The organism is Paenibacillus sp. USHLN196, from assembly GCF_037144955.1.
Lineage (GTDB): Bacteria > Bacillota > Bacilli > Paenibacillales > Paenibacillaceae > Paenibacillus > Paenibacillus xylanexedens_C.
On record NZ_JBBCYH010000003.1, the window covers coordinates 172,408 to 633,780 of the forward strand.

At 45.5% G+C, this 461,373-nt stretch carries 377 protein-coding genes, 4 pseudogenes, 2 riboswitches and 1 other annotated feature (2 of these 384 cut by a window edge); of the genes and pseudogenes, 302 read left to right on the plus strand and 79 right to left on the minus strand.

Features of this window, described 5'->3' with window-relative positions; all coding sequences use genetic code 11:
- From WFI24_RS07640 to WFI24_RS07670, 7 genes are all read left to right on the plus strand, one after another.
- Positions 1-5,746, plus strand: partial view of a DUF7507 domain-containing protein gene (locus WFI24_RS07640; RefSeq protein WP_336759779.1) — the 3' portion only. 965 nt of this gene lie to the left of the window's left edge; the window shows 5,746 of its 6,711 coding nt (coding positions 966-6,711); its start codon lies off the left edge, out of view; its stop codon occupies positions 5,744-5,746.
- On the plus strand, positions 5,743-7,434 hold the full coding sequence (locus tag WFI24_RS07645; RefSeq protein WP_336759780.1) for a hypothetical protein: 1,692 nt from the start codon (positions 5,743-5,745) through the stop codon (positions 7,432-7,434). Before WFI24_RS07640 ends, WFI24_RS07645 begins: the two co-directional genes overlap by 4 nt.
- Positions 7,435-7,587: 153 nt before the next feature.
- Entirely contained in the window at positions 7,588-7,845 is a 258-nt protein-coding gene (locus tag WFI24_RS07650) for a YolD-like family protein (protein WP_036608707.1), read from the plus strand.
- 99 nt (positions 7,846-7,944) lie between these two features.
- On the plus strand, positions 7,945-8,064 hold the full coding sequence (locus tag WFI24_RS07655; RefSeq protein ID WP_017688846.1) for a hypothetical protein: 120 nt from the start codon (positions 7,945-7,947) through the stop codon (positions 8,062-8,064).
- A 238-nt stretch (positions 8,065-8,302) separates the two neighbouring features.
- Positions 8,303-8,806, plus strand: a complete 504-nt coding sequence (locus tag WFI24_RS07660) for a ferritin (protein ID WP_145318150.1) — start codon at positions 8,303-8,305, stop codon at positions 8,804-8,806.
- A 432-nt stretch (positions 8,807-9,238) separates the two neighbouring features.
- A complete protein-coding gene (locus WFI24_RS07665) occupies positions 9,239-9,979 on the plus strand; it encodes a polysaccharide deacetylase family protein (protein WP_145318147.1) in 741 nt (246 codons plus the stop codon).
- 80 nt (positions 9,980-10,059) lie between these two features.
- Positions 10,060-10,971, plus strand: a complete 912-nt coding sequence (locus tag WFI24_RS07670) for a hypothetical protein (protein WP_336759781.1) — start codon at positions 10,060-10,062, stop codon at positions 10,969-10,971.
- A 189-nt stretch (positions 10,972-11,160) separates the two neighbouring features.
- On the opposite strand, the gene WFI24_RS07675 is transcribed toward WFI24_RS07670, so the two are convergent.
- The 3 genes from WFI24_RS07675 to WFI24_RS07685 form a co-directional block, all read right to left on the minus strand.
- Positions 11,161-11,760 carry a response regulator transcription factor gene (locus WFI24_RS07675; protein WP_336759782.1) on the minus strand — a complete coding sequence of 200 codons (600 nt, stop codon included), beginning with the start codon at positions 11,758-11,760 and terminating at the stop codon, positions 11,161-11,163.
- On the minus strand, positions 11,757-12,905 hold the full coding sequence (locus WFI24_RS07680) for a sensor histidine kinase (RefSeq protein WP_336760263.1): 1,149 nt from the start codon (positions 12,903-12,905) through the stop codon (positions 11,757-11,759). The genes WFI24_RS07675 and WFI24_RS07680 overlap by 4 nt, the downstream gene beginning before the upstream one ends.
- A gap of 92 nt (positions 12,906-12,997) precedes the next feature.
- Entirely contained in the window at positions 12,998-14,056 is a 1,059-nt protein-coding gene (locus WFI24_RS07685) for a fatty acid desaturase (protein WP_336759783.1), read from the minus strand.
- A gap of 373 nt (positions 14,057-14,429) precedes the next feature.
- Here WFI24_RS07685 and WFI24_RS07690 point away from each other — a divergent pair, with 373 nt between their 5' ends.
- From WFI24_RS07690 to WFI24_RS07735, 10 genes are all read left to right on the plus strand, one after another.
- The gene (locus WFI24_RS07690; RefSeq protein ID WP_145321320.1) at positions 14,430-15,269 is read left to right on the plus strand and encodes a YitT family protein; all 840 of its coding nucleotides are present in this window, start codon (positions 14,430-14,432) and stop codon (positions 15,267-15,269) included.
- Positions 15,270-15,517: 248 nt separating this feature from the next.
- Positions 15,518-16,756, plus strand: coding sequence for an ROK family transcriptional regulator (locus tag WFI24_RS07695; RefSeq protein ID WP_336759784.1), 1,239 nt, complete (start codon positions 15,518-15,520; stop codon positions 16,754-16,756).
- A 35-nt stretch (positions 16,757-16,791) separates the two neighbouring features.
- Positions 16,792-17,844, plus strand: coding sequence for an ROK family protein (locus WFI24_RS07700; protein ID WP_336759785.1), 1,053 nt, complete (start codon positions 16,792-16,794; stop codon positions 17,842-17,844).
- A 49-nt stretch (positions 17,845-17,893) separates the two neighbouring features.
- Entirely contained in the window at positions 17,894-19,117 is a 1,224-nt protein-coding gene (locus WFI24_RS07705) for an MFS transporter (RefSeq protein ID WP_336759786.1), read from the plus strand.
- A gap of 19 nt (positions 19,118-19,136) precedes the next feature.
- Positions 19,137-21,380, plus strand: coding sequence for a helix-turn-helix domain-containing protein (locus WFI24_RS07710; RefSeq protein ID WP_336759787.1), 2,244 nt, complete (start codon positions 19,137-19,139; stop codon positions 21,378-21,380).
- A gap of 588 nt (positions 21,381-21,968) precedes the next feature.
- Complete coding sequence (locus WFI24_RS07715; protein WP_336759788.1) at positions 21,969-23,570, plus strand: extracellular solute-binding protein; 1,602 nt, start codon at positions 21,969-21,971, stop codon at positions 23,568-23,570.
- Positions 23,571-23,681: 111 nt separating this feature from the next.
- On the plus strand, positions 23,682-24,584 hold the full coding sequence (locus tag WFI24_RS07720; protein WP_336759789.1) for an ABC transporter permease: 903 nt from the start codon (positions 23,682-23,684) through the stop codon (positions 24,582-24,584).
- Positions 24,585-24,622: 38 nt separating this feature from the next.
- Positions 24,623-25,495, plus strand: coding sequence for a carbohydrate ABC transporter permease (locus tag WFI24_RS07725; protein WP_336759790.1), 873 nt, complete (start codon positions 24,623-24,625; stop codon positions 25,493-25,495).
- A gap of 22 nt (positions 25,496-25,517) precedes the next feature.
- Complete coding sequence (locus WFI24_RS07730; protein ID WP_336759791.1) at positions 25,518-27,236, plus strand: hypothetical protein; 1,719 nt, start codon at positions 25,518-25,520, stop codon at positions 27,234-27,236.
- Positions 27,237-27,487: 251 nt separating this feature from the next.
- Positions 27,488-28,453, plus strand: a complete 966-nt coding sequence (locus WFI24_RS07735; protein ID WP_336759792.1) for a sugar phosphate isomerase/epimerase family protein — start codon at positions 27,488-27,490, stop codon at positions 28,451-28,453.
- Positions 28,454-28,591: 138 nt separating this feature from the next.
- Here the strand turns inward: WFI24_RS07735 and WFI24_RS07740 are convergent, their stop codons facing one another.
- The 4 genes from WFI24_RS07740 to WFI24_RS07755 all read right to left on the minus strand — a co-directional run bounded on the left by WFI24_RS07740 (position 28,592) and on the right by WFI24_RS07755 (position 34,619).
- Complete coding sequence (locus tag WFI24_RS07740; protein ID WP_145318114.1) at positions 28,592-29,227, minus strand: response regulator transcription factor; 636 nt, start codon at positions 29,225-29,227, stop codon at positions 28,592-28,594.
- Entirely contained in the window at positions 29,227-31,527 is a 2,301-nt protein-coding gene (locus WFI24_RS07745; protein ID WP_336759793.1) for a sensor histidine kinase, read from the minus strand. Before WFI24_RS07745 ends, WFI24_RS07740 begins: the two co-directional genes overlap by 1 nt.
- A gap of 164 nt (positions 31,528-31,691) precedes the next feature.
- Positions 31,692-33,728 (minus strand): serine hydrolase, encoded by a 2,037-nt coding sequence (locus WFI24_RS07750; protein WP_336759794.1) that lies wholly within the window; start codon positions 33,726-33,728, stop codon positions 31,692-31,694.
- 306 nt (positions 33,729-34,034) lie between these two features.
- Positions 34,035-34,619 (minus strand): AAA family ATPase, encoded by a 585-nt coding sequence (locus WFI24_RS07755; RefSeq protein ID WP_336759795.1) that lies wholly within the window; start codon positions 34,617-34,619, stop codon positions 34,035-34,037.
- 283 nt (positions 34,620-34,902) lie between these two features.
- Here WFI24_RS07755 and WFI24_RS07760 point away from each other — a divergent pair, with 283 nt between their 5' ends.
- A complete protein-coding gene (locus WFI24_RS07760; protein ID WP_336759796.1) occupies positions 34,903-35,238 on the plus strand; it encodes a PadR family transcriptional regulator in 336 nt (111 codons plus the stop codon).
- Positions 35,235-36,572: an FtsW/RodA/SpoVE family cell cycle protein gene (locus WFI24_RS07765; RefSeq protein ID WP_336759797.1), complete on the plus strand. Its 1,338-nt coding sequence runs from the start codon at positions 35,235-35,237 to the stop codon at positions 36,570-36,572. Before WFI24_RS07760 ends, WFI24_RS07765 begins: the two co-directional genes overlap by 4 nt.
- Before the next feature lie 56 nt (positions 36,573-36,628).
- Here the strand turns inward: WFI24_RS07765 and WFI24_RS07770 are convergent, their stop codons facing one another.
- Complete coding sequence (locus WFI24_RS07770) at positions 36,629-38,440, minus strand: ABC transporter substrate-binding protein (protein WP_336759798.1); 1,812 nt, start codon at positions 38,438-38,440, stop codon at positions 36,629-36,631.
- 135 nt (positions 38,441-38,575) lie between these two features.
- Here WFI24_RS07770 and WFI24_RS07775 point away from each other — a divergent pair, with 135 nt between their 5' ends.
- The 11 genes from WFI24_RS07775 (at position 38,576) to WFI24_RS07825 (ending at position 55,571) form a co-directional block, all read left to right on the plus strand.
- A complete protein-coding gene (locus WFI24_RS07775) occupies positions 38,576-40,195 on the plus strand; it encodes a DUF4153 domain-containing protein (protein WP_336759799.1) in 1,620 nt (539 codons plus the stop codon).
- Positions 40,196-40,287: 92 nt separating this feature from the next.
- Positions 40,288-40,638, plus strand: a complete 351-nt coding sequence (locus WFI24_RS07780) for a hypothetical protein (protein WP_336759800.1) — start codon at positions 40,288-40,290, stop codon at positions 40,636-40,638.
- Positions 40,575-41,462: a membrane protein insertase YidC gene (gene yidC / locus WFI24_RS07785; protein WP_336759801.1), complete on the plus strand. Its 888-nt coding sequence runs from the start codon at positions 40,575-40,577 to the stop codon at positions 41,460-41,462. Before WFI24_RS07780 ends, yidC begins: the two co-directional genes overlap by 64 nt.
- A gap of 334 nt (positions 41,463-41,796) precedes the next feature.
- Positions 41,797-46,068, plus strand: a complete 4,272-nt coding sequence (locus WFI24_RS07790; RefSeq protein ID WP_336759802.1) for a discoidin domain-containing protein — start codon at positions 41,797-41,799, stop codon at positions 46,066-46,068.
- A gap of 19 nt (positions 46,069-46,087) precedes the next feature.
- A complete protein-coding gene (locus WFI24_RS07795) occupies positions 46,088-46,969 on the plus strand; it encodes an alginate lyase family protein (protein WP_336759803.1) in 882 nt (293 codons plus the stop codon).
- Between the two features lie 168 nt (positions 46,970-47,137).
- Positions 47,138-47,752 (plus strand): RICIN domain-containing protein, encoded by a 615-nt coding sequence (locus WFI24_RS07800; RefSeq protein ID WP_336759804.1) that lies wholly within the window; start codon positions 47,138-47,140, stop codon positions 47,750-47,752.
- A gap of 305 nt (positions 47,753-48,057) precedes the next feature.
- Positions 48,058-50,274 (plus strand): helix-turn-helix domain-containing protein, encoded by a 2,217-nt coding sequence (locus WFI24_RS07805; protein ID WP_336759805.1) that lies wholly within the window; start codon positions 48,058-48,060, stop codon positions 50,272-50,274.
- Between the two features lie 227 nt (positions 50,275-50,501).
- Positions 50,502-51,479 carry an ABC transporter permease gene (locus WFI24_RS07810; protein WP_336759806.1) on the plus strand — a complete coding sequence of 326 codons (978 nt, stop codon included), beginning with the start codon at positions 50,502-50,504 and terminating at the stop codon, positions 51,477-51,479.
- Between the two features lie 29 nt (positions 51,480-51,508).
- Positions 51,509-52,381: a carbohydrate ABC transporter permease gene (locus WFI24_RS07815; protein ID WP_336759807.1), complete on the plus strand. Its 873-nt coding sequence runs from the start codon at positions 51,509-51,511 to the stop codon at positions 52,379-52,381.
- Positions 52,382-52,459: 78 nt separating this feature from the next.
- Complete coding sequence (locus WFI24_RS07820; protein WP_336759808.1) at positions 52,460-54,034, plus strand: extracellular solute-binding protein; 1,575 nt, start codon at positions 52,460-52,462, stop codon at positions 54,032-54,034.
- A 100-nt stretch (positions 54,035-54,134) separates the two neighbouring features.
- Complete coding sequence (locus tag WFI24_RS07825) at positions 54,135-55,571, plus strand: glycosyl hydrolase family 28 protein (RefSeq protein ID WP_336759809.1); 1,437 nt, start codon at positions 54,135-54,137, stop codon at positions 55,569-55,571.
- A gap of 180 nt (positions 55,572-55,751) precedes the next feature.
- On the opposite strand, the gene WFI24_RS07830 is transcribed toward WFI24_RS07825, so the two are convergent.
- On the minus strand, positions 55,752-56,861 hold the full coding sequence (locus WFI24_RS07830; protein WP_336759810.1) for a helix-turn-helix transcriptional regulator: 1,110 nt from the start codon (positions 56,859-56,861) through the stop codon (positions 55,752-55,754).
- Positions 56,862-56,990: 129 nt separating this feature from the next.
- Here WFI24_RS07830 and WFI24_RS07835 point away from each other — a divergent pair, with 129 nt between their 5' ends.
- The 11 genes from WFI24_RS07835 to WFI24_RS07885 all read left to right on the plus strand — a co-directional run bounded on the left by WFI24_RS07835 (position 56,991) and on the right by WFI24_RS07885 (position 68,949).
- The gene (locus WFI24_RS07835; protein ID WP_336759811.1) at positions 56,991-57,698 is read left to right on the plus strand and encodes a class I SAM-dependent methyltransferase; all 708 of its coding nucleotides are present in this window, start codon (positions 56,991-56,993) and stop codon (positions 57,696-57,698) included.
- The gene (locus WFI24_RS07840; RefSeq protein WP_336759812.1) at positions 57,682-58,785 is read left to right on the plus strand and encodes a saccharopine dehydrogenase family protein; all 1,104 of its coding nucleotides are present in this window, start codon (positions 57,682-57,684) and stop codon (positions 58,783-58,785) included. The genes WFI24_RS07835 and WFI24_RS07840 overlap by 17 nt, the downstream gene beginning before the upstream one ends.
- A gap of 74 nt (positions 58,786-58,859) precedes the next feature.
- Positions 58,860-59,153 carry a hypothetical protein gene (locus WFI24_RS07845; protein WP_336759813.1) on the plus strand — a complete coding sequence of 98 codons (294 nt, stop codon included), beginning with the start codon at positions 58,860-58,862 and terminating at the stop codon, positions 59,151-59,153.
- 78 nt (positions 59,154-59,231) lie between these two features.
- Positions 59,232-60,524: an amidohydrolase gene (locus WFI24_RS07850; RefSeq protein WP_336759814.1), complete on the plus strand. Its 1,293-nt coding sequence runs from the start codon at positions 59,232-59,234 to the stop codon at positions 60,522-60,524.
- Entirely contained in the window at positions 60,508-60,702 is a 195-nt protein-coding gene (locus tag WFI24_RS07855; protein WP_336759815.1) for an S-layer homology domain-containing protein, read from the plus strand. Before WFI24_RS07850 ends, WFI24_RS07855 begins: the two co-directional genes overlap by 17 nt.
- Positions 60,703-60,897: 195 nt before the next feature.
- Positions 60,898-62,862: an ABC transporter ATP-binding protein/permease gene (locus tag WFI24_RS07860; RefSeq protein WP_336759816.1), complete on the plus strand. Its 1,965-nt coding sequence runs from the start codon at positions 60,898-60,900 to the stop codon at positions 62,860-62,862.
- A gap of 28 nt (positions 62,863-62,890) precedes the next feature.
- The gene (locus tag WFI24_RS07865) at positions 62,891-63,559 is read left to right on the plus strand and encodes a response regulator transcription factor (protein WP_336759817.1); all 669 of its coding nucleotides are present in this window, start codon (positions 62,891-62,893) and stop codon (positions 63,557-63,559) included.
- On the plus strand, positions 63,556-64,893 hold the full coding sequence (locus WFI24_RS07870; RefSeq protein ID WP_336759818.1) for a sensor histidine kinase: 1,338 nt from the start codon (positions 63,556-63,558) through the stop codon (positions 64,891-64,893). Before WFI24_RS07865 ends, WFI24_RS07870 begins: the two co-directional genes overlap by 4 nt.
- Positions 64,894-65,113: 220 nt before the next feature.
- Positions 65,114-66,949, plus strand: a complete 1,836-nt coding sequence (locus WFI24_RS07875) for a UbiD family decarboxylase (protein WP_336759819.1) — start codon at positions 65,114-65,116, stop codon at positions 66,947-66,949.
- A gap of 285 nt (positions 66,950-67,234) precedes the next feature.
- A complete protein-coding gene (locus WFI24_RS07880; RefSeq protein WP_145318048.1) occupies positions 67,235-68,326 on the plus strand; it encodes an HD-GYP domain-containing protein in 1,092 nt (363 codons plus the stop codon).
- Positions 68,327-68,484: 158 nt separating this feature from the next.
- On the plus strand, positions 68,485-68,949 hold the full coding sequence (locus tag WFI24_RS07885) for an SRPBCC family protein (RefSeq protein WP_336759820.1): 465 nt from the start codon (positions 68,485-68,487) through the stop codon (positions 68,947-68,949).
- A 43-nt stretch (positions 68,950-68,992) separates the two neighbouring features.
- Here the strand turns inward: WFI24_RS07885 and WFI24_RS07890 are convergent, their stop codons facing one another.
- Positions 68,993-70,204, minus strand: coding sequence for an MFS transporter (locus tag WFI24_RS07890; RefSeq protein ID WP_336759821.1), 1,212 nt, complete (start codon positions 70,202-70,204; stop codon positions 68,993-68,995).
- A gap of 228 nt (positions 70,205-70,432) precedes the next feature.
- On the opposite strand from WFI24_RS07890, the gene WFI24_RS07895 reads away from it, so the two are divergent.
- Both WFI24_RS07895 and WFI24_RS07900 read left to right on the plus strand, forming a co-directional pair.
- Positions 70,433-71,014: a TetR/AcrR family transcriptional regulator gene (locus WFI24_RS07895; protein ID WP_336759822.1), complete on the plus strand. Its 582-nt coding sequence runs from the start codon at positions 70,433-70,435 to the stop codon at positions 71,012-71,014.
- 159 nt (positions 71,015-71,173) lie between these two features.
- Positions 71,174-72,142, plus strand: coding sequence for a D-2-hydroxyacid dehydrogenase family protein (locus WFI24_RS07900; RefSeq protein WP_336759823.1), 969 nt, complete (start codon positions 71,174-71,176; stop codon positions 72,140-72,142).
- A gap of 176 nt (positions 72,143-72,318) precedes the next feature.
- Here WFI24_RS07900 and WFI24_RS07905 read toward each other — a convergent pair whose 3' ends face one another.
- Positions 72,319-73,356, minus strand: coding sequence for a LacI family DNA-binding transcriptional regulator (locus WFI24_RS07905; RefSeq protein WP_145318033.1), 1,038 nt, complete (start codon positions 73,354-73,356; stop codon positions 72,319-72,321).
- A gap of 297 nt (positions 73,357-73,653) precedes the next feature.
- On the opposite strand from WFI24_RS07905, the gene WFI24_RS07910 reads away from it, so the two are divergent.
- From WFI24_RS07910 to WFI24_RS07975, 14 genes are all read left to right on the plus strand, one after another.
- Positions 73,654-74,703: a 2,3-butanediol dehydrogenase gene (locus WFI24_RS07910; protein ID WP_336759824.1), complete on the plus strand. Its 1,050-nt coding sequence runs from the start codon at positions 73,654-73,656 to the stop codon at positions 74,701-74,703.
- Positions 74,704-74,884: 181 nt separating this feature from the next.
- Entirely contained in the window at positions 74,885-76,198 is a 1,314-nt protein-coding gene (locus tag WFI24_RS07915; RefSeq protein WP_336759825.1) for a hypothetical protein, read from the plus strand.
- Positions 76,199-76,528: 330 nt separating this feature from the next.
- Complete coding sequence (locus WFI24_RS07920) at positions 76,529-77,632, plus strand: NADH:flavin oxidoreductase (RefSeq protein WP_336759826.1); 1,104 nt, start codon at positions 76,529-76,531, stop codon at positions 77,630-77,632.
- A 398-nt stretch (positions 77,633-78,030) separates the two neighbouring features.
- Positions 78,031-79,359 (plus strand): beta-N-acetylhexosaminidase, encoded by a 1,329-nt coding sequence (gene nagZ, locus WFI24_RS07925; RefSeq protein WP_336759827.1) that lies wholly within the window; start codon positions 78,031-78,033, stop codon positions 79,357-79,359.
- Positions 79,360-79,400: 41 nt separating this feature from the next.
- Positions 79,401-80,105 (plus strand): response regulator transcription factor, encoded by a 705-nt coding sequence (locus WFI24_RS07930; RefSeq protein ID WP_336759828.1) that lies wholly within the window; start codon positions 79,401-79,403, stop codon positions 80,103-80,105.
- Positions 80,102-81,085, plus strand: coding sequence for a sensor histidine kinase (locus WFI24_RS07935; RefSeq protein ID WP_336759829.1), 984 nt, complete (start codon positions 80,102-80,104; stop codon positions 81,083-81,085). Before WFI24_RS07930 ends, WFI24_RS07935 begins: the two co-directional genes overlap by 4 nt.
- A 63-nt stretch (positions 81,086-81,148) precedes the next feature.
- Positions 81,149-81,292 carry a hypothetical protein gene (locus WFI24_RS07940; RefSeq protein ID WP_336759830.1) on the plus strand — a complete coding sequence of 48 codons (144 nt, stop codon included), beginning with the start codon at positions 81,149-81,151 and terminating at the stop codon, positions 81,290-81,292.
- A 132-nt stretch (positions 81,293-81,424) separates the two neighbouring features.
- Positions 81,425-82,195: an ABC transporter ATP-binding protein gene (locus WFI24_RS07945; RefSeq protein ID WP_076214733.1), complete on the plus strand. Its 771-nt coding sequence runs from the start codon at positions 81,425-81,427 to the stop codon at positions 82,193-82,195.
- Positions 82,170-84,128 (plus strand): ABC transporter permease, encoded by a 1,959-nt coding sequence (locus WFI24_RS07950; protein WP_336759831.1) that lies wholly within the window; start codon positions 82,170-82,172, stop codon positions 84,126-84,128. Before WFI24_RS07945 ends, WFI24_RS07950 begins: the two co-directional genes overlap by 26 nt.
- 173 nt (positions 84,129-84,301) lie before the next feature.
- On the plus strand, positions 84,302-85,747 hold the full coding sequence (locus WFI24_RS07955) for a 4-hydroxyphenylacetate 3-hydroxylase family protein (protein ID WP_336759832.1): 1,446 nt from the start codon (positions 84,302-84,304) through the stop codon (positions 85,745-85,747).
- A gap of 205 nt (positions 85,748-85,952) precedes the next feature.
- Positions 85,953-86,660, plus strand: coding sequence for a response regulator transcription factor (locus tag WFI24_RS07960; protein WP_336759833.1), 708 nt, complete (start codon positions 85,953-85,955; stop codon positions 86,658-86,660).
- Positions 86,626-88,095: a sensor histidine kinase gene (locus WFI24_RS07965; RefSeq protein WP_336759834.1), complete on the plus strand. Its 1,470-nt coding sequence runs from the start codon at positions 86,626-86,628 to the stop codon at positions 88,093-88,095. Before WFI24_RS07960 ends, WFI24_RS07965 begins: the two co-directional genes overlap by 35 nt.
- A 35-nt stretch (positions 88,096-88,130) precedes the next feature.
- Positions 88,131-89,210, plus strand: a complete 1,080-nt coding sequence (locus WFI24_RS07970) for an AI-2E family transporter (RefSeq protein WP_145318002.1) — start codon at positions 88,131-88,133, stop codon at positions 89,208-89,210.
- Between the two features lie 29 nt (positions 89,211-89,239).
- Complete coding sequence (locus WFI24_RS07975; protein WP_336759835.1) at positions 89,240-89,638, plus strand: Asp23/Gls24 family envelope stress response protein; 399 nt, start codon at positions 89,240-89,242, stop codon at positions 89,636-89,638.
- A gap of 60 nt (positions 89,639-89,698) precedes the next feature.
- Here WFI24_RS07975 and WFI24_RS07980 read toward each other — a convergent pair whose 3' ends face one another.
- On the minus strand, positions 89,699-90,544 hold the full coding sequence (locus WFI24_RS07980; RefSeq protein ID WP_336759836.1) for an AraC family transcriptional regulator: 846 nt from the start codon (positions 90,542-90,544) through the stop codon (positions 89,699-89,701).
- 200 nt (positions 90,545-90,744) lie between these two features.
- On the opposite strand from WFI24_RS07980, the gene WFI24_RS07985 reads away from it, so the two are divergent.
- From WFI24_RS07985 to WFI24_RS07995, 3 genes are all read left to right on the plus strand, one after another.
- Positions 90,745-91,749: an aldo/keto reductase gene (locus WFI24_RS07985; protein WP_336759837.1), complete on the plus strand. Its 1,005-nt coding sequence runs from the start codon at positions 90,745-90,747 to the stop codon at positions 91,747-91,749.
- A 235-nt stretch (positions 91,750-91,984) separates the two neighbouring features.
- On the plus strand, positions 91,985-93,595 hold the full coding sequence (gene mbcS, locus WFI24_RS07990; RefSeq protein WP_336759838.1) for an acyl-CoA synthetase MbcS: 1,611 nt from the start codon (positions 91,985-91,987) through the stop codon (positions 93,593-93,595).
- A gap of 116 nt (positions 93,596-93,711) precedes the next feature.
- On the plus strand, positions 93,712-94,956 hold the full coding sequence (locus WFI24_RS07995) for an aminopeptidase (protein WP_336759839.1): 1,245 nt from the start codon (positions 93,712-93,714) through the stop codon (positions 94,954-94,956).
- Positions 94,957-95,051: 95 nt separating this feature from the next.
- Here the strand turns inward: WFI24_RS07995 and WFI24_RS08000 are convergent, their stop codons facing one another.
- Positions 95,052-95,510, minus strand: a complete 459-nt coding sequence (locus WFI24_RS08000) for an AraC family transcriptional regulator (protein ID WP_336759840.1) — start codon at positions 95,508-95,510, stop codon at positions 95,052-95,054.
- Positions 95,511-95,619: 109 nt separating this feature from the next.
- Between WFI24_RS08000 and WFI24_RS08005 the strand changes: the two genes are divergently transcribed.
- Entirely contained in the window at positions 95,620-95,922 is a 303-nt protein-coding gene (locus WFI24_RS08005; protein WP_336759841.1) for a hypothetical protein, read from the plus strand.
- Positions 95,923-95,970: 48 nt separating this feature from the next.
- Here WFI24_RS08005 and WFI24_RS08010 read toward each other — a convergent pair whose 3' ends face one another.
- Positions 95,971-96,603: a nitroreductase family protein gene (locus tag WFI24_RS08010; RefSeq protein WP_145317981.1), complete on the minus strand. Its 633-nt coding sequence runs from the start codon at positions 96,601-96,603 to the stop codon at positions 95,971-95,973.
- 130 nt (positions 96,604-96,733) lie between these two features.
- Here WFI24_RS08010 and WFI24_RS08015 point away from each other — a divergent pair, with 130 nt between their 5' ends.
- Entirely contained in the window at positions 96,734-96,973 is a 240-nt protein-coding gene (locus WFI24_RS08015) for a hypothetical protein (protein WP_336759842.1), read from the plus strand.
- A 119-nt stretch (positions 96,974-97,092) separates the two neighbouring features.
- Here WFI24_RS08015 and WFI24_RS08020 read toward each other — a convergent pair whose 3' ends face one another.
- Both WFI24_RS08020 and WFI24_RS08025 read right to left on the minus strand, forming a co-directional pair.
- Positions 97,093-97,866 carry a M15 family metallopeptidase gene (locus WFI24_RS08020; protein ID WP_336759843.1) on the minus strand — a complete coding sequence of 258 codons (774 nt, stop codon included), beginning with the start codon at positions 97,864-97,866 and terminating at the stop codon, positions 97,093-97,095.
- 461 nt (positions 97,867-98,327) lie between these two features.
- A complete protein-coding gene (locus WFI24_RS08025) occupies positions 98,328-98,690 on the minus strand; it encodes an iron-sulfur cluster biosynthesis family protein (protein ID WP_336759844.1) in 363 nt (120 codons plus the stop codon).
- Between the two features lie 167 nt (positions 98,691-98,857).
- Between WFI24_RS08025 and WFI24_RS08030 the strand changes: the two genes are divergently transcribed.
- The 7 genes from WFI24_RS08030 (at position 98,858) to WFI24_RS08060 (ending at position 105,630) form a co-directional block, all read left to right on the plus strand.
- Positions 98,858-99,442: a TetR/AcrR family transcriptional regulator gene (locus WFI24_RS08030; protein WP_336759845.1), complete on the plus strand. Its 585-nt coding sequence runs from the start codon at positions 98,858-98,860 to the stop codon at positions 99,440-99,442.
- Between the two features lie 18 nt (positions 99,443-99,460).
- Positions 99,461-100,021 carry a nuclear transport factor 2 family protein gene (locus tag WFI24_RS08035; RefSeq protein ID WP_336759846.1) on the plus strand — a complete coding sequence of 187 codons (561 nt, stop codon included), beginning with the start codon at positions 99,461-99,463 and terminating at the stop codon, positions 100,019-100,021.
- On the plus strand, positions 100,011-100,862 hold the full coding sequence (locus WFI24_RS08040) for an NmrA family NAD(P)-binding protein (RefSeq protein ID WP_336759847.1): 852 nt from the start codon (positions 100,011-100,013) through the stop codon (positions 100,860-100,862). The genes WFI24_RS08035 and WFI24_RS08040 overlap by 11 nt, the downstream gene beginning before the upstream one ends.
- 233 nt (positions 100,863-101,095) lie before the next feature.
- Positions 101,096-102,070, plus strand: coding sequence for an ABC transporter ATP-binding protein (locus WFI24_RS08045; protein ID WP_336759848.1), 975 nt, complete (start codon positions 101,096-101,098; stop codon positions 102,068-102,070).
- Complete coding sequence (opuFB, locus tag WFI24_RS08050) at positions 102,063-103,577, plus strand: osmoprotectant update ABC transporter permease/substrate-binding subunit OpuFB (RefSeq protein ID WP_336759849.1); 1,515 nt, start codon at positions 102,063-102,065, stop codon at positions 103,575-103,577. The genes WFI24_RS08045 and opuFB overlap by 8 nt, the downstream gene beginning before the upstream one ends.
- Before the next feature lie 50 nt (positions 103,578-103,627).
- The gene (locus WFI24_RS08055; protein WP_336760265.1) at positions 103,628-104,974 is read left to right on the plus strand and encodes a dihydrolipoyl dehydrogenase family protein; all 1,347 of its coding nucleotides are present in this window, start codon (positions 103,628-103,630) and stop codon (positions 104,972-104,974) included.
- Between the two features lie 47 nt (positions 104,975-105,021).
- Positions 105,022-105,630: a DUF1349 domain-containing protein gene (locus WFI24_RS08060; RefSeq protein ID WP_336759850.1), complete on the plus strand. Its 609-nt coding sequence runs from the start codon at positions 105,022-105,024 to the stop codon at positions 105,628-105,630.
- A gap of 316 nt (positions 105,631-105,946) precedes the next feature.
- On the opposite strand, the pseudogene WFI24_RS08065 reads toward WFI24_RS08060, so the two are convergent.
- A pseudogene (locus tag WFI24_RS08065) lies at positions 105,947-106,333 on the minus strand (SET domain-containing protein); the annotation flags it as partial.
- A 197-nt stretch (positions 106,334-106,530) separates the two neighbouring features.
- Between WFI24_RS08065 and WFI24_RS08070 the strand changes: the two are divergent.
- Positions 106,531-108,087, plus strand: a complete 1,557-nt coding sequence (locus WFI24_RS08070; RefSeq protein WP_017688769.1) for an ABC-F family ATP-binding cassette domain-containing protein — start codon at positions 106,531-106,533, stop codon at positions 108,085-108,087.
- A gap of 454 nt (positions 108,088-108,541) precedes the next feature.
- Positions 108,542-113,767, plus strand: coding sequence for an S-layer homology domain-containing protein (locus WFI24_RS08075; protein ID WP_336759852.1), 5,226 nt, complete (start codon positions 108,542-108,544; stop codon positions 113,765-113,767).
- A gap of 146 nt (positions 113,768-113,913) precedes the next feature.
- Here WFI24_RS08075 and WFI24_RS08080 read toward each other — a convergent pair whose 3' ends face one another.
- The gene (locus WFI24_RS08080) at positions 113,914-114,441 is read right to left on the minus strand and encodes an NAD(P)H oxidoreductase (protein ID WP_336759853.1); all 528 of its coding nucleotides are present in this window, start codon (positions 114,439-114,441) and stop codon (positions 113,914-113,916) included.
- 95 nt (positions 114,442-114,536) lie between these two features.
- Between WFI24_RS08080 and WFI24_RS08085 the strand changes: the two genes are divergently transcribed.
- From WFI24_RS08085 to WFI24_RS08100, 4 genes are all read left to right on the plus strand, one after another.
- A complete protein-coding gene (locus WFI24_RS08085) occupies positions 114,537-114,914 on the plus strand; it encodes a winged helix-turn-helix transcriptional regulator (protein WP_442956203.1) in 378 nt (125 codons plus the stop codon).
- Positions 114,915-115,132: 218 nt separating this feature from the next.
- Positions 115,133-116,968, plus strand: a complete 1,836-nt coding sequence (locus WFI24_RS08090; protein ID WP_336759855.1) for an assimilatory sulfite reductase (NADPH) flavoprotein subunit — start codon at positions 115,133-115,135, stop codon at positions 116,966-116,968.
- A 53-nt stretch (positions 116,969-117,021) separates the two neighbouring features.
- Positions 117,022-118,743, plus strand: coding sequence for an assimilatory sulfite reductase (NADPH) hemoprotein subunit (gene cysI, locus WFI24_RS08095; protein WP_336759856.1), 1,722 nt, complete (start codon positions 117,022-117,024; stop codon positions 118,741-118,743).
- Between the two features lie 278 nt (positions 118,744-119,021).
- Entirely contained in the window at positions 119,022-119,738 is a 717-nt protein-coding gene (locus WFI24_RS08100) for a YebC/PmpR family DNA-binding transcriptional regulator (protein WP_026081105.1), read from the plus strand.
- 82 nt (positions 119,739-119,820) lie between these two features.
- Here WFI24_RS08100 and WFI24_RS08105 read toward each other — a convergent pair whose 3' ends face one another.
- The 4 genes from WFI24_RS08105 to WFI24_RS08120 form a co-directional block, all read right to left on the minus strand.
- The gene (locus WFI24_RS08105) at positions 119,821-120,309 is read right to left on the minus strand and encodes a DMT family transporter (protein WP_336759857.1); all 489 of its coding nucleotides are present in this window, start codon (positions 120,307-120,309) and stop codon (positions 119,821-119,823) included.
- Between the two features lie 14 nt (positions 120,310-120,323).
- Positions 120,324-121,022 (minus strand): Crp/Fnr family transcriptional regulator, encoded by a 699-nt coding sequence (locus WFI24_RS08110; RefSeq protein WP_336759858.1) that lies wholly within the window; start codon positions 121,020-121,022, stop codon positions 120,324-120,326.
- Positions 121,023-121,066: 44 nt separating this feature from the next.
- A complete protein-coding gene (locus WFI24_RS08115) occupies positions 121,067-121,492 on the minus strand; it encodes a DMT family transporter (protein WP_336759859.1) in 426 nt (141 codons plus the stop codon).
- A gap of 384 nt (positions 121,493-121,876) precedes the next feature.
- Positions 121,877-122,674, minus strand: a complete 798-nt coding sequence (locus WFI24_RS08120) for a Nif3-like dinuclear metal center hexameric protein (protein WP_336759860.1) — start codon at positions 122,672-122,674, stop codon at positions 121,877-121,879.
- A gap of 346 nt (positions 122,675-123,020) precedes the next feature.
- On the opposite strand from WFI24_RS08120, the gene WFI24_RS08125 reads away from it, so the two are divergent.
- The 18 genes from WFI24_RS08125 to WFI24_RS08210 all read left to right on the plus strand — a co-directional run bounded on the left by WFI24_RS08125 (position 123,021) and on the right by WFI24_RS08210 (position 150,829).
- Entirely contained in the window at positions 123,021-123,617 is a 597-nt protein-coding gene (locus WFI24_RS08125; RefSeq protein ID WP_336759861.1) for a biliverdin-producing heme oxygenase, read from the plus strand.
- A gap of 278 nt (positions 123,618-123,895) precedes the next feature.
- Entirely contained in the window at positions 123,896-125,473 is a 1,578-nt protein-coding gene (locus tag WFI24_RS08130) for a TerB N-terminal domain-containing protein (protein WP_336759862.1), read from the plus strand.
- 6 nt (positions 125,474-125,479) lie between these two features.
- Positions 125,480-126,820 (plus strand): ATP-binding protein, encoded by a 1,341-nt coding sequence (locus tag WFI24_RS08135; protein ID WP_336759863.1) that lies wholly within the window; start codon positions 125,480-125,482, stop codon positions 126,818-126,820.
- Entirely contained in the window at positions 126,817-129,036 is a 2,220-nt protein-coding gene (locus WFI24_RS08140; protein ID WP_336759864.1) for a DEAD/DEAH box helicase, read from the plus strand. The genes WFI24_RS08135 and WFI24_RS08140 overlap by 4 nt, the downstream gene beginning before the upstream one ends.
- A gap of 147 nt (positions 129,037-129,183) precedes the next feature.
- Positions 129,184-129,294, plus strand: a riboswitch (purine riboswitch).
- Positions 129,295-129,402: 108 nt separating this feature from the next.
- Positions 129,403-130,362 carry an EamA family transporter gene (locus tag WFI24_RS08145; RefSeq protein WP_336759865.1) on the plus strand — a complete coding sequence of 320 codons (960 nt, stop codon included), beginning with the start codon at positions 129,403-129,405 and terminating at the stop codon, positions 130,360-130,362.
- A gap of 205 nt (positions 130,363-130,567) precedes the next feature.
- Positions 130,568-130,993, plus strand: coding sequence for a cupredoxin domain-containing protein (locus WFI24_RS08150; RefSeq protein WP_336759866.1), 426 nt, complete (start codon positions 130,568-130,570; stop codon positions 130,991-130,993).
- A 97-nt stretch (positions 130,994-131,090) separates the two neighbouring features.
- Positions 131,091-132,113: an SDR family oxidoreductase gene (locus WFI24_RS08155; protein WP_336759867.1), complete on the plus strand. Its 1,023-nt coding sequence runs from the start codon at positions 131,091-131,093 to the stop codon at positions 132,111-132,113.
- Positions 132,114-132,364: 251 nt separating this feature from the next.
- Positions 132,365-132,478 carry an S-layer homology domain-containing protein gene (locus tag WFI24_RS34490; RefSeq protein ID WP_442956204.1) on the plus strand — a complete coding sequence of 38 codons (114 nt, stop codon included), beginning with the start codon at positions 132,365-132,367 and terminating at the stop codon, positions 132,476-132,478.
- A 67-nt stretch (positions 132,479-132,545) separates the two neighbouring features.
- Positions 132,546-133,256: a trehalose operon repressor gene (gene treR / locus WFI24_RS08165; protein ID WP_336759869.1), complete on the plus strand. Its 711-nt coding sequence runs from the start codon at positions 132,546-132,548 to the stop codon at positions 133,254-133,256.
- Positions 133,257-133,429: 173 nt separating this feature from the next.
- Positions 133,430-136,768, plus strand: a complete 3,339-nt coding sequence (locus tag WFI24_RS08170; protein ID WP_336759870.1) for a tetratricopeptide repeat protein — start codon at positions 133,430-133,432, stop codon at positions 136,766-136,768.
- A 42-nt stretch (positions 136,769-136,810) separates the two neighbouring features.
- The gene (locus WFI24_RS08175; RefSeq protein WP_336759871.1) at positions 136,811-139,132 is read left to right on the plus strand and encodes a beta-galactosidase; all 2,322 of its coding nucleotides are present in this window, start codon (positions 136,811-136,813) and stop codon (positions 139,130-139,132) included.
- Between the two features lie 392 nt (positions 139,133-139,524).
- A complete protein-coding gene (locus tag WFI24_RS08180; RefSeq protein WP_442956205.1) occupies positions 139,525-140,457 on the plus strand; it encodes a glycoside hydrolase family 5 protein in 933 nt (310 codons plus the stop codon).
- Between the two features lie 183 nt (positions 140,458-140,640).
- A complete protein-coding gene (locus WFI24_RS08185; RefSeq protein ID WP_145317890.1) occupies positions 140,641-142,710 on the plus strand; it encodes a bifunctional aldolase/short-chain dehydrogenase in 2,070 nt (689 codons plus the stop codon).
- Positions 142,711-142,728: 18 nt separating this feature from the next.
- On the plus strand, positions 142,729-144,000 hold the full coding sequence (gene rhaA, locus WFI24_RS08190; RefSeq protein WP_336759873.1) for an L-rhamnose isomerase: 1,272 nt from the start codon (positions 142,729-142,731) through the stop codon (positions 143,998-144,000).
- Between the two features lie 124 nt (positions 144,001-144,124).
- The gene (locus tag WFI24_RS08195) at positions 144,125-145,825 is read left to right on the plus strand and encodes a ribonuclease J (protein ID WP_336759874.1); all 1,701 of its coding nucleotides are present in this window, start codon (positions 144,125-144,127) and stop codon (positions 145,823-145,825) included.
- Between the two features lie 189 nt (positions 145,826-146,014).
- Positions 146,015-146,998 carry a LacI family DNA-binding transcriptional regulator gene (locus WFI24_RS08200; protein ID WP_336759875.1) on the plus strand — a complete coding sequence of 328 codons (984 nt, stop codon included), beginning with the start codon at positions 146,015-146,017 and terminating at the stop codon, positions 146,996-146,998.
- Positions 146,999-147,344: 346 nt separating this feature from the next.
- Positions 147,345-148,820, plus strand: coding sequence for a glycoside hydrolase family 32 protein (locus WFI24_RS08205; RefSeq protein WP_336759876.1), 1,476 nt, complete (start codon positions 147,345-147,347; stop codon positions 148,818-148,820).
- 26 nt (positions 148,821-148,846) lie between these two features.
- On the plus strand, positions 148,847-150,829 hold the full coding sequence (locus WFI24_RS08210) for a sucrose-specific PTS transporter subunit IIBC (RefSeq protein WP_336759877.1): 1,983 nt from the start codon (positions 148,847-148,849) through the stop codon (positions 150,827-150,829).
- Positions 150,830-150,955: 126 nt separating this feature from the next.
- On the opposite strand, the gene WFI24_RS08215 is transcribed toward WFI24_RS08210, so the two are convergent.
- Together WFI24_RS08215 and WFI24_RS08220 are read right to left on the minus strand one after the other, a co-directional pair.
- Entirely contained in the window at positions 150,956-151,855 is a 900-nt protein-coding gene (locus WFI24_RS08215) for a manganese catalase family protein (protein WP_336759878.1), read from the minus strand.
- 130 nt (positions 151,856-151,985) lie between these two features.
- The gene (locus tag WFI24_RS08220; RefSeq protein ID WP_336759879.1) at positions 151,986-153,716 is read right to left on the minus strand and encodes a cellulase family glycosylhydrolase; all 1,731 of its coding nucleotides are present in this window, start codon (positions 153,714-153,716) and stop codon (positions 151,986-151,988) included.
- A gap of 318 nt (positions 153,717-154,034) precedes the next feature.
- On the opposite strand from WFI24_RS08220, the gene WFI24_RS08225 reads away from it, so the two are divergent.
- From WFI24_RS08225 to WFI24_RS08245, 5 genes are all read left to right on the plus strand, one after another.
- Entirely contained in the window at positions 154,035-154,865 is an 831-nt protein-coding gene (locus WFI24_RS08225; protein ID WP_336759880.1) for an amidohydrolase family protein, read from the plus strand.
- A 467-nt stretch (positions 154,866-155,332) separates the two neighbouring features.
- Positions 155,333-156,775 carry a 6-phospho-beta-glucosidase gene (locus tag WFI24_RS08230; RefSeq protein ID WP_336759881.1) on the plus strand — a complete coding sequence of 481 codons (1,443 nt, stop codon included), beginning with the start codon at positions 155,333-155,335 and terminating at the stop codon, positions 156,773-156,775.
- Positions 156,776-157,066: 291 nt separating this feature from the next.
- Positions 157,067-157,897 carry a BglG family transcription antiterminator LicT gene (gene licT, locus WFI24_RS08235; RefSeq protein WP_336759882.1) on the plus strand — a complete coding sequence of 277 codons (831 nt, stop codon included), beginning with the start codon at positions 157,067-157,069 and terminating at the stop codon, positions 157,895-157,897.
- 210 nt (positions 157,898-158,107) lie between these two features.
- The gene (locus WFI24_RS08240) at positions 158,108-159,991 is read left to right on the plus strand and encodes a beta-glucoside-specific PTS transporter subunit IIABC (RefSeq protein ID WP_336759883.1); all 1,884 of its coding nucleotides are present in this window, start codon (positions 158,108-158,110) and stop codon (positions 159,989-159,991) included.
- Between the two features lie 486 nt (positions 159,992-160,477).
- On the plus strand, positions 160,478-161,947 hold the full coding sequence (locus WFI24_RS08245; protein ID WP_336759884.1) for an Msr family ABC-F type ribosomal protection protein: 1,470 nt from the start codon (positions 160,478-160,480) through the stop codon (positions 161,945-161,947).
- Positions 161,948-162,051: 104 nt separating this feature from the next.
- Here the strand turns inward: WFI24_RS08245 and WFI24_RS08250 are convergent, their stop codons facing one another.
- Positions 162,052-162,642: a biotin transporter BioY gene (locus WFI24_RS08250; RefSeq protein ID WP_336759885.1), complete on the minus strand. Its 591-nt coding sequence runs from the start codon at positions 162,640-162,642 to the stop codon at positions 162,052-162,054.
- 133 nt (positions 162,643-162,775) lie between these two features.
- Here WFI24_RS08250 and WFI24_RS08255 point away from each other — a divergent pair, with 133 nt between their 5' ends.
- From WFI24_RS08255 to WFI24_RS08275, 5 genes are all read left to right on the plus strand, one after another.
- A complete protein-coding gene (locus tag WFI24_RS08255) occupies positions 162,776-163,609 on the plus strand; it encodes an ATP-binding cassette domain-containing protein (protein ID WP_336759886.1) in 834 nt (277 codons plus the stop codon).
- A complete protein-coding gene (locus WFI24_RS08260; protein ID WP_336759887.1) occupies positions 163,594-165,363 on the plus strand; it encodes an ATP-binding cassette domain-containing protein in 1,770 nt (589 codons plus the stop codon). The genes WFI24_RS08255 and WFI24_RS08260 overlap by 16 nt, the downstream gene beginning before the upstream one ends.
- Before the next feature lie 154 nt (positions 165,364-165,517).
- Positions 165,518-165,817 (plus strand): hypothetical protein, encoded by a 300-nt coding sequence (locus WFI24_RS08265; RefSeq protein ID WP_124114457.1) that lies wholly within the window; start codon positions 165,518-165,520, stop codon positions 165,815-165,817.
- A 133-nt stretch (positions 165,818-165,950) separates the two neighbouring features.
- Entirely contained in the window at positions 165,951-166,562 is a 612-nt protein-coding gene (locus WFI24_RS08270; RefSeq protein WP_336759888.1) for a GNAT family N-acetyltransferase, read from the plus strand.
- Positions 166,563-166,594: 32 nt separating this feature from the next.
- The gene (locus tag WFI24_RS08275; RefSeq protein WP_336759889.1) at positions 166,595-167,176 is read left to right on the plus strand and encodes a GNAT family N-acetyltransferase; all 582 of its coding nucleotides are present in this window, start codon (positions 166,595-166,597) and stop codon (positions 167,174-167,176) included.
- A gap of 175 nt (positions 167,177-167,351) precedes the next feature.
- Here the strand turns inward: WFI24_RS08275 and WFI24_RS08280 are convergent, their stop codons facing one another.
- Entirely contained in the window at positions 167,352-167,711 is a 360-nt protein-coding gene (locus WFI24_RS08280) for a MerR family transcriptional regulator (RefSeq protein ID WP_336759890.1), read from the minus strand.
- A 101-nt stretch (positions 167,712-167,812) separates the two neighbouring features.
- On the opposite strand from WFI24_RS08280, the gene WFI24_RS08285 reads away from it, so the two are divergent.
- Positions 167,813-168,523: an SDR family NAD(P)-dependent oxidoreductase gene (locus WFI24_RS08285; protein WP_336759891.1), complete on the plus strand. Its 711-nt coding sequence runs from the start codon at positions 167,813-167,815 to the stop codon at positions 168,521-168,523.
- Positions 168,524-168,892: 369 nt separating this feature from the next.
- The gene (locus WFI24_RS08290; RefSeq protein ID WP_336759892.1) at positions 168,893-169,363 is read left to right on the plus strand and encodes a GNAT family N-acetyltransferase; all 471 of its coding nucleotides are present in this window, start codon (positions 168,893-168,895) and stop codon (positions 169,361-169,363) included.
- 202 nt (positions 169,364-169,565) lie between these two features.
- On the opposite strand, the gene WFI24_RS08295 is transcribed toward WFI24_RS08290, so the two are convergent.
- Positions 169,566-171,083: a sensor histidine kinase gene (locus tag WFI24_RS08295; RefSeq protein ID WP_336759893.1), complete on the minus strand. Its 1,518-nt coding sequence runs from the start codon at positions 171,081-171,083 to the stop codon at positions 169,566-169,568.
- The gene (locus WFI24_RS08300; protein WP_062834175.1) at positions 171,083-171,766 is read right to left on the minus strand and encodes a response regulator transcription factor; all 684 of its coding nucleotides are present in this window, start codon (positions 171,764-171,766) and stop codon (positions 171,083-171,085) included. Before WFI24_RS08300 ends, WFI24_RS08295 begins: the two co-directional genes overlap by 1 nt.
- A 226-nt stretch (positions 171,767-171,992) precedes the next feature.
- Here WFI24_RS08300 and WFI24_RS08305 point away from each other — a divergent pair, with 226 nt between their 5' ends.
- From WFI24_RS08305 to asd, 6 genes are all read left to right on the plus strand, one after another.
- Positions 171,993-174,029 (plus strand): ArnT family glycosyltransferase, encoded by a 2,037-nt coding sequence (locus WFI24_RS08305; protein WP_336760268.1) that lies wholly within the window; start codon positions 171,993-171,995, stop codon positions 174,027-174,029.
- Between the two features lie 241 nt (positions 174,030-174,270).
- Positions 174,271-175,257, plus strand: a complete 987-nt coding sequence (locus WFI24_RS08310) for a glycosyltransferase family 2 protein (RefSeq protein ID WP_336759894.1) — start codon at positions 174,271-174,273, stop codon at positions 175,255-175,257.
- Positions 175,250-175,645, plus strand: coding sequence for a GtrA family protein (locus WFI24_RS08315; RefSeq protein ID WP_336759895.1), 396 nt, complete (start codon positions 175,250-175,252; stop codon positions 175,643-175,645). The genes WFI24_RS08310 and WFI24_RS08315 overlap by 8 nt, the downstream gene beginning before the upstream one ends.
- Positions 175,646-175,662: 17 nt before the next feature.
- Positions 175,663-176,535 carry a UTP--glucose-1-phosphate uridylyltransferase GalU gene (gene galU / locus WFI24_RS08320; protein WP_336759896.1) on the plus strand — a complete coding sequence of 291 codons (873 nt, stop codon included), beginning with the start codon at positions 175,663-175,665 and terminating at the stop codon, positions 176,533-176,535.
- 148 nt (positions 176,536-176,683) lie between these two features.
- Positions 176,684-177,529: a class I SAM-dependent methyltransferase gene (locus tag WFI24_RS08325; protein WP_336759897.1), complete on the plus strand. Its 846-nt coding sequence runs from the start codon at positions 176,684-176,686 to the stop codon at positions 177,527-177,529.
- Between the two features lie 191 nt (positions 177,530-177,720).
- Positions 177,721-177,996, plus strand: a binding site (T-box leader).
- 170 nt (positions 177,997-178,166) lie between these two features.
- Entirely contained in the window at positions 178,167-179,252 is a 1,086-nt protein-coding gene (asd, locus tag WFI24_RS08330; RefSeq protein WP_336759898.1) for an aspartate-semialdehyde dehydrogenase, read from the plus strand.
- Positions 179,253-179,521: 269 nt separating this feature from the next.
- Here asd and WFI24_RS08335 read toward each other — a convergent pair whose 3' ends face one another.
- Positions 179,522-180,040, minus strand: coding sequence for a MerR family transcriptional regulator (locus WFI24_RS08335; RefSeq protein WP_336759899.1), 519 nt, complete (start codon positions 180,038-180,040; stop codon positions 179,522-179,524).
- 171 nt (positions 180,041-180,211) lie between these two features.
- On the opposite strand from WFI24_RS08335, the gene WFI24_RS08340 reads away from it, so the two are divergent.
- Positions 180,212-181,063 carry an aldo/keto reductase gene (locus tag WFI24_RS08340; RefSeq protein ID WP_336759900.1) on the plus strand — a complete coding sequence of 284 codons (852 nt, stop codon included), beginning with the start codon at positions 180,212-180,214 and terminating at the stop codon, positions 181,061-181,063.
- A 122-nt stretch (positions 181,064-181,185) separates the two neighbouring features.
- On the opposite strand, the gene WFI24_RS08345 is transcribed toward WFI24_RS08340, so the two are convergent.
- Positions 181,186-182,154 (minus strand): bile acid:sodium symporter family protein, encoded by a 969-nt coding sequence (locus tag WFI24_RS08345; protein ID WP_074094894.1) that lies wholly within the window; start codon positions 182,152-182,154, stop codon positions 181,186-181,188.
- 141 nt (positions 182,155-182,295) lie between these two features.
- On the opposite strand from WFI24_RS08345, the gene WFI24_RS08350 reads away from it, so the two are divergent.
- The 5 genes from WFI24_RS08350 (at position 182,296) to WFI24_RS08370 (ending at position 190,561) form a co-directional block, all read left to right on the plus strand.
- Positions 182,296-182,766: a DUF6376 family protein gene (locus WFI24_RS08350; protein ID WP_145317808.1), complete on the plus strand. Its 471-nt coding sequence runs from the start codon at positions 182,296-182,298 to the stop codon at positions 182,764-182,766.
- 290 nt (positions 182,767-183,056) lie between these two features.
- Entirely contained in the window at positions 183,057-183,812 is a 756-nt protein-coding gene (locus WFI24_RS08355) for an SDR family NAD(P)-dependent oxidoreductase (RefSeq protein WP_336759901.1), read from the plus strand.
- A 483-nt stretch (positions 183,813-184,295) separates the two neighbouring features.
- Positions 184,296-185,093 (plus strand): sulfite exporter TauE/SafE family protein, encoded by a 798-nt coding sequence (locus WFI24_RS08360; RefSeq protein WP_336759902.1) that lies wholly within the window; start codon positions 184,296-184,298, stop codon positions 185,091-185,093.
- A 188-nt stretch (positions 185,094-185,281) separates the two neighbouring features.
- Positions 185,282-187,663: a polyprenyl synthetase family protein gene (locus WFI24_RS08365; protein ID WP_336759903.1), complete on the plus strand. Its 2,382-nt coding sequence runs from the start codon at positions 185,282-185,284 to the stop codon at positions 187,661-187,663.
- Between the two features lie 270 nt (positions 187,664-187,933).
- Positions 187,934-190,561, plus strand: a complete 2,628-nt coding sequence (locus tag WFI24_RS08370) for a PAS domain S-box protein (RefSeq protein ID WP_336759904.1) — start codon at positions 187,934-187,936, stop codon at positions 190,559-190,561.
- Between the two features lie 91 nt (positions 190,562-190,652).
- Here WFI24_RS08370 and WFI24_RS08375 read toward each other — a convergent pair whose 3' ends face one another.
- Positions 190,653-192,419, minus strand: a complete 1,767-nt coding sequence (locus tag WFI24_RS08375; RefSeq protein ID WP_336759905.1) for an ABC transporter substrate-binding protein — start codon at positions 192,417-192,419, stop codon at positions 190,653-190,655.
- 145 nt (positions 192,420-192,564) lie between these two features.
- On the opposite strand from WFI24_RS08375, the gene WFI24_RS08380 reads away from it, so the two are divergent.
- The 4 genes from WFI24_RS08380 to WFI24_RS08395 all read left to right on the plus strand — a co-directional run bounded on the left by WFI24_RS08380 (position 192,565) and on the right by WFI24_RS08395 (position 197,901).
- Positions 192,565-193,800: an MDR family MFS transporter gene (locus WFI24_RS08380; RefSeq protein WP_336759906.1), complete on the plus strand. Its 1,236-nt coding sequence runs from the start codon at positions 192,565-192,567 to the stop codon at positions 193,798-193,800.
- A 589-nt stretch (positions 193,801-194,389) separates the two neighbouring features.
- Positions 194,390-195,289 carry an ABC transporter ATP-binding protein gene (locus tag WFI24_RS08385; RefSeq protein ID WP_336759907.1) on the plus strand — a complete coding sequence of 300 codons (900 nt, stop codon included), beginning with the start codon at positions 194,390-194,392 and terminating at the stop codon, positions 195,287-195,289.
- A complete protein-coding gene (locus WFI24_RS08390) occupies positions 195,290-196,135 on the plus strand; it encodes an ABC transporter ATP-binding protein (protein WP_336759908.1) in 846 nt (281 codons plus the stop codon).
- The gene (locus WFI24_RS08395) at positions 196,132-197,901 is read left to right on the plus strand and encodes an ABC transporter ATP-binding protein (protein ID WP_336759909.1); all 1,770 of its coding nucleotides are present in this window, start codon (positions 196,132-196,134) and stop codon (positions 197,899-197,901) included. The genes WFI24_RS08390 and WFI24_RS08395 overlap by 4 nt, the downstream gene beginning before the upstream one ends.
- Before the next feature lie 106 nt (positions 197,902-198,007).
- On the opposite strand, the gene cyoE is transcribed toward WFI24_RS08395, so the two are convergent.
- Positions 198,008-198,937 (minus strand): heme o synthase, encoded by a 930-nt coding sequence (gene cyoE / locus WFI24_RS08400; protein WP_036608378.1) that lies wholly within the window; start codon positions 198,935-198,937, stop codon positions 198,008-198,010.
- A gap of 458 nt (positions 198,938-199,395) precedes the next feature.
- Here cyoE and WFI24_RS08405 point away from each other — a divergent pair, with 458 nt between their 5' ends.
- The 4 genes from WFI24_RS08405 (at position 199,396) to WFI24_RS08420 (ending at position 203,698) form a co-directional block, all read left to right on the plus strand.
- Positions 199,396-200,316: an NAD(P)/FAD-dependent oxidoreductase gene (locus WFI24_RS08405; protein WP_336760270.1), complete on the plus strand. Its 921-nt coding sequence runs from the start codon at positions 199,396-199,398 to the stop codon at positions 200,314-200,316.
- A 290-nt stretch (positions 200,317-200,606) separates the two neighbouring features.
- Positions 200,607-201,194, plus strand: coding sequence for a TetR/AcrR family transcriptional regulator (locus WFI24_RS08410; RefSeq protein WP_169479623.1), 588 nt, complete (start codon positions 200,607-200,609; stop codon positions 201,192-201,194).
- A gap of 62 nt (positions 201,195-201,256) precedes the next feature.
- Positions 201,257-202,738, plus strand: a complete 1,482-nt coding sequence (locus WFI24_RS08415) for a DHA2 family efflux MFS transporter permease subunit (RefSeq protein WP_336760272.1) — start codon at positions 201,257-201,259, stop codon at positions 202,736-202,738.
- A gap of 312 nt (positions 202,739-203,050) precedes the next feature.
- Positions 203,051-203,698: a hypothetical protein gene (locus tag WFI24_RS08420; protein ID WP_336759910.1), complete on the plus strand. Its 648-nt coding sequence runs from the start codon at positions 203,051-203,053 to the stop codon at positions 203,696-203,698.
- 84 nt (positions 203,699-203,782) lie between these two features.
- Here WFI24_RS08420 and WFI24_RS08425 read toward each other — a convergent pair whose 3' ends face one another.
- Positions 203,783-204,760 (minus strand): alpha/beta hydrolase, encoded by a 978-nt coding sequence (locus WFI24_RS08425; RefSeq protein WP_336759911.1) that lies wholly within the window; start codon positions 204,758-204,760, stop codon positions 203,783-203,785.
- Between the two features lie 200 nt (positions 204,761-204,960).
- Here WFI24_RS08425 and WFI24_RS08430 point away from each other — a divergent pair, with 200 nt between their 5' ends.
- Positions 204,961-205,938, plus strand: a complete 978-nt coding sequence (locus WFI24_RS08430; protein ID WP_336759912.1) for an MBL fold metallo-hydrolase — start codon at positions 204,961-204,963, stop codon at positions 205,936-205,938.
- A 51-nt stretch (positions 205,939-205,989) separates the two neighbouring features.
- Here WFI24_RS08430 and WFI24_RS08435 read toward each other — a convergent pair whose 3' ends face one another.
- Positions 205,990-206,571 carry a LysE family transporter gene (locus WFI24_RS08435; protein ID WP_336759913.1) on the minus strand — a complete coding sequence of 194 codons (582 nt, stop codon included), beginning with the start codon at positions 206,569-206,571 and terminating at the stop codon, positions 205,990-205,992.
- A 131-nt stretch (positions 206,572-206,702) separates the two neighbouring features.
- Here WFI24_RS08435 and WFI24_RS08440 point away from each other — a divergent pair, with 131 nt between their 5' ends.
- Positions 206,703-207,257: a helix-turn-helix domain-containing protein gene (locus WFI24_RS08440; protein WP_336759914.1), complete on the plus strand. Its 555-nt coding sequence runs from the start codon at positions 206,703-206,705 to the stop codon at positions 207,255-207,257.
- A 134-nt stretch (positions 207,258-207,391) separates the two neighbouring features.
- Here WFI24_RS08440 and WFI24_RS08445 read toward each other — a convergent pair whose 3' ends face one another.
- Positions 207,392-209,809, minus strand: a complete 2,418-nt coding sequence (locus WFI24_RS08445) for a family 43 glycosylhydrolase (protein ID WP_336759915.1) — start codon at positions 209,807-209,809, stop codon at positions 207,392-207,394.
- A gap of 384 nt (positions 209,810-210,193) precedes the next feature.
- Between WFI24_RS08445 and WFI24_RS08450 the strand changes: the two genes are divergently transcribed.
- Positions 210,194-213,931 carry an alpha-L-arabinofuranosidase C-terminal domain-containing protein gene (locus WFI24_RS08450; RefSeq protein WP_336759916.1) on the plus strand — a complete coding sequence of 1,246 codons (3,738 nt, stop codon included), beginning with the start codon at positions 210,194-210,196 and terminating at the stop codon, positions 213,929-213,931.
- Positions 213,932-214,060: 129 nt separating this feature from the next.
- Here the strand turns inward: WFI24_RS08450 and WFI24_RS08455 are convergent, their stop codons facing one another.
- Both WFI24_RS08455 and WFI24_RS08460 read right to left on the minus strand, forming a co-directional pair.
- Positions 214,061-215,458, minus strand: a complete 1,398-nt coding sequence (locus WFI24_RS08455) for a TrkH family potassium uptake protein (RefSeq protein WP_336759917.1) — start codon at positions 215,456-215,458, stop codon at positions 214,061-214,063.
- Complete coding sequence (locus tag WFI24_RS08460; protein ID WP_221819505.1) at positions 215,442-216,107, minus strand: potassium channel family protein; 666 nt, start codon at positions 216,105-216,107, stop codon at positions 215,442-215,444. Before WFI24_RS08460 ends, WFI24_RS08455 begins: the two co-directional genes overlap by 17 nt.
- Before the next feature lie 315 nt (positions 216,108-216,422).
- Between WFI24_RS08460 and WFI24_RS08465 the strand changes: the two genes are divergently transcribed.
- From WFI24_RS08465 to WFI24_RS08485, 5 genes are all read left to right on the plus strand, one after another.
- Positions 216,423-217,328 (plus strand): ABC transporter permease, encoded by a 906-nt coding sequence (locus WFI24_RS08465; protein WP_336759918.1) that lies wholly within the window; start codon positions 216,423-216,425, stop codon positions 217,326-217,328.
- Positions 217,329-217,343: 15 nt separating this feature from the next.
- A complete protein-coding gene (locus tag WFI24_RS08470) occupies positions 217,344-218,234 on the plus strand; it encodes a carbohydrate ABC transporter permease (protein WP_127545810.1) in 891 nt (296 codons plus the stop codon).
- Positions 218,235-218,316: 82 nt separating this feature from the next.
- Positions 218,317-220,065 carry a sensor histidine kinase gene (locus tag WFI24_RS08475; protein WP_336759919.1) on the plus strand — a complete coding sequence of 583 codons (1,749 nt, stop codon included), beginning with the start codon at positions 218,317-218,319 and terminating at the stop codon, positions 220,063-220,065.
- Between the two features lie 4 nt (positions 220,066-220,069).
- Positions 220,070-221,749, plus strand: a complete 1,680-nt coding sequence (locus WFI24_RS08480) for a response regulator (protein ID WP_336759920.1) — start codon at positions 220,070-220,072, stop codon at positions 221,747-221,749.
- Positions 221,750-222,050: 301 nt separating this feature from the next.
- Positions 222,051-223,694 carry an extracellular solute-binding protein gene (locus WFI24_RS08485; RefSeq protein ID WP_336759921.1) on the plus strand — a complete coding sequence of 548 codons (1,644 nt, stop codon included), beginning with the start codon at positions 222,051-222,053 and terminating at the stop codon, positions 223,692-223,694.
- An 81-nt stretch (positions 223,695-223,775) separates the two neighbouring features.
- Here the strand turns inward: WFI24_RS08485 and WFI24_RS08490 are convergent, their stop codons facing one another.
- Both WFI24_RS08490 and WFI24_RS08495 read right to left on the minus strand, forming a co-directional pair.
- Positions 223,776-224,036: a hypothetical protein gene (locus tag WFI24_RS08490; RefSeq protein ID WP_145317749.1), complete on the minus strand. Its 261-nt coding sequence runs from the start codon at positions 224,034-224,036 to the stop codon at positions 223,776-223,778.
- Positions 224,037-224,130: 94 nt separating this feature from the next.
- Complete coding sequence (locus tag WFI24_RS08495) at positions 224,131-224,259, minus strand: DUF4023 family protein (protein ID WP_047842809.1); 129 nt, start codon at positions 224,257-224,259, stop codon at positions 224,131-224,133.
- 206 nt (positions 224,260-224,465) lie between these two features.
- On the opposite strand from WFI24_RS08495, the gene WFI24_RS08500 reads away from it, so the two are divergent.
- The 4 genes and pseudogenes from WFI24_RS08500 to WFI24_RS08515 all read left to right on the plus strand — a co-directional run bounded on the left by WFI24_RS08500 (position 224,466) and on the right by WFI24_RS08515 (position 227,563).
- Complete coding sequence (locus WFI24_RS08500; RefSeq protein ID WP_336759922.1) at positions 224,466-225,218, plus strand: TrmB family transcriptional regulator; 753 nt, start codon at positions 224,466-224,468, stop codon at positions 225,216-225,218.
- A gap of 125 nt (positions 225,219-225,343) precedes the next feature.
- Positions 225,344-226,507: an MFS transporter gene (locus tag WFI24_RS08505; RefSeq protein WP_336759923.1), complete on the plus strand. Its 1,164-nt coding sequence runs from the start codon at positions 225,344-225,346 to the stop codon at positions 226,505-226,507.
- A gap of 236 nt (positions 226,508-226,743) precedes the next feature.
- Positions 226,744-226,911 (plus strand): annotated as a pseudogene (locus WFI24_RS08510) (DapH/DapD/GlmU-related protein); the annotation flags it as partial.
- Positions 226,912-226,960: 49 nt separating this feature from the next.
- Positions 226,961-227,563, plus strand: coding sequence for a sugar O-acetyltransferase (locus tag WFI24_RS08515; protein WP_336760274.1), 603 nt, complete (start codon positions 226,961-226,963; stop codon positions 227,561-227,563).
- Between the two features lie 193 nt (positions 227,564-227,756).
- Here WFI24_RS08515 and WFI24_RS08520 read toward each other — a convergent pair whose 3' ends face one another.
- Positions 227,757-229,190, minus strand: a complete 1,434-nt coding sequence (locus WFI24_RS08520) for a glycoside hydrolase family 1 protein (RefSeq protein WP_336759924.1) — start codon at positions 229,188-229,190, stop codon at positions 227,757-227,759.
- 344 nt (positions 229,191-229,534) lie between these two features.
- Here WFI24_RS08520 and WFI24_RS08525 point away from each other — a divergent pair, with 344 nt between their 5' ends.
- Positions 229,535-230,503 carry a LacI family DNA-binding transcriptional regulator gene (locus WFI24_RS08525; RefSeq protein ID WP_336759925.1) on the plus strand — a complete coding sequence of 323 codons (969 nt, stop codon included), beginning with the start codon at positions 229,535-229,537 and terminating at the stop codon, positions 230,501-230,503.
- Between the two features lie 196 nt (positions 230,504-230,699).
- On the plus strand, positions 230,700-231,002 hold the full coding sequence (locus WFI24_RS08530; protein ID WP_336759926.1) for a DUF3817 domain-containing protein: 303 nt from the start codon (positions 230,700-230,702) through the stop codon (positions 231,000-231,002).
- Positions 231,003-231,081: 79 nt separating this feature from the next.
- Here WFI24_RS08530 and WFI24_RS08535 read toward each other — a convergent pair whose 3' ends face one another.
- Entirely contained in the window at positions 231,082-231,219 is a 138-nt protein-coding gene (locus WFI24_RS08535; RefSeq protein WP_221819496.1) for a hypothetical protein, read from the minus strand.
- 118 nt (positions 231,220-231,337) lie between these two features.
- Here WFI24_RS08535 and WFI24_RS08540 point away from each other — a divergent pair, with 118 nt between their 5' ends.
- The 6 genes from WFI24_RS08540 to WFI24_RS08565 all read left to right on the plus strand — a co-directional run bounded on the left by WFI24_RS08540 (position 231,338) and on the right by WFI24_RS08565 (position 238,101).
- Complete coding sequence (locus tag WFI24_RS08540) at positions 231,338-231,682, plus strand: thioredoxin family protein (RefSeq protein WP_336759927.1); 345 nt, start codon at positions 231,338-231,340, stop codon at positions 231,680-231,682.
- 181 nt (positions 231,683-231,863) lie between these two features.
- Entirely contained in the window at positions 231,864-232,898 is a 1,035-nt protein-coding gene (locus WFI24_RS08545) for a LacI family DNA-binding transcriptional regulator (protein ID WP_336759928.1), read from the plus strand.
- Between the two features lie 258 nt (positions 232,899-233,156).
- On the plus strand, positions 233,157-234,146 hold the full coding sequence (locus WFI24_RS08550) for an ABC transporter permease (protein ID WP_336759929.1): 990 nt from the start codon (positions 233,157-233,159) through the stop codon (positions 234,144-234,146).
- A gap of 15 nt (positions 234,147-234,161) precedes the next feature.
- Entirely contained in the window at positions 234,162-235,049 is an 888-nt protein-coding gene (locus WFI24_RS08555) for a carbohydrate ABC transporter permease (RefSeq protein ID WP_076211802.1), read from the plus strand.
- Positions 235,050-235,085: 36 nt separating this feature from the next.
- A complete protein-coding gene (locus WFI24_RS08560) occupies positions 235,086-236,729 on the plus strand; it encodes a sugar ABC transporter substrate-binding protein (protein ID WP_336759930.1) in 1,644 nt (547 codons plus the stop codon).
- Between the two features lie 22 nt (positions 236,730-236,751).
- Complete coding sequence (locus WFI24_RS08565; protein ID WP_336759931.1) at positions 236,752-238,101, plus strand: glycoside hydrolase family 30 protein; 1,350 nt, start codon at positions 236,752-236,754, stop codon at positions 238,099-238,101.
- Positions 238,102-238,223: 122 nt separating this feature from the next.
- Here WFI24_RS08565 and WFI24_RS08570 read toward each other — a convergent pair whose 3' ends face one another.
- Positions 238,224-238,631: a hypothetical protein gene (locus WFI24_RS08570; protein WP_336759932.1), complete on the minus strand. Its 408-nt coding sequence runs from the start codon at positions 238,629-238,631 to the stop codon at positions 238,224-238,226.
- A 307-nt stretch (positions 238,632-238,938) separates the two neighbouring features.
- On the opposite strand from WFI24_RS08570, the gene WFI24_RS08575 reads away from it, so the two are divergent.
- Together WFI24_RS08575 and WFI24_RS08580 are read left to right on the plus strand one after the other, a co-directional pair.
- A complete protein-coding gene (locus WFI24_RS08575; protein WP_336759933.1) occupies positions 238,939-239,931 on the plus strand; it encodes a hypothetical protein in 993 nt (330 codons plus the stop codon).
- A gap of 61 nt (positions 239,932-239,992) precedes the next feature.
- Positions 239,993-241,063, plus strand: a complete 1,071-nt coding sequence (locus WFI24_RS08580) for a glycosyltransferase WbsX family protein (RefSeq protein ID WP_336759934.1) — start codon at positions 239,993-239,995, stop codon at positions 241,061-241,063.
- 55 nt (positions 241,064-241,118) lie between these two features.
- Here WFI24_RS08580 and WFI24_RS08585 read toward each other — a convergent pair whose 3' ends face one another.
- Positions 241,119-241,952 carry an AraC family transcriptional regulator gene (locus WFI24_RS08585; protein WP_336759935.1) on the minus strand — a complete coding sequence of 278 codons (834 nt, stop codon included), beginning with the start codon at positions 241,950-241,952 and terminating at the stop codon, positions 241,119-241,121.
- 122 nt (positions 241,953-242,074) lie between these two features.
- Here WFI24_RS08585 and WFI24_RS08590 point away from each other — a divergent pair, with 122 nt between their 5' ends.
- From WFI24_RS08590 to WFI24_RS08675, 18 genes are all read left to right on the plus strand, one after another.
- On the plus strand, positions 242,075-243,535 hold the full coding sequence (locus tag WFI24_RS08590; protein WP_336759936.1) for an alpha-L-fucosidase: 1,461 nt from the start codon (positions 242,075-242,077) through the stop codon (positions 243,533-243,535).
- Between the two features lie 693 nt (positions 243,536-244,228).
- A complete protein-coding gene (locus WFI24_RS08595) occupies positions 244,229-249,388 on the plus strand; it encodes a S8 family serine peptidase (protein WP_336759937.1) in 5,160 nt (1,719 codons plus the stop codon).
- 288 nt (positions 249,389-249,676) lie between these two features.
- On the plus strand, positions 249,677-250,441 hold the full coding sequence (locus WFI24_RS08600; protein WP_336759938.1) for a YheC/YheD family protein: 765 nt from the start codon (positions 249,677-249,679) through the stop codon (positions 250,439-250,441).
- An 83-nt stretch (positions 250,442-250,524) separates the two neighbouring features.
- Positions 250,525-250,710, plus strand: coding sequence for a sporulation protein Cse60 (locus WFI24_RS08605; protein WP_336759939.1), 186 nt, complete (start codon positions 250,525-250,527; stop codon positions 250,708-250,710).
- A gap of 241 nt (positions 250,711-250,951) precedes the next feature.
- Positions 250,952-251,956 (plus strand): Gfo/Idh/MocA family protein, encoded by a 1,005-nt coding sequence (locus tag WFI24_RS08610; protein WP_336759940.1) that lies wholly within the window; start codon positions 250,952-250,954, stop codon positions 251,954-251,956.
- Positions 251,957-251,980: 24 nt separating this feature from the next.
- Complete coding sequence (locus WFI24_RS08615; RefSeq protein ID WP_336759941.1) at positions 251,981-252,904, plus strand: AraC family transcriptional regulator; 924 nt, start codon at positions 251,981-251,983, stop codon at positions 252,902-252,904.
- Positions 252,905-252,916: 12 nt separating this feature from the next.
- Positions 252,917-254,014 carry a Gfo/Idh/MocA family protein gene (locus WFI24_RS08620; RefSeq protein WP_336759942.1) on the plus strand — a complete coding sequence of 366 codons (1,098 nt, stop codon included), beginning with the start codon at positions 252,917-252,919 and terminating at the stop codon, positions 254,012-254,014.
- A 169-nt stretch (positions 254,015-254,183) separates the two neighbouring features.
- On the plus strand, positions 254,184-254,897 hold the full coding sequence (locus tag WFI24_RS08625; protein ID WP_336759943.1) for a glycosyltransferase: 714 nt from the start codon (positions 254,184-254,186) through the stop codon (positions 254,895-254,897).
- 216 nt (positions 254,898-255,113) lie between these two features.
- On the plus strand, positions 255,114-255,866 hold the full coding sequence (locus WFI24_RS08630; RefSeq protein ID WP_336759944.1) for a FadR/GntR family transcriptional regulator: 753 nt from the start codon (positions 255,114-255,116) through the stop codon (positions 255,864-255,866).
- Complete coding sequence (locus tag WFI24_RS08635) at positions 255,863-257,074, plus strand: M20 metallopeptidase family protein (RefSeq protein ID WP_336759945.1); 1,212 nt, start codon at positions 255,863-255,865, stop codon at positions 257,072-257,074. Before WFI24_RS08630 ends, WFI24_RS08635 begins: the two co-directional genes overlap by 4 nt.
- Positions 257,071-258,636, plus strand: coding sequence for an ABC transporter substrate-binding protein (locus tag WFI24_RS08640; RefSeq protein ID WP_336759946.1), 1,566 nt, complete (start codon positions 257,071-257,073; stop codon positions 258,634-258,636). The genes WFI24_RS08635 and WFI24_RS08640 overlap by 4 nt, the downstream gene beginning before the upstream one ends.
- Positions 258,637-258,737: 101 nt before the next feature.
- Complete coding sequence (locus WFI24_RS08645) at positions 258,738-259,655, plus strand: ABC transporter permease (protein WP_091016560.1); 918 nt, start codon at positions 258,738-258,740, stop codon at positions 259,653-259,655.
- 16 nt (positions 259,656-259,671) lie between these two features.
- The gene (locus WFI24_RS08650; RefSeq protein ID WP_091030896.1) at positions 259,672-260,601 is read left to right on the plus strand and encodes an ABC transporter permease; all 930 of its coding nucleotides are present in this window, start codon (positions 259,672-259,674) and stop codon (positions 260,599-260,601) included.
- A 21-nt stretch (positions 260,602-260,622) separates the two neighbouring features.
- The gene (locus tag WFI24_RS08655; RefSeq protein ID WP_336759947.1) at positions 260,623-262,641 is read left to right on the plus strand and encodes a S9 family peptidase; all 2,019 of its coding nucleotides are present in this window, start codon (positions 260,623-260,625) and stop codon (positions 262,639-262,641) included.
- On the plus strand, positions 262,638-263,114 hold the full coding sequence (locus WFI24_RS08660) for a hypothetical protein (RefSeq protein ID WP_336759948.1): 477 nt from the start codon (positions 262,638-262,640) through the stop codon (positions 263,112-263,114). The genes WFI24_RS08655 and WFI24_RS08660 overlap by 4 nt, the downstream gene beginning before the upstream one ends.
- A gap of 163 nt (positions 263,115-263,277) precedes the next feature.
- On the plus strand, positions 263,278-263,640 hold the full coding sequence (locus WFI24_RS08665; RefSeq protein ID WP_145317680.1) for an Asp23/Gls24 family envelope stress response protein: 363 nt from the start codon (positions 263,278-263,280) through the stop codon (positions 263,638-263,640).
- Between the two features lie 361 nt (positions 263,641-264,001).
- Positions 264,002-264,607 (plus strand): pentapeptide repeat-containing protein, encoded by a 606-nt coding sequence (locus WFI24_RS08670; protein ID WP_145317677.1) that lies wholly within the window; start codon positions 264,002-264,004, stop codon positions 264,605-264,607.
- Between the two features lie 137 nt (positions 264,608-264,744).
- Entirely contained in the window at positions 264,745-265,128 is a 384-nt protein-coding gene (locus tag WFI24_RS08675; RefSeq protein ID WP_336759949.1) for a hypothetical protein, read from the plus strand.
- Between the two features lie 96 nt (positions 265,129-265,224).
- Here the strand turns inward: WFI24_RS08675 and WFI24_RS08680 are convergent, their stop codons facing one another.
- The gene (locus WFI24_RS08680) at positions 265,225-266,730 is read right to left on the minus strand and encodes an MFS transporter (RefSeq protein WP_336759950.1); all 1,506 of its coding nucleotides are present in this window, start codon (positions 266,728-266,730) and stop codon (positions 265,225-265,227) included.
- 482 nt (positions 266,731-267,212) lie between these two features.
- Here WFI24_RS08680 and WFI24_RS08685 point away from each other — a divergent pair, with 482 nt between their 5' ends.
- The 8 genes from WFI24_RS08685 to WFI24_RS08720 all read left to right on the plus strand — a co-directional run bounded on the left by WFI24_RS08685 (position 267,213) and on the right by WFI24_RS08720 (position 276,262).
- The gene (locus WFI24_RS08685; protein WP_336759951.1) at positions 267,213-268,691 is read left to right on the plus strand and encodes an Lsa family ABC-F type ribosomal protection protein; all 1,479 of its coding nucleotides are present in this window, start codon (positions 267,213-267,215) and stop codon (positions 268,689-268,691) included.
- A gap of 203 nt (positions 268,692-268,894) precedes the next feature.
- Entirely contained in the window at positions 268,895-269,461 is a 567-nt protein-coding gene (locus WFI24_RS08690; RefSeq protein WP_336759952.1) for a TetR/AcrR family transcriptional regulator, read from the plus strand.
- 349 nt (positions 269,462-269,810) lie between these two features.
- Positions 269,811-270,965 (plus strand): glycosyltransferase family 2 protein, encoded by a 1,155-nt coding sequence (locus WFI24_RS08695; protein ID WP_221819470.1) that lies wholly within the window; start codon positions 269,811-269,813, stop codon positions 270,963-270,965.
- A 37-nt stretch (positions 270,966-271,002) separates the two neighbouring features.
- Positions 271,003-272,310 carry an aminotransferase class III-fold pyridoxal phosphate-dependent enzyme gene (locus WFI24_RS08700; protein WP_336759953.1) on the plus strand — a complete coding sequence of 436 codons (1,308 nt, stop codon included), beginning with the start codon at positions 271,003-271,005 and terminating at the stop codon, positions 272,308-272,310.
- Between the two features lie 42 nt (positions 272,311-272,352).
- Positions 272,353-273,384, plus strand: coding sequence for a zinc-dependent alcohol dehydrogenase (locus tag WFI24_RS08705; RefSeq protein ID WP_017688645.1), 1,032 nt, complete (start codon positions 272,353-272,355; stop codon positions 273,382-273,384).
- Positions 273,385-273,476: 92 nt separating this feature from the next.
- Positions 273,477-274,721, plus strand: coding sequence for an MFS transporter (locus WFI24_RS08710; protein ID WP_221819467.1), 1,245 nt, complete (start codon positions 273,477-273,479; stop codon positions 274,719-274,721).
- A gap of 266 nt (positions 274,722-274,987) precedes the next feature.
- The gene (locus WFI24_RS08715; RefSeq protein WP_336759954.1) at positions 274,988-275,581 is read left to right on the plus strand and encodes a DUF1349 domain-containing protein; all 594 of its coding nucleotides are present in this window, start codon (positions 274,988-274,990) and stop codon (positions 275,579-275,581) included.
- Between the two features lie 39 nt (positions 275,582-275,620).
- Positions 275,621-276,262, plus strand: a complete 642-nt coding sequence (locus tag WFI24_RS08720) for an HAD family hydrolase (protein ID WP_336759955.1) — start codon at positions 275,621-275,623, stop codon at positions 276,260-276,262.
- On the opposite strand, the gene WFI24_RS08725 is transcribed toward WFI24_RS08720, so the two are convergent.
- Positions 276,259-277,074, minus strand: coding sequence for an AraC family transcriptional regulator (locus WFI24_RS08725; protein WP_336759956.1), 816 nt, complete (start codon positions 277,072-277,074; stop codon positions 276,259-276,261). The two genes, WFI24_RS08720 and WFI24_RS08725, sit on opposite strands and share 4 nt — an antisense overlap.
- A gap of 294 nt (positions 277,075-277,368) precedes the next feature.
- Between WFI24_RS08725 and WFI24_RS08730 the strand changes: the two genes are divergently transcribed.
- The 3 genes from WFI24_RS08730 (at position 277,369) to WFI24_RS08740 (ending at position 280,241) form a co-directional block, all read left to right on the plus strand.
- Positions 277,369-278,511: an NAD(P)/FAD-dependent oxidoreductase gene (locus tag WFI24_RS08730; RefSeq protein WP_336759957.1), complete on the plus strand. Its 1,143-nt coding sequence runs from the start codon at positions 277,369-277,371 to the stop codon at positions 278,509-278,511.
- Positions 278,508-278,795: a hypothetical protein gene (locus tag WFI24_RS08735; RefSeq protein ID WP_336759958.1), complete on the plus strand. Its 288-nt coding sequence runs from the start codon at positions 278,508-278,510 to the stop codon at positions 278,793-278,795. Before WFI24_RS08730 ends, WFI24_RS08735 begins: the two co-directional genes overlap by 4 nt.
- Before the next feature lie 213 nt (positions 278,796-279,008).
- Positions 279,009-280,241 carry a cytochrome P450 gene (locus WFI24_RS08740; RefSeq protein ID WP_336759959.1) on the plus strand — a complete coding sequence of 411 codons (1,233 nt, stop codon included), beginning with the start codon at positions 279,009-279,011 and terminating at the stop codon, positions 280,239-280,241.
- A gap of 101 nt (positions 280,242-280,342) precedes the next feature.
- On the opposite strand, the gene WFI24_RS08745 is transcribed toward WFI24_RS08740, so the two are convergent.
- On the minus strand, positions 280,343-281,782 hold the full coding sequence (locus WFI24_RS08745) for a DHA2 family efflux MFS transporter permease subunit (RefSeq protein ID WP_336760276.1): 1,440 nt from the start codon (positions 281,780-281,782) through the stop codon (positions 280,343-280,345).
- A gap of 281 nt (positions 281,783-282,063) precedes the next feature.
- On the opposite strand from WFI24_RS08745, the gene WFI24_RS08750 reads away from it, so the two are divergent.
- From WFI24_RS08750 to WFI24_RS08780, 7 genes are all read left to right on the plus strand, one after another.
- Positions 282,064-282,669: a TetR/AcrR family transcriptional regulator gene (locus tag WFI24_RS08750; protein WP_336759960.1), complete on the plus strand. Its 606-nt coding sequence runs from the start codon at positions 282,064-282,066 to the stop codon at positions 282,667-282,669.
- 45 nt (positions 282,670-282,714) lie between these two features.
- Positions 282,715-283,248, plus strand: coding sequence for a GNAT family N-acetyltransferase (locus tag WFI24_RS08755; RefSeq protein WP_336759961.1), 534 nt, complete (start codon positions 282,715-282,717; stop codon positions 283,246-283,248).
- 73 nt (positions 283,249-283,321) lie between these two features.
- Positions 283,322-283,996: a response regulator transcription factor gene (locus WFI24_RS08760; protein WP_336759962.1), complete on the plus strand. Its 675-nt coding sequence runs from the start codon at positions 283,322-283,324 to the stop codon at positions 283,994-283,996.
- Positions 283,993-285,363 carry a sensor histidine kinase gene (locus WFI24_RS08765; protein ID WP_336759963.1) on the plus strand — a complete coding sequence of 457 codons (1,371 nt, stop codon included), beginning with the start codon at positions 283,993-283,995 and terminating at the stop codon, positions 285,361-285,363. The genes WFI24_RS08760 and WFI24_RS08765 overlap by 4 nt, the downstream gene beginning before the upstream one ends.
- Positions 285,364-285,579: 216 nt before the next feature.
- Positions 285,580-286,584, plus strand: a complete 1,005-nt coding sequence (locus WFI24_RS08770; RefSeq protein ID WP_336759964.1) for an alpha/beta fold hydrolase — start codon at positions 285,580-285,582, stop codon at positions 286,582-286,584.
- A 278-nt stretch (positions 286,585-286,862) separates the two neighbouring features.
- Complete coding sequence (locus WFI24_RS08775; RefSeq protein ID WP_336759965.1) at positions 286,863-287,300, plus strand: alpha/beta hydrolase; 438 nt, start codon at positions 286,863-286,865, stop codon at positions 287,298-287,300.
- Positions 287,301-287,508: 208 nt separating this feature from the next.
- On the plus strand, positions 287,509-289,599 hold the full coding sequence (locus WFI24_RS08780; RefSeq protein WP_336759966.1) for a serine hydrolase domain-containing protein: 2,091 nt from the start codon (positions 287,509-287,511) through the stop codon (positions 289,597-289,599).
- A gap of 116 nt (positions 289,600-289,715) precedes the next feature.
- Here the strand turns inward: WFI24_RS08780 and WFI24_RS08785 are convergent, their stop codons facing one another.
- Together WFI24_RS08785 and WFI24_RS08790 are read right to left on the minus strand one after the other, a co-directional pair.
- Positions 289,716-291,104, minus strand: coding sequence for an MFS transporter (locus tag WFI24_RS08785; RefSeq protein WP_336759967.1), 1,389 nt, complete (start codon positions 291,102-291,104; stop codon positions 289,716-289,718).
- A 114-nt stretch (positions 291,105-291,218) separates the two neighbouring features.
- Complete coding sequence (locus WFI24_RS08790; protein ID WP_336759968.1) at positions 291,219-291,644, minus strand: MarR family winged helix-turn-helix transcriptional regulator; 426 nt, start codon at positions 291,642-291,644, stop codon at positions 291,219-291,221.
- Between the two features lie 309 nt (positions 291,645-291,953).
- Here WFI24_RS08790 and WFI24_RS34495 point away from each other — a divergent pair, with 309 nt between their 5' ends.
- The 5 genes from WFI24_RS34495 (at position 291,954) to WFI24_RS08815 (ending at position 296,717) form a co-directional block, all read left to right on the plus strand.
- On the plus strand, positions 291,954-292,478 hold the full coding sequence (locus WFI24_RS34495; RefSeq protein WP_442956200.1) for a hypothetical protein: 525 nt from the start codon (positions 291,954-291,956) through the stop codon (positions 292,476-292,478).
- Between the two features lie 176 nt (positions 292,479-292,654).
- Positions 292,655-293,029, plus strand: coding sequence for a hypothetical protein (locus WFI24_RS08800; protein WP_336759970.1), 375 nt, complete (start codon positions 292,655-292,657; stop codon positions 293,027-293,029).
- 2 nt (positions 293,030-293,031) lie between these two features.
- Positions 293,032-294,750, plus strand: a complete 1,719-nt coding sequence (locus WFI24_RS08805) for an ABC transporter ATP-binding protein (protein WP_336759972.1) — start codon at positions 293,032-293,034, stop codon at positions 294,748-294,750.
- A gap of 468 nt (positions 294,751-295,218) precedes the next feature.
- A complete protein-coding gene (locus WFI24_RS08810; protein ID WP_336759974.1) occupies positions 295,219-295,641 on the plus strand; it encodes a MarR family winged helix-turn-helix transcriptional regulator in 423 nt (140 codons plus the stop codon).
- Positions 295,638-296,717 carry a threonine aldolase family protein gene (locus tag WFI24_RS08815; RefSeq protein WP_336759976.1) on the plus strand — a complete coding sequence of 360 codons (1,080 nt, stop codon included), beginning with the start codon at positions 295,638-295,640 and terminating at the stop codon, positions 296,715-296,717. The genes WFI24_RS08810 and WFI24_RS08815 overlap by 4 nt, the downstream gene beginning before the upstream one ends.
- Before the next feature lie 171 nt (positions 296,718-296,888).
- On the opposite strand, the gene WFI24_RS08820 is transcribed toward WFI24_RS08815, so the two are convergent.
- On the minus strand, positions 296,889-297,806 hold the full coding sequence (locus tag WFI24_RS08820) for an AraC family transcriptional regulator (RefSeq protein WP_336759977.1): 918 nt from the start codon (positions 297,804-297,806) through the stop codon (positions 296,889-296,891).
- A gap of 464 nt (positions 297,807-298,270) precedes the next feature.
- Between WFI24_RS08820 and WFI24_RS08825 the strand changes: the two are divergent.
- From WFI24_RS08825 to WFI24_RS08885, 13 genes and pseudogenes are all read left to right on the plus strand, one after another.
- Positions 298,271-298,827 (plus strand): annotated as a pseudogene (locus WFI24_RS08825) (aldo/keto reductase); the annotation flags it as partial.
- Between the two features lie 63 nt (positions 298,828-298,890).
- Positions 298,891-299,049 carry a class I SAM-dependent methyltransferase gene (locus WFI24_RS08830; protein WP_336759978.1) on the plus strand — a complete coding sequence of 53 codons (159 nt, stop codon included), beginning with the start codon at positions 298,891-298,893 and terminating at the stop codon, positions 299,047-299,049.
- A 197-nt stretch (positions 299,050-299,246) separates the two neighbouring features.
- Positions 299,247-299,876 carry a pentapeptide repeat-containing protein gene (locus WFI24_RS08835; protein WP_336759979.1) on the plus strand — a complete coding sequence of 210 codons (630 nt, stop codon included), beginning with the start codon at positions 299,247-299,249 and terminating at the stop codon, positions 299,874-299,876.
- Between the two features lie 70 nt (positions 299,877-299,946).
- Positions 299,947-300,048: riboswitch (guanidine-I (ykkC/yxkD leader) on the plus strand.
- A 100-nt stretch (positions 300,049-300,148) separates the two neighbouring features.
- Entirely contained in the window at positions 300,149-300,487 is a 339-nt protein-coding gene (locus WFI24_RS08840) for a DMT family transporter (protein WP_336759980.1), read from the plus strand.
- Positions 300,487-300,801, plus strand: a complete 315-nt coding sequence (locus tag WFI24_RS08845) for a DMT family transporter (RefSeq protein WP_145317593.1) — start codon at positions 300,487-300,489, stop codon at positions 300,799-300,801. Before WFI24_RS08840 ends, WFI24_RS08845 begins: the two co-directional genes overlap by 1 nt.
- Positions 300,802-300,917: 116 nt before the next feature.
- Complete coding sequence (locus tag WFI24_RS08850; RefSeq protein ID WP_336759983.1) at positions 300,918-302,312, plus strand: DEAD/DEAH box helicase; 1,395 nt, start codon at positions 300,918-300,920, stop codon at positions 302,310-302,312.
- Positions 302,313-302,443: 131 nt separating this feature from the next.
- Positions 302,444-302,797 carry an MmcQ/YjbR family DNA-binding protein gene (locus tag WFI24_RS08855; RefSeq protein ID WP_336759985.1) on the plus strand — a complete coding sequence of 118 codons (354 nt, stop codon included), beginning with the start codon at positions 302,444-302,446 and terminating at the stop codon, positions 302,795-302,797.
- 106 nt (positions 302,798-302,903) lie between these two features.
- Entirely contained in the window at positions 302,904-303,596 is a 693-nt protein-coding gene (locus WFI24_RS08860; protein WP_336759987.1) for a hypothetical protein, read from the plus strand.
- Positions 303,597-303,708: 112 nt separating this feature from the next.
- Positions 303,709-304,608 (plus strand): alpha/beta hydrolase, encoded by a 900-nt coding sequence (locus WFI24_RS08865; protein WP_336759989.1) that lies wholly within the window; start codon positions 303,709-303,711, stop codon positions 304,606-304,608.
- Positions 304,609-304,828: 220 nt separating this feature from the next.
- Entirely contained in the window at positions 304,829-305,986 is a 1,158-nt protein-coding gene (locus WFI24_RS08870) for a type III polyketide synthase (RefSeq protein WP_336759990.1), read from the plus strand.
- Entirely contained in the window at positions 305,973-306,692 is a 720-nt protein-coding gene (locus tag WFI24_RS08875) for a methyltransferase domain-containing protein (protein WP_336759991.1), read from the plus strand. Before WFI24_RS08870 ends, WFI24_RS08875 begins: the two co-directional genes overlap by 14 nt.
- Positions 306,693-306,698: 6 nt before the next feature.
- Positions 306,699-307,847: an NAD(P)/FAD-dependent oxidoreductase gene (locus WFI24_RS08880; RefSeq protein ID WP_336759993.1), complete on the plus strand. Its 1,149-nt coding sequence runs from the start codon at positions 306,699-306,701 to the stop codon at positions 307,845-307,847.
- A 180-nt stretch (positions 307,848-308,027) separates the two neighbouring features.
- Entirely contained in the window at positions 308,028-309,218 is a 1,191-nt protein-coding gene (locus WFI24_RS08885; protein WP_145317568.1) for an aminotransferase-like domain-containing protein, read from the plus strand.
- Positions 309,219-309,285: 67 nt separating this feature from the next.
- Here WFI24_RS08885 and WFI24_RS08890 read toward each other — a convergent pair whose 3' ends face one another.
- Positions 309,286-309,711, minus strand: coding sequence for a MaoC family dehydratase (locus WFI24_RS08890; RefSeq protein ID WP_145317565.1), 426 nt, complete (start codon positions 309,709-309,711; stop codon positions 309,286-309,288).
- A gap of 156 nt (positions 309,712-309,867) precedes the next feature.
- Between WFI24_RS08890 and WFI24_RS08895 the strand changes: the two genes are divergently transcribed.
- From WFI24_RS08895 to WFI24_RS08935, 9 genes are all read left to right on the plus strand, one after another.
- Positions 309,868-310,863 (plus strand): LacI family DNA-binding transcriptional regulator, encoded by a 996-nt coding sequence (locus WFI24_RS08895; protein ID WP_336759998.1) that lies wholly within the window; start codon positions 309,868-309,870, stop codon positions 310,861-310,863.
- A 116-nt stretch (positions 310,864-310,979) separates the two neighbouring features.
- On the plus strand, positions 310,980-311,861 hold the full coding sequence (locus tag WFI24_RS08900) for an AraC family transcriptional regulator (RefSeq protein WP_336760000.1): 882 nt from the start codon (positions 310,980-310,982) through the stop codon (positions 311,859-311,861).
- 85 nt (positions 311,862-311,946) lie between these two features.
- Positions 311,947-313,212, plus strand: coding sequence for an ABC transporter substrate-binding protein (locus tag WFI24_RS08905; RefSeq protein ID WP_336760002.1), 1,266 nt, complete (start codon positions 311,947-311,949; stop codon positions 313,210-313,212).
- Positions 313,213-313,266: 54 nt separating this feature from the next.
- Positions 313,267-314,157: a carbohydrate ABC transporter permease gene (locus WFI24_RS08910; RefSeq protein WP_336760004.1), complete on the plus strand. Its 891-nt coding sequence runs from the start codon at positions 313,267-313,269 to the stop codon at positions 314,155-314,157.
- 14 nt (positions 314,158-314,171) lie between these two features.
- Positions 314,172-315,053, plus strand: coding sequence for a carbohydrate ABC transporter permease (locus tag WFI24_RS08915; protein ID WP_145317551.1), 882 nt, complete (start codon positions 314,172-314,174; stop codon positions 315,051-315,053).
- A 153-nt stretch (positions 315,054-315,206) separates the two neighbouring features.
- A complete protein-coding gene (locus tag WFI24_RS08920) occupies positions 315,207-316,616 on the plus strand; it encodes a spore germination protein (protein ID WP_336760005.1) in 1,410 nt (469 codons plus the stop codon).
- Positions 316,617-316,656: 40 nt separating this feature from the next.
- Positions 316,657-317,766, plus strand: coding sequence for a GerAB/ArcD/ProY family transporter (locus WFI24_RS08925; protein WP_336760007.1), 1,110 nt, complete (start codon positions 316,657-316,659; stop codon positions 317,764-317,766).
- Positions 317,767-317,781: 15 nt separating this feature from the next.
- Positions 317,782-318,957, plus strand: a complete 1,176-nt coding sequence (locus tag WFI24_RS08930) for a Ger(x)C family spore germination protein (protein ID WP_336760009.1) — start codon at positions 317,782-317,784, stop codon at positions 318,955-318,957.
- 52 nt (positions 318,958-319,009) lie between these two features.
- A complete protein-coding gene (locus WFI24_RS08935; protein WP_336760011.1) occupies positions 319,010-319,228 on the plus strand; it encodes a hypothetical protein in 219 nt (72 codons plus the stop codon).
- Between the two features lie 90 nt (positions 319,229-319,318).
- Here WFI24_RS08935 and WFI24_RS08940 read toward each other — a convergent pair whose 3' ends face one another.
- Positions 319,319-320,593 carry a stalk domain-containing protein gene (locus WFI24_RS08940; protein ID WP_336760013.1) on the minus strand — a complete coding sequence of 425 codons (1,275 nt, stop codon included), beginning with the start codon at positions 320,591-320,593 and terminating at the stop codon, positions 319,319-319,321.
- A gap of 173 nt (positions 320,594-320,766) precedes the next feature.
- Here WFI24_RS08940 and WFI24_RS08945 point away from each other — a divergent pair, with 173 nt between their 5' ends.
- Together WFI24_RS08945 and WFI24_RS08950 are read left to right on the plus strand one after the other, a co-directional pair.
- Positions 320,767-321,135 carry a hypothetical protein gene (locus tag WFI24_RS08945; protein ID WP_336760014.1) on the plus strand — a complete coding sequence of 123 codons (369 nt, stop codon included), beginning with the start codon at positions 320,767-320,769 and terminating at the stop codon, positions 321,133-321,135.
- An 18-nt stretch (positions 321,136-321,153) separates the two neighbouring features.
- Positions 321,154-322,386: a sialidase family protein gene (locus WFI24_RS08950; protein ID WP_336760015.1), complete on the plus strand. Its 1,233-nt coding sequence runs from the start codon at positions 321,154-321,156 to the stop codon at positions 322,384-322,386.
- Between the two features lie 79 nt (positions 322,387-322,465).
- Here the strand turns inward: WFI24_RS08950 and WFI24_RS08955 are convergent, their stop codons facing one another.
- Entirely contained in the window at positions 322,466-322,891 is a 426-nt protein-coding gene (locus WFI24_RS08955) for a hypothetical protein (RefSeq protein ID WP_145317541.1), read from the minus strand.
- A 45-nt stretch (positions 322,892-322,936) separates the two neighbouring features.
- Complete coding sequence (locus WFI24_RS08960) at positions 322,937-324,169, minus strand: GAF domain-containing sensor histidine kinase (RefSeq protein ID WP_336760016.1); 1,233 nt, start codon at positions 324,167-324,169, stop codon at positions 322,937-322,939.
- A 167-nt stretch (positions 324,170-324,336) separates the two neighbouring features.
- Between WFI24_RS08960 and WFI24_RS08965 the strand changes: the two genes are divergently transcribed.
- From WFI24_RS08965 to WFI24_RS09075, 23 genes are all read left to right on the plus strand, one after another.
- Positions 324,337-324,645 (plus strand): hypothetical protein, encoded by a 309-nt coding sequence (locus WFI24_RS08965; protein ID WP_145317535.1) that lies wholly within the window; start codon positions 324,337-324,339, stop codon positions 324,643-324,645.
- Positions 324,646-324,831: 186 nt separating this feature from the next.
- On the plus strand, positions 324,832-325,404 hold the full coding sequence (locus tag WFI24_RS08970) for an esterase/lipase family protein (protein WP_442956206.1): 573 nt from the start codon (positions 324,832-324,834) through the stop codon (positions 325,402-325,404).
- A gap of 223 nt (positions 325,405-325,627) precedes the next feature.
- Positions 325,628-327,802 carry a stalk domain-containing protein gene (locus tag WFI24_RS08975; protein WP_336760020.1) on the plus strand — a complete coding sequence of 725 codons (2,175 nt, stop codon included), beginning with the start codon at positions 325,628-325,630 and terminating at the stop codon, positions 327,800-327,802.
- Positions 327,803-327,825: 23 nt separating this feature from the next.
- Positions 327,826-328,824: a helix-turn-helix transcriptional regulator gene (locus WFI24_RS08980; RefSeq protein ID WP_336760022.1), complete on the plus strand. Its 999-nt coding sequence runs from the start codon at positions 327,826-327,828 to the stop codon at positions 328,822-328,824.
- Between the two features lie 130 nt (positions 328,825-328,954).
- A complete protein-coding gene (locus WFI24_RS08985; RefSeq protein WP_336760023.1) occupies positions 328,955-329,749 on the plus strand; it encodes an SDR family NAD(P)-dependent oxidoreductase in 795 nt (264 codons plus the stop codon).
- Between the two features lie 185 nt (positions 329,750-329,934).
- Positions 329,935-332,760 (plus strand): glycoside hydrolase family 2 TIM barrel-domain containing protein, encoded by a 2,826-nt coding sequence (locus tag WFI24_RS08990; RefSeq protein WP_336760024.1) that lies wholly within the window; start codon positions 329,935-329,937, stop codon positions 332,758-332,760.
- Positions 332,761-332,947: 187 nt separating this feature from the next.
- Positions 332,948-333,688: a LytR/AlgR family response regulator transcription factor gene (locus WFI24_RS08995; protein WP_336760025.1), complete on the plus strand. Its 741-nt coding sequence runs from the start codon at positions 332,948-332,950 to the stop codon at positions 333,686-333,688.
- Position 333,689: 1 nt separating this feature from the next.
- Positions 333,690-334,988: an ATP-binding protein gene (locus tag WFI24_RS09000; protein WP_336760027.1), complete on the plus strand. Its 1,299-nt coding sequence runs from the start codon at positions 333,690-333,692 to the stop codon at positions 334,986-334,988.
- 111 nt (positions 334,989-335,099) lie between these two features.
- Positions 335,100-337,151, plus strand: a complete 2,052-nt coding sequence (locus WFI24_RS09005; protein ID WP_336760028.1) for a serine hydrolase domain-containing protein — start codon at positions 335,100-335,102, stop codon at positions 337,149-337,151.
- Between the two features lie 194 nt (positions 337,152-337,345).
- On the plus strand, positions 337,346-338,749 hold the full coding sequence (locus WFI24_RS09010; RefSeq protein ID WP_336760029.1) for an outer membrane protein assembly factor BamB family protein: 1,404 nt from the start codon (positions 337,346-337,348) through the stop codon (positions 338,747-338,749).
- Between the two features lie 61 nt (positions 338,750-338,810).
- Complete coding sequence (locus WFI24_RS09015; protein ID WP_336760030.1) at positions 338,811-339,485, plus strand: hypothetical protein; 675 nt, start codon at positions 338,811-338,813, stop codon at positions 339,483-339,485.
- Positions 339,486-339,655: 170 nt separating this feature from the next.
- Positions 339,656-340,636 (plus strand): SDR family NAD(P)-dependent oxidoreductase, encoded by a 981-nt coding sequence (locus tag WFI24_RS09020; protein WP_336760031.1) that lies wholly within the window; start codon positions 339,656-339,658, stop codon positions 340,634-340,636.
- 294 nt (positions 340,637-340,930) lie between these two features.
- Positions 340,931-341,821 carry a UDP-N-acetylmuramate dehydrogenase gene (gene murB, locus WFI24_RS09025; protein ID WP_336760032.1) on the plus strand — a complete coding sequence of 297 codons (891 nt, stop codon included), beginning with the start codon at positions 340,931-340,933 and terminating at the stop codon, positions 341,819-341,821.
- Positions 341,822-341,966: 145 nt separating this feature from the next.
- On the plus strand, positions 341,967-342,662 hold the full coding sequence (locus tag WFI24_RS09030) for a hypothetical protein (protein WP_336760034.1): 696 nt from the start codon (positions 341,967-341,969) through the stop codon (positions 342,660-342,662).
- 293 nt (positions 342,663-342,955) lie between these two features.
- On the plus strand, positions 342,956-343,891 hold the full coding sequence (locus tag WFI24_RS09035; protein ID WP_336760278.1) for an ABC transporter permease: 936 nt from the start codon (positions 342,956-342,958) through the stop codon (positions 343,889-343,891).
- 2 nt (positions 343,892-343,893) lie between these two features.
- Positions 343,894-344,763: a carbohydrate ABC transporter permease gene (locus WFI24_RS09040; protein WP_083679484.1), complete on the plus strand. Its 870-nt coding sequence runs from the start codon at positions 343,894-343,896 to the stop codon at positions 344,761-344,763.
- A 23-nt stretch (positions 344,764-344,786) separates the two neighbouring features.
- On the plus strand, positions 344,787-346,325 hold the full coding sequence (locus WFI24_RS09045) for an extracellular solute-binding protein (RefSeq protein ID WP_336760036.1): 1,539 nt from the start codon (positions 344,787-344,789) through the stop codon (positions 346,323-346,325).
- Positions 346,322-347,650: a Gfo/Idh/MocA family protein gene (locus WFI24_RS09050; RefSeq protein ID WP_336760038.1), complete on the plus strand. Its 1,329-nt coding sequence runs from the start codon at positions 346,322-346,324 to the stop codon at positions 347,648-347,650. Before WFI24_RS09045 ends, WFI24_RS09050 begins: the two co-directional genes overlap by 4 nt.
- A gap of 1 nt (position 347,651) precedes the next feature.
- Positions 347,652-349,883, plus strand: coding sequence for a glycoside hydrolase family 88/105 protein (locus WFI24_RS09055; RefSeq protein WP_336760040.1), 2,232 nt, complete (start codon positions 347,652-347,654; stop codon positions 349,881-349,883).
- An 87-nt stretch (positions 349,884-349,970) separates the two neighbouring features.
- A complete protein-coding gene (locus WFI24_RS09060) occupies positions 349,971-352,265 on the plus strand; it encodes an AraC family transcriptional regulator (RefSeq protein WP_336760042.1) in 2,295 nt (764 codons plus the stop codon).
- 44 nt (positions 352,266-352,309) lie between these two features.
- Positions 352,310-354,367, plus strand: coding sequence for a glycoside hydrolase family 65 (locus tag WFI24_RS09065; protein ID WP_336760044.1), 2,058 nt, complete (start codon positions 352,310-352,312; stop codon positions 354,365-354,367).
- A 67-nt stretch (positions 354,368-354,434) separates the two neighbouring features.
- Positions 354,435-355,580: a glycoside hydrolase family 88/105 protein gene (locus tag WFI24_RS09070; RefSeq protein ID WP_336760045.1), complete on the plus strand. Its 1,146-nt coding sequence runs from the start codon at positions 354,435-354,437 to the stop codon at positions 355,578-355,580.
- On the plus strand, positions 355,577-358,114 hold the full coding sequence (locus WFI24_RS09075) for a glycosyl hydrolase family 95 catalytic domain-containing protein (RefSeq protein ID WP_336760046.1): 2,538 nt from the start codon (positions 355,577-355,579) through the stop codon (positions 358,112-358,114). The genes WFI24_RS09070 and WFI24_RS09075 overlap by 4 nt, the downstream gene beginning before the upstream one ends.
- 118 nt (positions 358,115-358,232) lie before the next feature.
- Here the strand turns inward: WFI24_RS09075 and WFI24_RS09080 are convergent, their stop codons facing one another.
- Positions 358,233-359,018, minus strand: coding sequence for a DUF817 domain-containing protein (locus WFI24_RS09080; protein ID WP_336760047.1), 786 nt, complete (start codon positions 359,016-359,018; stop codon positions 358,233-358,235).
- Between the two features lie 271 nt (positions 359,019-359,289).
- Between WFI24_RS09080 and WFI24_RS09085 the strand changes: the two genes are divergently transcribed.
- The 3 genes from WFI24_RS09085 to bshB2 all read left to right on the plus strand — a co-directional run bounded on the left by WFI24_RS09085 (position 359,290) and on the right by bshB2 (position 360,810).
- Complete coding sequence (locus WFI24_RS09085; RefSeq protein ID WP_336760048.1) at positions 359,290-359,628, plus strand: antibiotic biosynthesis monooxygenase; 339 nt, start codon at positions 359,290-359,292, stop codon at positions 359,626-359,628.
- Positions 359,629-359,761: 133 nt separating this feature from the next.
- Complete coding sequence (locus tag WFI24_RS09090; protein ID WP_336760050.1) at positions 359,762-360,106, plus strand: YojF family protein; 345 nt, start codon at positions 359,762-359,764, stop codon at positions 360,104-360,106.
- A gap of 23 nt (positions 360,107-360,129) precedes the next feature.
- On the plus strand, positions 360,130-360,810 hold the full coding sequence (gene bshB2 / locus WFI24_RS09095) for a bacillithiol biosynthesis deacetylase BshB2 (RefSeq protein ID WP_336760051.1): 681 nt from the start codon (positions 360,130-360,132) through the stop codon (positions 360,808-360,810).
- A 121-nt stretch (positions 360,811-360,931) separates the two neighbouring features.
- Here bshB2 and WFI24_RS09100 read toward each other — a convergent pair whose 3' ends face one another.
- Positions 360,932-361,729, minus strand: coding sequence for a hypothetical protein (locus WFI24_RS09100; protein ID WP_336760053.1), 798 nt, complete (start codon positions 361,727-361,729; stop codon positions 360,932-360,934).
- Position 361,730: 1 nt separating this feature from the next.
- The gene (locus tag WFI24_RS09105) at positions 361,731-362,612 is read right to left on the minus strand and encodes an ABC transporter ATP-binding protein (protein WP_336760054.1); all 882 of its coding nucleotides are present in this window, start codon (positions 362,610-362,612) and stop codon (positions 361,731-361,733) included.
- Positions 362,613-362,751: 139 nt separating this feature from the next.
- On the opposite strand from WFI24_RS09105, the gene WFI24_RS09110 reads away from it, so the two are divergent.
- The 6 genes from WFI24_RS09110 (at position 362,752) to WFI24_RS09135 (ending at position 367,754) form a co-directional block, all read left to right on the plus strand.
- Positions 362,752-363,348, plus strand: a complete 597-nt coding sequence (locus WFI24_RS09110) for a TetR/AcrR family transcriptional regulator (protein ID WP_336760056.1) — start codon at positions 362,752-362,754, stop codon at positions 363,346-363,348.
- A 329-nt stretch (positions 363,349-363,677) separates the two neighbouring features.
- A complete protein-coding gene (locus tag WFI24_RS09115; RefSeq protein WP_336760057.1) occupies positions 363,678-365,066 on the plus strand; it encodes a right-handed parallel beta-helix repeat-containing protein in 1,389 nt (462 codons plus the stop codon).
- Positions 365,063-365,644, plus strand: a complete 582-nt coding sequence (locus tag WFI24_RS09120) for a nitrous oxide reductase accessory protein NosL (RefSeq protein ID WP_336760059.1) — start codon at positions 365,063-365,065, stop codon at positions 365,642-365,644. Before WFI24_RS09115 ends, WFI24_RS09120 begins: the two co-directional genes overlap by 4 nt.
- A gap of 28 nt (positions 365,645-365,672) precedes the next feature.
- The gene (locus WFI24_RS09125) at positions 365,673-366,494 is read left to right on the plus strand and encodes an ABC transporter permease (protein ID WP_336760284.1); all 822 of its coding nucleotides are present in this window, start codon (positions 365,673-365,675) and stop codon (positions 366,492-366,494) included.
- A complete protein-coding gene (ccmA, locus tag WFI24_RS09130; RefSeq protein ID WP_336760060.1) occupies positions 366,487-367,200 on the plus strand; it encodes a heme ABC exporter ATP-binding protein CcmA in 714 nt (237 codons plus the stop codon). The genes WFI24_RS09125 and ccmA overlap by 8 nt, the downstream gene beginning before the upstream one ends.
- Before the next feature lie 2 nt (positions 367,201-367,202).
- The gene (locus WFI24_RS09135; RefSeq protein ID WP_336760062.1) at positions 367,203-367,754 is read left to right on the plus strand and encodes a TlpA family protein disulfide reductase; all 552 of its coding nucleotides are present in this window, start codon (positions 367,203-367,205) and stop codon (positions 367,752-367,754) included.
- A gap of 173 nt (positions 367,755-367,927) precedes the next feature.
- On the opposite strand, the gene metE is transcribed toward WFI24_RS09135, so the two are convergent.
- Positions 367,928-370,222 carry a 5-methyltetrahydropteroyltriglutamate--homocysteine S-methyltransferase gene (gene metE / locus WFI24_RS09140; protein ID WP_336760064.1) on the minus strand — a complete coding sequence of 765 codons (2,295 nt, stop codon included), beginning with the start codon at positions 370,220-370,222 and terminating at the stop codon, positions 367,928-367,930.
- Positions 370,223-370,447: 225 nt separating this feature from the next.
- Here metE and WFI24_RS09145 point away from each other — a divergent pair, with 225 nt between their 5' ends.
- Complete coding sequence (locus WFI24_RS09145; protein WP_336760066.1) at positions 370,448-371,071, plus strand: hypothetical protein; 624 nt, start codon at positions 370,448-370,450, stop codon at positions 371,069-371,071.
- Between the two features lie 299 nt (positions 371,072-371,370).
- On the opposite strand, the gene WFI24_RS09150 is transcribed toward WFI24_RS09145, so the two are convergent.
- Entirely contained in the window at positions 371,371-372,036 is a 666-nt protein-coding gene (locus WFI24_RS09150; protein WP_336760068.1) for an MBL fold metallo-hydrolase, read from the minus strand.
- Between the two features lie 201 nt (positions 372,037-372,237).
- Here WFI24_RS09150 and WFI24_RS09155 point away from each other — a divergent pair, with 201 nt between their 5' ends.
- Positions 372,238-372,708 (plus strand): GNAT family N-acetyltransferase, encoded by a 471-nt coding sequence (locus tag WFI24_RS09155; RefSeq protein WP_336760070.1) that lies wholly within the window; start codon positions 372,238-372,240, stop codon positions 372,706-372,708.
- Positions 372,709-372,842: 134 nt separating this feature from the next.
- Here WFI24_RS09155 and WFI24_RS09160 read toward each other — a convergent pair whose 3' ends face one another.
- Positions 372,843-373,208 (minus strand): winged helix-turn-helix transcriptional regulator, encoded by a 366-nt coding sequence (locus tag WFI24_RS09160; protein WP_336760286.1) that lies wholly within the window; start codon positions 373,206-373,208, stop codon positions 372,843-372,845.
- A 105-nt stretch (positions 373,209-373,313) separates the two neighbouring features.
- On the opposite strand from WFI24_RS09160, the gene WFI24_RS09165 reads away from it, so the two are divergent.
- Positions 373,314-374,171, plus strand: a complete 858-nt coding sequence (locus WFI24_RS09165; protein ID WP_336760072.1) for an arginase family protein — start codon at positions 373,314-373,316, stop codon at positions 374,169-374,171.
- A 145-nt stretch (positions 374,172-374,316) separates the two neighbouring features.
- Positions 374,317-375,495 (plus strand): MFS transporter, encoded by a 1,179-nt coding sequence (locus tag WFI24_RS09170; protein WP_336760074.1) that lies wholly within the window; start codon positions 374,317-374,319, stop codon positions 375,493-375,495.
- A gap of 89 nt (positions 375,496-375,584) precedes the next feature.
- On the opposite strand, the gene WFI24_RS09175 is transcribed toward WFI24_RS09170, so the two are convergent.
- Positions 375,585-376,388: an undecaprenyl-diphosphate phosphatase gene (locus WFI24_RS09175; protein ID WP_336760288.1), complete on the minus strand. Its 804-nt coding sequence runs from the start codon at positions 376,386-376,388 to the stop codon at positions 375,585-375,587.
- Between the two features lie 220 nt (positions 376,389-376,608).
- Here WFI24_RS09175 and WFI24_RS09180 point away from each other — a divergent pair, with 220 nt between their 5' ends.
- The 5 genes from WFI24_RS09180 (at position 376,609) to WFI24_RS09200 (ending at position 380,573) form a co-directional block, all read left to right on the plus strand.
- Positions 376,609-377,637 (plus strand): ABC transporter substrate-binding protein, encoded by a 1,029-nt coding sequence (locus WFI24_RS09180; RefSeq protein ID WP_336760076.1) that lies wholly within the window; start codon positions 376,609-376,611, stop codon positions 377,635-377,637.
- Positions 377,638-377,825: 188 nt separating this feature from the next.
- Positions 377,826-378,251 carry a MarR family winged helix-turn-helix transcriptional regulator gene (locus WFI24_RS09185; protein WP_336760077.1) on the plus strand — a complete coding sequence of 142 codons (426 nt, stop codon included), beginning with the start codon at positions 377,826-377,828 and terminating at the stop codon, positions 378,249-378,251.
- A 136-nt stretch (positions 378,252-378,387) separates the two neighbouring features.
- Positions 378,388-379,032 (plus strand): SDR family oxidoreductase, encoded by a 645-nt coding sequence (locus WFI24_RS09190; protein WP_336760079.1) that lies wholly within the window; start codon positions 378,388-378,390, stop codon positions 379,030-379,032.
- A gap of 53 nt (positions 379,033-379,085) precedes the next feature.
- On the plus strand, positions 379,086-379,430 hold the full coding sequence (locus tag WFI24_RS09195) for a rhodanese-like domain-containing protein (RefSeq protein ID WP_336760081.1): 345 nt from the start codon (positions 379,086-379,088) through the stop codon (positions 379,428-379,430).
- 120 nt (positions 379,431-379,550) lie between these two features.
- Positions 379,551-380,573: an NADH:flavin oxidoreductase/NADH oxidase gene (locus WFI24_RS09200; protein ID WP_336760083.1), complete on the plus strand. Its 1,023-nt coding sequence runs from the start codon at positions 379,551-379,553 to the stop codon at positions 380,571-380,573.
- A 109-nt stretch (positions 380,574-380,682) separates the two neighbouring features.
- Here WFI24_RS09200 and WFI24_RS09205 read toward each other — a convergent pair whose 3' ends face one another.
- Positions 380,683-381,606, minus strand: coding sequence for an AraC family transcriptional regulator (locus WFI24_RS09205; RefSeq protein WP_336760085.1), 924 nt, complete (start codon positions 381,604-381,606; stop codon positions 380,683-380,685).
- A gap of 202 nt (positions 381,607-381,808) precedes the next feature.
- On the opposite strand from WFI24_RS09205, the gene WFI24_RS09210 reads away from it, so the two are divergent.
- Positions 381,809-382,387 carry a TetR/AcrR family transcriptional regulator gene (locus tag WFI24_RS09210; RefSeq protein ID WP_336760087.1) on the plus strand — a complete coding sequence of 193 codons (579 nt, stop codon included), beginning with the start codon at positions 381,809-381,811 and terminating at the stop codon, positions 382,385-382,387.
- A gap of 74 nt (positions 382,388-382,461) precedes the next feature.
- On the opposite strand, the gene WFI24_RS09215 is transcribed toward WFI24_RS09210, so the two are convergent.
- Positions 382,462-382,875: a MerR family transcriptional regulator gene (locus WFI24_RS09215; RefSeq protein ID WP_442956201.1), complete on the minus strand. Its 414-nt coding sequence runs from the start codon at positions 382,873-382,875 to the stop codon at positions 382,462-382,464.
- 192 nt (positions 382,876-383,067) lie between these two features.
- Between WFI24_RS09215 and WFI24_RS09220 the strand changes: the two genes are divergently transcribed.
- Together WFI24_RS09220 and WFI24_RS09225 are read left to right on the plus strand one after the other, a co-directional pair.
- On the plus strand, positions 383,068-384,108 hold the full coding sequence (locus tag WFI24_RS09220; protein WP_336760091.1) for an NAD(P)-dependent alcohol dehydrogenase: 1,041 nt from the start codon (positions 383,068-383,070) through the stop codon (positions 384,106-384,108).
- Positions 384,109-384,282: 174 nt separating this feature from the next.
- Positions 384,283-384,654: an iron chaperone gene (locus WFI24_RS09225; protein WP_145317404.1), complete on the plus strand. Its 372-nt coding sequence runs from the start codon at positions 384,283-384,285 to the stop codon at positions 384,652-384,654.
- A gap of 71 nt (positions 384,655-384,725) precedes the next feature.
- On the opposite strand, the gene WFI24_RS09230 is transcribed toward WFI24_RS09225, so the two are convergent.
- Entirely contained in the window at positions 384,726-385,706 is a 981-nt protein-coding gene (locus tag WFI24_RS09230; RefSeq protein WP_336760094.1) for an aldo/keto reductase, read from the minus strand.
- Positions 385,707-386,113: 407 nt separating this feature from the next.
- Between WFI24_RS09230 and helD the strand changes: the two genes are divergently transcribed.
- Both helD and WFI24_RS09240 read left to right on the plus strand, forming a co-directional pair.
- Positions 386,114-388,528 (plus strand): RNA polymerase recycling motor HelD, encoded by a 2,415-nt coding sequence (gene helD, locus WFI24_RS09235; RefSeq protein ID WP_336760096.1) that lies wholly within the window; start codon positions 386,114-386,116, stop codon positions 388,526-388,528.
- A 222-nt stretch (positions 388,529-388,750) separates the two neighbouring features.
- Complete coding sequence (locus WFI24_RS09240) at positions 388,751-389,455, plus strand: SDR family oxidoreductase (RefSeq protein ID WP_336760097.1); 705 nt, start codon at positions 388,751-388,753, stop codon at positions 389,453-389,455.
- A gap of 118 nt (positions 389,456-389,573) precedes the next feature.
- Here the strand turns inward: WFI24_RS09240 and WFI24_RS09245 are convergent, their stop codons facing one another.
- The 3 genes from WFI24_RS09245 to WFI24_RS09255 all read right to left on the minus strand — a co-directional run bounded on the left by WFI24_RS09245 (position 389,574) and on the right by WFI24_RS09255 (position 392,663).
- Positions 389,574-390,404: a carbohydrate ABC transporter permease gene (locus WFI24_RS09245; protein WP_145317395.1), complete on the minus strand. Its 831-nt coding sequence runs from the start codon at positions 390,402-390,404 to the stop codon at positions 389,574-389,576.
- A gap of 1 nt (position 390,405) precedes the next feature.
- Positions 390,406-391,278, minus strand: coding sequence for a carbohydrate ABC transporter permease (locus tag WFI24_RS09250; protein WP_145317392.1), 873 nt, complete (start codon positions 391,276-391,278; stop codon positions 390,406-390,408).
- Between the two features lie 74 nt (positions 391,279-391,352).
- Entirely contained in the window at positions 391,353-392,663 is a 1,311-nt protein-coding gene (locus WFI24_RS09255; RefSeq protein ID WP_336760100.1) for an ABC transporter substrate-binding protein, read from the minus strand.
- A gap of 206 nt (positions 392,664-392,869) precedes the next feature.
- Between WFI24_RS09255 and WFI24_RS09260 the strand changes: the two genes are divergently transcribed.
- The 3 genes from WFI24_RS09260 to WFI24_RS09270 all read left to right on the plus strand — a co-directional run bounded on the left by WFI24_RS09260 (position 392,870) and on the right by WFI24_RS09270 (position 398,404).
- Positions 392,870-394,633, plus strand: coding sequence for a sensor histidine kinase (locus WFI24_RS09260; protein WP_336760102.1), 1,764 nt, complete (start codon positions 392,870-392,872; stop codon positions 394,631-394,633).
- 16 nt (positions 394,634-394,649) lie between these two features.
- Positions 394,650-396,176, plus strand: a complete 1,527-nt coding sequence (locus WFI24_RS09265; RefSeq protein ID WP_336760104.1) for a response regulator — start codon at positions 394,650-394,652, stop codon at positions 396,174-396,176.
- 182 nt (positions 396,177-396,358) lie between these two features.
- Positions 396,359-398,404 (plus strand): methyl-accepting chemotaxis protein, encoded by a 2,046-nt coding sequence (locus tag WFI24_RS09270; protein WP_336760106.1) that lies wholly within the window; start codon positions 396,359-396,361, stop codon positions 398,402-398,404.
- Between the two features lie 79 nt (positions 398,405-398,483).
- On the opposite strand, the gene WFI24_RS09275 is transcribed toward WFI24_RS09270, so the two are convergent.
- Entirely contained in the window at positions 398,484-399,356 is an 873-nt protein-coding gene (locus WFI24_RS09275) for a helix-turn-helix transcriptional regulator (RefSeq protein WP_336760109.1), read from the minus strand.
- Between the two features lie 244 nt (positions 399,357-399,600).
- Here WFI24_RS09275 and WFI24_RS09280 point away from each other — a divergent pair, with 244 nt between their 5' ends.
- Positions 399,601-400,800 carry an MFS transporter gene (locus tag WFI24_RS09280; protein ID WP_336760111.1) on the plus strand — a complete coding sequence of 400 codons (1,200 nt, stop codon included), beginning with the start codon at positions 399,601-399,603 and terminating at the stop codon, positions 400,798-400,800.
- Between the two features lie 207 nt (positions 400,801-401,007).
- Positions 401,008-401,763, plus strand: a complete 756-nt coding sequence (locus tag WFI24_RS09285; RefSeq protein WP_336760112.1) for a gamma-glutamyl-gamma-aminobutyrate hydrolase family protein — start codon at positions 401,008-401,010, stop codon at positions 401,761-401,763.
- Between the two features lie 95 nt (positions 401,764-401,858).
- On the opposite strand, the gene WFI24_RS09290 is transcribed toward WFI24_RS09285, so the two are convergent.
- Positions 401,859-404,183: an MMPL family transporter gene (locus WFI24_RS09290; protein ID WP_336760113.1), complete on the minus strand. Its 2,325-nt coding sequence runs from the start codon at positions 404,181-404,183 to the stop codon at positions 401,859-401,861.
- Between the two features lie 20 nt (positions 404,184-404,203).
- On the minus strand, positions 404,204-404,854 hold the full coding sequence (locus WFI24_RS09295; RefSeq protein ID WP_336760115.1) for a TetR/AcrR family transcriptional regulator: 651 nt from the start codon (positions 404,852-404,854) through the stop codon (positions 404,204-404,206).
- Positions 404,855-405,084: 230 nt separating this feature from the next.
- Between WFI24_RS09295 and WFI24_RS09300 the strand changes: the two genes are divergently transcribed.
- The 4 genes from WFI24_RS09300 to nspC all read left to right on the plus strand — a co-directional run bounded on the left by WFI24_RS09300 (position 405,085) and on the right by nspC (position 410,624).
- Positions 405,085-405,978 (plus strand): TetR/AcrR family transcriptional regulator, encoded by an 894-nt coding sequence (locus WFI24_RS09300; RefSeq protein WP_336760117.1) that lies wholly within the window; start codon positions 405,085-405,087, stop codon positions 405,976-405,978.
- Between the two features lie 210 nt (positions 405,979-406,188).
- Positions 406,189-407,448 (plus strand): cytochrome P450 family protein, encoded by a 1,260-nt coding sequence (locus tag WFI24_RS09305; protein ID WP_336760119.1) that lies wholly within the window; start codon positions 406,189-406,191, stop codon positions 407,446-407,448.
- Between the two features lie 808 nt (positions 407,449-408,256).
- Positions 408,257-409,495: a saccharopine dehydrogenase family protein gene (locus tag WFI24_RS09310; protein WP_336760121.1), complete on the plus strand. Its 1,239-nt coding sequence runs from the start codon at positions 408,257-408,259 to the stop codon at positions 409,493-409,495.
- A 1-nt stretch (position 409,496) separates the two neighbouring features.
- The gene (gene nspC / locus WFI24_RS09315) at positions 409,497-410,624 is read left to right on the plus strand and encodes a carboxynorspermidine decarboxylase (protein WP_336760122.1); all 1,128 of its coding nucleotides are present in this window, start codon (positions 409,497-409,499) and stop codon (positions 410,622-410,624) included.
- Between the two features lie 168 nt (positions 410,625-410,792).
- On the opposite strand, the pseudogene WFI24_RS09320 reads toward nspC, so the two are convergent.
- A pseudogene (locus WFI24_RS09320) lies at positions 410,793-411,564 on the minus strand (SDR family NAD(P)-dependent oxidoreductase).
- Positions 411,565-411,675: 111 nt separating this feature from the next.
- On the opposite strand from WFI24_RS09320, the gene WFI24_RS09325 reads away from it, so the two are divergent.
- The 6 genes from WFI24_RS09325 to WFI24_RS09350 all read left to right on the plus strand — a co-directional run bounded on the left by WFI24_RS09325 (position 411,676) and on the right by WFI24_RS09350 (position 416,436).
- Positions 411,676-412,032 carry a MerR family transcriptional regulator gene (locus tag WFI24_RS09325; RefSeq protein ID WP_336760124.1) on the plus strand — a complete coding sequence of 119 codons (357 nt, stop codon included), beginning with the start codon at positions 411,676-411,678 and terminating at the stop codon, positions 412,030-412,032.
- 90 nt (positions 412,033-412,122) lie between these two features.
- Positions 412,123-412,995 (plus strand): YitT family protein, encoded by an 873-nt coding sequence (locus WFI24_RS09330; RefSeq protein WP_076212058.1) that lies wholly within the window; start codon positions 412,123-412,125, stop codon positions 412,993-412,995.
- A 370-nt stretch (positions 412,996-413,365) separates the two neighbouring features.
- Entirely contained in the window at positions 413,366-413,587 is a 222-nt protein-coding gene (tlp, locus tag WFI24_RS09335) for a small acid-soluble spore protein Tlp (RefSeq protein WP_336760127.1), read from the plus strand.
- 37 nt (positions 413,588-413,624) lie between these two features.
- Positions 413,625-413,813: a hypothetical protein gene (locus WFI24_RS09340; RefSeq protein WP_145317342.1), complete on the plus strand. Its 189-nt coding sequence runs from the start codon at positions 413,625-413,627 to the stop codon at positions 413,811-413,813.
- A 188-nt stretch (positions 413,814-414,001) separates the two neighbouring features.
- Positions 414,002-415,135, plus strand: a complete 1,134-nt coding sequence (locus tag WFI24_RS09345) for a serine hydrolase domain-containing protein (RefSeq protein ID WP_336760130.1) — start codon at positions 414,002-414,004, stop codon at positions 415,133-415,135.
- A gap of 317 nt (positions 415,136-415,452) precedes the next feature.
- On the plus strand, positions 415,453-416,436 hold the full coding sequence (locus WFI24_RS09350; protein ID WP_336760131.1) for a DUF4309 domain-containing protein: 984 nt from the start codon (positions 415,453-415,455) through the stop codon (positions 416,434-416,436).
- A 119-nt stretch (positions 416,437-416,555) separates the two neighbouring features.
- Here WFI24_RS09350 and WFI24_RS09355 read toward each other — a convergent pair whose 3' ends face one another.
- Positions 416,556-417,524 (minus strand): DMT family transporter, encoded by a 969-nt coding sequence (locus WFI24_RS09355; RefSeq protein WP_336760132.1) that lies wholly within the window; start codon positions 417,522-417,524, stop codon positions 416,556-416,558.
- A 497-nt stretch (positions 417,525-418,021) separates the two neighbouring features.
- Between WFI24_RS09355 and WFI24_RS09360 the strand changes: the two genes are divergently transcribed.
- The 10 genes from WFI24_RS09360 to glyA all read left to right on the plus strand — a co-directional run bounded on the left by WFI24_RS09360 (position 418,022) and on the right by glyA (position 427,928).
- The gene (locus WFI24_RS09360) at positions 418,022-418,435 is read left to right on the plus strand and encodes a cupin domain-containing protein (protein WP_336760134.1); all 414 of its coding nucleotides are present in this window, start codon (positions 418,022-418,024) and stop codon (positions 418,433-418,435) included.
- 244 nt (positions 418,436-418,679) lie between these two features.
- Positions 418,680-419,669, plus strand: coding sequence for a LacI family DNA-binding transcriptional regulator (locus WFI24_RS09365; RefSeq protein ID WP_336760135.1), 990 nt, complete (start codon positions 418,680-418,682; stop codon positions 419,667-419,669).
- On the plus strand, positions 419,662-420,540 hold the full coding sequence (gene rbsK, locus WFI24_RS09370) for a ribokinase (protein WP_336760137.1): 879 nt from the start codon (positions 419,662-419,664) through the stop codon (positions 420,538-420,540). Before WFI24_RS09365 ends, rbsK begins: the two co-directional genes overlap by 8 nt.
- Positions 420,540-420,941, plus strand: coding sequence for a D-ribose pyranase (gene rbsD, locus WFI24_RS09375; protein ID WP_336760139.1), 402 nt, complete (start codon positions 420,540-420,542; stop codon positions 420,939-420,941). Before rbsK ends, rbsD begins: the two co-directional genes overlap by 1 nt.
- Before the next feature lie 14 nt (positions 420,942-420,955).
- Entirely contained in the window at positions 420,956-422,437 is a 1,482-nt protein-coding gene (locus WFI24_RS09380; RefSeq protein ID WP_336760290.1) for a sugar ABC transporter ATP-binding protein, read from the plus strand.
- A 10-nt stretch (positions 422,438-422,447) separates the two neighbouring features.
- A complete protein-coding gene (locus WFI24_RS09385) occupies positions 422,448-423,410 on the plus strand; it encodes an ABC transporter permease subunit (protein WP_442956207.1) in 963 nt (320 codons plus the stop codon).
- Positions 423,411-423,424: 14 nt separating this feature from the next.
- Positions 423,425-424,357, plus strand: coding sequence for a ribose ABC transporter substrate-binding protein RbsB (rbsB, locus tag WFI24_RS09390; protein ID WP_145317294.1), 933 nt, complete (start codon positions 423,425-423,427; stop codon positions 424,355-424,357).
- A gap of 332 nt (positions 424,358-424,689) precedes the next feature.
- Positions 424,690-425,433 (plus strand): YggS family pyridoxal phosphate-dependent enzyme, encoded by a 744-nt coding sequence (locus WFI24_RS09395; protein ID WP_336760144.1) that lies wholly within the window; start codon positions 424,690-424,692, stop codon positions 425,431-425,433.
- A 19-nt stretch (positions 425,434-425,452) separates the two neighbouring features.
- On the plus strand, positions 425,453-426,658 hold the full coding sequence (locus tag WFI24_RS09400) for a benzoate/H(+) symporter BenE family transporter (RefSeq protein ID WP_336760145.1): 1,206 nt from the start codon (positions 425,453-425,455) through the stop codon (positions 426,656-426,658).
- A gap of 25 nt (positions 426,659-426,683) precedes the next feature.
- Positions 426,684-427,928, plus strand: a complete 1,245-nt coding sequence (gene glyA / locus WFI24_RS09405; RefSeq protein ID WP_336760147.1) for a serine hydroxymethyltransferase — start codon at positions 426,684-426,686, stop codon at positions 427,926-427,928.
- Positions 427,929-428,063: 135 nt separating this feature from the next.
- Here glyA and WFI24_RS09410 read toward each other — a convergent pair whose 3' ends face one another.
- Positions 428,064-428,684: an NAD(P)-dependent oxidoreductase gene (locus WFI24_RS09410; RefSeq protein WP_336760149.1), complete on the minus strand. Its 621-nt coding sequence runs from the start codon at positions 428,682-428,684 to the stop codon at positions 428,064-428,066.
- A gap of 45 nt (positions 428,685-428,729) precedes the next feature.
- Entirely contained in the window at positions 428,730-430,160 is a 1,431-nt protein-coding gene (gene pdxR / locus WFI24_RS09415) for a MocR-like pyridoxine biosynthesis transcription factor PdxR (protein ID WP_336760151.1), read from the minus strand.
- A 271-nt stretch (positions 430,161-430,431) separates the two neighbouring features.
- On the opposite strand from pdxR, the gene WFI24_RS09420 reads away from it, so the two are divergent.
- From WFI24_RS09420 to WFI24_RS09430, 3 genes are all read left to right on the plus strand, one after another.
- A complete protein-coding gene (locus WFI24_RS09420; protein WP_336760153.1) occupies positions 430,432-432,537 on the plus strand; it encodes a serine hydrolase domain-containing protein in 2,106 nt (701 codons plus the stop codon).
- Positions 432,538-432,880: 343 nt separating this feature from the next.
- Positions 432,881-434,329 (plus strand): amino acid ABC transporter substrate-binding protein/permease, encoded by a 1,449-nt coding sequence (locus tag WFI24_RS09425; RefSeq protein WP_336760154.1) that lies wholly within the window; start codon positions 432,881-432,883, stop codon positions 434,327-434,329.
- Positions 434,322-435,050, plus strand: a complete 729-nt coding sequence (locus WFI24_RS09430; RefSeq protein ID WP_145317270.1) for an amino acid ABC transporter ATP-binding protein — start codon at positions 434,322-434,324, stop codon at positions 435,048-435,050. The genes WFI24_RS09425 and WFI24_RS09430 overlap by 8 nt, the downstream gene beginning before the upstream one ends.
- 68 nt (positions 435,051-435,118) lie before the next feature.
- Here the strand turns inward: WFI24_RS09430 and WFI24_RS09435 are convergent, their stop codons facing one another.
- On the minus strand, positions 435,119-435,937 hold the full coding sequence (locus tag WFI24_RS09435) for a MerR family transcriptional regulator (protein ID WP_336760157.1): 819 nt from the start codon (positions 435,935-435,937) through the stop codon (positions 435,119-435,121).
- Between the two features lie 220 nt (positions 435,938-436,157).
- Between WFI24_RS09435 and WFI24_RS09440 the strand changes: the two genes are divergently transcribed.
- On the plus strand, positions 436,158-436,520 hold the full coding sequence (locus WFI24_RS09440) for a hypothetical protein (RefSeq protein WP_336760159.1): 363 nt from the start codon (positions 436,158-436,160) through the stop codon (positions 436,518-436,520).
- Between the two features lie 88 nt (positions 436,521-436,608).
- Positions 436,609-437,643, plus strand: a complete 1,035-nt coding sequence (locus WFI24_RS09445) for an NAD(P)-dependent alcohol dehydrogenase (protein WP_336760161.1) — start codon at positions 436,609-436,611, stop codon at positions 437,641-437,643.
- A 101-nt stretch (positions 437,644-437,744) separates the two neighbouring features.
- On the opposite strand, the gene WFI24_RS09450 is transcribed toward WFI24_RS09445, so the two are convergent.
- The 3 genes from WFI24_RS09450 to WFI24_RS09460 all read right to left on the minus strand — a co-directional run bounded on the left by WFI24_RS09450 (position 437,745) and on the right by WFI24_RS09460 (position 440,654).
- A complete protein-coding gene (locus tag WFI24_RS09450; protein WP_336760162.1) occupies positions 437,745-439,025 on the minus strand; it encodes a glycoside hydrolase family 27 protein in 1,281 nt (426 codons plus the stop codon).
- 108 nt (positions 439,026-439,133) lie between these two features.
- Entirely contained in the window at positions 439,134-440,015 is an 882-nt protein-coding gene (locus tag WFI24_RS09455; RefSeq protein ID WP_336760163.1) for an AraC family transcriptional regulator, read from the minus strand.
- A gap of 27 nt (positions 440,016-440,042) precedes the next feature.
- Complete coding sequence (locus tag WFI24_RS09460) at positions 440,043-440,654, minus strand: TetR/AcrR family transcriptional regulator (protein WP_336760165.1); 612 nt, start codon at positions 440,652-440,654, stop codon at positions 440,043-440,045.
- A 138-nt stretch (positions 440,655-440,792) separates the two neighbouring features.
- On the opposite strand from WFI24_RS09460, the gene WFI24_RS09465 reads away from it, so the two are divergent.
- The 4 genes from WFI24_RS09465 to WFI24_RS09480 all read left to right on the plus strand — a co-directional run bounded on the left by WFI24_RS09465 (position 440,793) and on the right by WFI24_RS09480 (position 444,438).
- Positions 440,793-441,554 carry an alpha/beta hydrolase gene (locus WFI24_RS09465; RefSeq protein WP_336760167.1) on the plus strand — a complete coding sequence of 254 codons (762 nt, stop codon included), beginning with the start codon at positions 440,793-440,795 and terminating at the stop codon, positions 441,552-441,554.
- A 187-nt stretch (positions 441,555-441,741) separates the two neighbouring features.
- A complete protein-coding gene (locus WFI24_RS09470) occupies positions 441,742-442,191 on the plus strand; it encodes a ribonuclease domain-containing protein (RefSeq protein ID WP_336760169.1) in 450 nt (149 codons plus the stop codon).
- Position 442,192: 1 nt separating this feature from the next.
- On the plus strand, positions 442,193-442,468 hold the full coding sequence (locus WFI24_RS09475; RefSeq protein WP_145325942.1) for a barstar family protein: 276 nt from the start codon (positions 442,193-442,195) through the stop codon (positions 442,466-442,468).
- Positions 442,469-442,743: 275 nt separating this feature from the next.
- Positions 442,744-444,438 (plus strand): ABC transporter substrate-binding protein, encoded by a 1,695-nt coding sequence (locus WFI24_RS09480; protein WP_336760171.1) that lies wholly within the window; start codon positions 442,744-442,746, stop codon positions 444,436-444,438.
- A 90-nt stretch (positions 444,439-444,528) separates the two neighbouring features.
- Here the strand turns inward: WFI24_RS09480 and WFI24_RS09485 are convergent, their stop codons facing one another.
- On the minus strand, positions 444,529-445,395 hold the full coding sequence (locus tag WFI24_RS09485) for an AraC family transcriptional regulator (RefSeq protein WP_336760173.1): 867 nt from the start codon (positions 445,393-445,395) through the stop codon (positions 444,529-444,531).
- A gap of 162 nt (positions 445,396-445,557) precedes the next feature.
- Between WFI24_RS09485 and WFI24_RS09490 the strand changes: the two genes are divergently transcribed.
- The 5 genes from WFI24_RS09490 to WFI24_RS09510 all read left to right on the plus strand — a co-directional run bounded on the left by WFI24_RS09490 (position 445,558) and on the right by WFI24_RS09510 (position 453,880).
- Positions 445,558-447,087 (plus strand): glycoside hydrolase family 43 protein, encoded by a 1,530-nt coding sequence (locus WFI24_RS09490; RefSeq protein ID WP_336760175.1) that lies wholly within the window; start codon positions 445,558-445,560, stop codon positions 447,085-447,087.
- A 7-nt stretch (positions 447,088-447,094) separates the two neighbouring features.
- Positions 447,095-448,654, plus strand: a complete 1,560-nt coding sequence (locus WFI24_RS09495; protein WP_336760176.1) for a glycoside hydrolase family 43 protein — start codon at positions 447,095-447,097, stop codon at positions 448,652-448,654.
- A gap of 115 nt (positions 448,655-448,769) precedes the next feature.
- Entirely contained in the window at positions 448,770-450,449 is a 1,680-nt protein-coding gene (locus tag WFI24_RS09500; RefSeq protein WP_336760177.1) for an extracellular solute-binding protein, read from the plus strand.
- Positions 450,450-450,506: 57 nt separating this feature from the next.
- Entirely contained in the window at positions 450,507-452,273 is a 1,767-nt protein-coding gene (locus tag WFI24_RS09505) for a sensor histidine kinase (RefSeq protein WP_336760291.1), read from the plus strand.
- Positions 452,258-453,880, plus strand: a complete 1,623-nt coding sequence (locus tag WFI24_RS09510; RefSeq protein WP_336760178.1) for a helix-turn-helix domain-containing protein — start codon at positions 452,258-452,260, stop codon at positions 453,878-453,880. Before WFI24_RS09505 ends, WFI24_RS09510 begins: the two co-directional genes overlap by 16 nt.
- Positions 453,881-453,999: 119 nt before the next feature.
- Here the strand turns inward: WFI24_RS09510 and WFI24_RS09515 are convergent, their stop codons facing one another.
- Positions 454,000-454,767, minus strand: a complete 768-nt coding sequence (locus tag WFI24_RS09515; protein WP_336760179.1) for a helix-turn-helix domain-containing protein — start codon at positions 454,765-454,767, stop codon at positions 454,000-454,002.
- Positions 454,768-455,041: 274 nt separating this feature from the next.
- Between WFI24_RS09515 and WFI24_RS09520 the strand changes: the two genes are divergently transcribed.
- From WFI24_RS09520 to WFI24_RS09540, 5 genes are all read left to right on the plus strand, one after another.
- Positions 455,042-456,397: an extracellular solute-binding protein gene (locus WFI24_RS09520; protein WP_036670945.1), complete on the plus strand. Its 1,356-nt coding sequence runs from the start codon at positions 455,042-455,044 to the stop codon at positions 456,395-456,397.
- Between the two features lie 105 nt (positions 456,398-456,502).
- Complete coding sequence (locus WFI24_RS09525; RefSeq protein ID WP_336760181.1) at positions 456,503-459,400, plus strand: extracellular solute-binding protein; 2,898 nt, start codon at positions 456,503-456,505, stop codon at positions 459,398-459,400.
- 19 nt (positions 459,401-459,419) lie between these two features.
- Positions 459,420-460,376, plus strand: a complete 957-nt coding sequence (locus tag WFI24_RS09530; protein WP_036615906.1) for a carbohydrate ABC transporter permease — start codon at positions 459,420-459,422, stop codon at positions 460,374-460,376.
- Positions 460,377-460,378: 2 nt separating this feature from the next.
- Entirely contained in the window at positions 460,379-461,254 is an 876-nt protein-coding gene (locus tag WFI24_RS09535) for a carbohydrate ABC transporter permease (RefSeq protein ID WP_026081082.1), read from the plus strand.
- 15 nt (positions 461,255-461,269) lie between these two features.
- A protein-coding gene (locus tag WFI24_RS09540; protein ID WP_336760186.1) for a hypothetical protein crosses the window boundary here: on the plus strand, positions 461,270-461,373 show its 5' end (the start). 1,360 nt of this gene lie beyond the right edge of the window; 104 of the gene's 1,464 nt are visible here — the first part of the coding sequence; the start codon lies at positions 461,270-461,272; the stop codon falls past the right edge of the window.

Here is a 461,373-nt window from a genome sequence, read left to right on the forward strand (position 1 = left end):
GTCTGCGGTGTTGACGTTAACCACATCGGGAGATGCCTACATTGTCAACGCCAATGCGATTCAAGTTGATATTAATGCGCCCAAGATCACATTGGCTAAGGCAACGGTCGCCGCAGGTTCAGTTGCAGGGGATAGTATTATATATTCGGTTACCGTTACCAATGCAGGTACTGCGAGTGCAGCCAGTGTAGTCTTATCCGATTCACTTCCTGCAGGTCTTACCTTTATTCCAGGCAGTGTCACGGTTGCTGGCATACCCCGCCCAACCCTCGATGTGACCACAGGGATTCCGCTCGGTTCATTAAGTTTATCCAGCAGTGTCGTTGTAACCTATCGAGCCCTCATCGGTCAGGATGCAAGTATTCTACAGCTGGTGAATTCGGCCAATGCAGCCTTTACATTTCAAAGTGTAGCAGGGGGACCGATCATTACAGGGGTTATTCCGTCTAATAATTCCACCCTTACTGTATATTCACCCAACCTGTCTCTTGTGAAGTCAGCGAGTACAACCAATGCCACGGTGGGTGATCTGGTAACCTATACCATCCAGGTGAACAACGGAGGGAATGTTGCTGCCAACGTTACATTGAGGGATAACATTCCAAGTGGTAGCTCATATGTAGCAGGCAGCTTTCGGCTGAATGGAAATGTGATTGCTGGCGCCAATCCGGTTACCAGCGTTAACCTGGGAAGCCTCGCGGCAGGAAGTGCAAATACCGTGACCTTTCAGGTACTTGTAACAAGTTTGCCCACACCTCCTACGCTGGTGGATCAGGCAACGGCTTCTTATTTCTTCAATTCACCTGATGGTCGGACGATCACGGGAAACATCGCCTCGAATACCTTAACGATCCCGGTAACATTGCCCAATGTGACCACGGTAAAATCAGCATCCGTTACCGATGTTGCTGTCGGGGAGACGTTCACGTACACCGTAGTGACCACCAATAGCGGCATCCAGGTGATTAATAATGTGGTACTCACAGATGCTCTACCTGCTGGAGCAACATTTGTTTCTGGCAGTACGACTGTAAGGGGCTCTGTCGTACCCTCTGCAAATCCGAGCAGTGGCATCTCTATAGGAACATTGGCAGCCGGAAGTTCTGCGACAGTGACGTTTCAGGTGAATGTGCAGTCCATGCCTGCTTCGGGTTCGTTAGTCAATCGCGCGGTAGTGTCCTATAGCTCGGGTTCGTTCACGGGTATTTCCAACTCCAACTCGATTACAACCCCTGTATACCAAGCGGTTATCGGCATCAACAAGTCGGCGAGCCAAACCAATGCGACACTGGGGGATCAGCTTACCTACACACTTGTGGTAACGAACAGTGGGAACATAGCGACCCAAGTGAATGTGACTGATACGATTCCGACAGGGCTGACATTTGTCCCGGATTCGGTAACCGTGAATGGTACTGCACGTCCTGGAACCAGCCCATTAACCGGAATAGCGCTGGGCATTCTCCTGCCAGGGGCTAATGCCACAGTGGTGTTTCGCGCTACACTCACCACACTTCCGACTCCCCCGACACTGGAGAATCAAGGGACTGCAAGTTATACGTACCAGCTTCCAAGTGGACGGAATCTCTCAGGCAGCAGCTTATCCAATATCGTTCGTATACCCGCATCGGCTCCCAATATTTCTATTAGTAAAACAGTCAACAACCCGGATGCGACAGTAGGAGATGTGCTTACGTATACCGTTGTTGCAACAAACGCAGGAATTAGTGCTGTACAAAATCTGGTGATTTCAGATGCACCATCAGGCTCGGAATTTGTCTCGGGTAGTGTCACGATCAATGGAACTGCTGCTATAAACGCAAGCCCTATTACGGGAATTGCGGTGGGCACATTGAATAGTTCAAACAGTGTAACGGTGACCTATCAGACCAGAGTGAATTCCGTTCCATCCACAGGTTCGGTCAGTAACCGGGCTAATGCAGCATTTACGTCAGGCAGTTTTAATGGTGTTTCTTCTTCTATAACGGTAAATACACCTGTATTCCTGTCCGTGATACAAGTGGTGAAATCAGCAAGTACAACGAGTCTGACGGTAGGCGATTCCTATAATTACACCATCCAGATTAACAATACAGGAAATATTGCCGCGTCGGTTACTTTGACAGATCCCATTCCAGCAGGAGCGGTATTCAGTACAAATAGTGTCATTATTAATGGCGTACCAACACCTGGGGTTAGCCCGGAGACGGGAATCAGTCTAGGAGAGATTGCCGCAGGCTCCAGTACAACGGTCACGTTTGTTGCGACAGTTACCAGTTTGCCCGATGCAAGGCAGTTAATGAATCAGGCGGTTGCTTCATTTGCCTACACGCTTCCAAGTGGGAGAACGGTTGCCGGTCTCTCGTCATCGAACACCGTCACTATTCCAGTGTCTCTGCCCAATGTTACGATTGTCAACAGTGACAATGTAGATTACGGCGTAGTCGGGGATGTCATTCGATACACATCTGTTATTCGTAATAACGGCACAGTAGCCGTTAATAATGTGGTATATGTCAATCCTCTTCCTTCAAATACCCCATTTGTACCCGGAAGTGTCATTGTGAACGGGACTTCGTTCCCGCTCTCCAATCCGACCGCCGGCATTCCAATCGGTACGTTGGCTCCAGGAGCCGAGGTTACCGTAACTTTTGAGGTGACGATTACCATGCCGATTCCATCGCAGATTAACAATCAGTCGACGGTCAGTTTCACATCCGGTTCATTTTCGGGGTTATCATCGTCCAATACAACACAGACTCCGGTCATACAACCGCAGATTTCACTTGTCAAAACGGCGAACACAGCCAATGCAACCGTGGGTGATACGGTTGTTTATACAGTGAACGTCAGCAATGCAGGCAATCTGGAAGCAAATGTAACTCTCACCGACAACATTCCTGCTGCGACTACCTTTGTACCCAACAGCGTTGTCGTATCGGGTGTACCAGAGCCGGGAGTAACTCCAGGAACAGGCATTCCGGTAGGCATTGTAGCAGCGGGAGCGACGGCCGTTGTCACGTTCGCTGTTGTTGTGGATTCACTTCCATCTCCACAGCAGCTTAGCAATTTTGCTACGTCATCCTTTACATTTACACCTCCAGATGGGCGGACTTTGACTGGATCAGCGACATCGAATACGCTCACGTTCCCGGTCTCGTCACCAAACGTCGCTGTTGTCAAAAGCACAGCTTCCACTGCGGCTACTGTAGGGGATACGGTGACCTATTCCATTCTGGTGACCAACAGCGGAATTGCACCTGTGAACAATATTCAGTTTTCAGACCCGATTCCAGCCGGAGCTTCCTTTGTCACAGGAAGTGTCACAGTGAATGGGGTTGCGCAACCCGCAGCCAATCCGGCAGGGGGAATCCCCCTTGGTACATTGGGGCCTGGAACGTCCGCGACGGTCACGTTCAGTATCCGTGTCGACGTGATCCCGCCAAGCGATCAGTTGAGCAATCGCTCTACGGTCAGTTTTACCTCAGGTACATTCTCAAGCACAACCTTTTCTAATACCGTGGTCACTCCGGTGTACCAGCCTATTCTTTCGGCGCAAAAAGCAGCCAGTACACAAAATGCTACCGTTGGAGATACCGTCAGCTACACGATAACCGTGAGCAATCAGGGGAACTATGGAGCACAGATTAACCTGACGGATAACCTTCCAGCTGGAACCATTCTTGTGCCGAATAGCGTCATTGTCAACGGTCAACCGCTGCCAGCAGCAAGTCCGGCAACCGGCATCCCCGCAGGCAATGTGGCTCCCGGAGCTACGACCACGATTACCTTTTCGGTGGTTGTTGATACGCTGCCAAGTCCGCAACAACTGGTGAATCAGGCTTCGGTAGCTCTATCGTACACATTGCCGGACGGGCGGAACATCACGGAGTCCGTTCAGTCCAATGTGCTGACTATTACCGTATCGGCACCGGATGTCGATGTGGTCAAATCCACAACCTCGACGGCTGTATCAGTTGATGATGTCGTAACGTATAGCATCGCTGTAACCAATAACGGAATTGCAACAGTCAACAATGTGGTTTTCACGGATGCAGTGCCGACAAGTACCGTTCTTGCGCCAAGCGGCGTGTTTGTAGATGGTGTTCTGCGCCCTGGCGCCAATCCTTCTACGGGAATAACGCTTGGTTCCATCGCACCTGGAGCTACCGTAACTGTTGTATTTAGTGTGCAGGTTACGGCACTCCCGGCAAGTGCAGTGTTAAACAATCAGTCCACAGTCAGCTTTACATCAGGCGCTTTCTCAGCAACCACATTTTCCAATACAGTTACAACTCCGGTCTATCAACCTATTCTGTCGGCAGTCAAAACGGGAGATCAGACGATAGCTACGGTAGGAGACACCGTTGTATACAGCATCGCTATCTCCAATGCCGGGAACTATGGGGCATCCGTCACGTTGACCGATACCATACCGGCAGGAACAGAACTTGTACCGAATAGCGTTATTATTAATGGGGCTTCTGCACCGGGTGCCGATCCGGCTTCGGGCATTCCACTTGGTGTTGTTTCCACCACAACCCTGGTTACCTTCTCTGTCGTGATTGTGACGTTACCTTTGAGCCAGTCCATAACCAATCAGGCTTCTGCGACCTATTCCTATACATTGCCTGATGGGAGAACACTGGGAGGTAGTATCACGTCCAATCTACTCAACATCCAGGTATCTGCTCCGAACGTCAGCGTAGTGAAGACTGCTTCAGTAGTCGATGCTGTGGTAGGCGATACGATTGTGTATGAGATGATTGTGACTAATGAAGGAATTGACCCTGTCAACAATATTGTGTTAACCGATCCCATCAGTCCAGCCGTTACATTTATTACTGGCAGTGTGCTGGTGGATGGCGTTCCGCGTGGCTCGGCAAACCCCGCACTGGGTATAGCCCTTGGCAGTTTGGCACCTGGAGCGTCGATAGCGGTATCGTATGCAGTTCGGGTCAATACGCTGCCAACAACACCGGAAGTGAGCAGTCAGTCTTCCGTAAGTTTCACATCAGGTGTCTTCTCGGGAGCAGCGTATTCCAATACGGTTGTAACACCAATCTATCAGCCGATTATTGTAGTAACCAAAACGGGGAGTACCTCCAATGCAACGATTGGTGACACCATCACCTATTCTTTTGCAATTATCAATAGTGGGAATCTTGCTGTCAATTTGACCTTAACGGACAATATACCGAATGGTGCTGTACTTCTTCCTAACAGTGTTCTGATTGATGGTATTCCACAGCCAGGTGCCAATCCAGAGACAGGTATCGTTGTGGGTACCATACCCCCAGGAGGTTCCGTTATTGTAACGGTTACCCTCGAAGTTACTGTGGATTCGTTGCCGCAGGATCAGCAGCTGACCAACCAGGCGGTGGCCAATTATACATTCAGTCCACCAGATGGACGTGTGTTGACGGGGACTGTATCTTCCAATGTTCTAGTTATTCCGGTATCTGCACCAAATGTAACTGTTGTCAAAAGCACAAGTGCAATTGATGCCGTTGTCGGTGACGTGATTACCTATACGATTGTTGTAACGAATAGTGGCATTGAAGTGGTCAATAATGTGGTTATGGTTGACCCGGTACCTGTCGGTACGGTATTTGTTCCAGGAAGCGTTACGGTGGATGGCTTGCCAAGACCAACAGGCAATCCGAATACAGGCATCACGCTTGGTTCGATTGCAGCGGGTGCTTCAGTTACGGTTACATTCAGAGTAGAGGTTGTGGTGATATGAATCAATCTTCCGGTCCGTTGTCCCACTGGCTAAAGAATCAGTCCCTGGTTCGATTCAGCTCGGGTGCGACTGAACTGGAACAGGTATCCTATTCGAATACGGTTGTAACACCGTGGATCGGCCCCAGGATTGAAGTCAGAAAAGTGTGCAATGTCACAGAGGCTGCCTTGGGGCAGTCTCTTGTCTACCGTATTGAAATTGGTAACTCCGGAAATCTTCCGGCTGTAGTACACCTATTGGATCGGCTATCTGCAGAGACGTCACTGCTTCCCAACAGTGTATTGCGTGATGGTATTCCGTTACCAGGAGCATCGCCGGAGAGGGGATTGCCTCCGGCAGAGATCGCGCCGGGAGGCATGTTGAGATACTACTTCCAAGTTGTCATCTGGCGTTTACCTGCGGCACTGAAGCTGCTGAATCAGGCACAAGTTAACTATGCGTTTTTGACACCGGAAGGCAGAACGGTTACGGGTGTTGAACAATCCAATATAGTGGAGGTCGATCTGGTCTCATCTCGGCTGGAGATCTCCTTGCAGGCAGATCATATCCATACCTTCTCAGGGGACATTGTCATGTACACGGTCATCGTGAGTAATCCGGGTTTTATTGCAGCGACGAATGCCCAAGTAACGATTGCTTTGCCTCAAGGGATTGCTTTCATACCTGCGAGTGTCATTGTAAATGAGATGTTCGCACCCCAAGTAACACCTGATACGGGAATAGAGCTGGGGCAGATTGAGCCCGGAACTGCCGTTCGGATTCAATACAGGGTTCAGGTTGTAGGGGGAAGTGAAGCGAACGGAATATCCAGCGTAGCTGTACTAAAGTATATCTCCGCAGGCAAGCAGGAGACCATCTACTCCAATGATGTTACCCTGGAAGTGATTCAACCTCAGATCTCTGTGGTCAAAAGTGTACTCCCGGTCACAGCCACATTAGGAGATGCCGTCCGATATAATATTACCGTCTCCAATGCAAGCAGCTATGCAGTGGATGGAACCTTGGTGGACGTATTACCAGCAGGAATGACTTTCGTAGAAGGCAGTCTGGGTTGGAATGGGGTTAAACGCCCTGCAGCCAATCTGACCAGAGGGCTAAATCTGGGGACATTGACGGCCCGGTCTGTTCTGGATATTCAGTTCGAGGCAAAACTTGCAGAACGAGGTGAATTAATCCCTGATCACTACAGGTATGTGAATCATGCTAGCCTGATGTATACATTTCGGTTGCCGGATTCACGGACAGTGCAGCGGATGATTATATCCAATGAAGCTGTCGTCGAGTTGAAGACACCGATAATCCAAGCATATGTTCAAGTAGTACCGGCACTGGTCGAGCAGGGAGGCACAGTCACGTTCGACGTGCGTGTGGTGAATACGGGCAATTGGCCGGCACGCGTACAACTAGGGAGCATTTTACCAGAGGGTGCCAGATGGCTTGGGCAAGCTACGGGTGAGATCCAATGGAGCATACCAGAGTATTCCACACCACGGGTTCTGCATGTGGGGGAGATTGAGCCTGGCACGGAAAGGAACATCTCCTATGTAGTACAGTTATCTTCTGAACAGACAGGTACGCTTCAAGGAGCCTTGACCGTCATGTACACGTATGAATGGAATGGACAAAAACGGGCAGGAGAATCCCGATCCAATGAGTACAGCATCATTGTGGAGTCTGGAGAAGAATAGAGGGAACACAGTTAAAGGTGACTTGCCTGAAGAATTTGCTCAATCTGGGGTTCCATGACATTACACGAACGTAAATGAATGGTATACTAATTGAATATGAACTCGGCAATCAACCCGTGGAATCGGGACGTCGGAGTAGAGGAGGCAGCCACATTGGCAAAAGCAAAAGTAGCAAAAAGACCTACACGGGATGAGTTTGAACTTGAAGAGTTGGGAAATCAGCTGGTTGAAGCCTTTCGTGAACGTTCGGAAGTACTGTTGACGGTATGGGGCAAAGAAGATCAGGTGCAAGGAGTCATCGTCAAAATGGACTCTCGTACAAGACTCGTTCATGTAGAGTATACAGAAGAAGAGTTCACGGCAAAGGTACCTTTTCTGGATATCATGCGAGTACAATCTCCACGGTACTAAACGAAATGAACAGCATTTGAATAATTAGGGCATCCGCCCTGTCAAAGTCGTTCTTCCTGCATAAGATAACCCATACCTGTTGCAGAGGAGGTACGGTCAATGAGCGAAGTATTAGGTGGAGAAACAAGAGGCTACGGCTACGGAGGTTTCACTTCTGTAGGTGCCATTCTGGTTCTGTTCATCCTGTTGGTTATCATCTCCAAAGCGTTCTTGGTATAATTGTAGCATTCAAATGGTTGAAAGAAGCTCTGCCACCTTGGCAGAGCTTTTTTATTTCAGTTCTTGGATGGATGTTTGCGACTGAATATGCCATAGATAATTACGATAAGAACGGGATACAGTACGGCCCAGGAGATGTATTCAGTCATTGGCGAATTTTGTAGAAAATCGGTGTAAGTCCTGCTGACGTTATGTTAGAATATAACCATCCCTAGAGAAAGAAAGAGGTGTTTGGATTATGAGTAAAGAGTTAACAGAATCTTTAAATGAACAGATGAACTTTGAGTTTTATTCTGCTCATGTATATCTGGCTATGGCAGCATATTGTTCCAGCAAAAGTCTGGATGGATTCGCGAATTTCTTCATCGTACAGGCGGAAGAGGAACGATTCCATGGCATGAAAATATACAAATTCCTGAATGATCGTGGACAACGTGCCACACTTGCGGCTCTGCCAGAACCGAAGAATGAATATGCTTCGATGCTGGATGTATTTGAGCATGGTTATGCTCACGAGCAGCAAAACACGAAAAAATTCTATAATCTGGCTGACATCGCCTTGAATGAACGTGAGCATGCGACGATGTATTTCTTGAAATGGTTCATTGATGAGCAGGTTGAAGAGGAAGCGTTGTTCGACAACATTATTCAGAAGCTGCGCCGGATCGAAAAAGACAGCAATGCTTTCTACATGCTGGATGCCGAGTTCGGCAAACGTTCTTTCGTTGCTCCTGCTGAATAACTAGCGTAAGGGAGTCGAGAAGATTCCAGTAATAGAAGACCATTTACATACAGCATGATGCCATATGCTGATTGAAGACGATAAAGCTTGCACTTGTGCAAGCTTTTTTTGCATGCGAAAATTTTTCGTTATTCGTTATTCGTTATTGGTTTGAATAGCTTGAATTGGAGCAAAAGTCTATCAAATTCCTGAATGTGGGTAATAGAGGATATGTCACAATTGATCTATCCTGGCGGGATCTTTATTTTGCTCAAATCTATCAAATTCGTATTATATTTTAGGTTTATCTGACAAAAGTGTAACTCTACCGTAGCCTTTGAAACGAGAACAGGAGACGCTATCTTTGATAGTATTAGGATTAATCGCCAAGGGATGAAGGTAGAAAAACATGGACACCCGGGGAAATATAACACATAAGGGAGACTTTTAATTATGCTACATATTCGTAAATCTATCATGGTCACACTTGCAATTCTATTGATCATTCCACTATTACTGCCGCAGTCGGTATCTGCCAAATCTGCTACATCCAAGGAAAGCGCAAGCAAAGCGAGTTCCAAAATCATATACCTGACTTTTGACGATGGGCCAAGCGCTCACACGGGTCAATTACTCGATATTCTGGATCAATATCATGCGAAGGCAACGTTCTTCATGCTGGGTCCTCAAATGGAGCAATTTCAGAAGGCTACCAAACGAATCGTAGCTGACGGGCATGGATTGGGTTTGCACGGTGTGACTCATGTTCCAGGCAAATTCTATAAATCCGCATATAGCGGACTGAAAGAAATGCAACAGGCCAATGCAAGTCTGAACAAGGTTGCCGGAGTTAAAACAAGTCTCGTTCGGACGCCATACGGCAGTAAACCATACCTCAAGCCGGCGTTCCGTAATGTACTGCTTGGTCAGGGTGGATTCCATCTGTGGGATTGGAATGTGGATTCGGAAGATTGGAAATACAAGAAGGATCATCAGAAAGTCTATAACAGTGTAATGAAGCAGATCCACAATGTGCAAAAGAGCGGAACAACGCCTGTTGTGCTTATGCACGACCAGGAAGCGACGTTGAAGGTTCTGCCACAAGTATTAAAAACATTGAAGGCAGAAGGGTATCGTTTTGAAGTATTAAGCAAAAAAGTGCAACCGGTCAACTTCTGGAACGACAAGCGTTAATCTCTTCAATCTGTGGATCAGATCATAGATGGACCCGGATTACATTCTGGACACAACTCACAACTAAGGAGGTGCACATCATGAAAAAACAACCATTATGGATCACCATTCCGGTAACGACAGCCGTTTTACTCGCTCTTGCAGGGTGTGGTGGACCGGATTCGAGTACTGCATCATCAGAGAATGGTTCTTCTCCAGCGACAACAGTGGGCGAACAGACCCAGACCGGGAGCGGTGGTGCTGATTTTTCTAATGAAAATGAAGCCGGAACCCAAGAGAACACGACCACAACGGATAGTCGAGAAACATCAGGATCGAAGGCGAATGACAACCAAGCTGCCACGGGTCAGTCCGATGTGAATGAGGTAATTCAGCAAATTCGTAATCAGTTGACGATGAAGAAAGCATCAATACCCACATCCTTTACGTTAGAGAAGGGCTCATATTTGAGTGCGGTAATACCGTCTAACACTGCTGATGCGTTTAAAGTAAACTTCTATGCTACGACTAAGCCTGTTGCCATTAATGATGCATCGTTGACTGCATCTGGCAGCAAGGTATCTGTACTGGCTTCCTATGAAGTGAAGACCTATAAGGACCCCGATCAGCCAGAAATTTTCCCTGAGACGGACCTGAAAGATATTCCAGATGATATGGCTGTGGATCTGGGACATGGTATCAAAGGTATGAGTGAAGGTGCGGCAGGAAGTCAATACCTGACTTGGCAAGAAGGTAGATGGACGTTACAGATTCGTTCGGTTTCCGAAGATGAAATGAATAATCCGGGTATTGCGAAAAAAATGGTGGAATATCTGGAGTCACATACATTGCCTGTACCAAAAGATAAAGGGTATATCAAGGTGGAATATCCAAGTGGCGGAAAGTCTGTTCATGTAACGATCTCTTGGCAGGATGGTAATAAAATTCACCAGCTTAAGACCGATCAAGTACCATTGGAAGCCCTTGATATGGCTGTATCTGTGAAATCTTGAGTGCTACACGGATATTCTGCAATTGAATTGAGATTGAATTGAGATGAATGCTGGATTGTTGAGATACACGCATAAAAAGCTTGGCCCAGGGTGCTTAACTGGGCCAAGCTTTTTATTATAAGCATGTTATACGACTTGTGCAGCTGGTTTACGTGCTTACTTATGTTTTAATGGGTTAAAGCGGTACTTTCATTTGAACCACCCTTTTTCCTTGGAACGAGTGATGGCTTCAATACGGTTACTGGCATTTAACTTGTTGAGAATAATGGAAATGTAATTCCGTACTGTGCCCGTTGTAATGAAGAGATGTCCGGCAATTTCCTTCGTGTTCTTTCCGTCTGCCATGAGGCCGAGAACAGCATTCTCCCGTTCCGTCAGGGGATTCTCTTCTACATAAGCCTCATCGACCAGGTCGGGAGCGAAGATTCTTCTGCCATTCATGACTTGGCGAATGGATTCGGCAAGTTCTTCAATTGGACTGTCTTTGAGCAGGTATCCACGTACACCACCTTTGAGGGCACGTTCGAAATAACCGGTCCGGGCAAAAGTGGTCAGGATAATGACCTTGCAGCTCATTCCTTTGAGTTCCTCAGCGGCTTCAAGACCGCTCTTCACGGGCATTTCGATATCCATCAGACAGATGTCTGGTGCAAGTTCTTGCACCAGAGTGAGGGCTTCCTGGCCATTGCTGGCACGTCCGACAACTTCCATATCTTCCTCCAGATTAAGCAGGGAAGACAGGGCACCGAGCATCATGCGCTGATCTTCGGCGATTACAATCCTAATCATGATTCTGCCTCCTTTATCGGTTTGCGGACGAGCTTGGGAACATGAATGATGATGGCTGTACCCTCGATGTTTGTATTAGATCGAATATCCAGACAACCATTGACGAATTCAAGTCGTTCTTTCATTCCCAAAATTCCGGTTCCGCGTCGTTCTTGTTTACGAGTTCGTTCTATACCAACGCCATTATCCTGTACAGTTAGCACATTATCGGCGGGTGTCTCTTCAATAATGATGGTGCATGCGGTTGCCTGACTATGCTTGACTACATTGGTGACGGCTTCTTTCAAGCACATGCCGAGCACATTTTCATTTAATTGCGATGTGTCTTGCAGCTTCGGATTGCCTTCCAGCATAAATTCAATCGATGCGGCCTTCAGAATCTGCTCTGCCCGGAACAGTTCATCAACCAATTGGGTACCACGCATGGTTGTTACCATTTCGCGTACTTCCTTCAGAGCTGTGCTTGCCGTTTGTCTGAGGTCATTCAATTCAATCTCGGCCTGATCGGGATTACTGCGGAGCAAACGCTTCGCCAGATCGGTTTTCAGACCAATCAGTGAGAGCTTCTGCCCAAGAGTATCGTGCAGGTCACGAGCAATACGCTGACGTTCTTCCATTTTCACGAGATCATCCAGTCGTTTGTTGGCATTCTCCAGTTGGCCTTCCAATTGTTCAGTCTTATTTTTATTATACGTACTAATCGGAAGCAGGATGGAGGCCATTAAACTGATAAATACAAACGGGAACTGACTCACGAGCAATGAACTCTGATTGATGAAACCATAATTAATGGTCAGGAAACTGGCTCCCAAATTCACCGAATAGAGGGTGAAGAAACCGGCTTTATTTTTAATATTCCCAATAAAAAAAGCAAGAAACAATGAGAAATAGGCATAATCATAGGCGATCGTCATCGTAATGGATATGGCAATTAGCAGTCCAATCCACATGTACACTTGCCAACCCTTGGTGATGAAGGCGAGCAAATAACAGACGAAGAAGACGAGAATGATCACAATGCCGGTTACCATTGTCCATAATTTGGAATATTGTGAAATGTAATAGAAGGGCAGGATGAAAAAGACGAGCCATACATAAGGGTTCAACCCTGTATTTTTATAAAAGATCTGCATCCACTTTTGAATGGAAATTCTCCTCCTCAACGTGCAATGTACTCAAACTTAGCCTGACTGTAGCATGACTTTAGCCTGAATACAAGAAAACGAATCCGACAGAGTTAAGGCTTCTCTGTCAGACCCGCTGGATTGGTTACTCGGATAGGCGGTTGAACATACGGCTTGCGGGATAAGGTTTTGAGCTGTCTGAAACTAATAAATTGTTTGGAATCTTCGTCCCATAGGCGGAAGCGAAGAGCAACCAGGCTGGAGCGTAGTGTAATGGTCGTTGCTTTTTGCAAAGGCGGTGTTGCATTATGTGCCTCTTCCAGGAAATAGTTCGGTACACGCGGGCTCAAGTGATGCACATGGTGGAACCCGATGTTACCACTGATCCATTGCAACAATTTTGGCAATTTGTAATAAGAACTGCCTTCAACCGCTGCTTTTACATAACTCCATTCATCTTCATGTTCAAAATACGTTTCTTCAAACTGATGCTGAACGTAGAACAACCAAATTCCGAAGAAACCGGAGAAGAAGAATACGGGTGCTTGCACCATAACAAAAGCCTGCCAACCGATTAACCAGCACATGAAGGCATAGAGCCCAACGATCAAGACCGTAGTCAAGTGAGTGTTAATGCGTTCTTTACGTCTTGCGCCTTTACGATTAGAGCGGTAGGCGAACAGGAATACATAAATGGGCCCGATGCAGAACAATACGAACGGGTTACGATAAACCCGGTAGAAGAATCGATTCCAAGGAGAAGCGGCTTTGTATTCTTCTACCGTCATGACCCAGATATCGCCTACACCACGTTTGTCGAGATTACTGCTCGTTGCGTGATGTATAGAATGCGATGCTTTCCATTGTTGATAGGGTGTCAGTGTTAATACGCCTGTGATGGTACCGAGAATATCGTTGGCGCGTTTGCTTTTAAAGAATGAACCATGACAGCAGTCATGGAAGATAATGAATGTCCGCAGTACAAATCCGGATGCTACCAGGGCAATCGGGAAGGTTAGCCAGTAGGAAACCGATAAGCTAAAGTAAGCTGCAGCCCATAGCAAGAAGAGTGGGAGCAATGTATTGATTAACTGACGGATACTTAATCTGAGATCATTTTTTTCGTAAGGGGTGACTTCTTTTTTTAGCGCCATTTCTTTGGTTCTACTCATTGGATATGTCCTCCTTCAATCGTTATAACTGTAGTCAGCCACAACTTCGCGTTTCCCGGTAAGACTTTCCTTTAGGAAGCGTTTTTATCATTGTAAAACAATACGACCATGACAGTAAGTCATAAACGTCAGCCTTTTATAATGATGAACATCAATGATGGACCATGACATTTGTCATGGTGTAGGTGAGGAACTGGCTTTGCAGAAGAGGAAAAAGAGCGTTTATACAGATTCCTTTGCACAAATTACGCAACAATTTGTATTATGTATACAAATTTTGTTGTGAGCATGGTAAAATCTATCTTTGAGTGATTATGACAACTTATGAGATTGTCGATTAGGTTGATTTCTGATGGATTGGATGGAATGCATGATGAAGAAACGAATTACGGATATTCTATTTATTATGGCAGGTGCCTTTCTGTTTGCACTGGCGGTGAACCTGTTCGTGATCCCGAACGATTTGGCTGAAGGAGGCGTCACGGGCATTACGATTATTTTGTATTACCTGTTTGAATGGTCCCCTGGACTGATGAACTTGATCCTGAACGGTATTTTGTTAATTGTGGGATATCGGTTTCTTGATAAAACGACTACAGTGTATACGATTATTGCGGTCGTATTCAATTCGTTGTTCCTGCATCTGACGGAGAGCTGGACGATTGCATCAGATGAACTCTGGATCAATACCATCTTTGGTGGATTATTTGCCGGTCTTGGTATCGGTTTGATTGTTAGAGTGGGAGGCACTACGGCAGGTACAGTGATCCTGGCCCGGCTTGCCAATAAATATCTCGATTGGAATATCAGTTATGGACTTCTGTTTTTCGATCTGATTGTGGCCTTCTCGTCATTCTTCATCATTGGACCACAAGGTTTAATGTGTACCATTGTCCTGCTGTTTGTCGGAACCAAAACGATGGAGTTCATCATTGAAGGACTCAATCCGAAAAAGGCAGTTATGATTATCTCTTCCAAGCAGGATGAGATTGCAAAGCAAGTGATTGAGAAGATGGATCGCGGAGTAACCGTCCTGTCCGGTCATGGATATTACACCAAAAATAAGAAAGAAATTCTATACATTGTGATAAGCAAGCAAGAAGTTTCCATGCTGAAGAAAATTGTACGAGCAGAAGATGAGATTGCTTTTATTACCATCCATGATGTGCGTGATGTATTCGGTGAAGGATTCATTGAACTCTCTAAGACCTAGAAATGATGCTCTTATATAGAAGAAAAAAGTTGCGGTGGAAGCTCACTGCAGCTTTTTTGTTGCGATCAGGGGACTAATACTGAACTTGTAACCTTGGACAAAAATTGATCTCGGTAGAACTCAGAGGATGTGGGAATATGATGTCATCTATTAGAGTATAAAAAGCTGTACACCCCCAAAAGTCGGTGATATATTGAATTTAATTAATTTGTTAATAAACTTAACTAACTATAAAAGGAGGCGATAACATGGCTGGCACACCGCAATATATTCGCAATCTGAATGAAAACCTGATTATGGATGCTTTGATAACACAGGGAACCATGTCGAGAGCGGATATCAGCCGTCAGACCGGACTTAGTAAACCTACGGTGTCGTCGGCGGTCGAACATCTGATTGCCCGGAATCTGGTGAGGGAAACGGGGAGAGCTGACAATGCTCAGGGTCGCAAAGCAACCCTCATCTGCTTTAATGAAAAGGCCTATTATGTCTGTGGTGTAGATCTTGGAGCAACACGTATTTGGATCGCATTATCCGATCTGAATGGAGAGATCATCGCTTATCGAACGTATCCCATGGTAGTCCAAGAAGCCAATGACCGAGCAGAAGCAATGATGCTGGAGCTTCTTCAAAGCCATATGAACGAACTGCTTGATGAGAATCATCTGAACTGGAACCAGATTCAGTGCATTGGGTTCGGCATACCGGGTGTAGTGCAGCCTGAATCGGGGCGTATTAATCGTATTGTGGACCCGTTAGCAGGTTTGGAACAGGCCTTTTCCCTGGAGTCGTTGTCTGACGCGTTTCCCTGTGAAGTAATCTTGGAGAATGATGTGAATCTTGCCGCGCTGGGGGAACAAAGGAGTGGTGCAGCAGCAGGCTATCCCTTGTTTATTTTTTTCTCCATCGGCACAGGAACCGGAGCTGGCATCATGGTGCATGGCCAACTGCTTCGAGGTCTTGGTGGCTTAACCGGAGAAATCGCGGAGATGTTGATGGAAGATGGGCGCCGTCTAGAGGAAGTGTTGTCAGCTGATGGACTGATGCAACTGGCAAAACGACATCTTGATTCGCTTGATGAAGTATTGGAGGTTGCTGATTCGAATGCAAAAGCAGATGTAACTGTAACTGCGACTGTACATGCAGATGATCTTCGCACACACCTGACTCCGGAAAAGTTGTTTGAAGCTGCACGTGGTGGAGAAGCAGAGGCATTAGAGATTGTTAAACAATACAGCCAGATGATTGCTTCTGCTCTGCGTCATATTAGCGTTGTCCTTGCTCCCAATCTCATTGTGCTTGGCGGGGGTGTTGGGGGGAACGGGGATGTGTTGCTGCCATTACTGAGACAGATCGTATCTGAGCAATTCCCGGTGCAGCCACAGTTAATCTGTTCCAAGCTTGGTGAGCAGGCTGTTGTCACTGGTGCGGTTCAAGTGGCTGTACAACAAACGATGCTAAATCTTCAGCAGGAAGCCATGGAATAAGAGAATGGAAATATACATGTGAGGAGGGAAACGGGATGACAGAGTCCGTGAAAAACGTTAGTAAGGATTTTCAACCCAATCAAGGTGGTACGGTTAGTGGTATGACATCCGGCTGGATCGCAGGTATTGACATTGGAGGTACCAAAACATTAATCCTGTTGTCTTCACAGAAGGCTGGAAGTAAGGTTCATGAACGCCAGTTACCTACCCTTGTTAGTGATCAGCCGGATGTGTTTTTCCGATGGTTATTCGCTGAACTGGAAACGTTCTGCCGTGAGGTGGGGTGCAGTCTGAATCAACTTTCAGGTGCAGGTTTGGGATTCCCTGGTGTGATTCTGCAGGAGGAAGGAATACTGCGAAATGCTCCAGCTTTTCAGTGGCCTGAGCAAGATATTCGTCCTATTATTGCGAAGTATTACACCGGGAATATCATGTTGGATAACGATGTGAATATGGCCGCAATGGGAGAATATGATCAAGGGGCAGCGCAGGGACATCGCCATTGCGTGATGGTCACGGTTGGAACCGGCATTGGAGCTGCACTAGTTCTGAATGGACAGCTATACAGTGGTCAGCATGGAGCAGCCGGCGAGATTGGGCATTTTATTGCAGGAGACGAAGGGCTTCATTCAGGCTACGTTGCGGATGCTGATTCATTTGGTGTATTCGAGCAAGCGACTTCAGGTACCGGAATTACGGAACAGGCGAGGCGGTATTTTGCTGATGGAAAGGGAAGTTCCTTATCCCTGATCATGAGTCTGGCAGGAGGAGAAGCCGAACAGATCGAAGCCAGGCACGTATTCAAAGCAGCTGAATCAGGTGATGTTGCTGCACTGGAGATCCTGGAAATGCCCATGCGTTATATGGCGAGAGGTCTGGCGAATATTACGGCTTTACTTAATCCTTCCATTATAGTGATCGGTGGTGGCGTGGCTGCATCCAACCCATCCTATTATCTAAATGAAGTGCGCACACGGCTCCAACGTTACACCGTTCTGCCTACACCTTTAGCTGTAGCTGAACTGGGGAACAGAGCTGGAGCAATCGGGGCATTGGCTGCAATCAAGTCGAGTCTGACACGCACATAACCATAGAGAATAGGCGAAGCAACTACAGAATTAAAGGATGGAGATCCGGATGAGAAGCAGACATATGAAGGCTTACACAGAGAAAACAAAAGCCGATTCCAATGATGCAAGACGAGTTCTACTCAAACTACAGGGGCTGTACCTGTTTATGGGACTTGCGGGGGGAATGTTTAACCCGTATATTAATCCCATATTGGTAGCACAAGGTTTTACCAGTAAAGAAACCGGATTTATTATGGCGTTTGGCACACTTGTATCGATTATTCTTCAACCTATATGGGGAATTCTGGTAGATAAGTTTAAAAAGACACGGTTCGTACTGGTGATCAGCCTGCTTGTTCCTGCATCGTTAGCGTACTTCTACAATATTCAAGTGTACTTTATATTAATATTGATTTATACTTTATGCACTATATTCCAAGTGACTCAAATACCCGTCGCTGACTCCTATGCAGTTACAGCCGCGAGAGCAGCGAACACCTCATATGGCATGATCCGACTCTTCGGGAGCATAGGAACGGGAGTTGGTGGATTTGCAGCAGGGATGTATCTCTCCCAGTTTTCCATTCACATGTTATGGCTGCCGTTTCTTCTGTTTAATATTCTCAGTGCTATACTGGCAAGTACACTTCCCCGGCAGACGAGCATATCCTCGTCCTCGGTAACCTTCTCCGTAGGTTTGGCAAGATTGCTCCGTAACCGGACATTCCTTCTATTTCTAACAGGTTGTTTCCTGGTTAACCAAACACTCACTGCTTTTAACTCCTTTTTCGTTATTTCATTTCAAATGGCTGGTGGTTCTGTGACCATGACGGGTACAGCGCTGTTGTTAGCGTCGATTACCAATGTTCCATCCATGTTGGCAGCGGCATTCATACTCCGTAAATGGGGACATGAACGAACGATGCTGCTTGCAGCGGGGGCGTATATGTTACGTTGGGGCATACAATGGTTATGGCCTTCGCCTGAGGTGATGATTGGAGTTCAGGTGCTGCACGGGTTATCCTTTGGATTCTTCTATATCGCAGCAGTGGAATATGTGGCTTCCGTTACGGGGCGGGAAATGCAGGCCACAGGACAAAGTTTGTTTAACATGGTGTTTGCCGGATTGGGCGGAATTGTTGGTAATATGCTGAATGGATATTTGCTCGATTCCGGTGGTCCATCCCTGATGTACCTGGCTTGTACGATCAGTGCGGCATTAGGATCAGTGATTCTGTATATCGTCAGTAGGCAAGCCAAAGAACAGAGAAGATCATATTCACTAGAATAGATGGAAGGAGTTGGAGGCTATGAAAGTAAATTTGAAGCGGAATTGGCACACCAAGTTGATGTATTCGTATTTTCCCATTTTTCTGCTTACGATTTCCATTCTGATCTTTCTCTCCTTCCTGATTGTCAACGAACTCTCACGTAACGAAACTCAAAAAGCCGACATTATCTCTACCCGCTACATCGTGGACACGCTGGAGCGCTCGCTAAGCGACATTGAACTCCGGTTGTTGGAAGATATCGGCACGAACAAGACATACAGTCGTTTTCTGGAAGCCGGGCAGGGACAATTATCAAGCCAGTTCATCTATGATGCGGCAAGTGGGCTGGGACGTATGCTGGATCAGCAGGATATGATTCAATCCATCTATCTCTATCGGATGTCTGATTCACAGATTCTTACGCCCAGAGGCATGATGCGCATGGAAGATTTCGAAGATCGTGCCTATATTGAACAAGCCCTGAAGAATCGAGAGAACCTTGGTTGGAACTTGCCGCGTGAATACAAGGAACGTTCCTTCGACTTGCCTTCACAGGTAATTAGCATGAATAAGTGGCTTCCGTTACCGTGGGGTGGAGAAGGTCTGCTCGTTATTACCATCAACATGTATGCAGTTGAGCGTCAGATTGATCATATGACCAATGAAAAGTTGTCTGTACTTCAGGTTCGGGACAAGAGTGATAATCTAATCTATACGGCGCATCAAATGGACCCGTCAGCAGGTGAAATACTTAATCGTGTGTCTGCGGACAAGCTAGGTCTGGTCTTCGAGAGTGGTATTCAATCCGGACAACTGTATTCATGGGTATCCCTTGTCTCTTATGTGTGGATCGGTATTGGATTATTAACGATCGTTGGTGCGGTGGCTGGACTAATCTACATTACTCGAAGAAATACACGCCCCATTCAGTTGATCATGAATCGAATTCAGGCGCTACAGCCACGTGCCGAGGAGGATGAAGCAGCTCCATCAGTCAAAGATGAACTGGCACTCATCGACCGTGCGCTGGAACATCTGATTGCTCAGACGGTTGACTATGAGAAACAGCATCATGAAAACCTGTTAATTCACCGCAGGCAATTGCTTGTTGATCTGATGGAAGGGGAGCGGATGGATTCATTCCGTCAGCGACTTCGCCATCTGCAACCGCTAGAGGAACGATTCATGGAACCGAAGAGTGTTGCCGTGCTCATTGCAGAGATGAATGGTGAGGATCTCTCGACCAATCAGAATATTCTGAAGATTGCACTCATGAACGTAGTGGAAGAACTTGTGCAGAACGAGATGGAATTCGGTGGTTGGGCTGAATGGTTCGGGAATCGCAGACTTATTGTCGTGATTGCATCGGATGAGCAGGTAGGACTGGATCGTGAGTTGCTTATGGATCTGGCTAAACAGATGCATATGTGGATCGCGGAGCATTTCCGACTGCGGTTTACCTTTGGAATCGGACGAACCGTTTCAGGTTGGGAGGAAATTACACGATCGTATGCCAGTGCAGATGCCGGATTACAGCATAGACTTACTCTTGGTAAAGATGCCATTGTTCTCAGTGAACAACTTCCAGATCGTATTGAGATGCAATCTTACAAGTATTTGCAGATGCTAGCAGACTTTGTCCGTGAATTCCGACTAACCGGTGATGGGTGGCGGAAACAGCTGGATCAGATGTTTGTAGCGTTTGGCGAAGATCAGATTACAGATAACGATATTCGCATGCTGCTGCAGGCGTTAATCCAGATGTTGTCTCGTGAATTCGGAGAGCTGTCTGAGCGATTGCAAAGTCAATTTTCCGAAGAAATCCTGACTCGCCTTCGCAGTGATATCCAGCAGGTGGAGACACTCGAGGGAATTCAGGAGATTTTGCAGGAATGGCTTAAAGAGGTCTATCGCAATTATGTTTCTGTAAATGAAACAAAAAGTCATCGCGCGATGATCAACGAGCTGCGGATCTATATTGAAGAGCATTTCGATGATCCGGATCTGTCGCTGAAACATCTGAGCGATCGGTTCCAAATCTCGGGCAAATATGCAAGTTATCTGTTCAAGGAAGAGTTTGAGATGAAGTTTGTTGATTTTCTGGTGAAACTGAGGGTCGAAAAGGCCTGCCGTCTGTTGTCTGCATCCGATATGGCTGTGCAGGATATTGCTCTGCAAGTGGGTTATGCCAATGCCATCTCTTTCGGTAGAGTATTTAAACGGATTATGGGCGTGACACCAGGGGACTACCGCAAGCAGAGTGGTAAACAAGGCGATCAATAACGGGATTGCACGTGTTAGTTACATCCAAGCATCCCATGAAAATCAATATTCATAGAGATATCATATGAAATCTCCTGTATGAGGCGATAAGGTCCGTACCTTATCGCCCTTGCAGGAGATTTTTTACGTGCAGGAAATGCCATCGATACGTTGTTTGGTCAAGTGAAGTTTAATCTTCCGCCAAGGAATTAATACGTCGAATCGTTCTACTCGTGTTGCTAAACAAGGAGATCACATAAGATGTGGTCTCTTTTTCATTTTTTGAACAGATATTTAATGGAAAAAAGATTATTGCAAGTTGGGGGATGCCAGATTGGGTATGAGAAATCAAATATAATACAACATTTTATGTTATTATAGTTAACATTAAAGGTGTGAAAATTGTATATTGTCAGGAAATATGTTTATATATCGCGGTATTTAACTTAAAAACCGTGAATTTTACATTTTGAAAATAGTTTATTGTCTAAATATCAGATCGTATGTAATGATTAGTGACATTCACAGGTGCAACGAAATTGGGTTGAACAAAGTGGAGTGGCAATCATGTGAATCCATTCAGAGAGTGTGCGAAAGGGGAAAGGTCAAATGAGATTATTTCAAAGACGTAAGGCAGGCAAGGCAAGTTCAATCCTCGCAGTGGTAACAGCATTCACTCTATTATTATCCGCATGTTCATCAGGAAGCGAATCTACATCTTCATCAGGAGAATCGGGTTCGGGGGAAAAAACGACTTTGAAAGTAGAAATCTTCGATCGGGGAAACACACCGGCGGGCTACACCATTTCGGACAGTTATCTGACTCGCTTCATTCAAGAGAAGTTTGGCGATCCAAACAACATCGATGTTCAGTTTGTTCCGGTACCACGCTCGGAGGAAGTACAGAAACTTAACGTTCTGATGGCGAGTGGCTCTGAAGTACCTGATATCGTATTTACCTACGATTCGGGAACATTCAACCGGTATGCAGAGCAAGGAGGTCTGACCGAACTTACGGATCTGATCAATCAAAGCGGTCCTAACCTGAAGAAGTTCCTGGGAGATGAAACGCTGGCCTACGGTCAATACGATGGACAACAGTTCGCGGTTCCAGGTAAACGTCTTGTACTTGGCAAGTACGCATCCTATGTTCGTCAGGACTGGCTGGACACACTCGGACTGCCTTCACCTGAGACAGCTGAGGAGCTGCATACTACACTGAAGGCGTTCAAGGAAAAAGATCCAGGTAAAGTCGGCACAGGACTTATTCCTATGGGAATGTCTATTGCTTCGGCTCAATATGAACCGCTGATCTGGTCATTCATTGAACCGCTGACGGAAGAACAGAAATATACATTAACGCAACAACTGGGTTCCAATGACTATCCAACCTTATTGCCTGGTTTCAAGGACGCCCTGAAATATATGAACACACTTTATAATGAAGGATTAATGAGCAAGGACTTTGGACTCGACAAAGACAAGAAAAAGCTGTGGGAAGATGTATCTAACGGCAAAGTTGGATTCTACACCGAGGATGCAGGGGAAATCTACATCTCCGGTACGTACAAAAACCTGCAAACCAATCAACCTGGTGCAGTGATGACACCAATTGATGCATTCAAAAACTCGGAAGGTAAATTCGCCAAACCGGCATATGCGCCAAATGCAATGTATGTCATGATTCCGAAATCAAGCAAAAATGCGGAAGCAGCGATGAAGTATCTGGATTGGATGGCTTCAGACAACAACCTGTTCGACCTGCAATTCGGTGTTGAAAACGAGAACTATGAACTTGTGGATGGGGTTCCACTGATCAAAGATGATGCTTCTCCTGAAATCGCAGGTCGTATCTATAATTCCGGTGACATTGCCATTATCGTCAATGGTAAATACGTTGGAGATGACAAGAAAAATGAAGAGGCTTATGTCGTTCAGGTAGAGTCGAAGTATCGGGATGATATGCGTAAGTCGGTAGCGATCTCTAACACGGACACGATTCAACCAGTGCGCTTCTCCAAACCGATTGATGCAGAAGCCCGCTACGGTAATGGTCTGAAAGACAAGTTTATGGAGTTCTTCGTGAAAACAACGATATCCAAACCAGCTGATTTTGAAGCCACGTATGACAGCATGATGAAGGACTACATGGCGAGCGGTGGTCAAGCAATCCTGGATGAACGTACAGAAGCTTACAATGCAATGAAATAAGTAGAGTAGAGATCACATCTAATGCGTACGCGACAAAGAACAGGGATTCCATCAAGCTGATGACAACATCACCTTGATGGAGACATCCTGTATGACATGGGGGGAAGGTTTATGAAAACAAGCATCTATTTCCGCAGAAACTGGCAACTATATGCGTTGCTCCTACTGCCCATGATCTACTTCATTATTTTCAAGTATGGGCCAATGTATGGCGTGCAGATTGCGTTCAAGGATTTTAACTTCTTTCAAGGGATCTCCGGTAGTGAGTGGATTGGTTTGGATGCATTCAGAGAAGTGTTTCAAAATCAGGGCTTCTACACCGCATTACGTAACACGTTAGTACTTAACATGCTGGATTTACTGGTCTCATTCCCGGCACCACTTATATTGGCCATCTTACTGTTCGAGCTGAAGAAGGCCTGGTTCAAAAAGTTGGCACAGACCTTACTGTATATTCCTCACTTTATTTCGTGGGTGATTATTGGAGGAATCGTACTTCAGGTATTTGGTACGCAATCCGGATTCATTAACAATATCTTAATGAGCATGGGATTCGATCCATTGCCTTTCCTTTCAGACAAAAACTATTGGCTCTTTACGTATCTTGGGGTAGGCGTGTGGCAGAGTGCAGGCTGGGGTACGATCCTGTATCTGGCGTCCCTGACGGGCATTAACCGGGAACTGTACGAAGCAGCAGAAGTGGATGGAGCAAGTCGGCTGCGCAGAATCTGGCACATCTCCTTGCCAGGCATCAAAACGACGATTGTTACCTTATTGATCATCAATGTCGGCAACATGATCTCCATCGGCTTCGACCGGCCGTTTATTATCGGAAACGTGGCTGTGCGTGAATACTCGGATGTACTCAGCACATTTGTCTATCGTGTCGGTCTACAGTCTGGTCAGGTTACGCTCGCAACAGCTGTAGGTTTGTTCCAGGCTTTAGTTGGACTTGTCTTCATACTCGGTGCGAACTATACGTCCAAGAAATTAACCGATGAGAGCATTATGTAGTGGATTGAATCACATATGATCTGTAAGGAGTGAGTGGGATGTCTGAAAACACGGCGAATCGAATATTCAACACGGTAAACGTCATTCTTATTGTCATTACGATGGTGCTGTGTCTTGCACCATTCATTCATATTATTGCGATCTCACTCAGTTCAAACCGGGCGATCGGTTCAGGAGAAGTATCCTTTTTTCCCAAAGAATTGTCCTTTGAGGCGTATACCAAAGTATTTGCAGATGGATCAATGATTCGTTCCCTGATCTATACAATATGGCTGACCGTACTTAGTACTGTGCTAAGCATGGTGATGACTATCGCAGCAGCTTATCCACTGGCGAAGAGTAATCTGAAAGGGCGCAAGTGGTTCATGCTCGTCATTGTGGTGACGATGTTCTTCAGCGGGGGCATTATTCCCGAGTACATTCTGATCAAAAATCTGCATTTACTCGATAGCACATGGGGACTTATTCTGCCTGGATTGATTAGTCCGTTCTACATGATCATCCTCATTACCTTCTTCCGAGGTATTCCCGAAAGTCTGGAAGAAGCAGCAGGCATGGATGGAAGCAGCCACTTCGGAACACTTATGCGCATTATCTTGCCGCTGTCCCTTCCGGTTATGGCGACACTGAGCTTATTCTACGCGGTAGGACGCTGGAATGGTTTCCAAGATGCACTCATGTATATTACCAAGCCTGAGCTATATCCTTTGCAATTGAAATTGTATCAGATGATCCAGCAAAACCAGATTACAGAGCTTATGCAGAACGAAGGAATTGGTGCCGTTCAGGTATTGCCTGAGAGTCTGAAAGCAGCCAGCGTTATATTCTCAACGTTACCGATCCTGCTTGTGTATCCGTGGTTGCAGCGGTACTTTATCAGTGGCGTAATGGTAGGTGCTGTAAAAGGTTAACAATCTCGGGAGGTCGCATGACATGACACAACGAATGGTAGAGAAGATGTCGAAAGAGCAGCAGTACCTTGTAAATCAGTCGATGTTGATGATGGATAGCTTCTATGATGAGGAACTGAATCTGATTCGGAGTTTTGAAGAGGAGGATTCCTCGCAGCACAGCACACGAGCCAGTGCACATTATGCGCTCGGGTTGTTGATTCGCAATGAGCCTGGTGATGTGGAACGCGCGATACGGGTGTTCCACAAAGTGCTCGGTTATCAATATGACGCTCCGGATGAAATCTATCACGGAACCTTCGCGACCCGACCCAATGACGTGCATCCACCAGCGGGTCACTATGCTTGGAAATCTTTTGCGCCAGGCACGGCCTATTTCCTGGAACGCACCTTTGAGAAGGTGTCTGCGCAGTTTATGCATAAACTACAGGAAGAGGGTTCTCTGCTCACTGAGGCAGCGGATCCCAAACAACTGAAACACCTTTTTAATTCGGCAGTGAATCAGGTTCTGCCACCGGTCTGGATCAGCTATGATCCCAACTGGCGCGAGTTCATCGCTTGTGTCTGTGTGGTCGTGACTGCCGAATTCGCTGAATGTATACCGGAGACACTCATGAAACGGATGGACCATGCGATGGAGTTGGCTGTTCAAGGGTCAATAGAACGCAGGTTATCCGACGTAATCCCCATGAACACGAATATTGAGTTGATGCACATTTTCATCACCCACTACTATGGCCATCGCTTGAACCGAACAGATTGGATTGTTCATTCAGATGAACAGGCGGAGGGGTTAATGAAAGAGTTTGATCAGTACGATGGTACATTCGCGGAGTTCAATACGACAACGTATTACGGGGTGGATCTGTCCGTGCTTGGCATGTATCGAAAGTATGGACTCACCGAACGTTTGATCGAAATTGGCCACCGGATTGAACATGGGCTGTGGAATAACATTGCGCTATATTATAGTGCCAACCTGGAGAATCTCTCCGGCCCGTTCTCCCGGGCGTACGACATGGAGATGCGAGAGCATAGTTCGATCGGTGTATTTATCTATCTCTTGCTTGGAGAAGGGTATGAATATCTGGCAGGAATCAACTGTGAATCTGGGCATGATCCGCTGATTGCGCTCCTCGGGGTGGATGTGCCCGCTGAAGCCGTACCATATCTCAAGGCTCATCAAGAGGATCGTCTTGTGCAGAAACAGTTCATGGAACTATGTGAGCGCAATGATCCAGCGTCTAACCGGAATCTATGTACGGCCAAAGCCTGGATCGGAGAGCACCGGATGATCGGGGCCATGTCGGGAAGTGTGAATACCAACGGCCAGATGCATCCAGCCACGATTCACTGGCAGACAGAGAAGGGTGAGCGTTATTATCTCCGTTTGATCCGTCGTGAGGTGGGCGAGGGGTGGAATAGTCATCTGCGCGGAATAACGTTCGATGCGGATCTCACGCCAGATACGTTAACCATTGATGTGGAATTGGATACGGCGGAAGAGATCGATGTTTATTTTGAAATCAGGGGGCCATCCCTTCGTCAGCAGGATATTACACCAGCGTTATGGCGGTTCCCTGGACTTACGTGTGCCGTAAAGGCTGAGGCGCCTGAACCATCCGTGTTAATGCATGTGAATCATGCGGAGATCATCTATCGTTATGTGCCTGGGAAGACTGCGAACAAGATGAGATTCGAATTGGCTTTTCGTGAAGACAACGGTTTGAGGAATAAATAGGTATATAAGATGAACTGAACATTTACACGAGAACGAAGAGTGCAGAACCGATCTGAAGAAGCGGAGCGTTCGCCTTTATCACCGGATTTTTCCCTTTGGAGAAGGGGATCAAAAAAATCTGGGGATAACAGCGATCGGAAGATGGTACTGCAATTGGAGTGATCTAGTGTAAAGTTTATTGGTTCAACTTATATAGATAGAGATAAATAGAATATGAATGGGCGATAGAATGAGAGACAGGAGGACCAAGTATGTACACAGACAAACAAGAATATTCGTTCTCAACATGTTGGAATATTAAACGTCATACGACCGGACAAGGCATGATTGAGGAGATCAAGTCTCTCGGATTCAAACAGGTTGAACTGAATTATAACGTTACGGAAGAGATGCTGCAGACGATAGAGCCGATGATTGAACGGGGAGAGATCGGTGTATCCAGTGTGCATAATACATTTCCGCATGTGGCTGATCCGGATTACGGAACGGATTCCGTCCTGCTCGGATTTGATGATGAACCGCGCCGTAAACGGGCGATTGAACTGTTACTTCGCTCAGCCGAGTACGCACATCGTTATGGTGCCAAGGCTGTCGTTGTACATCCCGGTGAAGTTCCGTTCGAATACAACATAGATGAAGCATTGAAAAAGATATACCACGATCAGGGGCCGGACTCACCGGCATATCAATCTTTATGGCAAGAGATGCTGGAGATACGGGAAGATGGTAGCGCACATTATCTGAGCCAAATTCAGGATAGTCTGGAAGAGGTATGCGACTTGTCCGAGCAGCGAGGATATGGGGTGAATTTCGGTATTGAGACCCGTTCACGCTGTTATCAGATGCCGACTTTGCATGAAGCGGGAATAATTATTGGACGAATGAAGGGCGCGCCGCTTGGTCTCTGGTATGATATTGGTCACGGTATGATGATGGATCGAATGGGCCTGTACGATAATGTACGGGAGGCTAACGCGTTGATTGATCACGTGGTTGGCGTGCATATTCATGAAACCGTAGGGTTGGCAGATCATTGGTGTCCATACATCCATAGTAAAGACATGACCTTCTTTGATTCATTTTTGGATATCATTGATCGTTCGCCAGTGAAAGTATATGAGCTGAAAGCCGCGTGCACACCGCAGGAGATCGATGAGAGTCATGGTTTGATTACAGCTCGTATTGCTGAACGTCATGCGGCGCGTAAGCACGGATAATAGAGCACCCGTATCAAACATGAATGCACCTTATAGAGAAGTAAAAAAACCACATATAGAGCGGTTCAGAACTTACCTTAGGTTGCATTGGGAGGGGTTCTGCCGCTCTTTTGTTGTTCTCGTAAAATGTTCCATGCTTTAACGTTTCTCAGGGAGTGTTACGTCACCGAGAATCCCTGCCTGATAGCCTTTGACTACAGCACCAATTCTGGACTTCACACCAAATTTCTGCGTAATAGAGGTAATATGATACTCCACTGTACGTTGACTGATCGCCAGATCCTGTGCAATCTCCTTGTTGGTCATCTCCAGTGCAATGCGGTTAAGCACTTCCCGTTCAGTTGCTGTGAGGGATTCCTCCAGATTAGGAGATAACATTTTCTCTGGAATAAGCACATGACCCAACATACTTTGGTGGATGGCGTTGATAATCTGTCCATACGTTGCTTGCTTCGACAAATAGGCATGAACGCCCAGATCATAAGCTTTTAACTGGAATTCGTGATAGTTGTATCCGGATAGTAGGATGATTTTAACGGATAACCCGTATTGATCTTTCAATCTTCTCACAACCTCGAATCCGTCAAGCTGGGGCATGCGGATATCCATCACGACAACGTCTGGTCGCAACGTCTCTACTTCGGATAAGAAAAGCAAAGGATCATTGAATGTCTTCACTACCTGTATGTCTGGTTCACGATTCAAACGGTTGTTGAGACCTTCCATGACCAGAGGGTGATCATCAAGCAGTACGACTGTGATTGGTTCGTTCATTATTCAGTAGCTCCTTTGATGAAAGGCAAACGAATGCTTATTGTGGTTCCTTTGCCAGGGGTGGAATGTACGGTGAATTCGCCACCGAGATGCTGAATGCTGCTTTGTATGGATATCAAACCGAAGTGCCCTGTTGCAGTATCAAATGTGGTATGAACATTAAACCCCAAACCGTCATCTGTGACTTGAATAATCAGATGGTTATCTCTTGTATGTACCTGAATGGAGCAAAACGTAGCTTCGGCGTGTTTCATTACATTCATAATGAGTTCACGGATCGACCGAAAAACAGTGGACTTCAGTGGTTCTTGCTTCAACTCTTCAGACGAAGCATGGTAGCTTAGCTCCATCATGATACCACTTTGCATTTCAAGCGTACGGATGAGCCATTGCAGCGCTTCTTCAAGATCACTTCGATCCATAATATGAGGGTACAGATCATCACACAGTTGGCGAATATCTTTCTGGGAAGCATACAGGCACTCCAGCCAAACAGCCGTTTGACCCTTATCCGTCACTCCGGTATCATGTAATTCCTCCAAATCACGAGACAGGAAGATCAGGTTTTGTAGCAGTTGATCATGAAGGAAATAAGAGGTTTTCATACGCTCTGCCTGTTGGGCTTCCATCAAAATATCATTGAACTCCCGATGACGGCGTATCTGGTGTTCATGAAGCGTTGTCTGATCTACACGGTGTTCATATCGCTTCTGAAGATCGGATAAGAGTCTGCCATTGACGAGCATTCGAATCGCTTCCAGCCTGCCTTGATCAATGATATCCTGCTCTTCTGCTGAAAAAAGGGTTCGATTTTCTTTGTGACCAATGCCCAGAAATCCCGCCATCTCCGTCGTTGGTTCACCTGATAGCTCCCAAACCTGCGCCAAATCATATTTTTGTCGTAAAACTTCAATGTCTAACGCCTCATTATCGGTAGTTAGAATGGAAGCAAAAACCCCTGTACCCTCCTGAGAATATCGGTGTTTATCATCAATCCATATCACAATTACACCTTCAACATTCAGCATCTTGTGGAACATCTCGGCAAACACGTGAATCATGTCCCGCATGTTTTGCTGCTCAGCCATCCGTACAGTCAACCGCAGTTGCTGGTGTTCCAGCCAGTCTTTGTTAAGTTTATTTTTCTTGCGGGAGCGGGTGAGTGTGTACTGATACGCCCACGTGATTAGCAAAAACCAGACAAACAACAAGCTAATATGAACGAACGTATGCAGGTGAGAAGCAGCCAAAAACAGTGAAAATACGATTAAAGCATACAGTCCATGAATCATCAATCGTGGCATAACCAGTTTGAAGTCAAGCATACTCCGTTGCACAAGTACATAAGTGAACATCCATGATAAAGGAAGGAATCCAATGAGTGTGTATTCAACAGGCAGCAGCGGTTCTCCTTGCAGCAGGGTTGGAATGGCAAAGCAGATGATAAAGGGAATCAAACTAATAATAATTCCGGTTAACATGAGCAAAAGCTGGTTCTGCTCCTTGCGGTTGTAGCTTTTACGATTAACCCATGTCATCCAGATTAAGATCAGAAGGGTTGTGCAAAGAATAAAGTTAAGCAGATTGGTTGGACCAGACGGTGCAGCAGGTGTGCTAATTACAGTAATGCCTTGATTGAACTGAATATCGGTCATCATCCATTGCCTGATGTACAGAAAGGCAAGGCCAGTAGAGTAGGCAACGGCAATACCTCTGCTGATGATTAATAACCATCGGAAACGATGCAGACGGGTACGGAATACAAAAGACACATAAAATGCGGTTAGACAGTAAGGTAACCATGCCGCACAAAAGGCCAGAATATAATTGGATAAAGGCAACTGGGATGTATATATCGTCAGAATGCATAAGGCCATGGACAGGTTAAGCAAGTAGAATAGACGCATCACCCGTGAACCGGGTTGGCTAAACAAAGCGTAGCTTCCGGTCAGTAACAGCAATAATTCTACAATGGATGAGAAGCCGATGTTGAACCATTCACGTGTTCCAGGTTTCATTATATGTTCGGCTGCCTGACTGCGAGAATTCTCAACGCCTATGGTGTGGGCTTTGGTCACTAAGAATACACCTTTTTGATAGAGTAACCGGACTTCTCTTTCGGGTTCCAGCGTGATAACGGTGTCACCTGATCTAATCCCGGATGTATAGGCTAAGCCTTGCGGATCTACATCATGTACTGCCCAAGAATTGGAGGCATTTGGTGTCAACGAAAGTCCGATATAAGGATTCATAAATGAAGAGATATGGATATACGTGGCTGTCAGTATAAAGCACAACATCGTTACAAACCACACGAAATTAAATTTAGTTTTCATGAATCTATGTAATGGGAGTCTTAGTCGCATGGTAAAATCATCCGTTCTTATCAAATGCATCATTGGTAAAATGAAGTGGAAAAACAAGCCATGCAGCAATGTCATGGCTTGCCGAGCATCACTCTATGTTAATGTAGCAGAGTGCCTAACATTTTGTACATCAAAACTGATGATTCCTGCCTGAGCATAGGCTGCTTCGATCTATAATCCACAGCACCGGTGATGGATACGGATACTTCCGGACCGTAGAGACCTAGAGCAACCACAAACTGGACACCTTCTTCAGCCCAACGATCCTGTGAACCGATGAGTTCGGCAGTTACGGCAGGTGCGCCAAGTAGTTGTTGTGCCGTTCTCGAAATAATCACCGCGGCCTCTTGCCTTGTTATGGCTTGCTCGGGATGGAACAATCCACGGGTATTACCTTGCACAATGCCCAGTTCAAGGGCAGTTTGAATGTAGGCCGCATAAGGACTAGATTGGGTATCTTTAAATGTTGGTGGTTGAGCTGAAATGGACATCCCGCTTATGCCCACAACCTGTGTTACGAACTCCCCACGACTTACGGGCTTCTCCGGTTCAAATAGGGATTGATCCTGTGGATACAGGCCAATCTGTGTCAAACGATAGATGTACGGAGCATAGGGATGGTCTTCTGGCACATCTTCATAAGGCTTGGCTTCGGGTAATTTTTCGGACCAGCTATCTGACTTGTTGTAATAGAAATATGTGATTTCACCTGACTGGTTTTTTTTGAAACCAGCAAGCTTACCGTCCTCATCCATGAACAACATGTCCTTAACGGGTGTTAAAGTGTGAGTGCCATAAGCATCTATAACCTGAAGCCCTGTCTCTGTTGCTGAAATATCATATAACCATGCAGGCAGGCGGATATCACGATATAGTCCCTCGTAGGAACGGAGTGAAGACTCGGGTACACTATAATTGACATCTTGGGTCTCTTTGTTCGGATAAAAATGATCCATAAATGCTTGAAAAAGCGCTTCTCGCAGATCAGGTCCATCACTGTTGGAGACGATAAGCAGTCCGGTCTTCTCGTTAGGCAACAGCCACATATTGGAGTGGAAGCCCGCAAGATCGCCTGCTTTACTCACGACTTTCCGTCCATGATTATACTGTGAATAGGTGGATTCGAATCCATAACCTGTGCCAGGTATATCGGGGTGTATGGAGACATCCAACGTATGCATCGCTTGGACGGATGATGGTTCGAGTATACGTGCGCCCTGGTAGGAACCTTGATTGAGCTGCCCAAGCATAAAATGAGCCATATCCCGTCCAGTCGTTATTAATCCGCCTTCAGGTGAACTGTCGGGTACATTGGGATATTGCGGGATTTCCCGTCCTTCAGCGTCATAAGGAGTTGCGAGTTTTCCCAGCGTGTTTTTGCTTAGGGTAAAATGGCTATCCGACATGTGAAGAGGCTTGAATATATGCTGTTGTATATAAGTCTCAAAAGGAAGGTTGGACTGTTTCTGAACAATGTAGCCCAAGAGTGCATAGCCGTAGTTGTCGTAACGGAAAACTTCTCCTGGAGTTCGCACAACGGACGGTTTGTTGTCTTGGATGAATTGCTCAAGCGGATAAGAACGATTCAGCTCCCTGGGTATAGCTGCTGCATCTGTGAAATCAAACCCGCTGGTGTGGGTCATCAGATGTTTCAATGTTAACGCTGTTCCGGTACGGTTGGTCAGATCCAAAGCATCTGTGTATGCGCTGATATCCTGATCAAGCTTTACGTCACCTTGCTCGGCCAATTGCATAATGGCGGTTGCTGTCAGCGTTTTGGAGATGGAGGCTACACGGAATAGAGTGGAGTCGGCATCGACTGGGATTTGTTTTGCCACATTAGCATAACCATATCCTTTATTCAAAACGATCTGTTGATCGTGAACAACGGTGACTACCGCACCTTTCAGAGCAGACTTCACTTCAGGCTGGGCGAAGAATTGATTGATGAACGATTCAGTTTCCTGAGGGCTTACCTGAGGAAGAGGGAGACTGCTCTCTGCCGATACACTGGTTACTGTGGTGAAACTCAGTGATGCAACCAGGAGGATGCTGGCTACGGCACGTTTCCATTTAGGATTCGATTTGTAGCTCTGTTGTTGTTGAGTTGGATAAGTTACTACGTCAGATTTCATGAAATTCTCCTTTGAGTTGAGATATGTTGGCTATCTACATTTAAGTACATCTATAATCTATCAGTTCGACTACATTGGCGATTCCGTAGTGCACACTTATTTTTGCGTGACTTCCGCAATGCTGTTTGCGTGATCCCGCAAACGTAGAGGATGCAGAGTGCGTTTCGAATGATCTTGAATATATGAAAAGAGGTATTTGTCATGATGGACCCAACGGGGGTCTCGACAAATACCTCTTTTTGTTCCACCTTTTATTTTCAAAGGGTAGCGCTATAGTGCGAAGAGATTGGTAGTTAGATATATAAGCTACTCATACATCCGTCGTTCAAGTTCGGCATAGGCGATGGCTGAGTCATTAATGGAATTGTCGATATAAGCGACGGATGCAGCAGGGAGCGGCCAGGCTACTTCCTTTCGGACGAGAGAAGCTGTGAACGTATCCCAGTTGGCTAACTTCCATTCATCCAGTGGGGATTGTCTCGCTGTGATTCGCTCGTGATATAAGGATTCATTCTCCAGATAAATATAGGCCACACGAACATCCGTATCCTCCAGAGAACGTCCAATTTGTGCAAGTTCCTGAGTAATCCAATCGCGAGTTCCAATTTCTTTGGTGAACGGCCCGACAACGATCGTATCGATACCCAACTGCACGTTATCCAGAGCGGCGTCCATCGTAATACGGTACCCAAGATCACGGCACAGACGTTTGTATTCAGGTGAATCCCGGTCGGATGGATCCAATCCCTGAAGAGTCATAATTGCTTCAGCCGCGGGCCGAAGCAGGATATCCATGTCGAAGAAAGCAGCTTTATGTTTACGTGAGAGGGCTTTGGCAAGTGTAGTCTTGCCGCTCCCAGCCCCGCCGAGAAAGAAAATCAATTTGCTCATGAATGTAATGCCTCCTTAATTGTATTGAAAAAATAGTATATGTAATTGAAAATTACACGAATATATAGATTCATCATTAGAATTCGTGAATGAAAGGACTTGTTTATTTTAACATAAATAAAGAAGCTTGTTGGCTAGACAGAAAAGGAAGGATAAGTAATATCATACCTAGTTGTTCTATGCATAGGTTTCCGATGTATATGAAAAGAAGAGATTTGAAAGTGTATTTTCCGGAATCTAAAAATTCTTGCTAAATGAAATTGAAAAGGAAGGAGTGAGCGCGTTGCAGGTTAACAAACAAATGATTAAAGGCAGTACCGAAACATTGATTCTGAACTTGCTTCAGGAACGACCGTTGTATGGTTATGAATTAATTAAGGAACTACATCGTCAATCCGAGGGTGTGTTTAATTTGAAAGAGGGCACGTTATATCCTATTTTGCATGCTATGGAGATTGAAGGTTGGGTAGAGTCATACTGGATGGAGGTTGAAGGCCGTAGACGGAAATATTATTCGATTCGTGACAAGGGCATGGAGGCCTTACAAAGTAAAAAAGCAGAGTGGAATTTGTTCCGTCGAGCTGTGGATCGGGTGCTTGGGGAAGGAGGCCTGACATGACGAATCGACATGAACGAATTCAGCATTATCTTGATCACATGTGTGTTCAGGTTAAAGCTCGCGAAGTACATAACGACCTGCGTGATGAATTAGGAAACCACATGGAAGAGATGATTTTGGATAAAGAACAAGAAGGTTATACAGAGGAAGAAGCAATTGCATATGCCATTGAACAGATGGGTGATCCCGCTGTCGTAGGCAAGAGTATGCACCGATTGCATCGCCATCGTATGCATTGGGGGCTGTTAACGGGAATTGCCAGTTTGCTAATCATTAGCCTGCTGCTGACATGGATTTATACGACAAATATCTCAGTTGAAACCTTTCAGTTCTTGTATATAAGTCATTTGATCTACACTATTTTTGGTTTAGTACTGATGGTGTTTTTGATGTATTTTGATTATCGAAAATGGAAAAAAGCTGCATGGTGGATCTATATTTTGTTAAGTGGTATGTTGTGGATTAATCCGCTGGTATCACCGTTTGATTATGGTGTACAACGGTTCTGGAGCATATTTGGGTTAACAATTGATCTTACGACGATATCCATGTGGGTATTGCCCCTCGCTATAGGTGCGATTATGCTGGATAAGCTGCGTACTAAGTGCGACGTACAATCCGTCTCCACGTATATTCTTCTTGTAGCTTTGCCGTCTTTTAGCCTGTTTCAAGCTTCAGATTGGGTACGATTGTTTCCATTCGGAACGGCAACTATTATCATGTTTGCCTGGATTACACGAAAATGGCTTTATGCGTTTGTAGGTGCTGCAATTACGGGAAGTGTCACTTGGATGCAGTTGTTTTTGAGTGGTGAATACAGGCGGTTTGAGAGACACTCTGCCGTTTTGAATCTACAGAATGATCCGCTAGGAAATGGTAACTATAACCAATCGATTATGAGTATTCTTCATTCCGCCGGATGGTGGGGAAACGGTTCTGACACGTCTTTTGACCACTTTAAAGGATTTTATATGGACTATCCTGGTGTAATGCTTATTGCTGTATTTGGTTGGCTAGCAGGCATACTGCTGTTGCTTGGAATCGTATGGTTTCTTGCTAGTATGCTGAGAATGCTACCTCGTGTACTCGATGAATTTGGTCGTATGATCGTATTCAGCATTACGGTGATGTTTTCTTTGCAAATGCTTTACTCGCTTGCGATGACTACGGGAAAGGTTCCGATTGTCAGCGTTACTTTCCCTTTTATTGGATTTGGTTCTCATGTGATCTTAGAATACGCCATGATGGGTTTACTGCTTGGAGTATATCGACGTAAAGATACTATTTCATTGAGAAGCAAACAGGGAGAGCCGATCACGACAATGTCAAAATAAAATTAAAAGACGCGCGATCGGATGGTACCAGTATATAAAGTTATATAATACGATGTCTAATCAAACTGATGTGCTCGCGTGTCAGAAGGAAACCAGATATGCCGCAGGTTCACCCAGCCCTGACTGTTAAAAGATAGCCCACGCACGGAAGGCAGATAAGCCGTCTCTACCGGTTTTTCAGATAAATGGAACAGTAGGTTCTGGTCAATCAAGAATCGCTCAATACGGTCTAATTCAGAAGTTCGATCTGCTGCGATTGGAGAGGCAACGATGGTTTGTAATATCTCATGAATCGTCATCCGAGCAGAATCTTCAAGGTGCTCAGACAACGTGGAGTAGAGATCATATCTGCGCAGTTCTTCATCCCTGTCCCGAATCAGCGAGAAGAGAATCAGATCAGACTCCAGTCGCAGATTTCCTTTGAACTGCTCCATCGTAGCGGTTCGGACGGTACAGGAGAAACCGCACTGCTCCAGTATGGACGCCAGATGTTGAGCATCCCTGCGATATTGTGGAATGGTTGCAATGTGCAGGGAGATGGGACTAGCTGAAGGGAATCGTTTAGTAATATCTTTAAATCCCTCCGGGTCAACCATCCGGGTATTCACCGCACTAAAATCAGGCACGACGACCTCAGAGTCATCGGCACGTCCGTCATCTCTATACATTCCAGCAAGACATGATTGAATATGTGCTCTTATTTCCGGATCGTTTAACGGTCCGGTTTTTTGTGTATTACACGTGAGCAATTTATGAACCATTACACCTGCACTAATCTGTGTCCAGTCTGCACCCGTAGACGAAGACGGATTATGAACAAGATGAAAGAACGGAGTTTCGATATCTTGGCTATCATCCATTTTTGCCGAGGCACTCCACGGAATTTGCAGGATATCTACCCGGTCCATATGTGCTCTACCTTGAAAATACGATGAAAAGGCTTCAAGTCTGCACAAGTGATCATCCCAGGCGGTGACCTTGAACGGTCCCGTCCCAACAGGTTTTTGCATCCCATGCACATCACTCGAATGCTTCATCTTATGTTCGTTTGTTCCTGGTGAGGGTACAATCGCCGCACGACTTGTTGTCAGGAAGGACAAAAACAATTCATGAGGATTTTTAAGCTGGAAACACACGGTTAAGGGATCGACCGCTTCAATAGAAAGGATCTGTTTACTTACATCACGGTACAGTGTCCGGCGATCTGTGGATTGTAGCCGTTCGAACGTATGCACAATATCATGAGCCGTCAGCGTCTGACCATTGTGAAAAGTAATACCTTTTCGTAAATAGAAGATCCAGGTCTGCCGATCTTCACTGACATCCCAGGTATGAGCCAGACAGGGGAGAATCTCACCCTGTTCCCCCCGTTGAACCAACCCGTCAAAGACATGACTGGTAACAAAGGACTCAGCGAGTAAATTGATATATAGCGGATCAAGCGCATGGAGCTGTTGGCGCAGGGGCAACCGAAGCGTATCAATCTGCTCATTATTGGTGCCAGCTTCCGTATGATGACCCGAATAACCAAGCAACCACTGATTGAGATGATCCTGCATGGTTGTTGAACTGGAGAATGCGCTCACCTGCTCGGCAGCTTCCAACAATTCCCGGCGATTCATGGCCTGCATCATGTATTCTGCGGCGATTTGGTCAGCCGGGACAAGCAAGGTCAGTGAAGAACGCCGACCACGGCCGCGCTGGGAAACCCAATGAATCCAATCGTGGGCTACCATCTTTTTGACAATCGTTAACGTATTGCGGTGTGTACAATCGAGCAATTCAGCGAGGTCGGCGAGCGTAAGTTCATGTTCTGTATGGTGACCGTAATGGCGATGCAGCAGCAGATATTGCTGATGTAATTTCAACGTGTGGATTCCCTCCTGGAGGTGATCTCTGGCGTAATTCTCTAAAATAAGAAGTTTTATTGATTTTAATTTCTATTTATATTCCTATTTTATCATCTAGAATAAAGCATAGAAAGGTTAATGGAGGTTTTTCCCATGATTGATAAAATAATGGCTTCACCACAGCGCGCACTCATCACGCTAGGATCTGCATGGATACTTGCTATCATTCACCAGTATTTGTTCTATGACAATGAGATTGGCGTATCGTATCCCATCTTTGTAATTCTCTTTTATAGCTTCATGTATCTGTTTGCTCGGGACAGCATGAGGTCTTTCCAGTGGATTGATGCATTTGTGGCGGGTGTTGTACTGTTGCTTTCCTTAACGTTCCTGTTATATGACAATGAACTATTGCGTGTTCTTAATTTTCTGTCTGTACCTGGTCTTATTATTTTACATATGACGTATCTGATGGGCAGGAAACAGAGGCAGTGGTGGGAGATCGGTTTAATTGGAACGGCTATTGACCATGTGCTGCCACAGACCATACGTCACTGGGGAACCGTTGCGGCCATTGCCGTGAAAGCAGGAGGACGTGGCATGGGCAAATCACAGAAAACGGTTGTTTTCAAAGTGCTTATTGGCCTTGTGGCATCTCTGCCCATCCTTATTGTAGTCATCGCGTTGTTGTCGTCAGCTGACGGGGTTTTCGATCAGTACTTATCCGGTTTTCCAGAGTGGTTGAATCAACTGGCTTTTACGCCTGGATTGCCTAGAATGATCTGGGTGTTCATCGCAGGTATACTGTTTTTCGGTTATGTATGGGGATTCGTGCAGCCGATGCAATATGAGGCAGACAAGAGAGCGAACGCACATTGGAAAAATGGAGCAGTACCCACGGTTGATAAGCGTGATCACACCTATATATTCTCTCCTGTGGACCCTGTCACTAAAGGTCAGGTTACGAATAAAAACACACCCGAGACGTTACACACTCCGACTCATCGGGAACCATTCAGATTAGACCCCATCATTGTGGGGACGATGCTGATTGTTATCAACTGCGTGTACGTTCTGTTTGTGCTCGTACAATTTTCGTACCTGTTTGGTGCGGGTGAGGGGCATCTCCCGGTGGATCTGTCCTACGCAGAGTATGCGAGAAGTGGATTCGCAGAATTGGTTCTTGTCACGGGGATTAACTTTTTTATCCTTATTATTGCTTTGCAGTATACCCGTCCGAGTGGCAAAGCGGGGTTAATCCTGCATCAAGTGCTCCTTCTGATTCTGGTCAGTTGTTCAGCAATCATGCTGTATTCCGCGTTCATGCGTCTTAATCTCTATGAGCAGGCGTATGGATATACGTATATCCGCTTCCTGGTACACGCATTCATGATCTTTCTGGTACTTTTGTTGCTGATCGCTGGTCTTCGTATACGCTACACGTCGATTCCGCTGATCCGCTGCTATATTGTACTGGCGCTCACTGCCTATGTTGCGGTCAATTATGTGGGCATGGATAACCGGATTGCCGAACTGAACATAGAACGTTATCATCAGACTGGCAATATTGATGCATCCTACCTGGCAAGTCTATCGACAGATGCAACTCCGCTACTTCGAGAGTTTGCTCTGAAGGAGTACCCGGATCTCAAGAGAGAAATGCTGGAACGTCAAGCCTACTTGGACATGTACTCATCAGAACGTTCCTGGCCTTCTTATAATGTAGCGAGACACAGAGCCGAGATAGAATTGTCCAAATTGAGAACAGAATAGATGAATAATCGCTGTTTTCAAGCACGGTTTTATGCAAAAACAATATGTAAGTGTTATAATATAAAAACTAACCTATAAAGGGGGTGAATCCCTTGTTTGAACTTCAGGAACTATTACCGTATTTATTCTCGATTGGACTCATCTTCACCGTCAGTTATGCCTATATCGCCCATCTTCACTGTGGCATGACAGAGTATTGGATGGAAGGTAGCGCCGGTGGTGGACTTGAACCAGTACTTCCCGCTTTGAGTTTGGACAGACAACACAGACAGGAAGTCTGGAGCCGCATGATCAGACGAAGAGAAGCGCCTGATGAAGATGATTCAGATTGTCATTCCTCGTTGAACGATTGGTCAACAAATCAACGAGGAGGATATATATGGAAAACAAGACCAACAAGGGATTCACTTTTAGATCGGGCAAGGGACGGTTCTATGGCCTGATTGCTATATTTTTTGCAGTCATGCTGCTTGCCGGATGCAGCAACAACGTGTCGGAGATTACTTCATCGACACCGGGATTTTTTAATCACTATATCGTATTTCCACTATCGTACCTGATTCAGCACATTGCCACCATATTTAGTGGAAGCTACGGGATCGCAATTATTGTAATTACGCTTGTCATTCGTCTAGCACTGTTGCCTTTGATGATGCGTCAAGCCAAGTCCCAGCAGGGGACCCGAGTCATCATGAACGCCATGAAACCCGAGATGGATGCGCTCAAGAAAAAATATGAAGGCAAAAATGACCCTGCGGATAAGCAAAAGCTGTCACAGGAAACGATGGAACTATACAAGAAACATAAGTTTAATCCGCTGAATATCGGTTGTTTGCCGATGCTCATTCAGTTGCCAATTCTGTCCGGGATTTACACAGCCATCCGACTTACACCGGAACTGTCCTCCCATTCGTTTCTATGGTTCAAACTGGGAGCGCCGGACTATGTACTCGCAGTGGTGGTCGCGGTCATATATCTGATTCAAGCCAAGGTATCACAAGCCAATATGGCGCCTGAGCAGCGAAAACAGTTTGCCATTATGGGTTATCTCTCCCCGTTGATGATGGCATTCTTTTCTCTTACAGCTCCGGCAGCGATGCCGCTCTACTGGACAGTTGGGGGTTCATTCCTGGTACTACAGACGTTATTGTTCCGCAAAATGTACCCGATAGAACACCCACAGGAGCCTGTGGTTGTGGAAGTGAGTAAGAAAAAGAATAAAAAAACGGGCTCGTCCAAATCTTCTCCGAAACCTGCAAAGTCGTAAGAAAATCGGTCGAATGTGACTAGGGAAACATGCGAATACGGAAACTTGTTGAACACGGAAAACATGATGAAGAAGCCTGATCCATATGGATCAGGCTTCTTTTTGTGTTGAGAGCAGACATTCCTGTGCCGAAAGAGGGCAGAAACATCTATGATAGCGAAGTCATGCATTTAAATAAGCATGCCAACTGGATGATTTGAAAGATATCTTAACAAGTTGAATGATTTTGCAATGGACGAAGCTTGTGAATTCCTGCAATGATATAGAAAATAACGATCCATCAATCAAACGAAGTGAATGCCACACAAGTCTACGACATGAAGGAGGAGTGTACATGGCATCTCGGCCAAAGCTCGGCTTGAAAAACCAGGCCAAGTGTATTGTAATGTTTATTCTAATCATTAGTTTGGTTGCAATGGCTTATCCTTATCCGGTATCAGGTGAGGCGTCTGTGAATGAGAATACGTCAGCAGAATATCTGCCAACGATTTATGAGGAAATTGATGCAAGCGGTTTCAAACATCCGGGAATTGGGCTCACCAAGGACATTCTTGAGAATATGCGCACACAGGTGCTGGCAAAGCAAGAGCCGTGGTACAGTTATTTCAATCGAATGTCAGATTCTCCAACTGCATCCAGGAACGTTATGTCCAGCAATCAGAGCAGTGCGGATCCGACAAAGCCTGGCAGCGTGGATTTTAACAGTCAATCCTTTAACTCCAAATTTATTGCGGACAGCTTAAAGGCCTACACGCAGGCCATCATGTATTATGTAACTGGGGAAGAGGTGTACAGGGCTAACGCGATGGCCATCATTCGAATCTGGTCTCAGATGGACCCCGCCAAATACACCTATTTCATTGATTCGCACATTCACACTGGAATTCCACTGAATCGCATGGTGACAGCAGCAGAGATTTTAAGATATACGAGCAGCACAACGCAAGACCTGGAGTGGACGGACCAGGACACAACCGATTTTAGCAAAAATCTCATCTATCCGGTCATTGATACATTCCAGCATCATAACGGGTATTTTATGAACCAGCATCTGTACCCGCTCCTTGGAGCGATGTCGGGGTATATATTTACAGGAAACCGTGATCGTTACAATGAGGGTGTGGAATGGTTTACCGTGAACGAGACCGCTGTGGATCAAGGGCAGAATGGCTCGATCAAGCAGTTGTTTCGATGGGTGGACACTAATATTGTGACAGGTGAAGCAGTGGTTCCACCGAGAGTGCAACATGTGGAGATGGGCAGGGATCAGGCCCATGGCGCTGGGGATCTCACCAATGTGGAGATCTTGGCCCGCCTGTTGGAAGCACAGGAAACCAAAGTCGATCCAGTCGCAGGAACGGTGTCCACTGCGGAGAATGCGGTTAATGCCTACGAATATCTGGATCATAGGATATTGAAAGCGGCCGATTATTTTGCACAGTTCATGCTGGGCCATGATACGCCATGGACACCGGTGGCGGCTCATACGGATGCCGATGGCAATCCGACCATTATCTATAAAGAGCTGGCTGAAGGGTACAGAGGACGTATTGGCGGCAACGTATATGGTCTCTACTATTATTACAAATATGCGGGAGGCCTAGATATGGAAGAGGAAGCCCCATACTATGCCGATATGTTTAAGAAGCGACTGCCTTTCTATTGGGAATCTCCGGATGGAGGCGCCGATTATTGGATGTTTATCCCCGAAGAAGCAGCAACTGAGGGAGCAACAACACTTCCAAAAGTATCGACGAATGCGGATTGGAATGAAATTGAACACCGGGCTACAAGCCTGGATTCACATTCCGAGATAAAACAAGAGGGTGAAACATCCTTTGTAGAGATTACAGCCACGGAAGAGGGGAGTCGATTCTCCGTCGTCAGCACCAGCACTCCCGTCAAAACCATAGGTCTGCGGATTCGGACGAATGGTACAGCTAAACTCGTGATCAATGGGTGGCATGATGCTCCTTTGATTTTGCCGGATACCAAGGGGCAGTGGAAATATGTATCCTATACCATGCACAACCTGCGAGGTCTAAGTGATTTGACGTATTTCAAAATTCAGGGAGCGGGCACTGTAGTGGATATGGATCACATACATCTAAAAGCGGGTGAACAGCTGACGCCACCTGTCTTTAACGATAGCGAAACCTCTCTTGATTTGTATACGTATGTCGGGTCAAATGCAGCATTGCAGTACGATTTTACTGCCACGGATGCAGGTGCAGGTGACAGCGTCACCTACCAGTTTAATCATAAGCCTGAGGGCGCTGCGTTTGACGAAAGTACAGGTGCTTTTTCGTGGAAGCCGGAGCAGGTCGGCACCTATTCCATAGTGGTAGAAGCGACGGATGGGACCACCATCACTGCGAAAGAAGTCAGGGTCATCGTGAGTGCTGACCGTTCGTCTGCCGTTGCCGCAGTGATTGCTGCCTATAACCCGGAAACCAGCTATGTATCGGCGAGTTTAACACACTACAATAGCATATATGCTGATGTCATGGACGTAATAGCAACGGCTTCAGATGATGGGTTTTTGCAAAAGCTGGTGGAGTTGAGAGCTGCGGTAGTTGGTCTTCAAGAATTAACACCACAGCTTCAGGATGGAAGTATGGACTATTCCCATATGCTGGCTGCCGCAACCTTCTACAACGAAACGCTGAATTTATTGGATAATTACGCGGGGAGCTTTGCATTTTACGGTAACGCCGTCAATTTGACACACACCATGGATTTTGGACCGGATTATAAAGTGACTGCGGATGCTTTCTCCCTTCAGGTAAGGGCAAGCTTCCCCGAGCGGATCGGCGGTACTGCGATTTTTGGCTCTAATGATAATGAAACATGGACACGGCTAACGCCAGGGTTGACCGTCGTATCTGAAGATATGCAGACACTTGAAGTTAGCGAAGATCACAGAAATACGCCTTTCCGTTTCTTCAAGATTCAGATGATTGAGCCATCCAGTACGATGCTGGAGTTGTCCGAATTCAGAATATTTGGAGAACGCCATGAAACGAATAATAAACTTCAATCACTCTCAATAAGCTCTCCCCAGAGCGTACAGAATCGCGTTGATGCAGGCAATACGGTAATTCTGACCTTTGAATCCAGTGAGCCGATTCATGATGTGCAGGCAGTGATTCAAGGTCATGAGGCAATCGTGCATTCGATGGATCAACTGAACTGGACGGCATCTGCGGTCATGGATAATCTTGCGCCTACAGGTCCTATTCGGTTTGCCATCGATTATAAGACAGCTAATGGACTGTCCGCAGGTCCTGCTATCTTCACGACGGATCAATCTTCGCTGTACTTGGTGAACCAATCCAAGCTCCTCGATGTAACCAGGCTGGCCACCGTAACAGCTTCAGATAAACAGTATGGTACAGGCGGACTGAGCAAGGAACAGGTAGGGTATCTATTGTTCGATGGCAATACGGGGACTTTCGGCGACTTGGCAACTGGTGCCGGAGCCTACTATACGTTGGACTTTGGACCAGATGTATCTGTAACGCTGAACGATATAATGCTAATGCCCAGAGCCTCCTATCCCGCAAGAATGAACGGAGTGGTCCTGCAAGGTTCGAACGACAATAACAGCTGGACGAACTTGATTGCAGCCGTCACAGGAACAGCAGAAGGCAAGTGGACTTACATTGGCGGGGACAAAATAATCGATCATGATGCTTACCGATACCTGAGAATTTACAACAACGCTGCATGGAACGGCAATTTGGCAGAAGTGGAATTGTACGGAAAATATGATATTCGCAGCATCGATTCCAAGGTAGTTAGCCCCGATGGATATACGAAGGGAAGCTATTACCAATACATGCAAGAGGTTGAGCGCATTCGAGAACTCTTCAACAATCCTGCATCTGATCGGCCCGCTTTGCTGGAGGAGTTGTACCAGGCTCAAGAGCAGCTTGTCTCTCTATCTACCCTGCCTGCACAGAAGATTACCGTAACGCCTTCCATGGTGACGGCCTCCACGCCAGTCTATCAGAACAAGGGGACCAAAGAGCAGAATGGTTGGCGTGCCGTGGACAGTAATGTGGATACGTTTACCGATACGATGGATGCTGTAGCCTGGATTGATATTGATTTGGGAGAAAATCAGACCGAGTCATTGTCGAGCTTCAAGTTTTATCCGAGAAATGGTAAGGCTTCAGAAATTACGCGTGTTAACGGAGCTATTCTGCAGGGTTCTAACGATGGCACGCATTACACCGATTTGTATACCATCAGTGGGATCAGTAGCGTCCAATGGCATACGGCTTCGATTACCAACGATACAGCGTTCCGTTATCTGAGGTATTATTCACCGGGCGGTTATGCCAACGTGGCGGAACTGGAATTGTACAGCAAGCCCACAGACCCGACACTGCTAGTCATGCTACTGGAACAAGCGGACACCTTACAGGAAGAAATCTATGATGATGCTGGGGTTACCGCCATGTTGGCGGCCAAATCACTGGCCACGGAAATAGCGGAAGATGCTGATAGCACCCAAACACAGATTGATTCCGCAGCTAATGAGTTGCTTCAGGCAATACAGGCATTGGTTATCACGACGGAAACGAACGAAGAAGGATGAAAGGAGTTGCTGGTGCGGGATGAATAAAACGTTGATTGTTACCATGGTGTTCAGTCTTTGTATGGGGATGCTCGGATTTGGTTTTGCGGCAAAGGCAGAAGCAGCAGCTGAATTCACGCACCCTGGTCTTCTGCATACACAGGCAGATTTCAACCGCATGCAGCAGATGGTAGGTACAGGTGCGCAGCCTTATCTGGATGGATGGAATCAGCTGCTGAACAGCCCGCTTTCACAGTCTGGTTGGACTCCGGGTGCGACAGCTACAATTGTTCGAGGGGGGACAGGCGACAATGTAGCCTTGTTGTATAACGATATTGCGCGTGCATATCAGAATGCTTTACGATGGAAAATCAGTGGTAGTACGGCTAACGGCGATACCGCACGTGACATTCTGAATGCATGGTCAGGGACGCTAACGACACTCACCGGTAATGCTGACCGTTATTTGGCTTCCGGGTTGTACGGATATCAGATGGCTAACGCAGCAGAGATCATGCGGGATTATCCCGGATTCAATGTGACACAGATGCAAAATATGCTGTTGAATGTATTTTACAAGCCTCTTAATGAACGCTTTCTTATTGGCAATGAATTCGGCGGAGATCACAACGACGCCTATATCCAGAATTACTGGGCGAATTGGGATCTGAGTAACATGGCGGCTACGGTTGCGATTGGTATTTTCTGTGACCGCCGTGACATCTATGAAGTGGGAATTGAATATTTGAAGCACGGTAGCGGAAACGGCTCCATCTATAACGCAATTCCTTTCCTGCATCCGAACGGGCTTGCACAATGGCAGGAATCCGGACGTGATCAGGCACACACGATATTAGGGATTGGATTGATGGGTGCAATCAATGAAATGGCATGGAATCAAGGGGAAGATCTGTATGGATGAGCGAACAATCGTTTCCTGCGCGCTGCCGAATACGTTGCCAAGTATAACAATGGAGAGGATAATGTCCCTTTTGCGACCTATGAATGGGGCTCTGGAACGAACGGCGCTGTTCAGACCCAGACTGTGATTTCGAGTGCGAGCCGTAATGAGTACCGTCCGGTTTGGGAGATGATCTATAACCACTATGCACAACGCAAGGGGCTATCTGTACCTAACATTGCTGCTCGTGCCAATCTGATGAGACCTGAGGCAGGCCCGAACACTGCCTATCCTTCAACGTTTGATCAACTTGGATTTGGAACACTTCTTTATACCAGGCCAGCGGGGAGTGGTGGTTCAGCCACACTTCCCAATGGGAATATAGCTAATGGCACGTACCGATTTACTGTGCGTCTTGATGGCAAAGTGATGGAAGCAGCCGGTACTTCAAGCGGTGCACAAGTTCGAAAATCGACTTATACCGGGGGAACCCATCAAAAGTGGAACATGACTCATCTTGGCGGTGGACAATACAGTATCAAAAATGTACAGAGCGGGCTTTCGCTGGATGTAGCAAGCGGTGTTTTGAGTCATGGGGCCAACTTTCAATTGTGGAGCAATAATGGCGGTGATAATCAGAGGTTTGCCTTCATTCCTACAGGGCAGGGTTATTATCGAATCACTCCTGTGCATTCGAACAAACCCGCTGACGTGGCGAATGCATCTTCGGCAGAAGGAGCTCTGATTCAGCAATGGAGATATTTGTTAAGTAGTAACCAGCAGTGGAAGCTCGAACCATCCTAATAATACATTTTGACGAATCTGCTTGTCTGCAAGAAATCACGTGTTCAATGTTTATGTCCCGAAGTTCCTATACACGGAGGCTTTGGGGCATTTTTTTGCTTTGTTTTGTACCAGATAAGTGCAGGTCCGGGACAGGGTTGAAAGAAATTAGAATAAAGTTAAAGATTTTATACTGGATTTTGGAGAATGATTTTGATAGCTTAAGCAATATGAATAACTATTGTTGATCTCATTTATGATAGCGCATACATTATTATGGGGACGGGATAGTGCACGATGAGCGAAGCTAAAGGGGATGGATGAAAATGCCTGAATACAGAAAAACCATCTTTATCAAATTTATTTTGTCATATACCGTTCTGTCCGTAGTTCTGATCGGCATTATGGGTGGGTATTGGTATACTCAGGCCAATGAAATGATGGAGGATGAGATTGCCAAAGACAATAAAAACCGCCTGGTTTCCGCCAAGGATTATATCGAGCAGACGATATTAAAGAAATATGAAGACAACCTGCAGAACAAAGCACTATCCATTCGGTTTATTCAGAATAACTTCAACTTGAATCTATTGTTAACGAAGAGTTGGGAGGGGAATTTGAGTCGAATTGCATCCTTTCGGCAGGAACTGGAATTCTACAGGATTGGAAATGAAGGGCTAACCAATGTTACCGTTTATTTTCCGGCCAATCATTATGTCGTGGATGCCAGCAACTTTCATATGAAGAGTGATACATCCGAAGATGCAGCTTTCATTATGAAGCTGAACGAAGTAAAACCTAAAGAATGGCTGTTTCGGACCTTGGCGGATGGAAGCAAGGTGATGACCTATGTGATTAAACTGCCATACGAGACACCTGGCGTGCCAACCATGGGTTATTTCTTTATGGATGTAGGGGTGGAATATCTGCAGACGGCGGCTTCCCGAATTTTGAGTTCTCCGGCAGATCAGTTGTATATTTTCGACTCTTCCGGTAAAGAGCTTCTTCACACGGGGGATTATAATGAGGCTCTCGGTGGTCTATTGCAGAATACCATTCACAACCGCCAAAGCGGAGAACAGATTATAGAAGGAGCAGAAGGTAAAGCCGTTCTGTCTTATCTGGAATCAGCGAACTCCCAGCAGGATTGGACTTATGCCATGTATCGTCCGATGAACTCGTTTGTCCTGTCCTCTGAACAGTTGAAAAACAGTCTCGTAATTAGTTGCGGCGTAGTTGTTCTATTTGGTTTGCTACTATCGTTCTTTTTCTCCAAACAACTCTACATTCCGGTAAAGAGACTGATGATGCAGATCAAAGGTTTACATACATCAAGTGCTGTCACGTCCTTAGGTAATGAGTACGCTTTTATCGGTAGCACCTTTCATCTGATGGAGGAAAAGATCGTAAACCTCGAAACCCAAGCCAGAAAAAATGATTTGAAAAACCTTTTGCTTGGCGTGAGCCTGGAGATCGAAGCGGAACAGTTCATTCAACCGGGATATCACTATTGCACCGTCTATCTCCGGATTCCGAAGGAAGGCAGTGCAGGTCTGAAGATGCGTTATGAAAAGATGAATCGGTCTTTACACAGCATCTTCGTTCCATTGAATGAGAATGAGGCAGCTATCATTTATTTTATTTCTCCTGATGAGCAGGACGCAGAAGACCGTATTATGGCCGATTTGCTGGAAGCTCAGCATTCTGCTGAGCAGGATTCCCGGTTTGGCGCGGCTATTGGGAGTAGGGTAGACCATCCAGAAGCGCTCGCCGATTCTTATCAGATGGCCAAGCAGGCAAGCAGATATCATTTTTTATATGGAAAAGATTCTATCGTTACGTATTCCAGAGTTCTGGAAATGAGTACAGCGCCTTATCTGTTTCAATACGATCATTTCAAAAATGCATTACAGGCAGGAGATCAGGAGGCGGTTGCTGATTTCATTAATCATTTTCTGGAGGTTCTTCAGGATGGTCATATGCAGATCGAGACTGCGGAGCTCGCTGTGCTGCAATTAATGATGCAATTGTATCAATCGGTGCTTGAGTTGAAGTTACAGCACTTTCTGCCGCATTCCAATATCTTTGATGAATTGAAAAAGGATACGCTGATCGATACTGTTGAAGGGGTACGTAGACTCTGCATACAGATTACGGAACATTTAAAGTATGCCGGTAACCATGCACATATGGATGTGATTCGTACGTTGAAGGTGTATATTGCAGATCATCTGCATGAAGAGTTATCCCTGCAGATCCTCTCGGAGGAGGTTTCACTCGCCCCTGCTTATATTTCTACACTTTTCAGTGAAGGAACCAAAGAATCTTTTACGGAATATGTAACTCGGTTGCGGTTGGAAAAAGCTGCGGATCTGCTGCGTTATCAGCCACGTCTCTCGGTGTCGGTTATTGCAACGCAAGTCGGATACCGGAATCCTCAGTATTTTCACAGCAAATTCAAATCACGGTACGGCGTAACGCCTGTACAGTATCGGAATTCACAGCTGGCAGCGCTGGATTCAATCACTCTGGATAAGGAATAGCACGAGCAAGTATGGAGGTAGAAGGTAAGGTGAATATGACTGTTGTTTGGAGCATCTAACGAATGTTACCCAAGCAGCGGTCATTTTTTATGAATTCTATAGATTTTATAAGAAACCGTGAAAGAATTTATAAGGAATCGAATGAACTTGCAATAGAAAAAGCGCTTACATAATTCTAAGATTGAAGTGTGACTTGAGGAATTTTGGATGGTTGGAAAGGAGCAGTTATGATGAACCCGGTGCACAATCCGGAAGTGGACGGCAAAAAGAATATATTTAATGGACAGCCGTCAAAATGGGCAGCAACTTGGAGGGAATACAAGAAGTGCAGATATCTGTTTCTGCTGCTTGCTCCGGTGATGATTTGGTACGCGGTCTTTGCATACGGCCCAATGTACGGTATTCAACTGGCCTTCAAAGATTTCAGGATTATGGATGGAATCTGGGGCAGCCCGTGGGTGGGCTTCAAGCATTTCGAGTTTTTGTTCTTTCAATCTCCTGACTTCTTGAGGATTCTGAAGAATACGATCGTCATCAGTTTTTTGCATATTTTGTTTGGATTCCCGGCGCCGATTATACTCGCGCTGCTGATTAATGAGATCCGGTCAGGTGCCTTCAAAAGGGTAGCACAGTCGTTGACCTATCTGCCGCATTTTTTCTCCTGGGTTATTCTCTCTGGGATATTAATTACACTGTTATCTCCATCGTCTGGTGTAGTCAATTACCTGCTCCAGCTTGTGGGATTGGAGTCGGTCTATTTTCTGGGAGATCCGAATCATTTCCGGTCAACACTGGTCATTTCGGCGATCTGGAAAGAAGTCGGCTGGGGCACGATTATATATTTGGCTGCGCTTGCAGGTGTACAACCCGAAATGTATGAGGCTGCTGTGATGGACGGAGCGAGTCGCTGGAGGCAGACCCTCAGTATTACGCTTCCGACAATTATGCCGGTCATTGTACTGATGTTTATTCTGCGCATTGGCAATGTACTCGATGCTGGCTTTGACCAGATTTTGAACCTTTACTCACCTGCGACTTATAGTGTGGCGGATATTCTGGACACCTATGTCTACAGGGTAGGCTTGCAGAATTTCCAGTTCAGCTTGACGACAGCCGTCGGTTTGTTCAAGAATGTGATTGCTTTTGCGCTGGTACTGGCAACGAACTATATGGCTAAAAGGTTTGGACAGCAGGGGCTCTTCTAAACAGAATAACCAGATTGGAGGACAAGGCAGTGAAGCATAGCAGGGGCAGTAACCTTTTTCAGGCTTCTTTGATTACGTTCATGATTATCTTGTGTATTGTCATGCTGTATCCGTTTGTCCATATGCTTTCGATTTCGTTCAGTACGCCGGCAGAAGCATTGAGGTTGGGTATCCATCTGTATCCACAGCAGGTATCATTTTTTGCCTGGGAGAAGGTACTGGGCAACCAGGATATCTGGATGGGGTTTGGAAACACGGTTTTTCGTACCGTGGTGGGGACCGTTTGCTCGATCCTGTTCATGTCGTTTGGGGCCTATCCGCTATCCCGCAAATACTTGCCGCATCGCAATGTGTATACAATGTTAATTGTGTTCACGATGTTCTTTAGCGGGGGGATGATCCCTTCCTATTTCCTGATCAAATCGCTTGGGCTGCTGGATTCGCGGCTGGTGTACATTATCCCGGGACTTATCAGTACGTTCTCCATGCTGATTCTGCGAAATTTCTTTCAGAACATACCTGATGAGCTGGAGGATTCAGCCAAAATCGACGGGGCGAACGATCTGCGTATTCTGTTTCAGCTGGTTCTCCCGTTATCAATGCCTGTTATCGCCACGTTATCGCTATGGTCTGCGGTAGGGCATTGGAATGCATGGTTTGACGCTGTGTTATATATTCAGGACCCTTCCAAGCAAGTGCTTCAGACGTTCTTGAGACGAGTGGTAATCACAGGAGAGAATCTATCCATGTTCGCGGCAGATGTTAAGGGTTCGGAATTGGGTTATCAGGAACCGATTAAAGCCGCTACACTGATGTTTACGGCGCTGCCCATTATTATTGTGTATCCATTTCTGCAAAAGTATTTCGTAAAAGGAACGATGGTTGGTTCGCTCAAAGGATAACACGGATTCATTCAAGCTGCCTCAGGGCGTCTTGATTCAAATATGCGAATAGTTAGATCAAAAGGGAGGAATTCAGAGATGAAACAAAAGAGATTCATTACCGGTATGTTGGGCCTAGTGATGTCGGCTTCATTACTTATAAGCGGTTGCAGTGGTGGTGCGACTACTGATAACAGTACAGGGGAAACTTCAGATGGAGCTAATGAAAAGCCAATTGAAATTTCAATCGCAAACAACTGGAATATCCCTAAAGCTGATAACAATTACGTCCAGAAGTTTCTGGAAGAGAAATTTAATGTGAAGTTCAAGAATATCTCCTTCGAAACAGCAACCTGGAAAGAACAATTCAACGTCATGCTGGCTTCCGGCCAGATCCCGGACATTATTTCCGTAGACGGCACCGTAGGCGATGTGGTGCAATGGGCGGATCAAGGTATCCTTGCGAGTGTATCCCAAGAGGAGATTAAGCAATATATGCCTAAATACACGGCGGACGTGGAGAGCGTTGATCCAAATGCATGGGACCCAGGTACATACAACGGCAAGAACTGGGGTGTTCCCAAGGCATGGGGGGAAGGTGCAACTGGTTTTATTCCCGCATACAACGGACAATGGCTAAAAGTTATTGGCTACAATGAACCGCCAAAGGATCTTGCGGAGCTTGAGGATGTACTGACCAAATTCATGAATAATGACCCGGACGGCAACGGTAAAAAGGATACGTACGGTTTGACCGGACGAGGCAAGGATGCCCAGGCACAACTGTTCAATACGGTGTTCGCAGCTTACGGAGTAGCACCATACCAGTTCAAACTGGACGCGAATGGCAAAGTAACTTATGGCGCAATTACAGAGGAAGCTCGCAATGCGCTGAAACTGTTAAATGAATGGTATAAGGCGGGCATTATTGATCCCGAATTCATCACTGATGGCAATAGCGAGATTCAAACCAAATTTGTCAGTCTGCGTACCGGAATCATTGAAACCGGAATGTGGCACCATCTGTATGATGATGGATACTTTGGCCTGATCTCCAAGGATAAAGGCATTGAACTTGTTCCTGGAGTTCCATTCTCTGGGCCGGACGGCAAGAAGTATGCGATGGCGAACGGAGCCTTGCAGCCACCTTTGTTGTTTGGAGCACAGCTTGAGAAGGATGAAGCCAAACGAATTAAAATTTTGCAGATTCTGGAGTATGTCACGACCGATACGGAAGGCTACTTGACAACAGTGTTTGGCGAAAAAGGAAACTCCTATAACCTGGAAGGTGAGTTGGCAGTCGTTACGGAAGCAGCAGCAGGTACGGAATTAATGAGTGAACTGGGTGCAGGTTTCTATAATCCATTCGGTGCCAAAGTGAGCTCCATGATGAAGCATCACTATTCTCCTGAAAAGCTGGCTTTCAAAGAAAAGTTGACGAATGTGGAAGGTGTAACCGTACTGAGTGATCTGATGCAGTCGACGGTGATGAAGACCAAAGCTCAATATGAGGCCATTTTGAACACACTACAGGCTCAATATTATATTAAAGCGATCTCTGGAGAAGCGAATACAGATAAAGATTTTGATGATTTCCGATCACAGTGGCTGAACTCGGGAGGACAGGCGGAACTGGATGAGGCCCAACAGATTTATGAGGAACGCAGTAAATAAAAATGACTTTCAGGGATGAAGGCAAGATCGTTAGCAGATGAACCTGGGAACGGTGCTCATCTGCTAACCGGTTCATCTCTAGGGATGGAGGAGAACGGATATGCAAACTGTAAATACCGGTTTAGTGGTTTATCCAGCCCCGACGGGTGCCGTAGTCAACCCGGACTTCACCGTGAGTGTCCGCAAGCCGCATGGGGAGTGGCAGCCCTTGTTCAGCTACAATGTGAAGGTCGATATGCATGACGTCCGCAATGCATCGATGGTGACGTTTGATTGTTCTGGACCGGTGGAACTGGAGATTGTAAAGAATGAAGGGAGTGTTCAGGTGGCGATCATCCGCCCAATCTCAACAGGATTAAGCTGTGAGTGGAAAGCAAACCGTATGTTGCTTCATCTGGAGGGTCCGCAGCAGCTATCCTTGGAAGTGAACGGAGATCGATTCCACAATCTGCACATTTTTGCTAATGCTCTGGAGCAGGATGTCCCGCAAGTTTCGGATGATGGTGTCCTGCCGCTTGAACCAGGGTTGCATAACACGGCAGATATTCTGGGGAAAGATGTGAGTTCAGCAGTAAGATCCAAAGTGATATATTTTCAACCCGGTATCCATCATTTCGATACGTCCCGTTTAGAGGTACCTTCGAATACTATGATCTATATCGCCGGAGGCGCAGTAATCTATGGAGGATTTATTTGTAGCCGCGTGGAGGACGTGGTCATTCGTGGCAGAGGAATTCTGTACCTTTCTGATTTTGAGAAAACGACCTTTTATCGTGGGGTGGAGATCAGTTATGCCCGAAATGTATCCATTGAAGGTATCACGGTCATCGATCCGCCCCATTATACGGTCCTGATTGGTCAATCGGAGTCTATAGATATTTGTAACATCAAAACCTTTAGCACCCGGGGCTGGTCAGATGGCATTGACATGATGGCCTGTTCAGATGTGAACATCGACCGTGTATTTCTGCGTACTTCTGATGACTGTATTGCGATCTATGCTTCAAGGGATGAATATCGAGGCGATATCCGAAGGGTTCGTGTTACTCGTTCGATCTTGTGGGCAGATGTAGCGCACCCAGCCAATATAGGCACACATGGCAACTATGAAGGAGATGGAGATGTGATTGAGGATATTATATTCAGCGATATTGATATCCTAGAGCATCACGAACCACAGCCGGATTACTGGGGATGTCTTGCGATCAATGCCGGAGACAACAACACGGTACAGAACGTAGTGTATGAGAATATCCGCATTGAACCTTTCGAATTGGGTGAACTGTTCAATGTGAGAGTACTGCAAAACCCAAAATACAATCCTGCTCCGGGGAAACAGATCCGGGATATTCTTTTCAAAAATATTACGTATAACGGAAGTTGTCTGAATCCATCCCATATCGAAGGCTACGATGAAGCGCGGAAGGTAGAGAACGTGAGATTTGAGAATGTAACTGTTAATGGGGAACATTTCTCAATGGAGAGAGATGTTATTCTCGGACCTCATACTGATGAAGTGGAAGTGAAGCCAACATAAGTGTGATTTTGATCTGTCCAATGGAGCATTCGTACGCTTATCCGCTCACGGGGGAAATAAGCAAGCGACCCCAAAGCACAAGAATATCGTCGCTTAAGAAGTCGCCTGAATGGTGGCTTTTTTTGCTTTGGTAACCCAAGTGAGTTGGAACTGTAGAGTGAATTACTTACCTGTCAGGCTTTATATAGCAGGCTCATCCGACAGCTGGAAGCGAGATACGAAATACCAGATGAGCTCGCGACGTGAGGATACTTTGGTTTTGGCGAAAATGGATTTCAAATGATCCTGAACCGTGTACACAGATATATGCATCGCGGCAGAAATCTCTTTGGAAGAATAGCTGCGCAGTACATAACCGAGCAGTTCCCGTTCTCGACTGGATAATCCATGGCTTTCAGCGAGCAAGGGCAGCAAATCCTGCGGCATTGCCTGCTCCAGGCGGATGGCTATCTGGTCCGGTCCCGCGAGCTGTTGCATGAGACTGGCATGAAGTATGAGGTAACGCCCATCCGGAAGTTGGATGCAAACTTTGGAGGGTGAGTCGGGTGCACTCTGAGTACCCAAGACCTGTTCTGCCTGATTCTTGCGCTGCAAGTGGGAACTCACTGCACGTACCGGACGGGGCAGGACGTCTGGCCCTACATGTTCCAGCATACGTAACTGGGACAGCCAATAGTCAGCCGGGGCGTTCAAGGATGTGAATTGGAACGTATCCGTGGTGATCAGAAGGCCTGGTTCCTCGGGACTGCTGCTCGTGATCTCATCCATCAGTGTCAGACTGGTGGACCGCAGCATGGATGCAATAGAAGCGGTCCAGGTCTGAATCATCAGCCGTTCCTCCTCTGTAAAGACAGAGTTTTCTGCCTTTCGATACAGGGTCAGGTATCCCCAACAAGCGTCTCCATTAATCAATACAGCGCGCAGTTCATCACCGAACCCCGCTGGCTGAAGAATGTTGATATAACGTGGGCTTTGTTCAGGCTGTGCGTTCACGGATGTGTGGAGTGTAGCTGTATGTTCACCGCTGCGAATTAATTCAGCGTATTTATGTATATCTTCTTCCATGTATTCATTGATGAATAACCGATCATGAATGGCTTCAATGCCATCTTCTGTCACAGCTCCTGTGGAAAGCAGAGTCAGCGGATCAACGGTAGTGAAACAGTACGCATCGTAAGGTACAACCGTATGGATCTGCTTGAGAACTGCTTCCCGGTAGGTACGCGAGGTCCAAGTTCCTTTTTCAAGAGAAGTGATAAGTCTGTGGTTCCGATCAATACGTGACGTCAACAAGATATCTCCTCTCTCTATGCGTATATCCCATGGATCTGGGATTGTAGGCTCGGCTTATCCTTCTATAATGAAATTAGACGAACAACGAGTCAAGTCTAACTTCAATTCAAGAGGGGTGCAGTATCCATGAATCACAATCCATCACCGATGAGCTGGGAAACGGCAGATGTTCATCGCTACGAACAATCGATAGCCCTGAAAATTCCGGGTTATTCTCATATGCATGATCTAATGGAACGGCTGCTTGCAGCATCATTTGCGGATAACAACGATATCCATATACTTGTTGCCGGAGCGGGAGGGGGGAAAGAGATTGCTCTACTTGGAGCACGCCATGCTGAGTGGACATTGACTGGAGTAGATCCGTCACAACCTATGCTTCAACTTGCCGAGAGTCGAGTCGCAGAAGCGGGCATTGGCTCCAGAGTGAAGCTGCAACCTGTCACGGTTGAAGAATTGGCGGAGGATATTGTATATGATGGGGCGACAAGCATGCTCATGTTGCATTTCCTTCAGGGGATGGAGGCCAAGAGAACGTTTCTTACCAGTCTTGCAGCAAGACTCAAACCGGGTGCCCCACTGATCATTGCGGCTGTTAATGCCGATCTTCGTTCAACTGCGCATCCAATCATGATGCAAGCTTGGAAGGATCACATGTTGAGTGTGGGCGTCCTTCCTGAAGAGTGGGAGCGCTTTGCTGCTTCCCTCGGCCATGAATCCGATCCCATATGCTCTGAAGAGATGACTCAGCTACTGACCGAATGCGGTTTCTCACATATTACACGTTACTTCGGGGCGTTCTGGGTGGAGGGGTATTATGCAATTCGAAACTAATGTGAAGCCTATGAAAGATCAGATCTGGGTGGTTGGCGGTTATGGTCAAGTGGGGCAGATGATATGTACGCAACTGGGGAAATTGTTCCCGGGTAAAGTATGGGCTGCGGGTACACGCATGAATCGTGCGGAAGAATTCAGCAGGTCTACTGGTGGTGCTGTGCTACCACTTCAACTGGATGTAACACGACCAGTAGAGCCATCCATGTTAAGGCATGTGAAGCTGGTCATTATGTGCGTGGATCAGAGCGATACACGGTTTGTTGAAGCCTGCGCACAAGCCGGAGTCGATTATATTGATATTTCTGCAAAATATGATTTTCTCGCCCAGGTTGAACAACTGCACACCAAAATGCAACGTTCCCAATCGACCGCGATCCTCAGCGTTGGATTATCACCCGGAGTGACTAATCTGCTTGTACGTGAAGCGACGTTGCATATAGATCAGGTGGAGGAAGCAGATATTACCGTAATGCTGGGACTTGGAGAGAAACACGGGAAAGCTGCCGTGGAGTGGACCGTTGATCAGATGAATGCCACCTACAAAGTGATGCAAAAGGGCAAACCTGCTGAGGTACAAAGTTTTGGAGATGGCAAAAGGATTGATTTTGGAGCAGAACTGGGGAACCGGAAGGCATACCGATTTAACTTTTCGGATCAGCATGTGGTTGCTCGGACGTTACGTATTCCAACCGTATCTACCAGACTCTGTCTGGACTCCCGCTGGATTACAGGTTCCATGGCGCTTTCCAAAAGTATAGGATTGTTTTCCTTGCTCCGTATCTCGTCTATTCGGAATGGAACAGTCAAGGCATTTGGCCTTATTCCCGGAGGAGAGCCATTGTATGCGGTCAAGGTCGATGCCGTAGGATGGGAAAATGGTGAGCAAATCTGCGTCGAACAACTACTGGTTGGCGCAAAGGAAGCAGATGCAACAGCGGCCGTGGCAGTAGCCGTGGCGGAACGCGTATATAGAACAGAGTCAGAGTTACCTCATGGTGTATTTCATATTGAACAGTGTCTCTCTTTGCAGGACATTCAGGATGCACTTCCTACGCCGCTAAGCGTGACGACCACGATTACCTGAGTTCATATTCTTTTGTTAGGACCCTCCGATCTGCTATGATGGAACAATAATCATGGCATGAATGGAGGGAGATCATGAACTGCGTTGCTGTATTACCTTATTACAAAGTACAGAGAAAAGTGACGGGTCTCACCCAAGAGATTGAGATGAATGCCCGCTCCATGATTCTGTATTCCGATAAAATCGTGACCAAATACCGCGAGTTCAACATCACTGAAGTGTTTGATATGTCATTTCGCCGTATGGGTGATGAAGGTGGATTTTTCTATCTGCACACAAGCACAGGAGTATATCCCTATATGGTCGAAATCGATCCTAAACCCTTTATACAAAGTTTCAGAAAGATGACGATCCAAAAATTAAAATGACTTGACCTTGCCGTTACGTAAAGGCTTACCCTCGGATAGGGAATGAACGACAACCAATCCAGAGGAGCCGTGAACGTCATGAGTATATTGATTCAGAAAGCTACGATTCTAACGATGAAAGATGCCGATGCCCCCTTTATGGGGGATATTCGTGTTGAAGGAGATCGCATTGTACAGATTGCGAACCACATCCCTCCTCAGCCTGAAGATGAGATTATCGATGGCCGCAATAAGGTTGCTATGCCGGGCCTCATCAATGCACACCAACATACACCAATGAGCCTGCTCCGGGGATTCTCGGATGATCTGAAGCTGATGGACTGGCTCGAACGCAAAATGCTGCCTGCCGAAGCACGGATGAACCCGGAAGACATCTATTGGGGTGCCAAGTTATCCATCGCCGAGATGATCCGTTCGGGTACCACTGCTTTTGCGGATATGTATATCCATATGAATGAGATTGCAGAAGTGGTTAAGCAAACAGGTATGCGGGCATCGCTTACACGTGGGATGGTATTCATGGAGGATGATGGAGGACGCAGGTTGCAGGAAGCGATTGATCTTGTGCAACGCTGGTCTGGAGCGGCCGATGGGCGGATTACAACCATGTATGGACCCCACTCACCCTATACATGTCCTGTAGAGCCGCTACGTGAAGTCATTGCTCTGGCTGTCACTGAGGATATTCCTCTCCATATTCATCTGGCTGAGACAAAGGAAGAAGTTGTGAAGATTCGTGAGCGCTATGGCATGACACCGACGGAGTATTTGGAAGAGGCGGGGATGTTCGAACAGACACATGTGTTGCTTGCACATGGTGTGCACCTTAATCGAAGGGACATCGGCAGATTGAAAGGCATGCGCGGAGGTGTAGCACACAATCCGGTCAGTAATCTGAAGCTGGGGTGTGGAATTGCTCCAATTACCGAGATGTTGGCCCAGGGAATTAACGTGGGAATCGGAACGGATGGAGCGGGAAGTGCCACAACCGTGGATATGTTCGAGGAGATCAAAGCCGCAACCTGGCTGCAAAAGTTGGATTACGGCGACCCCACCTGTCTGCCAGCCAAGGAAGTTCTGCACATGGCAACACGCGGAAGCGCTAGTTTGCTTGCATTACAGCATGAAGTGGGTGTGCTGGAAGAAGGGCGCAAAGCCGATCTGATCCTGATCGATCTGGCGAAACCACATCTTCAACCGGTACATGAAGTAGAATCATTACTGGCTTACAGTGTAAATGGGGCAGACGTGGACACCACGATAGTGAACGGCCAGATCCTCATGAGAGGCAGAAAGCTGCTCACGATCGATGAGGAAGAACTGTACCGTGAGGTGAAGGTTAGAGCCAAACGGATTGTCGAGGGAATTTAATTTTAGAGGTAGCGATAGCGCTAAAGTACAGGCATGGGCAACTGAGCCAGTTGCCTCAGCGATTAAACAAGAGCTGGTACAAGGCGATGATGGCAAGCTGATGACAGATGCAGACATTAGTCGTGCGCAGTCGGCGGCGATTGTGAAAAGGCTGCTGGCAAAAGCCGGATTAATCTAATCAAATTTCTAGACACCTACACTTTTTTGGAATGATTCATTTCAAGGAAGGAGGGTGTTTTTTTTACATAAAGTTCTTTTTCAATACCCTCTTATAGGCCGATGATTCAGTTCATTATCAGTTCATACTGATTTGTTACGATATGAACATAAAATAGATAGATATCGTGCATGATCAGGAGAGGAAGAGATCCATATGAAAATATTAGAAGTTAAAAATGTGAAGAAATCATACACGTTATATGGAAAAGAAAGAGTTCCGGTACTCCACGGTTTGAACCTGAGCTTTGAGACGGGGGAGTTCGTCTCGATCCTTGGCGAATCTGGCTGTGGTAAGTCGACACTGATGAATATCATTGGTGGCATGGACTCCGATTATGAAGGGGACGTCGTAGTTCGTGGTAAGAATTTAAGTGCTATGACAGAGAAGGAAATGGATGATTATCGGAAGAATAATATCGGCTTTGTCTTTCAAAACTTCAATCTGATCCCACATCTGTCTGTCCTCGAAAATGTGACGATTGCGATGCAAATGACAGATACGAATGAGAAGGATCGCAATAAACGTGCAGTTGATATATTAACAGAGGTCGGACTGAAAGATCATCTGAATAAACGTCCCAACCAATTATCCGGGGGGCAGAAGCAACGGGTTTCCATCGCACGGGCTTTGTCCAACAATCCGGATATTATTCTCGCGGATGAACCGACTGGTGCTCTGGATAGGGAGAACGGAGATCAAATCCTCGCTTTGCTCGACAGTATAGCCAAAAAGGGTATGCTGGTGATTGCCGTAACTCACTCGCAGAAAGTCGCTGACTCCGGTACACGTATTGTGAAGGTTGAAGAGGGGCGTATTAGTGACGATATTCACCTGAAAGATCCTTCTGCGGCTGTTTACGAGAGTGGTCAGGATTCTTCCCGGAGCCTGAGCTTGCTTGCTTCATTTAAGATGGCACTTAAAAATATGAAACTCAACGGCAAGCGTAATGTATTGGTCGCTTTAGGTGGATCTATAGGTATATTAAGTGTACTCCTGATGCTCTCCTTGGGGAATGGAATAACGACGTATATGAATGACGAGATCAATTCAAGTATGGACCCTTTGCTCGTGGATATAACGAAGCCGAGTGAAGAAGCCAAGGACATGCAAGGCCCCGAGGCCTTGATGGCACCAGGTGAACCGTTCACAGAAGCTGATATTGAGACGATTCGCAATTTTCCTAATGTGGATTATGTAGAGACGATCACGACCATTACAGGCAAATCCACGATGGTGAATGAAGAACAAAGTGTAGGACTCACACAGTTAACGACGTTAACGGATGCTTTTGATCCAGCACTGATGACAACGGGTGTTCTGCCGGTAGAAAATCAGATGCTGTTACCTCTCGATACAGCGAAACAATTAAGCGGAAATGATCAAGCTGAAACCATGATCGGCAAGTCCGTGATTCTATATATCAATGAGATGGATAGTAATAATAAACCAGTGACCTTGGAGAAAGAAGTAACCATCTCAGGGATCTACGAAGCGGCAGATCCGCAATCTCCAATGCAACAATCCCCGGGATACATTTCATCAGAGACGTTGGAGCAAATGTATACGGACAAAGGAATAATGATCGGACCGATTCAGGTTAACGCCTATGCAACTGATATGAAATATGTAAATGATATCAATGAAGCTGCTGTTGATGCTGGCTTCGCAGGCTCTCAAATGGCCAAGGTCATGGAGAATATCACGACATATGTAAGTATGGCTTCCATTGTACTCGCGGGTATTGCAGGCATTTCGTTGATCGTATCCGGTATCATGATATTGGTTGTACTCTATATTAGCGTCGTGGAACGGACGAAGGAGATCGGAATTCTTCGAGCGATTGGAGCAAGAAAGAAAGATATCAAGCGAATATTCTTCTCCGAATCTGCTTTATTAGGCGTATTTAGTGGTATTGTTGCGGTAATCTTTGCAGTGATCATTAGTTATGTGTTAAATATTCTATTGGACAATGCATTTGGAGCAAAACTCATTAATCTCTCGGGATATTATATCTTGTTTGGTATCGTGGTAAGTACAGCGATTAGTATTGTTGCCGGTTTGATGCCATCATCAAAAGCGGCGAAGCTGGACCCGATGGAATCCTTACGATACGAATAAAACCGATGACGGAAAGGATAATGGCTACATGAACACAATTTTGGTGGTGGACGATGATTCCCATATCCGCAAATTAATCCGAATCTATCTTGAAAAGAATCAATTCTCCGTGCTGGAAGCACCAGACGGTCAAGAGGCATTAGATATCCTCTCTCATACGAAAGTTGATCTGGCGATTGTGGATGTGATGATGCCGCGAATAGACGGTATTGAACTGACGGAAGATATCCGTTCTTACCTGGACATTCCCATCCTGATGGTGACTGCCAAGGGAGAATCCAAGGACAAAGTCAGAGGATTTAATGCAGGATCAGACGATTACCTCGTTAAACCTTTTGATCCAGTGGAATTAATCCTGCGTGTGAAATCGTTACTGAAACGATATAACAAAAGTGCATCGAACATCATTCAGATCGGCGGTGTAACCATTGATTTGAGCAATCTTATGGTCAGTACCGACGGACGAACCATCGAATTGAAAAAGAAGGAATGTGAATTGTTATTTTCTCTGGCAAGCTCGCCAGGGAAAATATTCACACGTACACAGCTTATTGATGATATATGGGGCATGGATTATGAAGGTGATGAGCGTACGGTTGACGTACATGTCAAACGGTTAAGAGAACGGCTGGAGCCTATTCCTGAACTATCGATCTCGACGATCAGAGGTCTTGGATATCGGCTGGAGCGTGCATGAATATATTGAGGAAAAGCCTGCGACTTCGAATCGTAGCTACGTTTATCGGGATTGTTCTGGTGAGTTTGATTCTCTCCTTTATGCTGAATAGCGGGTCCCAGGAGAAGACGCCCAATCGTTTTATGGTTACTTTTGCCGAAGACATCGCTACACTGATTAACCTGATCGATGATCCGGAAAAAGTGAAATCAAGCATGGATATCTTTGCCCGGTACGGCTTGAACATCACTCCCGTGAATGAACAAAGTGAAGTGTTATCTTCCTTGCCGGAGGACAAAGTTCATTCGTTATTTGAGGAGGGTACAACCGATGCTATGTTTCTATCGAGTAAAGATGGCATCGCGACCATAGGTGTTCCCGGAACAAACGAGGGGATAGGCACATTTCTGATTCAAAGCGATTTTTCCTCTCTTTTTCATACGCTGCGAAACACGCTCTTAACCTCATTGTTAACGGTTCTGATCATTGGGAGTTTATTAATCCTGTTCATGTCAGGGTTCATTGTGAAACCGATTAAGAGGTTAACCGTTGCTGCGAAGGAGATGTCATCAGGGGATCTTTCGGTGCGGTTAAAACATAATAACCAGGATGAGTTCGGCGAACTGATGGAGAGCTTTAATCATATGGCCAGTGAGTTGCAGAAAATCGATTCGGTTCGTGATGACTTTGTCAGCAACGTCTCTCATGAAATGCAGTCTCCGCTCACATCGATCAGAGGATTTACCAGAGCACTACAAGATGGTGTTATACCATTAGAAGAGCAGAAAGAGCATCTGGATATTATCTATGAGGAAACGCTACGCTTATCGAGGCTCAGTGATAATCTGCTTCGGCTAGCCTCGCTGGATTCGGAGCATCATCCGGTTCATTTCACCACATTCCAGTTGGATGAACAATTAAGAAGGGCGATTTTACTGGCCGAGCCGCAGTGGTCACAGAAGGACATACAGATCGAACTGGATTTGTTGCCCTGCGAGATCACACTGGACAGAGATTTGTTTGATCAGGTCTGGCAAAATTTAATAAACAATGCGATCAAATACACCGGTCCTAAAGGTACCATTCATGTCGAAATTGAGACGTCATCTTCACATGTGAAGGTATTGATTAAAGATTCAGGACAAGGTATACCTGAGGACGCCCTTCCGTATATCTTTGATCGATTCTACATGGTGGACAAAGCACGGAGCAGCTCGCTTCGAGGGAATGGATTAGGGTTGTCTATTGTGATTAAAATATTGAAATTACATCAATGTACAATTGATGTAGAGAGCGAAGTAGGAAAAGGAACGCAGTTTATTGTCACGATTCCCAGATCGGTTATTACACCTTAAGGCAAACTGGAATAGAGAGCAGCAATATGGAATTAATCAATCGGTCTCTGTGAATTCAGGGTTCAGATGGTTTCCATATTGCTTTTTTTGATATTTGTCTAGGCGATAGATTTTCATATATAGTTTTGTTTAGCAGCGGATCATTTGATAATATAGAAGAGACGTTATGTGAATCTATGAACTTAATCAAATTTAATCATATAGAGAATGGAGCCATTCAATGAAATATCGCAATATGGAAGATTGTATTAACGATCTGGAGCAGCATGGTCATTTGATTCGGGTCAAAGAAGAGGTTGATCCTCATCTGGAGATGGCAGCGATCCATATGAAAGTGCACGAGGCTAAAGGCCCTGCTTTGTTATTCGAAAATGTAAAAGGCTCGAAGTTCCAGGCCGTATCGAATCTGTTCGGCACGGTGGAACGAAGCAAGTTCATGTTCCGCGGTACGCTCGAAGGCGTACAACGGGTCATGGCTGTTCGTGACGATCCCATGAAGGCGCTTAAGACGCCATTTCAGCATGTCCGCACAGGTCTTGCTGCATGGCAAGCTTTGCCGAAACAGAAGTCTATTAGTCTACCCGTGTCCGCACAAGAGATTCAAATCTCGGATCTGCCCCTCATCAAACACTGGCCTATGGACGGTGGGGCATTTGTGACGCTACCACAGGTTTATTCGGAAGATCCGGACAAACCAGGAATCATGAATTCAAACTTGGGGATGTACCGGGTTCAACTGGATGGCAATGATTTTGAAATGAACAAGGAAATTGGATTACACTATCAGATTCATCGCGGAATTGGTATACATCAAGCCAAAGCGGTCAAAAAGGGAGAACCACTGAAAGTTAGTATTTTCATTGGGGGTCCACCTGCACATACACTTTCAGCGGTTATGCCTTTGCCTGAAGGACTCAGTGAAATGACATTTGCCGGTCTGCTCGCTGGGCGTCGCTTCCGGTACAGTTACAAGGACGGATATTGCATCAGCAATGATGCTGATTTTGTCATCACGGGTGATATCTATCCAGGCGAGACAAAGCCCGAAGGTCCGTTCGGCGATCATCTGGGTTATTACAGTCTGACACATGAATTCCCGTTAATGCGTGTGCATAAAGTCTATGCCAAACCTAATGCCATCTGGCCGTTTACGGTTGTTGGTCGTCCGCCGCAAGAGGATACAGCGTTTGGTGATTTGATACATGAGATTACAGGAGACGCGATCAAACAGGAGATTCCGGGCGTCAAAGAAGTGCATGCAGTCGATGCAGCCGGAGTGCATCCGTTGCTGTTCGCTATTGGTAGTGAACGTTACACGCCTTATCAGGCCGTGAAGCAGCCGACAGAGTTGCTTACAATTGCCAATCGCATTTTGGGTACGGGTCAGCTCAGTTTGGCGAAGTACCTGTTTATTACTGCTGAGGATCAACAGCCCTTGGACACCCATAAGGAAGTTGAATTCCTGACTTATATCTTGGAGCGCATGGATATGCAGCGGGATATTCATTTCCACACGCATACGACGATTGATACACTGGATTATTCTGGTACCGGGCTGAACAGCGGCAGCAAGGTTGTTTTTGCAGCGTATGGCGACAAGGTTCGGGACCTGTGCACGGATGTGCCAGAGTCTTTGAAGAACATTCGCGGTTATGAAAATCCGCAGCTCATCATGCCAGGGATGGTTTCGATTCAGACATCGGCTTTCACAAGTTATGAGGATACAGCACAGGAGATGAAGGCACTCACATCTCTATTGAAAGAGCAGGGAGGTCTGGACTCGTGTCCGATGATCATTCTCTGTGATGACAGTTCGTTCCTGAGTGCTAACCTCAGCAACTTCTTGTGGGCAACCTTTACCCGCAGCAACCCTTCACATGACATGTATGGAGTGAATAGCGGATATGACCACAAACACTGGGGCTGTGATCAGATTATTATTGATGCGCGCACCAAACCGCACCAGGCACCGCCGCTGATCCCCGATGCTTCGGTGGAGAAGAGCATTGAACGTTTATTTGTTAAAGGAGCAAGTCTGGAATCAATTAAAATCTAATTTGGGATGTTGTAAGAAGTTCAAACGGAAGTGTTTGAACTTCTTTTGCTTACTCTGATCCAGCCAATAGACACCAAAAAGTGTCTACATGTTCAAAACCGGGACTAATTTGGATGCTGGAGTGAGGATAAAGTCTTATATGTTCGTATTTACCTTCGCGATTAAGGTCGTTTGAACTATGTATGAAATGAAGAATTATAACGATATAAAGAAGTATAGGTATTTTTGTGGACCCGATCCATTGGGTGCTGTTACTATAATGAATTGTTCAGGGGGAATACCGATTTGAGAATCCATATTATGAACCTGCAAGACGGAGACCGTCTGACTGCAGATACATTCAGCGATGCAGGATTACACGTTCTCGGGAAGGGGACTGTAATCAAAAGTGAGGATATCTCCTTGCTCATGCAGCACCGTGTAGATTATGTAGATATTGAATCACGCGAAGAGGAAATTACTGAGGCCGAGTTTTTTGCTGCAGCGGCAAAGCATGCTTCCGGGTTAACCACAAGCGCCAAGGAAGAGCCGCCTGAAGAAGAGATGAAGTCCCAATTTATTCAGACAGTACATAATTATCAAAATGCTTTTCTCGAAGCTCTGACCGTTGGCAAGTTCAACGCGACCATGGTGGATGATGCACTGCAGCCGATGGTTGAGGGACTGGATGAGCAGAAAGATGTGGTTCATCTCCTGATGATGCTGGAGCGGGATGACGTGAATAACTATACACATTCAATCCAGGTAGGATTGTTGTCCTTCTACCTCGCGAACTGGCTTGGGTATTCTCAGAAGGAAAGTTATCAGATTAGTCGTGGTGGCTATCTTCATGACATCGGAAAGTGCAAAGTATCCCACCGGATCCGTAACAAGACAGAACCGTTGACGGCTGATGAGCAGCTTGAAATGCAACGTCATACGATCTATGGCCATGATATTATCAAAAATTCCATGACGGATGAAGCGACGGCATTGGTTGCCCTGCAGCATCACGAGCGGGAAGATGGTTCCGGTTATCCGATGCAATTGAAAAAAGAAGAGATCCATCCCTACACCCAGATTGTATCTGTAGCCGATATCTATATTGGCATGAGATCCGGGAATCACGGAGGCAGCAATCCGAACCTGATCAACAACCTTAGAGATATCTATGGTATGGGATTTGGTAAATTGAACGAAAAGCCGGTTCAGGCATTGATGCAACATTTGCTTCCTAATTTCATTGGGAAACAGGTTCTGCTCAGCAATGGAGAAAAAGGTGTTATTGTCATGAACAATACATCTGATATTTTCAAACCGCTCATCAAAGTAGAGTCTGAGGAATATCGTGATCTCTCCAAAGAGCGTACACTTGCCATTGATGAATTACTTATTTGATCTAATATTATCTGTATTCCTTACTTATATTGAGAACGGGCCTTCTGCACTAAGACAGGGGACCCGTTTTTTGTTGCATCATCCATGATGTGTTGTTCAAGCAAAAAAGCAGGAGTATACTTTGCAAAGATCATATTTTTCCTATGGGAGCGATTGCCATGATTGAAGTAACAACCGAGATTACGATACATGCCTCGATTGAACGGTGCTTCGACGCTGCCCGGGATATTGATGTACATACTCAGACCGTCTGGAAACATACGAGAGAGCGAGCAGTCGCAGGAGTAACAACAGGAAGAATTGGAGCAGGGGATACAGTTACATTTCAGGCTACTCATTTTGGTGTCAGACAGAAGCTGAAGTCCCGTATTGTGCAGTTTGAACGACCTTTCCTCTTTGTGGATCAGATGGAGAAAGGGGCTTTCAAGAGTATGCGACATGAACATCATTTCAGCGTAATTGGAGATCAGATGACTTTCATGAGAGATACACTTCGATTCGAAGCTCCACTTGGATTGCTGGGATGGGCAACCGAACGACTTGTACTGAAGAGATACATGAAGGCATTTCTGGATAGCCGCAATCGTAAGCTCAAAGAGATGCTTGAACAGCATCCAGATTGATTGGATAAGCAACCCTTTTTATAGTAGTCTGGAATAAGTTGGACTAATTCCGATGCATATAACGATCGATCATCCAGAATAGAAGGGCTGCTGCACTAACACCAGCACCTAACCAGCATACAGCTGTCCACCCGGCCCATGCATATACCTGTGTAGAGGCAATCGAGCCGGTCGCACTACCGATGGAATAAAAGATCATATAAGCTGCCGTCAGGCGGCTCTGTGCTTCAGGACGAACTTCGTAGATCAGGGTCTGGTTGGTCACATGTATTGCCTGAACGGCGAGATCGAGAAGGATAACACCCAGGATCAGGAACCATAGAGATTGATGGACATAACCGATGGGCAGCCAGGACAAGAGTAGAATGACAAGAGAGATACCCGTTGTTTTTTGCCCAAGGCCCCGATCAGCGAGCTTACCTGCACGGGCAGCAGCCAGTGCTCCAGCCGCTCCTGCAAGACCGAATGCACCTATGACCGTATGAGACAGGGACAGTGGAGGGCTACTTAGTGGCAGAACCATGGAAGTCCATAAGATGCTGAAGGCTGTGAAAATGAGCATGGCCAGTACACCGCGTACTCGTAATACAGGCAACTCACGGTACAGTAGCAAGACAGATCTGAGTAATTGGAAGTAATTTTGTTTCATTCGTTGGGGTTGCTGCCTTGGGAGAACAAGGAAAAGGGCAAGAATGCTGAGTAAGGTAAGACTGGCAGAGAAGAGATATACCGATCTCCAGCCGAGCCAATCGTCCAGCGTACCTGCAATAGTTCGTGCAAGTAAAATGCCGATGACGATTCCGCTGGTTACCTGTCCGACAATGCGGCCACGTTCTGAAGGGGCTGCCAAGTATGCAGCAAAGGCAACCAATGTTTGCGTAATGACGGCTAATAAACCAACGACCGCCATCCCCATGAACAACAGGGAACTGGACTGTGCGGTTCCTACAATAACCAGTGCAAGCACGGATAAGAGCATTTGAATAATGATCAGCTTGCGGCGGTTCAAGAGGTCACCAAGTGGAACGAGAAGAAACAGCCCCAGGGCATAACATATTTGAGTTACTGTAATGACAATGCCTATGGAGGATGGAGAGATGCCGAATTCCTGGGCGATGGAGTCCAACAAAGGCTGAGCATAATAGATATTGGCCACCGCGAGTCCGCTGCACACGGCAAAGAGTAGAGCAACTAACTGTGACATGGCAGGACGATCTTTGTTGGATAACTGTGCATTTGGAGAAGAAGTTTGCATAAATGGTTTTCCCTTTCTATTTTGTACCGATTGGTATGATATGTTTCCGCATAACCATACTTTATTTGCTTGAACTCTGTCAACAGAGATTTAGGGGAGTTTGAAAATTCGTTGAATGTTACTTTGTAGCTGAAAATATTTACTACTCTGTTAATTAGCTTTGACTTCTTACTTGGGATAAGATTACAATATAATAAATACTGATCGATACATAAAGAGGTGGATTGTATGGTTAGACAACGGGAATTTGATACGGATAAAGCACTTGATGCAGCGATGCATACGTTTTGGGATAAGGGGTTCGAAGCGGCATCGTTGAGTGATTTGACGACTGCAATGGGCATCCAACGCCCCAGTCTATATGCAGCCTTTGGAGATAAAAAGGAATTATTCGAAACAGCGCTACGACGGTATACTACTCAGCATGCGGCTCAAGTCAGAGCCAGACTTCAACAGGGCACCTCCGTGCGAGAAGCCTTTCGTGGACTGTTTGAACATATTGGAACAGAGGGAAGTGTGACCGAGCCCAGTCACGGCTGTTTTTGCATTAATACGATGGTTGAACTGGCTCCGCATGATCCCAAATTCGCTGTTCTTACACGGGAGCATCAGATGTATCTGGGTGTTCTTTTCAAGGAAACGATAGAACGAGGGCAACAGAGCGGGGAGTTGTCTAGTGACATGAACGCGAGTGCGGTCGCACAGTCTCTGGTTGTATCCATGATTGGATTAACTGTATTGATGAAATCGGGGCCTGAGCGTTTGTTTGTAGAGCAGAGCATCCAGGTTACGCTGTCTTTGCTGAATTAATAGGGAATGATCCTGTCTAAATTTATGGAGAGTAATTTACTAAACGAAGGTTATGGAAGTTGCTTCCCTGCGCTATCTGTGTCTGATGGCATTGGGCAGATTAAGCCGAAGTTGCTACAATATAGATAAGAATGGAGCAGATATAGGAGGAGATCAGGAATGGATACGAAGTTGCGCTGTGCCGTTTTGGATGATTATCAGAACGTCGCGCTGACGTCAGCGGACTGGAGTCCGTTGATGGATCGGGTAGAGATTCAGACATTCAATAACTATATGGGCTCAGAAGAAAAAGTCATTCAGGAATTGCAGAATTTCGATATAGTGGTCCTCATGCGGGAACGTACACCGTTTCCGGAGAAGGTCATTTCTCAGCTACCTCGGTTAAAACTGCTGATTACAAGTGGTATGCGCAATGCGTCCATAGACCTCAGGGCTGCAGAGCAGCACGGAGTCATTGTGTGTGGAACGGAGGGAAGCTCCAATCCGCCAACAGAACTTACCTGGGCTCTTATTCTGGGACTGTCCAGACAGCTGGTTACGGAAAATAATGCACTTCGCTCCAATCGAAACTGGCAGAGCACATTAGGCTTGGATCTGCATGGAAGAACACTTGGATTGCTCGGTTTGGGCAAAATAGGTACCCGTATGGCTGAGATCGCACAAGCATTCGGCATGAATGTGATAGCCTGGAGCGAGAATCTGACACCAGAAAAAGCCGAAAAACATGGTGTGATCTGGTCCAAGACCAAGGAGCAACTCCTTGCACAGAGCGATATCGTATCCATTCATCTGGTATTAGGTGATCGTACGCGGAATCTGATCGGACAAGCCGAATTTCAACAAATGAAATCTAGTGCCCTATTCATCAATACGTCACGAGCGGGCATTGTCGATCAGGAAGCTATGGTGGAGGCACTGCAGAGTGGTGTGATTGCTGGCGCAGGTCTGGATGTATATGAGCAGGAACCGCTACCAGTTAACCATGTGATGCGAACATTGCCCAACGTCTTGGCTACCCCTCATTTGGGTTATGTGACTCGTGGGAATTATGAGATCTACTATAAACACACCGTAGAGAACATAGAGATGTTTCTGAGTGGAACACCGATCAGGCAACTGCTTCCTTAGAATAAACGTGTGCTGAATAACGACTCGCCTATAAGTGATATGGACTCAACAACAAATAAGGTGTTGCCAGGAAAGGATTAACCCTGAGCAACACCTTTTTATTGTATCCGTATAGAGAAGAACTGCAGAGATTGCCACAGCCGTAGCTGTAAAGTATTCCTTCCCACTCTCCAAGTTTACTTGTGTGGTCCTGGGGAAGAAGAACGGATCGTGGTAACACTTGATTCACGAACAATTAAGCGCGGTTCAAATTGAATGTGTTCGTAATCACTCGTGCTCATTTCCCGAATTCGTTTTAACAACAGCTCAGTAGCGAGCCTGGCGACTTCTTCCCCCATGATGGAGACAGAACTAATCTGTGGAGACGAGACAGTGGTCCATTGATTATTATCCACGCCTACCACAGCCACATCCTCGGGTACACGAATCCCTAACTCCTTGAAGCGATTAACCAATCCGATGGCGACCATGTCATTAATGGCATAGACTGCATCTGGCATATGCGTAAGTCCGTAGAAATAATCTGCAGCATTGGCGCCAGTGTTCAATGAAAAGTCCTCACCAAAGTAGACGAGAGAGATATCCACATGGCCTACGGCTTGCTCATACGCACGGAAGCGTTCTTCAATAATGTCCTTCGGTGCTCCGGCATATGCGATTCGAGTCCGGCCGATTTTGAACAGATGTTCCATCACCAATTTGCCTTCAGGTTGAGACAGAGAGACGATATCTGCCTTCATGCCCGGTTCCAGTTTCTTGCCGTAATTAATCATGGAGATGGGAAGAGGGGCTTTATCAATCAGCCCGGGCAACGTTTTGGGATACGCCAGAGGCATGAAGATCAGTCCATCCACATGCAGTTTTTTCACATTACGAATGGTTTCCAGCTCGGTTCGAGCATTGCCGGCCGTATTGATCTGCACAACATGGTATCCATGCTGCTTCGCGGTTTGCTCCACTGACCAGGAAATTTCCGGAATGATGGCGTTACGTATGTCGGGTACAACGAGTGCGATCTGGTGCGTTTGACGAATTTTCAGACTCTGAGCGGAGGTGTTGGGTACAAACCCAAGTTCTTCAATAGCCTGCATCACCTTATCTCGCGTTTTACTGCTGATGCCTTCTGAATTGTTGATGGCCCGGGATACGGTAGCGATGCCCACGCCAGCACGTTCGGCCACGTCCTTGATCGTAAGTTTCTGATCTTTACTCAATGTATGGTTACCTCACTTAATCGGAAACGATTCCGTAATTTTGGGATATGTATGAATTCGCTGATAAATATATAACTTGATTATAACATTTGAGCAATGAAGTATCTCGCGTAAGGAGCAGATTCATGTTGGGGCCTATTAAGTTAAACATTAGTATTCTATATTAAGCTCGATACGATCACGATTTAGACATATGAATGGGGAAATATGTTTGACAGCGTATCTCAAATGTGACATATTTAATTTACGGAAACGTTTCCGATTGTATCAAAACTTATGATCTGGGAGATGAAACAAATGAAAGCATTACGCTGGCATGGAGTCAAAGATTTACGTCTCGAAAACATTAATGAACCTCATCCTGAAGAAGGTAAGGTCAAAATAAAAGTGGAATGGTGCGGAATCTGCGGCAGTGATTTGCACGAGTACACAGCAGGTCCGATCTTCATTCCGGCTCAAGCGCCACATCCGCTAACAGGGGAGAAAGCACCTATAGTTATGGGGCATGAATTCTCAGGACAGGTGGTTGAAGTAGGGGAAGGCGTTACACGCTTCAAGGCGGGCGATCGTGTTGTGGTAGAACCAATCTATGCATGTGGACACTGCGAAGCTTGTAAACAGGGCAGATACAATCTGTGCGATCAGATGGGTTTCCTTGGGCTCGCTGGAGGCGGAGGAGGGTTCTCAGAGTATGTAACTGCTGAAGAAAACATGGTACATGCCATTCCGGATTCAATCTCGTATGAGCAAGGTGCGTTGGTTGAACCTTCAGCTGTAGCACTTCACGCTGTGCGCCAAAGCAAACTGAAAGTGGGAGATACGGCAGCAGTATTTGGCGCAGGTCCAATCGGACTACTGGTCATTGAAGCGCTTAAAGCTTCGGGAGCGTCGGATATTTATGTGGTGGAGTTGTCGGATGAACGGAAAGCAAAAGCCGAAGAACTCGGTGCCATTGTGATTGATCCAATGCAGTTTAATGTAGTGGAAGAGATCCATCAACGTACTCAAGGCGGCGTTAACGTAGCCTATGAAGTAACCGGTGTTCCCCGTGTTCTGCAACAAGCCATTGATTCGACACGTATTGGCGGAGAGTTGATGATCGTCAGTATTTTTGAACAGGAAGCGCCGATCCACCCGAACTCGATTGTCATGAAAGAACGTACGGTTAATGGCATTATTGGTTATCGCGACGTTTTTCCGGCGGTTATTAGTTTGATGGATAAAGGTTTCTTCCCGGCAGACAAGCTGGTGACCAAACGAATTTCGTTGGATGAAGTGGTAGAGCATGGATTTGAAGCACTATTGAAAGAGAAAAATCAGGTTAAGATTCTGGTGAAAGCAGAATAGAATTCACAGGCAGTAAGAACGAGTAGACAACACATCAACAGATGTGGTTGTCTACTTTTTTTGTATAAATAGGGCGGAATTTGTTGCATGTACAGGTAGTTTTACATAGTATGGAAAGATACAAAATGTATCATCTTGGTGTGAAGGGATTTGTCTTGAAAAAATGAAGGAGGAAGCGGACATGCAGAGACATACGAAATGGACAGCCGTAATTTTGACCATTGTCGCAGGAATGAGCTGGATGCTTATGGGTAACTCCAAGCCGAAAAACACTACGTCAACGAGTCAATCCCCTGCGACTGAACGTGGGCTTGCCAAGGTGTCGAATGCACCGATCAGTTCAGCAGATGTAACATCGAAGATCGAACTGCTAGGCAGACCTTTTACCAAAACACCATATGCTAATAACGTCTGGGACATGCAACTGTACAACGGCAAAATATATTTTGGCCATGGGAATAGCAGCAATCTGGGCGTAGCGCCGAATTCAGGCCCTATTCCAGTCATTTATTATGATACGGCGAATGCGAAATTCAACACCCAGTCGGTGACTAACAGCAACCCGGGCATCTTGCCATCGACGAAGATGTATGTGGATGAGGAACAGATTGATATCTACAGAGTACTAAACGACAAGTTATATATTCCTGGCAATGATTCTGATAGTGAAAAGTGGGAATTGGGCAACTTCTATCGTCTGGATGGAGAGGTGTGGACCAAATATCGCAATCTGCCGCTAGGTGTACACGTATACGATTTGGCATCTTATCAGGGCAAGATGTTTGCCGCGCTGGGTACGGATTCCAAACCAACCATATTAATCTCTCATAACGAAGGTGAGACTTGGCAGAAATATGCGACCATTAATACGTTCGGCTTCCGGGCTTATACGATGTTCCAACTCAATGGAAAATTGTATGCTTCTGGCATGATGTATCCAGCCAATAAAATATGGAGTGACAAAACCAATATCCTGGAGATTAACGAAAAGCTTGAGAAACGGGATGTTGTCATCTATGGTAGCAAAATGCTGCCAGGACTCACTTATCAAAAGGGTACGATTCCTTATAATAAAATAGGTAAAAATGTTAACTTCAATAACAAGTTGCTCTATATAGCGGGAGGCGTGTTCAATGATGGGCAGCTGCTGCCCAAATCCTTGAATGTCATGACTGACATTAATCAGGCAAGGCGAGTTAATCTTCCAGATGCCAAGGCTCTTCCTACGGATGTGCTGTTACGGGAAGGTAAGGTGTATGTACTCACGTACACACGTCAAAGTGCCAATCTGTACATCAACCGGGTCTACCAATCAACGGATCTGACAACATGGAATGAGATTCTGCGCTTCAATCAAGATACGTATGCCAAGTCATTCGAAGAGAATGAAGGTGACTTCTACTTTGGTCTCGGTACAGACCCTGATGTGCTGTCTACTTCGTCAGGAAAATTACTTCGAGTGAACCGCAGTGATATCCCGATGAATGCTAATTAAATTGGAAGGAAGATTATGGATTATATACTATGCCACATCCACATTATTGGTGACCGGGAAAACATCTGAAGATGTAGTAGAGTGTGGGAAGACTGCTTCGGCAGCGTGCTCAAACAGAGACTGCCACAAGGTAGCTCTCTTTTTTGTCGATAAAATAAGTTTGAACGCCCAACTTCGAAAATTTGAAAATAAAATTAAGAGGCTATAAAATAGATAGAGAAATAACGTTAACCAGACAGCTGGATTACATCTGTTACTTTATACAAAAGCGTGTCGCATTTCATGTAAATGCGGAGTTTCATACTTCCAATTGCAAAGGAGCAATATACCATGAACGTACCTTCAGCATTATTTAAACCCTTCACCTCGGACAAGCTAACATTGTCTAACCGAATCGTTATGGCACCCATGACACGAGGATTTTCACCAGAGGGTGTACCTGGACCAGAAGTTGTGGAATATTATCGCCGCAGAGCAGCAGGTGGAGTGGGACTTATTATTACGGAAGGTACAGGCATTAATCATCCGTCTTCGGTTAGTGGTGGGAGTATTCCATTGTTCCATGGTGAAGATTCTCTGCAAGGATGGGCTAACGTAGTGAAAGCAGTACATGAAGCGGGTGGCAAAATCATGCCACAATTGTGGCATGTGGGTACAGCGCGTCGTTCCGGCGACTTGCCTAATGCAGAAGCTGAGCCGGTAAGTCCGTCAGGTGTTAGCATGGCAGGTGAACCATCACGTGAACCATTAACGGAAGATGAGATTCAAGGTCTTGTTCTGGCCTTTGCCCAAGCGGCAGCAGATGCACAGCGAATCGGGTTTGATGGAATTGAGCTGCACGGAGCCCATGGATACCTGATTGACCAATTCTTCTGGGAGCAGACGAATCGACGGACGGACAAGTATGGTGGTGATTTGGTAAAGCGAACCCAATTTGCGGTTGAAGTGATTGAAGCTTGTCGTGCGGCAGTTGGTCCTGATTTTCCAATTGTGCTCCGGTTCTCCCAATGGAAGATGGGGAATTATGAAGCACGTCTGGTGGAGACGCCAGAACAATTGGAGCAATTCTTGACGCCACTCAGTGCTGCTGGCGTAGATATATTCCATTGCTCTACACGCCGGTTCTGGTTACCGGAATTCGAAAGTTCCGAGCGGAACCTTGCCGGTTGGACGCAAAAAATAACGGGTAAACCAGCTATTTCGGTTGGATCGGTAGGTCTTGAAGCTGAATTTGTGGATAGAGCAACCGAGAACCAGGGAACAGGGGATGCCCATCTGGATCTATTGAATGAGAAGCTGGAGAATAATGAATTTGACTTGATTGCTTTGGGCCGCGTTCTGCTCAGTGATCCCGAATGGCCTACCAAAGTTCGTGAAGGTCGTTCATCCGAAATCATTCCGTTTACAACTGAAGTGTTGCAAACACTCCGTTAATAGAAGAATAAGGACGTTTGGCGAAAGATGACCCAACCCTGAATGGCAACAATTTACAACGAAAAATGAAACAAAAACGAACAAACAGGCCGCCTTTGGGCGGCTTTTTGATCTACCTATACTAATAATTTCAACATATGAAAAATTCACAACAGAGAAATATTTCGTGCACCGTTACTCCTTTCCATTGCCCCCATACATCGCACTCGCGCCAAGTCACAACACCATTAAGTTCCACATCTCAGGTTCTATAGCAACCATTTTTTTTGCTGCATATATGTCAGCACAACGATTCAATCCTCAGAAGCGCTCATTTTGAAAATCATTCACCTTGTGATAAGGTTAGGCCTGAACCTTTAGATTACCAAGATGACTTTACATAAGGAGGATGAATATCCTTGCACAATTATAGGGACAACTCGAACAATAAACGAAGAATACCACTGCAGATGCTGTGTCTGCTGCTGGGAATCGTTCTGCTTTTATCCGCATGCGGCCAAGCTCAGAAACCTTCCTCCGCAACGGACTCGAATACCGGATCAAACACTGGCTCTAGCACAGGACAATCATCTTCATCGCCGGAGCAGAATACCGTTCCACCAAAGGAAGAAATACCAGAAGAAGCCGATCCGGTGCAGGAACAGCTCAGTTCATTAACGTTAGAAGAGAAGATTGGGCAGATGATACTGGCCGGTGTTCAAGGGACAACGCTGGACGATCAGGCCAAACAGATGATTACAGATCAAAAGGTAGGCGGCATTATTTTCTATGCCAACAATGTAACGACACTTGAGGGAACAGCCAAGTTTGTGCAATCCATTAAGGAAGCGAATCAGTCGAACCCGGTACCGATCTTCATGAGCGTAGATCAGGAGGGCGGTAAAGTCAGCCGTATGCCCGAGACGGTAGCGTCCATTCCTTCCAATGGAAAGGTAGGGCGGACGAAAGATAGCGCGCTTGCTAAAACGATGGGGGAATTGCTGGCCAGACAAGTTCAGCTTGTGGGCTTTAATGTAGATTTTGCTCCTGTGCTGGATGTGAACAGTAACCCGAAGAACCCGGTGATCGGAGATCGTTCATTCGGCAGCTCGGCAGAACTGGTGTCCCGGATGGGGATTGCTGAGATGAAAGGTCTGCGAAGTGAAGGCATTATTCCGGTAGTGAAACATTTTCCGGGTCATGGTGATACGTCCGTGGACTCCCATCTTGATCTGCCTGTCGTGAACAAAACGGAAAAACAACTGTCCGAGCTGGAATGGATTCCATTCCAAGCCGCAGTGAAAGAGCAAGTGGAGGCGGTCATGGTTGCACACATTTTGTTCCCGAAGCTGGACCCGGATCATCCGGCATCCTTATCCGATGTCATTATTGGTGAACATCTGCGCGGAAAGTTCAAGTATGATGGAGTGGTCATCACAGATGACCTGAGTATGGGAGCAATCGCGAAGAACTTCAAGCTGGACGAAGCAGCTATAGCAACTGTTAAAGCAGGAAGTGATATTCTGTTGGTCGCTCACAGTTATGAGAGTGCCAAGACGATTTTTGATACACTCCGGAGTGCGGTGAAGTCAGGTGAGATCTCTGAGTCTCGAATCGATGAAAGTGTACGTCGTATCCTGACATTGAAGCAACAATACAAGTTATCGGATGATCAGAAAGCTTCCGGAGACCTGAAACAATTGAATGCAGATATTGTGGATTGGCGTAAGCAAATCGATGCTCGATAATCAATCCTGTGATATGATTTTGGCAGAGGTGAGACCCAACAATGTATACCATTATGATTATAGAAGACGATCCCAAGATTGCGGGATTATTGAAATCTCATATTGAGCGTTATGGAGACAGGGCCGTTCTGGCTGAGGATTTTGAGACGATTGTACAGAAGTTTGAGCAGGTACAGCCGCATGTGGTGCTGCTGGATATCAATTTGCCCAGCTACGATGGTTTCTATTGGTGTCGCCAGATTCGTACACTGTCTACATGCCCAATTCTGTTTATATCCGCGCGGAGTGGAAAGATGGATCAGATCATGGCTTTGGAGAATGGGGCGGATGATTATATCACGAAGCCATTTGAGCATGAGATTGTTATAGCCAAAATTCGTAGTCAGCTGCGCAGGGTATATGGGGATTACGCTGCACGTGACGAAGAACGCAAGGTGGAACTGGACGGCTTGGTCGTGTACTTGGAAAGATTGGAGATTCAGCTCGGTGATCGCAAAGTGCAGCTGACGAAGAAGGAAACCATTCTGCTGGAAACGTTACTGCGCCGCAGTCCAAAGCTTGTGAGCAGAGAGACAATCTTGGAGAAGCTGTGGGATGACTCTTTTGTAGATGACAACACACTCAGCGTTAACGTTACTCGGGTACGTAAGCGATTAGCCGAGCTTGGCATTACGGATGCACTGGAAACGGTCAGAGGTTCCGGTTATCGACTGAACAATAACTGGAAAGCCGCTTCTCCATCATGAGATTGTTTATACGAGAACATCTTGCTTTAACTTGCTGGGTTGTTGCCATTTTGTTCACCGTTGTTGCGGTGTTCTGGTATGACGGTTACAACGATTGGATCACGGCTGGTTATGCCGTAGCGCTGGGATTATTTTTGTACGTTGGATATTTGGTGTATCGTTATTATTCACATCGTTCTTTTTATGCCCGGATGTCACGATCGATGGATTCGCTGAAGGAATTTGTACCATTAAACGAAACAAGTCCTTTATCACTGGCGTTGGAGAAGCTGCTGGATTCACAATACGGGCAGTATCATGCTCATCTGCATCGGCTGGAACAGCGACAGCAAGAATATCTGACGTTTATGAATCAGTGGGTCCATCAGATGAAGACACCATTGTCCGTCATTGAGTTGACCGTGGAAGATCAGGAGGATGACGATCCTCGGCTCATAAGCATTCGGGAGGAAGCGGACCAGATGAGACGAGGATTGGAGACGGTGCTGTATGTCGCCCGTTTGGATACCTTCGAGCAGGATTTCAGTGTGGAACCTGTGATACTGAAGACCGCTGGGGAAGAAGCGATCCATGAGCTGAAGCGATTCTTCATCCGCAATCACGTCTATCCAGAGATGCATATAGATCCTTCGCTGGTTGTGCAATCCGATGCCAAGTGGATTCGTTTCGTCCTGGTGCAGTTACTGTCCAATGCAATCAAATACTCCGCAGGCAGCGGGCAAAAGATCCATATGCGTGCGTATGAAGCGGAACGCTCTATCATGCTGGAAGTGCAGGATCAAGGTATCGGTATTCCGAAGTCTGATCTGAATCGGGTATTTCAGCCTTTCTTCACCGGGGAGAACGGGCGGCATTTCAAAGAGTCCACAGGCATGGGGCTGTATATTGCAAAAGAAGTATTGACGCGAATGAATCATCGGATCGATCTTGAATCCGTGTACGGTGAAGGAACGACCGTCCGAATTACATTCAACTCCTGAGAGGCAGGTTGAAGATAAGATTGGACGTGAGCTGTATTTTTGTTGAAGAAGTGTGAGTGGAGTATGAATTACAGTGTAAGTGTAAGTGTAAGTGTAAGTGTAAGTGTAAGTGTAAGTGTAGACGTCTATTGCCTGGTCGGGGCAGAGACGTCTTTTTTGCTTTCCGTGATGCAACCTTACAACATTGTCATGTTGATGAAAGGTTAAACCATAGGAGAATGGCCGAAACTTCGATAGACTGTAGTCAGAAGATCACAGGAAAGGCTACGCACAATACGCATGCACACAGCATGAATGTAACTTAATTTTGAATTCATACATCACTAAGGAGTTGTAACCATGGAGATTTGTTCTGTGAAACAGATCAGTAAAATCTACAAAGGCATCGTATCTTATGAAGCGTTATCAGGTATTGACCTCAGTATTCAGGAAGGTGAGTTTGTTGGCATCATGGGACCATCGGGTAGTGGCAAAACAACGCTGCTGAACATGATCTCAACCATTGATCATCCAACATCAGGAGAACTGCGAATTGCAGGGAAGAATCCGTTTGAATTGGATCAGGATGAACTCGCGCTGTTCCGGCGCAAAGAGCTTGGTTTCGTTTTTCAATCGTTCAATCTGTTAAATACACTGACAGTCAAGGAAAACATTGTGCTGCCACTGACTCTTGACGGCGTTTCGCTAGCAGAGATGAACACACGTGTGGAACAACTGGCAAGCAAGCTCGGGATCGAAAGTATTCTGAACAAACGGACATATGAGATATCAGGAGGACAGGCACAGCGTACGGCCATTGCCAGAGCGCTTATCCATTCCCCGAAGCTGATTCTGGCCGATGAGCCAACAGGCAACCTGGATTCGAAGGCGGCAAGAGATGTGATGGAGATTCTCGAAACCCGCAATCAGGAGGATCAGGCTACGATGCTATTGGTCACCCATGATGCAGTAGCCGCAAGTTATTGCAGTCGGGTTGTCTTTATCAAGGATGGCAAACTGTACAATGAAATTCACTACGGCGATAATCGTGCAGCTTTTTACCAGAAGATTATTAATGTATTATCCCTAATGGGAGGGTCAGGACATGAATTTTCGCCAGTTCGCCATTAATAACGTTGTTCGCAACAAACGAATTTACCTGGCTCATTTCCTGAGCAGTACATTTTCCGTTATGATCTTTTTTACTTACGCATTGCTCCTGTTCCATCCTGATTTGAAAGCGGGGTTAAAGGGATCAAGTGGTACGGTTACGTTGCTTGCGAATCAGGGGTTTATGATTGCAGAGATCATTATATTCATTTTTTCATTCCTGTTCCTGCTCTATTCCGTTGGTTCATTCCTGAAGACACGCAAGAAGGAATTTGGTATTTTCTTGATCATTGGTATGACACGTAAACAGATGAACAGGCTTCTGTTTATGGAGAACATGTGTATCGGATTAGCTTCCATTATTACCGGTATCGGACTCGGGATTATTTTCGGCAAATTGATTCTGCTGATCTGTGGCTCCATGCTGGCTGTTGAGAACAGCCTTCGATTCTATTTTCCGCTAAAAGGCATTGCCCTGACGGCTGGTGCATTTCTGCTTCTGTTTGTTGTGATCGCGATGTCCTCATCCTTGCTCATCCGCAAAGGAACTCTCATTGACCTTGTGAAATCAGAGGAGAAACCAAAACCGGAACCCAAAGCATCGCGTCTGCTCGCCTTGTTATCCGTATTGTTGATTGGCGGGGGCTATGCAGGAGTATTCACTTTTGTATGGATAAGCTTCTCGTTTCCGTTATTACTCGCAAGTGTCGTGGTTGTTATTGCAGGTACGTACTTTTTGTTCACACAGCTCAGTGTATACATCATTCGGGCACTGAAAAGAAAACCAAGGTTGTTTTTCCGTAAAACCAATCTGCTCTTCCTATCTGAACTTACCTATCGAATGAAAGATAACGCGATCATGTTTTTCATGGTAAGTATCATCTCGGCTTCTTCATTTACGGGAATTGGCACCATGCTTGCTATTGCTGACCCGGGGTTGTCGTCCATGTCGAATCCGTACGCATTCAGTTATATGAATAACTGGGATACTCCCAACTCCGAGCGACATATTCGGCAGATTGAAGAAACGTTGATTGATCATCAAGTTCCCTACGTGAAGGGCAGTTATGCTCCTATAGGTGAAAATAATAATGGGAAGATTATCAAACTGAGTGATTATAACCGTCTTGCGAAGGCACTGGGGTATGAAGAACGTACGTTGAAACAGATCGATGAGTCATTTATGACACCAAGCAATTTGGCGATTCGCAAGGAGTACCGTGAACAGGTTGAACAAGGAGTCTCGGGAGGAAAGGTCAATCTGGAGGTTGATAATCAGCGCGTACCTGTCCAGCTATCGACACCTGGTACCGAGATTGTGATTCCTTTTCAATATGAAATTTATCTTTACGTCGTAACCGACGAACTGTTTAATAAGATGAGACCTGCGTACAACGAGGAAGTTGGCATGCCTGAAGGGTTCTATTCGATGCGAACGATACAATTTATCGTGAAAGATTGGATGGGTACACGCAGCTTTGCTCCTGAATTGATCAAATCCATTCAAGATGATCATTCCGACAGAGGTTATTACGAGGTCAGCGCGCTTGTGGTGGATTGGCTTAATTCCAAGCAGACCAATGGCATCATTCTAATTTTGAGCGGCCTGATTGGCATTGTTTTCTTCACCTTTGCAGCAAGTTTCACGTATTTCAGACTTTACGCAGATCTAGAACGGGATGAAGCGCAGTATCGCATGATTGGCAAAATGGGACTGAGTCGTCCCGAACTCCGTAAGATCGTAACAAGGCAGCTATTGCTTATGTTCTTCCTGCCGATTCTGGTGGCGGTCATCCACAGTTCGGTTGCCTTTGTGGCGTTGCAGCAACTGGTTGATTTCTCGGTCTTTGGATACAGCCTGCGCATCTTCTTGGTGTTTGCTTCCATGCAGATTTTGTATTTTGCACTCGTGCGCTGGCGGTATCTGCGTCACATGTATTCCAAATTAGTCTAAAATAGCATGGCCCAACAGACACCGGACTCATCGTTCGGTGTCTGTTGACTTTTCTAGCTAAGGCACAGTACTATTTCATTAGATACAGAATGTATCATTACATAGTTTCTCAAGCAGTTAGAAGGATGGGGTTACAGAAATGTCAGGCAGATGCCTGAGAGGGAGGACATATCATGAGTATCACGATGTCTCGTGGACAGGCTTACATTCAACGTTTGAATGATGAGCGTAATGTATGGCTGGACGGAGAGCGTATCCAGGTAACCCGACATCAGGCCTTTCAGGGAACACTTCAAACGATAGAAGGATTGTTCAATCTGGTGGATGACCCGGAGACAAGGGAAACCGTGGCCTACTGGGACGAACAGACGGGAAGTTACGTGCATCGGTCCTTTCTTGTGCCTCGTTCCGTTCTTGACGTGAACAGCAGGGCGGATGCTTTTCGGCTATGGGCCGACAGGACGTATGGGGTGATGAGCCGATTGTCTGATTATGCCCGATCCCGCCTGACAGGTTGGTACGCAACACGACATGAGATGAGAGCACATGACCCGGCATTTGCAGGTAAAATATCCGCTTATTTTGAACAAGCCAAACGAAAAGATGCATTCCTGACAATTGTCCAGCGTGACCCGCAGATTAATCGTTCCTTGCCTGTTGGAGAAGATGAGGATGCCATGCTGCGGATTGTCAAAAGTAATGCGGAGGGCGTAGTCATTCGCGGGGCCAAAATGGTGGCAACAGCAGCGCCTTATGCGGATGATATCGTTGCTTATCCCGTTCAACGAATTCCGGGCCATCGGCCAGAGTTGGCCCATATGCTGATTGTAGCTGCAGACAGTCCGGGCTTACACATGATGTGTCGTGAATCTTTTGCCACAAAAGATACAGATAAATCACATCCACTCAGTGCGCAGTATGATGAGATGGATGCCGTTTTATTCTTTGACGATGTATTCGTGCCCTGGGAACGTGTATTACTGCACAATAACCCTGAAGCCGTATGGCAGATTCGCTGTAATACAGCCTCGGCCAGTCTGGCCTATCATCAGAGCGTCATTCGATTACACTCGAAACTGGAGTTCATTACAGCCGTCACCACTGCCATTGCCAAGGAGATTGGGGTGGACTCTTTCCTGAATGTGCAGGAACAACTCGGAGAGATGATCAGTCAGATGCAAACCATCGAGGGACTGATTATTGCTGCTGAAGCGCAATCCAAACCAGATACATTCGGCAACTGGCTGCCGGAATTCAAATATATTGAAACCGCACGTAATCTGGGCAATCGCTACTACCCCCGCGCGGTGGAGATTTTGAAGACGATTGCTGCGGGTGGTCTGATTCAGATCCCTTCAGGTACGTTTGAGATGAATGAAACGATGGGTTCCATGATAGGCAAATATCTTGGTGGAGTAACGATGCAAGCCCCGGAGAAGATTCGACTCTTTCAACTCGCATGGGAGCTGACCGGAAGTCCACTCGGAGCAAGGCATGATCTGTATGAACGTTTCTACGCGGGTGATCCCGTGCGCAATCGGGCGAGCCAATATGTGCAGTATGACAAGGAACGTTTATTTAGCAAAGTTGAGCCATGGCTTCGTTCGGTTAAGGAATAATCTGATACGAATGGCCCGAATGAAGAATGAAAAGCCTGAATGAAGAAGGAAACAATCCTGATATAGTTCAAGCCTTGGCCTGCGCCAGGGCTCTATTTCTATTTATTTAGATTATCTTTAGAAATGATTTAGGTTGAATTAAGAGACGTAGTATATAGTAATAATGTAGAGATAGGCATAGAGTATAGGAAATGAGAGGAATAACATGAGATACACCGTATTAATTGCAGATGACGAACCAGAGATTGTTGAACTGCTTCAACTGTATCTGGAGAAGGACTATACCATTAAGACTGCAGTGAATGGAGCCGAGGCGCTGCAAACCATACGTTCAACACAGATTGATCTGGTCATACTGGACATCATGATGCCTGTAATGGATGGATTGCAGTTAATCAAACAGATCAGGGCGACACATCACATGCCTGTTCTGTTCTTATCCGCCAAAAGTCAGGATCATGATAAAATCCTTGGGCTCGGACTCGGTGCAGATGATTATATAGCGAAGCCATTCAACCCGCTTGAGATTGTCGCCAGGGTAGAGGCGTTGCTCAGAAGAGTTAATCATTTTGATGCAGCGGAGATCCCCGCAGCGAAAGAACAGAATCTGGTATTAGGCGATCTGACACTGGATCGATCCCAATGTATCCTTTTTCGTTCAGGAAGTCCTGTAACATTAACCTCTACAGAGTATAAAATTATGGAACTGTTGCTCGATCAACCTGGCCGAGTGTTCACCCGCAAAAAAATATACGAAGCGGTCTGGGGCGACTATTATGCGCACGAGGACAGCACCATCATGGTACATATCAGCAACATTCGGGAGAAGATCGAGCGTGACTCCAGACAACCGGAATATCTCAAAACGATAAGGGGACTTGGATACAAAATTGAAGCGCCCATGGAAAGCTAGAGAAAAGCGACTGTTGCAGACATCCCTGACACTGGATTTCTTGCTGTTCAACTTCTTTTTGCTGTTACTGGTACTGATCGTGTACCTTATGGTATCTCTGGATGTCGTGGATTTCCGCATCTCGGATCAAGTGGTTGATCCGGATCTGAATGTCGAAGCCCACGTATATGTGGCAGAGCTGGAGAACGAATTTTACTCCGGTGGAGGTTCCGTGTCGCAAGACAAAGACACAGAGATCCAACGTCTCAAGGACAGCGGCGGCTGGATTGAGATTCTGGATGCCAATCGCAACGTCATTCATCATGTGGGAGACAAGCAAGATGCGTTCACCCAATACAGTGAAGCCGATCTATATGCTGGATTGGAAAATCGAAGCGATCAGCCCTACTATTACTCCATCACTCCGTTTTCGACAGAAGGAGCGGCAGCCTATGTGTTGCTGAAGATCCCGCGTGATCTGGTCAGCATAAGAATTAATGATAACCAGTTGATTACCAATCTGAAGCATCCATTATCCTTTTACATTATGATTGGCATCGGTTTAGTGTTGTCATTAATCTTCGTATATAGCTATTGGGTCGCACGGAGAATTAAAAAGCCACTCAGTATTCTTTCCTCGGGTCTTACGCAGATGATCCAGGGAAATTATAGTACACGGATGTCGATTTCAGCCGAGAGAGAGTTTGTCCAGATTGGTGAGACCTTTAACTACATGGCGGACGTCATTGAGAACACCTCTGCGGAGAAACGTTACGCCGAAGAGAGCAAACAGCGACTGATTGTAGACTTATCACATGATCTGAAGACACCGATAACATCCATACAGGGATATGCGCAGGCATTGGTGGAAGGACGTGGAGAGGACAAGGACAGGCAGCAAAGATACCTGGGATACATCTATAACAAGTCCGTTCAAGTTGCACGCATGATACAGAATATGCTGGAGCTGCTCAAGGTGGATTCACCCGATTTCCGCATGCAGATTGAGAGAAGAGAGATTGGAGAATTCGTGCGCGAGATTATGGCAGATACCTATGGGGAGATTGAACAGAAACAGTTTGTCCTTCATGTTCTTGTTCCTGATGAGGAGATCTACGCGAGGTATGATCCGGAGCTGCTATCCAGAGTCATTCAGAATCTGATTACCAATGCCCTATCTTACAATCCGCTCGGGACAGAACTGCGCGTGGAACTCATTCCGCTGGATACCCATGTGGTGATTGAAGTGGCAGATACCGGGGTGGGAATACCCCAAGAACTGTGGTCAACCATCTTTGATCCGTTTGTACGAGGGGATGAGGCACGGACAGCGACCGGAGGCACCGGTCTGGGATTGTCCATCGCACGTCGTAATACGGAGAAAATGGGCGGACGGCTGATCCTTTCCCGGCGTGGGCGAGAGACCACCGTGTTTACCATTCAGATTCCGAATTAAATAAGAGAAGAAATGTCCATGTGGAGGGGAATATTTTGTTCAAAGTAAATACGTTTGTCCGGTTCAGTATCGCACTGGCCCTGATATTGGTTAATATCTATTTATTATCACGTGTGAGCTTCATCTTTCAGCCGCTCGTCACCATGATCACGGTAATTACCGTGCCGATGATGTTGTCCGTGTTCTTTTATTATCTGCTAAGACCGCTTGTGAATTACATGGAGAAAAAGAAAATAAATCGCACGCTAAGTATTTTGCTAATCTATCTGGTCATTGCTATTCTGGGAGTGTTCTTCATCATTGGCTTATGGCCATCGTTACGTGAGCAACTGATTAATCTGGTCGATAACGCGCCGAATCTGATCAATTCATTAAGTGAACAGCTGAGAGAGCTGGAGCAGAATGGTGCCATTCAAGCCTTGTTCCCGGAGGGCTCGACACCTTTCTCTCAGATCACGGAGTATATTAACAAAGGATTTAACTTTGTGACGAACTATGTCAGTGGATTTTTCTCGCTTGTTTCCAGTTTTGCGATCATCTTGTTTACATTACCGATCCTTTTGTTCTATATGCTGTTACAAGGCGAGAAGTTTGGTCGTACACTGGCACATATCGCTCCAAAACGTTTCCAAAATGACAGTCGCGAAGTCGTGCTTGAGATTGATCAGGCGCTGAGTGGTTTTATTGTGGGAAGAGTCTTGGTCAATCTGGCGCTGGGTGTATTGATGTATATCGGTTTCCTCATCATTGGACTGCCGTACGCATTACTGCTCACGGTAATTGCGGTCATCATGAACTTTGTTCCGTTTATCGGCGCGATTGTGTCGTCCGTGCCTATTGTGATCATGGGTCTCGTGGTATCGCCATCGGTTGCCATCTGGTCCCTGATTATTATTCTCGTCGCTCAGCAGATTCAGGACAACCTGGTAGCACCTTATGTATTCGGCAAAAAGCTGGATATTCACCCGCTCACGACCATCATTCTGGTGTTGGGTGCAGGGGACCTGGGTGGCATTATTGCCATACTGATTATTATCCCGGTCTATATGATCGTTAAAATTCTTTTGGTTCGAATCTATAACATGTTCTTCAAGGACAAATGGCAGAATGCATAGAATTTAAATTATTCGAAGGAGTGGAGCACATGTCTGAAATTATCGAAAAACAATACAATGAACCTGAATATATCGCACCTCAATCTGTTCAATTGGGTACCATTCACATCTCGAACGATGTGCTGTCCAAGATTGTGGGGATGGCCGCTCAGAACACGAATGGTGTATCCTCCATGTCCGTTGGACTGACTGAAGGAATTGCCAAGAGCATCAGCGGCAAGAGTCTGCAAAAAGGGATTGACGTACACGTCAAAGACGATCAGGCAACCATCCAGCTGCGAATTAATATTCAATATGGCAACAAGATGCACGAGGTCTGTCGTGAACTTCAACATAACGTTCAACAGGCTGTAGAGCAATTAGCTGGCGTGATGGTGAATGAAATTAAAGTGCAAGTCGTCGGCGTATCCATGCCGGAAACGGTATAAACGAATGTAAGGAATAACGAATGTAAGGATAAACGATTGGCAAAAACAGCACCTTCCCAATTAACAACTTAACTGGGAGGGTGCTGTTTTATGTTTGCGGTAGTAGGTGGGGGCTTCACCCATCACTTTTTTGAACATTTTGGAGAAAAGCAATTGATCCGTATAGCCCACCGAGCGGGCAATATCACCAATGGTCAGACCCGGATCGAGGGTCAATTCGGCTGCCCTGCGCATTCGGTAATGGACCAGATATGACTGAATACTGCTTCCCATCTGATCCTTGAAGAGAGAGCACAGGTAACTGCGCTGCAAACCGACATGGGACGCAACCGATTGAACGGTAATGGCATTGGCATAGTTCATTTCAATGAAGTCCATTACCTGCGTTACGTACGTTTCCTTCGAGTAATCCGGCATGGGTTGAAGATGCTCTGAATTAGCCTGATCAATTAAAATAGAGAAGAATTGATACAACAAACCAGTCATGCTAATCTCCCAGCCTTTGTGCGTATTGCGCGAATTGACCATTCGATGCAGGCAGGATCGCATCTCGTCATCCTCATTGCCCAGATCAAAGATCGGGTGATGCTCTGACAGACAGGCTTGCTGTAAAAAGGATGAACTATTGCTGCCTTGAAAAGCAACCCAACTGTATTCCCATGGGTCATCCTGATCTGCTTCGTAATGCACGACGGAATGCGGAACGATTAGAAATCCTTGTCCTTTGCGCAGGGTATACGTTTTGCCACCAACTTCGAAGGTGCCTTTGCCATTCAAAATATAATGAATTTTGTAATAGTCTCTCATCGCGGGGCCAAAGTGGTGACCTGGTGTACAGGCTTCGGTTCCATAATGAAGGAGCTGAAGCTCCTGAAAATGATTGTTCTTGAACATATACGTAATCAAGGGTATTCACTCCTGACGATTTCGTCTCATCTTGCATTTTAACATGCTACATATCTGAAAAGATTAAGAATCTAACAATAGTATATATAGATAACAATCATTTTTCCATATGGTTATAGTGAAATGCCATATCGTTTTAGCAGGAAAATGTCTAAGATGAAAAGGAATTCAACAAACCTTACAGGAAAGTGAGAATAACGATGCCCTATACTGCGAGTGAACAACGATATGATGAGATGAAATATGTGCGCTCAGGCAAATCCGGAATCAGACTGCCGCAAATTGCGCTGGGTTTATGGCAGAACTTTGGTGGCAACCGTACATTGGATATTCAGGAAGAGATGATTTTGCGTGCCTTTGACCTCGGAATTAACCATTTCGATCTGGCGAATAACTATGGCCCACCTCCAGGATCAGCGGAAGAGAACTTTGGTGTGATTTACAAAAAACATCTGCGTCCTTATCGGGATGAACTGCTTATCTCGTCGAAGGCAGGCTACCACATGTGGAGTGGACCTTACGGCGAGTGGGGCTCCCGCAAAAACCTGATTGCCAGTCTGGATCAAAGTCTTGGTCGGATGGGACTGGATTATGTGGACATTTTCTATCATCACCGTCCAGATCCGGACACGCCATTGGAAGAAACGATGACGGCGCTGGATCATATCGTGCGGCAAGGTAAGGCACTCTATGTGGGCTTATCCAATTATAATGCAGAACAGACGCAAGAAGCGGTAACCATTCTCCGTCGTCTGGGTACGCCATGTCTGGTTCATCAGCCAAACTACTCGATGCTGAATCGCTGGATTGAAGACGGTTTGCAGGACGTATTGGATGAGCAAGGCGTAGGTTCAATTGCATTCTGTCCACTCGGCCGCGGTCAGCTGACGAATAAATATGTCGACAAGATCAAGGAAGAACGAGCCAATCCAACAGGCCAATTGAAAAATGAAGCATACACGGACGAACGGATTGCCAAGTTCGATGCACTTCAGGTGGTCGCTGAGCGAAGAGGGCAGACGATCTCCCAACTGGCTCTGAACTGGATCTTGCGCGGTAACCGTGTTACCTCCGCACTGATTGGTGCAAGTCGTGTATCCCAGATTGAAGAAAATGTAGCTGCGCTCCAGGCACCGGATCTGACAAAGGAAGAGCTTAATGAGATTGAGAGCATTCTGGACGGAATGGGTAATTATCCTTGGTAACATACACAGTACAGCTAGGTATAAATTATAATTAGATTCTCTTATAAAAGTGGCACCTTCCTGACGAGCAGGTAGGTGCCACTTTTAGTTATGTCATTTTCTTTATAAGAACAGATCTATTATAATGGGAGTTATCGTTAATTGACCTACGTTTATTTTTTTCAGAATGAGCCTAGTTCATAGCACCTGGTCCTAGGATTTAGGGTATAATATATAGAAGCTTTACATTTGAACTATGAAGGAGAGGCTCCATTTGAACTTTGAACAGTGGATTTCGCCTGAAAGCTATAACCTGACATCCGAGATGGAGAATCATCCATCAGACCGGATTGCACTTAGATGGCTCAGCGATCAACGAGAATTGGAAGAGATTACGTATGGTGATTTATTCAAGCAGGCGAATCGTCTTGCTGGTGGCTTGCGTGAACTTGGACTAGAGAAGGGTGATCGGGTGTTGGTCATGGTACCACGCCGGATTATTGCCTATGTCATTTATATTGCTTGTCTGAAACTGGGGATTGCTGTTATTCCTTCCTCCGAGATGTTACGGGCAAAAGATCTGGAATATCGTCTGCGTCACTCTGAGGCACGGGCTGTTATTGTATGGTCAGAGACGACCTCGGAAGTGGAAAAAATGGACGCGAATCTGCCGTCACTTGCACATCGCATCGTGGCATCTCCGAATGGTGAAGTTAGCGTACCTGCTGAAGGTTGGGTCAATGTGCATCAGTTAATGCAGAATCAACCCGATGAGATGGCTGCGGTGGAGACTCATCGTGATGATACGGCTATCCTTGCTTATACTTCGGGCACAACAGGTAATCCTAAAGGAGTTGTACATAGCCACGGTTGGGGATATGCCCACCTGCGGATCGCTTCTTCATTATGGCTGGATATTCAACCTTCAGATACCGTATGGGCAACGGCTGCACCTGGCTGGCAAAAATGGATCTGGAGCCCGTTCCTGTCGGTACTCGGAAGAGGCGCGACTGGACTGGTCTACAATGGATCATTCCAGCCCAAGCGTTATCTGGAGCTGATGCAGGAACATCAGATTAATGTCCTTTGCTGTACACCAACGGAATATCGTTTGATGGCCAAAGCCGATGATCTTGGACATTATGACCTGTCTCATCTGCGCAGTGCCGTGTCGGCGGGTGAACCGCTCAACCAGGAAGTTATTGAAATCTTCCAGCGTCACTTCGACCTGACTATTCGAGACGGATATGGACAGACTGAGAGCACGTTGTTAATCGGCAGTCTCAAAGATGCGCCTGTACGCATTGGTTCCATGGGTCAATCGATTACACCTGGATTGATCGAAATCATTGATGAAGACGGACAACCTGTGCCTGCGGGTGAAGTAGGAGATATCGCAGTACACAAAGAGATGCCAGCTTTGTTCCGTGCCTATTATCAGGATGAGGGACGGAAGGAAGCGAATCAGCGTGGCGATTATTTTGTAACAGGGGACCGTGCACGTAAAGACGAAGAAGGCTACTTCTGGTTTGAAGGTCGCAGTGACGACATCATCATCAGTTCGGGTTATACGATTGGACCATTCGAAGTGGAAGAAGCACTCATGAAACACGCAAGCGTGAAGGAATGTGCGGTGGTTGCAAGTCCGGATGAGATCCGTGGCAATGTGGTGAAAGCATTTGTCGTCCTGCGAGATGCTTCGATGGCTTCACCAGAACTGATGCGTGAATTGCAGCACCACGTCAAGGAAATCACAGCACCTTATAAATATCCACGTAAGATCGAATTTGTTACAGATCTGCCGAAGACCAACTCTGGTAAAATCCGCCGGATCGAACTGCGCGAACAAGAAAAACGAAATGGTTAAATGAGATTAGGTAACGAATGATTGAAAAATAATAGCATGCGTAGTGAAAGAGAAGGAATCGATTCTGCAGAAGCGATAGCGTTCGTACAATATATGAAACAGGAGTGAACACAACCATGAGTCAATTTGAACAAACCTTTGAAAAATCGTTAGAACAATACGCAGAGCTGGTTGTTAAAGTCGGCGTGAATATCCAAAAAGGACAGGATCTGCTCGTTACTGCTCCCATCGAAACGCTTGAATTCACACGTCTGATTGTGCAAAAAGCCTATGCGGCTGGTGCAAACTATGTACAAGTGGACTTCGATGATGACAACATTACCCGCAGTCGTTTCCAGCATGGTTCCAATGACAGCTTCGACTACTATCCAGCGTGGAAAGCGGATATGATGGAGAAGTTTGCAGAAGCAGGCGGCGCCACCCTGACGATCAAAGTTCCAGATCCGGAACTGTATAACGGAATTGACTCCGACAGCGTGTCCCGGGCTACCAAAGCGGCTGCTCAGGCACGGAAAGGATATGCCAAATACACACGTAACCATGAAATTAGCTGGTGTCTGATCAAGGCACCGACCAAGGCTTGGGCGAACAAAGTGTTTGCCGACATCCCGGAAGAAGACCGAATCAACGTGATGTGGGAAACGATTTTCAAAATGAACCGTGTTGATGGCGGAGACGCCGTACAAAATTGGAGAGAGCATCTGGATACCCTAAATACCATGAGTGATCTCCTGAACAAAAAGAACTATAAGAGCCTGCATTACCGTGCGCCAGGTACAGACCTGAAAATTGAACTGGTCCATAACCATATCTGGGGCGGTGGCGGTGGCGAAAATAAACAAGGTGTATACACGGTCGCCAATATGCCGACTGAAGAAGTATTCACCATGCCTAAGCGCAGCGGTGTGAATGGGTATGTTAGCAGCACCATGCCTCTGAATCTGAACGGGCAACTGGTAGACCAGATGAGAATCACATTCAAGGATGGTCAGGTTGTAGCGTTTACGGCAGCATCCGGTGAAGAGCATCTGAAGAACCTGTTTGCTACTGATGAAGGTGCGCGTTATTTGGGTGAAGTAGCACTCGTACCGCATGACTCCCCGATCTCCAACCTGAATCGCATTTTCTACAATACGGGTATTGATGAGAATGCATCTTGCCATTTGGCCGTGGGAAGTGCGTATCCTTTCAATATGAAAGATGGCACAACCATGTCGAACGAAGAGTTGCTGAAGCATGAGTGCAATGTGAGTTTGACACACGTCGATTTCATGATCGGTTCTGCAAAGCTGGATATCGATGGTGAGTTACAAGACGGTACAATCGAGCCGGTATTCCGCAAAGGCAACTGGGCATTTTAATTTCTTAACAAGTCTTAACTAGCTAGTAGTAGCAGTCGTTAACAAAAAAAGTGACTTCAATATGAAGTCACTTTTTTGTTTCCTCGTAACGTGGATTACACGGGTCTTACAGGCACACATATCTCGCAATCATGCTGATTGAGCAGTTCCCAACGATATCGTTCTATAACCGGCTTGTTGTCCATCCTATAACCACTAGTTTGCAAATGGGGTAGGATCACATTCCATGCATGCTGAATATCTTCTGCCGTGTGCTTCACTTTACAGATGAGATAATCTCCGCCTGATAGCTCGCCAAACTCAATAGAATCATCTTCCAGACGTTCAGATTCAGTAATAACTATACAGGCATCATATCTGCAGTTCTGAGGAGGTGTGCTTGCCGGGTCATCCTGGGGAATACCGAGTAAAATTGCTGCTTCATTAAGCAGTTGGTTTTTGTCTGCCCATTGTTTCAGCGTATTCATCGCTTGAGCATTGGCTGGACCGTAAGGACCGACTTGTCGAACATAGGCGATACGATATGACGGGAGGTTTTCGATATACATTTCCATGAAAATCTTCCTCTCTGTACGATTTCTCTTACATGTTGAATGCTAACATGGTATAAAAGAAATTGTTAGCAATCTTGACGGAATCGAGTATTTCAGGGATCTTCAAGAGTTGGATTGTGCCTATAATGCACAGGTTTCAACCAAGACAGTGATGGAAACATTGTCCCCATATATGGAAGAGACGTGGAAACGGTGGGACATGCTTGGTGAACAGGCGCTCAGAACCATTGCCGTGGCTCATCCGGACGAGGATATTAATGAATTGGTTTTGGCTGATGCAGAATTTCATGAAGATCGATACCTTCGATTGGGTTATGATGCGGGGGATACACCTGCTGGCCGACTATACATATACGCGGAGTTCGACAATGAATTTCACATGTTGGATACGTTGATCTATGAAACGTATTAAAGCCACGAGATCGTGGCTTTTTTGCTGTGTCATTTAACTACTTTTATGTTATTCAGCGTGCATTTTGTTGAAGCTAACATATTCGTTAATCGGTTTACGGTAACCGCGTGGCCGCTGTTTGGCTTCCGACTTTTTGCCGATGGTGATCATCATAACCGGTACGTAATGGTTAGGGATATCTAAGCTTCGTTGTAGTTCTTCGGCATCAAAGCCGATCATTGGACAGGTGTCCCAACCACGATCCTGAGCAATCAGCATCAATTGCATGGCGGACAGGCTGGCATTGCGAATGGCATCCTCACGTTGGAAGAATCTGCCGCGAGATTCGTAAAATTCGGTTACACTTTGGGATTCCTGCTCATATTGGAAAGGAGTAAGAGCGCCAAGGTTCAGCAACCCTTCGTTAATGGTGCGGATGTGATGGTGTGCGTTGACATCGCCCAATACGATAATGACTGCAGAAGCTGTTTTTACTTTGTATTGCTGGGAAGCTTCATAGACTTTCTCTTTCTGTTCCTCATCTTTAATCACAAGATAGTGTGTATGCTGCAAGTTGAAGGCAGAAGGTGCGAATTTGTTCAGGGCAAACATCTCTTGCAGTTCAGAATCCGATATTTCAATTCCTTCTTCAAAAATAACGGCCGATCTACGGTTTTTGACCAGATTCTCCAACTCACTCATGGTAGTTTCCCTCGCTTATGTATAATTTATAAACTGACTATAACACACCTAGTTACTTTATGTAAGTATTATTTTTGAATAAGACAAGGTTTGGTTGCCATACGCTAAAATAAAACACTAGAGGTGATTCATGAAAGCTTTCATCACAAAATATAAGGGAGGACATAACCCGCATGAATTTCGGGTCTATGTGATCCAATCTTCGACGTTAAAACGTTTTGTTGTTATGGAGATTATTCTGGGCTCAATCGTGTACAATGTCGCACTGTATTTGTGTCATAATGCACTGCTCGCTGGGGTAGGCTCTTGGGCTGGAACGGAAAGCCTGAAGAGATTGCCACTGGTCTTTAGAAGAATCGCAGGTACATGATGAGGAGTGAAAAGAAAGATTGGAGCAGAGGAGGGCCAGTTTCGGCCCCATTCTCTGCTTTAGCCATGCTTCTTCTATCTGATCTGATAAATCGCTAAGCTTCGGAGACATAACCTACCTTATTTGGCACGTTCCAAATACTGCTCCAGCGTAAGTTTCTGGCTGGTGATCTCACCAGCAATATATACACCTACATAACGTACATGCCATGGCTCATAAGAGTAACCTGTTAATTTCTCCTGATCTTTGCCGTAACGGATAATGAATCCGTATTTGTGGGCATTGGCTTTCAGCCATTTGCCTTCTTTGGTGTTGCCGAAGCTTTGCTCTAGATCATAACCGGCCGAAGCGCTCGAGATATCCATGGCTAGACCCGTTTGATGTTCACTTTGTCCTGGACGAGCACTTGTTTTATTGGCAATAGCTTCACCTTTGATGCTGGCATTACGGTCAAAAATCGATTTCTGGGTCGCATAAGAGCGATAACCAGAGACGGCTTTAATATCGATGCCGTCTTTTTTGGCAGCGGTGAATAATTTTTCAATAGCTGTTGCAGCCACTTTACGCATCTGTTTCTTCGGACTGGAGCCTGAGAAGCTAAAAGGAATATTAGGTACAACCAAATCTTGAGGTGCATAAGTCGAAGGCAGATTTCTCTTTTTATTGACCAGTACAACTGTACTGGACACATTGGTCACAGTTGCCACATTTTTTATCGTTTTGATTGTGCGACCAGGTGCATTATCATGCAGAAATTGAGTGAAGCTGGAGCTTGCTGCAGATGCGACAGGATTCAGGATTGAAGTGATAGGAAGCGTAGTAAAAGCAGAACCTGCTACAACAGAACCTATGAGAATGGTGGATATGATGGATTTAGAAGTAAAAGATTTCATGATGTGTGTTCCTCCTCGGATTATATGAATCTATATACCGAGTATACTAGAGGATTATATCCATAGGTTCTCCAATTGTTTCAGAGTTGTAAACAAGTTTGCTAAATAAGTTGAACCAAAGATATTTACACTGGACACTACGATGACAGAACAACCTTCCGATCGCTGTTATCCCCTGATTTTTTTGATACAATTTTATAATGGTGAAAATCTTGGGATAGCGTATGCTTCCGATGCAGCTTTCTTTCAGAAAGCTTTTAGGCGAACACTTCGTTTCTTCAGGTTCTTTCTGTCCTCTCCGTTTCGTGTAAATGTTTAGTCCATCTTTTATTGAGTCTTTTTTGCAACGCTGATAGAGGCATATAAAGAAAAGAATATTAAAAAACCGTTGCATTAGGTGCAACGGCTTTTGATGTGAAGAGAGATAATGCTAGATTACTTCAAGTATGCTGGAGAATGTATTACAACATGCAGGCGTCAGATCCACCGGAGCTTCCCGCAGTTACGGCACGGGTATCGCGAACACGAACATTGGCGCTGAGTACACCAGAATCACTGCTTAATTTGAAAGAAGGATAATTCTCTTCCGTATCCAGTTTCATGTGTTGCTCAAGGTTCAGCTGCTGCTTCGGATCAACATAGAACGGGACCAGATTGGTTTCAATCTGCGCGTCGAGAGTTGCAAGTTCGTCGACAATGATAATAGCGATAACTCCGTTACATCCGCAACCTTCCAGGTCATAGATCACTTTGAAATATCCGGGTTGGTCATTCAGGCTTTCCGTCAATCGTTTTGCAGCCAAATCTGTAATTTGAATATACATATAGGTACACTCCTTTATATGTGGTCATGGTTGTAAGTGGTAAAAGAATTCATTCAGCTTCTATTCCCATTATACCACTTTGGCAAAAATCAAAGCATTTATTTTCTTGACTGATCAGTCTGGAAAAGGTATTCTTTAGTTAATGAATAGGGAGGTGAGGTCTGAAATTGGGAAGAGCCAAGGCGTTTGACACGGAGACTGTTCTAAGAAAAGCAACGTCTGTATTTGGAGCGTACGGTTATGAAGGTACATCTTTGAGCTTACTATTGAGTGAACTTGGCATTGCGCGGCAAAGCCTGTATGACACCTACGGAACTAAACATGATTTATTTGTCTCTGCTCTTAAATTCTATATTCAGCAGAAGACAGAGGCGGGGATCAAACTATTAAACGAATGCACAAGTGTGAGGCAAGGCGTGACGGAGTTGTTCAACGAAGCGGTTAACGTGTTGACAGACAACGAACGTCGTAATGAATGTTTCATCATTAATAGCGCGGTTGAACAGGCACCACAAAATCACGAAATCGCGGCTTTTATTCAAACTATTAACCAACAAATGGAAGATGTTTTTCATACTGCGCTGCTACGAGGACAGAGGAATGGCGAGTTGAAGCACGCAGAGGAAGAATTGCCCGGCCTTGCCCGGTTTTTGAATTATTCCCGACTCTCATTGACCTTCACGGCGAAGAGCGGTGCAAGTGCAGAAGTACTGCGAGAGTTTGTACAGATGACTTTAAGGGCCATGGACTAATGTTTCACAGGATTGATCATGAATGCTTATTGGTTTTTTGAAAATGAACGCTTAGGGCGTTTATTTTTTGAATATTATAGACTGATTGGTCTGGAAAAAGAATATCAAACAAACTATAGGAGGAATGAAGAGATGACACAATCCCAGCAGCTGGAAGCGGGCAATAGTGTGCCACATCAGATTATGCATGGATTTACTCAATTGCTACTGGAGGGAAAATTGGAACAGTGGTTGGAACTATATACAACTGAAGCTATCTTTGAATTTCCATATGCACCAGCAGGATATCCTCAGAAACTGGAAGGCAAAGCCGCAATTGCGAATCATCTTCATAATCTACTGGGGATGGTTGAAATCCAGCAGTTTTCCGAACCGGTGATTATTGCTGATTCCACGAAACAACAGTTTGTGGCCGAATTTACTTGTAAAGGGCGTTCATTCGTTACAGGCAAGCCATATAACCAAACTTACATCTCTGTAGTGAGCCACAAGAATGGAAAAATTATACATTATAAAGACTATTGGAATCCGATGATCGTAATCGAATCGGACTTAGGAGGAAGTAAACATGATCAATGATAAACCGTTGACACTTATTACAGGGGCTAATGGGAAGACAGGAAGCCGTGTTGCGGCCATACTTCAAAAGCAAAAATATCCGGTGCGTTTGGCAGGAAGAACTAAAGCATCTTTTACTGGTTCTGGTGATAACTATGTATATTTTGATTGGTATGATTCCGAGACTTATGCTCCGGCGCTGAAAAATGTGAACCAGGTGTACCTTGTCGTGCCAGTCATGGACATGACCCCAGAAGACGTCATGATTCCGTTCATCAAGGAAGCATTGTGGAGCGGCGTTAAGCGATTTGTCTTGCTTGGCAGTGCTTCAGTTAATGAAGATGGTCCTATATTTGGCAAAGTACATCAGTATCTAAAAGCGCATGCTCCGGAGTGGGCTGTACTACAACCTTCCTACTTTATGGAGAACTTTACGGAGGGACCACATTGGGAGACGATGAAGCAATTCAGTAAAATCTACAGTGCTGCGGGTGAGGGTAAAATTGGTTTTGTCAGCGCAGATGATATTGCAGCTGTTGCCTTCCGAGCTCTGACAGATATGGTCCCTCATAATACAGCCCATATCATTACGGGACCGGAAACATTGTCTTACGGGCAGGTTGCCGACATCATTAGTCGTATACTGGACCAGTCTATTCAGCATGAATCTTTGTCCGATGATGAATTGAGGAACAGCATGATTCAAGCCGGGATGCCCGAAGACTATGCAACAGCTCTGGCTGGGTTGGATATTTTCATCCGTGAAGAAGGCCGGGAAGATCAAGTAACGGATACCGTGCTGAGATTGACTGGGAATAGCCCCATTAGTATCAGCCAAGTATTTAATCGTTTTATACAATAAAATCGAAGGCATCATAAAAAACAATAGAAATCTTGGAAGAAATTCTGTGGAGTAACAAGAAGACGGTGCCCGGAGGCCCGTCTTTTTTTGCTGATTTATCAAACATTTGAAATATCCGTCTAGTTCAAGTGGATAACAATCGCACTGCACCTGTTCAATACCAATGATTATATGAGGGTACTTTTGGGGAAATAGATGAGAATGAATGTTTGATAAAGGAGAGAAGAGTCTGGATGATTCAGTTCGAAAATGTATCTAAACAATACCCTGATGGAACTACGGCTTTGCGTCAGGTTAACCTCAACATTAACAAGGGAGAATTGTTCGTCATGATTGGTCCGAGTGGATGTGGCAAAACCACCATGCTCAAAATGATCAATCGCCTGATTGAACGAACAGATGGAGCGGTGCGCATTAATGATCGCTTAATCGATGAATACAACATCCATGAATTACGCTGGAATATTGGATATGTGTTGCAACAGATTGCATTATTCCCGCATATGACCATTGCCGAAAATATTGCGGTTGTCCCAGAACTCCGGAAATGGAAGTCAGATCAAATCAAGGAGCGTGTACATAATCTGCTGGACATGGTTGGATTGCACGGAGATACGTACAGTGAGCGCAAGCCTGCCGAACTATCCGGTGGACAGCAACAGCGAATTGGTGTGTTGCGTGCGCTCGCTGCCGATCCCGAGATTGTATTGATGGATGAACCGTTCAGTGCACTCGATCCGATGAGCCGCGAGAAATTGCAGGAGGATATTCTGGATATCCAGCGTCAGATGAAGAAAACGATTGTATTTGTCACCCATGATATTCAGGAAGCGATGAAGCTGGGGGATCGCATCTGCATTATGAAGGATGGAGAAGTATTGCAGGTAGGCACTCCGGAAGAGTTAATCCAGCAGCCAGCCAATGACTTCGTACGTGAGTTTGTCGGAAGTCCTAATACCGATACGAGTTCACAATCTGAATTTGATCTCGAATCAATCATGTCGCCACTCTCACCTGGTCATGTGCCAAAATCAGCCAAAACGGCCGTTCCTGTATCCATTACGTTGACGGAGTTAGTTGATATCATGGCTTCCCATGACCATCTGCTGGTTGAACGTAACCGCCAGATTATTGGCGAGATCAGTCGAGTTGATCTGATGAAATACTGGTCTGGTCAGTTACAGGAACGAGGTGAAGGACATGAGTAGATTCACGGAGGTGTTCAGTGAGCGCAAAGGTCAGTTATTGTCTGCTCTTCTTGAACATATTCAGATCTCATTTATCGCATTGTTCTTTGCTGTCCTCATCGCTATTCCGCTTGGTATATACCTTACTCGCAAACCAAGAGTGGCTGAACCAATTATCGGGGTTACAGCTGTGTTGCAGACGATACCGTCCTTGGCGCTTCTCGGATTGCTCATCCCGTTATTCGGCATAGGCACACTTCCTGCAATCATAGCACTGGTGGTGTATGCGCTACTTCCGGTACTTCGCAATACGTACACTGGCATCTCCGAAGTCGATTCTTCCATGGTCGAAGCGGCGAATGCGATGGGCATGAACAGTCGACAACGGCTGGTCAAAGTGGAACTGCCACTGGCGATGCCTGTCATTATGGCCGGAATTCGGACCGCGATGGTCCTCATCGTAGGAACGGCGACACTTGCTGCCTTGATCGGCGCAGGAGGTTTGGGTGCATTAATCTTGCTGGGCATTGATCGGAACGATACAGCATTGATCATCCTTGGTGCTATTCCAGCCGCATTGTTGGCCATTTTGTTTGATGTACTGCTTCGCCAGTTCCAGCGCTTGTCTTTCAAGAAAACATTGGTTACCTTGGGTTCGCTGGCTCTGATCGCGATACTTGTGATCACCATTCCCTTTTTTGCGAGGGGAGGACAGAAGGATCTCGTGATTTCCGGGAAATTGGGGGCGGAACCCGAAATTCTCATTAATATGTACAAATTGCTCATCGAAAAAGACACGGATTTAACGGTTGAATTGAAGCCTGGATTGGGCAAAACACCATTCCTGTTCAATGCCCTCAAGTCGGGGGATATCGATATCTATCCTGAATTCACAGGGACAGCCATCTCCGAATTCATGAAGGAAACGGCTGTGAGTACGGATCGAAAAGAGGTCTACGAACAAGCCAGAGACGGAATGTCAAGCCAGTTCAATATGGTGCTGCTGAACCCTATGGATTATAACAATACGTATACGTTGGCTGTACCACAGAGCATTGCAGATCAATACAATCTCAAGACCATTTCGGATCTCAAACCGGTGGAACAGCAAATGAAGGCAGGATTCACGCTTGAATTTTCGGATCGGGAAGACGGTTACCTTGGCATTCAGAAGAAGTATGGGATTGAATTCCCAAACGTGGCGACAATGGAACCCAAGCTTCGCTATGGTGCTCTTCAGCGCGGAGATATCAATCTCGTTGATGCTTACTCCACAGATAGTGAGTTGAGACAGTATGAACTCGTTGTGCTGGAGGATGATCAGGAATTGTTCCCGCCGTATCAGGGCGCGCCCATGCTTCGTAAAGAGACGGCCGATCAATATCCACAACTGGTTGAGGTGCTGAATCAGCTTGCTGGCAAAATTACGGATGACGAGATGCGTCAGATGAACTATGACGTGAACGTAGAGGGAGAGAATCCTGAACAGGTTGCAGCAGAGTACCTTAAACAGGCTGGATTGCTGTAACTTCAGGCATCCCTGCAATAGATGTAGCAAAAGGATGAGGAGGAACCATGATGACTCAAGAAACCTATGACCTGATTGCAATTGGAACAGGGAGCGCAGCAAGCTCTGTAATCACCCGTTGCGCTGAAGCTGGATGGAAAATCGCTGTGATTGATGAGCGTGAGTTCGGAGGAACCTGTGCACTGAGAGGCTGTGATCCCAAGAAAGTACTGACTGGAGCAGCTGAGCTGATTGACTGGAATGAGCGGATGCAAGGGAAAGGAATTCAAGGTCAGGCAAGAATAAAATGGTCTGATCTGATGGCATTTAAGCGGACTTTTACCGAGAGTATTCCTAGAGCAAGTGAGGATCAATACAAGCAGGCCGGAATGGACACGTTCCATGGAAAAGCTTCATTTGTCGATGAAGACCATATCCAAGTTGGAGAAGAAATACTTTATGGCAAACACATCCTGATTGCTACCGGTGCAAGGCCGGCCCCACTTCAGATTGAGGGTTCTGAGCATCTCATATATAGTGATGACTTTTTGGATCTGGAACAGCTACCTGATCGATTAGTTCTGGTAGGGGGTGGATATATTGCATTTGAGTTTGCGCATATTGCGGCCAGAGCCGGGACGGAAGTCCATATTCTGCATCGGAGTGATCAGCCCCTAAAATCTTTTGATGCGGAGCTGGTAGAATGTTTGTTGCAAAAATCGAAAGAGATCGGCATTCATGTTCACTTGAACGCGGAGGTGAAGTCCATACGGCAAGAGGGGAACGCCTATGTCGTTCATGGCACACGCAATGGTGCAGATCACCAGTGGCAGTGCGGACTTGTCGTGCATGGAGCGGGGCGTGTTCCTAATGTGGATGGGCTGGAATTGGAGAAAGGCAACGTCAGCTACAGCAAAAAGGGGATTACGGTGAATGAGTATTTACAAAGTGAAAGTAATCCAAGATTGTATGCTGCTGGTGATGTGACCGACACAAAAGGGTTGCCTTTGACTCCATTAGCAGGTCAGGAATCGCGGGCCGTATCGTTCAATTTGTTGGAGGGCAATCAACACAAACCGAATTATACTGTCATGCCTTCCATTGTGTTTACTGTCCCTGCACTTGGGGCTGTGGGGATGAGCACGGAACAAGCTAAGAAAGAGGGCTACGAGGTGCAGGTAAATGATATGTCGAAATGGTATACTTACAAGCGAACTCATGAAAAATTTGCCATGGCCAAAGTGGTGATCGACAAATCAACCGGACGTATTCTGGGTGCGCATGTGCTCGGGAGCAAAACAGAAGAATTGATCAACCTTTTTGCAATGGCGATTCAGTTCAATCTGACTATCGATCAGTTAAACACCATGAATTTTTCATATCCTACTGCTGCATCGGACCTGAGTTCTCTAATATAGAAGTGATGATGAGCCCCTTTGGGACTATAGGAAGGATGAGAATAACGATGTCATCGGAATTTATCGGATTTCATACAGGCAAGTGGACTACGGAACCCGTTGCTGCGCGGATGGACGGGGATCGTTTCGTCGTGGAAGCTCAGGAAGGCAGTGACTTCTGGGAGAACACATTCTATGGGTTCTGTCATCGGAATGGACACGCTATGCTTGCTCCATGGGATGGAAGTGAAGCGATTGAAGTATCGTTTGATCTAAGCTCATTCACCGAATTATATGATCAGGCTGGATTAATGTTATGGCATGGAGACGATCAATGGATCAAGGCTGGTGTTGAGGTCAATGATGGCGTAGTTCATGTTGGAGCCGTCGTGACAAATACGTATTCGGATTGGTCACTCTCGCCTGTACCAGAATGGGGTGGACGAATCGTAACGATTAGAGCCTCATACAGTAACGAAGCAGTGGTCATTCGTGCTCGGACAGATGAGCATCCTTGGCGAACAATACGAGTTGCACGATTTGCCCATCCAAACAACAAGCACGCGGGTCCCTTTCTGTGTTCACCCAAGCGTGCAGGTTTCGAGGTAGCCTTTACCAAGTGGAGTTCCACGGCACCTGATGAAGACTTGCATGCAGATCCACCGATTACGGATTAAAACAAGTTAAGATGCACGATAAACAATGAAACACTAACAAGTGTATCTACCTTAGAAAGTAAAACAATAGAAATAAGCAAGTCTTCCATCAGCGGAGGACTTGCTTATTTTCGTGTTCAAACATCGGACTATGAAGAGGACCTCAAGGTACCATTTCATAAACAAAGGGTTAGCGAGTTTTTTCGCATTTACCGCAAAGGTTCCTTGCGAACTTTGTTGAGCTTAACGTTTATTTACTCGTGTCCGTATCCAGGGACTGGGGTTCAGTCTCTTTTTCACCCTTATCATCATTGGACTTATTGAACTCAAGCATACGCTCCTCGTAATCGTCCAGGAACCATAACGGGTCCATACTGTCTTCCTCACCGTTGTAATTGATCACGATTTCTTCGCCAGCTTTGATGTCTGTATACGCGTAGAAGTCAAAGGTGTGGTTATCAAAGTTGATATCATACGTTGCATTAGGTTCATAGGAATGGTTGATGAGACTGCCGTAGCCGAGCAGAATGGCGGTATGATTCGCCCCATATTCGAACACGTAATCTTCCAAAATCGTTTTTTCGACATGCTCATGATCTTCATTTGGGTAAGGCACAACGGGTGCCTGATGGATAAGCGTTCCCTTGGCAATATCAACGGTAGCAAATACTCCGCGATTAAATTCACCGCCATCACCCAACTTGGATTGTTTTACTTCAATCATATTTTTCACCTGATGCTCTTCGAAGAGCCCCGTTCTATATAGTAGTAATTCGTTAAGGCAAAATTTTAACCCATACTTTCATATAAGGCAAATTTCAGACAAAAAGGTGGAATATTTTTTAATATGGCGTTGAGTTGTGCAGGATATAACGCTTATAATATACAAAGAATTAAGTCTATATAGAAAAGGTGTCATGAATGAGCATATTAAATGTAGAAAAATTAAGTCACGGTTTTGGTGACCGTGCTATCTTTAACGACGTTTCATTCCGCCTGTTGAAGGGCGAACATATTGGTCTGATCGGGGCCAATGGTGAAGGTAAATCCACCTTCATGAACATTATTACAGGAAAACTTCAGCCGGATGAAGGCAAGGTGGAATGGTCCAAACGGATGCGTGTTGGGTATCTGGACCAGCATGCTGTATTGAACAAAGGCCAATCGATCCGTGACGTACTTCGCGGCGCGTTCCAGTATTTGTTTGACATGGAACAGGAAATGAATGATATGTATGGCAAAATGGGCGATGTAACGCCGGAGGAGCTTGAACAACTGCTTGAAGACGTGGGTACGATTCAGGATACGCTGACGAACCAGGATTTCTACATGATCGATGCCAAAGTGGATGAAACCGCACGTGGTCTGGGTCTGACAGATATCGGTCTGGATAAAGACGTCAATGACCTGAGTGGTGGACAGCGTACCAAAGTACTGCTTGCCAAGCTGCTGCTGGAAAAACCCGATATTTTGCTGCTCGATGAGCCTACGAACTATCTGGATGAATTGCATATCGAATGGCTGAAACGTTATTTGCAGGAATATGAGAATGCATTTATTCTGATCTCACATGATATTCCGTTTCTGAACAGTGTGATCAACTTGATCTATCACATGGAGAACCAAAATCTAACTCGCTATGTGGGCGATTATGATCATTTCCAGGAAGTGCATGAGATGAGAAAACAGCAGCTTGAATCGGCGTACAAACGCCAACAACAAGAGATTGCTGACCTCAAGGACTTTGTAGCGCGGAACAAAGCAAGTGTAGCTACACGCAATATGGCGATGTCTAGACAGAAGAAGCTCGACAAGATGGATGTCATCGAGATCGCCAAGGAGAAACCGAAACCGCAGTTCAACTTCCGTGATGCAAGAACATCAGGCAAGCTCATTTTCGAAACCAAAGGTCTTGTAATTGGATACAACGAACCGTTGTCCAGACCACTGGATCTGCGCATGGAACGCGGACAGAAGATTGCCCTCGTTGGTGCGAACGGAATCGGTAAAACAACCCTGATGCGCAGTATTCTGGGTGAAATTCAAGCTCTGGAAGGAACCGTTCAACGTGGTGAACATCTGGAGATTGGTTACTTCCAGCAAGAGATGAAGGATGCCAATTACAATACATGTATTGAAGAGATCTGGCAGGAGTTCCCTTCCTATACCCAATTCGAGGTGCGTGCTGCACTTGCAAAATGTGGTTTGACTACAAAACACATTGAGAGCAAAGTAGCTGTACTAAGTGGTGGGGAGAAAGCCAAAGTTCGTCTCTGTAAGCTGATCAATAATGAAACCAACCTGCTTGTACTCGATGAGCCGACGAACCATCTGGACGTTGATGCCAAGGAAGAGTTGAAACGTGCGCTCAAGGCTTACAAAGGCAGTATTCTTCTGATCTCCCATGAACCGGAATTCTACCGTGACGTGGTTACGGAGACGTGGAACTGTGAGTCATGGACAACAAAAGTATTCTAAATAGAGGTTGTTCAAAAAGTCCGCTTTTGATTACGAATCATGTGCGAGCTTGCGAACAAGCTCGAAGCGTGAGGAAAGGCGCGAATTTTGCTTACAAAACAAGCAGAACTCGCGCCTTTTTTGCGTGGTTTTAACGAAAAATGTTTGAGTTGAAATCACAGTTGACAGCTTGAATAAGGCAATAATATAATTCAGGAAAGCGATTACATTTATATATTAAAAACCTGTTTCACTGCATAGGGGCAAAGAAAACACGGTATTCCGTATGGGTATCATTGCACTTAGAAGTGAAGACGGGTCTTTTTTTTGCACTCCAATGAAACCGGTTTCATTAAAATAAGGAGGTGGACAAACGCTCGTTACTGACAACTGGTTGCTGAGGATAGGCTGAACAACAACACCGCGCATACATGAACCATGCTTTCATCTTTCATGCCAAAGGAGAGAATGAACATTGGATAAACTCAGGAAACCCATGATATTTATGTTATCAGCAACACTTGCGCTGTCTTCGGGACCGTTGATGCTGCCGAGTAAGGCGTATGCCGATCTGAGCAGTATACCCGCCACGTTGTTGCAGGATGATTTTTCCGATGGGAATTTCACGGAATCACCCGCGTGGAACGTAAGCTCAGGCAACTGGGAAGTGTTCGCTGACCCGACAGATGCGTCCAACTTTACGCTTTTCCAGAGCGATACCAATGAAGGCATCATCTCTACTGGAGACTCCATATCGGACATGACCGTGTCCATGCGCTTTTATACAGGAGAAGGTAAATTATTTCCGGGCATTTTGCCGCGGTTTCAGGATAAGAACAACTTTTACTATTTTCAAATGCATGTTCCCAATAATAAACTCGTTTTCTCCAAACGGGTAAACGGATCAGACACAACTTTGAACACGGTGGACTATGCGTTTGCCAAAGATACATGGTACACGCTCAAAGTGGTGTTATCAGGTACCACCATTCGCGGGTATATCGCGGAAAACGGCTCCGATCGGTTGGTATTTGATCTGGTCGATACTACATACGGGTCAGGTACTGTGGGCATTCGGAATAAGTGGCAGTCGGTACATGCAGATGACGTGACCATTGCCGAGCAACCGCCTGGGAACGATATTCAGCTCTCTATTGCTGAGCAGACGGCGTCTTCGGTTTCACTGCAATGGTCTGAAATCGCGGGAGCATCAGCCTATCGCTTGTACCGTTCCTCTACGCCTGAAGGCGGTTATTCCCTGGTAACCAATACCGGAACTTTGGAACACACCGATGAAGGATTAAGCGGGGATACGGTGTATTATTACAAGATCGCTTATGAATACGGAGGCCTAACCGAATCATTATGGACTGCTCCGCTGGAAGTTCGGACGACTGCGTCGGCACTACAGGCTCCTGGCGAATTAAAGGCCGAAGCACTCAACGCCACAAGCGTGAAGCTGTCTTGGCCCGCTGTGGATAAGGCGACTGGTTATCGCGTGGTTCGTGCCGAGGTTGGCAGCGACCAATACGAGCAGGTTTACGAAGGTAAAGGGCTCACATTCACGGATAAGGCACTTGAGCCGGGCAACAGCTATAGCTATCACGTAACGGCCTTGAATGCAGCTGGAGAATCAGCAGTCACTGTTGCAGAAGCCACGACGTACGCCATTGACTCTCCAGCAGAGTTCGCTGCCACAGCTGTGACGGACACATCAATCTCTCTGGGGTGGAATGTCCTGCCTGGATCTGACGTAACGTATACCGTGTCCCGTGCAACCAGTGCTACGGGTACGTATCAGCAGGTCTATAGTGGCAATGAAAACACGTTTAACGATAGCGGTCTGACGATGGGCACAGGATATTTTTACATCATTCAGGCGACTGTGGACGGCGTAACTTCTCCAGCATCCGCACCGTTGGGCGTTGCCACAGTTCGCACAAGCATTACACCAGGGCAACTGTGGCCAGATCTGGACGGGAAGCCGATTGATGCACATGGGGCTGGCTTTTTCTATGATGAACAGACGGAGATGTATTACTGGTATGGTGAATACCACACGGGCGGATGGCCAGCTGTTGGTGTGCGTGTGTATTCATCCAAGGATCTGATGAATTGGACGGATGAAGGCATGGCTTTAACGACTCTTCAATCCATGGATGATTTTGACAATGACCCTTTGATCTCCAAATTGTATGCGGGGCGTGAAGACCGCGTGGATATCTGGGCAGATATCCGCAAAGGACGGATCATTGAACGACCAAAGGTCATCTACAACGACAAAACGAAGAAATACGTGATGTGGGCCCACATGGATGGCGACAAGGACCCCTATAACGATAATGCAAATTACGGTAAGGCGCGGGCCGGCTATGCGATCAGCGACTCTCCAATAGGGCCTTTTGTATATCAGAAGAGTTACCGGATGGACAGAGCTCCCGAAGGGGAGAAAGATTACTTCCCAAGCGATAAGGGCATGGCACGTGACATGACGTTGTTTAAGGACGATGACGGTACCGGTTATCTGATCTACTCCAGTGAGGAAAACCTGACGCTGTATATCTCCAAACTGAATGAAGACTATAGTGACGTAACAGGGTGGCATAAGGAAGGACGAACGGATGACAAAGGCAATCCGGTACGAGATTCCATCTATCAGGCGGAATACGGTGTAGATTACGTGCGTGTGTTCCCGGGAGGGCAACGTGAAGCACCGGCGATGTTCAAGTATCAGGGGAAATATTATATTTTGACTTCCGGAGCTTCCGGTTGGGCCCCTAACGAAAACAAAGTGACGGTGGCGGACAACATCTTTGGTCCGTGGTCAACGCAGACCAATCCGTTCGTGCGTACGTTGCCGAGTGATCCCGATCCAGGCAAGGCATTTGGCACGCAGACCACATCCGTCATTCCGGTCGATCCGGAAAAAGGCAAGTTCATTTACGTGGGCGATACCTGGAATGGTGGCAATTTCTCGAATGACGCTGCCAAATACGTATTCTTGCCAATTGAGTTTGGAATAGGCTCCGACATCGCGATCAAGTGGTATAACAGCTGGACACCTGATCTGCTGAATTCGATGGGCAAGGTAGATATTGCTGATCCCTTGCCAGAAGCCGTGGCGCTAGGCAAAGTACCATCCCTTCCAACAACATTGAATGTGCGCGAGGGTGGAGCACTGGTGTCAACGCCAGCAGTATGGACAATTGATAACCGGGCCATGACAGCAGAAGATTTTGCTAAACCAGGACGGCTCACGTTACAGGTCACTACACCGGAATATAACAACAAAAAGCAGGCGGTTCGTGTAAATGTCATTCCGGAGAATACACTATATTTCGTGAATAGCGGAGGTTACGAAACGGCTGATTACAGTCTCATGGGTGCTTATATGAAGGGAACGCTTGCGAACCCGGGAACGGCCGATCAGATGTACGCTCCCGCTGAGGGACGTAGTTGGGGTTATGTCAGCGCAGATGCACTGCCATCCGGTTCGAATGGTGGGGATATATTCTCGACCGTACGTTATCTCAACGGTGGCAATGTCAGCAATTTTCCTAAAGGCACGGATTTAACCTATACATTTGATGTACCAAACGGGACATACGATGTGTACGCCGGATTCAACGATCCGTGGACCAATGCATCGCGCAGAGCAAATTTCATCATCAATGGCACCGATACTGGTGCAGTTACTTTTACGCCTGCCAGTGTTAGAGCCCATAAAGGCATCAGCGTGTCGGACAACAAGCTGGAGTTGACCGTGCGCAATACGGCATCGCAGGACCCGATGATTAGCTGGATTATGATCGTTAAACCTGACGCAGCGCCACCTGCAAATGATAGTGCTGGCCTTAATGCTGATGCGTTGGATTCAACGAGCGCAACGCTTCACTGGGATGCTCATCTTGGTGCAGCAAGCTACAAGCTCTACCGCTCAGATCGTGAGCAAGGAGAGTATAAGGTGGTCTATAACGGCAAAGGACGGGAGTACACGGACTGTGAACTGAACCCCGGCACAGTTTACTATTACAAAGTGGAAGCTTTGGATGCCACGGGGCAAGCCGTGAGAGGTGTATCTTCCGCTTATCAGGTGCATACGGCTCAGCAGACCGCTGTCGATGTAGCTACAGGGATTACGGCACTGGAACAGCCTTCCGCAGGTGCAAAAAAACTGAAGTTCCCATCCTTGCCACAAGGTTTCACAGTGAAGATCGCTTCCAGTTCGGTACCGTCGGTCATTCAAACTGATGGAACGATTGTCCCACCATCTAAGGAAACAACAGTAACCCTGGAGTTGGAAATCACTCGAACTTCTGACGACAGTAGAGCCCTGACTGTACCGTTGACAGTGAAAGTGCCGGCATCTGTTCCTTCCCCAGGAGGCACGGACCCTGGTTCGGGCGGTAATCCAGGCGGCAATTCCGGTGGAGTTCCAGGAAATGGTTCTGGTTCATCCAGCAATGGTGGGCAATCAGGAAGTGGTAACCCAAGTGCAGAGAATGCTGTACCACAACCTAAACCGGAGAAAGACCGTTCAGTTCTGGAGTTGCAGGGACAGTCTGATCAGAAGGGAGTAGTGCAGTCCAACGTGGATGTTTCAACGATTAAAGAGGCTTTTAAAGTTGCCCCCTCAATGGATGCAGGTCAGCGCTTGGTCGAACTTCGGCTGAAGCCGGTTTCGGGAGCAACGGCATATGAAGTGTCTCTGCCAGCTTCTGCGTTGATAGATCAGGGAGAGTCACATGTGTTCAATATTGTTACAGAGCTGGGGATGTTGGAGCTTCCGGCGACACTGTTAACAAAGGATATAGTTGGTGATGGGATTGCATCAATCCGATTGGTCAGAACGGAGTTACCACAAACAGTCGCAGATCAGCTTGGCACGCCATATGGAGTCCAGCTTGAACTTCAACTGGATGGTCAACCATGGCCATCGGAAAGCGAGTTGATACTTCGTCTGCCTTTCCAATCATCACAAAATGCTCAGCAGGATCGGATTGTAGCATTTGCCATTGGCGCGAACGGTGTGGCAACTCCATTGCCGCAAAGTTACTACGATCCAAACAGCGGGCAGCTTGTATTTTCCGTAACATCACTCACAGGAAATTATGCTGTTGTGCCTGTGGAGCAGACATTCGCAGATCTTGCAGAAGTGCAGTGGGCCAAGAAAGCAATGGAGGCTTTGGCTGTCAGAGGTGTAATTGATGCAGAGGCAAGCGGTGACTCCACGAAGTTACATCCAAAACAGGAGATGACCCGCGGTCAATACATGCAATGGTTGATGACTGCGCTGGGTTTGAATGCTTCTTCCGGGAATGCGTTCTCTGATGTAAACGAAAAGGCTCCGTACTACGAAGCAGTTACAGCTGCGCGTTCGCTAGGTATCACCAGTGGTACCGGTGACGGGCGCTTCTTGCCAGAGTCCACGATCACTCGTCAAGAGATGATGACGTTGACAGTGAGGGCACTTGCGGCGGCTGGACTGGTTGACTCCGAGACGGCTGCAACAGATAACCTTACTCGTTTCCGCGACGCTTCCGAGATTCGCTCCTATGCCCGGGAGAGTGTGGCATTACTTGTGGATCTGGGCATCGCCCACGGGTACAACGGTGAGGTGAAACCACTTGCCGAAGCAACCCGAGCCGAATCGGCTGCGTTACTATATGCGATGATGAGCAAACGGGTATGGAATAAATGATGATACATCAGAATCGTAGCGTGTGAAAAAGAAGGCTTACTTTGACCTAGAACTCAGGTTGGAGTAAGTCTTCTTGATTGTGCGCCCTCCATGGGCGAAAAGTCGGATACTCAACGAACGAGGTTATGTGTAATGTCTGCGAATTGTTAATTGTAATGTTTGCCGATTTGATACGCTTGCTCAAGCAAGCCTTCAATATGTTCTTTGGATTCTGATATGGTTTCATAGAGGAATTCGACTCGGGATTCCTGCATTCTTGCATAACCTGCGATCCCGTTATTCAGATAATTGGAAATCATGTTGTAATAGTCGTATTTATGGAATGAAGCCTCCGTTCCTCCAGCTAGTGCAATCCACAGTGCCTTTTTGGAGTTTGCCTTGTTCAGCAGCCCCATGTTCCATACCTTGTCCAGATAAGCTTTGAGCATGGAGGGAACGTTGTACCACCAGATCGGGAAAACAAATACAATGGCATCAGCCGCAAGCACACGATCCAGCTCTTTGCGAATCACAGGAGCATGCTGTTTATCGGGATTTTGCCAGTCTCGCTCATCTTCTACACGATATAGGGGATCGAATCCGTCATGATATAGATCGAGGATATCGATTTCATGGGAATTCTCCTGCATACCTTCTATAAAACGATTCATCACATCTTCTTGAGAAGTACGCACCTGAGAGTGCTGTAGATACTTTGGGGTTCTTCGGTTACTTTTAATAACGGATATACGTATTTGAGAATTATGGGGGAGTACAAGTGGAACAAGAAATGAAAAAATATGAGAGTGGTGTGCAGGCGATGCTGGAACTGGTCGGTGGAAAATGGAGAATTCTTATTTTGCATCAGCTGATATCAGGTAAAAAACGAACAAGCGAACTTCGCAGAGCCATTCCTGACATTACCCAGAAGGTCTTAACCCAGCAGTTGCGTGAACTCGAAAAGAATGAAATCATCCCTCGGATCATTCATCCCCAGATTCCGCCCAAGGTAGAGTATGAGCTGACAGAGTACGGCTTGACACTTCAGGACATCATTGACCGCATATGTCTGTGGGGAGAAAATCACTTGGACAGAGTATACGGAGATAAAAGCAGAGTGCTGGGAAATGATTTTAGTGACTATATTCCACTTTCAACTTCAACTTGAGCTGGCCGCCAAATTAAAAATAAACCAAAACCGTCCTTGATTTGAAAAGGAGGGTTTTTGTTGTTTTTTATCCTTTATCAGCGAAACTGATAAATGCTATAAAATCATTGAAATTGACCCTCAACACCCGGTGTGTTAGGTTTTAGAGAGAAGAAATTAAATTAATGTGATGATTTTAGTCGGAATTAAAATCGAAGCAATGCGCGAGGTGGCAAACAGTGGAACTTCAAGTGACAAACAGCCCTTTTAATCAAGAACAAGTTGAACTGCTTAATCGTCTTATTCCTACATTGACCGATGGACAACGTACTTGGTTGAGCGGATATATTGCAGCAATTCAGGCAAGCGCGACAATAGCAGCTCCAGCTAACCTGGTACAGGCTGCACCAACTACAGGTATTGCGCCTGTAAGTGCTCCGCCAGTGTCCCGGGAAGTCACCGTACTCTTCGGTTCACAAACCGGCAATTCAAGTGGCCTATCGAAGAAGCTGGCCAAGAAACTTGAAGAGCAAGGCCTTCAGGTCACGCTATCATCGATGGGAGATTTCAAACCGAACGGACTTAAGAAAATTGAAAATCTCCTCATCATCGTCAGTACCCACGGCGAGGGTGAACCACCGGATAATGCGATTCCGCTGCATGAATTCCTGAACAGCAAACGGGCTCCGAAGCTTGAAGGACTTCGTTACTCAGTTTTGGCTCTAGGGGACACCTCTTATGAGTTCTTTTGTCAGACGGGTAAAGACTTCGACAAGCGATTGCAGGAGCTGGGTGGTACAGCCCTTGTACCACGCGTGGACTGTGATGTTGACTTTGATGAAGCAGCGGCGGAATGGATGAATGAAGTACTGGCCTCATTAAGCAGCACATCGGCTGCTGCAGGTACAGTAACCACTGAAGCTGTCACAGCTGCGGTAAGCGGCGGGGATTCCGAATATGATCGCACGAATCCATTCAAGGCAGAGGTGCTGGAAAATCTCAATCTGAATGGCAGAGGATCAGACCGTGAAACACGACACATTGAATTGTCTTTGGAAGGTTCCAACCTGGATTATGAGCCGGGAGACAGCCTTGGTGTATTCCCTGAGAATCACCCGCGCCTCGTGGATGAAGTCATTGCAGCCATGGGATGGAATGCCGACGAGCGTGTGACCGTGAATAAAAATGGGGATCAGGCATCTGTGTACGAAGCGTTGCTGCGTTATTTTGAGATTACAGCCGTAACGAAACCGGTTGTGGAACAACTGGCGAGACTGAATCCTGAAAGTGGCCTGACAGCGTTACTCGCAGATGATTCCGAATTCCGCACGGTCATGAACAGCTGTGATCTGCTGGATCTGGTTCAGGATTATAATGTGAAAGGCATTCCTGCCGGAGAATTCGTAGCTGCTCTTCGCAAAATTCCGGCACGTCTGTACTCCATAGCGAGTAGCTCGAAGTCTTTCCCGGATGAAGTTCATCTTACCGTTCGTACGGTGCGTTATGAAGCGCGTGGCAGAGAGCGTTACGGTGTATGCTCAGTACATCTGGCTGAACGAATCGAAGCCGGCGACACCTTGCCTGTATATATACAGCATAACCCGAATTTCAAACTGCCTGAGAACCCGGACACGCCGATCATTATGGTTGGCCCAGGTACAGGGGTAGCGCCGTTCAGATCTTTCCTTGGTGAGCGTGAAGAAACAGGCGCAGAAGGCAAGACATGGCTGTTCTACGGGGATCAGCATTTCTCCACCGACTTCCTGTACCAGACCGAATGGCAGCGTTGGCTCAAAGATGGTGTGCTCACGAAGATGGATGTAGCCTTCTCCCGTGATACGGAACAGAAAGTATATGTACAACATCGCATGCTTGAACACAGCAAAGAGTTGTACCAATGGCTCCAGGAAGGGGCAAGCGTATATATCTGTGGTGACGAGAAAAAAATGGCACATGATGTGCATGCTGCGCTTACCACGATTCTTGAACAAGAAGGCGGCTTATCGCCTGAACAGGCATCGGAATATCTGACACGGTTGCAACAGGATAAACGTTATCAGCGGGACGTCTATTAATTACCGGCCCAGCCGGATTGCATCATCCCGCAGAGACGAGAGGAGAAAGCAGTATGGCTTATAATAACTTACTTAACCCGCAGCGCACGAATAGTGATGTGGAAGATATAAAGATCAAAAGTGATTACTTGCGCGGAAGTCTGACCGAAACGTTGGCTGATCGCATCACGGGTGCAATTCCAGAGGACGACAACCGTCTGATGAAACACCATGGCAGTTATATGCAGGATGACCGTGACCTGCGTAATGAGCGTCACAAATCCAAGCTGGAGCCTGCATACCAATTCATGTTGCGTGTGCGTGCTTCCGGTGGGATTGTAACCCCGGAGCAGTGGTTGATGATGGACCGTGTGGCACATAAATATGCGAATGAGACGATTCGTCTGACCACACGTCAGTCTTTCCAGCTGCATGGCGTACTCAAGTGGGATCTTAAGAACACGATCCGTGAAGTGAACGATTCGTTGCTAAGCACTCTCGCTGCATGCGGTGATGTGAACCGTAACGTGATGTGTAATCCGAATCCGAATCAATCTGATGTGCATGCTGAAGTGTATGAGTGGGCATGTCAGGTGAGTAATCATCTGGATCCTCGCACGCGGGCTTATCATGAGTTGTGGCTGGACGGAGAGAAAGTAATTGATTCTCAGGATTCTGACGAAGAGGTTGAACCGATCTATGGCAAAGTATATTTGCCACGTAAGTTCAAAATCGGCATTGCTGTACCACCATCCAATGATGTGGACGTCTTTTCACAGGATCTTGGCTTTATTGCTATTGTGGAAAACGGCAAGTTGCAAGGCTTCAACGTTTCTGTTGGCGGTGGTATGGGCATGTCTCATGGTGACTCCAAAACCTATCCTCAAGTTTCTAAAGTTATTGGGTTCTGTACACCAGAGCAAATGATTGATGTTGCGGAGAAAACAGTCATGATTCAGCGCGATCATGGAGATCGTGCCGTTCGTAAACATGCTCGTTTCAAATATACGCTGGATGACCGTGGTGTGGAGTGGTTCATTGAAGAGTTGACTACCCGTTTGGGTTGGAAACTGGATGCAGCACGTCCTTATCATTTTGAGACGAACGGAGATCGATATGGTTGGGTAAAAGGTAATAATGGCAGATGGCATTACACGCTGTTCATTCAGAATGGCCGGGTAAAAGATGTAGATGGCTATCCGCTCATGACGGGTCTACGTGAAATTGCCAAAGTGCATACGGGTGATTTCCGTCTGACGGCGAACCAGAATCTGATCATCGGTAATATCAGCAGCCAGAAGAAGAAAAAGATCGAAGCGCTGATTCAGGAATACAATCTGACCGATGGTGCGCATTACTCAGCGCTGCGCAGAAGTTCGATGGCTTGTGTTGCACTTCCGACATGCGGTCTTGCGATGGCTGAGTCCGAACGTTACTTGCCGTCCCTGATCGATAAACTGGAGCCTGTACTGGACGAAGCTGGGCTGAGAGACGAAGAGATTGTCATTCGGATGACCGGCTGCCCGAATGGATGCGCAAGACCGATGCTGGCGGAGATTTCATTTATCGGTAAAGCGCCGGGTAAATACAATCTGTATCTCGGTGGCAGCTTCACCGGACATCGCTTGAACAAGCTGTACAAAGAAAACATCGGCGAAACCGAAATTCTGGAGACGTTGACACCAATGGTTAATCAATATGCCAAAGAGCGCAATGAAGGAGAGCACTTCGGAGACTTTGTCATTCGTGCGGGTTATGTTCCTGAAGTGCTGGATGGTCGTCAATTTCATGCCTGATTGATCGGGTGTTAAGAATTAATGTTAGGACTTATTTTAGGACAGAAGCATTCCTTAGGGGGTGCTTCTTGTGTTCTATACAGGCTGGAATAGAGGTACCCATAGTTGCTGCAGAGAGATAAATCAGAGGATAAACGGTGGCTACACTTCATACGGAGATGGATAATCGCCGCAGTTATTCCCATTTTTTCGTGGGTATTAACTTGTTGAAGTACGTTCAACAAGCTATAATGACATAGTAGAAAGCAGATTAAATGTTGAAAGTGAGCGGAAACGATATGGGTCGTAAGTGGAATAATATCAAGGAAAAGAAAGCTTCAAAAGATGCAAACACGAGCCGGGTCTACGCCAAATTCGGTGTTGAGATCTATGTAGCTGCCAAGAAGGGCGAACCGGACCCGGAAGCGAACCGTGCACTGAAAGTCGTGCTGGAACGTGCCAAAACGTATAATGTACCCAAAGCCATCATTGACCGTGCGATGGAAAAAGCAAAAGGCAGTGGGGATGAGAATTATGAAGAGCTGCGTTATGAAGGCTTCGGACCGAATGGTGCGATGGTCATCGTTGATGCACTCACCAACAACGTGAATCGTACAGCGCCAGAAGTGCGCTCTGCGTTTAACAAAAATGCGGGCAACATGGGTGTCAGTGGTTCTGTTGCTTACATGTTTGATCCAACAGCTGTTATCGGGGTGGAAGGCAAGAATTCCGAAGAAGTGCTTGAACTTCTGCTTGAAGCAGACGTAGATGTACGTGATATCGTGGACGAAGACGAAGCTGTGATTGTATATGCAGAACCGGATCAATTTCATGCCGTACAGGAAGCATTCAAAGCTGCGGGTGTTACTGAGTTCACAGTAGCCGAGCTGACGATGCTGGCTCAAAACCATATTGAACTTCCAGAGGATGCACAAGCTCAGTTCGAGAAACTGATCGATGCGCTTGAGGACCTTGAAGATGTTCAGCAGGTTTACCATAACGTAGAGTTCGTCTAAGAGAACGATTCTTACCGAATTATAATGTTTAAAAAGAGTGTGCATCCAATCCCCTGATTGGATGCACACTCTTTTTTGTCGTTTACGAGTCGGACTGCAACGTTCCAGGGGACTGATCTGATTTTTCCGATTTACGCCCACCGAACTTGAATAATACAATTCCGCCCACAATGACAAGTACACCGAGCAGTTGATTCCACGAAAACGGAATTTGCTCCAGACCGAGCCAGCCCATGGAATCAAACAATAGAGCAAAGCTCAACTGGGACGTGAGCACAATGGAGATCGCATAAGTGGGGCCGAGCAGCTTCATCCCTTGCACGAGACAGAAGACTACACCAACACCAATAGCTCCACTGAGCCAGTACCAGGGCTGCATATGCTGGAAGCTGAATGTATTTTTACCCTCCACTAACAGAGAGATGAGGAATGAAGCAATGAATCCGGTGAAAAGCACCATTGTTGTGGTGGACCATGAACCGGTGCGTTCATTGACTTTGCTATTAAAAATCGTCTGCAAACTGACAAGAGCACCTGCCAGCAGTGCAAGCGAAATACCTGTGATTAACATGGTTGTCGAACTCCTTATTCATAAATATTGTGACCTGCTATCTCACGTAGACCCGCCCGATCCTTGATCATGATCAATCCCTGATGTCGTTCAATTAATTCGTCTGCACAGAGCTTCTGGATCACCCGATTGAGATGTCGATAGCTGGTGCCGATCAGATTCGCGATGTCGGTCAGATTGAACGCGTCCAATTCTTCATGAACCACATTACCCGCTTCTTCTGTCGAGATGGAGAGCAGGTAGCTGGCTAGACGAACCTCAACGGGATACATCAGGTTGAAATTGGAAAAGTTCGAGTCGATATAGAACTTGTGTGAGATGATCTTGAGCAAAAATTTCAGTAAAGGTGCGTAATCGCTTGCTAGCTCAGCGAGCCATTGATAATGAATACGAAGCATCACAACAGGCGATACGGCCTGAACCGTATTGACAATGTGACTCTCTCGAACGTACTCCACGTCGCCGACGACTTCAAGCGGTGTTTTGAAACATAGAACCAACGTTTTGTCTTGAGCGGAGGTGGTGAAAATTTTGATTTTACCTTCGACCAGAACGTATAGGTATTCGGAAGCTTCGCCTTCACGGCAGATCAGTTCACACTTCTCGAAGTGGCATATCGTCATATGGCGACGCAGGGGCTCGTGAAATACCGTTTCGAGTTGATATTGCTTCAGGTATTGAGTTAATTGCTGCTCATCATGAATCTCTTGCACGCTGTTGTTCACCCCCGACGATATGTTCCAATTATTCTCATAAATTATAGTTTCATAATAATGACACCAGTCACCATTAAGGCAATGCCCAGAAATTGTGGCAGTTTCATCTTCTGTTTCACAACGCCAAACCATCCGTTACTATCGACCAGGAAGGTTAGGAACAGCTGAGCAATCAACAGAGCAGAGATCGTGAATGTAACCCCGATCTGCTGAATGGCCGTTACTTCGCTGAAAATAATGACGGCGCCAAAAGCACCTCCAGCCAGGTACATGGGTTTTACTTGTTTGAGTCCCTGAAGGTTGGTGTCACGAACGAACATCAGGATTAGCGCCGCTAATATGAATCCCGTCAATTGTGTAATCGTAGCAGCCTGCCATGTGCCCATGTCGGTGCTAATCCGAGTATTGGCAACCCCTTGCAGCGTGATACACGCACCGCCCAGTAATGCAATAATAATTCCTCTCATATGTACTCTCCTTATCAAAATCACTTCGACTTCTATTTAATGATAAACTCACCCCGAACGCCAAGGACAAATGTCCTGAGCTCTGAAGTCACAGCATTTAGAGTACAATAAAGAACCCTGAAAATCCAGATGGGGCATGAAGAAAAGGGGCGGTAAAACAGGGGGAAATGGAGAAATAGGGTGACTATAAGTCGTTACATATAAAACCGAGCTCATATATTCATTAATAGAGTGTGCTCGGTTCGTTAACTATTCAAGAAACGAAACGGGAATCTGCCAACTCGACCCCGGAGCGTAGAAAGTATGCAAACCTCCGGGGAACGCTGGGCAACTGAGATTAGAACCAGTCAGCTAGACCCTCTCCGTACAAATCAAATCAAATTATTAGATCACAGTGTAAACAGGTTTCTCGCCTACAAAACGAACAGATAATTCAGTAAAGTGTTCTGCCAATCTGTCTGATAAAAGCTTCATCCCTGAAGCCTCGCTTTCGGCATGCCCCATCATGATAAGTGCTTTGGACTGTCCTTGTTGCATGGCATCACGAATATACTCCGGTGTCTCCCATTCAAACCCTTCTCCAGCGATGATGAGATCCAATTGGTTGTGCTGAATCAAGGGAATCGTCACATGTCCATTACCACGAAAACCTACCAGTACCGCTGCGCGTCTACAGACTATTTCCGCATTGCCTGCAACGCGTACATAATCGATGCCTAGGGAACTTTTCACATGGTGAGCAATAGCTTCAACGGTGCTTCCTTCCGGAAAAGAAAGGACATCTGCTTCCGGTAGTCGTTGCTCTACATAAGAGGACCACCCGAATGCCCGAATCAGTCCTTCAGTAATGCCATCCGGTTGGAAGCGGTGGATGATATCATGACATCGATAGATGGAAATGCCTGCTTCGTCGATCAACTTTCTTTTGTCAGCATAAACCGAATCATATGCAAGCCAATCCGTATGACTGTGATGGTTATAAAATGGAGATTCATGCGCAATGATCAAGTTTGCACCTTGCTGTATGGCTTGTTCAATAACATAATGTGTGGGCATAAAAGCAATGATGATGCCTTTGACCTTACGATCAAGTGAGCCCGTAATGAGCTGATCTACCGTGTTTTCCGGCAATTGAATGTTATCTGTGAGATGAAGTACAACGTCTTGAATAGTAAGATCCATAGAATTCATTCCTCCAATGACAGGATATAAAGTTAGTGTACCATGATGACATTTGAAATCTACTGCCTTCCAGATATAGGGTCGTTTTTATTATTTTCGGTTAATACTTAAACATACAGATTACAGTCGGTTAAGATAATAACGGAGCAATGAATTGGGCTGTACACGGATGTTGGATTCATATAGTTTTCTCAAACAAGAATAAGTATACTTACATAGAGTCTTTGTTTGTATTAAATGGAGCTGACTGCAAGAAAAGCAGTTTCCATTTCAATATACTGAGAATCAGTTGAGGACAAGCGTTCATTTGCAACAATAGAACAGATTGTGAAAGGGGATAACTACGATGACAGCAACAACTATTATGGAACGTCTGAAGAGCGAGACAGCTCATTATCACAGACAAGTAGAACAGAACCCTTATGCAAAAGCTATTATGAATCAAACCGTGACTATAGAAGAATATAGAACCTATTTAGAGAAATTTTATGGATTCCTGAAACCGCTGGAGGATCAGGCTGTTCTGCTGCCTTTCTGGGAGAGTACAGGATTGGATATCGAGATTAGAGGCAAGGCTGTACTGTTGGAAAAAGATTTGCGAAATCTGGGTGTCAGGGAAGAAGAGATCACTCAAGTTCTGCTCTGTGAAGAACTGCCGGATATTTCAACACCTGCCCGTTTGTTCGGATATCTGTATGTAATTGAGGGGTCCACGAACGGTGGACAGATTATGACCAAACGTTTGTCGCAGTTCCTGCCGATTGAGGCGGATCGTGGATTGGAATATTTCAACGCCTACGGCTCAGAGACAAGAACAAGATGGAGCGAGTTTACAGGTTTGCTGCAGCAGTCCATCAGTACTCCAGAAGATCAGGATAACATGGTTCACAGTGCATCAGAGACATTCCGACTGCTGGACCAGTGGATTAATACGGACAAGTAACATCCCTTATATAACATAATGAGAAGGGATTATCTGGCCATGGCCGAACCGAAGTCCAAGAAAGAACAAAAAGTGAAGGGGAAAATCGCGTAATTGTCGTTGATTACGTCTATGCAACGTTCATTTTGACCAAGAAGAAAAGAGGGCAGAAATGCCTTCTTTTTTTGTGTCCAAGAATGTCTGAATTTCGTCACCGCAGACACAGGACAAGTGATATAATGATCCCTATGGATACACTTGTTCGTATTCTGTCTTGGAGGAGGGTGAGATAACGTTCTATGAAAGACGATTCAAGACAATTGGAATTTATGGAGATAGATCTGAGTGAAGAACCGCAGACAGCGGCTGTTTCGATTCCTGATCGTTCAACCATTGTACAGAGTGCTTATGATGGGATGCAGCATCGTGGAGGCATATTGTCCTCAGAGAAACGTTTTGTAGAGGAAGCAAGGCAATGGGCAGAGATGGAGGGAGACATATCCCCGTGGGTACCCTTCATCAGTTACTGGCCAACGTATGGCGTGATGAATGAAGCCCAGCGTAAGTGGTATATGTATTGGAGGAAGGAAGTACGCCAGGGGAGATACCCGGATACCGATCTGTCCTATCTATTCATTCATATCTACGAGCTAATTAACGGCATTGGCTGGCAGAATCCTCTGGATGGGTATGATCAATTAAAACAGTTATGGGTGAACTACCGTGAACGGCTTCCTCAACTAAATATATATATGCAAGAATGGATGGTTGATTATGTACTGATCCATCAGATGGAGACGTCATTATCCGAAGTCATGGACCTTTCGGGCGGATATCTGCCAGCGGAGATGCTGGATATGGAGCTACAGCGTATTTTACAAGGGAAGTTATCGGATATTTCGCTGAATATGCTGCAAAGATACTATGATTACGATATTACACTTAGTAAGTTCTATAGGGATGGCGGCAAAGAAGTGATGGAGCAGTATATTCCAAGAGTCATGGCATTGGTTCATTCGTACCTGGAACGTACGCGACAAGTTGGACTGTTGCCTGAGTTTGAACCCAGAGATGAACGTAAGGTGGAGCGCATCCTGTTTCGCAAAGCAGTCTATGATGATTCGATCTATGGAAGATCGGTATCGTACAGATATCTGCCCGTTGGTGAACAGGCTGATTTTGTGCAGATGGTGACCCGGATCTATCGATGTACTGAAAATAAACTTCGTGAACTGCTCGGATTCAGAGGCCGATTGCGTGGACAGACCCTAGAGCCTGAACTTGCGAATCTGATTGAGCGTTACCTGGACAAAGCATATGCGACCGAGCAGGCGGAGTCTGTGGAACAACCGGTGATTCGTATTGATTCAGAGAAACTGGCGTCGTTACAGCAGGAAAGTGAGTACGTGCGAATGGCACTTACGATTGAGGATGATCAATCTTCTGAAGTAAAGGATGAAGAGGTTAACGATGCAAATGTTGGGAGTAATCGATTAGATGCACTGGGAGCATGGGACGAGATAACTTCAACTGAAGGTTCGTTGGAGCCGAACCCATCCGCAGTAGAGATTGCAGCAGGAGGGTCAGCAGAATCGATTAGGTTGCAGTGGGACGAGTCTGCTGAGGCTGATCTGGATGAAGAGTGGCTGCATTTTGCCAAAGAGCTGTCTCCTCAGCAGGTGCAAGCGATCCATGCCCTTCTTGGCGCAAACCCGGATACGGATCTGATGCGTCTGGCTGAGCAATATGGGACGATGCCTACGCTTCTGCTGGATGAAATTAATGATGTGGCTATGGACACGGTCGGTGATCTTCTGATTGATGGGGACCGGATTGTTCCTGATTATATAGATGTGTTCGAACATGTGAAGAGGTGATACGCAGTGACAGAACTTAAAATACCAAAGCGGTTGACCACCGCACTTGTAAATTCATTGACAGCGGGTGTTGTCCCGCGCATAGGACTGGAGCAGATTGCTGTTGGTCGTAAGGCTGAAGTGGACGCGATCTTGCGAGATATGGACAATATCGCCGAGGGCGGCGCAGCGTTCAAGCTCATCACCGGCCGTTACGGCAGTGGTAAAAGCTTTCTTTTGCAAATGATTCGTAACTATGCCATGGATCGCGATTTCGTTGTGGCGGATGCGGATCTGTCTCCGGAGCGACGATTGGTGGGTACCAAAGGTCAGGGACTTGCCACATACCGTGAGCTGATGACTCGTCTGTCTACACGCACGCGACCTGATGGGGGAGCGTTGGAGCCGATTTTGCAAAAATGGATCGCAGGGCTGCAACAATCCACGATGCAGAGTCAGAACCTGCGCCCGGATGACCCCGCTCTGCCGCTGGAAGTAGAGAAGCAGATCTATGCGGTGACGGGTGAGATGCAGAATCTGGTTCACGGCTTTGATTTTGCCAAGGTACTGGCTTCCTACTGGAACGGGTACAAGTTGGCTGATGATGATCGCAAACAGGCGGCTCTTCGCTGGCTTCGAGGAGAATTTGCAACCAAAACAGAAGCGAAAAAAGAACTCGCTGTCGGGGTTATCATTGACGATGACAACTGGTATGACTACTTCAAATTATGGTCTGAATTTACAGCGCGAATTGGTTACAAGGGATTGCTACTGTTCGTTGATGAAGCGGTGAATCTGTACAAAATTACAAACAGCGTTTCCCGTCAAAGCAACTATGAGAAATTGCTGACCATGTTCAATGATACGATGCAGGGCAAGGCGGAGCACTTGGGCATATTTGTAGGTGGTACACCACAATTTGTAGAGGATGAACGACGCGGACTATACAGCTATGAAGCGCTTCGCTCCAGGCTTATTGATGGTCGCTATGCAGTCAAAGCGTATGCGAATTATACAGGCCCGATCCTGAAACTGGCGATGTTATCGCATGAAGAGATTCTGATACTGCTCCAGAAGCTGCGACAGATTCATGCCCTGCATTTTGGATACAGCGCAAGTCTCACGGATGAACAATTGGTTGATTTTATGCAAACGGCAGTGAATCGATTGGGTGCGGATGAATTGCTGACGACGCGTGAAGTGGTAAGGGACTTTATGGATGTACTGCATACGCTCCACCAGAATCCCGAAGTGACTTATACTCAATTACTTGGTGACCGGGCTGCCAAACCTCAGGAAACGGGAAAAGGGGATGCATCCGCGAATCCGGATGATCTGGACGATTTTCTGGCGGAGTTTGAATTATGAGTGATAATCCATTCTATCGGCTGGCGCCGTTTGTTCAGGAGTTTATTTATAAAAAAAGATGGGATTCGCTTCGGCCTGCCCAGATTGAAGCCTGCAATATCTGCTTTCATACCCCGCATCATATGCTGATTGCGGCGGGAACGGCCTCCGGCAAGACGGAGGCGGCTTTTTTTCCTGCATTGACCGAGCTGTATGAACGGCCTTCTAAATCGGTTGGCATTTTGTACATTGGACCTTTGAAAGCCCTGATTAATGACCAATTTGAACGTCTTAAGGATCTGTTATCGGAAGGCAATATTCCGGTTTGGCATTGGCACGGGGACGTACCTCAGGCGGAGAAAACAAAACTGATGAAGAACCCGTCTGGTGTGCTCCAGATTACCCCAGAATCGCTGGAAGGCCTGCTTATGAATCGCCCGAATGCGATTCCGGCACTGTTTCATGATCTGCGGTATGTCATCATCGATGAGGTACATGCCTTCATGGGAGCGGATCGGGGCATTCAGGTACTCAGCGAGCTTGCCAGAATCGAGCGAATGGCTGGCTGTGCACCGCGAAGAGTTGGCTTGTCCGCTACACTTAGTGACTATAATGCGGCTACAGCCTGGCTTGCTGCCGGAACGCAGCAGGGGGTAGATGTGGTCTCTTCCCCGGGGGGGCGCAAGCTGCGACTGCGAGTGGAACATTTCTCTTTTCCTGATGCACAGGATGAAGAGCAGGCGGAACAGCTTCATAACGCGCGCAAAGCCTACTATGACTTCATCTATGAGAGCACACATCGCAAAAAAGCGCTGATCTTCACCAATAGCCGCACGGATGCCGAAGTCACCATTCTTGAGATGAGACGCGTTGCGGCTCGCAGACAGGAACGTGATGTATTCCATGTGCATCATGGAAGTATCTCGGCTATGTTGAGGGAGGAGACGGAAGCTGCCCTTCGTACCGGATCGGGGCCAGCTGTTGCTGCGGCAACAGTCACGCTCGAACTGGGCATCGATCTGGGGGAGCTGGAACGTGTGGTTCAGCTTGGTGCACCGTATAGTGCGTCTAGTTTTGTGCAACGGCTGGGCCGTTCGGGTAGACGGGAGGACATGGCTTCGGAAATGCTCTTTGTATGTCCGGAGGAAGAGGATGAAGAAGCGCAATTGCCAGCACGGATGCCCTGGACGTTGATGCGTGCGATTGCTGTTATTGAACTATATGTAAAAACGAAATGGGTCGAGCCGCTTGAAGCCCGCAAAATGCCCATAGGTGTACTCTACCATCAGACGATGAGCATGCTGAAAAGTATGGGGGAGGCGGAGCCGAGAGATCTTGCAGAAGCCATCCTTTCGCTGGCCCCATTTGCGTTGATTAGACCTGATCAATATCAGGTTTTCCTGAATTACCTCATTGAGACGGATCATCTGCAATGGACAGAGAATCGAACATTGATCATCGGTCTGACAGGTGAGAAAATTGTGAATAATTATCGCTTCTACGCAGTGTTTAAGGATGATGAGGAACATAAAGTTTTAAACGGATCGGAAGAGATTGGTTCGATTACAACCGTACCCCCACCTGGCTATTGCTTCTCGCTCGCAGGCAAACTGTGGAAAGTGGAAGAGGTCGATCACAAGCACAAGGCTGTGTATGTGAAGTCTGCGAAAGGTAAAGTAGATACGTTATGGCTTGGAGCGGGAGGAGATATTCATACGTCGGTGGTACAGAAAATGCGTGAAGTGTTATCCGAATCGACCATCTATCCCTACCTGTCACCACAAGCCGTCAATCGACTTGAACGGGCGCGCCGCCTAGCTCGTGAAAGCGGACTGTTGAAGCAGGTCGTGATTCCGGCAGGGGGAGATTCGTTGTATGTTCTTCCTTGGATGGGAAGTAAATCTTTCCGTACATTGGAGCGCTTGATGAAGCATAATCTGTCCAAGAAACTTGCCTTGCGTTCGGTTGTGCCCATGGAGCCCTATTATTTTGTAGTGTCCGGCAAGGTCGATGAACGAACATTGTTAGCCGAGATTATGAGTGAGTGTCGAACGGCTGAAGACGCATCTGCGTTACTAGCTGAAGATGAAGCGCCTTATCTAGGCAAGTATGATGAATTCGTCGCGCCGCCTTTGATCCGCGAGGCTTTTGCCGTGGATGGGCTGGATCTGATTGGATTGAAGGAAGGTTTACAGCAAACATTGGAGTGGGACTCCTCAGGCTTCAATCGAACATGACGTTTTTACGTAATTAGAGTACTCGAAGAATAGTACAGCGATTGAAGCGACTCGGTGTAATAATGTAGTTCAACTTTTTATACGGAATAGGGTTGACACCATCTCACCTCCCATGTAATATATGAAAAGTCGTCACACACGAATTACATCAAATTGCATATATCATTTCGTATAACCTCGCAGGCCGAAAGTGTACACAGGGCGAGGGTCTCTACGGGAAGCCTATACTTCCTAACTACGATGCCAAGGAATCGATGTATTCCTTGCTCGTAGTTAGGATTTTTTGCATTTTCGATGGTGTCTGTGACCTTGGCATGAACCAAACATGCAGACGTATTTTTCAATCATCAGGAGGTTTATTCACAAATGAAATATTATCTGTCCGTTCTCGCGGGAGCGATGAGCTATGGCATATTATCCACGATTGTGGTTCTGGCTTACGGTGAAGGATATAAACTTGGAGAGGTTGTGGGAGCACAACTGATTACGGGTTTTCTCCTATCCTGGATGCTGGCGCTATACACACGATTTAGAACAAAACGCAAGTCACAAACAGCTGGAAAAGCTTCAGGAGCCGTGGCTCAGGTATTCAAACGGTTGACGTGGAAACAACGTCTGCTATTGATGGCTGCCGGAACACCAACGGTAATTACAGGTCTCGTCTATTATCAATCTTTACGATATATCCCGGCATCACTTGCCATTATCCTGTTGTTCCAGTTCACATGGATTAGCGTATTGATTCAAGCGATAAGCAAACGTCAACGTCCGGATAAAGTCACGTTCCTGACGTTGATCATTCTGTTCGGCGGAACCTTGCTGGCAGCCGGTTTCCTGGAACAGGGACTGGGTGAGTTTAACGGTCTGGGTATTGCTCTTGGATTAATGGCAGCCGTAAGTTATTCCCTGTTCGTATTGTTCAGCGGTAAAGCAGTTCCTTCTGCACATCCGGCCTTCCGCAGTGCGTGGATGGTTACAGGCGGATTGATCCTGCTGTGCATTTTGTTCCCGCCGACATTCCTCTTTAACGGATTGATCTGGAGTCAGTTACTGGTGTTCGGACTACTGCTCGGATTCTTCGGGGCTTTCATTCCACCAGTACTGTTCGCCATTGGCGTTCCGCATATTGGTGGCGACATGGCCGGAATTCTGGGAGCAGTGGAGCTTCCAATTGCAGTATTGTTATCCTCTATCGTTCTCCATGAGCATGTCAGCGGATTGCAATGGTTCGGGGTTATCATTGTGCTCATTGGTGTTGCCCTGCCAGAGTTGTATAAATTACGAATGAGACGAAGTCGCAGTCGCAGTAAACCGATCTATTCCTGATTCATACGAAAAGGGATATTGCGGAGCATGAGCGGAAATACCCGTAGATAAGCCTGAGAAATCAGGCTTTTTTCTATGAAGTAATATAGCTCAATCGCAATAGCCCAGAGGGGTCATTTTCATTGTCATGCGAATCAGGTATGCTTAAAGAATACATCCGTCTATGGATTGAATATTGATGGGACATCGAGTGAGGAGTGTTTAGATGAAAAGCTGGTTAGGAAAAACATGGCCATGGTTAACACTGGGCCTGACCGTTGTTGTATTGCTTGGATCATTTTTGGTTTATTTTATGGGCAAAGACCTGTCCCCGGGATCGAGAAGTGCGGTAACTGCACAAGCGGAGACATCGGAGGATCTGAAAGGATATGAAGTCATTGATGTGGATGTAAGCAACGATGGTTTTGGACCCGACGTTATTGAGGTGAAAGCTGGCGTGCCGACTAAAATCAACTTTATTCTGACCCGGTCGGTGACACATGTCAAATCCGTGGGATCACAAAAGCTTGGCATGGATCTATACATGCAAAAGGGAGCCAACTATTATACGGTCGACAAAGACCTGCCCAAGGGAGAATACGAAATTCACTGCGGCATGTATATGATATACGCAACGATTAAGGTCGTATAAGCAGAAGGAGCATGGTTTCGGGTTACCGAGCTTTGCTCCTTTTTTTGGTGCGTGATATCATGGGAAAGTGGGTAAAATCGATCAGGAGGTGGCGAAAATGAAAGCGCTATTTATTGGAGGGACAGGCACCATCAGTACGGCCATTACAGAAATGCTTGCACAGCAAGGCTGTGATCTTTATTTGATTAATCGGGGTAACCGTAATGATGAGTTACCAGCCGAAGTCAAGGTACTTCAAGCCGATATTAATGACGAGGCCCGCGTAGCGGAACTGATTGCTGATCTGGAATTCGATGTTGTGGCAGACTTTATCGCCTTTGTACCGTCTCAATTGGAGCGAGATTACCGCTTGTTCAAAGATAAAACAAAGCAGTTTATTTTTATCAGTTCAGCATCAGCGTATCAGACTCCTTTGGCAGATTACCGGATCACGGAAGGGACGCCATTATCGAATCCATACTGGGAGTATTCTCGTAACAAAATTGCGTGTGAAGACTATCTGATGAAACAATATCGTGAGCATGGATTCCCCGTGACCATTGTTCGTCCGAGCCATACGTATGGGGACCAATCAGTACCTCTCGGTGTTCATGGTGCTCAAGGCAGTTGGCAGGTTCTCAAGCGCATACGTGAAGGAAAACCCGTTATCATTCATGGAGACGGCACATCACTGTGGACCATTACGCACAATACTGATTTTGCCAAAGGGTTTATCGGGCTTATGGGAAATATCCATGCGATTGGTGAATCGGTACATATCACCTCAGATGAATCCGTCACGTGGAATCAGATTCATGAGATTATTGCCAGCGTGTTGGGCGTTAAACTTCATGCGGTACATGTACCCTCCGAGTTCTTGGCAGCTTGCAGTGACCAGGATCTCCGCGGTGGTTTGCTAGGGGACAAAGCCAATACCGTTGTGTTCGATAACAGCAAGCTGAAACGGCTTGTTCCAGAATTTGTAGCAACGACAAGAGCCGATCAGGGCATTCGACGTACGATTGAGCATATTCTGGCGCATCCTGAATTACAGACCGAAGATCCGGAATTCGATGTATGGTGTGACAAGGTCGTTGGCGCATTGGACGAGGCGTTATTGAAGATAAGGGATGAGAAGTGAGCAGTAAAACGTTCATGATCAAGTGTTTACATTCATGAGCCGAATCGTATAATCAAGAAAAAATGACACTTGTTAGGGGAGGCACCCCAACTTAGGACATCGTTCCTTTGTTGGGGTGCCTCCCTTTTTTGTGTGCCAAAAAGGAGAGCAGACGTTGAAGAAATCAGGAAAACGTGTGAAGAAACAAGCGGAACAGTTAATTAAAGGCCGACTGGGCCAAAGAAGAAGTAGAGGAGCTTGCAGGCTTGTACATGATTACGGGGTACGAGGACGGCAGCTTCCGCCCTATGCAGCATTTAAGCAGATCCGAAGCGGCAGCACTAATCTTCCGTTTGAATAAGCTGATGCAAGTGATTACCGCTTGATTGGTTTTTAATGCTATAATAGGTTGCCAATATGATAAAAAAGGGTAATGAACAATGGTGATGAATAATGAATAATAAATTTATCCGGATATATGAAGACATTGCAGATCGTATTCGGACTGGAGAGATTGAGGCAGGTACGCTGCTTCAATCGGAACTGGATCTATCGGAAAGTTATCAAACATCCCGAGAGACCATTCGCAAAGCGCTGAAAATGTTGTACGAAGAAGGTTATATTCAGAAGATTCAAGGCAAGGGCTCGATTGTACTCGACATTCGCAAGATCGATTTTCCCATCTCAGGTCTGGTTAGCTTCAAGGAATTAGCCAAAAAAATGGGGCATCGAGCTCAAACGTATGTGAAAGTTTTCGAGGAGCAACAAGTGGATCAGGCGCTGTACAAGAAGATCAACTTTGGTCTGAATGAACAGGTCTGGGAGATCAGACGTGTGCGCAAAGTGGATGGAGAACACGTCATTCTGGACAAAGATTACATCAGCCAGCGACTTGTTCCGGGTCTCAGCAAAGAGATCTGTAATGATTCCATCTATGAGTACATTGAACAGGAGTTGGGTCTGTCCATTTCATTTGCCAAGAAGGAAATTTTGGTGGAAGAACCCACTGCGGAGGACAGGGAATTACTTGATCTCGAAGGGTTCCACAATGTGGTTGTGGTGAGGAGCCAGGTGTACCTGGAGGATGCCAGTCAATTTCAGTATACGGAGTCGAGGCATCGACCGGACAAGTTCAGATTTGTGGATTTTGCACGCCGCAGATGAGTTAAACAGAATCGATCAGAGAGTACCTTTCACTGCTTTATTGGGTGGATAGGTACTCTCTTTGGTTGTAGGGGAATCCGAAGATCGTCCATCAAGAACCGCTTAATGTCAATGTTTTTCCTTCATGCTGGAGCGTATGATCATAATATACACGAGGCCAAGGAGTGAGGGAATTGAATCACGTGACAGCGAAATCGAACGTTCGCATATGGGAAGAAAGCAGAGATATTCCAACCTATGGTACAGGTAAACCGGACAAAAATCCGATGTTTCTTGAAAAGCGAATCTATCAGGGGAGTTCGGGTAAGGTGTATCCGCATCCCGTGATCGACAGCATTGAAGATGAAGCAGAAATGCAATCTTATCGATTAGTTATTCTCGAAAATGAATATGTACGTATTGAGATGATGCCAGAACTGGGTGGTCGGATCTACCGTGCGCTGGATCGGACTAACGATTACGATTTTGTATATTATAACCGGGTGATTAAACCCGCGCTTGTGGGTCTGGCAGGGCCATGGATCTCAGGGGGAATTGAATTCAACTGGCCACAGCATCATCGGCCGAATACGTTTGGTCCGGTAGACTATACATTTGCCAGTAATGAAGATGGAAGCGCTACCGTATGGGTAGGTGAAATTGATCGCATGTATGGTACCAAAATGACTGCGGGCTTCACATTGCATCCGGGCAAAGCCTATCTTGAAATTCATGCCGAGGTATATAATCGGACCACCGCACCTCAAACTTTTCTCTGGTGGGCCAATCCGGCTGTGGCCGTCAATGATCATACCCAATCTGTATTTCCACCAGATGTAACGGCTGTGCTGGATCATGGCAAACGGGATGTATCCCGGTTTCCCATTGCAACAGGCACGTACTATAAGATGGATTATTCCGAAGGCGTGGATATTTCACGTTACAAAAATATACCGGTCCCTACATCTTACATGGCGTATAAGTCGAATTATAATTTCGTAGGCGGCTATGACCATGGAGTTCAGGCTGGTTTGTTGCATGTAGCCAATCACCATATCTCACCGGGCAAGAAACAATGGACCTGGGGGAATGGGGCATTCGGGCAAGCCTGGGATCGCCAGTTAACGGACGAGGATGGACCATATATTGAATTAATGACAGGTATCTATACCGATAATCAGCCTGATTTTACGTGGTTACAGCCTTATGAAGCCAAATCATTCTCGCAGTATTTTATGCCGTATAAAGGAATTGGCATGGTCAAAAATGCAACGATTGATGCAGCGGTTAATCTGGAAATGGACGAAACGACAGGAATGGTAACCGTGATGGTATATGCAACGTCGGTTTTTGAACAAGTGACCGTTGAAGTAAAAGGCTCGACCGCGGTGTATCTCCAGGACAGATGTAACATCTCACCCACGCAAGTATATCAAACCTCATTTCTTTGGAGTGGGCACGACGAATGGTATCAGGTGCAGTTAACTGTTCGAACTGTGGAAGGAAAACTGCTTGTGGCCTATCAGCCTGAACGGTCTGAGATTCAGGAAGTACCTGATCCGGCCAAACCACTCCCGCTCCCGTCCGAAATTCGGACCAATGAACAACTATATCTGGCGGGTCTGCATCTGGAGCAATATCGGCATGCCACGTATGAACCGGAATCTTATTATCTGGAAGGGTTGAAGCGTGATGCAACGGATATTCGTCTGAACATTGCGTATGGTACATTGCTGCTGCGGAGAGGGTTGTTTCAAGATGCAGAGAGACATTTCACACAGGCGGTAGAGTCACTTACGTGGAAAAATACGAATCCATATGATAGTGAAGCTTATTATCAGCTCGGTCTGTGTCTGAAACTACAGGCGAAACAGGAAGAAGCCTACGCAGCACTGTATAAAGCCGTATGGTCTGCCCAGTATCAAGATAGCGGCTATTATATGCTCGCTCAGATAGATACAGCGCAACATAGGGACAAGGAAGCGATGGCTCACATTGAACGTTCGTTGATCCGTAACGCCAGGAATTATAAGGGTCGTCATCTGAAGGTGGCTCTTCTACGCCGAATGGGCCAGGACTTAACTGCCATCCAATATGCACGTGAGACACTGGAATTGGACCCGGTTGAGTTCGGAGCTGCACATGAATTAGTTCTAATCTACAGCGGAGCAACTACACCTTCAGAGAGAGAACAAGCCGAGCAAGTACGTGATCATTTCCATCGTCTGATGCGAGGAGACGTTCATAATTATCTGAATCTAGCCACGGATTACGCAGAGAGTGGGTTGTGGGAAGAAGCACTATTGGTTCTCTCCTATGTTGAATCCGAAGTCTCACAGCTGTACCCCATGATTGCTTATGCTCAAGCCTACTTGAATCGTCAGTTGGGTGATGTGGAGCAGGCCCGGGAATGTCAGAAGCAGGGGAAAGCTGCTCCAACCGATTATTGTTTTCCTAACACTCTATTTGAATTATTAGTGCTTCAGGATGCATTGGCAGTGGATTCGAATGATGCGCGTGCTCACTATTACCTGGGAAATTGGTTATATGATCATAAACGTTACGAAGAAGCAATCTCCCATTGGGAAACTTCACGCGAGATGAATGCTGCATATTCGACTGTACATCGGAATCTGGGACTGGCTTATTATAACAAGTTGAATCGGCCTGATCTTGCACTGGCATCATTGGAGGAAGCTTTCCGGTTGGATTCGCAGGATGCACGGATCTTCTACGAGTTGGATCAGCTGCGCAAGAAGATGGGATATTCCTGCGAGCATCGAATCAAACAGCTGGAAGATCACATGGAACTGGTACATCACCGTGACGATCTGTACATTGAGTGGGTAACTTTATTGAATATGCAGGGTAGCCATCAGGAAGCATGGAATGCTCTTCAGACCAGGAGGTTTCATCCTTGGGAAGGTGGAGAAGGCAAGGTCACAGGACAATACGTTGCGGCGTTGACGGAGCTGGCCAAGCAGAATTTGAAGAAACAACAACCTGAACAAGCGTTCGAACTGTTACAGAAAGCTTTGGAATATCCGGAGAATCTGGGTGAGGGCAAGCTGGAGGGAGCCGGTGACAATCCATTGTACTATTACCTTGGCTGTGCATATCATCAGATGAACAATATACAGGACGCCGAGGAAAGTTTCCAGAGAGCTTCGATCGGCCTGAACGAACCTGCAAGCGCGATGTTCTACAATGATCAGCCGCCGGAATGGATCTATTATCAGGGTCTGGCTTGGCAGAAGCTGGGCAATACGAAGGAAGCAAACCGACGCTTTAACAAACTCATAGATTATGCGGAAAGACATATGCAAGATCACATCCGAATGGATTACTTTGCGGTATCTCTGCCCGATTTTCTAGTATTCGACGACGATCTAGATCAGCGAAATGAAGAACATTGCCGGTATATGCGGGCATTGGGTCTTCTGGGACTGGGTCGGACGAGTGAAGCCAAACTTGAGTTGGAGCGGGTACTGGGGAAGAACCCGAATCATCAAGGGGCAATCATCCACCGATAATCGATCCACCCATATTCTCATATAACGAAGGAGTTATATTTCATGAATGATAATATCGCAGGTAGCCAGATTCGTTTCATATTGGATGCGGAAGATAAAGAGATTCGTGCGGGTCGCATGACTGGCAGTGGCGGCAAAAGCCCACGAGGGGAATCGTATGATTTTACCAACTATTATATGACTCGTAATGCTAAACCTTATATTCCCGTGGTTGGTGAATTTCATTTCTCCAGATTCGCTTACTTGCAGTGGGAGGAAGAATTGCTGAAAATGAAGGCAGGCGGGGTGAATATCGTCGCTTCATATGTCTTCTGGAATTTTCACGAGGAACAGGAAGGGGAATTTAGTTGGTCAGGAAATCTGAATTTGCGGCACTTTGTGGATCTGTGTGGCAAACACGAGCTGCCGCTGATCGTGCGAATTGGTCCATTCTGTCATGGGGAAGTGCGTAATGGCGGGATGCCGGATTGGTTATTCAGCTATCCATTCGAAGTCAGGTCGAACGATGAAGGGTATCTGTATTACGCCAAGCGATTATATCGGGAGATTGCCCGTCAGCTCAACGGCAGTTTTCACCAGGAGGGTGGACCTGTGATTGGGGTACAGTTGGAAAATGAGTACATGCACGCTGGCGCACCCATGGATGCCTGGGGTTATACACGCGAAAAATACATTTCCTCCGGCCGGGATGGACGAGAACATCTGAAGGTGCTTCGCCATATTGCCGAAGAAGTCGGTATGAGGCCGATGTTCTATACTGCCACGGCCTGGGGCAATGCTGCGGTGCCTGAAGAAGGAACGTTACCCATGCTAGCGGGGTATGCTTACACACCATGGATCCCCAATCAGCCTCCAAGCCGGGAGTATCTGTTCCGGGATCTGCATATGAATCCTGTGGAAGAAGTGGATTATGATAGTCTGGAGTACCCTGCTGCGTATTGCGAGCTTGCTGGTGGCATGCAGGTCAGTTATCACGCTCGTCCGGTTGTCGATGCGGACAGTGTCGAGGCGATGACCATTGTGAAGCTTGCGAACGGCAGCAATCTGGTTGGGTATTATATGTATCACGGGGGGACCAATCCGATAGGCAAAAATTCATATATGAATGAGCAGGCATTGCCGAAAATGACGTATGATTACCAATCGCCACTCGGGGAGTTTGGACGTATTGGTGAATCGTATGACCGCATTCGTACCTTGTCCATGTTCCTGGAAGCATACGGTGAGTTGCTTGCGCCAATGGGCTGTGTTATACCGGATGGTCAACAATCGATAACCCCGGAGAACACGTTGGATCTGCGCTGGTCTGTTCGGCAACAAGCAGGCTCTGGATTTCTGTTCATGAATAATTATCAGGATCATGTGGCGTTGCCTGATCGTGATATTCAGTTGGAACTGCATTCAAGTAAAGGGGTTGCTTCATATCCAAGAGAAGGAACGATGCAGCTGAAATCCGGATCGGCGGCTATTTTTCCTTTCCATATGAATCTGGATGGCCTAAAGATCATTAGTGCTACCGTTCAACCACTGACGCGATTTATGGTGAATCAAGAGCTCACGGCTGTGTTTTATGCCCATGAAGGCATGACGCCTGAGTATGTTATTGATACAGCATCTGTTACGAATGTGGAAATGCACGAAGGCACAGTATCGGAGCAGGGAAATGAAGTTGTGATACACCCCATTGCCGGCAAGGACCATCATCTGCGAATCACCACATCGGATGGTGTGGGAATACGAATCATTACGTTGACCCGTGAAGAGGCCTTGCATGCCTACCGTTTCCGTGTGGGTGGACAAGAGAGACTTATAATTAGCAGCAGTTATCTGTATGTACAGAATGAGTTGCTCATATGTACATCTGTGGAGCAACCAGAGATGGAGGTATCCTTCTATCCGGCACCAGAACAGATTACCGCTTCTGAATATGCTGTCTCATCTCAATCTAAGCAAGGAGTATTCGATACGTACACATTCCAAGTTGTGCCTTACAAGCCTTCTATAGAGGTTGATTATCCGAAAGAGTATGCAGCAACACTGAGATTGGACACAGAATGGCCGGAACAGGTAGACGATGTATGGATTGAGATTGATTATGAAGGAGATGTTGCTGCAGCTCACATCCATCATCAGATGTTAACGGATCATATTCAGTATGGTCATAGCTGGAAGATTGGTCTGAAGCAATCCTGTCATTTACTGGCCGATCACGCTTTACGTCTGTCCATAACACCAATCCGGAGAGGAACGACAGAGAGTTATGTGAATCAGGCTTATGTTGAACGATTTAATGGTGTGGAGATTGGAACGTTTAACGAGATTCGAATAGTACCACATTACCGGGTCAGGTTGGTGTTGGCGTGAACAAGAAGACAAAGTTTAGCATAAGAGTTAACTAAGGTTTTATTATTATTAAACAGAGGGTTCTTTCTCCGAACGGCAATGAGGAGAGGGCCTTCTTTTTTGTGAGGAATAATTACTTCCTAATCATGGTAAAAACAACTTGACTAGTAAGCGTTTTCATTTTAATATAATTTCATAACCTAATCGATAAGGTTTATTAACAAGAAACAAATAAATTAATTAAGTTTTTTTATTTTAGGTTTAATTAGGTTTTGTTTACTTCTATAATCAACGATTTTAGTTAACTTATTGCCTTGAGCAGGGTTAATTGAAATAACAAAAAAAATACAGGAGGTTCCAAACGAATGGTCAATCTGAAAAAGTGTACAATCTTCACGGTTATTGCTGCTCTCATGTTCATGGTATTAGGGAGTGCAGCCCCCAAAGCGTCTGCTGCTACAGGTTTTTATGTAAGCGGTAACAAGTTGTACGATTCCACAGGCAAGGCTTTTGTCATGAGAGGTGTTAATCACGGACATTCCTGGTTCAAAAATGATCTGAATACCGCTATCCCTGCAATCGCCAAAACAGGTGCCAATACGGTACGTATTGTTCTTTCGAATGGTAGCCTGTACACCAAAGATGATCTGAACGCTGTTAAAAATATCATTAACGTGGTCAACCAAAATAAAATGATAGCCGTACTCGAAGTACATGATGCCACAGGGAAAGATGATTATAATTCATTGGACGCAGCAGTGAACTATTGGATTAGTATTAAGGAAGCCTTGATTGGCAAAGAAGATCGGGTCATCGTCAACATTGCCAATGAATGGTATGGAACATGGAACGGAAGTGCCTGGGCTGATGGATATAAGAAGGCCATTCCGAAACTTAGAAATGCAGGAATTAAAAATACGCTGATTGTGGATGCAGCAGGATGGGGACAGTTCCCACAATCCATCGTGGATTATGGACAAAGTGTATTTGCAGCCGACGCACAGAAAAATACCGTCTTCTCCATTCACATGTATGAGTATGCAGGTAAAGATGCAGCAACGGTCAAAGCCAACATGGAGAATGTGCTGAACAAAGGTTTGGCTCTGATCATTGGTGAATTCGGGGGATACCATACCAATGGTGACGTGGACGAATATGCCATTATGAGATATGGTCAGGAAAAAGGGGTAGGCTGGCTTGCCTGGTCGTGGTATGGAAACAGTTCCAATCTGAACTATCTGGACATGGCTACAGGTCCGAACGGAAGCTTGACCAGCTTTGGTAACACCGTCGTTAATGACACCTACGGTATCAAAAACACTTCTGTAAAAGCAGGGATTTTCTAATCCACCGATGAAACAGGAACACTCTGACGGTTACGTCAGGGTGTTTTTTTTTATAAAACTGCTTAATCCATGGTTGCTTTTGAATTTTTCCGTTTATATATAAAATCTTTTGTTTTCAAAACAAAACAAAGATGATAAACTCGGATTAGGAATAAAACAAACATTATCGGAGGGAAACGAATAATGGTACAGAGTTTATGGAATGCATCGCAGGCATCTGAGAAAACAACAGGACTGGAGCAATTGGTCTACCGATCCAATCTGATTGGATCTGATCGCAGTGTATGTAACATCTACGGTGGCAATACGTCTACCAAAACGACAGTAAAGGATTTTCGGGGTCGTGATGTAGAAGTAATGTATGTGAAGGGAAGCGGCTCTGACCTCGGTTCCATGGAAGCGAAGCATTTTACGGGACTTGGACTTGAAGACATTCGACCATTAATTGAACGTGAATCCATGTCGGATGAAGAGATGGTTGAATATTTGGGTCATTGCATGATTGATGCCAAGCATCCGCGTGCCTCCATTGAGACTCTGCTGCATGCGTTCCTTCCATATAAACATGTGGATCATACTCATCCGGATGCCATTATCAGCTTGTGCTGTGCACATAACGGCAAGGAACTGGCGAGAGAGATCTACGGTGATCGTTTTGTATGGGTACCTTATGTACGTCCAGGATTCACGTTATCCAAAATGATTGCTGAAAGCGTATTCTCGAATCCAAATGCCGAACTCGTATTGATGGAAAAACACGGACTTGTGACTTGGGGAGAAACATCCGAAGAATGTTACGCTCAGACAATCAAGATCATCAATGAAGCAGAAGCATTCATCGAAGCTCGGGTGAACGAAGGCAGCTTGTTCGGTGGTGTGAAACACCCGGCACTTGCCCCAGAGGTTCGTCGTCAGATCGTATCACGTGTAATGCCAACGATTCGTGGAGCGGTATCGGATAGCAAAAAAATGATTTTGTCCTTTGATGATCAGGAGGATGTGCTTGCTTTTGTGGGCGGAGCGGATTCTCCGCAATTGTCTCAGGTAGGTGCGGCTTGCCCGGATCATCTGGTACATACCAAAGTTGTACCTTTGTTCATTGACTGGACGCCGGATGCGGATGATATTGAAGGCTTGCAAGCCAAGCTGGTGGAAGGCGTTGCCGCCTACAAAGAGCAATATCAGCAGTATTTTGAGAGCAACAAAAACGAAGGTGATGTCATGTTCGAAGCGGCACCACGAGTGATCCTCATTCCAGGTGTGGGCATGATCAACACAGGCAAGAGCTGGGCGCTATCTCAAGTGAGCGGTGCGTTGTACCACAGAGCCATTGCCGTTATGCGTGGGGCCACTAGCCTGGGTCAATTCGTATCGCTTAGTGCAAACGAGTCTTACAATGTGGAGTACTGGCCGCTGGAACTGTACAAATTGTCTCTCGCTCCAGCAGAAACGGAATTCTCCCGCAAAGTGGCGTTTATCACAGGTGGAGCAGGCGGGATCGGAAGTGAAACAGCACGTCGATTGGTATCAGAAGGCGCACATGTGGTGCTCGCTGATCTTAACCTGGAAGGCGCACAGAAGGTAGCACAGGAAATCAATGATCAGTACGGTGCGAATCGTGCTTATGCGCTGAAAATGGACGTGACCGATGAGGAAGCCGTTCAATCTGCGTATGCTGATGTTGCGGTGCAGTATGGCGGAGTGGACATCATCGTGAACAATGCCGGATTAGCCACATCCAGCCCATTTGACGAGACGTCCCTGAAAGAATGGAATCTGAACATGAATGTACTGGGCACAGGGTATTTCCTCGTCGCTCGCGAAGCCTTCAAGCTGATGAAACAGCAGGGTATTGGTGGAAGCATGGTATTTATCGGGTCCAAGAACTCGGTGTATGCAGGTAAAAGTGCCTCGGCTTACAGCTCAGCGAAAGCGCTGGAAGCACATCTGGCACGTTGTATTGCAGCAGAAGGCGGAGAGTATGGCATTCGCGTCAACACGATTCTTCCAGATGCGATTCTACAGGGTTCAGCGATCTGGAACGGTTCCTGGAGAAATGAACGAGCAGCGGCATACGGTATCGAGCCCGATCAATTGGAAGAGTATTACCGCAAACGGACGACATTGCTCGTGAATATCTATCCAAGAGATATTGCGGAAGGAATCGCATTCTTTGCTTCTTCGAAATCCGAAAAAACAACCGGTTGCATGATGACCATTGATGGCGGTGTACCGGCAGCATTTACACGTTAAATAGGAGGGTTCTTGCGGATGGATAACCAAGTCAAGCAAGCTTATGAAGCAGCTAAGTCATTGTATGCCCAGCACGGAATCGATACGGACCAAGTACTGAACAAACTTGCGGAGATCAAAGTTTCAGTTCATTGCTGGCAAGGTGATGATGTCAAAGGCTTTCTGAATAAGGATGGGGAGCTAACCGGCGGGATTTCCGTTACAGGTCAGTATCCGGGGGCTGCAACAACTCCTGCGGAGCTTCGTAAAGATCTGGAGCAAGCTTTTGCTCTGATTCCTGGCAAACATAAGGTCAATCTGCACGCGATCTACACGGATACAGACGAGCAGGTTGAACTCGATCGGATTGAACCGAAGCATTATGAGAACTGGGTGAAGTGGGCCAAAGAACAAGGACTCGGTCTGGACTTTAATCCAACATGCTTTTCCCATGAAAAATCAAGCGACGGGTTCACGCTCAGTCATCCAGACCCTGAGATTCGCAAGTTCTGGATTGATCACTGCAAGGCGTCCCGCCGAATTGGTGCTTACTTCGGGGAACAGCTTGGTCAGACTTGTGTAACCAACGTATGGGTACCGGACGGATTCAAGGATAATCCGGTTGATCGCATGACTCCACGCAAACGTCTTAAGGAATCGCTGGATGAAGTATTCGGCGAACCGCTTAATCCAGAGCACAATTTGGATGCGGTAGAGAGTAAGCTGTTTGGTCTGGGTTCGGAAGCTTATGTGGTGGGTTCACATGAATTTTATATGGGGTATGGTTTGCAAAACGATACGTTAATCTGTCTTGATGCGGGCCATTTCCATCCAACAGAGGTCATTTCCAACAAACTGTCGTCCCTTGCTTTGTTTACCAGCGGCATCCTGCTTCACGTAAGCCGCCCGATGCGTTGGGACAGTGATCACGTTGTCATTATGGATGATGAGTTGCTCGAAATTGCACGTGAACTGGTTCGACATGATCTGCTGACGACAACTCATATTGGACTGGATTTCTTTGATGCAAGCATCAATCGTGTTGCTGCATGGGTTGTAGGGACGCGTAATACGATCAAAGCTCTTCTGCGTGCGATGCTGGAACCGGTGGATGCCTTGAAACAAGCCGAACTGGAAGGGGATTACACGCTGCGCCTTGCCTTGACGGAAGAATTCAAATCCTATCCGTTTGGCGCAATCTGGGACTATTATTGTGCCCAGCAAGGTGCTCCGGTTCGCGAACAATGGATCACGGATATCAAAACCTATGAACAAGAGGTATTGCTACAACGTGATAAATCATTGGTGTAACGTTACACTTTCTAGACCACTACGGATGAATATTCCGTGGTGGTTTTTTTTACATAATCACTTTGAAATGCATAAGTAAGGCGATAAACTCCATACTAGGAATATGGATCCGTGTTGCACAAGTATGCTACGCAGAGGAGGATTAATAGAGTTGAATCTAGCCCACAACAAACTATATATCGCTGCACTTGGCGGGGTGAATGAAATAGGGAAGAATATGTATTTCATCCAATACAATCAGGACATCATCGTGATTGACTGTGGTTCGAAGTTTCCGGATGAGACTTTGCCGGGGATTGATTTGATTATCCCGGATGTAACCTATCTGCTGGAGAACCTGGATAAAGTAAGGGCTCTTGTGGTTACCCACGGACACGAAGATCATATTGGTGGCATTCCCTATTTGCTAAAACAAATGAATATTCCTGTATATGCTTCCAGACTTACACGCGGATTGATTGAACTTAAACTGAAAGAGCATGGGCTGCTACGCAAGGCTGATCTGCACACCATTGATGCCAAGTCCAGCATTACGCTGGGTGAGATCGATGTTTCCTTTTTCGCGACTAGTCATAGTATTCCGGATTGTCTTGGTATTTTCTTTCAGACCCCCGCAGGCAATGTCGTACATACTGGAGATTTCAAATTTGACATGTCTCCCGTTAATGGACCTTTCCCTGATCTGCACCGCATGGCCGAGATTGGCAAGCAGGGTGTCCAACTATTGCTCTCCGAAAGTACCAATGCAGAAAGGCCTGGATTTACACCTTCCGAGCGTATCGTAGGGGACCACATTCTGGATGCCTTTATCCGTGCAAAACAAAAAGTGTTTATCTCCACCTTTGCGTCAAATGTCAGCAGAGTTCAGCAGATTGTTAATGCAACATTCGAAACGGGGCGTAAACTGGCCTTATTGGGCAGAAGTATGGTGAATGTGGTGTCTGTTGCGAGTGATCTGGGCTATTTGCAAGTTCCTGATGGATTATTAATCGATGCAATGGATTCCAATCAGTTTCCACCAGAGCAGGTCGTTGTATTATGTACAGGTAGCCAAGGTGAAGCTATGGCTGCCTTGTCCCGCTTGGCAACAGGGAAACATCCCCATGTAAGTGTAGAGGCCGGGGATACAGTTATCATTGCAGCTGGTGCTATTCCGGGCAATGAGCGCAATTTGGCTCATGTGATTGATAATCTGTATGTTCTCGGAGCGCGCGTGATATATGGTTCTAGTGGTGCGGCAGGAATGCATGTCTCTGGACACGGAAGTCAGGAAGAGCTCAAATTGATGTTGACCCTCATGAAGCCGGATTATCTGATTCCGATCCACGGTGAGTTCCGTATGTTGTATCAGCACAGACTGCTTGCCGAGTCCGTAGGTATAGAGCGTGATCATGTCTTTATTGTGAATAACGGAGATATGGTTCAGTACAAAGACGGCGTGGCTTCTCCTGGTCCCAAAATTGCTTCAGGAAACAGTCTCGTGGACGGTCTGATCATGGGTGATGTAGGCAATATTGTATTGCGTGATCGCAGGCAACTGTCATCCGATGGTATGCTGGTGATCGTAACCACATTGAGCAAAACGGAGAAACAAATGGTTGCCTCACCCGAAATCATCTCCAGAGGGTTCGTGTTCGTGAAGGATTCGGAAGAATTTATGCATGAGATCCATGAGTTAGTTCTTAGCCGAATGGATGAGTTAATCGGGGCTGGAGTGAATCAATGGAATGTGATCAAGAAAAAGCTGAAAGACGAGATCGGTCACTACATTTACGCGCAAACGAAGCGAAGACCCATGATCTTACCGATCATCATTGAAGTATGAGTCAGCAGGAATAGGGATTATCCTTGCCTTGATAGTCTGGACGAACCTGCATAAGATGGAAGCTTAACAGCCTGATGAATGTCGGATCATACAACTGTATGATTACTACATTACCATCGGGCTTTTGCTGTTCGTACGATTCGAAGTATAATAAAAGGTAAACCAGTAATGAATTTAAGAGGAGTCTTTATGAATAAAACGATTTCTGATATCGCTCAGATGGCAGGTGTAGCGAAGAGCACGGTCTCTCGCTTCCTGAATGGCGGATCGGTTAGTGAAGATACACGCCGGAAGATTGAGCGCATTATCAAACAATACAATTATGTTCCCAACACATTTGCACAGAGTCTCAAGGCGAAGAAGACCAGTATTATCGGTACGGTAGTGCCGCGACTGGATTCTTTTGCAACATCTCAGACACTGATCGGAATTGATGAAGAACTGAGAAGTAATCAATATCAGATGCTGATTGCGAATACGAGCCAGGACATGCAACGCGAGATTGATGCCATATATGATTTTGCAAGACAGAAGGTGTCGGGTATTATTCTTTTGGCTGCTGAAGTGACAGAAGCACATCTAAAAGCAGTGGAGGATATACGTATCCCCGTGTTGTTGGTGGGGCAGCAGCATGAGCAACTACATAGTCTGGTTCACAATGATGATCAGGCCGGTTATGAGATGGGCAGATATGTCGTAGGACAGGGCCACCGCAAGATGGTATACATGGGAGTAAGCGAGAAAGATCAGGCGGTGGGCATCCATCGTAAACAAGGGTTCCAGCGTGCAATTGCCGAATGTGGAGAATGTGAAGTGAAGTATTATGAGACGAGCTTCAAGATGTCAGAAGCCATCGTTACCGCTGAAGCCATACTGAAAGAGATCACACCAACGATCATCGTGGGGGCTACGGACAATATCGCATTGGGTGTAATGAAGATTGCGTTCTCCAATAAAATTCGAATACCGCAAGATTTATCCGTTACCGGATTTGGCGGATATGATATTACGGAGATGATTCATCCCACGCTGACGACTGTGAAATATCATTATTTACAGGCAGGTCAAGTCGCGGCAAATCACATTATTCGTCTGGTCAAAGGCGAGTCGGTGGAGGAACGGACAGTACTTGATGTAGAACTTATTCCTCGAGAAAGCGTTGACAAATTATAAAAACATCCTTTATGATAATTCCATCGAACCGGTTCCAATGCGAATGTAAAATTCGGATAAGCAAATTGGTCAGGCATTTATGCCATATGGAATTATTTTTTTGCGTCTAATGGAACCGGTTCCTATAATTTGATTTTCGTATAAGTTAAATAAGAAATAAACATGTACGTAGAGGGCAGAAAAAATCTAAAGAAACGTAGTGTTCGCCTTTATCACCGGATTTTACCCTATAGAAAAGGGATCAGGAAATCTGGGGATAACAGCGATCGGAGGATTGTTCTGCCATCGTAGTCCCAGTGTGAAATTTCTTGGTCTAACTTATATAAGCAAGGAATGGAGAACAGCTATGAAAATGACTAGAGAGCAGCGCTACAGACGAATTGAGCAAGCCGAGCCTGGAGAGATTGCGAAGCTTGAAGCACAGATATCCGAGTGTCCATGGAGACAGGGTTACCACATTCAGCCCATTACGGGTCTGCTTAATGATCCTAACGGCTTCGCATATTATCAAGGCTATTATCATCTGTTCTATCAATGGTTTCCGCTCGGAACAGAACACGGCATGAAATACTGGTACCATACCCGCTCGAAGAATCTGGTGAACTGGGAAAATGTCGGAATTGGAATCGAACCGGGTGACAGATATGACTCGCATGGTGCGTATTCCGGTAGCGCGATTGAAAAAGACGGTAAGCTGCACTTGCTGTATACAGGCAATACCAGGGATGAGGCGTGGGTCAGACATCCATATCAATGCTTGGCAGTGTTGGATGAAAGCGGTCCAGTAAGCAAATTGAATTATCCGGTAATCTCTTCGGTGCCAACGGGATACACGGAACATTTCAGAGATCCGAAAGTGTGGCAGCAGGGGGAGTTGTATTATTGCGTAATCGGAGCCCAGCGAACAGACGAGACGGGATGTACGGTGTTATATCGTTCAACAGATCTGAAGAACTGGGAGTTTCTTGGTGAGATTAGCACCGGGTTAACCAACTTCGGCTATATGTGGGAGTGCCCGGATTATATGGAGCTGGACGGGAAAGGTGTACTTGTCTTTTCTCCACAAGGTCTAGATGCTGCGGGAGATCATTACCAGAACATTTTTCAGTCCGGTTATCTGACCGGTGAACCTCTGAACCTACAGACGAGAGAGTTCAATCATGGTGAATTTCAGGAACTGGATCGTGGATTCGACTTCTACGCTCCGCAAACGATGCAGGCTCCGGACGGAAGACGTATTCTGGTTGGTTGGATGGGACTTCCCGATCTGGCGTATCCGACCGATGATAGCGGTTGGGCTCATTGCTTGACCATTCCTCGGCAATTGTCACTGAGAGACGGCAAGTTAATCCAACAACCCGTTGCAGAGATGGTCGAATTGCGTCAGCAGGAGGAAGGAACTCATATTCGCGCAACGATTGATAATGAGCGACGATCCTTCGCTGATTTCGAGGGGATTGCCTATGAACTGTTATGCGAGATAAGTCATGTAGATGCAGAGACTGTCGGTATCGAATTTCGGGCAGATGGAGCTGAGAAAACGGTTCTTCTGTATGATCGGATTCAACAAAAAGTTGTATTGGACCGGACCATGACTGGTGCCAAGCTAGCAGAACAAAATGGTACACTCCGTCAATGCACGCTTACTACAGACAAGATTAAGTTCCATCTGTTCGTGGATTCATCTTCGGTTGAGATCTTTGTGAACGATGGGGAAGAGGTCTTTACCAGCCGGATTTTTCCAAGCCGGGACAGCGTGGATATTCGTTTCTTTGCACACGGAGGCAAAGCTGATTTTGAAGCAACCCAATGGAATTATTAAGTATTACGTGAGAGGAATGAGATAACATGTCGGAGAATCAACGCATTGCCCAGGAAGTCATCCATGCCATCGGGGGCAAAGAGAATATCGCATCTTTTGCACATTGTGCAACTCGTCTTCGCATCATGGTGAAAGATAAAGAGAAGATTGATCAGAAAACGGTCGAGAACATCGAGAAAGTTAAAGGCGCCTTTTTCAACTCGGGTCAATATCAGATTATCTTTGGTACGGGAACAGTGAATCGAATCTTTGAAGAGGTCGAGAAGCTGGGAATCGAAGGATCGTCCAAGGATGATGTGAAGAATCAGGGAAAAAAAGAAGGCAACGCTTTTCAACGGGCTATCCGCACGTTTGGTGACGTATTCGTCCCCATCATTCCTGTACTGGTAGCTACAGGTTTGTTCATGGGATTACGCGGATTACTTACCCAGAATGAAATTCTGGCGTTGTTCGGTGCAACACCTGACGATATCTCGGCAAACTTCCTGTTGTTCACTCAGATCCTGACGGATACGGCATTTGCATTCTTGCCTGCGCTTGTAGCGTGGTCGGCATTCCGCGTATTCGGCGGAAGTCCGGTTTTGGGTATCGTATTAGGGTTAATGCTGGTCAATCCGGCACTACCCAATGCTTATGCAGTGGCAGATGGATCAGCAGAGCCTCTGCATATGTTCGGCTTCATACCTGTCGTGGGTTATCAGGGATCTGTTCTGCCTGCGTTCTTCGTTGGTTTGATTGGAGCCAAGTTCGAGAAGGTTCTGAGAAGACGAGTGCCTGAGGCACTTGATTTAATTCTGACGCCTTTTATTACGTTAACTGTCATGATTACGCTCGGACTCTTCGCAATCGGCCCAGTGTTCCATTCTCTTGAAGAGTGGGTTCTGCAGGGAACAACTGCCGTATTGGATCTTCCTTTCGGAATCGCAGGTATTATCATTGGTTTCTTCCATCAGATTATTGTGGTTACCGGTGTGCATCATATCTTCAATTTCCTGGAGATTCAACTACTGGAAAAGACGGGATTCAATCCGTTCAACGCTATCATTACCTGTGCCATGGCAGCACAAGGAGCGGCTTGTCTCGCAGTCGGTCTGAAGACCAAAAATACGAAGCTCAAAGCACTGGCATTGCCTTCGTCCTTGTCCGCATTTCTGGGAATTACCGAGCCAGCTATCTTTGGTGTTAACTTGCGTTATATGAAACCATTTATTATGGGACTGGTTGGTGGTGGTGTAGGTGGTTTCATCGCTTCCTTGTTCCATCTGCAAGGTACAGGCATGGCTGTAACGGTTATTCCGGGAACATTGCTCTATCTGAACAGCCAACTGCCGTTGTACATCTTGTCCAACGTGGTTGCCATGGCGATTGCATTTGCACTTACCTGGTTCTTCGGGTACAAAGATCAACCAGTTGCAGAGGAATCAGTGAGCCACGCCAATAGTGGAATGTCATCAACTGAAGTTAATAATATGGATTCTAATCCACAAGTCAATCCAACTAGTAATGTCATTACAAGCAATCGTCCTAAGGTAGAACTGCTCGAAATAGCTTCGCCGATGAACGGAACCATCGTTGCTCTGGAGCAGGTTCCTGACCCGGCGTTCTCGGAAAAACACATGGGTGAGGGTATCGCCATTGAGCCATCAGAAGGCAAAGTGTATGCACCGTTTGATGGAGTCATTGCGCATGTGATGAACAAGAGTAAACATGCCGTGATTCTGGAGCATGAAACAGGTGTACAGATGCTGGTTCATATCGGAATTAATACGGTTGGACTGAAAGGTAACGGCTTTACCGCACATGTGAATAGCGGAGATCGTGTAACTGCAGGACAATTGTTGATTGAATTTGACATGGATGTCATTCAGGCAGCTGGTTTGCCTTTGATTACACCCGTGTTGATCCCAAGTGGAAATGAAGCAATTGCGACTGTTACAGCAACGTCAACAGGTGCTGTTAAAGCCAATAAGGAAGCAGTACTAATCGTTAAATTTACTGAGCCACAATAGTGGCATGTAATAAGGGAAATGGTAGAGATGTATCTCTCCCGTTTCCCTTTTTTGTGTATAGCCATATGAAACCGAAGAAACGGTTATCCAATCGACGCCTTATGAAAAACAAACGTCAATCTGAGTCTACAGGCCAGCGTGCCGCTTCAGTCGCTCTGCAATCTGCATTAGATCTTCCGCGGATATCCCTGGCGCAAATTCTTCCGGCAGATCAGGCAGCTCAGGTACCGGCCCTCCATAACCCGGTAAGCCGGAAAAAGCCTCCAGTTTACCGCCATCGGTTGGGTGTGTTCCTTTCCAGATCTGAGCAATGCCCTGATAATCTTTGTCACTAAACGTGTACAGCCTGCGATGCTCTCCCATCGCTTCCCACTTACGTGTTGTTTCAAAAGCTTTGTTATCTAATCGTGGAATAGGGAACATCTTCGTTACATCCACACCCGTTGCAATTTCCAGTGCCTTGGCATAAGCAAGAACGTGCACACCGCCGCGTACAAGAAGATAACCTGTCATTTCTCGAGCTGTCTTGTTGTCGGTCATTTCGTAGACTCTCATTTTGTGAGTTCTGGCTCCACACTCAAGAAAGAAATTATGCAGCAGATCGAAGATCAGATTGCCACTGCTCACGACATATGAACCATTCCAGGGTCTTCCCATGGAGTCATAAGGGAGCGCTGTCTGAGCAGATTCAATAAAATGTGAAGTCATCCGTGCATCCTTACCAACACGCAGTGGCGTGGAGTCTGGAGCACCTGGCGATGTTGAACCTTCAAGCATGAGATTAATCGTATTGGCGACAAGTTCGACATGGCCGAATTCTTCAGCAGTAATACTTGCAACAATGTCATAAAAGGGACGCAGCTTGGATCTGCCTCTGAAATTGAATGACTGAAACATATAGTTGTTCAATGTTGACATTTCCCCGAACTTTCCACCGAGCAACTCCTGAACTGCACTAGCCCCATTAGGATCCGGATTATTCGATATGGGTAGTTCGATGGCAAGACGGTCTACACGTTTAAACATGACATTTCCCCCTCAGTCCTCGTTAGTGTAAAGGTATGAAGGGCCACTTGTACGTTATTCGATCATTTGTGAAACAAAACAAAACGTTCTGCCAGAGCTTTGGGCTCTGAACAGAACGTTAGATGAGTTCTTATTTGGAAGCTGCGCCAACAACGCTGGTTCCATTTTTCGTGATTTTGTACGTTAGCACATCTCCGTTCCAGAAATGGAACTTAAGCGTGACTTCGCCATCATTGGTTTCATTGAAGAAGTTAGGTTTCAGCTCAATCACATTACGTTCGTAATCTGGGCTGAATGTGTAGGAGAATTCTTTGAACGAAGTCCAGTTCTGTGGACCTGCGTTTTCTCCGTTTGCATATGTTGCTTCCATCGTTGCCAGTTGGTTACCGTTAAACGTAGTCGGAATGGCAAATGCACTGGTTGTACCCGTTGCATCGTTCAACTTAGGTGTGTCATATTTAATAATATTGAAGTTCCAGTCAGCACCTTGGTTGAATCCAGCTGTGAGTGTAGCATTTACGCCCAAATCACCAGAGGCTGTCAATTTGGTTAACAGATTGGATTTTAATGTAAGTACATCTTTTTTGATCGTATAGTCTTTACCTCTTACAAGAGGGGTAGTGCCATTCTTCAAAGAATTGAATTTGTTCCCATTCAGATTGAGCTTTACCTTCTTATCTTGAATGGCTTCATTTTGTTTAAGATATACGAGGTCCGTTTCGGCTGTGGATGAGCGACCTGTCCAGCTGGCTTTCATGGTATCAAAAAGTTCCTGATCAGACCAAGTAAAACTTGTACGACCGAAGTGTTGTCCGTTGTCCCATAACATCGTTGTCATCTGTTTTTGACGCAGATATTGTCCAACAAATTCGAAGAATTTCAGCTTTTCCCCTTGTTCAATGACACCTGTGTGCTGGTCAAAACCAAGCAAACCATACTCACCGACGATAACCGGGATGCCCTTGGCTGTGAAGGCATTGTATACCCGATCGAATGTATCGGTAACGTCCTTCTGTACTTCATCGTTATACTTGGTGTAACCTGCAATGTTCACACTGAATGGCCAGAACCCGTAGTAGTGAACGGTTGCAATAATATTGGTGTCATTCAATTTTTGAATGGTCTTATTCAGTTCATCCAGATCAGGTTGAGCGGAAGAGGTATGCATCGTCGGAAGCACGAGTGGACGTGTCGCGTTGTTTCCACCCGAAGTTCTTACGATCTTGTGAAAAGAAGTATTCAACTCGTCCAGCATACGGTATCCAATAGCCGCATCCGTTGTGCCACCTTCAGAGAAGCGGGGTTCGTTAACACTTTCGAACATGAGCTTATCGGATGTATCCTTGAACTTGTCCGCGATCTGAGTCCAAGCAGCGTTGTAACGTGCAAGCACGTTGTCATGGTCTTTCTCCATGTAACTGATCCAGCGCCAGGAATCATGGTGAAGATTGATCATGACATAGAGATCCGCATCAAGCGCCCAGTTTACTACTTCCTGAACCCGGTTCATGTAAGCGGAATCAATTGTGTAGTCGGGTGCGTCACCGATGTGGGCTTCCCAGGTCACAGGGATACGGATACTGTTATAGCCCTCATCTGCGATCGATTGAATCAGTTCCTTCGTAATGCGCGGGTTGCCCCAGGCAGTCTCATCTTCACCAACGGCGTCCAGAGAGTTACCCAGATTCCACCCAGGCTCCATGGCGTTTACGTAGGTCTGCATTTTGCTTGGAGCAGCTGGTGCATCAGCCTGTTCGCTGTTGTCAGTCGCAGCAGAAGCCATAGCCGAGGAGAACAGAGATAGAATCATGGCAGTCACGAGCGTAAGAGAAAGGACTGATTTACGGTTTTTTTTCATCAATATAGTCTCCTTCAAATATAGAATGGTTGAACTTGAATAGCGGTTAAGCAGGGTGAAAATAGAGCTCAACGCAAACAAAAACTCACTTGTTTAATACTGAAATCACCACCGATTTATGTACTGAAAGCGTTTTCGTAATTTACTATATCATGATTTAATATTGGACAATACCTGCACAATTGGAATAAAAATCATGTGAAAATCAGTGATTTTTTCATATTAATAAATTGTGAGTGAGCATTTATTTCATTGGAAATGAAAATCATTTGGTTGCTTTTTAATGATAATTAGATTTAAATACCCTGGGAGGGATGTAATATGAAGCTGGACGCACATCAACATTTCTGGGAATACAATGTCGCCGAGTACGGATGGATTGGCGAAGAGATGAAAGCCATTCGTCAATCTTTTCTTCCGGAAGATCTTGAACCTTTATTGGTCCAATCAGAAATGGATGGATGTATTGCGGTACAAGCCAGACAATCACTGACAGAAACCGAGTGGCTTCTGCAGCTGGCAGATCGGCATGAATGTATCAAAGGTGTTGTCGGGTGGGTGGATCTTTGTTCGGATGAAGTTCGGAATCAACTTGAACTGTTCGCGTCCAATCCGTATATGAAGGGCGTACGTCATGTCATACAGGATGAACCTGATCTGAAGTATGTATTAAGAGAAGACTTTCAGCGGGGGATTTCCTTACTTAAGGAGTATGATTTGGCCTATGATCTGTTAGTATCCAAGGAGCAACTGCCTTATGCCGTTGAACTGGTTAAGGCGTTCCCTGAACAGCGATTTGTACTTGATCATCTAGCCAAACCCGACATAAAATCAGGTATACTCACACCCTGGAAAGAAGCACTTGAGTCATTGGCCGCACAACCGAATGCGTACTGTAAACTCTCAGGGATAGTGACGGAAGCAGACTGGGCAAATTGGACTCCAAAGGATTTTACAACCTATCTGAATATCGCCATAGAAGCCTTTGGTGCGGAACGGTTAATGTTCGGGTCCGACTGGCCCGTGAGCAACGTTTCAGCAAGATATGCCGACGTATACGGTCTTATTAACTCTCACATTGATTCCCTACCTATATCAGATCAACAGATGATTTTTGGCGGTACATGCGCTGCGTTCTATCAAATATCGTAATGGACAATCCATAGCTAAACCGGTTTCAAAAAGTTGACAACTGTTCTGATTCTTGCTAAAGTTTTATCCAATCCGCATAATCATGATCTGGGAATGTTACCGATATGGGCATAACCTGAGCTGGCTTGTTTACACAATTTCGTGTATCCAGGCTGGTTCGGGTTTTTTCTATTTAAGCTGAACAAACGATTTTACACGGGACGACTTCGCGGCCAGAACAATCTTCCAATCGCTGTTATCCCCAGATTTTTTTGAATCCCTTTCTAAAAGGGGAAATCCGGTGATAAATGCGAGTTTATGCTTACGAAGCAGCTTTCCATTGAAAGCTTTTAGCTTCGCTTCTCCAGATTTTTTCTGTCCTCTCCGTTTATGTGTAATTTTGTAGTTCAACTTAAATATTTTGTCTTTTTAATATTTTTCAGGATTTGAGCGGATAGCTGAATTACATATTTGGAAGGAGAATGATGATGACGAATTTTAAATTTCCTAAAGATTTTCTGTGGGGTGGAGCCATTGCTGCCAATCAGGCGGAGGGCGCGTATCTGGAAGATGGCAAAGGGCTGAGTATTGTTGACTTGCTTCCGACAGGAGAGAACCGCAGAAGTATTATGAAAGGTAATGTTCCGGCCTTTACGCCGCTCGCTACCGAGTTCTATCCTTCACATGAAGCGATTGACTTCTATCACCGTTACCCCGAAGATATTGCTCTATTTGCAGAAATGGGATTCAAAGCACTGCGTGTCTCCATTGCCTGGGCACGGATTTTCCCGACAGGAGAAGATGCACAGCCGAATGAAGCCGGATTACAATTTTACGATAACCTGTTTGATGAATTGTTGAAGAACGGCATTGAACCTGTAGTTACATTGGCTCACTTTGACGTGCCTGTGCACCTGATCGAGAAGTACGGTAGCTGGAGAAGTCGTGAACTGGTAACACTATTCGAGACGTACGCTACAACGGTATTCACTCGGTACAAAGACAAGGTGAAATATTGGATGACATTCAATGAGATCAACATGCTGCTACATCTTCCTTTCCTTGGGGCGGGGCTGGCGTTCAATGAAGGGGATAATGTCAAGGAGATCCAATATCAGGCTGCTCACCACCAACTGGTTGCAAGTGCACTGGCAGTCAAGGCATGTCATGAGATTATTCCTGGTGCCATGATTGGGTGCATGCTCGCCGCAGGAAGCTTCTATCCGTATACCTGTAATCCGGAAGATGTGTTCCAAGGCATGGAAAAAGATAGAGAGTCCTATTTCTTCATCGATGTGCAGTCACGTGGGGAATATCCTGGTTACGCCAAACGTTTCTTCAAGGACCACGAATTGAACATCGTTATGCAGCCGGGAGATGCAGAAATCTTGAAGAATCATACGGTAGATTATATCGGTTTCAGCTACTATTCAAGTCGTACAACCAGTACCGATCCGGAAGTTATCAAAAATATGACCAGCGGTAATGTATTTGGCTCGGTAGCCAATCCATATCTGGCGAAGTCCGAATGGGGTTGGACGATTGATCCCAAAGGGTTCCGTATTACCGCCAATCAACTGCATGATCGTTATCAGAAGCCACTGTTTGTCGTTGAGAATGGATTTGGTGCCAATGACGTGGTTACCCCGGAAGGTGAAGTGGATGATGCGTACCGGATTGATTACTTGAAAAGGCATGTAGCCGAAATGGGTGAGGCCATTCAGGACGGTGTGAACATCATTGGTTACACCAGCTGGGGACCTATTGATATTGTGAGTGCTTCCTCGGGTGAGATGCGAAAACGCTATGGCTACATTTACGTGGATCGTAATAATGAAGGTCATGGTGAACTGACACGATTGAAGAAGAAGAGTTTTGAGTGGTACAAAAATGTGATCGAATCTAACGGAACCAATCTGGGCGACGCGTAGTCCTCAAGGTAAAATGGATTAGTTCTAATTATAAGCAATCGGAAGAACCATGAATTCACGGAACTTCCGATTGTCCACACATTGAAAGCGTTGACATATAGTCAGGTTCGCGCTATACTTGACGCAATTATATCGTTTCTGGGATTGTTACTACACGACGTAGGCAAAACCTAAGCACCAAAAAAACAGACTACCATGTCTTGTTTATTTTGTGATGCTTCAGGTTTTTTTTGTATGCCCAAAAGACGATGTATAACTGCCAAGAGAGTGGAACGTGACGGGGGGATTGAAGTGAAAATAGCAAAGGTTATCAACAATAACGTCATTAGCATCTATCAAGCGGATGGAGCAGAGCTTGTGGTGATGGGACGTGGGATTGCCTTTAAGAAAAAGCCGGGGGATAAAGTAGACGAGACCCGCATCCAGAAAGTATTTGCACTGAAAAATAAACAAACATCCGATAATTTCAAAATGCTGCTACGCGAAGTTCCGATGGAACTGATTGAAATTGTGGAAGAGATCATCACGTATGCACGTGAGAATCTGGGCCGAAAATTAAATGAGAACATCTATGTATCTCTTACGGACCATATTAACTTCGCGATTGAACGCTATCGGGAAGGTGTGGAGATCAAGAACGCATTAATGTGGGAGATCAAGCAGTTGTACAAGCCCGAATTCGCACTGGGCCTGAAGACGCTGGAACAGATCAACACCCGCATGAATATTGAGCTTCCACCAGATGAAGCCGCTTATATTGCCCTGCATATCGTCAACGCAGAGATGAACGAAGAAGTCATTACGACGATGAATATTACGAAGTTTATCCAGCAGATTATTAATATAGCGAAATATCATTTTAAAATGGAATTTGATGAGGACTCTCTCAGTTATTTTCGCTTTATCACACATCTGAAGTTCTTCTCCCAGCGTGTGCTCAGTGGTACGCATTACGACAACAACTATGATCATTTCTATGACATGATTAAGGAGAAGCACCCGGATGCCGCTGCGTGTACGGAGAAAATTGAGCTGTTTGTCAAAAAGGAATACAATCACGAGCTAACTAATGAAGAAAAGTTGTATCTAACCGTGCATATCGAACGAGTAGTCAATCGATAATAATTAAATGTTGACAAAAATGGTTTAATTATAATAATATGTGATTAACAGGAATTGAATACGATTTAACTGGGATTGTTACTGGTTACGCAGGCAAAACCTAAGTCATGAGAAGGTCAGGACCGTTGTGTCCCCTCACTCAAGGCTTAGGTTTTTTGCGTGCAAAAAATCGGTAAAGGGCCTGTTTGAGAAAAAATGGGGGTGTAGATCATGAGTCAAGAGAAACTGGCCAAAGAGATTGTAGAACTGGTTGGCGGTGAGAAAAATGTGGAATCACTGGTTCATTGTGCGACACGGTTACGATTCGTATTGAAGGACGATGCGAAGGCAGATAAAGCCAAATTGGAGAAAACAGAAGGCATCATTGCAGTCAAAGAAAATGGAGGACAGTTCCAGGTGGTTGTTGGTAACAAGGTGCCTGAAGTCTATAGTGCCATTGGACAGATTAGTAACATTCTGGAGGATTCGTCAGATAAAGAAAAACCTCGCAAAGCAGCCAAAGGGCTCGGGGGGATTATCGATATCATATCCAGCATCTTTGCACCACTTCTGGGTGTTATGGCGGGAGCGGGTATTCTAAAAGGGTTATTGTTGATTGCAAGCAATATTGGATGGCTGGAAACAACAGAAACAACATATACGATCCTGTATGCAGCAGCAGATAGTCTCTTCTATTTCCTGCCTCTGTTGTTAGCGGTTACAACAGCACGTAAATTCCAGGGGAATATGTTTGTAGCGATGACGATTGCGGGGGCGTTAATCTATCCATCCATCATTACGCTAAAAGCAGAGGGAACACCCACGGATTTCTTCGGTATTCCTGTAATCCTGATGAACTATTCATCTACAGTTATTCCAATTATTTTAGCTGTCATTGTCATGAGCAAGTTGGAAAAACTCTTTAATAAAACACTTCACGATAGTGTGAAAAACTTTGTTACACCATTGTTTTTGCTAGTGATTATGGTACCACTGACACTGTTGGTATTTGGACCATTTGGTGTTTACGTTGGTAATGCAATTGCAGCCGGACTCGTTGCTGCTTTTGGATTCAGTCCATTGCTCGCAGGGGCGGTGATGGGTGCAAGCTGGCAGTTGCTCGTTATCTTCGGAGTTCACTGGGGTCTGATTCCTGTATTTATAAACAACGTTGCTGTGTATGGACAGGACGGGGTTAAACCAGCTGCAACGGCTTCGATCTTTGCCCAAACGGGTGCAGCTTTTGGGGTTATGCTAAAAACCAAGAACAAAAAACTGAAAACATTGGCGGGATCATCCACATTGACAGCATTGTTCGGTATCACTGAACCGGCCATCTATGGGGTAACATTACCACTGAAACGTCCATTCATCGCAGGAGTTATCGGCGGTGCAGCCGGTGGAGCTATTATTGGACAAGCGGGTACATTGGCATTCGCATCTGGCGCACCGGGGTTGCTGACCTTGCCGATCTTCTACGGACCAGGTGGACAAGGCTTCCCTGGATTAATTCTGGGTATCGTAGTATCGTTCGTCGTTTCTGCTGTACTGACGTACATCATGGGCTTCAAAGATCCGGTCGAAGAAGAAACAAAAACTGAACCTACTGCATCCGCCGAGCAACCTGTTCGTGCAACGGATGCTTCAGACGAAGTTGTATTTAGCCCAATCCAAGGAACTATTGTGGAATTGTCGGAAGTTCCAGATCCGGCCTTTGCATCGGGAGCAATGGGCAAAGGAATTGCGATTGAGCCAGCAGTGGGCAGAGTGGTAGCGCCTTTTGACGGTACAGTTACGGTTGCATTCAAAAAGAAACATGCCTTGGCTGTTGTGTCAGACACGGGTGCTGAGATATTGGTTCACGTTGGCGTAGATACGGTCAAGCTGGACGGGCAGCATTTTGTCTCCCATATCAAAGAAGGCGATCGGGTTCAAGCGGGGGATCTGTTGCTAGAATTCGATATTGCACAGATTAAGGCCGCTGGTTATCATACGGTAACGCCTATTATTGTAACCAATTCTGCCAACTACGAGGAAGTAATTCCACAGGCTACCGGACAGGTTAGTAGACAAGAGCTTCTATTAAAATTAAGTAGCGGTAATGGTCAGGAATAAAAGTAGATTGATGCTGATGTACTAATCTGATGGTACAGTGTTTTCATCGTTCCGTTGACATGGTGGAATTGGAAAATTATAATTGGAGTTGTACATCTATACATGTTAATAAAAGGTGGATTATTGAACATGACACATGCGATGAGACTGCGCTTCCTTCCTTTGAATCGGTAATTGAATACGTTCAAAGGCTCTGACTATTGGTTCAGAGTAAACGGGATCAGTCTGTCATTTTCAATCATCCTGACCTTAAAATAAGTGTTATACTCGTTTTCCCGTTTACGTTGAATCACAGGCCGTGGCCTGTGATTCTTTGTTTTTTTATGACTATCTTAATTAGTTAAGCGTTCACTACAGACTACTACTGGAGGTACCGCTATGATGACGTTACTGTTCTATTGATACGAGCTGGCACGATAAGCTCGTATCGATAGAAGCCTGCTTCGCTATCGATACGAAATAAATCTTATTTCGGAGGTAGCGAATATGGAAAAGATATGTTTTGAATTAGAACAGGTTGAGATGACCTATATGGATAAAATGGTACTGAACATTGAGCGATTGGCTGTGCATCAACTGGATCGCATCGGTGTAGTAGGTGGGAATGGTCAGGGTAAAAGTACATTATTGAAACTCATTGCGGGACAGATTCAGCCGACAGCTGGAAAGGTAAAACGTTACGCAGAGTTCGGCTATTTGGAACAAGTTGAACCACCCCAGCCTAATGGACATCTAGAAGTTGACGGGGCTTTACTGAGTAAATTAGCTATTCCTCAACACGACCAGCCATGGAGTGGCGGAGAACAAACGCGTCTAAAACTCGCTCAAATGTTCACTCATTATCACGAAATGTTGTTGCTGGATGAACCAACAACACATCTGGATCAGGAGGGCATTGCATTCTTACTGGATGAATTGCGCTATTACTATGGGGCAATTGTGCTGATTAGTCATGATCGTGCGGTACTGGATGAGCTGGTAACCACGATCTGGGAAATTCATCAGGGAGAGGTTCGGGTATATTCCGGCAATTACAGTGACTATCAGGCACAGAAGAGGCTGGAGCGTGGACAACAAAACCAGGCCCATGAACAGTTTTCCAAGGAGAAAAGACGATTGGAGCTGGCCGCTCGGGAAAAGATGAAGAAAGCCGAGAAAATAACGCAGGCCGGAAGCATGTCCAAAAAAGAATCCAAGGCAAAAACAAACCGTATGGTTGAAACAAAATCCAAAGGCACCAGTCAAAAAGCGGTGCACCGCGCAGCTAAAGCGATTGAACAGCGAATGCAACAACTTCACGAGGTAAAAGCGGTGCAAGAGGATCGGCCTATGATCTTCCGTCAGCCAAAAACACTGGAGCTGCACAACCGATTTCCGATTATGGCAGATCGCCTTACACTTGAAGTGGAAGGTAACGTATTGCTGGAGGATGTAAGTTTTCAAGTTCCATTAAAACAAAAAATAGCGATAACCGGAGCCAATGGCAGCGGGAAAAGTACATTGCTTAACCATGTTTTCCATGCTGGGAATCACATCACAATGTCTCCAAAAGCGAAGATCGGTTATTTTCAGCAAATGAGCTATCGTTTTACAACAAAAGAGACCGTATTACAATTCCTGAAGAATCGTTCGGAATATGAGGAATCAGAGCTCAGAAGTGCGTTGCACGCGATGCAATTCTCAGGTAACGACCTGCTGAAGAATGTTGGGGCATTAAGCGGAGGAGAAGCGATTCGTCTTCAATTATGTCACTTGTTTCTTGGACAATATAACATTCTATTGTTGGATGAGCCGACGAATTTCCTTGATATGCATGCACTGGAAGCGTTGGAGCGTTTTATCAAGGCCTATGAAGGGACCATTCTGTATGTATCTCATGATCAGAGGTTTATTGAAAATACAGCGGATCAACAATTTCAGATTTCAGATCGGCGATTGCTTCAGGTGACTATATAAGTTGAACGAATAGAGAAAGAGAAGTAACGAAAACCGCCAAAATCATTTTGGCGGTTTTGCTGTTTTTCCAATATAGGCAGATCAGTTACCTTATGTAGCTTCTATTAAGAATCCGCTTTTACAACCGTTGAATGCATGTTACCTGTGAGACGTTGAGGCGGGAATACCATGCGCACTGGCGCAATGATGATCGCAGCAAATACAGCCTTAATCAGATCTCCAATAATGTAAGGATAGAACCCTTGAATCATGGCCTCAGGTAAGTCCATTTTGTATGCATAGGCAAGCCAAGGGACCCCAGATACATACACGAGCAGTGAACCAAACAGTTCAAATACAATAAAAGCGAGAATGAATCCTGTGACACCTTTGATGTTGATTCGTGCAAGAAGCAATCCAATTAATAATGCGGAGATCGGCCACATCATCACATATCCTCCGGTAGGTCCGAGTAATACCGCAAGTCCCCCGGTCCCGTGCAGCAAGGGGAATCCAAGAGCGGTGAGCAGAACAACCATCGTGACACTTAGAAAACCATAGAGTGGACCAAGTAATCCTCCGGCCAGCATGACAGCCAAAGTTTGTAATGTTATCGGTACAGGGGAGAAGCCAATGGGAATACTTATGTAACCAAAAAGTACTAAAATTGCGGCCATAAGTGCGCTGAATACAATGCCTCGCAAAGATAATTTCATGTTTGAACAATCCTCTCCATTTTGGTAATATGATTGTTAACCAATTAGAAATATGTGGTTAACGATTAGGATCGTACCACATAACCATAGAAAGGGAAAGGACTAATTTACGATGCAAGGCAACCTACCAATAATGATATTAGAAGATGCTAGAGTGTATTATGCTTCCGAGGCTGGTCAAGTGAGAAAAGCGCTGGATGGAATCTCACTTACGCTGTACCAAGGAGAATGGATTAGTATTGTAGGGGCGAATGGTAGTGGGAAAAGTACGCTCGCTGGAGTACTGATTGGATTCACTCCGTTATCGGGAGGGGTACGGAATATCTCGGATGAACTTACCGTTCGGGGTGTATTGCAGCAACCGGATGCACAGGTACTAGGCGATACGATTGAAGAGGAATTTCATTTTGCGCTGTCACCATTGATGGATTCTGTAGAAGAGCAATTGGAGCTCAGGCAGGACGCATTACATACCGTAGGACTTCAATATCCCCCGGAGAAGGCCATCTCACAATTATCCGGTGGACAGAAACAACTGCTTAACATTACCGTAGCGCTTGCAGCCAAACCGGATGTCTTGATTCTGGATGAACCGACTGCCATGCTTGATCCGGAAGCAAGAGACCGCATCGAGGCGATCGTTCAGAAGATCACCCAGCGGGGGACGACGGTGATCTGGATTACACATCATCTGGAGGAAGCAACGCTGTGTGATCGAATTATTGCTATTGAACGGGGACGTTGTGTGTACAACGGGGCGCCTGAGTCCTTTTACTATGAAAAAGAGACGAAAGAGAAGACTACCTGGGAAAATGTACAGCTATCTCCCTGTGAACGGTTAGGTTTGGAACCTCCTTTTACTGTAAAGACTGCGTTATTGCTCAAGCAAAAAGGCATGCTGCCAGAAGCCATGCCACTGCGACCCGAGCAACTGGCTAAGGAGGTCGCACGTTGGAGATTCAATTAACCAATATACGTATAGAAGCATCGGATTCGAGCAAACGTGCACTACTTGAAGGTGTGACAATGCAATTGAACGGTGGGGAAATCACGTTGCTGCTGGGCTGTACGGGTTCGGGAAAAACAACATTATTACAGACGCTGGCTGGTCTAAAGCCTCCCGATGCAGGAAGTATTACACTGGATGGCACGCCTTTCTGGCGAGAGGGGAAAGTGCCGCAATCGATTTTATTGCAGATGGGGCTGATATTTCAATTCCCGGAACAACAATTGTTTGCCCGGAGCATTCAGCGTGAATTCACATATTCTTTGCGTCCATATCGACTTTCGGAGAATCATCAACAAGAGCAGATAACGAAAGCACTTAATCACTGGGACCCACCGGTATCCCCGGAGCTGGAAAGGCGATTCCTGCTGGACAGGTCACCATTTGCACTAAGTGGGGGAGAGAAGCGCAGGCTTGGACTTGCACTCGGAAGTGTGACCAATCCACCATGGCTACTGCTGGATGAGCCGAGCGCAGGTTTGGAAGCGCAAAGTGTCGGACTGTTGCTGGATGCAATAGAACAACATCGTCTGGCGGGCGGTGGGGTCGTGGTTGCAACCCATGATCTGGATACCTTCTTGCCTTGTGCTGATCGGGTATTGTTGTTACAGGAAGGTCAGCTAATCGTTGATCTCACGCCGAGACAACTTCACGAAAGTCCTGAACTGCTGGAGCAGACAGGGATCGGATTGCCACCTTCCATGCGACTGGCACAGCAGTTCAGAACTGCAGGTATTGAGCTGCCTTTTACCGCGATGACGCCAGAGGAGATGGCAGAAAGCATTGTTCAGTCCAAGTCAGTTGAAGTACAGATTCAAAACAAATCGAAAGAAGCATCAGGGACGGTAACGATGGAAGTCAAGAGCGATGCAATGAAGTATGAAAAAGGAGCACCGATGCTGTCGTCCATTAAAACGGAAGATGATCCGAAGCATCTTCCGAACACCTTGACTCATTCGGGTGGATTATATGGCGTAATGGACCCGCGTCTGAAGTGGATTTTGTATATTTTACTGGTTACCGCCGCGATGCTTCAACAGCGCTGGCTAGGATTGACGTTAACATTGGTGCCGGTAGTAGCAGCACTTGCCGTTCTCCCGCGTCAGACTTTGGCTGGATGCCTAAAGTTAATGAAGCCACTGTTAATCTTTTTCCTCATATCGACGGCGTTATCTGGAACAACCCTTTCAACTGAGGGAGGAGGACTGCACTTTGGCTTTTCCCTGGTACAAGCGGAGGGCACTTTACTGAATGTGTATCGTTTGTTTATCGTCACGTTGGCAAGTCTATGGTTTTCACTGACGACGCCTTATGGGCGAATGGTAGAAGGGCTGAACTGGGTACTCGGTATCGGTAAAAAAATCAGGCTGCCCGTAGCTTCGTTTGCACTTGCTGTATCGTTAATCTTCCGTTTTATCCCGATGATCTGGAGTGAGTGGCAGCGATTTTCGCTGATCGTGCGGGCGCGTGGGAAGGCAGCTTTGAGACCAAACACCGTTCGGATTCGTGACCTAGGCCCGATGGTTATCCCCTTGTTAATGGCACTGTTCCAACGTGCAGAGGATATGACCATTGCGATGGAAATGCGTAAAGTTAGAGAGCACTCCTTGCTTGGAGCACGCTCTTCGTTATTGGTATGGTCTAAACGAGATACCTGGATTAGCATGGCCGGCCTCATTGGTTTTGTACTATTAGTATGGATTCGCCAACTGTGATGGCGATGATTAACGTGATTAATCCGGTGATGAATAAGTCGATGGATTAGAACCATAAACGCAGTCTTTTCCAATAATGATGCATAATTTCGTGAGTCCTCGCTCACAATAAGTGTGCGTTGATCATCTGGATACGGATCAGGAGGGACAAACGATGAAAGATAAGTTTTTGCGTGAAGAACGGCAAGAATATACCGATGTGTCTACGGTGGAGTCGCAGCGAAACGATATCACACTCGAAGAATTCCCGGAGGGCCCTTACGGTTCATCTTTACTATCCGAGTCTCTTGGAAAAAGTTCTCCGTGGCGGGCAGATCAGCGGTCTGCACATCGTTTTGATTATGAAAATCATGAGCTTCATGAAGGAGAAGTACGGGATTATCCGGGTCAGGATGTTTTTGACGAAACGGTTCCAGATAACGTGTCCAAACCTCAATACCCGGAAGAATCGTAATGACATTTTGAGATAAATTAGAGTATAGCCTCCGACAGGATTGTCCTGTTCGGGGGCTATTATCGTTGAGGTAGTTTAAAAACAACTCTCTGCAAATTCCACAATATGGGTTATTATTAGGGGGAGCTAGAGATTGAATGAGTGGAGAGATGACATGAGAGAGATCGATTATAGTCAATATTTCTGGCAGGATGACAAGGTTAGATTGCGTGCTCTGCGTGAGGAAGATTGGGAAGATCATTATTATAACCGCTTTGATACACCCGCCCGTCGGTTATTGGAGTGTGCAGTAGAGTTACCGCCAACTCATGTTGAGGCTAAGAATTTCACGGAAAACTTCTCTGATTTTTCTTTAGGCAAAGGACGGATCATGTTTACAATTGTAAACATGGATGGTGAGAATGTCGGAGGTGTGAATCTGAACAGTATTGATGAGAGGAACGGTACCTTTAGCATTGGAATTCAAATTGACAGGGATCATCGAGGAAAAGGATATGGAACCAGAGCCGTTCGAATCTTGCTGAACTATGCTTTCTTCGAGCGCAGGCTCAACAAATTCAATGATTATGTGCTCGAAGGAAATGAACCTTCTGCAGCCATGATGCGAAAGCTTGGATGTGTCCAGGAAGGTGTGCGTCGTCAAGTGATCTATACCGAGGGTAGATATCAGGATCTGATCCTGTTTGGATTAACCAAAGACGAGTTTATGGAAAAAGAAGGGCTTGTGTTAAATAAAAGCTTATAAGCTGAAATCAAGTGTATTTTTTAGGAGGCAGTATGAATCAACATGTACAAAACGATGAATTAATCATCGACTGCAAGGATATTTATTTGCGCGAGTATCGACTTGAGGATTTGGAGAAATTGCAGGAAATTACGTGGCAACCCGAGGTGTATGAGTTCCTACCAGGATGGAACGCTACGATTGAAGAGAGAACCCTTTGGCTCGCCGATTATGAGATCCCTGAGAATCAGAAGTTTAAACAAGCTGTTTTGGCGGGAGAGGATATCGGAGAGTTATACTTACGAATGGCTATCGTACTCAAAGAAAATGACGAGTTTATCGGATGGTGTTGCTCGGGGATCAAGGATGAGCTACCAGCACCTAATCGGGAGATTATGTACGGTATTTCCAAGCATTTCAGAAATCGTGGTTACACAACGCAGGCACTCAAAGGAATGACGGATTATTTATTTGAACATACGAACATTGAGCTGCTGAATGCCATCGCTTTGATTACCAATCAAGCATCCAATAAGGTCATACAGAAATGTAATTTTGAACTTTTAAATAGAATAGAAATTGAGAATGAACCTTATAACCATTACCAATTGTGTAAGAATCAAGGTCGTTCTTAATATAACAAAACCCCAGAGAGAATGGCTTATAATATCAAATTTTCGGATCAGGTTATACAGTTATTACTGCTGCCTGATTTCTTTGTTTTGTTTAAAAAGCTGTTGAGGAAACATCCTCTGAGTTGTGCTTTTTTTACATGAGCTTTAAAAGTATAGTCTTTAGGACAAGTATATATTAATAATTTTCTCCACGATAATAGCGCTCCAGTTTGTTATCCAAATGAACAAGCTGTGCTTTTTTCTCCTCGATATCATTCAGCAACTTTTGCTTTTGATCTTCAATCAGTTTGGTTCTTTCCTTGAGAGTAGAGGTCCCCTCGTTTACCTGATCATAGTATTTTTTGATGTCTTCCACACTCATTCCGGTTTCGCGAAGGCATTTGATAAAAACCAGCCAGTTCAGATCATCCTCGGAATAAAGACGGTTATTCTGCTCACTTCGTACAGCAGGTTTCAACAGCCCCTTTCTTTCGTAAAAGCGGATAGCTCCGATCGAGACCTCGACTTTTTTTGCTACTTCTCCAATTGTTAACATGTTAAACCCCTTTTATAAAAAAAGATTTGACCTACACTAAGTGTAGCATAGTAACTTATACATTGTTAAATATAAATCAAATTATGGAAAGAAGGGTTTGCATGAAAAAGACTGTCTTGGTAACCGGTGCAAATAAAGGAATTGGATATGAAGTCGTTAAGCAGTTAGGTGAAGCAGGATGGAAAGTTATCCTTGGCGCACGCAGTGTTGAACGGGGTGAAGCCGCTGTTTCGGAGTTAACTTCCAGAGGGCTAGACGTAGAATTTTTACAAATCGACATGACTGACTTGAAGAGCATTCAGCAGGCAGCCGATACGATTAACAAGACTTATCCCGCAATAAACCTTTTGATCAATAACGCGGGTATGCCGGGTGCTTTTTCTCGTTCATTTACAGATACTAAAGAGGAAGATCTGCGGAACGCCTTTGAAGTGAACTTTTTCGGCACCTTCCGTTTGAATCAGCGATTGTTCCCGTTAATCAAAGATAATGAAGGCACAATCATTAATGTATCAACCGACATGGCTTCTCTGGACCATATGCAAAATGCAGAATTTACTTTAAATGCCTTCGACTATAACTCATCCAAAACGGCCAATAGTGCCATGACACTTTCGATGGCTTATGAAGTGAAAAACAGCAGGGCTCAAGTCTTTGCGGTAACGCCGGGATTCACATCAACAGATCTTAATGGTAATGCCGAAGGTGGTAAATCAAAAGAAGCCGGCGCTGCGATTATTGTGGGCTATGCGACGGATGGTAAACGCCATAACGGAGAATTCCTAGATGCAAATGGCGTGTACCCTTGGTAATCCACCGTTGCCAAAAGCAACGATAGAACAGGATGAATTTTAGGGCGTGTATCTTCAAACTCAAACTCAGGTAAGCCATACGATGATGAGTATGAGGGTCTCAAAAGTCATGAGGTTTATGGTGGATGATCTTGTCCCTCGGATGATAGCGGAAAGTTAGATGAAGTATTGGCGTGGTTCCGTTAACTTAGATATCAAGGAATATGAGAATACAACGTCGAATAAAAAAATATGTTAATTTTATCTTGTTTATATGCTGCAAATGAAACAAACACCAAACGTAGAGGAACATCTTTCTTGTACTAAGTTAACGGGAGCATGTCCTATAAATCGTATTTTTAACAAGCGTATCATTCGGAGGTATATTTTATGGAGGTCTCACTATATAAAGCAGATTTAAAAGATGCAGTGACTATTCATGAAATGAAAGTCAAAGCATTTATGCCCTTGTTGGAAAAATATCAGGATTCTGAAACAAGCCCTGCCAATGAAACCGTAGAAAGAATTATTACTCAAATCAATCAATCTTTTACAGATTATTTTATAATTCATCATTTTGAGGTTGCTGTTGGTGGAATCAGAGTCGTGAAAAAAGATAATCTTATCTATAGTATTAGCCCAATTTTTATACTGCCAGAACATCAAGGGAAAGGAATTGCTCAAAAAGCCTTCACAATGGTTGAGCAGATATATGATGATGCAAAGTCATGGAAATTGGGTACCATCTTACAAGAGAAAGGGAACTGTTATTTGTATGAGAAGATAGGCTACAAAAAAACGGGTGCAACAAAAGCAATTAACGACAAAATGACAATGGTATTTTATGAAAAGCATTTATAAGTTTCAAAATCTTTGAATATGATGCCTCAGATTCGTTAGCTAGCTGAAACCCATTGGGCTTCCACTATACTAATCGGATACAAAAAAGAATCCCCCATTCATTTCTAAACCGAAATTAGTGGGGGATTTGTCATGCAATCAAGAGCGGGAACAAGATGATAGAAAAATGTTTGGATAGCTTTACGTAGAGCCTACACCCAGCCTAGACATCAGCCTTATGCAGCGGCATCAAAATCATAAATTCCGTTTCCGAGCCTACTTCAGTTCGTACCGTAATTTTCCCACCATGCGACTCCACAATCGAGCGGGTAATGGCGAGACCGAGACCTGCGCCACCTTGTTTGCGCGAACGAGAACTGCTTGTGCGGTAAAATCGTTCAAAGATATGGGGCAGATGTTCAGGTTCAATGCCTGTGCCGTTATCTTTCACTGATAATTCAGCCTTATGATGTGTGGCATATAACGTTATGGAGATGGCTCCATGCTCAGGATCGGTGTGCTGCACCGCATTATGGAACAGATTCAGCACAACCTGCTTCAGCTTGTACGGGTCAGCCAGTACATATACCTCAGCCGTCAGATCGAGATGAATGGACCTCCGCTGAGCCATCATGGCCAGCTGTGGTTGCATTTCGAGTAGCAGACTATCCAGTTGAATGACCTCCCGCTCCTGCTTAGGAGCCTGATCGAGCTTGGTTAATAACAGCAAATCTTCAACCAGCTTGTTAATTCGTACGGATTCACCGTGCATGCTGTCCAGCGCCTTATACAATTGATCTTGATTGGTCGCTGCACCCCGCTGTAGAACTTCAATGAAGCCGTGAATGGAGGTAAGCGGGGTACGAAGCTCATGAGAAGCATCAGATAAGAAACGCTGCATCTGTTCTTTCGCTTCCCACTCCGCTTCAAACGAGTTCTCCAGCCTTTCAAGCATGCCATTAAATGAAACTGCGAGCTGATCTACTTCTTCTTGTCCCTGAACGACGGGAAGGCGTTCTGCGAGACTGCCTGCATCGATCTGCTGTACTTTATTCACCATGTTGGATAGAGGAACCAGCGTCCGGCGTAATACCTTAGTGTATAGAATAAGACCGGCTACCATGGCTAACAGCGATAACATGAGGAAGATTAGAAGCTGTTTAATAATTAAATCTCTAAGTGGCTTCGTAGCCGTGCCCATCTGAACCATCGGTAAACCGCGATTGCGTGGACCAGGTGAAGCGAATACAATCAAATGCTCATTACCTTGGCTATCTGTGACGATCCGGTAGGGAATATGTTTTTGTTCTTTCAACTCATCTGTAATGTTTTGATATTCAGGGGTTGATAGTTGAGGGGCTTTCAGACCATCTTCTCCAAAAACATCTTCGAACGTGCCTTGGTTATCAAACAGAGCCAGTGAACGGTCTGGAATAAACAACACCCGATTGCCAGACCCGTTTCCTGCCTGTCCACCGAAAGGATTGTTGGAAGAGCCATTACGGGACTGGATACCGAGCCAAACCGGGGGCATGGACATGAGCTGTTCTTCCATGGTTTTCGCCTGATTCCGGTAGAGAAAACTTTCCATGATCCAAAATTGCAAAATACCGATTAACAATAACAGCCCGGCAAGCACGAACAGGGAACGTGAGAGCAATTGAGAGCGCAGTGAACGAGGCCAGATCCATTGGTGCAGACACTCTAAACGAAGTTTATTTTTCTTGGACAGCGAACTCATCAGAGATCCACCCTGTACCCGACACCCCGAAGCGTGCGAATGAGTCTATGCTCTTTATCCCCGAGTTTGTCACGCAAGGAGCGGACGTATACCTCCACAATATTTTCTTCCCCGCCAAAATCATACCCCCACACCCGGCTCAGAATGGTCGCTTTACTGAGTACAATCCCATGATTAAGCACTATAAATTTTAGCAGTTCATATTCAGTTGGAGACAGTTCCAGAACCTGATCCTGATAAGTGATCTCTTTGCGCTGATCATCAATTCGGAATGGTCCATGAGTGACGGCTCCTATTAATAAAGGAAATTGATTACGTAATCTGGCCTGAATCCTGGCGAGCAGCTCGTCGAAGGCAAAGGGCTTGATCATGTAATCGTCAGCACCTAGCCACAAGCCTTTCACCCGATTCTCGACTTCGTCCTTTGCTGTCAGCATAATCACGCCAACCTGGGCACCAGTCTTACGCAGACGCTCGACCACTTCGAACCCATCCATCTCTGGCATCATGACATCCAAAATAGCCATATGCGGCCTGAATTCTAGCGCCAACTCTAGTGCAGCTGCTCCATCCGGTGCGGTGCGCACATCGAAACCTTCATTACTTAATCCCAGCTCCAGAAATTGTAAAATATGCGGTTCATCATCAGCCAAAAGTATTTTAATTCCGCTGCTAAGCTTCATAATGTGTGTTCCCTCCTTGCTTGAATCCATCTATTTTTCTCCCTCACTTCGGAGGGACTGTATGTAGTATTATCGCTGGCTAAACTGAAATTTAGCTGAAAGGATTATGAATTATCCTCAGACAACATTCAGCGGGCACTCATCCCAGCTTTATTTTGGCATGTCACAATACTAGACATGAAGAACTAATAAGGAGTGATTAACATTGAATAACACCAAAAGAAGGATGGATTTTGTCCTTCTGCCGATTGTATTACTGGCGGCATTTCTGAACGGGTACGGCATCTGGAACGATCCATATGCGAATTCCTATTATACGACTGCTGTAGGGAGTATGCTCAGCAACTTCCATAACTTTTTCTTTGCTTCACTCGATTCGGCAGGCTCGGTAACTGTTGATAAACCACCGGTTGTCTTCTGGATTCAGACGGCCTTTGCCTATGTATTCGGATTGCATGGATGGAGCGTTATTTTGCCGCAGGTATTAGCGGGAGTCGGTTCGGTGCTCCTGATTTATTTCATGGTGAAACCTACATATGGTCTTGCAGCAGCACGAATCTCGGCCCTTACGATGGCGACTGTGCCTGTCGTGGCGGCAGTCAGTCGGACCAACAATATTGACAGCATGCTGGTGTTTACGCTGCTGTTGGGTTCATGGTTTTTGTTCAAAGGTAGCAAACAAGGCAGTGCTTGGCGCATTTTGGTTGCCTTCGGGTTAATAGGCTTAGCCTTCAATATGAAAATGCTTCAAGCCTACATGATTCTCCCGGCTTTTTACTTGTTCTATCTGCTCGCTTTTCAGGCGAAATGGAGAAGGAAGATCCTACTGCTGATCAGCAGTACAGCGGTTCTGGCGGTCGTTTCCTTATCCTGGGCGGTCACTGTGGATTCTATTCCCGAAGACGAGCGGCCTTATATCGGCAGCAGTGAAACAAACTCGGTCATGGAACTGGCATTTGGATATAATGGCCTGTCCCGTCTAACGGGTCAGCAGAACACAGCAGGTAACGCGGGTATGCCGAACGCTACTGTGCAGGGAAATATTCGTGGCAATCGAGGGGATTCGACTTCTGGGCCGAATGGCAATTTCCCGAACGTGCAGATGCCAAATGATATGGAAATGCCAAACGGAAGAAATTTCGGTGGAAATGGTGGCGGCATGGGAGGAATGTTTGGTACAGGGGAGAAAGGTCCTCTGCGTCTGTTCCAGACTGAACTGTCAGGTCAAGCCAGCTGGCTTTTGCCCGTTGTGCTGCTTGGATGCATTGCCATATTTGCAGGGTTAAGACGGAAAAATATAACCAATAAACACAAGGAAGCCTTGTTTTGGCTGGCCTGGCTGATTCCCGTTGCTGCCTTTTTCAGTGTGGCAGGTTTCTTCCATCAATATTATTTGATTATGCTTGCACCTCCAATTGCGGCGCTGACTGGCGCAGGATATGTAGCCATGTGGAAGTTATATCGTGAACGAACTGGCTGGCAGGCCTGGTTGCTTCCGGTGTCCGTGCTGCTGACGGCCTTGTTCGGCTGCTATATCATGCAGGTGTATAACGATACGATCGGTGCAGGCTGGTCCATTAGTGAATTAATCGCAGGCATTCTGGTCACGTTCATCCTTGTCGGTATGCTTCATCGCACACATCAATGGAAGCAGGGCTTCATTATCGCGGGATTTATAGTGATGCTGATTGGTCCAATCTATTGGGCATTTACCCCGATTACATACGGTGGTAACAGTATGATTCCTGCAGCAGGACCTACTGGTTCCAATAGCATGTTTGGTGGAGCCGGAATGGGCATGCCGATGGGTAACAGTGAAGGAGTCACAGGAATGCCTGCAACGGGTGGTCGTGGCGGAATGGGTAACCGTAACGAAGAAGTGGATACAACCACACTGAATTATCTGAAAGAGCACAATACAGGCGAAACGTATCTCTTCGCCACAACAGACTATAATCAGGCGGCACCTTATATCATCGATGAGAATGAAGCGGTGATTACACTGGGAGGTTTCTCCGGGTCAGACCCGGTGTACACAACAGAGGAACTGGAACAACTCGTCAAGAGTGGGCAAGTGAAGTACTTCTTGGTGGGCGGCATGGGTGGACGAGGAGGGAACTCGGACATTAGCGATTGGATCAAAGAGCATGGTACCGAGATTCCGTCCTCTGAATGGCAGACAGGCACGGATAACGGAGACACCGGAAACAGAGCCGGATTTGGATTCGGCGGACAGACGACCTTGTACGAAGTGAAATTGTAGCAATATAAATTGAACTTATCATTTACACGATAACGGAGAGGACAGAAAAAACCTGAAAAAGCGAAGCGTTCGCCTTTATCTCCGGATTTTCCCTTAGGAAAAGGGAATCAAAAAAATCTGGGGATAACAGCGATTGGAGGGTTGTTCTGTCATCGAAGTGTGCAGTGTAAATATTCTTTATTTCAATTTGTATAGAGTGAAAATCTCGGACGAAGTCCATTGGAAAAGGGAGGGGACAAACATGGCTCACACGTACCGATACAGCATTATTATTCCCATGTATAACGAGGAAGCGGTGATCGAGGAGACTTATCGGCGTCTGAAGAAGGTCATGGGCAGCACAGAAGAGAGTTATGAACTGTTGTTTGTCAATGATGGCAGCGTAGATCAAAGTGCACAGATGATTCGTGACTACGCCCGATGGGACGAGAGTGTGAAACTGATTGATTTTGCCCGTAACTTCGGTCATCAGATTGCGATAACAGCAGGTATGGATTATGCAGCGGGGGATGCGGTCGTTATTATTGATGCGGATCTTCAGGACCCTCCCGAACTGATTCTGGATATGATCGGGAAGTGGAAAGAGGGCTATGAAGTCGTGTATGCCCGTCGCACCAGACGAAGTGGGGAAACCCGCTTCAAGAAATGGTCGGCCAGTCTCTTCTATCGTGTACTTCGTGCTTCAACCGATACGGATATCCCGGTGGATACCGGAGATTTCCGCCTGATTGACCGCAAAGTATGTGATGAGATGAAACGTCTTCCAGAGAAAAACCGGTTCGTGCGCGGGTTGGTCAGTTGGGTCGGATTTCGTCAGACTGCGATTGAATATGAACGCGATGAACGTCTGGCAGGTGAAACAAAATATCCGCTGAAACGCATGCTGAAGCTAAGCCTGGATGGTATTACTTCATTTTCGTATAAACCGCTCAAACTCGCAGGTTATGTAGGGGCGATCCTGTCGGTTGGCGGATTTATCTATATGTTAACGGTTATTGGTTCGGCGATCTTTACGGATTCAACCATTAAAGGATGGCCTTCTATTGTGAGTATCATGCTGATGTTTAACGGATTCATCCTGATCATGCTGGGCATTCTGGGGGAGTACGTGGGCCGCATCTATGATGAGACCAAGTCGCGTCCGCTATACATTGTGAGAGATGTGGTTCATGCCGAGGGCCAGCAAGCGCAATCCCGATTGACAGCCCGAGTGGCTCATCATGAATAATCGTCTGGTCACACTCTTCAAGTTCGGTATTGTGGGTGTTGCCAATACGGCAGTGGATGCGGTGGTGTTTGCTTTGCTTGCAGTGGTTGGTGTACCGGTTCTGATGGCTCAAGTAATCTCGTACAGCTGCGGTGTTGCGAATAGTTATTGGCTGAACGGCAGGTGGACTTTTCGGGATACGGCACAAGGAGGTGGCGATAGAGCAAAACTTATTCGTTTTCTAATCACCAATCTTATCGTTCTCGCGTTATCCTCCCTCATACTGATGACTTTGCACGATATGCTGGGTTGGAGTCTCGTGATGAGCAAGATCCTGGCGACCTTGATGGGAATGGTTCTGAACTATATGGCCAGCAGATATTGGGTGTTTCGTACAACAAAAATATGAAAGGAGTGTATGATGAAATGCGAATTAAAAAAGCAGTTATTCCGGCAGCGGGTCTCGGAACCCGTTTCCTGCCAGCGACGAAAGCACAGCCCAAAGAGATGTTACCGATTGTAGACAAACCGGCCATCCAATACATTGTTGAAGAAGCAGTGCAATCAGGCATTGAGAATATCCTCATTGTGACCGGACGCAACAAAAAATCCATCGAGGATCATTTCGATAAATCGGTTGAACTTGAACACTCTTTATATGCCAAGGGCAAACAGTCTTTACTGGAAGAGGTGCAGGCCATCAGCGAGATGGCCAATATTCATTTTATTCGTCAAAAAGAACCGCTGGGACTGGGGCATGCCATTGGGTGTGCACGGCAATTTGTAGGAGATGATGCCTTCGCTGTATTGCTGGGAGATGACATTATGGTGTCTGATCCGCCTGCACTTGCACAGATGGTCCATCTCTATGAAAAGACAGGTAACCAGATCATTGGTGTCCGTCAGGTAGACGCGGCAAATGTGAGCAAATATGGCATCATTGATTCGAAGGGTGCAGAGGACCGGGTTCACCGGGTCACCAATCTGGTCGAAAAACCTTCTCTTGCAGAAGCGCCAACCCGTACAGCAGTAATGGGACGATACATATTGAAACCTTCTATCTTTCCCATTCTGGATCAGATCGAGAGAGGGGCTGGAGGGGAATATCAGTTAACGGATGCCTTGAAAGAAGTGAGTCAGGTGGAGGAGCTGTTGGCCCTTGAACTGGAGGGGCGCCGCTACGATATTGGTGATCAATTCGGATATATACAGGCGATCTTGGAGATCGGACTGATGCGCAAGGAATTACAGCCCGTGCTGACACCATATCTTCAGAAGCTTGCAACCCAGTGGGCATAGGGATTGATATGTAGTAGAGGTTTATAACTACTGTAGGACGGGGTTTCCTTCGTGCCATGGTTCTGTCAAGACTCTAGCATTGTACAATGCTGCTTGTAACGCTACAATGAGCAAGAAGTTCAAGTTGCTCTTTGAGGGGTGAGGAATCATGAATGAATCTATCATCAGGGACCTTATTAAGTATATGGACGTGGAGGACAACGCCGCCATTCAGTACATTCAAACTGAGCATCGGATGAAACTTGGACTCTTTTGGGGGATACAGGAAGGCAGCCGCGTTCTGGAAATCGGGTGTGGGCAGGGAGATACAACGGCCGTGCTTGCACATCTGGTGGGGGAGCATGGGTACGTTCATGGTGTAGATATTGCACCAGAGGATTATGGTGCACCGCTGACCGTAGGCGAAGCGGCAGCCAAGCTGCGGAGATCTCCACTGGGTAACCGAATTCGAATGGATTATGATTTCGACATTCTCAGTGATCAAGTTCAATTCACCGAGAATGAGTTTGATGTGATTGTGCTATCCCATTGTTCATGGTACCTGAAATCATTTGATGAACTCGCCCAGATTCTCAGCAAGGTTAGGACGTGGGGACATCAGTTATGTTTCGCAGAATGGGATGCACGAGTTACAGATGTGAGTCAGCTCTCGCACTGGTTATCCGTTCTGATTCAGTCCCAGATCGAATGCTACAAGAAGAACAGCTTCTCCAATGTGCGTACGCTTTTTACACCGGAGGATATCCAAGAGCTTGTCTCTGCGGCAGGTTGGAGGATCAAGGAAGAGACTTCGATCCATTCTCCCGAACTGCAGGACGGTCGCTGGGAAACCGAAATGACACTCGCAGAAGCGCCTGTGGAACTGAAACTGCTTCCGATTCCGGACAAAGTAAAAACACTTCTTCTTTCCGAACTGAAATTACTTAGGACACATCATACATGGGGGCATGGGAGTTCACTGGGAACGTATGCGATTGTTGCCAAAAAGCAGTAAAGAAATAGCCATTTGCAGCAATTTATAAGAAAAAGTTCTATCGACGTACTTTCACAGAAGACAGACCGCATTTAGCTGAAGTTTTCCTTGCAATAATTGAATGGTTCAGCTCCGCTGAAAACATATAAATTCCGTTATCTAAAAAAATGTGTTTACTTCACGATAGTAATTTTGATATTATAATCGCAATATCAAATGCGACGAAGAGACGAGTAGATAAAAATCATTCTTTCAAAGAGAGCTCCGGCAGCTGAAAAGGAGTAAAGAATCTTTTATTGAATAAAGACTCAGAGCAGCACATCGGAACTTATCATTAAGGGATGGTGTGACAGGAGCTCCTGTTACAGAGCTAGAGTATGAACGGCTTACAGCTACAACATGGTTGTAATCCTTTACTTGAAGAGGCGGATATGGTAACATATCGGCGAATCTGGGTGGTACCACGAGAGTTCAATCTCGTCCCTGAGACTATTGTCTTGGGGATGGGATTTTTTGGTTTTTCCGGGGCTGTGACTACACGCTTTGGAATTGCCTGAATAGTGTTAATTAACGAGTCAATTTCATAATACGTCTTTAGTGAGTTATGAGATGGGTTCACAGAGAAGAATCACTCAAACCGAAAGGAAATGATGATTGAATGTCAGCAAAATTGAAAGTCGGTATCGTCGGAGGAACGGGAATGGTAGGTCAGCGTTTTGTGGACCTGCTCGATCAACATCCATGGTTTGAAGTAACAGCTATTTCTGCAAGCGCCAATTCGGCAGGTAAAACATATGAAGAATCCGTACAAGGCAGATGGAAACTCGCAGTTCCTATTCCGGAAGCTGTGAAGAAAATCGTTGTCCAAGATGCTTCCCAGGTAGAGGCTTTTGCCAGCCAGGTTGATTTTATTTTCTGCGCCGTTGATATGAAAAAGAACGAAATTCAAGCGCTCGAAGAGGCTTATGCGAAGACTGGCACACCTGTCGTGTCCAACAACTCGGCTCACCGCTGGACGGCTGATGTACCTATGGTAATCCCTGAGATTAACCCGGGACATCTGGATGTCATTGAAGCACAGAGAAAACGTCTGGGTACCAAAACCGGATTCATTGCCGTAAAACCAAATTGCTCGATTCAGAGCTATGTGCCAGCACTGCATGCCTTGCGTGAGTTCAACCCGACTCAGGTTGTCGCTTCCACGTATCAAGCAATCTCCGGAGCAGGTAAAAACTTTACCGACTGGCCTGATATGCTCGATAATGTCATTCCATACATCGGTGGTGAAGAAGAGAAGAGTGAGCAGGAACCACTGCGGATCTGGGGTAGTATCGAAAATAATCAGATTGTCAAAGCATCTGCTCCATTAATTACAACCCAATGTATTCGTGTACCGGTAACGGATGGGCATCTGGCTACAGTGTTTGTCAACTTCGAGAAAAAACCAAGCAAAGACGAAATTCTGGAGCAGTGGTTGCAGTTCAAAGGTCGCCCGCAGGAACTGGCTTTGCCAAGCGCACCAACACAATTCATTACGTATTTTGAAGAAGAGAACAGACCACAGACGAAACTGGATCGTGACATCGAACGTGGAATGGGTGTCTCCACAGGCCGACTTCGCGAAGATTCACTCTATGATTACAAATTCGTGGGATTGTCGCACAACACGCTCCGCGGTGCGGCAGGTGGTGCGGTTCTGATCGCAGAACTGCTTAAAGCTGAAGGATATATTCAGCCGAAATAAGCTCGAAAGCATCATGAGCAGCAATAGATTTCTGAACAGAATAATTATATGAAAACCATCACTCGTTGATGGTTTTTTTTGTATTGTGGGGACCGAAATGGTGAGTAGTTGATACACGGAGCAGAAGTGTATAAGGATTACTACGGCGAAAAACGCCGACGTGATTGTCGACGTTTTATACTTGATGAAAGGGAAGGGAAGCCCCTTTTAAATATACATAATGTAAGAAGAAGCCTTTATTGTTAGAACAAACGTGCACGACTTTAAGTTTAAGATACTATGCTAGTTTTCTGCTTTATGGCAGCTGCTGGGCATTGACCCGAAGCTTCGGCTTCAGGAATACTGCGACTCTTTAGCCGAGAAGCCGGACAACTACCTTCTTCATCGCTGTTGGTTTCCCAATTGACGGGGTTGGTCATATCCGGGATGCGTTGCTCCAAAATGGCCTGATATTGAAGTGCTTTCTCTTCCAAATGGGCAACGCGGCTCTTGGCTTCTTCAAGCTGGATCAGCGCCGCTTCCTTGTACTCCATCATAAGTGCGAATCGCTGTGCAACGGTTGAATCCCCTTCGAGGCAGAGATCGACGTATGTCTTGATGTTTTCAATCGGTAAACCTGTCTGCTTGAGGCATTTGACGCCATGCAGCCAATTGATTGATTCTTCATCAAACACCCGAATGTTATTTTTATTGCGTTGAATGCTTGGGACCAAGCCTTTATCCGTGTAAAAGCGAACAGCATGCTCTGTGAGTCCTGTAAGCTGGGCAGCATCCTGGACAGTATACATATGTACTCCTCCTTCTAAAAAAATATTGGAGACCGCTTGACTTCGTGTAAGACGAAGGAGCTAGGGTTATTGTAACGCAAGACGGCCGGAAGTGGAATCCCCGCTTAGTTGCTGAATTCCAGGCATACGTGACCACTTGCGATTCACACTTGAACCGAGGAGGAATTGAATATGCAAACTGTAACCTTGAACAATGGAGTGAAAATGCCGATCATTGGCTTCGGTGTCTACCAGGTTCCCGATGCTGATGAATGCGAGAACACGGTATATGAGGCGTTGAAGGCCGGTTACCGCCTAATTGATACCGCTGCCGGTTACCTAAACGAAGAAGCGGTTGGACGCGCAATTAAACGCAGTGGCATAGCGCGGGAAGAACTTTTCATCACGACCAAGCTTTGGATTCAGGATGCCGGATACGAAAGTGCCAAGCTGGCGTTTTCCAAATCGTTAAATAAGCTGCAGCTCGATTATCTGGATATGTACCTTATTCACATGCCGTTTGGCGACTATTACGGCGCGTGGCGTGCGATGGAAGAACTGTACCGCGAAGGCAAGATCAAGGCAATCGGTGTCAGCAACTTCCTTCCAGACCGTCTGATGGACATCATCGTTCATAACGAAATTGTGCCTGTCATCAATCAGATCGAAACACATCCGTTTCAACAGCAGGTCGACAGTGCTGCTTTCATGAAAGAACAGGGGATACAGCACCAGTCATGGTCACCGTTTGCTGAAGGACGCAACAATTTGTTTAGCAACGAATTGCTGGCCTCCATTGCCGAGAAACATAACAAATCCGTCGCCCAGGTTGTGCTCCGCTGGTTGGTGCAACGGGACGTCGTTGTTATTCCAAAATCGGTACGCAAAGAGCGACTCATCGAGAACTTCGACATTTTCGATTTTGTGCTGAGTCCGGAAGAGATCGCATCCATTTCCACACTTGATACCAAGGAGAGTCTATTCATGAAGATTGACAATCCTGAAGTTGCCAAGATGCTGGGCAACATGAAAGTGGATTTGTAAGCCAAAAACGAATTACTAAGTTTACGAAACGAAGCGAAGCGTAGCAATATATAGTAATAATAGCAACCCAATGCAAAACGCCGACAATGATGTCGGCGTTTTTTAAACATTCCAGTATGTTGTTAGGCAGCGGATGTCTTATCCGACTTTTGCAGAAGCTGCGAGCGACGACCGAGCAGATAACCTGTCAGTGAAGCGAGCATCTGTTGAAATACCATGCCAAGCACGACCGGGACAGCAACAGGTGGCGGAAAATAGGAAACAGCCAATACTGCGCCTGCGCTAATATTGCGCATGCCTCCATTGAATACGAGAGCGACCTGATCGGCCTCATTCCAGCCCAACAATCGGGCGATGAAATAACTCAGTGCATAACCGAATGATGCCAGGAAAATAATGATGACCGCAAGACCAGCCAACTTCCAGTTGAAATCAGCCAAGTAAGGCGCAACGACGGATCCGTTAATCGCGACGACTGATGCCATGAACAATTTGGACAACGGATTCAATCTCGGTCCCCAGACCGGGACAATGGCGCCTTTGGTCCACTCATTCAGCAGCATACCGAGCAGGGATGGTACAACAATCATCCAGAACAGACTGCTCATCATAGCTGCCGTATCCAGAGTGACACTGGTGCCGATTAGCAGGGATAACACACCGGGTACAACGAAAGGAGCAAGCATGGTATCAATCAGGATGATGGAGAGCGTAAGTGCGATATTGCCCCGATAGATGCTAACCCAGATGAAACTGCTTATTCCTGTCGGAATCACGGCTGCCAGAACGAGGCCCGTAATGGTGTACGCATCTGTAGGAAAGACCAGATGACCCATGCCCAGAGCAATGAGTGGCATTGCCAAATGCAATATGAACAGACATACAAACAGGGGGAACGGCTTCTTCAGCACGTTCACGAAATCCCGTATCCCCAGACTGATGCTTCCAGCGAACGTCATGAACGCAAAGAGCCAAGGGGATAAAAAGGTATAAGAAGAAAGAAAACTCCCGCATAACACGCCAATAATAATGCTGATTGGGGTAATCAGTGGCATGATGCGGTTCAAGCGTTGGTTTAAGGCTTGAAGCATAATCATGACATCCCTTTACCGTGTGATTCTACTATTATACATGCTAATAACGCTGGCTGCAGACCCATTTGCAATGAAGCAGTCCAAACAGGTATCATGGACTTGGAACAAGGATTCCGATGAGGAGAAGGGGAGATGATCATGTTCATAAGAAAAAGAAAGCACACGTTAATGATGACAGGCCTTATTGCATCAAGTATTCTGCTGATTTCAGCCTGTTCTGTCGTGGAACAAGCCAATCAAAGTCTAAATTATGTGAGTGGGGCTACTGATTATATAGAACAGGTATCGAACGCCGGGGCTGATCTGCAAGAGCTCGCATCGAGTGCGGTGAATAATCCGGAGATAACGACTCAGATTCAGGAGAAAATTGATCTGATCCAAGCAGAAGCGAGCGAATTTTCTCAGCTGACGGCACCAGCGATAGGAGAAAGCATTCATGAGAATCTGGTCAGCTATAATACGCAATTAACCGAAGTGGTAGGCAATTTCGAGAATACGATTGCAGAGCAAGGTTTTACGGCAGAAAATTGGGAGAAGACAGGGATTCCTGAACTGATTACCAACATTAATAACCTGAGAGATCCGCTAAGCGGGCTTCAGGGTGAATAGTTTGTAATCTTAAACTTTAAAAGGGCGGGATGTCGGAATGACTGAATTACCGATATCCCGTCTTTTTTATTTTCGGAGAACGTATGCATATTTAAATATCACAGGAGCTAGACTATATCAAGTAATCATGAGATGCATATGACATTTATCTCATATTCATGTGAAGATGATCTATGATTTGACAAGGTTGTGAGGATAGGCGTATGATAAGTATGTAAGTTAATAAAATATAGTTACTTACTATAAGTTTATACCGTAACAAAATATATCCCCTAAAGGAGAACTGCGTCATGACTGAACATAATGGAAAAGTAATCATTATTACAGGTGGAGCTAGTGGTATTGGTAAAGAGACAGCACTTCAACTTTCGAATCAAGGTGCGACTATTGTTGTCGCTGACTATAATGAAGACGGTGCGAAGAAGCTTGCCGCAGAGATTGAAGCAGCAGGTGGAACAGCAGGCGCGTACAAAGTGGATGTATCCAAAGGGGACGAGATCAAAGCCCTGATTGATTGGACCGTAGAGAAATTCGGAACACTGAATGGTATTTTCAATAACGCAGGGATTGGACTTGTGAAGCCATTTCTGGAGATGGACCCGGAATCCTATCACAGAGTCATTGACGTAGACCAGCATAGTGCATACTACGGCATGTATTATGGTGCGAAAAAGATGGTTGAATTGAATGTACAAGGTACCATTGTTAATACGGCTTCGATCTATGGAAGTGTTGCAGCAGTGGGCAGCTTCAACTACAATGCAGCCAAGGCTGCTGTTGTCATGATGTCCAAATCCGGTGCACTGGAACTGGCTGAGCATGGAATTCGCGTGGTTGGAGTAGCACCTGGTTTTATCGAAACACCGATTCTGGGTGATGACCAAGCCATGAAGGATGCGCTTGCTACCCAACATATGCGTGGAGAGCTCATTCAACCGGAAAAAGTAGCCAGTGTGGTTACATTCCTGTTCAGTGAAGCAGCAAGTGCAGTGAACGGTACAACTATCGCAGTGGATGATGGCTTCCTCAGCTTCAAAACCAAATAAGCAAGGTTTACAAAGAAACTCATTTGCAAAAAAACAAAAAAAAGCGGTGCAGAACGATTTATTCGTTTTGCACCGTTTTTGTATTTTTATTATAGAGTAAACCTGTCATATGTTATAAATTAGTTTGTCGAATTATCCCGAAAATTCAGAGATCGTGATACAATTAGCAAGGTTGAATCTTTTTATCATTTTGTGGTGTGTCATACACAATTCGAACACCAAGAGAGCCATAGCTCTCTTCTTTGTAATGACATTGAGAACATATTTTTGTCGAGCATAATGCATCGTTGTGAACTTGTAATTTTTCGTTGCATAGTGGACATTTATTTTCAAAAAGAGCCTTCAACACGTTAAACATGCTTAATCACTCATTTCGGATTAATTTACTTGGTTTTTATTATAACGGATAATATTCGCTGTGTATACCAGTTTTAAGCTGAATCGAAATGAGATCTATATAGCAAGAAAGGAAGCGCATAACCGATGGATCTTCTGCTTTTTGTCATCATGTTCATACTGGGTCTGATCGGTTCATTCTTCTCCGGTTTGTTGGGTATCGGTGGTGCCATTATCAATTATCCGCTACTGTTATATGTTCCATCCCTCATGGGACTAGAGCCGTTCTCAGCACATCAGGTATCTTCGATCAGTATGTTTCAAGTATTCTTTGCTTCACTTGCTGGTGTGATTGCATTCCGCAGAAAAGTACGAACGGGTAGAAGTGGTGGGACTATCGTTCACCGCGGATTGGTGCTGTACATGGGCTCCAGCATTCTTGCTGGCAGTCTGATCGGGGGCTTCATATCCGGTTATCTGGACGGTAGGGTTATTAATCTGATCTATGGCATTCTGGCTATCATTGCGATTGTTCTCATGCTGATTCCCGGAAAGGGAAAGGTTGAGACATCAGATCCGCTGGTGTATAACCGATGGATTGCGGCAGGTACTGCTTTTACAGTAGGCATTGTCTCTGGAATTGTTGGTGCGGGCGGTGCCTTTATTCTCATTCCCATCATGCTGACGATTCTCAACATTCCAGTACGGACGACGATTGCTTCTTCGCTGGCGATTGTATTTATCTCCGCCATTGGCGGGGTTGTAGGGAAGATTACGGGTGGAGACATTCCGCTGGAACCCATCATTTATACGGTAATCGGAAGTCTGTTGGGGGCATCCTTTGGTTCACGGGTTAGTTCGATGATCAATGTGAGCGTACTTCGGTATGCATTAATTGTACTTATTGCCGTCACAGCGGTCAAAGTCTGGTCCTCCATTTTGTAAATCAAGTGCGTTGGCATGAACAATGACTATTTCGTAACCAAACGGTTCGATCGCCGTATAAAGGTTATGAACATGAGCTGACGTGATGGATACACCACCCGAATGAGTTCAGTTTTCGTCCATGGAGCACCTCACACTCCTTTCATGGATACATGTTTAACATTAATAGAAGTTGAGGTATCCACCCTATGAATAACGTACTTATAGATCAGGCTGATGCAGGATATCGGCTAGCTGAGCAGAAAGCATCGCAGTATTTTACTTCTCTTAGGCAGCAACTTATGAATAATTCGTATACAACTGCACTCACCCAAGATATTCATGAATGGCAAAAAAAACATATTCATCGTTTTGCCTGGCTTTCTCTTTTATCACCAAGCAAAAGAAAACCGGATTCCCGGGATATTCATAGATATATTCATTGGCTGAATGCGACAGGAAAACTGGATGATTACCTGGATCGGAGTATCTCCTATATTTATATGCGGGATCTGGGGCAAGCCCTTGATTCTGCAGATACGCAGGTCCGAATTCAGCACGTTGTCCAGAATACTAAAAAATATTTTATGCGCTCTGCTACCGAACGCAAAGGACAGCCTGATTATATCAGTCTGGCTGCATTGTACCGATGGGGACAGAAGGAACACATTGAATCGGCTGTCATCTGGGTGATGAACAAATTAAAGAACGTAGCATCCAACATCCCGAAAGAGCTGGATGCAGAGCAGGCGCAGCGGAAGCTCATCAAGATCATTCTCGGTGTGGTCCTTCATGTGGACGATGAGATGAACGAGCAGACACCCCCTGAAGAACGGACGCGGAGATTTGATGCGGCAATCAGACTCGGTTATTCGTACGGTTTGACGTACCCATTTGTAGATGACCTGTTGGATTCTCAGGCCTTGACTGTTCAGGAAAAAGAACAATATTCCCTGATGATACGTGATGCACTTCTTACCGGAGTCGTACCCGATCTGGGAGAGTGGAAAGGCAGCAATCTGGAAGTGATTAGATATGTTCATTCCGAGCTTCGGGAAGCATTTGAGTATATTAAGAACTATCAACGTCCGGAGACTCAGCGCACATTCCTCGAACAATCCTATGTGTTCTTTCAGTCTCAGGAGATCGATCGCAACAAGAAATTATCCAATGCGAATTATACGAATGAAGAATTGTACATTCCGATTATTATCAAGTCATCTTCCTCCCGCTTAATCGTTCGATCTGTTCTCAGTGCTCAGGAGGATGAAGGATTCGATCTGCGGACGTTCTATTACGGAATATACAATCAGCTTGCAGATGATTTTGCCGATATGTTTGACGATATGGAAGAAGGCGCAGTAACTCCGTATACGTACTATTTGAAGTATCGCGACCTGCGCCCCGACTTGATTAATCCCTATGAATTGTACTGGGCAGTCATCTCGCATCTGATCCATGATGTATATAACTCGGACGCCAAGACCCGTGAGGTTATACTGGATCGTGCCATTAACGGTCTGAAGCGTTGTAAAGAGCGTCTGGGCCAGCAGAAATATGATGAAGTGATGATGATTTTTGCTTCCGGACAGCCCGAATTCAATCGATTGGTTCAACAGATGGTACGCAAAGCAGATGATGTCGATTTCCTCGATAAATTGTTACGGGATCAGGTCGTACTTCAATTGAAGAATGACAAGCAGGAGAAAGAGGAGTTCCGGCAGACCATTCGAACAGTTCGCGAACAGATTAATGTGGAGTTACAGATAACCAAGCCCGGTGGACTTCCCGAGATGAAAGAAACGCTGATCGATGCAGCCAATTACAGCTTGCAGGGAGATGGAAAAAGGCTACGCCCCATATTGACGTGGGTTATGGGTGTGCACGAGTATGGTTTACCTGAATCCTCCATCGTTCCACTGCTTAGGTCGCTGGAGTACATGCATACTGCTTCCCTGATCTTTGATGATCTGCCCACCCAAGATAATGCTTCGACAAGGCGTGGTCGCTCCACGCTGCATCAGGTACACAATAGCGCCACAGCAGAGCTCACGGGTCTGTTTCTCATTCAGAAGGCAATTGGTGAGCAGTCATCATTGGATCACTTCGATGCGGCGACTGTGCTCACACTGATTCAATATTCAGCTGAAAAAGCAGAGGATATGTGTATGGGGCAGGCGATGGATCTGAACTCCAAAGGCAAAGCTTTGACGCTGGAGCAGTTAAACATGATCTGTTTTTACAAAACAGGCATTGCCTTTGAGGCTGCCCTTGTGATGCCAGCCATTCTGGCTCAAGTAAAGGATCCGGAGATTGCAATCCTGAAGAAATTCGCGTATCATGCGGGGATCGCCTTTCAGATCAAGGACGATTTGCTGGATTATGAGGGCGATCACCTTATCCTTGGTAAACCGGCAGGTCAGGATGAGCGGAACAATAATTCAACCTTTGTGTCCATTCTTGGTGATGAAGGTGCAAAGAAAGCGATGTGGGAGCATTATTGCCAAGCCACAGACGCGTTGAGCGAGATGCCAAAACCTATTCCTTTTTTGAGACACCTACTGGATTATCTCGTTGGGCGGGAGCGCTGACATATTTTTCTCGCGATTCCGCGCTGCATATGACTTATAATGATATATAGCGACAAAGGTCGGGATTCCATTTGAATGGATTCCAGGCCTTGTTTGGTTTCATAGACACCAAACTTTTGAAAAGATATGTTTCGACGCCTGAATTTTTGGGTACTAAGCTGGTATTATGATTTTAAAACGGGCCGATCCTTTGTGGAACAACTTCCTTCCAATTAAAATTAACTTTCGACTATTTATAACATGAGTGATACGCCAAAAGGAGAGTTTACAATGCAGGTTCAAAAGGTTGACCATCACGAATTGTTCGAGCAGATCTACAACCAAGCACCTATTGGAATTGCACTCGTTGCTCCGACAGGAGAATGGAGAAAAGTGAACCCCGCATTTTGCTGTATGTTGGGTTTTACGTATGAGGAAATAACAAAGCTCACCTACCAGGATATTACGCATCCGGATGATTCACCACAAGATGTGATTTATAACTGCGAGCTATTCGAAGGTAAATCTAAAGAGTATCAATATGAAAAGCGTTATATCCATAAAAATGGTGACATCTTATGGACTTCATTGCATGTTTCATTAGTGCGTAATGAAATTACGGATGAACCTCTTTACTTCATTTGCCATATTGTTGATATTACTGACCGCAAACTGTCTGAACAAAAACTTCTGCATAGTGAAGAGATGTTCAAACTTATTACAGATCATGCTCAGGAGATCATCTATATTGCTGACCAGGAGGGCGTTTGTCGATTCTGCTCTCCCTCAGTCCAACGTTTATTGGGTTATTCGACAGAAGAAGTAATTGGTCAAAATAATGATGCATATTTTCACCCACAAGATCTGGAACGGATCTCACAGATGGACTTGACTAAAGGCAATCTGTTGGATATTAGGGTCCGTCATAAAGATGGGCATTATCTGTGGTTTGAAACCACATACAAGGTCTTTGGTGATGCAGAGCATGGACAGCAGATTCTTTCGATTGGACGAGATGTATCCGAACGAAAAAAACACAAGGACATCAGTGCAGAGGCTGAACGCATCGCTTTAATTGGCAGTTGGGAGTGGGATATGGTCAAAGACCAGATCGCGCTTTCCGATCAGATCTTTGAGATTTTTGAACTTGAACGCACCCGCAAATCATATTGTGCAAGTGATGTTTTTAAAGTTATGAATGCTGCGGACATAGCCTCTCTACAAGAACAAATGGAATGGGTGAAACAAGGAAAACCGCTTGATTTTGAATACAAGCACAGTAGCTCTGATGGAAGTGAGAAGTATCTTCACTTACGCGGGCTGATCACGCTCGATGAATATCAGCAGCCAGTTCAGCTGAACGGAACCTTACAGGACATCACTGAGCGCAAACGCATTGAATTCAAATTGCAGGAATCTGTGGAGCGATACACCTCACTTAAGAAATATAATCATGATGCCATTATCTCGTTTAACATGGATGGTAATATTATGAATGCCAACCCAGTAGCGGTGAAAATGACGGGCTGTCCCGTGGTCGAAATGATGGGCACAAGCATAAGCAGATTCATCGGAGCTAGTAATCTGGGTCTGATCCTGCGGAGTGATTATGAGATGGCTGAACAGGAAATTAATGCTGTTCGTCATACAGATGGAACCGAGACAGAAGTCTTGGCTACGCTTGCTCCGATCATTATTAATAACTCCAATGTCGGGTTCTACTTGATTGCAAAGGATATTACGGAGCAGAAAAAACTGCTTGTGGCCAAAGAGACAGCTGAGAGAATGAATAAGGCCAAAAGTGAGTTTCTTGCGATGATGAGTCATGAAATTCGTACACCGATGAACGGTGTAATTGGGATGACGGATTTGCTTCTGGATACCCCTGGTCTTAGCGGGGAACAGAAGGAATATATCGAAATCATCCAGAAGAGCGGAGATTCCTTACTGGCCATCATTAATGATATCCTTGATTTTTCCAAAATTGAGTCAGGCAAAACCGATCTGGTAGATGATCCTTTTGATCTCGCAGAAATCGTGACAGAGACCGTGCAAATCGTAAAACCACTGGCTCGCGAAAAGAAATTGGATGTTCGTATGTGCGTAGATGACGCCATTCCGACTCCTGTGTATGGTGATGCTTACCGTCTTAAACAGGTACTTACCAATATCATTGGCAACGCGGTTAAGTTCACTTCAGAGGGCGGCGTTGAAATTGACGTTGGCATTAAGGAGAAGTGTGGCAATACCGTACAACTTTATTTTAAGGTGAAGGATTCGGGGATTGGGATTCCGGTTGAGAGGAAACAACAGTTATTTGAGCCATTCTACCAACTGGAGAATTTCATGACCCGTAAACCTCAGGGCACGGGCCTTGGCCTTGCCATTAGCAAAAAATTGGTGGAACTCATGCAGGGAGATATCTGGATCGAGGAATCGGATGAGCCGGGTACAATATTTGTATTTACTGCTCGCTTTAAATTAACCAACGGTGAAGAGGGCAGCAGGTTAGATCAACAACAGAAAAAGAGCAGAACCTCCGCCTTGCGAATCTTAATTGCGGAAGACAATGAAGTGAATCAACTCGTTCTTAGCAGGATAATCGAGAAAAAAGGACATGTTGTGGATCATGTCGTGGACGGTGTGGAGGCGGTTGAGGCGGTCAAATACAATGCATACGATATTGTCTTCATGGATGTGCATATGCCAAGGCTGGATGGATTCGAAGCGACAAAAATGATTAAAGAATTGAAGTCCTCTGAGGATTGTCCATATATTATTGCGGTGACTGCAAATGCCGTAAGAGGAGATATGGAAAACTGCTTGAATGCAGGCATGGATGCGTATGTCAGCAAACCAATTAAGATCGAATCCATTATGCAAGCATTAGAGACCTATTACATGAAGTGTAATCTCTGAAAGGACTAACACTTGATCGGCAAGAGAGCCGCTAGCTTATCATTGATAAGTTAGCGGCTCTTTGTTTTTGACTTCACTCATGAAAGGATGCCTATGGATTTTTGATCCACAGTTTGGAGATGTCCATATATCCGAATTCCGCAGTCTGCATGCCGAAGATGCTCTGATCCAACTCAGCTTGCTTGTTCATATGACAGCCATGCAAGATCCAACAGTGATCACGTAGTAAAGCTTCCGCTTCATCCAAGAGTGCCGTACGGTCTGCCCGATGGAGCTGGGCGAAATGATCCAGTTTGTCATCCAACAGGGATTGGAAAGCAGGGGACATGCACATATGAAAATGATTAGACAGGTTCTTGAAGAAATGAATCATGCCGTATTGCCAGTCTTCCTCCAGGATCTCTTCAGCCAAGATCAATTGCGCGTTCGTAGTTTCCTCTGAGTTGAAATAATCTACCACAGCCTGCATGCTAATGTTCAGACCGATGGACTGCGCACGATACTGGAACCACTCCGCAACGTCTACATCCTTATTATGTTTATACGATAATGTTATGGATTCGCCTTGGTATCCACAGCGATAGAGTAATTCACGAGCATGCTCAAGAGAGGCAACGCTCCAATCTTGGGCTGCACTATTCCAGGGCAGGAAGCTGCTGGCTGGTGTGATCCGATTCCCACCGAGATCCTGGACAAGCGCAACCGAATCATAGACGATACGCAGGGCTTGTCGAAATAGGGGATGATGATGGATGCCTTCCTTGTGAAAATTGAACAGCATATACTGGGAACCCAGCGCAGGATAATTGATGCTATTCGTTTGATCACAACCGGTTGCCAGACTCAATCGATCTGTGCCCGGTAGCTCATAGTAGCGATCCTTCGGACTCAGGTCTGGCACAAACCAGAAATGCACTTGATCCAGATGAGGCCGGATGCCGTAGTATGCATCATAAGCGGCAAGCTCCAGCACATCTTCATTCTGTTCTGTAATCTGAAAAGGGCCAGTCCCAATCAAGGTATTGGCTACATTGTAATCGTAGGGCAGGATCGTCATCCGAATGCAACTGAACAGATGCAAGAAAAACCGATTAGGTCGACGAAGAACAAACTTGATGCAGTAATCACCGGCTACTTCCGCACGTTCGATATCCCGATAAAACCAGATAGAGGGACTATTCACATCAAACAATCGTTGCAACGTCGCCTGTACATCCCGTGACGTCATAGCTCGGCCGTTGTGGAAACGTACACCTTTTCGGAGATAGAAGGTCCATAAGCGATGGTCCTCGCTGCACTCCCACATGTGAGCCAGAGCTGGCAGGAATGATTCCGTCCTGGCATCATAAGTGATCAATGTACTACAGACTTGGCTCAGCAAATAGGTTTCAAATGCAGTATAGACAAAAGCGGGGTCCAGATCGCCCAACTGGCGTGACCTCATGATACGTAGGGTATCCTGACCTGAAGCCGTTTCATTGTGGCCGTGAAATCCCATCTGTTGATGGAGGGAGAGCATGAGTTGTTCTCGCAGTGCATCATCCATCTGCACGTTTCCGATGAGTTCAATCGCTTCTTTCATTTTGCCTTTACCCAGAAGTTCCGTAAAACTCGCTTCCAGCGCCTCATTCAAGCTACGCAGCATCGTTAGCTCCGAATGATGTCCACGACCACGTCCCGGTTGCCAATGGATGAAGCCCTGTTCCTCCAATTTTCTGAGAATGAACTTCACATTACGAGGGGTACAGCACAAGGTGGCGGATAGGCTGTCAATCGTCACCGCTACAGGTTCATGAAGTTTGAAAGAAAGTTGTTCGGCCCCGGCGAGCCTTACAAAGTGCGTATGTATGGTATCCATGGTCACGACTCCTCTATTAAAGGTGAAAAGTGTGATCATATGTTTACACTTTTATTTCCCCCTTTTATCCTTACAATTATACATTAGTGAAGGTTGTTCAAAAAGTCCGTTTTTGAAGCATCTAGAAGGAATAGGAGAAGTTCGCATGAAGCAATATTTAAGGCAAATTCACCCCTTGGCATGGACGATCATTGTTGGTACCATGTTTGGACGTCTTGTGACGTCAATGAGTATTCCGTTTCTATCCATCTATCTGACACGTGTACTGGAGGCGACCCCAACACAGACCGGTATTACCGTTGCGGTCAGCTCGCTGGCAGGTGTGATGGTCAGTTTTTACGGAGGTTATATCTCGGACCGGATCGGTCGCAAAATCGTGATGTTAATCTCGGTATTTAGCTGGGCAGGTGTATTTTTCATTTTCTCAGCGGCAGAGCATCTATGGGTGTTCTTTGTGGCCAATACATTAAACGGGTTATGCCGTGCTGTATTTGAACCAACCTCGAGAGCACTATTATCGGATATTACTTCTCCGCAGAACAAATTGCTGGTATTCAACCTTAGATATGCTGCGATTAATCTTGGTGTAGTATTTGGGCCAATTATCGGCTTTCAACTGGGGTCATCTGAATCGACGTTTCCATTTGTAATTTCAGGTATGGTATACATAGCCTATGGACTTGTGTTATTTCTGCAATTCAAGCTACAGCATGCCAATCTGCCCGAGCGTCACCAGACTACTGCACCACGTTTGCGTGAAGCACTGATGACCACCGGTCGCGACCGGGTATTTCTCCCGGTGTTGATTGGTACCACATTTTGTGTGCTGGGTTACGGACATTTCAGTTCTACGTTGGCACAGTACTTGGCGAGGAGTCCGATCTTTGAGAATGGAAGTCAGATGTTCTCCTACATGCTCTCCCTGAACGCCGTGACTGTACTGATTATTCAGTATCCACTAGTACGAACTTTCCGAAACCTTCCGCCTCTGGTGCCCCTGATTGTGGGTAACCTGCTGGTTGCAACCAGCCTGATGATGGTCGGAATCGCTGAAGGTGTACTCATGATGATGATGAGTGTCATACTATTTACAATTGGGGAAGTGCTGTTGTTCACGATGATGGATATGCTCATTGACCGGATTGCGAAGCCTGAATGGAAAGGAACGTATTTCGGGACGATCGGCTTCAATAATATCGGTAGTGTCATTGCTCCTGTCATGGGCGGGTTGCTGTTAAGTCAATTTGGAGCGGAGAATGGACTCGCTGTATTTGTACCGATTGCGCTGACGACTGCACTCGGAGTACCTTTTCTTCTGATAGCACATAGGCGTCTTGTCGCCAGAGAGAAAGAAACAGAACCTACATCATTGCGTATGTAGGGGAACGTAGAAGTTTAATGACATGAATTAAATAACAATTTAGTTAAAATTATCTTGACGGATGTTAATTCAGCGAATACAATAAACAACAAATATGTGAAACGGGTGGGATGATGATTATGTTTATGCCGAACCAGATTTCGAATGGATAACTGAATACGCATGAGCATAGTGACATTTGCAATGATCGCGTTGGGACAGTCATGTTTGTGCACTCCTGTCGTGGACGCTCATCATTATTGCGATGCAAAGGAGAATTGGAGAAATGCGGTGCATTTCATCCGATCTCTTTTGGTTACAAGCTGTAGATGAACATTAGTTCATCTATGGCTTTTTTGCATGCATTCCACCAATCTGTTCACATGGAAAGGAGCATTTGGAGCGTCGTTTTATAAGAAACTAACCTGTTAAAAAGGAGAATGTACAATGGTCAACTTACGTTCTACATATCAATTATGGGCGGGAAATGCCGATTTTAATGTCATTATGTATGACTCATCCTAGTGATCGCAAATTTACTGTCGTTAAGATCATCAACAAATATGAATAGGCAAGAACAATTAAATAAACCGATAAAGAGGTGGGACCTGTGCCCAAAACAGAAAAACGCTCGATGTCATGGCTGCTGCGCTATCTGAAGCCCGTTAAAGGACGGCTCGCCGTACTTTTGATCATGTTGCTGACTTCAACGGGACTTCAGCTTTTGAATCCACAGATTATCAAACGATTTATTGATACAGCGGCAAATGGGGGAGTCCTCACCAACCTCATCCAGCTCGCAGGACTATTCCTGGTAGTCGCTGTGATTAATCAACTCATCACGGTAGCAGTCAGTTATCTGGGAAACGACGTGGCCTGGCGGGCTACGAATCAACTGCGCGGAGATTTGCTGAAGCACTGCCTGCGTCTTGATATGCGTTTTCATAATGTGAAAACACCTGGAGAGATGATTGAACGTGTGGATGGTGACGTAACGAGTATCTCCAATTTTTTCGCGATGTTCATTGTACAAGTGATCGGGAGTTTTGTGCTGCTGGCCGGAATTCTCGGGTTCATGTTCAGCGTCAACGTGCCCATTGCTTTGGTCATGACCGTGTTTACCTTGTTATCGATTCTGTTCATGGTCTTCATCCGAAATCTGGGAGTGGATTCTTCCAAAAATGAGCGGGCGGCCAGTGCTACCTTGTTCGGATTAATTGAAGAACGAATTGCCGGGATTGAGGATGTGCAAGCGAATGGTCATGTGCCTTATGTGATGAACCGCTTTTACCGCACGATGCGCACCGTATTCCGTAAGGGGAGAAAAGCCTGGCTGCTTCGGGTTATTCCCTGGAATACCACAGTAGTTTTGTTCGCTCTGGCAGTAACTGCAGTGCTTTTGCTGGGTGTGCATTACTATATGGAAGGTCTAATTAGTATCGGAACATTATTTTTGATCTACCAATATACACAGATGCTGAATGATCCAATTGAAATGCTTGGAGATTAGGTGCAAGAGTTCCAAAAAGCAAAATCCGGTATGCTTCGCTCCAGAGAGCTGTTGTCCATGCAGAGTGTAATTGAAGAGGGCACAGAAGAGCAATTGCCTGAAGGACCACTTGGCCTGGAGTTCAGTCAGGTTCACTTCAGTTATAACCAGGATAAACCTGTATTACAGGACATTAATTTTGCAATTAAGCCTGGTGAACGTCTGGGTATTATTGGTCGCACAGGTAGCGGCAAATCAAGTCTAAGTCGTGTTCTTCTCCGCCTGTATAATCTGGATCGTGGTACGATTCGTGTAGGTGGAACAGATATCACGAAGCTTTCTTTACAAGCGCTCTATCACCGCGTGGGCATGGTGACACAGGATGTGCAGCTGTTTGATGGCACGTTGCGTGATAATCTTACTCTATTCAATGGGGATGTCTCGGATCATATGATCAAGGAGACCACGGACCGACTTGGACTAAGTCAATGGATTGATTCACAGCCCGCAGGACTCGATACGTATCTGGCAGCAGGTGGAGCTTCATTGTCGGCAGGGGAAGCACAGTTATTTGCTCTAACCCGCGTATTCCTGACCGAACCGAGTCTGGTTATTCTGGATGAGCCTTCGTCACGTCTGGATGCCGCTACAGAAGGCATGCTTCAATCTGCGATTGACCAGTTAATGAAACAATCCACCGGAGTTATCATTGCACACCGACTGGCTACGCTGGAAAAAGTAGATCGAATTATGGTGCTTGGAGATGGCAAGGTGCTGGAATTTGGAGCAAGAGAAGAACTTGCCAGTAACCCGGCATCCCATTATGCCAGACTGCTGATTACAGGCCGAGAGGAGGAATTGGCATGACTGTAGCAGGGTTTATAGGCCGTTTGTTTCAATTCAGGCCGTTATTATTTGTGATCAACGGATTGTTATGGTGTATATTTCATTCCTTGCCGTTAGCCATCGGGATCGGGATGCAGTGGTTTTTTGATCGGACGACAGCGGGTTCAAATGACTACATGTGGCTAGCTGTGCCGCTGATCTTTATTGCTCTGGTGCGAATGGCACGAGTGGGCACATTTTTTGTAGCGTTCTATGCGTGGGTTACCTATTTGTACCATATTCAAGCCATTTTACGTACTAATATGCTCGCAGCTATCATGCGCTGGCCGGGGCGTAATCTTCCGGCTTCACCCGGGGAGGCGATGAGTCGGTTTCGAGATGATGTGGATGAAGTCGTCGAGTATGTAGAATCATGGGTGGATTTCTGGGGGCGGCTCGTATTTGCTATCGTTTCCATCATCATCATGGCGAACATTAATTTACAAATTACGTTGGTTGCGGTGCTGCCATTGGTGGTCGTGACTTTACTCAACAATCTGTCCGGGAATCGGGCTCGAAAGTACGCACAGGTTAATCGCGAAGCGACCGGGCGAATTACCAGCTTTATTGCGGAAACGTTTGGAGCCGTTCAAGCCCTGAAACTGGGTCAGGCCGAAGAGAATGTCTCCACGCGATTTAACCAGCTTAATGAAAGTCGTCGCCAAGCTGCACTTCGGGATAATCTGTTCAAACAGTGGATGAGATCATTGAATCAGCATGTTCTAAGTATCTGTACCGGATTGATTCTACTAATGTGTGCTGCTGAGATGAAAGTAGGGAATTTTACTGTCGGTGATTTTGCCTTATTCACCAGTTATCTTGCCAATATCGGATTTAGCATTTCACTGTTTGGTTATATGGTGTTTCAGCACAAAAGGCTCAAGGTATCCTATGATCGTATGCGTAAGCTATTCCGCCCGGGGGAAGAAGACCAGATCATGGATTCGAGGGAAATCTATCTGTATGAAGATCCTCCCGGGCTGGTAAGTGAACAGAGAGATCCCAAGGAGAAATTGCAATCTCTTGAGGTTAAAAATCTAACTTATCAATATCCAAATTCCACAAATGGGATTCAAGAAATCAGTTTCCGTCTGAAACGCGGACAATTTCTTGTCATTACGGGACGGATTGGCTCAGGTAAATCAACGCTCGTACGAACACTTCTAGGACTACTACCCAAGCAAAAAGGGGACATACACTGGAATGGAGAAGCTGTTGATCCAGCGACGTTCCTGATGCCGCCTAGAGCTGCGTATACCCCGCAAGTGCCCAGATTGTTCAGTGATACGCTGAAAGAAAATATCGTTCAGGGCAAGCAGGGGAACATCGAGCAAGCTCTTGAAAAAGCTATTCGTCTGGCTGTGATGGAAAAGGATATCAAGCATCTGGATCAGGGGCTTGAGACCTCGGTTGGTCCAAGAGGGGTCATGCTGTCAGGTGGTCAGATTCAGCGCGCAGCTACAGGACGCATGTTAATGACGGAGGCGGACCTGTTTATCTTTGACGATCTGTCCAGTGCACTGGATGTGGAGACAGAACAACAAGTATGGGAAGGGCTGTTCCAAGAGCCGGATGTCACCTGCATCGCAGTTTCTCATCGCAGGGCAGCACTTTCCAAAGCAGATCACATTATCGTGATGAAAGATGGACGCATTGAAGCCGATGGAAGCTTGGCCGAATTGCTTGCCACCAATGAAGAAATGCAGTTGCTGTGGCAAGGGGAGCAAACCCCCGCGAAAGTCGGGTAGCTTTGAAAATTTAGAAAAGTTAATAAAAAGCAAAAAAAGCCTTATAGACGACTCCTTGAAGAGACGGTCTGTAAGGCTTTTTTATTGTTATAACGAGTGTAACCTTTTATCTCATCATTTGAGCAATCAAGGAATACGCAATGATAACCAGGAAGATAATAGTGATATGGTTAATGGAGAAGATAAACATCCGTTTGGACCATTTCTCTGTTTCTTTCTTATCAAAGGTAGCCACACTAAGAATGAGCCAGGCCAAGCTAACCAGAAATGCCACAATAGCGACAAATGGACTCATCGGCCAGAATAAAAAGCTGGAGATCAATAACAGTACCAGATACACATTCGTCTGAATGTATGTCCGTCTTATGCCTTTAACGACAGGCAGCATGGGAACGCCAGCAGCTTTGTATTCGTCAAAACGACGAATCGCAATCCCGTAGAAGTGAGGCATTTGCCATAAGAGCATCGTAACGACCAATGCCCAGATCTCAAAATGACCCAGTTCCGGTGAAATGGCTGCCCAACCGATTAGCGGAGGCACAGCACCCGAAAGACTTCCCACTTCCGTGTTGTAGATCGTTGTACGTTTGGTCCACATCGTGTAAGGGAACACGTAAAGCAACAGACCCAAAATACCAAATACAGCAGCGGATGGGGAAGCGATGTATAACATGATGCCCCCGATGATGGTAATTGCAATACCGAGAATCAGACCCGACTTGGTATCTACGCGTCCCGTAACGGTAGGACGTTTCTTCGTACGTTCCATGATCGCATCAATATCACGATCATACAGATTGTTAAACACCCCTGCAGCCCCGATAATGAGAGAAGACCCAATAAAGGAAAGGATGATCGGTACAATATTAGCTAAGATTGAAGCATCAAATACATATAAAGCCAAACTTAAACCCGCAAACATGGCGATCAGGTTGGACTTGATGATTCCGATTTTGATCGTATCGAAGAAAACTTTCGGAATCGAGCTATACTCCAGGCTGATATTGGTCTGTGAACCATTGTTCAATGTTTTCAAGAACTCACTTCCTATATCTATACTTATATATTATGTCGCTATTATACCATTCAATACACTATGTGATTTAATTAACGTTTTAGTATTTAAAATAATGTCATTTGATTGTGAACAATTTAAAAACAAGGTTTTTTTTAATTGTTAAATAATTATTTCTGTGTTACAGGAGAAAATCGAAATCCAGGTATAACAGTGATTTGAAGTTTGTTCTGTCATTTTAGTGTAAGTGTAAATAATCTTTTGTTCAACTCACAGGCAGGATTGAAGAAGGTAGTTAAAGATATATGTTGCAAAATGCTCAGGTTTTGTTTATTGTAGATATAAGATATCTTTAATGGTCTTGTTTAAATGTGTTCTCGTCAATCTCCGATATTACTTTCTTAAGAGGAAACGGAGGTTATTTTTAAAGATAAATTAGAGATATTAAATGTCTGGAAAGGGTGAATAATATGAGTAATATGAATCAACTCTTGGATGTACTTATTATTGGTGGAGGACCAGCGGGGCTTAATGCAGCACTTGTACTTGGCAGGGCTCGTAAGAACGTAGTGGTCATAGACGATGAGACGCCGCGAAACTGGGTTACAAGGGAGACTCATGGGTTTGTGACACGAGATGGGGCCAGCCCACGAGAATTCCGCAAAGCAGCCAAAGAACAGATTGCAGCATATCCCTCAGTTCAATTTGCATCCGATACGGCAACGGCGATAACAGGTTGCGATGGTGATTTTCGAATCACAACTGCACAGGGGGCAAGTTATCGTACGAAAAAGATTTTGTTTGCGGTGGGTAAGAAAGATCTGCCCTTGGACATCAACGGGTTAACAGAGGTGTACGGCAAAAGTGCTTTTGTGTGTCCATATTGTGATGGATGGGAACTAAGAGACCAGACGCTGGTCATTATCGTTAATGGTGATAATGCATTACATATGGCAAAAGTCATATCCGGCTGGACAGAAAATTATACGATCTGCACGAATGGATCAGGTTCATTAACCGATGAACAGCGTGAAGAACTGAAGCAGCATCAGGTTACTGTGTTCGATGCACCGGTTCAATCTATAGGCTCAGAAGACGGAATGGTAAAACAAGTTGTCCTGGATGATGGTACAGCAATTCCATGCACGGGTATCTTCTTCCAACCGAAATTGTTTACCGGATCAGAACTGCCGAAGGCCATCGGTTGTGAAATTTCAGAGTTGGGAACGGTTATCGTTGATGCTTCCGGCAAAACATCTGTAGCCGGTGTATACAGTGCTGGTGATGCAGCATCCGAGATATATCAGGCAATCACGGCTGCGTCTCTGGGGGCGTTGTCAGCGGTAGGCATGAATAATGAGTTGAATGTGGAAGCATGGAATGCACAGAACATTCACTAGTATTGGTAAGTAAACAATACAGATCAGGTTTTACAGGGGATTGTTTATGCAATCCCCTGTTTATTGTCACATCAGGTTCATATGGAGTGGTTCTCTCTCTATTAATGAAGCGATGCAAAATGAGCCTATATCTGAAAATAGAAAATATGCTCAAAAATACTGAGATCAGGTATAAGAAAGATGGTGGCGTTTACATTAAAATTTGAAATAAAAAAGATTGACAGTCCTTATCTGAACGAGTTTAATTATATAGACCGATTGTTATAATTATTTGAAGGAAGTGGCTTTCGTTGAGTGAAAAGTCTAATGCTAGAGAGTCCATTGTCAGCACAGCAGCGAGACTGTTTTTTTCACAAGGATATCATGCGACCGGTCTGAATCAGATCATCAAGGAGAGTAGTACGCCGAAAGGGTCGTTGTATCATTATTTCCCGCAAGGCAAGGAAGAACTCGCGCACGAGTGTATTCAAAAAGCCAATGAACATATCCTGCAAAAGTTTGAAGAAACCTTCGCAGCTCATGATAATACGGCAGATGGAATTCAGCGATTCATACACGATATGGCCCATGAAACGGAAGCAGCTGGTTTTACCGGATTCCTTCCATTCAGCTTCTGGGCAGCCGTGGAGACATCCTGCATCAGCCATCAGCTACGCATTGCCTGCCAAGGTGTATTCGCAGGTTGGCAGGATGTTATTACGAAACATCTGATTATGGATGGTATTGGTGAAGAGAAGGCGCGGGAGACATCACTTCTGGTCATTTCCTTGATGGAGGGAGCACTGATTATCAGCCTGACGAATCAGGATAAACAGCCTCTGCTGACGGCTGCTGATTATTTGTCGGTTGTGGCGAAAAATGCCAGACAAATTCAATAAGTTATACCAAGAGAAAAAGAAAGTTTGATACGTTTGAGGAGGATGGGATCGTGGAGGTTTCCATGAAGGCTGATTCTGTACAGAATCAAGAAGAAACACAGCAATACAAGGTATTTCCGATTTTGTTCGCCATGCTGCTGAGCGGCTTTATTGGCCTGTTTGGAGAAACGGCATTAAATGTGGCATTGACGCCACTTATGACTCTACTAGAAGTAGGTCCTACAACGATTCAATGGTTAACCACAGGTTACTTGCTTGTGTTGGGAATCCTGGTACCGGTATCCGGTATGCTGTTGCAATGGTTCACCACAAGACAGCTGTTTACAACATCCTTGATATTCTCGATTGCAGGAACGTTTGTTGCTGCACTTGCACCTAGCTTCGAAATTCTGTTGGTGGCACGGGTATTGCAGGCGATAGGTACAGCGCTATTGTTGCCACTGATGTTTAACACCATATTGGTTATTTTCCCGATTGAAAAACGTGGCGCGGCCATGGGCTTGATTGGATTGGTTATCATGTTTGCACCAGCAAGCGGTCCGAGTATCTCCGGTCTGATTCTGGCTAATCTGAGCTGGCACTGGATCTTCTGGATTTCCTTGCCGTTCTTCCTGATCTCACTGGTATGCGGTTTGCTGTTCTTGCCGAACATTTCAAAATTGACCAAGCCCAAAATTGATGTATTCTCCATCATTTTATCTACAGTGGGCTTTGGCGGTATCGTATATGGCTTCAGTAGCGCAGGAGGACATGGAGAAACTGGCGGTGGCTGGACAAGTCCGGTTGTTATCTCCACTATCGTCATTGGTGCACTGTCCTTGTTGTTATTCAGTATCCGTCAGCTGAGAATGAAACAGCCAATGATGGATCTGCGAGCGTTCAAATATCCGATGTTTACAATTGGCTTGATCCTGATTTTCATCTGTATGATGATGATGTTGTCATCCATGCTGATCCTGCCAATGTATCTGCAACAAGGTATGGCTGTTACAGCGTTAACTGCCGGACTGGTTCTATTGCCGGGTAGTTTGCTGAATGGTTTACTGTCTCCGGTCATGGGCCGACTGTTTGACAAGTTCGGTCCGAAGTGGCTTGTGATTATTGGTCTGGCTGTCGTAACGGTTGTACTCTTCATGTACACTGGAATTACACCAACAACGACACTGGCCAAAATTATTACGCTGCATGTGTTCATGATGGTCGGAATCTCGATGATTATGATGCCTGCACAGACGAATGGTCTGAACCAATTGCCACGTGAGTACTATCCTCACGGTACTGCCATCATGAATACGTTGCAACAGGTTTCCGGAGCGATTGGTACGGCTGTTGCAGTAAGTATACTGAGCGCAGGACAATCCCGCTTCTTGAGCGGAGTGGCGAACCCGGAAAGTCCTGAGAATCAACTGGCAGGTTTCACGTCAGGTGTACAGAATGCGTTTGTATTCGCATTAGTTCTGTCGATTATCGGTCTGATTACTTCACTATTTGTGAAACGGGTCAAAGTAGGATCAACGCCAGGACAACAAGGTCCTATGCATTAATCCATTAACTAACATGAATAACCCGATATAATATAAGAGCGATGGGTTCCTAGTATAGGAGCCCATCGTTTTTTTGTTTTTACATATTGTCTTTTTTTTGGTCTTGACGTGAAACGGGTTACAGCCATTAGAGTAAGAATATAGCCGGACGATGGTGGTTTAAAAGAATGATTTTCAGAGCAAATACTTCATGTTCCGGCAAGATTGTATATGTTCATATTAATATAAAAGGGTAATATAGAATGTATTAGTGCAATTTTTAACCATTTCGAAAACGGTTTATATATTATCTATACTCAAGGAGACAACGTTATGATCATCATTAATCCCATTGGCGATAACATCGAAAAGATGCTGTTGCACTACGAAAAAAATGGCCACCTGACTCTACAGGCTTCGCTTATTAGTAATAGCTCGGTTGTATATAGATTGCAAGATTACTGTCTCAAGGTATATGCTTCACGTGCAAAATTGGATGGAGAAATGGAAAGTGAAGCTCTCCGGTCATTGCAAGGCAATACGCATGCACCCAAATTGTATGCGTATTCACCAGGTGAGTACACGCTGACCGAATGGATTGAAGCATTCAGTCTGAAACAGTACCGCGCGAAGTATGGACACGTTCCTCACCACTTAATATACGATCTATTAACGACGGAACTTCAGCAGATTCATGCTGGATATTGGGACTGGGATGTCATCCGATATGAGAATTTGCTCTGGACGGAGACAGGAGATGTGAAAAGAACGGACTTTTGGTTGTGTGAACCTGTAAGGTCCAGGCGTGAGAGTCTGTATAAGGAAGTAATTCAGAGAATTGAAAACATCTACAATGGGGATCGAGACGAGATGGACGCGATGCAGCAGTACTTTTACCGTCACCAGCTCACGTCAACTGAGATCGAACAAGCCTTCAACGATTTCAGATCCCAGCGACCAAGACTGGCGATAGCACAATAATGTTCATAGTCAAAACCCCAAAGATTGGAGAATCTTTGGGGTTTCTTTCGCAATATAGAGTATCCTACCTTAGCTAAGTGTAAGTTACTTCTTCACCAGGGCCAATATTTCATCGGCTACGAGGTCAGGGCGATATTGATGGATGTAATGATCTGTATCTTTGAGTGTGATTTGCTTGGATTCATCCGACCAGGATTTAAATTCAACTTGAGTTTTGTCCCATTCGGGTTCACTGGCACCGAGGTAATCAGCGGTCAATATGGTGAGGGGAAACGGTAACTTTTGCTTGTGATCTACGACCACTTTGGCATTGGCAGCTATTTCACGTAATTCATCCAACGTGTTAGCATTACCATAGTTGTACAACAGCGCAGTTGTATCCCATTTTTTTAGATCATCGGGTACGAGTTTCAGTTCATTTCGATTGGCATTGGAAGTCTCGACAACCAAGTCAGATTGCATGGAGAGGCGGAATAGTCCAGTTTGAATACGTAACTTGTTTGCAAACCCACCAATTGTATCAGCCAAGGTATCATCGTCATTCGAATAGTATTCGGGGCTTCCGCCATCAATCATGACGATGCCTTTCACGAGATCCGGGTATTTCTGTGCGAAACGGATGGTTTCCAACGAGCCGAGGGAATGACCGACCAGAACATAAGGTGGTTTTTGTCCGGACACCTCTAATAACTCATGCAATTCGTCAGCTAAGGTATCGACATCACGTTTCTTATCGGTACGATCACTATACCCGTATCCAAATCGGTCATATACAGCGAATTTTGTGTTGGGAGCAAGCTTTTCATATAATGGATAATAATCTACATAAGGATTAGCGGTACCCCAGCCGGAGGCAAGTACTACCGTTACATCGCCTTCTCCACCGGTATATAGATGCATATTGTCACCATGTACGTTGTACAGTTTTCCAGGGGGTACGAGTATTTTGGCATCCTGCCTTAAACCCACTTGTTGGTAGATCACGCCAGTACCCAGAAGCAACAGAACTACCGCCAGGTCGAATATCAAAAATTTAACTAATCTTTTGCGCCATTTCTTCATGTTCTCTCACATACTCTCCATGTATTTTCTCTATCATATATGCCCAATCTTATACGAGAGAAAACAGAGTCTTAATTCTATCTTAATTAACCGAAAATTGAATATCAACAGCCAATGAATTAATATAAAGCTACGATATGAATAGTTCTTATCCAAAAGTTGAATCACAGATTGATTATATAGAACAGAAGGTATGCACAATGACAAAATACGAAAACCAGATCCCGACATCAGCAGGCATGAGCTTCAAGTCCCTAATCAGTATATTGAGAGATTCCATGCGTGGCAATGTAGAGCGGAGGCCATCGGGCGTGATGCCTATGGAGATATGTGAACCTGCTGAAACCTTGAATGCATCCGATAATCCACAGGTTACATGGTTCGGTCATTCGGCCTTTTTGCTTGAAATTGAAGGTCACAGATTGCTCTTTGATCCGATGCTGGGCAATCGTCCATCACCCGTGTCTTGGGTGGGTACCAAGCGTTACAGCACCAATTTACCCATTCAACCGGAGGATTTCCCAACGCTAGATGCAATCATTATATCGCATGACCATTATGATCATCTGGACTATGACTCCATCCGCAGATTGAAGGATAAAACAAAGCGATTTATCGTGCCACTGGGCGTTCGTCGTCGACTGATTCAACTGGGTGTGCTTTCAGAGCAGATTACTGAGCATAACTGGTGGGATGAGTTATCGTTCAAAGGTTTAACATTCGCTTGCACGCCAGCTCGCCATTTCTCGGGCAGAGGATTATTCGACCGTAATTCTACCTTATGGTGTTCGTGGGTTATCGCTGGACAACATACGAAGGTATTCTTTAGTGGAGATAGCGGATATGGTCCTCATTTCAAGGAGATTGGCAGTAAATACGGTCCATTTGACCTGACGTTGATGGAATGTGGGCAATATGATGAGCGTTGGTCCAACATTCACATGATGCCGGAAGAAACGGTACAAGCGCACTTGGATGTAGGTGGTAAGTTGCTCATCCCGATTCATTGGGCCGCATTTACGCTCGCCTATCATGCCTGGAATGAACCGATTGAACGAATCACGAAGGCTGCACATGCCCTGAAAGTCAAGATTGCAACACCCAAAATCGGCGAGAAGGTTGTTCTTCATACGGAGGATTATCCTATACATCCGTGGTGGAGACCGGAATTAGGATAAAAATAAAAGCGTTCAGCTCATCGAATGAGTGGACGCTTTTTCTGTTGCATTTTACATCAGGATCGAGAGTGCACTGTAAATTAACAACATACCCATGACGATATTAACAGGACGCTCGTACCTTAATAGAAAGCTCTGAAATAACATGCCACCAAACGCCCAGGTCATATTGGCACTCATGCCGATGAAGGTGAGCAGTAAGGGAAATACAATTAAATGGACATGGGACTGTCCAAGAGGCAGAACAAAAACGGATATGGCAGTAAGCCCATACAGAATGACTTTGGGATTAATGAATTGCAAGGTGAACCCAAATAGAAATGAATAATGATTGACCTTGTTGTCTTGCGAATCTGCAGGTTTACTTCGCATGATTTTGAGCGCCAGATAGAGCATATACACACATCCTAAGACGTTCAAGATAGGTGTGATTCTAGGAATGTATTGATGAAGAATAAGGTTGAAATAGCTGGACAGAAACATAATAAGTAGGCAGCCAGCTGCAACTCCACTAATAAAAGGAAGGGTCTTGAGGAACCCCTGATTTCTGGCATGTGTCATGGAAATGATATTGTTGGGTCCGGGTGTAAATGAAGCGATGATTGCATAGGTCACTAAAGGTATAATGTTCATGGTTCCTCCACGTTTTCTTGGTTGTGTGATATAATGACCTGAAATGTACGTTATAACGTACGGTCTTTATTATTGTACAATATGTACGTTATATAGCACAACACATAAATATAAAATGAGGAGGATGGATTTTGAAAAACATTAATAGTATTCTTGCTCAGAACCTGAAACAGCTTCGGGAACAAAGAAAGCTTAGTTTGGACAAGGTCGCAGAGATGTCTGGCATTAGCAAGACCATGCTTGGTCAGATTGAACGTGGTGAATCCAATCCATCGATTGCAACCGTATGGAAGATTGCTAACGGCTTGAAAACCTCCTTCACTGCTTTGATCCACGAGCCGAAGTCAGATACTACCGTTGTAACGGGCGATGATATTCAAGTATTGATGGAAGACGAGGGCAGGGTTCGAATATATCCGCATTTTCCTTTTGAAGCAGGACGCCGCTTTGAAATGTACATGATGGAGATGGACCCCAATTCTGCGTTGAATGCTGAACCGCATATCGAAGGTACGGAAGAATTTATTATGGTTTTTGAAGGTGAAGTTACGATTCGGGTAGGGGCGGAAGAATATACGGTAAGTTCAGGGGAGTCGATCCGTTTTGGAGCGGACAAGCCTCATGCCTATGTTAACTCCGGTGCGAAGACGAACAAATTAAACATGGTTATACATTATTCGAAGTGACAATAAAGCAGCCTGATGTATTGAACTGCAACTCCCTTGTTAGTCATGTCTAACAAAGGGTTCAGTTCAAAACATTGGCTGCTTTATTGATCTTTGCACTATGGAGCCCAACCGCTTGCGATAGGGACTCTGAGTTAAGGCTTTTCTTTGGCCTGACGCTGGATTTCCTTAGCTGTTAATGCTTTATCATACACGCTTACGTTATCCAGACTGCCTTTGTAGAACGGATCAGACTCGTAACGACTCTTGCCTACATACGCCTCCGTCACATGCAGATCTTTCGGATTAAAAGTAATCTCAGAGCTGCTTGCCACCGATGTGCCATTCACATACAGAGTTCCTACATCGCCCTGAAGGGTTACAGCGACATGAACCCACTCTTTGGAAGGCAGTGGACTTGCTGCAATCAGGCTCTGATCCCGTCCCTCATTATGAATGGTGAATTGTAATGCGCCATTATGCTGGGAGGGCGTGAGGAACATATGTCGGGTTAACCCATTCCCAAAGTCGAAAATACGCTGCCAGGACCCGCCACCGTCCCAATTGACCCAGGTGCTAAACGTGAAATCCGTTGTATCTGTAATGAGTCCAGGTAATTGGATGTAACTGTCTGCCCCATTAAATGTAACAGCCTGATTTTTGCCACTTGCAGCAGAACTGACCACGTTAAAGGCTTGTCCGTGATATTTGTTTTTGCTGTAATCCTGTGCGACTTTGCCAAGTTTCTTGTGATCAAAAGTATACTCCCCGAGCAATGGGCTTACCGCTTGCTGTGGAATGATAACATTGAACGTTTTGGAGCTTGTCGCAGTTCCTTTACGAATCGTGGCGGTTAATTTGACTTTGGCATCGCCCTTACCAGCCCGAGGTCGCTGTACTACGCCTGTAGCGGATAGAGCCGACGTGTTGGAGCTTTTCCACGTAATCTCTGCATCACTTGTTCCCCTTGTAGGCAGAGACAGATTGAAGAACACGTGATCCGTATTGCTGATGCTCAGGTCCTTTTTCACCGCATCTACAATGTCCTGATCACTCCGTTCAACACCTTGACTTCCCCAGATGGCAATTCCGGAGGAGGAGAGGGCGCTAAAGGTCAGAACCGTACTTTGAGATTCCGAGTTCCATTCATGTGTGAAAACGCCTTTGTACACAATGTTATTCGAAGTGATCTGAATCTTGTTGTCTGCACCAAGACTCCATGTTCCTGTCACGGCACCATGAATCTGCCCATCTGTCGTGAACTGAACGGTCTGGGATGGCTTGATGTCCGCCGTGATGTCCTTACCATGATTCACCCATTGGTACTGACCAGCGATCTCCTGCGTTGTCAGTTGCGTGGTATCTTCTCCCAAAGCCGCATAGCGATATGGAGAAACAACGGGCCAACCATCTGCATTCATACGCATCTCATGTACGCGAACTTCATGCTCTTCGCCACGCCCTGGAAAGCGGGTATGGAAGATGAGAAATTGTTTGCCAGTCTCCGGATCAACATAAGCAGAGTTGTGTCCTGGCGATACATAGCCGCTACCTAGGCCTGTGCCCGGATCACCGATCTGTCTCTCGAACAGGAAGTTCCCCATTAATTTGACTCCAAAAGGCTCAATAGAACGATCATCAAACAATGGTTTATCCTTGTCTGCTTTAACGTTGATCATATCGTTTCCTTCCGCATCAAGGAAGGGCCCATCCGGTGACTGGGAGCGAGCAACACGAATGTTGTATCCTCCATCAGCACCTAGTCCACCGTAAGACAGGTACAGATAATAATAATCAGTTTCGGGACTGTAGAGCATGTAAGGTGCTTCAATACGACTATGATTGCCTCCGGTCAGCTTTTTGCCATAACCTTGATTTGGCAGCGGTTTACCTGTCGTTGCATCCATCTCCAGAATGAAAATCCCTCCGGAGTATGAGCCATACACCATCCATAACTTGCCGTTTTTATCATAAAAGACATCCGGATCAACCACATTGGGATGAATCGTTGCATCGTAAATGGTACCATCTTCACTGATCTGATCCCACATGCCGGATTTCAACAGAATGCCTTGATCCTTATAAGGCCCTTCGATGTTGTCTGCGACAGCAATGCCGAGCGCTGATCGCGGGGAGTCCCCTTTACAAGCATTGTAGTACATATAAAATTTGCCGTCCGCGAGCTGAATGACATCTGCCGCCCATAACGTATCCGTCTGCGCCCATTCCAAGGCTTCAGCGAATTCCTTGGTTACATTGGGGACAACAGGATTGTTATCTGTAACGCCGGATGCGACGAGATCCCAGTTCAAAAAGTCTTTGGATTTGGCTACTTGCAGATGAGATCCAAAAATATAATACGTATCATCCACCTTAATGACAGAAGGGTCATGAACGGAAACATTTTTGAATGATGGAGCAGGAGTTGCGATAGATGTGGTGGAGGTCTGCGAGTCACCCACAGTTGTCCCTGAAGCATTTGCGAACACCGAGACCGGCGCCAAAGTTGTTGCAGTAAGTAATGCGGTGCTTAGTACAGAAATATTAAGTACGCGTACCCAATAACGTTTCATACGTTTCCCCTTTCCTATTCCCGGAATGAAAAATTAGCCGATACTTGGCAACACACGATATAAGGTTTGGCAGCCCTCCTTTAGAGCAACTCATAAATCAAGCGCTTTCATTTGTTATATTATCAATTGGTTTATATGTTTGTAAACCATAAATATAATGTTTATAAGACTAAAATGAATAATTAAAGAGAGACGGGAAGAGCCGATACAGCTCATTACATTCAAATAAACCAGTCGTCTTTCTCAAATTTAGGATTGAAATTGGGATCAATGATGCGATATTATTACGTTTAAGTAATGTGTTTAACTATTTATCAATCATTTTATATTAATACGAATCAAAAGCGTAAACCGACAATTCCCAACTACATAGGAGGTAAGAACATGAGCACATATCAAAATCAATTAATCGCACAATACACGTTCGAAGATACCGTTCAGATCGGAAAGGACAGTTCCGGTAAGGGACATGATGGTATAGCCAAAGGTGAAATCCTACCTGTGGTATCCGAGGTGAAAGGCAGATCGGCGGTAACTTTCAACGGGGGAGTGAATGGAACTTCTTATCTGCAATTACCTTCGGATCTGCTTCGGGATGTAAGCGATAACACAGGGATTACGATTGCCGCTTGGGTGTTTCTGGGCAAGGGGTCTAATGTGTGGGAACGCATTTTTGACTTTGGTAAAGGGGAGAAGGGACCGTATTTATTTCTGACACGTCAGCTCTTGGGTACGTTATATGCTGGTGATAATCTGGTTGTCCACCCAAGCCGGGGAGTTCCAAGTGGAGAATGGATACATATTGCACTCTCTGTAACAGGCAGCCACGGGGGGACTTTGAGCAGTGCAGGGCCAATTGTATATGTGAACGGGGAGAAGGCGGCAGATGGATCGATCAGTCAGACGTCCAGTGGCAATTATGCCAAATTACGCGAATGGTTTGACTCTTTCACCGATTCTGAGAATTATAGCCAGAATTATATTGCACGTTCCCAGTATGCAGCGGATGTGGACTTTGCAGGTTCGTTATCCGACTTTCGGATCTACCAAGCAGCGCTTACCATGGATGAAGTCATTGAAGTCATGTGTGAATCACTGACAGATGAAGCGATTGTGAAGCTTGCGGCGGACAAGTACTTGTCCTTCCCCAACCGAATCATCACCAAGGATGTGTCACTGCCGGCACACTTGTTGGGTGGTAAAGTGTCTGTTGAATGGAGTTCCAGTAAGCCGGAAGTCCTGACCGAGAACGGAGAGGTCCAGGCAATCACATCGGCACAAGAGGTTACGCTCCGTGCGCTTCTGAACAGAGGTGATAGTGAGCAGAGTCAACGCTTTGACGTGTCTGTTGTGCCCGCGCATCTCCCGCCTTATACGGTCACCATCCATGGAGATCAGAAGGTAGCTGATATCAGTGAAGTCATGTATGGGCTGTTCTACGAGGATATTAACAACGCGGCAGATGGCGGAATCTATGCAGAGCTTGTTCAGAATCGATCATTTGAATCTTTTGCATTTGATACGTACTCGCATGACTCTGGAGAATGTGGTTGTTCGACAGGTCGAAATCGTGAACCTTTGTTTGCCTGGTCAGGCGATACGGAGAAAATGCTCGTACAACATACGGATGGACTAAACGTTCATTTTAACGTGGAAGACCCTGAAGTAAATGCTTATTATGTAACGGTTCAGGATGGGGCAACGATTCGAAATCGTGGATTCTCAGACTCCAACCAGCATTGTGCCATGTCCATCAAGCAGGGTGAATCCTATGACTTTACCGTATGGGCAAAAGCAGAATCGGCAGGAACAATCACCGTTCAATTGCAGGATGGAAGGGACATATCCATCAGTGATTCGGTAACACTGCATGTTGAAGGCGGGAACACATGGAAGAAATACGGTTTGTCTCTGATTGGAACGGAGACTGTACTTGGTCAACTGGCACTTACGTTTGCAGGTGACATCTCGATCGATATGGTGTCCTTAGTCCCTCAGAATGTATGGGGATCTGATCCGACAGAAGAAGGCATATCGGCTACAGCACATGCCAACTACACAGGTAATCCGAACTATCGATTGAGAAAAGATCTAATCCAGGCACTTGCAGATCTGCATCCGAAGTTCTTGCGTTTTCCGGGCGGATGTATCTCGGAAGGATCATTTATCTGGGACAACGTATACGACTGGAAGGATTCTGTGGGTCCGGTTGAGCTCCGCAAAGAGAATTATAATGTCTGGGGTTACATGATGACGATGGGCCTTGGTTATATGGAGTACTTCCAACTGGCGGAAGATCTGAATGCCGCTCCGGTTCCAGTCATGGCTTGCGGTGTGTTATGTCAGGCACGCTCGGATTATGCTCACCCTGCGGGTGGCGCTTTAAGAGATTATTATATCCGCAACTTTACAGATCTGATTGACTTTGCGCTCAGTACAGACTTTGAATACAACGAATGGGCGGCGGTACGAAGCCAGATGGGACATCCTGAACCATTCGATCTTCGTTATCTGGGTGTAGGTAATGAGAACTGGGGCACTGAATTTTTTGCCAACTTCGAAGTATTCAAACGTTCGATAGATGAGTACATGAAACAGAACTATCCTGATCATGAGCTGCATATTATCTCGACGGTTGGTGCTCAGGCGGATGATGATGCGTATCAGGAAGGATGGAAGTTCCTCAGCGGAAATCTGACCGGGTCAGCTCAGGTTGCTTTTGCCGATGGTACTGAGGTGATTGAGGAGACCGTAACCTGGTATGAGAATCAGGACAATTACATGGACACCATTGCAGATGAGCACTACTACCGCTCCAATGAATATTTACTGAATAACGTAGATCGGTACAACTACTATGACCGGGCTTATCATGAAGATGGAAGTATCGATTGGAAAGAAACATCCAAAGTATTTGTTGGAGAATATGCTTCCACGGACAAAAACACGCTGGCAGGTGCGGTCGCAGAAGCTGCGATCATGACCGGATTTGAAAATAATGCAGACGTTGTTCGTTTGGCAGCCTATGCGCCATTGTTCAACAAAGTACTAACGGACGGTACCTACCGCTGGACGCCGGACTGCATCTGGTTTGATGATGAAACCGTGTGGTATACACCGAATTACTATGTACAGCAGCTTTTTGCAAAACATGTAGGAGATCAGGTGCTTGAGACTTCGTTCTCCACCTACAGCAAAGGCAAACCGCTGAGTCTCATTCCGCGTGGCGGCATCGAGATTGCAACAGGTCATGCAGACATCGTGGTGAAACGAGTCACGGTCACGTCCAATGTGGATGGCAGTTTGATGTTTGATGAAGATTTCAGGGAACGTACAGAGCCTAGTGAGGCATGGAACCAGATTCCCGGATCGGAAGGATACACGTTAACCGCAGGAAAAGGGCTTATCTTGAGCGCACAAACAAGTGGATTGAATGGATTGTACCTGCTGAATGACGAATGGAGCAACTACAAAGTTCACGTTGAGGCTGAAAGAATTTCAGGTGAGGATGGTTTTTACATCGGCGTGGGACTGACGGATATCTCCCCCGAGAATAAGGATGTCATCGAGTACGCAATCAGTTACGGGGGAAGTGCCACAGCGGTGAAGGTGTACAAACAAGGGATTGAGGGTTACACCTTGGGAGATTATTCATCCAGTTCGGCAGCAGGTAACCTGAGAGCGGCCAACTATGAACCACTCGAGAATGGGACCAATTATACAATCACGGTTAACTATGGTGGGGATACAGGAAAGAATCTAATCTGCTCCTATACAGATGGTCGCAACACCAGCAAGGTTCTGGATTACAAACTGGAAGCTTACAACCGGGAAGTATTCCACTCCGTTACGAAGGACGCACGGCATGTGTATGTGAAACTGGTGAATGCAGATGGTGTGGATAAATCAACCCGGATTTGCCTTCAGGATCTGAAGGTTGATGCTTCAGCCAGATTGATCACACTTACTGGAGAAGATCATTTGGTGCATGTGCCGAATGTGAATCAGAAGAATGATGAGAAAGTGGTTCCCCAAGAACGGGAGATAAAATTGAATGGTGAATCAGTGATCGTTGGTTTGTCAGCTCATTCGGTAAATGTTCTTATTATGGATCTTCTGTAAGCAAAATATATAAATAAAGGCCCCCTTAAGCAGACATCTGTCGTTTGCGATAAGGGGGCGTTTTGCTATTGAACTTGAAAAAGCAATTACTTTTCCGCAATAGGATTAACATGTCCGTAGTCCGGTATGTTAACCAATAAGGACATGGTCCTCTGCATAACCGATTTTGGATGTACGTTTCTTCTGAGCCAGTGCAAAAGCCAGAGTTAATGGTCCCAATCGTCCTGCAAACATCGTAATAGAGACTATAATTTTACCGGCAATACTCAACTCACTTGTCAGACCCATCGAGAGTCCTGTGGTGCTAAATGCTGAAGTGGCTTCAAACAGAACATCCAGAAAATGATTTTCAAGAATGCCTTCGGATATGGAGAGAAGAATGGAGATCCCAAGCACAAAGGCGAGAGAACTTAAGACAACAGCGAGTGCACGCATTACTGTTTCTTCTGCAATTTTACGCTCAAAAGCATGAATCTGTCCGCCGCCCCGAAATGTTTGTATGGTCGCAAGTACAAGGACCACAAAAGTATTGATTTTAATTCCTCCACCTGTTCCGCCGGAAGAAGCCCCAATGAACATTAGGATAATAATGAAAAATTGGGATGTGGCCAACATACTTCCAATGTCAATGGTATTGAATCCAGAGCTTCGAGGAGCGGTGCCCTGAAATAGAGAAGCCCATATACGTTCACTGTAAGATAAATCAGCGAAGGTTGAAGGATTCCAACTCTCGAGTAAAAAAATGGTGAGGAATCCAATCAAGTAGAGAGAAAAACTACCGATCAACACAATTTTTGAATGAAGAGAGAGCTTTCTCCATGAACGTTTGCGGAATACATCCACAACCACAATATAACCCAAGCCGCCAATGATAAAGAGTGTAATGACCGTAAGATTAACAATCGGGTCACCAACAAATGGGGTAAGGCTATCACTCCAAAGAGAGAAACCCGCATTATTGAAGGCAGAGATGGAATGGAATATGGCGTAATAGAAAGCTTGTCCCCATCCCAAATCGCTCTGCCAGCGCAATGTAAGAACCACTGTAGCCAGCGCTTCAAAAGCAAAGGCTATAAGTACAATATACATGGATAGCTTAACCAGACCTTGAGCTGAGGAGGTATTGGTGGCTTGTTGAATAAGAAGCCTCTGTTTCAAGCCAATCCGTTTCCCCAGAATAATGGCAACCATTACACCGAGTGTCATGAACCCTAGTCCACCAACCTGAATCAAAATCATGATGATGACCTGTCCGAATGTTGAAAAGACACTCCCTGTATCCAAGACAATCAGCCCATTTACACATATAGCAGAGGTTGCTGTGAACAAGGCATCAAGTAAACCGATGGAAGTCCCGGTACTTGAAGATATGGGCAATGCAAGCAATATGGCTCCGATCCAGATGAGAGTGAAGAAGATCATCATGATGAGTTGGGGAGGGCTCATATTATTTTTCAACTTGTTCACAATCGATTCAATGTTCGTCAAAGCCGAAGTTCCCGTCACGCGTTTATCTCTTTGTTTCATAATCACTCTCCAGATTTCGAATGTCATCGTTACTGCCTATTAACAAGAGCATATCTCCCGCACGGACTGTGTCTTCTGCCATGGGTGAGATATTCAGGTTATTCCCCGTTTTGATGGCGATAACGGTACATCCATATTCAGCCCGAATATTGAGTTCCAGCAATGTCTTCTGATTCATGCTTAAGGGAGCTTTGATCTCGACCAGATTATAATCTGAAGACAATTCAATGGAATCTATGATGTTGTCTGAACTAAGCTGATTACCGAGTCTCGTGGCCATGTCACGTTCAGGGTAAACAATCTGATCCGCACCGATCTTGCTAAGCACACTACCGTGGTTATCATTTTTGGCCTTGGCTGTTACTTTGGGCACATTAAGTTCTTTCAATAACAGAGTGGTCAGTATACTTGCTTGCAGATCTTCGCCGATCGCAACAATGGCGTGTGAAAAGTTGCTTGCCCCAAGCTCCATAAGGACTGATTTGTCAGTACAATCTGCTTGTACGGCATGGGTTGCTACCGTTGAAATTTCCTGAACAAGAGTTTCGCTTTTGTCTACTGCGAGCACTTCATGCCCATTTTTAATGAGTGTGTGTGTCAAGCTTGAACCGAATCGTCCAAGACCAAGTACCATAAACTGTTTTTTCATAATATCCCTCATTGTAATCAAAATAAATAACGGTTTACTCTATATCCTAATAGGTAAATATTACATTACGTACACAGGATTGTAAGGTTTCATATTGTAGTTAACAAACCCTGTCCAACATATCTATGTCTATGCATATCTCCAAAAGAGTTCATTCTAATGCCTCAAGAATAGAATTGCAACTGATTCGTTTCTTTTTTGGGATATGCTGTTGAACTGTGGAAAGCAGTCAACAAAAGATACCCAAAGTAAATAGCCCACACTATTGCGGTGATCTGGCTGCTCCTATAATAAACGTTGAAGGAGGAGTCAGCTATGCGTTCCAACTACAAACAATTTATCCGAAACGTTCCGCTTCATCTTATGATTCTGCCTGGACTGCTCATTATTATTGTATTCGGTTACATTCCGATGGCAGGGCTCTCTATTGCCTTTCAGAATTTCTCTCCCATTGCCGGATTCAAAAACATGAATTGGGTGGGATGGGACAATTTCAGGTATCTGTTCGATCTGCCGGGGTTCTCGCAGGTTGTATGGAATACGGTATTTATATCGACGATGAAAATTGTGTCCGGCTTGGTTATTCCGGTACTTGTAGCCTTATTGCTCAACGAGGTTCGCAAGACAGGATTTAAACGAACGATTCAGACGGTGATCTATATGCCTCACTTTTTCTCATGGGTTATTCTGGCGGGAATCATCGTGGATGTGTTATCTCCAAGCACCGGGATCGTTAATATGTTGCTGAAAGCCGTGGGCATTAACCCGATTCAATTCCTGGCCAGTAACGAGTGGTTCCCTTACATACTTGTCATCACAGACCAATGGAAAGAATTCGGATTTGGGACCATTATCTATCTGGCTGCCCTCACTAATATTGATAAATCTCTGTATGAGGCCTCTGTTATGGATGGTGCGGGAAGATGGAAGCAGACATGGCATATCACACTGCCAGGCATTCTCCCTATCGTGATTTTGATGGTAACGCTTAGTCTGGGTAACGTACTTAACGGTGGCTTTGACCAAGTGTTCAACCTCTATAATCCATTGGTATATGAATCAGGAGATATTCTGGATACGATGATCTACCGGATCGGATTGCAGGATGCTCAGTATTCTGTATCGACAGCGTTGGGTCTGATCAAATCTGTCGTATCTTTCATTTTTATCGGACTTGGTTATTTCTTGGCCTATCGGTTCGCGAATTATCGGATATTCTAGAGAGGAGGCAGAATCATGCACCATGCTTCAAGAGCCTATCGGTGGTTTCTAGGGTTTAACTACGTCATCCTGACGATTCTTGCCTTGTTATGCCTGTTCCCGATTGTGAATATATTAGCGATTTCATTTAGTTCAAGTGATGCGGTAAAAGCGGGAAGCGTCACATTCTGGCCTGTCGATTTCACGTTGTCGTCCTATCAATACATTCTGGAAAATCAGCAATTCCTGAACTCATTCGGCACAAGCCTTCTTCGTGTCGTTCTGGGGGTTACGACCAATCTGATCTTCACGATTCTCGTAGCTTATCCGCTCTCCAAAGAGGCTGCCAAATTCCGTTCAAGAACGTTCTACGCGTGGATCTTCGTATTCACCATGTTGTTCAGTGGAGGGTTGATCCCGGGTTACCTGGTGGTTAAAGAAGCGGGGCTGTTGGATTCCATCTGGGCTTTGATTCTGCCGGGCGCCGTTCCGATCTTCAATGTACTTCTAATGCTTAATTTTTTCCGGGGATTGCCGAAGGAACTTGAAGAAGCCTCCTGGATGGATGGGGCAGGACATTTCCGCACCCTATGCAGCATCTATCTTCCTATTTCTCTTCCCAGTATCGCGACCATTACGCTGTTTGCCATGGTGGGACACTGGAATGCCTGGTTCGATGGCATGATCTACATGAAGAGCCCGGAAGGCTATCCGCTGGCTACATATCTTCAGTCCATGTTACAGCAGGTAACGATGATTCAGAGCGAGATGATGACGCTAGAGGATGCAACGCTCTTAAGTCAGGTATCGGATAGAACAACCCAAGCTTCCCAGATCTTTTTGTCCGTTATTCCGATTCTGCTCGTGTATCCGTTCCTGCAACGGTATTTCGTTCATGGGCTTGTCGTTGGAAGTGTAAAGGGATAAGATCGGTAGGAGGAAAACCGATCGATGGAAGGAGCCGATTTCTGGCTCCTTTTTTGCTATTGAGGAGAGGGGAGATGGAATATTGAGATTCATTCGGGGGAGATGGAGAGAGTCATCCATTGTCGTCAAACTGATGATTGCTTTTGTACTGGTCATTCTGCCCTTGTACGGGATAAGCATAATGATTACGCAACTCAGCTCCAAACAAATGCAGACGGAGGTGGAGAAGGCACATGAGTCCAAATTGTACTTCTACCATAATCATCTGCAATTCGAATTGGAGCGAATGAGTGCGCTGGTTACCGAATTTTCATTTGATGAACCCATGTCCACGCTAAGTACACGAGCCGCGATTATGAGCAGATATGAAGTCACATCCAGCCTGAACAACATTCACAATAAGCTGGGTCAGATTATGGTGACGAGTCCCTACATTAGTGATGTGTTGTATTATGTTCCCGCTTTGCATAAACGAGTCAGTGCGGCGGATGGGATACGGGATGTGGAGGATACCGAGTGGAAGAATCTGCTCGCGACGATGGGGAATCTGAATGGCGAATTATCGCATTCCAATAACGATCTCTATTTCCTGAAAAGTAATCCGTATAACATGAACCATGAGGAGCCACCCAATTTCATATTAGGGATACGCTTGTCTGCTGAAGAACTGAAGCGCCGTTTGCAGCAGTTGTCGGAAACGGGTGAAAGTGAGATTACACTGAGTTTTGGTGAACAGCAACATGTAGTGATCTCTTCTTCAGAGCACCCAGCACCAGTAAAACCGATTCGAACAGTTTCGCCAGAACCGTCCGAGTCCATGCAAGTTACGAAGTTTCAATCTGATCCATATCTCTATTATTCGTTACATGATAAGGATCACTCGTTCACGCTGACAGCTACTATTCCGCAAGATGTGCTGAGCGCACCGCTGGAACAATACAACGTATGGTTATGGATGGTGACCTTCATGTCGGTTGTGATCATTATTGTCTTCTCGTTTTCGATCTACAGATCGATTCACCAACCCTTAGCGGTGCTCATTCGAGGATTCAGGATGGCAGAGCAGGGCCAGACAAGCGTACATATTCCTTCATCCAGAAGGGATGAATTCGGCTATTTGTACTCTCGATTCAACCATATGATAGAGCGCTTACATATTTTGATCGATGAGAATTATGTTGCACGGATTCGAACAAGTGAAGCGGAACTCAAGCACCTGCAATCCCAGATTCAACCTCACTTTCTATACAACAGTCTATTCAGCATCAAGCAAATGGCTGAAGTGGAGAATGTGGAGCTCATTCAGGAATTCACCGATTACCTGGGTCAATATTTCAGGTATATGTCCCGGGATTCTCATACGGAAGTATCGTTGGGGGCTGAGATTGACCATGCGCTGGTCTATGCGTCCATTCAAAAAATCCGGTTTGGTTCGAGGATTCAATTGGAATTGGAGGATCTGGATGCAAGGTACAGAGTTATTTCTGTTCCCAGAGTCATGATTCAGCCGATCGTAGAGAATGTGTTTGAGCATGCACTAGCCAAACGTAGCCAGGGAGGTATTTTACAGATTTCGTATCAACAAGATCAGGATAACCTGTCTATTCGCATCGAGGATGATGGGGATCAGTTAACCGACGAAACATTGAATTACCTGCAATCTGCCTTCGAGGAAACAGAGCGGAAACATGGAAACGAAGAGATAACCGGGCTTATGAATGTGAATCAGCGATTAAAAATCAAATTCGGGGCTGCCTATGGTCTTACAGCGCAGCGCAGTGAGCTCGGTGGGTTGTGCATTATAGTGAAGATTCCATGGAAAGGGGAGTAGCGTTATGCAGCGGATGCTTATTGTCGATGATGAACCCGTTATTCTGGATGGACTGTATGCGTTCTTTCAAAAAGCAAATCTTCAGGACATGGAGATTATCAAGGCATACTCTGCCTATGAAGCTATTGATTGGTTGAACTCGGTAAAGATTGATATTGTACTCAGCGATATCTGTATGCCTGGCATGGATGGCATGCAGTTGATTGAGCAGATTATGGATCGGTGGCCACGATGCAAAGTTCTATTACTGACGGGACATAACGAATTCGATTATGCACACCAAGCCATTCGAAATCCTTGCGTTGTTGATTACCTGTTAAAGACAGAGGGCATGAACCACATTCGGGATGCAGTAGAACGGGCATTAGCACAGATCTCGGAAGAGAATGATTTTCGCTACCAAGCTGCCTGGTTTCGCAGTAAATTACCGCGAGCGCTGCCCCAGTTACAGCGTCAATTGCTGCTGGATGTGCTTAAGCGAACGGATAGACATGATACCGTTTCACTTCAAGAAGAACTGGATGCTGTGCAGCTACCTTTCGAATCCGATCAACTCGTTATTCCAGTGATCATCCGGGTAGAAGAATGGAACAACTATCAATCCCAGGCGGATCGCAGTCTAATCCGCTATGCCGTTGCCAATGTTGCGGAGGAGCTGCTGCAAGACAAGGCCAGGGTGAAGGCGATTGATCTGGATACTCAGGTCATCGCGTGTTTTATTCAATCGCAAGAGGCACATCCGTCACACGTATCTAATACGCAAGGGGAACGAGGGAGTCAGCTGGATAGCTGGGTACAGACCCTCCGTTTTGTCTATGGCACACTGGAGTCTGTGCAGCAATCCTGTGCAGACTGCCTGAACCTGTCTGTATCCATCATGGTCAGCGAGCAGGCGGTAGAGTGGAGCAGGGTTAATCAGGCGATCGCGCAGTTACGCCTGTCGATTCATGAGAGTCCCGGGCTTGGGATGGAGAAGCTCTTGCGTGTAAATATCCAGGATGAATTGCCATACACCCCTAGCATTATGAATCAACAGGGTGTTGTAGCGCTGCATCTGGATCAGATTAAACAGCGAATAACCGCCGGGGATCGGGAATGGATAGAGTCATTCCATAAATGGACTGAGGCGGCGAAGGAGGGACTTCAAGATCCGTTCTTTCGTATGAAAACGTATACGGGTGCAGCTAGTATACTCATTGAAGTCCTGCATGAACTAGGGTTGTATGAGTCGGCACTGGAAGAAATATCGCTGTCCCGAATGCTGCATTTTGACATCCATACGGCATGGTCCGATCTGGTCATCTTTTATCAATCGGCATACGAATGGATGATCTCCAAACGAAGCGATGCCCGCGTGAACGACCAATCACAGATTCTGATTACGATCCATCAATACATCAAGCACCATCTGGAGGATGACCTCTCACTCACACGGATCGCACAGGAAGTCTCTCTTAACCCTTCTTATCTGTCGCGTTGGTACAAACGAATTACAGGCAAGGGCATATCCGACTACATCCATGACCGTAGAGTGGAGCGAAGCAAAGAGTTGCTTCTGGGTTCTTCATGCAAGATGCATGAAATATCTGCGAAGGTTGGATTTAGTGATCAGCATTATTTTTATCGTTTCTTCAAAAAAGCAACAGGCTGCACCCCTCAAGAGTATCGGGATCAGAAAAGTTAATGTCAAAAATGGTAAATCAAAGATACCAGATGTCAACGGGGTACACTCGAAGTGATAGCGCTTTCTTTGTAAGATAAAATCATATATAAGATGAGTTAATTTAAACCATGAACGGAGAGAGCAGAAAAAAACTGAAGAAGCGAAGCGTTCGCCTTTATCAACAGATTTCTCCCTTAGAAAAATGGGAAAAGGAAATCTGGGGATAACAGTGATCGGAAGGTTATTCTGCTATCGGAGTGGATGTTTAATATTTAAAGTTCATCTTATATACCTCACGGGAGGAGAAAAAAGGGGGATTCGCATGAATATATCATTCAAGAAGTTCTCATTGTTAACATTAACCATGGTGCTGGCCACCACGCTTGCTGCCTGTTCGTCTGGTGCGGGAAGTGCCGAGAATGAAGCTGAGTCGAACGTGCAGCAGGATGCGGGAGGACCACTTACGAAATATGACCCACCCATTAAATTGACTTCCACCATGAATGAAACGGGGAAAGAATCGCTCGCCCAAGGAGATACACACGCCAACAACATCTGGACCAGAGGGTACAAGGATGAGCTCGGTATTGATGTAACGTACGAATGGATCGTTCCAGATGCCAATTATAACGATAAGATGAATGTCACGCTGGCGAGTGGTGATCTGCCGGATGTACTGAAAGTGAGTGCTGTTCAATTCGAACAACTTCATGAAGCGGGAATGCTGGAGGATTTAACCGAAGTATATGACAAGTATGCATCCGAACTGGTGAAGGAGTTCATGTCCGCTGAGGATGGAGCAGGTCTGAAGCCGGTAACGAAGGATGGCAAAATATACGCCATGGTGAGTTTCCCAGGCTCACTGGATTCTTCAGATATGATCTGGATACGCCAGGATTGGCTGAAAAAGGTCGGTCTTGAGGCACCCAAATCCATGCAAGATGTTATCCACATTGCAGAAGCCTTTACCTTCGAAGATCCAGACGGAAATGGCAAAGATGATACGTACGGCATTGCCTTGAACAAAGATTTACCTATAAACGCGTTCTTGCTCGGCTATCATGGTTACCTCGAAACCTGGATTAAGGATGCTACTGGTCAAGTCGTGAATGGAACGATCCAACCGGAAGTGAAAGAAGGATTGCGTGAGCTTCAGACTCTGTATCAGAAGGGTGTGCTTGATCCCGAATTTGGCGTGAAGGATTTTGCTAAAATGATGGAGGATGTGAATGCAGGCAAGTCAGGCATGTTCTTCCTGCCACAATGGGCACCATTTCAGGTTAGTAGCATGATTAAGAAAGACAAAAACATCGACTGGATGGCTTACCCGGTTCAATCGATTGATGATCAGCCAGCCAAAACACAGAATCATCTTAGTCTGGGCGGTATATTTGCCGTTCGTAAAGGCTACGAGCATCCAGAAGCGTTAATTAAACTGCTTAATTTCCAGGCTGAAAAAATGTTCGGTGAGTCTGCCAAGGAAGAACGGGCTGCTTATTTGAATGGACTGACAGGTCTTGGTTTTCATAATGCGACAGTCTCCAACCTGCCAGCCAACAAAAATGTGAAAGCACAGGATGAAGTAGAGCAGGCGCTCAAAACAGGAGACACCTCCGGATTGGAACTCGAAGCGAAGCTGTTCTATGACGATATTATGGATTATCGGAATGGGAATCTCGATAAGTGGCATATGGAGCGTATCTTTGGCCCGGAGAGTTCACAAGGTGTGATTAAATACTATAGGGATAATGACCTGATTGTCATGAATGAATTCATCTATGCACCAACGAGAACGATGAATACCAAACAGGCAACACTCGATAAACTGAGAGCCGAGACGTTTCTAAAAATCATCTATGGTAACTTGTCGATTGACGAGTTCGATAACTTTGTAGCCAATTGGAAGAAACTTGGCGGGGATCAGATCACACAAGAAGTGAACGACACCATCGCAGCTAACCAATAAAAGGGTTGAATTTCATAAGATCAAAGAAAAAATAGGAAACGGTGCCTCCCCTAAGGGGAGGCACCGTTTTTTTAATTGGGATTATCTGCGTTTCAATAACAGAACCCCACTGATTTCAGACGTTTTGTAGCGGTATACCACTTTGAAACCAATATCATTGTCCAGCAAGCAGTTCAGTGCATTGATCAGCCGTGCACCGGGAACCAGTGTGAACGTACATGGAGATGTATTCCCAATTACACGCACACTTTGGATTCTGCGCGCAGAACCGGGAATGAGCGGATTTCTAGACCAATAGATTAATACCAGATCCGGTTGTGGAACAGCATTGACACGAGCCATCCTAATCATCTCTTTTCTATTAAGGTTCTTAATAGTAGATGAAAAAAGGATGAAAAGGTGCTAGACCATAGACATGCTGTTTAATAAATAGACCCTACTTATTCGTGGAGTGTTGCTTCGATGGTAACTTGTCCCCCGGAGTTCCTTTACCATTGTTTTTGTTATGGCGTGCTTTTTCGGCATTTTCGTTAACTTTTTTCACAAAATCTTGAGTACTCTCCATCTGTTCCTACAACTCCTTTCATAAGCGAAATGTGTATTCCGATTCTTAATATAACCATTGAAAAGTAATTTTATTTGAGGTACATCCCTAATGCTTATTGCGATACGACTTTCACCAAGGTCAATTGGGACATACTGGACATGGGCAGTATAGCCGTCTAAACTAGATAGACCAGACACAATAAGAAGGGATGCGCCTATCCAGACATGTTGCAGAAATTCGGTTTTACACAATATGAAAGTCAGGTCTATGAGGCTATATTCGCGCAGGATGAACCGCTTGATGCCACATCGATTGTAAATTACTCCAACGTTCCCAAAGCCAAAATCTATGAAGTGCTTAATCGCCTGATCGACAAGGGAACGGTGCTGACAACGATGGATGGGAAGAAGAAACTATATATGGCTGTGGATCTTCAGTCCATCATTCATAAGATCAAGGCTGATTTTGAGAAAGATATTGAGGAATTGAAGAGTTACAAAATCAAACGTACATTCACCGATGAACATATCTGGACGTTAAAAGATGAGTCGTCCATCGCATCGAATATCGAACAGCTTATCGAGGAAGCAGATTCATCGATTCTTTTTCTGGCCTGGAATGAGCGAATGGAGAAATATCGTGAACTGCTGGAGCAGAAAGAAAAGCAGGGCGTATACGTTGAAGTGCTTGCCGTTGGGGGAATGGAGACATCCTTAACCCGGAAATACTCGTTGATTCCATTGCTCGACGCGCCAGAGCCTTCACAGTTGCTCATTGTGGATCATGCGTATCTGCTGTTTGCCGGTGTGGAGCACGATTCATGGAGAGCGATCAAGACGATGTCCAAACCGATTGTCAAAGCAATGACCGATTATTTCTACCATGATGTTGCCCTTACTCAAATTACCAAAAAATACGGTGACCAACTGTTACAGGATGCGGAGATCGAGCGTCTGCTTACCAGGTTGATCTATTAAAACTATTCTCTAAGAGAATAGTTTTTTGTTATCTCTTCGTATGAAAACGATTATGAAAATAAGTGTTGAAACTTCCATCTCCATAGGTTACTATCGTAGTTGTAACTTTTCGAGGAGGATTCAACATGAATAAGAAAGTATATGTGCTTGCTATCGCAGCGTTTGTGGTCGGAACCGTTGAACTGATCTTGGGCGGAATTCTGGACCTGATTGCTACGGACCTTCATCTTTCCCTGGCGAAGGCCGGGTACTTAATCTCTATTTTCTCTCTTGTCTATGCGTTGTCTGCGCCGATTTTATTAAATATGACAGCCAGATTTGAACGTAAAAAGGTATATATGTGTACGCTGTTTGTATTTCTGATCAGTAACTTGATCTCTGCATTCAGTACCAGCTTCTACATGCTGATGGCGGGTAGAGCGCTTGGAGCCGCGACGGGCTCACTTATTTTTGTGCTCTCCCTAACCCTTGCAGCCCGCATTGTGGAACCACAATATAAAGGACGCGCAGTGGGGATCATTACCATGGGAGGCAGTGCATCGCTTATCCTAGGTGTACCGCTTGGTATCTTTGTAGGCAACTTGGCAGGCTGGCGTGAGGTGTTTATGCTGATTGCTATTCTGACTGCAGTGGTTATGGTAGCCATCTGGATTGCAATGGACCGTGTGCAGCCTATTCCTGCTGTATCCCTGAAGAAACAGCTTACGGCTCTGTGGAATCCGAAAATGTTGGCGATCCATGCTACGACTTTGCTTGTACTGGCGGGTCACTTGACTCTATATGCGTATTTCACGCCATTCCTGCAAGAAACGCTGGGTGCCAGCGCCACGATGGTTACTTTTATCTATATGATGTTTGGGATTGCCGCTGTTGCAGGGGGAGGCATCGGGGGCATGTTATCCGATCGTCTGCACCCTGCTAAAGCCATTGTTATTGTTCTGATTCCCTTTATTGTGAGTATGGCTGTCATTCCGTTCAGCGTAGGATTGCCTTTGATCGCCTTCCTGCTATTGTTAAGCATCTGGAGTGCATTGAGCTGGACGGTTACGCCTGTTCAGAATAGTCTCATTATCAAAACTTCGCCGGAAACAGCCGAAACGCTAATCAGCACCAACTCAGGTATTGCACATGCAGGTATTGCATTGGGTACCTATATCGGCGGCATGGTGATTGATCACTCATCGATTCTGAACACCGGATGGGTTGGTTCTGTTCTGATTCTGCTTGGTTTGGTCTCTGCCATCTATGCCATTAGCGTTAAGGAAAAAACCGTTCAGGCGGTTGCCTAGAATAAATACGTCCAAAAGCTTGAACCTCTGCATTTCCATAATCGAATGGGTGTAGAGGTTTTTGTTGTTTCGTTAGAGTACGCGAGAGTACAAAATACCATTTTCATATAGAGGAAGACTTGTTATATTCATGGTATTCTATATAATTAAAATAGTTTTAAAAAGTATTATCTAATGTCGAAGGACATGATGTGTACCAAAGGAGCAGTGACCATGACTACGAATATGGAAAAAACAACCATTGCTTAATAAGGCCAGATGTACATATCTATACGGCTACTCATCCACTCCATCCGCATGAACGCAATACGGGTGCAGGATATGGCAAGCCAGTCACGATTGGCAATAATGTATGGATTGGTGGTAGAGCCGTTATTAATCCGGGGGTTACCATTGGAGACAACGAGAGCTTTAACTTATTTAAGATAGAAGATGGGAAGTGCTTACGAAATGATGACTGAAAAAGAAAAATCCCAATTAGGGCTTTTGTATAACGCCAATTATGATCAAGAGTTAATTGAAGAGCGTATACATGCCAAAGGGCTTTGTTATGATTATAACCAGCTCCATCCAGCCAAGATCAATGAAAGAGAAGCGATAATCAAGAAACTGCTGGGGAAAACGACGGATCGTTTCTTGATTGAACAGCCATTTGTATGTGATTACGGCTATAATATTGAAATTGGTGAGAACTTCTATAGCAATCATAATATTGTTATGTTGGATGGAGGAAAAATCAGTTTTGGAGATAACGTTTTTGTTGCTCCCAATTGCGGATTCTATACTGCAGGCCACCCTTATGATGTTGAGCAGCGCAATGAAGGTCTGGAGATCGTTGGACCCATCACGGTGGGCAATAATGTGTGGATCGGTGGCGGTGTGACGGTTCTTGCCGGAGTGACGATTGGAGATAATACGATTATCGGAGCAGGAAGCGTAGTGACCAAGAATATACCGTCTGGTGTGATTGCTGCGGGTAATCCTTTCAGGGTCCTTCGCAAGATAACGGAAGAAGACAAAACAAAGTACAGCAGGGATGTAGTGAAGAACAAATAGTGAAGAACGTGGTAGTAGCTAATGAGAATGCCCGATGTGTATCATCGGGTGTTTCTTTTTGAAAATAAATATAAAATCCCCCGGACAGAAAACATGGCAAGGCATCGAATAACCGACCTTTTCATGTTATTTGTCTGGAGGATAGTAGGATTGTTACTGCTATATGTGATTATAAGATCTGATTTATAAGATCTTAACGTTTCAAGCTTTTTCCGTTACTGCCGATCACTTCTTTGTACCAATGGAAGGATTTCTTGCGGTAGCGTTCGAGTGTGCCTGATCCATCATCATGACGGTCAACATAGATATAGCCATAACGTTTTTTCAACTGGGCAGAGGACGCACTAACAACATCGATACAACCCCATGAGGTGTAACCCATAATTTCCACGCCATCTTCAATGGCTTCTCCAACCTGAACCAGATGATCATTCAGATACTGGATTCGGTAGTCATCTTCAACGGTTTTCTCACCGTCAGCACCCGTGATCAATTCGTCCACAGCTCCCAGGCCATTCTCTACAATAAACAGAGGTTTCTGATAACGGTCATAGAACATGTTGAGTACATAACGCAAGCCTTGCGGGTCGATCTGCCATCCCCATTCACTTGCTGGCAGATAAGGGTTAGGCACACCACCAAGCAGGTTACCTTCACCTGTGACTTGTTTGTCCGGATCTGCCGTCTGACAGATACTCATGTAATAACTGAAAGAGATAAAGTCTACCGTATTAAGCAACATTTCCTCGTCGCCAGCTTCCATCTGAATCTCGATTCCATTTTCACGGAAGTAACGTTTCATATAACCAGGGTAGCGACCTCTTACGTGTACATCACCGAAGAAATAGTTGCTATGTTCGAATTCCATGACTTTGATCATATCGTCTGGATTCGGTGTTAGCGGGTAGGTAGGCATACTGAGCATCATACAACCAATCTGTGCCGTAGGAATGATCTCATGACAGAGCTTCACGGCAGAAGCACTAGCTACAAACTCATGATGGATCGCCTGATACAGATCTTGCTTGCTAAGCTTCTCTTTCGGTGTGTAGATGCCTCCACTCATGAATGGTGCTTCGAGAATGGAGTTGATTTCGTTAAAAGTAAGCCAGTATTTTACTTTGTTCTTATAACGTTTAAATACGGCAGTTACATAACGCTCATAGAATCCAACCATTTTTCGGTTAACCCAACCGTCATATTCTTTGGACAAGTGTAGCGGTGTCTCATAGTGGGAGAGCGTAACCAGTGGTTCGATCCCGTATTTGTGACACTCGTCAAACAGATCGTCGTAGAATTGCAGACCTTCTTCATTTGGTTCCAGCTCGTCCCCTTTTGGGAAAATCCGGGACCAGGCGATGGAAGTTCGGAATACCTTGAAGCCCATCTCGGCAAACAGTTTCACATCTTCCTTGTAGCGATGATACAGATCGATACCGATTAGTTTCATGTTATCTTCAGTGGGTTCTTCCGTAATTGGTCCCATGATGCCTTTGGGAGCTACATCCTGTGTAGATAATCCTTTGCCGCCTTGATTGTATGCACCTTCAGCCTGGTTGGCTGCAATTGCGCCACCCCACAGGAAATTTTCCGGGAATTGATAAGTATGATTTTGAGAGTTGCTCATGTGTATCGCTCCATTCATCAAATTGATTTTAAGAGGTTGTTCATGTATGACATAAAAAAAGCTTAAACGTTGTAACGGGTTACACGTCAAGTTTTACTTTTGACCCAGATTTGATGCATACTATTATTCTAAATAAGTTCAACTAAATTTACACGAAAACGGAGAGGACAGAAATAACCAGAAGAAGCGAAGCGGTCGCCTTTATCCCCGGATTTTCCCGTTTAGATAAGGGAATCAAAAAATCTGGGGATAACAGCGATCGGAAGGTTGTTCTGTCATCGAAGTGCCAGTGTAAATAATCTTAGTTGAACTTATATAGTTCGTTAGCAAGAAGGGAGTCTCCGATGTCCAAGTTTGATGAAATTATGAAGCGGTCCGGTTACTCAAAAGCGACAGTGTCACGCGTGATTAATCATTCTCCGCATGTTAGTGATGAAGCAAGACAGATCATAACGGATATTATGAAACAGTTGAATTATATTCCCAACCGAAATGCGGTATCGTTATCGACAGGGCAAACAAAGCAGATTGGAATTGTGACCTCTACAACAGGTGAGATTATTCTTACATTCATGAATCAATTCATTGATACAGCGATGGATTATGGGTTTCAGACGATTATCTATACATCCCGTGGAGATCCGGAGATTGAATTGCAGGCATTCGAAGATTTGCGCAGTAAACGAGTCGATGGGCTAGTTATTATTGCTTGTGTTAATGATCCTCGGAAATTAAAAGCTTATATGGAGTATGGGCCCATTGTCTCCTGGCAGCGAATGGGGAATGACGAGATTCCGTCTGTTGCTATGGATCAGGCAGAAGGGTATAAGTTAGCTCTGGAGCATCTGGTATCAAGAGGATACACCCGAATTGCGAATGCATTTGGCAGGGCTGAAAGTTTGAATACCCAGAGCCGCTGTGAAGCCTATGAATCTTTCATGAAGAGCAGAGGATTGCATGTGTGGACCGAAGCATATCAATATTCCGTATTTAGCTCCTCCGATGGCGAAGAAGCGATGCGAAGAATGGCTGAGGGGCCAGAACTTCCACAGGCCGTATTATGTTCGAATGATTATGCAGCCATCGGCATTCTTAGTGAAGCACGCAGACGGAATATTCAGGTACCGGAACAACTCGCCATTGTGGGGTTTGATGATATCGAGCTTTCCCGTGTCCTCGGGATCACGACCATACACAATCCGATTGCGGAGCAAGCCACCCAGGCTTTCCATCAATTGTGGGCTGTATTGGGTAAAACAGAGTTGAAGACAGAGCAGCTAACATACCAGCTGATTGAGCGTGAGACGACTTGAATCCGTAAGAGCTGATGTTGGAATCTGGTTTTATGGATTCAATAATTATTCAAATTTGAAGCATCTTCGAATCGGAGTCATACGTTATACTGAAGATGAGCTTCTGAACGACATATCTGTACGGAGATGTGGCGTGAGGTTTTTGTATCATGTTACAAGTTACATATTTCACAAACGATTAGCAGGAAAGGTGAGAATGGACTTTATGAAAACAGTGACAGGCCGATTCAGAATTGCGGGCATATGGGAGGGCGTATCCTTACTTCTGTTGATTTTTATTGCTATGCCTCTGAAATATTTTGCAGATATCTCCTCCGCTGTAGCCGTAATGGGCATGATTCATGGTATTTTATTTCCTTTGTACCTTATTGCCCTAGTGCACTTGGCTCTGGTCAAAAAGTGGAAGATAACACGCTGGTTAATGGGTGGACTCGCCGGTTTTTTGCCGTTTGGAACTTTTGTATTTGAATCTTATCTTCGGAAGAGAAATTGGAAATAAAGATCAATAAGAATAAATGAAAGCAGGCGACTAATTCAGATGTTATCCGAATTGTCGCCTGTTACTTTCTGTACAAGTACTACTTTACTGTACCTTGCTGACGATCGGACAGCAGGCTTACGCCAATATCGCCAGAGGCATTTGACACAGGTGCATACGCCGAGAAAGAAGTAACAACTACCAGGGCAGTGAACAGAAATACAAATGATTTTTTCATACCATAACCTCTTTCATATGGGGATATATTCCATTTGATTCTAACGCACATAGGTTATACTTGAAAAGAAAAAGTTTAAATGAGCAAGCTATTGAATGACTGAAAGGATTGAGCTTCTATGAAAGATATTCATGAGTTAACATCCATAGAAATGGTTGAAGAAGTTATTCAACAACATGAATTGGTTTTTTTGTATGTATCTCGTCCAGAGTGCAGTGTATGTCACGCTTTACTCCCCAAGATCAGGGCGTTGCTTGAACCTTATCCATCGGTATATCTGGGTCACATTAATGCTAATGAAGTGGAAGAGGTTGCATCTAAGTTTCTTATTTTCACCGTTCCAACAATGATCATGCTTGTGGAGCAGAAGGAATATATTCGAGCGGATCGTTTTGTTCGCTTGGAACGTCTGGAAGAGCAGCTGCAACAGATTCAATCCATGTATATCCAGGATGAGGAATAGAAGCTAAAGCTTCATGAACGGCGGCTCATACATGAGCCGTTTTTTTTGCGTCCGCAGTGGCGTATAGCTATGAATAAAGTTACATGATGCCTGAACTCGCAAATTAAAGTGTTGCCATGAAAACGGTTTTATGATAATTTAAACATTATAAAAACGTTTTTATAGTAAAGGAACAAAACTTATGGCAAAGATAACGATTAAAGATGTAGCAAGGGAAGCGGGCGTATCCATATCTACTGTCTCCAACGCCTTAAATGGTGTGGATGTCTTGAACCCGGAGACCAAATCACATGTTCTTAAGGTGGCAGAGCGTTTAAATTATGTGCCCAATCTGAATGGCAAGCTGTTGAAGTCCGGTCAAACCAAAATGCTCGGTTTTTTCACCACAAGTGTATCGGGTCCGTATTTCTATAAGCTGGTGGAGTCAATGTCTCGCGAATGTGATCGTCTGGGGTATGGTTTGAATGTATTTGTGACCAAGGATAAACACGTTATTATGAGTAATATTCTGGGTCGGCGAGTGGATGGTGTCATTATCTACGAAGAACTTCGGATCGATGAGCAAGATATTATCGCCATGGAGAAAGACAAGATCAAGGCAGTTTTTCTGGATCGGGTCTATCAGAGTGATACGATGGGAAGTGTCATTTTTGACTCGTATGTGGCTGCTTATGAAGCAACCAAGTATTTAATTGGGCTGGGCCACAAGAAAATTGCTTATATTTCGGGCGTGGACACGATGTTTGACAGTGTGCAGCGTAGAGACGGCTATCTGGCTGCCTTGCATGAATACCAGCTTCCAATCGATGAAGATTACATTATACAAGGGTATTTTGAGGAGGAGAGCACGTATAGTGCGATAAAATCTTTTCTTCATTTGCACCCCGGCAAGCGGCCTGATGCATTTCTTGCAGGGAATGACTTGAGTGCTATTGGCTGTATGCATGCGTTGAAATCTGAGGGTTTTGAAGTGCCTCAAGATGTTAGTGTCGTGGGTTTTGACGATATTGATATCGCACAGTATTTTTCTCCACCGCTCACAACGGTAAGAAATCAAATTGCAAGACAGGGCATCCTGGCAATTAATCAACTGGTGGGTATGATTAAGGAGAAAGAACAAGGGGCTGCACAGAAATTGGCGGGTGAGCTGGTGGTTAGAGGTTCAAGCCATGTGAAGATCGACCGGAAAGACTATCGTACAAATATGTTCAACTGAAAGATTTACACTGGCACTCCGATGACAGAACAACCTTCCGATCGCTGTTATCCCCAGATTTTTATTGAATTCCTTATACCAAGGGGAAAATCCAGGGATAAAGGCGAACGCTTCGCTTCTTCTGGTTGTTTCTGTCCTCTTCGCTCTTGTGTAAAAGTATAGTTAAACATATATAGATGTGAGCCAAGGGGGTTTTTATGTCGGAAAATAAAAACGTTTTTATAAACATGCATGCATGATGGAGGGGAGTAAAAGAACGTGGATAAATTAGCCGTAGAGACATCAACCGGTAAAAATGCGATCAATCCCAATGGAAAGAAACCCATCGGACAACGGATCAAAGAATTCATAGTCGATTATCGGAGACAATGGGAGATTCAATCGATGATTATCCCGGGCATTATCTTTATGATTATTTTCTGTTATATCCCGATTTACGGTTTGACAATTGCCTTCAAAAATTACACGGTCATTGATACGCTGGCTACCGCTCCTTGGGTAGGGCTGGATAATTTCAGAATCATTTTATCAGACAAATACTTCTGGGATGCGGTCGTGAATACGCTGGGGATCAGTTTTTTGAAACTGGGTATCGGGTTCGTGATTCCGATCATTCTCGCGATCATGATCTACGAATTAAACAGCGGACGATTCAAGAAGTTTGTGCAAACGGTTTCATATTTACCCCACTTTTTGTCCTGGATCGTACTTGGGGGAATGCTGATTACCTGGTTTTCAACAACGGGCTTATTTAATCAGTTGTTACTTAGCCTGGGAGTGATCTCGCAACCGCAGAACATCTTGCTGGATGCAGGCAAGTATTGGTGGATTGCTACGTTATCGGATATTTGGAAAGAAGCAGGTTGGGGAACGATTCTGTACCTGGCGATCATGGCAAAGATTGACCCAACATACTATGAAGCTGCCAAAATTGATGGTGCAAGCCGTCTCAGACAGATCTGGAATATCACATTGCCTAATATGAGATCCATTATCAGCCTAAATCTGATTCTAACTGTAAGCGGTTTATTAGGATCGAATCTGGATCAGACCTTGGTGCTCATGAACTCCCAGAACCGCGACAAAGCGGAAGTCATCAATTCGTACGTGTACCGTATGGGTATGTCTCAGGGTGACTTTTCATATGCAACGGCCGTTGGCTTGGGTGTCTCCATCATCTCTGTCATTCTACTCGTCACGGCAAACAAAATCACAAGCAAATTAAACGATAATCAATCTGTGTTGTAGAAGGAGGTAGCCCGCGTGAATGGAAAGGTGGCAAAAGAAGATCTCGATAGTCGGATCTTTGATACCTTAAATATGATTTTGCTAATCATCTGTACGGTCGTTATTCTCGTTCCTCTCTGGAATGTCATCATTTCTTCCTTTAGTTCAGGCAAAGCACTGGCGGAAGGTGGATTCATCTTCTGGTCACCGGAATTCTCGCTGGAGAATTACAGAGCTGTATTCAACGATCAGGGCATCTGGCAGGCCTTCTTCATATCGGTCTCCAAAACAACGATCGGCGTTGTTACACATGTGTTCTTTTGTGCCATGGTTGGTTACGGTCTGAGCAAAAAGTACATAAGAGGCCGTAAATTATACGTTGCCATGGGTGTTATTACCATGTTCTTCTCGGGCGGCATGATCCCGACATACCTGTTAATCAAATCACTTGGATTGTTAAACAGCTTCTGGGTGTACATTATCCCAGCGTTATTCAGCTTCTATGATGTCGTGATTCTGATGAATTTCTTCCGGAATGTCCCGGATTCGCTGGAAGAATCGGCCAAGATTGACGGCGCAGGGGATTGGCATATTTTCCTGAAAATATTCATTCCGCTCTCCATGCCAGCCATGGCGACAATTGCGCTATTTAATGGGGTGGGGCAATGGAACGACTTCATGACAACCAAGTTATATATTACCGATCAGTCACTGTATCCACTCCAGATGATGCTGTATGAGATTATCGTTCAGTCCCAGACACAATCCATGCAAAATGTCGGGGGTTCGGCTGTTATTGAAACAACGACCAAAGGCGTGCAGTTGGCCACCATTGTCATTACAACACTCCCTATCGTGCTGATCTATCCCATCGTTCAGAGATATTTTATCTCGGGAATGATGCTGGGTGCGGTCAAGGAATAAGAGAATCAAATACCCCATTTGAGGAGGAACAAAAACATGTTGAAGTTGAACAAGGCATCAGGCAAAAAAGGGATTAAATTGCTCGCAACACTGCTCACAGCCGTACTTATGATTACAGGTTGCAGCGGTGGATCGGGGGGCTCCAGTGAAGGGAACTGGGTATCCATTGAAGATCGCTATACGGTTGATCCGGAAAAGCCGGCTTGGCAGTTGGATAAGAAGGAAGAGGCTACTGACCTGACCTGGTACGTCAATGCAGACTGGTGGAACACCGATTTTGGCAAGGATATTGTTACCAAGAAAATCAAAGAAGATCTGAACATCAATATTAAATTCATCACGGGTGATGATACCAAGTTAAACACCTTTTTCGCAGGTGGAGATATGCCTGACTTGTTGACGGTCTTTGACTCGAATTCTCCAGTGGTGCAAAAAGCTGCAACCTGGGCTATGCCGCTGAATGATCTGGCGGAAAAATATGATCCTTACTTCAATAAAGTTGCGGCTGCCGATACATTGAACTGGTTCCAGTTGGCAGATGGTAAAACCTATGGGTACCCGAATTATTCCAATACGCAAGAGGATTATGATAGCGGTAACATTCCTGCCAAAACGGCATTTATCATTCGTAAGGATGTGTACGAAGCTTTGGGTAGTCCGGTCATTGGAACGCCAGAAGAATTCCAGAGTGTGATGAAACGAATTAAGCAAGAGTTCCCTGCGCTGATCCCGTTTGGATTCAACTCCATTGGTGAAGGAACAGGTTCACTCGGGGATACGTTGCAAGATTTTATCGGCGTTCCGCTGGAGACCGAATCGGGAGAGTTCTACGATCGCAATCTGGATGAAGATTATCTTAAGTGGTTGAAGACATTGAACACAGTCTACAGAGATGGCAATATCAGTGATGACAGTTTTGCGGATGATGGCACGGCTTTTGAAGAAAAAGTGAAGTCCGGTAAATATGCAACCATGCTGCTCGACGGTACACCTCAACAAGGAGGGAACCTGCAGATCTATATGAGCGCCAATCCAGGCAAAGAATATATCGCCATTGATGGACCGCAGAGCACTAAAGGCAATGCACCAACATTGAATCAATCCGGAATAACCGGGTGGATGATCAACTTTATTTCCAAGGACTGTAAAGATCCGGCCAAGGCCATTCAGATATTCACATATTTGCTGAGTGAAGAAGGCCAGACACTTATGAATTACGGGATCGAGGGGGAAACCTACCAAACCAAAGCCGACGGTAGCGTAGAGTTGCTGCCAGCGGTGAAAGACTTGCAACTCAATAACGCAGATCAATTCAAGAAGGATTACCGGATGGGTGAATTTATGTTCTTCGGTCATGACCGTCACAAAGCACTCAGTGCAGATGCTTTTCCGGAAGCCATTAAACAGATGCAGGAGTGGGGCAAAGGCAAGCTGAAACCACACTTCATTCTGGAGAATATTAGTCCGGATCAAGGTACACCTGAAGCTCGTGCGTTGTCAGCGATCAATACGAAGTGGAATACAACGCTGGTCAGTATGGTACGTTCCAAGGATGATGCCTCGTATGACAATGCACTGGCTGCTTACAAGTCATTTTTAGGTGAGAACCGTTGGGAAGAGATTGTGAAGGTACGTAGTGAGAAGATGAAACTGAACAAAGAAAAATTAGGTATTCAATAATAGAAGTGTGGAGGGAAGTCATATGACGATTTTCAAAATGTACAAATCCACGGGTGAAGAAGATTTATTCGTATCTCTATCCCAGGAGCAATTGAAACCACTGGATGCCGATAAGGAGACAACGACCATTCATCTGGATGATCAGCTAACGTACCAGGAGATGGACGGATTTGGTGCTTCTTTTACCGATTCATCTGCTTATCTAATCAACCAAATCTTGAATAAGGAGCAACGGGAAGAGGTCATGACCCGACTGTTCCATCCTGAAAAAGGGATCGGGCTGTCAGTCATCCGTAATCCAATGGGGGCTTCGGACTATGCGAGAACGGTATACAGTTATAACGATATGCCCGAACAACAGACAGACGCAGAATTAACCCAATTCAGCATTTCACATGATGAAGAGGATGTTATTCCTTTAACGCAACAGGCTTTGGCATTGAATTCTGAAATGAAACTGTTTGCTTCACCATGGAGTGCACCTGGCTGGATGAAAACAAGTGGATCGATGATTACCGGACAGTTGAAGGCGGAATGGTATCCGGTTTATGCGCAATATTTTGTGAAATACATTCAAGCCTATGCCAAGCATGGGTTACCGATCCATGCCATCACACCACAGAATGAGGCGCTGTATGAACCAGGGCACTATCCTGGTATGTTGATGCCAGCCGAAGCGCAAGCAGACTTTATCAAAAACCATCTCAAACCAGCCTTCGAGCAAAATGAGATTCAAACGAAGATTCTCTGTTACGATCACAACTGGGATCAACCGGACTATCCGCTGACGGTGTTGGAACAAGCGGGAGAAGAAGCGGACGGCGTAGCCTGGCATTGGTACGGGGGCGATGCTTCTGCTCAAACGAAGGTTTATGAAGCTTTTGCAGGTAAAGAAGTGCATTTCACTGAAGGTTCAGGTGGAGAGTGGATTCCGCCATTTGAGCAGGCCTTTTCCAATGTGATGCGAACGGGAATTCAGATTCTTCGCAATTATAGCAAGTCCTTTGTACTTTGGAATATGGCACTGGATGAGAATAATGGGCCTGCGGTTCCTGGTTTTGGTCGCAGTACGTGTCGTGGTATCGTGCAAGTGAATCAGCAGACGAAGGAGCTTGCGTATACACTTGATTATTATGCCTTGGCACACTTTAGTGCCTTGATCCGTCCAAAGGCAGTTCGCATTGATTCGACGTCCAGTAATCATTCCATCTGCTCAGTGGCGTTCAAAAATATTGACGGTTCTGTCGCATTAGTTCTCTTCAACGATAGTGAAGAGGTGGGCAATGTGAAGGTTAAACTGCGTGGCAATATATTGTTGGAATGTCAATTGGAACAGAAGAGTGCCTTGTCCATATCATTCTCCGACTTATAGACAGAAAGTGGTCCCCATTAGTGCAATCAGCTTCATCTAAAAATGATCATCCCAAGAAGCGATATCCGGAGCGTACATGGATATCGCTTCTTGGGGTGAAATTTATCTATGGCAGGACTGCATTATACAGCTTGAATGGCGAGATGAGGGGTACCACTACTCTCATCAACGAACAATATATATTGGTTGCCGGCAGTCCCTGTTAAGACCAGACCGGGTTGACCTGCAACACCAGGATTGTAATATCTGAGCTGTTGTAAAACGGGTAGGGACACTGGAAGAGTAGGTTGATTGAGTGCCATTAATTGTGTAGCGGCTTTAACACTATCTCCAGCTTCGATCACTCCGCCTACACCCAAATGATTGACAATCGAGGAGCTGGCGTTGATTTGAAGGCTGCCTGTTATGGTCTGGCTGCCATTGACGTTTAGATCGACACCAACGGTTTGATTACCATTAACGTGCAAATTCTGATTAATCGTCTGATTGCCGGTGACAAGGATGCTATCAAATGTTGGCAAAGATATCATCTCCTATATAGTATTCATATATTCTATGAGGACAAGATCTGGAATGACCCGGGTGGCCACACATTATATGTCTGGGATAAAGCCCTTTTGCAAAAGAGAGTTAGCGAAAAGCTCAATAGAAGAAACCACGCCACTATTTCGTGCATATTGTAGGCAGAGAATGCTTTCGCATGGAACAGGAGGGTTTGTTATCCGAAAGAAGTCAAGAACGCAGGTTAAGTCCACGAAAAAGAAACGTTCAGTTCATGATGCGAACCGGTTATTCCTGAGACAGATGAATGTGGTCCTGAACAGGAAACTCAAATCCATGCGTAAACATATGGAAGTACAGCAATTGGAACTGAATCAGCAATGGCTGAAAATGATGCAGGTGGGAAGCGTACCTACCCGAGAAGTGCCAAAAGTGATCTATAAGGAGTTAAATGTGCTTCTTATCACTCCTTGTAATGACCGAGGAATGTCATCACATTGCGTCTTGATTGAACAGAGTCTGAAACATCTCGTGAAAAATGTGAATGAGATTAAATATATCGAATCCGTTTCAGCCTGCTTGTCTTCTAATGATGTTGACCTGATTATAGTCATCGGAAGCGAAGAAAATTTGCCGGATGAGAATATCACAGCATTAAGGACATCAACCGTGAAGAAGGCAATCTGGTTGTCTGCCGATCAACATGTGAATCAAAGCGAAACTATTCTCCCGTTATTTGATCACGTGTTTACACAGAACTCATCCCAAATAAGCGATGATCAGCATCATATGGGAAGCACTGTTAGTCATGAACTATTAATGCCACCTAATCCACATCTGTTCTGTCCGCAAGTTGTTCCCCCTCAGTACGAATCGGATGTTTATATTATCGGGGATGCAGAACCGGATGGCATCATCACCGCTTTTGCCAAATCGGGTCTTCTGGATAACAAAAAAGTTCGGGTGGATGGAAAGGGTTGGGCACAAATCGGGGATTTCTATCCTGTTCATAAGAATGAAGCTCGCCAGATGTTATATAACGGAAGCAAACTGGTTATTCATCGTGGCGAATCAATCAAAAACGTGATGGAAATTGCCGCATGCGGGACGTTTCAGCTCATAGGACCATCTGTGAATCAGAGCAACGTGATAGACCTTAGTAACTTTCATCAATACAACTCATGTGAGGAACTCATTCAGAAGTTTGAACATTACTGGCAGAGTATTGATGCAAGGAGACTGGCCGCTAGCCATGTTCTGGCATACATGAAATATAATCAATCCCATCTGCAAAAAACATTGCGACTGCTGGATATCATTTTCATATAAATCATCCCAAAAATCACAGGAGCGTAGGCTGCATCATGTTGCTGCATTGGAGGAGTTCTGATTGAAGGTAATTGTTCTGCATCTTCCCCAATTTCACCGGATTGAGGAGAACGACCGATGGTGGGGGGACGGTTTTACCGAATGGACCAATGTTAGAAAAGCCACGCCTTTATATTCGGGTCATTATCAGCCTAAGCAGCCATTTCAAGGGAAATATTATGATCTTTCCGATCCAGATGTACGAAAGTGGCAAGCGGAAACGGCTAAACATCATGGCATTTATGGATTTTGTTATTATCATTACTGGTTCAAAGGCAAGCGTCTGCTGGAAAAACCAGTCAATGAAATTTTGCATAGTGGGGAGCCCGATTTTCCTTTTTGTTTGTCATGGGCCAATGAGACATGGACAAGAAAATGGGACGGTCAGGAATCAGATATTCTTATTGCACAAAACTATGGAGATCGACATGATTGGGAAGAGCATTTTGACTACCTGCTCAAGGCATTCAAGGATAGACGATATATTCGAGTGGAAGGTAAGCCGTTATTTCTGATCTATCGGCCAGCCAGCATTCCTCAATGTGAGGAAATGATTCAGTTTTGGCGTGAATTGGCTTTGAAGCATGGCCTGAAAGGGATTCATTTTGTGCAGACCATTGGTGGATTCCCTACATTTAATCGTCAGATCTTTGATGCGAGTATGGAATTTGAACCGCATTATACGTTTGCACATGGACATATGAATGGAATCTGGATCGAAATGAACGTTAAGGGGCAGAGACATATCGCTGTGAATTATGACAAGGTATGGTCTTCCATTCTCGAACGAACACCACACCGTAATGGGGAAATGGTCTATCCAGGTGCATTTGTCAGTTGGGACAATACACCGCGGAGAGGCGTTGACGGCCAAAGTACGCTGGGGTCGACCCCAGAGAAGTTTGGGCTTTATCTGGCGAGACAGATGGAGAGAGCGAGGACAGTGTACAAGAGTGAGTATCTCTTTGTTAACGCTTGGAATGAATGGGCAGAAGGTGCGTACCTCGAACCGGATCAGAACTATGGTTACGCATATTTGAGAGAACTCAAGAAAGTAATTCAGCACGAACGACTAAATAGAAACAGGTTATAGAAGGGAGTTCCAAATGAGGAGACTCCCTTTTAATTTGAGCTTATATGCACCATGTTTACGATGTGCGAACCGTAGTTTGTCTGCGGAACTCCGTAGGCGTGAGCCCTGTATGTTTTTTGAACTGTCTGGAGAAATAATACAAATCACTAAATCCGAGATTCTCGGCAATGGCTGTAATGGTGTTCGGGGTGCAGGTTAGCAGTTCCTTGGCTTTATCGATTTTTTTGCCTGTGATGTAGAGGATTGGTGGAATGCCGATCTGCTGCTTGAAAAATCGAATAAAATAATTCGGATGCATGTAGGCGATCTGAGCCAGATCCTGAACCGAAATATTCTCTTCGATGTTGGAGTCGATGTAAGCCAGAATGGCAGACAGCTTCTCCATGACAGGCACGTTAATAAAGGAGATCTGATCCAGATCCAGATTCATTATATAGTGGGACAGTAACTCGGTCAGTTTGCTCTTGGCCATCATATGGGCATAGACTTCATCGGACTTCGCATATGTAAGGATGCTGCTGAAAACCCCTTGAATCAACTCAGGTTGATCTATCGTACAGATGTGTGGAAACTTCAGAATTTGGAATAAATTAATTCCCCCCACCTTTGCGCTAAAGTGACACCAGTACTTGAGAAAAGGACGATCGTTAATCACTGAGTAGGACTGCTGGATTCCCTCCGGCATTAAAATAAGTTGATTAGGCGCAGGGTAGTACTCTTCATTCCCAATCTTGAGCCACCCCTCACCTTCGCATATGAAATAAAACTTGCTGTAGTCTGGCGTGTAATCCAGATCCCGCCAATCGGTGTCGCACCGATTGTAATTGACCATGAATAAATCAACTTGCAGATTGGACAGGTAGTTCGTAAGCAAAGTTTGTTGATTCATGATCCTCATCTCCATACAAGGTTATTATTGTCCATCTAAAAGTTAGTGTTCTGCATGTCTATCCATGGGCCGTAGCACTACAATACAAGTGCAGACGATAACGGAAGGGATGAGAACAGATCATGGACAAAAACGAATATTTGCAACAGATCGAAGCAACGATTGAGAGCGGTAAATTTAAGGACAACTGGAGCTCGCTTAGCGCTTTTCAAGTTCCCGAATGGTACCAAAAAGCAAAATTTGGCATTTTCATCCACTGGGGGTTATATTCCGTCCCAGCTTATGATAGCGAATGGTATTCGCGTAATATGTATATCCAGGGCTCCAAAGCCTATGAACATCACCTTGCGGTGTATGGACCACATAAGGACTTTGGTTATAAAGACTTCATTCCGATGTTTCGTGCAGAGAAGTTCGATGCAGACGAATGGGCCACGCTATTCAAACAAGCTGGAGCCAGATATGTTATGCCCGTGGCTGAGCACCATGATGGTTTTCAGATGTACAATAGCGCTATCTCTCACTATAACACATATGAAATGGGCCCCAAACGGGATCTTCTGGGTGAGATGAAGACTGCGTATGAGAAGCAAGGGCTGACCTTGTGTGTATCGTCTCACCGTGCCGAGCATTGGTTCTTCATGTCTCACGGTAAGGAATTCGATTCAGACATTAAGGAACCTTTGAAACGTGGAGATTTCTATTGGCCTGCCATGCCGGAACCCAAGGATCACTTCGACTTGTATGACTCACCCCCAACTGAAGAGTATCTGGAAGACTGGCTGATTCGCTGCTGTGAACTGGTCGATCAATATCAGCCGAAGGTCTTCTATTTCGATTGGTGGATTCAAATGGTTGCGTTCAAACCTTATCTTAAGAAATTCGCTGCCTATTATTATAACAAAGCTGAAGAATGGGGCTTCCCTGTAGCCATTAATTATAAACATGAGGCCTTTATGTTTGGCTCTGCTGTTCCGGATGTAGAGCGTGGACAATTCGCTGATCTCAAGCCTTATTTTTGGCAAACGGATACGGCTGTCGCTAAAAACTCATGGTGTTACACGGAAAACAACAACTACAAAACGGCCGAAGAGATCATCCGAGATCTCGTCGATATTGTAAGTAAAAACGGCAATCTGCTGCTAAACATAGGGCCCAAAGCAGATGGCAGCATACCAGATGAAGATCGGGATATCTTGCTGACGATTGGCAAATGGATGGAAGTGAATGGGGAAGCGATCTATGATACATCATTCTGGCGTACGTATGGCGAAGGCCCAACAGAGGTGAAGGAAGGGCAGTTCACGGATGGGGATACCAAGGTTTTCACGAGTGAAGATATACGGTTTACGGTAAAAGAAATCAATCTGTATGCCACGGTACTTGCTTACCCGGATAACGGGGTGGTGCACATTAAATCCCTGAAGGAAAATTCTCACCATTTTCAAGGGTTCATTCAAGATATTCAGGTACTTGGCTATGAAGAACAGCCTGAATGGGAGAGAACAGCGGACGCACTGACCATCACCACCACGAATGTGAAGAGTATTGCGCCTGTCGTTTTCAAAATTAAATTGGATTAGAAGTGAAAGGGAGCCGGCAAAAGCGTCGGTTCTTTCTTTGTTTGTGATTTCATAAGTGGACTATTATCTGAGGGGGGTGATAGTAATCTAGGGTCTATTTGAACCGTTTTTTATGGTTGAATTTGCGTGAATGCGAAAATTGTAATTAGGAGTACAAGCGACATGAGACACATAAAAGCATTAAATAGACTTATTTTCTATATTTTTCAATAAAAGTGCTTGTATATATCGAATAATGAATCTATACTATACCAATAAAATCCAATTAAATTCCTAATCGACTAGTATATGTAATTTAAACTGTTTTCTAACTTACTCGAACCACGATCGAAATTCGGATTCACTAACTCCTTAGCAAGCGTTCTGCTAACGCTCCAGGTCACCCTTCCACATGAATGCTTATAGACATTCACTCTCGTTGCATTACTCAAACACCCAAACCTTTCACTCTCACGTCTTAACCCGAGTCGTTCTAAATCTCCTAAACTTCCAAGTGAAAAATCATAGACTGATCCAGTTATCTATTCTGACTCATATTGTTTCCTAACCAGACCTGTAAAGGAGGTGAGGCTTTATGTGAAACCCAGGACGTCTATTTCGTCCGCAATAAAGGTTGTTTTATCGTTTTATTCTGCAGAGAAGGGCATATGTACCAGACTAAATTACAAAACCGGGTAAAAGGAGTGGAAAAGTTTGATAAAGATTAATCGGTTACGCAAGCCCATCTCCATGGGGCTCTCGCTTCTCCTTGCATTTTCGATCATTCATCCGGTTTCAGCTGAAAACTCCACATCATCCAAATTGGATATGAAATCTGGACTTGCCAAAGTTTCGGAGTCCAAAGTAAACGCCAAGTTGACCAAAGAATTCGAAGGTAGTGAATATGTTACCTATCTGGTGAAAATGAAGGAACAGGTGGATACAGCAGCAGTCTCCAAACAGGCCCTGGAAAAAGCGACCATCGCCAAACAAACGGCCTCAGCCACGAAGCTGTCCGTTCGTAATTCGGTCGTCAGTTCTCTGCGGGAAACGGCCTCACGTACACAATATACATTGGAAAGTTATCTGGAAAAGGAAGTTGACCTGGGTAAGGTCAAAGAATATAAAAGCTATTTTATCGTCAATTCACTGGCAGTAACGAGTACGAAAGAAGTCATGGAACAGATTGCGCTGCTGCCTGAGGTAGAGAAGGTTCTACCGAATGAGACACGATACTTACAGAAAGCGGAAGTGAGTAAAGAATCGGCGAATGCGGTGCCATCCAAGGATGCTGTCCAAACGCCAGCTAAAGACGCGGCAGTCGGTGTTAAAGATAAGGAACCTGTTGCCAAAGATAATCTAACAACCGAGAACGTGGAATGGAACCTTGATTACATCAATGCACCAGCTGTGTGGGATCGGGGCATCGACGGAACAGGTATTGTCGTTGCCAATCTGGACAGCGGTGTGGACTATACCCACCCGGCACTTCGCAGCAAATGGCGGGGATTGGATGCCTCGGGAAACATCGTTGATCCCGAATTGAGCTGGTATGATCCGCACAGTAATGCTGCCCTGCCTGCGGACGAAGACGGACATGGTACTCACACAATGGGTACGATGGTTGGCTCCGAAGCAGATGGCACCAACCAGATCGGGGTTGCTCCCGGTGCAAAATGGATTGGTGTGCGGATATTTAATCCGGAAACAACCGATGCCATTATACTGGATGGTGGACAGTGGTTGATTGCTCCGGTGGATGCGGAAGGCAATCTGCATCCTGAACTTGCGCCGGATGTCGTCAACAACTCATGGGGCGGAGGCGCAGGACTGGATGAATGGTTCCGGCCTATGGTCCAGGCTTGGCGAGATGCGCAGATCTTTCCCGAGTTCTCCGCGGGTAATGTAAGACTGACGAATCCGGGTGGTCCGGGCTCTGTCGCGAACCCTGCCAATTACCCCGAAAGTTTCGCTACGGGAGCTACGGATATTAATGGTAATCTGGCTTCCTTCTCACTGCTGGGTCCATCTCCGTATGGTGAGATCAAGCCAGAAGTATCTGCCCCTGGGGTAAATATCCGTTCAGCAGTTCCGGGCGGTGTATATGAGGGAGGCTGGAACGGTACTTCAATGGCAGGCCCGCATACGACTGCACTAGCCGCACTACTGCTTCAGGCCAACCATTCCCTGACGGTGGATCAGCTGGAGCAGATCATAACAGACACAGCGACGCCGAGAACGGACAGCCAGTACCCGACCTCCCCTAATAATGGTTACGGTCATGGTATTATTAATGCCCTCGATGCTGTGGGTTCGGTACTCGAAGGAATCGGCACAGTTTCCGGCAGAGTGGTTACAGCCGGAGATGATCTGGAAGAGCCGGTACTGGCACATACCCCTGTCAATTCTGCCTTTACAGGCATCGATATACCATTAACCGCTCATGTGACAGATAACGTCGCGGTAGTCTCGGTTGAGGCTTTTGCCAAAACGACAGGCACCAACCAGTACGTTTATCTACCGATGAATCGGATTGCCGGAGATAACAAAGATGGGACGTATACAGCGACAATCCCTGCTTTTCTTATTGACCCGCAAGGTGTGGAGTATTATATCCGCGTGAACGATTACGGCAACAACGGATTCGAAAGTCAGGTATATAAAGTGGCTGTGTCCAATGGTGTTCAGCCAGGATATCTTCAGAATTTTGAAGAAGATCAACTGGGCTTCACGACTGGTGGGACAGGAAGTACTTGGGTATGGGGAGCACCAACCAGTGGTCCTGGAAGTGCACACTCCGGTGACAAGGTGATTGCAACCAATCTGCAAGGGACTTATGTGGCGAATAGCAACGCATATCTGCTTGCGCCACCTATTGATCTAACCGAGAGTCCGGAAGGTGCGTTAGTATCCTTCAAGCACTGGTATGACCTGGAGAATAACATCGACTTCGGCAAGGTATACATCGCTTCCGAGGATAGCGATTATGTGTTCGAAGAACTATTAACCTTCACGGGTACAGGGGGTAATTGGAAGACGCAATATGTGGATCTTCGCGAATACGCGGGACAGCAGGTGTTCATCAAGTTCAATCTGACGAGCGATAATTCAGTGCAAAAGGCTGGATGGTACATTGATGATTTCGCTGTAGAAGAACTGGATGAGATTGCTCCGGGCGCTCCTGCAGGATTGTCTGCGACAGCCGATATTCTTGGTAATGTAGCCTTGAGCTGGACTGGTCCGAGCGATGAGGATCTCGAATCCTATGTGGTATATCGCTCCACAACCGCAGGTACAGGTTATGAATCCATTGGAACTGCAACAGGAACAACGTTTACAGATACGGCTACGGTGACGGATTCGACCTATTACTATACCGTTGCCGCACTTGATTATAGTGGCAATGAAAGCGACAAATCGAACGAGGTCTCCATTACAGTAGAGGTGCCTCAGGATATCTACATCGATCATTTCGATGGCAGTGATGATAATGGCTGGACTCATTCGGGGACCAAAGATGAATGGGAACGCGGTACTCCGGTAACGGGACCTGCCAGCGCCGTTTCTCCGCCGAATGTCTGGGCGACTGATCTCGACAATACGTACGAGAATGGCTCCAACTATTCACTCGTATCTCCAGTCATTGATTTGACCGATGTGTCCGAAGGAACGCTCACGTTTAATCATTGGTACGAGATTGAGAGTGGATACGATTACGGATATGTGGAAGTCACCAAGGATGGTGGAACCACATGGTCAGAACTGGGTAAATTTTCACACAGTACAAATGGAAAACAATGGACACCCGTATTTTATGACCTGAATGCACTTACCGGCAATGAAGTTCAATTCCGGTTCCGTCTGACCTCAGACAACAGTGTCGTGAAGACAGGTTGGTTCATTGATGATTTCCGTGTACTGGGAGTTGCTACGGAGACAGTAACCGAGGACAGTGCGGTTGTGCTTAACAGTGACAAACCGAAACCGTCCTATGATAACCCTTGGTACAAAATTTCACGGACAGACAAAGCGGAATTCAACAAAACGAAACAGCAGCAACCGGAAGTTGAAAAACCAGAAACAGGTTCGGTTAATCCGCAAAGCCTGCCTGCAAGTGCAACGGTAACCGTGCTCGAAACCGGTCGTTCAGTGAAGACGGATTCGGCTACGGGCAAGTATAGCTTCACACACGTAGCTGGTGATTACACCTTAAAAGCGGAGGCATATGGATACTATCCTCGAACTCAGCAGGTAACGATCACGGACGGCAGTGGGGCGAAAGCTAACTTTAATCTGGAGGCAATCCCGCATGGACAGATTGAAGGTGTAGTAACCGATGAGCGGACAGGCCAACCACTGGCTGATGCTTCCGTCCTCGTGGTGGAAGATGCCAAGGTAGGTGAAGTTCGCACAGGTTCAGATGGCAGCTTCGATATTCAGGTATTGGAAGGAAGCTACACTCTATCCATCCGGGCTGCAGATTATTACAGTAAAACCGTCACTGTAACTGTACCTGGTAATGGAACGGCAGAGGCAAATGTTGCCTTGAAACCATTCATCGGTTTCCCTGGGGAAATTGCTTATGATGATGGAACAGCAGAGAATGCAAGAGCTTTTGTAGCTGCTGACAATGCCTGGGCGGTTCGAATGACACCAGAGCTGGAAACTGCACAGCTTACAGGCGCATCGTTCCGATTCTGGAACACCGAATGGCCTGTACCTGGAGGTACAGCGTTCCAATATGCCGTTTATGATGCATCGGGCGCTGGCGGAGCGCCGGGAAGACAGCTGGCTGGACCATTCGATGGTACTGCACTTCGTAACGATCAATGGACAACCGTTGAATTCCCGGAACCAGTGATTGTAACGGGTGACTTCTATATCGTGTATGTACAAAGCGTAGCCGGAACAAGCGCTCCGGGATTGGCTACCGATGAGAATGGTGCGAATGCAGGTCGAAGCTGGCAGCGTGTAGGTGGGGCCTGGAGCACTGCACCTGCAGAAGAAGGTAACTACATGGTTCGTGCAGTCGTGAGATATCCGGTGAATGCACCGGTAATTACAGCGCCTGCGAACACGTATACGAATCAATCGACCTTTAACGTGTCGGGCACGTCTCCTGCATCCGGAGCTCAGATCAAGCTCTACAACGGCAAGGATCTGGCTGGCACCACAACCGTGACAGATGGGAAGTTCTCATACGGTGTGAAACTCCGCTCAGGAATTAACGCAATTACTGCCGAGGCCGTGGTGGACGGGAAAACAACCGACCGTTCACTTCCCGTCGTTATCATTCTGGATCAGATCAACCCGCAGTTGACGATTCTCACGCCAGCTCAAGGGGATCGCATCAATGCAGAAGTTGTTCATGTAACAGGTAACGTCGTGGAACAATTCCTCGATAAGGTAACCGTTAACGGGCAAACCGTACAAGTGGGCAAAGACAGAAGCTTCAGTCATCGCGTATTGGTCAATGAAGGCGAGAACACGATTACCATTACAGCAACCGATATCGCTGGCAACAAAACAACCGTAACCCGCACCGTCTACGTGGAAACGGCATTGCCAGAACTTACGAATACTACTCCTGCTGAAGATGTTCGAATCACATCAGGGGAGAGTGTTACCGTTTCATTTGATAGTAAACCTGGTCTGCAGGCATCTTTCCGAATTCAGTTACCGCTGAATCTGAATGACCAAGGTGCAGGAGAGATTCCATTGGTGGAGACCGAACCTGGCCGTTACACAGGCACATACACGACACCTTCATCCCTTGTTCTTGAGGGCGGAGTTATCGTGATTCGTGCTCAGGATGCAGCCGGGAATAAAGTAGAGGCTGAAGCAGCTGGACGATTGTTCGTAAGCGCAGCATAAGAACAATCAGTTCCAGAACCAGATTCGAGCCCAGCAGAAACGGAATCGAGCGAATCTAGTCCACCGTCCACTGAAGGTCTGCAACCATAATTATTCGAAGTGTGACACGATGATAACTGTGTTTTGAAGATTCAAGCAAGAAGCCGACAAGCCGAAGTATCAGGGCTTGTCGGCTTCTTGTTGTATTTCTTTTCGGAACTGACGCCTAAGAGTAGTTCAAGAAACTTGCATATACTGCATGGTTTAGAGCATCAGGATTCACAAAATAAGATAAGAGGAGGAGTGACTGTGGGAGTTGATGCATCACTGCGATCCCAACCTTTACGAAGTAAATGGCTCAAAACCAAAATGTTGCTGAATAACTCGGCTATCCAACCGTTTATCCCCGATACGCAGCGATTTAGCCAATCCAACCTGAAGTCCATGCTGGCCAAATATAGAATGGTATATATCAAACCCGAGATAGGCACCTTTGGAATGGGGGTCATTAAGGCTGAGATGGACAATCATCACCATTTTGCCTACCAGATCCATCAAAAGCGTCTGACCTTCAACAGTTTCGAGTCGTTTCATCGAAGTCTGACCCATGTGATTAAGCATAAAAGCTACCTTATTCAGCGAGGTATTCATCTGCTTCAACATAACAACAGGCGCTTTGATATACGGGTAATGGTCCAATTGAATCCCCAACAGGAATGGGAAGCGACAGGGGTCATCGGCCGACTGGGTCATCCGAAGAAAATCGTGACCAACTACCATAGTGGTGCTAAGCCAATGAGCATTCACACTTTACTGAAATCCCATGCTTCCGACAAACGAATCAATGAATTGATCCGGGAGATGAATCGCTTGGGTATTGACATAGCCCGACATATGAGGAAAAAATACACGCGTTTGAAGAGCATTGGGGTGGATATCGGGCTTGATCGAAGTCTAACGCCATGGATTATTGAGGTGAATGCCAAGCCAGATCCCTATATTTTCAATCAGTTAAAGGACAAGACGATGTATCGCAAGGTGATTCGATATTACCGTCAGGCTACGATGGAATGAAGAGATAAAAGTAACTTATGCGACCTAAATGCCTCGAAGACGTATATATCCCTTAAGTCTATATCAGATGGATAGGGAGATGAATGATGAGAACACAAGTGAAAATATTTGAAAATGCAAGCGCATTAGAGTTAGAGAAAGAAATGAATGAATTTTTAAACGGGATCAATAGTGTAGCTGTAGTGGATATCAAGTATTCTCAAGTGGCCGTTACTAACGGTGGTTATGTTATAAATCATTTCTCGGCTATGGTTATTTACACCAAATAAATTGAGTAATGAACCTTTGGAAACAAAGCATCCATCCGGATGCTTTATTTATGTTCCACAGTAGAGAGGGTATTTCTTATGTTGGAAGTGACGTACATACAAAATAATACCAAGCAAATATTCGGAAATCATGTCGTGATTTTATACATTAATTGTCGTGAGTTTCTATTAAAAATAGATTAAGTCTGTGATAACTTATAGATAAATGTCAGAATATTATATAGTATGGAGGTAAGACACATTGACCATTCGAATTGGGAAAATTAGCTTGTGGCATGTTCACGCATGGGATTACATCAAGCAGGCACAGGAACATGAGGATACAGTCATCGCAGCTGTTTGGGATGACGATGCCAAGCGGGGGCAGGAAGCGGCTGAACGTTTAAACGTACCATTCTATGCTTCACTCGAAGATATGCTGTCCAAGGATGACATCGAAGCCGTTATTGTAGATGCGCCAACTCGCATCCATGAAGAGGTGATCACCGCTGCTGCAAAAGCAGGTAAACACATCTTCACAGAGAAGGTTATTGCATCAACACAGGCGGAATCCAATAGAATCCTTAATGAGGTAAAGGTAAGCAAAGTCAAGATGACAGTCTCCTTGCCACGTCTGAATGCAGGGTATACGCTAACGATTCAGGATGTACTTGACCAAGGATTACTTGGGAAAGTGACTTATGTTAGAGCGCGTTTATCGCATGATGGAGCGATTTCCAACTGGTTGCCTGAACACTTCTATGATCTGAAGGATTGTCAGGGCGGCGCGCTGATTGATCTGGGCTGCCATCCGATGTATCTGGCCAAACTGTTTTTGGGTCAGGAAGTAACAGCGGTTAATGCGAATTTCGGATATATTACAGGCAAAGAAGTGGAAGATAATGCAGTCGCAACCTTGTTTACGGATTCTGGAGCAGTCGGCGTTGTCGAAGCCGGTTTTGTGAACAGCCATTCTCCATTTACGATTGAGGTTCATGGTACGGAAGGTACGCTTCTGTACGGAACACCCGAAGAAAAGTTATTGATTCGCACGAAAGCAGCAGAGGGACAGTATCAAGAGTGGACTGAGCTTCCTTTGGCAGACCAAAGAGAAAGCGCATTCAATCAATGGGTTGCACATATACAAAATGATACGGATGCAACCGAAAACGTGCAGATTGCTATGGAGCTGACTCGGTTGATGGAAGCTGCGAATCTCTCTGCCAAGGAAGGGCGCAGAATCGCTCTGAATGAGTTGAAGGCTTAAGTTTTATTAAGGAGGTATGCACTCTTGAGCCTGTATCCTTATGAGAAAATGCTTGAACGGCAGGATCTCCTGGAGAGACTGGATATTTCAATGGTATGGGGACATTATGAGATTCGTGTGATGCGATTTCATCTGACTTCATTTCCAGCGGGCCGAGTTGTGGATTTCCATAATCATGCGGAGTTCGAGTTTCATTTTATCCCGAGAGGTAAAGGCAAAGTTATTCTCGATGATCAGACACTTGCACTCTCGGAAGGTATGCTGTATTTGACTGGACCGGGTGTCCTTCATTATCAGGAGGCTGATGCCAAAGAGGACATGGATGAACTATGTCTTCATGTGGATATCGTTCACAAGCCAAGGGAACATGTTGATCCCTGGGAAGCAGCAGAATCCGAGGAAACGATTGAAAAGCTGAGAACGCTTCCGCTTACTCCGGTGAATGATTATCATCGGGCAATGCATTGTTTTTTGGAAGCCTATGAGGCATCTGATCAGAAATTGTTAGGTTATTATACGTCGATCAAGCAACTGGTTATCAGCATATTACTCAAAACCGTGCGAGCATACGACACCGGAGGGGATCGACCGGAAGCCCCTGTCCGGGATATGTCGGTGTATCGCTATGAGTATGCAGTGCAGTATATGGAGGCGAATCACCCTACAGTGGTCACGCTGGAGCATGTAGCGGAGAAACTTCATATCAGCAGCAGACAATTGCAGCGAATCTTCTATCAAGTACAGCCGGAGATGCCGTTCAGCCGTGTACTGGAGGATATTCGTCTGCGCGCCGTGTGCCGCAATCTGGAGGTAAGTAATGTATCCATTGAACAGATCGCACTCGCTTCAGGCTTCAATAATGCCAACTATTTGCATGCTGTATTTCGCAAACGTCTGGGGATGACCCCGTCAGCTTTTCGCAAAATGAAACAACCAATACTTAAGTGAGGGTGAATATATATGAGTAAAGTATATCGTATCGGAATTATTGGCTGTGGTGGGATAGCGAATGGTAAACATCTGCCGAGTCTGAGTAAACTGGATAATGTTGAACTGGTGGCTTTCTGCGATATCGTTCAGGAACGTGCAGATGAAGCTAAGCAGAAATATGGCACTACTGAAGCCGAAGTCTACACGGATTATCAGGAATTGCTTAAGGATGCGTCTTTGGACATTGTGCATGTACTTACGCCGAATATTTCTCATGCCGAGATATCCATTGCTGCGCTGGAGGCAGGCAAACATGTCATGTGTGAGAAGCCAATGGCGAAGACATCTGCTGAAGCACAGCTCATGTTGGAAGCGGCAGAACGTACCGGTAAGAAACTGACGATTGGGTATAATAATCGTTTCAGAGAAGACAGTCAGTATTTGAAGAAGCTGTGCGAAGCTGGTGAACTGGGTAATATTTATTTTGCCAAAGCACATGCGATTAGACGCAGAGCAGTACCAACTTGGGGTGTTTTCCTGGATGAGGAGAAGCAAGGTGGCGGTCCATTGATTGACATTGGTACGCACGCACTTGATCTGACGCTCTGGATGATGGATAACTACCAACCGAAGGTTGTGCTGGGTACGACCTATCATGAGCTTTCGCAACGTGAAAATGCGGCCAATGCTTGGGGCCCGTGGGATCCAAAACAATTCTCGGTAGAGGACTCGGCCTTTGGCATGATTGTGATGGAGAATGGGGCAACGATCATGCTTGAATCCAGCTGGGCACTGAACTCACTGGACGTGGATGAGGCCAAATGTAGCTTGAGCGGCAGCGAAGCCGGTGCGGATATGAAGAACGGACTGCGCATCAATGGCGAGAAATTCAGCCGTCTATATACCAACGAGATTGAACTGAGTGCAGGCGGTGTAGCTTTCTACGACGGTAAGAGCGAAAGCGCACCGGATGTCGAGATGAGAAAGTGGATTGAAGCGATTGAGAACGATCAGGAGCCGGTGGTTACACCAAAACAAGCGCTGGTTGTATCTCAAATCCTGGAAGCACTCTATGAATCTGCTCGCACAGGCAAGGCTGTATACCTGAATAACGCTAGCGAAGCATAGAAAAGAAAAGAAAAAAAGGATAGATTAGATTGCATTGGATTACAGAACCCTTTGTCCCGTTATTGGGGACAGAGGGTTTTTGGTGTTATGGATACTAGCTATTGGTCCATACCAGACTCTATTTCAGCACATATGATGAGAGAAAAATGAGCTGAAAAGAGGGTATGTCTTGACTAAACAAAAAACGGGTCACGGTGTTTCCATTGTTGTATGTACCAATCGGCCGCAATTTTTTGACAACATTCTGCAAAATTACAGTCGCCAGCGTTATCAAAGCAAAGAGCTGATCATTGTCCTGAATCATGACAGTATGAATCTGGCATTATATCAAAACCGGGTTCGAAAATATGCGAATGTTCATGTATATAAAATTCCGGAGAGCATTTCGCTAGGACAAAGCCTGAACGCCGGAATAACTAGGGCTCGCTTTTCAATGATTGCCAAATTTGATGATGATGACTACTACTCGCCGTATTATTTAACAGAACAGGTGAGAGAACTTAAACGGACCAAAAGTGATATTGTGGGCAAACATTCGTGTCTCGTCTATTTGGGCGCGTCCAAGACATTGTTGGTCAGATCTCCCTCAGAAAAGAACAAACCGGTTGAATTCGTCCAAGGCGGCACCCTGCTGTTCAAAAGAGAGGTTTTGAAAAAAGTCCGCTTCACGGACCGTTCTATTGGGGAAGATGTAACCTTTCTCAGACAATGCAGAAAGAGAGGATTCAAAGCGTACGCGACCTCTCCTTACAATTATGTCTATCACCGCAGACAGAACAAAAAGAGTCATACTTGGAGAGCGGATGACAGCTTTTACTTGGAGGGAAGCAAAAAACTTGAGGTTACAGAGGATTTCAGATCCTATGCTAATAAAAAGTTATAGTCTGGAATCGTAGTGCTCATGTGTGTCGTCAAATAACGAAAGCGAAGATGCATCTGCTACGTGTAGATGCGTCTTTTTTGTGCCAAAATGGTTCAATTTGGAGGTCGTGAAAAAAAGTTTTATGAATTTACTTGAAAAAAAAGTATTGCATATAAGTTTAGTCGGAATTATATTAATGGTATAAGGTCTAGACCATATACAGATCGGAGTGTTTAGATGTCCAGTACGTTTTCATTTCGTTTTGAGAAAGTATCCACCAAAAAGGTTAGTGAATTCATTAGAGAACAACTGGAAGAAGCCATTATTCTGAAAGAATTAATGAGTGAAGAACAACTTCCGGCCGAGCGAGATCTGGCAGAGATTTTTAACGTAAGCCGCATTACTGTTCGCGAGGCACTCTCTTCACTGGAAGACAAAGGGTTGATTGAAAAACGGGTGGGTGCCAAAGGCGGTACGTTTGTATTGCCTCTGACAGCCAATTCGCATAAGCGCACGAGAGAAGAAATTAAACGAGATTGGTCACAGATGCTGAAGGTGTTTGAATTTAGAACCATCATCGAGCCGGAGGGAGCTTTTCTGGCTGCTGAGCGGATCACCGCAGGCGAACTGGAGCTGCTTGAGGGCTATATGGCACAAAGTATAGAACCGGACTGTACAAGGGAATGGTTCAGGGCGCTGGATGTGAAATTCCATCTGACCATCGCCAAAGCGTCTGGCAATCCGTATTGCGAGAGAGCCGTCAGACAGATTCGGACCAAAATTAATCCGACGCTGGACTTGATGCCTTATGATGACCGGATACGTTCCGTCAATCACGGTGTACATATGGAGATTCTTCAAGCACTGAAAGCACATGACAGCATCAAGTCCCGGGAGACGATGAAAAGACATATCGAATTCTCGGCTGACGCGATCTATGCCCGTTTGGTTTCTGAATCGGATGAAAATGAAGGGAATGACAGCGAATGAATCGTTCAGAACTAATACAGCTGGCTCAGCCACTGCAAGCTCAGTTAAGCGCTTGGCGCAGAGATTTACATCAGCATCCGGAGATCGGGTATGAGGAGCATCGCACATCCTCCATCGTAGCCGAGCATCTGGAAAGCCTGGGACTCGAAGTTACACGCAATGTCGGAAAGACCGGAGTTACAGGCCTGCTTCGCGGAGAGACTGATGGACCAACCTTTGCCTTGCGCGCAGACATGGATGCCCTGCCAATTCAGGATCAGAAAGCTGTGGAATACCGCTCGCAAGTAGAAGGTAAAGCGCATCTGTGTGGACATGACGCTCACACCTCCATCCTGATGGGAGCAGCTCAGCTACTCACTGGCCTTGGAAGACCGAAATCAGGCAATATCAAATTCATCTTCCAGCCAGCAGAAGAGGGACTTGCAGGTGCAAGAGCCATGATCCAGGATGGGGTTCTGGAGAATCCGAAGGTCGATGCAATAGCAGGGTTACACATGACACCTGGACAGGACACGGGAACCTTGGGCGTAAGTCAAGGCGTTGCGTTCGCGTCAGCGGATCCCTTGATTATCAAGGTGTTCGGCAAGGGTGGCCACGCAGCTCGTCCGCATGAGGGGATAGACGCGATTGCGGTATCCGCTCAGGTCATCACCGCATTGCAAAATATCGTCAGTCGGATGGTCGATCCACTTGAGCCCGCAGTAGTCACGATTGGCAAAATCACCGGAGGTTATATGGGAACAGCCATCGCCCCGGAAGTGGAGATGATCGGTACGGTTCGTACACTCTCACCTGCCATTCGTGAACGGATGCCAGCTTTGATCGAGCAGGTTGTTAAAGGGGTCTGCGATTCTTTCGGAGCAGGATGCGAGGTCGTCTACGGCGATGGTTACCCTGTTGTTGTGAATGATCTCGGCATGGTTGACCTGCTAACAGAGACTTGTGATCAGGTTAATGCGGAGAAGGGATGGAGCTATATCAAACCTTCCACAGGGGGCGAGGATTTCGCGTTTTATTGTGAACAGATTCCGGGTGTGTTTTTCAGACTAGGATCTGGGAATGATGAGGAACGTACTCGTTATCCACTCCACCATCCCATGTTTGATCTCGATGAGACAGCGATGCCTTATGGTGTGGGCATGTTGTCTGCAGTAGCACTTGAATTTTTGGCAAGGAATACAACTTCTGAGGGGGAGCAATCACAATGAAAAAAAGACAATGGACAAGCTTGTGGATTACATTGCTGGCAGTCGTACTGGTACTCAGCGCTTGCGGAGGAAAAACGACAAGCACGAATGATAGTTCCGCAACAGAAGGAACGGGCAGTGGAAGCGCAAGTACAACACTGACTATTGCTGCAGCTACAGATATCGAGAGTTTCGATCCACACAACAACAACAATACCTCCAGTGAAGCGGTTCTGGTCAATGTTTTCGATTATCTGATCAAAAATGACAGTGAACAGAAGAAAGTTGCGGGACTTGCGACATCATGGGATCAGGTTGATGATACAACGTGGAGATTCAAGCTGCGTGAAGGTGTAACCTTCCACAATGGTGATCCATTCACTTCAGCAGATGTAAAATACACGCTGGAGCGCGTAGCCAAAGACGAGACACTCAAGCAGTACAGCTATTTCAAAAATATTGTAGAAGTTAAAGCGGTGGATGACTATACCGTAGACATTATCACGGATGGTCCAGATCCATTGCTCCTGAATCGTTTGTCCAAAATGGGAGCAGGCATTCTGCCAGCAAAATATATTGCGGATAAAGGATTCGATGCTTTCCTGAAACAACCGGTAGGCACAGGCCCTTACAAGTTCAGTAAATGGACCAAAGATGATCGTGTGGAACTGGTGAAAAACGAGAACTACTTCGACGGTGAACCCAAATGGAATGAAGTGGTATTCCGCGTTATTCCTGAAGCCTCCACACGTGTATCCGAATTGCTTGCTGGTGGTGTAGATGTTGCGTCTTCCATTCCATCCACTGACATTGCACGGATCGAAGGCGAAGCAGACAAGAAGATTGTCAAAGCGCCAATCCAGCGTGTGCTTCAGTTGATCTTCCGCCAGACAGAAGGCAGTATCACAGCTGATCCGAAAGTTCGTGAAGCCATTGACCTGGCTATCGACAAACAAGGCATTGTGGACAGCATTGCCGGCGGAGCAGGTATCGTAACCCGTACGTCTGTAACTCCGGGCAACTTCGGTGCTGATCCTTCATTGTACAAAACGTCACTCTATGACCAGGAAAAAGCCAAACAGCTCCTGCAAGAAGCTGGCTATGCAGAAGGTGAAGCAGAGATGACCATCTCCGTTTCTGCACAGTACAAAGAACAAGCTGAAGTTGTTGCAGCCATGCTGGAACAAGCCGGATTCAAAATCAATCTGGATGTCCTGGAAGCAAGTGCATTCAGTGAACGTTACAGCTCCAAATCATTCAAAGAAATTTTCATGATCGGTATCGGTAACTCCTTGTTCGATGCTTCGAATAACTACAATCGTTATATGTTGGAAGAAGCAAAAGGCGAGTCGGATTACAACAATCCTGAAGTAGAGAAACTGCTACAATCTGCATTGGTAAACATGGACCCTGCGTCTCGTGAGAAAGAGTATCAGCAAGTACAACAGATTTTCTCTGAAGAGCGTCCAGCCGTTTATCTGTACCAAATGGAAGGTGTATACGGAACGAATGATAAAGTGAACTTCGCGCCGCGCAGTGACGAGATGTTCTATGCTGACGAGATTACACCTGTTGCACAGTAACATCGGGTATAACACCGGTCATTGAAAAGATAGGCCGTGAACGGCAGGGACTGGATAACCATGTTCCTGCCGTTCTTTTTAATAAGGGAGGTGAACAAGGAATGGGCAAATATGTACTTAAGTCATTACTGCAGATCATTCCGGTACTGTTCATTGTTTCATTAATTGTGTTCATTTTGGTTCGAGTCACCGGTGATCCGGTTGCACTAATGTTGCCTGAAACGGCTACCGCTGAAGATCGTGCTGTTTTGACACAGGCACTTGGTTTGGACCAGCCTTTATATACGCAATACGTGAAGTTTCTGGGCAGTGCAATACAGGGAGACTTTGGTCAATCTTTTCGCTACAATCAGCCTGCATTAGAGCTCGTGCTGGAGAGGTTGCCTGCCAGCTTTGAACTGGCGGTAGCGGCTATGTTTTTTGCCGTGCTAATGGCTGTGCCACTTGGTGTCATTTCAGCTGTCAAACGCAATACATTTACCGATCTCATTATTTCAGGAATATCCGTTATTGGTAAGGCGATGCCGAACTTCTGGATGGGGATTATGCTTATCCTCTTGTTCTCCGTCATGTTGGGTGTATTGCCAGTCTCTGGTCGTGGGGGATTGTCACATCTGATCTTGCCGGCATTCACGCTTGGCGTCGGGCTGGCTGCGCAGATGACCCGGCTGATTCGCTCCAGCATGCTGGAGATTCTGAACCAGGACTATATTCGAACAGCCCGCAGCAAGGGGCTTGGCCGGATGGTTGTCATTGTAAAACATGCGTTTCGCAATGGACTGATTCCGGTCGTGACAATTATGAGTTTGCAGTTTACAAGTCTGATCGGGGGAACCTTGATTACGGAAACGGTATTCTCCTGGCCTGGACTGGGTCAATTGCTGGTCGTTGCAGTCAACACACATGATATGGCGATTGTACAGGCAGCTGTGTTTGTCATTGCCGTTATCGTTGTAGTAATCAACATCTTGACGGATGTAGCCTACAGGCTACTTGATCCGCGCATCAAATACGACTAGAAGGAGGTGCAATCATATGACAGGCAGCAATGAAATGCCAATTCCGGGTACAGAACAGGAACAAGACAATGGGCGTGCACCAACGGGATTTCGTTATATCTGGCAACAACTGATCATCAGCAAGACCGGAATGTTTGGTGCTGTGCTTGTATTGTTGGTTGTGTTAATTGCCATAGGTGCACCTCTACTGACGAGTCATGATCCGGCAGCAGTTAATCCGCTCAACCGTCTTAAACCGCCTGCATGGCTTGAGGGCGGAACGGCTGAATACTGGCTGGGAACAGATAATCTGGGCAGAGACATGTGGAGCCGAATTGTATATGGTGCCCGGGTTTCCTTAATTGTAGGGATGGGTGCGGTGATTGTGTCAGGAATAATTGGCGCGATTCTGGGGCTGGTATCCGGATTCTATGGGAAATGGCTGGATGCCGTCATCATGCGTGTAGGAGACGCATTCATGGCAATTCCAACCATTCTGTTCATGCTCGTTGTAATGGCGATTGTTGGCCCGGGTATCACGACCCTGATCTTTGTCATCGGTGTGACGAACTGGGTTCCATTCACCCGTGTGGTGAGAAGTGAGGTTCTGAGTATCAAAGAGCGTGATTTTGTTCATGCGGCCAGATCGATTGGAGCCAAGAACGGAAGATTGATTCTGAAACACATTCTGCCGAATATCCTCTCATCCTTTATCGTCATCTGCGGTATGAATGTCGGCACGACAATTATTATGGAAGCCTCACTCAGCTTCCTGGGTCTGGGTATCAAACCACCCGATGTGTCCTGGGGAGGCATGCTCAGTGATGGCAGACAATACGTTGCAACAAGCTGGTGGGTCGCTACATTCCCGGGACTAGCCATTACATTTACCGTACTCGGTGTTATTTTCCTTGGAGATTGGCTACGTGATGTGCTTGATCCACGTACGGAGACAACCCATAAATAAACGGAGAAGGGAGCCATGAATATGAACCAAAGACCAATTATGCCGGAGGATCTGCGTCACTATCGTTGGATCAGTCAGCCAGTGATCAGTCCGAACGGACGAGTGGCTTATGTGGAACAGACCATAGATCAGGATAAAAACGAATATAACACACAGATTCGGGGAATCTCCCTCGATGGTGATGAAGATATTGCACTTTCAGATGGCACGAAAGATTCCTCGCCTGCGTGGTCGCCGGATGGGACACAGCTCACATTCATTCGCTCAGAGGATGGGGGTAAAGGACTATGGACGCTCGATTCAGATAAAAATGAGCCTGTCATGCTGATATCTCCCGCACGTAAAATATTGAGTTATATCTGGTCTCCGAATGGGAAGTACATTGCTTTCACCAGTAAAGTTCAACCCGAGGAGCAACAGAATAAGGCTGAAGTGCATCCAGAGTCTGCACCCCTGCTGCGAGGTAAGGTCTTCGAACGAACAACGCCGAAGGCGGAAGGTTCCGGATGGTGGGATGGTCAATACAGCCATTTGTTTGTATATGAGATCGAAAGCGGGAAGATCACGCAGGTGACTTCCGGGCTATGGAATATCAGTGCTCCGGCGTGGTCGCCAGATAGCCAGAACCTTTCCTTCATATCCAAGCAAGTGGAGGATGAGGAACTCGATGCGGATCTGCTGCACTTTACCGATGTATACAGCATTCGATTGGGAGAAAGTGACCTCTTCAAAGTGACGGATTCCAGCCTGGCGGTAAGCCAGTTCTCCTATTCACCCGATGGACAACAGTTGATTCTGATCGCGAGTGATCGCAAATACGGAAGTGGGAGTCACAACAGATTATATGCAGTCCCCGTTCATCGAGGTATACCCAGGCCAATCGCACCTCAAGTAGATATGCAGCTTGGTAACGCGGCGCTTGGTGATATGAAGTCAGCAGCTGCTTCTCCTTCTCCAATCACGGATAATAAGCATTCGGAACTTGGTGTATATGTACTTGGGACACAGAACGGTAATGTGGATGTGTATCATATTCAAGATAATGGAGAGTGTAAATCCGTTACGGGCGATGGTGAGAAGGATGTGTATCAGTATACCTTAACACCAGATGGTACGTCGCTGGTTATCGCTGCCTTGACCGCTGAACATCCTGGAGAGTTATATCGCGTGGATATCACCAGTGGTGAAATGTTCAGACTCACCCGCCGAAATGACGAATTCATGGCCGAATTAGCCATAAATGTGCCTGTTCGTGTTGAGTTTACATCTTTAGATGGATGGCCGATTCAAGGTTGGTTAGCCACACCGGCAGTACGTTCATCCAATGGGAAGCTCCCGCTGATTTTGCAGATTCATGGCGGACCTCATGCGATGTATACGGGAACATTCAGTCATGAAATGCAGACACTCGCTGCACAAGGGTACGCTGTGTTATGGGTTAATCCTCGTGGAAGTATGGGATACGGTCAGGAGTTTGCCAGAGCATGCCGTGGTGACTTTGCCGGAGGTGATTATCGGGATCTGATGGAAGCTGTTGATTATGCCCTGGCTACCTATGATTTTCTTGATGAATCACGTCTGGGTGTAGCCGGTGGCAGTTATGGTGGAGTGATGACGAATTGGATCGTAGCGCATACCCACCGTTTCAAGGCGGCTGTAACTCAGCGATGCATCTCCAACTGGTTGTCCATGTATGGAACGAGCGATATTGGAATTTCCTATGTCGAAGGCGTCATTGGTGGTAATCCGGCGGAAAACGCTGAATTCCTGTGGTCTCGCTCACCTCTTGCTCATGCACACCACATTGAGACGCCACTTCTGATCATGCACGGAGAGCAGGATTATCGGACACCGATTGCACAAGCGGAGGAATTATATACCACACTAAAACGATACGGCAAAAAGACCAAACTGATTCGTTATCCGGGCTCCAACCACAGTTTGCTGAAAAGCGGTAAACCTTCACTTCGGATCGATAGCTTTGAACAGGTGAATGCCTGGTTCAATCAGTATCTCGGTAAAGAGGAGGGTGAGGAATGAGTCGGACTCAGCTGTCCATTCCTGTAGGCCTTCTTGTAGAGAATGCTCTGACAAGTGGGGCTCCTGAAGAGGTAATTATTGAATGGTTACAACGTCGAGACTACGCCCAGTTGCTGACTCTGGTTAAGGAATCCGCGATGGATTTTGATGAAAGACTACAGACAGCAGCTGATATCGGAGAGGATTGGGAAAAGGCGATACGTCACGGTTATGAGTTCAAGTTTTTGCATATTAATGGCTTGAAGAGATTGCTCGATTTCCGGTTTGACCGTAAGGTGGATCGGGATTATGTTCAGGAGGATCTGTCACTGAGGCACATACATCTGACTGCACAGGAGATCGAATTGCTGCAATCGTTAATTGGTAGACAATGGATCGTGCAAGCAGAAGAAACAGCAGCAGTGGAAGAACACAGCAGAGAGAGCGAGTTATCCTCCCACATTCCTGTCCGTATTCAATTGAAGTTCCCTTAATATGACCAACAAAAGCCGCGATGATCGCGGTTTTTTTGCTATGTACAGGTAGAAATGTGGACGACTGAATTCAAAAGTTGAAATCGAACTTTGAATGATTTATATTTATATTAAATGATATAACTAACTATCAAAAAAATGAAGATAAAGAGGAGGACATGGGATGTCCATTCAAAATGTTCTGGGAAAAATTCAAATATCAGATGATGTGATCTCCAAAATTGTCGGCAAGATCGCGAATACCACCAGTGAGATTTCCTCCATGTCGACAGGACTTGTAGAAGGGATCACTAAAAAGTGGAGCGGGAAAAGTCTGCAAAATGGCATAGCTATCCGCAAGGTAGAATCCAGGCTGGAGATTAATTTAAAGGTTGTCGTTCGTTATGGAACGAAAGTGCATGAAGTCTGCAGGGAATTGCAGAACAATGTGAGAGTGCATGTTGAACAGCTGACCGGTTTAACCATTGATACGGTGAACGTGATCGTTGAGGGCATTTCACTGAATCAACCTGATGCGAGGTTTTAGTCCAAATTTAGCTACCAATACGCTTATGAAGCCAAAATGGGTAGCCAAACACTGGGCATGATGATGTGTTATCCCAATAAACCTGCGCTATCCCTGTACAGGATGTCCAAAAAACAGGTGTAATGTTGTCTAATACGAATAGATGAAGGAACTGGAAGGTCCATACACATAAGCCCAAGTTAAAGGTGTGGGTTGAAGGGACGCTTTAGGCGTTCCTTTTTTAGTTATCAGATTTTTCTCATAAAAAAAGTAACTTGACTTTCCTTTGTGTTTAAGCAGGTACTTGACAGGGGTGTGGTATAGTATAAAAAGTTCTTTTAATGAAGAAAGACGGATAATCAAACAAGATGGGGTGTAATCGGTGTTTCAATACAAGGATCAGGAATATGATGCAGTACATTTTGAGGGACGTGATCTGCGATACGGAGAACTCATAAGCTGTGTTTTCAAACAATGTACATTCATGAACGCTTCTATGGAGGAAATCGAGACAAGTAACTGTCGATTCATTGAATGTGATTTCAAAGGGGCATCCATGAACGGTTCGATACATACGGAATCCGCTTTTGAAAACTGTTCATTTGGGGGTGCGAATCTCTTTGCTTCCAAATTCAGTTCTTGCAAGATGACAGGATCGGACTTTTCAGGTGCGCAAATGGATGGCATTACCCTGAGTCAGGGCGATTGGTCTTATACGAATCTGAGACATACCCGATTAGGCAAACAGGATTTACGAGGAATTCGTTTCTTTGAAGCCGACTTTACAGACACGGATTTCACCAAAGCGGATTTGAGAGACTGTGATCTTACCAGAGTCGTATTGAGCAGAGCTAAGCTGCAAGGGGCCGATCTAAGAGGGGCTAATCTGGAAGGAATTGATCTGAAATCACTGGATATCAAAGGCGTACGTTTGGATCGCGAACAAGCCGTTCTGTTTGTACGCTCGTATGGTGCGAAAGTAGATTGAGTTGAACATACACAGCAAGAAGCCGCCTTTAAGGCGGCTTTTTTGACTTTGAAACGTTCCGATTCAAGCAAATTGGCAGGAATAACAGATCTAAACAAGAAGTAGTTAACATAAGTTTCAACTAAAAGGAGGTCACCATGACGACTGCATTAATTATTATTGTTGCTGTTATTGTCTTTGGGCTTATAACAGGCACGATCACTATGATTATGGTATTTAAACTGCTACGTAACACTAAAGAGAAACAGCATTTTCGCAAGAGCATTCTGATGGACGGAATTCCAGCTGAAGCAACCATTCATGATATTATACAAACATCATCCAGTATGGATGGAAGGCCGGGCGTGCGACTGGATTTGACGGTAACCCAAGTTGACGGCCGTACCTTTCCGACAATAATAGAGACCTATATCCCGATCACGCATATTCCCCACTTCCAGAAAGGAAATGTCATTAACGTAAGATACATTGCGAAGGGGAATGAACGAAAAGTTGAGGTAGAGGATGCCTATGTTCCGTAAGGTGTCCTCTGGCGGTAAGCTTCGGTTATCAGGCTTATCAAAAACCATTACCTGAAACAAATCAGGTAATGGTTTTTGACGTTAATTTCAATTGGATTATGCTTTAACACTGTGCTTTTTTGTTCGTTTCAAGCGCATGGCAACCCAGCTCATAATCAAAGCAGCAATGAACAGAAATGCGGTCACACCTGCAATGACAACAAAGAAGGATTGGTCAAAAGCAGCAAAGGCGGCATTTGTGAGTGATTCAGCAGACGCGGCAGGCAAGCTTTCGGCGGCAAGAAGCGCTTCATCCAGACTGTCCTTCACATTGGACGGCACATGAATGCCCGCTGGAATCTTCATTGCCAGTGTGTAGAACAAGGTCGACATGCTGCCGATGATGGCAATACCGGATGCTCCGCCCAGCTCATAACCTACTTCCTCAATGGATGCTGCCATACCGGCTTTGTGAGGCGGGGCATAACTCATAATGGAATGTGATGCAGCAGTCATTCCTGAACCAAGACCTGCACCAAGTAGTGCCAAACCGATAATCTGCCCGGTTAACCCAGCATTGAAATACATCAGATACGTGCCCATGCCAAGGGCAGCGATGAAGAGAGAGAAGCTTTTGATATATACAACATCTACACGGTGCATGATAGTCCCCGTAACAGGTCCGGCAATGAGTGCTGCAACAGGTATGGATAGGGTGAATAGTCCAGCCTGAAGCGGTGACATGCCTTCCACAAGCTGAAGTCGCTGAGTGACCATATATTGCACACCCATTTGTGCGAATAAGCCTACCAGTGCGGTTATAAAGCCGGTGCTGAATCTTGGAATTTTGAACAAGGACAGATCCAGAAGCGGGTGGGTACTGTTATTCTGACGGCGAATAAAGATGATAAGGGATAGAACGCCAATCACAGCGGCAAGGATAGCGAGTGTGAGAGATCCTTCGCGTCTTGTGAATTCCTTGATGGAATAGATAATTCCGACCATGGCAATCATGATCTGAATGGAACTGGTGAAATCCCACTTTTTCGACGCATCCCCTTGGTGGTTAGGAATCATTTTCAAGGTGAACACAAACGCAAGAATAGCGATAGGCAAGTTAATCAGAAACACAGAGCCCCACCAGAAATGTTGAAGAAGCAGTCCACCGACAATCGGTCCCAGTCCAGCACCACCTGAAGCAATGGAACCCCATATGCCAATCGCCAGTGCGAGCTCTCGTTCATTCGTAAACGTAACTCTGATGATGGACAATGTTGCTGGCATCATCATGGATGCGCCTACGGCAAGAAGAATTCTGCTCATGACCAGCACAGCTGGTACTGGAGAAAAGGCAGCAGCAAGAGAAGCAGCAGAAAAGACAAGCAATCCCAGGGTGAATATTTTTTTATGACCAAGACGGTCTCCGAGTGTTCCCATAGCAGGAAGAAGACCCGCCATGACAAGGGAATAACCGTTGAGAATCCATAATTTCTCTGAAGCTGATGCACCGAGATCATGGGTCAAACTGGGTAGGGCCGTGTACAGGATGGTCATATCCATCACAATGAGTAATAATGCACTTGAGACAATAACAAGAATCATCCAACGTTTGAATTTTGACATGTTTCCCTCCGACAATATGAATAACTTACAATTCCAGACTAAGCTATAGGGTAACCCTATAGTCAAACTTTTCTTTACACACTATACTCAATGGTTTTAAGGTACGAGTGTGGAAGAGGTGACCGAGGCTGCACTGCCTTGACCCATGTCGTATTCCATGTTAAGTTTTCTGTATTAAATTGTGAGATTTCTAAGGGGGATAGAGTAATGACGGAATTAGAGGTTGTGGATGTTTATGTGGACCTGTCAACGAACATGAACAGTGGCATGGTTCACAATATAGCTAATCAGAATCCGGCACTTTGTCCTCCTATGCATAGATCTACTTGGCGTTGAATGGTATATCGCCAGGTTCCTTTATTGTATAAGCGAATCTAAATTCTGATTATGTTCAAATATTAAAGTGAGGGAATCCCATGTCATGTTAAATGATGAACTCCCGTTAGTTTACTTTTATATTTCACATAAAAAGGATGATCTGTATGTCTTTAATCAACGTTACCAACCTGACCTTTGCCTATGAAGGCAGTTACGATAACATATTTGAAAATGTAAGCTTCCAGTTGGACTCCGATTGGAAATTGGGTTTTACCGGAAGGAATGGCAGAGGCAAAACGACCTTCCTCAATCTCTTGCTCGGTAAATATGAATATAGTGGGCATATCTCTGCGAATGTTAGCTTTGAATATTTTCCTTTTCATGTAGAGAATAAGGAAGCGATGACCCTCGATGTCATCGGCGAGATTCATCCTGACTATCTTCACTGGCAACTTGTGCGAGAGCTTAACCTGTTAAAGGTATCGGAAGATGTGCTATATCGGCCTTTCGATACCTTATCCAACGGAGAACAGACGAAGATCATGCTCGCCGCTTTGTTTCTGAAGGATAATCGGTTTTTGCTCATTGATGAACCTACCAATCATCTTGACCTTCATGCGAGACAACTCGTCAGTAATTATCTTCGCAGCAAGAGCGGGTTTATTCTGGTATCTCACGACCGGGCGTTTCTGGATCACAGCGTAGACCACATCCTTTCAATTAATAAGAATAATATTGAGATTCAGAAAGGTAATTTCTCCGCTTGGTGGGAGAACAAAAGAAGGCAAGATCAGTTCGAACTTGCAAGTAACGAGAAATTAATGAAGGATATCAAGCGTTTATCCGATTCAGCCAAACGGACGGGTGGATGGTCGCATGAAGTCGAAAAAACCAAAAACGGGACGAGAAACTCCGGTTCCAAGGTAGATAAAGGATATATTGGACACAAGGCTGCCAAGATGATGAAGCGTTCCAAAAATATTGAACAAAGGCAGCAATCGGCGATTCATGAAAAGTCCAAACTTCTCAAAAATATAGAGAGTGCAGAAGCTCTACAGATTCATCAACTGGATTTTCACAAGAATGAACTTGTCGAATTGGAACATGTATCGATAGCATACGGCTCCAATATGGTGTGTAAGGATGTTAACTTCACGGTTGAAAAAGGGGATCGAATTGCCCTGTACGGAAAAAATGGATCTGGCAAATCAAGCATTCTTAAACTGATCTGTGATGAAGATATCTCTTATACGGGTCTTCTACGTAAGGATCATCAGCTCATAATCTCATATGTGTCGCAGGACACGTCTCATCTCGAAGGCCATTTGTCCGCATATGCGTTCACGCAAGGGATTGATGAGAGCCTGTTCAAATCAATACTCCGAAAGTTGGATTTTTCCAGACTGCAATTGGAGAAAGATATCTCGACGTTTAGTGCAGGCCAAAAAAAGAAAGTGCTTATTGCTAAAAGCCTTAGTGAGAGAGCTCATCTGCACATTTGGGATGAACCACTCAATTTTGTGGATGTCATTTCACGTATGCAGATTGAAGAATTGCTGCTGGAATACTCGCCAACCCTGCTTTTTGTAGAGCATGACAGTGAATTTTGCGCAAATATTGCAACAAGAATCATCGAACTATAAGCAATGGACGGAGATAAAAGATAATCATGCTAAGAGCCGCCGAATGGCGGCTTTTAAGTTTTACAGCACGAATATAAAAGGTGTTCAGTTGCGTTCAGAATGCGATATCGCAAGAATGTATGCTATAATTTTATAATCTCATCCAATCATATGATGGTTGAGCAGATCAATTGTAGACTAATTCGCCAAGAGGTGTAATACCTATGAAAAAAGAAATGACAACAATCAAACAAACGAGGCTACATTCCATTCTGGATGAGGCGACCAAGTTGCTGATTGAAAAGCCGAATGCTTCCATGAATGAAATTGCAGAGTCTGCAAAAATCGGGATTGCGACATTACATCGATATGTGGAAAGCCGCGAACAGCTCATGATTTATCTGGGATTACGCGCAATCGAAGTGGTCAGTGAGACCATGAAAGAAATCCAACTGGATGAGGAGCACTGTGAAAAGTACATACCTGAGCTGATTGAAGCGCTTATTCCATTAGGCGACAAAATTTATTTTCTGGCTCATGACACCACCATTAACTATAATCCCGAGATTGAGGGAGCAGATCTGAAACTGAGAGAACCTGTATTGCATGCGGTTGGTTTGTTGCAACAGAAAGGTTATTTCCGCTCCGATCTGGATAAAACCTGGATTGTGGATGTCCTGTATTCCATCATGTTCCTGACGTGGCAGCAGGTTGTAAGTGGTCATATCGCGAGAAAAGCAGCCCCTGCGCTTGTAGTAGACACGTTTTATCATGGATTTAAGCAGCGATAGTTCAAGGTTAACAACGAAAATCAATAGATTTCCACCAAGCGAACACCCCCAAAAAGTCGACTGTATCGTTAGATACGCGAACTCTTTGAGGGTGTTTTTTTGCGTTCAAAGTAGCGCGATGCATGACGAAACCATCAAAAATTTGCTTTTCTCACATATTCAAATATTAACAGAGTTCAGAATTTAAGATTTCCAGTTTACAAAAAATGATATAAATTTCTAGTAGATTCAAATCATTACCAAATAAATACAAAATTTTCAAACGAGGAGGCCGGACAGAAACACCTGCAATTGTGCAGTTCGAATCAGCTTATGTACTCATTCCATCAACCCAATCAGGAGGGATTCCATGCTTTACACCATTATTGTACCAGTCAACCAGGACTATAACATTCTGAACCTGTTCACTGATTCGTTGCTCCGGACGGTAAGTCCATCCACTCAGATTATTTTCATCAACGATGGTTCCGGTTCAGCCGTTTTTCAACATCTGGATAAACTGAAGCAAGAAGTAAGAGAAGGTGTGACCATCGAGATTCTTCAGCATGATTTTCCACTCGGTTGCGCCGTGTCGATTAATAGCGCACTCAGTCTTGCCAAGGGAGAGTACATTTTCTTCCTGGATTCCGACACCATTCTTCAACCGAACTGGCAACCGATGATGAAAGAGACACTGGACAGCGATATTACGATTGGCATGATTGGAGGCGTTCTGTTGTATCCGCAAACAGGAGGCGTGCAGCACTGCGGTATTGCTTTTGCAGACACCATCGGCCGACACCTGTTCCTGAATGCATCCCCTGATGATATCCCAAAAGAAACCTTCTCTGTTCAACTGGTGGTGTTCGCCATGTTCGGCATGAAGCGGGAGGTTTACGAGACCATCGGTAACCTCGATGAGAAGTTCTTTAACGGGTACGAGGATTTTGATTATCAGATGCGAGCACGGGCTGCGGGATACGATACGGTCATTAACCCGAATATTCAAGCCTATCACTGGGAACGCAGCAGCGGTATTCACCGCAACTTCAACCGCAAGAACAATCTGGCACGCTTCTGGAAAAAGTGGGGCGGTCAAATCGAGGCTGATGTGTGGCCTTTCGTATTCAGTCATCTGAAAGAACAGCTTGAAAGCCAAGGGGAATATCAGCATCTGCCGATTGTCGGCATTGATCTTGCAGAAGTGCGTAGTGATGCCGATACGTTCTGGACCAAGCTGCATGAAGCTGAATTTGCCAATGTAGCCGAAGTACGTGACTATTCGAACCGCTTCAATTCCAACGGAGCCATCTGGCTGCCGCAGGTATTGGGCAAGGAACTGATTCATAGTGAGAACCGGTTACTGTTCTTGGTGGATAATTTCGCCCGCTTGCTGGAGAACCGCTACTGGATTGAGATGAGACACGCTCATCGAGCCAAGGATCTGATCATAGACCTGTACGGCAATGTAATTACAATGGATCGCATATATGATGGATGCTGGCCTGGAACGAAAGTTCGGTAATTCACTCACAACGAAAGTAAACAGGGAGGTACTTAAGGTGAAAGAAAAAGAGAGCACGCTGGATCGTGCCGTACGATTTACCCGTAATCTGGAGTGGTTGGAACAAGTCGAAAAGGTAATTCCGAGCGGATGCAGCACTTTAGCCAAAGCACCTGAACGTTTATTCCCGGGACATACACCCGTGTGTTGTGCAGAGGCTTACAATTCCCGATTCACAGATATTGACGGCAATGAATGGTTGGATTGTGAGATGGCCATGGGTACGGCACCATGGGGTCATGCTAGACATGAAGTCCAACTCACTGTCATTCACCAGCTGAAAAAAGGGACAAGCTTTTCGATTCCGGCCGACATCGAACTTGAATGTGCAGAGTTGATTCTGGAGCGGTTCGAGGGGCGCTATCCGTCACTGCGCTTCACCAAAAGTGGTGCCGATGCAGTGAGTGGGGCTGTACGTCTAGCCCGCGCTGCAAGTGGAAAAAGCAAGGTTATTGCGACAGCTTATCACGGGTGGCACGATTGGTCCGCCTATGGTTATTATGGCGGCCAGACGAAAGAACGTGGCATCCCGGTAGATATCGAGCGTTCAACGATCTGGGTGAACAAGCCGACAGCAGAGCGAATTGAGGCCCAGATTACCTCATCTCCCGAGGATATCGCATGTATAGTTCTATGTCCCAATGAGTGGAAAAAGGAAGCGCTGGGGGAAGTGGTAACCCTGTGCCGGTCCCTGGACATCATTATCATATTCGATGAGGTAACTTCCGGTATTCGGATGGGCAAGCAGGCTACAGCAGGAGAATATGATATCTGGCCTGATCTGCTTTGCATCTCGAAAGGTATGGCAAACGGTTTACCTCTCGCAGCAGTTATGGGACCTCAGCATCTGATGTCCTTGTCAGGACAAGTCAGATTCAGCAATGCCCATTCCAGCGAAACGACAGCGCTCGCGGCAGCCATTGCCTGTGAACGACTAATGAAGAATGCGAAAGTATGGCCGACTTGGCGTGATCCGGCAACCCGGATCATGGATCGTCTGGAATCTGAACTTGTGTTACTGGGATTGACGGATCAATTGGAAGTGAAGGGAACGTATGCAAGCTTCTGCATTCAATCCTTGGCTGAAGATAACTTCCAAACGGACCCTTTCCGCGAGTTCATGGTGAAGAAGATGGCTCATTTCGGCATTTTCACCAAAGGTTACTTTATTTTCTCCGATGCTCATACACGTGAAGAGTTGTTGTGGGTTGAGGAAGCTCTGTTGCAGATCCTGTCAGACTGGAAAGAGATTCAGAAGCAGGAACATCTTCATTCCATGCAACTTTCGAAAACGTTTGAAGCTTAATCCATAGATCATAATCGACAATCGACTAGGAGGAATTATTCAATGAAAGCACTCGTATATCAGGATCTCAAACAGGTGACTTACCAGGAGATTGAGGAGCCAACCATTCAAAAGCCAAACCAGGTAAAAATTAAAATCTATGGTTCCGGCATCTGCGGGACAGACCTGAATATTGTCAAAGGCAAAGTGCCTGCGAATAAAGGAACGATCATTGGTCATGAAGGTGTGGGCACAGTGGTTGAGGTGGGCGACGAAGTTCGTGGTTTCAAGATCGGTGATCGAGTATTGGTTGATCCCACGCAATCTTGCGGTACCTGCTCTTATTGCCGCGAAGGTCTGTTCATCTACTGCGAGAATTTTGATGACTATCAAGTAGGGATGACCACGCACGGAACCTTCGCTGAGTATTTTGTTGGTGATGAGAAATATATCTATGCCATCCCGGATTCCATGAGCTGGGAAACGGCCATGATGATCGAACCACTGGGGTGTGTACTTCAGACGTTCATGAAAGCAGGAACTAAGCCAAGTGACTCCGTACTGGTCCTCGGTTCAGGTGCAATCGGTTCCCTGTGTCAGCTTGTGAGCAAACGATTGGCAAGGCTTACTGTAGGCACGGAAGTTGATCCATACCGCAAAGAGTTCGCTTCAGGGATCGCGGATCATGTGTTTTATCCTCAGGATCTGACACTGGATAAAGTATACGAGATCAATAATAACAAAAAGTTTGATATTGTAGTGGACGCGGTTGGTAATCAGCTTCATGTAGGGTTTGAGCTGATTGCCAAAGGCGGCAAAATTATTCCTATGGGATATGACGACAGCTATGAGGTGACGTTCAAATCAACAGCCGTGATTAATGATGGCATTAGTATCATCGGTGCAGTTGCTAATCACTCGATGATCAGTACGGCACTGAAATTTGCCCAAAGCATCCCGGAACTGGAACAGATGGTGACAGCCAAGGAACTGCTGAGTGATTATGAACAGGCCTTTAATGGAACGATTGGTTATGACATGCATACTGGAGAGAAGTTGCCGATGAATTCGGTCAAAACAGCTCTTATCCTATAAGACGTACTTTAAGCATGTAGACATTAGCGGGTTTGCCGCTGCGAAAAGATGGAATTCGCAGCGGTGAAAACCGCAGAAGGAAGGGATATCGATTGAAACTGCTTCAAGATTTGCCGAAGAATCCACGGTACTCCATTTTACTTGAACCGGTATGGGCCATTCCGGGCACGATCGTTCTCTTTTATGCTCCTTTATATATGAAGGAAGCCGGACTTTCGGATATTGAAATCGGTTTAATTAATTCGGTGAATCTTTATTTTGCCTTTATCTTTCAATTGTTTGCCGGTTCCATTACAAATAAGCTGGGGCGCAAACGAACAACGCTGATCTTTGATCTGCTTGCCTGGAGTGTTCCCATGTTCATCTGGGCCTTCTCTCAGAACTTCTGGCTGTTTCTGATCGCATACTTACTTAACGCAACATCCAAGTTTGTGACGGTCGCCTTTAACTGTCTGATCATAGAGGATGTGGAGGAACACAAACGATCGAAGGTGTTTGCCATTCTCAACATGATCATTACAGGAGCCGGGGTATTAACACCTATTGCCGGGGTAGTCATTGCTGATTATGGTATTGTGCCTACACTCGCCAGCATTTACTTTGTCGGGGGCATCCTGATGACTGCCATGTTTTTCATTCGTAACCGATATACGGATGAGACCGAGGTCGGCAAGGAGCTTATGGGGTTGCATAGCAAAACCCGCGTCCTTCAAAGTTTGGGTTCAAGTCTGCGCCTGTTCGGCAAGTCATTCTACAAACGAAGACTTTTTCCGATCATTTTGATTACAGTATTATCCAATCTGATCTTGCAGCTGAATTTCTTCCAGGTCATTTTCTTCAAGGAACAGTTGAAGTTTGATGACCGTGTCATTTCGTTTATTCCGGTTGTGACCGCAGTAACCGTTATGCTGCTCTATCTGGTGATCATTCCGCGACTGAAACGGCGTTCGGAAGAAAAGTATGTTGGTTTTTCCATCGTACTCAGTACGGCAGGAGCCATTCTATTTCTATTGATCCCTGTGGGGAATATCGCGATGTTGTTTCTCACGCTAATCGTGCTCGCTGCGGGTAACTTCATTCTGCAGACATACCGGGATTCCCTGCTGATGAACCGATTGGGTACGCATGAGAAGGCTGATATGTTCTCGGCCGTGCAGACAGTCATGACGCTTACAGCCATTCCATCCGGTTACCTGACCGGCTTGCTCTACCATCACAATCCAACGCTGTTGTTCAGTGTCATTCTTGGTCTGTACGTCGTGCTGATGGTCATTATGTTATTCCTGCCTGATCCCCAGAAGCACTCCCAAGTGCTGGAACCTTACAAAAATATGTAGAAGAAGGGGTTTTATGTATATTGAGCGAATATGTAGTACAGAAAAAAACTAAAAGTGCGTGTTCAAAAAGAGCGGTTTTCAGTACCGAGAAGATGGGATGAAGCTAGAAATGGAGTAGCGGAGCGTAGGAAAACTACGTGAGCAACGGACATTTCGGCTGAAGGCCATATTCGATGCTGATGATGCCGCCAGGCATCATTCGTAATCAAAAGCGGACTTTTTGAACAACCTCTAAAACATATTTTAACTTGGGAGGCTGCTAACAAATGACTAACGTAATGACAACAGAAGCACGGAAGCAATGGAGTTGGATGAACGAGCCTGAGACCTGGTCCTATACGGATCAGGGAGGTGTGTTGGTGGAAGCACAGGCGGATACAGACTTTTTTCAAGATCCAGCAGGGAAACACATTCGTGCAACTGCACCGTTCTTATCCATGCCTGTGCCTGGAGACTTTGAAATCACAACCCAGTTGACGGTGGATATGAAAAATCAATATGATTCCGGTTGTCTGATGGTGATGGCTGATGATCGTAACTGGTGCAAAATTTGTTTTGAATATGATGGAAAAGTGCCTACCATCGTGTCCGTGGTGACACGTGATGGTTCATCCGATGATTGCAATTCAGTTGAAGTCTCCGTTCCTAATCCCTACCTGCGTATACGCAAAGTAGAGGACTGCATATCATTCTTTTATTCACCTGATGGAGATGAGTGGAAACTAATTCGATATTTCGGCATGCCGATCAAGGGGGAACTACGAGCTGGATTAGTTGCACAGTCGCCAACGGGAACGGGCTGTTCGTGTCACTTTGTATCTGTGAACGTCACCCATCCGGACTTGACCGCACGCTTCTAATTCGCTCCCCCGGCCAACCATTGGAGGGAGAATAGATTCATGGTAAAAGCATTTATATTTGATTTTGATGGACTCATTGTGGATACGGAGACGCCTTGGTACTATGCGTTTCGGGATATATATGAAGAGCACGGACTCGAACTGGGTCTGGAGTTGTGGTCGAAAAATGTGGGGACATCCTTTGAGGAGTTTCATCCGTTTCTATATCTGGAGCAGACGCTCCAAAAAAAGATAGATCATGATCATATCAAACTGCTCTCTGAACAGAAATACGAAGCTTATTTGGGACAAGCTGCCATTCTTCCAGGGGTATATGAATTGCTGCAGACTGCCAGGGAAAAGGGAATTCAGCTTGCGGTTGCTTCCAGTTCTACCCGGGACTGGGTACATGGTTACTTGCAGAAGTTAGGCATTTTCGACTATTTCACAGTCGTTCATACTTCTGAGGATGTGAAGCGAGTCAAACCTGATCCTGAACTGTACCTTCTTGCTCTCCAAAGTCTTGGAATCGAGGCTTCCGAAGCGATTGTGTTCGAAGACTCGCCTAACGGACTGAAGGCAGCCAATGCAGCAGGTATTCGTTGTATCATCGTGCCGAACGAGGTAACGCGAGGTCTGGAATTCGCCATGCATGAACTGCGGTTATCCTCGCTGGCCGAGATCAATGTGGAGGTTCTTTAATCCAGGTATTGCTTGCGTAGCTCGATAGGGGAGATCCCTTCGTATTTTTTGAACACCGATCCAAAGTAACTGGCACTGTTGAAACCAACCGCTTTGGCTATTTCATGAGCCGTGGTGGCACCATTCTCAATGAGCATTTCCTTGGCTTTCAACAACCGATATCGCGTCAGATATTCCAGTGGAGTCATTTGAAATTCTTTTTTGAATATGCGATTGAGATGCTGCTCGGTAACGTCCATCTGCTCGGCCAACATGGGGAGAGAAATATCTTGATGATAATTCTGTTTGATAAAAGTAATAAGTTCATCCAATCTTAATCGGGCATCAGAACGTTCGTAAGCACTATAGCGTTCACCTTCAATGGTTAATCTGACCAAAAGCATGTACAGTAACGCAGATACGTGCCAGATCTGATCCTTGTGCCGGGACTGCAGCGCCAACGTAATTTCATGCAACAGGATATGAAGCATTCCATCCGGCTTGAAGGCGCGCAGCTCCCCGATCTGCAAGGAATGCAAGAAACGTGGCAATAAATAGCCATTGAAAGACAGACAATCAAATCGTAATGAATCACTCAGATTGTGGTAACGGTACGTTACCTCCGGGAACAAAATGAGAGCGGTCCCTTTTTTGATCGAAAACTCATGATTCTTTGCTGCGATTCGCCCTGTTCCTCCGATGCACTGTACAATGCTGTAATCCCGTGAATGGTCGCTCCAATTCATCAATTCATCAACGGTCAACTGGTTTTGCCCTGTAATCATGAGCGGCATTTCGGTATCCAGTGGATTCCCCATGCTAGGTTTCGGCATCGTCGTGTTATTCCTCTTTTCGTTAAAGGATCATGTGCGTAAGTGGCGTGGTTACAGCGTTAAAAGAAACCTAGAAAGAATTATATTACATAAATGGAATTATTTTAATTGATTGACTATCGATAATAAAACGTTTTCAAGAAATGCTCCAACAATTCTGTTTGGGATGGATGAGTGTGAACCGTGGCCTGATCATTCTCTGGTAATGAATCTAAAGGTACGCCTGCCTTGCCAACTTCATGCGAAACGGTATACGCTATAATGAATGAGTGATTAAGGAAAGGAATGCAAAACATGAAGAAAGTCATCGTAGTCGGATCGGGTATTCTGGGGGCATCAACAGCCTATCAATTAGCCAAACGGGGCGCAGAGGTAATCATCATAGATCGAAAAGATATGGGACAGGCGACGGATGCAGCTGCTGGGATCATCTGTCCATGGCTGTCACAGCGACGCAATCAGGATTGGTATCAGCTTGCCAAGGCAGGTGCGGGGTTCTATCCTGGCATCATAGCGGAGCTTGAAGGTGAAGGAGAAACGGAAACCGGTTATGCTCAAGTGGGTGCGCTCAGCATTCATACGGATATGGATAAAATCAACAAGATGGAAGAACGGGCACACCTTCGAAAAGCAGATGCACCGGAGATTGGCGACATTACAATTCTGGATGAAAAAGAAACCCGTGAGCGATTTCCTCTACTGGATGAACGTTATCGATCGGTATATATCAGCGGTGCTGCACGTATAGACGGAAGAGCGCTGCGCGATGCCTTGATCCGGTCTGCACAGCGAAATGGCGCTACGCTGATTCATGGAGATGCTACGCTTCAATTCGAAGCGGATCGGGTCATTGGTGTGAGTGTTCATGATCACAGTTTCCTGGCAGATGAAGTCATTGTCTGTGCAGGTGCTTGGGCCAATTCACTGCTGAAACCACTCGGCATACACTTTAAAGTGCACTATCAAAAGGCACAAATTATGCATCTACATGTCACGGGTGGGGAGGATACAGGCCGTTGGCCTGTGATCATGCCACCTTCCGACCAATATCTGCTGGCCTTTGATCAACAGAAGATCGTGATTGGTGCAACTCATGAAAATGATGTGGAAGGTTATGACACAAGAGTAACTGCAGGGGGCATGCAGGAAGTTTTGAATAAAGGTCTGGAACTGGCACCAGGGCTAGCCAATAGCACAGTTCAGGAAGTAAGAGTTGGATTCCGTCCCTTCACACCTGGCTTTCTGCCTGTAATGGGCGCTGTCCCTGGCTGGCAAGGCCTGATTACAGCAAATGGACTTGGGGCCTCTGGCTTAACCATGGGGCCTTTTATCGGGAGTCAACTGGCCAAATTGGTTCTTGGCATGGAGCTGGATATCGATATTGAGCCCTACCATATTGGCAAAGCAATGGATGAAATTGAAAGAGGTGAACCATGACATATTCACAACGTTTATCCGAGGGAGCGAACTCGTCCGATATTGTATACCTGGAACATCAGATTGGTATGACGAAAGAAGAACTGCAAATAGCCTTGGAGGAACGCGAAAAATACGAACGCGAATTGGCGCATCTCAATTTATCATCCATTGGAAATGCAACGAAAGATGACTCGGATGAGCAAGCCTTAATGGAAAAGTCGAGCCAAACGCAGAACTTGATTGAAAACCTTTCTGCACAACTGGAGCAGCTACAGGAATCATTGGCGAAACTTGGCGACTAATTGGTTCATATCACCTATACTCTGAAACGGTGATAGTAATAATATACGATTCGTATAAAAGAAAAACCCCTTTAAATAAGGGGTTTTTCTGATGTGGTTCAAATGAATCATATCAATAAATGAACGGGTGGTATAAAATGGAATCAGGTGCTGAACTGTCAATTCAGGTACCAAGTAACCAATCACAAAACGATGCTGAGAGGTGGATTCCAAATGTACAAAGAAGTGATACGCGTTGAGGACATTACAGGCTTCCAGTCCAGATCTGAAGAGTTTTTTCCACTTCACTGGTTTCGAAAAATGTTGTCCGAGCATCCTGTGTACTATCACGAAGATACAGACACCTGGAATGTGTTCAGATACGATGATGTGAAGCAGGTCCTGAGCAATCATGAATATTTTTCAGCCGAGGGAACACGGACAACCATTGCGGTTGGGGCGAAGAACAACGAAGGTACACCTCCGGACAAATTAAACATCTCAAGTATCGATCCTCCCCGTCATCAAAAAAGTCGTTCATTGTTATCCGCTGCTTTTACACCACGTAGTCTGAAGAACTGGGAGCCACGAATTCGCAACATTGCAGAGCAACTGGTAGCAGATATTGAGCCAAATACGACCATTGATATCGTACAAGCATTAGCTGCTCCGCTGCCTTCCATGGTGATGGCGGACCTGCTCGGCATCCCTCTCACAGACAGCCATCGATTCAAGAACTGGGTAGATATTCTGTTTCAGCCCACCAATCCGAAGACTGCTGAAGAGAGTGAACTGAAAAAACAGACTGCAGCGCAAGAGTATTATCAATTCCTGTACCCCATTGTAGTTCATAAACGGACCCACCCTGGTGAGGATATCATTACCGACCTGTTGAACGTTGATGTTGAAGGTGAGAAGTTCACGGAGGATGAGGTTGTTCGCACAACCATGCTGTTGCTCGGAGCTGGAATTGAGACAACCAGCCATATGGTTTCAAATACATTCTATTCATTCCTGTATGATGACCCCAGCTTGTATGATCAACTAAGACAGAATCCCGAGTTGGTTCCGCTCGCAGTCGAAGAAATGCTCCGTTATCGGTTCCACAATGCCAAGCGACATCGGACAGTAAAGCAGGATAACCAACTGCTCGGAGTGGATTTGAAAAAAGGCGATGTTGTCATCTCCTGGATGAGTGCAGCCAATATGGATGAGCAGATGTTTGAAGACCCGTTTGAGTTAAACATTCATCGTCGTAATAACAAAAAACATCTTACCTTTGGCAATGGCCCACACTTTTGTCTGGGTGCCCCGCTGGCAAGAATGGAACTCAGCATTGCCTTGACAGCATTTGTGAAGAAGATTGCTCGGATTGAACCGGTGGAGTCCTTTGATCTGGAGAATAATCTGGCCACTTCAGCTCCGGGGCAGTCGTTGACCCATCTGCCAGTGAAGATCGTTGGGTAGAGGGAAAGGTTCATACGGGACACAACCTAAAAAGCGGCAGATCAGACGTATACGTCTTGATCTGCCGCTTTGTTATGCAAGCAAGTATGAGGCTGGACACCTTAATTTGAATTCATGGAAACTTTTTGTCTTACCACCTGTTTGATTTCTTCCTCTTTCGCTTGTTTGGTACGTTTGATAAAGAAGGAAAGGACCAATCCCACAACAGCGATACCGATGATAACAACATAAGCATCATTGATACCCTGGATCATGGATTCTGTAGCAAGCTGTTGTTGACTGAGACCATTGGCTGCACCAGTCGCCATCATATCCTGTACGTGTGCCGTTGTTCGGGAGGTCATGACACTTACGAGCAATGAAGTACCTACAGCACCAGCCACTTGTCTGACGGTGTTGGAGATAGCTGTACCGTGTGCACCAAGTCTTGGTGGCAGTTGGTTAAGCCCCGCAGTTTGAATCGGCATCATGAGCAGAGCCATACCAATTCGGCGGCCGGTAGACATTAATACCAGGTAACCATAACTGGTTGAATCCGTTAAGTCGATGAAACCAATTGTCGTCACGATGGTGATCACCATCCCGATAACAGCGAGCCATTTCGCTCCAAATCGGTCAAATAATTTTCCGGCTACTGGCATTAGGAAGCCCATGACAAGGGCACCCGGCAGTAGTAATAATCCGGACTCCAGCGCAGTGTAACCACGTGCGTTCTGGAGATACAGGGGAAGTAACATCATGTCAGCATACATGATCATTGTAATCGCGATACTGATGACCGTTGTCAGGGAGAACATGTTGTACTTGAAAGCCCGCAGATCAAGCAGGGGAGTTTCAGAAGCGAGTTGACGCCATGTAAACAGGGCAAGAGCAACAATTCCTGCCGCAATGCAGATAAGAACTTCTGCACTTGACCATCCCAGACTTCCTGCTCTGCTGAAACCATAGAGTAATGCGCCAAATCCGATCGTGGAGAGCACCACACTGATTGTGTCGAACTTTGTGTTGACCCGTTCGGATACATTCTTCAGGTATACAAATGCAAAAGCAATGACAATAAGAGTTAATGGAATCATGCCGTAGAACATTGTTTGCCAAGAGTAGTTCTCGAGGATATAACCAGCAAGGGTAGGCCCGATTGCAGGGGCAAAAATGATGGCAAAGCCAACCATACCCATCGCAGATCCTCGTTTTTCAGGGGCAAACAAGGTCAAAATAACGTGCATTAAGAGCGGCATGATAATGCCGGCACCCGCTGCCTGAATCATACGCCCTGTCAGCAATGTGCCAAAGTTATTTGCAAGAGCGGATACGATGGTACCAATCAGGAAAATAAACATGGAAGCTTGGAATAATTGTTTGGTTGAAAAGCGTTGCATGAAGTAGGCCGTGATGGGGATAAGCACCCCGTTCACCAACATGTAACCTGTCGTTAACCATTGTGCTGTGGCGGCGGAGATGTTAAAATCACCCATCAGCTCCGGTGTAGCGACACTCATGATCGTTTGATTCAACGTTGCAAGGAAGGCTCCCAAAATCATGATAAACAGGATCGGGCCTTTCTTTACGGATAATTCATCTTGTACTCTAACCTGACTCAATCCTTTTCATCCTTTCAATCCACACGTGACTAAATTTACAACGTGTTGTATAGTTTACATTGTATTTATTAAATTATATACATATTCGGACAGATTACAATTTACGTTATGAATGGTTTTCGTTGTTTATTTTACAAAAAAAATAAATTTGTTGTGTAAATCAAAAATAAACGACTTATCGTTTAAAATTGTAATGTTTAAAATTTAAAGGAGGAATACATGTGAAAGACGAGAAGAAATCGGCCGTGGACCCAAGGATTTTGCGAACTCGTCAGTTAATCCGGGGTGCATTTGTTGAATTACTGCAGGAAATGGATATTGAGAAGTTGTCAGTCAACAAAATTGCTGAACGAGCGACGATCAATCGGGTAACCTTCTATCTGCATTATCGGGATATTACAGATATGATGGAGAAGATGGCTGACGAGATGATCGAGCATATTGAACGGATCGTGGATGAATATGCCCCTCATTTTGAGAAACAGAGAACGGAAGAGGCTTGGCCTGTTCTGGTCAAGTTGCTGGAGCATTTTGCAGACAACGCATCGTTCTATCAGGTGGTACTTGCCACGAAGCGCACACCCATCTTTACCGAACGACTGCTCAAATTGTTGAGTACGCTGGTCAAAGCCAAGATTGATCGGGTGGAGATGGAGAATGAACTGGAAGAGTCCGGCATTCACAAGGAAATCGCAATATGGTACGGTTCTTCCGCCCTGATTGGGACCATTGTTTCCTGGCTGCGCTATGATATGCCTTATTCACCGCATTTCCTGGCTAAACAATTCTCGTTGATTCGCTCGTACTCTTATAATGACCTGATATAATCATGCTACAATTGCACCTAAGGTTAGTAGAGGAGGAATAATGTAATGAAATATAGTGCAGAACGTATCTATGTGAGATTTTGGAATGTGGAAGATGCCTCATTGCTTCTGGATCTACAGGTTCGCAACCGTGCGGAAATTGAAAGAATCTCAGCGAGTAATCGGGATGAGTCTTTCTATAGCTTGGAGGGGCAAAGGTCACTCATTGAGAGCTGGAACAAGAAAAGAGAAGAAGGAAATCGCTATTCTTTTGGTATTTTTCTACATACAACGGATGAACTCGTCGGTGAGATTTCTTTGTTCGAGATCATACTGGATTCTACCTCAAAATGGATCGTTGGTTATGTGACGGATACTCTTCATCAAGGAAAAGGATATATGAGCGAAGCACTGCAATGTGTACTGGAATTTGCCAAACACGAAACTGAAATTACTCGAATCGAAGCTGGCGCTGTGCCCGATAATACAGGCTCCATCCGTGTCCTTCAAAAAGCAGGATTCAAGGAGAATGGGTCGCAGCCTGTGCCAATCCAGGGAACGTTGAAAGAACATACGATGTTTGCCGTAGATATACGATAAGCAAGATGTTTTACTATTTACTATATCAGTTGAACTATATATTTAAACGTAACGGAGAGGACAGAAAAAAACTATGGCTACTATACTCGTTGCAGACGACGATGCGAACATTCGTGAACTCGTCTGTCTATTTCTCAAAAACGATGGATTCACCACAGTGGAAGCTGGGGATGGTAAAGAAGCTCTCACTATATATGGCGAAACTCCAGTGGATCTGGTTGTCCTTGATATTATGATGCCTGTCATGGATGGCTGGGCACTGTGTAAAGAACTCCGAAGAGCCAATCCCGACCTTCCGTTACTCATGCTGACGGCGAGAGGAGAGACGTGGGAGAAGGTGAAAGGATTCGAACTGGGTACGGATGATTATTTGACCAAACCGTTTGATCCATTGGAGCTGACCGCTCGTGTCCGAGCATTACTGAAACGATACAAAATTGGCTCCACTCACACAATCCAGTTTGGCAAAGTCATTCTGGACCGCCAGACGTATAAGGTGATGAGAGGCACAGAGTCGCTTACGTTACCACTTAAGGAGTTCGAATTGCTGTATAAGCTTGCTGGAACACCAGGACAAGTCTATACACGTGAGCAATTGATCGATCAGATATGGGGTATTGATTACGCTGGAGATGATCGAACAATAGACGTACATATTAAACGCCTGCGCGAACGATTCGCGACTACACCTGATTTTCGGATTGAAACGGTGCGTGGGCTAGGGTACAGACTTGAGGTCTATGAATGATCCGATCCATATATATTCGTGTGGTCCTGACCTTTCTGGTGTCAGTCATCGCAGGCACGGTCATTTCATTTTTTGTGTCTACTTGGATATTCGAAGAAAAATTGAACGAAAACGCGCAAATTAACTTACGCAACTTTGGCCAAGACGTTTTGCAGATCTATAAGGCCCTACCAGAGCGTGAGGCGGACTTGTACGTAAGTGGAATGAAGCAGCTCAGCTCCTATCATATTCGAATTTACGAAGCTTCGGGTGAGTTCAAGAGTTACGGAAAACTTAACGGACATAAATCTGCTACAGTAACGAGCGAGCAACTAAAGAAAGTGTTAGATGGGGGCGTTGTTCAAGCCACATCGAATAGGATTGCTACAGGGTTCATAGGGATACCGTTGAAAACGGAGATGGAAACGAAAGCGATGTTTTTGGAGACACTCTCACCGCCTTCAACCTCTTTTGTGATTAAGTGGGGCTTAATCTTCGCAAGCTGTTCGTTGATTGCAGGAAGCTTGTTGATTCTGGTTGCTTCTATATATCTGGTGAGGCCGATCAAGAAATTGACCCAAGCGACCAAACGGATTGCAGCTGGAGATTTCAACGTCAAGCTGAACATTAAGCAAACGACTGAGATTGGTACGTTGGCCCGCAGCTTTGAAGAAATGATGCATGATCTGAAGCAGTTGGAGCAGATGCGCAGGGAATTCGTTACGAATGTGTCGCACGAGGTTCAGTCTCCGCTCACCTCGATATCCGGTTACGCTTCTGCACTGAAGCAAGTAAACCTCTCAGAACAAGAGCGAAACCGTTACCTGGATATTATCATCTCTGAAGCAAAACGAATGTCCAAAATGAGCGATAGCCTGCTCAAGCTGAGTTTGCTTGAATCGCAGTCACAGCAACTGCGGCTGAGCTCCTTAAGCCTTGATGAACAGATCAGGCGGGTCATTGTGGCGCTTCAACCGCAATGGTCTGGTCGCAACATTCATTTTGAGCTTGATTTAGAGAATGTTAAGATAACGGCTGATCATGATCAGTTAAATCAAGTATGGACGAACATCCTCGGAAATAGCATCAAATTTTCCAAGGATGGCGGCATGATTAAAGTCGGTATCGAAGAGGATATTAAAACTGTGATTGTCCGAATATCCGACACGGGTATTGGTATTCCCCTTGAAGACCAGAAGCGTATATTCGAGCGCTTTTTCAAGGCAGATCGTTCCCACAGTCGTAAATATGACGGGAGTGGTATGGGACTTGCGATCGTTAAACAGATCGTATCCCTACATCAGGGTGAAATCCGAGTGGAAAGCGAACCTGGTCAAGGTACGACCTTTATTATCACGTTGCCGTTTCATCCACCAACTGATACTTAGGCTCTCAGCATAGGCCAATGAATTGAATATCTATCGGATTATCTAGACCGAATGTTCATGTCATGTGTAACATGCAAGCTTCCTTGTATGTTACATACGGCATTTTTTTTGCTTGTTCATGCTCCGTTCATATTCCGGTCATGGGGAGTACATCTTTGTTGATTAGGATTTCTTAAGAAGACTGCTAGGCCAATATACAGGTGAGGATAGGAGCAGATGAATGTGAAACAACAAGCAGACAAAGAAGTAGAGAGTAAAAGCAAAATCAAGAAAGTGTTAAGCACTCTGTTTAAAGTACTATGCGCAATCATTATAGCAATCCTACTTTTTGTAGCTATCGTATATATCGTCAATAAAATCAGCAGTTATTCGGAGCAAAAAAGAATGGAGCCGTATGGTCAACATGTATCCGTAGACGGAAAAAATATGAATGTGTTCATTCAAGGCGAAGGTGAGGAAACGATTGTACTTCTGCCTGGTTTTGGAACAGCGGCACCAGCGCTTGATTTTAAGCCACTGATCTCAGAATTATCTCCATACTATAAAGTCGTTGTGGTGGAGCCTTTTGGTTACGGATTGAGCGATCAGACCGAAAAGGAACGCAGTACAGCAAATATCGTCAGTGAAATTCATGAAGCGTTACAGAGCCTACATATTGATCGCTATATCCTGATGGGTCATTCCATTTCGGGAATCTATAGCCTGGATTATGTGAACAAATATGCAAATGAAGTAAGTACTTTTGTCGGGTTGGATAGCAGTGTTCCAGCATTAAGCGAACAGAAGATTGATTCTTCAGATACACGACCGATTAAATGGTTCCGCAACTTGGGTTTCGCCCGAGTGCAACTGAAACTGAGTGCTGACCCATATGATGGACTGCCTTATGATGAGCAAACGAAAGAACAATTGAACATTCTGATCCGCAAAAATATGTATAATACCACGCAATTAAATGAGGCAGAAAGTATGCATTCCAACTTTAAAGCAGCTGAACAACTAACGTTCCCTGTTCATCTTCCGGTTCTTTTCTTTGTTCAAAAGAATCATCCGGCAGCAGACAATTGGGTTCCCGAACACAAGAAGTTAATAGAGAATTCAAAGCGTGGTGAAGTGGTGCTGCTGGAAGCAAATCATTATTTGTATCGTTCCCATGCCAAAGAAATTGCTGAAGGTGTCAGAGCATTTATGATCCGTGATGAGAGAGAGGAATTCAATTGAGATTATTTGAAATACTTTTAGTTCTGTCTGTTTCGCTTTACTCGTAGATCTGCTATTTATTACAAGAAGTGCAAAGAAAACAGGCTGGGGTTTGGGAATAGGAAGTAGCGTTATACTCGTAGTTCAATTGCTGGTTGAGGGATATAGATGGCAGTTGCTTGTGGTATATATCATGATGGCTCTATTCATAATCATCGTTTTATTCAGACATTCCGAGAAGATGGTAAATCTTAAAATAGGGAAGTTCTTGAAATATAGTTTATCTTCCCTCTGAGAACATGAATAACAACAAGCGTGACGTGGAGTTTGTAATCGATCAAATCGAAAAGCTGAATTCAGGTGCAATCGAAAGTCAGTTTAAAGGAAAAATCGATCTAGATCACATCGGCGCGATGGGGCATTCTTTTGGGGGTGCAACCGCGTTTAATACAACATATTTAGATCAGAGAATCAAGGCCGGGGTTAATATGGATGGGTCACTATATGAAGTGGAAAATAGAGATGTTATAAACAAGCCGTTTATGTTCATCCGATCAGGAAGTTTTGAAGACTGGTTAGCCAACTTTGAAATGGATAGAAATTCGGATGATGAAGTAACTAAATCTCTTTCAGATGAGCTGCACATTATGAAAAATGTTATCAGCCATGGGGGAAATGTGATTTATGTAGAAGGAACCCAGCACTTCAATTTCACCGATCTTCAATTCTATTCGTAGCTGATTAAACTGTCCGGGATCACAGGAGATATCAATGGTAAAGAGGATCAAACATCGTAAATCAATATGTACTCGATTTCTTTAACAAGCAACTGAAAGAAACGGGTGGAGATCTGATTCAAGGACCAAACGACTTGTATCCGGTGAAATTTGTAGACCCAGAAGAACTCTAATAACCAAAACACGTAAAATTCAGGAGATGATGTGAATGGGACGACAAAAGGGAATACGAACTTCAATCGCCGTGTTAACGCTGGCATTAACGATGTTAGCTCCAATGTCTGCAATGGCCGCGCCTGACACAAGTAGCAGTGATTTTACGTATGAACCAACCAAGAAAACGGTGATGGAGAAAGCCAAGTTACTCACCGAGAAGCATGGGATCACAAGCCTGCAATATGCCCTTATCGATGGTGGCGAGATTGTGGTGTCCGGTCAGACAGGTAAAAACGATAAGAACAACAAGGTGCCTCTTACGTCGGATACGATCTATGGCATAGGATCAACTAGCAAAATGTTTCTTACAGCGGCAGTGATGAAACTTGTTGATGAGGGCAAGGTGGATTTGGATCTGCCTGTGGTGAACTATCTACCTGATTTTCAGATGAAAGATCAACGCTACACAAAAATTACCCCACGCATGCTGTTGAATCATTCTTCAGGTCTACTGGGCAGCACAGGCAGCAATGCCACATTGTACGGGGATAATGATACGTATTCACATGATACGTTTCTCGAACAATTGGCGAATCAAAACCTGAAGGCCAATCCCGGCGCATACTCGGTGTATAGTAACGACGGTTTTACGTTAGCCGAGATTATGGTTGAACGTGTTAGCGGCATGAGCTTTACCGCATTTATACACCAATATTTTACGGAACCTCTGGACATGAAGCATACCAAAACACCACAGGATGTGGTCGACACGGCAGACATGGCGGGAATCTATTCTTCTTTGTATAAAGGCCAGCTTCCACAAGAGAATTATAATATCATCGCAACTGGAGGCATTTATTCCACGGCTGAAGATCTTGTGAAATTTTCACAAATCTTCACGGGAGAGGTCCAAGGCATTCTTTCCAGTAAGTCGGTCGAAGCCATGGCTCAAGAAGAATACAAAAGAGGCATGTGGCCGGAAGATAGCGATACGTCTATATCTTACGGTTTAGGGTGGGATAGTGTAAATCTGTACCCATTCAGTGAATACGGTATCAAGGCAGTAACAAAAGGTGGAGATACCATATCGTATCACTCATCATTAGTCGTACTGCCGGAATATAATCTGGCTGCAGCTGTTACCTCATCAGGTGGGACAAGTGCCAAAGATCAGTTCATTGCGAGTGAATTATTACTCAGCGCACTGGAGGAAAAGGGCATTATTACAGAACGGAAGCCGGAAAAATCATTTGGCGTCCCAGTAAAGGTAGAAATGCCTAAAGAAGTATCCATGTATGCCGGTATGTATGGTGCCAATAATTCGGTTAAGAAGGTCGAAATAAATCATGCTGGACAAATGATGTTATCCACGTTTACAGCTCCAAGTGATTCGGCTCAAACATACACCTATACAGCGGATGGTACTTTTGTTAACGATGAAGGCACAGAAAAGTTGAAATTTGTTAAGGAGAACAATGGACGGACATATCTGTGGTCTCGATCTTATATATCTTTGCCAGGACTTGGACAGTTGGCTTTCTCAGAATATACGGCGGAGAAGCTGGAATCCAATGAAATATCCGAAGATGTTAACGCCACATGGGAGCAGCGTGAAGGTAAGAGATATTACGTGGTGAATCAGAAGTATACATCAACCGTTTATCTCCATTCATCACCAATCCTCTCTTTCCATATGAACGAAGAGACTCCAGGATATATGTCCAATAGTAAGATTATTGGAGCCAACGAAGCAGTCACGGAACTGCAAATCCCTGGCATGGCTGGACGTGATACAAAGGAGATTAATTTCGCTAAAATGAACGGAGTAGAGTACATCACAGCGGTAGGTGGCGTTTACGCCAGTGAGGAAATGGTACAACCACTATATTCGGGTAAACAATCTCTAGTAACGATTCAAGCAGACGGATATGCCAGATGGTTTTCAGTGCCAGCAACGGTGAAAGGAAAAGTCATGACGGTTGAAATGCCTGCAAATGGCGCTTTTGCCGTATATGATCAAAAGGGTATTTGTATTAACCACACCGTAGTCAGTGGTCAGAATGAGGTTGTTTTGCCGGAAAACGGCCGCATTGTTTTTGCAGGTGACGTTGATTCCACTTTTGAAATTTCATTGAAAAAGTAAATGAATTGGTTCGTTGATCCAATGAAAATAAAAAGACATAAAACCTTCTCCATGACGTGGAGAAGGTTTTATGTTGTCGATGTATGGCATATTCAAATTTTGGAATTCAGGCGGAATCAGTTCCCCTCCGAGGCTTTTGCCTGCTTGATCCGAAAGGAAATCGTAAAGCTCAAGAGAACGAAAAGCAATTGAAGAGACAAAGCCAATATAATCCCCGTCAACAACCCCCAATTTAGTGAATGACTAACGGCAATGAGGGCTCCGCCGATTCCAATGCTTACCCCCGGACTAAATGCATCTGTAAACTGAAGGCTGGCGGATATCTCTCCTTCTTCACCTGTTTTCGTATGTTGCAGTGCAATCGCTCCGGTCGTAGGATGGGCCAAACCGATGCCAAATCCAGTGAAAAGCTGTGAAATTACTGCAAATACGATCCCCCCTTCGGGGAGGCCAATAGCGAGAATGACCGCAGCAACTCCGATGATCATAAATCCAATACCCAGGGTTACCCGCTTCTTTCGTCCCAGCCCATGGTCTTTAGCATCAAACTTTGACTGAAGCCAGGCTGCCGCTGACCAGCTTAATGCACCCGCGGCTACAATTAATCCCGCCATATCTGCAGGAAGCTTTTTTACATCTGTCAAAGCCAGGACAACATAGCTCTCGGTCGCATTATAACTAGCAACAAAGAATCCTCTTGAAGCAATCGTAGCCGGTAAACCTCTTCTGGCACTTAAGGTACCCTCAGGCAGCAGCTTTCGCAAAGGCTGAATCATGATAAGCAATCCTGCTACCGAAAGTACAATTCCTTTCCAATCGGTTATAAAGCCTAGCCCAGCCAGCAACATTCCCGTTCCAATGGTCAGTAGTACTGCATAACCTTCTTTTCGGTTATTCTTGGAAGGGGTATTTCCTCTAACTGTAAATTTGCGGAAAGCGGGAAGTGTCAGTATGACAGCCAAACCAATGAAGGGAAGCACAAGCCAAAAAACAACTCTCCAGGATATATGCTCTGCTATGAGCCCGGCAATATAAGGGCCAATTAGTGCAGGTAAAATGTATGCGCCGGAAAACAAAGCAAGTATTTTCGTTCTCAGTTTATCGGGATAACCTAAAGTAATGCTGTAATAAACACACGTAATGATACCGCCTCCACCAAAACCTTGAAACACTCTCCCTATAATTAGGGTAATCATGTTCACGGAAATAGCCGCAATCACGATCCCGATCACAAAAAACAGTATCGATATGCCAAACGATGCAAATACGCCGTTTTTATTAATTCGCGCCCCTATGATCATGGTTCCAAGGATTTGTGCCAAAAGAAAAGAACTGAATATCCAGCCGTATAAATGGAGCCCATTCAATTTTTGAGCCAGGCTTGGAGCAATCGTAACAACGGCTAAACCTTCAAACGCAACGGTGGTTACAGCAAGAATAATCCCAATGGTCAATGCTCTATACTTGGCGTCAAAAACCCCTACTTCTTTTGGTGATATTTCCATCTTGCAATTCTCCTTTAAAATAAGTATTTAATAGTCTGAACCATAGTTGCTGCAGCAAGTATATGGCCAGAGAAGTTATTCTCCTTTTAAATTGGAGAGAGACTCCTCGTTGGACTATAGATCCTTTACGTTGTTATACATTACAGTAAGAATCCTTCTAAACATTTCAACCTCCTCCTTGGATAACCCCTGGATCGTTTTATTATATGCATCCATGGAAGGGGCAAGAATTTCATCTTTCATATCTCGTCCTTTAGGAGTTAAATAAACACGCAAAGATCTTCTATCTGTTTCATGAATCACACGATAAATAAATTCTTTCTTTTCCAGCTTAAACAGCATTCGTGCAACATTGGTCTGGTCTTTGTGCAGTCTTTCGGCAAGTTCCTTTTGAGTAATCCCTTCTTTTTCCCATAGTACGACTAGTATTTCCCACTGATCCACTGTGATGTCAAACGGATTGACTACCTTTTGATAGTAATTGTTCAGTTTAAGTGCCGCGCGCTGTACATTAACACCGATATATTTTTCTAATTCCAAGGTATTCCTCCTAAATAACCGTCATGATTATAGTTGCTGTGACTATTATAATTCCGCCTCTTTTTTGTGTCAATCATATTATTGGAGTGAAAACGCCGCCTCTAATCTAAACATTACCTCCATTAAACAAGTTTTCCGATACGCACTAAATTGATCGCAGATCTTAAATCTTCATATATCAAATATTATTCTGCCTGTTCATATTCGGTTCATATAGACGTCACGAGCAGTACATTAGTATTGGTTAAGCTTATTTTAGCCCCAAAGAAAGATACTCTAATAAAGAGATACTGACAGGAGAAGATGCAGATGATACAACAAGAGAAAATGAACGTGGTCAAGAGAACAGTCAAAAAACGAACTTCAATTGCAGCTTTAACTCTAGCGTTAACGATGTTGGCCCCACTATCTGCAATGGCCGCACCGGCTGCCATGAATAACAACAGCAACCTTACGTATGAGACAACGAAGAAAGCCGTGATCGAAAAAGCCAAATTACTGACTGAGATGTACGGTACGACGAGTCTGCAATATGCACTGATCGATGGTGGAGAGAGTGTGGTGTCTGGTCATACGGGCAAAAACGATATAAACGATAAGGTACCTCTTACTTCGAACACGATCTACTTGTCCTTCTCCAAAGATCTTCCTGTGATTTTCTTCTTGCAAGCGAATGATACCGAGACGGAAGGCTGGATACCCTTGCATGAAGAGCAAGTCAAAGATTCTGTGCATGGAAAAGTGATGACATTCGTGGGAAAACATTATTTGCATCACACCCGATCCAAAGAAATGGTTCAAGAATATAGGAAGTTTATGAGTGAGTTAAAGTAGTATCGCCATCAAAAGAAGTCGCGAAATCGCGGCTTTTTTTGTTAAGGAGATGGTGAACATACAAGCGTAGTTGCCTTATTGGAAAATTTAGGTTGACACTTCTTTTTATCACGTATACAATCGTATACATGAATACGATTGTATACATATGTATACACGTAATGGGGGTGGAAAAAATGAGAGATCGTGATCTGAATGAAATCGATGGAAGTGTACTTCAAGGCGAGCGTCCGAAACGTGATATGGGTGACAGCGAGCAACGTGGAGAGCGTTCCAGACGTGGCAGAGGACATGGAGAACATCAGGGAAAACCGGGCCGTGGTGCGCAAACATTCCGTCGCGGCCGGATTCTTGTATTTCTGGAGCAGATGCAGAATCGAAGATCAACACTCGCCAGACAACTTGCTCAGGAGGAATATGAACATATTCGCCCGATGATTAGTGGGGAATTAAAAGCCATTGATCAGGTCATCGACGAGTATATCCACCTTTTCGAGCTGCAAAATGAAGATGTAAACCCCAATAAGGATCTGGAGAGTGAGAGTGAATAAGTATGATTCGTCGTTTTTTTTCGTATTATCGTCCTTATAAAAAACTGTTTTTGATTGATTTTGGATGTGCTGTACTCGCGGGATTGTTGGAGCTGGCTTTCCCCCTTGCCGTGAGCAAATTCATCAATGAGTTGTTGCCTGGTCAGGATTGGCCTCTCATTATGCTTGCCTGTGTTGTGCTGTTATCCATCTATGCACTTAATACGGTATTGAACTATGTAGTTACATATTGGGGACATATGCTTGGCATTAATATTGAGACCAACATGCGTGAGAAGATGTTCGCTCATTTGCAGAAGTTGTCCTTCCGGTTCTTTGATAATCGTAAAACGGGTCATTTAATTGGTCATCTTACGAATGATCTGAATGATATCGGCGAGGTGGCTCACCATGGACCTGAAGATGTATTCATTGCCGTGATGACTCTGATCGGATCGTTCTGGCTGATGGCCAACATTAATCTTGAGCTTGCGCTGCTTACCTTTATCATTATCCCAATTATGGCTTGGGTCATTATCGTATTTGGTGGCCGAATGACGAAGACGTATCGGAGACTCTTCGGAGACGTCGGCAATTTCAATGCGCGCATTGAAGACAACGTTGGTGGCATGCGTGTTGTGCAATCGTTCGCCAACGAAGAACATGAGAAAGAACTTTTTGCCGTGGACAACGAGAATTTCCGTAAAACCAAACTGCTTGCCTATAAAACGATGGCGAAAAGTATCTCGGTCAGTTATATGATGATGCGACTGGTTACGGTGTTTGTCATGATCAGCGGGGCCTGGTTTTATATCGATGGCAGAATCAATATGGGTGACTTTATGGCCTTCCTGCTCCTGTCCAATATCTTCTTCCGCCCGATCGAGAAAATCAATGCCGTCATTGAAAGTTATCCGAAGGGGATTGCTGGTTTCAAGCGTTATCTGGAGATCATTGATACAGAACCTGAGATTGCTGATAACAAAAACGCCGTTGAACTGAAAAGTGTGAAAGGTGACATTCGCTTCGAGAACGTCTCGTTCGGTTATGAATCCGGCCGGCGGATTCTGAGTGATATCAGCCTGTCCGTTCGACCAGGAGAAACCGTTGCTTTTGTTGGTCCATCGGGTGCAGGCAAGACGACCATCTGCAGCCTGCTGCCACGATTCTACGAGGTAGAAGAGGGACGAATCACCGTAGATGGTGTCGACATTCGGGACGTGAAGCTTCAATCTTTGCGTAAGCATATCGGAATTGTTCAACAGGATGTATTTTTGTTCTCGGGTACGATTAAGGAGAATATTGCTTACGGGGACCTGCGTGCAACGGACGAACAAATCTGGGATGCCGCCCGTCGCGCCTCACTGGAGGAATTAATTCTCACGTTGCCGGATGGATTGGATACCATTATTGGAGAGCGTGGAGTCAAGCTGTCCGGAGGGCAAAAGCAACGTTTATCGATTGCTCGTATGTTCTTGAAAAATCCACCCATTCTTATTCTGGATGAAGCAACCTCTGCGCTGGATACGGAAACGGAAGCACTGATCCAGCAATCGCTCGCTGAATTGTCAGTTGGCAGAACAACACTCGTGATTGCTCACCGTTTGACGACCATCAAAAATGCAGATCGCATCATCGTAGTGAATAAAGATGGCATCGCTGAGCAGGGCAATCATGAGGAATTGGTCGCCGCTGGAGGAATATACAGCCGTCTTCATCAGGTGCAGTATAGTCACTCTTAATCCATATAAATTGAACAAAAAATATATTTACACTCGTCACTCCGATGACCGAACAACCTTCCGATCGCTGTTATCCCCAGATTTTTTTATTCCTCTTATCTAAAGGGGAAATCCGGGGATAGCGTATGCTTCCGACGTAGCTTTCTTGCAGAAAGCTTTTAGGCGACCGCTTCGCTTCTTCAGGTTATTTCTGTCCTCTCCGTTTTGTGTAAATGTTTAGTCAAATTATATAGAAACTTAAGTAGCCGACTAAGTATCTGGATAAAGTATCTAAAACAAGTAAACCTTGCTGCGCATATGCGCGGCTTTTTTTATTGATTGGATATTAAAGATGGAGTTATAAAATGCTATGCAAAAGATAATGTTGACAACGTCCACTAACGTGACTATTATAATGTTGACAATGTCCACTAAAAGGGAGGGTTTGACATCGACTCTCAGTACATAAATCCAGAAATTCTGGCTGACATGCGACGTTTTAACCGTTTTTATACCAACATACTCGGTGTACTCGACAAGCATATTCTTGGTACAGGGTATTCTTTTGCAGAAGTACGGGTCATTATTGAGATTGGAATTCGGGGAGAGAGCATTGCGAACAATCTGGTGGATACACTGACCATTGATCGCAGTTACATGAGCCGAATTGTGAATAAGCTGTCCAAGGAAGGACTATTGGTGAAAGTGAATTCTGCTGCCGACAGCCGGGTCAGTCTGATTCGTCTAACAGCCAAAGGTGAGGAACTGTATACCCAATTGAATGATCGATCCGACCAACAGATCCTGAAATTAATGCAAGAATTGAATGAAGAAGAGATTCAAGAGGTGTACACCTCCATGATGAACATACAAGAGAAGTTGAACAAGAAGGCAGGAGAGACCACACGATGATACGATTTGAATGTGATTATAACGAAGGTGCACATGAACGAATTTTACAAAGACTGATGGAAACCAATATGGAACAGACGAGCGGGTATGGCACGGATGAGCATTGCGAACGGGCGAGAATGCTTATTCGTCAGGCCTGTGACAATGAGCATGCTGATGTTCATTTCTTGGTTGGAGGTACACAGACAAATACAACGGTGATTTCATCTATTTTGCGTCCATATCAAGGTGTGATTGCTGCGACCTCGGGACACATTGCGGTTCATGAAACCGGAGCTATTGAAGCTACGGGACATAAGGTGCTCACGGTTCCAAGCGAGGATGGAAAGATCACGGCTGAACAGGTTAGAGCCGTCTACGATGCGCACATGAATGAGTCATCACCGGAACACTGTGTTCAACCAGGAATGGTCTACATATCCCAGCCAACGGAGAACGGAACGATGTACAGCAAGGCAGAACTGCAAGCATTGCACACAGTGAGCAGAGCTTGTGGTCTTCCATTTTTCGTGGATGGAGCACGTCTTGGATATGCACTTGCTTCTCGCGATTGCGATATGACACTTGCTGACCTTGCGCGCTTGTGCGATGTATTTTACATCGGGGGAACCAAGATTGGCGCATTGATGGGAGAGGCGGTTGTTATCCTGAATGAAGCGCTGAAATCAGATTTTCGTTATATAATCAAACAAAAAGGTGGCCTGCTTGCCAAAGGCAGATTGTTGGGAATCCAATTCGAAACGTTGTTCGTAGATGGTCTGTATCTCGATATTTCCCGCCATGCCGTGGATATGGCCTTGAGGATTCATGATTCACTCGAACAGCAGGGGGTACGCTTCCTGTACGATTCACCAACCAACCAGCAGTTTCCGATTCTGCCTGATCGTTTGCTTGAGAAATTACGAAGCGGTTATACGTTCTCCTTCTGGGAAAAGGTTGACGACACGCACAGTGCGATTCGCTTCTGTACCAGCTGGGCAACTCGGCAGGAGAATGTGGATGCATTGACTCGCGATATCGCTCAATTATTGCATGAAGAGATTCAGGTTCCACAGCGTGTCGAAGTATTGGTTTAATCTTCTACCAAAATTAAGGATAACGGTTCCGATTTCCTTTTCATATATACGAGTATTTTGGATAAGTGATTATGCAGAATGCTGATACTGAAAAAAGGACAACCCATTGTGGTTGTCCTTTTTTGGTTTGCCTTTTGTGTGATAGTTGTGAGATAGAGAGTGAATACTCGTTTACTCACTCAAGACCATGTCATATTTCTCTTTCAGCCGTCGGATATCGGCTCTTGGCGGCGCACCGAACATGCGTGCATATTCCCTGCTGAACTGAGAAGCACTCTCGTATCCAACCCGGAAAGCTACATCTGCCGCGTCACCAGATTCGGCCATCAGGAGTCGCCGAGCCTCCTGTAATCTTAACTGTTTCTGGAACTGCAATGGGCTCATGGCCGTGATCTCTTTGAAATGGCGATGGAATGAAGATACGCTCATGTTGGCCGTCTCGGCCAGATCTTCAATTCGAATCGGATGTTCCCAATGATGAACGATATATTCAATCGCTTCTCTGATCCGATAGGTGCTGCTACCTTCAACCGCAATCTGCGCCAGTTCTCCTCCGTAAGGTCCCTGAAGGAGCCGAAACAGGATTTCTTTGATGTACAACGGGGCCAGAAACGGAATCTCCCCCGGAGTATCCAGCAATCGAACAAGTCGGAGTACAGCATCCTGAATCGACGATTGCATCTGTCCTACGAACATGGCTCGTCTGGCGTTTTCTTTGGAAGTTACCTGTATATTGCATTCGTTCAATACTTCAAGAATTTGGTTCGGTGTGAATTCAAGCTTGAGACTTAAGTATGGTGCATCAGCGGATGCTTTGATAATCTGCCCGATGACCGGGAGATTCATCGAAGCGATTAGATAATTGGAAGGTCCATACGCATAACGCTCCTGTGCGAGCAGTACTTCTTTTAAGCCCTGAACGATCACGCATAACGAAGGGGTATATACTCGGTATGCCGGTTCGCTAACCCTTGTATGGTGATAGACAAAAAGGGAGGGAATCACCGTTTCCACCGCACCGTTAAGAAGGGAATGGCGTTCAACCAACTGACTCAGTTCCTGATTCTGTTGAGATAATTCTTCGGTCATGTGAATCCTCCTCGCGGGTTTAACCTAGCTACATTATAAGCCTTAACATTCAGAACTAAAAGGGGCTGTGAGAGGATCAGGCAATCAATTAAGACAATTGATATACCGCTTGCTGCCCATAACTCGGCATACTAAGAGTATGTTAACAGAGCCAAGCGATTAAAGTTTATTCGAAAAGTTGGGTGAACAAGGTGATGAAGTGGTTATCGAATCATGTGAGGCGAATCTTGATTGACAGGCTCGAATCTCAGATCAAGTTGGAAGAGAATTCTGTACATCGAGAGATATACTTCAAGTACTGGTTAGAGCTAGTTTCTGAAGAGGTTGAGACAACATCAGTTTACAGAACAAATTCAAGGAGAGTGTGAAATATGGAATATGTGAAATTAGGACGTACCGGTCTGGATGTCTCCAAGTTATACTGGGTTGCATGAGTTACGGTGTACCGGAAAGCGGAATGGCTCCTTCATGATGTGGTTAAGGCCGGAAAGGTCAGATACATTGGAGCTTCTTCGATGTACGCCTGGCAGTTCATGAAAGCCCAATACACAGCTGAGCGTCATGGATGGACGAAATTCATCTCCATGCAGAACCATTATAACCTGTTGTATCGCGAAGAAGAGCGTGAGATGCTGCCATTATGTCTGGAAGAAGGAGTCGGCGTTATTCCGTGGAGTCCTCTTGCCAAAGGACGTCTGACCCGGGATTGGAATGAACAGACTGCGCGTTCAGGAATTGATCCTGTCGGGAAGGCATTTTATGAAAATGCAATGGTGGATGCTGACCGTCAAGTGGTGGAGTGAGTCTTGAAAGTAGCTGAACACGGGAGATTCCGCGTGCTCAGGTGGCTCTGGCCTGGTTGTTGCACCAAGAGGCAGTAACCTCACCTATTATCGGCGCGACCAAAATTCATCATCTGGAGGATGCCATAGCAGCCCTTTCTGTGAAGCTGACTACGGAAGAGATCGGTTTCATCGAAGAAGCGTATGTACCGCATCCGGTAACAGGAAATCTCAGTTGATCCGAGTTCTTAATATTAAAGTCGCCATTCGGCGGCTTTTTTTATAATGATCGGAAGAGTGAATTGACATTCATCCGGTCAAGCGATGTAGGTTGCGGCAATGGTGATCTGACAGCACAAATTGCAGCTGCGGGAACACAGATAACAGGTATAGATTTTTCAGAGGAGACAATTAGGCAAGCGAGACAAAAATACCCGGATATGAACATTCAAGTAGCTTAGCCGTTCAAGCCAGGTATCAGAAAGTGGTTGAATAGCTTCGCTGAGTATTTATTCACGGGCATCATGCTTGCAGAAGAGGAAGTTATTATGGATACTGTTGAGAAGAAGGTACAGCCTCAACTAATGCGGGATGGACAGTGGTATCTGGACAGAAGCCGACTGCGAGTCGTAGCTATTAAGGAATAGGGGAATATGGGATGAAAATGGACAAACCCAAGATTCAGGAGCAGTTACTCGAACAAGAAACCATTGCATTCCTCGAATCCAAAGTCGAGTACAAACACAAATTAATTGAGAATATCACACTGGATCATCAAGAAGCGACCAAGGTTTCCTTTGAAAATGTTGTTTTTAGACATGTGACGATCTCGGAGTCTACGCTGGAACAATTTGAATTCACAGATGTTCGGTTTGAACACTGTGACTTCTCCAATGTCAATCTCTCAAGTGCATTCATGCACCGGACCGAATGGCATAACTGCAAGTTTGTCGGAACTGATTTGTCCAATAGCCGATTGCAAAATGTCAGTTTCCTTCATGGCGTAGGAGACTACAGCAATTTCCGCTTTGCCCATCTCAAACAGGTCTCCTTCTCGGAATGTACCTTGATTGGTGCGGACTTCGCCTATCTGGCACTGCAAAAAATGGAGTTCAATCAATGTAATATCGACCAAGCTTCGATGACGGGGACCAAAATGAAGGATTTGGATCTTAGCGATTGCCAATTTGATTCCTTGATATTAACCATGGAAGACCTCAATGGTTGTGTGATCTCACCCCATCAAGCCGCAACATTTGTAGGATTAATGGGCATCATTATCAAATAAATGACATGAACGTATTCATGGGGTTGCCAAGGTAGTAGAAGTGTGTATAATTGGAGACACATTAGAATAAAAACAGGTTTTCTAGGGTTCCGCGAGCGCATGTGTCGGTCTGGTCCGAGAGAAAACCCGCAACCTGTTGGTTGTGCCACGGAGGGATAAAAGCCTGGGAGATGAACTGCGATATGCAGTTTGTTTCCCGGGCTTTTTTTATTTTTCCGCTAATGTACCCATACTGGGTGTGATAAATGAATTAGAGAAAGGGTGTTACAGGTATGAATAAAACCTGGATGTCGGTAGTGATTGCTGCTGTGTTTGAAGTGGGTTGGGTCATTGGACTAAAACACGCTAGTGGCTTGCTGGAGTGGGGGCTGACTCTGGTTGCAATTATCATTAGTTTCTCCTTGATGATTGCGGCTTCACGGACACTGCCCGTGGGAACCGTGTATGCAGTATTCGTTGGCCTGGGTACCGCTGGCACGGTACTTGCAGAGATTATTTTGTTTAATGCGCCTGTCCAAGCCGCAAAAATGGTACTCATTGGTGTACTCTTGCTCGGCGTAATCGGACTTAAAATGCTGAGCAAAGAGAAGAATAAGGAGGTGCAGCTATAATGAACTGGGTATTTCTTATCTTGGCAGGGGTATTTGAGATGATTGGAGTGCTTATGATAAACAAGTTGCACAAAGACCGTAATCTAATTTCACTGGTTCTATTGGTGGCTGGGTTTGGTTTGAGCTTTATATTCCTATCTCTGGCGATGAAAACTCTTCCGATGGGAACAGCATATGCCGTGTGGACGGGAATAGGCGCCTCAGGCGGTGCCATTCTGGGCATGGTGTTTTACGGGGAACCTCGAAATGCCCTAAGAATTCTGTTTATTGCCATGGTGCTCGGATCGGCAGTAGGTCTCAAATTGGTCAGTTGAACAAGTGAAAATAAAAAGATAATGTACAGATTACGATTTTAATGTTATCCTTATACGTTACGTGTTAAATAAAAGATACGTCTTATTGATAGATGTGCGTAAATGAAGGAGACAACATGACATTTAAGGACTTGAATATTATCCCCCCCATTTTGGAAGGGTTAAGCAAAGCAAACTATACTAATCCTACGCCTATACAGGAACAGGCAATTCCAGCGGTATTAGCGGGCAGAGACCTGCTGGGATGTGCACAGACAGGAACAGGCAAGACGGCAGCATTCTCGGTGCCAATCATTCAATTATTAAGCGAACGATCCAAAGGGCCAAAGTCCGCAAGACATATTCGCTCATTGATTTTAACGCCGACAAGAGAGCTGGCTATTCAGATCGCGGATAACATCAAGGTATATAGCCGGTATACGGACATCCGTTGTACGGCTATCGTTGGTGGTGTTTCACAAAAAGTGCAAGAGCGTGCACTGAATCAAGGTGCTGATATTATTATTGCAACACCAGGCAGATTGAACGATCTGATCAACCAGAAGCGTATTGACCTGAAGATGGTTGAGATTCTCGTTCTGGATGAAGCGGACCGGATGTTGGACATGGGCTTCATTCATGATGTGAAAAGAATCATCGCCAAGATGCCGAACAAAAAGCAGACGCTTTTCTTCTCGGCTACGATGCCTCCTGAGATCACCAAAATGGTTAAAACCTTGCTGGTTGATCCAGTCAAAGTAGAAATCACGCCTGTATCTTCAACGGTAGAACGCATTGAGCAGTCTATATATTTGCTGGAAAATGGCAAGAAGCAGCATATGTTGAATCAGATTTTGGAAGATAAATCCATTGTATCCGCACTGGTGTTCACACGCACGAAGCGCGGCGCTGACCGGGTTACACGAGATTTGGCCAAAGTGAATGTTACAGCACAGGCCATTCATGGTAACAAGTCTCAGAACGAGCGACAACGGGCATTGAACAATTTCAAGAGCGGGGCAACACGTGTATTGGTTGCGACGGATATTGCAGCACGAGGAATTGATGTGGAGGAACTGACCCATGTTATTAACTTCAACCTGCCAAATATCCCGGAAACTTACGTTCACCGCATTGGTCGTACAGGCCGAGCAGGCAAAAGCGGGATGGCAATCTCGTTCTGCGAGAAGGATGAACTTCCGTTCCTGAAGGATATCGAGAAAGTGATCAAGAAGACGATTCCTGAAGTGAAAGGTCATCCGTATCCGATGACAGGTGTGCCTGTGTTTGATAAAACCAGCAAAGCACCAGGCAGTAAACCTTCGTTCAACAAATCGGCTGCAGGCAAACCGGCGAAGTCCAAAGCGAACCCGGCACGCAAGCCCAAATCCGAATGGTTTGCCAAGAGTGGTAAAGCAAACAGTAGTCGATCCAATGACAGCAGATCTAATAGCAGTAGAACAAGCAGCAGCAAATCCAGCAGTAGCCAATTTAATCGCAGCAGCAAAACAAGGAACGATCGAGCCAATTAAGTCCTTGATTAAATCCAATGAAACCTTCTCCACGATGTGGAGGAGGTTTTATTATGTGAAGCAAGCTTATTTACATACGAACTTACATTCGGTATTATTATATCGTTCATTGGTGAAAGGGAGGTACGAACTTGAAGGATGCGATGATTAAATACAGTTTGAATAAGAATGGTGCGACGAAGGAGTACCCTTTTGGACCTGATCCTGTAGTCATTAAGGTCGGAGGGAAAATGTTCGCGTTACTTTTCGAAGACAAAGAAGAAAATGGTCTATTGAACTTGAAGTGTGATCCTATTATTGCAGAGAACCTGAGAGAGCAGCATGAAGCGGTTCGACCAGGATATCATATGAACAAAAAGCACTGGAATACCATTACGCTCAATGGTTCAATGTCGGAAGAGGATATTATGGTCATGATCGATCACTCTTATGAAGTGGTTGTCAAAACTCTTCCGAAAAAAGTTCGGGAATCACTGGCCAAATAAGAAGAAAGAACACAACTTTCTCTACACGTCATTCATCATGTCATTGACATTTAAAAGGTGGGTGAAAAAGGCTCATGGTCTGCTTCTCTAACAGAATGAATATCCTATGAAAATGAAGACATATTTGAAGTCCATGTGGTTCCGTTACCTTGGCAATAAGCAAGATCGAACGGCCATCATCAACGTGGCATCCCTTATCATCAACGCTTTGATCGGTATAGGCAAGTTAATTCTGGGGATATATCTACTTTCCGGATGGTTTATTACGAATGCTGTATATTATCTGATTCTGTGTGTGGCGAAAGGCCAAGTGCTTCAACAATATATAGTTGCCAAGAGGATGGAGTCTTCAGAAGAAAGATATACATTGGAGCTTACGGTATATAAGCGTGGAGGTCTGTTCCTGTGTTTACTGGGCGTGTCCTATTCACTGGTCTGCCTGCGAATGTATCTGATCGGCGATGCCTTCATATACGAGGGTATCATCGTGTATATCGTAGCTACAGTCGCTTTTACCAAGCTGGCTTTTGCCGTGTATGGCACCTGGGCTAACCGTCATCTTCATAACCCGATTATCTCTACATTAAAAATGATTAACTTCACCGATGCCATGGTGTCCATCGTGGTCACCCAAGCGACACTGCTCACCATGCAAGCCTCACCTCTTGCATTAAAAACCAGTAGTTTGTTTGGCATGGGGTGCAGCGTTTTATTTTGTCTGATGGGGGTCTGGATGATGTTCCACAAGAAGAAGGAAAAAAGCGCGGATCCAAACCGATCTCCTGGCACTGAATGCTAACATTGAAGCATCAAGGGCAGGGGAAGGTAATTCTGGTCCACGTTTGATCATGTTGATCAATACATATCGAATGCACATGACGGAAAAGACGAGTGTTAAAGGAGTGATCTCTATGGATCAACAACAACAATTGGTAATGGTACAACGGATGCGTGAAAATGACGTCGGCACAGGCGCTGCCCTTCAACCGAGTACCGCGTATGCCGTTAAGGTGGAAGCAGTCTTGATTCCTACGACAGAAGGCGATACACGTGTACTGGTGTATACACCGGATAAGAAACGATCAACACCACTGCCGGTCTTCTTCAATATGCATGGAGGTGGTTTCATCTTGGGACAAGCGGAGATGGATGATCCCTGGTGTCGCCTGATCGCTGATCGTGCTGATTGTGTGGTCATGAATATTGATTACAGCCTTGCACCAGAGCATAAATTTCCAACCGCTGTGCATGAATGCTATGACGTTGTACAGTGGGTCCACGCCAATTCGGAATCTTTTTCGGTTAACCCTACTCTCTTCGCCATTGGAGGACATAGTGCAGGTGGTAATCTTGCTGCAGCAGTGTGCTTGTTGAATCAGCAACGTGGAAGCGAACTGCCGATTGTTCTTCAGGTTATCGATTATGCCGTGTTGGACGTGGCCACAGATCCGGCCGAGAAGCCGAGTTTTGAAGAAGCTATTCCAGCCGATATCGCCAGAACGTTCAACGCCATGTACCTTAAAACGCCGGAAGATGCCCATGACCCGTTAGCTTCACCTGTACTCGCAAAATTATTACAGGAACTCCCGGAAGCATTGATTATTACCGCGGAGAAAGATTCACTAGCGCAAGAAGCAAGAACATATGCAGCAAGGCTTGAAGCGAGCGGTGTGAAGGTGACGCTTAAGGAGTACGAGGGCGCCGCTCATGGATTTACACATTTTGGAGATCTCCAGATGGCAGAGGATGCCTGGTATCGGATGAGTGACAAGATCAGAGAAGCATTTTCCAAATCACTTGGATCAGAATGACGTAAAAAGTTATCTATAGATACTACCTTGAAGTCGCCTAATGGCGGCTTTTTTTTGCTTATCTGTTAAGTTGGTTCAATCCGTTGGTGAAACCAAGCTTCTGAGCTTGCGGTTAAGATAATAAAATAGATTAGGACCGTTCTTAAGATTATAACGATATCGTTAAGGGTAAGAGTTGTTAATTAGCGGAAATAATGACCAATACCAGGAGGTTAATGATATGAACCAAAGTAACAGTTCATCCGATATCGCGATTCTTGGCATGGGAACGGCTCTGCCTGCTCACGCCGTAGCGCAGTCAGATATTGCGGAACTGATCGCTTCCTCTCTTCAGGATCGTCCAGATTTGGCCCGTTTTGCTAAGCGAATATTCAAGTCTTGTGGTGTTGAAACACGATATACGGTGGAACCGAGCTATCTAGGTTCGCTGGAAGAGTGCCGTTATCTGCCTTCTGGTGATGTATCAGACATCCCGACAACCGAAGAACGAATGAATACATACAAGCGAGAGGCGCTTCCGCTTGGCATCAAGGCGGCTGAGAAAGCCCTAAAGGATTCAGGCGTATCTCCTAAGAGCATCACGCATATCATTACGGTCAGCTGCACCGGCCAATACCTGCCGGGTCTGGACGTTATGCTCATCCGTCATTTGGGTTTGTCTGCTCGTGTCAATCGACTGCCGTTGATTTTTCAGGGTTGTGCGGCAGGCTTGAAAGCCATTCAGATGGCACGAGATGTCGTGCAGGGTGCTCCCGGATCACAGGTTCTTGTAGTCTGTGTGGAGTTGTGTACACTTCATTTTCAGCCTGTTCAAGATCGGGAAGCGTTGTTTGCAGCTTCATTCTTTGGAGATGCGGCTTCTTCATGTGTGGTCGGTACGCCCGAACCTCAACACACGGATGTTCTGAGTCTGGGAACCGGTTATTCTGTTCTTCTTCCGGATTCGACTGAAGACATGACCTGGGAGGTCGGGAACCTGGGGTATGATCTGTATCTGTCACCTCGTATCCCGAAGCTGCTCGGTGTTCATCTGGAAGAGGAACTACGTCTGTTACTGCAAAGTGACCAGCTTCCTGAACTATGGGCTATCCATCCAGGAGGACGGGGAATTGTGGATTCTGTGCAGGATGTGATGAAGCTGAGAGATGAGCAAACGAAGTACAGCAGGGATATCCTGAGAACGTTTGGTAACTTGTCATCCAATACGATCCTGTTTGTACTGAATGCGATGCGTGAGGACATGAAGGCACAGGATCAATCAACCACAGATGGTGTAGCTATGGCATTTGGACCGGGACTCACCGCGGAGTTGATGAAATTTACTTACGTACCATCATTATCTTCAGTGATCGAGGAGCCGGATCATGTCCTTCTTTAGAACATTGTCTATACGGGCCCAGGAAGATGAGCTGATGGACGACTTCTCTCTGGGTGGGGAGGAGCTCCGTGAAGCACTTAGACATCTGAGACGCCTTAACAAAATATTTGCTGCACCTGGCCCGACGCTGGCTGGTGTGGAGAAGTTATGGAACTCAGTCGGTAAGCCGAATAAGCTGACCCTACTGGATGTGGGGGCAGGTTCAGGAGATGTGAACCAGAAACTACTGCAATGGGCGGATCGTCAGGGCGTTCAGCTGGAAATTACGCTAGTCGATCTGACGGAAGAGGCGTGTGAGGAAGCGAGGCAACTATTCCGTGACGAACCCCGAGTCCGCGTGCAACGTGCTGATCTTACAGAACTGCCGGATGCTTCCGCAGATATCGTGACAGGTTCCCAATTTGTGCATCATTTTGACGGAGATCAGCTGGTTGATATGGTTTCTCATATGATACGAGCATCCAGGTACGGTGTCGTCATTAATGATATTCACCGTCATCCTGTATCCTATAAGGCGGTCTGGATTACAACACGCATGATCTCGCGCAATCGATACATTCGTCATGATGGACCCCTTTCCGTCGCCAAAGGATTTACAGGGAGAGATTGGAAGGAACTTAAACAACGGTTGAATCATGATTCGATGACTTATGAATGGAAGCCTTTATTCCGTTACTCTGTTGTTATCCCCACAAAAGGCAGGTGATCTTACGTGTCGAAATCAATAGATGTCATCATTGTCGGAGCTGGAATTGCCGGCAGTACCTGTGCAATCCAATTGGCAGGGCAAGGCCATCGGACGCTTTTGTTAGACCGGCAGGAGTTTCCGCGTCACAAAACCTGCGGTGAGTTTATGTCACCAGAAACCAAGGAGATGCTGGAGGTTCTGGACATACACCTTCTGGATCAAGCCAAGAAACCCAGCACCATGGATCATGCCAAAATCATTATGCAGCAAGGCGGAGTGATTGAAGCACCGCTGCCGGGGTTCGCTTATGGGATAAGTCGATATGAGCTGGACCAGATTTTGCATCAGAAGGCCTTGGACGCAGGAGCCCAGATCTTTACGAAAGCGACCATAATCAGCATTGAACAACTCGAGGATGCCAGTTATGAGGTGGAGGTGAAACAGGGAGACGAGCGGATTCAATATAAGGCAAAAGCCGTCATCGGTGCACATGGTACCAAAAAGCCGCGCGGAATGGCTTCCGACCCAGATCTGCGAGATCAAACCGTATATGTCGGCGTTAAATCCCACTTCAGCGGAATTGAAATTCCCGCGCGGGTGGAGTTATATTTTTGCGAAGGTGGTTATGTGGGGATTTCCCCGATTGAGGACGGCACTGTGAATGTCGCCGCATTGTTGACGCTGGATACTGTGCAGGGAAGCGGAAAGTCTGTGAACGATATTTTGCAGGCGGCATCGCTGACGAATGTGAGCTTGGCAGCTCGGTTAGCGGAAGGTAGTCCAGTAGAGGGAACACAGGTGTCGATTGCACCGCTGCATCTGTCCAATATACCTGAGCCATGGTCTGAGTATCCGCACATTGGTGATGCGATGCTGATGATTCCTCCGCTGTGCGGAGACGGGATGTCCATTGCGCTACGTTCCTCGCTTTTATGCGCCCGCTGGACTGATAAATATCTTCGAGGTGATATTGAGCATGCCGATTGGCAGAGTAATTATATGCTGGAAGCGAGCCGCGAATTCACCCAATTGCTCAGGCGGGCAAGAAGAATTCAGAAGCTGGCTTTTGCCAAAACCAATAAATTCTATCCTGGTCTGGCCCGGATGATACCCGGTCTGGCCGCTTATGTCGTGAAGGCTACACGGTTATCCGAGATGAATGCAGTGCGCTAAAAGACGGATATTTTGTCCAATACTTATGTGGAAGAGGTTGCTGATGGCGGCCTCTTTTTTGGGTATCTAATCATTAAATTTGTAGAGACAGTTTGGAAATTCGGTAAATGCTCGTATAATAGAATCTAATGTAATGATAGAGAGTTAATTCAGATGAAATGTCGGGAGGCACTATTTAAGATGAACTATTCATTTTCCAATCGTATTGCAGCACTGCAACCATCTATTATTCGTGAGATCCTGAAGGCTTCTTCGGGTCAAAATGTCATTCCGTTCTCTGCGGGAAATCCCGCTCCAGAGACGTTCCCTATTGAGGCGATTCGTACGTTTACCCAAACTATTCTGGAACAGGACCCGATCACGGCTCTGCAATACGGAATTACGGAAGGTTATGTTCCTTTGCGGGAAGCATTGACTGAACATCTGAAGACAGGATTTGATACGGGGAAGGCATCCGATCAATTGTTCATCGTATCTGGAGCACAGCAGGGCATTGAACTTGCCTGTAAAGTGTTCTGTAATGAGGGTGACACGATTATCTGTGAGAGCCCAAGCTTCATCGGTTCTTTGAACTCCTTCCGGGCATCCGGTGCGAAGCTTGCGGGTGTTCCGATGGAGATGGACGGTATGGATATCGAGAAGCTGGAACAGGCACTGCAAACAGAGCCCAATGTAAAACTGATCTACGTGATCCCAAGCTTTCAGAATCCGACCGGTGTGACGACGAGCCTGGAGAAACGTAAAGCCATATACGAACTGGCGAAGAAGTATGGCGTTATGATTCTGGAAGATAATCCGTACGGAGAACTTCGATTTAATGGAGATGATGTACCGACCATCAAGTCTATGGATGATGAAGGTCTGGTCATCTATGTTGGATCATTCTCCAAAATTCTATCGGCGGGACTGCGCGTCGGTTTTGTACAAGCTCCACATGAAGTGGTAGAGAAGATGGTTGTCGCCAAACAGGGAGAAGACGTACATACGGCTATGCTTCCACAGATTCTGGCATACAAGTTCATGACAGAGTATGACTACGCAGGGCACATTAACAGCATCCGTGAGGTCTATCGGAGAAAAGCAACATTGATGATGGACAAGCTGCAAGAGCATATGGGTGAGTCCATTACCTATACTCAACCGGACGGTGGACTGTTCCTCTGGTGTGATCTGCCAGCGCATGTGCCAATGCTTGATTATGCCAAGACTGCAGCAGCCCAGGGGGTTGCGGTTGTACCGGGAAATGCTTTCCTGGTGAACGAGCAAGACCCTTGTAATGCCATCAGACTTAATTTTTCAACGCCGTCAGACGAACAGATTGTGAAAGGTGTTGAGATTTTAGGTCGGGTTTTGAAAGGCTATACCGTTTAAAATATTTCAATGCGATATATCTACGAAAAGCCGCCAATTGGCGGCTTTTTTTGGTCTTTTATCGTTCTTAATTATCAATGAGGGCACTTAATTCTGCCTGAAATACCTTTTGATTCTTCTGGTTGAATGTACTCAGCAGCACGGTAACAATCCCATTACCTTTACGTCTGGGAAGCAGGTCAATGACTTCAGCAATCACATGAAGTTCATCTTCAGGAAAAACAGGCTTCAGGAATTGAATGTTGTTCATGCCGGTTCCCGCGACAACATGCTCTCCATAGATCCCGACCTCAATCCATAGCTTGAAGGAGATATTCATCGTCTGCATGCCAGAAGCAATCAAACTGCCGAAGCGGCCCTGGGTGGCCTTTGCTTCATCCAAATGCATGTACTGTGGATCATAGATTTTGGCAAAATCAATAATATCGCTCTTGGATAATGCCAAGGATTTTGTTTCGTAGCGCTGACCTATTACATATTCACTGAATTTCATGAAGGCACCTCGGGTTCTTTAATATGTTTTTTCGCAGTCGACGCTCTGGAAAGAGACATGACTGGATTGACGTGATAAAATGCTAGTGAACGATCTCGTGTGAATTATTGTCATATTGAAATAAACGGATGAAACTGTCTTTGAGGAGTATATATCATGATAACGATTAAAGATGTCGCCAAGATGGCTGGTGTAGCCAGTTCAACCGTATCTTGCGTACTCAACGATAAAGGTAATGTGAGTGAGCCAACAAGGCAGAGAGTGCTCGCAGCAGCAAGCCAGCTCAATTACGTGAAGAACGGCCCTGCATCTGAAATGAAGCGGCAGAGTACACAAACGATTGGTGTAATTGTCCATGACATGTCCAGTCCGTATTTCTCCGATTTGGTGAATGGAATACAGTCCATCGCGATGAGCCATGGATACGATATGATCGTGTGCAGCTCCTTGGGTGGAGAGAAGTCGACAGCCCATCGTTACATTCGTGAAAGAAGAATAGACGGAGCTATTGTCATCGCTCAAAATATTGAAGATCAGTTGCTCATCGAGGCATCTGAAGCAGGATTTCCGATTGTCGTCATGGATCGGAATCTGGATGCTCAACATATTGTAAAGGTTTTGATGAGTGATACGCAAGGTGGGTACCTGGCTACCCGTTATCTGATCGATAAAGGACATCGGACGATCGCCTATATTAGCGGCCCGGCTCATTCGGAATGTAATCTGGATCGATATCAAGGTTATCTCAATGCCATGGCAGAGGCAGGCATCGAAGAGAAGCCGGAATGGAAAATCGGCGGACAATACATGAAGCAAGATGGCTACCATGCAGCCAAGAAACTGCTCGAAGGAGAATTGCCATCCGCTGTATTTTTTGCAAATGATGAAATGGCCTTTGGCGGTTTGGAAGCCTTCAGAGAACATGGGATTGCAGTACCTGAACAGTTATCCGTAATTGGTTTTGACAACATCCCGGCATCGCAGTATGTGCATCCACCTCTGACCACGTTTCGGCAACCGAAGACGGATGCTGGCCAGCTTGCGGGTCATGTTCTCTTCCAACTGTTAAATGGAGAGTCTGTTGAGACGTTATATACACTGGACATCCAATGTGTGGAACGTGATTCCGTTCGGCTCCTCAACCTGAGTTGAGGAGTTTTTTTCGTTCAATAGAATTTTAAATGTTCAAAAAGAAAGGAGTGAGGCGATTTATGCATAATAATAAAGACGAGAGATTCTTGCATAGGAAATAAATGGAGGGTGATTAGATGGGCGTACCCACGTTTCTGGAGACAGGCCATATGGAAGAAGGTTTTCCCATTCGGGTGATTCATACAGGTGATCAGTTTAATTATGCTGCGCACTGGCATGATGAGGTTGAATTGGTTGTTGTTAATGGAAAGAGCGCACGAATTGGCGTGAATGACCATGTCCGTGAGTTGGCGCAAGGTGATGTGCTGCTGATCAAACCCGGAGATGTACATTGCTTTTTGCCAGGGACCGAACACTTAACGATTATCTTGTTCCGCCTCGAATTGTTAACTGGAAGCTTCACGACTGAAGCCGAAATACAGGATCTTGGCGAACTTTTCAACAAAACAACCGTTATACCCTCAAATGCGGGAAGTCGCAGCAACGTGGTTCAGTATATAGATGCCATCATTGCCGAGAAAAAAAATCGAAAGCCCGGATATCGATGGTTAATGGTTTCCCGGTTGTATGATCTCATGGTTCTTTTGTTACGTACAAAGCCCCCCGTGACGGATCAACTCACGGCTTCAGGGTGGCCTTGTACCTCGTCCAAAAAATTTGAATTCCTCGAATCGGTCTGTGAATATCTGGAGGATCATTATGCTGAACCGATCAAGCTGGAACAGGTCGCGGAACATATTAAATTCAGCAAGTTCCATGTCTGCAAGTTGTTCAAAGAGATCAAAGGAGTGACACTGATGGAATATTTGAATCATTTTCGAATTATCAAATCCGAGTGGGCGTTATTGTTCCGTCAGGATTCCATTTTGGATATAGCGATCGGCCATGGGTTCAACAATGTGAACTCCTATAATCGACTTTTCAAAAAATATAATGACTGCACACCCTCCGAATTTCGCAAGAAGCACCGTACGAATATCACAAAATATGAAGGGTAATGCACAATATTTGTGGAGAAAGCCCTCTCCGAAATCAATATACTCTAATAAAATGTAAGCGTTTCCTTTTAGAAGGAGGGGGCATATGAAGAAGTGGTTTAAGCCAACTATTGTGTTCGTATGTGTAGCGATGTTGTTAACGGGTTGTCAGCTCAGTCCGTCCAATCCAAGCAAGCAGCAGGAAATTACCGTGTGGAGTTTTACGGATGAAGCAGAATATGCCATCGAGAAATTCGAGCAGAAATATCCGGACATCAAAGTGAACTTTGTCAACATCCCCGGCAACTTCTATATCACCAAGCTTAAATCTGCGCTCCAGACAACTTCCAAAGCTCCAGATGTATTTATGATTGAAAATGCCAATATTCGAGAACTGATTGACGTTCCATATCTGGAGAATTTATCGGCTTCGCCGTATAACGCCAATGATCTAATTCAACAACAATATGCTTTTGTGCAGGCCAATGAAAAGGACAGTGAGGGGAATGTCAGAGCTATAGGTTATCAAGGAACACCTGGGGGCATCTATTATCGTAGGGATCTGGCGAAGAAATATCTGGGTACCGATGACCCTGAGAAGGTGGGTTCACAGATCGATACTTGGGAGAAGATCTTCGAGATTGGTGAACAGGTTCAGCAAAGTAGCGGGAATAAAGTACATGCATTGGCGAACTGGAATGCCATATCGAACTCATATGACGGTATACCCTGGGTGAAGGATGGCAAGCTCGTCATCGATCCAACCTATATGGAGGTGCTGGATCTGGTGCGTGAAGCACGTGAGCGACATGTACTTGCCGAGTATGAAGATGGAAGTGCCGGTTACGCTGCATCCATGCAAAAAGGAGAGGTCATGTTCTATCCCGGGGCAACTTGGGGTTTGCAATATACGTTCAAGGCGAACGCTCCGGATACCGAAGGCATGTGGGGCTTGGCCCAGGGACCGTCAGCCTTTAGTGCAGGTGGAACCTATATCGCGATGTACAGTAAAAGTGAGAAAAAGGATCTGGCCTGGAAGTTTATTGAGTTCTATAATTTTGACCACGACTTTCTGTCCGAGTTAGCGAAAGAGCAGGATTATTTTACTAGCAACATGGTTGTGAATGATGAACTTGCGCCATCGCTCTCATCGCCTTATTTGGGAGGGCAGAAGCATTTTGAGTTTTTCTCAGTGGCCGCAAAGCGGGTTCCTGTATATGAGCGCACCAAATATGATGCAACGATTAACAATGATATCTACAAAAATGTACTTCAGTTGTATCTCAATCAGGACATTCAGACCAAAGATGAAGCAGTGAAGCGAATCAAACGTGATGTCGCCTTGAGATTTCCGGAGCTGGAAGTGGAGTAGCTTAGAAGCAAGCGAACGGTTGGACACATCCGATGATAACTGGGGGGACAGAATATGTTTGCCAAAACGATTCGAAAGGACCATTACGGCTACTATTTCATTGCTCCGTTCTTTATTATTTTTACCATTTTCGGACTCTACCCCATTTTGTATTCGCTCTATATCAGTTTCACCAACTTTGATGGAATCACGACACCTGATTTTGTAGGGATGGGTAACTATGTGGCTGTACTACAAGATCCGTTATTCTACAAAACCTTGTTTAATACGTTATTCATCTGGGGAGTCTCCGTGGTTCCGCAGCTCACGATCTCACTCGTGTTAGCTTTTATTTTGAACGACAAGCTGCTCAAAGGGCGGGACTTTTTCAGAGCTGTATACTTTTTCCCGAATATCGTTACGGCTGCATCACTCGGGTTGCTTGTCAGCCTGATCTTTGACTGGCAGTCCGGGGGACTGAATCATTTTTTGATGCAGATGGGTATTATTCAAGATCCAATTAATTGGAAAAACGACCCGTGGTTTATGCGGTTGATTGTGTCCTCCATCTTGTTTTTCCAGTACTTCGGTTATTCCATGGTCATCTACCTTGCTGGTCTTCAGGGCATTGATCCGTCGTTGCTGGAAGCTGCCCAGATGGATGGAGCGAAAAAGAAACATATTTTCATTCATATCATCGTGCCGATGCTCCGCCCAATTATTCTGTTTCAGATGATTACATCCATTATTGGTGGCATCCAGATTTTCGATCAGCCATTCACACTAACCAACGGCAATGGCGGTCCTGACCGAGCAGCCATGACGAGCATTATGTATCTCTATAATGTAGCATTCCAGAGCACACGATTTGGTTACGGCGCTGCCATAGCATTTTGCCTGTTTATTATCATCATATTGTTGTCCGTTGCATCCTTCATCATGACCAAGCGGAAGAGCCGTTCATAGGGAGGGGAGTTCTTATGCAAACTGCAAAATCAGTTGAACAACCAAATGCGGCGATTCAGCAATATGCCAATACAAGGGGGCTGACGGCAGGCAAAATCATCATCTATCTGTTGCTGACAGGTCTTGCCGTGCTCTGCATTATTCCATTTTATCTGATGCTTATCTATTCAACACATAACAATGCAACGATTGCTTCAACGTTCACCTTTCTTCCCGGATCATTTTTAGTCGATAATTATATGAATATGGTATCGAAAATCAACATTTGGCGTGGGTTTGCCAATAGTATTTTCATTGCTGGAACATCGACCGTGCTATCTCTATATATTGGTGCTTTGACGGCATATGGTTTTGCCAAATTTAAATTCAAAGGGCGGAACTGGTTGTTCCTGTTTCTGTTAGCGACCATGATGGTACCGGGCCAACTGGCCTTGATTGGTGTATATCGACTATTCAGTATGTTGGGGCTTCTGGACAGTTATGCCGCGATTATTTTGCCTGCTGCAGCTAACGCCTTTAATGTATTCTTTATCAAGCAGTTCATGGAGAGCAGCATCCCGGATGAGATTATTGAATCTGCGCGGGTGGACAGTGCTGGCGAGTTCAGAACGTTCAATCAGATTGTACTGCCCATTCTGGGGCCGGCGATCTCGGCCCTCGGTATATTCACGTTTATCGGTTCGTGGAATAATTTTCTTACACCGCTCGTTCTATTTTTCTCTCTGGATAAATACCCACTTCCGGTACTGGTTGCGCTAGTACAAGGATACTATGGGATGGATTATGGACTCTTGTATTTGGGTGTTGCGATCTCCATCTTGCCTATTATTATTGTATTCTCCGTGTTTTCCAAACAGATTATCGGAAGTGTTGCCCTGGGAGCGGTGAAAGGATAGTTGAATAGCATTCTATATCATAAGGGGCGTCCATAGTGGGCGGCTCTTTTGCTGTTCATTATTTTGCGTATATATCCCATCTTATAAGTAAAGGATATCTTTAACTGTGAATATCTGGACGGAATATGCACGGAAAGGGGAGGGGGAGGCGTTATGGACACATCAGGAATAACACAACAAGACCTGCCGCTAACCGGATCTCTTGCTGTTAATCAAGAAATGTTGCGCACCGTTTTTGCAGGTTGCTCGGACGTTGTATTTCATAACTTCCAAACCGTGTGCAATAGTTCAGCCCTATGCGTATATTGTGTTGGTTTATGCGATACGGAGCGGCTCGAACGACAGGTGCTTACGCCTCTTCAGGAAAAAGGAATCGAAGCTCCGCAAGTCCCTTTGGCTTCCATTAAGAATGTGGATACAACCGCTCTGGCGGTACAGGCCATATTAGAGGGAGAGGCTCTCTTACTGCTGGAAGGTTCTTCAGTTGGAACAGTATACCCGCTATATCAAGCAGCAAATCGTTCAACGGAGGAACCGCTGGCTGAATCAACAGTACGCGGTGCACGGGATGGATTTACAGAATCGTTGACTATGAATATGTCCTTACTCCGTAAACGTATCAAAACACCTGCATTAAAAATTCATACACGTAGCATGGGAGATCGCACGAACACCAGTATTTCACTTGTCTATATGGAAGGCATTATTGATCCTAAACTGGTAGAGGAAGTGGAGATACGACTTAAGGATCTAAAACTTCGAGACGTACTGGAGAGCCAGTATATTGAGGAAGGCATTGTGGATCAGCGATATTCACCATTTCCACAGATGATTGCGACAGAGCGTCCGGATGTCGTTGCTTCCAACTTGCTGGAAGGTCGTTTTGCTATTCTCGTTGACGGAACACCGTTCACCCTTATTGCGCCAGTGACCATTTTTTCGATGTTACAATCACCGGAAGATTATTATCAAAATGTGTTTATGAGTGTTTTCGTACGCTGGCTGCGATACGTTTTCTTTGTTCTATCCATGCTGCTTCCATCGGCTTATGTAGCGATTACGACATTTCATCAGGAGATGATTCCTACCGTATTGCTTCTCAGTATTGCCCGGGCAAGAGAAGAGATCCCTTTTCCGGCACTGGTGGAAGCGCTCATTATGGAAATAGCCTTTGAAGCATTGCGTGAGGCTGGCGTCCGATTACCGAAGCAGGTCGGATCAGCCGTCAGTATCGTAGGCGCATTAATTATTGGGCAAGCGGCGACGAGTGCAGGAATTGTATCAGCCCCCATGATTATCATAGTAGCGATTACCGGCATCGCCTCCTTTATGATCCCTCGCTACGCAGCCAGCATCGCGACCCGATTACTACGTTTTCCCATGATGTTTCTGGCGGGAACGCTGGGACTCACGGGTGTCATGCTGGGAGTTATCTTGGTTGTCATTCATCTGAGCAGTCTTCGTTCGTTTGGAACACCTTATCTATCTCCGGTAGCACCTACAATGGCCAAGGAACTTAAGGATGTATGGTGGCGCCCGACACCACGGAACAAGCCACGCTGAAACAATCGATACGCAAGCAACCAAGGGAGCGAGATTACACATGCTAACTGACAAAGGAAGAATATCGGAGACTCAATTGGCATTCATGATCTTTCCTGCCATTCTCGCAACAGCCATATTGTCTGTACCTGGAATTACAATGCACTATGCAGGGCATGACATGTGGATGACTCCAATTATAGGTTCTATCGTTGGGTTGGCTGCCATTGGTATCTCCGTTGGTCTCGATCGTCTGTATCCCGGAAAAACCCTCATACAATCCAGTGTGCTGATTGCAGGTCGGATTCCGGGCAAGTTATTAGGTCTGGTATATATCGCTTTCTTGCCCCATCTGACAGGCTTGATTATTCGGGAATACGGTGAGTTCATTGTCAATAATGCACTCCCAAGTACACCTTTGTTCATTGTGATGGGTACCATGGTTGTTGTGTGTGCGATTAATGTGAGGCTGGGGATTGAAGTGGTCGGACGAACCTCTCAGGTTTTTGTCACCCTCGTGATCGTGTTGCTTAGTCTAATCTTTATCCTGTTGATTGGAGAACTTAACCCAGCTGAATTATTCCCTTTCATGGAGAAAGGACCTATTCCCATTATTACAGGGGCCGCTGCACCTGCTGCATGGTTTAGCGAATATATCGTGCTGGCTTTTCTGCTACCTTATGTGAATCATAAAAAACGAACAACCCGGGTCATGTTGGGTTCCCTTGTGTTGACGACAACTGCAATGACGGTTACCAATCTGTTTTGCCTGTTTTTGATTGGTGATTTGACAGATACATTCGTGTTTCCGGTCATGATCGCAGCAAGATACATAACCATTGCGGACTTTCTGCAACATATCGAGTCCCTTATTATTGCAGTCTGGATTTTCGGTATTTTCGTTAAAATTTCTGTTTTTCTATATATTTTTGCTACATCAACAGCGGAATGGTTCGGTATGAAGGACTACAAACCCGTTGTTGTTCCGCTTTCATTTCTGTGCATGGTATTTGCTTACTGGGTTGTATCCGGAGGATCGGGTATGTCCAGTCTGGTTAGCGCTTCAGCCAACTTGTACACGATCAGCATTTTATTAATCCTTCCGGCGCTGATATATGGTATTGCATGGTTGAAGAAGGGATGGACGCAATTCCGAAAGAATCGAGCTTGATGGGGGGAAGGGCACATGCGAATATGCAGAGCAATCATAATGCCAATATTGTGTTGTGTGCTTTTAAGTGGATGCTGGGATCGCATTGAAATTAATGATTTGGCCATCGTGCTGGCTACAGGGATCGATTACGAAGATGGCAAAGTACAATTAACTTCACAGATTTTCATTCCGCGGAAGGCCGGTGGAGGAGAGAGTAGTGGAGGTGGGGGCAGTCCGAGTGGAGTTACGTTGATTCGAACAGCGGAAGGGCGAAACATTGCCGAGGCGCTGAATCGGTTGCAACGGAAAGTCCCGCGTAATATGTTCTGGGGGCACTGTGAAGTCATTATTATTAGTGAACAAGCCGGGAAACGCGGAATTCGTGAATACATCGATTTCTTCCTGCGCTATCCCCAGTTCAGGGAGCATGCATACGTTTTTTCGAGTGAGAAGGCTGCCAAGGATATTCTTGCCTTGCTGGACCCGCTAGAGAGAAGTTCCGCTGAGTCGCTGCGTGAGATGGCCAATCTGAAGTTGGGTACACGTGTCACTGCCCTTGAACTGGCTAAATCTATTGAAGGTCCGAGCAGTTCTGCCATTTTGTCTCGCATGTTAATCTTACCCCCAGAGCCCGATCAGGATAAACTGACTACCACGCCATATGTGAAAGGTCTGAGCTTATATAAGAAGGATCGTTATGTCAAGACGGTTAAAGAACCCCTAAGCGTAGGTGTATTACTATTCGCAAAAGAGCTGAACAACATTATTATGCCAGTGGAAATTAAACCGCTAGAGGGCTCTTTCTCGATCAGACTCATTGAGAACAAAACCACCTTGAAACCGCGAATTGTAAACCAGCATTGGAGCATGAAGGTGGATATCCAAACCAATGGAGAAGTAGTGTTAAATACAACCGATGGCAACCTGACCGATCCAGCTGTACTCACTCAATTGGAAAAGGCATGGTCTGCCAAGCTCACATCTCTGGCTCATGATGCGCTTCATATGTCACAGAAGGAGCTACGCTCAGATCTCTTTCAATTTGCAGTGGAATTCCGCAGATATCATCCTAAGCTATGGAAAGAGCAGGAGAAGAACTGGGAAACCATCTATCCTGAACTGGATGTGGAAGTCAAGGTGGATGCACACGTGATACGTACGGGAAAATCAACCGGACCACAAGGGATACCGAATGAGGACGAAAGTTGAACAGAAATGTGCTCCCTGCCTTAGGCTGAAAGAGTGGAAGAGAGGTGATTGTATGAAGTTGGGCTCAATCCTTGGGATTCTGATGCTGGCGACAGCGATAGTATATGGAGAGTGGAGGAGTAGCAAAGAGAAGAGAGCCAGAATAGTGACTGCAGGAATTACTGCTGTAGCGGCAGGAATTGGTATCATTCTTCTCTTCCAGCCCCGCTTGCCTGGACCGACTCAGATTGTAAAGCTTGTATTTGGAAGTGTGGATAAACTTATGAAATAAAAAGATAGAGAAGAAGGACCAAGTCACTGATAATCAGAGACTTGGTCCTTTTTTACTTTAAGTGAGCGTTACGTCTAGCTAAAAAGATGACTATTCTTTAATGACAGAAGCGTTCACGGCATCTTCCATCTTCGTATTGTAAGAACGGAACAGACCCAGGCGCCAGAAGGCAGCACCTTTGAGATCATAACGTTTGGCAAGACCGAGCTTATCATCAACGGAGGAGGGTGTTTCACTGCTTAGACTGATACCAAGCAGCAACTTATTCTTCGGGACACCAGCTTGAAGAGCTAGCTGAATCGCCTGATCCACAAGGCTATTTGGTTCGGGTACCTGAGATTTGGTGCCAACGGGATTATACTGATAGGCCATAATGATCAGATCATCTGCGATGGAGGCAAGTGTTTTGTAATCATATCCTTTATAAGCACTGTTCAGCGGCGGTACCGCCAGAGATAAAGCTGTGTCTTGGGGCAAGGAGCTTCTTAATTGCTTCACGTAAGCATTGAGCAGTTTCTGTTGTTCTACCGCATCCAGTTTAAAGCCCAGTCCTTCAAAATCCAGAACAACTCCGCCAAAACCATGCTCTGCTACCGCACCAGTTATACCTTCAATCGATTTCTGCCGCAGGGTGCTGTCACTCAACACTTTGGTCAGTTCGCCGTTTCCGTCCAACGCATACACCATGAGCTGTGGCTGGATCTGCTGATCCGCTGCGTCAGCAACGATGGACTGAGGCGTAATATCACCCGCAGCAGCAGGGAGACGGTACTCATCCCCCTGGAGCGTAAACTGACCTTCACGATCAATGCGGCTCCAGCCAAAGGCTACGGAATTCATGGAAGGAATAAGATCCTTTTCTTGAAAGGATTGCAATGCATAGAAGGCTCTCAGGTGCATCTCGCGTTGTGGTGAGACAAGAGAGACCGTTTTGGTAGCCTGATTCCAGCTTGCACTTACGCCAAATTGATTACTAAAAGAACTGAGTGGAATGAGCACACGCCCTTCTCGCTGAACGGGTGCTGCAGCAAGTGTAACTTTTTTCCCATTGACGGTTGCTGTGGTGCTGCCAACTTGTAATAGTACCTCGGTAGTTTGCCCTTTCACCGTGTTCGTCGCTTTTACAGACTGTGATTTGCTGTTCCAGGTAATATCGATACCAAGGGCTTGTCCAACCGTTCGAAATGGAACATAAGTGACACCTTTATCAACTCTTGGAGCTGCATCGAACTTCAGGGGAACGTCATCCAAGTGTACTGTTATGGCGGGAGCAGCATAGGCTCCACCAATATTGTGGGTGCTTCCAAGAATAGAGAGAGCAATTACAGTAACCGCAGCAATTTTTCCTGCTCGTTTAATAAGCATGATTTGTGTCCTCCAACTCCGTACATAATAGTAGAATTTTGTTATGAACAGTAATCTAGTAATCTAGCATAACAAAATTTGCAAGTAGTTCCAATATTCAAATGAGATCCTAGTCATAACGGTAGCAGAAAAACGAATATACTTTACTATATATTGCGGAAGGAGTGTGCTTTTTGCCAAACTCTACGGGTTTAATTTACAATCCAACCTCGGGTGAGACCCAATCCACTCAACTCATTGTGACGTGCATTAATGATTCCCTTAATACTCCTGTCAGTATTGAGCTGGAAATTTTCAGATGGGACACCACTCAAACTACGCGTATACCTATAGGTCATGATCTGTTTGAATTACTTCCCCAAGCGACCCGAACCTTAATCTATCCATTGATTAATGCTGCTTTTTACGAGGTGCAAAGCGATTATTTTAGTGCTACAAGTACGGTCATTCATGTATATGGTGTTAACTCTACAGGTCAGATCATCCAGCGTGTGCTTCAATCGGAGATGACATTAATTGATCGATTCACAAATATCCCTTAAAGGAATTGAGGTGAGCAGATGGTAGTTGTGAATATTACCGGGGCTTTGGCAGGCAGTCAATTTGAACCTTCAATTGCAGTTAATACGCTGAACCCGAATATCATGTGCGTGGTAGCTGTGGATACCAGTACCGGGCCAACATTGACTGGTTTTTATCGTTCCATTAATGGAGGAAGTACCTGGTCCACCACGGTACTTCCTCAACCGGCAGGGTATACAGGAGCAGAGGCGCCTACGATAGACTATACGTTTCCGAATACGTTTATCGTTACCGTGCATTTGTTTAACGGGATCAATGATGGGACGATTGCGAGTTATACTTCATTTGATGATGGACTAACGTGGCAGCCACCGGTTATCGTCCAGGCGGGGTTCGGTACAATTGTTCATAATGATGAGCCTTACATAGCCGTTGACCGTTCTCCAGGTAGCCCCTATCGTGGCAATGCATATGTCGGATATACGCCGCTCGCGACAACTTCTTCCGCGATCTTTACGCAAAGGTCGCTCGACCAGGGGATCTCCTGGGAGCCGCCTGATCGACAGTCGAATCCCCGAGGAATACACGATCGAGCTGCGCTGGCTGTTGGATTCTCAGGTCAAGTCTATGCGGGATATATCATTACGGGTCCTGCCAGTCCATCCGCGTTATTACGTATTTCGTACGATGGGGGCATTACCTATCAACCTCTTCTTGAAAGACAGGCAACGTTTATTTCATCCGTAGTACCGGCACCTTCGCCTTTACCTGTGCCGAATTATGCTTTTCGAGTGCAGACCAACCTAAGTTTGGGAGCAGATATTTCCGTTGGACCTAACAGTGGAACCGTGTATGCGGTATGGAATGATGCGCGAGCTGGATATACCGATGTATTACTCAGTGAATCTCCTGATGGCCTCCTGTGGTCAGAGCCCATCAGTATTACAGGCGCGCCCCCGGGTACGCAGAATTTTTTCCCGTCGATAAGCGTATCACCCTTTGCTGGGACGATCCGGGTTATTTATTACAGCAATCGAATTGACGGGTTCCTGCTCGATGTTTTTGTTGCAGAATCCTTTAATGGTGGCGCCAGCTTCACTAACCGTCGAATCACAACCACATCCTTTAATCCGAATGGCAACTCTCCGATGCCGACAGTGCTGATAGGAGACTATATTACTGCAGCTACAGTTAGTCCGGATAATCTCGCAGCAGTGTGGATGGCCACAACACCGCCAACAGGCAAGCTGGATGTTTATTTTGGTAACTGATTCAATGTAAATTGGAATACCCCATACTCTTAATCTATATGAACAAACAGATTAAGAGTATGGGGGTGGAGTGTTCATTTTAATCCGAAACGACAAATCCGTCGAAACTCTCTGGGCCAACTCGAACCGTTCCGAGCAGGTTGGTACTGATAAATGCGCTGTAGGTTAATTGGGGCACGATCGGTGTGTTAAAGTCATTGGCAGAGAAGACGATCACTTCAGGGTTAAGCAGACCGTTCAGACCATACGTGTAGTTTCCGGAGTAAACAATCGGATCGGTTGCAACTGTACCTCTTACAATAATAATCCGCACTTGAAATAGAGCAAGCGGTAATTGTACCGTTATGGTTCCTTTTAAGGAGACTCTCAGGTTGGGTCCGGCTCCAGCTGTTTGCAGACCAATCTGGCCGAATAACTGAGGCGTGTTAATCACTGGAATCGGTATGGAAATGGAATTAAACAGCGCAGCATTTTGTGATGATCTTGCATCCAGAAATTGTGTCAACGTATATACCTCCTATCCGTTCAGATAGAATAATATATTCATCGATTAGATATGTGTATGGACATTAGGTGCAGGGCTGGAAATATTAAAAACGAATCGACTGCCCAAGTGACTGGTTTCTTTAAGCCACACCACGCCACCCATTAATTCAGCGAGTTGTTTACAGATGGACAGACCCAGTCCTGCTCCTCCATACTTTCCAGAATCTCCATGAATTTGCGAATAGGATTTGAACAACAGATCCTGACGATCCTGCGGGATGCCGATGCCCGTATCCCTTATCTCGTAGGATACATGCAGGGTGCCTTCTGAATCAGCAGATACCTGAGTGGAGATACAAACTTCCCCTTTTTCAGTGAATTTAAGAGCATTTCCAACGAGGTTGATTAGAATCTGACGGACTTTTTGCTGATCGCCTAAAAGCATTAGATGATCATTAATATGGTATTCGGCATATAACTTGGTTCCATTTTTCTTAGCTTGAGAAGAAAACAACTGTAATACATGGTCAACTGTTTTAGTGACACTATAGGGACTGATTTCCAAAGAAATCGCGCCGGCTTCCATTTTAGAATAATCGAGAATTTGATCCATCATGGATAGAAGACTGGTGCCGCTTTCCTCGATGACATTAACATACAATGATTGATCCTCATTGAGTGTAGTAGATTGCAACAGGTTTGCCATGGCAAGAACACCATTCATTGGGGTTCGGATTTCGTGGCTGAGGATGGCAAGCAGATTTTTCTTCTCTTCCAGCATTTTCGCAGTAGTTTCTTCCGCACGTTTTAACTGCTGCAAGGTCGTTTCCATCTCTAGCAGACCCGTGAAAAAGGAAGACAAGGAGAGCAGCAAATCTATATCCTTCTGTTGGTAGGAATAGAAATCCTGATCAAATGAGCAGAGGGAGCCATAAATTTCTCCATTCTCATCATGTATAGGAACACCGACAAATGAACAACCACCTACGAATTCGGTTGCGTCCATATGTCTGGTTAATGGGTGAGTTAGATTATTATTGATTACTAACGGGCCTTGGGTATGTTCAGTCACAAGCGCACAGTACGACTCGGCGTTGTCAACGACTAGCCCTTCACCTAATATTAGTTTTTCACGATTATATACATTGAGAACTTTGGTTGATAGATGATCCAATTGGGCTATACAAAACGTATTTGCAGGAATGAGTCTGCTTGCCGTATCCATTACATTAGCAGCCGAATCATATAATTTATGTGAGACAATGGATAATACATCAATGAATTCTGTTTTCAACATATTGATTTGACGCCTCCTGATGGTAAAGATTTGTTATGTATTTGTATGTACCAGTATATATGAATACATGGAATAGGGCATACATGGTTTTGACAGTGGAAGACGGAAATGAGAAAATATAATGCTGTGGAACATGTATATATTAATAAAATGTTGGAGGCATAGCAATGAATCAGCGTTTTCGAATTACCCGATCCATGCAAGAAAACAATGCGGAGCAATCCATCTCCCTAGAAGAGTGCAAACTCTACTTTGCATCCAAACCCGATTTTACGTATTCAACAGTTCTTAACATTGTCGGAGCTGAGAGCACCATGTCCATCGATGGGGACTTTTTTATGTGGGACCTTGAAGGAACACAGATTGCCTTTCGTTTGTACATGGGAGATGTCTATGTGGCTATTTCTAACGAAGCTATTGTACCCAAAATGATTGAAATTGCAACAGATCTGCGTGCAGATATCGTTGAAGGATAACAGGAGTAGAGAACCGGACTTCGATAGAACGTATCAAGTTAGTCATCGTTTCCTTGGATATTCCTGTAAAAATGAGACTAAAGATTCATTTATATTCCATATGTTAGCTTGTAATATATGGAATATAAATCAATTTACAGGAGGGTAAAACAAGTGAAAAAGACTAAATTATTACTTATCGTATTCATGAGCATGATCCTTGCCTTATCGGTACCTGGGATAGGCTCAAGTTCAAAGGCTTCTGCAGCAACAGCACGTACACCCATTGTATTGGTACATGGATTGACCGGTTCTGATAGCAATTTTACAGCGATTGAGAGTTACTTGCGCAGCCAAGGGTGGACGAGAGACGAACTATTTGCGATTGATCTCCCTAGCAAACAAGGAAACCAACTGTTGAATTCTGCGGCGATCAGTCGTTTCGTAGATGATGTTCTGCGCGAAACGGGTCACACAAAAGTTAACATTATAGCGCATAGCATGGGCGGAGCCAATAGTCTGTATTACATACTTAACCGTGGTGGCGCTTCCAAAGTGGACAAATTGATAACCCTTGGTGGGGCTAATCGATTGACGACAACTACAGCTCCGAGTGGAATAAAGGTAACTTCAATCTATTCTACCAGCGATACAATTGTGTCCCCGACACTTTCCCGGTTGAACGGGGCGAACAACATTTCGGTATCCCTCGTATCTCATATCGGCCTCTTGTTTAATTCACGGGTAAACGCTTTGATCAAAACCGCGTTGAACGAATAGGCTGGGTAGGGGATCTTAAGAGTGCGCATTCTTTTCAACATGGAGTGTATTAGACACGATTGACCATATACGGTCAGTCGTGTTTTTGCATTGCGGATGGATAAAACCTATATATGTAAATTAAAACAATATAATACCAGAGGAAGTATAGGCGGAATTAATGTAAACTGTCAAAGGCAACAGAACAGCCCATCATCTGACATCACGAGGAGACAGCAAGAAAATGATGAAACGCACTCTTATTTTAATGGTAACGATTATATTGGGATTATCATGTACACCAGTTACAGGCTACGCTGAAGAAGATTCGTTTGACTTTAACGCCACATTCCAAGGAGCTATTATTCTTTCTCTCGGCAGCCCAAACGCGGTCGTTGATAATACGGACACCCTGATTGACCAAACCAATTTTAATATCGTTCCGCTTGTTAAAAATAACCGAACACTTCTGCCTCTTCGCTTCATAAGTGAGAGTCTGGGAGCACAAGTGACATGGGACTCGAAAACGTCCACAGCTTCTATTAAATCCTCAGGTAAATCCATTAAAGTAACATTAGGTAGCAGCAAGATGTTCATTAATGGCAAATCTTTCGCTTTGGATGCTCCGGCACAATACAAGGAAGGCAGATTGTTCATCCCGGTAAGGGCCGTAAGCGAAGCGTTCGGCAAAAAGGTGTTTTTTGACCGAGGCATTATCGTCGTAAGCAATAACATGATTCTTAATGCAAAACGGGATCGAGAGATTGTAGATTACTTGAAATTTGTACTTGCTCCGTATCAGAAAGATCCATACACGGGTAAAACATTGAATACGGAACAAGTTGCCCTTCTAGAGCAAAGTGTAGTCATGTTGGAGTCGTATGACAAGGAAGACAACTATCTCGGATTCGGTAGTGCCATATCCATAGGATACGGTTTATTTTTAACCAATTATCACGTCATTGCCGATTCCAGCAGTTATATGATCCAAACGAGTCAGGACCAATATTATGAAGTGCAAGGCGTCATTGCAGCGGATGAGAATCTGGATTTGGCCTTAGTCAAAACATCAATGCGTACGAATATTCCTCCACTTCACATTGGACTAACGACTAAAATTACTGTGGGACAGTCTGTCGTAGCCATAGGCAATCCTGAAGGCTTTCAGAACACCATTTCGACAGGTATTATCAGCGGTATTCGAAACTACGGCAGTGACAAGCTTATACAGACAACGGCTTCCATTACCAACGGCAGTTCCGGGGGCCCGCTGCTCAATATGAAAGGTGAAGTCATTGGGGTGAATACAATGGGGATAGAGAAAGGGGATTTGAACTTTGCTATTCCGATTAATTATGCATCCAGTTGGATCAAGAAATACACAGCGTTATCTTTTTCGTCCATTCCTGTGCTTAACCAAGATCAATTCAGGGAAACAGCACCGACAGAGCAAGATCCAACTGTAGATGAGTCACAGACTGCCAGTCCAAGTGTTCATCTTTTGGGTCGAACAGTACGGGAAACCGTACTAGGTCCGGATCAATCCGTTATCTTTGCAATCGATGAAAATAAATCTACGATCTTTGCTTATCGATTCTCCGACAATAAGGTAGTGGTAGAGTCCTCAGCATTCAAAACTCCTCCGAGAAAGCTTCAATATGTAAATGGTGAGATCTATGTCATCTTCAGCAATGCTGATTACAGTCCGTACCGATTCGAAGATCAGCAGGGAGGACAGGTTGTTATACTTGACGCTGATACACTTAAAGTCAAAGATCAGTGGAATACCCGCATCGATCCATATGAAATTTCGTTAGACCATTCGGGTCATGTCTACGTTACTTCCGGCTCCGGGCAATGGACATCTATCATTAGTTATGACCGAGCGACGAAGGAGGAAATCTCCAGTGCAACCATTCGTGAAGGCAGTAACTTGGTCTTGCATCCATCGGAAGATCGGATCTATGCTGTTGACTCAGACACTTCGCCAAGAGACATTGAGATGTTTCGGTTAATGGATGGTAAGTTTACGAGTAATCAAGATTCCCCGTATCACGGTGAATACAAGTTATCGACGGTTATTGGCATTACACCGGATGGAAAGTATGTATTAAACGGAGCCGGTACGGTTTTGTCCGCTACCAATAACTCTGCAAGTAATATGCAATATGTGACTGCAATCGATTCGTTTGACTATTTAGCTGTTCATTCAGCGCGTAAGGATATCTTTTTCACAGGAAAAGAGCGAGAGATTAAACAGTATGATACAGAAACACTTAAAGTGACGGGTACACTAAGGACCAAAGGAACAATCATAAATCTATTGATGTCTGATAAACAACTTGTTGCAATCACCAAATTGGCCCTACCTGGCAATCCTCTGCCGCAATATACGGTTGAAACGGTTAAAGATTTGTAGAAGAGTAGAAGGAGCTTATGGGCATGAAATCACAACCGAATGATCGAATTAAAGTTCATCCAGGCTTTTGGGCTGGGTTACATCAATTAGGGATTAGTACGGACGACGTAGCTCGCACTGCACAACTGTCTCTTGAGACAATAAATAAACCTCTAGTGAATCAAGCTCATTATTTTGCGATCTGGCAGGCCTACTCTGATCTCATTGGGGACACGGCCGAGGGTATCATCAAACTTGCAAAGGGATATGAAATATCGAAGTACCCTCCGCCTGTTCTGGCGATGTACCATGCACGTGATTATCGCGATGCGTTAAATCGAATGGTCCGTTACAAGCAAATGTGTCCTCCCGAGAGCTTGCAGATTAACGAAGCAGGCGAGGAATGTATCATTGAACTCGAATGGTTACATAAGGATCAACAAGGTCCTCCACTTTTGGTAGGCGTTACCCTGGCTTTTCTACTCGAACTCGGACGTCGGGGAACGGGCCAGCCCTTGAATGCAAATCTGGTTGAATTCTCACATCCCATGGGTAACGTAGACATGCTTGAAGCCTATTTCGGCTGTCGAGTGGAGACGGGTAAACCATATAATCGGCTGACGCTAGATCGAAAAGATTTGAGTCTTCCTTTTCTCTCATATAATGAAGAGTTAATTGAGATTCTGACCCCAGTGCTGGATCGTTCATTGGATGAACGGCAGGGCAGTCGTTCCGTTACTGATCTGGTGAAATGGATTATGAAACGCAGCCTTACAGACAAGCGCCTTGATATCCAAACTGTTGCCAAAGAGCTTCGCATGAGTGATCGTACCTTGCAGCGACGACTGACTGAGGAGAACACAAACTTCAAACAGTTATTGACTGAAGCCAGACATGAGCAGGCCCGAGCGTATCTGGCTGATCCTTCGCTCGATATCAAAGAAGTGGCATTCCTCGTGGGTTATGAAGATCAAAATTCGTTCTATCGTGCGTTCCGGAACTGGGAAGGGGATACACCTTCGAATTGGCGTGTCAGGCAATAATTCTGGCGCAATGTGCTAGTTACTAGGCCGCGCTGACTGCGTAATATTGTACCTATCCGGTGCATGAAGCTATTGGTAATGTCCAAGAAGCACCTGCCGGATAGTTGTAATGAAGAAGGAGAAATGCAGGATGGATATGGGACTAAAAGAGAAAACAGCCTTAGTTACAGGATCAACAAAAGGGATCGGCAAAGCGATTGCCATGGAACTCGCCCGAGAAGGTGTTCACGTTCTGATTAATGGACGCAGTGATGAAGAGGTAGAACGAACAGTTCGTGAAATCAAGTCCAATTTTCCGGAGACCTCTCCGCAAAAGGCCACGGCTGATCTTGTGGATTTGGCGCAAAGACAAGCTTTATTCGAGAAATTCCCCGAGGTTGATATTTTAATTAATAGCATGGGCATATATGAGATCATGAGTTATGAAGATGTGAATGATGAAGTGTGGGAGAGATATTTCCGTACCAATGTTCTGGCGGCCAATAGCTTGTCTCAATTTTACTTACCTAAAATGATCAATAAAAATGACGGGCGCATTATTTTCATAGCAAGTGAAGAAGCGCTTATGCCCTCAGGCCAGATGCCACAGTATTGCATGACCAAATCAATGTTGCTGTCATTGTCTAAAAGTCTGTCCAAACTGACAGCCGGGAAAGAAGTTACGATTAATACGATTCTGCCAGGACCGACATTGTCTGAAAATGTACGTGAGATTATTGAGGGCATATATCCGGATGAGGCGCTGACTTTCGAGGAAAAAGAGCATGATTTTATGAAGAGCAATCTGCCGCAGTCTGAATTACAGCGATTCATCAAGCCAAGTGAAATAGGTAGACTCGCGACTTTTGTATGCAGCCCGTATGCATCAGCTTTTCGAGGCTCTCCGATCCGTATGGATGGGGGGATGGTTCCGACTATTTTCTAAACGTCATCAGGATAAAGGATATCAAACGATGAAGTGTCGCCATGATTGGCGGCTTTTTTATTTCTGAATTAACTATGCGGTTGGCACCAATCGAGTTTATAATACGTGTATGATTACGAAAACGGTTTCCGTATGTGGAAGCGATTACTTCAATCCATTCGATGAATTAAAAAGGAGACAATATTATGATAGCTGCATTAAATCTGGAAGGTATCTGGAAACTTCAACTCGATGAACATAAGGTAGAGAACGGTCTGAATTTTTCAGACATCATTACATTGCCCAATACCACATCTCATGCGGCCAAAGGCAAGAGAAATGAACATGTGTTAATCGGTGCACTGACGGATGAATATTTATTTGAAGGTTACGCCTGGTTTTCACGAGAGATTGAAATTCCTGAACACTTGGCTGGTAAACGTTGCTTCTTGCATCTGGAGCGTACACGAGTTACAACGCTTTGGATTGATGGGGTGGAATGGGGGACTCAAAACAGTCTGAATACACCTCACCGTTACGAGATGGAAGCAGGGCTAACCGCTGGGACACATACGATTACGATTCGAGTGGACAATACGGATTATCCAACCAAAGGTGGTCACCTTACATCTGAGGATACACAGACGAATTGGAACGGGATCACCGGGAAGATGGAACTTCAGTTTTTCGCGCGTGTTTTCCTGGATAATGTTCAGGTCTATCCCGATCTTGAGACTCGATCTTTCGATATTAAGGCAGCACTTGTTGGTGACATGCAAGGAGTGCGAATCATGGTATCAGCTGTTGCTGTCAGTGCAGATCCGGTACATACGACGGAGGAGCAGATCTTCATCCCGGATTCGCAAGAGATTCAGCTGACGTACCAGATTGGCGAAGATGCCATGTTATGGAGTGACGATGAACCTAATGTGTACCAACTTCACATTCATCTGCAAGATCAGAACGGTGAAGTGTTGGACTCCACTGAAGTATGGACGGGCCTACGGGAATTCCGGGCAGCTGGAGACAAATTCACCATTAATGGTCGCAAAACCTTTCTTCGAGGTAAACATGATGGCCTGATTTTCCCACTTACGGGATATGCGCCAACAGATGTGGACGAATGGATTCGCATTCTCGCCATCTCCAAGTCCTACGGTATCAATCACTATCGTTTTCATACCTGTTGTCCTCCGGAGGCGGCTTTCATTGCAGCGGATCTGCTCGGCATCTACATGGAGCCTGAGCTTCCGTTCTGGGGAACCATTACAGACGAATCCTCGGATGGACACAATCAAGCAGAGCAGGATTACTTGATTAGCGAAGGATTTGCGATGCTGAAAGCTTTTGGTAATCATCCATCATTTGTCATGATGTCCATGGGGAATGAGCTGTGGGGCAGCAAGGACAGACTGAATTCGATCCTGAAAGCATACAAAGCATATGATCATCGTCATCTGTACACTGAAGGCTCCAATAACTTTCAGTTTGTGCCTGACATTCTGGAGGAAAGTGAATTCTTCTGCGGGGTTCGTTTCTCCAAAGAGCGGTTGTTCAGAGGTTCATATGCCATGTGTGATGCGCCACTTGGTCACGTACAGACCGACTTACCGAACACATTGAAAGATTATGATGCGAACATTGTACCAGAGCAAGGAAGTGACGCTGACTCTTATGGCCAGGCGGAGGGTCAAGAGATTCAGATCCAGTATGGCACAGGTTCCAAAACGGTACAGGCTGAAGCAGGTAGTGACCAACTCGTCTCACATGTACCGATCATCTCGCATGAGATCGGACAGTACGCCACGTTTCCTAATTTCGAGGAGATCAACAAGTATACGGGTTCTCTCAAAGCCAAGAACTTCGAAGTATTTAGAGAACGTCTGGAAGCGAAGGGACTGGGACATCTGGCAGAAGCCTATTTCAGAGCCTCTGGTAAACTTGCTGTCGAATGTTACAAGGAAGAACTGGAAGCTGCTTTTCGTTCGAAGCATCTAGCCGGTTTCCAGCTGCTTGATCTCCAGGATTTCAGTGGTCAGGGAACAGCGCTCGTAGGCATACTGGACGCATTCATGGATTCCAAGGGCATGATTACGCCGGAGGAATGGAGAACGTTCTGTTCAGACGCGGTGTTGTTGGCAAGGTTCCCCAAATATAATTATCAGGCTGGTGAATTGTTCGAAGCGCGCATTGATCTAAGTTACTTCCGGAGACAAGCGTTGGATGGACTTCAATTGAAGTGGGAACTGAAAAACGAGCAGATCGAAGGCAGCATCCTTGTGGAAGGGAAAGCAGACCTGCCAGTGTTCCATGGAGAACATTATGTGAGTATCACGGATCTCAGTATTCGTATCCCTGAAGTCTCCAATATGACCAAAGTGGAGCTGAGATTGTCCATTCCGGGCACGGATATCCGTAAGTCTTATGACCTGTGGATTTACCCGAATCAACAGGAAGTGGATCTGAGCGGTTTGAATCTTTTTACCGAACTCTCGGAGCATGCACTGGGGTTGCTTGAGCAGGGAGAAGATATTTTACTTTTCCCGACAACAGAGAATGTTCCACAATCTATCAAAGGTTTCTATAGCACTGATTTCTGGTCTTTTCCCATGTTCCGTTCCATATCAGAGAATATGAAAAGAGAAGTTCCAGTCGGCACGATGGGTTTGTTAATCCAACAGGACCATCCGGCCTTTGAAGATTTTGTCACGGAAGAACATTCGACCTATCCGTGGTGGAGCATTGTGTCCGAGTCGTCATCGATCATTCTGGATGGGCTGAGTAAAGATCTGCAACCCATCGTGCAGACCATTGATAATTTTGAACGGAACCATAAGCTCGGATTGTTGATGGAGTGCCGGGTGCGGAATGGTAGAGTCCTGATGGGTGCTCTGAATCTGGAGAGCCTAATGACTACGCTGGAGGGAAGACAGTTGTTATACAGCTTCCAGCGTTATGTACAGAGTCCGGCGTACCAGCCAGTTACTCACTTGGAAGAAGAGGAGCTTCGCCAGTTGTTTATTCAGGTTTAGTAAACAAGCCCTTTCCGTCCACGGAAAGGGCTTAGTTGTCAGGTTAATTAGTATAAGCTGTCCAGTTGTTGCATTTCACGGTTGAAATTATGCATTTCATCCCGATTCGACTCCGAAAGCTATGCTAAAATAGTATATTCGAGAGTGAAATTCAGAGTCGATGTCGATGAAAGGCGGATGTCCCCCCATGTTCAATATTGCAATCTGTGATGATGAGGAGCAGCAGCGAGAACGTGTGAAAACAATGCTGATTTCCTTATCCCTAAAAACCAATTTTGATTTTCAAATTAGCTTATTCACATCTGGTGAACAACTGCTCTCGCATTATAGAGACGTCGGAGATACATTTCATATGCTCATCATGGATGTGGAGATGGGCGGAATGAACGGGATCCAGACTGCCAAAGAGATCAGGGACATGAAGTTTCTGGATGTACAGATTATGTTCCTGACCAGTTACCCCGAATATATGGTGGAGAGCTTCGATGTCATCACCTTTCAATATCTGATCAAGCCCATCCAGCCGCAAGTTTTCGAGGAGAAGATGATTAAGCTGTGTCAATATTTTCAGGCGATGGACAAAAAGTATGTACTAATCAAGTCAGACTATGATGAACTGCTGCTAAAGTATGATGATATTCTCTGGATTGAGGTCGTCAAAAGTCTGACCATCAAGAACAAATTGAAGTTTGTGACCCAGGATAATGTGCATGACACCAAAGGGATTCTATCCAGTTATGCGACTGCGTTGAAAGACCATGGTTTCCTGCAAATTCATCGCTCGGTTATGATTAATCTGATGCATGTCCAGAAGTTTGCAGGCACACAAGTCGTCATGCTGAATGGAACGGAATTGCCCATAGGTCGCTCCAAGATCAAGGAAGTCAAGGATGCCTATACCAAATACATGATTATGAGGATTCAATGACATGGATATGTATATGATATTTTCTATCTTCTTCGTGACTTTACTTATGGCATTTCAGGCGAATTTTTATTTTGATTCTGTGTTGGGCAAGTCCAGCCGGAAGCCGCGTAGAGCGATCTATTTCTTGGTATTTGTCTTGTTGGGTTATTTTTATTGGGTTTCTTCCTTCTCTGACATCGGTTCCACTGCGGTTGCTCTGCTATTAATCTTCAGTCTGGCACAATCCTATGAAGTGGAGTTTAAAATCAAACTTGTTTTCACCATTCTGTATGGGGTTCTAATTACTATGGCAAATGCCATCGCTGTATATATTCTCGGTGTTCTGGAATCCGCGGATTACAGTTCAATGGATCAGTTCAACGGAGAAGACCACTGGATTCTCTCCAAGGTGATGCTGCTTGGTTGCAGCATCATGTTCGTTGTCATTCAAGTTGTCCGTCTAGTCGCCAAACGTAGAAGTTTTGCCGTTCACTATCGGTATTATTTGCTGTTTCTCATCGTACCGATCATTACGATCTATCAGATCAATGTGGCCTCCATATATAGTGAAAAGAACATATTTTACGTCTTTTCTGTACTGGGCTCTCTTTTTCTCAATGTGTTCATTGTCTATGTATTCGATAATATGGTGGAAAAGGTACAGCTTGCGCATGCAAATGCCCAGTTACAGCGTCAGATGGATCACCAGGATGCCAACTATGAGAAGACCGTTCACAGTTTCAAAAACATTAAAAGCATCATCCATGATATTAACCAGCAGTTTCTGTATATTGATGAATGTATCAAACGTAACGAACTGGCGGCGGCAGGTGACCATATCAAGTCTACACTGAATACGATTGAAGGTGCATACCAAAGGGTGAACTCCGGCAATCTGGTCATTGATGCTCTCGTTACGAATACGCTTGCTATGGGGCAGGCAAACGGGATCAAAATCGACACCAAAATCCAGCTCCATTCGCAACATGTTCAGATTGATCGATATGATCTGTGTGTGGTGCTCGGTAACATGCTCGATAACGCAATCGAGGCTTCCAAGAAGGTCAGACAAGCGGAAGACCGATATATTCTGATTGCCATTCACTCTACGGCATCTGCACTCGTCATCCAGATTATGAACGAGGTAGAGCAGCCTATAGTTGACTTGAAAAGTGAGAAGCCCAATCCAGAGTATCATGGGATCGGTCTGACCAATATATCAAGAATGTGTGAGAAATATGGTGGACATATGAATATTGAGCATCAGCATCGGAAGTTTAACAACATGGTTGTGCTTCCGTTTCACACCAACAATCCCTGAACATACCGTTCGGGGATTGTTTTTTTCCATTCAGGGTCCGTTCACGCTTTAACTGCCATTTCCCGGATATGATGAATTCAATCATAAGAACATTTGAGGGAGGACATGAGGATGAAGAAATTAATCAGTTTTTTATGTACAGCGGTGCTTGTAATTACGCCGCTGACATCTGTCAGCGCAGAGACGAATAACAGTGCAACGATTGAGGTGCGGGCGGAGCAGATTGCCAAGGAAATGGTACAAAACTACGGTGTCACCAGTGTGCAATATGCGATCATGGATGAAGGGGAATACATTTTATCAGATAGTGTCGGACTACACGACAAGGGATCACAGAAGCCAGTAGACAAGGATAGCATGTATGGCATAGGTTCGGTTAGCAAAATGGTTGTTACGGCAGCAGCCATGAGGCTGGTCGATTCCGGGAAAGTAGATCTGGATGAGCCGCTTACAACGTATCTACCAGACTTTAAGATGGCGGATGCGCGCTATACACAAATTACACCGCGTATGCTGATGAATCATTCATCTGGTCTTTACGGTTCCCACTATGGGAACAGCATGTTGTTTGACGATAATGATAGCCGCAATCATGATGAGCTATTGCTCAAACTTCAGTCCGAAAAACTGAAATCCAAGCCTGGCGCTTACTCCGTCTACACCAATGACGGTTTTCAGTTGCTTGAAATCTTGGTGGAACGGGTGAGTGGATTAAGCTATAGCGAATATATCGCCAAATTTATCAGCGAGCCATTGAAGTTGAAATCAACGAAGACACCTATGGATTCTTTTGACAGAGCGCAGTTATCCGAAACCTATTGGCCTACACTTGAAATGAAGATGCCTACCGAGAATGCAAATATTATCGGTACAGGTGGTGTGTATTCCACGGCAGAGGAATTGAGTCAATTCGGAGAGGTGTTAATGGGGAACAGACCGGATATTCTGTCCGAATCTGCTGTGAAGGCCATGCAATCTCATGAATATCGTAATGGCATATGGGTATCGGATGAACAAAATACGATCAATTATGGCTTGGGCTGGGACGCGGTTGACCTTGCACCGTTCAGCGATTATGGGATTACCGCACTTGCCAAGGGTGGAGACACCATGCTATATCATGCCGTGTTAATCACCATACCGGAACATGATATTTCAATGGCGGTCCTATCCTCTGGTGGATCTTCGGTCTACAATCAGATGTTTGCCAGCAAAGTGCTGCTGGACGTTCTGGAGGATCAGGGCATCATCGACGATGTTCAGCCTGATCAGACATTCTCACCACCTGTCAAAGTGAAGATGCCGACGAAGTTGAATGCTTACTCAGGTCTGTATGGTACGGTAGGTGCAACGCTGGATATAACAATCAAGGATGGTGAGATCAAACTGCCTGCCTTGATGGGAGGAATTATTCCGGAGCAGAACTATGTGTACACAGGCGATGAACATTTTACAAGTGCGGATGGTAGCGTGAAGGTCAGTTTTGTGAAGGAAAGTAATGACAAGGTATATGTTAAAGTTCAGGGCATGATCACGTTACCCGGTTTAGGTCAAACGGTGATGAACACGTATGATTATCAAAAGTTGGAACATAACGCGCTGGATGCAGCAACGAAAGAGAAATGGGCAGCTCGTAACAACGCGAAATATTATGCACTGGATGAAAAAATAACGTCGATCTTCTATCTGCTTCCATCGATGCTGATCAAGAACCTGTCCGTTGATGCCGAAAATGGCTATGCTAATGGCACGCAAATCTTGGATGCGAACAACGCAGAGAATGTTGCTGAGATTCCAGTCATGAACGGAAGAGACGCATTTGATCTGCAATTCTCCACGAAGAATGGCGCCGAGATTTTGATGCAGGATGGACAGGAATTCATTGCAGAGGATGCCATTACGCCAATCTTTGGTGGGAAAAAAGGAATGACAACCATTCCGGCTAACGGTCAGGCCCGATGGTATGCGATCGACGCCCGTTCGGCGAACAAATCGATCACGGTAGATTCTCCGGAGAACGGAGGTTATGCGGTGTATGATGAGAAAGGCGAAATGGTTCACTTCTCTGTAGCAACGAATCAGCAATCGACGCAGCTCCCGAAAGATGGTTTTATCGTTTTTGGTGGTGACGCTGGTGATGTATTTCAGATTAAATTAAAGTAAACAGGAACTTCATTACAAAGTCACGTTTGCAACTTGTCACAGAAACAATACAGTTATCAAGAAGTCGCCTTATGGCGGCTTTTTTGATATTACCTCAGAATAAATTTAGCAATTTGGTAACTATTTGGCATTGCCGCACGTTATGTTTATGTAGTTATATATCAGGAAAATTTTCACAGGAGGACTCACTTACCATGTTTAATAAACGTATACGACAAACGAATACAGATTGGAAAAGAAGAGTATTCAGACCCGTTGTTGCAGGCTTTGCTGCTGGAATGTTGATGGTTCATGGAGTCATTGGGGTGTTGCCGTCTCAGGCACATGCAGAAGCATCGGATGTATCGATCCGTAACTGGTATTCGTATCATCGATTCACTGTACCTGAGCTGAAACCTTCGTGGACGTCGAAAGTAGATAACTATCTAGATATGAACGAGACGTACGCCCTAGTTAATGCCATTGCGGAAGAAGGTAAAGTATTCACGTTCGCAGGATCAAAGTTAATTGCACTCGATGCCAAAACAGGTAAACGGCTGTGGACTTACGGCAAAGATCTGACACCTTATATCACCTATCAAAGCGGCGTCCTTTACGGTATGAGCAGCGATCATAAACCTTATGCTTTGAATGCTCAGACTGGAAAAGCAAAATGGCAATCTGTCACATCCACCTGGATTGATACATATCAACGTACTGAAGCTCTGATTCCAACGATGGACACACTCTACGTGATTAAAGGAAGTACAACGTTCGCACTGGATATCAAGTCAGGCAAACTGCGTTGGGAGGCGGATGAACCGCTGGGTGAAGGTCATGGCACCGAATATCTCGAAGAGTCTAATGGTGTGGTGCTGAGAACCTTTTTTGTCCAAGGGGCACTTACATCCATTCAGCTTAATGCATATGACAAGAAAACGGGCAAAAAGCTATGGGATCATTTTGGTCAGGGGCAAGCTCTTCAGATCAAAGACGGTCTTGTGTATTCGGTGGACACCTATTCTCCAATGCTGGAGGAATATGATTCGTCACCTGAACGCAAATGGAAGATCAACGCATACAACCTGAAGACCGGTGTGTTAAAAGGAAGTCAGGAGTATACGTGGACAATGCCGGGAGACCCACCGTATACGAATGGTCGAGGAGGTATACTTGTTCATAAAGACAAACTGTACATTGAACAGGGAGACAAGATAGCGGAGTATCCGTTGAATTTGACTAAGTCGGGAACAGCGCCCCTTCGAACTTTTCAGCGACCTTACGGGGACAAGATGGCGTTGCTTGGCATTGTACAGGAACGACTGATATACAAGAACCTCGACACCAGTGAACTCACAGGCATCAAGTTGGCTAATGGTCAAGAGGTTCAATGGCATGGGGATGCTCCCATTTCTCAGATGGATGTTTACAGCAAAGGAATGTATCGAGCGCAACGTAACGGGACTTTGCTTGCCATCAATATGATGTCGGGTCAACCCGTCTTTCGAGTCTCCACCGAAGGAGATCTGCACAACACGACGTTGAAGACAAACGGAATGATCATTATCCAAGCCGAAGGCAAGCTTCTCGGTGTTAAGTTGCCAGCAGCGCTGAAATAGGCGTTCCTTCTGCATCTGCCATGGGTAATAACATGCAAGGTTAAAATAATGGTAGGGAGGAATGATCAAGTTGAAACACTCACGTCCTATTATCACGAGTATTACGCTGATCACCATGGTTCTTGCACTTGCAGCTTGCTCAGGTGGTAATGAACCTTCTGCTAGCCCTGAGCCATCGACACCAGCAGTTGAATCTGCTCCAGCACCTTCAACAGAAAGTGAGCAAGCATCTGAGACGAATGAAACAGAAGGAGAAACAAATGTAACGGAGCGTCCGCAAACCGAGAGTTTTGAAATGATGACCGCAGAAGGGAATCAATCACTAGAGGCCTCCTTACAACAAGGAGAAGGGTTTTCCTTGTACGTATTCGAGAAATTCACATTTGATGCTGCTCAAGGCCGTTTATCACTGACCAGTAACTCTGACTACTATGTGGATATTGAACCATTGCCTGCGGATTATAATCTGGCAGAACTGGAGACTGGGGGCAAGGAAGAGTTAGAAAATGCCGGTAAGGTATCCGATTATAGCGGTGAATTAGTGGAGCATCCGCTTGGTTCCGCCGAGCTCTATCTCCAGGCCACTGGTGAAGAAGGGGTCCGTGATTATATGGTCTGGAAATCAGAAGAAGGGGATGCTTTTCTATTCCGTCTTCATAACCCCAAAGGAGAAGAAGCTTCTGATTTCGCTACGCCGATATGGGTTTCATTATCAACTGTCGAGCGTGATTCTTAATCTGATAACGAAGAATCTTGTTAAAGAAAGTCGCCAATTGGCGGCTTTTTTTACTTTTGCAGATTGCACGAAGAAGTTTCAGGCGAATTATTCGCTGCATTTGACTTAGAGTGTACTCTAAGGTGTAGACTGCAAAAGAATGAACAAGGTTATCAAAGGAGATGAACGTGATGACACAGGAAGAGAACTTCAAAACCTTACAACATAAAATAGGCTCAGGATTTGACCATCGCAGCACAGCGGAGGATGTATTGCGGGATATGGATCTGACAGGACAGCTCGCTATCGTGACGGGTGGATACTCAGGTCTGGGGCTGGAGACGACCCGCGCGCTTGTGCAAGCAGGAGCCCGTGTCGTTGTTACGGCACGCCGGCCAGCTGTTGCTCAAGAAGCACTATCCGGATTGACAGGTGTTGAGATTGACGAACTGGATCTCGCTGATCTCTCCAGCGTCCGTGCTTTTGCCAGTCGGTTTCTAGCGAGTGACCGAAGTATTGACATGTTGATTCTTAACGCCGGGATCATGGCTTGTCCGGAGACGCGGGTAGGCCCAGGCTGGGAGGCCCAGTTTGCAACAAACCATCTTGGTCACTTTGCGCTCACGAATCTGTTATGGCCTGCACTCGCAAGTCAGGGAGGCGCGCGCGTGGTTTCGTTGGCTTCAGCTGGACATCATTTCTCGCCAATTCGTTGGGATGACATCCAATTTGAGCAAGGCTATGAGAAATTCCCTGCCTATGGACAGTCCAAAACAGCAACTATCTTATTCAGCGTTGAGCTGGACAGACGGGGTGCTGAGCAGGGCATACGTGCATTCTCAGTGCATCCGGGCGGAATTATGACACCTCTTCAGCGTCATATGCCAAAAGAAGAGATGATCGCGCTGGGGTGGATTGACGAGTCAGGTGAGGTCGCCAATCCTGCGTTCAAGACACCTGAACAGGGGGCAGCGACGCAAGTCTGGGCAGCAACCACGCCTCAGCTTCAAGGAAAAGGCGGTGTATACTGCGAGGATTGTGACATCAGTGTGATGGCTCCCGAAGATGGAGGTTTCTATGGGGTCAAGCCGTATGCCATCGACCCTGAGCAAGCGACTCGTTTATGGAAACTGTCAGTCAAATTAACAGATACGGATATACCCACCTCTTAAGCAATGATTATTATGTAGTAACAAAGCTGGCCATATATCAAACGCTACGGTGCTTCTCAGTAGCGTTTTTCATTTTTTTCATAGAAAACAAAGACAAGGATCGTCCATGATGACGATAATAACAACTAGTCACATCCCTAATGGCTAGATGAATATCATATATCAAACTACAGGAAAGTAAGGCGGCAAACTGCTGGTCTGGACAGTAAAAAGATATGATGGATTGTAATGAGGGTACATTTCCATTTACAATAGAAGAATCATGTTCTTTTGAGAACGCAGGGAGAGAAAATCATGAATATTTTTGAACATCAGATACCTTTGGAAAAAGTGAAATTTAATGAACCGCTAAAAGAACACACGTATATTAAAATTGGGGGCAACGCAGATATTCTCGTTCATCCAACGACAATAGACGAAATTAAAAAAATCGTAGAGATTGCCAACATACATCAATTGCCTCTGACGGTTATTGGCAAAGGGTCAAACGTCATTATCAAAGACGGTGGAATCAGAGGAGTCACTATTTCGCTAAGTCATTTTGATCAGGTTAATGTTACTGAGGATAATATCATTGCGCAAAGTGGCGCCGATATCATTGATGTCTCCAGACTTGCGCTCGACCACAGCTTGACTGGTTTGGAATTTGCATGTGGCATTCCTGGCAGTACAGGAGGCGCCTTGTATATGAATGCGGGTGCGTATGGAGGTCAGGTTGCCGATGTGGTCAAACGTGCGACTGTAATCAACAAAGACGGCGCAGTAGTGGAGATCGCTCGAGATGAGATGAAATTTGGTTATCGGAATAGTCTCTTCAAGATGGATCACTATATCATATTGGAGGCCGAATTCGAACTCCAAAAAGGAAATAAAGAAGAGATTGCAAGCAAAATGAAGGAATTAACGTTCCTCAGAGAATCCAAGCAGCCGCTTGAGTTCCCTTCTTGTGGAAGTGTATTTAAACGACCCGAAGGACATTTTGCCGGTAAACTGATTCAGGACTGTAATTTGCAGGGCACTCGTATTGGAGGTGCTGAAATCTCCATGAAACATGCAGGTTTTATCGTGAATGTGGATCACGCTACTGCCCAGGATTACATGGACCTGATCCATTTTATTCAGCAGAAAGTATATGATACGTTCCATGTTGAATTGGAAACCGAAGTAATCTTTCTGGGAGAGTAACATTGGAATCATTAGGAGGTCGCCTTTGGCGGCCTTTTTTGCTTTTGGGAATGGTACTGAAACAAGTATCCACATGCTAATTATGGTAATATTAGAATGATTTTATTTATTATTTCATCGTTATCATAAGGGAGTGTACATGGAGATGTTCAAGCGTAACCGAAGAATTCTACTAATCACTGCAATGGTAATCGTACTGTCGCTCCTGTTAGTCGGTACTTATATGTATATTGATGAACGTCCAGGAGGTCTCGCTGATCGACAGATATCCAAAGCCTGGGGAATGAGTGAACCCATACATATTCCTATAGCGAACAGTCCTGAAGGGGCCGTTCAAGAATTTAGAGGCGAATTTTATACCTCGCAATTTATTCATAAGGAGGCTGTGGACGGGGGCGTGATTTTATTTGCGCACAAAAAGGGTCGGGAAAATACCAGTAATCTTCAGATGGAGTATGTTCGAAAGAACATTTTCGGATGGAAATGGGTATGGGGCGGAGGATACTTCATTGATGAATCAGTTGAATCCAAGTTTGCGTTACATTACATGAGTATACCGAAATTGGAGCAAGTCTCCACTCCATTTCCCATGTTATTTGGTAATATTCAAGACTCTTCCATTAAACGTATATCTGTAGAGACACAGGAAGATGGAACAGTAATCGCGACCGAAGCGAAACTGATTGAGGTGAGTCCGGGACATCTAATTTGGTATGTTTTCCTTCCTCCGTCAGCGTCTATTCCATATGTAATTAAGGGATTTAACGAAGAGGGGAAACTCATTACCCATGAACAAATTAAAGATGCCAATGACAGCGGATCGTTAACTCTGGGGAAATGAGATAGGGACTATTCAAGACATAAAGTGAAAAGTAAACAACGCCATAATCACTTCTAAAGTCGCCTTTGGCGGCCTTTTTTTTGTTGCCAAAGTAGTACCAACCATTCCGCCAGTGAATGAACCGATCCTGCAAACCCGCGTCACGCAAGCGATTGGCTCATGCTATGGCTGATTGAACGATTGTTGCTGACCCCGCTCTCCCTTAACATGTGAACAGAGGAGCCTGCTCGTCATTCACCATCATTCTGTCAAAGGGGGCCCGCGATCGTATGGCTGAGCTGTCGGAAACATCAATGTTGCAACCCGGGGTTACAGTCAACAAACCCGTCAAACCAAGTTATCTGCGAAACATTCGAAAACACTGGATGTTGTATGTCATGATCCTGCCCGGCATTTTGTTCTATATTATTTTCAAGTACATTCCACTGGGCGGAAGCGTGATCGCATTTCAGAACTTTCAGATTATGAAAGGCATATGGAGCAGCCCATGGGTTGGCCTGGATAACTTCAAGTTTATTTTTACGTATCAAGATTTCTATCATGTGCTTCGGAATACAGCTCTGATTGCCTTATACAAACTGGTGATCGGATTTCCTGCTCCCATCCTGCTAGCGCTATTGTTCAACGAAGTGAGAAAAATGCTTGCCAAACGCTTTTTGCAGAGTCTGTTTTATCTGCCTCATTTTCTCTCCTGGGTCGTTGTCGGGGGGATCGTGTTTGAGGTGCTAGCCTCAGGTGGTTTTGTAAACGCTGTCCGTGGATGGTTCGGGTTCGAGCCGATCCTGTATATGCAGCAGGAGCAATATTTCCGACCTATTGTTGTGCTGTCCTCTATCTGGAAAGAGGTAGGTTGGGGAACGATTATATACCTCGCTGCGGTAAGTGGCATTGACCCCACGCAATATGAAGCGGCAGTGATGGACGGAGCAAATCGCTGGAAACAGACGATCTACATTACATTGCCTGCGTTGTTCCCGACGATCTTAACCCTGTTCCTGCTGAATATCGGCAATTTCCTGGAACTTGGCTTTGATCAGATCTATAACCTGCTGACACCGATGACCTACTCGGTAGGGGATATCATTGAAACGTATGTATACCGCTCGGGTGTCCTGCAAGGGCAATATAGCGTAACAACAGCGATTGGTCTATTTCAGTCGGTGATTGGCTTCATTCTGCTCTGGGTCTTCAATCGGCTTGCGAGAAAATCAGGAGAGGGGTTGTGGTAATGATCAAGCAGACGATTGGAGAAAAGCTGTTCCAAACCGCCAACTACATTTTCCTGACGCTTGCGGCCTTTACGATGCTCCTTCCTTTGCTGCATCTGCTTGCAGTTTCCCTGAGTTCGCCTGTTGCGGCAGACTCCAAAGAAGTATTTTTGTGGCCCGTCGGTTTTACTTTCGCGTCATGGAAACACATTCTACAAAGCTCGGGCTTATGGCAATCGTTTGGTGTAACCGTATTCATTACGGTAGTAGGTACTGCGCTTAGTATGTTATTTTCAGTGTTGACCGCTTTTCCGTTATCGCGCAGAGAATTCATGATTCGCAAACAAGTCATGCTGGGCATCGTAATTACGATGATTTTCAATGCCCCGATGATCCCGTTCTTCCTGACGGTAAGGGAACTGGGCATGATGAATTCCATCTGGTCCTTGATCATTCCTGGTGTAATTGGCACATTTAATATGGTCATTCTGCGTACCTTTTTCATGAGCTTGCCCAAAGAACTTGATGACACCGCCCGAATCGACGGTTGCCATGACTTCCGGATTCTGTTTCAGATTTATTTGCCGCTATCCAAGCCGGTTCTGGCTACGGTCAGTCTGTTCTATGCGGTGGGATACTGGAACACGTTCCAACGGGCGGTACTGTTTCTACGTGATCCAGGGCTCTGGCCTTTGCAGATGAAGCTGCGAGCGTATTTAACCAGCCCGGAGGAACTGGCCCAGGTAAATATGTTTCTTGGGGATTACAACTTCAATACAACCACGTTAAAGGCAGCGACGATACTTTTTGCAAGCGTTCCCATTATTTTGGTGTATCCTTATTTACAGAAGTATTTTGTGAAAGGTTCATTGCTCGGATCACTGAAAGAATAAACCATGTTCAGGGGGATGATTTCATGAGAAAACAACTGACCCGCAAGATGATGCCGCTAATGCTCAGTATAGCCATGCTGTTGGTCGCTGGTTGTGGCTCAGCGACTACAAATTCCGGAAATGACGTTGGTAACGGCGAAGGCAGTGGTGGAGCTGCAAAAGTCAAAGTATTCAAAAGCCATATGGGCGTTGGCAGCTTGCCAAATGCGGATAATCCGCATGTGAAATACATCGCTGAACAGACGGGGGTCCAGTATGAACTCATTACAACGCCACCCGGTTCGGAGCCATCCGAATACTTAAACCTGATGATTGCCTCGGATGAACTGCCAGATATCCTGCGTCCGATTGGAGGCATTGAGCAGACACTGATTCAGCAGGGAGGCGCGTTACCACTGGATGAACTGCTGCCTGAATATGCACCGCATGTGTGGGAGAGTATTCCTCAGGAAGCTTGGGATATCGTTCGCTCTGCTTCCCCTGATGGCAAAATCTATTATGTGCCGAAGGTATTCCTTGTGCCTGAACGTGCACCGTTAATTCGTCAGGATTGGGTGGATAAGGTGGGCATGGAGATGCCAAAGACCACTGATGATTATGTCGAGCTGCTCACAGCTTTCCGTGACAAGGACCCGAATGGCAACGGCAAACCGGATGAACTGCCAACAAGCGGCAGGGAATTCGGCAGATGGATGGACCATTTGTTTGCGATGTACGGGGTAGCGATGTGGGAAGGTTATCCCGAATGGGATGAATACGATGGAAAGATCCAGTACGCAGGAACTACCGACAATATGCGGGAAGCAATCAAGTTCATTCGCATGTTATATGTAGAAAAATTGCTGGACAATGAAACCTTCCTGAACAAAGGGGAAGTGTGGCAGGCCAAAATCAATAATAACCTCGTAGGCAGCTGGTACCATTTGCCTGCAAATGTGCGAGATCGGTACAATGCGATGCTGACCCAGGCTCCAGATGCCTACATTGCAGCCATGCCGCTGCCCAAAGCCGAAGGATTTGAAGCTTTTGTCACCCAGAAAAGCATGGGTGAACCGGAATGGATGATCCCAGCCACCAAACAGGATAATGCGCCAAATGCGCTGAAGCTGCTGGACTTCTTCTATAATCCTGAAAATGATGAGTTTGGTCGCTTCGGTCTTGAAGGTGAGCAGCATGAAGTCAAGGATGGACGCAAAGTCATTCTTCCACCTGCTGACAACAAACCGCTTGCCTTGGGTATGAAGAATCTCACTACAGCAGAAGACATGAATAAGCGAATTGAAGAGACATATCCGGAAGATCAGCAGCAAATGGTCAAAGACATGTTCGAAGTCAGTACTGCCGATGCACGGCAAATTGCAGGTGACGGTCTGCCAGCCTCTGTGTATGAAGGTTTTCCTGATATCCAGTCTCACAAGTTGTTTCAAGAGGTATTGACCAAGATTGTCATCGGCGAGCTGCCGATCGAGGCTTATGATGAATATGTGAAGAAATGGAATGCTTCCGGGGGCGAAGTGGTCACCCAGCGTGTACAGGAATGGTATGAGAAGGTGAGAAAATGAAAAAGAGATATGCCCTATGCGGGGTCAGCGGCAGAGCATTGGGACAATTTGCAAAACCAATTCATGAGCTGTTCTCTCATAATTCAGAGGTTGTCGCCCTGCTGGATACCGATCCTGCACGGTTTGAAGTCTATCGTACCCGTTTTCCTGAGCACACAGAAGTATCGGTATATGGCGCTTCGGATTTCGGGGTCATGGTCGATGAGACTCGGCCTGACTGTATCATCGTGGCTGGCAGGGACGATACTCATGCCCACTATATTGTTGCCGCGTTGGAGCGGGATCTCGATGTTATCACCGAAAAGCCGATGACGACTACAGGCGCTGATGCCAGACGTATTCTTGAAGCGGAAGCAAGGAGTAAGGGCAACGTCATCGTAACGTTCAATTATCGGTATATGCCGATCCACATGCGCATCAAGGAATTGATTCAGGAGGGGAAACTCGGTCGCGTCACTTCCATCGACCTTAACTGGTATATTGATACCCATCACGGCTCCAGTTATTTTAAACGGTGGAACCGTGAACGGGCATTCTCGGGCGGTCTGTCGGTCCATAAAAGTACTCACCATTTTGATCTGGTCCAGTGGTGGATCAATCAAAAGCCAGTTGAAGTTTTTGCCTATGGAGCACTGAACTATTACGGGGCTGAAGGCGAATGGAATCCGGCACAGGAGGACGGAAGACATTGCCGTACATGCCATGTCTCAGAAGATTGCGCCTATTATTCCCGCTGGACGTCCCGCAGTCGTCAGATTCGGGTACCGGATGACCATCTGAACCAACTCGGTACAGTAAGCCAGCAGGAGTTTCCGTACACTTCATACCGTCCCGACCAGTGTATCTTCGATTCCACCATTGAGATTGAAGACACGTATGCCGCAACCGTGAAATATAGCGGCGGCGCGCTGATGAGTTATTCAGTTAATTTCTCCCTTCCATACGAAGGGTACCGGTTGGCCGTGAATGGCACGAAGGGCAGGCTAGAAACATTGGAGTATCACATGCCGGCGCGGACGCCTTTTCCCACACCCGTCCAGACGATCGATTACTTTCCGCTCTTTGGTTCAAAAGAAACGATCCATGTTGTTCATCGTGAAGGCGGACATGGAGGAGGAGATCCACTGCTGCTGGAGGATATTTTCCTCGGCGAAGATAAGAGACGCCCTTACCGAATTCTGTCTGGCGCTGAAGACGGCGCTTATTCCGTTGCCGCTGGAGAAGCAGTGTGGCGATCTGTGGAAGAGCATCGGCCTATTTCCATAGACGAAGTGCTGGGTGGTTGGAACAGCAGAGTGCCCACGCACAAAGGGAGGGAGAAGTGACATGAGCAGACCTGTGTATTTTGAACCGGAGGAGAGCATGGCTTATCACAGTGGTGAAGACGTTATGCACGCCCTGATGAGCATTGCGGGAAGATATATTGGAGCCAATCCTCCGCATCCCCCGGTCTACAGAGTGAGTAGGCCAGGACTTGTGCGAAAGTCCGATGATCACCGCTATGATTTTCCATTGGAGGATCTATTCCCCGACATGCAGAGAGGACAACAGGTCTATGCATGGGCCAAACTGTGGAGTGACAGTGATCAGGAATTTATTTTTCATATCACCTGCTTCGGACCTGTTAGGCTATATCATAATGGCGTGCTGATCTATGGTTCTGCACCTGAAGAGGAATATCCAGCGATTCCTGTTCTGAAACTGAAATGTGGACTGGTCAGAGGCTGGAATCATTTCGTTCTTGAATTCAAATCAGGCGAAAATGGGATAGGTGGGCAGTTTGGCACTGGCTCCCGGAAGAACAAACCACTTCACTTCATTGTGCCGTCGCTCGAACGAGATGGGGAAGAAGGCTGGCTCTACAGTGAGCCGTTGGATTTTCCGTTGTCGGAAATTCCTTCTGGCCCCATGCGAGAGAAGGCCACTGGCGTTAACTGGTTGCCTCGGGAGGAAGACCCCGAGAAGGCATCGCCTTATGGACAGTTGGCACGGATGTATGGACTGACCAGTGGCATGTCTGCGTATGCATGGACGAAGATAAGTGGTACGAAATGTGGCAAGGAGACTATGCTAATCTCTGGTGAGGCCTACAGCCCGATTGAATTCTCGGTGGAGGGCAAGGTGGTATTCCATCAAGAGCAGGCAGGACACTTCCGCTTCGAACTGCCATTGTCTGCTGCCGTGCAAGATCTGACAGCGAACTGTGTATGTGGAGACCGGGATTGGGGATTCCGTATGGATGCAACTACAGATGAGATGTTGACACCCGCACTGGATGTGAAAGGGCACAGAGGCAAGTGGCTGTTCCTGGGTCCTTTTCAAGCGGAACAGGAGATTGATCTGGCTTCCTGCCAGAAGATGAAGCGGACTGCTCGTAGCGGAACAGGTGAAGACGTATACTGGCGAACAGAGTTGCCAGACGGAGAGGTACGTCCATTTCTGGAAAATGAATGGTTCGGCCGATGGAACTATCCCCTAGGCGTCACATTATACGGATTCCTTCAGCTCGGCAAAGCAGGTCAACGATCGGATATTCGAGATTACGTGCTGAATCACATTGAATTTGCCTCTTCACGTTTCAGCTACTCCTTATGGGACAGAGAACGTTATGGTGCAGCTGGCCTGAATAATCAGCTCTCCCATATCGACAGCCTGGACGACTGTGGATCTTTCGGCGCCACCATGCTGCTTGCCGATCGGGAACGCAAGTTGGACGGCGTTACAGAGACGGCAGCTCATATCGCTGACTATATTTTGCATCAACAGTCCCGTCTGGAAGATGGCACTTTATACCGCAAGATTGGTGTCTCCAGATCAATGGATAACACGATGTGGTGTGATGATCTGTATATGAGCATCCCGTTCCTGTGTAGATACGCCGAATGGTCGGGTGACGATAAGCTGCTGGATGAAGCGGCAAGACAGGTTCTTTTGTATAAAAAGTATCTGTACATTCCAGAGCGTCAAATTATGTCTCATGTATTCGATGTGGAGCGAGGTGAGCCAACACGGACCCCGTGGGGCCGGGGCAACGGCTGGGTGCTGTTCTCTTTGTCGGAGCTGCTGTCGGCCCTTCCTCAAGAGCATCCATCCTATACAGTTCTCATTCAGTTCTACAGGGAATTGTGTGAAGGGTACTTGGCATTGCAGGGCAGAAACGGACTGTGGCATCAGGTATTAACGGACCCGGAGTCGTATGAGGAAACATCCTGTACCTCCATGTTCATCTATGCGTATGCCCGAGGGGTGCGAAAGGGCTGGCTTTTGGATCCGAAACCCTATGCACAAGCGGCGTATCAAGGGTGGAAGGGGATTTCGGAGCGCACAATTGATAAAAGAGGCAATGTATACGGTGTATGTCGTGGCTCCAGCTACTCCTTCACGAATCACTATTACAAGCATGAACTGGGTTGGAATCTGAATGATACCCATGGGATCGGCATTGTACTTCTTGCGGGGCTTGAAACTATTTCCATGCAAGAATGGCAGACAAACACGCCGGTTTTCGCTATGGAAAGGGTTGGAACACCGGAGAAATTGGAGAAATCATCTTTTTAGAGGGAGAAAATAGGCTGTTGGACCGGGTCGTATTGGGCATATGGGAACGGTATAATATCGGTATATTGCATATGAGGTGGGATAATTGTGACCCTTTCCTTCTTAAAGTGGCTAAAATTCAATTTCACCAATACCCAGACCCGGCTGCTGCTGATTCTGACTGTTGTTGTCTTCATGATTATTATTGCGGTGGGGATGACGACATATTATTCTTCCAAATCGGTGTTGCAGCAGGAATTAAGTGAGCCGCAACACCAGATGCTGCGTATCAGCATGAATGATATTGATGAAGTGATCCGGGAAAGTGATCAGATTGCGGTGAAAATTGCACTGAACAGTAATGTATACCGATTTCTTACCAATGAAGTACAGGGATCATACCGCAATATTACGGAACTGGTACAATTTCTGGAAACCTTAATCAGTAGTACGTCCTTTATTAAGAGCGCTTACATTTTTGATATGAATCGAGAGAGCATTGTTTCCTTCCCACAAGGCTACAGCTCCAGCAAGGTTAATTTCCCGGATTCGGATTGGGTTAGTGTTGCCGATGAACTTGAAGAGCGTCCCATGCTGGTCAAACAACGTGAGATTTCCACATCTTCTGGTGCGTCCATGCCGCAAATTACACTTTACCGAAAAATAATGATCGCTGGCGAGTTGAAAGGGATTATCGCAGTTAATTTCAAGACAGAGAAGATGTTCGAGCACATGCTGCTCTCATCCGTCTCCGACCTTGACAGCCATCGGTTCATCCTCGACACCAACAACCAGCCTTTATATGATCTCGGCAATTATGCCGTCGGAGAGGAAGCGGTCAGTCATGTACTCACCCAATTGGATGGTGAAAAGCTTGGTGAGTTTAAACATGAAGGTAAGCTTTTACTGGCTTCACAGACCATTTCACCGTACACCGGATGGCGTTATCTGTCCGTGATATCACAAGACAGTCTCCTGGCTAATGCACAGAAGATCCGCAATATTGTTTTTATCGTATCTTTGTTGGCTCTTGTAGCAGGAGCGGTTACGATCACAGTTTACAATGCAGCTGCTTTTAGACCGGTAAGACGCATGAGACAACTGCTCAGCGGATACGACCAGGAGAGAATCCATCCGGAGCAGATTGATCTGGAGAAAATAACGGGTCAACTGCTAACGGATCATGCTCAGCAGGCCATCAATCTCAGGCAGACCCTTCCGGAAGCTTCATCCAAATTTCTGACGGATATCTATAACGGACATATGACAGGAAGTCGGGAAATTAGCGAGAAATGGTGCCGTTATTTCAAGGATTGGAGCGATGAGCCACTCTCTATTGCCATGTTGTCGATTGACAATTATAAGGCCTGGTGTGAGCGCTTTAGGAAGTCAGATCACTCCCTGCTGAAATTTGCCATTGGTAATATCATAGCTGAACTGTTGTCTGGACAATGGCGAGTGTTATCAGCCGATCTGGGCAGAGACCGGATGCTCGTGATGCTGCAACCGCTTCATTCTGGCGGTAGCAAGAGCATAACGACAGCAATAAGAGAGACGATTGGCATGATTCCTCGTTTACTCAAGTTTCAGGTGTCGAGCGGCGTAAGCGGGGGGCACGACGGATTCATGCGACTTCAGCGAGCCATGCATGAGGCGGAGAGTGCGCTGGATTACAGACTCTACCGGGGGTATGAACGAGTTATTTCATTTGACGAGATCTCGGGTCTGCAACCGACCGAGAACACATTGGAAGAACATGAATTCATGACTCAACTGACGGAGACCGTCGAAGCAGGCAGGGGTGAAGAAGCCCTGAGAACTTTTGACAAGATAGTCGGTCGAATGACCCACGAGCAATGGCACCCTTCATCGGCGCTGGCCTTTCTTGAAGCTGTTGCAGCTACACTTGAACGTATTCGCCAGAAGCGTGAGACAGAAGGTTGCGGACTTGAAATGGTGGATATGCGGACCATGCATCTGGAGGCTGTCTGTGAAGTGCTGCGAAGCCAGATCGAAGGTTTGGCTGATTGGTTCGGTAGCCTTATGCTTAGCAAGGATTTCATACTGTGCCAACAGATGATTACGTTTATGAACAAGCACCTGGAAGACCCGGTAAGCATTCAGGAGATTGCCGAGCATGCCGGGATCGGAAGCAGTTTGGCAAGCCAGTTGTTCAAGCAGGAAATGGGTGATACCATCCACGGATATTTCACTAAGCTTCGGATGGAACGTGCCTGTGAACTATTGCTGGATACGGATTACAGAATTTCCGAGATCGCAACGATGGTGGGTTATCAGCATGAGAACAGCTTTATTCGTGTGTATCGAAAATACAAAGACATTACACCGGGCAAGTACAGGGAGATAATGCGAAGCCGCAGGGGTGTAGTACGGGAATCTTGATCCATAGTTGAACCCCATAGAATGATAAGGAGGCAGACCCATTGATGGATCGACAATCAGTCGTCACCAGGAATCATCCGGTATTAACGCAGCTTGAGCCCAGATCGCCTTTATCTGTAGGTAATGGAGAATTTGCATTCAGTGCTGATTTTACGGGACTTCAGACGTATCCAGATCTGTATGAAATACCTCTTGGTACACAATCCAACTGGGGTTGGCATTATACGGGCGGTCATCATGTATTCGGAGATGAGGATATTGTCTATCAGGCATTTGAGACATATGGCCGCAAAGTGCCATACCCCATGAAGCCCGAAGACAAGGAAGAAGCCTATCACTGGCTTAGGCAGAACCCGCATCGACTTCAGCTTGGACGCATTTCATTTCGTTTGCTAGGAGAAGATGGTCAGGAGACGTACGTCACCCATGTCGTCCCGGTACGTCAGGAATTGAATCTATGGACCGGAATTCTGCACAGTGAATTTACCGTGCAGGGGGAAGAAGTGCGTGTAGAGACAGCCTGTGACCCACGGCTCGATTGTATCGCCATTCGTGTACAATCCGAATTAATCCGTAAGCAGTGTCTGCAACTGTTTGTTGTATTTCCATCGCCTGATATGACACACCGGAGCTGGTCAAAATCAGTATTCCCCGACTGGAAGCAACATGACAGACATTCTACTGTGCTGACATCGGTCACTTCGACTTCCGCATCATTGAAACGTGTGCTGGATGAAGATGAGTATGCATTGGAGTGGATCTGGGACGCAGGCCAACTGGAACAGACGGGAACTCACGAATTCACACTATCTCCCAAGGCCGTACCAGACTCGGACATCTGGTCGTGCAGTGTATCTTTTGCTGCACATAAGCCGGAAACCTTGCCAGCAGATACAGTGTTGCGATCAAGCTCGGTCCACTGGAATCAGTTCTGGAATGATGGCGGAGTGATTGATTTTGAAGGCAGTTCGGATCCGCGTGCCGCTGAACTGGAGCGCAGAGTGGTCCTATCCCAGTTCCTGAGTGCGGTGCACAGTGGTGGGTCCATGCCACCGCAAGAGACCGGATATATGTATAACAGCTGGTTCGGCAAAATGCATCTGGAGATGCATTGGTGGCATGCAGCGCATTTTCCGCTCTGGAATCGGACCGATCTGTTGTGCAAGAGTATGGACTGGTACCTGACCATCCTGCCAGAAGCCCGAGAACTGGCACGCTCTCAAGGTTATGTCGGCGCGCGATGGCCCAAAATGGTGGGTTATAACGGGCATCAGACTCCGTCGCCGGTAGCTCCGGGATTGATCTGGCAGCAACCACATCCCATGGCGCTAGCTGAGATGTGTTATCTGTCCCGGCCTGACCCTGCCATGTTAACAAGGTATAAGGATATCGTATTTGAAGCGGCTGAATTTATGGTGTCCTATGCCCATTGGGATGGGAAAAGGCAAGCGTATGTGCTAGGTCCGCCGCTTATCCCTGCGCAGGAGAATCACGGGATGAGCGATAGTTTGAATCCGCCCTATGAACTGGAGTACTGGAAATTCGGTTTGGAGATAGCCATCCTGTGGGCAGAGCGTTTGAATCATCCAGCCAATCCAGACTGGCGAAGAGTGGCTTCACACATGGCTAAACCTCGACATGAGAAAGGAGTTTATCTCGCACACGAGAATTGTCCGGACACTTACACCGTTAAAAACCATGATCATCCCTCGATGGTTGGAGCACTTGGACTATTGCCAGGTTCATTAATAGATCCGGAGATCATGAGAAATACGTTGCTCAAGGTCAAGGAATGCTGGGACTGGGAATCCGCCTGGGGTTGGGATTTTCCGATGTGCGCGATGACCGCAGCCAGATTGAATGAACCAGAGCTTGCAGTGGATTTCCTGATGATGGATGCCACGAAGAACACGTATTTGCCTAATGGACACAACTATCAGAGAGCAGGGTTGTGGGCATATCTTCCCGGGAACGGTGGTCTCCTAACCGCTGTCGCCATGATGGCCGCCGGCTGGACAGGGGCAGGAGAACAAGCGAATCCGGGATTTCCACGGGATGGAAGCTGGACTGTGAAGTGGGAAGGTCTTCATCCTTTGATGTAATCGTCAGAACGTTAAACCCCGAATGAACGGTACAGATGGCATAATCCATCAGAAGGAGGATTTCGATATGGTTGGAACTTCGACAAAGGGAGTGACACAGGAACGAAGAATGTCTGTCAAAATAGCAGATACCTTGCTTTCCGAATGCCAGAATGGCAATCATCCCAAGATTGCAGGCAAATGGGGCTACGTTGGCGGGATGACGCTGATGGCACTGGAACGCGCCGCCGAATGGAATCAAGAAACCCGCTACGCGGAACTTGTTCAGCGTCACATGGATGACCTCATTGAGAATGACGGCACCATTCGGACCTATCGGTTGAATGATTACAACCTGGATATGATCAATGAGGGCAAAAATCTGTTCAGCCAGTGGAAGAATTCCGGCAATGACAAATATGCTAAGGCAATTTTGCACCTGGTTGACCAGCTTAAAGGACAGCCACGGACAAGTGAAGGTGGATTCTGGCATAAGAAAATATATCCGTATCAGATGTGGCTGGATGGTATTTATATGTCTTCACCCTTTCTGGCGGAATATGCGAGCACCTTCGATCATCCCGAGAGCTTCGATGAAGTGGCACGACAGATTTTGTTGATCGAGCGAAAGACCCGTAATCCGCGTAATGGCTTACTCCACCATGCCTGGGATGAGAGCAGGGAACAACGCTGGTGCGCTCAAGATACTGGTCGATCCGTTCATGTTTGGGGCCGGGCCATGGGATGGTATGCAATGGCCGTTGTGGATGCACTGGAGCACTTTCCCGTGGATCACCCACAGCGCGGACAGATTATGGGCATATTTGAACGAATGGCATACGCGATTGCTCATGTTCAGGATCATGATAGTGGACTCTGGTACCAAGTGATGGATCAGAACGGAAGAGCGGGCAATTATCTGGAAGCCTCTGCTTCCTGTATGCTGACCTATGCACTCGCAAAAGGCATCCGGTTACATTATCTGGCTGAACTGGACCGTGAAGTCGTTGATCATGCCTATGCAGGAATATTGAAGCGGTTAGTCACTGAAGATGAAAAAGGGGTGCACTTGCACCACATCTGTCACGGTGCCGGACTCGGTGGGAAGAAGTATCGAGACGGTTCTTATGAATATTACATCAGTGAACAGGTCGTTAGCGATGTGCAGATGGGCGTAGCCCCGTTCTTGCTAGCCAGTATTGAGATGGAGAGACTTGGGGCGGAAGAAGCGTGAACCAACACAAGGACCAGACAGACACTACAGGCATACGGCCGGACAGGAACAAGTTGTTGATGAAATATCCCTCTTCTTGGTGGCAAGGGATGTGGCGAGAAGCGCTACCTTCCGGAAACGGTAAACTTGGTGCTTCAGTGCAAGGCGGAATTCAGGCGGAAACTGTGCTCTTGCAGCACAGTGAATTATGGCATTGGGGGCGCAAAGATGAACTGCCCGATGTCAGTCATACCTTATCAGAAACCCGTAAGTTAATGGATGAGGAACGATATTTAGAGGCAAGCTGGCATCTGACCCGTACACTGCAAGCAGAAGGTTACGCGTCCAGGCTGTCCTCCCGATATCCACTGGCTGCAATGACGGTGGGCATGACGTGTAATAACGCTTTTCGCAAATATCGGCGGGAACTGGATATGGACACAGGGGAAGTTCTGGTACGCTGGCAGGACGGAAGGCACAACTATACAAGAAGTCTGTTCGTCTCGCGTGCAGACGATTGTATTGTCTACGAGATCCAGACTCATAGAGTGAAAGATGTAGCAAGTTCGCAGGGAACAGGTTCGGCTGAGCATTCAATGCTGTCGGGGACGATAGGCCTGCAATTCCCGCAGGGCGACCGGGTAAGAGAAGATGATGAGTTCAACGTACTGAAGTCGTCTATAACGATAAGAATCGATCGGGATGATAGTGGAGACTACCTGTGCTATGGCGGGCAAAATGACGATGGACAGGACTACGGTGCGGTGCTGCGACTGATCCAATTGAACGAAATCCCTGGTGCGAGTCATGATCAACAAAAGGAAAGCGAAACTAACGAAGATATGCTTAGCAGGCAACTTCATTTCCATACCTCTGGAAAAGTGCTTGTGCTTGTTAAAATGTTTGCTACGGGCAGACGAGCGCAGGAATGGACACGGTTGAAGCAGGAACTCGCATCGCTTAAGAGCGACTACAATACGTTGCTGGATCGGCATATCTCACTGCATCAACCGTTGTTTCGGTCCGCTGAGCTAGATCTGGATGATGAAACGGATGACGGGCGCTGTAACGAAGACTTGCTTCTGGAAGCCTATGAAGGTGAAGCACCTACAGGGTTCGTGCGCAAAATGTGGGCCTATGGTCGATATCTGTTTATCAGCGGAACCTCTGAACATAGCGGATTGCCATTTGGATTATACGGCTTGTGGGGTGGAGATTATCGCTTGATCTGGGGTCACAATATGGCGAATGAGAATGTGCAAATGATGTATTGGCACACTGACGTAGGTGGTTTATCCATTCTGAATCGTTCGTTGTTCCGCTATTACAACGGATTAATGGATGACTTTCGGGACAATGCCCGCAAGTTATATGGTTGCCGTGGGATCTACATTCCCGCTGGAACAACACCGGGTATCGGGGTGCCTAACCAGATTGTTCCGGTAATCATGAATTGGACGGGAGCAGCAGGATGGATCGCCAGACATTATTATGCACATTATCAGTTCACTGGGGATAAGCAATTTCTGCTGGAGGAAGCCTTGCCCTTCATGAAGGAGGCCCTTCAGTTCTATGAAGATTTTCTGGTGCTGGGTGAAGACGGAAAATACAAGATATACCCGTCTGTTTCGCCAGAGAATACACCTGAGAATTTTATGCCTAAGCATGGACAGCCACTGGCCCATCCTATGCCAACAGCCATTAATGCCACCATGGACATTGCCATTATTAAAGAACTGTTACAACATGTCATTGCAGTCAGCCGGCTAGTCGGTGTGCATACGACTAAGATTTCCTGTTGGGAAGCCATGCTGGAGCGCATGCCCGATTATCTTCTTCAATCGGAGGGAGCTGTGAAAGAATGGCTGCATCCTGCTTTTGAAGATCGACGTGATCATCGTCATCTCTCGCACCTGTATCCTGTTTTTCCAGGACAGGAGGTCACCCGTGAAGGACAACCAGAACTGTTTCAGGCTTTCGAGACAGCAGTTGATCAGCGAAGGCTTGGTGCTCAGAGTGGCTGGTCCCTTGCACATATGTCGTCCATATATGCTCGACTTGGCAATGGTGAGCGGGCGCTGGAAAGTCTCGATATTCTTGCGCGCTCCTGTGTACTTAGTAATGGGTATACCTTGCATAATGACTGGCGCAATATGGGAATATGTATGTCCATGCCCGCAGCTCCGATTCAGCTGGATGCCAATATGGGCTGGGTTAATGCAGTACAGGAAATGCTGCTCTATGTGTCAGAACATCGCATCAAGCTGCTGCCGGCATTGCCAGAACGGTGGGTACGAGGTTCCATTCATGACTGGTGCATACCAGGAGGTAGAATGTCCTGTACATGGAATCGGAGCACGGGTTTCTTCCGGGCAGAACTTGTCACGGACCGGCGGATCAATACGAAGCTTCATATTCCTGAATGGGTGAAAGGATGCGAGATGCTCAGCAGAAATGCCTGCTTATGTGAACTTGATGAGAATGGTATCTATGAGCTTGAAATTGAAGCTGGAGGGGAACTGGTGCTGAAGCAGACAACAGTGTTTGATGCTTAAGACGTATACAGAATTACCATTTAGGTGAGAAATGCATTAACACAGCAAAAAACAGCGGCATTCGAAGACTTTAGGTACGAGTCTAAGATTGCTGCTGTTATGGTTAGAGAATGAATAATTAACTGGACTTTGAATCACCTGCGGTTCGATTGGCCTTCACATATTTGAGCTGAGCAACGATGATGACGCTGATGATGACCAGCAGGAACCACGAACTGATCTTACTAAAGCTAACCAGCTGCCATGCATCATGCTGATCTGGATATTTCCAGGCATTGAAGAATGTAGCGATATTCTCGGCAGTCCAGATGAAGAAACCGACAATGATAAAAGCGAGCGATAACGGCATTCGATAGGTCGTTGCTCGTACGCGGTAGATAATCCAGGTTTTCCAGAAGACAATAAATACAAGCGCCGTCAGCCACCAGCGAAAATCGGGAATAAAATGATGGGTGAAAAAGTTGATATAGATCGCTGCTCCGAGCAGAACGGAAGGTGCAAAGCCAGGCCATCCGGTCATGTCCATTCGCAATCTTCGCCACACCTGACACATAAAACTGGCTACACTTGCATACATGAATCCACTATAAAGAGGGACACCCAGGATTTTGGTGCAAGCTGGCTCAGGGTAAGACCAAGATCCCATCCATACTTTATAGATTTCCAGCACCAGACCAATGATGTGAAATACACAGATGACCTTGATTTCATCCCGGGTCTCCAAGCCGCTTCGATACATCAGGTACTGCACTGCAAGCAGTACAAGCAGAATGGCATCATATCGATGAAGGAAAGGGATCGGAATTACGCTGGATAGGGCCAGTGTTCCAAAGATCGCTACGGGAAATATGCAGCTCATCGCCTGGTGATAGCCGAAATGAAGTAGTTGTATTAGAGATTTCAAGTCGAGTTTAACTCCTTTCATAACACGTTTGAGCACAGTTTAATGATATGATTTAAGGGTGTTCATCATGGGCGTTTTTTGCCTACACTCCATAATATAGAGATCATCAATGAATAAAAAGAGAAAAAAACACGCTGATCTGTTCTTGTTTTCAAATGTAAAACGAACCCTTTTCATTGATAATGATTTTCAATTAGATTAAAATAAAAGAATAAAACATGTCATCATGTCTTGCATAATGCGAGGCATGCGACTACCAGGAGGAATTAATATGTTGATTCAAACTCGAAGCATCATTGTTAAAAAGGGAAATAGCGATAAGATCGTGGAACGTTTCAGTGGTCCAACTCCGGTTGTGGACATGCCCGGTCTGATTGATTTCAGTGTCATGGTTAACAAAAAAAATGCAGAGAACGAAGAAGTGATGGTCATCATTCGCTGGGAATCGGAAGAAGATTGGAAGAATTGGGAGAAAAGTGATGTACATATCAAAGGCCATCGTGAGAAAAGAACACAGGAGAAACCTGATTATCTGATAAGCACAACTGTAAATATGTATCAGGTACAGACGGTGAAGACAGGCAGCGGCAGTTCAGAACAAGGACTATAGGGAGTCCATCCCAGAGTGTACCCGATTCTTATAGGAAGGCTCTATGAGCAGGTGGCATGGTCCTTCCATGTATATTCTCTCGTGGTTATGTTAAAATGAAATTCGTACAATTACATTAGATAAGGAGGCCGCCATGCAACCGATAAAACCTCAAGATATTCAGCTCCGGATCAATAATCTTGTTGATCAGGACTTATACGTACATCTAGAACTCACGTCAGGTGCTTACGCACAACACATGGACAGTACAAGACATCCTGCATCGGCATTCATTACCAATGCGGCCATACGATATACGCAGGGTTCCATCTCAGGTACAGGTCCTTACCGGGTTGGTCTGAAAACAACTCAAGGTTGGATCTACGCCGAAGGCCTTACACACATTGATGAGCAGGAAGAAGAAAGACTGATTCTAGCTGGTCACGACAGCCAAGGCAAGCTGGTTGTGGCGTTACAACTGAGTCGGGAGATGTTCTGATGAAAGCGGAGGACGGAATAACCATGAATACTACACATAACGAGCAAGAGCATGAGCGCATCTTGGTGGTATATCCACATCCAGATGATGAAGCTTTCTCTGTATCGGGAACGTTAGCCAAATACATAGATGGCGGTGCCCATGTAACCTATGCTTGTCTAACACTTGGCGAGATGGGGCGCAACATGGGGATTCCTCCATTTGCCAACAGAGTGACGTTGCCTGCGATCCGTAAACAGGAACTCATCGAAGCTTCTGAAGCGATTGGGATTCAAGACCTGAGAATGCTAGGTTTCCACGATAAAATGCTGGAGTTCGAAGACCCACAATTACTGGAAGACACCGTCATGTCGCTACTTAAAGAGTTGAACCCTACGCTGGTCATTACGTTCTATCCAGGGTACAGTGTTCATCCCGATCATGATGCAACAGGAGCCGCTGTTATTCGTACCATTACTCAACTTCCTGTGGCTGAGCGACCAGTGGTTCACTGCGTTGCGTTCGCTAATAATCAGGAACAGTACATTGGCAAACCGGATGTATTCGTTGACGTATCCGAATTTTTGGATCGGAAAATGGCGTCGATTCGTGCCCACCGTTCACAATTCCAGGCAGCAGAGCTTGTAGGAAATCGTGAGCTGAATAATGAAGAAATCAAGAAACGTTTTGGCAGAGAAACATTTTGGACCTATCCATTTGAATAAATGATTCATCGGAAGTCGCACACGTTCAAACGGGACGAAGCAGAGGTTTATCCTGCTTCGTCCCGTTTACGTTATTCCATCATTGCGGCCCTTTGCGGGAGTAGATCAAACTATACCCGGATTAAATAGGCAAATCTTTTCTATCAAAAATAATAATTCCTGCAGCATACAGAAGTGCTGCAAGTCCTGCGAACACAGCCATTCCCACATACGCGTAGCTGTCACCTGCGAACAATCGCACCGGATCGAACAAGGAATATAATGACATATTGCTAATCCAGCTCAACGTTTCTCCTGAATCGCCCAGCATTTGCAGTAGTACAAACGCTACAGGAACACCGGCCCCGAGTCCAAGGCTATACTTGCTTTCATTTGCCAAACAAGATGCAAAAAAACAGATGCCATTGATGGCGTAATACATCAGAAGGGCGTAAAGATTAAGCCAAATGAAATTGTTAATATCCATAAGCCCCGGAAACATGATAGATGATACAACAAGAGTTAGTACCGTAATCCAGCAAAAGATCGCTGTTATTGAAACCAGACTGTAAACCGCTTGGGTAACAGCAATACGTTTTCTTGAGTTGGACGTTGAAAGCAGATAGGACATACTTCCTTTATCAACATGAGCGGCCATTATTCGGTGGTTCGTAATGATGGAAACAATCATGGGGAACAAATAGAGAAGAAGACTGTAAAGTGTTCCGGAAAGAAAGGTGAGCAAAGTGGTTCCAACATTCATTCCCATAGCATTGATGAGCTCAGGAGGAAACATGTTCAACATTTCTTTTAGTGCATCGACGCTATCCGGATCGAACATACCTATCAGCATAATGGAGTAAAAAGAATAAATGGCTACAATAAGAAACCAAATGAACCGATTGGCCCGCATGTTTGCTTTAAATAATGCCCAAGACATATTAAATTTGCTCCTTCCCATAAAAGTCCATGAAAATTTGCTCAAGCGTTTGGGGAGGGCACTCCATATCAATAACCTTACACTGGGAGAGTCCCCTGAGCACTTGGTCATATCCATTTGTAATCTTAATCTCCACACGTAAGGGACCCAATTCAGTATAAAGAAGTCCGTTATTTTGAAGGACCTTCATATCCTCCGCATGCGCCAGAGCGACTACAACGCTCTTCGGCAGTGTCGTTTTTAGCGAGTTTATGTTCTCCACGGTTACGATTGACCCTTCTCGTATGATGCCTACACGTTCACAAGTGTGATCGACTTCATCAAAGAGATGGGAAGACATGAGTATCGTTTTGCCCCGGTTTCTTTCCTCAATAATCAGTTCCACAAATCTTCTCTGCATCAGCGGATCCAACCCGCTTGTAGGTTCATCAAGAATGAGCACTGCAGGGTCGTGCATAAAAGCGGCGATCAATCCTACTTTTTGTTTCATCCCCTTGGACATTTTGCGGATCTTCTGACCCGAATCCAACTCGAATCGGTTGATTAATTGATCGCGGCGCGATTTGTCCTTACGTCCTCTTAAATCATCAATAAATTCCAGAAAATGCATGCCTGTCATGTTATCGTAAAATGCGATCTCACCAGGCATATAACCCAAATTCTTCTGTATTTGTGCTGCTTCCCTTCTGCAGTCTAAGCCGTTGATACTAGACATCCCGCTGGAGGGATTCACAAATCCCATCAGATGACGTAGAGTAGTTGTTTTTCCGGCTCCATTGGGCCCAAGAAATCCAAAGACCTCTCCTTCTTCAACGTCAAAACTCACATCCCTAATTCCCTTACCGTTTGAATAGATCTTGGTTAAAGAGTGGACCTTGATCATTGACCTCAACCTCCACGGATAATTATGTAACAATATTATTTTCAGTTACATAATATTACTAGCTTGAATAGATGTCAATAAAAATATAACATAGAGATATCTTGTTACATAATTCGCGGAGGATAGGACGGTAGATTCCATGAATGGCTTCGAAAAACGCAGAGAACAGAAAAAAAAGCAAATCCTGCAATCACTAATCGATATGATCATGACTCGAAATTTTAAAGAAATCGGTGTAAGGGAGATCGCGCAACATGCTGGTGTTTCTCCAGCATCCATATATAACTTTTTTGGAAGCAAAGAAGAATTGGCCAAGGAGATTTTTTACCATCAAATTGAGGAATCGGGAAAGGAATTCAGTCTTGTAATGAACTCCGCTATTCCTTTTGAAGATAAGATGAGTAAAATGTATGAGGTATCCGTAAACAATCAAGAGACGTTGAATAGTGAGGGCATTAAGAATTTTATGTTCGAAGATCCAGCATTCAAAGAGCATGTTGAGGATTATGCCAGAAACGTTGTCATCCCTGAGCTTATGAAGCTGATCGAACAAGGCAAAGCCGAGGGGAAAATAAAAGGAGGCGTATCGGCAGAAGCCATCATGATTTTTATGAATGGGATCATGACCATGTTGAGCGAACCATCTTTTGCAGAAAAACTTAATGTAAATGTGCGAAAAGACTTGGGCAAGCTGTTTCTTTACGGAATTCTGGGTAAGAGGGAAGAAGGAAATTAATGATTAAAATACACTCTCAATCAGGAAGTCGCCAATATGGCGGCTTTTTTGATTTACATCACAATATCGACACATAAATGGGGCGTCTATAGCCTAATTGAGCTATATGGAATAAATATCATTTTAAGTACACTGTGATCAGGATTGTGATAACGCTTCATTTATTACATTGCTTCAATGGATGAGGAACATGGAGAGTTGATTTTAAGTGGAATGGAGGGATGGTGTGTACAACCAACGTATACATGGGATTAACGCAAGACTCGTTGAATGCATTGCCACAGCAATAAGCAACTGTAACAAGAAGCCAGAATTGTGCGTGAAGATTCATGGGTAATCCTTGGACAGAACTAGATGAGTTCGACATCTGCAACAAAAGAAGGGTTACGGGTGTAATTTTTCTAATCGGAATGATGATGCTCCTACTATCTCTTCCGCACGGTGCAATCATGGCCTCCTCCGGACATCGTGAGCTCATTCCCCTTCAGCCTATGATTGACCGTTCTACACCTGGAGAAGTCATTAAACTTGCATCAGGTCGTTATTCTGGACCGGTGACGATTGACAAAAACATCACCATTCAGGGTGATCCTACGGTCGTAGTTGTTAATGCGGAAGCCACCTCTACGATAATGATTCGCTCGGATGGGGTGAAATTGAGCGGTTTTACAATTGAACATGATACGAATGAACAGACTGCAGCGATTCAGGTTGAAGGGAAAAACAGTGAAATTACGGATATGCATATTCAGACCCAAGGGTATGGGATGATCATCCGTAATTCGAGTCATGCAACGATTCAACGGAACAACATTACTTGGTTGGGGGCTGATTCTGCTTCCAGTGGCCAGAAGGGCAATGGCATTGATCTGTACAACTCCCATGATAGCTACATTGAGGCCAATGAGATCACTGGCATGAGGGATGGAATCTATCTGGAGAACAGTCGAAAGTCTACCGTGCAAAATAACAGGCTGTTACATACAAGGTATGGCATCCACTGTATGTACATTGACGGCTCTTCTGTCATGGACAATACCGGAGAGGAGAACATGACAGGTGCCATGATTATGGGTGTCAAGAATACGGTCATATCGGGGAATTCCTTTCGCAAACAAAGTACCAATGTTCACTCCCAAGGGATTCTGTTGTATGACGTACATCAATCTTCTGTTCACAACAATGTAGTGGAGGGTAATCGTGTCGGCATGAATATTGCAGAATCCTCAGGCAATGAGATCCGTGGCAATGCGGTGCTTCGGAATTTTGTTGGAATCCAGCTGGTCCTGGCAGAAGGTAATGAGTTTACACGTAATCGATTGGTATCCAATGTCATTGAGGCTTCCGCGCTGGGTAGCCCGAATAATGTCATGATGGAGAACTACTGGGACTCTTTTCAGGGGCTCGATCTGAATCAGGATGGAATCAGTGAAATTCCCTATGCCATCAATCCTTTTTATGAGCAACTGGTCAGTCGAAATTCTGCGTATCAGCTCTTTTTCCAATCACCGGGCATGGTCTTTCTGAGTGACTTGTTTACAGAAGGCAGAGAACAATGGACTACCGACAAATCGCCACGAATGAGCATGGATACGAAATCTGATCTGAACATGTCAGTGGAAAGTGCTACAGGTTCCAAGATGGTGTGGATGTTCGGGTTAGTTCTGTTGGGTATGGCTACTTTTATAATCATCTATATGGGGGTATTACGAAAATGAACAAAGGCTTGAATAGAAGATGGACATTGGTCATGGTACTTATGTTTGGCATGGTATTGTTAACCGCTTGCGGAACAAAATACGCGGCATTGCCGATCAATGAGGACGTGGATATCTGTGCGATCTGTAAAATGCAGGTGAAGGACGACGCATATGCAACACAGCTCACTACGAAAGACGGCCAAAATTACAAGTTCGATGATATCGGTTGCATGAACCAGTGGAAAACAGAAAATGGCACCGATAACATCGGCATGGACTATGTACGTGATTATAATGATAAGGAATGGATTGAATACAGCAAAGCCACGTATGTATACGACGCTTCATTACGCACGCCTATGGCCTATGGAATTCTTAACTTTAAGGACAAGCCCTCGGCTGAAGCTTTCATTGCAGAGCAAGGTGTGGGAACCATTATGACCGCTGAGGATCTTGCTTCTCATGACTGGAAGCAGAACACAGAGAATATGGACATGATGGGTGAACATGGGCATGGTGAGCACGGACATGATGATGAAGGAGACAGTAATGAGATGCACCAGGAAGTTGAGAAGAAAGAAGAGTCAGGCCACTAGGAATGACAATAGAAAATGGTGATCAATGATGTCAGATATGATACAGATTGCAAGACGAGAAGTGAAAATGGGATTTCGCAATCCTTGGGCGTATTCGTTTCTGATCCTTTTTTGTACCTTTAGCTTAAGCTTGTTACTTCTGAATTCACAGAATCTGGTTGAAGGATATTCGGGCACCACAGGTTCCATGTTGAATCTCATTCTCTACCTTTTGCCATTAATGACGCTATTCCTCGGTTCCTTCTCACTAACATCCGAAAAGGAAGACGGTAGCTGGCAACTGCTATCCACGTATCCCATCGGCACGATGTCTTTTATTGTGGGCAAGTATCTCGGGCTCTCGATTGTTTTAATCACCATTGTTGCGTTTGGATACGGCCTGATGGGGGTCATTAGCGGAGTAATCGGGAATCCAATGGATGTCATGACATATCTTCTCTTTCTGGCATTTTCCTGTGGACTGGTGTTGTTATTCCTGACACTGGCTCTCTTTATCGGTTCGTTGTCGCGTAATCGGTGGCAGGCGTTGACGATCTCCGTGACCGTATGGTTTTTCGCAGTCATTGGGTGGCCGACCTTATTGCTCTCTGTGCTGGGACTGATGCCTTATCTGTGGGTGAAACCGCTGCTGGTTATGTTCACGCTCATCAATCCGGCCGAGCTGGTGCGCTTGTATGTCGTGATCAAACTTGGGGGCGGCTCCATTCTGGGACCAGAATATTATCGATGGGTGGAGTGGGTGCAGCAACCCAGTGGCAGTTGGATCTTCATCGGGATATGCCTGTTCTGGATTGCCTTCTCTGTCGTAGCGGTATATGCAATCTGGGAGAGGGGGCGTTCTCATGGATAAAGTGGGACTCGAAGTGATGGAATTGTGTAAATCCATTAAAAAGCAACCCATTGTTCAGGATATCTCCTTTCGCATAACATCAGGCCAAGTGCTTGCCCTCTGTGGAGGGAATGGCGCAGGGAAGAGCACAGTGCTGCGTATGATCGCCGGAATTCTTCGGCCTACCTCCGGTGAGGTTGTGGTGAACAATGTGCGATGGTTGAAGGAGCGCAACCGTTATTCACAGCAGATTGGATATATGCCGGACGATTATCAATTTAATCAGGGACTGACAGCAGAGGAAGTACTTCTGTTCTGGGCTTCTCTAAGAAAAGTTCCCAAGAAGAGAGTACAGGAAGTACTGACCATGGTAGGGTTGGAGGATCAAAAGAACAAACGGGTTACGACCTTCTCCAAAGGCATGCGCCAACGTGTGTTATTTGCCCAAGCTGTACTGTCCAAACCTCCACTGCTCATCATGGATGAGCCAACAAATGGATTGGACCCATTTTGGATGCAGGAATTAACTCAGCTGCTCAAGGGAATCAAACAGGATGGTCACATGGTCGTGTTCTCGACCCATCAGTTGGAGATTGCAGACGACATTGCGGATCAGGTGATATTCATGAACCATGGACGTAATGTTGGAGAGGGCTCGACTCACGACTTTTGTGATCAATTCGGTTCGCTCCATGCAGCATTTCATCAAAGTCTTGGTTTAAAGTGAAGGTGAGTTTATTGCAGAAAAAGAGTTTTAAAAGCAGACGTACACTTACAATTTTGATTGGTGTAGTTGCATTGCTCGCAGGTACATGGGCCATTTTCGAAAATGTATCGACACCCGAATCTCAGCGAGGCAACGCTATTGAAGCAGGCGCAAAAGCCCCTGAGTTCACAGCGGTTAATTCAGCAGGGGAACAAGTCAGCCTGTCCGATTATCAGGGCAAAGCCGTCATGATTAACTTTTGGGCTTCATGGTGCACACCTTGTGTAAGGGAGATGCCGCTCGTTCACCAGATTGCTCAGGACTATCAGAACGACGTGGAAACCCTGTTTGTTAACGTGGGGGAATCGAAGGGCACGATCCGTGAGTTTATGGATAAGCAGGCGTTTGATTTTCCGGTGATCATTGATGTGACGGGCAACATATCAGGTATGTATCGTATTACAGGTTTGCCCGCAACGATGGTTATTGATGGGGATGGGGAGTTCCGTCACATACTGCTCGGTGAACTGACCGAAGATATACCATTGCAGCAATGGCTGGAAGAGAGTATCTAGTCGTAAGCGTTGGATGGTGAGAAAAGGGGCAGGAACGCCAAAGATCGCAATGTTACAAGTGAAATGAATGTACGTTAAAAGTAACGACAAAAGTAACCATATAAAAAGCCGGACACCCATTTAACGAAGGGGTGTCCGGCTTTACAATTGAAGCTATGCTGCTTCGCAGCCGATTACAATACGGCAGCTGAAGCATGATTGTTACGAGCGATTCTGGTTGCATCAACCATGTTGCGCAGGGAAGCAACCGTTTCTTCCTGTCCACGGGTTTTCAATCCGCAGTCCGGGTTAATCCAGAACAGCTTCGGATCAAGAACACGCAGAGCACGTTCAATCATGCTGCTCATTTCATCCACACTTGGAACACGTGGACTATGGATATCATATACGCCAAGACCGATACCGAGCTCATACGTATTTTCTTCAAAACTATGAATCAGTTCACCGTGACTACGGGATGTCTCAATGGAGATAACATCTGCATCCATAGCTTCAATGGAATCAATCATGTCATGGAATTCGCAATAGCACATATGCGTATGGATTTGCGTCGTTTCATGCACCGTGCACGTGGAGATACGGAACGCTTTGACTGCCCAAGCCAGGTAATCCGCTTGTTCATTTTCTTTCAGTGGAAGCCCTTCGCGAACAGCCGGCTCGTCAACCTGGATCATGCCGATACCTGCCTGTTCAAGTGCTTCAACTTCCTGTCTCAGTGCATACGCCAATTGATAGGCGATCTGCTCACGAGCAATGTCTTCGCGTACGAATGACCAGTTCATGATTGTAATCGGGCCAGTCAGCATGCCTTTGACAGGGCGCTCAGTCTGCGATTGGGCATATTTCGTTTCTTCCACCGTCATTTCACCCGTAAACGCAACATCGCCGAAGATAATAGGAGGCTTCACGCAACGTGAACCATATGATTGTACCCAGCCAAACTGTGTAAAGGCAAAACCGGCAAGTTTCTCGCCAAAGAATTCAACCATGTCGGTACGCTCAAACTCACCATGCACCAGTACGTCAATTCCGATCTCTTCCTGAATCTTAATCCAGATATCAATCTGCTCCCGGATGAAGGCAGCATACTGTTCGTTGTTCAACTCACCTTTGCGCCACAACTGACGTGCTTTTCTGACTTCAGCAGATTGCGGGAAACTACCAATCGTTGTTGTCGGGAAGAGTGGCAGTTTCCATTTGGCCTGTTGGGCTTCATGACGCTCTGCAAAAGGACGGGAGCGCTCCGGCTGTTGAACACTGATGGAAGCAACGGCTTGTTGAACAGCGGTGCGGTTCCGATCTTCGGATTGTTGAAGCGTCTGAAGGGTAAGCTCTGCTTCATCTATTTTAGCGGTAAGCTCTGCACTTGGTGAAGATAAAGCTGTAGTCAAAAGAACAATTTCATCCAGCTTTTCATCTGCAAACGCAAGAGCATTTTTCAGTTCGGACGTGAGTTTGGTCTCCCGTTCTGTCGTTACTGGCACATGCAGCAGGCTGCAGGACGATTGCACGATAATACGTTCAGGTGTCACGACTTCGGCCAATTCATTCAGCAACTTCAGTTTTCCTTGAAGGGAAGCTTTCCAGATTCCACGCCCATCAATAATACCTGCTCCCAATACTTTGTCCGCCGGGAAACCAGATGTTTGAATGGCTTGGCTGTTGCCAGAGAATCCGTGTACAAAATCAAGTCCTACACCTTGAACTGGCAGTGCAACAATCTCGTTGTAGTTTTCAACAGATTCAAAGTACGTTTGCAGCATAATATTCAGGCCTGGAACGGCTGCTGCAAATGTCTCATATATTTTATTCAGACGCTGTACATCCTCATCGCTTAATTTGGTTACCAGAATAGGCTCGTCGATCTGCACCCACTGAACGCCCTCGCTTGCAAGTTCTTGAAGCAATTGAGTGTAAAGTGGCAGCAAGCGGTCCAGCCAAGCGTCCGTCTCGGATTTATCATAGCCTTTGGAGAGTTTCAGGAAGGTTAGCGGTCCAACAATGACCGGTTTGCCTTCAATACCGAGTTTTTCTTTTGCTTCACGATAAGCGAGAAGGGGTTTGTTCTCCGTGAGAGTTGGGGAAGCCTCGTCCAGTTCAGGCACAATGTAGTGATAGTTAGTGTTGAACCATTTCGTCATTTCGCTTGCTGCGGCATCTTTCGTTCCCCGGGCAATACCATAATATACGGACAACGGAACGGAGCCACCATCATAAGCAAATCGTTTGGGAATAATGCCGAACATCACGGCTGTATCCAGGATATGATCATAATAACTGAAATCATTCACCGGAATGAGGTCGATGCCTTTTGCTTGCTGCTTGCGCAAATGATCGATACGGATCTCCTGCAAACGTGCGTGGAATTCATTTTCCTCCAGCTTGCCAGCCCAGAACGCTTCCAACGCTTTCTTCCATTCCCGATCAGCACCAATACGCGGATATCCCAATACACTACTTTTCGTCATCGTTTAAAACCCCTCTGCTTTTATGTTACACAAAATTTATCACAGATCCGGAGTTATAACGTAATTCCATTAAATTATACCTAGTTATAGCCTGAGGCTATATCGGAAAGAATCTTTTAGCATGAGGTATAGAACTGGAAGAACTCATTACGTTTGAAATAGACCCCGCTAATGTTACAATGGTTAACTATGTTCATACGAATGATTGAAAGGAAGGCGGTACTTGTGAATCTGTATCATATCCAGTCGACCGTGCATGGAATCAACAGAGTAAAGTCCTTTTTGGAAGAACATTTTATTGGTATCGCTTGGTCAGGTACGGGGGATCTGGAGCATACGCCTCCGGAGTTATGGAAGGAAAAGTTGGTCGAGCATTATGGTTTTGATGAGTGGGAATTGGCGAGCACACTTGCGACACTACATATGTTTGTTAACCTCATGCAGGATGGGGATTATGTCCTAATTAATGATGATGAGTGGACGTACGTGGGAGATATCGGGGATTATTATTACGACGATTCCGCTGGTACTGAAGAAGACTTGATCTGCCATCGTCGCGGAGTTACATGGTTGGGGCGTATTCCACTTGCTGAGTTAAATGACAAAGTGCAAGCATTGCAAAATGACTCATCCATTCTTGCGAAGTTTGAGTATCCGGTTTCACTAGCAGAACTGGATCGCGGACTTGCAGTCACCGCAGCATCGGGTGCAGTTATTCCTCCCCCAGTCGAGGTAGATGAAGCCACGATTCAAGCCGCTCTCCATGTGCTCAGAGAAGCGCTACAGAGTGAAGAAGAAGAGCTGCGAATTCGTGCGGCTACAGCCATTTTGCAGTATGCCAAACCATAGAACTATGCATAATGATAGAGAATTGTAGTGGCATATACAGGAATTATTCGCGCAACAGCAAATTCAAAAATATTATAAACCCTTAACTATATAAATTGAACTAAACATTTACACAAAACGAAGAGGACAGAAAGAACCTGAAGAAGCGGAGCGTTCGCCTACAAGCTTTCTGCAAGAAAGCTACATCGGAAGCATACGCTATCCCCGGATTTAACCTTTATAAAAGGAATCAAAAAAATCTGGGGATAACAGCGATCGGAAGGTTGTTCTGTCATCGGAGTGTGCAGTGTAAATATTCGTTAGTTCAATTTATATAGCCCTGAGATCTGTTCATTTACATTCCTATGACTTAGTCCTCCGTGATAACAAACCACAGATGTAATGTCGAGTTCGGTATATTTTTTCAAAGAGAACCGGGCTGTCTCTATATCCAGTGTAGTTGGTTCATGTATGCCTCCAAGCATGCCTTCCACACTGTACATTGAATCTCCGGCAATGAGTGTCTTGCTTCGCTTCAGATAAAGACTGATATGACCTGGCGTATGACCAGGTGTATGAATAACGCGAATTCCACCGCAAAACGGGAGTACCTGACCATCAGTCACGGTTTCATCTACTTTGCCCTTTGGAGGATGCTCAAGGTGACCGTCTTTGAGAAGAGGGAGCTGTCCCTCAATATACGGCTTATCCAGCGCATGCGCATATATCTTGACTTGTGAGCCACACTCTTGCAAAATCTCGGGAAGACACCCGATATGGTCTACATCCTGATGTGTTAAAATCACTGCTTTAAGTTGGCTGATCGGCATGCCTATGTTTTCTAACGCAATGCGTAAATCATCATATTGCCCGGGGAAACCGGTGTCTATTAACACAGCTGTTTTTTCATCCCGTATCAGAATAGGGTGAATCACATTCCCTTCAAAATCGAGCTGAAGCATTTCTATTCCTTTTGAAATTTCCATAATGCGACCTCCAAAGAATATATTGATATACAAAATGGGTCATTATATTACTTAGGTAAACGAATAAAGACTGCAAAAAGATACGCGGATACTTATAGAAATATTCAATGGATGGGGGAATTGACGCTTGGTGTTGGGAATGATAATTTATATATATCGCAAAAACCAACAAGTCCAATGAGATAAAGGGGGGTATGTGGGATGACACACATCGTGCATGCGGCAGCTGAAGATATTCGAAGCGAGGATTCGCTGCAATTGATTAAGGAACTGAGCGAAGAACTCGGTTTGCTCTATGGTGGTGATGGGACGGCAGGTTTTCAACTGTCAGACGTTGAAGTACCACGTGCGGCCTTTATCGTCGCCAGAATCGACGGGTATCCGGTTGGTTGCGGAGCACTTCGGCCCCTTGATGAAACATCTGTAGAGGTTAAACGCATGTATACACGAAGTGGATATCGTCGGAAGGGGATTGCCCAGGCGATTTTGGCTGAGGCGGAGCGTCTTGCGTACGAACTGGGTTACACTAATCTGAAACTGCAAACGGGCCCCTTGCAGCCAGAAGCAGCAGCACTCTATGAGCGGGTGGGATATTATCGAATCCCTATTTTCAGTGGTAATTGGGATAGAGTGTTGGCCTACCAGAAAGATCTGGTACACGAAAAAGTATAACGCTACAAACGAATCAAAGCTTCCATTCGCTGAACGGACAGAGGAGCATATGAAGATACAAGAAAAAGTCGCCTATGGGCGACTTTTTTTGCGTTTTACATATCCGATTTTTCTAAAGGTATAGACCAAAGGTCTTAATCCTTTGCGGAATGAATGATCGAAGGGTCTTGATGTTGGACACCCCATTCGCATAGGCCTTCCAAAACGGGCAATAACGTTTCAGCTTTCGCTGTCAGACGGTACTCGACTTTAGGAGGGACTTGGGGATATTCTTTCCGTTCGACCATACCATCTGCTTCCAATTCTTTGAGCTGTGAACTCAGCGTTTTATACGTAATCGCACCGATCTGTCTTTTCAGTTCATTGAAGCGGACGGGCTGGTTTTCTGCCAGGAGATACATAATCACCATTTTCCATTTGCCACCAATGACAGACAACGTGTATCCAAAAGGGGTATCTTGAATGTTTTTAACTTTACCGTGGTATTCAGCCATACTCATCATTTACACTATCCTTTCGGGTAGTACCTATCATAAAAGACCGTACTATTTATTTGTTTGGGCTCAGTTTATACTAACCTTACTTTGAAGTAAAGGAGATTTAAGATGACTCAAAAAACAATACGTCTGCTTATGCCACAATGGCAAGGTGGAGATAATCCGAACTACTCTTTTGGAGCGGAACTGCTTGCTTGGCTCGCACCTGACAATAATCAACCTCTCATTCATGTTCCTGTTGAGGCTTATGATGGAACACCTCTGGTAAGCGAGAACGGGATAAAAGGCAGAACACAGCTACTTCAGCAATTGCTGGCTGCCCAGCATATCATTCAAGCTCACCAGCCTGATCGCATTGTCATGTTTGGCGGTGACTGTTTGGTCGAACAAGCCCCGTTTGCTTATTTAAATGAACGATATGGCGGAGAACTTGGTTTGATATGGATTGATGCTCACGGTGATTTGGTTAGATACGAGGGCTATGACAACGGTCATACTTTACCGCTCGGGAACCTTCTTGGGGAAGGCGATCAGGAGTTTGCCAAACATGTGAGAGTCCCTTTGAAGCCTGAACATGTCTTCATGGCCGGGTTGACAACCCCCACGGAACAGGAAAGCGAAGTGATTCAAAGATTGGGTATCCGAACGGCTGGAACTGAAGATTTAACCTATGGCATGGATTTGATTAAGAAGTGGATTAAAGAAAATGGGTTCAAACACCTGGCAATTCACCTTGATCTGGATGTGCTCGATCCCAACATGTTCCGTTCATTGTTATTCGCCAAACCAGGGGAACCTTATGTGTTTTCACCAGCGGGAACCATGCAAATACCTCACTTGCTTCATCTGATCAAAGAACTGTCTGAAGAAACAGATGTAGTCGGATTAGGGATAACCGAGCATATGCCGTGGGATGCCATTAACTTGAAGAATTTGCTTGGAGAAATTCCTATTTTGAACCAGTGATATAGGTTGTAAGTCGCCAGAATATATCAGAATACTGATATATTAAGTCAATATTGAGGAAGATCATCAATAGAAATATCAATATTATTATATGGGTGGTTCAATGCGAATCAGAATTCAAACAAACTGAGGAGAGTACACCCAGATGGTCACGTTATTACTAATCATTATCTATCTCGCATTTATAGGACTGGGACTGCCAGATGCCTTACTTGGCAGTGCCTGGTCCATAATGAAAAACGATATACATGCGACAACAGAAATGGCAGGTTACATATCGTTAATTATTTCATTTTGTACAGTAGTGTCCAGTCTTTCGGCCAGTCGATTGTTACACCGATTCGGAACGGGGAGGGTCACGTTATTCAGCATCCTCTCAACAACCGTTGCTCTGTTGGGATTTTCAATCTCCGAGAATTTTGTGTTTTTCCTGATTCTGGCGATCCCTCTCGGCTTAGGTGCAGGTTCGGTGGATGCGGCACTTAGTAATTATGTAGCATTACATTTCAAGGCGAAGCATATGAATTGGCTGCATTGTTTCTGGGGAATTGGTGCGGTGACAGGTCCACTCGTAATGGCATATTGGCTGAATCAAGCAAACAACTGGCGTGCAGGATACGTTACAGTAGGGTTGATTCTCCTGGGGATCGCGGTGATCTTATTGTCAACGTTGTCTCTATGGAAGATCTTCGAGAAGGGGAGAATAGAAGAATCAGGCGATGAGAAGAAACGTGTGAGCAACAGGGAGGCTATACGCATCCCCGGTGTGAAGATGTCGATGCTGGCCATGCTCTGCTACAACGGTTCGGAGACAGCTGCTGGTCTATGGATGGCTTCTTTCTTCATAGGTAGTAAAGGCGTATCTCCAGGTACTGCGGCAGCGTTATCTTCCTTGTTCTTTATCGGAATCATCGTAGGACGTATAATCTCAGGATTTCTATCGACGCATGTATCGAGCAAACATCTCATCAGGTATGGTGGAATTGTTGGATGTTTCGGATTAGTCATCCTGGTTATGCCGATTCCGTACTGGATTGCAGCAGGCGCGCTGTTTGTGGTCGGATTGGGTGGAGCACCGATCTATCCGAGTATTGTTCACGTGACACCAGAACGGTTCGGAGAGAAGGCCTCCCCAAGTGTAATTGGACTTGAAATGGCAAGCGCCTATACGGGATCAACTTTAATTCCTTTAGGTATGGGCCTGATTGCAAGCCAATGGGGAATGTCAATGGTACCCCTGATTCTTCTTATGCTCTTCAGTGTCATGTTCGTGGCTACAGAGCTGGTTAACAGAAGCAGTAAGGCTGACCGTCTGACCGTCTAACTCTTGCCTTCATGGAATGTGGTTCCCTCATTACAAAACAAAAGGAACAACCATCCCTGGTTGTTCCTTTTGTTTTACCTGCTTATTTTTTATAAAAAGATCAGTAGCAAGGTACCTGCGGCAAAACAGTAATACGAAAAGTATTTCAGGTTGCCTCTGGCCATAATGCCCATAAACCATCTCATGGAGAAATAGGTGACGAAGAGCGTTGTGATAAATGCAATCAGATATGGGATAGCCAACTGTGATCGGTTCGGATCATTGGCAATGTCGGATACACCCATAATGAGTCCGCCAATGCTAATGGGAATATACAGCATGAAGGAGAACTTCAAAGCCGTTTCCTGTTTCATGCCGACAGCGATCGAGGCGATTACAGTTGCCCCTGAGCGGCTAATGCCCGGAATAAGAGCGACCGCCTGAGCCAGCCCTACCAACAATGCATCTTTCGTAGACAGATCTCCATCTTGCTTGCGACCACGGAGATTACGAATCAGCCATAAGGCAACCCCGGTGATCAATAGCGCGATGGAAACGGTATATACGGACGAGAAAATTTCTTCAATCCGGTCCTTGAACAGGACTGCAACGACAGCAGCGGGGATCGTACCAATAATTATGTATAAGCAAAACATGAAGTCTGCTCGATATTCTTCTTTACGAGTACGCAGGTAACCTAGTGCACCAATGATCAACTTTTTGATATCTTCCCGGTATATAAAAATAATAGCGATAAGCGATGCCGTGTTCGTTAAAATCTCAAATGACAATCCGTTCTGCTTCATGCCCATAAGTCTCTGAGCGATGATCAGGTGACCGCTTGAGGAGACGGGGATTGGTTCTGTCGCACCTTGAACAATACCTAAAAACAAATACTTTAACCACAATATAATCTCTGCCCTGTTGTCCTCCTTGAATACGTTTCATTGGCTATCCAATGATCTCTCTTATTAATAAAAGTGACTTGTCTACTCTATTGATGATAGCTGTTTAACTTGGTGACGTGCAAGTTAGAATTCATAGAGTGAGTGAAATAAACTTGTCTTGTAAAATCGTTCAGAGCATGATATCGTTGATAACGATTATCAATATCAATGAAGAGGTGGGTTTATTTTGCGGAAACAGAGAACACCAATATGGATCATGATGGCACTCATCTTGTTACTTGTACTTAGTGCATGTGGACAGTCTGCCACGACCAATAGTAAAACTGCTGATAGCGCGAACGCAGCTGCGGAGACAGAAACCAAGACGGACTCGAATGCAGATTCTTCCGCTGAAACCAGTGCCACTGCTGAAGAGGAGCTCGTTACATATCAATCGGATGCCGGCGAAGTGCAGGTGCCCAAGAATCCACAACGTATCGTTGATCTGACGTCATTCTCGACAGGGTACTTTGTTGCCCTGGATGCACCGGTAGTCGGTGCTTTATCCGGAGCGATGAACAACAAGTATATCAAGGATCAACTTGCAGCAGCGGGCACCAGTGACTTGGGTGAAGTACCTACTCCAGAGAAGCTAATCAGTCTAAAACCAGACCTATTTATCGTGTACACGGGCACCGAGGGCATCGACAAGCTGGAGCAGATTGCGCCTGTCGTACAGATTACATTTGGCAAGCGTGATTTCAAGGATCTAATGCTTGAAATGGGTAAGCTCACGAATAGAGAAGACGCCGCTATAGCCTGGAATGCTAAATGGGAAGAGCGCATTAATGAACTGAAGCCTAAGGTTCAGGAAGTTGTCGGTGATCGCACTGTTTCCATCCTGAATCCGTATGCAAAAGGGTTATTTGTATTCGGTCATAACTACGGTCGAGGCGGTGAAATTATTTATGGGGAGTTTGGTCTCAAGGCACCAGCCAAGGCTCAAGTTGAAGCAATTGACAGCGGGACTGGATGGGCTTCGATCTCCATGGAACTATTGCCGGAGTATGCAGGTGATATCATCTTCACCAGTCCGTGGTCCGGAGATAAGACTGATCCCAAGATCGTATACGATAATACATTATGGAAGACCTTGCCTGCAGTGAAGGCAAATCATGTGTTCCAGCTTGATCCAACCTCTGATACGTATAACGATCCGGTAACGCTGGAAGGTCAGTTGCAGTTTATTACGGACAGCCTGCTTTCGGCGAAGTAAGATTGAACCATAGACATGGTAATACTGGAGCATTTCCGAAAACGTCGCTACAAGACGGGGAAATGCTCTTCTTATGAGCTTAGAATGTTATATACGTCGATCTTGGATGGATTTTGACCAATGTAATTAAGCTTGATACAATAGGATAACAGCTGATGAACATTAAATATCAAGTGGGGTGATCTAGATTGCAGCAAAAAAGTGAACGTTTGAATGTTTGGTTGGCTTTCTCTAACATTCATACCCATCTGAACGAGAAGCTGGAACAAGCTCTGCTTCAACAATATGACTTATCTTTGAAGGAATTTTATGTGTTAAACTTCATATATAATGCGGAGGGTAAGGAATTACGCCTACAGCAACTTCAAGAACTGGTGGGGTTGAGCCAAAGTGCTACTTCCAGGCTCGTCGTTAGGATGGAAGCCAAAGACTGTGGGGCTCTGGAGAGACATGCATGTGAAGATGACCGGCGTGGTATTTACACTCGTATTACGGAGCTTGGAGAGAATAAATACAAGCAAGCACTTCAAACGTTTAATCAGGTCTTGCAAACTGAATTGGAACAGGATGGATTTGAGACTCGATTAGAGAACCTCACTAAAGAATTGTTCTAAGGTAGGGTGAATATAGGGTAATGTAGTCATTTACCCTATAAGAAGACTTGACACTCATTAATCTATCCGTTAAATTAAATGCATGCGCATGCTTTTAATGTGGGTGCAGTGATTCATGTATAAGGAGGTATTGAACATGAAGATGTTCGTTGTCGGCTCAAATGGACAAATTGGACAACAGCTTATTCAGCTTTTGAAGAATAGTGAAGAGCACACGGTTCTTGCCATGGTACGAAAACAAGAACAGGTAGATACATTTGCGGCACAGGGTGTGGAAACAGTGGTTGCCGACTTGGAAGGTTCGGTTGACTCACTTGTAGCTGCTGCAACGGGTTGTGATGCAATCGTATTTGCAGCTGGCTCTGGCGGTACAACGGGATATGATAAAACACTCCTGATTGATCTGGATGGTGCCGGAAAAACCATTGAAGCGGCTCAAAAAGCGGGTATTGATCGATTTATCATGGTGAGTGCAATCCAAGCCAATAATCGTGAGAACTGGCATGATAACATCCTTCCATATTATGCAGCGAAACACTATGCTGACAAATTGTTAGAGAGCAGTGGGTTAACATATACCATCATACGTCCAGGGATTCTAACGAATGAACCAGGGACAGGTAAAGTTTCTGCTTCTGAGAATATTACATCCGGTAACATCGCTCGTGAAGATGTAGCTCATGTGATTTTGGCCAGTTTGAGTGAGAAGAATACCTACAAGCGTTCATTTGATCTAATCACTGGCGAGGATGTAATATCTGAGGCATTGAGTAGACTTTGATCCAAAACAAAATTTTCGCCGATATATCAGATGAGTTAAGAGAGGGCTATACAATGATTATGTTGATGCTTTTGACCTTCATATTAGGTATCTTCATCGTTGTACGTCAATTTTGGCCATTGCGCAATCTTGAATATATTGATTATCAAGTATTTCTCAGACAAGAGCGTGACTTTCGGCAGTATAAAGTGATCGATATTCGAGATGCGACGGATTATATGGCTAATCCTACTCCGGATACGATTAACATCTCACTGGGACGTCTTGCTTTCACCTGGCAAAAATACCTTCTTCGAGAAGATAACGTAATTATAATGTCTCCTGGTATGCTTCAATCCAAAAAGGCTATACGTATTTTGCGAAAGCATGGGTTTAACTGTCTTTATGTGATGAAGTAAATGAAGTAAAAGATACATGTGAGTTCTTAATCATACGGAATTATTAAGTGTAGGCACTGTTTCAATGCTTGCGCATGCATTTTATTATACGTGATTCATGAAAAGGGGAGCTTTATTTTGATGACAGATTTGTTTAGTCCATATTCTTTTAAAAGCCTAGAGCTTAAAAACCGTGTCGTAATGGCTCCAATGTGCCAATATTCAGTTGAGCAAAAAGATGGTATAGCAACAGATTGGCATTATATGCACTACGTTAGTCGTGCCGTGGGGGGAACAGGTTTCATTATCATTGAAATGACAGATGTGGAACCAGATGGCCGAATTTCAGATTATGATCTTGGGTTATGGTCAGATGAACAGATCCCAGCTCTGAAGCGGATCGTAGATGCGTGTCACAGTTATGGTGCCAAGGTTGCTATCCAGATCGCTCATGCGGGCCGCAAAGCAGAAGATGCCGAGGTTCCAGTAGCTCCATCCGCGATCACCTTTGATGAGAATTCCAAGCAGCCAAGAGCGCTCACAACGGATGAAGTAAAAGGAATGGTTGAGAGATTCCGTAGTGCAGTAGCGCGTGCAGTGAAAGCTGGATTTGATGCGATTGAGCTTCATGGCGCACATGGCTATCTGATTCATCAGTTCCATTCTCCACTAACGAACAAGCGCGAAGACGAATATGGACAAGATTTAACTTTATTCGGCCGGGAGATCATTCAGGCTGCAAAGGCAGAGATGCCAAAAGACATGCCCCTGATGATGCGTATTTCAGCAAAAGAATACGTCGAAGGTGGTTATGGAATTGAAGAAAGTTCCGAGTTTGCCAAGGCATATCAAGAGGCAGGCGTGGACCTGTTCGATATCTCATCTGGTGGCGAGGGACCTATTGGTGCATCGGGCAGACCAGGAACTCACGCAGCTTATCAAGTACCTCTCGCTAAAGCAATCAAAGAAGCTCTTGATGTGCCCGTGATTGCTGTTGGAAGACTGGACGACCCGAAATTGGCGAATGCAGTTATCGGCAATGAAGAAGCTGATCTCGTTGCAGTCGGCAGAGGGCTGTTAAGAAATCCTTACTGGGCCTTGGAAGCAGCTTCTGCTTTGCGCAAGACAACGGACGTTCCAAAACAATATACGACTGGTTTTTAATGATCTGCATTAAAATATGGATAAGAAAGGACTCCGACTGCCAAAACAGAAGGAGTCCTTTTTTGGGTTAAACTAAACGATGTGAAGGAATGATATTAGCGAGTAGCAGTCAGGAGATCGTTGTCGATTCATCGGTTTTACCTCTCAGACGTTTGATATCTTCCCGGGGCGGAAAACCGAACATGCGGGAGTATTCACGACTGAATTGGGAAGGGCTCTCGTAACCTACCTGAAATGCTACATCTGCTGCATCGGTGGACTTAGATAATAACAAGCGTCGAGCTTCCTGAAGCCTGAGTTGTTTTTGAAACTGAATTGGACTCATGGCAGTCACTTCTTTAAAGTGTCTATACAGCGAGGCAGTGCTCATATTAGCCAAGTCGGCCAATTCCTCAACCCTGAAATTCTGATCAGAGTGATTCATAATATATTGAATGACGTCTTTGACTCGATACGTGTGGCTGCCCTCCATTGTAGCTTGTTCTAGGGCAACCCCATGGGGACCTTTCAATACTCTATAGAGAATTTCCTTCTTGAACAAAGGTGCGAGTAGTGGGATATCTTCCGATTGTTCTTCCAGTAATCGTGCCAACCTGACGACCGCGTCCAGCAGAGACGGTTCAGTTTGGCTTACAAACATGGCCCTTCTCGCATTTTTCAGCGGTTTTGTAGGAAAGTCGGAATGGTTTAATACCTCCAGAATTTCACTGGATGTAAACTCAAGTTTTAGCGCCAGGTAAGGAGCTTCAGGCGAGGCCTGAATGACTTGTCCACTAACTGGCAAATCAACGGTTGCGACGATATAACTTCCTGGACCATAACGGAAACGATCCTGTCCCAGCAGTACCTCTTTTTCGCCCTGAACGATAATGCAGAAGGACGGTTCATTAACTCTGAATAGGGGTTCCGTAACGACAGATTCACGAATTAAAAATAAGGAGGGAATGGCAGTAGAATGCACCCCGTCCTTGTCAGAAAAACGGTCAATGAGTGTGGCTAATTCGTTCTGTTGTTCGTGTATTTGATCAGACATGAAAGTTCTCCTTTTTTTCTCACAACATAATAACCACATTCTATCGTAGATTGACCCAAGGCGGTAGAAAACGGATAGGAATAGGCAAACATTTGAGGTGAATGGATAAGATATGTTACTTACCGGCTGAATATTCACTGGTCCATATTTTATTTACTGATCGTTCCCGATGTGTTAGATTGATTTTGGGAGGGAAGTCAAAATGGCTAGGAGTAAAGAGTTTGAAGTAAACGAAGTATTGGATAAAGCAATGAAGATCTTCTGGGAACAAGGTTACGAGAAGACGTCGATGAGTGACCTGGTTGAGCATATGGGGATTCATCGCAGAAGTATATATGATACGTTTGACGACAAACATTCGTTGTTTTTGCAGGCAATGGATCGTTATAATGGTAAGGTCAGCAGCACATTACTCGCAGAGATCAAATCGTCCAAGACGGCAGTGGAAGCACTGCACAAAATTTTCGAAGTTATGATCAGCGAAGCAGAGGGTACGCCATCGGGTTGCCTGATCGTGAATTCGGCGGTGGAGCTGGGCCCACGTGATACGGAGGTGGACTCCCGATCTCTTGAATCATTTAATGTAGCAGAGCGGATGTTCGAGCAAATTATTGAGTGGGGACAGCGGGATGGAGAGTTCTCCTCAACTCAGGATGCGAAGGAAATGGCAGAGTACCTGCATAATATTTCCGTGGGCATACGAGCCATGGCAAGAACTTCGATGGATAAAGAAAAATTAAATCGCATTATCCATGTATCGATGAAGCTTTTGGAAAAATGATAAAGTAGCTTGAAATCCGTTAGCGGACTTCAAGCTATTTTTTTTCGTCAATTTTAGAAAAAAAGTATAAAACATCAATTGGTAATGGCATTTTCTATTGATTTAACTTTGTGTATCTCTTCAGTCCCAGCCTTCAAAGCAGTCTCGTAGTATGCGCATTTGTGTTCAATGACCTCCATGGTCTTTCTTAATTCTTCCATCTGTGCTTCTACGCTAGCTTTTCGCTCCGTGAACATGTCATATCTCTGCTTCAGGGTGGAGTCCCCTTCAGAACACCATTCAATGAAGTCTTTGATGTCCTTAATAGGCATCCCGGTCAGCTTCAGACATTGGATGATCTTTAGAAAGTCAATGTCAGAATCTTTGAACAAACGTGTACCGCTCGTCGTACGCTCTACAAAAGGCATAAGTCCTTCCTTATCGTAGTAACGCAATGTATATACCGTAAGGTCTAATTTTTTGGCAACTTCACCGATTGAATAGGTCATTTTCATAAAATTCCTTTCCACAAGGGGTAGACTTCGAGTTAACTCTAGGATTGATCCGAGTGAAATTCTACCATGCTGCATTCAACATGTCAAAGTGAGGTGGAGATAAAAAAGTAAGATAAATATTTGACCTAGAGTTAACTAGAGGGGGTAAGATTATTTTGAACTTTAAATTACTAGGAGGTTATTACATTGATTATAGCTAAAGCCAGAGCAGTTGACGGACCAGACCAACAATTCCGAAGTGCTGAAATTAAACGACGTGATCTGGATACGAATGATGTATTAATCGAGATTAAATATGCCGGTATCTGCCATTCTGACATCCATACTGCCCACGGTGAATGGGGTCCTGTGAATTATCCGCTTGTTCCTGGACACGAGATTGCCGGGATTGTAACAGATGTAGGAACCGGAGTATCCAAATACAAGGTCGGTGACCGAGTAGGGGTCGGATGTATGGTTGACTCTTGTGGTGAATGTGATAACTGCCGCAAAGGTGAAGAGCAATACTGTCTCAAAGGAAATATTCCTACCTACGCTGGTGTAGACAAATATGGTGAACCTACGCAAGGTGGATATTCTACCCATATTGTTGTAGTCGAGGATTTCATCGTTCGGATCCCGGATAACATTGCACTGGACGCTGCTGCACCTTTGCTGTGTGCAGGTATTACGACGTATTCACCGCTGCATCACTGGGGAGCTGGCCCAGGTAAGAAGGTTGCCGTTGTAGGTATGGGTGGCCTAGGTCATATGGCTGTTAAAATTGCACATGCGATGGGTGCCGAAGTAACGGTTCTCTCCCAGTCCTTGAGTAAAAAAGAAGATGGACTGCAATTTGGTGCAGATCACTACTACGCAACAAGCGAACCGGAAACGTTCGAAAAACTTGCAGGGACTTTTGATCTGATGATTAACACAGTAAGTGCGAATATTGATATTAACGCTTATTTCTCACTGCTCACGCTGGATGGTACTCTCGTGAACGTGGGTGCTCCTGCAGAGCCATTAGCTGTTAATGTATTCTCTCTCATTGGTCATCGCCGTTCATTCGCAGGTTCCATGATTGGTGGCATTCGTGAGACGCAGGAAATGCTCGATTTCTGTGCAGAACATGATATTGCGCCTAATATTGAGGTCATCTCCGCAGACCAGATTGACGAAGCATACAAACGCGTACTGGCTTCCGACGTTAAATATCGCTTTGTTATTGATATCAGCACAATGTAATTGTGAAGTAAGTAATAACTCGATGCATGAGTAGACAAGCAAGCAGCTGGCCACCAAGGTCAGTTGCTTGCTTGTTTTCTTATGATCTCGTTAGATTCGGTTGATGGATTCATGATAGAATGAGATCGAATGGGGCAAAAGAAGCAGTATATTTATTGATATAGGGGGAAAGCAATGGAGACCTTTGCAGAATTTATAGCACGTATCGATAACCCGGAACATCAGGCACGGACGGAAGAAGTCTTGAACTGGATTACTGAAAAATTTCCGAATCTAAAGCAAAAAATAGCATGGAATCAACCGATGTTTACCGATCACGAGACTTTTATCATTGGCTTCAGCGTATCCAAGCAACATTTGGCTGTTGCTCCCGAGAAGGCAGGAATTAACCGTTTTTCGGAAGAGATCACTCAGGCGGGTTATGATCACACCAAAGAATTGGTTCGGATGAAGTGGAAACAGGAAATTGATTTTTCGTTACTTGAGCGAATGATTGAGTTCAATATCGCGGATAAGGCAGACTGTTCAACATTTTGGCGTAAATAAATCGCGATGAAAAAAAAGAAGACCCCTAACTTCCAGATTCGGAAGTTAAGGGTCCTCGCTATATTACACCATTATTTATGACCTACTACAGGGTGAGGTACGTATGGCTCTTCAAGGAACGTAACATCTTCTGTGGTCAACTTAACAGACAGAGCACCTACCGCATCATCCAGATGCGATAATTTGGTGGCACCGATAATCGGAGCCGCCACGGTATCTTTTTGTAATAACCAGGCAAGTGCAATGTGTGTGCGAGGAACACCATACTTTTCTGCAATGAATGCAACCCGCTCTACAACAAGCCGATCCGCATCACTGGTTCCGTTATACTTGGATTTTTGCACTTCGTCTGTCTCGGAACGAAGCGTGGTTACAGACCAGTCACGGGTTAACCTGCCTGAAGCCAGAGGACTGTAGGGAGTCACACCAATCTTTTCTTCCTTGCACAGAGGAAGCATCTCGCGTTCTTCTTCACGATAGATGAGGTTTAAGTGGTTTTGCATGGAAACGAACTTGGTCCAACTATTTCTCTCGGCCACATGCAATGCCTTTTGGAACTGCCATGCGAACATCGCTGAAGCTCCAATGTATCTCGCTTTACCGGACTTCACCACATCATGTAAAGCTTCCATGGTTTCTTCAATAGGGGTATTGTAATCCCAGCGATGGATGATATACAGGTCGACATAATCCGTTTCCAAACGTTTCAGACTCTTGTCTATTTCACTCATGATGGCTTTTCTCGAAAGGCCAGAACCGTTGGGCCCCTCATGCATCTGTCCGTGGATCTTGGTTGCAATGACAACCTCATCACGATTGGCATAATCCTTTAATGCCCGACCAAGATATTCCTCACTTGTACCCAAAGAGTATACATTCGCTGTATCGAAGAAATTAATGCCTAAATCTAGCGCTTTTTTGATGACAGGGCGGGAGTTCTCTTCATTCAATACCCATTGATGAACCCACTTACTGGCGTCCCCGAACCCCATACATCCCAGGCAAAATCGAGATACGTCCAAGCCTGTGTTACCAAGTTTTGTATATTCCATATGATGTTCAAATCCTTTCTAATATTTATTAAGGCCACCTGTATGGTGACCTATTTTCATTTATTATGTCATAACGAACGAACCAGCCTGTACCACATTTCTATCAAACTTTTGCCTAATCCTATCATTATCTCCAAATCGGCTGGATATAGAACAAAAAAAATGCCCCCAGTGTAGCTCAAGGGACATCTTACTCCATATAAAATATGGTTCAACTCAGACAGAGAAGAGAAAAAAGGATTGAACGCAAAAAAAAGCCATGATATAATCTATAGCGCAATTGACATTTCATTTAAATGTAAAGGGTGAATCATTATTTCTCCTAATTTAATTTTACATCCGACATTCCGATTTGTCAATGCTCTTTTTTGGGGTCCTAATAAATGGAAAAGGGAGTGGACTTATTCATGGATAAAACAAGCGAATGGAAGTTGGAAGAGGAAAGACTGGTACAGGTGAGGAAAAAACTTCAGGCACGACTCGACGAGCTGGAGCCTCAGGTTGCCGGACTGCATGAACAGGCTGCCGAAATTCGTAAACGGTTCTGGGAAGACGTGACGATTAACACGGGTTCGTACACGGATTTTGAAGATGCATTCTATACCATCAATCAGCAGTCGAGGGTATTGGCCGAGAGGGAGCGTGGGCACAAGCTATTAACACAACAATGGAAAAATACCAAGAGATTGCTTCCAACGCCGTATTTTGGTCGTTTTGACTATAAGGAAAAAGGCATGACAATTACTGAACAGATCTACATCGGGGTATCATCTTTCATGGATGAGGATGGACTGAACTTTCTAATCTATGACTGGAGAACACCAATTGCGAGTCTGTACTATGATCACTCTCCCGGGCCAGCAGGCTATGACACACCTTCAGGACGAATCGAGGGAAAGATGGAGCTCAAGCGTCAATTCCAGATCCAACAGGGGCAGCTTCATAGCATGTTTGACGCGAATGAAACCATTGGTGACGAGTTGTTGCAGCAAGTACTCGCCAAGGGTGCGGACTCACAAATGAAGAGCATTGTAGCAACCATTCAGAAGGAACAGAATGCTATTATTCGTGATGACCGAAGCCGAATGCTTATCGTTCAAGGGGCAGCGGGCAGTGGCAAGACGTCCGCTGCGTTACAGCGAGTGGCCTACTTACTATACAAACACCGCCAGACCGTCAAAGCAGATCAGATTGTACTTTTCTCGCCGAATCCGATGTTCACCAGCTATATCTCCACCGTACTCCCGGAACTTGGTGAAGAGAACATGCAGCAGACCACTTTTCAGGAATATCTGAAATATTGGCTGGATTCCTCCGTACAACCAGAGGATGCCTTTGATCAGATTGAATATGTGCTGACAGCTCAGAATGATCCGGGATATGAAGCTCGCCTGGAGGCGATCAAGTACAAGGCTTCCGAGACATTTCTACAAGTACTCCAAAACTACGGCACGTGGCTGGGACGAGAGGGCATGCGATTCAACGGGATTCAATTTCGGGACCGCGAATTCATCTCTGCGGACCGAATCAAGACCCAATTCTACAGTTTGGATCAAAATCTTACATTGTCCAACCGTATTCTTCTTGTGCAGGAATGGCTGCTGAGAGAACTCGTATCGCTGGAACGTCTGGAGCGGGAAGCAAACTGGGTTCAGGAAGAGTTGAATTATCTGGACACGGATGAGTATGTGGAAGCTTTCGGCATGCTGCATAAAGAAAAGGCTGTTTTCGATGTGGCGGAAAAATATGCAGCGCGGGAGAACGGGAACAACAAGGCAGAGCAAGATGAGGGTGCCTTTAACTTTGCAGTGCGGGAAGAGGAACTGCTTCGTCAGAAACTGGTGAAAGACATGTTTAAACCGTTAAGAAAGAGTGTGCGGAAATTCCAGTTCGTGGATGTGAAAGGCATATATGAACAACTATTTGTAGATGAAGCTGCTTATCGTGAACAAACGAATGGGGCAATCCCCCCGCAGCATTGGCCTGAGATTTGCAAACAGACTAAGAAAATGATCCTCCAGAACAAGCTGTTCCATGAGGATGCTACTCCTTTTCTATATGTAAAAGAGATGATCGAAGGTGTCCGGACAAACACTGATATCCGTTATGTCTTTGTTGATGAAGGTCAGGATTATTCGGCGTTTCAATACGAATATCTGAAGAAACTGTTTCCTCGTGCCCGCATGACGGTGCTGGGGGATTTCGGGCAGGCGATTTTTATGCAGGCTACGGATTTGGCAGCATCCAACTCGCCACTAGTTCACCTTTACGGAGAAGGCGAAACTACATTGATCCGGCTGGTACGCAGTTATCGTTCAACCAGAGAGATTGTTGAATTCACCAAATGCATGCTGCCAGGGGGAGAAGAGATCAGACCGTTTGAAAGGGGAGATCAGAAGCCTCTTTTAACAAGATTGGAGGATGATAAGCTACGTGGTGCGCAGATTCTCGCAGATATTACCACACTCAAGGCGGAGGGGTTCGATTCCATCGCTGTGATTACGAAGACCGCGGCTGAAAGCCGGGACGCCCATGAATGGTTACGTAGTCAAGGAAGCGAAGGGCTGCAGCTCATAACGAAGGACACACAGATTTTTGAAAAAGGAATCATGGTTATTCCTGTGTACCTCGCCAAAGGTGTCGAGTTCGACGCTGTCCTGGTCTATGATGCTTCACCAGAAGCTTACAGCCAGGAATATGACCGCAAGCTCCTCTATACGGCCTGCACACGGGCCATGCACCGACTTCATCTATATACAACGAGTGACTGGTCACCGTTTGTGCAGGCGTTATCTGCGAATCTGTATGACATAAGATCATAATCCATAAGTAAAATCAATTTCAATGAAGGAACAAAGTAAGATGCTCGGAGCCTTTTTTCAAAGGTTATCGGGCATCTTTCTTTTTATGAAGACATGGATCATAAAAGTTATTCTTTACTGATCGTTCCTGATGTGATAGATTGTTATTGGGAGTTATGAGAACGATCATTCTCATAAAAGCTCAAAAATGAATATATTCTCAATGAGAGGGAGTAATAATAAATGAATATTTCTAAACAAGTTGCTATTGTAAGTGGGGCTAATCGAGGGTTGGGCAAGGAACTTGCTCTTGAACTGCTGGCGAGGGGAGCCAACGTGTATGCTGGCGCGCGAAACCCTGAATCCATTGATCTGCCGGGGGCTATTCCACTGCAACTCGATATTACTGATCCTCAATCTGTCATGACTGCAGCTGAGGTAGCTAGTGATGTAACCCTTCTAATTAATAATGCTGGTTCCGCTACGGGTGCTTCTCTGCTCACGGGTGAGCTGAACGATATTCACTTGGAATTCAATACACATGTATTCGGTACGCTTTCAATGATTCGTGCGTTTGCACCGGTAATGGAGAAGAATGGAGGCGGTTCGATACTGAATATCCTGTCCGCTCTATCTTGGCTCAGCCTTGGTAACTCAGGTGCATATTCAGCTGCAAAATCCGCTCAGTGGGGAATTACGAATGCATTACGTCTGGAATTAGCCCCTAAGAACGTTAGCGTTGCCGGATTGCACGTAGCGTTCATGGATACGGATATGACGGCAGGTATCGACGCACCGAAAACGAGCCCAACGGATATTGCCAAAATTGCAATAGATTCAATCGAAGCGGATCTTTACGAGATTATTGCTGATGATACCAGTCGGAACGTGCAACAAGGTCTTGCTGGTGGTGTTGCTGCCCTTTACCCGCAATTGTTTCAAAAATAGAGAGGTGTAGATGCCTTTTCACGCTATAAATAAAACAACCCCCACCAGATATGGCGGGGGTTGAGTACGTCATGAATTCTCCAATTTCATTCCTTCAAGAACGGTGAGAATATGAGGTTTAACCTTTAACTGCACCAGCAGTAAGGCCGCTGACAATATATTTTTGCCCGAATAGATACAGGATGAATACAGGCAGCGAAGTAAGCACGAGATTGGCGAAGATCAGGTTCCAGTCCCGGCTATATTTGCCGTAGAAATTGTAGATCGATAGTGGCATCGTCCAGGTGGAGCTATCTGTCAGGAAGTACACCGGAATCGTGATGTCATTCCAGACGGACATGAATACCATGATCGCTACCGTTGCGTTAACGGGCAGGATGAGCGGTGTGACGATGCGGAAGAACACGCCGAACACACTTGCACCTTCCAGAAATGCCACTTCGTCCAGCGCTCGTGGAATGGTTTTGATGAATCCACTATACAAGAATACACTGAAGGCTGTATTTAACGCGGCGTAGATCAGGATGACACTTGTGATGCTGCCGTAGAATCCTAATCCCTGCACAACCCGAATGGTCGTAATAATCGACATCGGCGCAATCAGTCCCATGAAGAAATACATGTAGATGGTGCCGGATAGTTTGGTTTCCCGACGTGCCAGAATGAATGCCGCTGCCGAAGAAGCAACGATGTTAATGATGGACGAAACGCCAGTAATCAAGATGCTGTTGAAGAATGCTCGTGACAGACCGCCTTCCTGGAAGACACGAACATAGTTCGAGAACTGCCATGTTTCAGGCAAACTCAGAGAGAAGCTGAGCACCTCGGCGCTGGTTTTGAATGAACCAAAGATTAGAATGACAAGCGGCAACAGAACGATAAGAGAGGCCAGAATCAGGAAACCTTCCACGATATAGTTGCGAATGGCGAGTTTGCGTGTATAGCCCATGTTATTCCGTAACCTCCTTACGCCGCATGAAGATCAATAGCGGTATAGCGATAATGGTAACGACGACGAACAGAAGTGTGTTGACCGCGGTACCGAGTCCCCAGTTACCTTCACCGAAAGATCGTAGAATGATCGTACCCACGACCTGAGAAGCGTTACCTGGGCCACCACCGGTCATGACATATACTTCGGAGAATACTTTAAGTCCACCGATTAATGTCAGCATCAGGTTAATGTTAATGGCTGGCAGCAAGAGCGGCAGTGTGATTTTGAAAAAACTTCTCCACGAGCTTGCGCCATCAATCTTGGCTGCCTCGTAATACTCTTGAGAAATGGACTGCAGGCCCGCCAGATAGATAGCCATCTGGAACCCGGCACTCTGCCAGATTGAGACGATAGCAATCGTCCAGATGACAATGGATGGGTTGGTCAGCCAAGCTTGGCTTAACGAATGTAGCCCCACAGATTCCAATAGGTTGTTAATTGTACCTTCGGTACGCAACATGGGAGTGAACAGAATGCTGATCACAAGAATGCTGAGTATGGAAGGGGAGTAGAAGATAGCGCGCAGCAGGTTCTTGGTTCTTAATCGCATGTTAAGTCCTACAGCCAGCAATAGACCGATAACGTTTTTGCCTACTACAGTGACGATCGCGAATATTGCTGTGTTCTGCAACGCCAGAATCAGCGTTTTGTCCGAGAAAATTTTCCTGAAATTATCCCACCCGATGAACTTCAACTCCAGTCGGTCCAACCGCCAATCCGTGAATGAATAGTAGAAAGCGGCAAGAGCAGGCACGACGAAAAAGATGGAGTAGATAATCAGTGCGGGAAAGATCATGTAATACGAATACAAATTTTTAGTCCTTTTCATGTCTCACACTCCGTTATAGCTAGGCAGCATAACAATCATCCGTGTTATGCTGCCTTGTATTTCACTCCTATTTCTTAGAAACCCGCTACACCTTTATCCTGCATCAGCTGACTGAACTTCTCATCCCAGGATTTCAACACTTCTTCCGGTGACAATCCGCCTGCAAATTGATCCTGTAACAATCGGTACAGTTCACTTCGATCAACCAGCATGAACGCATCCGTTGTCAGCACGGTTTTCTTCGGCGTAATGTAGTTGTCTACAATGTCCTGCTTATAGGCCGGCAATTCCGGTGTTGTGACGTCACTGAAATTGGATACATAGCCTTTGGAGTCCACGATCTGTTGTGCGACATCCTTGGAAGCGATGTAGTCCAGGAACTGTTTGGCTTCTTCCAAATGTTTGGATTTCTTCGGAATGAACAATTGCCCACCCAGTGGACTTGCACCCAGACTGGCATTATCCGACGATGGAATCGGGAATACGCCCAGTTCCATGCTTGGGTCTTGCTCGGCAACACCTTCAATTAACCAATCGCCCATAAACATCATGGCTACTTCCTTATTCAGGAATTTACCTACTGCCATGTCATAGCTGTCGCTAAGCACATCCGTGTTGGTATAACCTTTGGTGTACACTTCATACTGTTGTTCAAGGAATGTTTTGAATTCCGGTATATCGGACCATTTTTTCTTATTGCTGTTCAAGTCATCAAAAAACGTCGGTTCATTCTTAGCTACAAAATCGGCAAAAGCCGCTGCAGGCCAGATGTTGGCAGCCCAGGCATCTTTGTATGGCATGAATACTGGTGTAATACCACTCGCTTTGATTTTTTCACAGATCGCCAAGAATTCTTCGTAGTTGGTTGGAAGCGACAATCCGAGCTCTTCAAAGATTTGTTTGTTATAAACGACCCCTTGCATGCCTGTATCTTGGCTAACATGGAAACTGTAGAGGTGACCACCAGAAGAGAGGACGTCTTTGTTCACGATTCTGCTCGCCCAAGGTTCGTTATCGAGAATCTCGAAGTTACGTTCAAGGTTCAGGTCCGTGACTGCGCTCGCCAGATTATATTGAATAATGTCAGGTGTTTCATCTACAGCCAGTTTGGTTTGCAATACCGTTGTTGTTTGCTCCGCCGGAATGAGCTGCAAATTAACGCGAATATTCGTTTGTTTTTCGAATTCATCGAGAATGTCTTGCTGAATGAAGGCAGAGTCCTGAGAACTTTTAGAGATCGCAAGTTCCAGTGTGACCTTACCACTCTTGTTGTCTCCGCCATCAGCGCCGGAATCCGTACCCCCTGAACCGCAAGCGGTTAACGAGATCGATAATAGACTAGCCAGAATAATGGATACAGCCTTTTTTCTTTTTATTGTCTTCAATGCAAATCCCCCTCTAAACGTTTGGTGAATCCGTTTACAAATCCGATTATAGATTCTTTTATCGCCCCGGTACATGTCTGTGCTTGAACGTTGATGTGTAAAATCCTGAACTTGAAATCGCTATCATTTCATGGAGTACCGTGATACAGTAGGACATAAATCTAAGGGATTTCACATCATGTCAGAACAGGAGGGTAACTCTGAGAATGGCGAAGCTCATACATAAGGCAACTCAATTCAGTTTGCAGACGAAGGTGCTTTTGACGTTTTTGGCCCTGCTTTTGTTCGTGCTGGGCTGTTTTATCGTGTATGTCAATGTGATTGTTATTCGCCCGCTCAAACTGAAAACAGAGCAGGATACGCTCGTTACAGCTACGAAGGTAAGAGAGCAAGTTGATCTCTACGTAGAACAACAGAACCAGATGTCACAGCGAATATTGTCCAGCAAGAATATTTTTGCAGCCATGGACAAGAGCTCCTCAGCTCATAGTAACTATGAAAGACTGAAGCAAATTAGGATCATCAAAGACATCATGTTTCAGGCGATCGGGCCCAGCATGAATATCAAGGACATGTCCATCTATGACAGGCAAGGTGTTCTTCTTACGTCATATCTGGGTTCAGGCAATCCTCCGGCGATTTTGAACACGATGATGGAGAGTAGCCAGATCGGGCGGGATTGGACGGAAAGCGGTTTTGTCTTGCTGCGACAAGTCGATACCATCTCCTTTGTGCGCACGATCAATGATCAGAATGGCAAGGTGTACGGTTATCTTAGCATTCAGATGGAACAGGCCTATATACAGAATCTTACGGAAGGCATTACTGCTGGGGATGTCTATATTCTGAATGAACAGGGGGAGCAGATGACAGGTTCGGAAGCGGGGGTGACATTTGCCAATTGGTCGAAGCCTGCATCAGACGAGGGATTGGTGGTCGACAAAGACGACAATTATATCACGCATTCCACATCACCCAGTACAGGTTGGATCACGTATATCATAACACCCAAAAAATCCGTATTGGGCTCGATCCATTCGGTTCAGACCATGTCCATCCTGCTCATTACAGCGCTGATGCTGGTTTCTTTTGTGTATATCTTCCTGTCAACGCGTAACCTGCTGCTTCCAATCCGTAAGCTCCGCAGTCAAATCTGGCGTATGAACTACAGCAATATGAATCTGAAAGTGGATGAAACGCCAAAGAACAACGATCTGTTATTGCTTAACGAAGCCTTTCAGGATCTCATGGAGCGGCTGCAGCAATCCATTGACCGTGAAAAATCGGCACTTCATGAAGAAGTAAAGGCGCGTAATTCAGCGCTGCAAGCCCAGATCGCTCCACATTTTATTCATAACGTTCTGTATCTGATCAGTATTGCTGCACAAGAGGGGAAGACCAAAGTCGTATCGGATATGTGCAAGCATCTCTCGGACAGTCTGCGTTATATCGTCTCTTCACCCTACGCTCATGTGACCTTGGCTGATGAGCTTCAACATACGAGACATTACCTGTCGCTTGTACAGCAAAAGTACGAGGAGGATCTGGAGTGGGACATCTGTGCGGACGAGCTGGCGAGCGAAATTAAGTTGCCACGGTTGGTCATCCAGCCATTTGTGGAAAACTGCATTGAACATGCCTTTGCCAACACTGTACCTCCTTGGCGTATCCGGATTACCGTGAAGCAATATAACGGATTATGGGCTCTGGAGATCAAGGATAACGGAGAAGGCTTTCCACCGGATAAGATCCAGGAGATTTTAGCCAATATCCAGTCATCCGGATCGGGAATGAATTCAACGTCCAATCGACCAACAGCCCTGGGTAACATGGGAATTCTCAACAGTGTCAATCGACTCAAACTCATGTATAACAACCGGCTTTTTATTAATATATTTAATAATCATGCGGAAGAGGAACATGGAGCAACGATTCAAATCATCGGCTCACTGACAAAGGATTTTTACTAGCAAGGAGGGACAGACGATGTATAACGTTATGATCGTTGAGGATAGCAAACCGATATTACGTAATATTAAAATGCTCTTGGAAACGCTCAACTTGCCGGTTCGCGTAGCGGCTACGGCAACCAATGGAGAGGAGGCCTTGGCAGCGATCAAGCAGGAATCGATTAATCTGCTGTTGACAGATATTCGGATGCCGAAAATGGATGGCCTATCACTGATTGAGCAAGCCAAGCTTGCCAACCCGGATCTGAAGGTCATTCTGATTAGTGGTTATAGTGATTTTGAATATACGAGAAAAGCGTTGAACCTGAAAGTGTTTGACTATTTATTGAAACCTGTGGAGCGAGAAGCATTAGAGGAGGTTATGGGTCGGGTAATTGAGCAACTCGATCAACAGATGTCCAAGGATCTGCTGGATTTGCAAGAATTCATTCATCCCCAATATGACACTACACTGAAACAAGGGGGTGATTTTCCTCCTTTATTCAGCCAGATGATGATCATTATGAACAAACAACCCTTCACCGCAACACATGAACGATGGGTACAGGTGGAGCTTGAGGCTATCATACAGGATTTTTTTACATCCCATGCATGTCGTGTGTACACAAGTCAAACCTCTTATCAATATGTCATTTTCGTCAACAAGAGTGCACTTGACTTGTACTCTTCCGTACATGAATGTCTTGAATCGTTGCGTCGGCATCTGCTTGCACATCACTATGATGCGATAATCGGAGGACAATTACTTTACGCTGAGTCTGGTAATCTGCCAGAACTATATCACCGCATGTCGTCCATTGTGTCTGAGCAGCAACGGTTGAAACAAGGCTTAGCGCTCGATACCGGGAATCCGGTGTCGATGGCGAGATCCGAGACGGGCTGTCTGGATTCGGTGCTGGAATCTACTTTTGTACAGATGATACAGGATCGGCGGAAAGAGCAGTTTGCTCTCAAGCTGTCTGAGCTGCTGGACCGATGGGCGGAGGACAATGTACTTATGACCGAGGTGGAGCGATTTATCGGACTGGTCGTAGACACGTTTGCACATCTGTACGAGGAACAAGGCTCGGGCATGAGATTGGGTCTGGAGCTTCGGGCAAGACAATTAACTCAGGCACAGTCCTACGCTGATTTTTGCCGGGAACTGACGGAATGGACGGGGCAGTGCTTCGATATGCTGCAATCCCACGTTCGAAAAAGCAAGGCGATTCTGTTCGAGCAGATTGACGATTACGTAAAACTGAATAAATACTCTCAATTATCGATTAATGACATTGCAATAAAGTTTCATGTCAGCCCGTCGTATGTCAGCAGAGTGATCAAGAATGCCACACAAATAACGTTTGTTCAGTATTACACCCGACTTCGCATTCAGGAGGCCTGCAGACTGATGGAAAGTCAACCGGACATGAAGTTCAAGGAAGTATCCGATTTGTTGTCGTTCAGCGATCAGCACTATTTCTCGAAGGTGTTCAAGGAATATACGGGTTTCAGTCCTACGGAATATAAACAACAGCTTCCTGGTATTATGACCCAATCATAGCTAACAACCCCTTTTTATATATGGTATAATACAAAACAAATACGGCTTGTTACTGAATTCGTTCAGGCAATACCTATGTATATACATGCTCAAAGTCTCTTTGGGTGTGTGTATATATGGGTTTTTTTGCGTTTACTTGCCGATTGATTCCACCAAAAATGAATAAAGAGAGGGCGATTCATTTGAAAAAGGCAAAGAAAGAAAGTTCATTTTTGAAGAAAGGAGGAACCGTTTTACGTTTAATGAGCACCAGACTGATTGCAGCTTTCCTGACTGTACTTATTATCCCGACTGCACTTATTGGGTATTTTTCTTATCATAGTGCCAAAGATCAGGTACAACAAAAAATGACAGATCCCATCAACACCATTTTAACGATGACAGGGCAGCACATTAACAATCTGGTGGGGGAAAAAGCAGAATTATTGAGTTACATAGACAGCATGTATGGCTCCTCTCCCAGTCAGGCGAACAACGAAGCAATACAAGTAGGAATCGACCAGTTAGCTGATACATATCCTGATATTCTTTCCATAACCGTGGGTAATGACCAGGGCAGTGTTATTAGTTCTCCAGCAGTAGAGGATGCAACATTCGATCCTCGCAGCACAGAATGGTATACCCATGGTGTAAGTAACAATGGATCACTCTATTTTTCGAGTATTATGAAAGATCCGGTATCCGGAAAGATATATGTAGAGATTTCCAAGGCTCTCACAGATGATCAAGGTGTGGCGAGTATTAAACTTGATCTGGAGCGATTAGCAAATGAAATATCTTATGTGGATGTTGGAGGCAATGGAAGTCTGATTGTAGTTGACTCCAATCGAACGATCGCGGCTTGGTCGGGGGCAATTGTAAAAGGTGGAGGTGGAGAACTCGGCGGAGCACTCATTGACGGAATTCCGGTCCATCCGAATACGGCGTCAAGTTCCGATGAACCGATGGCATTCTCCCAATTTGTCAGAACGGATCTGGCGTATGATCTGGAAGTGCATTCGGGTGTTAATGCTTTAACAGGCTGGAATGTCATTGCTTTGATGGGACATGAAGACTTTATCGCCGCAGCGAAACCCATCCTGGTCACTAGCTTTACGGTAATTATTATTTCTGTATTGATCGCGGCAGTAATCATATTCTTTATTCTGAGATCCTTTATCGTACCTATGCAAAAACTGCGAAAGGCAACCCGCAGCGTAAGAGAAGGGAATCTGTCGGAACGAGTGAATCTTAAAACCGAAAACGAATTTGGTATATTGGCAAATGATTTCGACCAAATGACCATTTCTCTTCAATCGGTTGTTGCTGAACTTCATCAGACATCATCGTTGCTGAGTCACTCTTCCCAAATGATTCAGGAAAGTACAGAACAAACCACGCAATCGGTTCAACATGTGGCTGAAACCATGCAACAGACTGCTGAATCAGCTATTGTTGGGGCGGAGAATTCGGAACAAACCGCGAATGCGGTAGAAGAGATGGCCAGAGGCATCAGTACAATTGCAGAATCTGCGAGTGCGATTGTGGATTCGGCTGAAGAGACGGAGCGCGCTGTTGCTAACGGTGGAAAAACCATAAATCAGGTCGGAGAACAAATGGAACACATCCTCGGAGCCATTGAAGAAACTTCCGCATTGATTAACGAGCTGTCTAGTCTATCCGCTGAAGCCAATCGAATGAATGAAGCGATTGCGGATATCTCTCGGCAAACCAATCTTCTGTCACTGAACGCCTCTATTGAAGCATCCAGAGCAGGAGAACACGGAAAAGGTTTTGCTGTCGTTGCTGGTGAGGTACGCACGTTATCCATGCAATCCAAACAAAGTGCAGACGAGATTGGTGCTACCATTGGCAAAATGCTCGATCTGATTGCAAAATCCACGTCCCTTATGAATGATAACGTTCGTCATCAAGTCGGCGAAGGAATGCGGATCAGCCAAGAAGCTTCTGCAACCATATCGAACATTGAACAATATACAACGCATATCGTGGATCAAATTCAGGATATTTCGGCTGTCTCAGAACAGTTGTCAGCGAGTACGGAAGAAGTCTCGGCTACGGTTGCCGCGATGAGTCATATCTCTAAAGTGTCGGCTGATAGTGCCCAGACGACTTCAGCAGCAGCCCAAGAGCAAATGGCGGCGATGCAGGAGATATCCGCTTCATCTGCACAACTATCCAAGACAGCTGAGAATATGCAAGAACTCGTTCGCCGGTTTAAGCTTTAGAGTAAGTTAGTATGTGTGTAAAGAAATATGTAAAGCACCAGGCGCTCCCCCAATGGAGCGCCTTTTTGCGCTAGTGAGATTAGTATGAATGTGAAGCATCATCTCCGAACATATCCTTTTGATTCTTTTTTCGAAAACTTCGTGGTGATTCACCGACAGTTTTTGTAAATAAAATCGTAAAGTAATTGGGGTTATCGTACCCGACCAGTTTGGCTATTTCCCATATTTTTTTGTTGGTTGAGACTAATAATCGGGTGGCTTCACCCATTCTTCGTTGAATCAGGTAGTGATAAGGCGAGGTGCCATAGTGATTTTTGTACATATGAATTAAGTAATAAAAATCAATATGAAATTGATCTGCCAATTCCTTAAGTTTAATGTTCTGCCGATAGTGGGTATCCAGATAGTCCTTAATGCTCTCAGCAAGGGTATTGCTCCCAACGCTCTCCCCATTAGGAAGTTGTTGACGGGACTGTCGATCGATGATCAGAAGTATTGCTTTCAGCACATGCCCAGAGATGGACTCGTATCCATGTTCTCGGATTGAAAATTCATTGAAGAGAGTCTGCATCAACGAATGGAGTTCATCGGAATATCGGTTGGCTCGAATGATCGGTTTGTTATAGGGAGGGATGACCCAATCCTCAAGAGAGTGGGTACCTTCTGTAAAACGAAAGCCACAATAGAAGGTGGATAACGGGAATTCAGGGTTGGACTTCTCCTCGTGAAGAGTACCTTTGTTATAAATGAGCAAATCCCCTTTTTCAGCCCAGTGTTTGGTACCGTCAATGGTGAACAATCCTTTGCCTTCTGTTACGTAAATAATCTCATGCAGATCGTCATGTTTATGCGTCGGAAAACTCCAATGGGGATTGTCTGCCAGCTTTCCTACATAAATAATGGTGCAATCTCGATTTGGATACCGTTGGCCGGATTCGTGGTGTGTATTCATCTATGTCTTCCCTTCAGAATTGTAATGATAGTCTGTGCTGAAATGACAACATACATAATGTTTTGCAATAAAACCACAACAACCTTGATTGTCGTCATGGCGTATCTGACAGTACAATTTCACTATCCAAAATGTAACTATATATCGAAAGTGAAGGGATGGGAAAGCAGAAAATACATGATTACTGATCGTAAAAAGAATTGAAGCGCTTGCAACAATAGAAAGGATTAGTGAGTATTGATTTATGACTAGAAATAGAGAGAACCTACTTATTTTAACGCTTACGCTTGTTAGCTTTGTGCTGGGAACAACCGAGTATGTCATCGTGGGTGTGTTGAAGGAAATTGAAAGTTACATGAAAGTATCGCTTGCTGCCGCAGGCATGCTCGTCTCCGGTTTTGCTATTGCATACGCAGTGGGTACCCCATTTGCCGTAGCCTTCTTGGCCAAAATATCCAGAAGAAGCTCCATATTGATTGGATTCGCGATCGTATTGGCATTAAATCTATTGACCGTGTTCTCAACAACGTTCTCTTCTCTGATGGCCATTCGCATCGTGTCGGCCGTTGCTTGTGGACTTACGATATCGCTTTCGATCTCGATCGTAAGCGACGCAGTGAACCGGGAGCGAAGAGGGGAAGCTATCGCCTGGATTCTGGGTGGATTTTCAATCGCGAATGTACTGGGTGTTCCGCTCGGTACATTTATCGGACAACATCTGAGCTGGTCCATGACTTTTGTCGTTACAGCATGCATAGGTTTTGTGCCTTTGGTATTCATGTTCCGTATTCTGCCACGCCGAACAACAACGATTGCCGGTTCGTTCAGTGATCAGATGTCTCTCTTTTTGAAGCCGCAGATATTGCTCGCCTGTCTGATCCCGGTACTGGGAAACAGTTGTATTTTCGTCGTTTTTACGTACATTACGCCACTCCTCAGTGAGACAATGGGTGTGCCTGTACAGTGGATTAGTGCCATACTCCTGATCTATGGTGCCTGCAGCATCCTGAGTAACTGGATTGGTGCCAAAATAGCCAAGGGTGACTTCCTGCCCAAGCTCAAGCGGCTTTTCGTAATCCAAGCGATCCTCTTCCTGGGCATGAGTTTTGCCGTTTCCAATCTGTGGATCGGCTTGGCATTCCTATTCCTGATTGGATGTGTGTCATCCTCCATGAGTGCCGCTTCCCAGTTATATTTGTTTGATGTGTCTGGAGCGATCGCGCCTGGATCCAAAGCATTCGCATCTACACTGTTGCCTGTGGCGGCCAATGTGGGAATAGCGCTAGGTTCTGGTGTCGGGGGGATTGCCGTCAATATAGGTGGTGTACAGTGGGTACCTCCAGTTGCTGTAATGCTTGCCTTGCTGGCTTATGTCATTACCCGGATATGCCAACGTTCGATTCAATTGAATTCGGACGAAGTGACCACTGTGAACGCAGCCTAAATCAGATGTTTTTTAATAAAATGGATGAATCCATATAGATGGTAATAGAATTACAAGCAAAGTCGCTGTTCCAGCGGCTTTGTTTTTTTAGTTTCCAGCACTCCGGATGAAACGTCTTCGTAGATGATAAAGGTAGGAAAATGCAACAATTTAGTGAGTTTATATATAAGGAGATCTGATAAAATGAATCCATTAGGAGGGAAAGCCATGAAAAAGCCCATGATCGGTGTACTGCCTCTATATGATACTGACAAAAAAAGTTACTGGATGCTTCCGGATTATATGAACGCAATCGAGGGTGCGGGTGGGATTCCAATCATGCTACCTCTGACAACGGATGTCGAGATCCTTGCTACGTTGGCTCATGAGTTCGATGGGTTCCTGTTCACAGGGGGACATGACCTCAATCCTGATCTATATCATGAGCAGACAGAGGATGCCTGTGGGGAGTTATGTATTGAACGCGATCTGATGGAGTCGATATTATTACAAAAGGTAATTGAGCTTGATAAGCCTGCCTTTGGCATATGCCGTGGATTACAACTATTTAACGTTATTTTGGGTGGTACGTTGTATCAAGATATTCCTACTAGCCTTCAGCTTGATGTGAACGAGATCGTTAATCATAAGCAAAACCCGCCGTATACGAATCTTGTACATGATGTACATATTGAAAAAAATAATCTACTAGACGATATTTTGCAAGCAGACACGATAAAAGTGAATAGTTATCATCATCAAGGGATCAAGATGTTATCCGATAAGTTAACTGCCGTGGCAGTTGCCGAAGATGGACTTGTTGAGTCGGTGGTTATGCCGAACCAGACATTTGTTTTGGCGGTACAATGGCATCCGGAGTACAGTTACACTGTGGATCATTATAGTCAAAAGTTATTTGCGGCGTTTGTTCATGCTGCTCAATCCCCACGCTATAATATCCATATTGAAGACATAATTGCATAAGATTTGGAGCAGAAAAAAAGACCTCCTGTTTATACAAACAGAGGAGGTCTTTGTCGTGGTGAATGGATTCGTGATATCACCATGCTAGCGTAGTATTATTTTAACCCGGACTTGGTGTTGGCTTGATCTTTTGCATTAAGAGAAGCAATCAGTTTCTCGCCTTCAACATCCAGATTCGGCAGAATACGATCCAGCCATTTCGGAAGAGACCAAGCTTTGTCACCGAAAATAGCCATGATGGCTGGAACCAATCCCATCCGGATAATGAACGCATCAATCAGGATGCCTACCGCCAAGGTAAAGCCAATCTGCTTGATCATGACATCATCAGTGAAGATAAATCCTGCAAATACAGAGACCATGATCACTGCTGCGGCAACAACCACGCGACTTACCTGATTGTACCCATGAACAACGGATTCAGTTCCGCGATGACCATGAACATAGGATTCGCGCATGGAGCTGACCAGGAAGACCTGATAGTCCATCGCAAGGCCATACAAGATACCTGTCACGATGATTGGCATGAAGCTAAGCAGCGGACCGCCGGTATCGAAACCAAAGAGCGAATGCAGCCAGCCCCATTGGAACACAGCAGTAGTGATCCCGAATGTAGCGAGGATACTAAGCAGGAACCCGATGGTGGCTTTAATTGGAACGATGATCGAACGGAATACGAGTAACAGGATGATCAGCGAGAGCAGGATGATGATGCCTACATAAATAGGGAATACCTGCGCCAGTTTGGCTGACATATCAATGTTAACAGCTGTAAGTCCCGTAACTCCGAGTTTCACATCATAGGTCTGTGCAATGCTGGAATCAGCTGAGCGCAGATCAGTGACCAGTGTTTTCGTGAGATTATCGTTAGGACCTGTTTTTGGAATGAGACTAAAAATAGCCAAATCTTCTGTCATACCAAGCGGTGTGACTTGTGCAACGTTATTTTGACCTTGGAGTTCCATCACCAGACCGCCCAAGAGCTCCGGTGTAACTTTTGCAGAAGATTGATTAGGCTCTGCGACCAGAATAAGGGGTCCGTTAAATCCTTCTCCGAAGCCTTCAGAGATGGCGTCATAGCTTTGTCTTGCGGTTGTATCCAGATTCGCTGAGGAAGCGCCAGGGATGCCCATTTCCATTTTGGTGATCGGCGTTGCGGCGAACCCAAGAATGACGATGATGGCAATAATCGTAGCCCAACGATTCTTGATAACGAATTTCACCCATTTGTCTGCAAATCCACGATTAGCGGTTTTGGCATGTTGTGCGCCTTTCTCACGAGCTTTGGCGGAACAGATCCGTTCTCCTACCAATCCCAGCAAAGCTGGCAACAGGGTTAAAGCAACGAACACGTTGATGAGCACGGTAGCTGCTGCAACCAAAGCCATCGTGGACAAGAATGTAAGACCAATGACAAGCATACCGCACAGTGCAATAATGACGGTTAATCCGGCAAAAAATACTGCGCTGCCCGATGTACCAATGGCTCTTGCCGTCGCTTCTTTTGCGCTCAAGCCCTGATCAATAATCATTCGGCGCTGGCGATTAACAATGAAGAGAGCGTAATCGATTCCAACCGCCAATCCAACCATGAGAGCCAGGACGGAAGTGACACTAGGCATTTCGATGAATTTGGAGATGGAGAACGCACCACCAACCCCAATGGCAACTCCGAGGAGTGCAGTGATCAGAGGCAGACCTGCTGCAACAACAGAGCCAAGGGTGATCAGCAATACAATGACAGCAATGACCAATCCGACAATCTCTGCCGAGCCGACCCCAATCGATACCGTTTTGAGCGTTTCGCCCGGCAAGACCGTAATGTTGGTTCCTTGCTCTACCGTCATAACAGAATGAATAACGGAATCAAACACATCTTGGGTTATGGCAGATTGCTCGACTGTAAATTGAAATTGAAACAGTGCAATGCTTCCATCCGAAGAGATCAACATGCCTGGCACTGGAACACCATCCACCATCAAAGGTCCATAAGGTGGAGGAGAGGTTGTTGCAGATTGCGCCATATCGGTAGACTGTGCATTCTGAGCCATCTCAGCGGCTGCACCCGAATTGCCTGCTTCAGCTGCATAGTCCGCAGGATTAATGACTTTGTCTAATCCGTAAACTTCAGTAACACCTTTCATCATGGCAGCCATATTTTCAGGCGTATCCAAACGCTCGTTGTCCGGTGCCTTGAACACAACACTTCCTTGACCGCCGGAAGCGGCTGGCAGTTCTTTTGCCAATTGATCCAGAACCTTCTGTGACTCGGTGCCTTCAATCTTCATTTCAGAACTGATGTGAATACCATTGATGCTGATCATGGAAATGACAATTCCCAGAATTAATACCCAGCCAATGATGAAGGTTGCAGGTTTGCTAAAAGCGGTTTTCCCCACTCTGTATAATAATGTAGACATTTCTCTATTTTACACTCCCTCTAAGATGAATGTGGATGGCTGACATGTTCGAATCCTGCCCGCAAATGATCAAACATGTTCTCTAGAAATTGATCGAACGTTACAGTACCTGGCTTCGTATCTTCAGTAATAACTTGTCCAGGAAGTAAAACATTGAGCCTTCCGTCAAGCAAAGGAAAGATCGTTCCGTATACTGCGTTGATTAGAAGATAAGTATAGATCTCGTCATATTTCCCGTTAGATAAGTCTAATAAGGTATCTTGTGCCTGCGTCTGCATCCGGTGCATGGCTCCAAGATAATGTGGTTCTAACACGGGATAGGTTTGAGATAGTGATACTAGTTGATGAAGCCTTCCTAAGAGTTCTGTTGTAAGCTGCATCTTGATCAGGTTATACAGTACGTCAAGCAAAGAGGCATTGTCGGGCATTTCGGTAAGTAAATCTTCGAGTTCCGTTGTATTCTGGACAGATATTGCGCCTCTGGCTACAGCCTCTTCTTTACATGTGAAATAGTTTGCAAATGTTCTACGTGAACAACCCACCTGATGCACGATATCTTCGACCGTAAAACCATCGAGTCCGTGTTCAAGAGTCAGTTCAAATGCAGCACCAGCAAGTGCTTTTTCAGTCGCTTCTTTTTTCAAATGTCGCAAGTTTCGTTTGATCATCATTCTCCGCTTATGCGTTCACCTCCAGCACCAATGACGATGGTCATAGTAGTTTAATGAAGAACATGCTCGTAAGCATGCACTCTGTGAGGTTTATCATACCAATTAGTTGCCCAATGTGCAAATTTACTCATTGTGCAATTATTTTATGTGACGGTCAGTGCGAATCAATGCTTCAACTGCAAAGGAATGAATGTTAAAATCAATAGAAAAACTTGGGGCGATGACGGGACATGAGTAGTCGGAAACAAAGTTTATTGGAGACAGCACTGGCTCTATTTTTAGAACATAGCTATGCAAATACAACAATCCAGATGATTCTGGATCAATCGGGTGTATCCAAAGGAACATTCTACAAATTCTTCAGCTCGAAAGAAGACTGTTTATATTCGATTATTGATCAGCGTATGCAAGAGGATGTTTTCATTCGCAAAGAGCTTGAACAAAATCACTATACATCCGATTATGACCTGCTCGTGGATCAGATTGCCATCCCTATGTCTGTACCTAATAAAGAGCGAGTATGGGAATTATATTGGACTGGCTTTTATTCAGGAGAGATCAACTCAGCCAAACTGGCTACTGTTCAGTTAAAATGGTTGTCTACACGATTGATTCAGGTGTACGGAAAAGACATCAGCTTATATGCCAACGAAGGTGCCATATTGTGTTATGGCATATTGCATCAGATTGCCAACACAGCAAGAAGTCTAAATACGCAAAAACCGGTATGGAGCGAAGTGGTTCCAAAAGTTTTAACCTATATTGAAGTGATATTAAAAACAATGCACGAAAGAAATGAACATATTTTTGACTTTCAATCTCTCTATTTTCTGAATGCGGATGAGCGTAATCATGACGTTGGTATGGACGTCAACACTCTATTGGAAGAATTCGATGGGTTCAACAAACGTGTTCAAAAATCCAAGGAATCTGCACCATTGAAACAACTATCGAGAGGGCTCCTAGCGTTATTACAGAATCAAGAGGATTTAAATATTCCTGTGATAGAAGTGGTACTTCAAGCATTTCACAAAGAGTACAAATCTAGTGCTTTTCACTCGGAAGCGAATAGGCTGACTGAAACCTGTTGGTGGTATTTGGAACTTGTAAAACAACGTGATTAAATTGGAGGTTGGCCTAAAGCCGGCCTCTTTTTATTATCTTATAAATTATTAATTAATATACTATTCGTTTATTAATAATAGGTTGTTATAACGCTTGTTTATTGAAATTTTAATAGTGAGATTTGATATTAAATATACGAGTAGTATATAATCGGAATGCACATAAATTTCCATAGATTTGAAACATTTCACTTCGAAAGGAAGATTTTTATGAATCATTCGAATAACCAAACATCTGAAAAAGCAGAATTTAATTTGTTTAGCGAAGAAAATATTACTGATCCATTTGCCATGTTTGCACAGATGCGTTCCAAAGGCTCCGTTGTCCCTATTCCTAATCCTATGGGTGGAGCAGGGCAGACGTGGATTGTTACCCGTATGGATGTAGCCATGGAAGTGTTGAAAGATCACTCCCGATTCACGGTAAATATGAACTCTATGGATCGTGGCAATGATATTCGAAAGAATCTTTCAGACGATCTTGGTTCATCGGAACCCCAGACCTTTTTTACAGGAAAGTCGATGCTCTTTGTTGATGAACCGGATCACCGGAGGCTGCGTAGTCTGGTTTCTAAAGCGTTCACGCCAAGATATATGGAAAGCCTGCGTCCACGTGTCCAAGAGATTGCCGATAAATTGATTGACCAATTCGAAGGAAAAGGAGAGATGGATCTTGTAAAAGATTATGCCTATCCGTTCCCAATCAATGTCATTTCCGAGATGCTGGGTATACCTCAGGAAGACCGACCTCAGATCCATGTATGGTCCGAAGCCATTGCCAAAGGTCTTGGTTTTGGTAAACAGGACCGTGGAGTAGCGCAGCACTTGCGATCATTCGCAGAGTACACCTCACAGCTTGTGGCGAACAAACGAGAGGAACCCTCCGATGACCTTATCAGTCAATTAATTGCGATTGAGGAGGAGGGAGATCGACTGAATGAAGATGAATTAATATCCATGATCACATTATTAATATTTGCTGGACATGAGACAACTTCCAACCTGATTGCAACCGGCTCTTATCTTCTTCTGACACATCCCGAACAACTGGAACAACTTAAACAAGATCTTAATCTGGTTCCTTCTGCGGTGGAGGAGTTGCTACGTTATAACGGACCTGCCACTTCTTCAGGTCCTCGTTATGCAACGCAGGACACGGAACTGGATGGACAATCGATTCAAAAGGGAGATGTCGTGATTCCTCTTTTGAAATCAGCGAACAGAGACGAGCTGCAATTCAGTGATCCGGAAGAATTGGATATTGAACGCAAAATAAAACGGCATTTGGCCTTTGGGCACGGTATTCATATGTGTCTTGGTGCTCCGCTTGCTCGGGTGGAGGGGGACGTGGCGTTCACTACGCTTTTACGTCGGCTTCCCGATCTTCAGCTCAGTGTTCCTCAGGAAGAGATTCAATGGCACTCCGCTTTGTCATCACAGGGATTGGCATCGTTGCCCGTAAAATTCTAATCGTTTATATAAATGTGTCTCACTGGAGTATGACGAATTGTCGTCATACTCTTTATTTATAAGATGATAGAACGGTATGAACAAGAAGCATTTCATTGGAGTGAACATGCTTAATGCAAAACATAAAATTAAGTACATAAATTTTGTTGTGGAGGTACACATTATGAATAAAGATGAGTTTTTAATGCATAAGCGGCACATGATCAATTAGCGGAAATTGCTGGCAGCAACATTATGATCGCGTGTGAAGAAGCGTTTGAGAGAAGTCCTCATTCGGACAAAAAAATTAATTTTTAATTATTGCTTGATTTTTTTTTCAACGTCTGATAGTGTAAGACCTGTGATTTTGGGAAGTTTATTTATCAATATGAATTAGAGCTTTCCAGCAGATAATTTTGACCACTTCACCAGGAAGTTAAGGCCATACGGACAGCCGGGTCAAACGCCGATTGGCAACTTACGTTGCTTTATTGATTGAGTTCAAAGCTCAAATTTTATAAGTTGGTTACTTTACAACCAGTGCAATTGCACATCAACTTGTGAAACGGTCAATAAGAGTGGTAAAGGCGAATTATTTGCTATATAGACTCTGATCCAATATTGATATACATGAAGGAGCTTTCCGCCAAAGGAGTTCTTGTGAACTTTTTTGGTCATGGAGACTTCACGTCTTTTTTATGATGTATATCGATAAGCAAGTGTGATGATGCGCGATTGCGGGCATTTTTCACCTTGCTTTTTTTGTTGTCTTGTTGTCATCGTATTAAACCAATTAAAAAAAATACATATTGGGATAGGAGAATGTAAAATGGGAAAAGCACTAATCATCGGCGCCGGCGGCGTTGCTTCCGTGGCAGTACACAAATGCGTTCAAAACAGCGAAGTTTTTGAGGAAATCTGCATCGCGAGTCGTACAAAATCCAAATGTGATGAACTCAAAGCCAAGCTGGACGGCGGAAAAACAAAAATTACAACAGCACAAGTTGATGCTGACAATGTTGACGAACTGATCGCTTTGATCAACGAAGTTAAACCGGATATCGTTATGAACCTTGCTTTGCCGTATCAAGATCTGACTATTATGGATGCTTGTCTTGCAACTAAAACAAATTACATGGACACAGCTAACTATGAGCCACATGATACAGCGAAGTTTGAATACAGCTGGCAATGGGATTACAAAGAGCGTTTTGAACAAGCAGGCATCACTGCATTGCTCGGTAGTGGATTTGACCCAGGCGTAACTGGCGTATTCTCCGCTTATGCCCTGAAGCACTACTTTGACGAAATTGAGTACATCGATATTCTCGACTGCAATGGCGGCGACCACGGCTATCCGTTCGCAACCAACTTCAACCCTGAGATCAACATTCGTGAAGTTTCTGCGAACGGAAGATACTGGGAAAATGGTGAATGGATCGAAACGAAACCGATGGAAATCAAACGTGTCTACGACTTCAAAGAAGTTGGCGAGAAAGACATGTACCTGTTGTACCATGAGGAACTGGAATCTTTGGCGAAAAACATGCCAGGTCTGAAACGTATCCGTTTCTTCATGACATTTGGTCAAAGCTACCTGACTCACTTGAAAGCACTTGAAAATGTAGGCATGACTTCAATCGAGCCTATTGAATATGAAGGTAAACAAATTATTCCACTGCAATTCCTGAAAGCAGTACTGCCTGATCCTGCATCTCTTGGACCACGTACTGTAGGTAAAACAAACATCGGTTGTATTTTCAAAGGTAAAAAAGATGGCCAAGACAAAACATATTATGTATACAATATCTGTGATCACCAAGAGTGCTACAAAGAAGTGGGTTCCCAAGCGATCTCTTACACAACAGGCGTTCCAGCTATGATTGGTGCGGCAATGCTCATGACAGGCAAATGGAACAAACCAGGCGTATTTAATGTAGAAGAGTTCAATCCAGATCCATTCATGGAAGAGTTGAACAAATGGGGCCTCCCATGGGTAGAAGACTTCAACCCGGTACTCGTTGATGAGCTGCCAGAAGAAGTTAAAGAATCGGAGCTTGTTCGTTAAAATGCGGTTCGAGCAATTACCGACACCATGTTTTGTTGTTGACGAGGCGCTTATCGAGAGAAACCTGAAAATCCTGAACGGTGTTATGCAGCGTACAGGTGCCAAAATCGTACTTGCTCAAAAAGCATTCTCCATGACTGCGATGTATCCGTTGATTGGAGAATACCTGAGCGGTGCAACGGCGAGCGGTTTGTATGAAGCGCGTCTGGGCCATGAGGAAATGGGCAAAGAGAATCATGTCTTTGCTCCAGCATACCGCGCAGAAGAGATCGACGAGATTCTCTCCATCTGCGACCACATTATTTTCAACTCATTTTCACAGCTTGCAAAATTCAAGGATAAGGCGCTTCAAGCTGGCCGTAAGATCGGCTTGCGCGTCAATCCAGAATGCTCTACCCAAGAAGGACACGAGATCTATGATCCGTGTTCTCCAGGTTCTCGTTTTGGCGCGAAACTTGAGGATTTCGATGCAAACATGTTGGAAGGTGTCTCCGGATTACACTTCCACACGCTGTGTCAGCAAAATTCCGACGATCTGGAGACTACATTGAATGCAGTTGTCGAGAAGTTTGGACAATGGCTGCCGCAAATGGAATGGATCAACTTCGGTGGTGGACACCATATCACACGTGAAGATTATGATATTCCAAGACTGGAAGCATGCATCAAGCGTATGCAGAACGACTATGGCCTGGAAGTATATCTGGAGCCTGGAGAAGCTGTTGCGCTGAACGCGGGTTATCTGGTGACCTCTGTGCTGGACTTCCATAAAAACGGTATGGACATCGCTATTTTAGATACTTCAGCTACGTGCCACATGCCGGATGTGCTGGAAATGCCATATCGTCCGCCGCTGATCGGTTCGGGAGAAGTAGGCGAGAAAGCCCATCTGTATCGTCTTGGTGGACAAACATGTCTGTCTGGTGACGTAATTGGGGATTATTCATTCGATCAGCCTCTACAAGAAGGCGACCGTCTGGTATTCGAGGACATGGCGATTTACTCCATGGTGAAAACCAATACATTCAACGGCATGCCGCTTCCAGCGATTGCTGTCAAAAGAAAAGACGGCGATTGCGAAGTTGTTCGCGAATTCGGATATCAGGATTTCAAAATGAGGCTGGCATAATACTTCATTATATAGTAAGCATTTAATAAAGAATTGAATATATAGAATTGATTATAAATACAAAGAAGGGAACCTGGAGACAGGTTCCCTTTTTAACGTTCAATGATGTGTAGCCGATAAGTTAGATAATGTTTACCGATATTCAGGCAACTCGATTTCGATTACGTTTTAATTTTGCGGTTTCGATGCTGCCCTTGCAGCGTAAGGGAAGAGGGGTTCGCGCAGTTCAAAATCATACGTTAATCCATCTACAATGCCGACTACGCTCTCACTGTCATACAACTCAAGTAAAAATCCAGCCATTTGTTCCGCCGTATGGAACTTGGGAACTCTGCCCTCATATTCAAACTCATCTACATTAAAGGAATGCTTCGCAAACTCCGTCTCGGTTGCAGCCGGAGCGAGAACTTTGGCTTGCATTGCTGCGTTCTTGCCTTTCAACTCTTGCGCAAGTCCTTCCGTAAAGGCACTTACATAGAACTTGGTTGCACAGTAGGTTACTGCATCGGCTAAATCGTATATCCTCCACCAGAGGAGATATTAATGATCTGTGTGCCATCGACATCTGCATAATCACGTACATACAGGGAAGAAAGAATCGTAAGAGCTTCTATATTAAGATGAAGCATCTGTTCAATCTTGGGTAGGTGTTGTTCGCCAACGGAAGCGAAATTCCCGAATCCTGCGTTGTTAATCCACGTCTCAATGGCATAAGGCTGAAGACTTTCATAGAATTCATGCACATTAGCGGCAATGGACAGATCCACTGTACGAATGACAACATCCAGATCAGGATTGATTTCAGCTACTTTTGCTTTTAATTTGTCCAATTCATCGGTTCTGCGTGCTGCAGGATCATATTTTTGCCACGGGCTGCAAAAGCTAAAGCTGCTTCATATCCAATACCTGAACTGGCACCGGTAATCACTGTGTATTTCATGGAAATTCCTCCTGGATCTGATTTCATTATTTATTGTGATGTGACCACGAGTTGATTATACTGATTAGAGCTTACTCTAAGTCAAGCGGGAAAATGGAGGGGAGGTTAACCATGCATACCATTGGTGAAGTGGCAGAAATGCTCCATATCAGTGCACATACGTTACGTTATTATGAGAAGGAACAGATTGTAACTCCTCTCCGAGATGCGAGTGGAGACAGGCGATACAACGAGTCGCATCTGAAATGGCTGCAATTTGTAATTAAATTAAAAGAGACTCAGATGCCTATTGCTACCATTAAGAAGTATGCGTCCTTGTTTCAGGAAGGGGAACATACGGCGGCGGATCGTTTGAAGCTGCTGGAGGAGCATAAAGGGTCGATTCAAAAACAGATGCACATACTTAACACAGCAGATGAAATGCTTGAGCATAAAATTTCGTCGTATCGAACGCTCATCGGACAATGATATAACACACACCAATGACGATCTATTGCCAAAACAGTGATTTTTATTATAGACTGTTTTTTATCGGTTGTTCATCAAGGGGGAAATGCAATGCATCAAATCAGGAAACAAAAATCAAACAAGCTGAAGATCCTCTCCAAAGTATTATTAATTATCATTGGGGGATTTATAACGGCATATGGCCTGGAAGCCATATTGATCCCGAATAATGTCTCAGACGGTGGTGTAACGGGTCTGAGTATCGTCGGTTCACAGCTGTTCGGCTTACCATTAGGAATGCTTATCGGGATTATTAACATTCCATTTGTATGGCTAGGGTATAAGCAAATCGGTAAAAGTTTCGCGTTATATTCGATTATCGGTATTGCTTCACTGGCAATCAGCACCAGTCTGATGCACCATGTACCAACTATCATTGAAGGCGATACCTTGCTCGTTACGGTTGTCGGCGGTATTATCATCGGTTTTGGTATGGGACTTGCATTGCGTAACGGCGGGGCATTGGATGGTATAGATATGTTAGCAGTACTCCTTTCGCGAAAAGTACCTTTTGGAACAAGTGATCTCATCCTGTTCCTTAACATGTTTGTATTTATTGTCGTTTCTACCGTGTTCGGTCTGCAAGGTGCGATCTTGTCAGGACTTGCGTATTTCATTGCTTCCAAAGTAATACATATTGTTGAAGAGGGCTTGAGCGGCTCCAAAACGTTTAAAATTATTACGAATCAACCTGAGATCATGGTTGAAACCATTCGTGACCGTTTAGGTCGTGGAGCAACGTATACCGATGCATATGGTGGCTACTCTAATGAGCAATTCAAGGAAATCACTTGTGTCATTAACCGGATGGAAGAGAGTAAAATTAAAGATATCATTCATGAAATTGACCCGACTGCTTTTGTAGTTGTATATGATGTAGCTGAAGTAAGAGGCGGCAATTTCAAAAAGAAAGATATTCACTGAGTAACTCATTACTCACTACAAAAAAACGCGCTAGAGAGAGTTACTCTCTAGCGCGTTTTTTATACAGGTTATGTTTGTGTGAGAAGGGAAACCTAATGGCGATTCCAGAGTGCATCAATAAACAAGGCCCAGCATAGACAACACCGATGTCTGATCAGCTTTGGTGATCCGTTCATCATCACTTTTGGGAATATCGATGATTGTTGGATGAGTAATAATAAAGTCGTCTATATGAAATATCACTTAGCTTTTTACCTTGTGGATCATGGAAAAAGGCTGATTTTGATCGAAGTGCATAAGCCAAGCTTACTTATGGAAAACTTCTGTAGTGCAGATATATTGCATGATTCCATTTTGGGAGGTGACTATTATGAGCAAACCGGATAATCGCAAGGATAACGTGGATCATTTGCAGAATGCAGTGGTGAGCACAATCGAGAACTACCGGGAAGCAGAAGATTATCTTGAGGAATTTGGAGATGAAATCCCGGAACGCGAAAAGACTCAAATCGAGAAAAAAAATGAACGACGCAAACATAGTATTTCCGGCTTTCGTGAAGAAATTAAAGATGAAGCAAAACATCAACAATAAACTCGAAAGTTATTTTTGATTTCAAGGAGGTTAATGGATGCCACAACAGGACCCACAAGAGCTTTTGAAACAAAAACACGAGTTAGATGAGCACAAAAAGCAATTCACCCAGTTCTCCCGAAATGTTTCCGGACATGGAGAGGTAGAAGCAGGGCAGGAATTTAGTAATGATCGGTTAGATGATGATCAGAACCGTATGAAGTCCGTTGAGAACAAACGAGCTTGAGGATTGAATAATTGCAAAGTAAGCTGATCCTTTCATGGATCGGCTTATTTTGCGCAAAGCATTTTGAAGCAGTTTAGGTGGTAGTCAATAGTTGTAAAAGGTCGTATATTATTAGTATGTGGATTGTGGGAGGAACATGGACCACAGCGCAAAATGATAAACGATTTTACATAGAAGGACGGGAAAATATGGATTTCAAACCACTTGCTTCATTTATTGACCGCATTACATCTTGGCGCATTCCATGGGCAGAGGTGCTGGTGATGCATCGAAATGATACCGTTTTCCATTATCGTAATGGATACGCCAATCTGGAAGAGAAAACACCGATTGGAGATGGAGCGATCTTCAATCTATACTCCATGACCAAAATTATGACTTGCGTGGCAGGGCTGCAACTGGTGGAGAGAGGGGAGATGCTGTTAAGCGATCCGTTGTCCGATTATCTGCCAGAATATGCTGATATGACGGTAAAGAAAACAATGGCGAACGGGGAGATCCGACTGGAAAAGTCGACAAGAGCCATTACAGTGCGCGATTTGTTCACCATGACTGCCGGGTTCTCCTATGACGTCGGTTGTCCAAGCATTCAGGAAGCTGTAAAAAGCACCGACGGAACATTGTCGACCCGTGATTTCGCGAAAGCGCTTGCCAAGGAACCGCTTCTTTTTGAGCCAGGTACGCATTGGAACTACAGTATGTGCCACGATGTGCTGGGGGCCTTGGTGGAAGTTGTAAGTGGTAAACGCTTTGGTACATATCTTCGTGACGAAATTACCGGACCACTTGGCATGAACGATACAGCGTTCCATCTGAACGAGGAACAGCAGACACGCTTGATTCCGCAGTATGCTTATAATGATGAGCTTGAGAAGGCTGTACGTATGGACGGCAACGGATTTCAAGTAGGCACAGAGCTGGAAAGCGGCGGTGCAGGCTTGCTGTCAACCGTTAGTGACTATGCGCTTTTCTTGAACGCACTTACTGGGCGTGGTACCAGTCCCGAAGGCGTGCGCATTCTGTCACAAGCTTCAGTGGAACTGATGCGGACGGATCATTTGAACGAGATGACTCGTGCGGATTATTCCTGGGATCATATGTATGGATACGGCTATGGACTGGGTGTTCGCACACATATCTCCAAAGCAGGAAGCGGCTCGCTGAGCCCCATTGGTGAATTTGGATGGAGTGGCGCTGCTGGTTGTATGGCTATTATTGATCCGGATTCAGAGCTTACAGTCATGTATGCACAGCATCTGCTGAACAGTCAGGAGCCGTACGTTCAACGACGTTTACGTAACGTGGTTTACTCCTGCCTGTAAATCATATCGTATTCAAAGTTACTTTAAGAGCCGCTAAATAGCGGCTTTTTTATGTTATATGAGTCGAAATCTATTCATTAGATTGTTATTTCTTTATTAGAAAGGGTATGTTATCATTCTTAGGAAAATAGTACTAGTAGGAGGATATGCTTATTGAACATGAACTTAAATTAATTACATAGTTTGATCAAGATTACACGCTAGCAAGTACCTGTTTGAATGTTGAGATTGTGCACGATTTAAAATTAAAAAAAACTGTTAGATTGTTATTTTTTTTACTCAAAGGAGAGCAAATCTCCGCCAAACAGCTCGAAAGTATGAGCCGGCTTTCATTTACGCTTCGTGATGCCAAGCAAACGGCTTACACCGTTTATATTTTTGCTTATGATGAACTGAAGAGCACGCTGACCGAAGAAAATGGTTGGACCAACAATAAAAAAGGCGACAAGAGTTATTCAGGCACGTATCGTGCAGCATTGCTGAAAAAAGGTGCAGCATACGGAACTGTTCAGGCAGCAAAACTGGATCTGAATACGATTATTTTGCCTCAAACCTGGAACTTCGTTGTGAAAAGCAAAGAGGCTAGTACACCAGATATGCTGATGATCACCGATTGGGGAACTTCTAATTTCAATGAGGTGAAAACGTATATTGTTCGTTCCGGGGAATTGCGCCGTGTAACATATGTCGATAATAAGGGTAAAAAAATCGACGATTCCTACTCTGCGATCAGAGATGGTGGAATTCGTACTCTTTCAGGTGCCCGAGTGCAGTTCAAAAATTACAACAACCTTCAATTCGTCTATGGAGTTGATACGTTTAAGCTGAATGTGAACAAATTGGAATTGCGGTTGGAAGATACACGTAACCTCCGTTCAGACGCTTGGCCGAACTCGGGTGTTGGCGATCGCGCTTACTTGAAAAGCCTGAAGGAAGCTGCTTTAAAGGGTGTATTGCCAGGTCGGACGGACATCAAGATTGGCATGACGCTTCAAGCTATGCAAAAAAAGTTGGGGAAACCCAATTCTCGTTCAAATGGGGAATGGGGAGCGTACTATTATTATTCTAAATTCGGCATCGGGTTTGATTCATACATGCACGAGCTTAGCAAGAAATCACGTATTGCGGTTATCCAGCTGTACAATGAAAAGCAGTATCTCTCACCATGGAATGTGAAACGATGGATGGGAAAACCCACCTCGGAATATTATAATGAAGTTGTGGGTGGTTATGAGATGGTATATGAGCTGGGTAAGCACACTATAGTTTTTCAATTATTTGGAAGAAGAAGACTTAATTGACTTTACAAATATATATTAAGGTATAACATCGCGAGAATTGAACGTATTCGTATACGAACTTACAAAAAAAGCCGCTAATTAGCGGCTTTTTTTGTTATCCATCGAAGTGGACGGGGAGTCTATTTTATTGGAGTGTTATTAGAGCTTTGCACAGAACGCACACGATTGACTAAGTAAATGCCAACCGACACGAACAGTAATGCGGCCAGATTTTTCAGTTCCAGAATCGTTTCGCCTAAGAATAAAGCCGATAACAATGCGCCAAACACAGGGATTAGGAAGTTGTATACAGACACTCTTCCGACCTTGTTGTACTTGAGAAGCATATTCCATAGACAAAATGCGACGGATGACAGCAAAGCCAGGTAGATTAAGTTACTGGTGGATTCCAGGGTGAAATGGGTGACCCGACCGCCGAGCAATAGACCTAACAGCGTAAGTACCAGTCCCCCAACGAACAGGCTGACCCCTGTTATAATCAGAACATCGATCGTAGCAGTGAGACGTTTGGCATAAAGGGCTGTAACGGAAAAAACAAGTGCAGCTATAATCACGAACCCTTCGCCTGTGAATGAAAAGGAAAAAGCAAGCAGATCCGTATGGAAGTTTACGATGATTACACCAACGAATCCAAGCAAGCAGCCAACGATTTTATTTCTGCTTAATTTGTCGTTCTTATAGATGAAATGGGCCAGAACAACACTGAAAAAGGTCGTTGTTGCGTTCATAATGGAGCCTTTGACACCCGTTGTATTGGCTACGCCGACGTAGAAAAACATATATTGCAAACCGGTTTGCAATATACCTAGCATGATGAGCCCTGTCCACTGAGGCCTGGTTACTTGGATCTTCTGTTTTCTAACAATACGATACAGGAGCAAGAGCAGCATGCCCGCCAACGTAAATCGGTATCCGGCAAATACATACTTGGAAGCAATGTCTTCCGGTAAAATGTTAAATGCGATATATCCAAGTTTAATGGAAGGGTATGCACTTCCCCATAACAAACAACAAAGGCTTGCTATGAGCATGACAAAAATGGGATCACTGAATTTACTCGGTTTCTCAAGGGTATTTCTCTCTATCACTTTCGATCTTCTCCTCGCATTTCTTGCACATATATATGTACGAATCTAGGCCGTGTCTTATAACTCCGAAAGGAGCAGATTGTGCCGAATTTTCGATCCAGGCAAGGAACTTTTTCGCAGGCGTACCGGGGTACGTCAAGAGAAAGTGACGCAGCAGGGGGCGAAAAGGCGGTGAAAGATGCCCTTAAGTGAGATTTAAGACACGGTCTTATATCCTCACTGACCATATCACATATCGACACGCGTTGTATCAAAAAAATGAATGAACCGTTCTCCGGAAGGTAAGTTTAGATGAAGAAACGGTTCTTGAGATGTCTTTGTTATAAGTTCCTTTCCAACAATATTCCTACTTGTTCTGCCATAATGTGAGGTTGTCGGGGTAACCCATTCGTGAAATAGGATTCTTTTGATCCTTGCAGACGAAGTACAATTATCTTATATTATACACGAATGTGCGATATCGCACGTATGTGTATAATATAATGGAGGTAAATAAAATGACAAAGCATGAGGAAGTTCAACATGGCGTTATATTCCCGGTAGGAGAAAAAAACGAAGCATTTGCGCAATATTTCATAGGGCAAAGTTATCTCCAATCTTTGGTTGCTGATCCCAAAGTGAATGTGGGTGTTGGTAATGTTACATTTGAACCTGGATGCAGAAATAACTGGCACATCCATCGTGGTGGATTCCAACTGTTGTTAGTTACAGGTGGGGAAGGATGGTATCAGGAAGAAGGCAAACCTGCTCAATTCCTAAAAGCCGGCGATGTTATTGTGACTCATGATGGTGTAAAACATTGGCATGGAGCTGCTAAAGATAGTTGGTTTGAACACATTGCGATCACTGCCGGTACACCAGAGTGGTTAGAACCTGTGACAGATGAAGTGTACGGAAATGCTAAAAAATAAACGGTGAATAATGTAATTGAAATAAGAAAATGACGAGGGCGTTATCTGACGATCTCGTCATTTTCTATGTTTGACAGCATGAAATTTTGAGACGTCTAATAGGCATTAACGCTTAGATATACCTGTATTTCAGTGCATTTGGCAATAGACTTGGAGAAATTTCCAGAATGAAAACGCTTGTCAAACTGAAAAGAATATGATAATTTAATGTCTGTAACCGGTTACACATGAAGGAGAGCATCTGATGACAACAATAAAAGACGTAGCTCAACGGGCTGGCGTATCCGTAGCCACCGTATCAAGGGTCATTAATGATAGAGGTTATGTTCATGCGGACACACGCAAGAAAGTGGAAGATGCTGTGAAGGCGCTTAACTTTTCACCGAATGAAGTGGCCCGCTCATTATATAAGCGCAAGTCCAAACTGATTGGCCTATTGCTCCCGGATATCGCCAACCCTTACTTTCCGCAGTTAGCCCGCGGCGTAGAGGATCGAATGCAGGAGCAGGATTACAGATTAATATTCGGAAATAGTGATGAGGATGAACGGAAGGAGCAGGATTACATCCAGACGTTTATCCAGAATAACGTGGTCGGTGTAATCTCTTCAACGAACTACCCTCATTCTTCAATATATGAAAACCTGAAGATTCCCGTGGTATTTCTGGACAGAACTTCACTGGATCGTCCATCCGTGTACGCGGATGGCAGGGAAGGTGGAAGACTAGCTGCAAGGGAGATCATCAACCGCGGTAGTCGCCGGATTACAGTTATGCAAGGACCGTCACAGATCAGACCAGCTCAGGATCGATTTGAAGGGGCGATTGAAATCATCCGTGAAGCCGGGCTAGACTACCGGGTAATCCAGACGACCTCATTTTCAATTAACGAGGCAAGTATATGGGCTGAAGAATTATTCAGGAAGTATGCGGACACAGACGGGGTCATTGCCAGCAATGACATCGCAGCCATGGCAGTACTGCACGAGGCATCACGAATCGGAAGGAAAGTTCCCGATGACGTCCAAGTGATTGGCTTCGATGATATTCCGATGAGCAGCCTGTTATCGCCGGCATTGTCCACCATCCATCAGCCAGCATACGAGATGGGAAGAGAAGCGGCGGGATTACTTATCCAGCTTGTGGAACAAGCTGCAATAGAGAACAAAAACATACAGTTGCCCGTAAGTTTCATCGAACGGGGCACTACGAGAAAGGTGAGATCAGATGGCTAAAATATGTGTAATAGGAAGCAGTTCAATGGATTTGGTTGTTACTTCGTCAAGACGGCCGGGGGCGGGTGAAACCGTTCTTGGCGACAGCTTCAAAACGGTCCCTGGCGGTAAGGGAGCCAATCAGGCTGTTGCTGCTGCACGACTGGGTGGCGAGGTTGCGATGATCGGCCGGGTAGGCGACGATGCCTATGGCAAAGATATTTTAGAGAACTTTAGAGCAAACGCTGTAAATACGCAAAATGTGAAACCGGTTACACATTTAGAAAGTGGAACGGCTCATATCATTCTGGCAGAAGGTGATAATAGTATCATAGTGGTTGAAGCGGCGAATCGTGAAGTCACTCCTGCATATGTCGATGAGACGGCTGAGGTAATTCGAAATGCAGATATCGTGCTGATTCAGCAGGAAATTCCGGAGGAAACGGTTGTTCATGTGAGCGCATTGTGTGCAGAATTCGGAACACCGCTGCTGCTGAATCCCGCTCCGGCGAGAACATTGCCGCAAGAAGTGATCGACAACGCCGCATATATCACGCCGAACGAGCATGAAGCCGAGATTTTGTTTCAGGCCATGAGTCCGGCACAGGCATTGCGTCAATATCCGAACAAGTTATTCATTACGGAGGGCAGTAAAGGTGTACGTTACTATGATGGTACAGAAGAAATTTTAGTCCCAACTTATAAAGTGGAGGCTGTCGATACTACTGGGGCAGGGGATACGTTCAACGCCGCATTTGCAGTCGCTTTAGCTGAAGGCAAACCGTTGCAAGAGAGTATACGCTTCGCCAATCGGGCTGCATCTTTGTCGGTGACCAAGTTCGGAGCACAGGGCGGCATGCCAACGCGTAATGAAGTAGAGGTGAGCTTGTAATGAAAAAAAATGGCATACTGAATAGTCACATTTCCAAGATTTTGTCTGATCTGGGTCACACGGACATGATTGCGATTGCGGATGCGGGTCTACCCGTACCAGACGGCGTGCTCAAAATCGATCTGGCCCTCAAACTGGGCACACCAAGTTTCCGCGAAGTGGTGGAATTGATTGCTGAGGATATGGTCATTGAGAGAGTCATTGTGGCAGAAGAAATTCATGAAAGTAATCCCGTAGCCATGCAATTCATTGCGGAGAGATTCGGTGGAGAAGCAATCGATGATTCCATCAACCACGAACAATTTAAAGTATTAACCCGGCAGGTGAAGGCGGTTATTCGCACTGGTGAAGCCACACCCTATGCCAATTGCATTTTACAATCGGGAGTCCATTTCGGTTAAAAGGAGGTTGCATGATGCACATTCAGATGCAAAACATTCATAAGGCATTTGGCACCAATCAGGTGCTGAGCGGAGTGGATTTTGAACTAAAAGATGGTGAGGTTCATGCCTTGATGGGGGAGAATGGAGCCGGCAAATCCACATTGATGAACATTCTGATTGGTCTCCATCAGCGAGATCAGGGAACCATCACCATAGACGGTGAAGAAAACTATTTTGTAAGTCCGAAGGAAGCAGAGAAGCTGGGTATCACATTTATCCATCAGGAGCTGAACGTATGGCCTGAAATGACGGTGCTGGATAATCTATTCATCGGTAAAGAACTGACGTCATCCTTCGGATTGCTCAACACTAGACAGATGAAAGCGCTCGCCAAAGAACAGTTTGCGAAGCTTTCCGTAGACATTCCGCTCGAAAGTCCTGCTGGAGAGTGCTCCGTTGGGCAGCAACAGATGATCGAAATCGCAAAAGCACTCATGACGGATGCCAAGGTCATCATTATGGACGAACCAACGGCAGCTCTCACGGAGCGTGAGATACAGAAGCTGTTTGGTGTAATTACCTCGCTAAAGAAAAACGGAGTATCCATTGTGTATATTTCTCACCGCATGGAGGAGATATTCACGATCTGTGACCGGATTACCATTATGCGTGATGGCAGAACGGTAGACACCCAGCCCATTCCACAGACAAGCTTTGATGAAGTGGTGCGAAAAATGGTAGGTCGTGAACTTACGGAACGTTATCCCGTTCGGAAACCTTCTTATGGTGATGTCGTTCTGGAAGTAAGGAATGCAAGCAGCAAAGGGTTATTCGAGAATATCAACTTCACTGTAAGAGCAGGAGAAATACTCGGTTTCTCAGGACTTATGGGTTCTGGACGGACAGAGATTATGAGAACAATCTTCGGTTTGGATACGTTGGATAGCGGTGAAATCTTCATTCGTGGCAAAAAGGCGAACATCCGTAAACCGGCCGATGCCGTGAAACATGGTATTGGGTTTATCACAGAAGACCGCAAGGATGAGGGCCTGGTATTAGATTTCTCGATTCGCGAGAATATGGCGTTGCCGAATCTGTTCAGTTTCTCAAGCAGAGGCTTCATATCTGCTCCAAAAGAACAAGAATTCGTAGATACACTGATCAAACGTCTACAGATTAAAACACAATCCTCAGAAACGGCAGCAAGGAATCTGTCCGGGGGCAACCAGCAGAAGGTGGTTATCGCCAAATGGGTTGGGATCGGTCCAAGTGTACTAATTCTGGATGAACCTACTCGAGGAGTGGATGTCGGCGCGAAGCGAGAAATCTATGAATTGATGAATGAGCTGACAGACCGAGGTGTCGCCATCATCATGGTATCGTCAGAGCTGCCTGAAGTGCTTGGCATGAGTGACCGAATTGCGGTTGTACATGAAGGGCACATCAGCGGTGAGGTTTCGAGGGAAGAAGCAACACAAGAGAACATTATGACATTGGCCACAGGGGGACAGTGATATGACAACAATGCAGGAAAACAAAACGGCTAAAAGCGGCTTCCGTTTCTCAAATGTGATACAAAAATTGGGACCGCTACTCGGCTTGATCATTCTTATTCTCATCGTATCGGTGTTGAATCCAAGTTTCTTGGAACCGCTTAATATTTTGAATTTATTACGGCAAGTTTCGATTAATGCACTGATTGCCTTCGGTATGACGTTTGTTATCCTGACGGGCGGAATCGACTTGTCGGTCGGCTCGATCCTGGCTTTATCCAGTGCTTTTGTAGCGAATATGATGTTGTCCGGCCTGGATCCAATCTTGTCAATCATTATCGGTGTAGCGCTCGGTGGTGTCATGGGTATGGTGAACGGACTAATGATTACCAAAGGGAAAATGGCTCCGTTTATCGCTACACTCGCTACCATGACCATATTCAGGGGATTAACATTGGTGTACACGAATGGTAATCCAATTACAGGACTCGGCGATAATCTGTTGTTCCAACTGTTTGGCCGCGGTTACCTGCTGGGCATTCCGGTACCTGCGATCACCATGCTGATTACCTTCATGATTCTGTGGATTATTTTGCATAAAACGGCTTTTGGCCGCAAAACGTACGCTATTGGCGGTAATGAGAAAGCTTCCATTATCTCGGGTATCAAAGTAAATCGCGTGAAAATTATGATTTACTCCCTGACAGGTATGCTCGCTGCTCTGGCGGGTGCAATTCTGACATCGCGTTTGAACTCAGCACAACCAACAGCAGGCACATCCTATGAGCTGGATGCCATCGCAGCCGTTGTATTGGGTGGCACAAGCCTCGCTGGAGGACGCGGACGTATCGTCGGTACACTGATCGGTGTTCTGATTATCGGCGTATTGAATAACGGATTGAACTTGCTCGAAGTAAACTCCTTTTACCAAATGGTTGTGAAAGGCGTCGTAATTGCTATTGCTGTCCTGTTGGACCGCAAGAAAACAGCATAAGGAGAGAAGCGAATATGAAAAAGTGGACTTTAACACTCGTAAGCATGCTGATGATCATTGTTCTGGCTGGATGCTCTCTGGAGCCACCCGAATGGGCGAAACCTGACCCTTCCAAAAGTAATGGACAGAAGAAAATAGGTTTGTCGATATCAACACTCAATAATCCATTCTTCGTATCATTGAAGGACGGGGTAGTTGCTGAAGCTAAAAAACAAGGAGTACAGGTCATCGTGGTTGATGCCCAGAACGATTCTGCCAAACAAACGAATGATGTGGATGATCTCATTCAACAGGGAGTTAGTGCACTTCTGATTAACCCTGCAGACTCTGCAGCGATCTCTACAGCAGTTCAATCCGCTAACAGTGTGGGCATTCCCGTGATCACGCTGGATCGCTCCGCAGATAAAGGCGAAGTAGCGGCATTAGTGGCGTCTGATAATGTTAAGGGCGGACGTATGGCAGCAGAATACTTCGTGGAACAACTGGGTGAAGGAGCAAAAGTTATTGAACTTGAGGGTGTGCCTGGGGCTTCCGCAACAAGAGAGCGGGGTAAAGGCTTCCATGAAGTGGCTGACCAGAAACTCGATGTGGTTTCCAAACAGTCTGCTGATTTCGATCGGTCCAAAGGATTAAATGTCATGGAGAACCTGCTTCAGGGTAATCCTGACGTACAGGCTGTATTTGCTCATAATGACGAGATGGCACTTGGTGCGATTGAAGCGATCCAAAGCTCGGGTAAAGACATTCCGGTCATCGGATTTGACGGCAATGACGATGCAATCAAATCCATTCAGGATGGAAAGTTGACGGCTACGGTCGCTCAGCAGCCCGTACTGATTGGCGAATTGGCATTGCAAGCGGCTCTGGATGTGCTCAGTGGTAAGCAGGTGGAGCCATCGATCCCCGCTGAATTGAAACTGGTAACCAAGGAAAATGTGAACGAGTAAATCATCATAAAACATGTATCTTCGTTCTGGACATGGACATGAACATAGAACTAAACCAAGCCGCTAAATTAGCGGCTTTTTTCATTTCAGAAGAAGCGTGCGGGCATCACATCAATCAGATTATTGATTTTTAAAAGCATATTAAAGGTGCCCCAATTGAATTATAGTCCACTTTGTCATTTTGGACTGCTCAAAAAGAGCATTTTTGGATATGTATATCCAATCCATGCGTTGCTATACTAGCATGACGTTCCACACAGTCTTCACAATACAAAAGGAGGAGCTAATCTCATTGATTCATTCCTGTTCGGAATAGAAAGAAGGTGGCTGACATGAAACATCTAGTAGAACAAAATCTTCAAGCTGTAAGACAGCAAATGGCATTGGCCTGCCAGGCTTCAGGTCGCAACATTGAGGACATCAAGTTGTTGCTCGCGACCAAAACGGTACCGCTAGAGAAATTACAAATAGCTATTCAAGCAGGTGAGGTCCTGTTTGGAGAGAACAAAGCTCAAGAACTCCGAGACAAATTCCCACTCATGGAACAAAGCAAACAGGTGGAATGGCATTTTATCGGACATCTGCAAACAAATAAAGTAAAGGACGTTGTTAAATATGTTACTCTTATTCATTCCGTAGATCGTCTGAAACTGGGTCAAGCGTTACATAACCAGCTTCTCAAAGAGAATAAGACCTTAGACATTCTTGTGCAAATTAACACGTCCTACGAAGAAAGTAAATTTGGTGCCTCTCCAGAAACTGCCGTTGAGCTTGTAGAACAGTTAACTCAATTCGAAACGTTGAACGTGAAAGGCTTAATGACCATTGGAAAACTGAATGCGACAAACGAAGAAACGCGGCATTGCTTTCGTTTGTTAAACCGTATTCGCACTCAAATTAAAGAGAAAAACATCCCGCGTGTAGAAATGGATATTCTATCGATGGGTATGTCCGGTGACTTCCAGGTCGCTATTGAAGAAGGAGCTACATTGATACGTGTAGGAACAAGTGTATTTGGCCCACGCTATTTACCGGACGAATATTACTGGAATGAAAACACACGCATCGATGATTAAGTGAGAGGTAGTGTTAAATATGAAGACAGCATCCCCTTCGTTACGTGGTCGCGATCTGATCTCACCGGTTATCGCCGCTTTAATATCCGTAATTGTTAATTACGGGGGGACATTTATTCTTGTGTTTCAAGCTGCAAAAGTGGCTGGTTTAAGCCCGGAAATGACTGCTTCCTGGATTTGGTCCATCTCGATTGGGGTAGGAGTAACGGGGATCTGGCTCAGTTATCGATACAAGGAACCGATTATTACAGCCTGGTCTACACCGGGTGTGGCGTTTCTCGTTTCAGCATTAGCGGTAACCCCTTATCCAGAAGCTATTGGAGCTTACATGATTTCGGCAGTTGGATTTATTATTTTGGGTTGGTCAGGCATGTTTGAACGTTTCGTTCGACTGATTCCCCCAGGCATCGCCTCCGGATTGTTAGCAGGTATTCTGCTACAGTTTGGCATATCGGCCTTTGGAGGGGCGAAGGTTGATCCTTTGCTTGTTACTGTGCTGTTTGCAGCCTACATCGTGCTAAGAAGATTTACTTCCCGTTATGCCATTGTTGGTATATTGGCAATCGGTTTGATTTATTTGATTTGCATGGGGAAAACAGACTTCAGTACGATCCAATTGGCGGTCGCATCGCCTGTATTTGTTGTTCCAGCATTTTCGTTAAATGCTTTACTTGGGGTTGCGCTCCCGCTGTTCATTATTACCTTGACAGGGCAGTATATGCCCGGAATGCTTGTTTTGCGTAATGATGGATTCAAGACAAGTGCCAATCCCATTTTGGCCGTAACAGGTTTGGGTTCACTTCTTGCAGCTCCATTCGGATCACATGCTTTTAATGTGGCAGCTATTACAGCAGCGATTTGTACAGGAAAAGATGCACATGAAGATGCAACTAAACGGTATATAGCAGGTATTGCTTGTGGAATTTTTTATATTTTTGTCGGCATTTTTGGCGTAACATTGGCTGCTCTGTTTTTGATTCTTCCTGCTACTTTTATTGCAACATTAGCCGGACTAGCCTTACTCGGAACAATTGGGGGGAGTCTTGCGAATGCATTAACGGACCCTAAAGGACGTGAAACCGCATTGATAACATTTTTAGCGACAGCAGCGAATGTGACTTTACTTGGTGTCGGTGGTGCATTTTGGGGACTGTTTGCAGGAATGATGGCACATCTACTGATGAATAGCAAATTTCCCAAAAAACAATTTGGATCGAATAGATAACCGTAATATGGAGAGGAAGATGTTCATGAAACAATTGGAAAAGCAAGATAAAGTCGTGGCAAATGCTATCCAGCAAGAGCTTGGAAGACAGCGGGATACGATAGAATTGATTGCATCAGAGAATTTTGTAAGTCAAGCTGTGATGGAAGCAACCGGCTCAGTATTGACCAATAAATATGCGGAGGGGTATCCGGGCAGAAGATATTATGGCGGTTGTGAGCATGTAGATACAATCGAGGAGATAGCGAATCGCCGCCTTAAAGCACTTTTTGGCGCTGAACATGCGAATGTGCAGCCTCACTCCGGTTCTCAGGCCAACATGGCTGTGTATTTTGCCTCGGTTGAGATTGGTGACACAATACTTGGCATGAATCTATCCCAAGGTGGTCATCTAACACACGGAAGTCTTGTTAATTTTTCTGGGAGATTTTATAATTTTGTTCCATATGGTGTTGATGCACAAACAGGCCGCATTGACTTTGACGAAGTACGTAAACTGGCTTATAAGTATCGTCCACGCATGATCGTTGCAGGTGGAAGTGCATACCCGCGGACCATTGAGTTTGAATTATTCGCCCAAATTGCCGCCGAAGTGGGAGCCCTTTTCTTTGTAGATATGGCGCATATAGCCGGAATAGTTGCAGCAGGTTTGCATCCTAATCCGGTACCGCATGCCCATTTTGTTTCAACTACCACGCACAAGACTTTGCGAGGACCACGAGGGGGAGCCATTTTGTGTCGGGAGTCGTGGGCACAGGCGATCGATAAAGCTGTATTCCCGGGAACTCAGGGTGGGCCTTTCATGCATGTCATAGCAGGGAAGGCGGTGGCGTTAGGTGAGGCATTGCAATCCGATTTCACAACATATATTGAAGGTGTTCTGAATAACGCCAACGTATTGGCAGAAACTTTAATGAATGAAGGACTCACCCTTGTATCGGGTGGGACAGATAATCATATCGTGTTGGTTGACTTACGAACTATGGGCCTTACAGGCAAAGAAGCCGAAGCTTTACTTGATGAGGTGGGGATTACAGCGAATAAAAATGCAATCCCTCACGATACGGCAAGTCCTTTGGTCACGAGCGGTATTCGTTTTGGAACTCCGGCTATGACGTCAAGAGGACTTGGAGCCAGGGAAATGAAAGAAATCGGACAGCTTATAGGGGTGGCTTTCAAAAATCCCAAAAGTTTGAAGGTGAAAAATCAGATATTAGGTAGTGTCCGCGAAATCACTTCGCAATTTCCTCTATATGAAGGGCTTAAATAGTTCAACAGCAGACACATATAGAGCCTGCAATTGTTCCTGATGGATAACAATTGCAGGCTCTTATTTTGCTTGCTATGTTGAAACTTTCTTTTTTGAACAGGAGAGATATACCGTAAATAAGATTTAAGACACGCCCTAGTAAGCTATACCTACACGAGACTGTACATACTCATCAGACATTAATTGCTGATAAGCAAACTCCGCAGTATCGATTACAGATATAGAGGTTCCACCGTCAGGCAAATAGTCGCGCTCAACCCGGTACTTACCGAGAGATTCTCCATCAAATAAGTAGGTAGGACACACGATAGTCCATTCTAACTCTGAAGCTTTGAGAATGTTGTACATTTCTAGATGCTCCATTGCTGCGCGCGTTGATTTACGTTTGGATTCGGAGGATTGAAAACGAAGCAAGCCAGGATCGGTTCGACTTTCCAATATTCCTGCCGTACCAATGGTAATGATTCTTTTCATGCGCTCCTGAGCCATAGCTTCAACAATCAGTCTCATGGATTGCGATAATGTAGTCGTTCCATCGGTGCCCAAGGCACTAACAACGAGATCAGCCCCATGCATGGCGAGATGAATATCTTCTTTGACTAAAGCATTCCCTTGATGCAGAATGAAATTTTTATCACTAATTTGTACCTTCTCCGGGCTTCTAACCAGTGCGGTTACTTGATGATTGGAACGTAATGCATGAGAGACGAGATGACTTCCAACTCTCCCAGTGGCACCTAACACGGAAATTTTCAAAATACAATACTTCCTTTCAGACCGGATTGGCAAAAATGTCCTTCATTATAATAGAGTCTGTGCAAGGCGATGTATACCTTCCTCAATTCTATCCTCATCTACTTTCGCAAAACCTAATATCCATCCTTTTCGATTACTTTCCAGGCAATATTTACTAAGCGGGTATACGCGGACGCCTTGATCAAGGGCAGCGTTGGTCATCACTTCTTCGTCAAACGACGTTTCAGATTCAAGAAGCATATGCAATCCCGTTTCCACACCACTTAATGTAAATTGTGAACTTAGCCCAGAAGCTACAATGGCTTTGGTCATGACTTCGTGTCTGCGTCGATATATATTCCGAACTCTTCTCATATGGCGCATGAAATGACCTCGTTCAATAAAGTGAGTAAGCGTTAATTGTTCCATAATCGGCAGATGACGATACGTTAGTTCGTGCACTTGGGTAAGCCGATCAATAGCCTTTTTGGGTCCGATGATAGCGGATAGTCGAATGCCAGGCGCAACCATCTTGGAGAAACTCATCATATAAAGCGTATTCTGAGGTTGCTGACTGAAAATGGTCGGAAGTGGATCTCCGCGGTATCTAAATTCGCTATCGTAGTCATCCTCAACAATCCAATATCGATGATGAGCAGCCATATGCATTAATTGTTGCCTGCGGGGCTCCGACATAATAACGCCAACTGCGCATTGATGAGAAGGTGTGACGAATACGAGTTTAGTATCTGGGTGAATGCGATCTACACAGATTCCATACTCATCGACAGGAACGGGTTCAACCTGCATCCGTCGGTATTTCATCGCCATCCAAGCAGCAGGGAACCCGGGGTCCTCTACCGAAACTCTGTCTCCCTCACTTAAGAGTGCCTGAGCAATTAAATCAATGCTATGTTGTGCACCAGAGGTTAACAAGACTTGATCAACATCGATATGAATGCCTCGTTCAAGTGACAAATAACGTTGAATCTGCTCTCTTAAGGGCAGTAAACCTCTGGCATCGCCGTAGGCCCAAATATCCAGATTAGGTTCAGTGGAAGCCTGTATAAACGATTGCCTCCAGGATTTGGTGAAATTTTCATCTAGATAAGGCTCGTGGGGAGTAAAATCAATGTCTACTTTTCGGTTATCTCTATTGCCGAACCAACTGTGCAGCTGACCAATCGAATCGTTTAGTATAGGCAGCTCGGGAGGGATAGGTCCTTGGATCGCGACATCCTCCGATGAACGAGGCGCATATGTCCAATCACTAACCCTTGTCCCGGCCCGACGGGAGGTTACCGTATACCCTCTGCTGAATAGTTCCTCGTAGACAATTTGTATGGTTGATCGTGAAACGCCAATTAATTGCGCGAGTTCACGTGATGGAAGTAGCAATTCGCCCGGCGGCCATTTTCCGGTTGTAATATGTTGAATAGCTTGGTCAAGAAGTTGCTGCCAGATCGGGCGATGGTCATTGCGATTCACTTTTAGCATGGATTCAACTCCTGTAGTGATGCTGAGATTATGGATTGCATGTTCTTATGTAGTTATGGATGCTTCTGGCACTCCACTGAATACTATCATGGCAGAAGTTGAATTGGCAACAAAGCGAAGTAAAGACTGGATTGATATTTCCCGTGTAACGCACCTGCTTGGGTTGGTTCATACTCGGTTCATATTGAAGCAACAGACAGTTCATCTTCTTCGGTTACACTACTGGAGTACTACCACAGAGATTCCTAATTCATAGATAAGACAGGAGAAGATGAGATTGACACTGAAAAAACGAACTTCCATCGCCGCGATAACCTTGGTGTTCGCGATGATATCCCCTATGTCCGCCATGGCTGTATCCGCTACAAGTAACGGAAGTAATCTTACGTATGATCTGACCAAAAAGGCAGTAGTCGCGAAGGCCAAGGTACTTACTGAATCATACGCTACGACAAGTGTGCAATACGCGCTGATGGATGAGGGAGAGATTGTGATCTCCGGTCAGTTGGGCAAAAATGACCAGCAGAACAACATTCCACTTTCTTCTAATACAATGTATGGCATAGGTTCAACCAGCAAAATGGTGCTTACGGCTTCCGTAATGAAGCTAGTGGACCAAGGCGAGATCGATCTCGATGAGCCTGTAGTGAAGTATATTCCGGACTTTAAAATGAAAGATAAGCGTTACCAACAGATCACACCACGCATGCTGCTGAATCATTCATCCGGGCTTCTTGGAACGTCGAGTAATAGTGCAATACTGTTCGGGGACAAGGATACCTACGCACATGATACGTTACTGGAACAATTGGCGACGCAACATCTAAAGGCAGATCCTGGTGCATACTCGGTGTATAGCAATGATGGTTTTACCTTAGCTGAGATTCTGGTTGAGCGGGTCAGCGGCATGAGTTTCACCACTTTCATACACCGGTACATAACGGAACCTCTCGGTATGGACCATACCAAAACACCGCAGGACGATGTGAATCTTAGCCAGATGGCAGCAACATATTCCCCGTCGCATGCGGAGCATCTTCCCTTAGAGACTACAAACATGATAGCTTCCGGTGGCCTCTATTCCACCGCTGAAGACCTGGTTCAATTCTCGAAAATCTTCACAGGTGAGGTTGAAGGTGTTCTTTCACAGGAATCTGTAGAGGCTATGGAGCAAGAAGAATACAAGAGAGGTATGTGGCCGGAAGATGGCGATTCGTCCGTTGGCTATGGCTTGGGCTGGGATAGCGTAAACTTGTTTCCTTTTAATGATTATGGCATCCAGGCAGTAAGCAAAGGCGGCAATACGATAACCTATCATTCCTCATTGATTGTGCTTCCTGAATATAATATGGCTGCTGCCGTAACTTCTTCGGGAGGTCACAGCTCAACGGATCAATTGCTGGCAACCGAACTGTTGCTTGGCGCGCTCGAGGAGAAGAATATCATTCCGGATCGTAAGCCGGAGAAGTCACATGGCGCGCCTGTAAAAGCAACCATGCCGAAGGAACTTACACAGCATACAGGTATGTATGGCGGTGGTGCTAACATGTTAATGAACTTGGACATGAAAGATGACGGGCAATTAACCATGTCCAATCTGTCATCTCCTAACAGTCCTGATCAGACATACACGTATGTCGCTGATGGTTCTTTTGTTAATAACACAGGTACGGAAAAGTTGAAATTCGTTCAGGAAGTCAATGGAAACACATATTTGTGGTCTCGCTCGTATCAGTCCGTGCCGGGTCTTGGGCAGATCGCTTCCTCGGAATACAAGGCAGAAAAACTTGAAACTAACGAATTGGCTGAAGATGTAAAAGCCGCATGGCAGAAGCGGGAAGGCAAAGCCTATGTGTTGGTCAACGAAAAGTTCACATCAACATTGTATAACACAGCTATGCCGATGATTCCGATTCATACCTTCAACGAACTGCCGGGTTATGTATACACGAATAAAATCATTGGAGCGAACCAAGCCGTGAATCAATTGCAGATTCCTGGATTGGCGGGCCGTGACACGATGGAGTTCAATTTCTATGAGGAAAATGGCGTGGAATACGTTACAGCTGGAGGCAACGTCTATGCTGCTCAGGAAATTGTAAAACCGATCTATACAGGAAGACAGTCGAAGACAACCATTCCAGCGAATGGTCATGCTACATGGTTCTCGATTCCGGCATCCGTTGCAGGTAAAGAAATGACGGTCAAGATGTCTTCAAACAGCGCATTTGCTGTATACGACGAAGCGGGCGTAGGCATGAATCATACAGTGGTCAGTGGACAAAACGAAATTGTATTGCCTGAGAACGGAACCATTGTGTTTGCGGGTGAAGCTGGTTCGAAGTTTGAGATTGTATTGACAACCAGAGCGAATTAATAGAAAATAAAAAAACTGTACATCAAAAAGTCGCGGAAAACGCGGCTTTTTTGATTTCTTAAATTTTAAAAGTAACGTTTTAAAGTAAATGTACCTTTTTTCAGATTCACAATGTAATATTGGGTTTCGCAAAGCTTACCTGGAGGGTAAGTATTAAAAGGACTTTTACTGGTTGGAAAAAATGATGGAGGAAAATGTTGCAAGTGGAAAGGCAAAGCATTGATTGTTAATATACAGTAAATAATAACAATCAAGTGGGCAAAAGATCGACAAAGATATAACAGTAATAGCGATTCCAAAGAAAATAATGATTATTCGGACAACACCGAGTCGGGGAGGACACATGAAAACAACGAAGATCTCATTTTTTATACTTTCACTGATGCTGCTCCTGGTGAGCGGTCTATCAGGATGGGTAGGGAACGCTGCTGCAGCGTCCGATTCCGGTAAAACCTATGTTATCGGAACTGATGTCACATTTGCTCCATTCGAATATGAAGACGAGAATGGTGATTTTGTTGGTATCGACATGGATTTACTGGATGCAATCGCCAAAGATCAAAATTTCAAGTATCAAATCAAAGCCCTGGGATTTAACGCAGCTGTACAGGCACTTGAGGCGAATCAAGTCGATGGTGTGATCGCAGGGATGAGTATTACGGATGAGCGAAAAGCAAAATTTGATTTTTCTGATACTTATTTTGAATCAGGTGTCGTTATGGGTGTTAGTGCCAACAATGACACAATTAAGAGTTATGAAGACCTTCGTGGACAGAAGGTAGCCGTGAAAACCGGAACAGAAGGGTTTAGTTTTGCAGAGTCCATCGCTTCAGAGTATGGATTTACGATCGTTCCGTTTGATGAGTCATACCAAATGTATGAAGATGTAAAAACCGGTAATTCCGTAGCCTGTTTTGAAGATTATTCTGTACTGGCCTATGGGGTTAATCAGAACAACGGTTTGAAAATTGTTACCGACAAAGAAGATGGCGCTCCTTACGGTTTTGCAGTAAGCAAGGGGAAAAACCAAGAGCTTCTGGAGATGTTTAATACAGGGCTCGCCAATATCAAAGCTAACGGTGAGTATAAGCGCATTACCGAGAAATATCTTGGTGAGAACGCTCCGACTGTTGCTAATCAAGGTCGCTGGGAGTTAATCCAGAAATCTCTTCCTGCACTTTTTAAAGGTCTGGGAAACACACTTTTATACACGATTGTGTCCCTGTTCTTCGCGTTTATCATCGGTCTGATTTTCGGATTTATGAAGGTAGGACAGAACAAATTCCTTCGTGGTGTTGCCACCGTATTTGTGGATATCTTCCGCGGCATTCCGCTGATTGTCCTGGCATTCTTTATTTATTTCGGGATACCACAAGCTATGGGCTTCACGATGCCATTGTTCCTGGCAGCTATTCTGACACTTAGTCTGAATGCAGGAGCGTACGTCACCGAGATTATCAGAGGCGGGATTCAATCGATTGATCGTGGACAGATGGAAGCTGCACGTTCATTGGGTCTTCCTTATCGCAAAGCGATGATCAAGATCGTCATTCCGCAGGCGGTACGGGTTATGATTCCTTCTTTCATTAACCAGATGGTTATTACATTGAAGGATACGTCAATCTTATCCGTCATTGGTCTCGTAGAGTTGACACAATCGGGTAAAATCGTAATTGCAAGAACGTTCTCCTCTTTTGACATTTGGTTAACGGTTGCGATTATGTACCTGATTGTTATCATCACATTGACCAAAATTGCTGATTATCTGGAGGTGAAGGTTCGTCGTGGCTAAAATAAAAGTTGAAGGTTTGAAAAAAAGTTTCGGCACGAATCAGGTCCTGAAGGGGATTGATGTGGCGGTCAACGAAGGAGAAGTTGTCTGTGTCATCGGACCTTCCGGTTCAGGGAAAAGTACTTTCTTGCGCTGCATCAACCAATTAGATGCCATCACGGCAGGCCGAGTGATCGTGGATGATCAGGATCTGAATGACCCTAAAACCAATTTGAACAAAGCTCGTGAAAATATTGGCATGGTATTTCAACATTTTAACTTGTTCCCTCATTTCAGTGTACTTAAAAACATCATGTTTGCACCTAGAGAACTCGGGATATTAAATGCACAGCAGGCGCGTGATACAGCACTCCAATTACTTGACCGTGTGGGTCTGTCTGACAAAGCAGACAGCTATCCAACGCAACTGTCAGGTGGACAAAAACAACGTGTAGCTATCGCTCGTGCACTTGCTATGAATCCGGATGTCATGTTATTTGATGAACCGACATCGGCGCTGGACCCTGAGATGGTAGGAGAAGTACTCGGCGTAATGAAAGACCTCGCCAGCGAAGGCATGACGATGATGATCGTTACCCATGAGATGGGTTTTGCCCGTGAGGTAGCTGATCGCGTGATCTTCATGGATGGTGGTTATATTGTCGAGCAGGGTACTCCTGCAGAGATATTTGGGAATCCGAAGAATGAGCGGACGATCAGCTTCTTAGAAAAAGTACTCTAGCACTGATATACAGGTATAACATTGAAAGTCGCTATTTATGCGGCTTTTTTTGTTTTATGGATTAATCCTTATTTTGAAATGCGAACAGAAATTTTAATCGTATAGTGCTCATAACCTCTCACTGAAAGATCATCTAACAAAACATCCTCATAAAAATATCCATTAAGGTTTAAACCCTCACGTTCACTGTGTTGTAGCATTCGATCATAGGTTGTCTCTACACTGGAATACCCATCCGTATGATAGGCAATTAAGTAAGTACCGTTCTCCTTTTTGAAATTGGCATGCGTTGAATCGTTACTGATTCGGGTATACAGATAATCGTAATTGAACGCTTCATTGGCTAATACCGCTTTGGTATCTCGCATCCAGCCTACCGTATGAGATGTGTCCAGATGATGACTCTCTAGATACTTGTCATGCTTAAGCATAGATTCATAGAAGCTCTCGTCATTGGTGTAAGGGTCGGCCGCGGTAATAACCAGGGCTTCCGCCGACATGTCTTCCAACCCAATGAAGGCTGGATTGATTTTCAACGCAGAAGCAGTAATTTCTTTTTTCTTTGAGATTAGTTTTTTCATTTTAATCAGTTTATTAATTTTCACTTCGAGCAGAGCCTCTTCACCCTCAAGCAAAGTGATTAGTTTCTCGGGGGATCTCTGATCCAGATAATCCTTAATTTCCTTCAAAGGCATATCCAATTCTTTTAGAATGGTGATTACTTTGAAGACATCCATCTGATTCATCGAATAGTATCTGTATCCATTATCAGCTTTGATCTCAGGTGAAAGAATGCCCAATCGATCATAGTGAAAAAGAGTGTCTTTGCTGATACCCATCAATTTAGCAAATTGTCCTGACGACAGATGTGTTAGAGAATAATTCATAAAACCCTCCTTGACTATGGTGTTACACCGTACTTTATTGTAACGAAGTACCTTGAGTTTAACAACCGAAGAGGACGATCATAGCTAACCGGTTCTGAATAGTGGATTGTTGTTCTAGTTGCTCAACCTCTCTAAGTGGCGTAAGATCATATTCAATATGTGAAATGAATACAAGTATTCAACGGGAATCGTTCAGGAGAAAAAGAGAGGTCAGTACTCCATGGAAAACGTGTCATATGAAGAACAATTACAATCCATCCAAGCCTTTGAATCAACAATTCGCAAATCAGAAAATGCCTTAACGAATATGTCTCAGAAAGGTAATAACACGACTCTAGTGCAGAAACGCCTCAAAGCTTTATACATCGGCTTAGCCATGCTGGAATTTGTCTGGAACCGAAAATCTCATCCGTACACCGAACAAGATATAGCAGGGGCTCGTCTTGTTTTGATTGGATTGTTCCCATCTCTTGAGAGCATGCATGCTAAATCCAAAGAAGGTAGCCCTCAAAAGACTCTTCTGGAAAGAAGAATTAAAGCATTTCATCTAGCTGTTCAAGCCATGGATGATATGGGAAATTAATTAATCATTACTGCATTCTGCCTACTTTGACGGGAATACTGGGTAAATGACCATGGATACACATACGTCTATCGAATGGAGAATGATCATGGGAGAAAAAACGAATGATGCTGGATTGCCCGGCGAACAAAGTAATCACGCCATGAATGCATTGGTATATGATACCTACGGAACGCCAGAAGTCCTTCGATTAGAAAAAGTCGCCATCCCTGTGCCTAAGGATCATGAAGTATTAATTGAGGTCCATGCAACCTCGGTAAACTCCTGGGATTGGGATCTCCTTCGCGGTAAACCATTCGTAACCCGCATCGGCGCGGTCCGGCAGCCTCGTTATCGAATTCTTGGGGCAGATGTAGCGGGACGGGTAATCGCCGTTGGAGCTTCTGCCAAACGATTCAAACCAGGAGACGAGGTCTTCGGAGATCTTTCCGGTTGCAACTGGGGTGGATTCGCTGAATATGTGTGTGCTACGGAAAGTGCCTTGACATCAAAACCTGCGGGTATCAACTATGTGCAGGCAGCAGCCATCCCTCAGGCAGCCGTTCTGGCATTACAAGGCCTGCGTGATCGGGGAGATCTGCAAAAGGGGCAACGTGTTCTGATTAATGGCGCCGGTGGCGGAGTCGGAACATTTGCCATCCAATATGCCAAATTGCTTGGGGCAGAAGTGACTGGCGTTGATAGCGCTGACAAGCTGAGTATGTTAATCGCTGTTGGAGCTGACCATGTGTTGGATTATAGGAAAGTGGATTTTACTGCAAGGGGAGTACAATACGACCTGATTCTGGATGTCATCGGTAAGCATTCGGTTTTTGCTTTGAAGCGTGCATTAGTCAGCGGAGGCATATATGTGATGGTCGGAGGTCCAATGCGGCGCATTATTCTCAATTTGCTGTGGGCACCGATTATTGCGCGGCTTGAGCATAAGCAAATAAAACTTCTCGTTCATAAACCGAATCATGAGGATCAAGAGGTATGGAAAGAACTTGTTGAATCAGGCCAAGTCTTACCAATTGTTGATCGGGAGTACTTATTAAGTGAAGGAGCTCAGGCCATTCAAGATCTTGGAGAAGGTCGTGTGAAAGGAAAAGTCATTATTTCCATCAAAAAAAGGGACGTTTAAATGATAGAAAGATATCTTATGTAAGCGATCTTAACGATAAAACTGAAATGAAAGAGAGGTCTGTCTAATTAATGACAGACCTCTCTTTTTCTTTGGTAAGCTTAGGTAAACCGATAGAGGCGTACACCATGTGCCGGTACAGTAGTAACTAAGGAGTTCTTTGTGAAATCAGCTGCTTCTCCGCTCCATAATTCGGTACCTTCGGTAATACCCGAGAGGCTGATTTCCTCTATATTGAGATCCGCGGGCAGAGGTTTCTCGCCTGTATTGAATACAGCGACGTAGGACGAGCCATCACCATGTTGAGCTGTCCATACGATAAGTTCTTCCTGACGTAAGGCTTCTCTGGCTCCATAACTCTCACGATGCATTCGAAGAACCTCTCGGTTGGTTAACAGCGACAGTGTCCAATCATCGTTATCTCGAAGTTCACCACCGAAGATGAGCGGGGAACGGAAGATGCTCCACAGCGACATCATCGTCAACTGCTCGTCAGGTGTGAACCGAGTCCAGCGGTCTGCACCACCTCCGTCTACAGAACGGATACCGATATGACCTAAAGGCAGCATATCACAGTCTGGCCAGCAGCCGGCTTGGGGAACACCTTGCCATGTCCGGCAGCGGTCGAACATATCCAATAACAGCGGCCAAAGATCCCAGAAGTCATCCGTAACACGCCACATATTCGCATGTTCAGCTAAGAATTCCGAGTATTCCACAGGAGCAGGCCCAGGAGACAGGCTCAGGACCATAGGCCGACCGGACCGGTCAATTGCTTTGGCTATCATTTCGATCTCAGGCTGATGGGTGTCGTAGAGCCTGGAAGCCGCAATATCGTCCACCTTCACCAAGTCAACGCCCCATTGTGCATACAGTTCAAAGAGCGAATCATAATAGGCCTGTGCTCCTTCTTTCGAGCTATCGACACCGTACATATCTGTGTTCCACGGACAGATGGAGTTCGGATGAGCAATATCGCGTGCAGTGGCGGTTGTGCCCAGGATCGGAGTCCCGGCATGTGCAGCTTGACGCGGAATACCGCGCATGATGTGAATGCCAAATTGCAGCCCAAGACTATGAACGTAGTCGGCTAATGGCTTAAATCCCTGTCCATTCGCAGCAGAAGGAAAGCGGTTCTCGGCAGGCATAAGCCGTGAATATTCATCCATAATTAGTGGAACGAACGGACGATATTGAGAAGAATTGGCATAAGGCTCGTACCATTGAATATCAACCGTAATGTAACTCCAGCCGAAGTCTTTAAGATGTTCTGCCATGTACTCGGCGTTACCACGAATTTCGTCCTCTGTAACGGCCGCGCCATAGCAATCCCAGCTATTCCAGCCAAGCGGTGGAGTTGATGCTGCAAGCGTATGATTCATGGGAATACTCCTCTACTGATTAATTATTGCTCTCGCTAAATTCATCATAATAAAGGATTTTATTAATATCTACAGTAATCTTACATGTGAAATAGCATAATATTGCGGTTAGTCAAAGAACAATTTACGATACACGAGGCTTTCGCCACCACTGCGGAATTCACCTGGCGTAAAGCCAGTTATGCCGCGAAAGGCTTTGATAAAATAACTTCCACTGGAATACCCGACTTGTTCGGCAATGACTTCAATGCTAAGACCAGTTCCACGCAGCAATTCCATCGCTTTCTCAGTGCGCACGCGGGTCAGATAAGCGCCCGGGGTCAGACCTGTACTGGAAGAGAAGCGACGTATGAAGTGATATTTGGAAAGGCACACATGTTCCGCAAGATGATCCATACTGATCATCTTAGAGTAGTTGTTTTCTATGTATTCAACGGCCCGTTGTATGTTACCCGACCAGTTTTCTCTGTTGCTCAGCGTTGTTTTCTGCAATCTAACCAGTTCTGTCATGAACTGATACACACTGGATGATGCAATTAGAGGATCAGTGATTCTGCCTGCCGCCGCATCGGTCACGATCATTCGCAACAACCGGATTGGTGTACAGTCAGCGGGGAGATAGGGTACCTCTCCCACTTCGCGAAGGAATTTTCGCCAATGGGGCAGGACAAGTGTGGGCCGGAACAACAGGAAGAGAAACTCCCAAGGCTCTTTCGATTCTGAATGATAGTAATAGCGATGTGGACCTGGGATTTCGGCCAAAAAAGCTTGTCCTGCAGTGACATGGTGGATGTATTGATTTGACTCAAATACACCTTCACCCGAGATCGTATACTGGAACAACAGGAGAGGCCCATCCGTACGTTCGAGTCCATCCCAGAGATAAGAAGGGTCGGTTATAGAATCAGATCCGGCCGCAAATAGTGAACATAGTTGGAGCTCCTTGTCTTCAGCGAACCGAAAACCATAGGTTCCTCTGGGAATAGTCATATCCATTCTCCTTGTTGCCCTGAATTTTTACTGCGCTCCACGAAGGAAGAGGTCTACTAGTTTTTTTCCTAATGAAAGATTGGAACCATATTTGTGGTGGTTGTCTTCCCGATTCCCCATGAGCATCATGGTGGAGAATGTTTCGGCCAAGAAATACGGATCATCCGTCTGCAGTCTATTTTGATCCATTGCCCGCTGGAAATGGGTGGCTAACACTTCGTGAATACCATGCTCCGCTGCACGTATGTCCTGAATCTGAGCGTGGTCAAGAAAAGGCTCAGCCTCTCTAAGCATAGTTTCAATCTCCGCATGCGGATTTCCCAATCTGGCTTCGGCCAAACATACAAGTCCTGATTCCAGATCTTCAGCTTGATCAAGCATATGCGAGGTTAAACGGCTGACATTCTGTAACATGGTTGTAAAAGCAACCTTGAATAGCTCGGGTTTGCTGGTGAAATGATAATAGATTGTCGGTTTTGATACGCTACAACTTTTTCCAATTTGCTGAAGTGTGACCGTTTCGTAGCCATATTCCATGAATAGCTTGGAAGCCGTTTGAATGATGGTTTGTTGAATAGAGATATCTTCTTCAGCATGTTTGGGTCTTCCAGGTAAACGTTTCGTTGATTTTTCTGTCATTGGACTTCCCTCCATGAATATTTTATGACAAATAACGATAGTAAGCAAAATCATCTTGTAATTATACTTACCGGTAAGTATAATTATTGAGAGTTGAAAAGTCATAAACATTATCCTCATGAAAAGGTGGTTTTAGAGTTGAAAACAGCACAACGTACAAACAAATGGAAAAAGATAATCATGTGGACAATTTTGGCCATCGTTATCATCGTGGCCGGAGTTTTCGTATATCTTCAATCGGTCACGTATAGTCCGTCTGAGCGAGCGGAAGCGGCGTTTACAAGTGATGGTCAGGTTAATGTCACCGAGATTAAGGACGGTTACCGGTTTGAACCCGTGGGTACAGAGGTAACAAAGCCAAATATTATTTTCTATCCCGGCGGTCTAGTCGAACCTGAAAGCTATTCTCCACTTGCCAGAGAACTGGCAGAAGAGGGTCACCGCGTATACATCGCGAAGATGCCAATAAACTTGGCCATTTTCGGTCAGAACAAGGCTGATTCTTTTATCGAGGAACATCCTGATGAATCATTTGTTATTGGCGGACATTCACTAGGAGGATCATTTGCATCACGGTATGCTGCCGAGCGCACGGAGAAGTTGAAAGGCGTCTTTTTCCTGGCATCCTATGCTGATGAAGGCGGTAGCTTGAAGAATACAGACTTGTCTATCTTACAAATTACAGGCTCGGATGACGGAGTGCTTAACAGGGAAGACTGGAAGAACTCCAAAGCAAATCTGCCGGAAGACACGACATATGTGAGTATTGAGGGTGGGAATCATGGTCAATTTGGGTCATACGGCATGCAAAAAGGAGATAATCAACCTGCAATTAGGGAAGAAAAGCAGTTGGAAGAGGTTGTCGTAGCATTAGAGAAATGGATAGATAAACTGAATTAGTGTATGGGATTAATCTTATAATCAACTATGATCGGTTATCATCGGAAAAAAGTCGCTAAATAGCGGCTTTTTTTGTCTCAATAGAATTGATTTAATGACCACAAGTCGTTAACATTAGAGTCATTGTTCATGGTTAGAGGTGTCGACAATACGAATAGCAGCAAGAACATCAAAAGGAGAAAAGATTATGTTTTTCAGAAAAATGGCTTACACTTTATTTATCATCATTGCCGCATTAATGTTCACAGGTTGTACTTCACAGTCTTTGTTTGATACCGGCTCTTCTCAAGTAGTATCGGAGGATATGGGATTTAATGAGGTTGCCAATTATATCTCGGAGCACAATGAACTGCCGCCAAATTACATTACCAAGAAAGAGGCCAGAGAATTGGGCTGGGAACCGAATGAAGGGAATCTGCATGAAGTAGCTCCTGGCAAAAGCATCGGCGGCGATGTATTCAGAAACCGGGAAGGGTTATTACCTAACCAAAAAGGTCGGATATGGTACGAAGCCGATATACATTATTCAGGAGGACGACGCGGTAGCGATCGAATTCTATACTCGAATGATGGCCTAATCTACCAGACGACAGATCATTACAAGTCATTTGAACAGATCACACATACGGAGGAATGAGATGAGCATCATTCAGATTGACGGAAACCACACTCACACCAAGGAAGAGTTGCATCAAGTGCTTCAGAAACAGCTTGAGTTAGACGAGAGCTATGGAGCCAATTTGGACGCATTATGGGATGTCTTGACCGGGGCTGTAAGCATGCCGCTTACTGTTCAATGGCTTGGATTCGAGAAAAGCAAAGAAATTCTTGGAGATTACGCTGACCAAGTCATCGAATTGATGCGGGATGTGGAAGGTGAGATCCAAGGATTTACGTTGGAATTATATTATTGAAATGTAATATTGGCGTTATGAGGCGATGGGCAACCATCGCTTTTTATGGTCTCCTCAGTTGACTGAGGATCATGTCTAGATCATGCTATTTTCATGGCTTAATAATCAAGGTTCGGGTTAATAGACTTCCCTATACTTTAAGCATGGAATAGGATAGGCAGGATTTTAATCGTTTATTAACACTGAATTATGTAAGCGTATACTATTCCGAAACGAGTTACTGTAATGTCTGGATTGTTTATCACGACTAACACCATCTAGGGGGCAGAGAAATAATGAGAGCCGTTTCAAAATTGCTAGGAGCATGCCTGGTAACAAGTGTTGTGCTGATTTCCGTCGGTTGTGGAAATGCTGCAGAGAATGCCGAGTCGAATAGCAGTGATCCGAACAGCCCGATCACCTTTACTTTCTTTGGAGCAGACGCAAGTCCCAATTGGAACAAAATGCAGGATGCCGTAGGAAAGAAAATTACGGAAGAAACCGGTGTGAGCATTGATGCAGAATTTGATATTTCGAGCGGAGGAGGTAATGACCGCATTTCCCTGATGGCTGCCAGTGGCGATTATCCGGATCTGATCTTCCCTAAAGGCAATTTGACCCGACTCGTAGATGCCGGTGCGATGGTAGATTTGACGGATCTGATCGAAGAACACGCGCCCAATTTGAAAAAGATTTACGGAGAGCATTTTAATCGGTTGAAATACAGCAATGATGATCCTTCAATATATTGGATTCCGACGAACGGTGCGATCGATCAGGTCAGCTTTGACGCTACGAATGGTGCAGCCATTCAACATCGTGTAGTCAAGGAACTCGGGTATCCTGAGATCAAAACCTTAAACGATTTCGAAAACGTACTACGTGACTTTTACGAGAAGCATCCGACAACAGACGATGGGCAGCCAACGATTCCACTAACGCTTAGTGCGGATGGCTGGAGACGCATGATTACGGTGACTGACCCCGCTGCCATGTCGACGGGTGGCCCAGGAGATGGCGAGTATTTCATCGATCCAGACACATATGAAGCCGTGCTGCATTACAAACGCCCAGAGGAAAAGGAATATTTCCGCTGGTTGAACAAGATGTACAATGAAGGCTTGCTGGACAAAGACAGTTTTGTTCAAAAAGATGATCAGTATAAGTCCAAAATCGCCAGCGGACGCGTGCTTTCGTTACTTGATCCGAACTGGGGATTCAGTGATGCGGAAAATGCGCTGAAAAGTGCAGGGAAAGACGACATGACCTACGGATTCTATCCGGTAACACTAGACGATAGTTTCCAGCGCAAAGACTTTCAGAATATCGGCTTTGACGGTTATGGCATTGGGATAACGGTCGATTGTGAAGATCCTGTTCGAGCCATCAAATTTTTGGACTGGATGTCTTCTGAAGAAGGACAAGTATTGAGAAATTGGGGCGTTGAAGGAGAACACTACAACGTGGAAGACGGTGTTCGCACCATTCCGGCAGATGTGCAGGAACGTAAAAACAAAGACAATAACACGTTTACCAAAGAAACCGGTGTAGGCTTGTACTACATTTTTGGTGCCCACTACGGGGATGGTGTTAAAGATTCAACGGACAACTATTACACGACGAATTATCCTGAACAGATTCAGCAAAGTTATTCCGATGAGGAAAAAGAAGCGCTGAAAGGGTATGGCATCACAACCTGGAAGGATTTGTTCCCTTCTGAAGAAGAGTTCCCGGTAAAAGAGTGGGGCGCGGCTTACAACATGCCGATTCCGTCCGATAGCGGGGATTATAATGTGGTGTATCAGAAAACGCAGGATATTATTCAGAAACGGATCGCCGAGGCGATCACATCCTCTCCAAGTGCGTTTGAAGGCATATATGACAATATGATTGCTGAATTGGACGCTGCCGGTGCGGTAGCCATGGAACAACAGTATACGGAATGGATTAAGGATCGCGTTCGATTGTGGACGGGAAAAGAGATCAATTAACGAGCGGTTATGATCGCAATAAAAAAACATCGAGCCATCCTGTATGGCTTGATGTTTTTTTGCTTTTTTCAATACATTAGCTTGTTATTATCATGGTAACGGTTCAATGGCGTCATGTCGTTGTTTGCTATATTTGCCTGGAGAGATACCGACCATTTTGGTAAAACTCCGAATAAAGTTAGCATAGTCACTAAAGCCCGATTGAAAGCAAGCATCCGTAATACTCATTCCTTCAGACAGGTGGAATTTGGCCCGTTCAATCCGACGACCCAATATGTAGGACCTGATCGTCAATCCGGTATGCTTTTTAAACTGGCGGCTGATATAAGTACTGTTCATATAGAAGGCTTCCGCAAGTTTGCGAAGCGTAATATCTTCATTCAGATGTGTCTCAATATAATCCATAGTCTCACGTACCAGATCAGGCATAATGTCATGTGGAACAAAGGAATTGTTGTGAAAACAGACGTTAATCTTGACCAGCAATTGGGCTATCACTGCATTCATTTTGATATCCGCGCCATAAGCATCGGAAGCAAGTAATTCTTCCAGCTCGCTCGTCCATTGCAATATCTGCTTCAGACTACGATCGTCGAGGTGAACGATGTTTCCTGTTCCTTTTGAACGATGATCAAAACAAGACGACAGGTTGGTTGATCTTGTAGACAGCTGATGGAGGTACGTTTTTTTAAGATTAATTGTAATTCGCTCATATTCAGATTCATCCAAGATAAAGGCTCGATGCATCTCTGAAGGTGACATCACAAGTAGATCTCCCGGCTGCACATGGTAACATCGATTTTCTACATAAAAGTGAACATTGCCACGAAGAAAAAGGTAGATCTCGTATGCATTATGGCGATGATAGATCGTTTCCAGCTTATACGTCGTTACTCGATGCAGGTACAAAAGTTCTGGCTGGATGGGATCATAAAAATACTCAGAGGACCCGCTCATGAAGCACCTCCCGTCATTTCACGCAATAAATAGAGCGGATAACGCAATGAAATTGTACTCAGCTTACCTTAAAATGTAATCATCCTATCATGGTATCCTTAGTATTGCAAACGCTTTCGTGTTGAAAGATAACTAATAACGATTATAGGGGGAATTCTTTCGATGAATCTTCATTCTACATCACATGCTGGTGAGCAAAACCCGGTCCAGTCTGCCAAACTGGAGAAGTTTACAGAGGAGATTGGGAAGCTTCGTCCCAACGGAAATCCTCTGATAGCCCACAAATTTGGAGCCGATCCCTATGCTTTGGTATTTAACAATCGAGTCTACTTATATATGACTAGTGATAAGCTCGAATATGACATGGACGGTACTCCTCAGAAAAACAGCTATAGTTCAATCAACCGGATCACAGTAATCTCTTCAGATGACTTGATTAACTGGACCGATCATGGTGAGATCAGAGTTGCTGGACCTCAGGGGGCAGCGAAATGGGCTTCTCAATCCTGGGCTCCGGCAGCTGCTCATCGAATAATAGAAGGCGAAGACTGCTTCTTTCTATATTTTGCAAACAATGCCAGTGGAATCGGTGTATTATCGGCACCAACGCCTGTAGGTCCATGGGTAGATCCAATAGGAAAAGCACTTGTTACAAGAGAGACTCCGGGTGTAGAAGAAGTAACTTGGCTATTCGATCCTGCTGTGTTCGTAGATGACGATCATCAAGCCTATCTCTATTTTGGAGGCGGTATACCCGAAGGTAAAGCCGAGAGACCGGATACGGCAAGGGTTATGCGATTGGGAGACGATATGATCAGCGTCGTTGGCAAAGCGAAGGTCATCCCGGCGCCATATATGTTTGAGGATTCAGGAATACATAAATATAATCATATTTACTACTATACGTATTGCTCCAATTTTGACAAGGGTGATCGGCCAGAAGGCAGTCCACCGGCTGGAGAAATTGCTTATATGACCAGCATTCAACCAATGGGTCCATGGACATATCAAGGAACGATTCTTCAGAATCCCGGACACTTTTTTGGTATTGGCGGCAACAACCATCATGCTATATTCCAACTGGCGGATCAGTGGTACATTGCTTATCACGCCCAGACGTTATGCCAAGCCATGAATATTCCGGAAGGATACCGTTCCACGCATCTGAATCGAATCGAACATGATGAGGCCTCTGGTCGAATCAAGATGGTACATGCAGATTATCAGGGCGTAGATCAGATCAAGTGCTTTGATCCCTATCAACGGGTAACTGGTTCAACGATTGGATGGAGTAGTGGCGTATCAACAGAACAATATCACGACGCTGTTGAGATATCTGCTGAGGTGTCAGCAGCAGATTCGAATGTGATTTCAGCCAAGCTGAAGAGCGACAGCTGGATTGCAATATCGAACGTCGATTTTGATCGTGAAGGACCAGCAATCTTCAAAGCAATCCTTGCGAATCAAGGTACAGAAGGTACGTTGGAACTTCGGCTTGATCGTACAGACGGACCGTTAATTGGAGAAATGATCGTTACGTCCAGGACTGGATCACTTCACTGGATGGAACGAACAACCGAAATTACGGGTGCGCAAGGTGTTCATAACTTGTATATTATGCTTAAAGGCTCAACAGACAGCTCAACTATCCTTTTAAGAGAATGGAAGTTTAACAGAAAAGATGAGGTGTAAATGAAACATGTATCCAAATCCAATTATTTGGGCCGACTACCCGGATCTGGACGTTATTCGTGTAGAGGACACGTATTATATGGTCAGCACAACCATGCACATGATGCCAGGTTGTGTCATCCTGCGTTCATATGACCTGATTCAGTGGGAAGTAGCTACCTATGTGTACGACACATTGGACGATACTCCAGCCCAACGGCTAGTGGATGGTCAGCATATTTATAGCAAAGGCATGTGGGCCGCCTCTCTTCGTTATCATCAAGGGGTGTTCTATGTAATCTTTGTCGCGAATGATACCCGTAAAACATACTTGTACACGTCCACATCCATCTCAGGAGTGTGGAAGAAGCAGCTAGTGGAAGGATTCTACCATGATTGCTCCTTATTTTTTGACGATGATGAACGGGTATATCTCGTGCACGGTAATGCCAAGATCTATCTCACCGAATTAAGCTCTGACCTGTCCGGGCCCAAACCTGGTGGAGTACATCGCTTGATTGTAAAAGAACAGCAGCCTTATCACCTTGGTTATGAAGGAGCACATTTCTACAAGATCAACGGGAAATATATCGTTTTCCTGATTCACATCACGAAAGCTTCCGGACGTAGAACACAGGCGTATTATATGGCTGACTCTCTGGAAGGTGTTTTCGCTGGTGGAGAAGTATTCAATGACGACATGGGTTATTTCAATTCAGGCGTTGCTCAGGGCGGCATTGTGGATACGCCGGATGGTGACTGGTACGCGATGCTATTTCAGGATCATGGGGCCGTTGGCCGTATTCCTGTACTGGTTCCGCTGCATTTTGATCAAGATATCCCAGTGTTTGCAAGCAAAGCACCGAAACAGATTTACATCCCGAGTACCAGACCAGATTACCGTTATAATCCATTGGTCGGGAGCGACCGTTTCGATTATGAAGTCGAAGAAGATGGACGAATACGGCTCCGTGATTTCTGGCAATGGAATCATACACCTCATGATGAACTCTGGTCCGTTACAGAAAAACCGGGGGTTTATCGTGTTCGAACTGGACAGATCAGTCCAAACCTGACGTTTGCCGTAAACACACTAACCCAGCGTTCAATGGGGCCTGCTTGTGAAGCGACGGTCACACTCGATGGCAGTTCCCTAAAAGATGGAGATTATGCAGGGCTGTGCTTTCTAATCGGTTCGTATGGCATGATCGCTCTTACGAGAGAGCAAGGCTCGTTTTTCCTGGTCATGCATGCCAGAGATAGTGAGGATCCAACGATATTTGGCAACCTGATCGATCAGCAGCCAGCGACTGAACATGCACGTATTCCAGTCTCCGATCCAGTCGTTAAGCTGAAAGCATTCGGAAATTTTGAAAACAATCTGGATGAGTGCTCTTTTGCCTATTTTGATGGGATGAAGTGGAGAGATCTAGGGATTCACCATAAAATGTTATACAAACTGGATCATTTTATGGGATGCCGGGTTGGTTTATTTGTATATTCGACCCAAATGGTTGGAGGAACAGCTGACTTTTCCAGTTTTGACTATCACGTAATCAACCCTGATGAGATCAAGGGAAATCCATAAAGGCCGCCCAACGGCGGCTTTTCGTATTCAATGGGTACAAGTTGTTGTACAATGATATGGATTCAGGCTGACAGAGAGAAGAGAGTTGTTCACACCGAATTGGGGGCATGTCGTCATGTATAAGAGATGGTTGGACATATCAAGATGGACGTTCATTCTGTTCCTTGCCGTGTGCATACCAGCAGGCCACACCGAAGGGAATTCTGAACAACATCATTCGCAACTGGATGGCGAGCAGATGCAACCTCCCTCTACGTTTGGGAGATACTCTCCGCCCATAGAGGTCTCTTTTGTCAGGGAAACCGGAGATGACCTTGAGCGAATGATTGGTCAGTTGCCAGGCGAGACAATACTGGATAATCGCTGGACTCGTTTGTACGAGACCGAGCTGGGTATTCATATTCACTATGATTGGATTGCGAACGGAGATGTGTACAGTCAGAAGCTGGGCGTATCTCTTGCTGCAGGACGTTTCCCGGACGTGGTCAAAGTGAATCCATACCAACTTAGACAACTGAGCAATGCTGGAATGATTGAAGATTTAACGGATGTATACCAAGAGCATGCCTCTCCACTTACGAAGAGAATATTGGAGGCGGAGGGAAGAGGCGCATTCGACGCAGCGACCATTGACGGCAAACTTATGGCGATTCCTGAATCATCTTCCTCCATTGAGACAGCACAGTACTTATGGATTAGAACCGATTGGTTGGAGCATCTGGGGCTGCAATCACCCCAAACGCTGGAAGACGTTCTGCAAATTTCGAAAGCGTTTACAGAAAGAGATCCTGACGGGAACGGAGAACAGGATACATACGGACTGGCGCTTACGAACCATCTATGGGATCCGGTCATGGGAGCTGCAGGCTTGATGTCCGGATACGGTGCATTCCCTAATATATGGGTCAAAGATGCAGAAGGCAATCTTACTTATGGAGGGATACAACCTGAAGTTCGCGAGGCTCTGCAAGTACTGCAAACCATGTATCTTGACGGGCAATTGGATCCGGATTTTGGTTACAAAAGTGGGAGTAAGGCGTTTCGTCTGGTTCAGGATGGAAAAATAGGAATGCTCTACGGCGAGCAGTGGACATCCTTTATGCTGCAGACCACCCGGGATACAGATACAGATATAGAATGGCAGGCATATCCTCTTGTTGCGAAGTCAGGCAGGGATCTATTTGTACCTCTCCGTTCGAACACAGGCCAATACTTTGCTGTAAAAAAAGGGTTTTCTAATCCGGAGGTTGTCGTGAAGCTCATGAATCTGCATCTGGAAACCAATTGGGGGGATCAGGCACAGTACGAAACATATTACAATGACGATTCCCGAGCAGTGTGGATGCTCTCACCCGTTACTCCTTTTCCCGGTAACAAAAATATAGATGCCTACAAGGAAATTCGTGATGCCAGGAGTTCAGGAGATTACTCGGCTCTGCAGAATGAAGCCCTTGCGATTCACAAACGAATTGTTGCCTACGATAGGGATGGTGTAAAGAGTGGCTGGGGTTGGAAGCAAACCTACGGACCTTCGGGTGCTTTTAGCATTGCAGATTCATACGAGAAGAACGGTCAACTTCTCTATGACCAGTTCACGGGCGGAATTACGGACACCATGGTGGACCGGCAGATTATTCTGCGGGATCTCCAGCTTGAAGCCTACATGAACATTATTCTGGGTAGGCCAATAGATGAATTTGATCGATTTGTAGAGAACTGGCGCAAGCTGGGCGGAGATCAGATCACATCGGAAGTTAACGCGTGGTTCCGAACCAACAAGCCAAAGGAGCAATAATGTTCACACTTACTACTGTACGCATACAAGGAACTAATCCAGCCTTTGGCATTGGAGGTGGAAGCATTGATCAAGATTCCCGCTAAATCATGGTTTAACAGCATATTTGTGCGATTGATATTCACCTATCTGGTCTTCGTGCTTCCCCTTATTCTTCTTGGCGTGTATCTGTATCATTGGAGTTATGACAATGCAAGCCAGGAAATATCCTTGTCAACGGAGAGACGTTTGAACCAATATGTAGTGGAACTGAATAGGGAAATGGAATGGATGGAGCTACAGCAGTTTGATATCGTCGAGGATCGTAAACTGAATCGTTTGGCAATTCTATGGAACATGATGGATCAGGTTGAGCGACGGGATACGTTGAATTATCTGACTGAACGGCTCGCGTCATTTAAGAACAGCACGGCTTACATCAAAAACGTCCATGTACATATCCCTACCGTCGGCAAAAGTATTTCCGCGACCCAAGGCATCGATGATTTCGATGAGAGTTCATATCTATACTTTAGTTCAGGCATGCAAGGAAAAGGTACACATTTTACTGTGAAAGAGAACACCATGAACATGAGTGCCGTCCGGCTGACAGGTACGAGAGGGGAAGCGCCGCTATTTGTCATTCAAGTGGAGCTGGATACAGAGCACTTTCAGAATGAACTCACTCGGCTTAATCTGTACCCGGAGAGTTCCACTTTTCTGATTGAGGACCGAACAGGGTATGCCATCACAGATAAACAACAAAGTAGTATTATTCTCGCGAATTACCGTGAGCATAGTGCACAAGGTACACTTGATGGTTTTCGGATGAAGGTGGGGGGCACGTTGTATCACGTTAGTCAGTTACATATGGACTCGCTGGGGTTGTCCGTAGCTACATATTTGCCTGAGGAAATAGTAACCAGGCCACTTAGCAAGTTCTATCACTGGGCTTGGCTTTTTGCAATTACTTCATTTGTCGCCATCACGGCTTATCTCTATTCAAGCTACAAGCTGATTCACATTCCATTACTATTGTTAGTGAAAAGATTCAAAAAAATGGAGGGCGGCGTGCTTGATGTCCCCATCGCGCACAATCGAAAGGATGAGTTTGGCTTCCTATACACCCGTTTCAATCAAATGATTGAAAATCTTCAATCCCTGATCGACCGAGATTTCAAAAAAACAATGATGATGCAGCGAGCCGAATTGAAACAGCTCCAATCTCAAATCAACCCTCATTTTCTGTACAATAGCTTCTTTATTTTGAATTCGTTCGCAAGAACAGGGGAGACAGAACGTATTGAACAGTTCACTAATATGCTTGGTGAATATTTCAGGTTCATTACCCGAAATGAAACAGATCACGTCAAGTTAAAAGAGGAAGTTGAGCATTCACGAATCTATACGGAGATCCAACAGTTGCGATTCTCCAGACGAATCAAAGTCGATTTCGGGCCACTTCCAGTTCAAATGGAACATATTGAGGTGCCCAGACTCATCATTCAACCGATTATTGAGAATGCCTATGAGCACAGTCTTGAAAAGAATACGTCTCCTGGCCTTCTGATTATCGGGTTTCATATGGAAGCTCCATATGCAGAGATTACAGTGGAGGACAATGGAAATGAATTGGAAGAAAGCCACATCCATGTTCTTCAGCAACGTTTACACATGGACGGAGGCACGGATGAAATGACGGGATTGATGAACATTCACCGACGTCTGGTTCTGACATATGGAGAAGGAAGCGGGCTTTTCCTATCCAGAAGTGAACTGCAAGGATTGAAAGTCACAATTCGAATCCAGTGGAAGGAAGGGGAAAGCGAATGTATCGACTTTTAATTGTGGATGACGAGGAGATCATTACGGACAGTCTCTATGAAACGTTCGCCAGGCATATGCCTGACCGGCTTGACGTATGCAAGGCCTATTCCGCGACAGAAGCTCTATCCTGGATGCAACGATCAAGAATAGACATCGTTCTAACGGACATTCGTATGCCGGGTATGAGTGGTCTGGAGCTGACAGAGCGGATTCAGAGCAGTTGGCCGAATTGTCGGACCATTTTTTTGACAGGACATAGTGATTTTGATTATGCCTACCGGGCTTTTCAAATGCGCAATGTGCGTTACCTGCTCAAAACGGAAGGTTATGACAAGGTGATGGCAGTTGTCGAAGATGTGATGGAAGAGATCCGGCAGAGTCACAGCATGCTGGAGTTATTGGAACAATCGCGTGAATTCAACTCTCAACTTGCAGTGATTCAGCAAGAGTCGTATTTGCGGAAATTACTTCAGGATTGTACAGCAACCATATCTGGTCCAGTCGAAATGCAAGATGAATTGTCCAACCGAGAGATAGACTTGCGGTTCGACACCCCCGTTTATCTCGTATTGGGTCGGTTCAATAATTCGTCAGGAGCAGGTTCGGAGCCCACACAAGCCCAGGAATCTGTACGCATTATCGGCTCATCTTTGATGCATGAGCGAATGGGGTGCGTTAGTGTAACAGATCATTATGGTGATGTGGTATGGCTGCTTCAGCCGAAGCAGGAGGAGATGGAGAACGACAAGATCGTACGATTTCTTGAGGGTACATTGGAACTTGTGCAGGAAGCTTGCATGGTTTCACTTGACGTATCCATCGCGTTTACATTAAGTGGGCTGAGCTGTCATTGGTCCGGGATAACAAAACAATATGAACGGTTGAGATTGCTCCAATGGATGAAAGTCGGAGATGGGGTATCCATGGTACTCACGGATCATAAGGATGATCTTTCGGCAGGTGTACCCAAAGAATCCATGCGGATCTCAAGTCGGATCGAGATCATGTCAGGTTACTTGGAGACAGGACGAATTCAGCCATTCTACGACATTTTTGAGGAGCTTGCAGGTGAACTGATGCAACAGGATATAACGATGGAACGTGCAATGGAGACATACTACAACCTCGCATTGTTACTGCATTCGACCATTAATCGTTGGAGTCTTCAAGAGAAAATCCCGGAACATCGAAGCTTGCTTCATTTGGGGGAGTATACCTGTATGAAGGATGCCGTGCAATACCTATACCGCGCTGCCGATGAGTTAGTCCGATTCAAGCGATCAAATGAACAAGAACGTGCTAACGTTGTCATTCACTCTTTATGCAATTACGTCAAGGACAACCTTGAGAAAGATCTATCATTGGTGAGATTGGCTGAACTGCATCATTTTAATCCGTCTTATCTTTCGCGGTTCTTCAAACAGGAAATGGGCATTAACTTGTCTGAGTTCATTGACGACTGCCGGATCAGGAGGGCCAAAGAATTGCTTCAGAATACAGATCTCATGGTGCGCGAGATTGCACTTCAAGTGGGGTATGAGGCAGCCCATTCGTTTACCCGACTGTTCAAGAAAATAACGGGCATGACGCCTCAGGAGTACCGGGAATCTCTTCTGGTGCGCTAAATAGGAACCATTGTGATACCGAGAAGTACGACAGGCATCGCGAAAAACCGCAGGGCAATAGACCTGCGGTTTTGTCTGTTTAGCCTTACATAACAACGATAGAAGAAGATGATCCGTCCCTAGGCGCTGTTCATTTTTTGTCTTCGATATGCATTCGGGCTGGAGCCGGCATAAGCTTTGAATTTTTTATAGAACCAGTCAATATCCTTATAACCTACCTCAATAGCAACCTCATATATGCGCAGATTCGTGGAGGACAGCAGTTGCTGAGCCTTTTCCATACGTTGTTGAAGCATGTAATCGTTGAAAGACATTTTCTCTTCCAGTTTGAACTTCTGTCCAAGGTACGCACAGTTAAAATGAAGCATGTCAGAGATCTTCTTCAGCGTGATTTCATCACTCAGATGATCCCGTACATAGGCCTTGACGATACGAATAACATGACTGGAGTACATGGGTTTACCATTCATTTGAACGGGTGTTTTGAAGAACGACGACGTTTTGTGTGCCGGGTCGGTTTCAAGGTGAGATCTAAGTCCATGCAGACTGTTAAGTAAAGAAGAGGGACTAACAGGATACGGGAGATAATCATTTACCTGATACGTCAGGGCTTTGCGTACGAACCTGAAGTGATCTCTTCCACCCATAAGGAGGATAGGTATCTGACTTTTTTTTCGAATGTCGTTGCATAACCAGAGCCCCGCGGTATCAAACCTCTCTGTATGTACCATAACAAGGGAAAAGTCTCGTTGTGACAATGCGGTCAAAGCCTCGGCCGATGAGAACACACAATTTGCAATAGTATATTGAGCTTTGCTCCGTAGCAACATCTGTTGCAACTCCCCGCACAAACGACGGCTGAAATCCACAAGTAAAATATCATACATGAAGCAATACCTCACCTTCTGCTGAATTGTAATGCGCTAGATTAACTGAAATTTGACTTAATTTCATTATGGTAATAAAAGAAAGCGCATACAATGTGCATATTTTTGTAGACAGTGCATTTCTTTACCAATTAAAACCTATAATGCAATTTGCTTGAGCAAAATTACGCAAATCTATATTCAGCCCGGGTAAACATCTGTATTCTGGCAGGTTGTTTGCGCTTTCATTTGGACGATACACTGTGATAGCAAACGACAATCAGGGGGGAAGACGATGAGAAAAAACAAGTTCATGCTACTGAGCCTGGTATTTGCGGTCTTGTTGGTGATTGCTGCATGCAGTTCTGCACCTACCGCTCAACCCGAGCCGGAAAAGACAACACCACAGGAGGAACAAAAACCCGCGGAAACCGAGCCAAAGAATGAAAACTCCACGCCAGAAATGGACTTTGACATGGGCGGCAGAACCATCAAGGTTGTTGCTTGGTGGGACATGGAAATACAGGGGAACAACCCGGACAACATTCAACGCCTTGAGAATCTCGAAGCGCTGAAGAAAAAACACAACTTTAATATTGAATACGTTTCCATCGATTTCGGTGAATATCAGGAAAAAGTAGTTGCTTCCCTGATGGCCGGTGAACCGCTTGGCGATTTGGTGAGACTGGGCAAAAACTATGCCATTCCGGCATTGACCAAACAGGATCTGTTATGGCCGGTGGATGATTATATTAAAAACGATAAGGTATTCAACCAGAAAACAACCAAGGAATACATGCAATATGAAGGTAAAGGTTACGGCTTTACCGAGGACCAGTCCTCGTTTATCAACGGAATTTTCTATAATCGCACACTCATGCAAGAGCTCGGCTTGAAGCCACTTCAGGAGTATGTGGATGCCGATGAATGGAACTGGGATACATTCATCAGCGTTGCAAAGCAAGCGAACAAGGATCGAAACAATGATGGCAAGCTGGATACTTGGGGACTCGCTCAAACGGGCTTGCTGGAACCGATTCTGTATTCCAACGAGGCTTCTCTGACCAAAGAGGATAAGCAGAACCTGGAAGATCCAAAAACGAAAGAAGCGTTGAACTTCCTGTCCAAACTGGCTACCGAGAAGGTCGGCAGAGCTTCTGAGGGCGGCGATTGGACAGAGCCATCCACGTTCTTCCGTCAAGGCAACACCTTGATGTATTCAGGTGCTATGTACGAAGTCGAAGGTATTATGACGGATATGCAGGACTACGATATTGGTTTTGTACCGTTTCCAAAAGGTCCAAGTGCAACAGCGTATCACTCCGGTGAGTCACGTTACCAAGCTATAACAATTCCAAAAGCGGTAGAGAATCCGGAACAACTGATGTACATCTGGGAGAAAATTAACGAGATCGATTCGATCTATGAGTATCCGGGACAATCCACACTGGAGACACATCTGACCGATGAAGCAGATATCAACAACGCCAGAGAGGTCGCGGAAGGTATGTTAGTTCTCGACCATAACACATTCCCGTCATTGCCGTTCTGGGACTTTGATGGGGAGCTCAAAGAAGGGGTATCCGTATCCACGCTGATCGAGAAATACAAGGCTCCTTTCCAGGCTGCGATTGATGAGGTATACAAATAAGTATCACGTTACACGGGCAGAACGCACCAGTGAAGGTGCGGTCTGTCCGGGTTAGTCAATCGTTCAGTTCTCTCAACGCTTACAGGAAAGGGGATACATTCAAACATGCGGTCACGTAAGAAAAAGGGACTAATCCTGGTGCTTGTCCTGGCCTTGGTGCTCTCCATATGGACACTATATCCATCGCGGGATCGTAATCCGGGAACGGTACATGCGCTTGAGGACTTTAAGGCGGTATCGGGAACCGAGGATTCATTCAGTTATGAGCATTATCTGACTGCTCATGACAATACGGCCAAACCGGATGATATTGTACGCATCGAAGGCGAATCTTATGTTCAGGCAGAGGATGGGGAATTTGAGGTTGTGCAAGGCTACGCCGGATTAGACGGAAGTGCCGTAATTACGCCGGAAACTGGAACCATTCGCTGGGATGTTCCCGTTCAAGTGAGCGGTTTGTACAACATTCGCATTCATTATTATCCCGTAGAAGGCAAAAGCTCCGGGATCGAACGCAGGCTTGAGCTTAACGGTAAGGTCCCGTTCAGAGGGGCCGATATTCTTCTGTTTGACAGGGTATGGGGGAATCGCGAGGATAACGTCCGGCAGGACGATCGTGGCAACGAGCTTAGACCAAGACAAGTAGAACAGCCCGAATGGCAACTGACTTCCTTCAAGGACAGTGCAGGGTACTTCGAGGAACCGTTTCAGTTTTATTTTGAAAAAGGCAGTCAGAAGTTATCGCTCACTTCATTAAGAGAAAGCATGGCGATCGATTATATCGAGCTATATCAAGAAAGCGAAGTTCCTTCCTATGCAGAGCTGGAGCAGACCTATGCCTCACTCGGCTTGAAACAAGCCGCTCCTGTCATGTTGAAAGTACAAGGGGAGGAAGCTGTCAGCAAATCATCCCCTACACTGGCACCAATCTCGGACCGATCAAGCCCTTCACTCGAGCCTTATAATGTATCGAAAATTCGGATGAACGCCATCGGGGGCATTAACTGGAAACTGCCGGGCGAATGGATTGAGTGGGAAATTGACGTGCCTGAAGACGGACTGTACCAACTGGCGCTTAAGGTGAAGCAGGATCAATTGCGTGGCATCTATGCCACCCGCAGTCTGACGATTAACGGCGAAGTTCCGTTTAAGGAAATGAAACGCATTCGATTTAACTACAGCCCGGCTTGGCAAACTCAGGTGTTGGGTTCGGGAGAAGATCAGCCATATCAGTTTCATCTGGAAAAAGGGAAACAGCGAATCCGAATGACAGTTACACTTGGCGACATCGCTCCGCTGCTTCGGACCGTGGAATCCAGCGTGCTGGAACTGAATGAGATGTATCGCAAAATATTAATGATCACCTCCAACAGTCCGGACCCACTACGGGATTACCAGCTGGAACGGCGTATTCCGGAGATGACGGAGGTGTTTGAACGACAAGCTGACACCTTGCGTTCCGTTGCAGATTACCTGGAAAAGGCCACGGGTGAGCAAAGTGACAAAGTGGCCGTACTTCACGCCATGGTATTGCAGCTTGAAGATATGGCGGCCAGACCAGAGACGGTTCCCAAACGGCTGGATACGTTCAAAATTAACGTAGGTGGTCTCGGCACATGGATTCTATCGGTACGTGAACAGCCGATTACGTTGGATTACCTTGTCGTATCTCCGCCGGGTGAATCGCTGCCAAAAGCGGAAGCGAGCACCGTCCAGCAGGTGAAGCACGAACTGGGTGCATATGTTGCCTCGTATACCGAAGATTACGACAGTATTGGTAACGTGGAACAAAAGAAAGATGCCATCACCGTATGGATCACGACCGGACGAGATCAGGCCCAAGTACTGAAAGGCATGATCGACGATTCGTTTACCCCGGATACGGATGTGTCCGTGCAGTTACGTCTCGTTCCGCCTAATATTTTGCTGCCCGCAACACTCTCGGGGGAAGGCCCGGATGTAGCCATGCAGATGGGCGAAGACATTCCGGTGAACTATGCGATGAGGAATGCAACGGCGGATCTGAGCCAGTTCCCTGATTTCGAGGAAATTTCGGGCAGGTTCCGTGAAAGCGGATTGACGCCATACCGCTACAACGACGGGGTATATGCCCTTCCGGAGCAGCAGCATTTTCCAATGCTCTTTTACCGCAAAGATATTCTGGATGAACTGGGCCTCGAACCGCCGAAAACGTGGCAAGACGTATATAACGCCATCGCCGTGCTGCAGAAGCATAACATGGAGTTTTATCTGCCGATTGAGGATACGCTGAACAATGCCAACCTGGTTCCGAATTCAACCTTTGCGATGTTGTTATATCAGAATGACGGAACGTTCTACACCGAAGACCAGAAGAAAAGTGCACTGGATTCGGAGATTTCAATGGACGCGTTCAAACGCTGGACGCAATTTTATACCAATTACAAGTTTCCGCTCAAAGCCGACTTTCCGAACCGCTTCCGTACCGGGGAAATGCCGATCGGAATTGCTGATTACACCACGTATAACATGCTGACGGTTATGGCTCCGGAAATCCGCAATCTCTGGGACTTCACGATTGTTCCGGGTACACAGCTTCCGGATGGGTCCATACGGCATGAAGTGGCCAGCGCTACGAGCGCGGTGATGATGCTCGAAAATGCCGACAACAAGGAAGCGGCGTGGAAGTTCATGAAGTGGTGGACTGATGATCAGACCCAGATTGAATACGGGAGAGAAATGGAAGGTCTTATGGGAGCGGCTGCCCGTTACCCAACGGCCAATATCGAAGCCTTGAAGCAATTGCCTTGGCCTGTGAAGGATTATCAAAATCTCGAGAAACAATGGGAATGGGTACAGGGAATCCCGCAGCTTCCTGGAGGTTACTTCACGGGACGACATCTGGACAACGCCTTCCGCAAGGTGGTCAATGCAAATGAAAATCCGCGTGAAGCCTTATCAGACTATGTATTGTACATTGATGATGAAATTGAGTTGAAACGCAAGGAATTTAATCTGAAATAGAGGAAAGGGAGGGTAACGGTTGCAAGCAAAAACTACCAAGACAGCCGCCGCTCCTGCCGTCCATACCCGCCAGGTCGGCTGGTGGTCCCTATTGAAGCGGGATCTGTATCTCAGCAGGCATTATTATGTATTGATGGCACCGTTTATGCTGATTTTTTTCATGTTTACTGTCATTCCGGTCGGCATTTCACTCGGGCTCAGCTTTTTTCACTTCAATATGCTGGAGCTGCCGCGATTTGTCGGCTGGCAGAACTATTCCCGGCTTTTCCTGAACGATGACGTATTTCTGATCGCGCTCAAAAACACGCTGCTTTTTGCCGTAATTACAGGCCCACTCAGTTATATTGCCTGCTTTTTGTTTGCGTGGATCATCAATGAGCTGTCTCCTAAAATTCGGGCGGTCATGACGCTGGTTTTCTATGCCCCATCCATATCGGGCAACGTCTTTTTCATCTGGCTGATCATCTTCTCGGGTGACAGCTACGGGTATATGAACGGCTTCCTGATGCGCCTTGGTGTCGTACTGGAACCGATCCAATGGCTCGCAGACGAGAAGTATGTACTGGCAATCGTCATTATTGTACAGCTGTGGTTGAGCCTGGGAACAAGCTTCCTGGCTTTTATTGCAGGGCTGCAAACCATTGATCGTTCTCTGGTTGAAGCAGGGACCGTAGACGGGATCAAAAACCGCTGGCAGGAGCTCTGGTACATCACCTTGCCTTCGATGAGACCGCAGCTGATGTTTGGTGCGGTAATGCAGATTACCGCTTCCTTCGCCGTAGCTGAGATTTCCATCGCACTGGCAGGTTTCCCGAGCGTAAACTATGCGGCACACACAGTTGTCACACATCTGATGGACTTCGGAACCATTCGTTTCGAGATGGGGTATGCCTCGGCCATCGCAACGGTTCTGTTTGCCCTGATGCTGGGTACAAACGTTTTCACGCAAAAAATGCTTAGAAAGATAGGTGAATGACGATGACCAGCAAAGTACGTGCCGTGTTTGGCATGCCAAAAAGGCTTAATCGGTCATTTACCGTCAGCCTGATGTTATTTGCATTGCTGGGCGTGTTCGGCTCCTTTATGGTGCTTCCGCTCATCTATGCTGTCAACAATGCATTCAAGCCGCTGGATGAGCTATTTATTTTTCCGCCGCGCTTCTGGGTGAACAATCCGACAACGGAGAATTTTGCCGATCTGATCAACCTCATGGGCAATTCGTGGGTGCCGTTATCCCGCTATATTGCCAACACATTGCTCATTACGATACTTGGCACAGCGGGGCATATCCTGCTTGCATCTGCAGCAGCTTATCCGCTGGCGAAATATCGTTTTCCGGGTTCCAAAGTGTTGTTCACCATTGTCATTCTGTCCCTGATGTTCTCGCCGCATGTTACGGCGATTCCGAACTACATGGTGATGTCCTGGCTTGGCTGGATTAACACTCATGCGTCCATTATTGTGCCATCACTTGCGTTCTCGCTGGGACTTTTCCTGATGAAACAGTTCATGGAGCAGATTCCCGATGCTTTGCTGGAGGCAGCCAAAATCGACGGAGCCAATGAATACCGGATATTCTGGAGCATCGTGATGCCCAATGTGAAGCCGGCATGGCTAACGCTCATGATCCTGCAGTTTCCAGCGTTATGGGGAACGGATGGCGGGAGTTTCATTTACAGTGAAAATCTCAAAACGCTGCATTATGCGCTCAGTCAGATTGTGCAGGGAGGGATTGCGAGAGCGGGTGTAGGTGCGGCTGTTGCCTTGCTGCTGATGATCGTACCGATCACCCTGTTTATCATCTCTCAGAGCAGTGTTATGCAGACGATGGCCACTTCGGGCATGAAAGAGTAGAAAGGAGGCAGCGAGGTGCGGAGAAGCACATGGAAAAAACGTAAATCGATCATCATGGGCATGATCTGCCTCCTGTTGTTCGTTCAAGAGGCGCCCTACGTGAGTGCAGACGGTAAAAC

Bases quoted from the DNA above. Each gene is read 5' to 3' on its own strand.
- WFI24_RS07985 (WP_336759837.1), top strand. From the start codon at position 90,745: ATGCCCTATACTGCGAGTGAACAACGATATGATGAGATGAAATATGTG.
- WFI24_RS08335 (WP_336759899.1), bottom strand. From the start codon at position 180,040: ATGTATACTGTCCAGGATGCTGCCCAGCTTACAGGACTCACAGAGCAT.
- WFI24_RS08245 (WP_336759884.1), top strand. From the start codon at position 160,478: ATGGAAAAGATATGTTTTGAATTAGAACAGGTTGAGATGACCTATATG.
- WFI24_RS07940 (WP_336759830.1), top strand. From the start codon at position 81,149: ATGAATTACAGTGTAAGTGTAAGTGTAAGTGTAAGTGTAAGTGTAAGT.
- WFI24_RS08350 (WP_145317808.1), top strand. From the start codon at position 182,296: ATGTTCATAAGAAAAAGAAAGCACACGTTAATGATGACAGGCCTTATT.
- WFI24_RS08680 (WP_336759950.1), bottom strand. From the start codon at position 266,730: ATGTCAAAATTCAAACGTTGGATGATTCTTGTTATTGTCTCAAGTGCA.
- WFI24_RS08730 (WP_336759957.1), top strand. From the start codon at position 277,369: ATGAAGAAAGTCATCGTAGTCGGATCGGGTATTCTGGGGGCATCAACA.
- WFI24_RS09500 (WP_336760177.1), top strand. From the start codon at position 448,770: ATGTATAAGAGATGGTTGGACATATCAAGATGGACGTTCATTCTGTTC.
- WFI24_RS08905 (WP_336760002.1), top strand. From the start codon at position 311,947: ATGAAGAAGTGGTTTAAGCCAACTATTGTGTTCGTATGTGTAGCGATG.
- WFI24_RS08325 (WP_336759897.1), top strand. From the start codon at position 176,684: ATGAATGAATCTATCATCAGGGACCTTATTAAGTATATGGACGTGGAG.
- WFI24_RS09105 (WP_336760054.1), bottom strand. From the start codon at position 362,612: ATGATCAAGGTCCACTCTTTAACCAAGATCTATTCAAACGGTAAGGGA.
- WFI24_RS09090 (WP_336760050.1), top strand. From the start codon at position 359,762: ATGCAACCGATAAAACCTCAAGATATTCAGCTCCGGATCAATAATCTT.
- WFI24_RS07675 (WP_336759782.1), bottom strand. From the start codon at position 11,760: ATGATTAGGATTGTAATCGCCGAAGATCAGCGCATGATGCTCGGTGCC.
- WFI24_RS08215 (WP_336759878.1), bottom strand. From the start codon at position 151,855: ATGTTTAAACGTGTAGACCGTCTTGCCATCGAACTACCCATATCGAAT.
- WFI24_RS08455 (WP_336759917.1), bottom strand. From the start codon at position 215,458: ATGAAACAAAGAGATAAACGCGTGACGGGAACTTCGGCTTTGACGAAC.
- WFI24_RS09245 (WP_145317395.1), bottom strand. From the start codon at position 390,404: ATGGGCTATACACGCAAACTCGCCATTCGCAACTATATCGTGGAAGGT.
- WFI24_RS08365 (WP_336759903.1), top strand. From the start codon at position 185,282: ATGAATAACGTACTTATAGATCAGGCTGATGCAGGATATCGGCTAGCT.
- WFI24_RS07845 (WP_336759813.1), top strand. From the start codon at position 58,860: ATGAACTGCGTTGCTGTATTACCTTATTACAAAGTACAGAGAAAAGTG.
- WFI24_RS08720 (WP_336759955.1), top strand. From the start codon at position 275,621: ATGGTAAAAGCATTTATATTTGATTTTGATGGACTCATTGTGGATACG.
- WFI24_RS08430 (WP_336759912.1), top strand. From the start codon at position 204,961: ATGACAAAATACGAAAACCAGATCCCGACATCAGCAGGCATGAGCTTC.
- WFI24_RS08500 (WP_336759922.1), top strand. From the start codon at position 224,466: ATGTTGCAGAAATTCGGTTTTACACAATATGAAAGTCAGGTCTATGAG.
- WFI24_RS08315 (WP_336759895.1), top strand. From the start codon at position 175,250: ATGAATAATCGTCTGGTCACACTCTTCAAGTTCGGTATTGTGGGTGTT.
- WFI24_RS09535 (WP_026081082.1), top strand. From the start codon at position 460,379: ATGACCAGCAAAGTACGTGCCGTGTTTGGCATGCCAAAAAGGCTTAAT.
- WFI24_RS09440 (WP_336760159.1), top strand. From the start codon at position 436,158: ATGGAAAACGTGTCATATGAAGAACAATTACAATCCATCCAAGCCTTT.
- WFI24_RS08725 (WP_336759956.1), bottom strand. From the start codon at position 277,074: ATGCCGAAACCTAGCATGGGGAATCCACTGGATACCGAAATGCCGCTC.
- WFI24_RS08535 (WP_221819496.1), bottom strand. From the start codon at position 231,219: ATGAAAAAATCATTTGTATTTCTGTTCACTGCCCTGGTAGTTGTTACT.
- WFI24_RS08420 (WP_336759910.1), top strand. From the start codon at position 203,051: ATGATCATCATTAATCCCATTGGCGATAACATCGAAAAGATGCTGTTG.
- WFI24_RS07745 (WP_336759793.1), bottom strand. From the start codon at position 31,527: ATGTTGTGCTTTATACTGACAGCCACGTATATCCATATCTCTTCATTT.
- WFI24_RS08465 (WP_336759918.1), top strand. From the start codon at position 216,423: ATGCGTTCCAACTACAAACAATTTATCCGAAACGTTCCGCTTCATCTT.
- WFI24_RS08435 (WP_336759913.1), bottom strand. From the start codon at position 206,571: ATGAACATTATACCTTTAGTGACCTATGCAATCATCGCTTCATTTACA.
- WFI24_RS08370 (WP_336759904.1), top strand. From the start codon at position 187,934: ATGCAGGTTCAAAAGGTTGACCATCACGAATTGTTCGAGCAGATCTAC.
- WFI24_RS08240 (WP_336759883.1), top strand. From the start codon at position 158,108: ATGAGTCAAGAGAAACTGGCCAAAGAGATTGTAGAACTGGTTGGCGGT.
- WFI24_RS07720 (WP_336759789.1), top strand. From the start codon at position 23,682: ATGAAAACAAGCATCTATTTCCGCAGAAACTGGCAACTATATGCGTTG.
- WFI24_RS08560 (WP_336759930.1), top strand. From the start codon at position 235,086: ATGTTGAAGTTGAACAAGGCATCAGGCAAAAAAGGGATTAAATTGCTC.
- WFI24_RS08705 (WP_017688645.1), top strand. From the start codon at position 272,353: ATGAAAGCACTCGTATATCAGGATCTCAAACAGGTGACTTACCAGGAG.
- WFI24_RS08810 (WP_336759974.1), top strand. From the start codon at position 295,219: ATGCGACGTTTTAACCGTTTTTATACCAACATACTCGGTGTACTCGAC.
- WFI24_RS09165 (WP_336760072.1), top strand. From the start codon at position 373,314: ATGACTCAAAAAACAATACGTCTGCTTATGCCACAATGGCAAGGTGGA.
- asd (WP_336759898.1), top strand. From the start codon at position 178,167: ATGTCAGCAAAATTGAAAGTCGGTATCGTCGGAGGAACGGGAATGGTA.
- WFI24_RS08045 (WP_336759848.1), top strand. From the start codon at position 101,096: ATGATTCAGTTCGAAAATGTATCTAAACAATACCCTGATGGAACTACG.
- WFI24_RS09115 (WP_336760057.1), top strand. From the start codon at position 363,678: ATGGGTAATCCTTGGACAGAACTAGATGAGTTCGACATCTGCAACAAA.
- WFI24_RS09065 (WP_336760044.1), top strand. From the start codon at position 352,310: ATGGATCGACAATCAGTCGTCACCAGGAATCATCCGGTATTAACGCAG.
- murB (WP_336760032.1), top strand. From the start codon at position 340,931: ATGAATATTTTTGAACATCAGATACCTTTGGAAAAAGTGAAATTTAAT.
- WFI24_RS07730 (WP_336759791.1), top strand. From the start codon at position 25,518: ATGACACAACGAATGGTAGAGAAGATGTCGAAAGAGCAGCAGTACCTT.
- WFI24_RS08635 (WP_336759945.1), top strand. From the start codon at position 255,863: ATGAATCGTTCAGAACTAATACAGCTGGCTCAGCCACTGCAAGCTCAG.
- WFI24_RS08495 (WP_047842809.1), bottom strand. From the start codon at position 224,259: ATGGAGAGTACTCAAGATTTTGTGAAAAAAGTTAACGAAAATGCCGAA.
- WFI24_RS09520 (WP_036670945.1), top strand. From the start codon at position 455,042: ATGAGAAAAAACAAGTTCATGCTACTGAGCCTGGTATTTGCGGTCTTG.
- WFI24_RS07955 (WP_336759832.1), top strand. From the start codon at position 84,302: ATGAGTATCACGATGTCTCGTGGACAGGCTTACATTCAACGTTTGAAT.
- WFI24_RS07840 (WP_336759812.1), top strand. From the start codon at position 57,682: ATGCAATTCGAAACTAATGTGAAGCCTATGAAAGATCAGATCTGGGTG.
- glyA (WP_336760147.1), top strand. From the start codon at position 426,684: ATGAAACAATTGGAAAAGCAAGATAAAGTCGTGGCAAATGCTATCCAG.
- WFI24_RS08590 (WP_336759936.1), top strand. From the start codon at position 242,075: ATGGACAAAAACGAATATTTGCAACAGATCGAAGCAACGATTGAGAGC.
- WFI24_RS08175 (WP_336759871.1), top strand. From the start codon at position 136,811: ATGAATGATAATATCGCAGGTAGCCAGATTCGTTTCATATTGGATGCG.
- WFI24_RS08085 (WP_442956203.1), top strand. From the start codon at position 114,537: ATGAAAAAATATGAGAGTGGTGTGCAGGCGATGCTGGAACTGGTCGGT.
- WFI24_RS08805 (WP_336759972.1), top strand. From the start codon at position 293,032: ATGATTCGTCGTTTTTTTTCGTATTATCGTCCTTATAAAAAACTGTTT.
- WFI24_RS08685 (WP_336759951.1), top strand. From the start codon at position 267,213: ATGTCTTTAATCAACGTTACCAACCTGACCTTTGCCTATGAAGGCAGT.
- ccmA (WP_336760060.1), top strand. From the start codon at position 366,487: ATGGATAAAGTGGGACTCGAAGTGATGGAATTGTGTAAATCCATTAAA.
- WFI24_RS08290 (WP_336759892.1), top strand. From the start codon at position 168,893: ATGGAGGTCTCACTATATAAAGCAGATTTAAAAGATGCAGTGACTATT.
- metE (WP_336760064.1), bottom strand. From the start codon at position 370,222: ATGACGAAAAGTAGTGTATTGGGATATCCGCGTATTGGTGCTGATCGG.
- WFI24_RS07835 (WP_336759811.1), top strand. From the start codon at position 56,991: ATGAATCACAATCCATCACCGATGAGCTGGGAAACGGCAGATGTTCAT.
- WFI24_RS08480 (WP_336759920.1), top strand. From the start codon at position 220,070: ATGCAGCGGATGCTTATTGTCGATGATGAACCCGTTATTCTGGATGGA.
- WFI24_RS08895 (WP_336759998.1), top strand. From the start codon at position 309,868: ATGATAACGATTAAAGATGTCGCCAAGATGGCTGGTGTAGCCAGTTCA.
- WFI24_RS09485 (WP_336760173.1), bottom strand. From the start codon at position 445,395: ATGAGCGGGTCCTCTGAGTATTTTTATGATCCCATCCAGCCAGAACTT.
- WFI24_RS08920 (WP_336760005.1), top strand. From the start codon at position 315,207: ATGGACACATCAGGAATAACACAACAAGACCTGCCGCTAACCGGATCT.
- WFI24_RS08690 (WP_336759952.1), top strand. From the start codon at position 268,895: ATGAAAAAAGAAATGACAACAATCAAACAAACGAGGCTACATTCCATT.
- WFI24_RS08915 (WP_145317551.1), top strand. From the start codon at position 314,172: ATGCAAACTGCAAAATCAGTTGAACAACCAAATGCGGCGATTCAGCAA.
- rbsK (WP_336760137.1), top strand. From the start codon at position 419,662: ATGGCTAAAATATGTGTAATAGGAAGCAGTTCAATGGATTTGGTTGTT.
- WFI24_RS08865 (WP_336759989.1), top strand. From the start codon at position 303,709: ATGGATCAACAACAACAATTGGTAATGGTACAACGGATGCGTGAAAAT.
- WFI24_RS08155 (WP_336759867.1), top strand. From the start codon at position 131,091: ATGAAAGCGCTATTTATTGGAGGGACAGGCACCATCAGTACGGCCATT.
- WFI24_RS08780 (WP_336759966.1), top strand. From the start codon at position 287,509: ATGGGACGACAAAAGGGAATACGAACTTCAATCGCCGTGTTAACGCTG.
- WFI24_RS09420 (WP_336760153.1), top strand. From the start codon at position 430,432: ATGAGATTGACACTGAAAAAACGAACTTCCATCGCCGCGATAACCTTG.
- WFI24_RS07805 (WP_336759805.1), top strand. From the start codon at position 48,058: ATGCCTGAATACAGAAAAACCATCTTTATCAAATTTATTTTGTCATAT.
- WFI24_RS08255 (WP_336759886.1), top strand. From the start codon at position 162,776: ATGATATTAGAAGATGCTAGAGTGTATTATGCTTCCGAGGCTGGTCAA.
- WFI24_RS09475 (WP_145325942.1), top strand. From the start codon at position 442,193: ATGAGCATCATTCAGATTGACGGAAACCACACTCACACCAAGGAAGAG.
- WFI24_RS09125 (WP_336760284.1), top strand. From the start codon at position 365,673: ATGTCAGATATGATACAGATTGCAAGACGAGAAGTGAAAATGGGATTT.
- WFI24_RS08060 (WP_336759850.1), top strand. From the start codon at position 105,022: ATGTCATCGGAATTTATCGGATTTCATACAGGCAAGTGGACTACGGAA.
- WFI24_RS09480 (WP_336760171.1), top strand. From the start codon at position 442,744: ATGAGAGCCGTTTCAAAATTGCTAGGAGCATGCCTGGTAACAAGTGTT.
- WFI24_RS08890 (WP_145317565.1), bottom strand. From the start codon at position 309,711: ATGAAATTCAGTGAATATGTAATAGGTCAGCGCTACGAAACAAAATCC.
- WFI24_RS07750 (WP_336759794.1), bottom strand. From the start codon at position 33,728: ATGAAATCTGACGTAGTAACTTATCCAACTCAACAACAACAGAGCTAC.
- WFI24_RS08285 (WP_336759891.1), top strand. From the start codon at position 167,813: ATGAAAAAGACTGTCTTGGTAACCGGTGCAAATAAAGGAATTGGATAT.
- WFI24_RS09445 (WP_336760161.1), top strand. From the start codon at position 436,609: ATGGGAGAAAAAACGAATGATGCTGGATTGCCCGGCGAACAAAGTAAT.
- WFI24_RS08265 (WP_124114457.1), top strand. From the start codon at position 165,518: ATGAAAGATAAGTTTTTGCGTGAAGAACGGCAAGAATATACCGATGTG.
- WFI24_RS09045 (WP_336760036.1), top strand. From the start codon at position 344,787: ATGAGAAAACAACTGACCCGCAAGATGATGCCGCTAATGCTCAGTATA.
- WFI24_RS09190 (WP_336760079.1), top strand. From the start codon at position 378,388: ATGAAGATGTTCGTTGTCGGCTCAAATGGACAAATTGGACAACAGCTT.
- WFI24_RS08020 (WP_336759843.1), bottom strand. From the start codon at position 97,866: ATGAAATCTTTTACTTCTAAATCCATCATATCCACCATTCTCATAGGT.
- WFI24_RS07690 (WP_145321320.1), top strand. From the start codon at position 14,430: ATGAAGAAACGAATTACGGATATTCTATTTATTATGGCAGGTGCCTTT.
- WFI24_RS08395 (WP_336759909.1), top strand. From the start codon at position 196,132: ATGACTGTAGCAGGGTTTATAGGCCGTTTGTTTCAATTCAGGCCGTTA.
- WFI24_RS07685 (WP_336759783.1), bottom strand. From the start codon at position 14,056: ATGAGTAGAACCAAAGAAATGGCGCTAAAAAAAGAAGTCACCCCTTAC.
- WFI24_RS07930 (WP_336759828.1), top strand. From the start codon at position 79,401: ATGTATACCATTATGATTATAGAAGACGATCCCAAGATTGCGGGATTA.
- WFI24_RS07875 (WP_336759819.1), top strand. From the start codon at position 65,114: ATGAAATATCGCAATATGGAAGATTGTATTAACGATCTGGAGCAGCAT.
- WFI24_RS08840 (WP_336759980.1), top strand. From the start codon at position 300,149: ATGAATAAAACCTGGATGTCGGTAGTGATTGCTGCTGTGTTTGAAGTG.
- WFI24_RS08850 (WP_336759983.1), top strand. From the start codon at position 300,918: ATGACATTTAAGGACTTGAATATTATCCCCCCCATTTTGGAAGGGTTA.
- WFI24_RS08545 (WP_336759928.1), top strand. From the start codon at position 231,864: ATGGCAAAGATAACGATTAAAGATGTAGCAAGGGAAGCGGGCGTATCC.
- WFI24_RS08225 (WP_336759880.1), top strand. From the start codon at position 154,035: ATGAAGCTGGACGCACATCAACATTTCTGGGAATACAATGTCGCCGAG.
- WFI24_RS07665 (WP_145318147.1), top strand. From the start codon at position 9,239: ATGCTACATATTCGTAAATCTATCATGGTCACACTTGCAATTCTATTG.
- WFI24_RS08655 (WP_336759947.1), top strand. From the start codon at position 260,623: ATGAACCAAAGACCAATTATGCCGGAGGATCTGCGTCACTATCGTTGG.
- galU (WP_336759896.1), top strand. From the start codon at position 175,663: ATGCGAATTAAAAAAGCAGTTATTCCGGCAGCGGGTCTCGGAACCCGT.
- WFI24_RS08025 (WP_336759844.1), bottom strand. From the start codon at position 98,690: ATGTATATTCAAATTACAGATTTGGCTGCAAAACGATTGACGGAAAGC.
- WFI24_RS08275 (WP_336759889.1), top strand. From the start codon at position 166,595: ATGAATCAACATGTACAAAACGATGAATTAATCATCGACTGCAAGGAT.
- WFI24_RS08540 (WP_336759927.1), top strand. From the start codon at position 231,338: ATGAAAGATATTCATGAGTTAACATCCATAGAAATGGTTGAAGAAGTT.
- WFI24_RS08345 (WP_074094894.1), bottom strand. From the start codon at position 182,154: ATGCTTCAAGCCTTAAACCAACGCTTGAACCGCATCATGCCACTGATT.
- WFI24_RS08115 (WP_336759859.1), bottom strand. From the start codon at position 121,492: ATGAGAGGAATTATTATTGCATTACTGGGCGGTGCGTGTATCACGCTG.
- WFI24_RS07895 (WP_336759822.1), top strand. From the start codon at position 70,433: ATGGTTAGACAACGGGAATTTGATACGGATAAAGCACTTGATGCAGCG.
- WFI24_RS09210 (WP_336760087.1), top strand. From the start codon at position 381,809: ATGGCTAGGAGTAAAGAGTTTGAAGTAAACGAAGTATTGGATAAAGCA.
- WFI24_RS08305 (WP_336760268.1), top strand. From the start codon at position 171,993: ATGGATTTTGTCCTTCTGCCGATTGTATTACTGGCGGCATTTCTGAAC.
- WFI24_RS08585 (WP_336759935.1), bottom strand. From the start codon at position 241,952: ATGAATCAACAAACTTTGCTTACGAACTACCTGTCCAATCTGCAAGTT.
- WFI24_RS09385 (WP_442956207.1), top strand. From the start codon at position 422,448: ATGCAGGAAAACAAAACGGCTAAAAGCGGCTTCCGTTTCTCAAATGTG.
- WFI24_RS08990 (WP_336760024.1), top strand. From the start codon at position 329,935: ATGATAGCTGCATTAAATCTGGAAGGTATCTGGAAACTTCAACTCGAT.
- yidC (WP_336759801.1), top strand. From the start codon at position 40,575: ATGGAAAACAAGACCAACAAGGGATTCACTTTTAGATCGGGCAAGGGA.
- WFI24_RS07645 (WP_336759780.1), top strand. From the start codon at position 5,743: ATGAATCAATCTTCCGGTCCGTTGTCCCACTGGCTAAAGAATCAGTCC.
- WFI24_RS34490 (WP_442956204.1), top strand. From the start codon at position 132,365: ATGATTACGGGGTACGAGGACGGCAGCTTCCGCCCTATGCAGCATTTA.
- WFI24_RS09155 (WP_336760070.1), top strand. From the start codon at position 372,238: ATGACACACATCGTGCATGCGGCAGCTGAAGATATTCGAAGCGAGGAT.
- WFI24_RS08900 (WP_336760000.1), top strand. From the start codon at position 310,980: ATGGGCGTACCCACGTTTCTGGAGACAGGCCATATGGAAGAAGGTTTT.
- pdxR (WP_336760151.1), bottom strand. From the start codon at position 430,160: ATGCTAAAAGTGAATCGCAATGACCATCGCCCGATCTGGCAGCAACTT.
- mbcS (WP_336759838.1), top strand. From the start codon at position 91,985: ATGAAGGAGAGGCTCCATTTGAACTTTGAACAGTGGATTTCGCCTGAA.
- WFI24_RS09345 (WP_336760130.1), top strand. From the start codon at position 414,002: ATGGATTTCAAACCACTTGCTTCATTTATTGACCGCATTACATCTTGG.
- WFI24_RS07935 (WP_336759829.1), top strand. From the start codon at position 80,102: ATGAGATTGTTTATACGAGAACATCTTGCTTTAACTTGCTGGGTTGTT.
- WFI24_RS07700 (WP_336759785.1), top strand. From the start codon at position 16,792: ATGACAGAGTCCGTGAAAAACGTTAGTAAGGATTTTCAACCCAATCAA.
- WFI24_RS09305 (WP_336760119.1), top strand. From the start codon at position 406,189: ATGAATCATTCGAATAACCAAACATCTGAAAAAGCAGAATTTAATTTG.
- WFI24_RS08520 (WP_336759924.1), bottom strand. From the start codon at position 229,190: ATGAGCAACTCTCAAAATCATACTTATCAATTCCCGGAAAATTTCCTG.
- WFI24_RS08015 (WP_336759842.1), top strand. From the start codon at position 96,734: ATGAAAGCTTTCATCACAAAATATAAGGGAGGACATAACCCGCATGAA.
- WFI24_RS09435 (WP_336760157.1), bottom strand. From the start codon at position 435,937: ATGAATTATTCTCTAACACATCTGTCGTCAGGACAATTTGCTAAATTG.
- WFI24_RS07870 (WP_336759818.1), top strand. From the start codon at position 63,556: ATGAATATATTGAGGAAAAGCCTGCGACTTCGAATCGTAGCTACGTTT.
- WFI24_RS09525 (WP_336760181.1), top strand. From the start codon at position 456,503: ATGCGGTCACGTAAGAAAAAGGGACTAATCCTGGTGCTTGTCCTGGCC.
- WFI24_RS08910 (WP_336760004.1), top strand. From the start codon at position 313,267: ATGTTTGCCAAAACGATTCGAAAGGACCATTACGGCTACTATTTCATT.
- WFI24_RS08460 (WP_221819505.1), bottom strand. From the start codon at position 216,107: ATGAAAAAACAGTTTATGGTACTTGGTCTTGGACGATTCGGTTCAAGC.
- WFI24_RS08230 (WP_336759881.1), top strand. From the start codon at position 155,333: ATGACGAATTTTAAATTTCCTAAAGATTTTCTGTGGGGTGGAGCCATT.
- WFI24_RS09070 (WP_336760045.1), top strand. From the start codon at position 354,435: ATGGTTGGAACTTCGACAAAGGGAGTGACACAGGAACGAAGAATGTCT.
- WFI24_RS09340 (WP_145317342.1), top strand. From the start codon at position 413,625: ATGCCACAACAGGACCCACAAGAGCTTTTGAAACAAAAACACGAGTTA.
- WFI24_RS08985 (WP_336760023.1), top strand. From the start codon at position 328,955: ATGGATATGGGACTAAAAGAGAAAACAGCCTTAGTTACAGGATCAACA.
- WFI24_RS07865 (WP_336759817.1), top strand. From the start codon at position 62,891: ATGAACACAATTTTGGTGGTGGACGATGATTCCCATATCCGCAAATTA.
- WFI24_RS09150 (WP_336760068.1), bottom strand. From the start codon at position 372,036: ATGGAAATTTCAAAAGGAATAGAAATGCTTCAGCTCGATTTTGAAGGG.
- WFI24_RS08040 (WP_336759847.1), top strand. From the start codon at position 100,011: ATGATCAATGATAAACCGTTGACACTTATTACAGGGGCTAATGGGAAG.
- WFI24_RS08745 (WP_336760276.1), bottom strand. From the start codon at position 281,782: ATGATTTTGGGAGCCTTCCTTGCAACGTTGAATCAAACGATCATGAGT.
- WFI24_RS07755 (WP_336759795.1), bottom strand. From the start codon at position 34,619: ATGAGCAAATTGATTTTCTTTCTCGGCGGGGCTGGGAGCGGCAAGACT.
- WFI24_RS09360 (WP_336760134.1), top strand. From the start codon at position 418,022: ATGACAAAGCATGAGGAAGTTCAACATGGCGTTATATTCCCGGTAGGA.
- WFI24_RS08515 (WP_336760274.1), top strand. From the start codon at position 226,961: ATGACTGAAAAAGAAAAATCCCAATTAGGGCTTTTGTATAACGCCAAT.
- WFI24_RS08195 (WP_336759874.1), top strand. From the start codon at position 144,125: ATGCTACGCAGAGGAGGATTAATAGAGTTGAATCTAGCCCACAACAAA.
- WFI24_RS34495 (WP_442956200.1), top strand. From the start codon at position 291,954: ATGATACAACAAGAGAAAATGAACGTGGTCAAGAGAACAGTCAAAAAA.
- WFI24_RS08770 (WP_336759964.1), top strand. From the start codon at position 285,580: ATGAATGTGAAACAACAAGCAGACAAAGAAGTAGAGAGTAAAAGCAAA.
- WFI24_RS08360 (WP_336759902.1), top strand. From the start codon at position 184,296: ATGGATCTTCTGCTTTTTGTCATCATGTTCATACTGGGTCTGATCGGT.
- bshB2 (WP_336760051.1), top strand. From the start codon at position 360,130: ATGAATACTACACATAACGAGCAAGAGCATGAGCGCATCTTGGTGGTA.
- WFI24_RS07695 (WP_336759784.1), top strand. From the start codon at position 15,518: ATGGCTGGCACACCGCAATATATTCGCAATCTGAATGAAAACCTGATT.
- WFI24_RS08665 (WP_145317680.1), top strand. From the start codon at position 263,278: ATGTCCATTCAAAATGTTCTGGGAAAAATTCAAATATCAGATGATGTG.
- WFI24_RS08645 (WP_091016560.1), top strand. From the start codon at position 258,738: ATGGGCAAATATGTACTTAAGTCATTACTGCAGATCATTCCGGTACTG.
- WFI24_RS08950 (WP_336760015.1), top strand. From the start codon at position 321,154: ATGGTAGTTGTGAATATTACCGGGGCTTTGGCAGGCAGTCAATTTGAA.
- rhaA (WP_336759873.1), top strand. From the start codon at position 142,729: ATGGATAACCAAGTCAAGCAAGCTTATGAAGCAGCTAAGTCATTGTAT.
- WFI24_RS08975 (WP_336760020.1), top strand. From the start codon at position 325,628: ATGATGAAACGCACTCTTATTTTAATGGTAACGATTATATTGGGATTA.
- WFI24_RS08485 (WP_336759921.1), top strand. From the start codon at position 222,051: ATGAATATATCATTCAAGAAGTTCTCATTGTTAACATTAACCATGGTG.
- WFI24_RS07900 (WP_336759823.1), top strand. From the start codon at position 71,174: ATGGATACGAAGTTGCGCTGTGCCGTTTTGGATGATTATCAGAACGTC.
- WFI24_RS09200 (WP_336760083.1), top strand. From the start codon at position 379,551: ATGACAGATTTGTTTAGTCCATATTCTTTTAAAAGCCTAGAGCTTAAA.
- WFI24_RS08860 (WP_336759987.1), top strand. From the start codon at position 302,904: ATGAAAATGAAGACATATTTGAAGTCCATGTGGTTCCGTTACCTTGGC.
- WFI24_RS09450 (WP_336760162.1), bottom strand. From the start codon at position 439,025: ATGAATCATACGCTTGCAGCATCAACTCCACCGCTTGGCTGGAATAGC.
- WFI24_RS08140 (WP_336759864.1), top strand. From the start codon at position 126,817: ATGAGTGATAATCCATTCTATCGGCTGGCGCCGTTTGTTCAGGAGTTT.
- WFI24_RS08055 (WP_336760265.1), top strand. From the start codon at position 103,628: ATGACTCAAGAAACCTATGACCTGATTGCAATTGGAACAGGGAGCGCA.
- WFI24_RS07800 (WP_336759804.1), top strand. From the start codon at position 47,138: ATGATCTATAACCACTATGCACAACGCAAGGGGCTATCTGTACCTAAC.
- WFI24_RS08630 (WP_336759944.1), top strand. From the start codon at position 255,114: ATGTCCAGTACGTTTTCATTTCGTTTTGAGAAAGTATCCACCAAAAAG.
- WFI24_RS09515 (WP_336760179.1), bottom strand. From the start codon at position 454,767: ATGTATGATATTTTACTTGTGGATTTCAGCCGTCGTTTGTGCGGGGAG.
- WFI24_RS09350 (WP_336760131.1), top strand. From the start codon at position 415,453: ATGAGCCGGCTTTCATTTACGCTTCGTGATGCCAAGCAAACGGCTTAC.
- WFI24_RS08505 (WP_336759923.1), top strand. From the start codon at position 225,344: ATGAATAAGAAAGTATATGTGCTTGCTATCGCAGCGTTTGTGGTCGGA.
- WFI24_RS07945 (WP_076214733.1), top strand. From the start codon at position 81,425: ATGGAGATTTGTTCTGTGAAACAGATCAGTAAAATCTACAAAGGCATC.
- WFI24_RS09490 (WP_336760175.1), top strand. From the start codon at position 445,558: ATGAATCTTCATTCTACATCACATGCTGGTGAGCAAAACCCGGTCCAG.
- WFI24_RS08180 (WP_442956205.1), top strand. From the start codon at position 139,525: ATGTTCATGGTATTAGGGAGTGCAGCCCCCAAAGCGTCTGCTGCTACA.
- WFI24_RS08875 (WP_336759991.1), top strand. From the start codon at position 305,973: ATGTCCTTCTTTAGAACATTGTCTATACGGGCCCAGGAAGATGAGCTG.
- WFI24_RS08995 (WP_336760025.1), top strand. From the start codon at position 332,948: ATGTTCAATATTGCAATCTGTGATGATGAGGAGCAGCAGCGAGAACGT.
- WFI24_RS09030 (WP_336760034.1), top strand. From the start codon at position 341,967: ATGTTCAAGCGTAACCGAAGAATTCTACTAATCACTGCAATGGTAATC.
- WFI24_RS07715 (WP_336759788.1), top strand. From the start codon at position 21,969: ATGAGATTATTTCAAAGACGTAAGGCAGGCAAGGCAAGTTCAATCCTC.
- WFI24_RS08980 (WP_336760022.1), top strand. From the start codon at position 327,826: ATGAAATCACAACCGAATGATCGAATTAAAGTTCATCCAGGCTTTTGG.
- WFI24_RS08205 (WP_336759876.1), top strand. From the start codon at position 147,345: ATGAAAATGACTAGAGAGCAGCGCTACAGACGAATTGAGCAAGCCGAG.
- WFI24_RS08925 (WP_336760007.1), top strand. From the start codon at position 316,657: ATGCTAACTGACAAAGGAAGAATATCGGAGACTCAATTGGCATTCATG.
- WFI24_RS07920 (WP_336759826.1), top strand. From the start codon at position 76,529: ATGAACGTACCTTCAGCATTATTTAAACCCTTCACCTCGGACAAGCTA.
- WFI24_RS08575 (WP_336759933.1), top strand. From the start codon at position 238,939: ATGCGTAAACATATGGAAGTACAGCAATTGGAACTGAATCAGCAATGG.
- WFI24_RS08340 (WP_336759900.1), top strand. From the start codon at position 180,212: ATGCAAACTGTAACCTTGAACAATGGAGTGAAAATGCCGATCATTGGC.
- WFI24_RS09395 (WP_336760144.1), top strand. From the start codon at position 424,690: ATGAAACATCTAGTAGAACAAAATCTTCAAGCTGTAAGACAGCAAATG.
- WFI24_RS08490 (WP_145317749.1), bottom strand. From the start codon at position 224,036: ATGGCTCGTGTCAATGCTGTTCCACAACCGGATCTGGTATTAATCTAT.
- WFI24_RS07670 (WP_336759781.1), top strand. From the start codon at position 10,060: ATGAAAAAACAACCATTATGGATCACCATTCCGGTAACGACAGCCGTT.
- WFI24_RS09470 (WP_336760169.1), top strand. From the start codon at position 441,742: ATGTTTTTCAGAAAAATGGCTTACACTTTATTTATCATCATTGCCGCA.
- WFI24_RS09280 (WP_336760111.1), top strand. From the start codon at position 399,601: ATGACTAGAAATAGAGAGAACCTACTTATTTTAACGCTTACGCTTGTT.
- WFI24_RS08310 (WP_336759894.1), top strand. From the start codon at position 174,271: ATGGCTCACACGTACCGATACAGCATTATTATTCCCATGTATAACGAG.
- WFI24_RS09195 (WP_336760081.1), top strand. From the start codon at position 379,086: ATGATTATGTTGATGCTTTTGACCTTCATATTAGGTATCTTCATCGTT.
- rbsB (WP_145317294.1), top strand. From the start codon at position 423,425: ATGAAAAAGTGGACTTTAACACTCGTAAGCATGCTGATGATCATTGTT.
- WFI24_RS08415 (WP_336760272.1), top strand. From the start codon at position 201,257: ATGAAGGCTGATTCTGTACAGAATCAAGAAGAAACACAGCAATACAAG.
- WFI24_RS08660 (WP_336759948.1), top strand. From the start codon at position 262,638: ATGAGTCGGACTCAGCTGTCCATTCCTGTAGGCCTTCTTGTAGAGAAT.
- WFI24_RS08000 (WP_336759840.1), bottom strand. From the start codon at position 95,510: ATGGAAATGTATATCGAAAACCTCCCGTCATATCGTATCGCCTATGTT.
- nspC (WP_336760122.1), top strand. From the start codon at position 409,497: ATGCGGTTCGAGCAATTACCGACACCATGTTTTGTTGTTGACGAGGCG.
- WFI24_RS08760 (WP_336759962.1), top strand. From the start codon at position 283,322: ATGGCTACTATACTCGTTGCAGACGACGATGCGAACATTCGTGAACTC.
- WFI24_RS08570 (WP_336759932.1), bottom strand. From the start codon at position 238,631: ATGATATCTTTGCCAACATTTGATAGCATCCTTGTCACCGGCAATCAG.
- WFI24_RS09460 (WP_336760165.1), bottom strand. From the start codon at position 440,654: ATGACAGAAAAATCAACGAAACGTTTACCTGGAAGACCCAAACATGCT.
- WFI24_RS09205 (WP_336760085.1), bottom strand. From the start codon at position 381,606: ATGTCTGATCAAATACACGAACAACAGAACGAATTAGCCACACTCATT.
- WFI24_RS09055 (WP_336760040.1), top strand. From the start codon at position 347,652: ATGAGCAGACCTGTGTATTTTGAACCGGAGGAGAGCATGGCTTATCAC.
- WFI24_RS07660 (WP_145318150.1), top strand. From the start codon at position 8,303: ATGAGTAAAGAGTTAACAGAATCTTTAAATGAACAGATGAACTTTGAG.
- WFI24_RS09225 (WP_145317404.1), top strand. From the start codon at position 384,283: ATGGAGACCTTTGCAGAATTTATAGCACGTATCGATAACCCGGAACAT.
- WFI24_RS08835 (WP_336759979.1), top strand. From the start codon at position 299,247: ATGAAAATGGACAAACCCAAGATTCAGGAGCAGTTACTCGAACAAGAA.
- WFI24_RS07910 (WP_336759824.1), top strand. From the start codon at position 73,654: ATGAAAGCATTACGCTGGCATGGAGTCAAAGATTTACGTCTCGAAAAC.
- WFI24_RS08785 (WP_336759967.1), bottom strand. From the start codon at position 291,104: ATGGAAATATCACCAAAAGAAGTAGGGGTTTTTGACGCCAAGTATAGA.
- WFI24_RS09265 (WP_336760104.1), top strand. From the start codon at position 394,650: ATGTATAACGTTATGATCGTTGAGGATAGCAAACCGATATTACGTAAT.
- WFI24_RS08765 (WP_336759963.1), top strand. From the start codon at position 283,993: ATGATCCGATCCATATATATTCGTGTGGTCCTGACCTTTCTGGTGTCA.
- WFI24_RS08940 (WP_336760013.1), bottom strand. From the start codon at position 320,593: ATGCTTATTAAACGAGCAGGAAAAATTGCTGCGGTTACTGTAATTGCT.
- WFI24_RS09285 (WP_336760112.1), top strand. From the start codon at position 401,008: ATGAAAAAGCCCATGATCGGTGTACTGCCTCTATATGATACTGACAAA.
- opuFB (WP_336759849.1), top strand. From the start codon at position 102,063: ATGAGTAGATTCACGGAGGTGTTCAGTGAGCGCAAAGGTCAGTTATTG.
- WFI24_RS07775 (WP_336759799.1), top strand. From the start codon at position 38,576: ATGATTGATAAAATAATGGCTTCACCACAGCGCGCACTCATCACGCTA.
- WFI24_RS08565 (WP_336759931.1), top strand. From the start codon at position 236,752: ATGACGATTTTCAAAATGTACAAATCCACGGGTGAAGAAGATTTATTC.
- WFI24_RS09085 (WP_336760048.1), top strand. From the start codon at position 359,290: ATGTTGATTCAAACTCGAAGCATCATTGTTAAAAAGGGAAATAGCGAT.
- WFI24_RS08870 (WP_336759990.1), top strand. From the start codon at position 304,829: ATGAACCAAAGTAACAGTTCATCCGATATCGCGATTCTTGGCATGGGA.
- rbsD (WP_336760139.1), top strand. From the start codon at position 420,540: ATGAAAAAAAATGGCATACTGAATAGTCACATTTCCAAGATTTTGTCT.
- WFI24_RS08775 (WP_336759965.1), top strand. From the start codon at position 286,863: ATGAATAACAACAAGCGTGACGTGGAGTTTGTAATCGATCAAATCGAA.
- WFI24_RS08355 (WP_336759901.1), top strand. From the start codon at position 183,057: ATGACTGAACATAATGGAAAAGTAATCATTATTACAGGTGGAGCTAGT.
- WFI24_RS08280 (WP_336759890.1), bottom strand. From the start codon at position 167,711: ATGTTAACAATTGGAGAAGTAGCAAAAAAAGTCGAGGTCTCGATCGGA.
- helD (WP_336760096.1), top strand. From the start codon at position 386,114: ATGGATAAAACAAGCGAATGGAAGTTGGAAGAGGAAAGACTGGTACAG.
- WFI24_RS07995 (WP_336759839.1), top strand. From the start codon at position 93,712: ATGAGTCAATTTGAACAAACCTTTGAAAAATCGTTAGAACAATACGCA.
- WFI24_RS07790 (WP_336759802.1), top strand. From the start codon at position 41,797: ATGGCATCTCGGCCAAAGCTCGGCTTGAAAAACCAGGCCAAGTGTATT.
- WFI24_RS08010 (WP_145317981.1), bottom strand. From the start codon at position 96,603: ATGAGTGAGTTGGAGAATCTGGTCAAAAACCGTAGATCGGCCGTTATT.
- WFI24_RS08125 (WP_336759861.1), top strand. From the start codon at position 123,021: ATGACAGCAACAACTATTATGGAACGTCTGAAGAGCGAGACAGCTCAT.
- WFI24_RS08740 (WP_336759959.1), top strand. From the start codon at position 279,009: ATGTACAAAGAAGTGATACGCGTTGAGGACATTACAGGCTTCCAGTCC.
- WFI24_RS08845 (WP_145317593.1), top strand. From the start codon at position 300,487: ATGAACTGGGTATTTCTTATCTTGGCAGGGGTATTTGAGATGATTGGA.
- WFI24_RS07710 (WP_336759787.1), top strand. From the start codon at position 19,137: ATGAAAGTAAATTTGAAGCGGAATTGGCACACCAAGTTGATGTATTCG.
- WFI24_RS08530 (WP_336759926.1), top strand. From the start codon at position 230,700: ATGGACTTTATGAAAACAGTGACAGGCCGATTCAGAATTGCGGGCATA.
- WFI24_RS09325 (WP_336760124.1), top strand. From the start codon at position 411,676: ATGCATACCATTGGTGAAGTGGCAGAAATGCTCCATATCAGTGCACAT.
- WFI24_RS09120 (WP_336760059.1), top strand. From the start codon at position 365,063: ATGAACAAAGGCTTGAATAGAAGATGGACATTGGTCATGGTACTTATG.
- WFI24_RS09290 (WP_336760113.1), bottom strand. From the start codon at position 404,183: ATGTCTACATTATTATACAGAGTGGGGAAAACCGCTTTTAGCAAACCT.
- WFI24_RS08470 (WP_127545810.1), top strand. From the start codon at position 217,344: ATGCACCATGCTTCAAGAGCCTATCGGTGGTTTCTAGGGTTTAACTAC.
- WFI24_RS09005 (WP_336760028.1), top strand. From the start codon at position 335,100: ATGAAGAAATTAATCAGTTTTTTATGTACAGCGGTGCTTGTAATTACG.
- WFI24_RS08800 (WP_336759970.1), top strand. From the start codon at position 292,655: ATGAGAGATCGTGATCTGAATGAAATCGATGGAAGTGTACTTCAAGGC.
- WFI24_RS07655 (WP_017688846.1), top strand. From the start codon at position 7,945: ATGAGCGAAGTATTAGGTGGAGAAACAAGAGGCTACGGCTACGGAGGT.
- WFI24_RS08620 (WP_336759942.1), top strand. From the start codon at position 252,917: ATGAGTAAAGTATATCGTATCGGAATTATTGGCTGTGGTGGGATAGCG.
- WFI24_RS09380 (WP_336760290.1), top strand. From the start codon at position 420,956: ATGCACATTCAGATGCAAAACATTCATAAGGCATTTGGCACCAATCAG.
- cysI (WP_336759856.1), top strand. From the start codon at position 117,022: ATGGCTTATAATAACTTACTTAACCCGCAGCGCACGAATAGTGATGTG.
- WFI24_RS08130 (WP_336759862.1), top strand. From the start codon at position 123,896: ATGAAAGACGATTCAAGACAATTGGAATTTATGGAGATAGATCTGAGT.
- WFI24_RS09170 (WP_336760074.1), top strand. From the start codon at position 374,317: ATGGTCACGTTATTACTAATCATTATCTATCTCGCATTTATAGGACTG.
- WFI24_RS09455 (WP_336760163.1), bottom strand. From the start codon at position 440,015: ATGACTATTCCCAGAGGAACCTATGGTTTTCGGTTCGCTGAAGACAAG.
- WFI24_RS08185 (WP_145317890.1), top strand. From the start codon at position 140,641: ATGGTACAGAGTTTATGGAATGCATCGCAGGCATCTGAGAAAACAACA.
- WFI24_RS09015 (WP_336760030.1), top strand. From the start codon at position 338,811: ATGATCAAGTTGAAACACTCACGTCCTATTATCACGAGTATTACGCTG.
- WFI24_RS08405 (WP_336760270.1), top strand. From the start codon at position 199,396: ATGAATCAACTCTTGGATGTACTTATTATTGGTGGAGGACCAGCGGGG.
- WFI24_RS07810 (WP_336759806.1), top strand. From the start codon at position 50,502: ATGATGAACCCGGTGCACAATCCGGAAGTGGACGGCAAAAAGAATATA.
- WFI24_RS09495 (WP_336760176.1), top strand. From the start codon at position 447,095: ATGTATCCAAATCCAATTATTTGGGCCGACTACCCGGATCTGGACGTT.
- WFI24_RS09110 (WP_336760056.1), top strand. From the start codon at position 362,752: ATGAATGGCTTCGAAAAACGCAGAGAACAGAAAAAAAAGCAAATCCTG.
- WFI24_RS09275 (WP_336760109.1), bottom strand. From the start codon at position 399,356: ATGAATACACACCACGAATCCGGCCAACGGTATCCAAATCGAGATTGC.
- WFI24_RS08380 (WP_336759906.1), top strand. From the start codon at position 192,565: ATGAAGCAATATTTAAGGCAAATTCACCCCTTGGCATGGACGATCATT.
- WFI24_RS08295 (WP_336759893.1), bottom strand. From the start codon at position 171,083: ATGAGTTCGCTGTCCAAGAAAAATAAACTTCGTTTAGAGTGTCTGCAC.
- WFI24_RS08105 (WP_336759857.1), bottom strand. From the start codon at position 120,309: ATGTTAATCACAGGTATTTCGCTTGCACTGCTGGCAGGTGCTCTTGTC.
- WFI24_RS09365 (WP_336760135.1), top strand. From the start codon at position 418,680: ATGACAACAATAAAAGACGTAGCTCAACGGGCTGGCGTATCCGTAGCC.
- WFI24_RS09295 (WP_336760115.1), bottom strand. From the start codon at position 404,854: ATGATGATCAAACGAAACTTGCGACATTTGAAAAAAGAAGCGACTGAA.
- WFI24_RS09300 (WP_336760117.1), top strand. From the start codon at position 405,085: ATGAGTAGTCGGAAACAAAGTTTATTGGAGACAGCACTGGCTCTATTT.
- WFI24_RS08210 (WP_336759877.1), top strand. From the start codon at position 148,847: ATGTCGGAGAATCAACGCATTGCCCAGGAAGTCATCCATGCCATCGGG.
- WFI24_RS08965 (WP_145317535.1), top strand. From the start codon at position 324,337: ATGAATCAGCGTTTTCGAATTACCCGATCCATGCAAGAAAACAATGCG.
- WFI24_RS08425 (WP_336759911.1), bottom strand. From the start codon at position 204,760: ATGAAGAAATGGCGCAAAAGATTAGTTAAATTTTTGATATTCGACCTG.
- WFI24_RS08640 (WP_336759946.1), top strand. From the start codon at position 257,071: ATGAAAAAAAGACAATGGACAAGCTTGTGGATTACATTGCTGGCAGTC.
- WFI24_RS09510 (WP_336760178.1), top strand. From the start codon at position 452,258: ATGTATCGACTTTTAATTGTGGATGACGAGGAGATCATTACGGACAGT.
- WFI24_RS08070 (WP_017688769.1), top strand. From the start codon at position 106,531: ATGAGCATATTAAATGTAGAAAAATTAAGTCACGGTTTTGGTGACCGT.
- WFI24_RS09000 (WP_336760027.1), top strand. From the start codon at position 333,690: ATGGATATGTATATGATATTTTCTATCTTCTTCGTGACTTTACTTATG.
- WFI24_RS08450 (WP_336759916.1), top strand. From the start codon at position 210,194: ATGAGCACATATCAAAATCAATTAATCGCACAATACACGTTCGAAGAT.
- WFI24_RS08970 (WP_442956206.1), top strand. From the start codon at position 324,832: ATGAGCATGATCCTTGCCTTATCGGTACCTGGGATAGGCTCAAGTTCA.
- WFI24_RS09250 (WP_145317392.1), bottom strand. From the start codon at position 391,278: ATGAAAAGGACTAAAAATTTGTATTCGTATTACATGATCTTTCCCGCA.
- WFI24_RS09100 (WP_336760053.1), bottom strand. From the start codon at position 361,729: ATGTCTTGGGCATTATTTAAAGCAAACATGCGGGCCAATCGGTTCATT.
- WFI24_RS07885 (WP_336759820.1), top strand. From the start codon at position 68,485: ATGATTGAAGTAACAACCGAGATTACGATACATGCCTCGATTGAACGG.
- WFI24_RS07705 (WP_336759786.1), top strand. From the start codon at position 17,894: ATGAGAAGCAGACATATGAAGGCTTACACAGAGAAAACAAAAGCCGAT.
- WFI24_RS07825 (WP_336759809.1), top strand. From the start codon at position 54,135: ATGCAAACTGTAAATACCGGTTTAGTGGTTTATCCAGCCCCGACGGGT.
- WFI24_RS08735 (WP_336759958.1), top strand. From the start codon at position 278,508: ATGACATATTCACAACGTTTATCCGAGGGAGCGAACTCGTCCGATATT.
- WFI24_RS08820 (WP_336759977.1), bottom strand. From the start codon at position 297,806: ATGACCGAAGAATTATCTCAACAGAATCAGGAACTGAGTCAGTTGGTT.
- WFI24_RS09330 (WP_076212058.1), top strand. From the start codon at position 412,123: ATGCATCAAATCAGGAAACAAAAATCAAACAAGCTGAAGATCCTCTCC.
- WFI24_RS08200 (WP_336759875.1), top strand. From the start codon at position 146,015: ATGAATAAAACGATTTCTGATATCGCTCAGATGGCAGGTGTAGCGAAG.
- WFI24_RS08695 (WP_221819470.1), top strand. From the start codon at position 269,811: ATGCTTTACACCATTATTGTACCAGTCAACCAGGACTATAACATTCTG.
- WFI24_RS07820 (WP_336759808.1), top strand. From the start codon at position 52,460: ATGAAACAAAAGAGATTCATTACCGGTATGTTGGGCCTAGTGATGTCG.
- tlp (WP_336760127.1), top strand. From the start codon at position 413,366: ATGAGCAAACCGGATAATCGCAAGGATAACGTGGATCATTTGCAGAAT.
- WFI24_RS07765 (WP_336759797.1), top strand. From the start codon at position 35,235: ATGACGAATCGACATGAACGAATTCAGCATTATCTTGATCACATGTGT.
- WFI24_RS08885 (WP_145317568.1), top strand. From the start codon at position 308,028: ATGAACTATTCATTTTCCAATCGTATTGCAGCACTGCAACCATCTATT.
- WFI24_RS09400 (WP_336760145.1), top strand. From the start codon at position 425,453: ATGAAGACAGCATCCCCTTCGTTACGTGGTCGCGATCTGATCTCACCG.
- WFI24_RS08300 (WP_062834175.1), bottom strand. From the start codon at position 171,766: ATGAAGCTTAGCAGCGGAATTAAAATACTTTTGGCTGATGATGAACCG.
- WFI24_RS07890 (WP_336759821.1), bottom strand. From the start codon at position 70,204: ATGCAAACTTCTTCTCCAAATGCACAGTTATCCAACAAAGATCGTCCT.
- WFI24_RS09035 (WP_336760278.1), top strand. From the start codon at position 342,956: ATGTTGCAACCCGGGGTTACAGTCAACAAACCCGTCAAACCAAGTTAT.
- WFI24_RS07960 (WP_336759833.1), top strand. From the start codon at position 85,953: ATGAGATACACCGTATTAATTGCAGATGACGAACCAGAGATTGTTGAA.
- WFI24_RS08445 (WP_336759915.1), bottom strand. From the start codon at position 209,809: ATGAAACGTTATTGGGTACGCGTACTTAATATTTCTGTACTAAGCACC.
- WFI24_RS08120 (WP_336759860.1), bottom strand. From the start codon at position 122,674: ATGGATCTTACTATTCAAGACGTTGTACTTCATCTCACAGATAACATT.
- WFI24_RS07975 (WP_336759835.1), top strand. From the start codon at position 89,240: ATGTCTGAAATTATCGAAAAACAATACAATGAACCTGAATATATCGCA.
- treR (WP_336759869.1), top strand. From the start codon at position 132,546: ATGAATAATAAATTTATCCGGATATATGAAGACATTGCAGATCGTATT.
- WFI24_RS07915 (WP_336759825.1), top strand. From the start codon at position 74,885: ATGCAGAGACATACGAAATGGACAGCCGTAATTTTGACCATTGTCGCA.
- WFI24_RS07725 (WP_336759790.1), top strand. From the start codon at position 24,623: ATGTCTGAAAACACGGCGAATCGAATATTCAACACGGTAAACGTCATT.
- WFI24_RS07850 (WP_336759814.1), top strand. From the start codon at position 59,232: ATGAGTATATTGATTCAGAAAGCTACGATTCTAACGATGAAAGATGCC.
- WFI24_RS07740 (WP_145318114.1), bottom strand. From the start codon at position 29,227: ATGAACGAACCAATCACAGTCGTACTGCTTGATGATCACCCTCTGGTC.
- WFI24_RS09425 (WP_336760154.1), top strand. From the start codon at position 432,881: ATGAAAACAACGAAGATCTCATTTTTTATACTTTCACTGATGCTGCTC.
- WFI24_RS09310 (WP_336760121.1), top strand. From the start codon at position 408,257: ATGGGAAAAGCACTAATCATCGGCGCCGGCGGCGTTGCTTCCGTGGCA.
- WFI24_RS08815 (WP_336759976.1), top strand. From the start codon at position 295,638: ATGATACGATTTGAATGTGATTATAACGAAGGTGCACATGAACGAATT.
- WFI24_RS08375 (WP_336759905.1), bottom strand. From the start codon at position 192,419: ATGGATACCATACATACGCACTTTGTAAGGCTCGCCGGGGCCGAACAA.
- WFI24_RS09215 (WP_442956201.1), bottom strand. From the start codon at position 382,875: ATGACCTATTCAATCGGTGAAGTTGCCAAAAAATTAGACCTTACGGTA.
- WFI24_RS09010 (WP_336760029.1), top strand. From the start codon at position 337,346: ATGTTTAATAAACGTATACGACAAACGAATACAGATTGGAAAAGAAGA.
- WFI24_RS08605 (WP_336759939.1), top strand. From the start codon at position 250,525: ATGATGAGAACACAAGTGAAAATATTTGAAAATGCAAGCGCATTAGAG.
- WFI24_RS09160 (WP_336760286.1), bottom strand. From the start codon at position 373,208: ATGAGTATGGCTGAATACCACGGTAAAGTTAAAAACATTCAAGATACC.
- WFI24_RS07860 (WP_336759816.1), top strand. From the start codon at position 60,898: ATGAAAATATTAGAAGTTAAAAATGTGAAGAAATCATACACGTTATAT.
- WFI24_RS08100 (WP_026081105.1), top strand. From the start codon at position 119,022: ATGGGTCGTAAGTGGAATAATATCAAGGAAAAGAAAGCTTCAAAAGAT.
- WFI24_RS08960 (WP_336760016.1), bottom strand. From the start codon at position 324,169: ATGTTGAAAACAGAATTCATTGATGTATTATCCATTGTCTCACATAAA.
- WFI24_RS08675 (WP_336759949.1), top strand. From the start codon at position 264,745: ATGACGACTGCATTAATTATTATTGTTGCTGTTATTGTCTTTGGGCTT.
- WFI24_RS08250 (WP_336759885.1), bottom strand. From the start codon at position 162,642: ATGAAATTATCTTTGCGAGGCATTGTATTCAGCGCACTTATGGCCGCA.
- WFI24_RS08755 (WP_336759961.1), top strand. From the start codon at position 282,715: ATGAAATATAGTGCAGAACGTATCTATGTGAGATTTTGGAATGTGGAA.
- WFI24_RS08715 (WP_336759954.1), top strand. From the start codon at position 274,988: ATGACTAACGTAATGACAACAGAAGCACGGAAGCAATGGAGTTGGATG.
- WFI24_RS08935 (WP_336760011.1), top strand. From the start codon at position 319,010: ATGAAGTTGGGCTCAATCCTTGGGATTCTGATGCTGGCGACAGCGATA.
- WFI24_RS08930 (WP_336760009.1), top strand. From the start codon at position 317,782: ATGCGAATATGCAGAGCAATCATAATGCCAATATTGTGTTGTGTGCTT.
- WFI24_RS08150 (WP_336759866.1), top strand. From the start codon at position 130,568: ATGAAAAGCTGGTTAGGAAAAACATGGCCATGGTTAACACTGGGCCTG.
- WFI24_RS09240 (WP_336760097.1), top strand. From the start codon at position 388,751: ATGAATATTTCTAAACAAGTTGCTATTGTAAGTGGGGCTAATCGAGGG.
- WFI24_RS09230 (WP_336760094.1), bottom strand. From the start codon at position 385,706: ATGGAATATACAAAACTTGGTAACACAGGCTTGGACGTATCTCGATTT.
- WFI24_RS09260 (WP_336760102.1), top strand. From the start codon at position 392,870: ATGGCGAAGCTCATACATAAGGCAACTCAATTCAGTTTGCAGACGAAG.
- WFI24_RS09020 (WP_336760031.1), top strand. From the start codon at position 339,656: ATGACACAGGAAGAGAACTTCAAAACCTTACAACATAAAATAGGCTCA.
- WFI24_RS08650 (WP_091030896.1), top strand. From the start codon at position 259,672: ATGACAGGCAGCAATGAAATGCCAATTCCGGGTACAGAACAGGAACAA.
- WFI24_RS08525 (WP_336759925.1), top strand. From the start codon at position 229,535: ATGTCCAAGTTTGATGAAATTATGAAGCGGTCCGGTTACTCAAAAGCG.
- WFI24_RS07735 (WP_336759792.1), top strand. From the start codon at position 27,488: ATGTACACAGACAAACAAGAATATTCGTTCTCAACATGTTGGAATATT.
- WFI24_RS08145 (WP_336759865.1), top strand. From the start codon at position 129,403: ATGAAATATTATCTGTCCGTTCTCGCGGGAGCGATGAGCTATGGCATA.
- WFI24_RS07795 (WP_336759803.1), top strand. From the start codon at position 46,088: ATGAATAAAACGTTGATTGTTACCATGGTGTTCAGTCTTTGTATGGGG.
- WFI24_RS09050 (WP_336760038.1), top strand. From the start codon at position 346,322: ATGAAAAAGAGATATGCCCTATGCGGGGTCAGCGGCAGAGCATTGGGA.
- WFI24_RS08035 (WP_336759846.1), top strand. From the start codon at position 99,461: ATGAATGCTTATTGGTTTTTTGAAAATGAACGCTTAGGGCGTTTATTT.
- WFI24_RS07950 (WP_336759831.1), top strand. From the start codon at position 82,170: ATGAATTTTCGCCAGTTCGCCATTAATAACGTTGTTCGCAACAAACGA.